Genomic DNA, 420,208 nt, shown 5'->3' with positions numbered 1-420,208 from the left:
CCACAACACGGGTACGACACGCCCGAGCTGCGGCTACGCCGCCTCACCGAATGTCCACCACCCCACGGGACTTACCCCGCCCGAACTGGTGAAATCACTGTTCGGGCAGAAATGTTCCTGGCGTCGTGCGAAGCGAAGCGACATGATCGGAGCAGGTTCCACTCTCGAAATGGTCCAGCTCATGCAGGCGCGGAAGGATCTCAAGGTCTGGGGTTCGGGATTCATGCTCAGCGAGACTGCCCACGAAAAAGACTTCAGCTACCCCGACTTCGACTTCTACGCTGTGCGCGGGCATCTGTCATCGAATCGCATCAAGTCCGAGCGCAAGGTCGCGGTCGGGGACCCCGGGCTGTTGGCGAACAGGGTCTATTCACGCTCCCCGCGGGTACCTGGACGAATCGGTCTCGTCTACCACTGGGTGCACAAGAAGGATCCCGTAGTGCTTGCGCTTGCGCGAGAAAAGAACGTGTCGTTGATCGACCCGTCCCGAAAGCCGGCCAAGGTCATCGCCGACATCACCGCATGTGACTTCGTGATGTCGACGAGTCTGCACGGCTTGATCGTCGCTGACTCCTTCGGCATCCCCAATGCGTGGATAGAGCTGACGCAGGATATCGGCGGCAACGGATACAAATTCGACGACTACTACTCAGTTTTCGGCCGAGAAGCGGTTCAGCATTCGTCGGACCTCGCGCGCGATCACGACAAGATCGCGCAGCTTCGGAGCGAGTATCGACCGGTCCCGAATCTGACGGAAATCCAGGACAATCTGATTGCCGCTTTTCCCTTCGCGACGCGCTGTACGGCCTGAATTCAGCAGACCGACAACGAAGCCGAACATCGCGCGCCGCGCTCGCTCACCTTCGAGCGTCCTACTACGACGGTGCATACTGTGAGTATGCGCACTTTCACCTCACCAGAGCAGATCAAAGCAGCCGTCGGGGAAGACCTCGGCACCAGTGACTGGCTGCAGATCACCCAGGAACGGGTCAACACCTTCGCCGACGCCACGGGCGATCACCAGTGGATCCACGTCGACGTCGAGCGGGCGAAGAAGGAGAGCCCGTTCGGCGCACCCATCGCCCACGGATTTCTGAGCCTGTCCCTGGTATCGATGCTCAACTGGCAGATCTACACCATCGAGAACACCAAGCTCGGAATCAACTACGGCTCCAACAAGGTTCGCTTCATCAACCCGGTGAAGGTGGGTGCGCACGTGCGCCTGCAGACCACCCTCGTCTCCGTCGAAGAGGTATCGGGCGGGGCGTTACAGATGGTGACGGCAGGAACGTTGCAGATCGAGGGCGAGGACAAGCCGGCGCTGGTCGCCGAGATCATCTCTCGGGTCGTGTTCTGACCCCGGACCGAGCAGGTGGATCGAACGCGGTGATCGGCGGCAACGGCTCGTCGTAGCGTTCGATCTCCACCAGCACGTGCTGGCCGGTGCAGCCGCGCGCGAGCGCCGACGAGCCCTCGTCCGCGGTGAGCACGTTCACGCTGCCGTGCACGCACATCGAATCGGGATCTGCCGGATCGAGCGGGTCGTACCACGCCCCGGTGGACAACTGTACGACCGATTCCAGCATCGCGTCGTCGACAACCACACCGGCCAGGCACGAGCCGCGGTCGTTGTACACCCGTACGACGTCGCCGTCCGACACTCCCCTGGCCCCGGCCGCCGACGAGTGCATTCTTATCGGCTCTCTACCCTCGATCTTCGAGTTACGGCTCACCGCACCGTGATCGAGCTGACTGTGCAGCCTGGTGCGCGGCTGGTTGGCGATCAGATGCAACGGGAACTGCTGCGCCCGGGGTCCACCGAGCCATTCCTGCGGCTCGAACCACATCGGATGCCCACGGCAGTCCTCGTAGTCGAACCCCGCCACGGTCGCCGAGAAGATCTCGATCTTTCCACTGGGGGTGCGCAGCGCGTTGCCCACCGGGTCGCGTCGAAAATCCTCGAAGAACGTCAGATCGTCCTCGGTCTTCATCCGAAACGAACCCTCGCGACGGAAATTGTCGTACTCCGGAGTATCGACGCCCCCGGCGCGCAGATATCCGCGCCACTGCTCGTACAGATGCTCGAGCCACTGTTGCGAGCTACGCCCCTCGGTGAACTGTTGCCCCACACCGAGTTTCGTAGCCAACTCCGCGAACGTGTCGTAGTCGTCGCGGGAGTCCGCGTACCGCGGGGCGGCCGGCTCCATCGCGACGAGCAAGGGATCGTTGCGTGTGCAGCTCAGATCCGATCGTTCCAACGACGTCGTCGACGGGACGACGACGTCGGCGTGCTTGGCCATCGGTGTCCAATACGGGTCGTGCACAACGACGGTGTCGGGCCTACCGAGAGCGCGACGCAGCCGCCCCAGATCCTGGTGGTGGTGGAACGGATTTCCGCCGGCCCAATAGACGATCTTGATATCGGGATAGGTCAATCGCCTACCGTCGTAGTCGAATTCGGCACCGGGATTCAGCAGCATGTCCGAGACCGCGGCGACCGGAATCAGGTCGGGAACGGGATTGACACCCTGCGGCAAGGTCGGCAACGGATACGGAACCGGTGCCAGACCCGGCTCGTTCATCGACCCGTAGCCGTGCCCGAATCCCCCACCCGGAACGCCGATCCGGCCCAGCATCGCCGCGAGTGTCACGCCCATCCACGGGGCCTGCTCACCGTGTCGCGTCCTCTGCAGTGACCAGGTGACCGTCACCATCGTGCGTTTCGACGCCATCTCCCGGGCAAGTTCCGCGATCAGGGCGGCCTCGACGCCGCAGATCGCCGACGCCCACTGCGGTGTCTTGGGAATTCCGTCCGTGATGCCGAGCAGATATCGCTCGAACTCGGGGTAGCCCTGGCAGTACTTCTCCAGAAACTTTGTGTCGTGCAGCTTTTCGTCGGCGAGCACGTGAGCCAGAGCCAGCATCATCGCCACGTCGGTACCGGGCCGCGGGGCGATCCAGCGCGCGTCGCCGTTCATGTCGTTGCGGAGCGGACTCACGGTGACGATCTGCCCACCGCGGGCGCGCATCGCGTCGAGCGAATCGACGGTCGGATGATCCGACGTACCGCCGTGATTGATGCCGGTGTTCTTCACCGGAACTCCGCCGAACGCCACCAACAACTCGGTGTGGGCGGCGATCACTTTCCAGGAGGTGGAGCGCGAGAACATCTTCCAATGCGCACCGAGGACGTGCGGCATGATGACCCCGGTCGCGCCCAGTGAGTAGCTGTGGACCGATCGCGTGTAACCGCCGATGCAGTTGAGAAAGCGATGCACCTGACTCTGCGCGTGATGGAAGCGTCCGGCACTCGCCCACCCGTACGACCCGCCGTAGATGGCCTTGTTGCCGAATGCGTCGACGACCCTGCGTAATTCGGCTGCCAGCAGATCGGTGAGCTCGTCCCACGAGACGTCGACGAACTCGTCACTGCCACGGGTGTCGGTCGGCCCCGGCCCGTGCTCGAGCCAGCCCCGGCGCACCGCCGGGGAGGTGACGCGCGATCGATGGGTCACCGACCCGACGAGGTTGCCCAACACCGGAGAAGGGTTGCTGTCGGTCACCTGGGGATGGATTGCGGTGACGTCACGTCCGTCCGACTCGGCGCGAAACATTCCCCAGTGGCCCATGTGCTGGACGCCGGCCACGCCAGTCATCGAACCACCCCGGTCATCGAATTCCGAACTCGCGCAGCGCCTTCAGTAGTGCATCGGGGCGCTGCGACGTCGGCACCGGATCGACGAGAGCGAAGTGGCATCCGATCTCTCGTGCCGCACCGTCGGCCTCGTCACTGTCGCCCACCATCAGCGTCACCGCGGGGTCCACACCCAACGCCGTCACTGCGTGCCGGAAGATCTCGGGCTGCGGCTTGACGTGACCGACCTCGAACGAAAGCACGAATTCGTCGACGAACCTGTCGAGACCGCGATCGACGAACGCGGGACGGATGTCGAATGCGATGTTGCTCAGGACGCCGATCCGAATCGATTCGGCAGCAAGCTTTTTCAGCACTCCTTCGGTATCCGGGTACGGCGTCCAAGAATCTGCGTCGATCACGCGACCGTAGACGGATTCTGCGTGCACCGGATCGGTGACACCGGACTGCGCGAGCACATGAAAATAGGCCTGCCGGTGCAGGGCCGGGTCGAGGTCTCGGTTTCGCCACGCATGACGCGTCGCATCGTCGAACTCGACCGTCTCCCCCACCGGTGCCGTCATACGGCGCATCAGTTCCGCCGCTCCCGCACCGTCGACGGGGGTGCCGTTGGCGTCGTGGATCCCGTCGAACCAGGAGGGATGTTCCTCGAGCCTGAACAACGTGCCCGAGAAGTCGAACAGAACGGCCTCGATCGCGGGTGCGCCCGTCGTCGTCACGGCAGGGATTCGACGAGCGCGTCCACCTCGACCCGAGGGCCGGTGAAGAACGGGGTCTCCTCGCGCACGTGTCGCCTCGCCTCGGTGGCCCGCAGGTCACGCATCAGGTCCACGATGCGATCGAGTTCGGGAGCTTCGAAGGCCAGGATCCACTCGTAGTCGCCGAGTGCGAACGACGGCACGGTGTTCGCACGCACGTCCTTGTAGTCGCGTGCGGCCTTGCCGTGATCGGCGAGCATCGTGCGACGCTCGTCGTCGGGCAGCAGGTACCAATCGATCGAGCGGACGAACGGGTAGACGCAGATGTACGCGCCCGGATCCTCGCCGGCGATGAACGCCGGAACGTGGCTCTTGTTGAATTCGGCCGGGCGGTGCAACGCGGTGTTGCTCCACACCGGAGTACTCGCCTTGCCCAGTGCGGTGGTGCGACGGAAATCGGAGTACGTCGCCTGGAGATCCTCGATGCGCTCGGCGTGCGTCCACACCATGAAGTCGGCGTCGGCGCGCATACCGGCGATGTCGTACACCCCGCGCACCGCGACACCCTTGTCTTCACGACCTTCGAAGAACACCTTCGCTTCCTTGGCAGCCGCGGCCCGATCCTCGCCGAGAACGCCGGGCGTGACCTTGTAGACCGAGAACATCAAGTAGCGAAGAGTCGAGTTGAGCGCTGAGTAATCGAGGCGTGCCATGGCCCTATCGTGCCACTTCGATCAGACGGGCGGCAGCGGTGGTGGCGGACGCAATACACGCGGGCACCCCCACACCGCGCTGCCAGGCCCCGGTGACCTCGAGACCGGGTAGGTCGGCGACTCCTGCATCGATGGCGGCGACGCGATCGAGGTGCCCCGGCGCGTACTGCGGTAGGCCTCCCGGCCAGCGCTGCACGGTCGCAGCGAGCGGCTGCGCGTCGATGTTCGCCACCGTCGCGAGATCCGCGAGCGCGATCTGGATCGACTCCGCGTCGGATCGGTCCGACGCCGTCGTATCACCGAAGCGGCCGAGCGAGGCCCGCAGCAGTACCGCGTCACGCTCCTCCAGATGCGGCCACTTGCGGCTCGACAGGGTGAATGCCTTCACATCCAAGCCCGCGTCGGTGGCCACCAGGATTCCCGAATTCTGCGGCAGCTCGGTCGTCTTGGGAAAAGCGAGCGCGACGACAACAGAGGACGCGAGATCGATGTTCCGCGCGGCCTGCGACGCCGCGGGCGCCACCTCGGCGATGAGCCGACCGAGAATCGGCGCAGGGACCGCCAGCACCACGCCGTCGACGCGTCCGACTCCTTCGACGAACCATCCGCCGGACTCGCGGCGGATCTCACCGACGCCTGCACCGACCACCGTCCGGGCATCGGTTGCAGCGACGAGGGCATCGAGCAACACCGCGTAACCGTCGCGCAGCCCGCCGAACACCGGCCCCGGCGACGGGGTTGGCAGCGCTGCCAGCACTGCCTCGGTCAGGTTGGCTGCTCCACCGTCCAACGCGGCAGCCAACGTGGGCAGTGCCGCACGGATGCCGATCGAGCTCGACGAACCGGAGTACACGCCGCCGAGCAGCGGATCGACCGAACGGCTGACCACCTGGGAGCCGAACCTGGTGCCCACGAGATCCGCCACACTGACGTCCGAACCCGCGGTCCAGGCGAAGGGCCGAGAGGTCTCGGTCTCGATGAGGTGCAGGTCCTCGGGGTCCACCAGATCCCGTACCGAATCGGCGGACGACGGGATGCCCATCAGAGTGCCGACCGGGAGCGCGTGAGTTCGACCGCCGGAATAGACGAGCGGACGGACCGGCGCCGGGTAGACCAGCTGATCCGACAGACCGAGCTCGGCGAGCAGAGCGGGCACTTCGGGACGTCGACCGATGAATGCCTCCGCACCGACGTCGAGCGAGTCCGCGCCGACCGCGGTGGTGCGCAGCGTGCCGCCGAGACGCGACGACGCCTCGACGACAGTGATCTCGGCACCCGACCCGCAGGACTGCCGAAGGCGATACGCCGCGACGAGGCCGGAGATTCCGCCGCCGACCACGGCGTACCGCCGAACCGTCACAACGAATGCACCAGCGAGACCACCCGGGTCAGAATCTCCGGATCGGTATCGGGGAGCACTCCGTGCCCGAGGTTGAACACATGTCCGCGAGCACCGGCCGCCAGCGCGCGATCCGCCTCGGCGGTGATGCGTCGAACCTCTGCCTCGACCGCATCCCAGCCCGCGAACAGCACCGCGGGATCGAGATTTCCCTGCAGCACCTTGCCGCCGCCCACGCGATGCACGGCGTCGTCGAGTGGGATTCGCCAGTCGACACCGACCACGTCGGCACCGGCCTCACCCATCGCCCCGAGCAACTCGCCGGTTCCGACGCCGAAGTGGATCTTGGGTACACCGGCCGAGGACACGGCGTCGAACACGCGCGTCGAATGCGGCAGCACGTACTCGCGGTAGTCGGCGAGCGAAAGCGCACCCGCCCAGGAGTCGAACACCTGCACTGCGTCGACGCCTGCGGCGAGCTGAGCCTGCAGGAAGGTGATCGTCGTGGTGGCCAGTGCGTCGAGCAGGGCGTGCCAGGTCGCCGGATCGGACCGCATGAGCGCCTTGGTCTTTTCGTGATTGCGGCTCGGGCCACCCTCGACCAGATACGACGCGAGGGTGAACGGTGCGCCCGCGAAACCGATGAGCGGCGTACCGGCCAGTTCACGGGTGAGGATCCGCACCGCATCGGCCACCGGCTCCACCTGATCGGCGGTCAGGATCGGCAGTGCGGCGACATCGGCAGCCGACCGCACCGGCTGCGCGACGACCGGTCCGGTGCCTGCGACGATGTCGAGATCGATACCGGCGGCCTTGAGCGGAACGACGATGTCCGAGAACAGGATTGCCGCGTCCACGTCGTGCCGACGAACAGGTTGCAGGGTGATCTCGGCCACGAGGTCGGGTCGGAAGCACGAATCCAACATGCCGATGCCGGCGCGAATCTTGCGGTACTCGGGCAGCGACCTACCGGCCTGGCGCATGAACCACACCGGCCGACGCGAGGGAGCTCGACCCGCGATCGCGGCCAGGAACGGCGCGTCCGGGAGTTCTCGACGGGCGGGGGCTGTGGCGTGCGGTTCGGCGTTCATCGTCTTCCATGCTGCCACGCGGGAGAATTGCTTCTACCACCAAGGGCGACACACCCACGTCGGTTCCATCACGACTCGGCGCGCCTCCGCCTCCGGGCAACGTGACGCGTCTAACGTCCGGTGACGTGACCGAATCCCAATCCACCGCCGAACCTGCGCCGTTCCGCGCCGCCATCGACGCGATGCATCGGGCTCAGGTACACCCGGCGATCGAAATCGGTCCGATCCGGCCGCCGCAGCGTCTCGCTCCCTACAGCTACGCGATCGGTGCCGAGGTCAAGCATCCCGATTCCGACCAGGTCGACGAGCAGAGTGACGGCGACGCCTTCGGCCGCCTGATCCTGCTGTACGACCCCGACGGTGCCGAGGCATGGAACGGCACCCTCCGATTGGTCGCGTACATCCAGGCGGACGTCGACGAATCCCTCGCCGACGATCCCCTGCTCCCCGAGGTCGGTTGGAGTTGGCTGGTCGACGCACTGGAGTCGCGGTCGGAACCGCTCAACGCACTGGGCGGCACGGTCACCTCGACCAGCTCGGTGCGCTACGGCGACATCGCCGGGCCACCCAAGGCCCACCAGCTCGAACTACGCGCCTCGTGGACGGCCACGTCCGAGGACCTCTCGACGCACGTCGAGGCGTTCTGCGAGGTGCTCGCCTACGCCGCCGGTTTGCCGCCCGCGGGCATCACCACCCTCGGCCAGCGCAGTTCCAGCCGGACATAGTGGGCGGTCCTTCCACCCGCAGGGCTTAGAGTCACATCTCATGTCAGCCGAGAGTTCTCCCGAGACCACGCCGGACGACGAGGCGAACGAGCCTGTCGCCGTTCCGCTACTGGCCCCGGCTGACGGCGTACCCGACGTGGTCGACACGCCCGACGCCGTGCGCGCGGCTGCCGCCCTTCTCGCATCGGGTCACGGCCCCCTCGCCGTCGACGCCGAACGTGCGTCGGGCTTCCGCTACTCCCAGCGCGCCTACCTCCTGCAGTTCCGTCGCCGCGGCGCAGGCACGGTTCTGCTCGATCCGATCCCGGTCACCGGCGACCTCGCTCCGCTCGCCGAGGTGATCAACCCGCTCGAGTGGGTACTGCACTCCGCAGATCAGGACCTGCCGGGACTCGCCGAGCTCGGCCTGGTACCCGCCACGCTCTACGACACCGAACTCGCAGGCCGCCTCGCCGGATTCGATCGAGTGGGGCTCGGAGCCATCGTCGAACGCACCCTCGGACTGGCCTTGCAGAAAGGCCACGGAGCGGCCGATTGGTCCACCCGGCCGCTACCCGACACCTGGCTCAACTACGCAGCACTCGACGTCGAGGTTCTGCTCGAGCTGCGCGACGCAATGGCCGAAGAGCTCGAACAGCAGGGCAAAACCGAATGGGCCGCACAGGAATTCGCCCACATCCTCACCCTCGGGCCACCCAAACCCAAGACCGACAGGTGGCGTCGGACATCGGGGATCCATGCGATCAAATCTCCCCGCACTCTTGCTGCCGTTCGCGAATTGTGGAGCACCCGAGACGAACTGGCGGCCAAGCGTGACGTGGCACCGAGCCGGGTGTTGCCCGACTCGGCCATCGTGGCGGCCGCAACGGCGGACCCGAAATCCGCGCGCGAGCTCGAGCAGCTACCGGTCTTCGGCGGTCCACGTCAGCGCAGATCGTCCCGATTGTGGGCCTCGGCCCTGACCCGTGCGCGGGCGCTCCCGACATCCGAACTGCCCTCGATGGCAGCGTCTTTCGACGGTCCACCCCCGGTCAATCGGTGGGCTCGCCGCGATCCCGATGCAGCAGCGCGACTCGCCGAGGTACGAGCGGCGATGACCGAGCTCAGCGAATCGGTGTCGGTGCCGGTCGAGAATCTGTTGATGCCGGATCTGCTGCGCCGCCTGGTGTGGGATTGGCAGAGTCCGGTCGATCCCGACGTCGACCCGGCCGAGCTGATCGAGGCCCGACTGGCCGACGGCGGGGCCCGGCCCTGGCAGCGAACCCTGGTGGTGCCGGTACTGACGAAGGCACTGCACCCTTCCCAAGTTACCGACGGGTAATACCCGCTACAGTAGGGGTCGCGTCCGGGCACCCGGGCGAGTCGTCCGCATCTGTCGGGAGGATCGAAAAGCGTGTCTGTACCCGCGTCCACCAGCTCACAGAGGAATGTTGTCTTCGTCGACGGCATCCGTACCCCGTTCGGCAAAGCAGGCCCCAAGGGCATGTACGCCGACACTCGCGCAGACGACCTCGTCGTCAAGGCAATCCGCGAACTCCTTCGCAAGAACCCCAACCTCCCTCCCGAGCGCATCGACGAGGTCGCGATCGCCGCGACCACGCAGACCGGTGACCAGGGCCTGACCATCGGCCGTACGTCCGCACTGCTCGCCGGCCTCCCCCGCAGCGTCCCCGGATTCGCGATCGACCGCATGTGCGCAGGCGCGATGACCTCGGTGACCACCACCGGGTCGGGCATCGGCTTCGGCCAGTACGACGTGGTGATCGCCGGTGGCGTCGAGCACATGGGCCGCCACCCGATGGGTGAAGGCGTAGACCCCAACCCGCGTTTCCTCGCCGACAAGCTCGTCGATCCCAGCGCGCTGGTGATGGGCAACACCGCCGAGAATCTGCACGACCGGTTCCCGAGCATCACCAAGGACCGCACCGACGCGTACGCCGTCGCCAGCCAGAACAAGTACGACGCCGCCAAGAAGGCCGGCTTCATCGCCGACACCCTTGTGCCCGTCGCCACCAAATCCGCCGCAGGATGGGGCCTGGCCACCGAGGACGAGCCGCCTCGCCCCGGCACCACCGTCGAAGATCTCGCCAAGCTCAAGACGCCGTTCCGTCCCGCCGGTCGCGTCACCGCAGGCAACGCCGCAGGACTCAACGACGGTGCCACCGCCGCGATCCTGGCCGGCGAGGACACCGCGCACGAACTCGGCCTGAACATCGGTATGCGCATGGTCGGCTTCAGCTTCGCCGGCGTCGATCCCGCCGTCATGGGCATCGGACCGGTCCCCGCGACCGAGAAGTTGCTCGGCCGAACCGGATTGAGCATCGACGACATCGGCCTGTTCGAGATCAACGAGGCCTTTGCCATCCAGGTCCTCGCGTTCCTCGAGCACTACGGCATCGCCGACGACGATCCGCGCGTCAACCAGTGGGGCGGCGCCATCGCGTGTGGCCACCCCCTCGCATCCTCGGGTGTTCGCCTGATGACGCAGCTGAGCCGCCAGTTCGCTCAGCAGCCCGACGTCCGCTACGGCTTGACGACCATGTGCATCGGTCTCGGCATGGGCGGCACCGTCATCTGGGAGAACCCCAACCACGCTGACTATTCAGGAGCGAAGGCATGAGCGACATCACCACAGCGTTCAGCGACGAGGTAGTCACGAACGCGTTCACGAAGCTTGTCTCCGTACCGGGGCTCGACGGCTCTATCGCCCTGGTGACCTTGGACAACGGCTTCGATCACACCAAGCCGTCGACCTTCGGTCCCGGTGGACTGGCCAAGTTCGACGCCGCCCTCGACGAGGCATTCGCGGCGAACCCGGTGGCCATCGCCGTCACCGGTAAGCCGTTCATCTTCGCCGTCGGTGCCGACCTCAACGGTGTGCCGAACATCAAGACCAAGGACGAGGCGCTGCAGATCGGGCAGCTCGGTCACAAGGTCTTCCGACGCCTGCGCGAGTCGACCGTTCCGACGTTCGCCTTCATCAACGGTGCCGCACTCGGTGGTGGCCTCGAAGTGGGACTGCACTCGCACTACCGGACCGTCGCGGAGAACGCTGCCGCACTCGGTCTTCCCGAGGCTTTCCTCGGCCTGGTGCCGGGATGGGGTGGAACTCAGTTGCTGCCCAACATCATCGGAGCCTCCAACGCCGTCACCGTCGTCATCGAGAACGCACTGAACCAGAACCGCGTCCTCAAGCCGCAGCAGGCACTCGACCTCGGTATTGCCGACGCGCTCTTCGGCGGAGCCGACTTCCTCGAGCAGTCCCTCGCGTGGGCTGCTCAGGTCGTCAAGGGCGAGATCACCCCTGCCCGACCCGAGATCGACCGCGGGCAGGCCTGGGACGACGCCATCGCCCGCGCCAAGGGCATCGTCGCGGGCAAGACCAACAACTTCGCCCCCGGCCCCGTCGCCGCGGTGGAGCTGCTCGAGCTCGCCAAGAGCACCGACATCACCGACTCGGCCTCACTCGACAAGGCCTTCGCGGCCGAGGACGAGGCCCTGTCCACGTTGTTGGTCAAGGACGAGCTTCGCGCCGGGCTGTACGCCTTCGATCTGGTGCAGAAGCGCGCCAAGCGTCCCGCCGGTGCACCCGACAAGTCGTTGGCGCGCAAGATCTCCGGCGTCGGCATCGTCGGTGCCGGCCTGATGGCCAGCCAGCTCGCACTGCTGTTCGTTCGGCAGCTGAAGGTGCCGGTGATCCTCACCGACATCGATCAGGAGCGCATCGACAAGGGCGTCGGCTACGTCCACGGCGAGATCGACAAGCTGCTCGGCAAGAAGCGCCTGTCCCCCGATGCCGCAAATCGGTTGAAGGCGTTGGTGTCCGGCTCGATCAACAAGTCCGCGTTCGCGAAGACGGATTTCGTCATCGAGGCCGTGTTCGAGAACCTGGACGTGAAGAAAAAGGTGTTTGCCGAAGTCGAGGAGTTCGTCTCTGCCGACACGATTCTCGCGACCAATACGTCGTCGTTGTCGATCACGAAGATGGCGGCCGACCTGAAACACCCCGAGCGCGTCGTGGGCTTCCACTTCTTCAACCCGGTCGCAGTGCTGCCACTGCTCGAGGTCGTCAAGGGTGAGAAGACCGACGATGCCACTCTCGCAACGGCATTCGCAACGGCCAAGACCCTCAAGAAGTCGGCCGTACTGTCGGCGGATCTCCCCGGATTCGTCTTCAACCGTCTCGTCACTCGCGCGTCGAACGAGATCATCAGCGCCATCGACGAGGGCACCCCGTTCGATGTCGCCGACGGCGCTGTGGGCGAACTCGGCATGCCGATGAGCCCGCTCACGTTGCTGGCACTCGTCGGACCGGCCGTGGCACTGCACACCGCCGAAACCCTCGCCGAGGCATACCCGGAGCGATTCAAGGACTCCGCCGGATTCCGCGCACTCGTCGAGGCGAAGAAGCCGGGTGTGTGGACCTACGGACCCGAGGGCCAGGTCGTCGATCCCGAGGTCGCCGCACTGTGGCCGCAGGGCGATTCGCCGTCGACCGCCGAGCAGGTGCTCGAGCGCACCCGCAACGCGATCGCCGACGAGATCAAGATCATGCTCGACGAGGGTGTTGTGGCAGCAGCCGAGGACATCGACCTCTGCCTGCTGCTCGGCGGCGGCTTCGGCTTCTGGAACGGCGGCATCACTCCGTACCTGGACCGTAGTGGGGCCTCCGAGGCCGCCACCGGTCAGCGCTTCCTCGCTCCGGGCGTAGCCAGCGTCTAGCACTGCCCGCCGAGTTCGAGGTCGTGGACGGATTTCTCCGGATTTTCGTCCATGACCTCGAACTCGGCTTTTTCGTGTCGAGATAAGGTCTGACCCGATGAACAGCGAACGCAGTCGGTTGATCGGAATCGGCTACCGCATGCTGGGTTCCTACAGCGACGCCGAAGACGCCGCCTCCGAGGCTCTCGTTCGCTGGTACCGACTCACCGACGCCGAACGTGACGCCATCGACGTCCCGGCGGCGTGGCTCACCCGAGTGGTAGGTCGCATCTGCCTCGACGTACTGAGTTCTGCTCGCGCTCGACGCGAGAACTACGTCGGTCAGTGGTTGCCGGAACCGGTCCCCGGCGCCGATTCCTGCGACGCGGCCACGATGGACCCGGCCGACCGAGTAGTGCAACAGGATTCGGTGACCCTCGCGCTGCTCGTCGTGCTCGAGTCGCTCGGTCCGGCGCAGCGAGTCGCCTTCGTACTGCACGACGCGTTCGCCGTCCCGTTCGACGAGATCGCCACCGTCCTGGATCGATCACCGGCCGCCTGCCGCCAACTCGCCTCTGCCGCACGAGCTCACGTGCATTCCCGTCACCGCTCCGTCGCCGACCCCATCGACCACGACCGCGTCGTGCGGGCTTTCGCGTCGGCCTCGGCGGGCGGAGATCTCGCATCCCTCGTCTCGGTGCTCGCGCCCGACGTCGCCCTCGTCAGTGACGGCGGCGGCCACGTCTCCGCGGCCCGCAACGCCGTCCTCGGATCCGATCGAGTCGCTCGGTTCGTTCGCGGCATCACCGCCAAGTCGACCGACCTCGAGTGGTCCATCGAACCCGTCAACGGCCTGTCGGGCATCGTGATGCGGCGCGGCAGCGCGGTGTTCGGCGTCATCGGGTTCGACGTCGCCGACGGCGTGGTCTCGAGCGTCTGGATCGTGCTCAATCCGGACAAACTCCGGCGTTGGGTCTGATGCACGCCATACATTCGTCGCGGCTGTGTCGTCAGAGAGTAGAGGCCCGCCACACGCGGTCCGATCAACTCTCGAGAAACAGGTGGATACGCGATGAAGCTAGCCGTAGCCGGGGGAACCGGAACAGTCGGAGTGCACGTGGTCGAGGTTGCGCGTGAACGCGGCCACGACGTGGTCGTTCTGTCGCGATCTGCGGGTGTGGATCTCGTCACCGGGGCAGGACTGTCCGACGCCATGTCCGGAGTCGAGGCGGTCGTGGACGTCGCGTCGACGCGGACGGTCTCGGCGAAAGAGTCGACGGCGTTCTTCGCCGCCGTCACGCGAAACCTGCTCGAGGCGGAGAGCGCGGCCTGTGTCGGCCATCACCTGGCGCTGTCGATCGTCGGAATAGACGAGGCACCGCACGGCTACTACGCCGGAAAGGTGGAGCAGGAGAGCCTCGTTCGTGCTGGAGCAGTGCCCTGGACAATTCTTCGAGCCACTCAGTTCCACGAGTTCGCCGGCCAGATCCGCGCGCAGGCGTCGTTCGGTCCGGTGAGCATCATCCCGAAAATGGTCTCGCAACCGATCGCGGCCCGCGAGGTCGCCGAACGACTGATCGACCTCGCGGAGCGGTCCCCGGCAGGTCGGGTCGCCGATCTCGGTGGACCACGTGAGGAACGCATGGCCGAGATGGTGAGGCGCTACGCACGGGCCATCGGTGCTCGCGGCCTGGTGCTCGAGGTCCCGATCCCCGGCGCGTACGGTCGCGCGATGCGAGACGGAACGCTGGTCACCACGACCGAGTCGGATCACGGTCTCCAGACCTTCGATCAATGGTCGGCCGCCCAGGCGCGCTAGCCACCTGCCGCCGAACTCGAAGCTGTGGACGACTTTCGGCAGTTTTCCGTCCACAACTTCGAGTTCGACAGACGGAATATCGGACAATTCACCTTTTTCGGTGAGCCGATTCCTGTACGCCACGAATATCGAGTCGATTTCGCTCCCATTCCGTCGGTGCGAGGACGATGATGGCGATCGACCACCAAGGATGCTGGTTCACCTCGAAAGCTGGGTCACGTGATGACGCAATCCACCGATCGGCACACTGCCAAAGTCATCGGAGTCACGATTGCCGCCGCTGTCGGCGGCTTCCTGTTCGGGTTCGATTCGTCCGTCGTCAACGGCGCGGTGGACTCCATCCAGGAGAACTTCGCACTGTCGTCGTTCGTCACCGGCTTCGCAGTGGCCATCGCACTTCTCGGTTGTGCGGTCGGTGCCTGGTTCGCCGGCCGGCTCGCCGACAGCTGGGGCCGAAAGAAGGTGATGCTGCTCGGTTCCGCACTGTTCACCATCTCGTCGGTGGGATCCGGATTCGCGTTCAGCGTCCCGGATCTCATGCTCTGGCGTGTACTCGGCGGCCTGGGCATCGGCATCGCATCGGTGATTGCGCCCGCATACATCTCGGAGATAGCCCCGGCCCGCTATCGAGGTGGATTGGCCTCGCTGCAGCAGCTGGCCATCACCATCGGAATCTTCGCTGCTCTGCTGTCGGACGCGGTGCTGCAGAACGCGGCAGGTGGGCCGTCGAACGACCTGTGGTTCGGACTCGAGGCCTGGCGATGGATGTTCCTCGTCGGCGTCGCACCGGCACTCGTCTACGGCTTTCTCGCCACGCTGATTCCCGAGTCGCCCCGATACCTCGTCGGAAAACATCTCGACGAGGAAGCGGCCCGCATTCTGGGAGACATCACCGGGGAGGTGAACCCGAACGAGAGGGTGAAACAGATCCGACTGACCTTGCGTCGGGAATCGAAATCATCCTTCGCCGATATCCGTGGACCGAAGTTCGGGCTGCACCCGATCGTCTGGGTCGGTATCACCATGGCGATCCTGCAGCAGTTCGTCGGAATCAACGCGATCTTTTACTATTCGACGACTCTGTGGAAGTCCGTCGGCTTCAGCGAGAATCAATCGTTCGTCACCTCGGTCATCACTTCGGTCATCAATGTCACGATGACATTCGTCGCCATCTTGTTCGTCGACCGATTCGGCCGACGAAATCTGCTCATGATCGGCTCGATCGGAATGTTCGTCGGCCTCGTACTCGCGGCCGTCTCGTTCAGCCAGGCAGTGGGTAGCGGGGACCAACTCGAATTGCCGTCGCCCTGGGGCCCTGTGGCTCTCGTCGGTGCCAACCTTTTCGTCGTGTTCTTCGCCGCAACCTGGGGCCCGATCATGTGGGTGATGCTCGGAGAGATGTTCCCCAACCGAATGCGAGCAGTCGCACTCGGTATCAGTACTGCCGCGAACTGGATTGCCAACTTCGCCATCACACTCGCGTTTCCGCCGTTGTCCGACACCATCGGACTCGGATTCATCTATTCGTTCTTTGCGTTCTTCGCGATCGTGTCCTTCTTCTTCGTCAAGTACAAGATCAAGGAAACCAAAGGAATGGAGCTCGAGGACATGGAGATCTGACATGCCGATGTTCGTCGTCGAATACGCGTACACCCCCGAGACCTCCTCGGGCCGTGACGATCACCGCACCGATCACCGCGCCTGGTTGCGAGAACTCGAGCGCCGCAAGATCCTCCGATCGTCGAGCCCGCTCGCCGATCACAGTGGTGCCACGATGATCGTCGAAGGCACCGACAAAGCAAGTGTGGAGCGGATGTTCGCACACGACCCCTTCGCCCTGGCCCATCTGATAGATCGCGTTCAGATCGAAGAATTGGCCGCCGGGACGTAACGGATCGTCGAGTCCTTGCGCAATCCTGTCGCCGCTACCGCCAGAACGATCACGTAGACAACGCAATACGCGTTCCGCAGTCCTCCGTCGAGAATCGGCGATACGGACTGCATGAACGTGCCGATCACCACCACATCGGCCTGAGTGCGATACCAGGCCACGAAAGGCGCAGTCGCGGCGAGCACTCCGAGAACACGGAGGATGCGGTGTCGTGTGCTCGACCGCGAACACGCGTCGAGTCCGATCACCAGCAACGGAACGCACCACACCCAGTGATGGCCCCAGGAGAACGGCGAAACCATCGGGGCCGTGAGACCGCACAGCGTCATCGCCAGCAGTGTTCTACCCGCCCGGTGAGCTCGATACGACACCCACATGCCTGCGGCAAGGACAACCACCGCCACCGGCAACCACACCAACACAGGCGGATGCTCGGTTCCCCACGCCCGCGCCACCATCCCCCGAACCGACTGATTCGCGGGAGACGTGGTCGACCCCACCCGGTCCGAAGCGAGGATCGCGGAGGTCCAATAGCGCCACGCGTCGGAAAACACGACCACGAACCCGATCAGCACCGTGACAAGACCGGTGACGGCCGCGGTCCATGCCGTTCGCCACTGCTTCTGCACGATCGACATGACGACGAACAGGCCCGGGGTCAGCTTCAGACCGGCCGCAATTCCGACACCGAACCCTCGGAACCTACTGCCCTCGGGCCGACCGAGATCCCACAGCACCAAGGCGAGCAACAGCAGATTGATCTGGCCCAACCACAGCGACATGCGCACCGGCTCGAGCCACGAGCAGCCCACTGCAAGAGCCACACTCACCACCTTGGTCCGCGTGCTGTTCTCGTAACCGAGTCGACGCCAGCTGAGATAGACCACTCCGTAGAGCAACACGACGTTGGATATGTTCAGAAGCAATCCGGTGGCGGTATCGGACAGCAAGCCCAGAGGCGCGAACAGCACCGCGGCGAACGGCGGATACGTGAACGGCAGCGTGCCGAACAACGAGAACGAGTACAGCCCTTCGCCACTGAGCACGGTTGCGCCGCCGTGCCGGTAGACGAGAGCGTCGACACCGTTGCCGAACAATCCGTACAACGAGTCGAACGACAGCAAACGATCGTGAGCAGCGAATGCCACCACACCGATCACTGCCGACATCGCCACGAACCACCGCGAATGCCGTCGCTCCACCCCGTCGTTCCGGGAATCCAGAGCAGGAGTGCAATCCACGGGTTCGACGGCAGCCCAGTCGGAGTCACCGTCGCCGAGAGCCGGATCGATTCGGCTGTCCGAGACGTCGGTTCTACCGTCGAAGACGAGGGTCATGGACAAAACATGCCAGTCGTCCCGGTTTGTCCAGCAACGACACACCAGTCACACAGGTCACATATTCGCAAAGAAAATTATCGTCACTCGGCAACGCAACGGTGGGAACCGTCGGTGCTCTTCCTACTCGTGATGACGGTACCGATGGCAGTCGCGGGCGCGGCGGCCGGACGCCGCGCGTTCTACGGCGTCGACGTCCGGCGGAAAGCCTGCGTCAGAGGCTCTTGACCCAGTGCGAAACCCGCTGCACGACGTCCCCGCAGGTGAGACCGAGTTCGTGGTGGAGCTGCTCGCGCGATGCATGGTCCAGGAATCGTTGTGGCACACCGAGATCGCGACACGGGGTGTCGACGCCTGCCGCACGAAGAGCCGCGGACAGGGTCGAACCGATACCGCCGTGCAGGCCACTGTCTTCGAGGGTGACCACCATCCGGTAGTCCTCCGCCAATTTCAGCAGCGCCTGCGGGATGGGCAGCACCCATCTCGGGTCGACCACGGCCGCCGAGATGCCGTCCTGTCGGAGTTTGTCCGCGGCGTGCACGGCCAACGGACCGAACACTCCGACGGCCACGATCAGCACATCGCCCGTGGCACCGGACGGTTCGGTCAGTACGTCGACGATTCCGTCCAGTCTGCGTACTGCCGGCACGGTCTCGGTCACTGCGCCCTTCGGAAAGCGCAGGGCGGTGGGTCCGTCGGACGTGGCGATCGCCTCGGCCAACTCTTCTCGCAGAGTCTCGGCATCGCGCGGTGCCGCTACCTTCATGCCGGGAACGATGCCGAGCAGAGACATGTCCCACATGCCGTTGTGGCTGGCACCGTCGGCCCCGGTGACACCGGCGCGGTCCAGCACCACGGTGACCGGCAGTCCGAGCAGCGCCACGTCCATCAGCAACTGGTCGAACGCTCGATTGAGGAAGGTGGAGTAGATCGCGACCACCGGATGCATGCCGCCCAGTGCCAGCCCGGCAGCCGACGTCATCGCGTGCTGCTCGGCGATTCCGACGTCGAACAATCGATCGGGGAAGCGAACTCCGAACGCGGCGAGACCGGTGGGCGCGGCCATCGCTGCGGTGATCGCCACGACGTCCTCGTTCTGCTCGCCCTGCTCGATCAATGCCGCCGAGAACACCGAGGTCCAGTCCGGTGCCGACTTGGATCGCGCCTGTCCGGTCAACGGATCGATGATCCCGGTGGCGTGCATCTGGTCTGCGACGTCGTTCTCGGCGTGAACGTAGCCCATGCCTTTACGCGTCACCGCGTGGACGATGACCGGACCGCCGTACGCCTTGGCTCGGCGCAGAGCCGATTCCATCGCGTGCTGGTCGTGGCCGTCGACAGGACCCAGGTATTTGATGCCGAGATCGGTGAACATCACCTGCGGGCTGATGGCGTCCTTCACCCCGGCCTTCATGCCGTGCAACATCGCGTAGGCCGTGGGCCCGACGATCGGAATGCGACGAACGATACGACGACCGTTGTCCAGCACCTTCTCGTACCCGGGCTGGAGCCGTAGGGCCGCCAGATGATCGGCCAGGCCCCCGATGGTCGGGGCATAGGAGCGACCGTTGTCGTTGACGACGATCACCAGGGATCGGTCGCGGCCTGCGGCGATGTTGTTGAGGGCCTCCCAACACATTCCGCCGGTGAGCGCACCGTCGCCGACCACGGCGACGACGTGCCGGTCGGTCTCGCCCTTCAGAGCGAACGCTTTGGCCAGTCCGTCGGCGTAGGAGAGAGAGGCCGACGCGTGCGAGGACTCGACCCAGTCGTGTTCGCTCTCGACCCGTGACGGGTAGCCCGACAGGCCGCCCTGCTTACGAAGCGTGTCGAACAGACCGGTGCGCCCGGTCAGCATCTTGTGCACGTATGCCTGATGACCGGTGTCGAAGATGACGGGATCACGCGGGGAGTCGAAGATGCGATGAATCGCCAGTGTCAGTTCCACCACACCGAGATTGGGACCGAGGTGGCCGCCGGTAGCGGACACCTTCTCGACGAGGAACGCACGGATCTCGCGGGCCACTTCGGCCAGCTCCGCACTGCCGAGGTCGCGCAAGTCCTCGGGCGTCTGAATTCGAGCTAGGACACCCAACGAGATCGCTCCCTCCGGCCGGAAAACACAATGGAAATTTCAGTCTACGGAGTTATCGAGCACTGCTGCTCCGCCCAGCATCGTGACGCCGACAGTACCGTCGAACGTCGAGATGCCCTGGGTCAGCCGCCCCTAACCTGGGCAGTGACGAAACGGACATCACACATACAGTGTGGCCTATGAGCAACGTGGTCGATGCCATCCTGCGCCGAGTTCACGAACTGTGTCGCGACGATACGTCCGGGCAGGTGGCGGACTACATTCCCGAGCTCGCTGCCGTCACGCCGGACGGGTTCGGTATCGCGCTGACGACCACGGACGGTTACGTCTACGAGGTCGGCGACACTCGACTCCCTTTCACGATCCAATCGATCTCCAAGCCGTTCACCTACGCGTTGGCGTTGGCCGACCGGGGCCTGGACGTCGTGGCGAGCAAGATCGACGTCGAGCCGTCCGGTGAACCGTTCAACGAGATCAGCCTCGACCCCGTCACCGAGCGACCACGCAACCCGATGATCAACGCCGGTGCCATCACATCGGCGTCGCTGATCGTCGGGCGAAGTGCCGAGGATCGATTCGAGCGCATTCGAGCCTCGTACTCGCGGTATGCGGGACGGTCTCTGACGTTCAACGACGCCGTCTACCGGTCGGAGGCCCGCACCGGCAATCGCAACCGCGCAATCGGGTACATGCTCCGTTCGTTCGACATCATCGACCACGATCCCGACGCCGCTGTCGATCTGTACTTCCGCCAGTGCTCGATCGACGTCACCGCCGCGGACCTCGCCATGATGGCGGCAACCATGGCCAACAACGGCGTCAATCCACGCACGCGTGAACGCGCATTGGCACCTGCCCTGGTCGAAAGAGTGCTGTCGGTCATGACCACGTGTGGGATGTACGACGGCGCAGGCGACTGGGTCGCGAGGGTCGGCCTGCCGGCCAAGAGTGGGGTGGGAGGCGGGATCCTGGCGGTACTTCCGGGGCAGATGGGCATCGCCGTCTACTCTCCGCGGCTCGACTCGCACGGGAACAGCGTGCGCGGAGTCGCCGCCTGCCGAGAACTCTCGACACGGCTCGAACTGCACTTCCTGCACGTCACCCGAGCGGCGAAATCCTCGATACGGCGCCGATACGTGGTCACCGAGGCACCCTCACGCAAACGGCGATCGGAGGTGGAACAGGCCACCTTGGCTGCCGTGGGCGATCGCGCCCGCGTGTACGAACTGCACGGGGATCTATTGTTCTCCGGTGCCGAGACTGCCGTCCGTGAGATCGGCGACCTCGATCGGGAACTCGATGCCCTCGTCATCGATGTGCGCGGCGTCGACGAGGTCAGTGACATCGCCCGGACGATGTTCGAGGATCTACGTCAGGATCTCGCGGAGCACGGCTGTGTGGTGGGTCTGGTGGATCCCAGGGCGATCATGGGTCACACGACGTCGAGTCTCGACCCGGCGGACCCCGCGGGCCGAACCTACTCGAGCCTGGGTGCGGCCATCCAGTGGGCCGAGAATCTGTTGCTCGATCGTCATTGCGCGGGTGTGCGACAACCGACCGTGGTCACCACGGCCGAGCATCCGTTGCTGGCCGGGCTGTCCGCCGCGCAGTTCGAGGCGGTGACTCCGTATCTGGAGAAGCGGCACTACGCGCGCGGAGATGTGATCGTTCGCCAGGGAGATGCGGCTGCGGGCCTGTTCCTGATGCTGCGTGGTGAGGTGACGTCCACGGCCGTCGCCGCCGACGGTGGCAAGCACCGTATCACCACACTCTCCCCCGGGATGAGCTTCGGTGAGATGCCTCTGCTGATGTCGGTACCGTTCCTGCTCGACATGGTCGCCGACACACCTGTCGATCTCGTGGTGGTGTCGGCGGCGCACTTCCGGGCGCTCACACGCGACGCACCGGAGGTCAAGTTGGCGCTGCTGGAAAATCTCGCCACCGGAGCCTACGGCCAGATGGCAGCGGTGATCAGAACGCTCGGGCGGTTCGACATCGGCCTCTGACCGAACGTCGAACCGCCCGAGGCGACTGTGCGTGTGCTGTTCTCAGGCACCCAGCGTCAGCATCGTGAGCACCTCGGTGGGCTGCGCAGACCCGCCCGCGGGTTCGAGCGAGAACGCGAAGTTCGTCGACGACCCGAGACCGTCGACCACCGTGCCGTCCTCGGAGGTGAGCTGATCCTCGGTCACCACGCCGGCAGAGCGAGGTGAACCGTCCACGAACCACATTTGGTAAACGCGGCCGGGTGGTGGCTGCGGGACTCCGTCGAGATCGACGACTACCGCGTTCTGGGACAGCGAGTACGCCACGGTCGCCGAGCCGCCACCGGGGAACTCCGCCGTCACCTGTCGTGAATCGGGCGCGGCCACGATCTGATCCGCCTGAGACGGCTGCGCATCGTTGCCCATGGTCTGGCTGACCACCACTACGCCGCCGACGGCGACGACCACCGCGGCCGCAGCCGAGACCATCGAGTACCGCCAGGCCTTCGAACGTTCCCGCCGATGCCGGTGCAGTGGCGTGACGTTCGGTGGCAGCTTGTGGACCGTGGGCTCCTGATCGCTGACAGCGACCTGATCGAGCACTCGTTGCCGGAGGCGCTCGGGTGCAGGAGCGGCGTCGGCCGCCGCTGCCAAGGCCAGCGTCTCGTGGATCTCGCCCACGAGGACGTCGAACTGGGCGCGTGCGGTCTCGTCGACGCGCAACCGTTCGGTCTCGATGTCGCGTCGTTCGGCTTCGGTGGTCGCGTGCAGGGCATAGACCTCCGCGTCGTCGAGCAGTCGTTGTCGTGACGATTCGTTCATTGCGGGATCACCCCCAGGCATGTCTTCAATTTGATCAATCCGTCTCGTATGCGCGACTTGATGGTAGGAACCGCGACCCCGAGCCGCTCCGCAACTTCGCGATAGGTGTAACCGCTGTAATAGGCCATTCGGACCGACTCGCTCTGCGTATCGGTCAAAGTGTCGAGACAGGCAACCACGGCCTCCGATTCGAGCCGCTGCGTCACCGTTTCGAGTACCTCGTCGTGCTCCGGTGTGTGACTGACTGCGCCGTACGCGGCCTCACGGTCGGTACCGGACTGCTCGCTCCGAACGCGATCGACGGCGCGACGGTGCGCCAGCGTCATGATCCAGGCCAGTGGACTGCCCTGGTTCGGGTCGTAGTTCGGTGCCGCACGCCAGATCTGAAGGAAGACCTCCTGCGCGGTCTCCTCGCTGTACCCCGGGTCGCGAAGCACCCGCAGCACCATGCCGTACACCCGCGACGACGTCGCGTCGTACAACTCGGCGAACGCCGCCCGATCGCCCTGTGCGACCGACGCCATCAACCGACGGAGACGATCCGTTTCGTCGGCACGCAGGTTCTTGAGCTGTGGACTGGGAACAGCGCACACCGCATCCTCTGCCGCGTAGTTCTCCGAGGCATCGGACGTCGGCCGGTCACGGCCGGCATCCGACGATCCGGACGCATCCGACAACGGCGCGCTCATCGGAAGGTCGTCCCAACAGACGGGTTCATGATCGAGTTCATCGATCACGACACTAGTGGTCATATCGCTCTCATATCGAAACCTCCGCGTTTTCCCGCCGCAGTACATATTCGGAACAAACCGACCGGAGGATGGTTCGGAACCGAAATTCGTTTGCGGAGTTGTGGACCGCGTTTCATCCTTGGTGGAGAATCGGACAATCGTGGGGAATCGGGCGACCGGCCCACCGGAGGGAACGAGAGACATGGCGGCGATCGAGACACACGGTCTGATCAAACGTTTCGGCACGAACATCGCTGTCGACGGAGTCGACCTGTCCATCCCGTCCGGTGGCGTCTACGGCGTGCTCGGGCCCAACGGCGCAGGGAAGACGACGACCATCCGGATGCTGGCCACCCTGCTTCCGATCGACGGAGGCAGCGCCCGGGTTCTGGGTCACGACGTCGCGAACGAACCGGAGGCCGTACGGCAGAAGGTAGCTCTGACAGGACAATTCGCTTCTCTGGACGAGGATCTCACCGGTACCGAGAATCTGGTGCTGCTCGCTCGACTGCTCGGCTACTCACGGCCTGCCGCCCGATCACGAGCCGAGCAGTTGCTGACGGCGTTCGACATCGCCGATGCCGGACCGCGGCAGGTCAAGACCTACTCCGGCGGCATGCGCCGTCGCATCGACATCGCCGCCAGCATCATCGTCACTCCCGAACTGATCTTCCTCGACGAGCCCACCACGGGACTCGATCCCCGCAGCCGAAATCACGTGTGGGAGATCGTCCGTGCGTTGGTCGCGGGCGGAACGACGGTGTTACTGACGACACAGTATCTGGACGAGGCCGATCAACTGGCCGGGCGTGTCGCAGTCATCGATCGCGGCAAGGTCATCGCCGAAGGGACGACGGGCGAGCTGAAGGCATCGGTGGGATCGAATTCACTGCACCTGCGAGTTCTCGAAACGTCCCAGCGAACGGCCGCTGCACGGATCCTGCGAGATCTGCTCGGCGACAACGTCACCGAGGACCCGGATCCGTTCACCGTAACCGCACGGTTGGACAATCCGGCACAGGCCGCGCCCGTGCTGCCTGCACTCGAGACCGCAGGCATCCCCATCGCGTCGTTCATGCTGGGGCAACCGAGCTTGGACGAGGTGTTTCTCGCCCTCACCGGGCATGGGGCGGGAGTGGAGCCTGCAGGAACGACCCGAGGGGCGGGAGTGGAGCCTGCAGGAACGACCCGAGGGGCGGGAGTGGAGCCTGCAGGAACGACCTATCGGGCCGGCACCACAGTCGAATCCGACCGGGAGGTTGCGTCATGACGACCGAAGCCCAGCAGTCGACGCCACAGGCGTCGACCATCATCGATGTGCTCGGTGCCGCCGGGCCTCGTCCGCCGCGTCCGTCGTCGTTGTCGACGTCGTTGAGCTTCGGGTGGCGTGCGCTGCTCAAGATCAAGCACGTACCCGAGCAATTGTTCGACGTGACGGCCTTTCCCATCATGTTCACGTTGCTCTTCACCTACCTGTTCGGTGGCGCACTGGCCGGGTCGACCGAGGCGTACATCCAGTTCCTGCTCCCCGGCATCCTCGTGCAGACCGTGGTGATGATCACGATGTACACCGGCGTGACCATGAACAAGGACATCGAGAAGGGCGTGTTCGATCGATTCCGTTCGCTGCCCATCTGGCGTCCGTCGCCCCTGGTCGGTGCGCTGCTCGGTGACGTCGTTCGCTACACACTGGCCTCGGTGATCGTGCTGATCCTCGGGTTGGTCCTCGGCTTCAGGCCGCAAGGTGGTGTCCTCGGCGTCGTGGCGTCCATCGCTCTGCTGCTGGTGTTCTCGTTCTGCCTGTCCTGGATCTGGACCATGATCGCGATGATCGTGCGCACCGAGGCCGCGGTCATGGGCGTGTCGATGTTCATCCTGTTTCCGCTCACCTTCGCGAGCAACATCTTCGTCGACCCCAGCACGATGCCCGGTTGGCTGCGCGCGTTCGTCGACGTCAACCCGGTCAGCTTCCTCGTCACGTCACTGCGCGGACTGATGCAGGGCGATGTGGACACCGGTCGGCTGGGAGTGACGCTGATGCTGTGCGCGGTGTTGCTGGCGGTGTTCGGGCCCATCACGATGCGCTTGTACAACCGAAAGTCCTAGCGAACACGGTGCGCATCGCCTCGATCACGAGGCCGCGCGTGCTCGATGCCTGCGGACCGCGTCGCGATTGGAGCACACCGTTCCGCAGTAGCGTTGCCTGCCTGTCCTCGAGGTGTCGGCGAACGCGAGCGTGCAGTCGGCGGCGGCGCAGCGATGGAGGCGAGACATTCCGCGTCCGGTCAGATGCAACGCTGTGCCGACGCTGACCAAGGCCCTGATGACGCCGCCGAGTTCGATGTTGGGATCGCGATAGTGCATGTGCCAGCCGTCGTCGGCATGGTTGGTCAGCCGCGGGTACGCCGACGCCTGTGCCAACAGCGCATTGAGCTCGTCGGCCCGATCGTTCTCGGTGGTTGCGTCCACCACACGGGCCCAGTCACGCAGGAACTCGAGGGTGTCGAGGAGATCGGCGTCGGTTGCTGTCCAGTCCGGTACGAGGCCGGCGTCGACGCAGCGGTTGCCCAGTTCGGTCGCCGACGAGGGCGGTGAATTGAGCAGGTCGATACCGAGTTTCACCGCATATTCGCCGTAAGGGTTGATGTGCACAAGACCATTACATCACGATGGACGCATGCACACCGAACACACCACACACACCTGGACCACCCACTCCACCCACGACACGAGCGAGGGACTCGTCGGATATCAGGGGTGCACATGCGGCGCACAGCGCATCGTGACCGTTCCCACGCACACCTTCGCCCCGGTCGCCGAAGTTGCGTACCGGGCCTGATCGGTCGCCGCCCTCACCGACGAACGAAACGGCCGATGCATTCGACGTGGCTGGTCGAAGGAAAGGCGTCGAAGGCGCGCATGTCGATCAATTCGTATCCCACAGCTCGATACAAGCTCACATCCCGTGCGAACGAGGCCGGATCACATCCGATGTGCACCACCGAACGCGGAGACCTGACGGCGAGGGCTTCGATCACGTCCCGTCCGGCACCCGCCCGAGGTGGATCGAGCACCGCAACCGCCGCCGGCTCGGTCAACGTCTCGAACGACCGCTCGACCCGACCCGGCACGAACGAGACCTGCGGTAGATCCTGCAGCGCCGAACGGCCGTCCTCGGCGGCGCGACGGGAGAATTCGACGCTGGTGACTCGGCCGCTCGGACCCACCCGATCGGCCAGCGCGGCGGCGAACACACCGACACCGCCGTACAGATCCCACGCACCGTCACCGGCTGTGGCGTCCGCCCAGTCCCCCACAACGTCGGTGTACACCTGCGGCGCGCCGCGGTGGGCCTGCCAGAATCCGGTGGCGTCGAGGGTCCACGCCCTGTTCGAGACGTGTTCGGTGACCCGACCCGATCCGATCACGGCCTTCTCCGGCCGGGACCGCGACGACGCAGCCCTACGCGCGGCCGCGCCACGACGCCCCGGCGATCGGCGTCCGGTGGGCGAGAGCTGCGCAGGCGCGATCTCCACCACGTGCCGCTCACCTTCCCCGTCGAGCACCACCTGCAGCTCGGCACCCGGCCGCCATTGCTGATCCGCCAGACCCTCGAAGGCCGTGGAATCCATTTGCGGACACGTCAGTTCGGTGACGATCGAGCTACTGCGATAGCGGTGATAGCCGGGCCGTCCGCCGGAATCCACGGCGAGTCGCACACGGGTTCGCCACCCGGTGCCGTCGCCGGACCCCGGTAGTTCCTCCACCTGCACCTCACGCTCGATTCCGGCGACGCGGCGAAGTTGTTCGGAGACGACGAAGGACTTCAGTCGCCGTCCGGCATCGGCACTCGCGTGGGAGTAATCGCAACAGCCCGAGCCGCCGGGTCCGGAGATGGGACAGCGCGCGTCCACCCGGTCCGGAGAGGCCGACAGAATCTCCACGGCATCGGCGCGACAGAACGATCCGCCCCGGTCCTCGGTCACCTTGGCCAGGACCCGTTCACCGGGCAATCCGTGACGCACGAACATCACCCGGCCGTCGTGGCGGGCCACACAGAACCCGCCGTGCCCTGGCGCGCCCAATTCGACCTCGAGCAGCAGCCCGAACCAACTCTCGCTCACTTGCCGGCCGGAGGCTCGTAGCCGCGACGCGACGCACCGGGCGCATTGCCGAGCACCTCACGCTTGGCCTTCTCGGACGACCGAAGCTGCCACGGCACGCTGGTGACCATCACGCCCGGCTGGAACAGCAGTCGGGATTTCAGTCGCAGCGCGCTCTGATTGTGCAGAACCTGCTCCCACCAGTGACCGACCACGTACTCGGGAATGAAGACCGTGACGACGTCCCGAGGCGAATCGCGGCGAACACGCTTGACGTAATCGAGAACCGGTTTGGTGACCTCTCGGTACGGCGACTCGACGACCTTGAGCGGCACCGAAACGTCACTCGCCTCCCACTCCCGAACCAGCGCACGCGTGTCGGCTTCGTCGACATTGACGGTCACCGCCTCGAGCGTGTCGGGCCTGGTCGCCCTGGCATACGCCAACGCGCGCAGGGTCGGCATGTGCAGCTTCGAGACCAACACGATCGAGTGCGTCCGGCTGGGCAGCACTCCGTCCCATTCCTCGTTCTCGAGTTCGCGGGCCACGGTGTCGTAGTGCTTTCTGATCATGCGCATCAGGACGAAGATCGCCACCATCGCCACGATCGCGATCCACGCACCGGCGGCGAACTTGGTGATCAACACGATGACCAGCACCGTTCCGGTCATGCCGAGACCGACACCGTTGACCACCCGCGAGCGCTGCATGCGCCGGCGTTGCTCGGGATCGGTCTCGGTGGCCAACAGCCGCGTCCAGTGCCGAACCATGCCGGTCTGACTGAGGGTGAACGAGACGAACACACCGACGATGTAGAGCTGAATGAGCTTGGTGACCTCGGCACCGAACACGACGACGAAGGCGATCGCGGCACCGGACAGGAAGAGAATGCCGTTGCTGAAGGCCAAGCGGTCACCGCGAGTGTGCAACTGGCGCGGGAGGTAGCGATCCTGTGCCAGCACCGAACCCAGGACCGGGAAACCGTTGAACGCAGTGTTGGCCGCAAGAACGAGAATGAGGGCCGTGACGGTGGTGATGAAGAAGAACCCGATGGGGAATCCGCTGAAGACCGCCTCCGCCAACTGCGCGATGAGCGTCTTCTGTTGGTAGCCCTCCGGCGCTCCGACGAGTTGGTATTCGGGATCCATCGCGTATTTGATACCGATCTTCTGCGCGAGCAGGATGATGCCCATCAGCAGTGTGATCCCGATGACTCCGAGCAGCAGCAGCGTCGTCGCGGCGTTGCGCGACTTCGGCTTCTCGAATGCCGGCACCCCGTTGCTGATCGCCTCCACCCCGGTCAGTGCCGCACAACCGGACGAGAACGCTCGCGCGATGAGGAATGCGAAGGCGATGCCGTACAGGTGCGAATCCTCGGCCCGCAGATCGAAGGCCGCCGACTCGGCATGGATGTCGTCGCCGAGAACGTAGACCCGGAACAGGCCCCACCCCAGCATCAGGACCATGCCACCCATGAAGGCGTACGTCGGGATGGCGAACGCAGTTCCGGACTCCCGGATGCCGCGAAGATTGACGGAGGTGACCAGGACGATGGCCACGACGGCGAACAGCACCTTGTGCTGGGCCACGAACGGCACCGCAGACCCTATGTTCGACGCGGCCGCCGAGATGGACACGGCCACGGTCAACACGTAGTCGACCAACAGTGCGCTGCCGACCGTCAATCCGGCTGCGGGGCCCAGGTTGGTGGTCGCGACCTCGTAGTCACCACCGCCGGAGGGATAAGCATGCACGTTCTGCCGGTAGCTGGCCACGACGACGGCCATCACCACGCAGACGGCGAGACCGATCCACGGGGTGAACGCGACTGCCGAGATGCCCGCGACCGACAGCACCAGAAAGATCTCCTCGGGTGCATACGCAACCGACGACATGGCGTCCGAGGCGAACACCGGCAACGCGATCCGCTTGGGAAGCAACGTATGACCGAGCTTGTCGCTGCGGAACGGCTTACCGAGCACTAGCCGCTTGGCGGCAGTCGAGACCTTGGACACGCACAGAAGCGTAGGCCGTCCTCCCACGGGCGTCTCAACCACGCGCCCGAAACTGCGTCGGAGCGCACCCTCGATCCGTACGGTGGCCGATCCCCCGATACGTTGGTGCACGCCTGCCGGTCATGGCAGTGTCGGTCGGCAGTGGTCGACCATCGAGATCGGGACGGAGCTGGGCGTTGTACGTAGTTGTGATGGGATGTGGCCGCGTCGGCGCATCGCTGGCCGGGGCGCTCGAACGCATCGGACACGAGGTAGCGATCATCGACCGCGACGAAACAGCCTTTCTGCGTCTGGACCCCGACTTCGCCGGACATCGCGTCGTCGGCATGGGGTTCGACCGAGATGTGTTGGTGAGCGCGGGAATCGAGAAAGCCGAGGCCTTCGCGGCCGTGTCTTCCGGCGACAACTCCAACATCATCTCCGCCCGCGTCGCACGAGAGACGTTCGGCGTCGACAAAGTGGTCGCGAGGATCTACGACGCCAAGCGCGCCGCCGTCTACGAACGCCTCGGCATCCCGACCGTCGCCACCGTCCCCTGGGCCACCGATCGTTTTCTGCACAACCTGCTGCGCGACGACCCCACCACCAAGTGGCGCGATCCGTCGGGCAGCGTCGCCGTCGTCCTGCTCGACTTCCACGACGCCTGGATAGGCAAGAAGCTCTCGGTACTCGAGGAAGCCACCAACTCGCGGGCCGCGTTCGTCATCCGTTTCGGCAGCGGACTGCTACCGGACAAGCGAACCGTGATTCAAGCCGGTGACGAGGTGTACGTCGCCGCGGTCTCGGGAACCGTCGCCGAAGCCATTGCACTGGCGGGCAACCCGCCGCCGTCGGACGACTGATGCACGCGCGCACATTCCCCACCTCCCCCATCGACCCGAACGGGAAGCCATGAAAGTCGCTATCGCCGGAGCCGGCGCAGTCGGCCGATCCATCGCACGCGAATTGATCCGCAGCGAACACGATGTGATGCTCCTCGAACGCAAACTCGACCACGTCGATCAGGCCGCCATCCCGGAAGCGGAATGGGTGCTGGCCGACGCGTGCGAGTTGAGTCTGCTCGAAGCCGCCCACCTAGAGAATTACGACGTGGTGATCGCTGCCACCGGTGACGACAAGGCGAACCTGGTGCTCAGCCTGCTGGCCAAGACCGAGTTCGGCGTCAATCGCGTGGTGGCCCGGGTCAACGATCCACGCAACGAATGGCTGTTCGATGCCGCCTGGGGCGTCGACGTCGCGGTGTCGACGCCGCGAATGCTCGCGTCCCTGGTCGAAGAAGCCGTGTCGGTAGGCGACCTCGTTCACCTGATGACGTTCCGCAAGGGTCAGGCGAACCTCGTCGAGATCACGCTGCCGGAGAACACTCCCCTGGCAGGAAAGCCGGTCCGCAAGCTCCAATTGCCCAGGGACGCAGCGTTGGTGACGATTCTGCGCGGCGGTCGAGTGATCGTTCCACAGCACGACGATCCGCTCGAAGGCGGCGACGAGCTGCTGTTCGTCGCGGCCAAAGAGGTGGAGAACGAACTACGCTCCGCTGTCGGCCTGATCTGACGACAGCCGATCCCGACTGCGGTCCGCGCTCGACGCAGCGTCGAGCGCGCGATCGGCAGCACGCACGGCCCAGAGCGTGACCAACAGCGCCACTCCCGTCAGCGGCCAGCCCATGCCGATGCGGGCAACGGCGAGCCAGCCCGTCTGGTCGGAGTCGTAGAGCTGCGACTGAACGATGTATCGAGCACCGAACACCGATGCCCAGGCGATGGTGGCCACGTCGTAGTAGCGCACAGCCGACCGGTGGCCACGCCACGACGTTCCCTTGCCGTTGAGGTATCCCCAGATGATGCCGACCAACGGCCAGCGCGCGAGCACCGACAACACGAAAGCCGCACCGTAGGCGAGCGAGGTGTAGATGCCGAACAAGAAGTAGCCCTTGGCATCTCCCGTCCGGTATGCGATGAACGCGCAGATCCCGACTCCGAAGAATCCCGAGATAGCGGGTTGAATCGGGCTACGACGAACCAAGCGCCACACCAACACCGCGGCGGCAACTCCCAGAGCGGACCAGAGGGCGACCGACAGGTTGACGTAGCTGTTCACCGGAACGAACACGACGACGGGCAAGGTGGAATAGACGAGCCCGCTCAGACCGCCGAGCTGTTCGAGGACGGTGGGAGCCACCTTCTCGACGCGGTCCGTGGTCGACGCGTCGGTCGTGGGTTCCGGCGTGTTCGATGTCGGCGTGGGCGGCACGGAATCGTCGCTGTTGGTCACGACAACGAGAGTGCCATACCGGCGACGATCAGCTGTCGTCGCGCAGTTCGTAATAGGGGTTGTAGACGATCTTGCGTCCGTCGCGTTCGCCGACACGTCCGCGCACGAGCAGAGTCTTGCCGGGTTCGATACCGGCGATCTTGCGGCGCCCGATCCAGAGCAGCGTCACCGTGTCGGTGCCGTCGAAGAACTCGGCTTCGATGTTCGCATTGGCCGCCTTCGAACAGGCTTCGACGCTGCGCAACCGACCGAGCATGGTCACTTCCTCGCCTCGCAAGCAGTCGCACGCTCGCCGAGCCCCGGAGGCTTCGGAGGTTTCGGCCATCTCCTCGGCATCGAGTTGATCGATGTCCTCTGTCAACTTCCGCGTCAGGCGGCGAAAGTATCCTGCGGCAGCGGGTGCCATTGTGCGCTCCAGCGGTGGGGGTCGTTCCCTCGTCAGGGTGGGTACTTCGCCACTGTAGACCCCAAGTGTCACGCTGACCAACCGCCGCTACGGAGGTGTCGGAAGGCGTGCACAATCGTGTCGTGCACAGCCGATTCGACACCCGCACTGCGATCGTTCTACCGGGAACGGGGTCCGATGCCCGGTTCGCCGCCGACGCGTTCTCGGCCGCATTCGAGAGTGTGGGATTGACCACCATCGCGGTCGAACCCGACCCGGCCGCGGTGGTCGAGAGCTACCTGACCGCCCTCGACGACGCCGCGCACCGACACGGACGCGTCGTGGTCGCGGGGATATCCCTCGGGGCCGCGGTAGCGGTTCGCTGGGCCGCGACCAACGCATCGAACACTGCGGCTGTTGCACTCGCGCTCCCGGCGTGGACCGGAGACCCGGCCGGATCCCCCGCGGCCCTGAGCGCGGAATTCACCGCTCGATCCCTGCGTGAACAGGGGCTCGACGCCGTCACCGCGGCAATGGCAGCGTCGAGCCCGCCGTGGCTCGCGCGCACGCTGCGGAGGTCATGGGCTTCCCAGTGGCCCGCGCTTCCGGACGCGCTGGACGAGGCGGCTCGGCACCGCAGCCCCGAACTCCACGAGCTCGCTCGGCTGGAGCTGCCTGCCGTCGTCGTGGGAGCAGTGGACGACGCGGTCCATCCGATCGAGGTGGGTCGACAGTGGGCGCGGGCGCTACCGAACTGCGCGCTGCGCACCGTGACCCTGGACGACATCGGACGCGACCCGGGATGCCTCGGCCGAGCGGCGGTCGACGGTCTCGACGGTCCGCAGGCTCAGCCGCCCAGCTGCTGAATCGCCGATCCCGACGCGCCCCGACGCGGCGCGCGGTCACGCTCGGCGGCGGTCGGCTGCGGCGTCGAATCCTGCTGCGGCACAACAGGTTCTGCGGTGGGTACCGCGGCCTGGGGCTGCGCGGCCTGGGGCTGCGCGGCCTGTTGCGCAGCGTTCTGCTGAGCTGCCGCCTGCTGCTGCGCGGCTGCAGCAAGTTGCTCGGCCAGTACCTGCGGCAACACCACCGGCAACGGGGTCCGAACGGGATGCGGCTCGGTACCCCGATCCACCACGGTCTGCCGAAGGATCGTGTGCGCCAGCCGCACGAGCGGTTGGCCCTCGCCCACCGCACCCGACGGACCCGCCAGCACGCAGCGGACCATCCAGCGATAGCCGTCGACTCCGATGAAGCGCAGGTCGGCGTTGGCCGTGACACCGAGGAGTTCGCGTCCCCACGGACCCGTCTCGACTGTCGTCTCGGCCTTGTCGTTGCGCAGAGACGACGCCAGATCGGCTGCCACTTCGCGCCACTGACCGGGCGATTTGGGTGCCGCGTAGGCAGCGATGGTGATGCGCCCGAACTGCGTCACGATGTGCACTGCCTGCGGGCTACCGGCCTGCGACATCTCGACCTGGAGTTGACCGCCCTCCGGCAGCGGAATCAGCACCGAGCCGAGGTCGAGTCGCGTCTTGGCGACGGTCTCGCGATCGTCGTCGAGGTCCTCGAGATCGTGGGGCCCGTCTGCGGTCGTGTCCGCGGCCTCGACACCGTCGTCTTCGTCTTCGACGCTGTCGACGAATGGCTCCGCACCGGGCGCGGAGGCACTGCCGGCGTCGTTCTTCTTACGCCGTCCGAACATGTTCAGCTCTCTTCTTCTCGGTTGCTTCCACTGTGCCTGCCACCGGTGAACGTCGTGGCGGAACTCACTGCTTCAGACTCGCATGGCCGCCGGTCGAACCGTGACCACCGGCCCCTCGAACGGTGTCGTCCAACTCGTCCACCTCGACGAACGTCACCAACTCGACTCGCTGCACGATCAGTTGGGCGACGCGGTCGCCGCGCTCGAGTTCGATCGGAGTGTGCAGGTCGTGGTTGATCAGACAGACCTTGATCTCCCCGCGGTAGCCGGCATCGATGGTGCCCGGGGTGTTGACCACCGACAGGCCCGACTTCGCCGCCAACCCCGATCGCGGATGCACCAGCCCGACGGTTCCCAACGGGAGAGCGATCGCGATTCCGGTCCCCACCAGGACGCGTTCGCCCGGTGCGATGGTCACCGGAGCCGTGATTCGCAGATCCACGCCCGCATCACCGTCGTGCGCACGCGTCGGCACCGGAAGCTCGGGATCGAGTCGGCGTACCAGGACCTCGGACACCGGATCGGAAGGCAGGCACTGGATGGTGGGTCGATCGACGGATGGTTCGCTGCCGGACTCGGTGACTTCGTCGCTCACGTCGTACGAGACTACGCTGGCCGGCTTCCGTCTCGGTGTGGCGACTACCCTGGGACTCGTGACTGCAGATCGACAGGCCGAACACGCGTCGGAGTCCGGCGACTCCACTCCCCACACGGGTTCCTCAGCACCCGCGAACTCCGTGCTGTACTCGGAGCGACTCTGGGTGCCGATCTGGTGGTGGGCGGCGGGTGCGGCCGTGGCGGTCTTGCTGGCTGCGGAGATCCACATGGGTGCGCCGGGCATCAGGGCCTGGCTGCCCTATGTCGTGTTGCTCCCACTGATCGCGTGGGCGTTGTTCGCCTTCAGCAGGCTGCGCGTCGAGGTGGGCACCGGAGCGACCGGCACCGAGTTACGCGTCGGGTCTGCTCATCTGCCACTCGATGTGGCATCGAAGGCCGCGATCGTTCCCGCGACAGCAAAAAGTGCGGCGCTGGGAAGGCAACTCGATCCACTGGCCTTCGTGCAGCACCGCACCTGGGTGAAGCAGATGGTGATCGTGGTCCTCGACGACCCGGACGATCCGACGCCCTACTGGCTAGTCAGTACCAAGCGCCCCGAAGAGCTGCTGGCAGTCCTGACCGCGCACGGCGTCGAAGCGCGCTGATTCACCCGTCGATCGACGGTCGGAACCGTCGACACAGACCTGACCCGCTGGATCAGGTCTGTGTGGAAAAGGTCACGCCGCGCAGTCGCGGCACATCAGTACACCGTTGGCGTCGCTGGCCAGCCGGCTGCGGTGATGGACCAGGAAGCAGCTCGAGCAGGTGAACTCGTCGGCCTGCTTGGGAACGACCCGAACCGACAGCTCCTCGCCGGACAGATCTGCACCCGGAAGCTCGAACGACTCCGCGGTGTCGGATTCGTCCACGTCCACCACGGCGGACTGAGCCTCGTTGCGTCGGGCCTTCAGTTCTTCCAGCGAGTCCTCCGACACATCGTCGGATTCTGTTCTTCTCGGTGCGTCGTAGTCGGTTGCCATTGTCTTCGTACCCCTCATCTTCGTGCGTGTGTGTGGTGAAAGCTGCCGATGTGGTCGGCTTGTGGCCGTCGGCTGTGAAGAGGGCGCTTGCTCGCTCCCACCGATGTTCGTATCTGTTCAAACCGTTCGTCGTCGCGCGGTGCCCGAAACTACACCGGGTAGTTCCCAGAACTCGCCGGTTGAAACCCGATCGAGACCTCGCTCACCTGATCGATCGTGCACCGGTGTCCGATTCTTGAAGCACCGCGGCCGCCAGACAATAGCCGAAGCCGGTCGCAAAGCAGAAACCGAATCGCCGACTGGTCCTTCACCTGGCTGCACGCCGCAACAACACCGGGATGGGCGGCTTCATTCCTTGCATCGCAGAACACTTCTCGCCCCCGGTTTCGGGCTCCGAATCGGGCGTCGCGCACGGGATCGGAGTAGGTGCCGGCCGAGTGTGCCGCCCCCACCGACCGCGGGCATCTACAGTAGGCACCGCGTCGGTGTGAACCGACTCTGTGGACCGGTCTCGGCAACTGCCGACGGAAAGGCGAAGATCACCGTGGTTTCTCTGATCACCGAAGGCCATTCGGTCGACGGTCGAGGTCGTCCGTTCCGTCGACGCCGCGCGTTTCCGATGATCGCGGTCTTCGCCGTGCTGGCCCTGCTCGGAGTGCTCGTGTGGGTCAAGGTGTTCACCACCTCCGAAGCCGCCTCCGCAACGGCCGAATGCAACGTGCCCACCACCACCGCCGCGACGGACGGGACGCAGCCGGCACCTCTCGGCGAAGAAGTGGACCCGACGACACTGCTCGACGTCGAGCCTGCGGCCCTGTCCGCATCGAAAGTGCGCGTCTTCAACGCGAACGGTGAGCGCGGACAGGCAGCTCTCGTCGCCGCCCAGCTCATCGATTACGGTTTCGCCAGCGCACCGGACGTCCAGGTCGGCAACGATCCGGTCTACGTCGATCAGAACATGCAGTGCCAGGGCCAGATTCGGTTCGGCCCGGCCGGCCTGGCGGCGGCCAGTGCCGTGTCACTGGTCGCGCCGTGCGCCGAACTGATTCAGGATGCCCGCGCCGACGACTCGGTCGATCTGGCTCTCGGTACCTACTTCAGCGAGATCCAGCCCAACGACGACGCCGAGGAAGTGTTGCGCACGCTCGCCGGTACCGCACCCGGTGCCGCCCCTGCGCCACTCGACGCCGATCTGCTCTCGGCAGCACGCGAATCGCGCTGCTGACCGACCGGCGGCGCGTCAGCCGGGGATCGGATCGAGTGCACCCGCGCTGCGCAGTACCGCCAGGAAGGCGTTCGAGACCCCTGGGGCAGCGGCCAACGTCACCGCACCCTGAGCGCTGGTGCTGTCGGCAGCAGGTAGCCTGACCGTCGCGCCAGCCTCGGCTGCGATCAGCCCACCCGCCGCCCAATCCCACGGACTGAGCCCGTGCTCGAAGTGGGCGTCGACAACTCCGGACGCGACCATGCACAGATCGAGCGCAGCCGAACCGATCCGGCGGATGTCACGCACCTGAGGCAGCAGTTCGGAAATGATCGCGCCCTGCACCGCGCGACGACCGGATCCGTAGCCGAATCCGGTGGCCAACAACGTCATCGACACATCGGTGACTCCCGAACAGTGCAGCTGCTCCTGCGTACCGTCGGCTCGCTCCACCGTCGCCCCGCGCCCAAGAGCGGCCGAGTAGACGAGCTCGCGGGCGACGTCGACCACGGCCCCCGCAACACTGACACCGTCGATCTGAACCGCGACCGATACCGCGTACGCCGGAATTCCGTACATGAAGTTCACGGTTCCGTCGATCGGGTCGAGCACCCACCGCACGCCGTCGAGCGAGTCGTTCTCGCTGCCTTCCTCCTCGCCGAGAACGGCATCCTGCGGCCGAAGCCGCGCCAGCAGCTCGCGGAGGACGCTCTCGGTTTCGGTGTCCACGATCGTCACCGGATCGGTCGGCGTGCTCTTCGACTGCACCGCGCCGTCACCCTCGATCGGTTCGCCGCCGAAGACCTCCGGGCGGCGTCGCCTGACGTGCTCGGCGGCTCGCGTCGCGACCCGTACGGCGACCTCGCGCAGCACGTCCACCTCGCGGGTGTTCGATCCCTCTGCTGCCACCTGCTCTTCCGGCAATTGTGTACTGGCGGTGTCGGTCTGCGATCGGTCTGGTTTCGGCACACGTACATCGCAACACACACCGACGTTCGAGCACCACCGCAGCGACCGCCGGTGACGTCACCGTCCCACGAACGCCGAAACACACTATTGTTCGGAACCGACGGCATCACACGGATTCGATCACGCCAGGAGCGGCATCCACATGACACAGGCAGGTTCGGACAACACCACCGCTGCGGCGGCGCGCCACGGGTTCGGCGTCGACGTCGGCGGCAGCGGCATCAAGGGCGGAATCGTGGACTTGAGCACCGGTGAGCTCGTCGGCGACCGCTACAAGATCGAGACGCCGCAACCGTCGACCCCCGATGCCGTCGCGCGCACCGTGGCCGAGATCGTCGCGCACTTCGAGTGGACCGGCCCGGTGGGCGTCACCCTGCCTGCAGTGGTGACCAACGGTGTCGCTCGCTCGGCCGCCAACATCGACAAGTCCTGGATCGACACCGACGCCCGCGCGCTGTTCGCGAAAGCCATCGGCACCGAGAACGTCACCGTGCTCAACGACGCGGATGCAGCCGGAGTGGCCGAGGACAAGTACGGCGGCGGCAAGGGCAGGGACGGCGTCGTCGTGCTGTTGACGTTCGGCACCGGGATCGGTTCGGCCGTGCTGCACAACGGCGTTCTGCTTCCCAACACCGAATTCGGCCACATGGAGATCGACGGCAAGGAGGCCGAGCATCGTGCGGCGTCGTCGGTGAAGGAGAACCAGGGCCTGTCCTACAAGGAGTGGGCCAAGGAGGTCTCGAAGGTTCTCGAGACGTTCGAGGCGCTGCTGTGGCCGGATCTTTTCATCGCCGGCGGCGGCATCAGCCGCAAGAGCGAGAAGTGGATTCCGCACCTGACCAATCGCACACCCGTGGTTCCGGCAACCCTGCTGAACACTGCCGGGATCGTCGGTGCCGCACTCGCAGCGGACTCCGCCGTACCGTCCGCCGAGACCGGTACGTCCGCCGGATCGCTGGACTGACACGCGGGTTGCCACCTGCGTAGGGCGAGGGTCGGTAACAAACTCCTGAGAGGTCGTTACAATGGTGTGTGCCGGTACGCAGCCGGCCGAATCCGAAGACCTCTCCGCCGGAAACAACTCTGGCGTGACGCCGCACGACTTCGTCACGAAAGGGCGTACGTGGCAGCCACCGATATCCGTCAGACCGTAGATTCCGAAACCGAGTCTGCGACACCTGCACCTGCTGTCAAGGCACCCGCTGCGAAGGCACCGGCAAAGAAGGCACCGGCCAAGCGTGCCGCAGCCAAGAAGGCCCCGGCGAAGAAGGCCGCAGCGAAGAAGACAGCAGCTGCTCCGGCTTCCGACGACGCCGACGAGAGCACTCCCGGGATCGAGGACATCGACATCTCCGAGGGCGACCTCGCCGCTGCCGCCAACGATGTCGTCGAGGTGGTCGCCGCCGGTGACGACACCGAGGAAGACGCCACCGCCGAGCCGACTGCCGAGGACAAGGCGTCCGGCGACTTCGTCTGGGACGAAGAGGAATCCGAGGCGCTGCGTCAGGCCCGCAAGGACGCCGAGCTCACCGCGTCCGCCGACTCCGTGCGTGCCTACCTCAAGCAGATCGGCAAGGTCGCACTCCTCAACGCCGAAGAGGAAGTCGAGCTGGCCAAGCGTATCGAGGCAGGCCTGTTCGCGGTCGAGAAGATGCGTGAGTCCGCGGAGAAGGGCGAGAAGCTCCCCGTTGCGCAGCGTCGCGACATGACGTGGATCTGCCGTGACGGCAACCGCGCCAAGAACCACCTCCTCGAGGCGAACCTTCGACTCGTCGTCTCCCTGGCCAAGCGCTACACCGGCCGTGGCATGGCGTTCCTCGACCTCATCCAGGAGGGCAACCTCGGTCTGATTCGCGCGGTCGAGAAGTTCGACTACACCAAGGGCTACAAGTTCTCCACGTACGCCACGTGGTGGATCCGTCAGGCCATCACCCGGGCCATGGCCGACCAGGCCCGCACCATCCGCATTCCGGTGCACATGGTCGAGGTCATCAACAAGCTCGGACGCATCCAGCGTGAGCTCCTCCAGGATCTGGGTCGCGAACCCACTCCCGAAGAGCTCGCGAAGGAAATGGACATCACGCCGGAGAAGGTGCTGGAAATCCAGCAGTACGCGCGTGAGCCCATCTCGCTCGACCAGACGATCGGTGACGAAGGCGACAGCCAGCTCGGTGACTTCATCGAGGACTCCGAAGCCGTCGTTGCCGTGGACGCCGTGTCGTTCACGCTGCTCCAGGATCAGCTGCAGTCTGTCCTGGAGACTCTGTCCGAGCGCGAGGCAGGCGTCGTTCGTCTGCGATTCGGCCTGACGGACGGTCAACCCCGCACCCTCGACGAGATCGGACAGGTCTACGGCGTCACGCGCGAGCGGATCCGTCAGATCGAGTCCAAGACCATGTCCAAGCTGCGTCACCCGTCGCGTTCGCAGGTACTGCGCGACTACCTGGACTGATTCGTTCGATCCACCTGGAACAACGACCGCCGATCATTCCGATCAGCGGTCGTTGCTTTTTGCGGCGTGGATGCCGTCACACCTGCGGCACCCCGAACGTTCCGTCCGGCCCCGGCCGATAGTCGACGACCGCAGTCACGGCCGCGATCGGTAGCGGTCCGTACAGGTGCGGGAAGACCATCGACTCCGGATCTGTCGGTACCCCCGGTTCCCACCGAACGGGTGCCGTCAGACGAGCCGGATCGATGCGCAGCAGAACCAGATCCGTGCGCCCGGAGAAGAGCCGATTCGCCGGCAGGTGCACTTGGTCGGGTGTGGACAGGTGCACGAACCCGACGGAATCGTACGAGTCCGGGGTGTAGTCGGCCCGACCGCGCATCGCGAGCCACTCCCCTGCCGTGCAGATGTGAACGAGGTCGTCCTGCTTGCTGGTCACCGTTCCATTCTGCAGTGTCGAGTGCGGCTCAGGGCGGTGGAATGTCGGCAACGCCACGATCTCTGCGGGCCGGCAGGCCACCGACGACGACGGCAGCGATGACAGCCACGATTCCCAGAGCCTCGAGAGCCGTCGGAATCTGGGTCAGCACCACGGCACCGACCACCGTCGCCGTCGCCGGAAGCAGCGCCAGCAACAATGCGAAGCGCGCCCGGCCCACTCGCACCAGGACGTACTGATCGAGAACGTAGGGAACCACACTCGACAGCAGCCCGACGCCCAATCCGAGAACCCAGATCCGCCAGTCTCCCAACGCATTCGAGTGCTGGACCGCGAACGGTCCGAACAACGGCACGGCCAGGAGTACGGATGCGATTCCGAACCCGGCAGCCATGTCGTCGAGTCCCTGGCCTGCGTCGGCAACCGACTTGCCCAGCACGATGTAGGCAGCCCACAGGGCCGCCGAGCCCAGCGCGAACGCGATCCCGACCAGCCCCACCTCGCCGCCCTCGAACTGCGCGGAAGCGACGGCCCCGACACCGGCCACCACCAGGAGCAACGCGCACACATCGGCAGGCCTTCTCGACCCGGCAGCAGCGACCGCGATCGGCCCGAGAAACTCGATGGCCACCGCCGCGCCGAGGGGAAGCCGGGCGATCGCCTCGTAGAACATTGCGTTCATGCCGATCGTCGCACCGCCGAACGCGGCGGCCGTGATCGCCCGACGCACGGTCCACGCCCCGCCGGTGCCCGCCCTACGCCGCCACGGCCGTCGCCAGAGCACCAGCACCAGCGCCGCACCGAAGCCACGCAGCCACGCCACCGCGGCCGGATCGACGACGTCGAACAGGAACACACCGATCGCCGCACCGACGTACATACACACCGCGCCGATGACGAACAGGGATGGAATACCGAGCTTCGATGCGCCGGAGAGCGAAGTGGAAGTCGAAGACACATCGGCGACCCTACTGCCGTGGCTCGCGTGAACCGGTATCAGCTCTCAGCGAACACTCTGGGAGATGTTCCTGCTCGTGGGACATGTTTCGTGTTAGTGACAACACAAAGAAACGCGCTCGGGAACAACGCGTGACCGCCATACGTCTGACAGAGTGAACGAACCGCGCCATACCGACGCGGCGGACCGGCCCCAGGCGAACGGGACAACCCGCAAGCCAGTACGGAGGAGTCATGCCCGGAACATTGACCAGCCCACAATTGACAGCAGCGGACCGGTGCGACCGGTGCGGTGCAGGGGCTCGCGCGCGTGTCGTGCTCTCGACCGGTGGAGAACTTCTCTTCTGCGGTCACCACGCCACCGAGCACGAAGCCCGTTTGCGTGAAGTGAACGCAACGGTGATGACCGAATCGGACTCCACGGTGTAACCCACCTTTTGTGTCGGGGGAAACAGGTTCGCCACGATCGACGAACACGAAGAAGACGGACGGTCACCAGACCGTCCGTCTTTTTCGTGCCCGGTTCCGCCCGAGGCGCTACATCTTCCGCAACTGCGCGATTCGCTCACCCAACTGATCGGCCGACGCCATCGCCGTCGGCGGGCCGCCGCAGATACGACGCAGATCGCCGTGAATCACCCCGTGCGGCTTCCCGGTGCGGTGGTGGTACACCGCAACCAAACTGTTCAATTCACGCCGCAGGCCGGCCAACTGGCCCGCACTGGTGGCCCTGTCGTTGACGACGGCAGGAGCCGGCACCGCAGGGCCCGCAGCGGGCTTGTCGATCTGCTCTTGCTGACGCTGACGCAACAGGTCGCGCATCTGCTTCGCGTCGAGCAAGCCGGGCAGACCGAGATAGTCGGCTTCCTCGTCGCTGCCCGAGAACGTCGCGGTACCGAACGAGGAGCCGTCGTAGATCACCTGGTCCAGTTCCGCATCTGCACCGAGCGAGGTGTACGCCTTCTCTTCTTCGCCCAGTTCGTCCTTCTGCTTGTTGGCGTCGGCCAACAGCTCGTCGTCGAAACCGTCTTTCTCCCGGTGCGGTTTTCCGAGAATGTGATCGCGCTGCGCCTCGAGCTGCGACGCGAGATCCAACAGCACCGGTACCGACGGCAGGAAGACGCTCGCGGTCTCCCCCTTGCGCCGAGACCGCACGAAGCGGCCGATGGCCTGCGCGAAATACAGCGGGGTCGACGCGCTCGTCGCGTAGACACCGACGGCCAGTCGCGGAACGTCGACGCCCTCGGACACCATGCGAACCGCGACCATCCAACGCTGATCGCTCTTGCCGAACTCGGCGATGCGAGCCGAGGACGTGGGGTCGTCGGACAGCACGATCGCCGGTGTCTCCCCCGTGATCACCTCGATCAGCTTCGCGTAGGCCCGCGCTACCGTCTGATCGGTCGCGATCACCAGACCGCCTGCATCGGGCATGCCGCCTGCCCGCAGTTGCGCGAGACGCGTGTTCGCCGCCAACAGCACGGCCGGCATCCAGTCGCCCTGCGGATCCAGTGCCGTGCGCCATGCCCTCGCGGTCTGTTCGGCATTGAGCGGCTCACCGAGCCGGGCGGTGTACTCCTCACCGGCACTGTCCCGCCAGCGCGCTTCTCCGGAGTACGCGAGAAACACGACCGGACGGACGACGCCGTCCGCAAGAGCATCGGAGTAGCCGTACGCGTGATCGGCCTTGGACCGCATCAGGCCGTCCTGATCCGGTTCGTAGTTGACGAACGGAATGGGACTGTCGTCGCTGCGGAACGGCGTACCGGTCAGTGCGAGCCGTCGCGTGGCGTCTCCGAACGCTTCGCGAATGCCTTCACCCCAGCTCTTCGCGTCGCCACCGTGGTGAATCTCGTCGAGAATCACGAGAGTCTTACGCGATTCGGTGCGCACCCGATGCTTGAACGGGTGCGATGCGATCTGCGCGTACGTCACGACCACGCCGTGATAGTCGCTCGAGGTCTGCCCGGTCGAGTTCGAGAAGCGCGAGTCCAATGCGATGCCGACCCTGGCCGCCGACTCCGCCCACTGGTGCTTGAGGTGCTCGGTGGGCGCGACGACGGTGACCTGATCGACGGTGCGATGGGCCAGCAGTTCGGCAGCCACCCGAAGGGCGAACGTCGTCTTGCCTGCGCCGGGCGTTGCGACCGCGAGAAAGTCCTTGGGCGAGGCGACGAGATACTTCGTCAGCGCCCGTCGCTGCCACGCGCGCAGCGGTGCTCCCCCGCTCGTGGGAGCGGCAGGCTGCTCGGTCGATGGTGGTGTCGGATCGAACATGTCAGCGCTCACTGGCCGCCGGTTCCTGGCATCGATGTAAATTCCTCGCGCTCTCGGTAGCCCTGCAGTGTCCGCGGAGGAGCCTATCGCTCCGCACCGACCGATCCCGCATCGCTGGGGCGAGTCGGATGCGACACGGCGAGTCGGCTGTTAGGCGAAGACGCCTTTCGTCAGGAATGCTGGAGGAACCATGAGCGAGTCTGCAGGCGGAACTCCACCACCGGAACGATTGTCGGCGAGAAAACCACTACACGCGGTGTGGAAAGTGACTGTGCGCACTCTGAGCAAAGCGTGGGACGATTCGATCTTCAGCAAGGCTGCAACGGCCGCGTTCTGGCAGACGCTGTCACTGCCGCCGCTGCTGCTCGGTGTGCTGGGCAGTCTGGGACTCGTCGGCGGATGGTTCGGACCCAACACCGTCGAGATCATCGAGTCCAAGATCATCACGTTCAGCAACACCCTGTTCAGCGGCAGCGTCGTGGACCAGATCATCGCTCCGACGGTCAAGGACGTCCTCGCTCAGGGCAGCGGAGAGATCGTGTCCGTGGGCTTTCTGCTCTCGTTGTGGGCCGGGTCGTCGGCGATCTCGACGTTCGTCGATTCCATCGTCGAAGCGCACGGCCAGGCCGACGCGCGAAACCCCGTCTGGCAGCGGTTCTTCGCGCTGCTTCTCTACGTGGGTTTCCTGGTGATCGCGGTCTTCGTGCTTCCGCTCGTCGCCCTCGGACCGGTGTACGTGCAGCAGATCCTGCCGGATTCGTGGATCACGGTGGGCAGCGAGCTCGTCGACTTCTTCTACTATCCGGCCGTCGGTCTACTGCTGATCATGGGTTTGACGACGCTGTACAAGGTTGCTCTGCACACCTCACTGCCGTGGCATCGTCTCCTCGGCGGCGCTCTGCTGGCCGGGGTGTTCTTCATGATCGCGAGCGCGGTCCTGCGTCGATACCTCGGCTGGGTGACGAGCACCGGGTACACCTACGGCGCCCTGGCGACACCCATCGCGTTTCTGCTGTTCACGTTCTTCCTCGGCTTCGCCGTCGTGCTCGGGGCCGAGTTCAACGCGACGATCCAGGAGTTCTCGCCTGCACGGGCAACACGAATGGACCAGATGCGCGAGTGGATCGCAGCGCAGACGGCAACCGACGACAAGCCGTCGGGGCCGGTGACCGCTGTCGCCCGACGGCTGGCCACGGGGCCGATCAAACTGTCCGGCGACCGCGTCCGCTCGGGGCGTCCCGAGCCGACCCCCGACCGACACCCGGGAGACGGTGCTCAGTCGCCTTTCTTCAGGCCCTCGTAGACCTTCTTGCAGTCCGGGCACACCGGTGATCCGGGCTTCGCCGACTTGGTGACGGGAAACACCTCACCGCACAGCGCGACGACGTGCGTACCCATCACCGCGCTCTCGGCGATCTTGTTCTTCTTCACGTAGTGAAAGAACTTCGGCCGGTCGTCTTCCGTGGTTTCGTCCGGTGCGATGTCGGGACGGTCCTTCGTCTGAGTGCTCATGGACCCAGATTAATCCGTGGATCCCCATCGAGGGGTAACCGGTTGCACAAGCTCGTTGCAAGCATTCTGTGAGCAGTAGTGCCACAGTGGAGGTATGACGAGAACCCCAGGGTTCGACGGAAGCGCGTACAGCGACTCGCCGGATGGGCCCGTCCTTATCACCGAGGCGCAGCAGTCGGTCGAGGAGCAGCACAAAGCTCGCGTCCGCAAATACATGTTCATCATGTCGTTCCGCATCCCGGCGTTGGTGTTGGCTGCCATCGCGTACGGGATGTGGATGAACCCGTGGATCTCCATGGCAATAGTCGGAGCGTCCATTCCTCTGCCGTGGATGGCTGTGCTGATCGCCAACGATCGGCCGCCCCGCACCAAGGACGAGATGAGCCGGTACGACTACCGGACCGTCGACAGGCCGCAACTGGAATCGAGCAACCACCGGGTGATCGAAGCGGGCGACGACTGACGCACCGGCTCTCGCCGATGCGACACTTGCGTCGTGACTGCACCGAACTCCACGTCCCCGCTCGTCCTCGCCTGCTCCGATCTTCGTGATGCCTTCGAGCGGGCGGGGTACGACGCCGACGGCGTCCTGACGCTGCTCGGGGACGACGCCCATGCTGCCCTCGGTCGCAGCGAACCGGTGCCGGTGCGCAACGCCAGTCGGGACGGCGGTGCGCTGGGTGTTCTGGTACGCCTGTTCCTGCTCGTCGACGACTGCGCCGAGTCCGACGTCGCCGACGCCATCGCGCCGTTGACGGTCGACGACGCCGTCTCGGCCGGGATCCTGACCCGTTCCGGGTCCACGGTGCGGACGCTGCTCGACATTCGACCGCTCGACGCCGGACACGGAACCCGATGGATCGTCTCCGATCCGGACGGCAGCATGCGCGTCGCGGAGACTGCTCGCGACCACGTGCTCGGCGTCGGCCAGGCCTCGTTGTCGCTGCTGAGGGGAACCCCCACGTCGCCGGTGACCAGTGTTCTCGACGTCGGTACCGGCTGCGGCGTCCAGGCCGTCCACGCCTGCGACTATGCGGCGCAGGTGACCGCAACGGACATCAGTCCGCGGTCGATGGACCTCGCGGCGGCGACGATGGCGCTCAACGGCCTCGACGTCGAGTTTCTGCACGGTTCGTGGTTCGAGCCGGTTACCGGGCGTCGATTCGATCGCATCGTCGCCAACCCGCCGTTCGTCGTCGGCCGCGCCGAAGTGCTGCATTCGTACCGCGATTCCGGCCTCGATCTCGACGGCGCGAGCGCTCTGATGATCGGCCGGGCCCCGGACCATCTGACGCTCGGTGGTACCGCTGCCATCCTGGCCTCGTGGGTGCACGTCCGCGGCGAGGACTGGCGTGCTCGCGTGGCGTCGTGGCTTCCCGCGCACGGGATCGACGCCTGGGTCGTCGAGCGCGACGTCGCCGATCCCGCGCTGTACGTGGGCACGTGGATGCGCGACGGCGGACTCGATCCCCGCGATCCCGACGCGGCCGCGGTGGCACAGTCCTGGCTCGATCACTTCGCTGCCGCCGACGTGGAAGGAATCGGTTTCGGGTTCGTCTATCTCCGCAGTACCGATGCGCCGACCGATCTTCTCGCCGAGGAGCTCACGCACGGCTTCTCCGACCCGCTGGGCAACGAAGCGATCGAGTACTTCGCGCGGCTGGACTGGCTGCGAGAGCACGACATCCTCGACTCGGTGCTGACTCTGGAACCGAACACCGCACTCGAACGCGTCTATCTCCCCGGCGACGAGGGCTGGGCTCCGATAGCGGTGCGAGTCCATCGCGGAAACGGCCCGCAGTGGCAGCACGACGTCGACGAACTCGGTGCGGCTCTGCTCGCCGGGCTGCGACCCGATGGCCTACCGGTCGGTGAACTGGTGGAGTTGCTCGCTGCTGCGCACGACGAGGACGCAGAGGAACTGGCACAGCAAGCGGTGACGATGATGCAGGGGCTCGTCCGGCACGGCCTGGTTCTGCCGGCCCGATGAGTCCCGGACGTCACCCCACGAGAGCGACCGTTCCCGGCGGTTTCACTTCTCAGCAACTTCTCAGGACGAACATGACGTAATCCCTGGTCACGCGGGTATCCACCGGATCGGCGTGGGAACTTATCGGAGTCTCCCGAGCGTTGAACCCTGTGAGACACCACCGACCAGGAGGCAAGTCATGACCAGCCCCAGCACCACGATTCGTCCACGGCCGACCGACGCCGATCTGGACGCCCAGAGCCCAGCAGCCGATCTCGTTCGCGTGTACCTCAACGGAATCGGCCGCACCGCGTTGCTGACGGCTGCCGAGGAAGTAGATCTGGCCAAGAGGATCGAGGCTGGTCTGTACGCGAAGCAGGTTCTCGAGAACACGAAGAGGTTGAGCGCGGTCAAGAAGCGCAACCTCGCCATCATCGTTCGCGACGGCAGCGCCGCCCGCAGCCATCTCCTCGAAGCGAACCTTCGCCTGGTCGTGTCTCTTGCCAAGCGCTACACCGGGCGCGGTATGCCCTTGCTGGACCTGATCCAGGAGGGCAACCTCGGACTCATCCGCGCGATGGAGAAGTTCGACTACGCCAAGGGCTTCAAGTTCTCGACCTACGCGACCTGGTGGATTCGTCAGGCCATCACCCGCGGAATGGCAGATCAGAGCCGCACCATCCGGCTGCCTGTCCACCTGGTCGAACAGGTCAACAAGCTGGCCAGGATCAAGCGTGAGCTGCATCAGCAGCTCGGCCGCGAGGCAACGGACGAGGAGCTGTCGAGCGAATCGGGTATCGCGGTGGAGAAGATCGCCGACCTGCTCGACCACAGCCGCGACCCGGTGAGCCTGGACATGCCGGTGGGCAGCGACGAGGAAGCACCCCTCGGCGACTTCATCGAGGACTCCGAGGCGACGTCCGCGGAGAACGCCGTCATCGCCGGACTGTTGCACAGCGACGTTCGCGTGGTTCTCGGCACTCTCGACGAGCGGGAGCAGCAGGTCATCCGTCTCCGTTACGGCTTGGACGACGGACAGCCCCGCACCCTCGATCAGATCGGCAAGCTCTTCGGGCTCTCCCGTGAGCGTGTCCGTCAGATCGAGCGCGAGGTGATGGTGAAGCTTCGGCAGGGCGACCGCGCCGAGAAGCTGAGGTCCTACGCCAGCTGAACGTCACCACCGACCGGTGGCGCAGCGGTGACCATCCCCGCTCGCGTCACCTCGTGCGGTAGCCGAGTCGACGTCCTCTCCCCCTGGGACGTCGACTCGGCTTCCGCCTTTTCGAAGCCGGTCTCGGTCAGCGCAATCGACGCGGGCCCAGATCGGCCTTGGTCGGTTCCGGACCGATGCGGACGCGAGCATCGGTGATCTGTGCGCCGTCGGCGGACGCCAGAACCGGCTCGCAGGAGATCTCACGAATGTCGGCGATGTCCTCTGCCAGTGCAGATATTCGCTGCACGAGATCGATCAATGCGTTCTTGTTGACGGGCACCGCATTGCGATATCCGGACAGCAGCGGAGCCGCCTTGGGCGCGTCGATCAGCTGCGCGGCCTCGTCCTCGGTCAGCGGAAGTACCCGATAGGCACGGTCGCCCAGCAGGTCCGAGATGACGCCGGCCAGACCGAACGAGATGAGCGATCCGAACGACGGGTCGTCCTGTACGCGTACGACGCAGCCGATTCCCTTGACCGCCATGCGCTGGACGTGCAACAACGGCTCGCCCGAGTCTGCCGCCAGATTGCGATACGCCACCCGCACCGCGGACGCGTCCGCCATGTCCAGTCGCACTCCGCCGAGATCCGGCCGGTGCCGCCACCGTTCACCGGTCGCCTTGACCGCCACCGGGTAGCCGAGTTCGTCTGCCGCTGCGACGGCCTCGTCCTCGTCGGTCACCGTCCGGAAAGCGACGACGTCGAGGCCGTAGCAGCCCAGCAACTCGGCGGTTTCGAAATCGGAGAGCCACCGTCCGTGACTGCCTGCCGAACGCCAGCCCTCGACCAGCTGCTTGGCGCGTTCGGAATCGATGCTCTTGGGGCGGACCAGGTTCGACACCGGTCGCGACCGCCACGCGGAGTAGCGCCACGCGGCGGCGAGGGCAGCAACCGCTCGCTCCGGGCTCGAGTACGAAGGCACCGAACCGCGGATGGGGTATCCACCCGGCCCGCGGACCGCCAGGACGTCCGGAATGCCCTCGGTAGCGAGGAACGTCGAGAGTACGGGCTTGTCGGATCCACGGACGGCGTTGCCGAGCGCGGTCGCGAACGGCTCCACCTCCACCGCCACCGGGGGTACGAACACGACGATGACGGCGTCGATGTCCGACGCGGCCAGTGCCGACGACACCGCCGCGGCGAAATCCTCGGGACCGGCCTGCGGACCGACATCGATCGGGCTGCTCGCATGCAAGCCCTTGGCCCGCGCAGCGTCGACCGCCAACACCCCGAGCGCAGTCGAGTTTCCCACCACGGCAACCCTCGGTCCGACGGGCAGCGGCTGATTTCCGAAAAGCACCGCGCAATCGAAGAGTTCCGAGATGGTGTCGACCTGGATGACTCCGGCCTGAGCGAACAGTGCGCGCACGATCGAGTCGTCGATGTCGGCACCGATCGCGTGTGCGGGCGGCACGGCCCCGCGGCCGCTCTTGACCGCGATGATGGGCTTGCTGCGCGCCACCCGTCGGGCGATCCTGGTGAACTTCCTGGGATTACCGAAGCTCTCGAGGTACAGCAGGATCACCTCGGTGGCCGGGTCCGAATCCCAGTACTGCAATAGATCGTTACCGGACACATCGGCGCGGTTTCCGGCCGAGACGAAGGTCGACAGTCCGAGCCTGCGGTTGGCGGCCTCGTCCAGAATCGCGATGCCGAGGGCACCGGACTGACAGAAGAACCCGACGTTGCCCGGAGTGGGCAGATGCGGAGCCAGAGTGGCGTTCAGACCGAACTCGGGATCGGTGTTCGCCACACCGAGCGCGTTGGGCCCGATCAACCGCATTCCGTGCGCCCTCGCCGCGAGCACCAGCCGTCGCTCGCTCTCCTGCCCCGCAGGTCCGGTCTCGCCGAATCCACCCGAGACCACCAGCAACGCTTTGACGCCCTTGTCGAGGCAGTCGTCGAGTACCGCGTCGATCGCATCGGCCGGTACCGCGGCGATCGCAAGATCGACCGGATCCGGGATGTCGTGCACCGTGGCGTAGGCGCGGACCCCGCGAACCGAACGATGGTCGGCGTTGACGGGATAGACGGGCCCGGTGAAGTTGCCCGCCAGCAGATTCGCGAGAACGGCGTTGCCCACCTTCGAGCTGTCCGTCGACGCTCCGATCACGGCCACCGATCGTGGGCTCAGTACGTTGCGCACACTGCGGGCCTCGGCGGCACGCTCACGGGAATTGCGCACCGACAGCAGAGCTTCGCTGGGGTCGATGGCGAACTCCAGTCGCAGCACACCACCCTCGAAGGACCTGCTGACCTGGTACCCCGCCTCCCGGAAGACGGTGACCATGTTCCGGTTCTCGGCGAGCACCTCGGCGACGAACATGTTCACCCCGTTCTCGGCGGCCGCTCCCGCGAGGTGTTCGAGCAGGATCGGACCCAGCCCGCGGCCCTGGTGCGCGTCGGCGACGACGAAAGCCACCTCGGCGGAGTTGCCGTCCCCCTCGGGCAGTCGCTCGTAGCGGCCGACCGCAATGATGTCGTCACCGAGCACTGCGACGAACGCCACCCGGTCATGGTGATCGACCGTGGTGAAGTTGAGCACGTCACGCTGCGGCATCGTGGGGTACGGGCCGAAATACCGCAGGTATCTCGTCCGCTCGGACAACCGGCCGTGGAATGCGACGATCCGTTCGGAGTCCGACGGGACGATGGGACGCAGGTGCACCACACCGCCGTCGGAGGTCAGGACGTCGGCAACCCAGTGCCGCGGAAAGGATGTTTCCGCTCGCTCCCTGGCCAGGTCCTTGTCGCTCGGTTCCTGGTCGCTCGGTTCCTTGTCACTCGGTTCCTTGTCACTCGGGTCCGACGCCGCAACGGCCGGCTCCTCGTCCGAGGGGCTGTCGGTCGGATCAGTCACGCGGGTCCTCCGGATCGAGTCCGAGCAGTGGAAACACTGCTCGACGGGTGGCGATGATGGCCGAGTCGACGCGTTCGAGCGCCCTGTCGGTGCCGTCGGTCCCGGCCAGAGAGCCCCCGGGTCCGTCCCAGGCGGGATAGTCGACGTCTCCCCCGTCACCCATCGTCTGCGGGAGGTCGACACTCGGTGCCATGGTCCGTACTCGCTCCCGCCACGTGTCCGGCAACGCCGACATCGGGTCGATGTCGCGACCGAGCGCGGCAGCGATCAGGTACGTCCAGGCCCGTGGAACGACGCGTACCAAGCCGTACCCTCCGCCGCCGACGGCCAACCACCGACCCTCGGAATGTTTGTCCGCCAGATCACGCATGGCCAGGAATGCCGCGTTCTGGCCGTCGACGGTCAAGGCCAGGTCCGCGAGGGGATCCTCGCGGTGGCTGTCGACACCGCACTGGCTGACGATGATCTGAGGCGCGAACGCCGCGATCGCACCCGGCACGATCGCGTGGAACGCGCGCAGCCACAACCGATCCGCGGTGCCGGGCAACAATGGAACGTTGATCGAGGTTCCCTCACCGCGTTCGGCTCCCACCTCGGTCGACCATCCGGTGTTCGGCCACAGCGTCGCCGGATGTTGGTGCAAGGAGACGGTGAGCACCCTCGGGTCACCGAGGAATGCCGCTTGAACGCCGTCCCCGTGATGAGCGTCGACGTCGATGTAGGCGATCCGGTCGAACCCGTTGTCCAGCAACCACGAGATGGCGATCGCGGCGTCGTTGTAGACACAGAAGCCGGAGGCCCAGTCGGCCATCGCGTGGTGCATGCCGCCGCCGATGCTCACCGCGCGTCGAGCACGTCCCGACGCGATTTCGCGGGCGGCGGCCAGAGAGCCACCGGCGAGCATTGCGCTCGCCTCGTGCATCTGCGGAAACACCGGGTTGTCGTCGGAACCCAGTCCGTGGACGACGTCGTCCGGATCTCGCAGAGCCGGGCCCTGCGACGGTGCCTGTTTGACGGCCTCGATGTAGGCGCTGGTGTGAAATCGGAGGAGCTCGGAATCCGGCGCGGCAGTGGGCTCGACGAGTTCGACGCCCGCGAGCAGGCCGATGTCCGTGGCGAGTGCCATTGTCAGATCGAGTCGAGTCGGATTCATCGGGTGGTCGTCGCTCCACCGGTAGCCGAGGTAATCCGCGCTCCACACGACGATGTTCTCGGGGCGGTTCGGGATGGACGCGGCGGCGCGTGTCGCCTGATCAGACATACGGACAAAACTACGTTGTCGGACGGGATGGTGTTGCCGGGTTCCGGTGTTGTCCCCACAGTCCCCTTGTGAGAAGCCATGGGAAACGGCGTACGCCGTTGTGGTGCGCCGCGCCCGCTGCGGCTGGGTGCAGCGCTCATTTCGGGGCGCTGACGGTAGGATCGAGCCCGACGAAGGGGTTGAGTGTGAAGGATCTGGTCGACACCACGGAGATGTACCTCCGGACGATCTACGATTTGGAAGAAGAGGGCGTGATTCCGCTCCGCGCGAGAATCGCCGAACGGCTCGAACAGAGTGGTCCCACCGTCAGCCAAACCGTTGCTCGGATGGAGCGAGACGGGCTGTTGTCCGTCGCAGGCGATCGACACCTCGAGCTGACCGAGAAGGGCCGAAGCCTGGCGGTCGCAGTCATGCGCAAACACCGTTTGGCCGAGCGTCTGCTCGTGGACATCATCGGTCTGCGTTGGGAAGACGTGCACGCCGAGGCGTGCCGTTGGGAACACGTGATGAGCGAGGAGGTCGAGCGACGTCTGGTCACCGTCCTGAACAACCCGACCACGTCGCCGTACGGCAACCCGATCCCCGGTCTGGAGGAACTCGGTCTCGGCCAGTCGACTCTGGCACCGGAAGCTCTCATCCGCCTCACGGATGTGCCCGTCGGCCAGCCGACCGCTGTCGTCGTGCGACGCCTCGCCGAGCACGTTCAGTCCGACCCGGAGGTCATCGCTCAGCTTCGCGAAGCAGGCGTGGTCCCCGATGCTCGGGTTACAGTCGAAGCCAAGCCCGGGTCGGTCACGATCACGGTGCCAGGACACAGTGGTGTCGACATATCCGAGGAAATGGCGCACGCCGTCCAGGTGAAGAAGGTCTGACCTCACACCGACGACGGCGTCGGACGCGTGTGAGGGAGAACGAACAGTGAAGCTTCTGGTTACCGGTGGTGCTGGCTACGTCGGCAGCGTCTGCGCGGCTGTGCTCGTCGAGCGCGGTCACGAGGTCGTGGTTGTGGACAACCTGTCCACCGGTAACCGGGACGCCGTGCCCGGTGGTGCCACATTCGTCGAAGGCGACATCAAGGACGTCGCCGCGGACGTACTGATCGGCGGTGGGTTCGACGCAGTCCTGCACTTCGCCGCGCAATCTCTTGTCGGCGAGTCGGTGGTCTCGCCCGACAAGTACTGGAGCGGAAACGTCGTCACCTCGCTGGCGTTGCTCGATGCCATTCGAGCATCCGGTACCGCGAAGCTGGTGTTCTCCTCGACCGCCGCCACGTACGGCGAGCCCGAGAAGACCCCCATCACCGAGGACGCACCCACCCGCCCCACCAATCCTTACGGTGCCACCAAACTCGCGATAGATCACGCGATCACGTCGTACGCCGCGGCCTACGGCCTCGCCGCCACAAGCCTTCGGTACTTCAACGTCGCCGGTGCCTACAACGGTTTCGGAGAGAATCGCGTCGTCGAGACCCACCTGATTCCGCTCGTGCTCCAGGTCGCACTCGGGCAGCGCGAGAAGATCTCGGTGTTCGGCACCGACTGGCCCACTCCGGACGGTACGGCTGTTCGCGACTACATCCACGTTGCCGATCTCGCCGAGGCGCACATACTCGCTGTCGATGCCGCACAACCGGGCGAGCACACCATCTACAACCTCGGCAGCGGCACCGGATTCTCCGTGCACGAGGTCATCTCGTCCTGCGAGCGCGTCACCGGTCTGCCCATCGCCGTCGAACATGCTCCCCGTCGTGCCGGTGACCCTGCCGTCTTGATCGCCTCGAGCTCGCGCGCAGTCGAGGAGCTGAAGTGGACGCCGGAGCTGACCGATCTCGATCGGATCGTGGCCGATGCGTGGACATTCCTGCAACAGCTCGGCGATCGGTCGCACGCGGCGCGCTGACCCACTCGTCTGCCGATCATCGATGTGCTCGACTGCTGTCACCGTCGCCCGAAGGGGTCGCCGGGGAGCCGAACTCCGCAGGCGCGAGCACACGCGAAGCCGCTCTCGGCCACTTCCCGAACGAGCTCGGGACCTGCGCCGGCGCTGAGCGACCGGTCCAACAGTCGCGCCAGCGAGTAGTTCTCGTCGGCTTCCAGTGCCGCATCGATCGCGATGCGGGCCATCGGTCCGTCTCCGCGGACGTACGCGCTGAAGGCCAGAAGTGTTGCGGCAATGGCTCGTTCGGCCTTCGGCAGGACGCGGGACATCCTCGCCCAGAACTCTTCGACGAATCCCGCGTCGTCACCGAGAGTCAGGGCCAGCAGTGCGTCACGCACCTGGACATGACCGATCGCGAGTGCGATCCGAGCGATGTCGGTCGGATCCAATTCGGTGTCGTACGGCGCTCGCGCGACGTACGGCAGCACCGACGTCAGCTCGTCGTTACGAGATCGAACCCCGTCCCGTCGTTGTCGCGCGATCTCGGCGGCAACGGCCCGCACGGTCGCGTCGGGGCCCGGCGCGATGGTCTCGGCCAGCTCGGACCTGGATCGGCGGACGGAGTAGCCGTCGAGCACGCGGGCCACGGTCATCGGCGACGCCGACGGATCGGACATCAGGCCGTGCCGCTGTGGTCCGCGCAACGTCCACCAGTCGGCGGATTCCGCGATCTCCGACGCCGCAAGGGCCTCACCGAGCTGCACTCCGAACGATGCGAGTGTGGCGTCGAGTTCGGTCACCAACGCTTCCACGTCGAGAAGATGCGGTGTCCGGACGGTTCGATCGAGCCTGTCGTCGACGAACACCGCCATGACCGCGGGAATGTTCTCCATCGCGCAGTAGCCGGCCAGGTAGGCGATGACGTCGAGCATCTCCGGGGTCGCGCGGGTGTGACTGCCCGCGCGCCGATCGATGTGATCGCCGGCCAGGACGAGGTCGTGACGCATCGTGGGTCCTACGCTCGCACCGCCGTCCTTGACCGCGATGAGCACCATCGACCGGTGCGGGTGGAACCCGAGCATGGCCGGTACCGCTGTGATCAGGTCGCTCGGGTGACCGAGCCGTACGCGATGGCGGGAGTCGAAGTTGCCGTGAGAGTTCGTCGGTGTGTACATATCGGAGAATCCTGGCCGGGGTCCCGACGATCGAAAAAGTCTCGACCTGGGCTTTCGCACTGCCCTGTGGAGAACTGCCGCGCTGTGGATGAATCGCGACGCCGGCGCTGTGTCCGACCGATTCGTGTCGGTGTCGTCTGCTAGTGCTGCGTCAGCTCTGGCCGACCTTCTGGACTGCCGCGGTGAACAGCTCGTCGAGGGTCATCGCATCGGGCGTGCCCGAGCCGAACGACATGAACGTGGCCGACACTCGCACTCCGTCGACCTGGGCCATCAGAGTCAGCATCGACTGGGTGACGGCGTCGCCGCCTGCTCCCGATGCGACGGTCTGCCGGACGGCCAATGTGTCGTCCGCATCGATGGGCGGTGCAGGCGTCAGAGTGGAGGTCACCGTCGAGGTCGCGCCGGACTTGGTTGCGGTCACCTCGCCGCACTGTTCGAGCTGCTCCTTGCGCGCCGAGAGCGGTTCGTCCACCGCGGTCAACTCGATCGAGATGGTGGACCGGCTGTCGTTGTCGGTGCCGACGATCATGGCCGTGCCCGTCGGGCCGAAATCCTGGTCGGCGGGCTTGCATCCCGCCGGGCTGACCTCGGCACCGGCAGGAATTCCGCTGAGATCGGGTGCGGCTTGCGAGATCGCCTGCTGGGGCAGCACCAGGGCGTCGTACGGTGCCGGGAAGCTGGACGGATCGATCAGCAGCGTGTTCAGATCCACGCCGGACTGCGGCGACGAGGTGGTGGCACCCGCACTGGGCTCGGGAGAGCCGGTGACGGTCGAGCTGCAGCCGACCAGCACGAGAGCTGCGCTCGCCGCCGAGGTCACGGCGATGGACAGGCGGGTTCTGCGTGCGGCGGGGCTCACAAGACGTCCTCTTCGGATCGATGGGACGCCGAAGCACACGCTCCGGCGTCCCACCACTGTCTCATTCCGACCACCTCGAACGCGGCAGGCGACCTACCGCAGTGTCGCGAATTCAGCTGCCGCGGGCGATCCACTCCTCGAGGTGCGGTGCTTCGTCGCCGATGCGTGTGCCGTCACCGTGGCCGGTGTTGACTCGGGTGTCGACAGGCAGGGCGAAGAGCCGATCGCGGATGGACCCGATGATGGTCGGGAAATCCGAGTACGACCGTCCGGTGGCACCCGGGCCGCCGGAGAAGAGGGTGTCGCCGCTGAACAACTCCCCCGCTTCCGGCAGGTACAGGCACGTCGACCCGGGTGAGTGCCCGGGTGTGTGCAGCGCCAGGATGTCGGTTCCGGCCACGGTGATGCGCTGACCGTCCTCGAGGGTCGAATGCCCGACGCCCGGGTGCGTCTGTTCCCACAGCATGTCGTCGGCGGGGTGCAGCAGAATCGGCGCGTCCAAGGTCTCGGCCAGTTCCGGTGCCACGGTCACGTGGTCGTTGTGGCCGTGGGTGCAGATGACGGCCTTGACCGTCCTGCCGGCAACCGCGTCGACGATCGGGGCCGCGGTGTGCGCTGCGTCGACGATCACCACCTCGTCGTCGTCGCCGATCAGCCAGATGTTGTTGTCGACGTCCCAGGTGCCACCGTCGAGACTGAACGTTCCCGAGGTGACGACGTTCTGGACGCGGAACTTCCCGCTCACAGGACCACCACCGAACGCAGGACGGTGCCCTGATGCATCTTCTCGAAGGCGGCTTCGACGTCGTCGATGGTGATGCGTTCGGTGACGAACTTCTCGAGCGGCAGACGGCCCTGCTGATACAGATCGACCAACTGCGGGAAGTCGCGCTCGGGCAGGCAGTCTCCGTACCAGGATGACTTGAGCGATCCGCCGCGGGAGAAGAAGTCGATCAGCGGCATCTCGAGGGTCATCTCGGGTGTCGGCACGCCGACGAGCACCACGGTTCCGGCGAGGTCGCGGGCGTAGAACGCCTGCTTCCAGGTCTCCGGGCGACCGACGGCGTCGATGACCACGTCGGCACCGAAGCCTCCGGTGAGCTCCTGGACTGCTTCGACGGCGTCGACCACCGACGAGTCGACGGTATGGGTGGCTCCGAGGCCGAGTGCCCATTCGAGCTTGCCCGGGTCACGATCGACCGCGATGATCGTCGACGCGCCGGCCAGGCGTGCTCCGGCGATCGCGGCATCGCCCACACCGCCGCAGCCGATCACGGCCACCGAATCTCCGCGCGAGACGTTGCCGGTGTTCATCGCCGCTCCCAGACCGGCCATCACGCCACAGCCGAGCAGTCCGACCACGGCGGGATCGGCGTCTGCGGCGACTTTGGTGCACTGGCCCTCGTGGACCAGGGTCTTCTCGGCGAATGCGCCGATGCCCAGCGCCGGGGTCAACTCGGTACCGTCCTCGAGGGTCATCTTCTGTGCTGCGTTGTGGGTGTCGAAGCAGTACCACGGAGTGCCGCGCTTGCAGGCTCGACATTCGCCGCACACGGCGCGCCAGTTCAGTACGACGAAGTCTCCGACCTCGACGTGCTCGACGCGGTCGCCGATGGTCTCGACGATTCCGGCCGCCTCGTGTCCGAGCAGAAACGGGAATTCGTCGTTGATGCCGCCTTCGCGGTAGTGCAGGTCGGTGTGACACACCCCGCAGGCCTGGATCTTCACGACGACCTCGTTGGGCCCGGGATCGGGGATGGTGATCGTCTCGATGGAGACGGGCTCGCCCTTGCTCTTGGCGACGACGGCGCGGACCTGCTGCGGCATGTGTTCCTCCACTGAAAATCGGGTGTTTCGTGCTCTGTTCAGCCTCGCACAACGCATCAGCACGTGGCGACATCTGCATGGGTTCGACGCACCGAATCATGGAGTTCACAAGGTTGTGACCGGGTGGGCACGCAGTCTTTGCGTGCGAGCGGTAACTATGACGAATGTCTGAACCCATGCAGTACGACCTGGTGGTCATCGGCTCCGGCCCCGGTGGCCAGAAGGCGGCCATTGCGGCTGCGAAGCTCGGCAAGCGGGTGGCGATCGTGGAGAAGGGCCACATGCTCGGCGGGGTCTGCGTCAACACCGGGACCATTCCGTCCAAGACGCTGCGCGAGGCCGTTCTGTATCTCACGGGCATGAATCAACGGGAGCTGTACGGGGCGAGTTACCGAGTGAAGGCCGATATCACTCCTGCCGATCTGTTGGCCCGAACCCAGCACGTGATCGGCAAGGAGATCGAGGTGGTGCGTTCGCAGCTGCTCCGGAACCGCATCGAGTTGATCACCGGCGTCGGCAAGTTTCTCGACGCGCACACCATCGTCGTGGAGGACGAGACGCGGGGTGAGCGCATCACTGTCGCGGCCGCCAACGTGGTGATCGCCACCGGCACCGCTCCTGCCCGTCCGGCCGACGTCGCGTTCGACGACTATCGAGTGCTCGACTCGGACGGAATCCTCAATCTCGAGTTCATTCCGGCGTCGATGGTCGTCGTCGGGGCCGGCGTCATCGGAATCGAGTACGCGTCGATGTTCGCTGCCCTGGGAACGAAGGTCACCGTCGTCGAGAAACGGGATTCGATGCTCGACTTCTGCGATCGAGAGATCATCGAGTCGTTGCAGTTCCACCTCCGCGATCTCGCGGTGACGTTCCGATTCGGCGAGGCGGTGACCGCGGTCGACGTCGGGCCGAACGGGACCGTGACCACGCTGGCGAGCGGCAAGCGCATCCCGGCCGAAACGGTGATGTACTCGGCCGGTCGGCAGGGCCTGACCACGGCGCTGGATCTCGAGAACGCAGGTCTCGAGGCGGACGCCAGGGGTCGGATCTTCGTCGACGAGCATTTCCAGACCAAGGTCGATCACATCTATGCCGTCGGCGATGTCATCGGGTTCCCGGCATTGGCTGCGACGTCGATGGATCAGGGCAGGTTGGCCGCGTATCACGCGTTCGGCGAGTCCGATGCGAAGTTGACCGACGTTCAGCCCATCGGCATCTACTCCATCCCCGAAGTCTCGTACGTCGGAGCCACCGAGGTCGACCTGACGAAGGGATCTATCCCCTACGAGGTCGGGGTATCGCGGTACCGCGAACTCGCCAGAGGTCAGATCGCCGGCGACTCGTACGGGATGTTGAAGTTGCTCGTCTCCACCGAGGATCGGTCGATTCTGGGCGTGCACATCTTCGGTTCGGGTGCGACGGATCTGGTGCACATCGGGCAGGCGGTGATGGGGTGCGGCGGCACCGTCGACTATCTCGTCGATGCCGTGTTCAATTACCCGACGCTGTCCGAGGCGTACAAGGTCGCCGCCCTCGACGTCACCAACAAGATTCGCGCGCTGGCCAACTTCGACCGCTGATCGTCTCGAGTCACCGAGAGCCCCTCGGCGCAGGATGGGCGACCGTCCGGGAATGAACGGCGGGCAACCGGTTGTTCTTGTCGGTAGTGATTCGCCACGTTCGACGTCGGCGCGTACACGGCGCGAGCCGAGGGTCGGCGTATTCTGGCTCGAATCTCGTGTCGAGGTACCGACGAGTCGATCCGAAAGGGGCCAGGCCATGACCGAACAGTCGAAGATGTACGAGCTGGAGTTTCCGGCACCGCAAATCTTCTCCAACGACGGCGTCGGACCCGTCCTGGTGCACGGCCTGGAGGGTTTCTCCGACGCGGGTCACGCGGTGAAGTTGGCCACCACCCACCTGCGCGAGAGTCTGGAGTCGGAGCTGGTCGCGTCGTTCGACGTCGACGAGTTGATCGACTACCGGTCCCGGCGGCCGACGATGACGTTCAAGTCCGATCATTTCTCGGACTACGACGCTCCCGAGCTGAACCTCTATGCCGTCAAGGACAAGTCGGGGACTCCGTTCCTGCTGCTCGCCGGTATGGAACCGGATTTGCGATGGGAGAAGTTCACCACCGCTGTCAGGCTCCTCGCCGAACAGCTCGGTGTGCGCCGCACCATCGGTCTCGGCTCGATCCCGATGGCCATTCCGCACACCCGGCCACTCGGTGTGACGGCTCACGCCAGCGACAAGGAGCTGGTCAAGGAGGGCAACAGCTGGGCAGGTGATCTGCAGGTGCCGGGCAGCGCCTCGTCCCTGCTCGAGCTTCGGATGGCGCAGCACGGTCACGAGTCCATGGGCTTCTCTGTGCACGTCCCGCACTACCTCGCACAGACGGACTACCCCGGTGCGGCCGAGACGTTGCTCGAGAACGTCGGTGAGGCCGCCGACCTGGATCTGCCGCTTGCCGCCCTGGGTGAGGCCGCGGCGCGAGTTCGGGAACAGGTGAACGAGCACATCACCGGGAACGAAGAGGTCCAATCGGTGGTGCAGGCGCTGGAGCGTCAGTACGACACGTATGTCGCCGCGCAGGAGCAGCAGTCGACGTTGTTGGCCAGTGACGAGCCACTGCCGAGCGGCGACGAACTCGGGGCCGAGTTCGAGCGCTTCCTGGCCGAGCAGGCAAATCTCGACGAGGGTGAGGGCAACACCGAGCAGTGACAGTGTGAGTGGTCACAGAAGATGATCGATTCGGCGGGCATATAGGACAGTCCGGGCCGATCGAAACATACCTGTAACCGCAAATACGCTCGATGTTCTGCCCCGAGCGTCATCTCGTGCGAGAGTCGTAGCAACACGTACTCCGGTACGTACGTCCACACACTCGTGCACGGCGTCGCCGTTCTGTGCCGCATCGCGCGGTGCACCAGGGAATTTCAGGAGGCGCAGATGAGCACCAATCCGCGCAGTCGCAAGCTCCGTCCGGTTCCCGACGAAGAACCACGGCTGATCTTCCGGACCATTCACGGATACCGGCGGGCATTCCGCATGGCCGGCGAAGGTCCGGTGCTGCTGTTGATCCACGGTATCGGTGACAACTCCGAGACGTGGAACGAAGTCATCCCGCACCTCGCGAAGAACTACACCGTCATCGCTCCGGATCTGCTCGGTCACGGTCGCTCGGACAAGCCGCGTGCGGATTACTCCGTCGCCGCGTACGCCAACGGCATGCGCGATTTGCTCTCGGTGCTGGGCATCGAGCACGTCACCGTCGTCGGGCACTCACTGGGCGGCGGCGTCGCCATGCAGTTCGCGTACCAGTTCCCGGGCATGGTCGACAGGTTGGCTCTGGTGTCCTCCGGCGGCGTCACCAAGGACGTACATCCCATTCTTCGACTGGCGTCCATGCCGTTTCTGAGCGAGGCCGTCAAACTGCTCCGCCTGCCCGGCGCGATCCCGGCGGTGAAGCTGGCGGGCGGCCTGCTGAGCAAACTGCACAGCTCTCCCCTGCGACCCGGATCGCTCCTGCACGACACTCCGGATCTGATCCGCGTGCTGAGCGAGCTCCCGGCCCCGACGACGTACGAGGCGTATCTGCGGACCCTGCGCGCCGTCGTGGACTGGCGCGGCCAGGTGGTCACGATGCTGGACCGCTGTTATCTCACCGAGAACCTTCCCGTTCTGCTCGTGTGGGGTGATCAGGACTCGGTGATTCCGGTCAGTCATGCGCGCCTCGCGCACTCGGCCATGCCCGGTTCCACGTTGGAGGTGTTCGAGAATTCCGGACACTTCCCGTTCCGGGACGATCCGATGCGCTTTTTGCAGGTCGTCGAGGACTTCATCGATTCCACCCCGTCGCTGACTTTCGACGAGGTGCGGTGGCGCAACCTGCTCATCACCGGTGTCGGTGAGGACATGATCACCGGAAGCGCCAGCACTCGGATGGCCGTTCTCGGTGCGATGGGTTCCGACGAGCGCAGCGCGACCTGAGGCGTCGCGACGGCCGCTCGGTGTCGATGCGGGTTCGGCCGTCGATCCCACATAGCCTGTAGAGGTGCTTCTCACCGAACTGATTCCCGATGCCGCCGCCGCTCGGTCCGACGGCGTCGACCCGGACGTCCTGTTCGACACGTTCACCACCTGGACTGCCGATCGCGGTCTGACCCTGTATCCCGCGCAGGAGGAAGCTCTCATCGAGCTGGTCTCCGGCTCCAACGTCATCCTGGCGACGCCGACCGGATCGGGTAAGTCGATGGTGGCCATCGGAGCCCACTACGCCGCGATGGCCGCAGGCGTTCGGAGTTTCTACACTGCGCCGATCAAGGCACTCGTCAGCGAGAAGTTCTTCGCCCTGTGCGAGATCTTCGGCGCTCAGAACGTCGGCATGATGACCGGCGACGCGTCGGTCAATTCCGGTGCTCCGATCATCTGCGCCACCGCCGAGATCGTCGCGAACCTCGCTCTGCGCCAGGGTGCCGACTCCGACATCGGGCAGGTGATCATGGACGAGTTCCACTACTACTCCGAGCCCGATCGGGGGTGGGCCTGGCAGGTTCCGTTGATCGAGCTGCCGAACGCTCAGTTTTTGTTGATGTCGGCGACTCTCGGCGACGTCTCGTTCTTCCGGGACGATCTGACCCGACGCACCGGACGCACGACCACCGTGGTCTCGGGCACCGAGCGTCCGGTTCCCTTGATGTTCTCCTACGTCACCACCCCGATCAGCGAAACCATCGAAGAGTTGGTGCAGACGCACCTCGCGCCGGTCTACGTCGTGCACTTCACCCAGGCTTCGGCACTCGAACGCGCTCAGGCATTGACGAGCGTGAACGTTGCGTCCAAGCAGGAGAAGGCCGAGATAGCCGAGGCCATCGGTGCCTTCCGCTTCACCACCGGGTTCGGCAAGACGCTGTCGAGGTTGGTTCGGCACGGCATCGGGGTGCATCACGCAGGCATGCTGCCCAAGTATCGACGGTTGGTCGAGAAGTTGGCGCAGGACGGGCTGCTCAAGGTGATCTGCGGAACGGACACCCTCGGTGTGGGCATCAACGTCCCCATTCGCACCGTGTTGTTCACCGGACTGACCAAGTACGACGGCGTCCGCACCCGCAAGCTCCGAGCCCGCGAGTTCCATCAGATCGCGGGCCGCGCGGGGCGAGCCGGATACGACACCCTCGGCACCGTCGTGGTCGAGGCCCCCGAGCACGACATCGAGAACGCCCGTCTGGTGGCCAAGGCCGGCGACGATCCGAAGAAGCTCAAACGCGTACAGCGCAAGAAGGCACCCGACGGTTTCGTCTCGTGGGGCGAGCCGACGTTCGAACGGATCATCACAGCAAGTCCTGAGCCGCTCACCTCACGGTTCTCGGTGAGCAACGCCATGCTGCTCAATGTCATTGCCCGGCCGGGCAATTGCTTCCATGCCATGCGTCACCTGCTCGAGGACAATCACGAGACCCGGCCCGCTCAGCGCAAGCACATTCTGCGGGCACTCTCGCTCTACCGCGGTCTGGTCGATGCGGGCATCGTCGAACAACTCGACGAGCCGGATGCCGACGGTCGACACGCTCGACTGACCGTGGACCTGCAGCCGGACTTCGCGCTCAATCAGCCGCTGTCGACGTTCGCGGTCGCGTCGTTCGATCTGCTCGACGCCGAATCACCGACCCATGCCCTCGACGTCGTCTCGATCATCGAATCGACCCTCGACGATCCGCGTCAGATCCTGATGGCCCAGCAGCACGCGGCGCGCGGCGAAGCGGTCTCGCAGATGAAGGCCGACGGAATCGAGTACGACGAGCGAATGGAACTGCTCGAGGAGGTCACGTGGCCGAAACCTCTTGCAGAGCTGCTCGTTCCGGCATTCGAGATCTATCGCGGCACGCATCCGTGGCTCTCCGAGGTCGGCCTGTCCCCCAAGTCCGTGGTACGCGACATGGTCGAGCGCGCGATGACGTTCGCAGAATTGATCAGCCATTACGGTCTGATGCGGTCCGAGGGACTCGTCCTCCGCTATCTCGCCGACGCCTATCGCACACTGCGCCAGACGGTTCCGCCGGAGTCTCGAACCGAAGAGGTACAGGACATCACCGAGTGGCTGGGTGAACTCGTGCGGCAGGTGGATTCGAGCTTGCTCGACGAATGGGAGAACCTGACGGACCCGGGTGCCGAGCCGGAGGCGCTCGTCGAGGCGTACGGATCCGATGTGCCGCGTCCGATCTCGGCCAACCCGCGGGCCTTCCGAATTCTCGCGCGCAATGCGATCTTCCGCCGAGTCGATCTGGCGGCGCGCCGACAGTGGAACGCCCTCGACGACCTCGACGACGGCCCGGACTGGGAGACGGAACTGGAACCGTTCTTCGCCGAGTACGGCTCGATCGGAACCGGACCATCGGCCCGCGGCCCAGCGCTGTTCACGCTGAACGTCGGTGCGGAGTCCACCACGGTGCGTCAGGTGTTGGAGGATCCCGACGGTGACCACGGCTGGTCGCTCGACGCCGTCGTCGATGTGCCGGAGTCCGATGCGGCGGGCGAGATCGTGTTCGACGAGATCGTGATCACGCCCGGCTGAGTCCACGTGCGTTGTCGGCGAGGACCTCTGCGGCGAGAAGACTTGCGAGCGCACTGTATTCGGCGGCGCGCGCACTCGAAGCTCGGTGAACGAGACCGATGGTGCGGCCGGGAGCAGGGTGGGCGAACTCTGCGGTGGACAAGCCCGCACGAGCGACCTCGACCTCGACGGCGCTGCGCGGCAGCAGCGTCAGGCCGAGCCCTCCTGCAACGCACTGCACCACCGTGGTCAGCGACGTCGCCCGGGTATCGCTCGCATCGGGTGCGGTGTCGACCGAGCGACACAGATCCAGGGTCTGCTCGCGCAGGCAGTGCCCCTCGTCGAGGAGGAGCAGAGGGAGACCGCGGAGGTCGGCGACCGTCAGATCCCGACGCCCCGCGAGAGGGTGCTCGGCAGGGAGCGCGAGCACGAAATCCTCGGTGTACATGGCTGTTTCGATCAAACCCGGATCGGCGAGGGGCAGCGCGAGAACGGCGACGTCGAGTGCACCGGACCGGAGTCCGTCGAGCAGTCGAGCGGTGTGATCCTCCACTATTCTCGGTACGAGGTCGGGGTACTCGACGCGCACGGCCGGGAGCACTGCGGGCAGCACGTAGGGTGCCACGGTGGGAATGATCCCGAGCCGCATACCACCGGTCAGCCGACCGCCCAATCCTGCTGCGTTAGCGACCAATCCGTCCACGGCGTCGAGTGCCGCAGTCGCCCGACCGAGTAACTGACCGCCGGCCGACGTCAGCAAGACCCTGCGGGTGCTGCGCTCGATCAACTGCACCCCCAGCCCCTGCTCCAGCGTGGCGAGAGCTTGCGACAGAGACGGCTGAGTGATGTTCAGTTGCGTTGCTGCACTGCCGAAATGGCGATGACGGGCAATTGCGACGAAGGCACGCAGATGCGACAGGGTCGGCTGATAGCTTCGATCGGTCACGCCTATCAGTGTAGTGCCACTCATCACGTTTACCTTTCACCACATTTTTGGCACACTCGTACCGGTCGGCCGGGCTCGTACGGCTGCATTCACGCCACCGATCCGAACCGCCCACATACGGAACCGACGCGATCATTCGACACGAGGAGACCACATGGCACTGTTGACAATTGGCGACCAGTTCCCTTCATACAACCTCACCGCCGTCATCGGCGGAGACCTCTCCAAGGTGAACGCCCAGCAGCCCGACGACTACTTCACCACCGTCACCAGTGACGACCACGCGGGCAAGTGGCGCATCGTCTTCTTCTGGCCCAAGGACTTCACGTTCGTGTGCCCCACCGAGATCGCCGCGTTCGGCAAGCTGAACGAGGAGTTCGAGGACCGCGACGCACAGGTCCTCGGCGCGTCGGTCGACAACGAGTTCGTTCACTTCCAGTGGCGCGCACAGCACGACGAGCTCAAGACGCTTCCCTTCCCCATGCTGTCGGACCTCAAGCGCGAATTGGCTGCTGCCACCGGCGTTCTCAATGCCGACGGTGTGGCCGACCGCGCCACCTTCATCGTCGACCCCAACAACGAGATCCAGTTCGTGTCGGTCACGGCAGGCTCGGTGGGGCGCAACGTGGACGAGGTCCTGCGAGTTCTCGACGCCTTGCAGTCCGACGAGCTGTGCGCCTGCAACTGGAAGAAGGGTGATCCCACCATCGACGCAGGCGAACTGCTGACGGCGAGCGTCTGACATGACGATCGACAACCTCAAGAACGCCGTCCCCGAGTACGCCAAGGACCTCAAGCTCAATCTCGGTTCCATCGCCCGCTCCACGGTGCTCAGCGAGCAGCAGCTATGGGGCACCCTGCTGTCGGTGGCCGCAGCGTCGAAGTCCGCGACGACGTTGAAGGAGATCGCCGAGGACGCAGCCGATTCACTGTCGGCCGAGGCGTACAACGCCGCCCTCGGTGCCGCGTCGATCATGGGCATGAACAACGTCTTCTACCGAACCAAGGGATACCTGGACGGCAAGTACGACGATCTGCGCGCCGGTCTGCGCATGAACATCATCGGCAACCCCGGTGTGGAGAAGGCCGACTTCGAGCTGTGGTCGCTCGCGGTCTCGGCCGTCAACGGGTGCAACCACTGCCTGGAAGCACACGAGAAGACGCTGCGCGCCGAGGGCGTCGACCGCGAAAAGATCTTCGAGGCCATCCGCGCCGCGTCGATCGTCGCGGGTGTCGCGCAAGCGATCGAAGCAGGACGCGTCCTCGACGGTGCCGCCGTCTGAGCGTCGACCCGACCTGATCACCGAACGAGGGATCCGCGACCGCGGGTCCCTCGTTCGGCGTTTGGTACCGTCCGGGCATGGCTACCGACGTGTCCGTCGTCCGAGTGTTCACCGATGCCGACGGCAGGTTCGGTAACCCCCTCGGCATCGTCGCCGCGGATGACGTCGCCGAGGCGGACCGACAGCAGTTCGCCACCGAGCTCGGCTTCAGCGAGACGGTGTTCGTCGATCGCACCGATTCCGGTACGGCCTCGGCCACCATCTACACGCCCGCCGTGGAATTGCCCTTCGCCGGGCATCCCACGGTCGGACTCTCGTGGTGGCTGCGCGAGCAGGGACACCCGATCGAAGTACTCACAGTTCCTGCCGCGCCGCTGAACATCCGCTACGAGGGCGAGCACACCTGGGTTCGGGCCCGGGCCGACTGGACTCCGCACTTCACCTTCCATCAGGTCCAGGACGCGGCCGAGGTGACGGCAGCGGACCCGAGTGCGTACGACAGCGGGCACCACTACGTCTGGGCCTGGACCGACGAGGAGCACGGCGCGCTGCGATCACGCATGTTCGCACCGATGATGGGTATCGCCGAGGACGAAGCGACCGGCGCTGCCGCCGTCCGGCTGACCGGTGAACTCGGCCGGAGCCTGAACATCCTGCAGGGAGCCGGATCTCGATTGCACACTACCTTCGAAGCCGGATGGGTGGAGCTGGGCGGACGTGCCGCGGCGGACGCGTCGATCAGCGTGTGACGGGTACGTCCACCTCGATTTCCTCGCCCAGACGAACACCGTCGGCGAGTGGGAGTCGATCGCCGCTCCAGAACTTTCCTGGGTCGAACCAGTTGGCTTTCTTGTTGCCCGTGAGCAGACCCATCGCGTCGTAGGTCATGGCTACCACCTCTGCGCAGTAGGCGGTTTCGAGGGTTGCTCTCTCACGTTGGCTGCGACGCAGTGTGGGGACTCGGCCCCGGAACCAACGACCGGCGAGCGAGGCGGTGGTCGGAAAGGCTGTGCCGTCCAAGCGGGCGATGGTGCGAAGCAGGGCGTCCTCCTGCTCTTTCGTCACGGACGGGGTGGAGCCTGCGGAACGACCCGCGTATCCGTCCAATTGTCGCAGCCAGCACCGCTGTTCGTACTTCGTGGCCCACTGGGTCACGGCCGCTCGCAGATCGTGCAGCTGCACTCCGCGCTGGAAGTTGCCGCTCCACATGTCCTGCAACGACTTCCCCAGTTCGGCGTGCCACATCAGCGGAGGCAGGTCGTCGATCACGACGGACATGCCGACGTGATTGACCGGACTGTTGGTCAGTGCCTGGATTGCGCGATCGGCGTTCGACTGTCCGCGGAAGATCCAGATGTCGCCCGTTCTGGTTGCCTCGACTGCGGTATCGAGGCTGATTCGCGACGGATTCATGGTCCACACCCTAGATCTCGTGACGGTACGGTGGCCGGATGAACGTGTGGAAGGCTGTCGGTCTCGCCGGGATGGTCGGTGTCGCGGCCACCGGGGCGTTGGTGGTTCGATCCGAGCGCAAGCGTCGTGCCTACGCGCCCGAGGAAGTGCGCGAGCAGCTGCACCGTCGTTTCGCGGCTGTCTCCGACGAGCCGACACCGGCACCCGCTCCCCCGCTGTCGCGAGGGAAGCAGCTGCTCGGCAGACTTCGGTTCAGCCGAGCGCGCTGAGGATCCGCGCGGCCAACTCTTCGATCTCGGCGTCGGTCATGACGAATGCAGGCGAGATCTGCATCGCACCCTGGCCGGCGGCGCGGCCGGAGACCCCGTGTGCCCGAAGCGTTTTGACGAAAGGCAATGCTTCGGCCGGGTCGGCGAGCTGCACGGCGGCAACAGCACCGATTCCGCTGCGGATCTCCGATACTCGGTCGTGTGCGGCCAGTGGCGCGAGGTGGGTGTGCAGGGCCGCCTCGATGCGCTTGGAGTCCGAGAGCAGCTCTTCGCGCTCGATGATGTCGAGGTTGGCCATCGCTGCCGCGGCCGCTCCGGCGTGGCCGCCGTAGGTGTACCCGTGTCGCCACCACACGCCGCCCGCGAAGAACGGCTCGGCGATCTTCGGGGCGATGAAGACAGCACCCATCGGTACGTACCCGGACGTCAACCCCTTGGCGGTCGTCATCAGGTCGGGTTCGAGCTCGAACCGGGTGGAGGCGAACCAGCTGCCGCCGATCCGACCGAATCCGGTGACGACCTCGTCCGCGACGAACAGCACGTCGTTGTCGCGACAGATCTGCCGCACCTCGCGCAGGTAGCCCTCCGGCGGCAGGTAGATTCCGCCGGCACCGATGACCGGCTCGCAGAAGAAGGCGGCCACGTTCTCGGCACCGACCTCCTCGATCAGCGCCAGCAGCGACTTCGCGTCGTCCCACGCCACTGTCTTGGCGTCGGGCATCAGCTCACCGTAGTTCTCCTTGTTGACCGGGATACCGGCCAGCGCGGTGCCGGCGACGTGCATGCCGTGATAGGCCTTCTGTCGTCCGACGATGATCTTCTTGGCCGGTTGTCCCATTTCGACCCAGTAGCGGCGCGCGAGCTTCGCGGCGGTATCGATGGAGTCCGAGCCACCGGAGGTGAAGAAGATCTTGCTACCCGGAACCGGTGCGATGGCAGCGAGACGATCGGCCAAGGCCAGCGTGGTCTCGGGTACGAAGTCGCCGAAGTTCGAGTAGTGAGCGATCGAGCTCAGCTGTGTGGCAACTGCATCGGCGATCTCGCGTCGGCCGTGACCGACGTTGGTGAACCACAGACCGGCGGTCGCGTCGAGATACTTCGTTCCCTTGTTGTCGAAGATGTACGCACCCTCGCCTCGCGAGACGACGAACGGCCCGCTGGCGGTGACGTTGCCCATGTCGGCGAAGCCGTGCCACAGCGCGGAGGAGTGTGTGGTGGCCGCTGGATCGAGGTCGGAAGACATGCGCTACACAGTAGTGGAGTCCGATTCGCTCGAGACCGATCCGTGCCTCCACCGTCCCGCGAGCCGTCCGAGAGCATTCACTGCCAGCGCCATGAGCGCGAAAGCGACGGTCAACACCACCAGCCCGACGGCAAGCGCGGGGTATCCCCGTTCCCTCGGGTCGAGGAAGGGATACGGGTACCAGTCGACGACGGGTCCACGGATCAGGGTGTAGATCCCATAGACCAGCGGGAAGAGCAACCACGTCAGGCTGCGTTACTCGGAGATCTGCCGACGCGGTGGAGCGAGAATCCAGTCGAGCAGAAGGACCACGGGCATGATTCGATGCACCACGTTGTCGGTCCACGGATCCGCGACACCGACATCGATGTTCGCGAGCAACACCGCGTAGATGATCCCGGTGATCACCATGTAGAGCGTCACCGATCCGCGAACAGCACCCGCAGCATCCTGATCGGTACCGGCGTACGCGGTTCGGCAGTGACATCGTGCACGATGCTCATACGGCGATCCTGGCACAGTCTCGGCCGCCATTCACGACGGTTGCGTCGATGCGGATATCCTGGAGCGAGTATGTCTACCTCGAATTTGTCCGGTCAGCGAAAATCTCTCGCCACACGTCTGGCAGACGTCACGATCCGGGACGAGAACCGGCTGCGGCGGCGACTGGACAAGGCTCGTACCGACGACGCGTTGGCCGCTCTCGAACGCGATGTCGCCCGCGCCGAGACGGTAGTGGCCAATCGCCGGGCGGCGGTGCCGACCCTCGAGTTCCCCGAGTCGCTTCCGGTCAGTCTGCGCAAGGACGACATCGCCGCCGCCATCGCCGAACACCAGGTCGTCATCGTCGCCGGTGAGACCGGTTCGGGTAAGACCACTCAGATTCCCAAGATCGCTCTCGCACTGGGCCGCGGAATTCGCGGTTCGATCGGCCACACTCAGCCTCGACGCCTCGCTGCCCGCACGGTGGCCGAACGCATCGCCGAGGAGGTGGGCGAGCCCCTGGGTGAATCCATCGGCTACAAGGTGAGATTCACCGACCAGTCCTCGGATTCGACCCTCGTCAAGCTGATGACCGACGGCATCCTGCTGGCGGAGATCCAGCGAGACAGACTGCTGCGACAGTACGACACCCTGATCATCGACGAAGCGCACGAGCGCAGCCTCAACATCGACTTCATCCTGGGTTACCTGGCGCAGCTTCTCCCCCGGCGTCCCGACCTCAAGATCGTCATCACCTCGGCGACGATCGACCCCGAAAGGTTCGCCCAGCACTTCGCGCGGGACGGCGTGCCCGCGCCGATCATCGAGGTCTCCGGTCGCACGTTCCCGGTCGAGATGCGCTATCGGCCACTGACCGTCGACGCCGGGGACACCACGATCGATCTCGACCCCGTCGACGCGACCTGCCAGGCCGTCGACGAGCTGATGGCCGAGGGCGACGGCGACATTCTGGTGTTCCTGTCCGGTGAACGCGAGATTCGCGACACCGCCGACGCCCTGAACGATCGCAATCTCCGCAACACCGAGATCGTTCCTCTGTATGCGAGACTCTCTGCGGCCGAACAACACCGAGTGTTCTCCCCGCATTCGGGCCGACGCGTGGTGCTCTCGACGAACGTCGCGGAAACATCGCTGACGGTCCCTGGCATCCGCTACGTGGTCGACCCCGGTACCGCCCGCATCTCGCGATATTCGTTGCGCACCAAGGTGCAACGACTCCCCATCGAGCCGATCTCCCAGGCGTCGGCGCGGCAGCGGGCCGGCCGCTGTGGCCGCGTCGCCGACGGCATCTGCATCCGGCTGTATTCCGAAGAGGATTTCGAGTCACGTCCACAGTTCACCGAGCCGGAGATACTGCGCACCAACCTGGCGTCGGTCATCCTGCAGATGACCGCACTCGGGCTGGGCAAGATCGACGCGTTCCCGTTCGTCGAACCGCCCGATCCGCGCAGTATCAGGGACGGAATCGGACTGCTCGAGGAACTCGGGGCGCTGAAGCCGGCCACCAAGGACGGCACTGCAGAGCTGACCCCGATCGGCCGGGAACTCTCGGCACTGCCGGTCGATCCTCGGATGGCTCGAATGCTCGTCGAGGCCAACGGCAACGGCTCTCTTCGCGACGCGTTGGTGGTCGTGGCGGCCCTGTCGATTCAGGACGTTCGGGAGCGGCCCGCCGAGCATCAGCAGGCAGCGGACGAGAAGCATGCACGCTTCGCAGTGGAGAACTCCGACTTCCTGGCGTACGTGAAACTGTGGACGTATCTGCGCGAGCAGCGAAACGAATTGTCCTCCAACCAGTTCCGACGCATGTGCCGAACAGAGTTCCTGCACTACCTACGTATTCGCGAGTGGCAGGATCTGCACGGCCAACTGCGTCAGATCACCCGCGGGCTCGGGTGGACGGTGCCCGACGCCGATTCCACCGAGACCGCCCTGCATCAGTCGCTGCTGTCCGGGCTGCTCTCGCACGTCGGACTCCGGGAGGGGGACAAACGCGAGTTCCTCGGCGCGCGCGGAGCTCACTTCGCGATATTCCCCGGTTCGGGTCTGTTCAAGAAGCCCCCGCGCTGGGTCATGGCCGCCGAGCTGGTCGAGACCGGGCGCCTGTGGGGCCGTATGGCTGCTCGCATCGAGCCGGAGTGGGCCGAGCGGTTGGCACCGCATCTGGTCAAGCGGACGTACTCGGAACCACATTGGTCGATCAAGCGTGAATCGGCGATGGCCTACGAGCGGGTGACGCTGTACGGCATTCCGTTGGTGACGCAACGTCCGGTGAGCTATCACCGTATCTACCCCGAGGCGTCCCGAGAGCTGTTCATCAGACATGCGCTGGTGGAGGGCGAGTGGAAGACCCAGCATGCCTTCTTTCACAAGAACAGGGCACTGCTCGACGACGTGGGTGAACTCGAACATCGCGCCCGACGGCGAGACATCGTCGTCGACGACGACGCTCTGTTCGACTTCTACGACGCCCGCATCGCCCCAGAGGCGGTGTCGGCACGGCACTTCGACACCTGGTGGAAGAAGGCCCGCAGACAGGACCCGGCGCTGCTCGACTTCACCACCGACACCGTCGTCAACTCCGACGCGGCCTCGGTACTGACCGGCGCGTATCCCGACGCATGGCGACAGGGCGAGATCCAGTTTCCCCTGACCTACCAGTTCGAGCCGGGCACGGCGGCCGACGGCGTCACCGCACGAATACCGATCGCTCTGCTCGCTCAGGTACAGCCGGTGGGCTTCGACTGGCTGGTCCCTGGGATGCGCGGCGAGTTGGTGACCGCACTGATCAAGACGCTTCCGAAAGCGTTGCGCCGCAATGTCGTACCGGCCCCCGACTTCGCAGCCGCGGCGTTGGCGGTCATGCGGCCCCGCGCCGAAACGTTGGTGACGGCATTGGCCCGTGAGCTCTCGCGGGCGGCCCAGTGCCACATCACGGCCAAGGACTTCGATGTCGCGGCACTCCCCGAGCACCTGAGAATGACGTTCGCGGCCGTCGATTCGTCCGGAAAGGTGTTGGGCAGCAACAAGGATCTGACCGCTCTGCGTACCGGTTTGTCCGGTGAGGTCGGCCGTCAGGTGGCCAGCGCGGTGGGTGACGCCGAGCGTGCGCCCTCGCTGGCGTGGACCTCGAGCACGCTGGGACGGTTGGAGTCGACCGTCACCCGAGATGTGGGAGGCCAGAAGGTCACCGGCTATCCGGCTTTGGTGCCGGAAGGACCGGGCGTGGCGGTTCGAGTCCTGAGCACCCCTGCTCAGCAGCGGGCAGCGATGCGTTCCGGAACCAGGGCTCTGCTGCTGTCGACTGCGCCGAAGGGCACCAAAGCACTGTTGGCCGGATTACCGACGGCGGAACGGCTTGCCCTCGGCCAGAATCCGTACGGCGGAGTCGATGCACTGCTCGAGGAATGCCGGGTTCTCGCGGTCGAGGAAGCAATGGACGCGCACGGTGGACCGGTACGAGATCCCGAGGCTTTCGACAAGCTCAGGGCGCTCGTGCACGCGGAGGTTCCGCAGCGTACCGCCGCGGTCCTCGCCCTGGTTCGTCCTGTGCTGACCGCTGCCCTGGCTTTGTCGGCGCAACTGCAATCAGCCTCCGGTGAGCCGGCAGACGATGTTCGGGAGCAGCTCGACGGCTTCATCTTTCGCGGATTCGTCACCGAGTTCGGTTCTCGCAGATTGGCGGACCTGCCGCGCTATCTCGCGGCGGCGACGAAGCGGTTGGCCACTCTGCCGAGCAGCGCAGGCCGTGACGCGGCGGCGATGGATGTACTCGATCGGGTGTACGCATCGTACGGACGACTGCTGGACTCGCTTCCGGAGAGCAGAAAGAACAGTTCCGGGGTGCAGGAGTTGTTCTGGATGATCGAGGAGCTGCGCGTGGGACTGTTCGCCCAAGGGATTCGTACGGCGTATCCGGTCTCCGAGAAGCGCATCGAGAAGGCGATCTCGGACCAGAGCCGCTGACGGGCGGAACTGTCAGTCGATGTCGGCGGACTCGCGGTGCTTGCGCAGTTCGTGGATTTCCTTCTCGAAGTCCTCGGCCGAACTGAACGAGCGGTACACGGAAGCGAAGCGCAGGTACGCCACTTCGTCCAGATCACGGAGCGGACCGAGAATGGCCAGTCCCACTTCGTTGCTGGGGATCTCCGCTGATCCCGCTGCACGGATGGCGTCCTCGACCTGCTGTGCCAGCAGGTCGAGCGCATCGTTGTCTACATCTCTGCCCTGGCACGCGCGCCGAACTCCCTTGACGACCTTCTCGCGGCTGAACGGCTCGGTCACGCCGCTGCGCTTCACGACTGCAAGCACTGCTGCCTCGACGGTCGTGAAACGACGACCGCACTCCGGGCAGGAGCGACGCCGCCGGATTGCCTGTCCCTCGTCCATCTCACGCGAGTCGACCACGCGTGAGTCGGGATGCCTGCAGAACGGGCAATGCATGAGGGACCCTCCGTCGTAGCCGATGCTCCGACGACGAGCACGCACATCGGGGCAGTCCACCGAGGATACTCAGCCTTCTCGAACCCGACGGGGGCGGTGGTCATCTGCCGGTCGTGTACTCGACGAGAGCTCCGTCGTGCACTTCGACCACACCGGCCGGCTGCACACCTGCATCGGGTGCGACGGCTCGCAGGTTCGCGATGCCGATCAGACCACCGGCCACGACGACCACTGCGAGCATCCACAACACCAGCGATCGCAGTCGAACCGGCTGGCTCGCGAAGTGCGCGGAGGTCGCGTCGAACTCGCGATCGGCATCCTCGCGATCGGTGACGTCGGTCCACGACGGGTCGAGGACCGGAAGGCACGGTGCGCTCTGTGTACGGGGCACCGTGGTGACGCCGTGCATCCCGAGGGGACTCCGCAGAACGGGACGGGCCCGGCGACGACGCTCGACGACGGTGGACCGGGCACGGACACCGGCGGCGGTGGGGCGATCGGTGATGATGGTCATCGGAACCTCGACTTCGCTCGTTGAATCGCTCGTTGGATCGATTGTTCGATCAGGCGTTCGATGGACGCTTGTTCGAAGTTCTATCACGAGCCTCCGACAAAGTCTGCAGAAAACGCGACACGAGTCGAACAGATGTTTGATTCAACAGCTGATACACGCTAGATTCGTGTCAGAAACCACACGCCACACGAGTCGACACCATCAACTCCAGTCCGCGCAGACCTACCCCGCAGACCGGATCCCAGGACACCAGCAGGAGGCCGACAGCATGAAGGACGAGACCTCGACGAGGTCGACCACGCGTTCCACGACGACGGGTTCCAGGACGACCGGAGCCAAGGCCACCGCCACCAAGGCCGCAGCAGGAAAGCCGGCTGCGGAACCCACATCCAAGGCCATGGAGGTCGGCACCGACATCAGTGCGGGTCTGACCGAGCGGCAGAGGAAGGTACTCGAGGTCATTCGCGCGTCGGTCACCGAGCGCGGCTACCCGCCCAGCATCCGCGAGATCGGCGATGCGGTCGGTCTGACATCGACCTCCTCCGTTGCTCACCAGCTGCGCACCCTCGAGCGCAAGGGTTTCCTCAGGCGCGACGCCAACCGCCCCCGTGCCGTCGACGTCCGGGGTCTCGACGAGGTGCAGGCCGACCAGGCTGCCGCCGCGGTCGACGGTTCGTCGGCGTCCGAGGAACAGGATCGGTTGCCGACCCCGACGTTCGTGCCGGTGCTTGGCCGGATCGCAGCCGGCGGTCCGATCCTGGCCGAAGAGGCCGTCGAGGACGTGTTCCCGCTCCCCCGCGAGTTGGTAGGTCAGGGCTCTCTGTTTCTGCTGAAAGTGGTCGGCGAGTCGATGATCGACGCGGCCATCTGCGACGGCGACTGGGTGGTGGTTCGTCAGCAGTCCGTGGCCGACAACGGTGACATCGTCGCTGCGATGATCGACGGGGAGGCCACCGTCAAGACGTTCAAGCGGTCCAAGGGCGAGGTGTGGCTGCTGCCGCACAATCCGCTGTTCGAGCCCATTCCGGGCAACAACGCCGCGATCCTCGGCAAGGTCGTGACCGTGATGCGCAAGCTGTAGAGATCGTCACGGCAGTGACATGCGAAGGGCCGCAGCACATGTGCTGCGGCCCTTAGCGTGCTTCGGATCAGCGGATCACAGATTCAATCCGCGGCCGATGATCTCCTTCATGATCTCGGTGGTGCCGCCGTAGATGGTCTGCACACGGGAGTCCATGTACGCCTTGGCGATCGGGTATTCCTTCATGTAGCCGTAGCCACCGTGCAACTGCAGGCACCGGTCGATCAGTTTGACCTGATTCTCGGTGGTCCACCATTTCGCCATGGCAGCTTCTTGCACGGTCAGCTTGTCTTCGTTGAGCAGTTCGATGAACTTGTCCACCATGATGCGGGTGGCGGTGGTCTCGGTGGCCAACTCCGCCAACACGAATCGGGTGTTCTGGAACTTGCCGATCGACTTCCCGAAGGCCTTGCGGTCGCGGCAGTACTGGATCGTCATCTCGAGCGCGGATTCCATCGCGGCGGCCGCGACGACGGCGATCGACAGGCGTTCCTGGGGCAGATTCTGCATGAGGTAGATGAAGCCCATGCCTTCCTCGCCCAGCAGGTTGGCGGCGGGCACGCGCACGTCGGTGAAGCTGAGTTCGGCGGTGTCCTGAGCCTTCATGCCGATCTTGTCGAGGTTGCGGCCGCGCTCGAATCCGGGCATGTCGCGTTCGACGACCAGCAGACTGAAGCCCTGTGCGCCCTTCTCGGGGTCGGTGCAGGCCACGACGATGATCAGGTCGGCGTTGATTCCGTTGGTGATGAACGTCTTCGAGCCGTTGAGCACCCAGTCGTCGCCGTCACGGACAGCCTTGGTCTTGATGCCCTGCAGGTCGCTTCCGGTGCCGGGCTCGGTCATCGCGATCGCGGTGATCAGTTCGCCGGAGCAGAATCCGGGGAGCCAGCGCTGCTTCTGCTCGTCGTTGGCAAGGTCGATGAAATACGGCGCGACGACGTCGTTGTGCAGGGTGAAGCCGATACCGCTGTATCCGCCGCGGGTGGTTTCCTCGGTGACGATGGCGTTGTAGCGGAAGTCCTTGACTCCGCCGCCACCGAATTCCTCGGGCGCTGCCGTTCCGAGGAAGCCCTGCTTACCGGCCTCGACCCAGACGTCGCGGTCGACGATGTTCTGCTCTTCCCACTTCGCATGGTTCGGCGCTACGTGCTGATCGAGAAACTTCCGGTACGACTCCCGGAACAGCTCGTGCTCGGGCTCGAAAAGTGTGCGTTCCACGCAGATCTCCTTGTTCGGTGCATACCGACATCGACCTGTGAACGGTGTCATTCGCGGTCGTCGGTACGACTGACGTCACGCTCCAACAGTACGTTCGGGACGTCACGGAGGTCGATGACCAAAACGCGCGCGATTCGTGACCGACCCCGCTACCGTGCGCGTTTGCCCGCGCTTCTCGCGAGCGCCGAGACGATCGGGTACCCGAGAAGGATGCCGACCGAACCCCACGCGATACCGCCGAGCTCGACCGATCCGACGGACAGCGTCAGGTCACCGATTCCGGCGACGAGCGCGGCAGCGACGACCATGAGATTGACCGGATCGGTGAAGTCGACCTTCGCGTCGGTCCAGATGCGTACGCCCAACAGCACGATGAGGCCGTACAGAACCAGGGTTGCGCCGCCGATGACCCCGTCGGGCACGGTGAAGATCAGTGCACCGAACTTGGGCGAGAACGCGAGCACCGTCGCGGTGATCGATGCGACCCAGTACGCGGCGGTCGAGTAGACACGAGTGGCCGCCATGACGCCGATGTTCTCCGCGTAGGTGGTGGTTCCCGAACCGCCGCCTGCTCCGGCCAGCGTGGTCGCCAGCCCGTCGGCGATCAAGGCGTCGCCGGCCACATCGTCGAGGTTCTTGCCGGTCATCGCGGCGACGGCTTTGACGTGCCCCACGTTCTCGGCGACCAGGACGATCACCACCGGCAGCGCCACGAGGATCACCGACAGCTCGAACGACGGTCCACGAAACTCGGGCAGACCGATCCAGCTCGCAGCGCTGAGTGCGTCGAGTCGCGGTTGCGCGATCCCTCCGGTGACTGCGGCGAACACCCAACCCACGACGACGCCGAGCAGAATTCCCAGTCGCCCGATAAGGCCGGGCCCCACCGCTGTCGCCAGCAGAATCGCGACCAGGGTGATGGCTGCGATCAGCGGCTGTGCCTCGAACGACGTGGTGGCGGCCGGTGCCAGGTTCAGCCCGATGAGCACCACGACGGCTCCGGTCACGACGGGCGGCATCGCCGCGTCGAGTACCCGCTGCCCTGCGAACTTCACCACGAAGCCCACTGCTGCCAGTACGACGCCCACACACAGCACGGCTCCGAGCTGGGCGGCAGGTCCGTTCGCTTGGGTGGCACCGAGCGGGGCCAGGAACGCGAAGGAGGAACCCAGGTAGCTGGGCACCCGGCCTCGGGTGATGAGCAGGAACAGCGCCGTCCCTATGCCCGAGAACAGCAGCGTCGTCGACACCGGAAATCCGGTGATCGTCGGAACCAGCAGGGTCGCGCCGAACATCGCGACCACATGCTGCATTCCGATACCGATGGTGCGGGGCCACGTCAATCGCTCGTCGGGCGAGACCACCGCCCCGGCGTCGACGGTCTTTCCGTTTCCGTGCAGCGTCCAACCGAGAGTTCTCATGATGGAAGGCAACACTATTGGATCAGCCGAGAATCGCGCTCACTGCCTCGCGGGCAGCGGCGGTGCTGTCCGTTTTCAGGGCGGCCGCGGCCGCTTCCTTGCACTGAGCGAGCGTGACCGTTGCCAGTTTCGACCCGACATGCGCGACGGCAGCCGACGCAGCCGAGAGCGAGGTGATGCCGAGCCCTACCAGCACGCAGGCCAGCAGCGGATCGGCAGCGGCCTCACCGCAGACTCCGACGGGCTTGCCCGCCTTGGCTCCCGCGGCCGCGGTGTGCGCCACCAGCGCCAACACGGCCGGCTGCCACGGATCGGTCAGGCCGGCGAGCTGAGCGGACATGCGGTCGGCGGCCATCGTGTACTGCGCCAGATCGTTGGTACCGATGGACAGGAAGTCCACGTGCTCGAGGATGTGTTCGGCGAGCAGAGCGGCGGCGGGGATCTCGATCATGACCCCCGGAGTGAGTCCGCGCTCGCGGACGTCGGCAGCGAAATCCTTTGCCTCCAGCGCCGTCGCGATCATCGGAGCCATCACCCACGGGGAGGAATCGGTCGCCTTCGCGGCTGCTGCGATGCCGTCGAGCTGGCGGTACAGAATCCCTCGGTCGGCCTCGGCGATGCGGATGCCGCGAATGCCCAGTGCCGGGTTGGCCTCGTCGGGATGAGTGGCGAACCGAAGTGGCTTGTCCGAGCCGGCGTCGAGAGTCCGAACGACGACCTTCTTGCCTGCGAACGCGTCGAGTACCTGTGCGTAGATCTCGGCCTGCTCGTCGACGGTGGGTTCGGAGTCGCGGTCGAGGAAGCACAGCTCGGTACGAAACAGACCGACGCCGTCCGCTGCGCTCGACCGCGCCGCGCGAGCACCGGCACCGTCCTGGACGTTGGCGAGAATGTCGACTGCGTGGCCGTCGGCGGTGGTTCCGGGACCGACCCACTGGGATACCCGGTCGAGCTCGTCGCGGGCAGACACGACGGCAGCGCGGGCCGAGTCGGCGTCGGGTTCGAGATCGATGCGGCCGCTGGTTCCGTCGACGGATGCGTTCGTACCCGCGGCGATGTCGTCGAGCCCAGCCACGGCGACGATGCACGGAATGCCCAGCTGGCGCGCGATGATCGCGGTGTGACTGGTCGGACCGCCCAGCGAGGTGGCGAGTCCGACGATCAGGGTGGGGTCCAGACCCGCGGTGTCGGCGGGCGCAAGATCGTCGGCGAACAGCACCGACGGCAGCTCGGGTACCGGAACACCGGGCTCCGGAACGCCGAGGATCTCGGCGATGACGCGATCGCGAATGTCACGCAGATCGGTCACGCGCTCGGCCATCAGTCCGCCGAGCTGGGTGAACATCGCGGCGAACTTCTCCGTTGCCGCTGCCGTTGCCGTGACGGCAGAACTGCCCTTGGCGATCGAGGAGCGAGCGGCCCCGAGCCATCCGCGGTCGGTGGCCATCGCGGCGTTGGCAGACAGAACCTCCGAAGCAGCGCCGGTCGCGAGTTCCGCGCGACCGCGTAGTCGGGAGGCGACAGCATTCGCTGCGGCGTCGAAAATAGCCTTCTCGGCCTCCCGATCGGCCTCGGCGACCTCGCCGGTGTCGGCTGGGATGGACGGTCGGGCACCGGGACGAATGACGGGGCCGTATCCGACGCCGGGCACGACGGGTGTGCCGCGCAGTGTCGTCTGCGCTGCTCCGGCCCCGGCTGCATCGACTGTGGTGTCGGTGTGTCCGGTCGAAGCGGTGCTAACCGATCCCGTCATGTGGTCCTCCTCGGATCCTGCGTGAACAAAGGTCATCGCATCTGTTCGGCGAGCTGTGGCGTACTCACTCACTTGCCTGTGTTGTGACCGAGATTACTCCAAACCCTTGACATGTCAACACACACGGGCGTAAAACAACATAAAGCAACATCAACCGGGAAGGAGACGCAGGTGTACGCCGAAGAACGCCAACACGCCATCGCCGAACTGATCAGCACGCACGGCCGCGTCTCCGTCAACGATCTGTCGGCCACGTACGGCGTCACCACCGAAACCGTGCGACGCGATCTCGCCACCCTCGACCGAATGGGAGTCGTCCGCCGCGTCCACGGTGGAGCAGTACCCGCGTCCGCACTGACCACACTCGAGCCCGGCGTCTCCGAGCGAGAGTTCACCCGCGCCGACCAGAAGGACGCCATCGCAGCCGCGGCGTTGTCCTTTCTGCCACCGGTGGGCGGCAGTGCGGTGTTCGACGCGGGCACCACGACGGGCCGGTTGGCGGGGCTGCTTCCCCACGACCGCGAGCTGACTCTGGTGACCAACTCGGTGCCGATCGCCGCCCGGGCCGCAACCATGCCGAGCGTGAGTCTTCGACTGCTCGGCGGGCGGGTGCGCGGAACCACCCAGGCTGCCGTCGGCGACGAAGCACTGCGCGCCCTCGAATGGCTACGGGTGGACGTCGCGTTCATCGGTACCAACGCCATCAGCGTCGGGCACGGCCTGTCCACCCCGGACAGCGACGAGGCAGCCGTCAAGCGCGCGATGGTCGATGCAGCCAACCACGTTGTGGTGCTCGCAGATTCGTCGAAGATCGGACGCGAGCACCTCGTCAGCTTCGCCCGAGTGCAGTCCATCGACGTGATCGTCACCGACAGCGATATCTCGAACAACGACCGTAAGAAGCTCAGCGACAAAGGAATCGAGGTGGTGATCGCATGATGGTCACACTCACGGCCAACCCGAGCATCGACCGCACGGTCACGCTCGACACACCACTGGTTCGCGGGGGCGTGCACCGGGCATCGACGTCGGTCTCCGACCCGGGTGGCAAGGGCGTCAACGTCGCTCGTGTCCTCGGCGGATCCGGAATCGACGCGATGGCCGTACTCCCGGCCAATGTCGGAGACCCGCTGCTCGACGCGATGTCCGACAAGGGCGTGCGGTACTCCGCCGTTCCGACGTCGGGGCCGGCCCGTACCAACATCACGGTGAGCGAGGTCGGTGGCACCACCACCAAGATCAACGAGCCCGGTGCGACGGTGTCGGAGCAGACCCGCACCGAGCTGCGGGAGCGAATCCTCTCTCTCGCAGTCGATGCCGAATGGGTGGTGCTCTCCGGTTCGCTTCCGCCCGGTCTGCCCGTCGACTGGTACGCCGAGCTCGTCACGGCGCTGCGTGCCACGTCGGCGAAAGTTGCGGTGGATACCTCCGACGAGCCACTGCTCGCTCTCGCGGCGGCCTTCCCGGCGTCGGCACCCGATCTGATCAAACCCAATTCCGAGGAACTCGCCCAACTCACCGGGTACGATTCCGAAGAGTTGGAAAGCGCAGCGGCGCAGGGTGATCCGACGGCTGCGATCGCAGCCAGCACCATCCTTCTCGGCCGAGGTGTCGGCGCGGTGTTGGCCACTCTCGGCAGCGCCGGAGCCGTGCTGGTCACCTCCGGCGGATCCTGGTACGCCAGCCCACCCCCGATCACCGCGGTCAGCACGGTCGGCGCAGGCGATTCCTCGCTCGCCGGCTACATCCTCGCCGACGCCGAGAACTGTTCCGACGCAGACAAACTTCGCCGCGCCGTCGCCTACGGAACGGCGGCAACCGCGCTTCCAGGCACCACGCTTCCACTGCCCGAGCAGACCCATCCGAATTCGGTGACGGTCCGTGCGCTCGACATCCCCACCTCCGTCAGCCCGTCCACGCTCTCCCCTTCCTCGAACAGTCTCTAGGAGTCCTCAATGTCCACCCCCACCGAGGATCAGCAGATCATCGCCGAGGATCTGATCCTCCTCGACGCCGATCTCGGCGAATCCAAGGAATCCGTCATCGAACGCCTCGCAGGCGTTCTGGCTTCCGCGGGTCGCGCAACCGAGACCGATGCTCTGCGCGACGCCGCTCTGGCCCGCGAAGCGCAGTCGGCAACAGGCCTGCCCGGCGGAATCGCCATCCCGCACTGCCGATCCGAAGCGGTCACCTCGGCCTCGCTCGGATTCGCCCGACTGAACCCCAAGGTCGATTTCGGAGCCCCCGACGGCCCCGCCGACCTCGTGTTCCTCATCGCCGCGCCGGCCGGAGCCGGATCCGCACACATGAAGTTGCTTTCCAGCCTGGCGCGTGCCCTGGTCAAGCCGGAGTTCGTCACCTCGCTGCGCAACGCGTCCTCGGCAACCGAGATCGTCACACTCGTCGACGGCGTCATCAATCCTGCTGCCAAGCCGGCCGCGACGACCACTGCGGCAGCCCCCGTGTCGACCGCCAAGCACAGCGCGGCCGCCACTCCGGCCGAGGCCACTGCCCCGAAGCACATCGTCGCAGTCACCGCCTGCCCCACCGGAATCGCGCACACCTACATGGCTGCCGATTCCCTGGTCGCCGCCGGTGAGCGCGCCGGAGTCACGGTGCACGTCGAGACCCAGGGCTCGAGCGGCAGCACGCCGCTGGACCCGAAGATCATCGCCGGAGCCGAAGCAGTCATCTTCGCCACCGATGTGGGCGTCAAGGGCCGCGAGCGTTTCGCCGGCAAGCCCGTCATCTCCTCGGGCGTCAAGCGCGCCATCAACGAGCCCGACGTCATGCTCACCGAAGCCCTACGCGCTGCACTGAACCCGGACGCAGCTCGCGTCGGCGGTACCGCAGTGGCTGCCGGATCGAACGACTCCGCAGGTGAACTCGGCTGGGGCACCCGCATCCGCCAGATCCTGCTCACCGGCGTCAGCTACATGATCCCGTTCGTCGCGGCCGGTGGTCTGCTGATCGCTCTCGGCTTCCTGCTCGGCGGATACGAGATCTCCGGAGTTGCCGAGGATATCGTCGTCAACAACTCCATCACCTCACTGCCCGAAGGCGGAATCGCCGCCTACCTCGGTGCCGTGCTCTTCCAGATCGGCGCGCTGTCCTTCAGCTTCCTGGTGCCAGCACTGGCCGGCTACATTTCCTACGCCATTGCCGACAGACCAGGTCTGGCACCAGGATTCACCGCAGGTGCGGTGGCCGTTCTGGTGGGTGCAGGCTTCATCGGCGGTCTCGTCGGTGGTCTGATCGCCGGCTTCGTCGCACTCTGGATCAGCAAGTGGAAGATCCCCGCAGTTCTGCGCGGACTCATGCCGGTCGTCATCATTCCGCTCTTCGCCACACTCATCGTCGGCGCGATCATGTTTCTGCTGCTCGGCAAGCCACTCGCCGCGATCACCAGTGGACTCACCGACTGGCTCAACGGCCTCAGCGGTTCCTCGGTCATCATCCTCGGCATCATTCTCGGCCTGATGATGTGCTTCGACCTCGGCGGACCGGTCAACAAGGCAGCCTACGCATTCGCCACCGCAGGCCTGTCGGTCACCGACACCGCGTCGCTCCGCATCATGGCAGCGGTCATGGCCGCCGGAATGGTGCCGCCGCTCGCCATGGCACTCGCCTCGACCGTCCGCGCACGCCTGTTCACCGAAGCCGAACGCGAGAACGGCAAAGCCGCGTGGTTCCTGGGAGCTGCATTCATCTCTGAGGGCGCAATCCCGTTCGCCGCGGCGGACCCGTTCCGCGTCATCCCCTCGATGATGGCCGGCGGCGCAGTGACCGGTGCGATGATCATGGCGTTCGACGTCACCCTCAGCGCACCCCACGGCGGCATCTTCGTGTTCTTCGCGATCGGAAACATCCTGTGGTTCATCCTTTCGCTGGCAGCGGGCACCATCGTCTCGGCGTTCCTGGTCGTCTCGGCCAAGCAGTTCGTCAAGGGCAAGAACGCCCCGTCGGACGCCGAACTCGATCCCGCACTCGCCACCGTCTGACACTCGCTACGATCGCAACAACCCCACTACGAAGGAGCACCATGCCCAGCACCACAGTCGCCGTCGGATCCTCGATCGGTCTGCACGCCCGCCCCGCAGCACTGATCGCCGACGCCGTCGCCGAAGCCGGCGTAGACGTCACCCTCGCAGTGGCCGACTCGGAGCCGGTGGATGCAGGTTCGGCCCTGATGATCATGACGCTCGGCGCCACCAAGGGCACCGAAGTCACCGTCAGCAGCGACGACCAGGCCGCACTCGACAAGGTCGTCGCCCTCGTCGAAGCAGACTTGGACGCATAGGTCGTTCCGCAGGCTCCACTCCTGCGACGCCTAACGAGAGCGCATCGATCGCCGGACGGTGAATCCCACCGCTCCAGCGATCAGCACCACACCGGCAGCGACGGCCGCTCGGAACTCCCATTCCGAGTCCGTCGCTGTCGGCGTTTGCGGCGACCGATCTGCGCTCGAGGTCGGCGACACCGACTGCGGCGCACTGGATTCGGCGGCGGTGGGCTCCGGAACAGCGAGTTCGAGAGACCGCGCATCCGTGAATCGAAGAATCGGCGGAAGGCTTCCGTCCGTCGGAGCGTAACCCGCTTCCGACGCCAGGAGCAGACTTCCGTCGTCGAGGAACGCCAGTGCCTCGCCCTGCGGTTGATCGGGCAAAGCCGTCACTGCCCGCGGCGTGGCAGGATCGACCAGCGCGGACGCAATATCGCCATCGGACGAATCGAACAGGTACGCGTCGGTGTACGTGCGCACCGCGGCGACGGTGCCGTCGGCGCTCACCGCTCCCCCGGTCGCCAATATCGATCCGACCACGAACGGCGGCCCACCGACCGTGTCCGTTGCGGTGAACGCCAGATCTCCCACCTTGCGCATCGGCGTCGGCCCTGGACTGCTCAGATCGGTGACCGATTCGTCGCCTGCAGGTACGTACACCCCGCTCACGCCCGAGAGTTCCTTGGTGACGATCACCGGTCTACCACCGGGCTCGATCAGGATCGCCTCGGCGTCGTGTGCGCCGTCCGGGTAGGTCAGTCGGTACAGTTCGCCCGCACCCGATGCCGGGTCCATGCGCGTCAATGCCACTGTGTCGCGCCGCATCTGATTGTCGCCGATGTCCGCCAACCACAGCGAGCCGTCGTACGACGTCAGGTCCTCGACGTCGTACGGGTCGACGGGAACGTCGATCCATCGCTCGACCGTGCAGTCGGCACCGAGCGCCGCGACCCGATCATCGGCTCCGCTGTCGCCGATTGCGTAGAGGACCCCGTCGATCGAGGTCAGGCCGGACAACTCGGCGAGACCAGGATCGGTTGGTCGACAATACGTTTCGGTCTCGATCGGAGCTGCGAAGGCAGGCCCCGAGAACGCGACCGTCGTCGCGACCGCAGCCGCGGCCGCTCCGCACACCACCAGCCGTGGCCCCACCGAGATCAGGCGGTGGGAACGGTTGCCGTGAACTCGACCAGCGCTGCCGCGAGCGATTGCGGCACACGCGCTTCCACGCGCGTGCCCTCTTCCTCATGGGTGGATTTCACGATCCGGCCGTCGGTGTGGATGCGCGCGACCAGATCGCCACGGGTGTACGGCACGAGTACGTCGACCAACACGTCCGGCTCGGAGAGGATCTCGGCCAGGTGATCTCGCAGGGCGTCGATTCCCTCGCCGGTCTTGGCCGAGACGAACCGCGCGCCGTCGAGCAATCCGCGCAGCTGGGTCAGCTGCACCGGATCAGCAGCGTCGATCTTGTTGACCACCAACAACTCCGGCGGCATCTTCGCATCCTGCTCGCGAACAACCTCGGTGATCACCTCGCGCACGGCCTTGATCTGATCGATCGGAAGAGGATCCGATCCGTCGACCACGTGCAGCAGCAGGGCTGCATCGGTGACTTCCTCGAGCGTCGAGCGGAACGCTTCGACCAACTGAGTCGGAAGGTGCCGAACGAAGCCGACGGTGTCGGTCAGCACGATCTCGCGGCCGTCTTCGAGGGTCGACTTCCGCGTGGTGGGATCGAGGGTGGCGAACAACGCGTTCTGGACCAACACACCGGATCCGGTCAGGGCATTCAGCAGACTCGACTTGCCCGCGTTCGTGTATCCCACGATCGCGATGGACGGCACCGTACCGCTCAGGCGCTGTTCGCGTTTGGTGTCGCGGGCCTGCTTCATGCCCTTGATCTCGCGGCGCAGCTTGGCCATTCGCTCGCGGATGCGTCGACGGTCGGTCTCGATCTTCGTCTCACCCGGTCCGCGCAGACCCACACCACCGTTGCTGCCTGCACGTCCACCGGCCTGCCGCGACATGGATTCACCCCAGCCGCGGAGCCTGGGCAACATGTACTCCATCTGCGCGAAGGCGACCTGCGCCTTGCCTTCTCGCGAGGTCGCGTGCTGGGCGAAGATGTCGAGGATCAGCGCGGTGCGGTCGATGACCTTGACCTTGACGACCTTCTCCAGCGCATTGAGCTGAGCAGGCGTCAGTTCACCGTCGCAGATCACCGTGTCGGCACCGGTCGCGAGGACGATGTCGCGCACTTCCTTGGCCTTGCCGGAACCGATGTACGTCGCGGCGTCGGGCTTGTCGCGTCGCTGCATCAGCGCTTCGAGTACCTCCGAGCCGGCGGTCTCGGCCAGCGCAGCCAGTTCGGTCATGCTGGACTCGGCCTGCGCGGCCGTGCCTGTGGTCCAGACTCCGACCAACACGACGCGTTCGAGGCGCAGCTGCCGGTACTCGACCTCGGTGACGTCGGTGAGTTCGGTGGACAGTCCGGCCACTCGACGTAGCGCGGTGCGGTCTTCGAGCTGCATGTCGCCGGACGACGGGGAGTTCTCGTCGTTCAGTGGAGACCGAGCCAGTCGCCTCGACCATGCGTCGGACTCTTCGCGAGTCCAGGCGGATTCGGTTTCGGGAGCACCGTCGACCTCGTCGCGACTGTCGTCGACCGGTTCGCCCGCAGGGGATGTTTCATGTGAGTTCGTCATACGACACCCATGATCCACGAAAAGCCCAGCGTATGCACGCGGGTTTCGGTCCGGGCGGATGCCGAGGCCGGTGCGATCGTCAGGACTGAGCCTTCAGCCACCGGTCGTCGATCTCGCCGCGGGCCAGCAGCACCGACGGTCCGCGCAGAGTGGCACCGACGTGATCGATGTTCACGCGCACCCGACCGCCGAGCACACCGACGCTCACCTCCCCGGTCTCGAGGCCCTCGAAGGACAGCGCGGCTGCGGCCGCCGCCACGGTTCCGGTGCCACACGATCGCGTCTCCCCGACGCCGCGCTCGAACACGCGCATCTCGACGGCTCCGTCGTCGAGCCTGGTCAGGATCTCGACGTTCGCGCCGCGGGGAAAGAACTCGGAGTCCAGTGTCGGCGGCGCGGTCAAGTCGAGAGCGCCGAGAGATGCGCGCGTCAACGCACCGTCGACACAGGCCAGATGAGGGTTCCCGACGTCGATCCCGACGCCCTCGTACGTTCCACCCGCGAGGGTCACCGAGCTCGAGCCCATCAGCGTGACATCACCCATCGCCACGGTGACATCGGCGTCGGTGTCGTCGAACGAGTGGACGGTCACAGCGCGTGCACCGGCCCGCGAACCCACCACGAACTGGTCACGTTGTTCGAGATCGTGCACCCGCAGATAGTGCGCGAACACGCGGACGCCGTTGCCGCACATCTCGGCGATGGTGCCGTCACCGTTGCGGTAGTCCATGAACCAGTCCTCGGGCTCGACACCCGACGGAATTCGATCGAGTACGCCTGCATCTCGGAGCACACCGGCCCGGGCGACGCGCAGAATGCCGTCGGCACCGAGGCCCTGGCGTCGATCACACAACACCGAGACCGCCGACCTGGTGAGTTCGAGCTCGGCTGCCGGATCCGGCAGTACGACGAAGTCGTTCTGAGTTCCATGGCCTTTGGCGAAGTGCATGGCCGCGAGTCTACGGGGGTTCCGTTACGCGGGGTCGATCGCGGACAGGGCGTCCGACATCAGCGTGGGCGACGCACCGTCGAGCCAACGGACACGGTCGTCGCGGCGAAACCACGAGCGTTGGCGTCGCACGTAGCGTCTGGTTCCGATGAACGTCCGTTCCCGCGCGAACTCGACGTCGTACTCCCCCGCCAACACGTCGAGAGCCTGCGCGTACCCGATCGCGCGCGACGCGGTGACGCCCTCACGCAGCCCCAGACCGAGCAGCCCTTCCACCTCGTCGAGCAGTCCGGTCTCGAACATCTGTCGCGTGCGCTCGGCGATCCGCTCGTCCAGTTCGGCCGTGTCGCGGTCGACTCCGAGCACCACCGTGCCCCAGCGAGGTGCGCCGATCTTCGGAGCCGAGGCCGCGAACGGCTGCCCGGTCAGCTCCACCACCTCGAGCGCCCGGACCATGCGCCTGCCGTCGGTGGGCAGTATCGATGCGGCAGCCTCGGGATCGGCGGCCGTCAACGCGCGATGGATCTCCTCGACACCGTTGCGATCGAGGACTGCTTCCCACTTCGCCCGCACGACGGGGTCGGTTGCCGGAAAGGCCCACTCGTCGAGCAACGATTGCACGTACATCATCGACCCCCCGACGATGATCGGTCGCAATCCGCGCGATCGAATGTCCTCGACGTCGGCGACCGCAGCCGCTTGATACCGCGCGACGGTGGCGATGTCGGTGACCTCGAGCACATCGAGTTGATGGTGCGGAATCCCGCGCCGCTGAGCGACTGGCAGTTTCGCGGTCCCGATGTCCATTCCCCGGTACTGCTGCATCGCGTCGATATTGACGATTTCACCGCCGAATGTCTCGGCCAGATCGAGAGCCAGGTCGGATTTGCCTGCGGCCGTCGGGCCGATGATCGCGACCGGAGTCGTGGCCGGATCGCTCGCCCCATCAGTCACGAGACCAGGTCCCCACGAAGTATCCGACGCCGAAAGGGGCACCTCGGTAGAGCTCCGTCGTCGTCTTCGCATCGGCTCCGGCGAGTGCTGCCAGCACCTGCCACGCCGGTCGGCCGCTGACACCGAGCGATGCGCACAGGTCCGGTTCCAGACCGGCCAACGCGTCGACGTCCGCTGCCGCGAGGGCATCGTCGATCCGGCGCTGGACCTCCTCGGCGCGCTCGTCGAACGATCCGGGGGCCTTCGGAGTCAGCGTGTTCGCCCCGTCTGCCAGCACCAGAACGCCCCAGCTCTCCGCCGAGGCGTCGAACTCTCGGCGCAGCTCCTCGCCGAACTCCGCGCACCACTCGGGGCTCGCATCGGCCGGGATCGTGCGGACCTCGACCGGATCGTCGGGCGCAGCCTGTCCTCGCAGCCACCCCGCGATCAGAACGGCCAGCGGCAGGTCCGGGTCTGCCCCAGTCTGATCCGCGGCGCTGGACAGGCTCACGACCACGTCGACTCCGAAGCCCCGAAACGTGCCGACAGTGGCCTCGCCGAACGTGGAGGACGTGCGATCGACGCCGACGGCGATCCAGCGGTCGACCGTCGACGTCAGGTGTGTCGTGGCGCTGACGGCGGCGACCCGAAGATCTGCTGTCTCGGCCTCCCCCGCGCCCATCAGTTCGGGGACCAACAACGGCGGAGAGGGCACCAGGGCCGCGGCACGAAACACGAGCACCACGCTAGTCGCTGGTGCGACTTGGCCGGACGGGTCCACCTCGAGTCGTCTGAGCTGTTTCAATGGTCCGATCGGTCGTCACCTAGTTCAATGGTGTCCAGATCGCGATTGAGGCAGCCGTGACGCGCGGCAGAGATGAGGAACAATGACCGACCCGAACGCCGGTACCCCCACCACCCCCGAGGCTCCGTCCTCGGATGCACCCGCCCAGCCCCCCGGTGCCACCGCTCCCGATGCGGCGAACCACGGCGGACCCAAGCCCGGAGGTGGACCCAAGCCGGGCGGTGGACCGAAGCCCGGTGGTGGACCCAGGCCCGCGGGCCCAGGTGCCGGTTCTCCTCGGCCCGGCAGTTCGGCCGGTGCCAAACCTCACCCCACGCCCTCCCACGTCCCCACGGCAATCCCGGCGGTCACGCCTGCGAGCGATCCCAGCAAGTTCGGCAGAGTCGACGACGACGGTACGGCGTGGGTGACCACCTCCGACGGCGAGCGGCAGATCGGGTCCTGGCAAGCCGGAGACGCAGCGGAAGGGCTCGCCCATTTCGGTCGGCGTTACGACGATCTGGCCACCGAGGTCGGTCTGCTCGAAGCTCGATTGACCTCCGGTACAGGCGATGCCAAGAAGACGAAGGCCGCAGCGTCCGCGCTGCTGGAGAGCCTGCCGACTGCGGCAGTGATCGGTGACCTCGATCTGCTCGCGAGGCGACTCGACGCGGTCGTCGAGCATTCGGATGCCGCAGCAGCGGTGGCCAAGCACGAGAAGGAGCTCGAACGCGCCGAACACACGGCACGCAAGGAAGCTCTCGCAGTCGAAGCCGAACAGATCGGCAGCGAATCGACCCAGTGGAAGCACGCGGGAGATCGGCTACGCGAAATCCTCGACGAGTGGAAGACGATTCGCGGGGTCGACCGCAAGATCGACGATGCCCTGTGGAAGCGGTACTCGAAGGCTCGGGAAAACTTCAATCGTCGCCGCGGCGCGCACTTCGCCGATCTCGATCGTGAGCGCGGTGCGGCCAAGACTCGCAAGGAAGAACTCGTCGAGCGGGCCAAAGCCCTGTCGTCGTCCACCGATTGGGGTCCCACCGCAGCTGCGTTCCGCGATCTGCTGGTGGAGTGGAAAGCATCCGGCCGCGCTCCTCGTGATGCCGACGACGCTCTGTGGAAGAACTTCAAGGCCGCACAGGACGTGTTCTTCGCCGCCCGTAACGCCGCGGCCTCCGAGCGGGACGCCGAGTTCGAGGCCAACGCCGAGGCCAAGGAAGCCCTGCTGGCCAAGACCCACATCGACCCGAGCAAGGACCTCGACGCTGCCCGCTCGGCGCTGCGCGATCTGCAGGACAAGTGGGATGCAATCGGCAAGGTCCCGCGCGAGAAGATGCAGGAACTCGAAGGCAAACTGCGCGCGATCGAGAAGTCGGTGCACGACGCGGTCGAGTCGCAGTGGCGTCGCTCCGACCCCGAGGCCGTTGCCCGCGCGGCCCAGTTCCGCGAACGGGTGGCTCAGTTCGAGGATCAGGCTGCGAAGGCGACCGCAGCAGGCAAGACCAAGGATGCCGAGCGTGCGCTGGCACAGGCGCAGCAGTGGCGCGAGTGGGCCGACGCAGCGGAGAGCGCCGTCGACGAGCTGTGAGTCGACGAACTGTGATTCGCTGACCGAGGACGGCCGTTCGGGCCTACGGGGCCGAGTGGCCGTCCCACAGTCGTAGCTTCTGTTCACCCGACGCCGCCGCGATGCGTCGCTGCTCCTGGGCGGCGAGTTGGGCGTTCGTCTTCTTCCACACGGCCTTGAGCCAGTGGAACGTCAGAGCGATGACGGTGATCCACGCGATGATCAGGCCGATTCCCGGTCCGGCGCCCTGCACGTTGTCCGGCACGGTCTGCCGCGTCCAGATCGAGAACATTCCGTACACCGACGACACCGCGCACCCTGCCAGGGCAGCCCAGGCCAGCGCCCAGATGCGGGTGACGAGTGCGAGCACCGACATCACCACACCGAACGTGAGCACGAGCACGACGAAGACGCGCGACGGCAGCGCGATCGATTCGGCAACTGCGGCATCGCTGCCCGTGAGCACGTCGAACCCGCTGGCCGATCCGGTGTGCGGCAACGCGAACGTGAACAGCAGGACCATGACCAGCCCGGCCACCACCATGGCCCGCGCGCCCGGATCCAGTTCGGTCATCACCGCCCTCTCGGTCCGTCCGAGTTCCTCTGCGGATCGAGAGGGTACGACGCGATCGGGTCCGTCTGTCTCTGTCATGCGGTGCATCCTGTCTCTGGCGTCAGCGGCGCCGGTGCGCCGATCGAGGGAAGTCCGAGGCCGACGCCGATCGGTGCCGTCTTCGGCATCACTCCGCGTTCGTGGGCATCGCCTGCTGCCGTACGCCTGTGGGTGAGCACGCCGGCATCGGCGATGAGGTGGTACGGGGCGGCTGCAGTGAGTGTGGTCGTGACGACGTCACCCGGACGAATCTCGCTCGCCCTGTCGGCGTCCACGGCGAAGTGGACGAGTCGGCCGTCCCTGGCTCGCCCGCTCATCCGATGGGTTGCTGCGTTCTTGCGACCTTCACCGGTGGCGACGAGCAGTTCGACCTCGGTACCGATCAGCGCCTGGTTGGCCGCGAGAACGATCTCCTCCTGCAACGCGATCAGCCGCAGATACCGTTCTTGCACAACCTCTTTGGGAACCTGGTCGGGCATGTCGGCCGCCGGGGTGCCCGGACGCTTCGAGTACTGGAACGTGTAGGCGTTGGCGAACTTCGCCCGTCGCACCACGTCGAGGGTCTGCTCGAAGTCCTCTTCGGTCTCGCCGGGGAAGCCGACGATGATGTCGGTGGTGACGGCCGCGTGCGGCATGGCCGCACGCACCTTGTCGATGATGCCCATGAACTTCGTCTGCCGGTAGGACCTGCGCATGGCCTTGAGGATTCGGTCCGATCCGGACTGCAGCGGCATGTGCAGGGTGGGGCAGATGTTCGGGGTCGACGCCATGGCCTCGATGACGTCGTCGGTGAACTCGGCGGGGTGCGGTGACGTGAAGCGCACCCGCTCCAGCCCCTCGATCGAGCCGCAAGCGGTCAGCAGCGAGGCGAACGCGCCGCGATCACGGGGCATGTCCGGATCGGCGAACGAGGCACCGTACGCATTGACGTTCTGGCCGAGCAGAGTCACCTCGAGGACGCCCTGATCCACCAAAGCCTGTACCTCGGCGAGGATGTCACCCGGCCTGCGGTCGATTTCCTTGCCGCGCAATGCGGGGACGATACAGAACGTGCAGGTGTTGTTGCAGCCCACCGAGATCGACACCCAGCCGGCGTAGGCGGATTCTCGCTTCGCGGGGAGGGTGGAGGGAAAGGCCTCGAGGGATTCGAGGATCTCGACCTGCGCCTGTTCGTTGTGCCGGGCGCGCTCGAGCAGAACCGGCAGCGACCCGATGTTGTGGGTGCCGAAGACGACGTCGACCCACGGTGCCTTCTCCACGACGGTGTTGCGGTCCTTCTGCGCCAGGCAGCCACCGACAGCGATCTGCATGTTGGGATTGCGCGTCTTCGCAGGCCGCAACATGCCCAGGTTGCCGTAGAGCTTGTTGTCGGCGTTCTCGCGCACCGCGCACGTGTTGAACACGACCAGATCCGCGTCGGTGCCCGAGTCCGCCGGCACGTAGCCCGCTTCCTCGAGCAGTCCGGACAGCCGCTCCGAATCGTGGACGTTCATCTGACAACCGTGCGTACGCACTTCGTAGCTGCGGGCACCTGCCGCCGACCCGTCGGTGAGCGGTACGGGCTCGGTAACCCCGCGTTCGGTCACGTCCATGGTCGGAAAAACACTCGTTTGCACCCCTCCAGGGTACGTCCATCGCACCGACCGACACGCCGGGGTCGAGGGCTCCACCGGAGACTGTCCAGGGCCGATGCAGACCGTCAGTAAAGTTTCCATTACATAATCGAAGATGACGGGCGAAAACACCGGTCGGCGAGGAAACTACGCATAGGGTTTCGATCTATGACGCACGCCACCGACGCGCCGGCATCGACTCCCCCGCCGGGCGCACCTTCGATGATCTCGCTCAAATCCGTCGACAAACATTTCGGTGATCTGCACGTCCTCAAGGACATCAACCTGGAAGTGCCGGCCGGACAGGTCGTCATCGTCGTTGGTCCTTCCGGATCGGGCAAGTCGACCCTGTGCCGAACGATCAATCGGTTGGAGCCGATCGACTCCGGTGCCATCGAGGTGGACGGAGAGCTGCTCCCCGCCGAGGGCAAGGCTCTGGCCGCACTGCGTGCCGACGTGGGCATGGTGTTCCAGTCGTTCAACCTGTTCGCGCACAAGACGATTCTGCAGAACGTCATGCTCGCGCCCATGAAGGTGCGCAAGCAGAAGAAGGACGAGGCGGAAAAGAGCGCGTTGGCTCTGCTCGAACGCGTGGGTATCGCCAACCAGGCCGACAAGTACCCCGCCCAGTTGTCCGGTGGTCAGCAGCAGCGTGTCGCCATCGCTCGATCTCTCGCCATGAACCCCAAGGTGATGCTCTTCGACGAGCCCACCTCGGCCCTCGACCCCGAGATGGTCAACGAGGTACTCGACGTCATGACCTCGCTTGCCAAAGAGGGCATGACGATGCTCGTCGTCACCCACGAGATGGGCTTCGCCCGCAAGGCAGGCGACCGCGTCATCTTCATGGCCGACGGAGCCGTCGTCGAGGACACCGATCCGGAGACGTTCTTCAAATCCCCCAAGTCCGAACGAGCCAAGGACTTCCTCGGCAAGATTCTCGGCCACTGACCCGCTGCACCGTTCATCCCGTTCACCCCACCCGATCCTTAAGGACATTCACAGTGAGAATCACCCGCCCGATCCGCCTCGGAGTTGCCATTGCAGCTCTGTCCATCGTTGCGACCGCCTGCGGCGGCGGCGAGGAAGCTCGCACCATCTCGACCAGCGCCGAGTCCGGCAACCTCATCGTCGGCATCAAGTTCGACCAGCCCGGCCTCGGGCTGCGCAACCCCGACGGCACGTTCAGCGGATTCGACGTCGAGGTGGCCAAGTACGTTGCCGGTCAGCTGGGTGTCGACGAAGCCAACATCGAGTTCAAGGAATCCCCCTCGGCCCAGCGCGAGACGCTGATCGAGAACGGTGAGGTCGACTACATCGTCGCCACCTACTCGATCACCGATACGCGCAAGGAAAAGGTCGGTTTCGCCGGACCGTACTTCGTGGCGGGACAGTCACTGCTGGTGAGCCAGGACAACACCGACATCACCGGTGCCGATTCGCTCGAGGGCAAGCGTCTGTGCTCGGTCACCGGCTCCACCCCGGCCCAGAACATCGCCGACGAGTACCCGGGTGTGCAGCTCCAGCCCTTCGACACGTACTCCGCCTGCGTCGAGGCACTGCGCAACGGCACCGTCGATGCGGTGACGACGGACGACATCATCCTCGCCGGCTACGCCGCACAGTCTCCCGGACAGTTCAAGGTGGTCGGTGAGCCGTTCACCACGGAGAACTACGGCATCGGCCTGAACAAGGACGACACCGAAGGACGCAACCAGATCAACGACGCCATCGAAGAGATGGTCTCCAGCGGTGCCTGGGAGCAGGCCTTCAACGACACCGTCGGCGCATCGGGCTACCCGCTTCCCGCAGCGCCGACAGTCGACCGCTACTGATCGACTCGATCGTCGTGTCCCGCAAGCCTCGCTTGCGGGACACGACGGTTCGATCTCTCCGAGCCGTGAGGATCAACAAGCACCGTGAATCTATTGAGCAAGTACGGCGATCAACTGATCGAAGCATTCCTGACGACGATCTATCTGACATTGGCATCACTCGTCGGTGCGCTGATCATCGGAACCATCGTCGCCGCCATGCGGGTATCTCCTATTCCGATCGCACGTGGAATCGCTGCCACGTACGTCACCATCTTCCGTAACACTCCGTTGACCCTGGTCATCCTGTTCACCTCGTTCGGCCTGTTTCAGACAATGGGCGTCTCTCTGGCGTCTCAGTCGTCCCCTACGGGCCTCGACGACAACAACTTTCGCCTGGCAATCCTCGGTCTGAGCATCTACACCGCGTCGTTCGTCGCCGAATCGCTGCGGTCCGGAATCAACACGGTCCCGGTCGGTCAGGCCGAAGCGGGTCGCTCACTCGGCATGACGTTCACACAGAACATCTCCATCGTCGTTCTGCCACAGGCATTCCGAGCCGTGATCGGACCTCTCGGCAGCGTCGTGATCGCGCTCACCAAGAATACGACCATCGCATCGGTGATCGGCGTCGCCGAGGCGTCGTTCCTGATGAAGAACATGATCGAGAACGAGGCCGCGATCTTCGTCGTCGGTGGCATCTTCGCACTCGGGTTCATGATCCTGACGCTCCCGACCGGGTTGCTGTTCGGCTACATCAGCAAGCGATTGGCGGTGTCATGATGAGTGATGCAGTAGCAGTTCTGTACGACGTCCCGGGCCCGAAAGCGGTACTGCGATACCGCATTCTGACCGTGGTCGTTGCAGTCGTCTCGCTGGGGATCGCGTTTCTGATCTACCGGGCGCTCGACTCGAAGGGGCAGTTGACCGCTGAGAAGTGGGATCCGTTCCTCGAATCGACCACGTGGACCACCTATCTGTTGCCCGGTATTCAGGGCACGCTGGTGGCAGCGGCCCTGTCGATCGTGTTCGCCCTGATCCTCGGTGCCGTACTCGGTATCGGCAGGTTGTCCGATCATCGAGTCGTGCGAGTGATCAGTGGCGCATTCGTCGAGGTGTTCCGCGCCGTTCCGGTGCTGATCCTGATGATCTTCCTGTACGCCGTCTACGCCGACTACGAGGTCTTCAAAGTCAAGTACCTGGCCTTGGCTGCGGTGGTCACGGGTCTGACCCTGTACAACGGTTCGGTCATTGCCGAGATCGTGCGTGCCGGCGTCAATTCCCTGCCCAAGGGCCAGCGCGAAGCCGCGTCGGCGTTGGGCATGCGCAAGAGCCAGGTCATGCTCCTGGTTCTGCTCCCCCAGGCCGTCACCGCCATGCTTCCGGCGATCATCTCGCAGATGGTGGTAGCACTGAAGGACTCGGCGCTGGGTTACGTCATCGGCTACGTCGAAGTCGTCCGTTCCGGGCAGCAGGTGGGCGCGTTCTACAGCAACTACCTGCCGTCGTTGGTGATTGTCGCCGTCATCATGATCATCATCAACTCCGCTTTGACGAAGCTGGCCACCGTGGTGGAACGTCGTCTGCGTTCTCGCAAGCGCAAGGCCGGCGCGACTGAAGTGGTTCCGGCTCTCGACGGTGGTCAGGCAGCCTGACCACACGACACTGAAACTGGTCGAGGCCCTCGACAAGTAAGGCCCGCAACACCGATGGTGTTGCGGGCCTTACTGTTTCTCGACGGCACCGGCTCGAGGTGGACGATCACATCGAGTCGGGGCCGTCGAAGTCTTCGGTATCGGCACCTGCGCAGTCGAGCTGCTCTTTGACCACTGCGAATGCCATCGACTGCGAGTAGCCGCGGCGGGCGAGCATGCCGACCAGCTTGCGCACAACCTTGTCTCGCTCGGTTCGAGCATCGGGTCCGCTGGGATCGGGCAACTGCAGCGTGCGGAATCGCTTGCGTATCAACTCGGCTGCGCGCTGACGCTCGTCGTCGGCATCGATCAGATCGAGTGCATCCACAGCGAGTTCGTTGCTGACTCCCTTGTTGCGGAGCTCCATGCTCAATGCACGTTTGCCCTTGCCGGAGTACTTGTGCCGGGATTGGACCCACTGCTGAGCGAAGGATTCGTCGTCGACCAGCTTGGCCTTCTCGAGCCGGTCGAGAACGGCGTTCGCGATCTCTGCGGTGAAACCCTTCTTGGCCAGGCTCGCTTCGAGTTCGTGCCTGCTTCGCGCTCGGTCGGTCAGCAACCGAAGGCAGACATCTTTCGCCTGCGCCTCGGTGCCGCCGCCTTCGTCTCGCTGCTGCACAGCGACAACAGGTTAGAAGTCGACCGGAGCAGCTGCGGGCTCCTCTGCGGTGACGTCCGCGCCGATCTGCAGCTTCTCCATGATCTTCTTCTCGATCTCGTCCCGTACGTCCGGGTTCTCGAGCATGAACTTGCGGGCGTTCTCCTTGCCCTGACCGAGCTGGTCACCTTCGTAGGTGAACCACGAACCCGACTTACGAATGAAGCCGTGCTCGACGCCCATGTCGATCAACGAGCCTTCGCGGCTGATGCCCTTGCCGTAGATGATGTCGAACTCGGCCTGCTTGAACGGCGGTGCAACCTTGTTCTTGACCACCTTGACCCGGGTTCGGTTACCGATGGCATCGGTTCCGTCCTTCAGGGTCTCGATGCGGCGGATGTCGAGGCGAACCGAGGCGTAGAACTTCAATGCCTTACCACCGGTGGTGGTTTCGGGAGAGCCGAACATGACGCCGATCTTCTCGCGCAGCTGGTTGATGAAGATGACGGTGGTGCCCGAGTTGCTCATGGCACCGGTGATCTTGCGCAGCGCCTGGCTCATCAGGCGGGCCTGCAGACCCACGTGGCTGTCGCCCATCTCACCCTCGATCTCGGCGCGCGGTACCAATGCCGCCACCGAGTCGATCACGAGGATGTCGAGAGCACCCGATCGGATCAGCATGTCGGCGATTTCGAGAGCCTGCTCACCGGTATCGGGCTGCGACACCAGCAAGGCATCGGTGTCGACGCCGAGCTTCTTCGCGTAGTCCGGATCCAGAGCGTGCTCGGCGTCGATGAAGGCAGCGATGCCGCCGGCTCGCTGAGCACTGGCCACTGCATGGAGGGCGACGGTGGTCTTACCCGAGGATTCCGGACCGTAGACCTCGATGACACGTCCACGCGGCAACCCTCCGATGCCGAGTGCCACGTCGAGCGCGATCGATCCCGTGGGGATGACGGCGATGGGCTGTCGGACCTCGTCACCGAGGCGCATCACCGAGCCCTTGCCGAAGTTCTTGTCGATCTGCGCAAGTGCGAGATCGAGCGCTTTGTCGCGATCGTATGCAGCCATCGTGAGCTCCCTGTGTCGTGTCGTTCAGCTGTGTCGTATCGATCAGCTTTGTCGTCGGTAACGCTAGAACGGGGTACCGACAAGAAGTTTCTCGAGACCGCTCAGCAACCGTTGACATCAGCATAGGGGAACACGTGTTCGAGTCAACTACCTCGGCTTTCGACACGCCGGAAAAGATCGACCGGACCGGTGCGGTACTACCAGCGCTCTTTCGGAACGTCGAACTCGTAACAGATCGAGCGCCACACTTCTCGCGGGTCGACGCCGTCCTCGATGGCCTGCGCTCCGGTGCGACCGATGCCGGACAACACATGATCGGCCAGCAGGGAGTTTCCTCGAACGGAGCCGAACTCCTCGGTGAGGAGTTCACGAAATTCGGTCAGACGCACAACGACAACCCTAGCGCCCGCTCCGTGGACCGCTGCGGGCGAGCACGTGACGACACACCGACACCGGATCCTCGACGGACTGCGACCCGTCCGCCGCCGCCCCCGCTGCCCGAGCGAAACGCGGATCGGACAGCACCGTGGCCACCGCGTCGGCGATCGAGGTCGGCGTCGGGGGTCGTACGATGACCGCACTCCCCTGCCGGGCGGCCCGATTCGCCAGCTCCCACTGATCACCACCGCCGGGGACGGCCACCACCGGAACGCCGTGGACGAGAGACTTGGCCAGCATGCCGTGGCCACCGCCGCATACCACTACATCGGCACGGCGCAGCAGTTCGTCCTGGCGGCCGAGGCCTGCGTTCGCCCAGCTCGGGAGAGCGTTGGGACCTCCGTCGAGAACGGAGGCCACGACCCGCACCCCCTTGCCGTCCAACCCTTTCAGCGCCATCTCGAGCATTCCTTCCGCACCGGTGAAGGCGGTCGACGGCGCGACCATCACCAGCGGTGCCGAGCCGTCGGGAGCATCGAGCAGGTCGTCCGTCGGCTCCCACAGCAGCGGGCCGACCACGTGCGCCTCCGCCGGCCAGTCGGGACGGTGCACCTCGAGCGCGGGAATGGTGGCAACGAGCCGAGCAGCGGGGCCCGGGTCCTCGGCAGGCAACCCGATGCTCGTCCGTGCGTTGGAACGCTGTACGCGCCCCTGAGCGATCGAGCGTGCCGTCAACGCGCGCATCACCACATCGCGCAGCCTGCCCCGAATCCCGATACCCGGAGCCAAGCCACTTCCGATGGGAGGCAACCCTTTCGAGGGCGAATACAGAGGATGGGGCGAGAGTTCGACCCAGGGGATACCGAGACGCTCGGCGGCCATGCCACCCCCTGCGGTGAGGATGTCGGACACGACGAGATCGACGTTCTCCCGCTCGAGGTCGGGTAGCAACTCGGTCGAGACGAACGCCGCCCGAGAGTGGATCCGTTGTCCGGCATCGAGATCGTCGTCTTCCGGCCGCGGTGCGAGTCCACCCAGCGGAAGCGCTCGCAGGCCCGCGGCGTGCGCGGCGGGTACCCAGCGGCTACCGGTGAAGAGGATCGGTTCGTCGCCGGCCGCGCGGAAGAGCAGAGACAGGGCGATCGCCGGAAAGGCATGCCCCGGATCGGGCCCGGCCACCACTGCTACTCGCACCGACCCAGCGTGCCACACTCGAGCCGTACCGCTCGACGTGTGCCGAGATCAGGTCGCGAGAGGGGCGGTCAGGTCAAGACGCAGCCTCGTTCACGCACCCTCGGGTCGCAAGTAACGGTCGACGGCGAACGCCATCTGGCGTGTCACCTCGGCACCGGACACCCGCTCGGACACCATCTCCGCGGACTGGACCGCAGACTGCACCATCAGCAACACCAACGTGGCCAGAGTGGTGGGATCCCCCGCACGAATCGAGGAATCACGTTGTCCGGCAACGACCAGAGAAGCCAGTGCATCGATGATCAACGCCTGACTGGTTCCGAGCCGATGCAGAATGTACGTGGCGAGCACGTCGGAATCGGAACGCAGAATCTTCACGAAAAGCGGATGGAGTCGAATGCGGTCGGCAACGTCACCCACGGCAGTCACGAGCTGATCACGAGCCGGTGCCGAAGCGTCGAAGCTCGGAATCAGGGCACCGATCTCTCGCGTGAGCAGGCTCGACACCACAGCTCGTGTATCGGCCCATCTTCGGTACACGGTGGGCCTGCTGACCTTGGCGCGACGCGCAATCTCGGCCAAGGTCGTGCGCTTGACTCCGTGTTCGAGGATGCAGGACCGGGCCGCGTCGAGAACGGTGTTCTCGACCGACTTCTCGGGAGCAGCGGTCACGGACGACGACTGCGGTTGCTCCGACGAGACAGGACTCGACGCCGGCTGCTCGATCACGTGCCACCTTTCTCGATTCGGACAAAAAGACCGTATTACGCGTAGTAACAGTCTATTTCGTTACAGTACCTCACGGTTACACGCACATCGGGCCCGAAGATCGCCGGTAACACGCATGCGCAATCTGCGTCGGGGGCATTCGACCAGGAATCGCCTCGGTCACCACCACGGCAATCGTCGACCCTGGCAAGCTGATCGATGTGATCGAAAAATCGTTGCGAGCATGACCCGATCGGTGACGGTGTTGACCAATCCGATGGCCGGCGGTGGGCACGCGGGGCACGCCGGACGGTGCGCCGTGGCTCGACTGCGGGAGCGTGAACTTCACGTCACGGCCATCGAAGGCCGCACACCCGGGGATGCGTTGACTTTGCTCGAGAAGGCAGTCGGCAGCGGTACGGACGCGGTGGTCGCCGTCGGCGGCGACGGGCTAGTCAATCTCGTCGTCCAAGTACTGGCCGGCACCGACGTCCCGATGGGCCTGATCCCGGCCGGTACCGGCAACGATCTGGCACGGTCTCTGGGACTGCCTCGAAGCAATGCTGTTCACGCCGCCGACATCGTCGCCGACAACGTCACCCGCGCAATCGATCTCGGACGGATCGGCGAGCGCTGGTTCGCCACCGTCCTGTCCAGTGGTTTCGACTCGCTGGTCACCGAGAGGGCCAAGCGACTGCGCTGGCCACGCGGACCGCTGCGGTACAACGCAGCGATGATGCTTCAGCTGGCGTCCCTCCGAAAGCTGCCGTACGTCATCGAACTGGACGATGCCGAGCTTCGTCTCGACGCCACCCTGGTCGCTGTCGGAAACGGCAGAAGTTACGGTGGCGGGATGGTCGTGTGCCCCGCCGCGCTCGTGGACGACGGGCTTCTCGACGTCACCGTCATCCGAGGGGTGAGCCGGACTCGACTGCTCGGACTGTCCCCCACGCTCTACCGGGGAACACACATCGACCGGCCCGAGGTGGACACCTACACCTCGACGCAGGTCACGCTGCGATGCGACGGAATCGTCGCCTATGCGGACGGTGAGCGAGTCGCCGAACTACCTGTCACCGCGCGTTGCGTGCCGCGGGCACTTCGGGTGTTCGTGAATCAGGATCCCTTGGCTCGCGGGTGACCGAGCCGCCGCGTCAGAACTTCAGCGACGAGCGATCGTTGTCGGAGGAGATCGCCTTGTACAGCCATACCAGGCCCAACACGATCGCGCCGGCCACCACGAGCCAGAAGACACCCTTGATGATGGTGCCCAGAAGCGCGAGCGCAATCCAGATCAGAACGATGAATCCCAGTACTTTCCAGAACATGAGTGCTCCTACCGTGTCGCCGCGCACCGTGTCGTTTCGCGTACTTCGATACTGGCACTCGCGCGCGACGAACACATCGGGGTGAACCCTGAATTGTCTCAGCGGTGCCGCGACCGAATCTGGTCGAGTTCGGTGAGCGCCTCGGCCCACCCCTGCAGTCGATCCGTAGCCGACAGCAGCTCGCGTCGATGCGATTCCACGACCGTCGTCGACGCCGATCCTGCCGGTCCGGTCATCCGCGCGGCCGCGGCCACGAGCTGCTCGTACTGATCGACACCGGTGGCGAGTTCGGCTGCAGCCGAGGCTATTCCGCCGCGCAGGTGCTCGCGGGTCACAGCGCTTGCCGCCCCCGCACGTTCCAGAGCGGCGATGTCGACGGCGACTCCTTCGAGGCCGCGGGCTGCGTCGGAGGTCACCCCGATCATCTCCTCGACGTCCTCGGCACCGATCGTCTCGGACCTCGCCAGGATTCCCAGTAGCTCGAACAGACTCTGCTCGGCACCGGCCAGTCGGGTCATCGACTCGTACGCGGCAGATCCGCGCTGAGGCAACACGCGCTTGGTCGGTAGTCCCACCGGCACCGGCTGCGCTCGAAGACGCCGCAACCGCGTCACCGCGAATGCGGCCGGGACGGCCATCAGCGCAGCACTACCGCCGCCCACGAACAGAGTCCACTCCGGTGCCGACAGCACGGCCATCCCCGCAGTTCCCACGGCCGTCGTCGTGGACGCGGCACCGAACCTGATTCCGCGTCGTCTGGCGCGGCGAATTTTCTTCAGGTGCTTGACGCGGGGATCCCTTCGGCGCCCTGCGGCGTCGAGAATCGAGGTCCCGACACTCCGAGCGGACTCCGCCAGAGATTTGACCACGGCACCGGACTCGGTGACGGCTGCGGTCACGGCCTCGCGATCGAGCGAAACGGCCGGCCGCTTACGCGACCGGCCGGATTCGTGTTCTCTACTGTTCATGTCGACGTTGCTGTCGGACGTCCGAGCTGTTCGCCGGCTCGATCTATGCCTGAGCCGGCGGCTCGGGCGTCGCGTCCGGGGACTTCGAGATCGAGGGCTTCGCCGCGGCATTGCCCGACGGCAACGAGTCGCCTGCCATCGATGCACGAATCTGTTCGAGGCGGCTGTGACCCGCCATCTGCACCGACGCCTGCTGAACCTCCATCATGCGACCCGACACGGTGTTCTGGGCCAGCTCTGCCGATCCGAGGGCATCTGCGTAGCGACGTTCGATCTTGTCGCGCACCGCGTCGAGGCTCGGGGTGTTGCCGGGCGCGGACAGCGTGCTGTCCATCGACCGCAGGGATTCGCTGACCTTCTCCTGCATCTTCGCCTGCTCGAGCTGGCTCAGTAGCTTGGTGCGTTCTGCGACCTTCGACTGCAGAGCCATGGCGTTCTGCTCAACGGCCTTCTTCGCCTGGGTGGCTGCCTGCAAGGACTGGTCGTGCAGGACCTTGAGGTCCTCGACACTCTGCTCGGCGGTCACCAGCTGTGCTGCGAACGCCTCGGCTGCGTTCGTGTACTGCGTGGCCTTCTCGATGTCGCCTGCAGTGGCGGCCTGATCGGCCAGCGTCACCGCCTGCCGCGCGTTCGCGTTGAGCTTCTCGACCTCGTCCAGCTGACGGCTGAGCTTCATCTCGAGCTGGCGCTGATTACCGATGACCGACGCGGCCTGCTGGGACAGAGCCTGATGCTGTCGCTGTGCGTCTTCGATCGCCTGCTGAATCTGAACTTTGGGGTCGGCCTTCTCGTCGATCTTGGAATTGAAGAGCGCCATCATGTATTTCCAGGCCTTGACGAAAGGATTAGCCATGGGGTGGTCCTGCCTCCATCTGTTGCGCCGCGGTGGCCGCGTACGGGTCGGCTGCTCTCGCAGTGACCGAAATGAACCTGTCCGTGCTGTGAAAGTCGGGTGCGTGGTCTGGGTCAGGAGTGGAAACTGGGTACTTTTCCGATCTTAGGCGGCGGCGAGTGCTCTGGCAGCAGGTGCCGGAATCACGACGCGAGTATCGCCGTCGATGCGGGTGGCGACCGCCGCCTCGTCGAGCCGCGCGGCGGCGGTCGAGGCGTCGGACAGTGTCACACTGACATCGCTCATGACGTCCGAGAGCGGGACGGCGAGGGCGTCGCAGATCGCAGCGAGGAGCTCGCTCGACGCTTCCTTGCGACCGCGTTCGACCTCGGAAAGGTATCCGAGGCTGACGCGTGCGGTGTTCGAGACTTCACGCAGGGTTCGGCTCTGTGCGACGCGAGTACGCCGCAAACTGTCGCCGAGTGCTTCACGCAATAGCAGCGCCATCTCGCTCCTCCTCGTTGGTGTTCGTGCCGACGGCTGTGCCGTCGAGACGACAACGTTCACATCTCGTTCGTCCGGAGCCGTCACGATGTTCAACGTCCCAGTCGGTCCGATTGGTTCCCGACCCTATATGCCCGTTCACTGCGACACGCGCCGAAACAGCTGCGACACGGCCACCACGACTGTAGCCCGCCGACGAGTTCACGCGGAGGACACGCCTCGGCGCAGACGAACGGCCTGCACCACGTAGTCCATACCGGTGTAGACGGTGAGCAGTACCGCCAGCGCCATCAAGGCGACCGCGACCGGGTCGAACACGCTCGGCAGCGGGCACAGGTACACCCCGATCGCGAACGTCTGCACCAGAGTCTTCACCTTGCCGCCGCGCCCTGCGGGGATCACTCCGTGGCGGATGACGGCGAACCGCACCGCGGTGATGCCGATTTCCCGCACACCGATTATCACCGTCACCCACCACGACAGGTCGCCCAACATCGACAGTCCGACGAGCGCGGCACCGATCAGAGCCTTGTCCGCGATGGGGTCGGCCATCTTCCCGAAATCGGTGACGAGACCGTACTTGCGGGCCAACTGACCGTCGATCCGGTCGGTGATGGCAGCAGCAGCGAAGATCGCGGTTGCCGCCAGCCGCCAGGATGTGTCGTGGCCGTCACCGACGAACAGTGCCGCGAGAAAGACCGGCACCAGTGCGATTCGGAGCACCGTCAGGACGTTCGCGATATTGAGCAACGGCACTTCGTCCGGACCACCGGTGACAGCGTTGCCGTGAGGCAGTCCCGAATCACGTGGGACCGAAGCACCGGAGGGACGGTTGCCCGGAATCTCGCCACTGGATGGAACGCCGTGATCGGGCGTCACCGGCCCGCTCATCGGCAGAACCGCGCGCCGTCGACGACGTACCGGTCGGTGTGTCGGCTTCGGCGCAGCACCGATCCGCCGAGACGGGGACACAGCTCACTGAACGACACACGAAAAGTTTATCGGTTGCGGTACTGACTACTGTTCACCCCATGACTTCTGGGCCGAATCGGGCGAGTCGCGACATCGCAGACCCCGAATCCGACGTGCAATCCGACATCGCGGACCTCGGCTCCGCGAACGACGGCACCCTCGTCGTGCGTCGAGCCAGAACCTCCGACATCCCCGAGATCAAGCGTTTGATCGACATCTACGCCGGACGCATTCTGCTCGAGAAGAACCTCGTCACCCTGTACGAGGCGGTGCAGGAGTTCTGGATCGCCGAGCGTGACGGCGAGATCATCGGCTGCGGTGCGTTGCATGTGCTGTGGGCCGATCTGGGCGAGGTTCGCACGGTCGCCGTCGATCCCGCCGCCAAGGGGCACGGCGCAGGCCACCTGATCGTCGCCAAACTGATCGAGGTCGCTCGTGATCTGGCGCTGCAGAAAGTGTTCGTGCTGACCTTCGAGGTGGACTTCTTCTCTCGACACGGGTTCGCCGAGATCGACGGAACCCCCGTGACGGCCGAGGTCTATGCGGAAATGTGCCGTTCCTACGACACCGGCGTGGCGGAGTTCCTGGACCTGAGTTACGTCAAACCGAACACTCTGGGCAACACGCGGATGCTGCTGTCGCTCTGACAGAATTCCGGGATCACCCCTCGAATCCGGAAGAGAGCTCCATGCCCCTGATCGCCGTCAGCTACACCTACTCACCCGCCACCACGGACGGACGCGACACCCACCGCGCAGCGCACCGCGCCTGGTTGGCCGACCTACTAGACCGGAAAACTCTGGTGTCGAGTGGACCGTACGCCGACGGCAGCGGTGCGCTCCTGCTGGTGGAGGGCGCGGATGCTGCCACCGTCGAGAAGCTGTTCGCGCAAGACCCGTTCGCGGTGGAGAACCTGATCGAGTCGGCGACCTTCCACGAATGGACGCCCGTCATGGGCACCTTCACGTCCTGATCTGCCCCACTCCCCCCCCGTTCGCGTGAATGGACCACTGCACCGCCGAGACGGCTGCAGTGATCCATTCACCCAGGCCGGGAAGCGGTCAGAACTCCTCCGACGCGGGCTGCTCGTCCGGGTCGCCGCCCTTGATTGACCACAGCAAACCGTCGAGCTCGTCGGGCTTGACGAGTACCTCGCGGGCCTTCGAGCCTTCGCTCGGGCCGACCACTCCGCGGTTCTCCATCAGGTCCATCAATCGCCCGGCCTTGGCGAAGCCGACTCGAAGCTTGCGTTGCAGCATCGACGTCGAACCGAACTGACTCGTCACGACCAGTTCGACCGCCTGCAACAGCACGTCGAGGTCGTCGCCGATGTCCGGGTCGACGTCCTTCTTGTCCGAGACCTTCGCAGCGGTGACGGTCTCGTTGTACTCCGGCTCGGCCTGGTTCTTCGCGAAGTCGACGACGGCGGCGATTTCCTCGTCGGTGATGAACGCACCCTGCAGACGCGTCGGCTTGCCCGCACCCATCGGCAGGAAGAGCGCGTCTCCCATACCGATGAGCTTCTCCGCACCCGGCTGGTCCAGGATGACGCGGGAGTCGGTCAGGGACGACGTGGCGAAGGCCAGACGCGACGGCACGTTCGTCTTGATCAAGCCCGTCACGACGTCGACCGAAGGACGCTGGGTGGCGAGCACCAGGTGAATGCCGGCGGCGCGCGCCTTCTGGGTGATCCGCACGATCGCCTCTTCGACGTCACGCGGGGCAGTCATCATCAGGTCGGCCAGCTCGTCCACGATGGCCAGGATGTAGGGATACGGCCGGTAGACGCGTTCGCTGCCCAGTGGTGCGGTGATCTCGCCGGACCGCACCTTCTTGTTGAAGTCGTCGATGTGACGGACCTTGTTGATCTGCATGTCCTGGTAACGCTGCTCCATCTCCTCGACGAGCCAGGCCAGCGCCGCGGCAGCCTTCTTGGGCTGCGTGATGATCGGGGTGATGAGGTGCGGAATTCCCTCGTAGGGCGTCAGCTCCACCATTTTCGGGTCGATCAGGATCATCCGAACCTCGTCCGGGGTCGCCCGTGCGAGCAGCGAGACGAGCATCGAGTTCACGAAGCTCGACTTACCGGAACCGGTCGATCCGGCCACCAGCAAGTGCGGCATCTTCGCGAGGTTGGCGCTGACGAAGTCGCCCTCGATGTCCTTACCGAGTCCGATCACCAACGGATGGTGATCCTTACGCGTCGACGGCGCAGTGAGCACGTCCGCCAGACGGACCATCTCACGGTCCGAGTTGGGCACCTCGATACCGACCGCGGACTTGCCAGGGATAGGCGCGAGCAGGCGAACGTTGTCGGTGGCGACGGCGTAGGCGATGTTGCGTGCGAGTGCCGTGATCTTCTCGACCTTGACGCCGGGGCCCAGCTCCACCTCGTAGCGGGTGACCGTGGGGCCGCGGGTGAAACCGGTGACCGCGGCATCGATCTTGAACTGTTCGAGTACCTCGGAGATCGCCTCGATCATGGCGTCGTTGGCCTGGCTGCGGGTCTTGGGCGGATCTCCGTCGATCAGCAGCGACAGCGACGGCAGCGTGTAATCCCCGTCGACGACGCGATCGACGACGATCTTGTCGTCCTCGGCCGGCTGTTTCGGTTCGGCCGCCTTCACGATCGGCTTGGGCTTCGGCCGCGGGGGCGCGACCGGCTCGGGAGCAGGTGCGGGGACAGCGGCGGCGGGTGCGATGACCTCGGTGGCAGCCTCGGGCGGCGGGGTCTTGCGCGCGCGTGACGGCTTGACGACCGGGATGTATTCCTCGGTCGGGTAGTTGTCGTAGGGGTCCGCGCCTCCGTGGACCGGGTAGCCGTCGGCGTCGAAGTTGCTGTCGTAGTCGCCGTAGCCCTCGTCACCGAATTCGGAGCCGAAGTCGGCCGGGTCGTACTCGTCGTATTCGTCGCCGCGGCTGTCGGTGCCGAACAGTGCACGCATCCGATCGGGTACATTGCGCACGGTGGTGCCGGTGAGAAGCAGCACTCCGAACAGGCCGGCGAGCAGCAACAACGGCACGGCCAGCCACACGGTGAGGCCGTCGGCTATGGGTCCACCTGCCACGTATCCGACGAAGCCTGCGCCCTCGGATCGGCCGGCGGCGTCGGTCGGTGAGCCTGCGGCCATGTGCCACAGTCCGAGGATCGGCAGGCCGAGCAGGATCGATCCCAGAACAAGTCGCGGCCGTACCTCGGGATGCGGTTCGGAGCGCATCAGAACGACGGCGATGGCGACTCCGAGCACGGGCACGACGTAGCCGGCTCCACCGATGACGGCGCGGATACCCACCTCGATCCATTCGCCGACCGGTCCCCCGGCGCTGAGCCACACACTCGCGGCGATGACGACACTGGCGGCGATCAGTCCGAGGGCGATCCCGTCCCGCCGGTGGCCGTGCTCGATGTCGGCGGCTTTGCTCACCGTCCGCGTCGTGGCACCGACTCCGCGTGCTGCCATCGACCAGGTGGAGGCGATACCTCGCCCGATCGCGTCGAGGGCACCGCGTGACTTCTTCTTCGCCGCGGGCCGCCGAGACGTCGACGCACCCCTGGCAGGGGCCTTACCGCGGGAGGACGCGTTCGCACGCGACGTCGCGGGATTGCGCGGCGCGGTGGGCTTCTTCGGCGTCGTCACGGTGCGCGCAGTACGCCCGCCACCGGACTTACGGGCGGTGCCGGACGCGCGCGAGGAGCCGGATCCGCTGGATCCGGCTCTGGCGGTGGAGGTGCTGGTCTTTCCTGCCATGCCCTCAGGCTAGTCGCAACAGCCCCGTCGAAACCATCCGCAACACCAGTAACAGCGGGGGTGAATGTGTCAGAAGCTCAGATCGAGTGCCTTCACGGCAGCCACGTCGTCCGCCGAACCCTCGTACAGCACCTCGATCTGATCGCGCCCGAACGCGTAGAGCAGCAGTTCCGACGGCTCCCCCACCACGGTCACGCCCGGGCCCGATCCACCCTTGAACGTGGCCGTGCGGCCGTCCGGGGTGCGGACGTGAACCGGAATCGGCGCAGAACGGTGTCCGGCCCGGCCTATCAACCGAACTTGCGGCCACAGGCGCGTTTCCACCGCGGCCGGCAACACTCGTCGAGTCCAGCTCTCGCCTGCCCGGCGGAGATCCTCGTGATGAACGAACATCTCACCGAGATTGATCAGGGGGTCCAGCAGTGCGAACGGCGACCACATGGGCGGCCCCGTCCGTATGTCCTCCACTACCGTCGTGAACGGTTTGTTCGCAACGGATCGCTGGACGCGCTCCGTGTACCCCGCGAGCGGAGAGAGAAATATGCCGGGCGAGGCGTCCAGGCGTCGTTCCCGGACGACGAGATGCGCCGCCAGATCGGCTGCGGTCCACTCTCCGCACAGCGTCGGCGCATCGGGACCCACGTCGAGAAGGGTCTGGACCAGTTGGGAACGTTCATCCTGGGCGAGGCTCACGCGGTCCACGGTACGTCCCGAGCGATCCGACGGCATCCCGCCGCCCCACACTCCCCGATGTTCGATGCACCTGCGGCGTCGGTAGCCTCCCAACAGTGCCGGTATCGGAAATTCTCGTCATCCTGCTCGCCGGACTCGGAGCCGGAGCCATCAACGCCGTCGTCGGTTCCGGGACGCTGATCACGTTTCCGACGTTGGTCGCATTCGGCTATCCCCCGGTGGTCGCCACCATGTCCAATGCGGTGGGCCTGGTGGCGGGAAGCGTCTCGGGTACGTGGGGTTATCGCCGAGAGTTGCGTGGACAATGGCATCGACTGCGGTGGCAGTTGCCTGCCTCGTTCTTGGGCGCGCTCGGCGGTGCCTGGCTGCTGCTCCATCTACCCGAAACCGTGTTCGCCGCAGTGGTTCCGGTATTGCTCATCGGCGCGCTGATTCTCGTTGTCGCACAACCGAGAATCCAGGCCTGGGCCAAACGGCGATCGGAAGCCGCAGGCAAGGCCGCGAACCACATCAGCCGTACCCGGATGGCCTTGGTCACCGGCGGCACTCTGCTGGTCGGCATCTACGGCGGCTATTTCACTGCCGCACAAGGCATCCTGCTCATCGGGGTGATGGGAGCGCTGCTCCCCGAGACCATGCAGCGGATGAACGCAGCCAAGAATCTTCTGTCATTGGTCGTCAATGTCGTTGCAGCGGTGACGTACACGATCTTTCGCTTCGACGACATCAGCTGGCAGGCAGCGGGACTGATCGCGGTCGGCTCGCTGATCGGTGGAGCCGTCGGAGCGCGCTACGGCCGCCGGCTCTCGCCGGCGGCCCTGCGCGGCGCCATCGTCGTCCTCGGTCTGATCGGACTCTGGCGACTGCTCGTCTAGACGATCGCGTCCAGTTCGGCTGTGGGAGCGCCTAGTTCGACTGCGGTTGCGGCTTGACTGCGATGATCGTCGGAACGATCATCGGCTTGCGGCGATACTTGTCCGCCACCCACCGACCGACGACACGACGCACTGCCTGCGCGATGCGGTGCGTATCGGACACGCCGTCGGACGCCAGACGCTGCAACTCCGACTCGACGAGTTGACCGGCTTCCTTGAGTGCAGCCGGATCGTCGGAGAATCCGCGACCGGACACCTCGGGCGCGGTCACTGCACGACCGGTGGCCGAATCGACGGCGACGCTGATCGCGATGAAACCGCCCTCGCCCAGCACCAGTCGGTCGGACAGCGTCGAATCGCCGACGTCACCGACAGAGAGGCCGTCGACGTAGACGTGCCCCACAGGCACCTGTCCGACGATCTCGGCGAGACCGTCGACCATGTCGACCACCACGCCGTCCTCGGCCAGCACCACTCGCTCCTCGGGTACGCCCGTCGCCTTGGCCAGCGCCGCGTTGGCGCGCAGGTGACGCCACTCGCCGTGCACCGGCATGGCATTGGTGGGCCGAACGGCGTTGTAGAGGTAGAGCAGCTCTCCCGCCGACGCATGGCCGGAGACGTGAACCTTCGCATTCTGCTGCGTCACGACGGTCGCACCCCGCTTGGCGAGGCCGTTGACCACCGCGAACACCGAGTTCTCGTTGCCGGGAATGAGTGAGGACGCCAGCACCACGAGATCGTTCGCCTTGACGTTGATCTGTCGATGCTCGCCGCGAGCCATCCGGGACAGCGCCGACAACGGCTCGCCCTGCGAACCGGTGGAGATCAGCACCAACCGGTCGTCGGGAAGCGTTGCGGCAGTGTCGACATTGACCTCGAGACCGTCGGGCACACGCAGGTAGCCGAGATCCTGAGCGATCTGCATGTTGCGGACCATCGACCGGCCGACGAACGCCACGCGGCGGTTGTACCGCTCGGCGACGTCGATGACCTGCTGAATGCGGTGCACGTGGCTGGCGAACGACGCAACGATGACGCGTTGCTTCGCCTTGCCGATGACGGTGTCGAGTACTCCGCCGATCTCGCGTTCCGGCGTGACGAATCCGGGCACCTCGGCATTGGTGGAGTCGACCAGAAAGAGGTCGACACCCTCGTCGCCGAGCCGGGAGAAGCCGGCCAGGTCGGTCAGACGACCGTCGAGCGGCAGCTGATCGAGCTTGATGTCACCCGTGTGCAGCACCAGCCCGGCATCGGTCCTGATGGCGATGGCGAGCGCATCGGGAATGGAGTGGTTCACCGCGAAGTATTCGCAATCGAACGGGCCGTGCTGCGTGTGCTGACCCTCGATGACCTCGACGAGGTTCGGGCGCAGCCGATGCTCACGACACTTCGCCGCTACCAGGGCGAGCGTGAACTTCGATCCGACGACGGGCAGATCGGGCCGCAGGCGCAGCAGGAACGGGACTGCTCCGATGTGATCCTCGTGGCCGTGCGTCAGGACCACGGCCTCGACGTCGGCCATGCGGTTCTCGATGTGCCGGAAATCGGGCAGGATCAGGTCGACACCGGGTTGCTGGTCCTCGGGAAAGAGCACGCCGCAGTCGATGATCAGCAACTTGCCCTGGTGCTCGAACACGGTCATGTTGCGGCCGATTTCGCCGATACCACCCAGCGCGACCACACGCAGGCCCTTGAACGGTGCCTTGGGCGGAGTTCCGAGTCGCTGTGTCGGATCGAACTCGCGCCGCTTGTCGGGACGCTGAGTCCGCGCCGAGTTCTGCACCATCGGCTTGCCCTGGCGGGCGCCTGACGGTCGGCCCTGTGCGGGGGCCGGCCGCTCGGACGGCGGTCCGGCGTTTCGGGTTGCGCGTCCGCGCGATCTGTTCGGTCGTGTCATACAAGAACTCCTGCCGCCCGCAGCTCCGCTGCGAGCAATTCGATGTGGTCGATGCTCGGTGGCACCTGGGGAAGTCGTGGTTCGCCGACATCGATTCCGATGAGGCGAAGGCCGGCCTTCGATGCGCTGACGCCGCCGAGGCGCGCGACCGAACGAATGACCGGAATGAGGCTGACGTTGATCGCCTGAGCACGCGCAATGTCGCCCATCATGAAGGCGGTGTGCAGCTCGCGGAGGCGAGCCGGAACGAGGTGGCCGATGACGCTGACGAAGCCGGTTGCTCCGACCGAGAGCCAGGGCAGGTTCAGCGGGTCGTCGCCGGAGTAGAACTGCAACCCGGTCGACGCGATCAGTTCGGCACCTGCGTTCAGATCGCCCTTGGCGTCCTTGACCGCGAGGATCCGTGGATGCTCGGCGAGTCGACGCAACGTCTCGGTCTCGATGGGAACGACCGACCGCGGCGGAATGTCGTAGAGCATCACGGGCAGGTCGGTGGCGTTCGCGACCGCGGTGAAGTGCGCGTACAGACCGGCCTGCGGCGGGCGGGAGTAGTACGGGGTGACGACCAGAAGACCGTGTGCGCCTGCACGGGCGGCGTCACGGGCCAGCTCGACGCTGTGTGCGGTGTCGTTGCTGCCGGCTCCGGCGATGATGCGTGCCCGATGACCGACCGCGGCGATCACCGCGCGGAGCAGTTCGAGCTTCTCGTTCTCGGTGGTGGTCGGCGACTCGCCCGTTGTGCCGGCCAGAACCAGTCCGTCGTTGCCCTGCTCGACGAGATGATGTGCCAGCCGAACGCCCGCATCGATATCCAACTTGCCGTCCGCTGTGAACGGGGTCACCATCGCGGTGAGCACCGTACCGAACACAGGCGCAACGGAAGGAGCGGCGTCACCGTAGGTCATGGCAGCAGATTACCCGGTGCTTTGCCCACTCTCGCGCAGCGGGACTCCCCGCCGACAAGGTCCAGCCATACCCGGTCTACGCCGCAACCGAACCTCGTACTCAGACCTCGGTCACGAACGGGCTGCGGGCGACTTCCGTACCGTCCGGCAGCGTCGAGATCTCGAAGTCGCCGAACACGTCGGGAGCCACTCCCACGAGCTTACGCAGACATTCGACGGCAACGCGTCGAATCTCCACGTCCGCATGCTCGGAGGCGCGCATCGACACGAAATGCCGCCATGCTCGGTAGTTTCCGCTCACCACCACGCGTGTCTCGGTCGCGTTCGGCAACACCGACCGAGCCGCCTGCCGCGCCTGCTTACCCCGCAGAGCGGCGTTGGTGACCGATTCCAGTTTCCCCTCCAGCGCACCGAGCAGTTCGGTGTAGGCCGCCCGACTCGCCTCGGTCGCAGACGCGAACAGCGCCTCGAGCTCGGGATCGCCTTCGACAGCCGGTGGAAGAACCACGTTGGCGTCGTGTTCGGGAACGAATCGCTGCGAGAGTTGCGAGTAGGAGAAGTGCCGGTGCCGGATCAGTTCGTGTGTGCACGATCGCGAGATTCCGGTGATGTAGAAACTCACGCTCGCGTGCTCGAGAACCGACAGGTGTCCGACGTCGAGCAGATGACGCAGATACGACGCATTGGTCGCGGTCCGAGGATTGGGCTTGGACCAGCTCTGGTAGCAGGCACGACCGGCGAACTCGACCAATGCCTGCCCGCCGTCCGCGTCGGTTTCCCAGGGAATGTCGACGGGCGGAACGAACTCGGTTCGGGCGACCAGTTGCACTTTCAGCGCAACCGTCCGCGGCACAGCTCTACCTTCGTTTTCTGCTGACACCGCACAACCCTAAACGCGGCACCGATGCCCGGCGAACGATGGCGTCACGGTGCCGCCACATGACGTCACCAGGCGCGCTTGACCGACGTCAACTATGACGCCACACTGGCGTCATGGAACTGGACAAGTACACCGCGTCGCTACGCACGGATCTACTCGCAGCGGCCGCTCTGGGCGACGAGCACACCCGCCAAACGGCCGAAGCTCTCGGCAAGACGGCGGAGGCGTCGGCCAGATTGATGCTGCTCACGGCACTGTCGGACTTCGCGGCAGAGATATCGAACGACCTGGATGGTCATACGGTCACCGTTCGCCTCGACGGTACGCAGGCGCACGCCGATGTTCGACGCGACGGCCCGCTGCCCGGTCTGCACGACGGCGATCCGGCAGAGCCCGTCACCGAGGACTACCCGACCATGGACGACGTGTCCGGTGAGGTCCGACGGGTGACGCTGCGATTGGTCGAGCAGATCAAGGAACGGGCCGAGGACGCCGCGAACAACAGCGGAGTGTCGCTCAATTCGTGGTTGTCGCAGGCAGTTCAGGGCGCACTGCGTGATCAGATGCGCAAGGACCGTGGCTGGAACAACTGATCGGCCTACTTCTTCTCGCGCCACTCCCGCTCGAAGGGCAACCGCCACGCGTGTGGGGCGATGAGTTGATGGATCGCGTTGGGCCCCCATGACCCCGGTGCGTACGACCGGACCGGGGGTGGATCGGCGAGCAGCGGTTCGGAGACCTGCCACAGCCGCTCGATACCCTCGGCCGTGGTGAACAGGGTGTGATCGCCGTACATGGCGTCGAGGATCAGCCGTTCGTAGGCTTCGAGTACGTCTCCGACTCGTTCGGTTTCGTGAATCGCGAACTGCATGCTGAGTTTGTCGAGGTGCATACCGGGACCGGGCCGCTTGCCGTAGAACGACAGCGAGACCTTCGAGGCGTCCGCGAGGTCGAAGGTCAGGTGGTCGGGACCTTGCGCTCCCACACCCGAGCCGGCCGGGAACATGCTCTTCGGTGGTTCCCTGAAGGCGATCGAGATGATGCGCTGCCCTTCGGCGAGTCGCTTACCGCTGCGCAGATAGAAGGGCACACCGGCCCAGCGCCAATTGTCGATTTCACACTTGAGAGCCACGAAGGTGTCGGTATCGGAGTCGGGGGCTACGCCCTCTTCTGATCAGTATCCCGAGTATTGCCCTCGCACAACGTTTTTCGGGTCCAGGGGCAGCATGGATCGGAAGACCTTGTTCTTCTCCTCGCTGATGGCGCGGGGTTCGAGCGCCGTCGGCGGTTCCATGGCCATGAACGCCAGCACCTGGAACAGGTGCGTGACCACCATGTCCTTGTACGCGCCGGTGGATTCGTAGAAACCGGCTCGGCCGTCCAGTGCGAGCTTCTCCGGGATGTCGATCTGGACGTGATCGATGAAGTTGCGGTTCCAGATCGGCTCGAACAACCCGTTGGCGAACCGGAAGGCCAGGATGTTCTGAGCGGGTTCCTTGCCGAGGAAGTGATCGATCCGGAAGACCTGATCCTCGTCGAACGTTTGGTGAACCCGAGCGTTCAGCGCGATCGCGCTCTCGAGGTCGGTGCCGAACGGCTTCTCCATGATGATCCGTGAGCGCTTCACCAGATCTGCCGATGCGAGCGTATCCACCACTGCCAGAGCAGCTCTCGGCGGAACAGACAGGTAGTGCAGCCGTTCGGCGCTTCCTCCGAGGTCGATCTCGGCCTCGGCCACGGCCTCCCCCAACGCCGCCGGTCCTGCCTGCTGCGACACGTAGGTCAGTCGCGAGGCGAAACGATTCCATTGCTCGTCGCCGACTTTGCGACTCGAGTGGGTGTTGATCGATTCGCGAGCGAGAGCGCGGAATTCGTCGGTCGACATCTCTTCGAGAGATGTGCCGACGACCCGGATGTTCGGCGCGAGATCGGACAGCGCCAGATGCATCATCCCGGACAGCAGTTTTCGCTTGGCCAGGTCTCCTGTCGCCCCGAACAGGACGACGACCTGGGGTGGGAGTTCGGGGGCGGTGTCTGTCCGTCGCGAAGTCACACTGGAAATAGTGACACCGATTCTGCCGACCTGCACTTCGGCAGAATCGAACCCCCGACCGACGTCATCGCAGTGCGGCGACGAGGTCTCCCCGGTCCCCCACCACCACGCGTTCGAGTTCGAGCCAGTCCGCCATCTCTCGCAGGACGTCTCGTAGTCGAGGCGCAATGTCACCGGCGTTGCGGTCGCCTTCGACGTAGGCCGCGATCACGTGCAGTTCGGACTGCGCTCGCACTGCCTTGAGATCGACGCGAGCCACCAGATGCCCGTCGAGCAGAAAGGGAAACACGTAGTAGCCGTGAACTCGCTTGTGCTGTGGGGTGTATATCTCGATTCGGTAGTGGAAGTCGAACATTCGCTGCACCCGGGGCCGAAAGAAGATCATCGGATCGAACGGGCACAGCAGTGCGGCGGCGGTGGCCGTTCGCGGTGTCCTGGCGTCGCGGTGCAGGTATGCCGGTGCGTTCCAGCCTCGGACGGTCACCTGTTCGAGTACGCCGTCCTCGACAAGTTCGCCGATCGCCGCCTTGGCCTGCTTCTGCGAGAGCCGGTAGTAGTCCCTCAGATCCGGCTCGGTACCGATTCCCAATGCCCGAGAGGATTTTTCGATCAGTTGCCGTACCGCGTCCGGTTCGTCGACGCGCCTGTGCAGAACGTTCTCCGGGATCACTTGTTCGCTGAGCTCGTACCGGCGCACGAATCCCGTCCGTGTCGGCACGGTCACCACGCCGGCCGCGAACAGCTGTTCGCAGACGACCTTGACATCACTGCGATCCCACCAGGGACCTTTGCGACCGGGGGTGTCCAGTTCGAGGTGCTTCTCGATCTCACCCGCGCTGGCCGCACCGATGTCGCCGATCACCGCGAGGACGTCGTCGACGAGAGTCGGTTCGCGATCGAGGATGTGAGCAGCTCCGCCCCACCGCCCGTGTCGATACAGCTCCATTCGCCATCGCATGAGCGGCCAGTCGTCCACGGGCAGCAATGCGGCCTCGTGGGCCCAGTACTCCACCATTCGACGAGGTCGACGCGCAGTGTCGGTCCATGCGGCGTCGTCGACGACAGTGCGATCGTAGGCACCGACGCGGCTGAACACCGGTGCGTAGTGCGCGCGCACCACCACCGACACGGAGTCGATCTGCAACAGCCCGGTGGTGTCGATGGCTGCGTGAACCGCGGCCTTGCTCGCCGGCCGAGTACGCGACCGCCTCGACGCCAGCCCTTGGGCGGCCAGGGCGGTACGACGCGCGGCGGCGGCACTCATCTCCTGCATCGGACCAGCCTGTCACGGCCCACCGACACGTCGACTCACGTGCTGAACAGGTTCGCCGCCTTGAGGATCAGTTCGTACAGTCCGTAGGCGAACGGCACGGCAACCCACGCCCATGCGACCGCCATCGTGACCTGCTTGCGTCCGCCGCTCATGCCTTCGCTCCTGTGGTCGTCGCGGCCTTCGCCGGATCGGCTTCGTGGTACTTCGATGCGACCGGCTTGATCGCCTCGTTGGCAAGGAAGCCGACCACGAGCAGACCGATCATCACGTAGAACGCCGGTAGGTATCGGCCGGTGGTTCCGGGTTCTCCGGCGTCGGCGATGGCGTTGACGATCAGCGGCCCCAGGACACCGGCCACCGACCACGCGGTGAGGAGTCGTCCGTGGATCGCGCCCACCTGATACGTACCGAAGAGGTCCTTGAGATAGGCCGGAACCGTGGCGAATCCCGCACCGTAGAACGAGAGAATGAGCAAGGCCGAGACCATGAACAGGATCTTGTTGGTGTTGGTGAACAACGCGATGTACAGGTACAGGAGAGCGCCGACACCGAGGTACATCCGGTAGATGTTCTTACGCCCCACCACGTCGGACACCGAAGACCAGACGAACCGTCCGATCATGTTGGTCAGGGAGAGGAACGCGACGAAACCGGCAGCCGCAGCGGCGAGAGATTCGGGCGAGGTCGCGTCGGGAAAGAAGTCCTGATAGATGCCCGATCCGCGCTCGAGAATGCCTATTCCGGCAGTCACGTTGAAGCACAGGACGACCCACAGCAGCCAGAACTGGGGAGTCTTCACTGCGTTCGCGGCCGAGACGTTGTGCGTCGAGATCATCGCCGATGACGCGGGCGGGGTCCATCCGGCCGGGGTCCATCCCTCGGCCGGCACTCTGATCAGCACGACTCCCAGTGCCATGAACACCGCGTATCCGACGCCGAGCGTGAGGAACGTCTTGGCGATGGACCCGTCGGTGAAACCGCCGAAGTTCACCATCAGCTGGCTGGTGAGGGGCGACGCGATGAGTGCGCCGCCGCCGAAGCCCATGATGGCGATACCGGTGGCCATGCCCGGCCGGTCCGGGAACCATTTCATCAAGGTCGAGACCGGTGAGATGTAGCCGATTCCGAGGCCGATACCGCCGACGAACCCGTAGCCGAAGATCACCAGCCAGAACTGTCCGAGGGCCATGCCGAGCGCGGACAGCAGCAGTCCCGAGACGAAGAAGACCAGGGAGACGGCCATCGCCCACCGCGGACCGTTCTTCTCGACGCGGGTTCCGAAGATCGCCGCGGACAGGCCGAGCATCACGATGGCGAGCTGAAACGGAATGGCAGTGACGGTGCCGCTGAGCCCGAGTGCGTCGGGCTGCGAGATGGCGTTCTTGAACACGCTCCAGGCGTAGGCGGATCCGATCGCGAGGTGAATGGACAGCGCGGCCGGGGGTATCAACCAGCGGCTCCACTCGGGTGTCGCGACGATGGCGGAGCGATCGAGAATGCGGAGGGTCATCGAAATCCCTTGAGATAGAAAGCGGTACAAGCGTGCAGTATCTTCTGCAGTCAAACACGTGTACCGCCCTGCTCGCTCACAACTGCCAATAGTTTCTTCACCGAACTCACTTTTCTGGCCGCGTATCCTCGCGGCAGTGGATATCGAGCGGTGGCGCAGCAGATTGCCGGTGAGACGAGCCTCCGACGGTGAGGTGATCGGGTGGACCGTCGCCCACGACACGAGTGCACAGGACGAATACGACGACGGTTACACCGTCGATGCCGTCAATCCCGCCGGCATCACCGTTGCGCACGGCGTGCCGATCGAGACTGCGATCGCCCAGCTCGAGGATCGCGGTCTGGCATCGCTGTCGGCTCCACATTGGACCAAGGCACCCCTGCCACTCGAATCCGAGACCGATCTGAGTGCACCGCAGGAGGACTGGCCGTGGCGGCGGGTGCTGATGACGCAGCTCGACGACAATCGAGTGTGGATCAGGCCCGCGTATCCGAGTTGGCCGGAGCGCCTGCTCGAGATTCCGCTGCCGATCCCGGCCGACGACATCCTGCGCCCGGACTCCCCCGCCGACTCCGACTGAATCAGTAACGCGCCACTAGGGACCTCAGCGCGTCGGCTACGTCGCATCTCTCGGGTCGGGTGTGTGGGCAACCGAAGGAGCTCGAGAGGAAGCCCTCAGATCGACAACCCCGCCGCAACGGTTCCGCCGAGTTCGTAGCAGCGTTCACGTGCAGGTTTGCCGCTCTCGGCGACGTGCAGGGTGCCGAACACCTTCTCCAGACCCCAGCCCGACGCGATCTTCTCGATCGCCCGTCCGGCACCCACGGTGTCGTCGTTGCCGTGAACCCAAGCAGCGTAGGGCTTTCCGGCAACGGCACCGAGACACGGGTAGTACACGGTGTCGAAGAAGTGTTTCAGAGCCCCGCTCATGTATCCGAAATTCGCCGGTGTTCCGAAGAGAAAGCCGTCGGCACCGAGTACGTCGGGAACGGTCGCGCCGAGAGCAGGCACACTGCGCACGTCCACGCCGGTGATCTCGGGGTCGTGAGCGCCGTCGAGAACTGCCTCGAGAAGCTCGTGGGTGAGCGGGCTCGGGGTGTGATGAACGACCAGCAGGGTGCGCGTCATCGAAGGTCAGTTCTCGTCCCGTTCGAGTGCCACAGCCCGCTTCATCGTCTCGCGGGCCCGTCCACGGTCACCGGCGTAATCGTAGGCGCGAGCCAGTCGGTAGGAGTTGCGCCAGTTGTCCGGATCCTTCTCCCACTCGGTCTTGACCTGTTGGAACAACTCGTCCGCCGCATCACGTTCGATTCGTCCCGACGGCCTGCGCGGAAGATCCGCGACGTCGAGTTCGAGGCCCTCCTCGTGAATGCGCGAGGCCAGCCGCTGGTGGTCGAAGCCGGCTTTGAGGGTGGCCCACACGATCCACAGCCCGAGTATCGGCAGCAGCAGGACCCCGATCCCGAGGGAGATGCTCGCCACGCCACCGTTCTGGATCAGCGTCACACCGCGCTGGCCGAGCAGAAAGAAGTAGAAGCCGAGAATCAGCACCATCACCGCGAGGATGGCGAGCACCTTCGTCGTTTTGTTCACCGTCGATCAGCTCACAGATCCAACAGCGGATCGAGGCCGACGGTCAACCCCGGTCGTCCGGCGATCTCGCGGACTCCGAGAAGCACACCGGGCGCAAACGACGTGCGATCGAGCGAATCGTGCCGAATGCTCAGTGTCTCACCCTGCGTGCCGAGCAGAACCTCTTGATGCGCAACCAGTCCCGCGAGCCGGATCGAGTGCACACGCACTCCGTCCACATCGGCACCACGTGCGCCGTCGAGTTCGGTCGTCGTCGCATCGGGGCTCGCCGGAGTGCCTGCGGCGGCGCGTGCCTCGGCAATCAGCGCGGCGGTGCGGTACGCCGTGCCCGACGGCGCATCGGCCTTGTTGGGGTGGTGCAGTTCGATCACCTCGACCGAGTCGAAGAACCGAGCGGCCTGCTGCGCGAATCGCATCGACAGCACCGCGCCGATGGCGAAGTTCGGTGCGATCAGTACACCCGTCTGCGGCGATCCCGCCAGCCATTCGCGAACCTGCTCGAGCCGCCGTTCGTCGAATCCGGTGGTGCCGACCACTGCATGGATACCCTGCTCGATCAGGAACTGCAGGTTGTCCATCACCACGTCGGGGTGCGTGAAATCGACGACCACCTGGGCGTTCGCATCGACGAAGTTCGCCAGCGGATCGCCCTGGTCGACGGTCGCCACGAGCTCGAGATCCTCGGCTGCCTCGACGGCGGCACAGATGGCCTGCCCTACCTTGCCGCGTGACCCCAGTACCCCTACTCGAACAGGTGCCGTTGCACTCACGTCGTACCCACACTCGTTTCGTCGTCTTGTCGGTTCTACCGACCTCAGAGCCTACTTCTCCACGATCCGTCCCAGCAGCTACGGTCGTCCGGTGCCATCCACCGTCCTGTTCGCCGACCGCGTCGATCTCGTTCGCGGCGGCCGATACCTGCTCAGCGATGCCTCGCTGCGGGTCGAGGAGGGTGAGCACTGGGTGTTGCTCGGTGCCAACGGCGCGGGCAAATCCACCTTGCTCAGCTTGCTCGGCGCGCTCGTCCATCCAACGCACGGCGCAGTGCACGTTCTGGGCCATCGCCTCGGACGAGTGGACATGCGCGAATTGCGGACGCACATCGGCCACGTCGACCCGCGGTTGAAGATCGAGGCTCCGCTGACGCTGTTCCAGGTGGTGCTGACCGGGTTGACCAACACTCCGGATCTGATCCCGAGATGGTCGGCCGACAACCACCAGATCGCCCGCGCTCACCGTCTGATCGAATCCCTCGGCGTCGCCCATCGCACCGACGCGTCGTGGCACACGCTCTCGCAGGGCGAACGAGGCCGAGCGCTCATCGCGCGCGCACTATTGCCCGACCCGGCGCTGCTGTTGCTCGACGAGCCTGCCACCGGGCTCGATCTTGCTGCCCGCGAACAACTTCTGAGTGCACTCGACTCGTTGCGGGCCGAACATCCGACCCTGTCCAGCATTCTGGTGACGCATCACCTCGAGGAAATCCCGACCTCGACCACCCACGCCCTGCTCGTCCGCGACGGAAGAGTGCAGACGCAAGGAGCCGTCGACGTAGTACTGACCACCGACAACATCAGTGAGTGCTTCGACCATCCCATCGAGATCTCGAAGCAACGCGGGCGGTGGGTCGCCACGGCGGCCCACCGCTGATGCTCGGTCGAAGACAGCTGAAACTCAGTCGAATACGATGACCTGACGGATCGCGTTGCCGTCGGCCAATTCGTCCATGCCGCGGTTGATCTCGTCCAACGTGATTCTCGACGAGATCAACTTCTCGACGGGAAGCCGTCCCTCACGCCACATCTGGGCGTAGGTCGGGATGTCGCGTGCCGGTACAGCGGAGCCCAGGTAGCTGCCGATGATCGTGCGCGCCTCCGCCACCAGGCCCAGCGGTGAGATGGACGAGCGGGCGTCGGGTGAGGGAAGACCGACGGTGATGGTCTTGCCGCCGGGAGCCGTTGCAGCGACGGCAGTTTCGAAGGCTCGGGCGTTGCCGGCGGCCTCGATGACGATATCGGCCTTGATTCCCTTCTCGGCGAGCTCGGCCGGCGAATACACCTGCGTTGCGCCCAGATCGGTTGCGGTGGAAAGCTTGTCCGGGACCCCGTCGACTCCGATCACCTCACCGGCACCCACCGAGACGGCCGTCAGGACAGCTGCCATGCCGACGCCGCCGAGGCCCACCACCATCACCGATTGACCGGGCTTCGGAGTACCGGCGTTGAGCACCGCGCCGCCGCCGGTCAGCACCGCACAACCGAGGACTGCTGCGATATCGGCCGGGATGTCGTCCTCGACCGGCACCACGGACTTTCGGCTCACCACCGCGTGTGTGGCGAATCCGGAGACTCCGAGGTGATGCTTGACCTCTTCCCCGTCACGATGCAACTTGATGCCGCCGCCGAGCAGTGTCCCGGCATTGTTCGACGCACTGCCGGTGACGCAGGGCATCTGGCCGTCGGTGGCACACCCGGCACACTCACCGCAGCGCGGCAGAAACGTCATGACGACGCGGGTGCCGACTGCGATGTCGTCGACGCCCGCCCCGACTTCCTCGACCCGCCCGGCTGCCTCGTGGCCGAGCAGCATGGGGACCGGACGAACTCGGTTGCCGTCGACCACCGACAGATCCGAGTGGCACAGTCCCGCGGCTTCGATTCTGATCAACAGCTCCCCCTCGCCCGGCGAGCCGAGCTCGAGGTCGGAGACGGTGATGGGATGCGAGTCCGCGAAGGGACGAGATCGGCCGATTTCTTCGAGTACTGCGCCGCGAATCTTCATCCCGCCAGACTATGCGGCTCCGCCGCATGTGCGTGGAACTTCGTAGTGGGCTACGAGTTTCCATGCACATGGGCCGCAGGCCCTCAGAGTGGCAGACGGGGCCTGAGCAGGTGCGCAACCAGTGCCGTCCACCCGGTTTGGTGCGTGGCCCCGAGTCCCTCGCCGGTGTCTCCGTCGAAGTACTCGTTGAAGCTGGGGTGCACGCTCCACAGCGGGTCGAGGCTGGATTCGATGCGCTCGCCGTCGGCGGGTCTCTTGCCGTCCACCGGTCGGAACAGCCCGGCGAGACCGTTGTCGATGAGATCGGCGGCATCGGTGAGGGTGCGATGGTTGCCCGAGCCGGTGGGGATCTCGATGGTGAACGAGTCGCCGTAGTACCGGCCGTAGGCGCGCAGCTTGTCGGCCAGCAATACGTTCACCGGGAACCACACCGGACCGCGCCAGTTGGAGTTGCCACCGAACATTCCGGTGCGCGACTCCCCCGGCTCGTATTCGATGGACAGGCTCCGGCCGTCCACGTCGAACGTGGCCGGTTCGCGGTAGGAGGCCGAGAGCGAACGAATCCCGAAGTGCGACAGAAACTCTTCGGAGTCGAACATGCGAGCCAGGATGCGCTTGAGCCGTTCGGGTTGGACGAGTGTCAGCAGCATGCGCACCTCGCCGCCCTCACGCCGAGCCAGCAGCGGGCTGACCATCTCCGGTCGCCTGCGTTGAATCCAGCGCAGGCGAGCGGTGAGATCGGGACATTCCTCCTCGACCCACGGCGGGATCTCGGTGGCACCGAGGATGGGCAGCAGTCCAACCATGGACCGCACGCGCATCGGTACCGCATCGCCCTCGGGCTGAACCAGGACGTCGTAGAAGAACCCGTCCTCCTCGTGCCACAGCGAAATGTGCTGCGATCCGAAGGAGTTCACTGCCTTGGCGATCGAGAGGAAGTGTGAGAAGAACTTGGTCGCGACGTCGTCCCAGGCGCTGTCGTGTCGCGCGAGTTCCAGCGCGATCTTGAACATCTGCTGGCAGTAGAACGCCATCCAACTCGTCGCGTCCGACTGTTCGAGCCGAAATCCGGGTGGCAGTGGGGCAGATCGATTGAACAGTCCGATGTTGTCCATGCCGAGGAATCCACCCTCGAAGATGTTCGAGCCCTCGGAGTCCTTGCGGTTGACCCACCAGGCGAAGTTGAGCAGCAGCTTGGTGAACACCCGCACCAGGAATTCGCGATCGCGGTAGCCGTCGATGCGATAGACGTGCCATGCCGCCCACGCGTGCACGGGTGGGTTGACGTCACCGAACTCCCACTCGTACGCGGGCAGTTGGCCGTTGGGGTGCATGGCCCATTCCCGGCACATGAGCACCAACTGTTCCTTGGCGAAATCGGCGTCCACGTGCGCCAACGGAATCGCGTGGAAAGCCAGGTCCCAGGCCGCGAACCACGGGTACTCCCACTCGTCGGGCATCGAGATCACATCGGCCAACGCCAGGTGACGCCAGTGCGCATTGCGCCCACCCGGGTCCTGCCTCGAGTCCGGAGCCGGAGCGCCGACCTTGTCGCCCTCGATCCACTCCTCCACGTCGTATCGGTAGAGCTGTTTGGTCCACAGCAAACCGGCGTAGGCGCGCCGCGCAACATGCCGGTCGACATCGGTGAGGTCGGCTCCGATCACGGCACCGTAGAACTCGTCGGCCTCGGCCTGCCGGTCGGCGTGGACGGCATCGAATCCGGCCCCGAACGTCTGCTCGTCCGGCCGGTTGGGCGACAACCGCAATCGAACCGATTCCGTTGCACCGGGGGCGATGTCGTCGAAGCGGTACCAGAACGCAGCCTTCGTACCGGTCTGCTCGGGGTTGACCGCATCGAGCTCCCCGTCGACGACTCGGCGGCCGATGCCGTCCTTGGGGTACGCCGAGATGTTCTCCTGCCCCCACAGAGCCTCGGCATTGGTTTCGTTGTCGCAGAACAGAACTGCCGGTGTTCCCTCGGCACTGAGGTAGTAGCGACCGAGGAATCCGTGGTCGACGGCGATGGCTTCGAGTCCACCTGCCATCAGGTCCGGCGGGCTCAGCTGCGTCAGCGTGCCGCCACGCTCGTCGCGTCCCCACGACCAGGTGTTGCGCAGCCACAGGTGCGGCAGTAGATCGACCGACGCCGCCTCGGGGCCGTGGTTGGTGATCGAGATGGTGATGCAGATGTCGTCGGGTGAGGCCTTGGCGTACGTGACCTGGACGTCGAAGAATCTGTTCTCGTCGAGGATGCCGGTGTCGGCCAGCTCGTATTCGCGGTCGTCACGTCCGCGTCGAGCATTCTCTTCCCGCAGGCGGGCGTACGGATACTCCGCGTGCGGATAGCGGTAGAGCCACTGCATCCAGCTGTGCGTCGGTGTTCCGTCGACGGCCCAGAAGTATTCCTTGACGTCCTCGCCGTGATTGCCCTCCTCGTTGGCGAGGCCGAACAACCGTTCCTTGAGGATCGGGTCCTTTCGATTCCACAGTGCGAACGAGAAGTTCAGGAACCCGAAGCGGTCGCAGATTCCGCCGATACCGTCCTCGCCCCAGCGGTAGGCGCGCTTGTGCGCCTGATCGAACGGAAACGACGCCCAGGCATTGCCGTCCTCCGAGTAGTCCTCGCGCACGGTGCCCCACTGGCGCCCCGCCAGGTACGGGCCCCACTGACGCCACGGTCCGCTGACCCCGGGCGATTCCGCCAACCGATGGTGTTCGACGGTCGACGGGATGGGAACGCTCACGGGATTGGTGGTCACGGCACACAGTCTGGTCGTTGCCGGTCATCGATGCACGCCGACGTTGGCCGCCAGATACCCGACGCGTCGTTGCACCGCGGCGATCTCGCGGATGCCGTCGGTGAGCAGACTCCGCTCCAGAGGTGACAGATCTGCCATGATCAGCACGTCACCGGGTCGGTGGCCGGCCGTGATCTGGTCGATCTGATGCGACAGTCGGAGCCGTTGCAGCAGCTCGAACACCTCGGACAGTGCAGCGACATCTCGTTCGGAGAGCATGCCGTTGCCCGACGCCGCCGCGAGCCGCGCGGGGGTCGAGGCCGATGCCATGCCGACCGACAGCCCACCCCACCGAGCGAGGTTGACGATGGGCGTCAGGGCATGGGCCTTGAGGTCGAACGTGCCGCCGCGCCGAGCCAACACGTCTCGAAGCGATCGCAGCCGAGCCCGTCCGGCGAGGGCGTCCCGCAGTTGCAACCGCAGGGCGTCGGGGTGATCGACCAGGAGTCGTCGGTAGGCCTCGGGCACCGTGTGCAATTCTTTCGGGCCCCACACCACTCTGCCGTCGATCATCAACGAGGACATGATGAGGCCGGAGTCTTCCGCCGGATTGCCACGTTCGCCGAACGGGTTGCTGAGCCAATGGGCAGCGGCCCTTTCCCATTGACCGGCCGAGCGCGCGAATCGGGGCGAGCTCGCGACCGCGCCGTTGGTGTCCGACGGCAATCCGGCACTGTCGAGGCTCACGTGCACACGGGCGGCCAAGTCCATCAACGCCTCGTCGCGGGTCCACGACACCGCGTTCGATGTCCCTCGCACATCGGGATCTGCGGTGGCATCCGCCCAGGTCAATGCACTGTCGACGTCCGAGGAGGGCATCGCTTCTCGACGCGCCACGCTGCCGAGAGTGATCCAGGCGAAGTGGTCACGCGGCACGTCCGGACGTGCGGTCCATTCGATCTCGACGGCCCGGCGAACGAGGCTGTCGACCACGACGGAGAGGATCGCGCTGACCGCCATCGCATCGGTTCCGCCTTCGAACAGATCCACCACCAGGCGGGGCACGAGCCTGCCTGCGTCGGCGAGTTCGGCGGAGGTCGACGCCGATGCCACAGCTCGCCGGACCACAAAACTGCGTCGGGTGGACGCGGCATGCAGATCCGAATCCTCGACGACGCCGAGTACCTCACCGCGGGTCGACACCACAGGCATGTGCCGCAGGCCTCGCTCGAGCATGTCCATCAGCACGGTGCCGGCCAACCGGTCCGCCGTGACGGTCTCGGCGGGCGACGTCATGACCCGCTCGATCGGCGTATCGACGCCGATACCGGCGGCCACCACACGAATTCGGAGGTCGCGGTCGGTGAAGATGCCGTGGCGCGATCCCCGCAGCGGAACCAGAACGTAGGAGCTGCCCTGCTCGGTCATGTGCCGGACCGCATCTCGGACCGTGGTTCCGACGGGCGTGAACACCGCAGGCGCAGAGACCAATTCACCGACGGTCCGACCGGCGCTGCCCTCCGCCGGTCCCCCACGGTACGCAGAAGAGGAGTTGACGGCATCGGCCAGAAACGCCAGACCGGCGGGCGTGGCGAACAACGGCCGAACCAGCGCACCGGGCAATTGCAGAACGACACTCGGTTCGGTTGCCCGCGCACAGAATTCGACGGTTCCACCCGAGAGCAGCGCCGAGAATCCGAATACCCCACCCGGACCTATCGTGTCGATGGGAACGTCGGTGCGTGAGGTGTCGTCCGGGTGCGTGATCACCACGCGCCCGGTACGCACCACCCACACGGTGTCGGCATCGGCCGAGGCGTCCATCTGTGGACGGTCCACAACCCATGCGCCACTGCCGTACTCGCGTTCGACGGCTGCTGCGGCCATCTCGGCCAGCACAGCCGGTGGCGCGCCCTGAAACGGTGGATGCGCGCCGAGAAAATCGGCCAGCTCCGATCTATCCGCCACGGATCAGGTCGGCGCATTTCTCCGCCATGGTCATCACCGTGATGTTGGGATTGACGTACGGCAGCTTCGGCATCGCCGACGCGTCGACCACGCGCAGGTGCGCGATGCCCTTGACGCGCAACTCGGGATCCAGCACGGCCATGGTGTCGTCCACCGATCCCATCCGCGCCGTGCCTGCCGGGTGATAGACCGTGTTGTGGGTCTTGTGCACGTAGTCCAGCAGGTCGTCGTCGGTGACAGCATCGGGTCCGGGGGCAAGCTCTCGTTCGATCCACCCTGCGAGCGGACCGTCTGCGGCAATCCGACGAGCCAGCTTCAGACCGGCGAGCATCACCGCGTCGTCGTGGCCGTCGGAGTCGGTGAAGTAGCGAGGATCAACCTTGGCCCGATCGCGAAAATCCCTGCTGCGCAACCGAACAGTGCCCCGCGAGCGCCCCTGGGTGACGTTGGGCGTGAGACAGAAACCGTTGTCGGTGGTCGGATAGCCCCAACGAAGGGTGTTCATGTCGAACGGCACACTGCCGTAATGCATCATGATGTCCGGGTAGTTCAGCGAGTCGTCGGTCTGCGCGAACACGCCGATCTCCCACCACTGCGAGGACGTGGTGACCATCGGCTTGCTCGCCTCCCAGAACACCAGCCCCTCGACGTGGTCGTCGAGGTTCTCGCCCACTCCGGGTGAATCGACCCGAACGGTGATCCCCATCTCCTGCAACTGTGCCGCCGGTCCGATTCCGGAGAGCATCAACAACTTCGGCGTGTCGATGGCACCGGCGGTGACGATCACCTCGCGACGCGCCGAGACGGTGTCGTAGCCGGTGAGATCGGGGCGTTGGTACCGCACTCCGGTCGCGGTCAGCGATTCGTCGATCAGAATCTCGCTGATCCAGCAGTCCGTTCGCACCTCCAGGTTGGGGCGCGTGCCGATGATCGGATGCAGGTAGGCGTGTGAGGTCGACATACGCAAGCCGTCTTCGCCCGCATTGATCTGGAACCAGCCGGCACCGTTGAGTACCGGCGTTCCGCGGTTGAATGCGACCGTCGGAAGACCTATCCCGGCGGCCGATTCGAGCACTGCCGCACCGCACGGATCGTTCGGTGGCACGTCGCGAATCCGCACCGGCCCGTCCTGTCCGCGACCGGTGTCGTTGCTCTCGACTCGCGCGACGAGCGGAAGGATGTCCGACGCGCCCCATCCCGTCGCGCCCGCAGCCGCCCAATCGTCGAGGGTTTCCGCCGGCGGGTGAAAGGCGATGCAGGAGTTGTGCGAGGAGCAGCCACCGAGCACTTTCGCCCGCGCGTGCCGCATGAAGCTGTTGCCGCGCTCCTGCGGTTCGACGGGATAGTCCCAGTCGTAGCCGGAGTCGAGTAGATGCATCCACTCCGCCAGTTCGAGAATTGCCTTGTCGCCGACGTCGGTCGGCCCTGCTTCGACGAGGCAGACACTGACGGAGGGGTCCTCGCTGAGCCGAGCAGCGAGGACACACCCCGCCGTCCCGCCACCTGCGACGACGTAATCGAACTGGGTGTCTGTCACTGCACGCTCCTTCTAGTCGCCCGTGGAGGCATGTGATTTCAGAGTGCCGATGTGCTTGCGTCCCTTGACTGCGTACCACAGCAGGCCGATGCCCAGAATGCCGCCGATGTAGACGAACGCACCGAACGTGTTGTACCAGGGGGTTCCGTACACGGCCTCGCGCGGCCAGGCGAGGTTGATCGCCATCCCTGCGCCCCACACCACTGCCGCGATGTTCACCGGCAGGCCCCACCTGCCCATCGTGAAGTACCCGCCGGGCTTCAGGTCCTCCGGCGGCCACTCACCCTTGACTCGTTTGACCAACAGCGGCGCGGTGACCATCAGATACGCGAGGTAGATCATGATGATCGCGATCGACGTGAGGACGGTGAAGATCTGCGGCTGACCGATGTTGACGACGAGAATGACGATGGCCAGCACGCCGATGGTCACTGCGGGCACCACCGGGGTCTGGGTCTTCGGGTTCACCTTGGCCAGACTCTCACCGAAGGGCAGCGCGTTGTCTCGCGCCATGGCGAACGTGAGCCGAATCGCCGCGGTGTGCACCGCCAGCGAGCAGACGAAGACCGCGATGACGATGCAGATGAGGAAGACGGTGCCCAGTGGGCCCCACATCACCGCTTCGACGATGGACTGCAAACTGCCGTCCGGGCTGCCGAGCGACGGATCGTTGAGGTCCGGCGCGGCCATGACGGCGAACACCAGGATGGCTCCACCGATGACGAACGAGGCGAGAATGGCGCGCAGGATGGCCTTCGGCGCGGTACGCCGGGGTTCGACGGTCTCCTCTCCGAGCGAGCTCGCAGTGTCGAAGCCGTACATCACGTAGCCCGACGCCAACGACGCCACCAGGAAGGCTCCGAGGTACCCGCCGCTCTCACCGGCACCGTAGCCGTTGGTGGAGAAGAACACCTCGGGGCCGCGGTTGATGTTGGCCGCGAGCAGAATCGCGATCAACACGGCCGCGATGAGCTCGATGAACACTCCTGCGCTGTTGATCATCGCCATCAGCCGGACCCCGAGCGCATTGATCGTCGTGGTGATGGCGATGAGGATCGCACCGAGCAGCACCGCGTTGGCCGCGAAATCACTGGCACCGGAACCGTCACCGATGATCTGGAATCCGCTCCAGATACGGGGCAGATTCAGCTGCAATGCCAGCGCCACGGCGGACAGCGTCACGATCGAGGCCGTCAGCATCAACCAGCCCGCAGACCATCCGACGATTCTGCGGCCCAACAGCTTCGCCCAGTTGTACACCGAACCCGCTACCGGATACTTCGCGGCCAGTTCCATGAAGCACAGTGCCACGCAGAGCTGACCGACGAACACTGCAGGCCACGACCACAGATACGCCGGTCCGGCCGCACCGAATCCGAAATAGAACAGCTGGAACGTACCGGTGAGAATGGAGATGTAGCTGACGCCCGCGGCAAAGCTGGCGAATTTGCCGAGGCTTCGATCGAGTGACTCCTTGTAGCCGAAGTCGTCCATTCCGCTCGAACTGTCGTTCAGTAGTGCCATGCGCCTGGCCTTTCCGATCTTTTCGTTATCGGGTGCCGAACCACCCCGCCGCCGTGGGCGAGGTGTTGTGCCAAATATGTTTCGCCTCTTGATATTCGGACATTCCGGACGGACCGAGTTCGCGGCCGTTACCGGATTGCTTGAAGCCGCCCCATTCTGCGGCCGCGGTGTAGACGCCGAAGTCGTTGAGCCACACCGTGCCATGGCGAAGCCCACGTACCATTCTTTCGCCTCGCGCGGCGTCGGATGTCCGAACTCCCGCGGCGAGACCGTAATTAGTATCGTTGCCCAACAGGAGTGCTTCGGCCTCGGTATCGAAGCGCTCCACTGTGAGTATGGGCCCGAATGTCTCCTCCTGCACGATATTCATGGACCGATCGCAGTGGTCGAAAATCGTCGGTAGGAAATAGCTACCCTGGTCGAGAGCCGAATTGTCCGGTTTCGTTCCGCCGATGACCAGCGTTGCGCCCTCGTCGATCCCGCCCGCGACGAAGGCCTCGATCTTCTCGCGCTGCGCCTGCGATACCAGTGGCCCGGTCTCGCTCGCCGGGTCCATCCCCGGACCGATCACGATGGTCTTCGCGCGTTCGGCCACGGCTGCAACGAAGCGGTCGGCGACCGATTCCTCGATGATGAGTCGAGTGCCGGCCGAACACACCTGGCCCGAGTGCAGAAAGACTCCGGTCAGGACGTTGTCGACCGAGTCGGCGAATGCCTGATCGTCGGCCACAGCGTCGGCGAACACGATATGTGGATTCTTGCCACCGAGCTCGACGGCCACCTTGGTGACGTTCTCGGCCGCCGCGGCCAAGATGTGCCTACCTGTCGCCAGCCCACCGGTGAAGGAAATGAAGTCGACGTCGCGGTTCCTGGTGAGCGCGTCCCCGAGAACCGCGCCGCTGCCCTGCAGCAGGTTGACCACACCGGCCGGCGCTCCGGCTTCCTCCACCAACTTGGTGAACGCGATGGTGCTGAGCGGAGTCACCTCGCTCGGCTTGAGCACCATCGTGCAGCCGGCCGCCAGCGCCGGGGCAATCTTCCACGAGATCTGCAGCAGCGGATAGTTCCACGGCGCGATCATGACGCAGACGCCGATCGGTTCGTGCACCACTCGGCTGATGATTTCGGGTCGGTCGACGTCGATCAGACGATCGGCCTCGACCACTGCGAGATCGGCGTAGAAGCGGAAGACCGACGTCACGTCGTCGATGTCGATTTCACTCTCGCCGAACGTCTTTCCGGTATCGAGAGTCTCGATACGCGCGAGCTCGGCCTTGTCTCTCTGGAGCAGATCTGCGATGCGATTCAACAGATTGCTGCGCTCACCCACCGTCACCGACCGCCACGGCCCGTCGTCGAACGCCGCCCGCGCCGAGGCCACCGCGCGCAGAGCATCGTCCGGAGTGGCCTCGTCCACGACGGCGACCGTGCTGCCGTCCGCGGGGTTCACGATGTCTCGGGTTCCGCCGTCACCGGATCCCTGCCACTGCCCGTCGACGAACAACGAGGGCCGCAGCGCGGTCGGGTCGAATCCTGCATCGGAGTCGGTCACCGAAACACCTTCTTCCGTATGGGGGTCGTGTCGTGTGTCTACGCTATGCCCTCAGCGCCCGGCGGTCCCGTCGATCCGTTCGTGAACCTCGTCTTCCCGCGGACCGATGCGCGAACATACCGTCCTCCCCGCTGAGAGGCATTGGCCTCCGCCCCTTTTCCTGCTGCGATTGTCGAACATGCGACGGCACTGTGTCGGACATGCAACAGCACAGTGCAGCGCAGCGCATTACGCTGGGATTCATGACTATCGAAGATGTGGGCGGCAGACGAACGGTGACGGCGGACGAGCTTCTTCTCCTGGTGGGTGATCACCTGCTCATAGAGGAGGGTGTCGCGACCGGGTTCATCGAGAGCGCGGGCCAGGTTGCCGAGAGCGTGGCGGTGACGGTGACCGACGGCGTCGACGGAACCACGACGACCGAACGGGTGTTCCTTCCCGATGCCGAGGTGACCATCGAACCCGCCGATCGCGGACGCGCCCCTGTCACGATGTGAGGGCAGGACAATCCCTGCTCAGAAGTACATTCATGTAACTCGAACAACTCTGCTCACACCAGTCACACAGGCACCGAACTGAGCTAGGGTGGCGGAAACCCGTCACCGTTCGGAAGGACGTCAGCAGTGCGACAAGGCCGAGGACACCCGACCGTTCGCGTTGCCGTCGTGTCCTGTGCCGCTGCCCTCGCCGTCGGTTTCGGCTCGTTCACGGCAGTGGCCGATCCCGAGGCGTCGGCCCCGGCAACCGCCGCCGAGTCGGTCCGCTCGGCCGACGCAGATCAGTACAACGGCGCGCAGGACGCACTGGTGAAGGGGCGCTACGACGACGGTTTCGCTGCCCTCGACGCACTCGCACTCGCCGCCCCGGACGACGCCAACGTGGCAGCGCTGCAAACGTTCTATGCCAACGCGACCGCCGATACCGATGCGCTTGCGCAACACTCGGCTCGCCTGCACACGCTGTCTCCCGCCCTCGCCGATGCAGTCGACCGGGCCATCGCCGTCATCGACGAAGCCGCGACGGAGACAATCGACTTCGACCCGATCACCGACGGACCCCGCACCGCGATCGTGGTACTCGGTCTGGGCCTGAACGGCGACGGCAGCACGACCCCGGAGTTGGTGGAGCGTCTGCGCTCGGCCGTCGCCGCCGCGGAGCGCTCCCCCGAGTCCCCCATCATCGTCACCGGCGGAAATCCGCAGAGCGGCGTCACCGAGGCCGAGGCGATGCAGCGATGGCTCGTCGATGAAGGCATCGCGGCCGACCGCATTCACACCGAATCGACCGCGAATTCGACGGTGCAGAACGCACAGCGAGCTACCGCACTGGCCGCCGAGATCGGCGTCGACGATCTCGTGCTGGCGACGACCCCCAGTCATCTTCGACGAGCGATCTCCGACTTCGAGATCGCGGGCGGCGACGTGATCGGCGCTGCGACAGCAACTCCCGACGATCTTCCGGATCTGCCTGCACTCGCTCCGACGGCACGGTTGGGCATGACCGTCGATGCCACCAAGATCCTCGGGATCCCGCGCACCTACTGACGCGTCCACCCTCGCAGCACCGACTCCGTCCCGGCTTCGAACATCGCACGACGGGTCTCGTCGTCGGAGTTCGTCGGCATCGCCAGTTCCAACGACACCAGACCGTGCACGATCGCCCAGAACGAGTGGCTGATCAACTCGACCGGCGCCCCGGCCATGATGCCGTCCGCAACGGCGCGTGCCACCGCCGCCCGGAGCGGATCCATAGCCGCGGATGCGACTTGCGCCTCGTCGGATACATCGATCGAACCGAGTACTCCGCCGAACATCACCGCGTACAGATGCGGATTACGTAGCGCCCACTCTCGGTACGCGATAGCCAATTCACGCAGATCGACCTCGGGATCGCCGGTGACCGGAACCCCGCGCTGAGCGTCCCCGAAACTCGAGAACGACGTGGCGAACAGTGCCACGAGCAGCTCGGCGCGACCACCGAACAGTGAGTAGATCGCGGTGGTCGAAGTGCTCTGCGCAGCCGCGAGTTTACGTAGTGACAACGAGTCGACGCCTTGCTGCGCAACGGTTTCCGCCGCGGCCTCGAGTAGCCGGGTCCGCAACTCGGCGTCGTGAATTCTTGGTCTCGCCACTTGCGAAACCTACCACAACGGTGTTTTATAACAGTGTCACACAACGCTTCGATCATCGAACGGACGGGAACACGTCATGCCAACCATCATCGACGGCCGCACCACGGTCGAATCCGAACGGGACACCGTCACGGTCTTCCTCATCGGAATGCGCATCAACAATCCCCTTGCCGTTCGCTCCTGGTTACCCGCGGTGCGGGCGATGCCGCGGATGCTCGGCCATCTCGAGCGGGATCCCGCATCCGGGATGCTCGGCTACCACTCGTGGTTGGGACGCACCACCATGCTGGTCAGCTATTGGCGCAACGCCGAGGACCTCACCCGGTTCGCCTCCGACCCCGACGCACCACATGCACCCGCCTGGCGCGCCTTCAATCGATCGGTAGCCGCGACCCGCCATGTCGGTGTGTGGCACGAAACCTATACCGCGACAGCACAGAACAGTGAGGCGATCTACGTCAACATGCCTACGTTCGGACTCGCGGGAGCCATCGGTGGACTCCCGGTCGGTACCGGCTCGCACACGTGGAAGCAGCGAATGAAATCTCCGAACTGATTGCTCGACGGCTACAGGAAGTTCCCGGCACGCGCAGCCAGGTCGAGAACGGGCTGCGGGAAGACTCCGAGGGCCACGGTGACCACCACCGAGACCCCGATCGCGCACGACACCGACGCCGTCGGCCGCACGATCGTTGCGGTCCGCTCTCCCGGATCGGTGAAGAACATCAGCACGATCACCCGCACGTAGAAGAACGCTGCAATCGCGCTGCACACCACTCCGACCACGACCAGTGCCGCTCCCCCAGAGCCCGAGGCAGCGCTGAACACAGCGAACTTGCCGATGAATCCACTGGTGAGCGGAATGCCGGCGAACGAGAGCAGGAACAACCCGAACACTGCCGCCACCAGCGGTGACCGACGACCGATTCCGGCCCACCGTTCCAGATCGCTCACTTCACCGCGCTCGTCGCGCGCCAAACCGATGATCGCGAACCCTCCGAGAGTGCTGAAGGCATACGCCAACAGATAGAACATCGTGGCCGACACACCCGAATCACCCACTTCACCCGAATCACCCAATGCCGTCACTCCGGTGAGGATGAACCCGGTGTGCGCGACGGACGAGTACGCCAGCATCCGTTTGACATCGGTCTGCGTCACCGCGACAACGGAACCCAACACCATGGTCGCGATGGCCACGACCCACAGCATCGGCCGCCAACTCGATTCGAGACCGGGAAGCGCCACCCCGAAGATGCGAAGAATCGCACCGAACGCCGCGACCTTGGTCACCGTGGCCATCAGAGCTGTCACCGGAGTGGGGGCACCCTGGTAGACGTCGGGAATCCACGAATGAAACGGCACGGCACCGACCTTGAACAGCAGACCCACCGCGAGCAGGGCGGTTCCGATCAGCGCGAGCGATCTGCCCTGACCGTCCACCGCGATGGCGTCGGCGATGCCGTCCAACCGAACGGTTCCGGCGTACCCGTACAGGAAGGCAACCCCGAACAGGAAGAATGCGGACGAGAACGCGCCCAGCAGAAAGTATTTGAGGGCAGCTTCCTGCGAGAGCAAGCGCCGTCGCCTGGCCAGTCCGCAGAGCAGATACAGCGGCAAGGACAGCACTTCCAGCGCCACGAACATCGTCAGCAGATCCGTGGCCGCCGGAAAGAGCAACATGCCACCGATCGCGAACATCGCCAGAGGAAACACCTCGGTCTGGGCGACGCCTGCATCGATGGCCTCCTTCTCCGCCACGCTGCCCGGAGTGGTCGATGCCTGCGGGGTGAACGAATCGATGCGACGCTCGGCACCGGCCCCGGTGACTGCAACGGTGCGCTCCGCCAACAGCGCGATCGCCGGAATCGACACCAGCACAATGGTTCCCTGCAGAAACAGCGTCGGCCCGTCGATCGCAACCGCGCCGGACATCGCCGACGCCTCGGTGCCTGCCAGACCCAGGATGGCCGCCAGCGCCGCCACCAGTCCCGCGAGAGCGAGACCCACATGCGTGATCCGACGGGCTCGCAGCGGCACGAACGCCTCTACGAGAACACCGAGAACTGCGACCGAGAACACGATCAGCATCGGTGCCAGCAGACCGTACTGCACCTCGGGTGTGGTCATCGCTGACCTCCTGAACTGTCGACGATCGTGGATTGCACTGCCGGAGTGATGACATCGAGCGCGGGTTTCGGATACACCCCGAGCACGATGAGCAACGCGATCAGCGGCACCACCACGGCCAGCTCACGGCGAACGAGATCGGGCACCGTCTCGTTGCCCTCCCGGACCGGCCCGGTCATGACGCGTTGGTAGAGCCACAGTATGTAGATCGCCGACAGCACGAGGGCTCCGGCGGCCACAATCGCGGCGACTCCGTATCGACCGAACGTGCCGATCAGCACGAGGAATTCGCTCACGAACGGGGCGAGGCCGGGTAGCGAGAGCGTGGCGAGTCCCGAGATCAGGAACGTTCCGGCGAGCACCGGTGCCACCTTCTGCACACCGCCGTAGTCGGCGATCGCTCGTGATCCTCGACGCGACACGAGGAAGCCTGCGATCAAGAACAGTGCGGCCGTGGAGATTCCGTGGTTGACCATGTACAGCGTGGCACCGGCCTGACTCTGACCGGTCATGGCGAAGATACCGAGGATGATGAATCCGAAGTGCGAAATCGACGTGTAGGCAATCAGTCTCATCATGTCGGTCTGGCCGATCGCCAGTATCGCGCCGTAGACGATGCCGATGACTGCGAGTGTGATGATCCACGGCGCGAACGTCTGCGACGAGCCGGGGAACAGTTCGAGACAGAACCGCAGCATCGCGAACGTGCCCACCTTGTCCACCACCGACATCATCAGCACCGCCGTGGCGGGTGTGGACTGCACTGCGGCGTCGGGTAGCCACGAGTGGAACGGCCACAACGGTGCCTTGATAGCGAACGCGAACATGAATCCGAGGAACAGTGCGTTCAGAACCATCGGATCCACACCGAGTCCGCCCGATGCCGCCGCGTCGGCGATCGCGCGCAGATCGAATGTCCCGCCGTCGAAAGGCCCGTCGGGTCGCGCGGTCACCACGTACAGGCCGATGACGGCAGCCAACATGATCAGACCGCCGAACAGGTTGTACAACAGGAACTTCACCGCGGCGCGCGTTCGATGCACTCCCCCGAAACCACCGATGAGGAAGTACATCGGAATCAGCATCGCCTCGAAGAAGATGTAGAACAACAACACGTCCAACGCGAGGAACGACACGAGCACCATCGACTCGACCACAAGGATCAACGCCATGTACGTGTGCGACACCCGACGGGAGCCGTAATTCGCGACGCGACTGCCGTCGTACCAGCCCGCGACGAGCAGCAAGGGTGTGAGAACGGTGCTGAGCAACACCAGGACCAGGCCGATTCCATCGAGTCCGAGGGTGTACCGCGCACCGAAAGCCGCTATCCACGAATGGTCTTCGACGAACTGGTACCGATCACCACCGGAGTCGAACGACACTGCCAGGGCGACCGACACGGCCAGTGTTCCGGCAGCGAAACCCACTGCGACACTGCGCGCGACGGTCGGGCGAGCGGCGGGCACCAGGGCGACGACGATCGCACCGAGCATCGGGAGCACCCACAGGACGGTCAACCAGGGAGTCGTCACAGAGCCACCACCATCAGTACCACGAGAACGGCTCCCGCGAACATCGCCAACGCATACGACCGCACATAGCCCGTCTGCAGCCGTCCGGACCGCGTCGATGCGCCACCGATCGAGCTCCCCACCCCGTCCACGACGGCGTCGATACCGTTGTCGGCGTGCACCAGTGCGCGCGTGAGTGTTTGTCCTGGCCGCATGAATGCCGCCTCGTTGACGGCATCTCCGTAGAGATCGGCACGTGCAGCTCGGGTCAGGGGCGAGACATCCTCGGGTGGTGTCGGCGGAACCTCGTTCGCGATGTACTTGCGGTACGCGATGCTCGCACCGACCAGCACGACCACCAGGACGGCGACGGTGACCACCCAGGCCGGAATCGCGTGCTCCTCGTGTTCCGATCCCACCACCGGTTGCAGCCATGCCTCGAGGCGCCCACCCACCGCGAGGAAGGCTCCCGACGCCACCGAGCCGACGGCCAACACGATCATCGGGACGGTCATCGTCGCCGTCGTCTCGTGCGGATGTGCCTGCGCGGACCAGCGTTTCGGACCGAAGAACGTCAACAGCATCACCCGAGTCATGTAGAAGGCCGTCAGCCCTGCACCGAGCAATGTCACGCAGCCGAGAATCGGACCTGCCACTCCCTCGGCGGCGAATGCGACCTCGATGATCGGATCCTTGGCGAAGAAGCCGGAGAACGGCGGCAGTCCGATGATCGCGAGATAGCCGAGGCCGAACGTGACGAACGTGATCGGCATCGCGGCGCGGAGTCCACCGAACTGTCGCATGTCGGTCTCGTCGTTCATCGCGTGCATCACCGAGCCCGCGCCCAGGAACAAGCCCGCTTTGAAGAAGCCGTGCGAGATCAACAGCACGATGGCGTAGGCGTACCCGGAGGGGCCGAGCCCGGCCGCGAGCACCATGTACCCGATCTGACTCATCGTCGACGCCGCGAGCGCCTTCTTGATGTCGTCCTTCGCACAACCGATGACGGCACCGAACAGCAAGGTGACCGCACCGACGGTGACGGTGGCCGCGCGGGCGGTGGGCGACGCCTCGAACACCGGTCCGGAGCGCACGATGAGATACACCCCGGCCGTGACCATCGTGGCCGCGTGAATCAGTGCCGACACCGGTGTCGGGCCCTCCATGGCGTCCCCGAGCCACGATTGCAGCGGCACCTGCGCCGACTTTCCACACGCCGCCAACAGCAACATCAGCGCCATGGCGGTGGCCACCGATTCGCTCGCCTCGCCGATTCCGGCGAACACGTCGTCGTACTGGACGGAGCCGAAGTTCACGAACATGATCATCAGCGCAACGGCCAGGCCGATGTCACCGACTCGGTTGACCACGAACGCTTTTCGGGCAGCCGACGCAGCCGACGGCTTGTGCTGCCAGAAGCCGATCAGCAGATACGACGCCAGACCGACTCCCTCCCACCCCAGGTAGAGGCCGAGGAAGTTGTCGGCCAGAACAAGCAGCAGCATGGCGGCGAGAAACAGGTTGAGGTACGCGAAGAAGCGCCGCCGCTCGGCGTCGTGGCTTATGTAGCCGATGGAGTACACGTGAATGAGCGACCCGACTCCGGTGATCAGCAGGACGAAACAGATCGACAGTTGATCTGCGCGCAAGCCGAAGTCGACCTGCAGTTCGTCGACCGGAACCCACCGGAACAGGGTCTGGGTGAGCATCCTGTTCGACTCGTCACGCCCGAGCATCGAGGCGAGCACCACCGCGGCCACCACGAACGACGACACCGCTGCCGCCGTCGCGACCAGATGCCCCCAGGAGTTGCAGCGCCGGCCACCGAGCAACAGGAACGCCGCACCGAACGCCGGCAGAGCCGGAAGAAGCCACAGGATCGACATCGTTGTTCCCCCGTCAGTTCTTCATCAGTGAATTCTCGTCCATGGAGATAGAACGCCGAGAACGGAAGATGGCCATGATGATGGCCAGGCCCACCACCACCTCGGCAGCGGCGACCACCATGGTGAAGAACGCGAACAACTGCCCGTCGAGATTGCCGTGCATGCGGGAGAACGTCACGAACGCGAGATTGACTGCGTTGAGCATCAATTCGATGCACATGAACACGATGATGGCGTTGCGCCTGACGATGACGCCTGCCGCGCCGATCGTGAACAGCAGAACGGACAGGTAGAGATAGTTCTCCGGATTCATCGCTCGTCACGCTCGATCCGAGGATCGGCGAACATGGCGTTGACGGAGGACTCGGATTCGGTTCCGTCGGGCAGCAGAGCGCGGCGATCCACCCCGTTGTGGCGGGCGTACACCCCTGGACTCGGCAGCGGTGTCACCCTCGAACCATCGCGAAATCGGCCGCGGGCCATTTCTCGCTGACCCTTGACCGGTCCCAGAGCTTCCCGGTGCGCCAGAATCATCGCCCCGATGGTGGCAGTGATCAGCAGTGCCCCGGTCAACTCGAACGCCCACACGTACTCGACGAAGATCAGCTCGGCCAGGCCCTCGACGTTTCCGGTGGAGTTGACGGCGTCGAGACCGGCGAAGTCGAGCCGACCGTTCCGGACCGAATCGCGCAGCAGCACCCCGATGATCAACAGCCCGAAACCGATTCCGATGACGACGGCCGCGATGCGGTGCCCGCGCAGGGTTTCGGTCAGCGACTCCGAGGTGTCGACTCCGACGAGCATCAGCACGAACAGGAACAGCATCATGACCGCGCCGGTGTAGACGACGATCTGCACGACACCGAGGAACAACGCCCCCTGCGCCATGTAGAAGGTCGCCAGCACCACCATCGTTGCAGCGAGGAACAATGCCGAGTAGACGGCTTTGGTACTCATCACCACGCCGAGTGCACCGATGACGGCTACGACGCCGAGGGTCCAGAACTGCACTGCCTCACCGGTGGACGTGGCCTCGAGGGCGAGCTGAGCGATGGCAGTCATCGAACCGGACCGCCCTCGGTTTCGTTTGTTTTCTCGTCGCCGGTGACGATGCCGCGGTAGTAGTCCTCCGCCGAACGGCCCGGAGCCATCGCGTGCGGCGGGGCCACCATGTCCGGCTCGAGCGGAGCCAGCAGGGAGTCCTTCTCGTAGATCAGATCGGCTCGGTTGTCACCGGCGAGTTCGTACTCGTTGGTCATCGTGAGAGCCCTGGTCGGGCAGGCCTCCACACACAATCCACACCCGATGCACCGCAGGTAATTGATCTGATAGACCGCGCCGTAGCGCTCACCCGGAGAGAACCTCTCGGTCTCGGTGTTGTCGGCTCCTTCGACATAGATGGCGTCGGCCGGGCAGGCCCACGCGCACAGTTCGCAACCGATGCACTTCTCGAGACCGTCGGCGTACCGATTGAGTTGATGACGACCGTGGTAGCGAACCTCCGTCGGCTTCTTCTCCTCCGGATACAACTCCGTCTCGGCCTTCTTGAACATCGTCGCGAAGGTGACTCCGAAACCGGCTATGGGACCGAGAAATTCAGGCATCGGCGTTCTCCTTCGGTGACCTGGCGGCGGATGAGCGCACACCGGCGTGCCGGCTCGGGAAAGTCGAGCCCTGGGTGGGAATGGGAGGTATCGGGAATCCGCCTGCCACAGCGTCGAACTCGGCAACGGGCACACCAGGCGGCACGTTCCGCTCCCGCGCACGCCTGCGCACCATCAGCAGCAGTGAACCCAGGACGGCCACCGCGAAGATCATCGACACGACGAACGTGACCAGCGGTACGTCGTAACGATCGGCCCCGAGTACCCGCACCGTCGCGATCACCATCACCCAGATCAGCGCAACGGGAATGAGAATCTTCCAGCCGAAGCTCATGAACTGGTCGTAGCGCAGCCTCGGCAGCGTCGAACGCAGCCAGATGAACACGAACAGGAACACCCAGACCTTGAGGGTGAACCACAGCACCGGCCACCACCCCGAATTGGCACCGCTCCACAAACTCAACGGAATCGGCGCCTGCCAGCCGCCGAGGAACAGCGTGGTCGCGAGCGCCGAGACGGTGACCATGTTGATGTACTCGGCGAGCATGAACATGGCGAAACGAAGAGACGAGTACTCGGTGTGGAATCCGCCCACCAACTCACCCTCCGCCTCGGGCAGATCGAACGGAGCGCGGTTGGTCTCGCCGACCATCGCCGTCACGTACACCAGGAACGACGGCAGAAGCAGGAAGATGTACCAGGTGTTCTGTTGCGCAGCAACGATTCCGGAAGTCGACATGGTCCCGGCGTACAGGAAGACCGCCGCGAACGACAGGCCCATCGCGACCTCGTAGGAAATCACCTGCGCCGTCGAACGCAGCGCACCGAGCAGCGGATAGGTCGAACCCGACGCCCACCCCGCCAACACGATCCCGTACACACCCACCGACGTGACCGCGAGAATGTACAGAACACCCACCGGCAGGTCGGTCATCTGCAGCGGCGTCGTCGTACCGAACACCGACACCTCGGGACCGAACGGAATCACCGCGAAGGCCATGAACGCAGGAACCACCGAAATGATCGGAGCCAGAACGTAGATCGGCTTGTCGACGCCGGTCGGAGTGATCCCCTCCTTCAACGCCAGCTTGATCCCGTCCATCAGCGACTGCAACAGACCCCACGGGCCCACCCGGTTGGGCCCCACCCGCATCTGCATCCACGCCATGATCTTGCGTTCGGCGTAGATCGCGACCAGCGGCGTCAGCACCAGGAAGACGAAGACCGCCAGGGCTTTACCGACAACCAACCACCACGGATCGTTGCCGAACATCGACAGATCGGTCGGCGCGGCCACGATCATGACTGCCTACCTTGGGGTCGTTCCGCAGAACTGCGACGGATACTCACCACTGCGCCGGACCGAACACCCAGCGAGCGATACACCGTCGAACCGGGCGAGTTCATCGGTATCCACACCACGGTGTCGGGCAGATCGGTGATCGTCAGCGGCAACGTGATCGAGCCACGGTCCGTCGCAACACTCACCAGATCGCCGGTCTCGGCTCCGATGGCCGAGGCCGTTGCCGCCGACAGCCGAACGGTAGGTGCGCGACCGGTCGCGGCGAGATTGTCCTCCCCGTCCTGCATTCGTCCCGCATCGATGAGCATCCGCCACGTGGCCAGAATCGTCTGTCCCGGACCGAGGGTCGGAACGTCCGCGTGGGGTGCCACCCGGGCCACCGCGGTGCGCGGGCCGTTCCACACACCGAGGCGAGCCAACTCGGCGCGTGCCGCCGCCGCGTCGGGCACGGCCAGTTCGACGCCCATCTGCGCGGCGATGGCGTCGAGGATGCGTTGATCCGGCATCACCGCGCCTGCACCGAGTGCAGTGTCGAACGTACGGGGTCGGCCTTCCCAGTCGACGAAAGTTCCCGACTTGTCGACCACCGGTGCCACTGGGAACACCACGTCGGCCCGCTCGGTGACCGCGCTGTGGCGCAGTTCGAGGCTCACCACGAACGCCGATCGGTCCAATGCGTCGAGTGCCTCCTGGGGGTCCGGCAGATCGTCGAGATCGATTCCCGCAGTGACCAGAGCGCGATCCGGTCCTGCGTCGGCCAGGATCGCCGCCGTGTCGCGGCCCACCTCCGCCGGCAACTCGGGCACTCCCCACACCGCGGCCACCTCGGCGCTCGCAGCCGCATCGGCAACAGGACGCCCGCCGGGCAGGACGTTCGGCAGCGCCCCTGCGTCGAGCGCACCGCGTTCGCCGGCGCGTCGAGGAATCCAGGCCAGGCTCGCGCCGGTGTCGTCCGCCAGTTTCGATACCGCCGCCAGACCACCGGGAACGCAGCCGAGCCGCTCGCCCACGAGGACGATCGCACCGGGCTCCCGGAGGAGGTGTGCAATCGATTCGGTGCCGCGATCGCCGACGTGCAACGCATCGAGCCAGCCCGGCTCCTCGCCGGGAATCGACTGCAGCAGGACGCCGTCCAGCTTGCGTAGGCCCCGGGTGGAGAACGGCGCGATCGATGCCACCACCACTGCGCTCGCGCGGTGCGCCTTACGTAGCCTCAGGAACACCAGGGGTGACTCTTCCTCGGGCTCGAAGCCGACCAGTAGCACCACGGGGGCGTTCTCGAGATCGGAGTAGGTGACCCCCAACCCGGTCGCCGCGATACGACCGGCCAGGAAACTTGCTTCCTCGGCGCTGTGATCCCGATTGCGGAAGTCGATGTCGTTGGTGGCCAGAACTTTTCGGGCGAACTTGGCATAGGCGTAGGAGTCTTCGAGAGTCGATCGTCCGCCCACGAGTACCGCGGCACGTCCGACCGACCCGGCTAATCCCGTTGCCGCAGCCGCCAATGCAGCCGACCACGACGTTTCGATCAACTCCCCGGATTCGTCGCGGATCATCGGCGAGGTGATGCGGTCGGGTTCGGTGGCGTACTTGAATGCCCACCGGCCCTTGTCGCAGTTCCATTCCTCGTTGACCTGGGGATCGTCACCGGCCAGCCGTCGCAGGACCTTGCCGCGTCGATGGTCCGTGCGTTGAGCACAGCCCCCTGCGCAGTGCTCGCACACGCTCGGCGACGAGGTGAGGTCGTACGGGCGCGCCCGGAACCGATACTCGGTGTTGGTCAGCGCACCCACCGGACAGATCTGCACGGTGTTGCCCGAGAAGTAGGAGTCGAACGGCTCGTCGCCGAAGATCCCCACCTGTTGAATCGCACCACGTTCGAGTAGCTCGATGGACGGATCGCCGGCCACTTGAGCTGCGAAGCGAGTGCATCGCGCACACAGGACGCATCGTTCGCGGTCCAGCAACACCTCGGCCGACAGCGGAATCGGCTTGGGGTACGTGCGTTTGGTCTCGACGAACCTGGACTCGGCCCGGCCCGCAGCCATCGCCTGGTTCTGCAGCGGACACTCACCGCCCTTGTCACACACCGGGCAATCGAGCGGATGGTTGATCAGCAGCAGCTCCATGACGCCCCGTTGCGCCTTCTCCGCCGACTCCGATGTCACTTGGGTGCGCACGATCATGCCCTCGGCCACTGTCGTGGTGCAGGACGCCAACGGCTTGCGCTGCCCTTCGACGTCGACCAGGCATTGCCGGCACGCCCCCACCGGATCGAGCAGCGGGTGATCGCAGAAGCGCGGAATCTGCACGCCCATCAGCTCGGCGGCGCGAATCACCAACGTGCCCTTGGGAACACTGATCTCGTGGTCGTCGATGGTCAGTGTCACCATTTCGACCGGAGTGACCGACTGGTCGGGGGCAGGAGTGGAGCCTGCGGAACGACCGTGTGCTGCTGCCGTCATGACGTCAGCTCCTCTGCCATCAGGGTCGATCGGTGTGGATCGAATGGGCATGCCTGTTCGGTGACGTGTCGGATGTATTCGTCGCGGAAGTACTTCAGCGAGGACACGATCGGGCTTGCGGCTCCGTCTCCCAACGCGCAGAACGATTTTCCGGCGATGCCGTCCGCGATGTCGAGCACTGTCGTGAGGTCGGCTTCGGTACCGGTTCCGCCGTCGAGGCGGCGCAGTATCTGCACCAGCCAGTAGGTTCCTTCTCGGCACGGCGTGCATTTGCCGCAGGATTCGTGTGCGTAGAACTCCGTCCATCGCAACACTGCTCGCACGACGCAGGTCGTGTCGTCGAAGATCTGCAAGGCCTTGGTACCCAACATCGATCCGGCGGCACCGACGCCCTCGTAGTCGAGCGGCACGTCCAGGTGTTCGCCGGTGAACATCGGTGTCGACGATCCTCCCGGTGTCCAGAACTTGAGCTCGTGACCGGGCCGGATACCGCCCGCGTAGTCCAGCAGTTCCCGCAGAGTGATGCCCAGCGGGGCCTCGTACTGGCCGGGCCGACACACGTGGCCGGAGATCGAGTAGAGGGTGAACCCGGGTGATTTCTCGCTTCCCATCGACCGGAACCATTCGATGCCCTTGCTCAGGATCACCGGGACGCTGGCGATGGATTCGACGTTGTTGACGACCGTCGGCCGCGCGTACAGGCCTGCCACCGCGGGGAACGGTGGACGCAGTCGGGGTTGACCTCGTCGCCCTTCGAGCGAGTCGAGCAGCGCCGTCTCCTCGCCGCAGATGTAGGCCCCGGCCCCGGCATGGATCACCAGCTCGAGGTCGAACCCCGATCCGAGGAGGTTCTTGCCCAGGTAGCCGGCGGCGTAGGCCTCGGCAACTGCGGCCTGCAGTCTGCGCAGCACCGGTACCACTTCGCCGCGAACGTAGACGAATGCGTGCGATGCACGTATTGCGTAGGCCGCGATGATGATTCCTTCGATCAACGTGTGCGGGCTCGCCATCATCAAGGGCATGTCCTTGCAGGTGCCCGGCTCCGACTCGTCGGCGTTGACCACCAGATAGTGAGCTTTCCCGTCACCCTGTGGAATGAAGCTCCACTTCGTTCCGGTGGGGAATCCCGCACCGCCACGGCCGCGCAGGCCGGAGTCCTTGACGAACGCGATGAGATCGTCGGGGTCCATGGCGAGGGCCTTCTCGAGCCCCCGATAGCCGTCGTGACTGCGGTAGGTGTCGAGTGTCCACGAGTCCTTCTCGCCCCAGAACTCGCTCAACACCGGTGTCAGGGCCATGTCATTTCCCCTTCGTCGGTGGATCGGTTTCGGTGGTGTTCGTCGGCTGCGGTGGAACGGTCGCCGAAGGAGCCGGAGCCGGTTTCTCGCGCACCGTTTGCGCCACTGCTTCGGCACCGAGATCGGGATGATCGTCCGAAGAGCCGGTGACGGCCCGGGGAGCCGTCATCGAGTGCTCACGGGCGTACCGCAGACCCGCGAGACTGGCTTCGCCTGCGCTGCCGGAGGATTCGAGTGCACCCGGCCGATCGTCGGCGAACCCGGCAAGAATTCGCTCGGTCTCGCGGAACGTGCACAGCGGAGCGCCGCGGGTCGGGGTCACCTGCGCACCGGATCGAAGCGCATCGACCAGTTCCCGTGCCGACGCCGGAGTTCTGTTGTCGAAGAACTCCCAGTTGACCATCATCACCGGTGCGAAGTCGCACGCGGCGTTGCACTCGATGTGCTCGAGGGTGATCGCACCGTCGGCGGTGGTCTCGCCGTGGTCGATATCGAGGTGATCCCGCAGCGCGTCCATGATGGCGTCGCCGCCCATGACGGCGCACAGGGTGTTGGTGCACACTCCGACTCGATAGTTTCCGGTGGGCTCGCGGCGGTACATCGAGTAGAAGGTCGCGACCGCGGTGACCTCTGCTCCGGTGAGATCGAGTACGTCCGAACAGAATTCGATTCCGGCCGGCGTGAGATATCCGTCCTCGGATTGCACCAGGTGCAGCAGCGGTAGCAACGCCGATCGGGCCTGAGGATAACGACTCAGGATGATCTCGGCGTCGGCGCGCAGGCGAGCACGCACGTCGGCGGGATAGGACGCACGGGCGTCGGGGCCGAACAGCTGTACTGCTTCCTCGGGGCGAGCTCCGAGTTGGACGAGCACCGGCTCCGAGCGTGGCGTGGTCATCGGTCCACCCCGCCCATCACCGGATCGATACTGGCAACGGCAGCGATGACATCGGAGATCATGCCGCCCTCGCACATCGCGGCAACCGCCTGCAGGTTGGTGAACGAGGGGTCTCTGAAATGCACTCGGTACGGCCGAGTTCCACCGTCACTGACGATGTGCACACCCAGTTCGCCTCGCGGCGATTCCACCGTGGACAGCACTTGGCCCGCCGGCACACGCATGCCCTCGGTCACCAATTTGAAGTGGTGGATCAACGACTCCATCGAGGTGTCCATGATGGTGCGCACGTGGTCCTGAGAATTGCCGAGACCATCGGGTCCGGAGACGAGTTCGGCCGGCCAGGCGATCTTCTTGTCGTCGATGACCACCGGTCCGGGCCGAAGACGATCGAGAGTCTGCTCGACGATCTTGAGCGATTCCTTCATCTCTTCGACGCGAATCAGATAGCGCCCGTAGCAGTCGCATCCGGTGTCGGTGACGACATCGAACTCGTAGTTCTCGTACCCGCAGTAGGGGTCGGACCGGCGCAGATCGTAGGGCAGTCCGGTCGATCGGAGCACCGGCCCGGTGACGCCGAGGGCCATGCATCCGGTGAGGTCCAGGTAGCCGACGTTCTCGGTTCTGGCCTTCCAGATCGGGTTGTCGTTGAGCATGAGTTCGAGATCGCGTAGCCGTCCGGGAAGAACCCGCAGCAACTCGCGAACCTTGTCGATCGCATCGGCGGGCAGGTCCTGAGACAAGCCGCCGGGACGGATGTAGGCGTGGTTCATTCGAAGTCCGGTGATGGCCTCGAAGACGTCGAGAATCAGCTCGCGCTCCCGGAAGCCGAACAGCATCGCCGTCACGGCACCCAATTCCATTCCACCCGTGGCCAATGCCACGAGGTGCGACGAGATCCGATTGAGCTCCATCAGCATCACCCGGATCACCGTCGCTCGCTCGGGAATGTCGTCGGTGATGTCGAGCAGCTTCTCCACCCCGAGGCAGTACGCGGTCTCGTTGAAGAAGGGCGAGAGATAGTCCATCCGAGTGACGAACGTGACGCCCTGAGTCCAGTTGCGATACTCGAGATTCTTCTCGATACCGGTGTGCAGGTAACCGATTCCACACCGGGCCTCGGTCACGGTCTCGCCTTCGATCTCGAGAATCAACCGCAGCACACCATGGGTCGACGGGTGCTGCGGACCCATGTTGACCACGATGCGTTCCGTGGTCGACCCGCGCGCAAGTTCGACCACGTCGTCCCAGTCCTGGCCCGACACTGCATAGATTGTTTCGTCCGTTGCGCTCATCAGTTGTACGACCTGCGCTCGTTGGGAGGCGCGACCCGAGCGCCCTTGTACTCGATGGGAATACCGCCCAGGGGATAGTCCTTGCGTTGCGGGTGCCCGACCCAGTCGTCCGGCATCTCGATCCGCGTCAGCGCGGGATGACCGTCGAACACGATGCCGAAGAAGTCGTAGACCTCGCGTTCGTGCCAATCGTTGGTCGGATAGACCGCGCAGAGCGACGGTGTGTGCGGATCCGCATCGGGTACAGCGACTTCGAGTCGCAGGCGGCGTCCGTGGGTGATGGACACCAGATGGTAGACCGCGCGCAGTTCCCGGCCGACCTGATCCGGGTAGTGCACACCCGATGCCCCCGTGCACAATTCGAATCTCAGTTCCTCGTCGTCACGGAGAGCGCGGGCGACGGCGGGCACGTGTTCTCGCGAGAGATGCAGCGTCAGTTCGTCGCGAAAGATCACGGCACGCTCGACGGCGTCCTCGAAGGGTACGGCCGCGTCACCGGTGTCGAGGACCGCGGCCAATCGATCGACCACGGCGTCGAAGTAGCTGCCGTAGGGCCGGACAGCCGTGTCCACCGATGCCACCGGCGGCTGCAACCGGCCGTAGCCGGAGGTGTCACCGCTCCCCCGGACGCCGAACATCCCGCGGGGCCCGTCCGCCGTCATCGCAGCAGCCCCTTCAGATCGATGGTCGGGGTGGACGCCAACGCCGCAGCCTCGGCGGCCGCGCGAACCTGCTCGCGATTGACACCCAGCGGCATCTGCTGAATCTTTTTGTGCAGCTCCAAGATTGCGTTGAGCAGCATCTCGGGTCGGGGCGGACAACCGGGTAGGTAAATGTCGACGGGAACGATGTGGTCGACACCCTGCACCACCGCATAGTTGTTGAACATTCCGCCCGAGGACGCGCAGACGCCCATGGCCAGAACCCATTTCGGTTCCGCCATCTGGTCGTACACCTGCCGCAGCACAGGTGCCATCTTTTGGCTGACGCGGCCGGCCACGATCATCAGGTCCGCTTGGCGCGGAGACGCACGGAACGCTTCCATGCCGAATCGTGCGAGATCGAACCGACCGGAGGTGGTAGCCATCATCTCGATCGCGCAGCACGCGAGACCGAAGGTCGCGGGCCACAACGAGCCCTTACGGGCATATCCGGCCAACCCCTCTACGGTGGTCAGCAGAAATCCGCTGGGTAGCTTCTCTTCGAGTCCCATCGATCACACTCTTTCCGCATCCGTTCGAGGTGAGAACCGTGCATCGTGCCGTCGCCGATCAGTGGTTGGACGTCAGTCCCATCCGAGTCCGCCTCGCCGCCACTCGTAGACGTAGGCCACCGACACGTTGACGACGAACAGTGCCATGGCAACCAGTCCGAACGCGCCCAGCACATCGAGATGGACGGCCCACGGATACAGGAAGACGATCTCGATGTCGAAGATGATGAACAGCATCGCGGTCAGGTAGAACTTCACCGGAAATCGTTGTCCCGTCGGCGCATGCATCGTGGGCTCGATGCCGCACTCGTACGCGTCGAACTTCGCTCGGTTGTACCGCGCGGGTCCCACCATGGTGCCGACCATCACCGAGAACACCGCGAACACGACCGCAATGGCACCGAGAACGAGGATCGGAACGTAGGCGTTCATCCCGGCATCTTCTCCCTCGATCGACTACCGCGCCGGCGCGTAGTAAATGCGACGGCCGTACCAATGTGACCTGAACCACACAGTATGGGTTCGGTGTCGATCTCGCGGGATTTCGACGAGTCCAGTTTTCGTAAAGCGTTGACGCGCATGGATCACCCGAATTCGTCCGCCCCATGCAGTGTGACTCAGATCACCTGTCGGCCCCATGCGATCCGCACCGACGAAAACGACAAACCTCCCGACGATCTCGGCCGGCCGAACCAGGCTGCCGACATGGAACAGGAGAAATGATGAAATCGATTTCCGTCTCGGCGCTCGCCGCCGAGGGACTGGGAACTGCCCTGCTCGTGATCTTCGGCGTCGGCACCGCCGTGATCGCGGGCGACACCGTCGGAACCCCGGGCATCGCCCTGGCATTCGGCCTCACGCTGCTCGCGCTGGTCTATGCGATCGGACCGATCTCGGGATGCCACATCAACCCGGCTGTGACGATCGGAGCCCTGATCGCTCGCGCCATCACCCCGATCAAGGCTGTGTTCTACATCGTCGCTCAGGCCGTCGGTGCACTGATCGGCGCGCTGATCGTACTGTTCGTCGCATCCGGCCGTCCCGGATACGACATGGCGGCGGACGGTCTGGGCACCAATGGATTCGGCAGCGCCTCGCCCGGAGGATACGGGCTGGCGTCGGTCGCGGTGTTCGAGACGATCGCGACCGGCCTGCTCGTCCTCGTCGTTCTGGCCACCACGGCCCCCACCGTTCACCCCGTCGTGGCAGCCGGCATTCCGATCGGCCTGACACTGACCGTGGTTCACCTGCTGGGCATCGGAATCGACTCGACGTCGGTCAACCCTGCTCGGTCCCTCGGCCCGGCCCTCCTCGCCGGCGGACCTGCCCTGTCCCAGCTATGGGTGTTCGTGGTGTTCCCCGTACTCGGAGCAGTCGTCGCCGGCGTGATCCATCGGTTCGTGCTGACTGTGCCTGCATCGGAGAAAACGGTCTGATCTAGCGCGATCGAGAGACCCGGGCACCGACGCGTACCGAGCGCTGCTTCAGCAGATCGACCACCGCTCGACCCAGCCGGATCGGATCCAGCGGGTGCGGAACGGCAGCCTCGGCGCGCGACCACTCGGCCAACCACGCATCGTCCGGACGTCCGATGAGTACCAACACCGGTGGGCAGTCGAGGATCTCGTCTTTCAACTGCTTCGCCAGACCCAGACCGCCGACAGGTGAGGACTCGCCGTCGAGAATCGCCAACGCGACATCGCCTGCATCCATGTGCTCGATGACAACGGCTGCCGTGGCGATGTCGACGTACTCGATGTCACCGAGTGCAGGATCCGGTCGAGTTCCGACGGCAGACCGCACCTGGGCGCGGGTTGCGGCATTGCTGCTGTACACGAGCACGCGGACACGACCGGATGGACTCGTTCCCGCTGTGGCGTCGGACACATCGCGATGCTACCGCGCGGTCCCCGGCATACGGATCGAAACAGCCACGGCCGACATGTATTCGACGTTGCTGCGCCGGTCAGTTCTCGACGGTGACGACGACCGCGGCCGGTTCTTCGGTGGTTGTCACCGTGAACGCGGGTCGATCGGCCGCAACTCCGATGAAAGCATGCGAGATTCCGCCGGGATCAGCCAGAAAATCGGCCGAGACGATCGTAGACTCCGCGTCACCTCGCACCCGTTCCGGCCCAGCATACGGAGAGAAGGTGTCGTCGGAGTCCGTCGACGTACCCGACAGGTCCCGAACCCGTGACCGTGGTGTAGTTCGTGTCGGCCGAGACCTCGTCGACCGGGCCACTGCCCCCTGCGCCGGCACAGCCCGCGACAAAACCGAGTATCAGTGATCCGACGACCGAGAGCGCGACCGGAGCCCTGCGGTGGCCGTCGTACATCGCCTCACCGTACTGAAGAAACCGATCGGTTCGGTAGTGCTGCGTCGACGCGATTCGGTCATGATTGCACCGACCTCCGATCCTGCTAGCGTCAGAGGGTATGGACCCGAAGAGCTATTCGTCCGGTGAGCGTGTGTTCGGTCCGCCCAACGGAACTTTCGACGCGGATTGGGCTGCGACCGCACTGCGATCGAACCGTCCCGAGTTGGACCACCCCACCTCGGTGCGGCTGGTGGAACATGCCTGGGACCTACTCCGAACGCAAGGGCTGCGCGGAGAACGACTCGCCACTGCGCTGGACCTCGAGCCCGGTCTTGCTGCTGCAGTGTCCGCGGTAGCCACCGAGACCGCCGAGCTCTACCTGGACCCTCGGTAGCTCCAGGTCTCAGCTCGGACCGAACTGCTCCCACGCGAACCCGGCCACGAGCACCGCTGTACCGCCGATTTCGGCAACGATCAACGACACCATGAACAGGTGCGTCCCCGGGACGGGATCGACGAACTGGTTCTCGGTGTCTCGCCGAAATCCGTGGACGGTGTAACTCGCGACGGCTGCGACGAAGAACACCAGCACCACCGACGCGGCGATCAGGTCCACCGTGACCGACCACGCGCTGAACTGCGCCAGCACTGCGAGCACCAGGGCGGCGAACGAGTACATCAACGCTGCCCGATGGGCGATGTCGACATAACGATGCGCAGTGCCATCCGGTGACGTCGACATCTGGTGATACTTGATCACCCCCAATCCCAATGCCCACAGCAGCAGGAGACCGGCCACGAGGACGATCACCTTGGTGTCCAGGTCCAGCTGCATGTCTACCTCCCCCACTCGATCCCGCGCCGAAGGTATCACCGGCACCGGACTTGATACCGTTCCGCAATGCCGGCCGACCCCGTACTGTCCCAGAACGCATTCGGGCTCCGCTTCGACTGGGGTCTGTCCGGTGCCGACGCCATCGTCGACGGCGCAGACGTCGCCGTCGTCGTGGACGTCCTGTCCTTCACCACCACTCTCACGGTTGCTGTGGACGCGGGCATCGACGTCATCCCCAGTCGGTGGCGCGACGACCGGGCCACGCAGTTGGCCGAGCAGTTCGACGCGGTCCTCGCCGTGGGGCGGTCGGCCGCCTCACCGGGCCTGATCAGCTTGTGCCCGGCGACCGTCCGGGCCGCGCCTGCTCCGACACGACTGGTGCTGCCGTCACCGAACGGATCCACCATCGCCCACGAGCTCGCGAGCACGGCCCCGCTGTGCGTGGGCGCGTCGCTCAGAAACGCATCGGCCGTAGCGCAGTGGATACGTGCCAGGAACCCAAACGCAGTGACGGCGGTCATAGCGGGCGGTGAAAAGTGGCCGGACGGATCCCTTCGGCCTGCCGTCGAGGACCTGTGGGGTGCCGGTGCAGTCATCGCTGCCCTCGTCGACGCCGGAGCTGCCGGTGTCTCCCCGGAGGCGCGCGCAGCCGCGGCCGCGTGGCGAGCCGTCGAGCGAGACGTGGGCTCGGAGCTGCGGCAATGCGGCTCCGGTCGCGAACTGGCCGGGATGGGACACCCGGAAGACGTGGACATCGCAGCCGAGGTCGATTCGAGTTCGAGCGTTCCGATTCTGCGCGACGGCGTATTCGTCGACGCGACTCGGTCATGAGTCGACCGGCGCTCGAAAACGACCCACGATGCCGACCCGACACGGCCGGTCGTGTCCGATATTTGGATCGGAACCCCGAATCACGGATCATACGGTGGTGAGTACGGAACGAGTCGCCCCGAAGACCACCGTCGTTGTACCGACGTACAACGAACGTGAGAACCTCCCCAAGCTCGTCGAGCTGCTGGCAGGGTTGCAGGTGGAGGGGCTCGGTGTGTTGGTCGTCGACGACAATTCGCCCGACGGCACCGGCGATATCGCAGACAAGTTGGCCATCGACGGCCCCATCGAGGTCAGCGTTCTGCACCGCACGGAGAAGAACGGGCTCGGACGCGCATACGTCGCAGGCATGACGAGGGCTCTCGACGAGGGTGCGGACATCGTCATTCAGATGGACGCCGATCTGTCGCACCCCACCGAGGTGATCCCGGCGATGATCGACAAACTGAACACCACCGACGCGGCCGTGGTGCTCGGATCGCGATACGTACCGGGCGGAGCGGTCGCCGCCGATTGGCCCTGGCACCGCAAGGCCCTGTCCGCATGGGCGAACTTCTACGTCAACACGATCCTGCGCCTCGGCGTCAAGGATGCGACAGCGGGATTCAAGGCGTGGCACGCGCGCACCCTGCGCACCATCGATGTTGCCTCGGTCGAGAGCAACGGGTACGCATTCCAGGTCGAGATGAACTACCGAACCGTCAAGCACGGCCTCACTCTCGCCGAAGTGCCGATCACCTTCGAGGAGCGCAGCGAGGGCGAATCCAAGATGAGCCTGTCGGTTCAGCTCGAGTCGGCATTGGTGCCCTGGAAGCTGTTGCTGCGCAAGAAGAAGCTCTGACCGAGGCGTCACGGCGTGAAGCGTCGGAATCCGCCTTCGGCACCGATGACCTGACCGGTGATCGAGCCCGAATCGGGCGAGAGCAGCATCGCCACGACCGCCGCGGCCTCGTCCGGAGAGTTCCACCGACCCCGCGGCATGTGGCTCAAGACGAACGCGTCCAGATCGGCACTCGCCCAACCGGTATCGGTCGGACCAGGATTGATCGTGTTGACGGTGATACCCCGTTCGATCAGCGAATCGGCCAAGGTCGGTGTGATCGCGGCGATCGCGCCCTTGGTCACCGCGTAGGGAATCTCGGTCGACATCGGCCCCTCACCCTGCCCGGACGTGAACAGCACGATGCGTCCGCCGTCGCGGTGATCGACGTACCGTTCCGCAAATTCCTGCACCAGAAGCAAGGACGCGCGCACGTTCACCGCCCACGTCAGGTCGAGGCTCTCTGCCGTCAGAGACCCCACGTCGCCCAGCTGTGATCGCGCATGGTTGATGACCAACGAGTCGACGGCTCCGAACCTGGATTCGGCAGCATCGAACAGGGCGGCAGGTGCTTCGGGATCGGAGAGATCGATGTCCAGATGCCCGAGCCTGCTTGGCGCGGTGGACAACTCGGCCAGAACCTGTACTGCTCCCGGCGTCCCTGCTCCCCACGGCTCGCTCACGTCGTAGGAATCGCAGGATTGCGCGAAGACGCGGCCGCGCTCATCCTGCAGCAACCTACGAGTGATGGCGTAGCCGATACCGAGGCGTCGACCCACACCGGTGACAAGGACGGTACGCCCATCGCTGTTCATGCTGAATCCTTGACCGTAGCGGCATACACGTCATCGTCGAGCGCGCGGTCGCTGCCCTCGTACCGGAGAATCCACAGTTCACCGCCCTGCGACTGTAGACCTCCGTTGACGGAAATAGCGCCGCGATCGCCGACGCTACCGAACCAGAGACTTGACCGACGCCGGTAGCTGGCGAACGTTTTTGTAGGGGCCGACCACCGCGGCACCGAAAGGACGGTCGAGCAACACGGCAGCGACCTCGCGTACTTCGTCGTTGCCGACACTGTCGATCCGCGCCAACGTATCGGTGATGTCGCGGTGGTTGCCGTAGTTCAGTTCGCTACGACCGATCCGGTTCATCCGAGAGCCTGAATCTTCGAGTCCCAGAACCAATCCGCCGCGCAACGAACCCTTGGCCCGCGCACACTCCGCGTCGGTGATGCCCTCGGAGGCGACCTTGGCGAGCACTTCCCTGATCACCGTGGTCACTTCGCCCAGGTTCTCCGGCTGACAACCCGCGTAGACGGAGAACGCACCGCTGTCGGCAAACGTGTCCACCGAGGAGTACACCGAGTACGCCAGTCCGCGCTCTTCCCTGATCTCCTGGAACAGACGAGAACTGAGCCCGCCGCCCACTGCCGAGTTCAGCACGGACAACGCCCAGCGATGCCCTTCGTGTCGACCGAACGCACGTACGCCGAGGCACAGGTGTGCCTGTTCGCTGTCACGAGTGGTCAGGCTCAATGTGGGGGCGTTACGCAATCGCGCTGTGCCGCTTCGCCTTTCGGCCGGTCGCAGCCCCTTTTCCAGATGGCCCGCGAAAGCGCGACGCACCAACGACACAATCTGCTTGTGATCGACGTTGCCAGCGACAGCAACGACCATGCGCTGCGGCGTGTAGCGGCGAACGTGGAACGAGTGCAATTGCGCACGGGTCATCGACTCGATGGATTCGACGGAGCCGATGATCGGACGCCCGATCGGATGATCACCGAACATGGCTTCCAGGAAGGCATCTCCCAGCAGATCCTCGGGATCGTCGTCGCGCATGGAGATCTCTTCGAGGACCACCTGGCGCTCGACGTCGACATCTGCCGATCGGCAGCGTCCGCGAAGCACCACATCGCTGACGAGATCGATGGCGAGCGCCACGTCCTCGTCGAGCACGTGCGCGTAGAAGCACGTGCTCTCCTTCGAGGTGAACGCGTTCAGCTCTCCCCCGACACCGTCCATCACCTGGGCGATCTCGAGCGCACTGCGCGTGGGCGTCGATTTGAACAGCAGATGTTCGAGGAAGTGTGCCGCACCGGCAACACTGGGTTGCTCGTCGCGCGAGCCGACTCCGACCCACACACCGACCGACGCCGAGCGAACGCCCGGCACGAACTCGGTGACGACCCGAAGACCGCCGGGCAGAGTGGTGCGTTGCACGCCCGTGTCGATGCCGGTGCTCTCTGGAACGGCCGAACGGTACGTCCCGAGGGGACGTACCGTTCGACTCGGTTGCTTCTTACTCAGCGCTGACCTCGGCGGGTGCCTCGGGAGCGTCGGCGGGAGCAGCAGCGTTGTCGTCTTCGACGGGAACGAGGCTGATCTTGCCGCGGTTGTCGATATCGGCGATCTCGACGCGCAACTTGGATCCGACGCTCACGACGTCCTCGACCTTGTTGATGCGCTTGCCGTTACCGAGCTTGGAGATGTGCACCAGTCCGTCGCGGCCCGGGAGCAGCGAGACGAATGCACCGAAAGCCGTTGTCTTGACGACGGTTCCGAGGAATCGCTCGCCGACCTTCGGCAGCTGCGGGTTGGCGATGGCGTTGATCATGTCGATCGCGGCCTGTGCGGACGGGCCGTCCGCTGCGCCGACGTAGACAGTGCCGTCATCTTCGATCGAGATGTTGGCACCGGTCTGCTCGGTGATGGAGTTGATCATCTTGCCCTTGGGCCCGATGACCTCGCCGATCTTGTCGACCGGCACCTTGATCGCGGTGACGCGAGGTGCGTACGGGCTCATCTCGTCCGGGGTGTCGATGGCCTCGGCCATGACCTCGAGGATCGTCGTGCGCGCATCCTTGGCCTGCGACAGCGCGCCGGCGAGCACCTTGGAGGGTATGCCGTCGAGCTTGGTGTCGAGCTGCAGTGCGGTGACGAAGTCCTTGGTTCCAGCGACCTTGAAGTCCATGTCACCGAATGCGTCCTCGGCACCGAGGATGTCGGTGAGGGCGACGTAGCGGGTTTCGCCGTCGACCTCGTCGGACACGAGGCCCATTGCGATTCCGGCGACCGGGGCACGCAGCGGCACACCGGCGTTGAGCAGCGACAGGGTCGATGCGCAGACCGAGCCCATCGAGGTCGAGCCGTTGGAGCTCAGTGCCTCGGAGACCTGGCGGATGGCGTACGGGAACTCTGCCTGGCTGGGCAGGACCGGCAGCAGAGCGCGCTCGGCGAGTGCGCCGTGACCGATCTCGCGACGCTTCGGCGACCCGACGCGGCCGGTCTCACCGGTGGAGTACGGCGGGAAGTTGTAGTGGTGCATGTAGCGCTTGGACGTCTCGGGCCCGAGCGAGTCGACCTGCTGCGCCATCTTGACCATGTCGAGGGTGGTGACGCCCAGGATCTGGGTCTCGCCGCGCTCGAACAGGGCGGATCCGTGAGTACGCGGGATGATCGCGACCTCGGCGGACAGCGACCGGATGTCTGTGATGCCGCGGCCGTCGATGCGGAAGTGATCGGTGAGGATGCGCTGGCGAACCGACTTCTTGGTCAGTGCGCGGAATGCGGCACCGATCTCCTTCTCGCGGCCGGCGAAGCTGTCTCCGACCGACGTGAGCACCTGAGCCTTGACCTCGTCGAGCTTGCTCTCACGCTCGGCCTTGCCTGCGATGGTCAGCGCCTCGTTGAGCGGGATCTTCGCGGCGTTCTCGACGGCCTCGAAGACGTCCGACTGGTACGCCGGGAAAACCGGGTAGTCGCCGGTGGGCTTTGCTGCCTTGGACGCGAGCTCCTGCTGTGCGGTGCACAGGGCTGCGATGAACGGCTTCGATGCCTCGAGGCCCTCGGCGACGACCGCTTCGTTGGGGGCGGTAGCGCCACCCTCGATGAGCTCGATGACGTTCTCGGTGGCCTCGGCTTCGACCATCATGATCGCGACGTCTGCGTCGGCACCGGAGCCGGAGACGATGCGGCCGGCTACGACCATGTTGAACACGGCCTTCTCGAGCTGCTCGTTGGTCGGGAACGCGACCCACTGCTTGTCGATCAGTGCGACGCGAACGCCGCCGATCGGACCGGAGAACGGCAGTCCGGCGATCTGCGTCGAGGCCGATGCCGCGTTGATCGCGACGACGTCGTACAGATCGGCTGGATTGAGGCTCATGACCGTGATGACGACCTGGATCTCGTTGCGCAGTCCGTCGACGAACGTCGGACGCAGCGGCCGGTCGATCAGGCGGCAGGTGAGGATGGCGTCGGTGGACGGACGGCCCTCGCGGCGGAAGAACGATCCGGGGATACGGCCCGCGGCGTACATGCGCTCTTCGACGTCGACCGTCAGCGGGAAGAAATCGAAGCCCTCACGAGGGTGCTTGCCGGCGGTCGTTGCCGACAGCAGCATGGTGTCCTCGTCGAGGTACGCGGCGACTGCGCCTGCGGCCTGCTGCGCGAGGCGGCCGGTCTCGAAGCGGATGGTCCGCTTGCCGAACGTGCCGTTGTCGATGATCGCAGTTGCTTCGTAGACGCCTTCTTCGACGTCCAAGGTTGTGGTTTCCGACATGTGTTCTGTTCTCGTCCTCTCGTCTTTGCCGTGCCCGCGTGGACACACCACCAGCCCTCCTGGCTGTGGCGGCATACCTGTGCCGTCCATCTCCGAGCTTCTCTCGGGACGCGGCTGCGCGGAGGCGGCCATCGATCGAAGCCCACCGGATCTCGTATCCGAAAGGCCACTACCGAAGACCGTCACCACGGCATGACAGGCATACACGGCGGTGTGCGAATGCTGTGCATTCGCTTTCTCGTGCTGGCGAAACTGTTCTTGCGGTACAAACACAGATAGCCAACGAGGAACAGTCTAAGCACTGCCTCGTTGGCTACTGCACTATTGCTGCGAGTCGGGTGCGCACCGGCGCGTCGAACCGTGCATCGGTGACATCCTCGCGTCGATGCGAATTATCGACGCAGACCCAGACGCTCGATGAGCGAGCGGTAGCGGGTGACGTCGACCTTCGCGATGTACTTGAGCAGACGACGACGACGTCCGACCAGCAGCAGCAGGCCGCGGCGGGAGTGGTGGTCGTGCTTGTGCGTCTTGAGGTGCTCGGTCAAGTCGACGATGCGCTTGGTGAGCATTGCAACCTGCGCCTCGGGCGAACCCGTGTCGGTGGGGTGCAAGCCGTACTCGCCGAGAACGGCCTTCTTCTGTTCGGTGGTCAATGCCACTGGTACTACTCCTGATCAATGACGTCCGCGTGAAAGGAAGCTACGCGCCCGGTGTCGAGACCACGGGATCGAAGCCGGTACAGCCGCCGCGGACCGCAGCGAGCACCGAGGGGACAGCCTATCAGGCCGTGCTGGCCGCCAGGATCGTCCGGGCCCGCTCGGCGTCGCGGCCCATCTCCTCCACGAGGGCTTCCATCGAGTCGAACTTCTCCATGCCGCGCAGTCGGTCGACGAAGTCGACTGCCACGTGCTGCCCGTACAGGTCGGCCTCACCGTCGAGGACGAATGCCTCGACGGTCCTGGTACGACCCGAGAACGTGGGATTGGTGCCCACCGATACGGCAGCCGGATGCCGCTCCCCCGGAGTGACCGTCCCCATGATCGGACCCGGCCCGAGCACGGTGAACCATGCCGCGTACACGCCGTCGGCGGGAATGGCCGAGTACATGGGCGGCGCGACATTGGCTGTGGGATAACCCATTTGGCGACCTCGGCCGTCTCCGTGCACGACGACTCCTTCGACGCGATGCGGTCGCCCGAGCGCGGCGGTGGCTGCAGCGACGTCACCGGCGTCCACACACGATCTGATGTACGTCGAGGAGAACGTCACGGCGTGCTCGGCGAGCAGGTTGACTCCGTCGACTGCGAATCCGGACCGTTCGCCGATCTTGCGCAGCATGGGCACGGTGCCGAGCGCCTTCTTCCCGTAGGTGAAGTTCTCACCGACGACGACCTCGGCAACGTGCAGGCGTTCGATCAGGATCTCGTGCACGTAACGCTCGGGAGTGAGCTTCATCAACTCGGGCGTGAACGGCATGACGCAGAAGACGTCGATACCCAGCTCCTCGGCGAGTTCGGCCCGCCTCGTCAGGGTCGTCAACTGAGCAGGATGGCTTCCCGGTCGCACGACCTCCATCGGATGGGGATCGAACGTCATGAGCACGCTGGGAACGCCGCGCTTCTTCGCAGCGGCCACCGCTCGCCCGATCAGTTGTGCGTGTCCGCGATGAACGCCGTCGAAGACGCCGATCGTGAGCACGCACCGACCCCAGTCGGCAGGTACATCGTCGAGACCTCGCCATCTCTGCACACCGCGAAGCCTACGGCCCGACGGCCGCTCGGTCACTCTCGGACAGGCGTGTCGCGCGCGGCACGTATGGACAAAAAGGTATCCCCACGGTAAATGTTTCGGTGTGCCTAACTTTTTTCTTCGCCGGTGTGGATCGCGCAGTGGGCGGATTCTCGCGAGCTGGGCCGTGGTGGGACTACTGGTGGCAGCCTCGAGCGGCTGCGCCCGTGCCGTCGGGGAGGACGATCCGGCGGTGCTCGACGACGGCAGACCCCTGGTTCTGACGACCTTCACCGTCCTCGCCGACATGGCCGCCAATGTCGCCGGCGATCACCTCCGAGTGGAATCGATCACAAAAGCCGGAGCCGAGATCCACGGCTACGAGCCGACCCCAGGAGACCTACGCACCGCAGAGCAGGCCGAGCTGATCCTGGACAACGGTCTCGGGCTGGAGGCCTGGTTCGAGAAATTCGTCGAGCGCATCCCCGCACCCCACGCCGTGGTGAGTGCGAACGTGGACCCGATCTACATTCGCGACGACGCCTACGCCGGCAAAGCGAACCCCCACGCATGGATGTCGCCCGTCGTGGCCGAGACGTACGTCGAGAACATCGCCGACGCCTTCGTCGCGCTCGATCCCGCCAACACCGACGACTACCGCGCGAACGCAGCCGCATACGTGGGACAACTACGCGAGGTCGGTGCCGAACTGGCCGCGGATCTCTCCGGGCTACCGGCTCGTCAGCGCGCGCTCGTCACCTGCGAGGGCGCATTCGGCTATCTGGCCCGCGACTTCGATCTGCAGGAGGCCTACCTGTGGCCGGTCAACGCCGAGCAGGAAGGAACGCCGAAGCAGGTGGTCCGCACCATCGACTTCGTTCGCGACAACGACGTACCTGCCGTGTTCTGCGAGTCGACGGTCTCGGACAAGGCGCAGCTGCAGGTCGCCGAGGACACCGGCGCGCGGTTCGGCGGACAGCTCTACGTCGATTCTCTGAGCGACGCCACCGGACCGGTCCCCACGTACCTGGATCTACTGCGCTACGACGCACGGTTGATCGCCGACGCACTGGTAGGAGAACGATGACCCAGCACACTGGAGAGCCGCGTCAAAGGACCCCGCACGAGACCGGGGCAGCGCTGTCGGTGGACGCCGTCAACGTTCGATACCGCGACGTCGTAGCCCTCACCGATGCCAGCCTGACCCTCGCACCCGGCCGGGTGTGCGGGTTGGTCGGAATGAACGGGTCGGGCAAGTCGACGCTGTTCAAAGCCGTCATGGGAGTGGTCAAGCCCAACTCCGGCTCGATCACCGTGTTCGGCGGAGACCCGGCGCAGGCGCGCAAGGCCGGCACGGTCAGCTACGTGCCCCAGGCGGAATCCGTCGATTGGACATTCCCGATCAGCGTGCGCGACGTGGTGATGATGGGCCGATACGGGAAGCAGAATTTTCTCCGCACTCCCCGAGCCGCCGATCGACTGGCCGTCGACGAGGCTCTGCAGCGCGTCGACCTCGCCGAACTGGCGAACCGACAGATCGGCCAGCTCTCCGGCGGTCAGCGCAAGCGTGCGTTCGTCGCCCGCGCCATCGCCCAGGAGGCATCGCTGCTGTTGCTCGACGAGCCCTTCGCCGGTGTGGACAAGAAAACCGAGGCAACCATCACCCGGCTGCTCCGCGAACTCGCAGCACAGGGTGCGTCGGTTCTGGTGTCCACACACGATCTACATGCCCTACCGGAACTGTGCGACGAAGCGATCCTGCTGCAGCAGCGCGTGCTGATGCACGGCAGTCCGATCGACGTACTGCGCCCGGAGAACCTGGCGCTGGCCTTCGGCATCGACCCGTCGAAGGTCGGCGAGTTGGGTGCGGGCACTCGAACTCCTGCCACCCGAACCACGGAAGCGAGCTGAACCGTGTATCTGATCGATTTTCTCGTGGACCCACTCGAGTACACCTTCATGCAGCGAGCCCTTCTGGTCACCGTCACCGCCTCGATCGTGTGCGCGGTGCTGAGCTGCTGGCTCGTCCTCATCGGGTGGTCGCTGATGGGCGACGCCGTCTCGCACGCAGTTCTTCCCGGCGTCGCGCTGTCGTACCTGTTCGGGGCACCGTTCGCGATCGGAGCGCTGCTGTTCGCCCTCATCGCGGTCGGTGCCATCGGAGTGGTCCGCAACACCACCATCGTCAAGGAGGACGCCGCGATCGGCGTCGTCTTCACCACCTTGTTCGCGCTCGGCGTCGTCCTGATCTCCAAGTTTCCGAGTCAGATCGACCTCAACCACATCCTGTTCGGCAATCTGCTGGGAGTCTCGCAGGCAGACATGGTTCAGGTGTTCGTCCTCGGCGGTATCGCGCTGGTAGTCATGATCGTCAAGCGTCGCGACTTCACTCTCTTCGCCTTCGACCGCACCCAGGCCCGCGCCGTAGGCATCAACCCGTCGGTGATCTCGGCCGTCATGCTGACCCTGCTCGCCCTGACGACCGTGGTCGCGCTCCAGGCCGTCGGCGTCATCCTCGTGGTGGCGATGCTGATCACTCCCGGTGCGTCCGCCTATCTGCTCACGCACAGCTTCGGCCGCATGCTCGTGCTGGCACCGGTCATTTCGGTGGGTTGCGCGCTGGTGGGGATCTACGCCAGCTTCTACCTCGACGTGTCCTCCGGCGGCAGCGTCGTGCTCACCCAGGGACTGGTCTTCGTCCTTGCCTACCTCTTCAGCCCCTCACAGGGCATCGTCGTCCGCGCTCTGCGACAACGCGGACAGGTGCCGGTGGCTCCGGCCGGGTGAGATGTCTTTTTCCATTGGATTGCCTAAGCTCGGCGACGTGGCGCTACGAAAAGACGATCCCGCACCGGCCGACGAGGGCGTCCAGCTGTCCGCGGTTGCGCAGGACTATCTCAAGGTCATCTGGACGGCCAGTGAGTGGAGCGAGGACTCGGTCAGCACCAAGATGCTCTCCGAGCGCATCGGTGTTTCCGCCTCGACGGTGTCCGAGGCGATTCGCAAGCTCGCCGACCAGGGCATGGTCGACCACGCCCGCTACGGAGCCATCTCACTGACCGAGAAGGGTCGTCTCGCTGCCATCGGTATGGTGCGTCGACATCGACTGATCGAGACCTACCTGGTCCGAGAGCTGGGTTACGGCTGGGACGAAGTGCACGACGAGGCAGAGATCCTCGAGCATGCCGTCTCGGATCTGATGATGGATCGAATCGACGCCAAACTGGGCCACCCCGAACGCGATCCGCACGGCGACCCGATTCCGTCCGTCGACGGTGCGATCGAGGCCCCGTCCGCGACCCGCCTGAGCGACTACCTCGACGGACAGTCCGGCCGAGTCGCCAGAATTTCCGACTCCGACCCGGCGATGCTCCGCTACTTCGACTCCGTCGGCATCACGCTGGACCTGCCGATCACGGTGGTCGAACGACGCGACTACGCCGGCACCGTCGCCATCGAGCTGGCCCGCACCGACGCCACCGATTCCATCGATCTCGGCCACCGCGCCGCAGAGGCGATCTGGATGGTTCCGGCGACCTGATCGCCGGGCCGGTGCCGCATCCGTGCCGAATGTTTCAGTGCCCGCGCAAGGTCGCAGGCCGCACGACCATGACCGAACTGGCGCGCTTGCCCTTCTCCTGGAGCAGAGCGATGGTGTGCCCGGTGGGATCGACCGCCGCGTACACCCCGTCGATTCCTATCGGATCCAGCCACCGTCCCTGGCTCAACGATTCCGCCTCACTCGCGTCGATCTGCCGGTGCGGGAACGCCGTTCGGGCCGCCTGATCGATGTCCAGGCTCACGGCCGGGTCCTCTGCCAGTTCTTCGAGTGTCCGTGCGTGGTCGAGGGTGAAAGGTCCGACGCGGGTGCGGCGCAGCACGGTCAGGTGGCCGCCGACGCCGAGCGCCGCGCCGAGGTCGCGCGCCAGGGCCCGAACGTACGTCCCCGACGTGCAGTCGACCTCGACATCGAGGTCGACGAACGCCGATTCGCCCTCCGCCACGTCGCGCCTGGCCGTCACGTCGAATCGGGTGACGCTGACCTTGCGCGGGGCGAGTGTGAATTCCTCACCTGCGCGAGACAGTTTGTGGGCGCGTTGCCCGTCGACCTTGATGGCGCTGACACTGGCGGGAACCTGCTCGATGTCACCGGTCAGGGCGGCAATCGCGGTCGAGATCTCGGTGTCGGAGACATGCGCGGCCGAAACATCGGCCAGGACGTCGCCCTCGGCGTCGTCGGTCGTCGTGCTCCGGCCGAGCCGGATGGTGGCGGTGTACGACTTGGTGGTCAGCGAGAGCAGTCCCAGCATCTTGGTCGCACGCTCCACGCCGAGCACGAGCACGCCGGTCGCCATGGGGTCCAAGGTCCCCGCATGGCCGACCTTTCTGGTGCGCAACAGTTTTCGGCACGACGCCACCACATCGTGGCTCGTCACTCCCGGCCCCTTGTCGACCACCAGCAGGCCGGCACCGACGAGACCGGACGAAATCTTTTCGCGAGCACTCACGAGAGAGCATTGTGCCAGGCTCGCGGAGCAGGTCGTCACATCACCGAGATCGCGGTCATCACCAGACCGCCCGCCACCATCCATCGACCGTCGAAGGCCCGCAGTGGCGGCCCGGACACCGTGTCTCCCGGCACCAGCAGCTCGGAACGGAACGTTCCCGAAATGTCGTCACCGGAGCCGGTGCGCTCGAAGGTGATGTGTGCGTCCTCGAAGCCGAGCCAGCGTCCGGTCAACGGCTCCCAGGCCTTGTACGTCGCTTCCTTGGCGCAGAACAACACTCGATCCCAGTGCACGTCCTCGCGGCCCGCGGTCGCGAGCCACTCCCGTTCGGCCTCGAGACTCACCGCCTCGAGCACTCCATCGGGCAAGGGTCCGTGCGGCTCGGCGTCGATTCCCACCGAACGCACCTGCATCGAGTAGGCCAACACCGCACCGCGATACCCGTCGCAGTGCGTCAACGATCCGACCACACCCTTCGGCCACTGCGGAGCACCGGACTTGCCGCGCATGATCGGCGCAGGCTCGACACCCAGCTTCTCCATCGCCACCCGCGCACAGTGTCGGGCCGAGGTGAACTCACGCTTCCGCTTGTCCACCGCCTTGGCCACCAGCGGGGCCTCGAGCGGATGGGGCGTCAAACCCGGTGGGTCCGCGAACAATTCGGCCGAGACGACGCCGTTGGGAAGTATCGATTCGATCACTTTCCTGCCCTCATCTTCTCTACCTCTGCCTCCATTTCGGGCGTCACCGTGAAGTGCCCGCCCCACTTGTTCAACGCGCCTGGCGGATACTCGGGGACCGGAAGAATCTGTCGCAGAACGTTTTTCGGTAGGCCGCGGCGCTGCCATTCACGCGGGTAGCCCACCGACACCTCCTCGAAGCGAACGCCGTCGTAGTAGGTCGTCCGTGGAATGTGCAAATGCCCGTACACCGAACAGATCGCGTTGTACCGCGTGTGCCAATCCGCCGTCAGAGTGGAACCGCACCACAGTGCGAACTCCGGGTAGAACAGCACCTCGGTCGGCTGCCGAACCATCGGGAAATGGTTGATCAACACCGTCGGAACGGAGGTGTCGAGCGCATCGAGACGCTCCCGGGTGGCGTCGATCCGCGCATGGCACCAGGCATCGCGCGTCGCGTACGGCTGCGAGGACAGCAGGAATTCGTCGGTGGCGACCACGTTCTTCTCACGTGCGATCGCCAGGCCGTGTTCCTTGTCTCTCGCTCCCTGCGGCAGGAACGTGTAGTCGTAGAGCAGGAACATCGGCACGATCGTCGCCGGGCCACCCTCACCCTCCCACCGCAGATAAGGGTCCTCCGGGGTGACGACGTCGATCTCGCGGCACAGGTTGACCAGGTACTCGTACCGAGCCGCCCCGTGGATCTGGACGGGATCTTTCACCGTCGTCCAGAGCTCGTGGTTTCCGGGAACCCAGATGACTTTCGCGAAACGGCTACGGAGCATTTCGAGCGCCCACTTGATGTCGTCGGTCTTCTCCGACACGTCGCCGGCGACGATCAGCCAGTCGTCGGGCGATTCGGGAAAGATGTCCTCGGTCACGGGCCGGTTGCCCCGATGTCCGACGTGAATGTCGCTCACTGCCCACAGCTTCGCTGCCACTGAAAATTCCTTCCGATGCGCTCGGCCGCCGGCGTCGAATCGCCAGAACCGTCCGAGAACGTACCAACGTCCAATACTCCCTGCAGATTCCGCGACGTATCCGGCGGGGTGATGCGGCAACCCGGTCGACGGTGGGACGGTACGGCTCACCGAAAACAGGATCTGGTCGAAACACCCGCAGATTCGGGTATATGGTGCCGTTCATGACTTGTTTGCGGATGTCTGCTCGGGTGGCGTCTCGATGACGGTGCCCCCGGTCCGCGTTCGAGACGCCGCAGCACTCCTCGGTGTCAGTGACGACACCGTCCGTAGATGGATCGACACCGGAGCGCTCCCGGCGCTCGAGGACGAGAACGGACGCAAGGTCATCGCCGGCCGGGACCTGGCCGACTACGCGCGCGAACATGCTGTCCCTCCGCCGGAGATCGCGTCGGGCGGAAGCTCTGCACGCAACCGACTCGTGGGGTTGGTCACCGAGGTCGTCTCGGATGCGGTGATGAGCGAGGTGAGCATGCAGTGCGGGCCGTTCACGATCGTGTCCCTGATGAGCACCCGCTCGGTTCGCGAACTGGGGCTCGAGCCCGGCAAGGTCACCGTCGCTGTGGTCAAGGCCACGACCGTCATCGTCGAGACACCGTAGGACACAGGAGATGTTCGTGAAGACACTGCGCCCGGTATTCGCGCTCCTCATTGCAGCCACCCTCGTGCTCGTCGGGTGCAGCTCGCAGTCCGATTCGACCGCGCCCGATGGACCCTCGGACGGCAGCGCGGTCCGAGGCAAGATCACGGTCTTCGCCGCAGCATCGCTTCGCGCGACGTTCACCGAGCTCGGTGATCGATTCGAGGCCGAACACCCCGGCACCTCGGTGGAGTTCAGCTTCGCGGGCTCATCCGATCTGGCCGCGCAGCTGATGTCCGGCGCCCCTGCCGACGTCTTCGCCTCCGCGGATACGAAGAACATGACCGAGACGGTCGACGAGGGCCTGGTTGCGGATGACCCCGTCGACTTCGCGTCCAACACGCTGACCATCGTGACCGCCCCCGGAAACCCGGACGGCATCGCATCGTTCGCCGATCTGGCGAATCCCGACGTTCTCACGGTGATCTGCGCGCCCCAGGTGCCATGCGGCGCGGCGACGGCCTCGGTCGAGGCCGCTACCGGCACGCAGATCCCGGCCGTGAGCGAAGAATCCTCGGTCACCGACGTGTTGGGCAAGGTGACCTCGGGGCAGGCCGATGCCGGACTGGTCTACGTGACCGACGCTGCCGGGGCAGGAGAGGCCGTGACCGCGGTGCCCTTCGAGGAGTCGAGCGAGGCCGTCAACACCTACCCGATCGCGACACTGAGCGGGTCCGACAACGAGGGCACCGCTCGCGCATTCACCGAGTTCGTCACCGGCCCCGTCGGGCAGGACGTACTCGGTCGAGCCGGCTTCGCAGCTCCGTGACCGTACGAGTCGCACACAACGGGCGGTCGACCGTCGGTGTGCCGGTGTGGATTTTCGTTCCGGCAGCCATCGGTGCACTCCTCGTGGTGGCACCGCTGGCCGCGATGTTCACCCGAATCGACTGGTCCAATTTTCTCGGACTCATCACCTCCGAATCCGCTGTCGCGGCGTTGATCCTGAGCCTGAAGACGGCGACGGCCAGCACCGCAGTGTGCGTGGCTATGGGCGTGCCGATGGCAATCGTGCTCTCGCGCAGCTCGATTCGCGGGCTCTCGATCCTTCGCTCTCTCGTCGTACTGCCCTTGGTTCTGCCCCCGGTGGTCGGGGGCATCGCGCTGCTCTACACCTTCGGGCGACAAGGCCTGTTGGGCGAGCACCTCGACGCCTTCGGGATTCGAATAGCGTTCACCACCTCGGCCGTGGTGCTGGCACAGGTGTTCGTGTCGCTTCCTTTCCTGGTCGTCAGCGTCGAGGGCGCACTGCGCACGGCCGGCGACCGGTACGACGTGGTGGCCGCGACGCTGGGGGCCACCCCCACGACCGTCCTACGGCGCGTCACCGTTCCGCTGATACTTCCCGGACTGATATCAGGAACCGTCCTCGCCTTCGCGCGCGCACTCGGAGAATTCGGAGCGACCTTGACCTTCGCCGGATCCCTCGAAGGCGTGACCAGGACACTGCCGCTGGAAATCTATCTGCAGCGCGAGAGCGACCCCGATGCCGCGGTAGCGCTCTCGCTGGTACTGATTCTCGTAGCGGCACTCGTCGTCGTGACCGCACGCGGCACTCGGTCGTCGGGAACGCTGTGAACTCACTGCACCTGCGGGCCACACTCGGCGTCCGCGGCATCGATCTCGAACTGGACGTCCCCGAGGGTGAGACGGTGGCCATCCTCGGACCGAACGGGGCAGGCAAATCGACACTGCTGCAGCTCGTCTCCGGTGTGGTGGCACCCGACGAAGGAATCGTCCGACTCGGCGAGGACGTGCTGACCGATACCGTCTCGAACACCGTCGTCCCGATTCACGCCCGAGGCGTCGCGACCCTCTCTCAGGAAGCTCTGCTGTTTCCTCACATGGACGCTCGTACGAACGTGGCCTTCGCGCCGCGTAGCGCAGGCGCGAACCGCGTCGCCGCGCGTGCCGTCGCCGATACCTGGCTCGACACGGTCGGAGCCTCCCACCTGGCCGATCGCCGCCCCGGCCAGCTGTCCGGCGGGCAGGCTCAACGAATCGCCATCGCGCGCGCTCTTGCGGCCGACCCACGCCTGCTGCTGCTCGACGAACCCCTCGCGGCGCTGGATGTGGACACGGCACCGAGCATTCGACGAGTACTGCGCACGGTGCTGCGCGAGAGCGGTCGCACGGCTTTGATCGTCACCCACGATCTGCTCGACGTCGTCGCGCTCGCCGATTCCGTCGCGGTCGTCGACGGCGGACGCGTCGTCGAGCGAGGCTCGGTCACCGAGGTCCTGACCGCACCTCGCAGCGAATTCGGTGCCCGCATCGCGGGGGTGAACCTGCTCTCGGGACGGGCTGTCGACGCCGACGACTCGACGTCCCTGACCACGAACTGGGGACTGACGGTCCACGGCTCCGGGCGGTACACCACCGGAACCGCACTGGTGGCGGTGTTCTCCCCCGCCGCCGTCTCGGTACACCCGACGGCCCCGCACGCCAGCCCGAGAAACGTGTTCGAGGTGGTGATCGAGGAGATGGAGGTGCAGGGCTCCGGCATTCGTGTTCGATCACGTCCGCAACCCGACGGGTCTCCCGGCATGGCTGCAGACATCACCCCTGCCGCGGTGTCCGATCTCGGGCTCGAGCCCGGCGGCACCGTCTTCTTCGTCGTCAAGAGCCGTGAGGTGGCATTGCACCCCGCGTTGCCGTCGCAACCCTGACGGCTATCGGCGGAGTTGGCGATCGCTGCCGATCACCAGCCACTTTCCGGACAGTACCCGGCCCGCGACTGCAAGCATCCGCAGTGCGACGAAGACGCCGAGCCCTGTCCAGATCCCTACCAGTCCCCAGTCGAACACCAGAGCCGACCAGATGAACGGCAGAAAGCCCACAACGGCGCAGGCCATGGTCGCGTTTCTCAGAAATGCAGCGTCGCCGCTGCCGAGCAGCACACCGTCCAACGCGAACACCACGCCGGCAATGGGGATGATCGCGACGAATATCCACCAGATCGCATGCATCTCGTCGATGACCGATGCGTCGGTGGTGAACAGATCCGGGACGAACGACCGCCCGACGGCGAACACACCGGCGAGAACGACCGCGAACACCGTCGACCATGCCGTCAATCGCCACGCCAGGGCGCGCGCATCGTCGATCCTGCTCGCACCCAGGGCGGCTCCGACCAGGGTCTGTGCGGCGATTGCCAGTGAATCGAGCATCAACGACACCAGGTTCCACATGTGCAGAACCACCTGGTTGGCGGCGACCGAGGCGGCGCCGAACCTCGACGCGACCGCTGCGGCGGACAGAAAACAGGCCTGGAACGCCAGACTGCGCACGATCAGGTCGCGGCCCAGCACCAGTTGTGCGCGCATCACCGACCAATGCGGGCGCAATTCGGTGCTCGCCCGCACGACTGCGCCGACGAACAGCGCACCGGCGACGCCCTGGCCGATCACGTTCGCCACGGCCGATCCCACCAGCCCGAGCCGTGGGAATCCCAGCAACCCGTGGACCAGGAGGGGGCACAACACCGCTGATACACCGAAGCCGAACACGACGAAACGTAGTGGCGTCACCGTGTTCTGAACTCCACGCATCCATCCGTTTCCGGCCAGCGACACCAGGATGAACGGCACACCCAGCAGTGCCACGCGCAGCCACGCGACGGCCTCGGCAGCGATGTCCCCTCCGCCGGTCAGCACCGAGACCACGGGCTCGGCGGCGAGCTGCATCACCGCGACGATGGCGATACCGATCGCGAAGGCCAACCAGGTTGCCTGCACACCCTCACCGACGGCGTCGCGTTCGCGGCCTGCACCGTGCATGCGAGCCGCTCGCGCGGTCGTGCCGTAGGACAGGAACGTCAGCTGCGTGCTGACCTGGGCCAACACGAGCCCACCGATGGCCAGGCCGGCGAGAGCGAGCGCGCCGAGCCGGCCGACCACGGCGGCGTCGAACAACAGGTACAGGGGCTCGGCAGCGAGGACGCCGAGAGAGGGCAACGACAGACCGAGGATCTTTCGAGCCGTGACCGGGGTGGAACTCACGACGCCGACAGGGCCTCACGCAGCGCATCGATCACGTCGGGCAGGTCGCCGGTCGCGGTGTAGCCGGCTGCATTGCGGTGCCCGCCACCGCCGAGCGCGCACGCCACCGCCGACACGTCGACCTCGGTCTTCGACCGCAGAGAGACCACCCAGACCGACCCGAAATCCTGTTGCTTGAGTACCGCGGCGACCTCGGCCTCGGAGGTGGTGCGCACGATGTCGATCACGCTCTCGATCTCCTCGGACCGCAATCCGGCGGAATCCTCGCTCCTGATGACGGCGTACACCAGCCCTCGTCCGTCGGCTGCGTCGGGAAGCAACGATGCCGAACCGAGCACCGACCCGAGCATCGGCAACCAGTCGAACGGGTGAGTGTCGAGCAGCTTGCGGGCGATGTGAGCCCCGTCGATCCCCGTGGCCAACAGTCTCTCGGCCAGCAGATGAGAACCCGGGCGAACCCAGCGGAACGACCCGGTGTCGGTGACCAGACCCGCGAACAGCAAGTGGGCCAGATCGGCATCGATCTCGACGCCCCACCGATCGAACAACCGCGCGATGACGGCGGTGGTGGACTCAGCAGACGCGTGCACCACATTCAGCGTTCCGAATCGTGTGTTGCTGCGGTGATGATCGATGACGAGGCTGGCCGACGCCGTATCGAGTCGGTCGCCCAGCGAACCCAGCCGCCCCCTGCTTCCGGCGTCGACCGTGACCACCAGATCGACGGACTCGCTGACCTCGTCTGCGCCGACGAGAAGGTGTCTACCCGGTAATTCGTCCATCGACTCGGGCAGGGACGCCGGTGCTGCGAATGCCACCTGAACGGTCGCGCCGCGACGTTCGAGCACCGAACCGAGCGCAAGCCCACTACCGATCGTGTCGGCATCGGGTTGAACATGACACAGCACGGTCACCGAGGATGCACGTTCGAGCATCTCGATCGCCCGCGCCATATCCTCGTCGGCCTCCGACACTGCCCCCGAACCGTAGGACATGTCAGTCGGCTTCGGCGGGCTCGACGCTTGCAGGAGTGGAGCCTGCGGAATGACCATCTGTGTCTGCGACTTCGCGTGGAGCTTTGTACGGATCCGGGTCCCCGGCGGGCTTGGCGTTCGCACGCGCGCGGGCCAGTTCTTCGTCGGCCACGCGGGCGCGTTCGAGCAGGTCTTCCATGTGGCGTGCGGTGTCGGGCACCGTGTCGGTCACGAACGTCAACGTCGGCGTGTACCGCACACCCGTTCCGGCTCCGACCTTCGAGCGCAGCACGCCCTTGGCCTTCTCCAGCCCTGCCGCGGCGGCCTGCAGATCGGGCGGAGTATCGAGGTCTTCACCCATCACGGTGTAGTACACCGTGGCGTCGTGCAGGTCGGCGGTCACCTTGGTGTCGGTGATGGTCACGAATGCCAGCCGTGGATCCTTGATCTCGTGATCGATCGCCGTTGCAACGATGGCGGCGATTCGCTTGGACAACTTTCGAGCCCTGGCCTGATCCACCACGACAATCACACTCCTCTTTCATGGCCGAACGTCGATTCTGTTCCGACGAAGCGGCGGTTGTGCACTTCTCGTCCGCCGAGCAGCGCTCGGCGGACTTCCCGGATCAATCCTCGGGTCCGAAGATTCTCCGGCGTACTGCCAACAGTTCCAGATCGTGGCGTTCGGCGACATGCCGTTCGCACTCGTCCAGTTTGTCGTGCAGTAGGTCGACGTCGGTACCGGCCGCGGCAACCCCCAGCAGGGACCGCCGAATACGTTCTCGCTCACCGGTTTCGGCAGCCGAGACTCCCAGCCGTTGCAGATCACCGAGCACCGGTTCCACCATCGACCGTTTCTCGGCGAGCGAACGCACATCCCCCAACAACACGTCCAACTCCAGAGCACCCAGATACACGCTGACGTCCTTCGATCAGCTTCGACGACAAAGCCGGTGGCGGTACATCTGTCGTACCACCACCGGCTCGAAAGTCGGAGCGCAGTGTCACTCCCCTGGCTTCACCACCGAGCCGACGCGACCGGGTGCGGAGCCGAAAGGCTCCGCATCCGTTCTAGTCGCGCGGCTTTTCACGGAGCTCGTACGCCTCGATGACATCGCCCACCTTGATGTCGGAGTACGTCACCGTCAAACCACATTCGTAGCCCTCGCGGACCTCCGTCGCGTCGTCCTTCTCGCGACGGAGCGAGGAGATCGTGACGGTTTCCGCGACAACGGCGCTGTCTCGGATGAGTCGCGCCTTGGCGTTGCGACGGATCGTACCGGAGGTGACGAGGCAACCGGCGATGTTTCCGACCTTGGAGGAACGGAACAGCGCGCGGATCTCGGCCTGCCCGAGGGCAACCTCTTCGTACACCGGCTTGAGCATGCCCTTGAGGGCCTTCTCGATCTCGTCGATGGCCTGGTAGATCACCGAGTAGTACCGGATGTCGACGCCTTCACGGTTGGCCAGCTCGGTGGCTTTGCCCTCCGCTCGAACGTTGAAGCCGATGATGATCGCGTTGGATGCCGACGCCAGGTTGACGTTGGTCTCCGTGACGCCACCGACACCGCGGTCGATGACGCGCAGTTCGACCTCGTCGTCGATCTCGATTCCGAGCAGCGCCTCTTCGAGCGCTTCCACGGTTCCCGAGTTGTCACCCTTGAGGATCAAGTTCAGCTGCGAAGTCTCCTTCAGAGCTGCATCGAGATCGTCGAGGCTGATGCGCTTGCGGCTCTTGGCTGCCAGAGCGTTGCGCTTGCGCGCATTTCGACGGTCGGCGATCTGTCGAGCGATTCGGTCCTCGTCGACCACCAGAAGGTTGTCGCCTGCACCGGGCACCGACGTGAAGCCGATGACCTGCACGGGACGAGACGGCATCGCTTCGGTGACGTCCTCGCCGTGCTCGTCGACCATGCGACGAACGCGTCCGTATGCGTCACCGGCGACGATCGAGTCACCGACACGCAAGGTTCCGCGAGCGATGAGCACGGTCGCGACCGGGCCGCGACCACGGTCGAGGTGTGCCTCGATGGCGACACCCTGAGCGTCCATGTCCGGGTTGGCGCGCAGATCGAGCGACGCGTCGGCCGTCAGCAGCACCGCTTCGAGGAGGGCATCGATGTTGGTGCCCTGCTTGGCGGAGATGTCGACGAACATCGTCTCGCCGCCGTATTCCTCGGCGACCAGACCGTATTCGGTGAGCTGCTGCCGGATCTTGTCCGGGTTCGCGCCCTCCTTGTCGATCTTGTTCACCGCGACCACGATCGGCACGTCGGCTGCCTGTGCGTGGTTGATGGCCTCCACCGTCTGCGGCATGACGCCGTCGTCGGCTGCCACCACCAGGATCGCGAGGTCGGTGGCCTTGGCACCACGGGCACGCATGGCCGTGAAGGCCTCGTGACCGGGGGTGTCGATGAACGTCACGAGACGCTCGTTGCCTTCGAGCTCGGTCAGCACCTGGTACGCACCGATGTGCTGCGTGATTCCGCCGGCCTCGCCTTCGCGCACCGTGGTGTTGCGAATCGAGTCCAACAGTCGCGTCTTACCGTGATCGACGTGGCCCATGACGGTGACCACCGGGGGACGCTGCTCCAGATCGTCCTCGCCGCCGGCATCCTCGCCGTAGGTGAGATCGAACGAGTCCAGCAGCTCACGATCTTCGTCCTCGGGACTGACGACCTGAACGACGTAGTTCATCTCGCCGCCGAGAAGCTCCAGCGTCTCGTCGTTGACGGACTGCGTCGCAGTGACCATCTCACCGAGGTTGAACAGGGCTTGCACCAGTGCAGCCGGGTTCGCGTCGATCTTGTCCGCGAAGTCCGACAGCGATGCGCCGCGGGCGAGACGAATGGTCTCACCGTTGCCGCGGGGCAGCCTGACGCCGCCGACTGCGGGAGCCTGCATGCTCTCGTACTCGGCGCGCTTCGCCCGCTTCGACTTGCGGCCACGACGAACTGCTCCGCCGGGACGACCGAATGCACCTGCTGCTGCGCCGCGCTGACCGGGGCGTCCACCGCCACCGGGACGACCACGGAAACCACCTGCGGGAGCGCCGCCTGCGGGGGCACCACCGGGAGCGCCGGGAGCGCCGCCACCGCGGTAGCCACCGCCACCGCCGCCGCCCGGGCGTCCGCCCGGAGCACCACCGGGACGACCGGGGCGACCTGCTGCGGGGCCGGGACGTGCCGAACGGGTCGGCATGGCACCGGGGTTGGGACGAGGAGGCATCGAGCCGGGGCTCGGACGAGGTCCGGCCTGGCCCGGTGCGGGACGGGGCCCACCCTGCCCTGGAGCCGGACGACTGCCACCGGACGGTGTTGCGGGACGAGGCCCACCTTGTCCGGGAGCGGGGCGTCCGCCACCGGGGCGCGGAGCACCGGGAGCGGGTCGAGGAGCTGGACGCTCCACGGGAGCCGAGGAGTACGGGTTGTTACCGACACGCGGAGCCTTGGGGCCGGGCTTGGGGCCGGGACCTGCGGGCTTCGGAGCGGCCGGGGCCGAGGCAGCGTCGCTGGTGGCAGCCGACGCGGCGGGAGCCTGCTCGACCGGAGCGGCCGGAGCTGCGGGCTCGGGGGTAGGCGCTGCGGGGGCCGGAGCCGGCGCGGCAGCCGGAGTCGCGGGTGCAGCGGGTGCTGCCTCCACGGGAGCTTGCGCTGCGGGTGCTTCCGGCTCTGCCGGACGCGGTGCCGGCTTGGGGCCGGGACGGGGTCCGCCCGGTTTTGCGGCACCCGGCTTCGCGGTGCTGCTCGCTGCCCGATCGGCCGCTGCGCGACCGTTCGGTGCAGCTGCGGCCGGTGCCGACGCGTCCGTGTTCTCGGACGGGAAGGATTCACGCAGTCGACGCGCCACGGGGGCTTCGACTGTGGATGATGCGGACTTGACGAACTCGCCTTGCTCTTTGAGCCGTGCGAGTAGTTCCTTACTGGTGACACCGAGTTCTTTTGCCAACTCGTGCACGCGGGCCTTGCCTGCCACTGCTCTCCTCACTGAGAGGCCGAGCGAGGCTTGGTGCCCGCACGACCTCGGGTTATCTCCGATGGACGTTCATCGTTGGTGCTTCACGGTGTGCTCATCAGTGCTGTTGCCTGTTCTTGTCGACGGGTGTTGCTCTTGTCGTGTCCTCGAACTGCAGTTGTTCGTGCTCGTCGAGCACGGCTGTCACTGCGGACGATTCCACATTTCCCGATATCCGAAACGCACGACCGAAGACTCGGCGTCGTTCCGCATTGTGCAGGCACTCTCGGTTGTAGTGCAACCACGCACCACGGCCGGACATCGAATGCCGGACATCGGGGACGAGAGCGAATTCGTGCGAACCAGCTTCTCGAACCACGATCCTCAACAGATCGGCGGCCGGCACTCGCTCCCTGCACCCGATGCATGTACGAATCGGCCGGCTTGTCACTGCCGGATACTCGCGTTCATGCCCCTGGGCGGAGAGGTCGTTACCGAACCATCGACCACTCTACCGCTGTATTGCCCCGAACTCCGCATTCCGGCCCTACGCGCTGGTCGTCTCGGGTGCCGCCGCATCGCTGCGGATGTCGATGCGCCAACCGGTCAATCGAGCAGCCAGTCGGGCGTTCTGCCCTTCCTTGCCGATGGCCAGGGAGAGCTGGTACTCGGGAACCACGACACGGGCCGCACGGGCAACCGCGTCGACGACGGTCACCGAAACAACTTTCGACGGGGACAGTGCATTCCCGACGAACGTGGCCGGGTCCTCGTCGAAGTCGATGATGTCGATCTTTTCGCCTGCCAGTTCGCTCATCACGTTGCGCACGCGCTGACCCATCGGTCCGATGCAGGCACCCTTGGCGTTGAGCCCGGACACGGTGGACGCGACGGCGATCTTCGAGCGGTGCCCCGACTCGCGAGCCACTGCCACGATGTCGACCGAGCCGTCGGCGATCTCGGGAACCTCGAGGGCGAACAGCTTGCGCACCAGATTCGGGTGCGTGCGCGAGAGCGTGATCTGCGGACCCCGGTTACCCCGGGCGACTCCGACGACGTAGCACTTGATGCGCTCGCCGTGCTCGTAGCTCTCGCCCGGCACCTGCTCTGCGGGCGGCAGCAGGCCGTCGGCTCCGTTGGCGTCACTTCCGATACGGACGATCACGGTGCCCTTCGCATTGGCACGCGTGTCACGCTGGATGACACCGTTGACGATCTCACCCTCGTGCGTGGAGTACTCACCGAACGACCGCTCGTGCTCGGCGTCGCGCAGGCGCTGCAGGATGACCTGACGCGCCGTGGTTGCCGCAATGCGTCCGAAGCCTTCCGGGGTGTCGTCCCATTCGGAGATCAGATTGCCGTCGGCGTCGAGTTCCTTGGCCATCACCCGAACGGAGCCGGTCTTGCGATCGACGTCGATCCAAGCGTTGGACTGGTGACCCTCGGTGTGCCGGTAGGCCGTCAGCAGCGCAGTCTGGATCGTCGAGATCACCATCTCGATCGGAATTCCCTTGTCCGCCTCGATGGCACGCAATGCGGCTATGTCGATATTCACTTGTCCGACCCTTCTTCCGGTGCTTCCACGTCCACGATCTCATCGGTGTTCGCGGGTGACGGCCTACTGCCGACCACGCCACCCGCCAGGTCCATCTCTTCGGCGCTCGGCCGGGAGAACTCCACCTGTACAACAGCTTTCACAACATCGGACAAGGCAACGGGGCGAGTCGACAGCACACCCTTCTCCTTGATCACCACGGTGACCGAATCGCCGTCGAGTACCCCGACGCGACCGTCGAACTTGCCGTCGGCCAGTTCGATACGCACTTTGCGTCCGCGAGCCCGACGCCAATGCCGTGCCTCGGTCAGTGGGCGGTCGATTCCGGGGGTGGTGACTTCCAACGTGTACGGAGCTTCCCCGAAATCCGTCACGGCATCGAAGGCATCCGAGATCTCGCGGCTCAGTTCCGGGAGAGCGTCGAGGTCGATTCCCTCTTCGCGATCGACCATGATCCGCACTGCACTGTGCTTTCCTGCGGCGACGACGTTCACGTCTTCGAGGTCGTAACCCCGTTCTCGAACGAGGTCGGCGAGCAGTTCGACAACCCTTTCCTTGGACGGAACAGGCATGTCGCGAACTCCTCGTGTGTAGTTGTGGGCGATCCGGCGTACGGCAGCAGGACTGCGTTTGGTGAACCAACAGCCTACCGCCCCGCAGGCAGTGCTCGTGACCACGATCGGCCGACGCGACACACGGGCACGGCACGTGCGAGCGCCGCGGTCTGGCACGATATCGGAGTGCCAACGCCGACCGTCCCCTTCGCGCTCAGTCGCCGCGGGTTGTTCCGACTCGCCGGCGTCGCTGCTCTGTCCGCGGCCACCGTGTCGACTGTTGCGGCCTGCGGTCAGGAGACGATCTCGGGTCCTGCCCTCGACACCCTGACTGCGCAGTTGCGCGCTGCCCGCGCCGACGCCGCGGATGCCACCGCGGCCGCGACGGTGATCGCCGACTACGCCGCCGCCCTGGGGATCGTTGCGGCGCAGCGGACCGAGCACGCCGATGCGCTCGACACCGAGATCGCCCGCGCCACCGGTGCCTCGACCGAGACGTCGTCGGTCACGGCCACCACGACACCCGTTCCCACGACGCCGCCGCCCGATCTCGCCGCCGTGCGAGAGATGTTGACGGCCTCCGCTCGCAGCGCGGCAGATGCGGCTCGCAACGAAAGCGGTTACCGAGCAGGCCTTCTCGGTTCCATCAGCGCCTCGTGCACGGTCTCGGCCCTGGTGGTGCTGGCATGAGCGATCTCGGCCCGGAACAGCAAGGCCTCGTCGATGCACTGGCCGCCGAGTATGCGGCGGTGTTCGCCTACGGCGTCGTCGCGGCATTCTCCAATCCCACGCGAGCAGATCTGGTGGCGTCGAACACTGCCGCCCACCGCGCGCGTCGAGACGCGACCATCGATGCACTCCGGGCGGCGAGTGTCACTGTGCCGCTGCCCGATCCGGCGTATGCGTCCCCGTTCCCGGTGACCGACGCGATCTCGGCCGCGCAGTTGGCCGCGCAAGCCGAGATCGACACCAGCATCGCGTGGCGTTCGCTGATCGAACGCAGCAGGTCGGGAGCGACCCGCGACATGGGTGTTCAAGCGCTGACCGACGCCGCGATTCGCCTCGCGACGTGGCAGCAAATTCTGGGAGTCAGTCCGTCGTCGACGGCATTTCCCGGCCAACCGTGAGCACGTGTGCCGATCCGACGGAACGCCCCGGCATGAACAACGCCGCCACCAGTCCGATCGCCACTGCCCCAGCGCCGACGAGCAGAGCGGGTGCCAAGGCGTCGGTGTAACCGGTGGGCGTCAGTGATCCACCGGCTCCGATGAACACCGCTGTCAATACCGCGATGCCGAGTGCGATACCCACCTCCCGCACAGTGGAGTTGGCGCTGCTGGCGGTGGCGTGATCGTCGTCCTTCATGTCCCGCAGCACTGCGGTGGCGGACGGTGCGAACGTCAGCCCCATGCCCACTCCCGCCATCAGCAGGGCCGGGACCATCGACGAATACTCGGTGTCGGGTCCCAGGATCAGCGCCATCCACACGAGCGAGACCGACTGCAGCGACAGGCCGCCGACCAACAGCCCACGCAGTCCGACGCGCTCGGCAAGCAGACCTGCGATCGGTGCGACCACCATCGGTGCGGCGGTCCACGGCAGCGTGCGTAGGCCCGCCTGGAACGGCGTGTAGTTCATCACGATCTGCAGGTATTGCGCGAGGAGGAACACCGCCCCGAACATGCCGAGCGAGAACGTGATTCCGATGATGTTGGCGATGGTGAAGCTGCGCGAACGAAAGAGTGCGAGCGGCAGTACCGAGTGTCGGGTGCGCGAGGCGCGCAGAACGAACGCCACGAGCAGCACCGCCGAGCCGATGAAACCGGCGAGCACCGTGGCCGACGCCCACCCGTCGTCGTTGCCGTGGACCACCGCCCACACCAGGAGGAAGACACCGCCGCCTGCGAGGACCACGCCGGGCAGATCGAGCGGTTGGATGCGCCCTGCTGTTTCCTTCAGCGCGACGTACGCCAGCGGAACTGCGAAGAGGGCCACCGGAACGTTGATCCAGAAGATCGCCTGCCAGGAAATCCCGTCGACGACGGCTCCGCCGACCACCGGTCCCAGCGCGACGCCGAGTCCGGAGACTCCACCCCAGATCCCGATTGCCATCGCGCGCTTGCCCACCGGTACCACCGCGGCGAGCAACGCCAGGGACAACGGCATGATCGCGGCGGCACCGATTCCCTGCACGGCGCGCGCGGCGATGAGCATCGCTGGACTCGCAGCGAGCGCGCTGGCCACCGAGGCAAGAGTGAAGACCGCGATGCCGCCGAGGAATACCGCGCGCCTGCCCCACCTGTCGCCGAGCGTCGCCGCCGTCAGCATGAAGGTGGCGAAGCTGAGGGTGTACGCGTTGAGGAACCACTGCAGTTGTCCGACAGAGGCGTTCAGGTCCTGCTGGATGACCGGTAGTGCGCTGGTCATCACCAGATTGTCGAGGGTTGCCATGAACATCGGCAGGGATGCTGCGAGGATGCCGAGCCACACGGGAACGTTCCGAGTGGCGGGCTGCACTGCAGGTGGAGAGTCTGTGGCGGTCATTGTGGTCGTCCCGTCTCACGCTTGTAAGCATCGAATGATTACTTATTCGAGACCGTAAGTTATCAACTGATAACCTGTCAACATGTCCGACCCGTCAGCGCCCAAGCCCAGAGCCACCCGCATGGATGCGGCCGACCGCCGAGAGCTCGTGCTCGACGCAGCGATGCGCGCGTTCGCGCGCGGGGGTTACGCCGGCACCAGTACCGATGCGGTCGCGAAGGAAGCGGGCGTCTCTCAGCCGTATGTGGTCCGCATGTTCGGCACCAAGGTCGAGTTGTTTCGTCTGGTGTTCCAACGCTCCGTGGACGGCATCATGGCCGCGTTCGATGCCGTGCTGGCGGCGGGCCCGCTCGACCCCGACGACGACAGCACCTGGGCGAATCTCGGTTCCGCCTATGCCGATCTGGTGGCCGATCGCGACCTGTTGATGGTCATGATGCACGGATTCGGCGCAGGCTCGGTACCCGAGATCGGCCGGGCAGCCCGGGAGGGAATGGGTGCCATCTACGGCCAGATACGTGCCGGCACAGGTTGTTCCGAGGATCAGGCACGGCAGTTCATCGCGCACGGGATGCTGCTCAACGTCCTCATGTCGATGCAGGCGCTCGAGCATCCGAACGACAGCGCCGGACTGCACGAGATGACGGTGTGCGCGTTCGGAACCAATCTGGTCCCGGCCGATCCCGGCTGAGCGTCGGCGCTAGGGACGCATCTCGTACCGACCGTCGTACGAGACGACCTCGTTCCAGACCGTCTCGAAACGCCCCGCGTCGACCAACGGCTTGCGAATCGAATCGAGCGCCCACTGCTGTTGCGCTCCAGTCGATGACGGCTTCCCGTACAGCGCGACGGCATAGCCGGAGAAGTCTCTGATCTGGAAGTCGAAGATCTGGTCCATCATCTCGGACGAGATCTCGTCGGCCTGCTCGAGCAGAAGGTGACCGTAGACCACGAGCGAGAACAGGTGACCCACCACCAGCAGGAAATCGAGGTCCTTCTGCTGGGACTCGTCGGGCGCACACTCGGCGAGGAACGAGGTGAATGCCTGTGCCTGCTCGTAGAAGCGTCCCACGTTGGGGATGCCGGAGTGCTTCTCGTACAGCGGCTTCCAGTCGTGGAACCGCACCGAACTCGCACCGCGGGCCGGCCCCTGGGCGAAGAAGAAGCTGTCGTCGACCGGCTCGGTTCGGGTACCGACGTCCGGATAGTCGGTGGGCGAGAACATGTAGGCCGGCATGAATTTGAGCATCAGCGCCACGTTGACGTGCACCGTGCCCTCGAGCTTGGGCAGTGTTCCGATCAGCTGGGCGGCTTCGCGGAAGTAGGTGTTCTTCTCGTAGCCCTTGGCCGCGATGACGTCGTGCAGCAGCCGCACGACGGTTTCGCCCTCCGAGGTCACCTTCGCCTTCGTCATCGGGTTGAACAGCAGGTAGCGCCGGTCCTCGGGCCCTGCGGCACGGAAGTAGTCCAGTGCCCGCGCGCTGAAGAGCTTCATCGCGATCAAGCGCGAATAGGCATCGACGAACGCACTGCGCACGTGCGGAAAGTCGGTGACCCGATTGCCGTACAGAATTCTGTTGTTCGCATGCGTGATCGCCTCGTGGAAGGCGTGCTCACAGATGCCGATGGATCCGGTGCACAGGTTGAACTTTCCGACGTTGACCGTGTTGAGAGCTGCCGAGAACGCGTCGGCACCGGTGTGCAGGATGTCCTGTTGCCGGACGGGGTAGTTCTCGAGTGCGAACGTGCTGACGTACATCTGACCGTGAACGACGCTCTCGCGGAGCCGATAGGCCGGGTGCGCACTGTCGGCCACGAAGAACACGTACGAATCGGGTCCTTCGACGTCGGTACGTCGGCCGAACACCGAGACCATGTTCGCCACGTTGCCGTTTCCGATGTAGTACTTCTCCCCCGACGCGGTGAACTCGAGCTCGGAGTCCTCGGTCGTGGGCGTCAACAGCATGTCGGTGGAGTAGACGTCGGCTCCGTGCGCGCGCTCGGACAGACCGAACGCCATCACCCCGCCGCGGTCCAGCTCGCGTGCGGCGCGGCGTTTGGCGTCGTCGTTGGCGCTCATCCAGATGGGACCGAGACCCAGCACGGTAACCTGCCAGGTGTACCAGTAGGCCAGACCGTAGAACCCGAGAACCTCGCTCAGCGCGGCATTGCGAGCGGCGTCCCAGCGCGTGTTCGGCGACCCGTCCGCATAGACGGCGGGCGTGGAGAACGTCGCGAACAACTTCTGCTCGGCGACGAATTCCAGAAAGTCGGCCGGCCATACGCTGTCGAGATCGTCCGCCAACAGCCTGCCTTTGCCGCGACTCTCGAACCAGTCGATCAGCGCACGCAATTGTCGGCGAGAATCCTCGTCGAGCTCGGCCGGATCGAAGGTCGTGGGATCGAACAGCGCAAAGTGAGACACGTGGTGACCTCTCATAGTCGTTGACCCGAAGCTACCAGCGGGTAAACAACCGCGCAGAGAGATCGCGAGACTGTTCTACGGAGTGCGGCGCACGGCCTTCACGATCTCCCCGACCGCCGAGTCGATGTCCAGCTCGCGACTCTCACCGGAGAAGCGATCGCGGATCTCGACCTTGCCGTCGGCCCAGCCACGGCCGAGAACGACCACCAGCGGGACGCCGATCAGTTCCGAGTCCTTGAACTTCACTCCTGGTGAGGCCTTGCGATCATCGAAGAGTACCTCGATGCCCTGCGTATCGAGTTGTGTCGCAATCGATTCCGCACCGGCGCGAGCCGCGTCGTCCTTGTTCGCGATCACCAGATGGACATCGGCGGGCGCAACCTCCGACGGCCATCGCAGACCCTTGTCGTCGTGCATCTGCTCGGCGATCACGGCGACCAGACGGGAGACGCCCACACCGTACGAACCCTGAGTCAGGCGAACCGGCTTGCCGGTCTCACCGAGGACGTCGACCGAGAACGCATCGGTGTACTTGTAGCCGAGCTGGAAGATGTGCCCGATCTCGATTCCGCGAGCACTGACGAGCGGGCCGCGACCGTCGGGAGACATGTCGCCGTCGCGCACCTCGGCTGCTTCGATGGTGCCGTCGGGAACGAAATCGCGACCGGCGACGAGGTTCACCACGTGCTTGCCCTTGACGTCCGCGCCGGTGATCCACGACGTTCCGTCGACGACCCTCGGGTCGACGAGGTAGCGAACACCGTTGGCCTGCAACGCGCGGGGCCCGATGTACCCCTTGACGAGGAACGGATTGGCAGCGAAGTCCGCGTCGGTCAACAGGGCGAACTCGGCAGGCTCGAGAGACGCTTCGAGGCGCTTCTCGTCGACCTCTCGGTCACCGGGCAGGCCGACGGCGAGCAGTTCCCACTCCCCTTCGGCGTTGCGCACCTTGAGCAGAATGTTCTTGAGCGTGTCCGCGCCGGTGACGGTGCGTCCGAGATCCGCGGAGTTGGCCCACTCCACCAGGGTCGCGATGGTCGGGGTGTCGCCGGTCTCGTGGTCGACGGCGGCCGGCTGCCCCTCGATGGGCAGCGGGGCCGGTGCCGGAGTGGTGACGGCCTCGACGTTGGCCGCGTATCCCGATTCGATGCAGCGCACGTAGGTGTCCTCACCGATGTCGCTCTCGGCCAGGAATTCCTCGGAGGCACTGCCTCCCATGGCACCGGACGTCGCGGCGACGATGACGTAGCTGACACCGAGGCGGGCGAAGATGCGCTGGTACGCCTCGCGGTGGGCGGCGTAGGACTTCTTCAGTCCGTCCTCGTCCATGTCGAAGGAGTACGAGTCCTTCATCACGAATTCGCGGCCACGCAGAATGCCGGCGCGGGGACGTTCCTCGTCGCGGTACTTGGTCTGAATCTGATACAGCGTGACCGGCAGGTCCTTGTACGAGTTGTATTCGGCCTTGACCGTCAACGCGAACAATTCCTCGTGGGTGGGACCGAGCAGCATGTCGTTGCCCTTGCGGTCCTGCAGCCGGAACAACGCGTCGCCGTATTCGGTCCACCGATTGGTGGTCTCGTACGGCTCGCGCGGCAGCAGTGCGGGCAGAGAAATCTCCTGCGCACCGATGGCGTTCATCTCCTCGCGCACGACACGCTCGACCTGCCGCAGCACCCGCAGACCCAGCGGCAACCAGGAGTAGACGCCAGGCGCGATACGACGGACATAGCCGGCGCGGACCAACAGCTTGTGGCTGTCGACCTCGGCGTCGGCGGGGTCGTCGCGAAGGGTACGAAGGAACAACTGCGAAAGACGGGTGATCACGGGTTGTCAGACTAGTCGCTCACGCAGTGCCTGTGAGCAGGCGGCCGTACAGTGAGTAGCCTCGTGCCCGTGCTGATTCTGTTGCCTCCCTCCGAGACGAAGTCCGACGGCGGTTCCGGAGCACCTCTCGATCTGGACCGACTGTCGTTGCCCACGTTGACACCGCTCCGCCGAAAGCTCGCCGACGCGCTGGTGGAACTCGCCGGCGACGTCGATGCATCGATCGCGGCGCTCGGCCTCGGCCCCACCCAGAAGGACGAGATCGAACGCAACGCCCGAGTGTGGACCTCACCGACCACACCTGCGCTGCAGCGGTACACCGGCGTGCTCTACGACGCCCTCGATGCGGCGTCGTTCACTCGGGCCGGTCGCGCCCGAGCGGACGCGCGGCTGTGGATCGGCTCGGCCCTGTTCGGAGCCGTCCGTGCCTGCGACCCGATTCCGTACTACCGACTCTCCGGTGGATCGACCGTTCCGAATTTCGGCACCCTGCGCTCACACTGGAAGCCCGAACTCTCCGACGCCATCGACGCCGAGGACGAGGGGATCGTCGTCGACCTCCGATCCGGCACCTACCAGCAGCTCGGTCCCGTCCCCGGTGCGATCACCGCCACGGTGCTCACCGAGAAGCCCGACGGCACCCGTTCGGTGGTGAGCCACTTCAACAAGCATCACAAGGGCCTGCTGGCACGCGCGTTGACTCTGACCACCGCCGAGCCGAAGGACGTGAAAGCCGTTGCGCGCGTGGCGTCCAAGGCCGGACTGCGAGTCGAAGTGGCATCGAGCACCGAATTGATCGTGCTCACCGAATGAGCGAGATTCCTGGACTGCTCCGCCGCGGCGCCGACGCCTCGGTCGGCAAGACCAAGAGCCAACGCGTCGCCGACGACGTCGCGGATCGACTGGTCTCGATGGACGCGACCGAACTCGGCTCTCGCGCGCTGACGAACATGATCGAGACGATGTACGAAAACGGTTGGCAGCCCATGGATCTGGTGCACGTCGTGCGGCGTCAGCACACGGTGGCCGTGGCCGATCTCGCTGCCGCGGTACTGCTGCATCAGGCCGATCTCGCCGACGCGGACTCGCGGGCTCCACAGGACTGGGTGGATCAGATGTCCACGATCTGCGAGCAGTTCCCGAAGGTTGCGGCCCGGGTCGAGGCCACGCCCGATTTCCTGACCGCGTACCTGACCTCTTCCGGTAAGACCGATTACATCGCGGCCAGTGATCAGTGGCTCGACGTACTCACACTGCTCGGTCGATGGCAGACACTCCCCCGTTGGCCTCAGCTCGGCCCGAAACCGTCCCAGTGGCCGCGCACTCGTCCCACGGTGACGGGTGTTTCCGGTTCCGACTCCCCGAACACCAAGATGCTGAGCAAGATTCGCGGCTTACTGGCCAAGGCCGACGCCACGGACTTCGAGGAGGAGGCCGAGACGCTGACGGCCAAGGCGCAGGAGTTGATGACGCGCTACTCCATCGACACCATGTTGCTCTCGCAGGGCCACATCGATATTCACGGCCGACGCGTTCATGTCGACGGCCCGCATGCCCCGGCCAAGGCGCAGCTGTTGCACGTCGTCGGAACCGCCAACCGCGTCAAGGCGATCTGGGACCCGGAGTTCGCCGTCGCAACTCTGGTCGGAGCGCCGGTGGACGTGGAGCAAACCGAGTTGCTGTTCACCTCTCTGCTCGTTCAGGCCACACGCGCCCTCGGGCATTCACCGCAGGCGAAGAAGCGCAAGAAGGCCGGATCGGCGGCGTTCGGCAAGGCATTCCTGTACGCGTACGCCGTCCGTATCGGAGACCGTCTGACCGACGCCGATGCGAACGCCCTCGAGGAGGCGAGTCACGAATCCGGTGATCTACTACCGATACTCGCCGCACAGACCGTCGCCGTCGAAGCCGAATTCGATCGACTGTTCCCGACGGCGAAGCCGATGCGCGGCCCACGCCTGGACGCCGAGGGATGGGATTCGGGCCAGGCTGCGGCGGATCGGGCCGATCTCTCGCGCTGAGGTATGTGAGTCGACCGCCCGTTCGCAAGGCAAAATGGTTCTGTGCCCGAAACTCTCGACGACATCATGACGCGAACGTCCGAACTCCTGACCGCCCGTGACATGGCCGCCCTGTCCACTCTGATGGGCGAGCTGTCGACGACCGATGCGGTGCGCATGCTCGAGCGTGTCGACTCGTCTCGACGCGCGGTGTTGTTTCGCCTTCTGCCCAAGGACGAGGCCGTGGCGGTCTTCGAACGCTTCGACGCCACCGTTCGCGGTGAGTTGTTCGAGAGTCTGCGCAGCGACGATGTGATCGCGCTGTTCGAGGATCTCGACCCGGACGACCGTGTCGAATTGCTCGACGAACTCCCCTCCAATGTCGCGCATCGACTGTTGGTGGGCCTGTCCCCCGACGAGCGCGCACTCACCGCGCCCATGCTGGGGTACGACCGCGGGTCGGTCGGCCGCCGGATGAGCCCGGAGTTCGTTCGGCTACGGACCGCCGCGACCGCCGGCGACGCACTCGTCGCCGTGCGGCGGACCGGCTCGGACGCCGAGTCGGTGTATCTGTTGCCGATCACCGACGATCACCGAACTCTGCTGGGGGTGGTGACCCTCGCCGATCTGGCGACGGCGGCACCGAGCACTCCGGTCGGGGATCTGTACTCGGATCATCCTGTGGTCGAGGCCGATTCGTCGGCGGAGGAGGCTGCACGGCTGTGCTTCGAGCACCGCAGTCCTGCGGTGGTGGTGGTCGATTCCGAGCAACGGCTGATCGGCATTCTCACACTCGAACAGTCCTCTCGAATCCTGGAGGAAGCCGAGGACGAGGACGCCGCTCGCGCGGGTGGCTCGGAGCCGCTGCGTCGGCCGTATCTGTCCACGCCGGTGCTGTCCATCGTTCGCTCGCGCGTGGTGTGGTTGCTGGTGTTGGCGCTGTCGGCCATCCTCACGGTGCAGGTTCTAGAGATCTTCGAGCACGCGCTCGCCGCAGTCGTCACTCTCGCGCTGTTCATTCCGCTGCTGACCGGGACCGGCGGCAACACCGGCTCGCAGGCCGCGACCACTGTCACGCGGGCACTTGCGCTGGGTGACGTGCGACCGCGGGACATCGCCTCGGTGCTGTTTCGCGAGGTTCGCGTCGGCGCGACGATGGGTGCGATGCTCGGCACCCTGGGCTTCGTCATCGCCGGACTCGTCTACGACTGGCACCTCGGGGTCGTCATCGGTACGACGCTGTTGTCGATCTGCACTCTCGCAGCCACGGTCGGCGGTGCGATGCCGCTGATCGCCAAGAAGATCGGGGTGGACCCGGCGGTCTTCTCGACGCCCTTCATCTCCACCTTCTGCGACGCGACGGGGTTGATCGTCTACTTCCTCATCGCCAAGGCCGTACTGGGCGTGTGATCGGCCCTGCTCGTCAGCCCTTCTGGGCGTCTTCCTGAGCGGCCTGTGCCTGCGCGACCTGCTCCGGGGTGAAGCGAATGAACACCGCAGCGATTCCCGCGACCACGGCGCAGACTGCGCAGCAGAAGAGCGCGAACATGTAGCCCGAGCTCAACGCGTCGAGTTGGCTGTCGTTCATCAACGTTGCCGGTCCGGAGATGCCACCGAGAGACAAGGTTCGAGAGGTCACCAGCGCACCGATCACGGCCAGCGCCAGCGGCCCGCCGAGGGTCTGGGCAACCAGGGCGATGGCGGTCAACGGGCCGATCTCGGTGGGGCTGACTCCAGCGATGGCGCACAGCGGGAGTGGCACGACCGTCAGGCCGACGCCGAATCCGATGCCGATGACGGGGAAGAACAGTCCGGGGAAGTACGACGAGTCGGCGTTCATCGTCGCGACCGACACCATCAGCCACCCGACCATGATGACGGCACCGCTCAGTATCAGCCACCGTGGGGCGATGCGCGTCACCAGCTGCGAGGCGAGGAATGCGGCGGCACCGAGTCCGAAGGCGAACGGCACGAACGCCAGGCCCGCATGCAACGGGCTGTATCCCAGGATGTCCTGGACGAACAGTGCCACGTAGGCGGCGAGGCAGAACATCACGCCACCGGCGAAGAAGATGGCCACGAACGTCGCCACCCGGTCTCGGCTGCCGAACAGCGAGAACGGCAGCAATGGGTTGTCGGCACGACGCTCGACCAGCAGGAACAGCCCGAGGAAGAGCAGACCGGCGATCAGCGAGACGATGACGATCGGATTGGTCCAGCCGAGTTCGGTGCCCTCGCTCAGAGCGAGCACCACTCCGGTGCAGCCCAGCGTCGCCAGAATCGCTCCCGGCACGTCGAGCGGTAGCTTCGCCCCCACCGTCTCCTGCAGCGACACGACTGCGAGCACCACGATGACGACACCGATCGGCACGTTGATCAGGAAGATCCACCGCCACGACACCTCGGTCAGCGCACCGCCGATGATCAGGCCTGCGATGGAGCCGACACCGGTCATGGCCGCGTAGATCGCGATGGCCTGGTTTCGTACCGGGCCCGGCGCGAAGGTGGTCGCCACCAGCGCGAACGCCGTGGGCGACGCCACCGCGGCTCCGACGCCCTGGAGCGCGCGCGCCGCTACCAGCGTTGCCTCGTTGACCGCGAGCCCGCACAGCAGGGACGCGATGGTGAACAGCACGACGCCGGCCAGGAACATCTTCTTGCGACCGAAGGCATCACCGAGTCTGCCGCCGAGGAGCATCAGCCCGCCGAAGGCGAGGGCATACGACGTGAGCACCCAGTTGCGTCCGGCATCGGACAGGCCCAGATCCGCCTGCAACGGAGCAAGTGCCAGATTGGCCACGGTGCCGTCGAGCACCACCATCAATTGCAGGCCGCTCAGGACGATGATCGCCAACCCGAACGCTCGGGTCGTCACCGGGTACTTGACCTCGGTACTGGAGGTATCGGACATCGATGATTCAGGCACGGGCGTTCACGTTACCGGCGTGTACAGAGAAACCGGCAACGGTTCCGATGACCACGATCGCCGGAGGCCTGATCTCCGCGTCGCGAACCGCATCGGCGACGGTGCTCAGAGACGCGCGAACTTCACGCTGGGTGCGCATGGTGCCTTCCTGGACGACGATCACCGGGGTGTCGGACGGCCGACCACCGGCGATGAGAACGTCGGCGAACAGCCCGATGCGTTCGACGGCCATCAGCAACACGATGGTGCCCTTGAGTTTGGCCAACGCGTCCCAGTCGACGAGCGAATCGGGATGGTCGGGTGCCACATGGCCGCTGACAACGACGAACTCGTGGGTGACGGCGCGATGCGTCACCGGGATCCCGGCGGACGAGGGCACCGAAATGGCGCTGGTGATGCCGGGCACCACGGTGACCGGAATTCCCTCGGCAGCGAGCGCTTCGAGTTCCTCGTATCCCCTGCCGAACACGTAGGGGTCGCCGCCCTTGAGTCGGACGACGAACTTGCCTGCCTTCGCCCCGTCGATCAGCGCCTGGTTGATCGCCTCCTGCGCCATCGCGCGGCCGTACGGAATCTTCGAGGCATCGATGACCTCCACGTGCGGGCCCAGTTCGGCCAGCAGCTCGGGCGGCGCGAGCCGATCGGCCACCACGACATCGGCATAGGCGAGCAGCCTGCGCCCGCGGACGGTGATGAGGTCCGGATCGCCGGGTCCGCCACCGACCAACGCGACACCCGTCAACGGCGCACGGTCCGAGTCGGCGACCACACCGGACTGCAGGGCTTCCATGACGGCGTTGCGTACCGCGGCCGATCGACGGTGCTCACCGCCGGCGAGCACTCCGAGGGTCAGCCCGTCCCATTCGGCGGACGCCGGGGTGACCGCGGTGCCGTCCTTGGCGATGTCGGCTCGCACACAGAAGATCTTGGACGCGGTGGCCTCGGCGACGATGGCGATGTTGGTCGCGGCCTCGTCGGTGCACGCGACGGCGTACCAGGCGTCGGCGAGATCGCCCTCGCGATAGTCACGCAACTCCATGGTCACCTGACCGGCAGTTGCCATCGCCTCCACAGCGGGTGTGGCCTCCCGAGTGATGACGTGAACCACGGCACCGCAGGAGATGAGCAGCGGCAATCGGCGCTGCGCGACGGTGCCGCCACCGACCACGACGACGCGTCGACCTTCCAGATTGAGGCCGACCAGATAGGGAGAGTCAGTCGCGTTCACGAGAGGAAACGCTACCGCGCGCGCTGCACCCGCTTCTCGTCCCATACGGGCTCGTTCGATTCGTAGGCCTGACCGGTGCTGCCGAACACGAGGAATCGGTCGAAGCTGCGCGCGAACCAGCGGTCGTGGGTCACGGCGATGACGGTTCCGTCGAACGCGGCGATGGCGTCTTCGAGTGCGTCGGCGGACATCAGGTCGAGGTTGTCGGTCGGCTCGTCCAGCAGCAGCAGGGTGGCCCCGGAGAGTTCGAGCAGCAGAATCTGTACGCGCGCCTGCTGGCCACCGGAAAGATTGTCGTAGGACTGTTCGGCGGCTCGGGCCAGACCGTAGCGGTCCAGTGCCCGGCCTGCGGCCTCCCGGCCCATGCCGTCGCGGTGTTCGTTGCCCATGTGCAGGATGTCGAGGAGTGTGTTGCCCGCGAGATCGGGCCGAGTGTGGGTCTGCGCGAACAGGCCGGGCCGAACGCGAGCGCCGAGCACCGCGGTGCCGGTGTGCGGAACGGGATCGAGTGCCAGTTCCTGAACCGGCTCGTGCTCCTTCTCCGGATCGGTTCCACCGTTGGCGAGCAAACGCAGGAAGTGCGATTTGCCGGAACCGTTGGAGCCCAGCACGGCGACGCGGTCTCCGTACCAGATCTCGGTGTCGAAGGGCTTCATCAGTCCGGTCAGTTCCAGTGCCGTACACACCAACGCGCGCTTGGCTGTGCGGCCGCCGCGCAGACGAACGGTGACGTGCTGCTTCAACGGCACCGCTTCCGGCGGTCCGGCCTCCTCGAACTTCGCCAATCGAGTCTGGGACGCGTGGTAGCGCGCAGCGACCCCGTCGTTGAACTTTGCCTTCTCCCGCAGGCGCAGCACCAGTGCACGGAGTTTGACGAGTTCCTCGTCCCACCGCCGTCGCAGTTCGTCGAGCCGAGCATTCCGGTCCTCACGCGCAGCGTGATACGTCGCGAACCCGCCGCCGTGCACCCAGGAAGTGGCACCGCTGACGCCCGGTTCCAGGGTCACGATCCGATTCGCGGCGTTGGCGATGAGCTCCCGGTCGTGACTGATGAACAGGACGGACTTGTCGGAATCACGAATGGTCGATTCGAGCCAGCGCTTGCCCGGCACATCGAGGTAGTTGTCCGGTTCGTCGAGAAGCAACAGATTGTCCGAGCCCGCGAACAACGCTTCGAGCACCAGGCGCTTCTGCTCACCGCCACTGAGAGTCGATGCAGCGCGCCACTTCGCGCGGTCGAACGGCATTCCGAGGGCCGCCGTGGTGACCTTGTCCCAGAACGGTTCGAGGTCGTAACCGCCGACATCGCCCCAATCCGACAGGGCCTGCGCGTATTTCATCTGGGTCTTCTCGTCGTCGACCTCGATCATCGTGTTCTCGGCGGTGTCGAGGGCAGCGGCGGCCGTCCGCACGGCCGGGGACGCAACCGACAGCAGCAGATCACGCACTGTCGAGTCGTCTCGTAGCTGGCCGACGAACTGCCGCATCACTCCGAGCGAGCCCGAACTCGACACCGATCCCTCGTCGGGGGTCTCGTCACCCGCGATGATGCGCGTCAGCGTGGTCTTACCGGTTCCGTTGGGCCCGATGAGGGCGGTCTTGGCACCGTCGCCGACACGAAACCCGACACCGTTGAGCAACTGCCGCCCGTCGGGCAGGAAGTAGACGATGTCGTTGAGTTCGAGGTGGGCCACAACGAACCAGCCAACCTCATCGGCCCGGCTATGGCCAATCGTTTACCGTTCGCTAGGCGAGGGCCAGGGTCGACGTCTCGGTGAGCACCTGCTTGCCCGCGTCGTCGACATGAGCATGGTGCACCCGCAACCGGGCGGAGTCGCCGTGCAGAGTCAGCAGCATGACGCCGTTGGCGAACCATGGCCCGGCCTCGGCCTCCCATTCGACACCGGAGGGGCCCACGTGGGCAGCGCGCGCCAGCTTCGACAGAATTCGGGCGGCGGGACGCTTGATGGCCAGCTTGTTGACCGCGCGAATCGGCAGATCGAGTGGATTGCGGAACGGCGACATAGTGAGCTGATACGTGGCCGGTACCTCGCGCCCGCCGACACCGAAGTCCGCGTTCGCCACGTAGGAGCAGTGCACGTCTCCGGACAGCCACATGATCGAGGCGGGTTTGTTCTCGCCGCGGGAGAGCTCACGCGTCAGAGCGGCCATGTCGTTGAACGAGTTGGTGAAAGCGGCCCAGTGTTCGAGATCGAGACCGATCCGCATCTTCTCGGCCACCTTTGCCGACATCGAGCCCCAACTGCCCTGCGCCACAGCCTCGTTCCACTGTTCCAGGTAGTGCAGCGCGGGCAGCATGAGGTAGGGCAACGACGATCCGAACAGCAGATGCCGCGGAGTGGTCTCGAGCGCGCGTTCACGTACCCACGCCCACTCCTTCTCGTCGACCATTTCTCTGTTGTCCGGATCCAGGTTTCGAGAGCAGCGCGAATCGATCATGATCAGCCGCGTGTCGCCGAAGTCGCGGTAGAAGCTCCAGCGTCCGGTCTCGGGCCGCCGGTCGACTCGTAAAGCGAAGTCGGACAACAACTTCTCGCGCTCTGCGTCACTGGCGGCCGATCGTACCGCGGCATACATCTCATCCTGCGCAAGCTCCTTGGGCGAGAGGTTGCCCAAGTGCTGATACACCCAGTACGACGAATACGCGCCGACCACTCGGTCGTTCCACCAGGGCCGCGTCACGATGTCTCGACGCCAGGAAGCGGATGAATTCCAGTCGTCGCGCAGGTCGTGGTCGTCGAGGATCATGCACGACGGGATGCTCGCCAACAGTGTCCGCACCGGCTCGAGTCCCCAGGACTCTCGGTACAGCCACGAGTACTCCTCGAAATCGCAGATCTCGTTCTCCGCGTCGGTACCGACGGCACTGCGTGGACCCTCGCCGGACCGACGCCGCGCCTGCAGCCGTTCGACGATTTCCGGCGACGGATCGTCGGCGTAGACCTGATCGCCCAGGAGCAGCAAGGCCTGCGGCCACCGGCTCGGGTCCTCCTCGATCAGCGCGTTCCCGAGCCCGGCCAACGCGTCGGCTCCGATCTCCTTCAAGGATTCGTCGCTGTAGTTGTCCCCTCGCCGACAGGATCCGAATGCCAGCGTGACAGGCCCTTCGGCGTCGACCGTGTGAATGGCGGCCCTTCGGCCTTCCGGCGGCCACACTCGACGCTCGTCGACGAACACCTCGTAGTGCACCGGAGAGTTGGCGGGCAGACCTTCCAGTGGCACCAGCGCATAGTGGTGTCCGTGCACGCCCCACGTTCGTTCTTCTGCGCGGACGCCGACGTCGGTCACGACAGTTACGGTCGCCGATTCGGCCATCTCGAACCACAGGGTCGCCGTCTCGGTACCGACGTACCGAACGATCGGGCCGAGTAGGACGGTGCTGTCGGAAGTCATTGGTTCCACATTGCCCGCGTCGGCCCGCTTTCGCCAGTCAGTGGCGCGGATCGGTTCTCACGAGCGGGCAGCGACCACGACCTTGCCCCGTACGTGCCCGGCCTCGACCAACCGATGCGCTTCGCGTAGCTGCTCGGCGTCGATCGGAGACAGAACCGTCGTGGCAGTGGTGCGCAGCGAACCCGCATCGACGAGCTCGGCCACCCTGGTCAGCAGCTCGTGCTGGCGAATCAGATCCGGTGTGTCGTGCATCGGACGCGCGAACATGAACTCCCAGTGCCACGAGATCGCCTTCGTCTTCAGCGGGAGAACGTCGAGCGTCTCGGGATCGTCGATCGCGACTATCTGTCCGAACGGCGTCAACAGGTCGGCGTAGATCTCGACCTGCCCGGAGGAATGGGCGGTGAACACGTAGTCGATGCCGTCCGGTGCCACTCGACGTACTTCGTCGCGAAGATCGCGGCGGTGATTCACGACGTCGGCTGCACCGAGAGAACGGACCCACTCCACGGCGTCCTCGTCCGCTGCCGTCGCGATCACGCGGACACCGGGAACGAGGGTCCGAAGCAGCTGCAGCACAACAGATCCCACACCTCCGGTGGCTCCCACCATCAGTAATGTTCCGGTGGTCTCGGCAGTGATGCGGAGCTTGTCGAACAGTCCTTCCCAGGCGGTGATCACGGTGAGCGGCAACGCCGCGGCCTGTGCGAAATCGAGGGTCGTCGGCTTCTTCGCCACGATGCGTTCGTCCACCGCATGGAACTGCGAGTCGGTCCCGGGTCTGCCGATGTCTCCCGCGTAGTAGACCTCGTCCCCCGGTGCGAACATGGTGACGTCGGCACCGACGGCGCGCACCACACCAGCGGCGTCGAACCCGAGGACCTTCGGGACGCCCTGCGGATCGCTGCCGGCACGGACCTTGACGTCCACCGGGTTCACCGACACCGCTCTCACGTCGACCAGCAGGTCTCGCGGCCCCGCGGTGGGCACGTCGATGACCACATCGGTGAGGCTGGCGGGATCGTCGATCGGAAGCGAGCGGGTGTAGGCAACGGCTTTCATCGTCTCGGTCATACCTACAGGATGGCCCGAACCCCCGGTCCACCGTCAAGGCAGAGCGCGACAACGGCAACGGTGACACCGTCCAGACCGAACCTGGGTACCGCCAACTCCGTCGAACGACCGGCCAGCAGCGCCGCTGCTTCGGCGACGCTGGCGCTTCCGACGGCACGGAGCACCCGGACCGACACGGTGGGCGTGACGACGGTCGACAGTTCCGACGCCGAGTAGGTCACGCCCCGAACCCCCATGCTCGACGCCACCGCGGCCACCAGTTCTGCTTTTCGGTCGATCGAGGCGATGGCCTCGACATGCCAGTCCGGTTGCAGCACTGTGGAGATCGCGGCCACGACGTCGGCGGCATCGACGCCGGCTCGGGCACCTATTCCGACGACCACCCGCATTCTGGGCCGGCTCTACACGCGCGCGTAGTCGATGGCAGCGGAGACGAATCGGGTGATCGACTCGGGATTGCCCGCGGCATGGGTGTGCAGGTACGACGCGTGGACGCCGCCCTGTACGAAGCCCTCGCGCGCGGCGGTTCTGCCGTCGGGGCTCTGCTTGTGCCAGCCCCAGGCAGCCGACGCCGCCTCGCGCACTGCGACGAGCTTCGTTCGGTGGAACTCGTGGCCGGTGACGCGGGTGCCCGCGTCGAACAGTGTCGACGATTCGAGGGCAACCGCGTCGCGATATCCGAGGGTGAGGGTGTTCCCGAATTCCGCGTCCACGTCGACGACCCCGGCCATGGCATGACCGTCCAATCGCCGTGCCAGATACAGCAATCCGGCGCATTCGGCGTGGATCGGCAATCCCTGGGCCGCCGCTGCTCGAACGTCCGCGAGCAGTAGTTCGTTCGCCGACAGTGCGGCCGCATGCTCCTCCGGGAATCCACCGGGAAGAACGACTCCTGCTGTGCCGGGCGGCAATCCGTCACGCAGCGGATCGAACACGGCCACGTCGGCCCCGGCTGCGCGGAGCAGTTCGACGTGTTCGGTGTATCCGAAGGTGAATGCGGGGCCACCGGCAACCGCGACGACGGGCGATCCATCGGAGCTGTGTACCTCGTTCTCCGGGGACCACTGCGGTGCTGTCACCGACGATCGAGCCAGGGCGCTCACTGCCTCGATGTCGACGAACCGGGAGACGAGGGCGCTCATCGCGTCGACGGCATCGGTTGCGGCACCACCGTGTTCGACTGCGGTGATCAGCCCCAGATGCCGTGACGGGACGACCAGTTCGCTCATGCGCGGCAACGCGCCGAGTACTGGAACACCCACCCGTTCGCACGCTTGGCGCAATACGTCCTCGTGCCGCTGACTGCCGACGCGATTGAGAATCACTCCGCCGATGCGGACGCTGGCGTCGAACGTCGAGAAGCCGTGCAGCACAGCGGCAAGCGATTGACTGTGTCCGCGGGCATCGACCACCAGGATCACCGGGGCACCGAGCATCGCGGCCACTCGTGCGGTCGATCCCTCGGCGGAGGCCTCCCCCGGTCCGGTCATGTCGATCTTGCCGTCGAACAGTCCCATGACGCCCTCGACGACCGCGATGTCGCACCCCCGACTGCCGTGTCGGAACAGGGGCCCGATGCGGTCGGCACCGACCATCACGGCGTCGAGGTTGCGGCCCGGGAGCCCGGCCGCGAGCGAGTGATATCCGGGGTCGATGTAGTCCGGCCCCACTTTGAACGGTGCGACGGTGCGACCGGCATTGCGCAGCGCACCCATCAGTCCGGTGGCCACCGTCGTCTTTCCGCTGCCCGACGCGGGGGCCGCGATCACCACTGCGGGACAGGACGCGTTCACCATTCGATGCCTCGCTGACCCTTGCGTCCCGCGTCCATCGGATGCTTGACCTTGGCCATCTCGGTGACCAGGTCCGCCGCCTCGATCAGTTCACGGGGCGCGTCGCGTCCGGTGATGACGACATGCTGATTGCCCGGTCGGTGGGTCAGGACGTCGACCACCTCGGCGACGTCGACCCACCCCCACTTGAGTGGATAGGTGAACTCGTCCAGCACGTAGAACCGGTGCGACTGCTGCTCGATTCGTCGAGCGATCTCCTGCCAGCCCTCCGCCGCGGCCTCGGCATGGTCGACATCGCTGCCCTTCTTGCGAGTCCACGACCAGCCCTCGCCCATCTTGTGCCATTCGACGGCTCCGCCGACCCCGGTGCTCTCGTGCAATTCGCCGAGGGTGCGAAATGCCGCTTCCTCGCCGACTTTCCACTTGGCACTCTTGACGAACTGGAACACTCCGACGTCGAAACCCTGATTCCAGGCCCGCAACGCCATGCCGAATGCGGCGGTCGATTTCCCCTTGCCCGGGCCGGTGTGCACGGCGAGCACGGGCAGATTGCGGCGCTGACGCGTCGTGAGGCCGTCCTGCGGAACGGTTCCGGGAGCCGGTACACCCTGAGGCATCGCGTACCCCCTACGCCGCTGCGCGAACGACGGCAGCGACCTGCTCCGCCGACAGATCCGCGAGGGCCACGTAACCGCCGCCGAGGCACGCCGCGAAATCTGCGGCGAGTCCGAGGCGGACCATTCCCGATTCGCAGTCGACGACCACGGAGGCGATCTTGTCCGACGCGATGCGTCCCGCGGCGATCCGGGCCCGGCCGACAGGGTCGGTACCTCCGGTGGCCCGTCCGTCGGTCAGCGCGACCACCAGCGCGCGCCGCAGCGGGTCCCGAACACGCTCTCGCAGAACGAGTTCACGTGCCTGCAGAAAGCCCTGCGCCAGTGGGGATCTGCCACCGGTCTTCATCTTTCGCAATCGCGTCACGGCCACGTCAACCGAGGACGTCGGCGGCAATACCGTCTCGGCTTCCGTGCCGCGCACGGTGATCACGGCGACCTTGTCGCGGCGCTGATACGCATCGCGCAGCAGCGACAGCACCGCACCGGTCACCGCAGACAGTCGATCTCGCGCAGCCATCGAACCCGAGGCGTCGACGACGAACACGATCAAGTTGCCCTCGCGCCCCTCCTTGATCGCACCCCGCAGATCCGCAGGCTCGAGCTTCAACCGGCCGGAGGTACGGCCGCGGACGACCTGCTGCTCGGCCGCGGCGAACAGAGTGCCCACCAGGTGCAGACCCTTACCTGCCTCGACGGTGGGCCGTACCGACCGCCCGTGCGAGGACCGTGACCGCGAGCGTCGACCCGGCGCGCCCTCGCCCACTCCGGGAACCTCGAGCAATCGCGCTCTGAACTGCGCTCCTGGAGTACCTGCCTGCTTCTCGCTGCCGGTCCCCGAGGACGGCGGTGGTTGCGCCGGCTCGTCGTGCGAATCGGAGGACTGCGTGTCGGAGGACGGGGACTGGGAGGCGTCGTCGGGAGCCTCGGGATCGGGCGCTCCCCCGCCGCCGTCGGGGTCGGGCTCCGGGTCGGGTTGTTGCTCGGCCTGCTCGGCCGCGTCCCGCATGGCCTCGTCCAACTGCTTGTCGTCGATGCCCGGCTCGTCGAAGGGATCGCGCCGACGCCGGTGCGGCAGAGCCAGTTCGGCGGCAACCCGCACGTCTTCCTCGGTCACCTCGCTCGCGCCCCGCCACGCGGCGTGCGCGGAGGCGGTACGAGCCAACACCAGATCGGCGCGCATGCCGTCGACGTCGAACGACGCACACAGCGCAGCAATACGCCGAAGTTCCTTGTCGCTCAACACCACGTCGTCGAGAATTTTCCGGGCGGCCAGAATTTGCTCGGCCACAGCGATATCGTCGTCGCGGAACTGGGCGGCGAACGCATGCGGATCACGCTCGTAGTTCATCCGGCGGCGCACGACGTTCATGCGGACATCCACATCGCGGGACGCCGTCACCTCCACTGCGAGACCGAACCGGTCGAGCAGCTGTGGACGAAGCTCGCCCTCCTCGGGATTCATCGTGCCGACCAAGACGAATTGCGCTGGGTGTGAATGCGATACACCGTCACGCTCGACGTGCACCCGACCCATCGCGGCCGCGTCGAGCAGCACGTCGACCAGATGATCGTGCAGCAGGTTCACTTCGTCGACGTAGAGAACACCACGGTGCGCAGCCGCGAGAAGACCGGGTTGAAACGCACGTTCGCCGTCGCGCAGAACTTTCTCGAGGTCGATGGACCCCACCACTCGATCCTCGGTTGCCCCCACCGGGAGTTCGACGAGCTTCGCCGGGCGCGACCCGTCCTCGTCCTCCACGGCGGGCAGCAGTGTCGCGAGGGCACGCACCACCGTCGATTTCGCGGTGCCCTTTTCCCCTCGCACCAGTACACCGCCGATACCGGGGTGCACGGCACACAGGATCAACGACAACCTCAGCTGATCCTGACCGACGATCGCACTGAACGGATATCCCGGTTCGGGAACACTCCCACTTCGCTGCACAGCCAATTCCCTTCGTGCCCGGAGTTCCGCGCCGGACGTTCGGTCGAGATACGCGAAGCCGAGCGGCGATCTGGCTGACAGGGGAATCTCCTCGAGCGAAAATTCTCCTGAACACAGTGGCGGGACCGCGCCTGATTGACACAGGACTTCTCCGCGACCGACTTCGAACGGAACACTACCGCCGAACGAACGAATGCCACGCACGGTAGGGCCGTGTGTGGCATTCGTTCTTGTCGTACTACAGGGAGGTCAGCTCTCGCTCCAGGCGGTGCCGCCACCCCGACGCATCGGCGTGTGCGGGATGCCGTCCTCGAGAACTTCCTCACCGTCCGGCAGGAAGCCGTGCTTGGCGTACATGTCGACGAGGTAGCTCTGAGCGTTGATCCGGCACGGGGCCGAACCGACCTCGGCAAGCGCGGCTCGCAGAATTCGCGTGGTGTGGCCCTGTCCCCTGGCCGAGCGCTGCGTGCAGAGCCGGCCGATACGGAACGCCTTCTCGGCGTCGTCGTGCTCCTCGAGCAGGCGAAGTGTGCACACCACTTCGCCGTCCCGTTCGAGCCAGAAGTGCCGTGTCTCGGTCAGCAGGTCACGCCCGTCCAACTCCGGGTACGCACACGCCTGCTCGACCACGAACACCTCGACACGCAGCTTCAACAGGTCGTACAACGTGCTGTTGGACAGGTCTAGAGCCCATGATCGTTTGAGAGCTGCTGCTTGCGTATTCATACCTTTTGCTATCACACACCCGTGGGCTGTGCGAGCTCACGAGCATTTTCCAGTTGCAGTGTCTTGGACGTCCAGCCCCAGACCTCGTCGAACAACGAGCTGTTCTGCGCCAGCTTGACCCCCAGCGACGGGACCATTTCCTTGAGCTTGGGCTGCCACGCGTCGTACTTGTCACCGAAGCACCGCTGCAGCACGTCCAGCATGGCCGGAACGGCGGTGGATGCGCCGGGAGAGGCACCGAGCAGTCCGGCGATGGTGCCGTCCGCTGCGTTGACCACAGCGGTGCCGAACTCGAGCACACCGCCGCGACCCTTCTTGCGGATCACCTGGACGCGCTGACCCGCGGTGACCAGCTCCCAGTTCTCGCCGAGCACCGAGGGCGCGAACTCGCGCAGCGTCTCGACACGATCTGCCTGCGACTGAGCCAGTTCACTGACCAGATACTTGACGAGTCCGAGTTCGGTCACACCGACCCCGAGCATCGACATCAGGTTTCCGGGCTTCACCGAGGTGGGCAGGTCGGTGATCTTGCCCTGCTTGAGGAACTTGGGCGACCAGCCGGCGTACGGGCCGAACAGCAGACCCTGCTGGCCGTTGATCACGCGGGTGTCGAGGTGCGGGACCGACATCGGCGGAGCACCGACCGAAGCCTTGCCGTACACCTTGGCCGAGTGCTGCTCGATCAGAGCCGGATCGGTGCACCGCAACCACTCGCCGCTGACCGGGAAGCCGCCGAATCCCTTGATCTCCGCGACTCCGGACTTCTGCAGCAGGTGCAGTGCGCCGCCGCCTGCGCCGACGAACACGAACTTGGCGTTGACGGTCTTCTTGACGCCGGTGCGCTGGTTGGCGACCTTGACGTCCCAGCTGCCGTCGGACTGCTTGGTGATGTTGCGCACATCGTGTCCGAAGTGCACTGTGCCGCCCGCGGACGACAGGTAGTTCAGCAGTTGCTTGGTGAGCGCACCGAAGTCGACGTCGGTGCCCTCCTGACTCCAGTTCAGGGCCACGGGATCGGAGAAGTCACGGCCCTTGGCCATCAACGGCAGTCGCGCCGAGAACTCGTCCTCGGAGTCGATGTACTCCATGCCTGCGAACAGTGGGTTGCCCACGAGCGCCTCGTACCGCGCACGGAGGTACTTCACGTTCTCGGCCCCGTGCACGAAGCTCACGTGCGGAATGGGGTTGATGAAGTTCTTGGCGTCGGAGAGCACACCGGTCTCGATGCCGTGTGCCCAGAACTGACGCGACACCTGGAACTGCTCGTTGACGTTGAGCGCCTTGGCGATATCGACGCTGCCGTCCTTGTTCTGCGGCGTGTAGTTCAGTTCGCACAGTGCCGAGTGGCCGGTGCCCGCGTTGTTCCACGCGTCGCTGCTCTCGGCTGCGGCCGCGTCGAGCCGCTCGTAGACGTCGATCGACCAGTTCGGCTCGAGCTGACGGAGCAGCGCACCGAGGGTGGCGCTCATGATTCCGGCACCGACCAGAACGACGTCGGTCTTGATCCGCTTACCCTGCTCATCTTTGGACACTGGAGAATCGACTTCCTTGTCTGTGGAGGTCTCGGCCGGTGGCGGTATCGACCGGAGAACTCTGCTGTAGAGGGCTACTTCACCCGATGCGGTCAGGTTACTAGCTGGGCCTACCCCGTCGGACACCACGTCAACCCGGTTCCGATTGTGCTCCTCGGACGCCGCCCGCGGTGCCCACTACAGTTGTGATCTGTGACTACCTGGGTGCCCGACGTCCTCGGCGACGGCTACGAACAGACGACCATTCCACTCGGCAACGATCCGGACGGCGAAGGGCAGGTCGAGGCCACTCTCGTGCGGTACCAACCGCCCGGTGCCGCCAACTTCGAGCGTTCGGTGATCTACGTCCACGGGTTCACCGACTACTTCTTCCAGCGCCACATCGCCGAGCACTTCGCAGCGCAGGGATACGCCTTCTACGCCCTGGACCTGCGTAAATGCGGACGCTCGCGCCGCGAGGGCCAGACCGCACACTTCGTGACCGATCTGGCGATGTACGACGCCGAGCTGAACGAGGCTCTCGCCCTGGTCCGCACGGAACGCCCGGGTGCCCCGGTCCTGCTCATGGCGCACTCGACCGGCGGCCTCGTACTGCCGCTGTGGCTGAACCGTCTCAACCGTCAGGAGGGCGGATCGGCCGGGCTGGGCCTGTCGGGTGTGGTCCTCAACAGCCCGTGGTTCGATCTGCAGGGCCCACCTGCCATCCGCAGCGTCGGTACCGCCGCGATCGACGTCATCGGCAGGTTCCGGTCCAAGGCACAGGTTCCCGGCGGCGGGCTCGATACGTACGGGTTGTCGCTCGCGGCATCGGAAAACGGCGAGTGGGACTACGACCTCGACTGGAAGCCCCTGGCCGGCTTCCCCATCACCTTCGGGTGGATTCGCGCCGTCCGCCACGGACACGCCGAACTTCATCGCGGCCTCGACATCGGTATCCCCGCACTGATTCTGCGCTCCAAGGTGACGCACTTCTCGCGCCGATACAGCTCCGCAGTCGACGCTGCAGACGCCGTACTCGACGTTCGCCAGATCGCGCGCTGGGCGGGCTGCCTGGGCGATCGCACCACGATCGTGCCCATCGAGGGAGCCCGCCACGACGTCTTTCTGTCCACCGAGACTCCACGCGCTCGGGCCTTCGAGGAAATGGACGAGTGGATCGAGTGGTTGCACCGAAGCGAGAGCACCGACCACGCGTCGGGCAAGGACCACACCGAGAGCGGGCACATTTCATGACCGAGCATTTCGACGTCGCGATCATCGGCTCCGGATCCGGCAACTCGATCGCCGATTCGCGCTTCGAAGACAAGAAGATCGCTCTGATCGAGGAGAACTCGACCTTCGGCGGCACCTGTCTCAACGTCGGCTGCATCCCCACCAAGATGTTCGTCTACGCCGCCGAGGTTGCGCGGACGGTACGCGATTCCTCGAAATACGGTGTCGACGCCCACGTGGACGCGGTGCGCTGGCCGGACATCGTCGATCGCGTCTTCGGCCGCATCGACCCGATCTCGGAGGGCGGCAAGCGTTACCGCGCCGAAGGCAGCCCCAATCTCACCCTGTTCGAGGGTCACGCACGCTTCGTCGGCCCGCGCACCATCGACACCGGCACCGGCGCCGTGATCACCGCCGACCAGATCGTCGTCGCCGCCGGATCGCGTCCGACGGTGCCGCAGGCCATCGCCGATTCGGGTGTCGCATACCACACCAACAGTGATGTGATGCGTCTCCGCGAGCTACCCGAGCACCTGGTGATTCTCGGATCCGGTTACATCGCAGCAGAATTCGCGCACGTCTTCTCTGCTCTCGGCTCCAAGGTGTCGATCGTGGCCCGCAAGGACGCCTTGCTTCGCGCACTCGACGCCGACATCTCGAAGCGGTTCACCGAGCTCGCCCGCGCCAAGTGGGACGTACACCTCGACTCCGGCGAAACCACTCCCCTGTCCGAGGGAGGCTTGCACGGGGTCCAACTCGCCGACGGCACCAAGGTCCTCGGCGATGCGTTCCTCGTCGCCGTGGGCCGCGAGCCCAACGGAGACCGTCTCGGTCCGGCTGCGGCAGGCATCGAGCTCGACGACGAAGGCCGCATCGTGGTGGACGAATTCGGCCGCACCACGGCCGAGGGAGTGTTCGCACTCGGCGACGTATCGTCTCCCTACCAACTCAAGCATGTGGCCAACCAGGAAGCTCGCGTCGTTCAGTACAACCTGCTGCAGGACGCGTGGCACGGCGACACCTCGACGCTACGGAAGAACGACCATCGGTTCGTTCCCGCTGCGGTGTTCACCGATCCCCAGATCGCCGAGGTGGGCATGACCGAAGAGCACGCCCGCGACGCCGGCCTGGACATCACCGTCAAGGTCCAGAACTACGGAGATGTCGCCTACGGCTGGGCCATGGAGGACAGCGAAGGTCTGTGCAAGATCATCGCCGAGAAGGGCACCGGGAAGATCCTCGGCGCACACATCATCGGCGCACAGGCCCCCACGTTGATCCAGCCCCTCATCCAGGCCATGAGCTTCGGTTTGTCCGCCCAGGACATGGCCCGCGGTCAGTACTGGATCCACCCCGGTCTTCCCGAGGTGGTCGAGAACGCTCTCCTGGGACTCGAACTGTAGTTCCGGTTCACCAGGGGCTGGTGCGGAGCACGATCTCGGTGGCCAGCGCAGCCGGCTCGTCGGCGACGACATTCGCGCTGCCGTCGAGTTGGACCACGCGAAAGTCCGCGTAGACGAACCGTCCGCTCGCGTCGGCGGATGCGCGGCCCAACGAGGATCCGACGACCAATGTCGTCGGCAGCTCGACCGGGGGGCAATCCGCGCCACGTACGGTTCCCTGCTCGTCCGCGATCGCGGGGTGGCACCGGTTCACCGCGATCAGACTGGCGAAACGTCCGAAGGTCTTGGCGGCCAACGTCCATGCCGTTTCCGCACCCGCTCCGCTGCCGACGAGGTGCACCCACGACAGCTTCAGCTCGTCGAGAACCGTCAGGATTGCCTCGTCGCTGATGCCGTCGATGCTCTCCAGCGCAACAGTTTTCAGATCCGAATTGTGCAACCGTTCACTGACGGCGTCGTAGACATCCACCGGATCGCCTGCATCGGGAAGCAAGAGTACGGCGTGCCTGCTGTCCGGGCCTGCGACTCGCACCGAACATTGCCCGCCCGCAGCACTCACATGCGTGAACTCCATGGGGACGACGGTACTGCCTCTTGCGCCGACCACGCGTCAGTTCTATGGTTAGTTACATGAGTAATGAACCACTGAGGCAAGCAACCTCAACGCACCGGCGGCGGTTCTGATGGACGAGGGCAGGCCTATCTTCCTGCAGATTGCCGAGATGATCGAGAACTCGATCATCGACGGCTCCCTGGCAGAGGAAGAGCAGGTCCCCTCGACCAACGAACTGGCCGCATTCCATCGAATCAACCCGGCCACCGCAGGAAAGGGACTCGCCAAGCTCGTCGCCGACGGTGTCGTCTACAAGAAACGAGGTATCGGAATGTTCGTGACCACAGGCGCTCGGGACGCTCTTCGATTCCGTCGCCGAGACCTCTTCGCTCGCCAGTACATCGATCCGCTCGTCACCGAGGCCCGCAAGCTCGGCATGACCGTCGACGAACTCAAGACCATGCTCGACAACTGGGAGGCAGCACGATGAGCGTCCACACCCTCGACTCGTTCGACGAACCCAGCAGCATCGTTGCGTCGGCCACGCACCTGACCAAGAATTTCGGCTCGTTCACCGCGGTGGACGATGTGAGTTTCGAGATCGAACGCAACAAGATCTACGGCTTCCTCGGCCGCAACGGCGCGGGTAAGACCACCGTCATGCAGATGATGACGGCTCAAATGCGCCAGAGCGCCGGGGACATCTCGGTGTTCGGACAACGTCCGTGGGAAAACCCTCACGCGCTCGGTCACGTGTGCTTCGTCAAGGAAAGCCAGAAGTATCCCGACGATCTTAAGGTCAAGCACGCCGTCTCGCACGCGTCACATGTCCTTCCACACTGGGACGGCGACTTCGCCGCCGAGTTGCTGCGCGACTTCGACCTGCCCCTCGGCCGCAAGATCAAGAAGCTCTCGCGAGGAATGACGTCGGCTCTCGGAATCGTCATCGGACTCGCGTCGCGTGCACCACTGACCTTTTTCGACGAGCCCTACTTGGGACTGGACGCGGTCTCGCGACACCTGTTCTACGACAGATTGCTGGCCGACTACGCCGAGCACCCCAGGACCGTGGTTCTGTCCACTCACCTCATCGATGAGGTCAGCGATCTCATCGAACACGTGATCCTCATAGACAAGGGCAGGATCGTGCTCGACGACGAGTCGGATGCCCTGCGCGAGAGTGCGTTCGAGATCACCGGTCCTGCGCCGGCTGTCGACGCGTTCGCCGCTGCTCACCGGACCCTGCACCGCTCCGCTCTTGGACCGAGCGTACGAACGACGATCGACGCCCGACTGACTGCTCAGCAGAGATCCGACGGCCGAGCCGCAGGGCTCACCATCGAAGCTGTTCCACTGCAGCAGTTGATCATCGAACGCACCACCGCCGAGGAGGCGTTGTCATGAAACGGATACTGAACGTAGCTCGCATCCACAACACTTCGTGGGCAACGACATTCGTGTGGCCGATGGCGGTTCTCGCGATTGCCTTCGTGATCACCTTCGGCATATTTCTGGTCATCCCGACCACAGACTCCGAATACAACTTCACCGGTAGCGTCTTCTCGATCTATGGATTCGCCATGGCGTTCTCCATCACCGCGATCACTCAGTGCTTTCCCTATGCCCTGGGTCTGAGCATCACTCGCCGCGAATTCCTCACCGCCACAGCGTTGGTAGGTGTATGCCAGTCGATTGCATTCGGCACGATCATCTACGTGCTGTCCTTGATCGAAGCAGCCACGGATGGATTCGGCCTGAAACTGCGAATGTTCGGCATCGCTCGGTACGCGACAGACAATCCGTTGGTGCAGTGGGCCGCACTCGTTACCGTCATGCTGCTCCTCGGCGGCATCGGTGCATTCATCGGCGTCGTGTATCGACGGTTCCGCACCAACGGATTGTTCACCCTCGGACTCGGAGCGCTCGTAGTCTTCGGCGGCGGATCTGTACTCGTGACCTGGCAGAACTGGTGGCCCAACGTCGGCGATTTCTTCACCGACACACCGCGAATTCTGCTACTGGTCGTCATTCCGTTGACCATCACGGCGATACTGTCTGCGGCCAGCTGGTTCGGTCTGCTCAAAGCAACTGCGTGACAATGGTGTCGAGGCCCGGATCGACGCCGTGCTCGATGAGGTCGAGTACGGCGTCGACGTCGAGGTTGTCTTCCACCAGATCGGCCAACAGATCCAACTGCTGCTCCCGCAGTGCCGCGACCGACGTGTCGGGTGCCACCTCGAATCCCGTACGACCCGACTTCTCTGCCACCCAGGTGAGCAGGGAACGACGGAAATCGTCGGACTCGAGCAATCCGTGCCAGTGGGTACCCAGAACGCTGCCGCGTAGGCTGCCTTCGGCGATACCCGACGCGGTGGTCGACAAGGCGTCGTCGCCGTTTCGTGCGACCCTGCCGTGGTGAATCTCGTAGCCCGACACGGGATTCGGGCCGAACTGTATCGACTGCCCCGCCACCTGCGCGAGTACCTTGTCGGCTGCGAACTCGATGTCGAGATCGAGCAGACCGAGACCCCGGACTGCCCCCGCTCCGGATTCGACGGTGTCGTCGATCGTTCGGCCCAACATCTGATAGCCACCGCAGATCCCCAGAACCGGAAGGCCCGCAGCCCCGCGTGCCGCGATCGCATCGGCAAGACCGGTGCGCCGCAACCACTCCAGGTCCGACACGGTGGACTTGCTGCCCGGAACGACCACCAGATCCACATCCTCGAGCCGGGACGGCTCGGTGACCCAGTGGACCGACACCCCGGGCTCGCAGGCCAACGCCTCGACATCGGTGGTGTTGGAGATTCTCGGCAAACGCACCGCAGCGACGCGCAACCACTGCGAGCCGTGCGGTGCACGCGGCCGCCCCACCGGAGCATCGGGAACGGTTCCGAGTGAATCCTCGGCATCCATCCACAATCCGTCCGCGAAGGGAACGACACCGTACGTCGGACGTCCCGTCAACGCGCGTAACTGATCGAGACCGGGTGCCAGCAGAGCAGGATCACCGCGGAACTTGTTGATCACGAACCCGGCGACGAGCGCCTGATCCCCCGGAGACAGCACCGCAACGGTGCCGAACAGATGAGCCAGCACTCCCCCTCGATCGATATCCCCCACCACGATCACCGGAAGAGACGCCGCCGTCGCCAACCCCATGTTGGCCAGGTCCGTGGCGCGCAGATTGATCTCGGCGGGCGAGCCCGCCCCCTCGCAGATCACCACATCGAATTCCTCGCGCAGAGAGGACAATTCGTCTGCCACCACAGCGCGCAACGACTGCCGATGCTCGATGTAGTTGCTCGCACTCACCTGCGCAACGGCCCGCCCGCGCACCACCAACTGCGAGGTCCGGTCACTCCCCGGTTTCAGCAACACCGGATTGAAGCGGACACTCGGCTCGAGACCGCAGGCCGACGCCTGCATCGCCTGCGCTCGACCGATCTCACCGCCATCGAGCGTGACCACCGAATTGTTGGACATGTTCTGCGCCTTGAACGGAGCAACCCGCACGCCCCGTCTCGCCAACATCCGACACAGCCCGGCAACCAACACACTCTTGCCTGCGTCGGATGTCGTCCCCGCAACCAGCAGAGCGCCTTTCGGATTCACGGCATCGTATTTCTATTCACTCCGCAGGCTCCGCTCACGGGAGGGTCAGAATCTCGCTGCCCGTCTCGGTGACCACGAGGGTGTGCTCGAACTGCGCGGTCCACTTCTTGTCGTGCGTGACCACCGTCCAGCCGTCGTCCCACATCTCGGCGTTGATCGTGCCCAGGTTGATCATCGGTTCGATCGTGAACGTCATACCCGGCTCGATGACGGTGTCCACCGACGGCTGGTCGTAATGCAGAACGACGAGACCGTTGTGGAAGGTGGTACCGATGCCGTGGCCGGTGAAGTCCTCCACCACGCCGTAGCCGAACCGGTGCGCGTACGACTCGATGACGCGGCCGATCACGTTGAGCGCGCGCCCCGGCTTGACCGCCTTGATGGCACGCATGGTGGCCTCGTGCGTACGTTCGACCAGCAGGCGCGCTTCCTCGGAGACGTTGCCGGCCAGGAAGGTCGCGTTGGTGTCGCCGTGGACGCCGTCGATGTACGCGGTGACGTCGATGTTGACGATGTCACCGTCCTCGATCACGGTGGAATCCGGGATGCCGTGGCAGATGACCTCGTTCAGGGACGTGCAGCAGGACTTCGGGAACCCTCGGTAGCCCAACGTGGACGGGTACGCACCGTGATCGATCATGTACTCGTGGGCAATCCGGTCCAGCTCGTCGGTGGTGATTCCCGGTGCTACCGCCCGGCCCGCTTCCTGTAGTGCCCTGGCCGCGATCTTCGACGCCACTCGCATCTTCTCGATGACCTCGGGGGTCTGGACCCAGGGCTCACTGCCTTCGGCCACGGTCGACTTCCAGGCGTATTCGGGGCGCTCGATGGACTTGGGCACCGCGAGGACGGGCGATACGACGCCTGGTACGAGTGGCTGACGGGGCTTGCTCTCGGCGGTCACAGACATGGCGTCCAGAGTAGTCGGCTCGTATTCGGCCCCGAACCGCAGCGCAGTGGCCCGTGCCAGTCGAAACAGCGCTTGCCGTTGTGGATATGATCTGGATCACGTTCGTCGCTCGTGCATCCGACACGGGAAAGGAAGCTCCGTGGTCCATTCGAATCTGTTGCGGCCCCGTGACGGCGATGCCCTGCGCGCCGAACTGCGCCAGGTGGCAGCGGCGTCCGACGTGCCCGTCGTGTTCGGCGGCGAGGTCTCCTCGGAGACCCTGTACCTGAGTGAATTCCACGGAACCAGAACCCGAGGCCTGGACGGACTCGCCATCCCACCCAGATCCGGCCTCGGCGGGCGAGTCATGGAACAGCGCAGGCCCGCGGCCGTGAGCGATTACGGCGCGTCGATGTCGATCACCCATCACTTCGACCGACCGGTACTCGGCGAGGGCCTCAAATCGATACTGGCGGTACCGGTGGTCGTTGCCGGTGTGGCGCGAATAGTGATGTACGCGGCCCTACGCGAACGCGGACCCCTCGGAGATCGCGTCGGCGACATCATGACGACCGCCGCCAGGCGTCTCGGCCAGGAGATCTCCGTGCGTGACGAGGTCGACCGCAGGATCCGTCTGCTGGCGACCACCCGCTCGATGCTCGACTCGGATCTCTCCCGCACGGCCGAACTGCGCAGCGTCCACGAGGAACTGTCCGATCTCGCCCGCTCTGTCGGTGACGTGGCCATCCGGCGCAGACTCGACGCGGTCGCAGCCCGCGTGGCCGCGTCGTTCGGCCAGGAGATGCCGCACGACCCACGGCCCCAGGACGTGTCGCAGTCGCTGACACCACGAGAGATCGACGTGATCTCGCAAGTTGCTCTGGGCTGCACCAACATCGAGGTCGCCGCGCGTCTGTCGATCGGTGCCGAGACCGTCAAGTCGTACCTGCGCAGCGTGATGCGCAAAACCGAATCGCACACTCGATACGAAGCCGTGGTGGCCTGCCGTCGACTCGGTGTGCTGCCCTCCTGAACCGGGCACACCGCCGAGCGGTCAGTACCCGAGCGGTCAGTACCCGGGGGGCAGTTGCTCGAACATCTCTCGGGTCACCGCGACCGCATTGTCCGAGCTGCCGCCCCGCACCACGAGGGTGGCGAAGGCGATGTCTCCGCGGTAGCCGACGAACCACGAGTGCGAGCCGCCGTCGACCTCTGCTTCGCCTGTCTTGCCGTACACCTCGCCCTGGTCTGCGATGCGCTCGGCCGTACCGCTGGTCACCACCGAACGCATCATCCCGCGCAGCCCGTCGACCATCGCAGGCTCGATCTGCGGATGCTCTCCCGTGATCACGGTGTCGCGTCCGACCAGGAGGTTCGGCACCGGCGTCGAGCCATGGGCCACCGTCGCGGCGGCCAGGGCCATACCGAACGTCGACACGACCACTCGGCCCTGACCGAAGCCGTCCTCGGTGCGCTGGACGAGCTCCTCGGCCGGGGGCACCGAACCGGAATCGGTCGGCAGCCCGACGACGTCGTAGTCCGGCCCGACGCCGAACTGAGATGCCGCCACGGTCAATGCATCCGGTGCCATCTCGCTGGCCAGCTTGGCGAACGAGGTGTTGCACGAGCGGGTGAACGCAGTACTCATCGTCACGTCACCCAATGCGAACTCGTTGTAGTTGGGCACACTGCGCTCACCGATCACGATTCGACCCGGACACGGGACGGTGCTGCCCGGAGACGCGAGTCCGCTCGAGATGGCGGCACCGGCGGTGATGATCTTGAAGGTCGATCCGGGTGGGTAGAGGCCGGCCGACGCGACCGGTCCGTCCCGATCGGCAGCCGGGTTCTGTGCCACCGCCAGAATCGCCCCGGTGGACGGCTGGATGACCACCGTCATCGCCTGCTCGGTGCGTGCGTTCACCGCACGCTGCGCCGCGACCTGAATGTTGCGATCGAGACTGATGGAGAACGACGGAGAGGGCTCCGGAGGAGTGTCGGTGAGGACATCGATGTCGACGCCGTTGCGGTTCGTGGTGACCACACTCCAGCCCGCCTTGCCGTCGACCTCGTCGATGACGGCCTTCTTGACCTGGCCGACCAGGTCCGGCGCGAACGTGGGGTCGGTGGACACCAGATCCGATTCGTCGGATGCGGTCACTCCCGGGATCTCGGTCAGCGCGGCCGAGATGGGCTGGTAGTCACTGTCTCGAAGCAACGCCACCGGATAGTCGCCGTCGACAGAGGTGGCGGATTCGACGATGGACTGCGCGGTGATGGACGCATCGAACGGCGTCAGCAACGTCGACAGCGCCGTCGCCGAGGCCACCACATTGTTCGCATCGGCCGCGTCGAATTTGATTCGGTGCACCACCCCGGGCACCAACACATCGGTCCCGGAGCGCTCGTTGACTCGTGCGCGCGGAGCCGCCGTGGATCGCAAGGACATCGTCTGAGTGTCACCGAGCTTGGGATGGATGTCCGACGCCGTCCAGCGCACCACCCACTCGCCCTCGCTGCGACCCATGTTCAGCTGACCGTCGTACGTCCACACCCGATCCTTCGGCAGCTGCCACGTGTATTTGTAGCCGACTGTGGCGGTGTCGCCGTCGACCTGCACCGACGTCGTCTCCGCTTCCAGAGCCTCGGCCTGAAGATTGGTCCACGCCTCGGTCAGTGCCGTGGCCGCCGCGTCGGGCTTGTCGGTGTCCGCGGCCGCGGCGGCGATGTCGTTGGACTCGAACGCGGCGAGAAATGCCTGGGCAGCCGGCTCCGGGCCGTCGGGCTTGGGGGTACATCCGGCGAGGGCGGCAGCAACGACGGCTGCGACCACCGATACCGCGCCGATCCGATACCGCACTTCGGTTGCACCACGTGATCTCATTGCGCCCCATAGTAATAGGGCGCTGCCTCCGGCTGCGGCAACGAATCGCGGTTCGGCACAACCCGTTCGAGCGACGGCCGATCTAGTCGAGGAGCACGGTCGTGAAGGTCGCCACCTGGGTCAGACCGATCTTCGCGTACGCCCGTCTGGCGACGTAGTTGAAACTGTTGACGTAGAGGCTTGCGGTGCGGCCCTGGCGGACCACCGAATTCACCACCGCTGCGGTACCGGACGCACCGAGACCGTGCCCACGCCGATCGGGGTGAACCCATACCCCCTGGATCTGCCCCACCGTCGCCGACTGCGACCCGATCTCGGCCTTGAACACCACCCGACCGTCCTCGAATCGAGCCCACGCACGCTGCGCGGCAATCAGACTCGAGATCCGTCGCCGGTATCCGCGGCCGCCGTCGTTCTGCCTCGGGTCGACTCCGACTTCCTCGATGAACATGGCCACGGCCGCAGTCAGATACACGTCCAGTTCCTCTGGGCGAACGAGACGTACGTGTGGATCGGGGGTGACCGACGATCGGACCGACGTGGCCAGCAGCGGTTGCTCACCACGAACTTCCCGGGCCGGGCCCCAGTCGGTCTCGAGCATCTCCCACAGCGGCAGTGTCAGTTCGGCTCGTCCGACCAGTGAGGAACACAGCCGTGGACCGCGGCACGCGCGGTCGGCGAACGACCGCAGATCGTCACTCGATCCGAGCAGAGGGACGAGGTTGGCTCCGTAGAAGCACAATGACTCGTCCGGTCCGCCCCGGCTCCACATCTCACCGTGAAACGACCTCGGATCCAGTCCGGATTCCTGCACCCTCGCGGCGACCATGCAGGTGGCAACCGGGTCGGCATCGAGCACCCGTAAGACATGCGCAACGTCCCGATTACCGAGAGGCTTCGCACCGAGGAGCTTGAGCACCTGCCGACCTCCTGACCCACCTACCGCATACACACCGACCGAGCGTGTAGCGAATCATTCCAGAGAACCTGTTCCCTCGGTGGCAGAGCGGCAAACCGGACACCGACCGGATCGATCCTGCTCAGCTGACCGTCACCACCGGAGCGCCGCCGTCTGCGGTCTCATCCTTCTCGAATTCCTCGGCGATGCGCATTGCTTCCTCGATCAAGGTCTCCACGATCTGCGCCTCGGGCACGGTCTTGATGACCTTGCCCTTGACGAAGATCTGGCCCTTGCCGTTGCCCGACGCCACGCCGAGGTCGGCGTCGCGCGCCTCGCCCGGACCGTTGACGACGCATCCCATGACGGCAACGCGCAGCGGAATTTCCATGCCCTCCAGGCCTGCGGTGACCTCGTCGGCGAGGGTGTACACGTCGACCTGCGCGCGTCCGCACGACGGGCAGGAGACGATTTCGAGCTTGCGGGGACGCAGGTTGAGCGACTGCAGAATCTGGTTACCGACCTTGATCTCCTCGGCCGGCGGAGCCGACAGGGACACGCGGATGGTGTCGCCGATTCCACGAGACAGCAGTGCGCCGAAGGCCACCGAGGATTTGATGGTGCCCTGGAAAGCGGGGCCGGCCTCGGTGACACCGAGGTGCAGCGGGTAGTCGCACTGCGCGGCCAGCTGCTCGTACGCGGCGACCATGATGACGGGGTCGTTGTGCTTGACGGAGATCTTGATGTCACCGAATCCGTGTTCCTCGAACAGACCCGCCTCCCACAGCGCGGACTCCACGAGGGCCTCCGGTGTCGCCTTGCCGTACTTCTTCATCAGGCGAGGATCGAGCGAACCGGCATTGACGCCGATGCGGATCGGAATGTTCGCGTCACCGGCTGCCTTGGCGACTTCCTTGACCCGGCCGTCGAATTCCTTGATGTTCCCCGGGTTGACGCGCACAGCGGCGCATCCTGCATCGATCGCGGCGAAGATGTACTTGGGCTGGAAGTGGATGTCGGCGATCACCGGAATCTGACTCTTCTTGGCGATGATCGACAGCGCATCCGCGTCGTCCTGTGTGGGGCATGCCACACGCACGATGTCGCAGCCCGACGCCGTCAGTTCGGCGATCTGCTGCAGAGTGGCGTTGATGTCGTGGGTCTTGGTGGTGCACATGGACTGCACCGAGATGGGGCTGTCGCTGCCCACTCCCACCGACCCGACCTGGAGCTGCCTGGTCTTTCGACGCGGCGCAAGTACCGGTACCGGCGGTGCCGGCATTCCCAATCCGACTGACACGGACACAGTGGCCTTCTTTCCTAGCTACGACTGACGAGTCTACTTAGAACAATTGAATCGGGTTGACGATGTCCGCCGTGAGTGTCAACAAGGAGAACCCGATGAAAACGACGATGACCACGTAAGTGACCGGCATCAGCTTCATGTAGTCCACCGGCGCGCCGTCCGGTAGGCCACGGCGGTTTCGGAAGATGTTGCGAATGCGCTCGTAGATGGTCACGGCGATGTGGCCACCGTCGAGCGGCAACAGCGGCACGAGGTTGAACGCCCCGAGGAAGAAATTCAACGACGCGAGCAACCCGATGAACGTCGCCCAGTTCTCCGTCTCCGCTGCCTGACCACCGATGACACTGGCACCGACGACGCTCATCGGGGTGTCGAGGCCACGCTCACCGCCGAAGATCGACTCCCACAGCGCCTGCACCTTGGTCGGCAGTTGCACGAGTGCCTTGCCGGTCTGTACGAAGATGTCGCCGGTGAAAGCGAACGTCTCCGGCACCGCCTCGATCGGGTTGTACGTGATGTTCGGTGGCGGACCCCCGGTGACACCCACCGCACCGACCGTCGTCGATTCCCTCGCTCCGGTGTCGGGATCGACGACGTATCGCTGAACCTGTGTGACCGGGACGGTGATGGTCTGCGAAGCACCGTTGCGATCCACTGTCAGCTCGACCGAGCCGGTGGAGGCCTGAATGGCCAGAACCGCATCCGACCAGACCTCCGTGGGGGTGCCGTCCACCGCTGTGATGATGTCGCCCTCACGCAGCCCTGCCGCGGCGGCCGGACCGTCACCCGAGCAATCGGCGATCTCACCGTCCGGTGTCTGCGTCGTTCCGACGCAGCCGACACCCTGGACAGTCGTGGTCGGAGTGACCCGATCGGGCGTGCCCCACCCGAGAACGAGCGCATAGATCAGCACGATTCCCAGTACGAAGTTCATCGCGATGCCGCCGACCATGACGACGATCCGCTTCCACGTCTTCTGGCGATACATCGCGCGCTCGACCTCGTCGGGTGCGAGCTCGTCGATCGCCGTCATTCCGGCGATGTCGCAGAATCCGCCGGCCGGAATTGCCTTGAGGCCGTATTCGGTCTCGCCGCGTCGGAAGGAGAAGATCTTGGGGCCGAACCCGATGTAGTACCGGCGGACTTTCATGCCGAGCGCTTTCGCGGTCCACATGTGTCCTGCCTCGTGCAGCGCGATCGACACACCGATGCCGACGGCGAACAGCACCACACCCAGAGCGAACAGCATGTAACTCAGAGGCCCTTCTGTTTCAGGAGCTCACTCGCATGTGCGCGAGCCCAGGAATCCGCCGCGAGGACGTCGTCCACGTCGGTCGGCACCGTCGACCATTGTCCACTGCCGTCATCGACGACGGCGCGCACCGTCTGCACTATCTGCGGGAACTCGATGCGCCCGGCGAGGAACGCCTCGGCCGCGATCTCGTTGGACGCGTTGTACACCGCCGTCGTGCACCCGCCCATGATTCCGGCCTCGCGGGCCAGCTGCACGGCGGGGAACACTCGATCGTCGAGTGGCTCGAAGTCCCAGGAGAACGCTGAAGTGAAATCGAGTGCACGCGCAACATCGGGAACTCGATCGGGCCACCCGAGCGCCAACCCGATCGGAAGCTTCATGTCCGGCGGGCTGGCCTGGGCAATGGTGGATCCGTCCACGAACGTCACCATCGAATGGACGATGGATTGCCGATGCACGGTGACGTCGATCTTGTCGTACGGCACCCCGAACAGCAGATGCGCTTCGATCAACTCGAGGCCCTTGTTGACCAAGGTTGCCGAGTTCAACGTGTTCATCGGACCCATCGACCAGGTCGGATGAGCCGCGGCCTGGGCAGGCGTCACCGACTTCAGTTCCGCTTCGCTCCACCCACGGAACGGTCCGCCCGATGCGGTCAGGATCAGTCGATCCACCTCGCTTCGGTGGCCACTGCGCAGGCACTGCGCCAGCGCCGAGTGCTCCGAGTCCACCGGAACTATCTGTCCCGGTGCGGCGGCAGCGAGCACCAGTTCCCCGCCGGCGACCAGAGATTCCTTGTTCGCCAACGCCAGCCGCGCTCCGGTCTTCAACGCCGCCAACGTCGGCTCGAGACCGAGCGAGCCCACCAGTGCGTTGAGCACCACGTCCGCCTGCGTGGACTCGACGAGCTCGGTGACCGCGCGCGGCCCGCTCAGAACCCCGGGAAAGTCGAGCTCGGCGGCAGCGGCGGGGTCGGCCACGGCCACGCGTCGAGCACCGGTCTCGGCGATCTGACGGCGAAGTAGCTCGATGTTTCCACCGCCCGCAGCAAGACCGACGACGACGAAACGGTCGGGGTCGGTGGCGATGACGTCGAGCGCTTGGGTTCCGATCGAGCCGGTGCTGCCCAACAGCAACACTCGAATCGGCTCGGGACGATCCGAGGAGGTCGTTCGCTCACGATGGTCTGGCACCGGTCCATTGTTGCCTACCGAGGCTGAGAAACCCCTATGTGCCGCCGTAGCTGGCACGCTGGAGGGCATGGACGTCTCGAAGTATCGCGCGGCATCGTTCAACTACGTCGACGTAGGAGCAACGAGCGGCAGGCTCCCGTCCGGCTACCACCACGTCGAGAAATCGCGGGTGATCGGATCCGGACTCGAGGACTTCGTGGCCGCAGCCGACACGCTGATGCGCTGGGACATGCACCGCGGCACCGGACTGAAGGTCCATTCCGACGCCGACAACGCCGTCCCCGACGCCGTGGTCGTTCTCACGCTCGGGCCCGTCCGCATCCCCTGCCGTGTCGTCTACGTCATCGACGAAGCCAACCGACAGGGCTTCGCCTACGGCACCCTGGACGGCCATCCCGAGTCCGGCGAGGAACTCTTCTACGTCGACTACTCCCCCGAGGACGGGACGGTCTCCGCGCACATCACCGCGTTCTCGAACCCCGGCCGCTGGTACACCAGGCTCGGCGGTCCGGTGGGCAAGCGGGTGCAGGCCCTGTTCACCGACCGCTATCTGACGGCGCTGGCGTCGGCGTGCCGGTCGCCGCGCTGAGTCAGGAGGAGGGTGGGTGCACTGCGCGCCAGTGCTCGGCGATGTCGATTCGCTTGGCCACCCACACCTTGTCGTGAGACTGAACGTGATCGAGAAAACGCTCGAGGGCGGCGATACGAGCCGGTCTGCCCACCAGCCTGCAGTGCAGTCCGACCGAGAGCATCTTGGGGCTGCCGTTCTCCCCCTCGGCGTACAGCACGTCGAACGCGTCCCGTAGATGCGCGTAGAACTCGTCCCCGGTCGAGAACCCTCCCGGCGACGCGAAACGCATGTCGTTGGTGTCGAGGGTGTACGGCACCACCAGGTGATCGACGACCTCGGAGCCACGAGAGACCTTCTCCCAGTAGGGAAGATCGTCGGCGTAGGAATCCGAGTCGTACACGAATCCGCCGTGCTCGACGACGAGCGACCGGGTGTTCGGAGAGTCACGCCCGGTGTACCACCCGAGCGGGGCCGAGCCGGTGAGGCCCTGAAGGATGGCCACGGCCTCGGCCATGTGCTCGCGCTCGACGTTCTCGTCGATCTGCTGATAGGACAGCCACCGCAGACCGTGGCAGGCGATCTCGTGGCCCAATTCCGCCAGTGCGGCAACCACTTCCGGGTTTCGTTCCATGGCCTTCGCGACAGCGAACACCGTCAGGGGTAGGTCGCGCTTCTCGAACGCCCGCAGCACCCGCCACACGCCTGCCCTGGAGCCGTACTCGTACAGCGACTCCATGCTCATGTGCCGATTCGGAAAGGCTTGTGCCCCGATCATTTCCGAGAGGAACGTCTCGGATTTGGTGTCACCGTCGAGGACGTTGTTCTCCGCACCCTCCTCGTAGTTGAGGACGAACTGGACGGCGATGTTGGCCTGGCCCGGCCACTGGGCGTGCGGCGGCGTGCGGCCATACCCCACCATGTCTCGGGGGTAGCTCAGAGGAAACTCGGTCAGTGGATGCGGAAGGCGCTCGGACGTCACCGCCGCAGTCTCTCACCGAAGTCGGCAGTCGCGCCGGGTGAGCACACAACCCTGATGGCTACGACGGGCGGTCGTATGCCAATATTGTCCGAACGCGGCAGGCTCGACGCCTCGTGAAGGACGACTTCGAGAATTCATCACCCGAGAGGACCGACCGGTGGCAAATACCGAACTGGAATCCGCTTCGTACGACCCGGTCGTCGATACCCGCAACGAGGTGCCGGACGTGCCGTCCGCCGAGTGGGGGTGGAGTGGTGAATCGAATCGCGCGATGCGGGTGGCCGCCATCGTCGTCGCCGTGTTCCTGCTGTTCATGATGATCGGCAACCACACCGGCAAGGTCGAGGATCTGTGGCTGGTCGGATTTGCCGCGATGTTGGTCGGGCTCGTGGTGCGAGACGTCATCGTCCGCCGCAAGCCCCGCTAGCAACCGAGTCAGTTCTCGGCTGCCAGCTGACCGCACGCGGCGGCGATCTCCTGACCGCGAGTGTCTCGGACGGTGCACGAGACGCCCTGCGCAATGACCCGTCGGACGAACTCTCGCTCCACCGGCTTCGGGCTGGCGTCCCATTCGCTACCCGGAGTCGGATTGAGTGGGATCAGGTTCACGTGAACTCGTGAGCCGAGTGCCTTGTGCAGCTTCTTGCCCAGCATGTCTGCTCGCCACGGCTGGTCGTTGACGTCTCGGATCATCGCGTACTCGATCGAGACACGACGACCGGTCTGGTCTGCGTAGTACCTTGCCGCCGACAACACCTCTGCCACCGACCAACGGTTGTTCACAGGAACCAGCGTGTCGCGGAGTTCGTCGTCGGGCGTGTGCAGCGACACCGCCAACGTCACCGACAGTCCCTCGTCGGCCAGCTTGCGGATTGCCGGTGCCAGACCGACCGTCGACACCGTCACCGAGCGCTGCGAGAGACCGAGTCCGTCGGGTGCGGGCGAGACGATCTTGCGCACCGCGGAGACGACCCTCTTGTAGTTCGCCAGGGGCTCGCCCATCCCCATGAAGACCACGTTCGACAGTCGACCTTCGCCCCCGTGGACCACGCCGTCGCGCAGGTCGGCTGCAGCCGAACGGACCTGGTCGACGATCTCGGCCGTCGACAGGTTCCTCGTCAGACCTGCTTGGCCGGTCGCGCAGAAGGGGCAGGCCATTCCGCAGCCGGCCTGACTGGAGATGCACAGAGTGGCCCGATCCGGGTACCGCATCAGAACGCTCTCGAGCAAGGTCCCGTCGTTGGCCTTCCACAGGGTCTTGCGAGTGTCACCGTCATCACATGCCAGGTGCTTGATCGGCGTCAGCAGCGTGGGAAAGAGATCGGCACCGACCTTTTCGCGGGCCTCGGCCGGCAGATCGGTCATCTTGGTGGTGTCGGCCTCGAGACGCCCGTAGTAGTGCCGGGCCAGCTGATCGGCGCGAAACGCAGGTAGACCGAGCGCCTTCACCGCATCCCGCAGACCCTCTTTGTCCAGGTCGGCGAGGTGGCGCGACGGCATACCGCGACGCGGCGCAGTGAAGACCAAGGGGAGATTGGGCCTCTTCTGCTCGGTCGACGTGTTCGTTGCCTCGACGGAGTCGCTCATACTCCACCCCACATCTTTCGGTGACACTGCATTCCACCATTGTCCACCCCATCGCCTCGCAGTCCTATTCGCGACTGTTTCCGTCCGTCATCCGATGGGTATCGAGGTCGTGGCCGGATGCACGTGCATTCGGCCTTCACGTGCGGAAGGATCATCGACATGGCCACCAGAGCTGACGACAATCACGAGACATCGCTGGACAAATCGGGCGCAGCGCACCCCGGCGAGCACAGCGCCTCGGGCGACCTCGCTCCGATCACGACTCCGGATTCGGACGGCCATTCCGCTCCCGATCCCGAGTTCGTTCCCGAGCGACAGGCTGCCGCTCCGACCGATATCGCCCACACTCGCACCGCCGCCCTGTGGACCGGCCTGGTGGTCGGAGCTGTGGTCCTGGTGATCCTGCTGGTGTTCATCGTGCAGAATCTCGACTCCGTCACGGTCCAGATCTTCGCGTGGCAGCTCGATCTGCCCCTCGGCATCAGCATGTTGCTGGCCGCGATCGCCGGCGCGCTGGTGATGGCAATGGTGGGCGGCGCTCGAATCCTTCAGGTGCGACGTTCGGCCAAGAAGAAGTAGCGCCACTCGTGAACACTATGTACAGAAGCTGGCGCTGACTTACTGAATCGATCAGGCTTGGGGTGCCCCACTTCACTCGAGGAGCATGACGTGACAATTTTCATGGAGACACCTGTGGCATCCGGCGTTGCCCCGGACCGAGCCCGGTCCTGGCTGCTGGTGCCGGCCACCAAGCCCGAGACCTTCGGCGACGCCGTAGCGTCGGAAGTCGATGCCGTCATCCTCGACATCGAGGACGCAGTCGCTCCGGCCAAGAAGCCGGCCGCGCGCGAGGCCGTCGTGCAGTGGCTCGGCGAAGGAAACTCTGCGTGGGTGCGCATCAACGATGCAACGACCCCGTATTGGGCCGATGACCTCGCCGCGTTGTCCGGTCTGCCCGGACTGGTCGGCGTCATGCTCGCGAAGACCGAAAGTGGCGGTCAGGTCGAGGCCACAGCTGCTCGCCTGGCACCAGGCACTCCGATCCTGGCACTGGTCGAGTCCGCGATGGGCCTCGAAGCCGCGACGGAGATCGCCCGTGCGGAGTCGACCTTCCGTCTCGCTTTCGGCAGTGGCGACTTCCGCCGCGACACGGGTATGAGCGACGACCCGCTGGCTATGGCGTACCCCCGTTCGCGCCTCGTCGTCTCCTCACGCGCAGCGCGCATTCCGGGACCGATCGACGGACCGACGCTGACGGCCAACGACAGCATCCTCGGACGCGACGCAGCTCTGACCCTGTCGATGGGCATGACGGGCAAGTTGTGCATGCACTCGGAGCAGGCTGCCATCGTCAACCGCGAGCTCGCCCCGTCACCGACGGATGTGTCGTGGGCCCGTGACGTCATCGATGCCCTCGGTGCCGACGGAGCACACGTCAAGGACGGAAGCGACCTGCCTCGCCTGGCGAAGGCGCTCAAGATCAACGAGCTGGCCGAGATCTTCGGGATTTCCGCCGCCTCCTGAAATCACCTGGGGTCGAGGTGCGTTCGGCGAAAAGCCCATCGGCTCGCTAATGCAGCTCGATTCCGGTCGGTTTGTACCGGACGTGGACTCGATACCGCACGTCGAACGAGACACCGTCCACCGACTTCACGGCCTCACGTGCGACGCGTGGGCCGAACTCGATTCCCAGCACATCGCGCAGCATGCGTCGATTCGGAAACGACCATCTCGTGTCGACGCGGGTGAGTGCGAAACCCTGCGCCTCGAAGAACGCCTCGACTGTCGCCGGGTCGTAATGCGGTAGATCGGCCCGCATCCAATCTCCGTACGGCGACGCGGTCGCGTCCAGATCCACGACGACCAACGCCCCTCCCTGCCCGAGCACGCGCATGGCGTCGACGATTCCCGGCCCGCAGCCCGGTCCGAAAAAGTACGCGGTGCGCGCATGGACGACGTCAACGGTGCCGTCGTCGATCGGGAGGGAATCCGCCTGCGCGGTCTTCACCTCGACATTCGGTAGGTTCGCGACTCGCAGTCTCGCCGCAGCAGCGAGTGGTTCGTGCGGCTCGACGCCTATCACCCGGTCCGCGTCGGCCGCGAACACCGGAAGATGAAAGCCGCTTCCGCAACCGACGTCGACGACCGTCTTGGCCGTCCAGTCAGCCACCGAACGGATCGCGTCGAACAGAGCACCGTCGACGTCCTGAGCACGGTTCTCCGCCTCGTACAGGTGAGGCCAGTTCCAGATGTTCGGGCTGGGAATCACCCCGGTGACTTCGCTGCGCACGCCCGAGAACAGTCTGCTCAGAGGAGAACGGTGAAGACGAGCCATGCCACGAACGCCGAGGGCAGCAGCGAATCGAGCCTGTCCATGATGCCGCCGTGGCCGGGCAGCAGGGTGCCCATGTCCTTGATGCGGAGGTCACGCTTGACCTGCGACTCGATCAGATCACCCAACGTGCCGGTCACCACCAGAACCACGCCGAGAAGGATGCCGATCATCGAGTTGGCCTCGAGGATGAGCGTCACCGTCAGCAGACATCCGATGATGCAGAAGATGAGCGAACCGGCGAGCCCTTCCCAGGACTTCTTCGGGCTGATGGCGGGTGCCATCGGATGCTTTCCGAACAACACACCCGCGATGTATCCGCCGATGTCCGAGCACACGACGCCGATGACGAACACCAGGATGCGGCCTGCGCCGTTGTCCTGCAGCACCATCAAAACGGTGAACGAGGCCAGCAGCGGCAACCAACATGCCACGAGGACGGTGACGGAGAGTTCTTCGAGGTAGTTCTTCGGAGCGGTGCCGAATCCCTGCCGCAGCAGCAGCCACACCATGCACACCAGGACGGTGCCCACCGCCGCGCTGAGCACACCGACTGCCCCGAACGGCCAGCCGAGCCAGATCATCGCCTGACCGCCGAGGATCAGGGGGATGCGGGGCACGAGGACCCCACCCTCGCGCAGGCGCTTGGAAACCTCGTAGGTAGCGACGGCCAACGCGACGGCCACCACGCCGATCCACACCAGCGGCACGAAGACCAGGACGAGAATCAGGCCGATTCCCAACGACCCGCCGACTCCGATCGCGGCAGGAAGATTACGACCTGCCTTGCCCGTCGACTTCGCTGCGGCGACCCCGGACGAGGCAGCGGGCGTACCGCTGCCCTCCTGCCGATCCGGTCCCACCACTGTCGTCATCTCCTCGAAATTCATCGTCGTCCGTCGCGAAAAGCAGCTGTCGAGGTCGGGTCAGACCTCCATCAGCTCGCCCTCTTTACGCTTGACGAGTTCGTCCACGGAAGCGGTGTACTTGGCAGTGGTCTTGTCCAGATCGTTCTCGGCGCGGACGACCTCGTCCTCGCCTGCTTCGCCGTCCTTCTGAATGCGCTTGAGCTCTTCCATCGTCTTCCGGCGAACGTTGCGAATCGATACCTTCGCGTCCTCGCCCTTGCCCTTGGCCTGCTTGACGAATTCGCGGCGACGTTCCTCGGTGAGCTGCGGAACTCCGATTCGAATGAGGTTGCCGTCGTTGGTGGGATTGACCCCGAGATCGGAGTTGCGAATGGCGGTTTCGATCGGTCCCAGCTGATTGGACTCGTACGGCTTGATGACCACGAGGCGCGCTTCGGGGACGCTGATACTTGCCAGCTGGGTGATCGGTGTCGGAGCACCGTAGTACTCGATGACGATGCGGGAGAACATCCCGGGGTTGGCACGTCCGGTGCGAATCGAGGACAGATCGTCACGTGCAACCGATACGGCCTTTTCCATCTTCTCTTCGGCATCGAAGAGAGCTTCGTCAATCACGATCTGTCCTCCATCGTCTTCGTCTTCGATTTGCTCACGTCACTGTCGGCAACGATCACGACGTGACCAGCGTGCCGATCTTCTCACCGGAAACGGCGCGAGCGATATTTCCCTGAATCAGCAAATTGAACACCAGCATCGGCATCTGATTGTCCATGCACAGACTGAAGGCCGTCGCATCGGCAACCTTGAGTCCCTGTTCGATGGCCTCGCGGTGCGTGATGGTGTCGAACATGGTCGCATCGGGGTCCAGTCGCGGATCGGCCGAATACACGCCGTCGACCGCCTTGGCCATCAACAACACCTCGGCACCGATTTCCAGCGCGCGCTGCGCAGCCGTGGTGTCGGTGGAGAAATACGGCATACCCATGCCGGCTCCGAAGATCACCACGCGCCCCTTCTCCAGATGACGTCGTGCGCGGAGCGGGAGGTACGGCTCTGCGACCTGACCCATCGTGATCGCGGTCTGCACCCTGGTGGCAACGCCTTGCTTCTCCAGGAAGTCCTGCAGCGCAAGACAATTCATGACGGTTCCGAGCATGCCCATGTAGTCCGAACGGGACCTGTCCATGCCGCGCTGCTGCAGTTCGGCACCACGGAAGAAATTGCCACCGCCGATCACCACTGCGACCTGGACCCCGGTGGCCACCACCTCGGCGATCTGTTCGGCAACGTTGTTCACGACATCCGGATCGAGACCGACCTGGCCGCCTCCGAACATCTCCCCACCCAGTTTGAGCATCACGCGTCGGAACCCGGGACGGTCAGGGGCCGGATCGGTCATAGCTCTCCTCGGTACTCGTCGAACACTACGGTTTCCTCTTGGATCATCCTGCCCTATCGAGGCCCGGGTGGTGGACAGGGCTCCGGCCTGCACACCCACCTGCCCCGCGCACGAGCGATGCCGCCCACTCGATGGAATCGAATGAACGGCATCGCTCGACCGAACCGGTGCGCAGACTAGCTGGCACCGACCTCGAAGCGCGAGAAGCGGGTGATGGTGACGCCGGCCTCGTCGAGAATGGCCTTGACGGTCTTGTTGCCGTCCTGCACCGACTTCTGTTCGGTGAGAACGACGTCCTTGAAGAATCCGTTGACGCGACCTTCGACGATCTTCGGCAGTGCCTGTTCCGGCTTGCCTTCTTCGCGAGCGGTTTCCTCGGCGATGCGACGCTCGGCGGCCACCAGGTCCTCGGGGACCTCGTCGCGCGTGACGTACTTGGCCTTGAGGGCGGCGATCTGCATCGCAGCTGCGCGCGCGGCATCGCCTGCGGCGTCGCCGTCACCGGTGTACTCGACGAGCACGCCCACGGCAGGCGGCAGGTCCGCGCTGCGCTTGTGCAGGTACGTCGCGGTGTTGCCGTCGTAGGACACGACGCGACGCAGCTCGAGCTTCTCGCCGATCTTGGCCGACAGCTCGTTCAGAGCCGTTTCGACAGTCTTGCCGTCGAGGTCGAGCGCCTTGAGGGCATCGACGTCGGCAGGCTTGCCTGCTGCAGCCGTCGCTGCAACGGATGCGGCGAACGTCTGGAACTCGTCGTTCTTGGCCACGAAGTCGGTTTCGGAGTTGATCTCGACGAGCACTCCACCCTCGGCGACGACGAGGCCTTCGGCGGTGTTGCGCTCGGCGCGCTTGCCGACGTCCTTGGCACCCTTGATACGCAGGTACTCGACGGCCTTGTCGTAGTCGCCGTCGTTCTCGGCGAGCGCGTTCTTGCAGTCCATCATTCCGGAGCCGGTGAGCTCACGGAGCCGCTTGACGTCGGCGGCAGTGTAGTTCGCCATCGTGGGCGAGCCTCCTCAAATGTCTGGGTACGGGCGTTGACGAAAAATGCTGTTCTCAGGGCGTGATCGACGGACTCGTTGCGGAGCCGTGCCGACCTCGACCCTGACATACCGAAGCGGCCCCGGCCCACCCCTGAGGGTGAACCGGGACCGAATTCGATCAAGCCTGAGCGGCCGGTGCTTCTTCTGCTGCCGGTGCTTCTGCTGCCGGGGCATCGGCTGCGGGAGCGTCCGCTGCCGGGGCGTCCGCTGCGGGAGCCTCTGCTGCCGGTGAAGCCTGAGCGAGCTGCTCGAGCTCCCACTCGGCGAGGGGCTCGCCTGCGCCGACCTCGGGCTTGGCGTCGGATGCAGTGTTCTGACCTGCTCGCGCCTGCACGCCCTCGGCGACTGCGGATGCGACGACCTTGGTCAGCAGCGCAGCGGAACGGATCGCGTCGTCGTTACCCGGGATCGGGTAATCGACCACGTCGGGATCGCAGTTGGTGTCGAGGATCGCGATGACCGGGATGTTCAGCTTGCGAGCCTCGGCAACCGCGAGGTGCTCCTTGTTGGTGTCGACGATCCAGATGGCCGACGGAACCTTGGACATGTCCCGGATGCCACCGAGGGTGCGGTCGAGCTTGGTCATCTCACGCGTGAGCATGAGGATTTCCTTCTTGGTGCGTCCCTCGAAGCCACCGGTCTGCTCCATGGCCTCGAGCTCCTTGAGGCGGAGCAGACGCTTGTGCACCGTCTGGAAGTTGGTGAGCATGCCACCGAGCCAGCGCTGGTTCACGTAGGGCATGCCCACGCGGGTTGCCTCAGCGGCGATGGACTCCTGCGCCTGCTTCTTGGTGCCGACGAACAGAACCGTGCCGTTGTGGGCGACGGTCTCCTTGACGAACTCGTAGGCCTTGTCGATGAAGGTCAGAGTCTGCTGCAAGTCGATGATGTAGATGCCGTTGCGGTCGGTGAAGATGAATCGCTTCATCTTCGGGTTCCAGCGACGGGTCTGGTGTCCGAAGTGTGTGCCGCTGTCGAGCAGCTGCTTCATTGTTACTACAGCCATGGCTGAAGAACTCTCTTTCGATGGTGCGGTTGACGCAGAGTGTCGGTGACCTCTGCCCTGGCGCCCGCTGAAGTTGCCGGACCCGACATCACGAAGATCTCGGGACCGCCGACAACCGGTTCTCGTATCGGTGATTCTGCGCGAGGCAGACGATGCGATGACGCGGACGCGCGAAGTCGACCCGTGCACGCACAGGCCGCAAGTGACGAGTGTAGACCTGCCACGTCCCCCGTCATAACCAGGCCCGACTGTCAAGGGATTCCGATGCCTGTGGACAAAGAAACTTCTTGTCCACAAATCGCGTCCGGGTTCGTTCGATTGCTCATATCCACGACATGGTCGACGGGTGAACATCTCTCTCGCGCTCCGCGCACTCGCGGTGTGCCTCGTCACCGCGGTAACGATCTCGACGCCGGTCGCCTCGGCGCAGCCAGGCGCATTCGCCTGGCCGCTGCAGCCGAAACCGCAGGTCGTCACCCCGTTCGACCGTCCCGAGCAGAACTGGCTGCCCGGCCACCGTGGTGTCGACCTCGCCGCCCGCGAGGGCCAGTCGGTTCTCGCCGTCGCCGACGGAATCGTGGTGTACGCCGGGTCGGTCGCGGGAAAGCCCGTCGTATCGGTCGATCATCCGGGCGGACTGAGATCGACGTACGAACCGGTGTCGGCGTCGGTTGCCGCCGGCACGCGGGTTCGGCGAGGGACCGTGCTGGGTTCGGTGACATCGGGGCACGAGGGCTGCTCGTCGACGTGCCTTCACTGGGGCATCAGACGTGGCCGGGACTACCTCGATCCCACGGCGACGGTGCGCGCAAGCCCGATCAGGTTGAAACCCCTCGACGAATGACGGCAGATGACCGTCAGCGCTGGGGGCCGGAATGCCTGCCGGACGCCGCAGGAAAATCGTCGGCCACCATCGCGGCGAGCTCGACGAACGCGCTTCGAGTCTGGGGACGCAACAGGTCGAGGTCGACCACGGCACCCTCGGCCAGGTGTTCGTCGAACGGAATCACCAGCACAGCACGGCAGCGCTCGAGAAAGTGCTGTTGCAGCAGGTTCATGTCCACCGCCGACGAACCCGGGCGAACCGAACTGATCACCACGACGGTCCGCTCCACCAGATGTCCGTAGCCGTGCAATTCCAACCAGTCCAGCGTCGCCGCAGCACTGCGCGCGCCGTCGACTGCAGGCGAGCTGACCAGAACCAGTGCGTTCGCCAGTTGCAGCACCCCGTTCATCGCCGAGTGCATGATCCCGGTACCGCAGTCGGTCAGGATCAGGTTGTAGTACACCTGCAACATGTCGATGACGGCGCGGTAGTCCTCCTCGCCGAACATCTCCGACGCTGCGGGATCGCGCTCGCCTGCCAACACTTCGAGTCGACTCGGTGCTTGCGAGGTGTGCTCGCGGATGTCGGAGTAACGACGAATGTGTGGTGCCGCGGCGAGCAGATCACGCACGGTCGACGACGTCTGCCGCGGAACTCGCTCACCCAGGGTGCCGAAGTCGGGGTTCGCGTCCACGGCGATGACGCAATCTCCGCGCAGCGACGCGAAAGTCGAACCGAGACCCAGCGTGGTCGTCGTCTTGCCGACGCCACCCTTGAGCGACAGAAACGCGATCCGGTAGTCGCCGAGCACCGGCTGCCGAATACGTTCGACCTGGTTTCGGTACCGCTCTTCCGCCGTCGATTCGCCGGGGTTGATGACTCCGCCGGTGAGTCGGTGCACTCCTCGCCGCCAACCGGAGTTCGACGCTCGCTTGGGACGCTTGAGCAACGAATCCGCGCCCAGATCCTGACTGTTGGGTCGGTAGGCGTTGGGTGCCCCCGACCACGGTTGCGGCGACCACCGATCCGGCTGCGTTCGCGAATCCTCGGTGTGTGGCGGTACCGGCAGGTACCGGTCCGGCTGCGCTGCCGGCGGCCCTGGCTCGAGCGGCACCGGCGGGCTGTACCTCGGCGGCAACGGCTGTCGGTCGCCCGAGTCGGGCGTCTGCCAGGGTGGAGGTTGCCGAGGCGTCGAACGAGGAGTGGACATCGAGCCCGACGATACGGGCCCGCTGCCGTTGTCGCGTGCGTTGTCCGATCGCCCAGGGGGATTCCGATGGTCGGCGGCCGAGCCGTCGCGGACATGCATGGACCACGTCTCCGAAGTACCTTGCGGTCGGTCGCGGTCCACGGTCCCCCGTATTCGGTGTCGTAAGTCGTCCACGACGCTACCAAACGTTGCGCCGCCGACGCTCGGCTCATGCCCGGGGATGAGCCTGATCGTGCACGGCACGCAGCCGTTCCACCGACACGTGTGTGTAGATCTGGGTGGTCGCCAAAGAGGCGTGGCCGAGCAGCTCCTGCACCACTCTCAGATCGGCCCCACCTTCGAGCAGATGTGTCGCTGCGGTGTGGCGCAGGCCGTGCGGACCGAGGCTGGGACCACCGGGGACGGTGTCGAGTACCTCGTGCACCGCCGTTCTGGCCTGCCGTTGATCGAGCCGTCCACCTCGCCGTCCCAGCAGCAATGCCGCACCGGATCGATCGGAGGCCAGTTCGGGCCTGCCGCTGACCAGCCAGTTCTCGACCGCATGCGCTGCCGGCGCACCGTACGGTGCCGAGCGTTCCTTGTTGCCCTTGCCGAGCACACGGATCAAGCGACGCTCGGTGTCCACGTCGTCGACGTCGAGTCCGCACAGCTCCCCCACGCGCACCCCGGTCGCGTACAGCAACTCGACGATGAGCCGGTCCCGCAGCGCGATGGGGTCGAGCTCGGCGGCACCCGATTCGGCCGCGGCCAGCGCGTGCTCCGCCTGGCTGTGGCGAAGAACACCGGGCAGCGTGCGGTGGCCGGCCGGTCCGGCCAACCGTTCCGCCGGTGCCACCGCCACCGCTCCCACCCGTTCGAGCCACTTCCCGAACGTCCTCGCCGACGAGGTGCGTCTCGCCATCGAGGTCCTGGCGGATCCGGCGGCCGAGTGCGTGGCCAACCACGAGCGCACCGCGCGGAGGTCGAGGTCGGCGATGGTCGCATCCGGCGAGCACTCCGCGAAGTGCGCGAGCAACGAACGAGCGTCCGAGACGTAGGCCCGAATGGTGTGCTCGGATCGCTCTCGACCGAGTCGAAGATGCTCGGCGAACTCCTCGACGTGAATGCCGAGGTGAGGCGGCAGCGAATCGGTCATCGGGTCAGCTTGGGCTCTGGCAGGCCGCGCGACAACCGGACACGCCGTTCGGGGTGGGTCGTCGCGGGATCAGGCGTCGACACCGGATTCGGCCTGCGCGAGTTCGCGCTTCCACACTCGGAACGTCTCCTCGGTTCGGCCGCGACGCCAGTAGCCCGAGATCGAGGCCCACTCGGCACCGACACCCCGCTCCTTACGGATGTAGGGCCGAATGTTGTGCATGACGGCCTGGGCTTCGCCGTGCACGAAGACCTGAGCCTGCCCCGGCAGCCATTCCGTTTCCTTCACCGCTGCGATCAGCGGTGCGTTGTCTCCGGCTCGGTCGTCTCCGACCTCGTTCGAGGACGCACCCCGGTGAATCCAGGTCACGTCGACGACAGCGAGCGTCTCCATGTAGATCTCGTCGTGCCTGTCGGCAACTTCGATGAAGACCTTGGCGACGGCATCCTCCGGGAGTGCTTCGACAGCAGCCGAAATCGCCGGAATCGCCGATTCGTCGCCGGCGAAGAGGTGCCAGTCCGCGTCGGGGCGCGGGGCGTACCCACCCGACGGGCCGAAGAACGACATCTCGTCCCCCGGCTTCGCCCGGGTGGCCCACGGCCCGGCGACTCCCTCGTCTCCGTGCACCACGAAGTCGATGGCGATCTCCCGAGCGCGAGTATCCACCGAGCGAACGGTGTACGTGCGCATGATCGGTTCGTCATCGGTCCCGAAGAACAACTTGACGTAGGCGTCGGTCTCGTCGATCGCATCGAAGTCGTCGAAACCGGCCCCACCCAGGTAGACCCGGTGCATGTGCGGGGTGAGCGCTTCGGTGCGCAGGACGGACAGGGTGGTTTTCTTGCGTGGCACTTCTGACCCCTCTTCGAGTGAACGACGCCGACAGCCGATGCGTCGACTAAGCATTACCTAACACCCTACCGTTAGGCTCTCGAATCGTGGTGCGCTCACCCACGCACGACGCGGAACCATCCGGTCTCGTCGCTGGCGACGAAACCGTCCATCTCCAGTACCGGCAGGGATGCGCGCACCTTGTTCAGCGGAACACCGGAGTGCTCGGACAGCTCTCTACTCGATACCGAACCGGTTGCCGGCAACGCGTCGTAGATCAGCAGGGCGGTGTCCGACAGCGCATCGGTCTCCCGAAAGAGGTCGGGTCGAGGCTCCTCCGGGGACCCGAGTGCACCCGCCTCGGCGACCACATCGTGCGAGCTCGACACCAGCACGGCCTCGCCGTCCCGGATCATGCGGTGGCAGCCCGTGGACGTCGGCGAGGTGACCGGCCCAGGGACCGCGAGCACGGGCCTACCCAATTTCGCCGCCCACGCCGCTGTGTTGCGAGCACCGCTGCGCCACCCGGCCTCGACGACCACCACAGCCGATCCGAGTGCCGCGACGAGCCTGTTGCGAGCGAGGAAACGATGCTTCGCCGGTGTCGTACCCGGCGCGTATTCACTGAGAACCAGGCCACTGGCAGCGATCTGCCGCAGTAACCGCGAATGGCCCGCTGGATACGCACGATCGACGCCACAGGCGAGTACCGCCATCGTCGTACCCTCGACTCCGAGAGCCGCCCGGTGCGCCGCGGCGTCGATACCGAAAGCGGCTCCCGAAATGACGGTCCACCCGTCGAGCGCCAGATCGGCGGATATCTCCGCCGTCACATGATCACCGTAGGGACTCGAGGCGCGTGTCCCGACGATGGACACCGAACGCTCGGTGATCGTTGCGACCGGCCGAGTTCCCAGTGCCCACAACGCAATCGGTGGGCAGGTATCCACCCCTGCGGTCATACCCGGTCCGTCGAATCCGAGAAATCGCCACGCCGGCCACTCGTCGTCGTCCGGCGTGATCAACCGACCACCGAGCGCAGCGATGTGATCGAGATCTGCTGCCGCGGTGTCGATGTGGGCGCGGACCGCGAGCCGCTCCCCCAACCTGCCCGCCCGCACGGCTTCTGCCGTCGCTTCGGGACCGTGCGCTGCAGCATGATCGACCACCGGCCGATGCGGACCCTGCGCCACGCGAGAGAGATACGCCCAGGCGAGTCGACGCGCGTCGTGCGTCATGCCACTCCCCTGTCACGGAAATCCAACGCGGCTCCGACCTCGTCGGCACCGGGGACCGAACCACCGGCGAGATCGTTCAGCGTCCACGCCACCCGAATGGCTCGGTCTGCGCCGCGCGCGGTCAGCGATCCGTTGCGCAACGCACGCTCGACCGGAGCGAGCGTCGAGCGTGCCAATCGAAATCGTTGGCGCAGAGCGGGTCCGGGAACCTCCGCATTGGTCCTCCAGCCGAACTCTCGCCACCGCTGCGCGGCGGCGTCCCTGGCCCCCGTCACGCGTGCGCGAATTTCGCTCGTACCCTCCCCCACCTCGTCGACCAGTGCACCTGTCGCGACACCCATCATCTGAATTCGCAGATCGACGCGATCCAGCAATGGCCCGGACAGCTTGCCGAGATATTTGCGTCGCGCTGTGGGCGGGCAGACGCAGTCGACCTGCCGCGCAGGCGCACACGGACACGGATTGGCTGCGAGAACCAACTGAAACCTGGCCGGATACCTGGCCACACCGTCACGACGGGCAATGCGAATCTCTCCGTCCTCCAACGGAGTACGCAACGCCTCGAGTACCCGGACGCTCATCTCGGCGCACTCGTCCAGAAACAGGACTCCGCGATGTGCGCGGCTGACTGCCCCCGGTTTGGCCATTCCGGTTCCGCCCCCGACCAAGGCACTCACCGAGGTCGAATGATGCGGCGCGATGAACGGCGGTGACGTGATGAGCGGCCGCGCCGTGGTCAACAGGCCCGCCACCGAGTGGATGGCTGTCACTTCGAGCGCTTCGGATTCGGTCAGCGGCGGCAGAATCCCCGGAAGACGTTGCGCCAACATCGTTTTTCCGATGCCCGGTGGCCCGGTCAACATGATGTGATGTGCGCCTGCGGCGGCGACCTCCAGAGCCCATCGCGCATCGGCCTGTCCGGCAACATCACTGAGGTCCGGATAGATCTCCTCGTGCCATTCGGTCTGGACGGGTGATTCGAGGGCCTGCTCACCACGAAGCCAGGCCACCACGTCCCCGAGCGAACCCGCACCCAGCACCTCGATTCCGTCCACCAGACCCGCCTCGGGCAGACATTGCAGCGGAACGACCACTCGCTGCCAGCCCGCACTCTTGACCGCGAGCACCCCGGGCAGGACCCCACGGACTGCGCGCAGCCTCCCATCGAGTGCCAGCTCACCCAGAAACACGGTCTCGGACAGGCATCCACGCGGAATCGCCTTCGCGGCATCGAGAACCGACAACGCGAGTGCGAGGTCGTACACCGATCCGCCCTTGGGCAACGTCGCGGGCGACAGAGCGAGAATCACCCGACTGTCCGGCCAGGTACCGCCCGAGTTCTTCACAGCGGCTTTGACCCGGTCACGCGATTCGTTCAGCGCAGTATCGGGAAGACCGACAAGATGTGTGCCAGGTAGGCCCTGCCCGATATCGGCTTCGATTTCCACCAGCACACCGTCGACCCCGTTGACCGCCACCGAATGCGCTCTCCCGAGTGGCATCAGAACGCGGCCCGAACGTGCGTGATGACCGGTTCCTCGTGGCGACCGACCACGATCGCGATCACGTCGAATCTGATCTGCACCCACGGTCCCTGCTGCAGCGAAAGCCACCGCAGCGCCAGCCCTCTGATTCGAGTCTGTTTCGTGTACGTCACCGCTTCGGCGGGTGTTCCGTATCCGATTCCCGATCGAGTCTTCACTTCGACGAACACCACCGTCTCGCCCTCGCGCGCAATGATGTCGAGTTCTCCGGAACGATGCCGCCAGTTCCGCTCGATCACCTCGAGACCGATGTCCTCGAGATGGCGCACCGCGAGTTCCTCACCGCGCGCACCGAGTTCCTGGTTGGTTGCCATGTCCGCCATTCCTCCACTCTCCGACCGTGCATTGCGGCCGATTCGGTCGTCTCGACGGTGGCACGACCCGAAAGAGGAGAAGCGAGGAAAGCGCAGGTGGGAAATTGCCCTGTGGACAACTGCTCGACTGTGGACGAACGGTCCGATTGTCGGCGGCGATCAGTCCACCGTGTCGGACCGCCGTGCTATGGCTCGTAGCGTGTCCGAGCCGCCGGGCGAAAGCGGACTCGATACGCAAAAAGCTCCGTCCTGATTCAAAGAATCGGACGGAGCTGATGCGGCTTGTCGATACCGACATCGAAAGTGCCGATACGCAAAACGTGCTGCCGAGACACCGAGCCTCGGTTCGCGAAAGGACGGTCAGTGAGCAGCCTCGTAGGCCGCTTGCACATCCTGACTGATACGGCCGCGGGCACTGACCTCGTGACCGTTCTCGCGGGCCCATGCTCGAATGTCCTGCAGATCCACCTTGCCGCGAGCCGGTGCCGACGCAGCGCCGCCCTTACGGGTGCGGCGTCCGGAAATCTTCTCGGCGTGCTCGATCCAGAATGCCAACTGTTCGTGCAATTCGTTGGCATGTTTGAGGTTCAAATCGATGCGGTACTGGTTTCCACCGATGCCGAATTCGATGGATTCACCTTGACCGTCTTTGATGACCGATCCGTCCACATCGTCGATCATCTGCACAAGCGTCTTGCGTGCCATCTCGTACCTCTTACACGTCTGGGGGATGTGATATTCAAGTTCTACCACCCATTCTCGTATCCACGCAAAGAACTGCAGGCGTTTCGTGACGTGTCGAATCGACGAATATCGGTGCAGAAATTGTCCAGCATTTCGAGCGACTAATCGACCAATTCGAATAGCTTTGTTGCGCAATCGATTTCACACGGGAAACCCGATCGCAACCGCCGTGCACCATTGGACGGGGAACAACTTTCCGTGACACCGAACACGGAAACAGGACATGCGGACCGATTTGGCCGGGCGTCCAATTTTTCGGGTGGCAAAACGATCGGTACAGCACGACCGCATCGCATCGGGTGGTCCGCAGCAGGCTGATCCGACATCCGACGCTCAGGGCGACTCCGTCAGGCCCCAGCCTCGGACGAGGAGCTATTCCGGCAGACGAAGATCTGGTTTGTCCAACTCTTCGATGTTGACGTCCTTGAAGGTGATCACCCGGACATGCTTGACGAAACGGGCGGGGCGATACATGTCCCACACCCACGAGTCGGACATGCGCAATTCGAAGTAGATTTCACCGTCGGCGTTGTGCGGAATGAGTTCTACGGAGTTCGCCAGATAGAACCGCCGCTCGGTTTCGACGACGTAGTTGAACTGACCCACGATGTCCCGATACTCGCGATACAGCGAGAGCTCCATCTCGGTTTCGTACTTTTCGAGATCTTCGGCACTCATCGGTCTCTTTCATCCTCCAGTCGGGCGTGAACAGCAATCATCGCGTACCGGCGTCGCGGCAGTCCATTCGCCCCAGGGCGTCGACGGCGTCAGGAGAAAGCCCCGCGGCGGCCGCTGCGACATTCGCGTAGGACATTCGATGCTCGCGGCTGGGCCCGAGAGCGGTCATGGCGGCCGAGTGAGCACGGGTGCTGTACCCCTTGTGCACGGCGAATCCGTAGCCGGGAATCGTTTCGTCCAACTGCACCATCAATCGGTCCCGGGAGACCTTCGCGAGCACGCTCGCCGCGGCGATGCACGCTGCGGTGGCGTCACCGGCGATCACCGGTAGCGACGGAACCGGAAGGCCGGGCACCCGAAAGCCGTCGGTGAGTACGTAGCCCGGGTTCATGCCGAGCCCGGCAACAGCGCGTCGCATTCCTTCGATGTTCGCCACGTGGACCCCGATGCGGTCGACCTCGGCCGCATCGATCGACACCACACTCCATGCCAGTGCCAGCCTCTGGATCTTGGGAAAGAGCTCTTCGCGTCGTCGCTCGGTCAACTTCTTCGAGTCGTCCAGATCCGCCAGGGCGGCATGTGCGCGCGGCCCGAGAACACACGCTGCGACCGTCAACGGACCGGCGCAGGCTCCTCTTCCCGCTTCGTCGACTCCTGCGACCGGACCGAGTCCGCCCCGCTCCAACGCAGACTCCATCGTCCGCAATCCGGCCGCTCGTCGGATGATCGGACGCGGCGGCCACGACGACCGAGTCAGAGTTGCGCGCGCACGCGTCGCACGTCGCGGGGTTGCCGTCATCGACCCTGAATGTCGGGAGAATCCAGGATGCCGGTTCGTGACGGCGGCAGCGCGATGAACACGGCCTTCCCGATCACGTTGTCGAGGGGAACGGTTCCGGTGAATTCGTCGGTGACGTGATACCGGGAATCTCGCGAGTTGCTCCGGTTGTCACCCATGACCCAGACGTTGCCCTCCGGCACGGTGACGGGGTCGAAGCATCGTCCGGACTTCAGTTCGGTGTCGCACGTCATCGTTCCCGGGGTGAACGGGAAATCCATCTGAATGTACGGCTCGTCCAACGGCTGTCCGTCGACGAGCACTCTTCCCTGGTCGTCACAACATTCGACGGTCTGACCGCCGGTGGCGATGACGCGCTTGACCAGATCGTTCTCGTCGGGCGCGACGACTCCGATCAACGAGCCGACTTCCTGGGCGCCACGAATCACCGAGTTGTCGGACCGCTGTGACACGAATTCGTCGTTCCACGAATCCGGGCCACGGAAGACGACGATGTCGCCGGGCTTCGGGTCGCCGAACCGGTATCCGATCTTCTCCACCACGATGCGGTCACCGGTGCAGCCGGTGCAGCCGTGCAAGGTCGGCTCCATCGATTCGGACGGGATCAGATACACCCGTGCGACGAATGTCTGGAGCAGAAAACTCAGTACCAGCGCTACCAGAATCAGAATGGGGAGCTCACGCCAGAACGATCGGGGCTTGCGTTCCCGACGCTTCTTCCGTGAAGACTCGTCGTCGGGCTCGTCGGTTGGATCCTGTGGGGACTGCGTCACGTGATCAGGTTAGCCGGAACCGTCGCCCGCACGGCCGGACGGTCTGCGCATGGGCGGTTCGCGGCTCTCGATCCCCCGTCGGCAGGGTTGAATGCGGGCCTATCGCGGGCAGAACGCACCATGCCGCGTCGCCCTGACGGGCAACGCGGCATGGTGTGAACTGATGCGCCCGGGCGGAACCGGTCAGCGCTTTTCCTTGATCTTGGCGGCCTTGCCACGCAGATCGCGGAGGTAGTAGAGCTTGGCGCGACGGACGTCACCGCGGGTGAGGACCTCGAACTGAGCGATGTTGGGGCTGTGCACCGGGAAGGTGCGCTCGACACCGACGCCGAACGAGACCTTGCGGACCGTGAACGTTTCGCGAACGCCACCGCCCTGACGTCGGATGACGACGCCCTTGAAGATCTGAATGCGCTCCTTCGAGCCTTCGATGACCTTGACGTGCACGTTCAGCGTGTCGCCGGGGCGGAAATCGGGGATGTCGCTACGCAGCGACTGATTGTCGAGAAAGTCCAGAGTGTTCATCGGTTGTGCCATCCTTGCGTTCTGCGCATGAGTAGAGGAACCGAGCGGCTCGCTGACACAGCGGCTCGACTGGTTCGTACTCCGAGTGAGGTCCGTGCCTGCTAGAGGCAACCCGACCATTGTGCCAGACCATCAGGCGTTCGACGAAATCGGCGCTTCTCGGCTCGCCGCCGTCCCGCTCGGCATCGGCGCAGGCAGTACCGTCCGCGCCAATTCTTGCTCCGTGGCCTCACGTGCATGCACGATGCTCGGCTTGCCTGCGATCGCGTCCTGAAGATAGATCTTGGCCCGAATGATCGGCCGTCGCCACCGCTTCTCCCGGCGCAGTGCGCGTTCCATCTTCTTCGGCCTGGTGGTGTACCGCCACCTCGCCCACGGGGCACTCGGCCTGCTCAACCGCACTGCGGCCAGAACGAGGATCGGCAGGACGAACAGCCCGAGCAGTCCGGTCCAGATCTTTCCTTTGAGCAGTACGACGACACCCAGCGCGAGATTGGCCAGGGCCAACACCGCAAGGGTGCCGCGCACCCACGGGTCGGGATCGGCCCGGAAGCCGGCCGGGCTGAGCAGCTCCAGAGGGTGCAAGCCGAGCAGCAGCAGGCCGGTGAATCCCACTGCCGCGAACACGGCGTCCACCGACGTGCGCCCCTGTTCGGACCAGTAGACATCGCGGAGATAGAAGATCAACGCGAACTCGTCGAGGACGAGAGCTGCCCCGATACCGAAGATCGCGGCCAGCATCGCCCCGACCGACTCGGAACCGTCGACGTACACCGCGATCAAGCCGATCCCCGCCAGCAGCATCAACACGATCCCGAAGACGACATGGTGGATGTGCTGACCGCCGGGCGTGATGTTTCCCGGCCACCACTTCACATCTGCGCGAATCATCCTGACGCTGAGTCGGATCAGCAGGAACCCCAGCAACAGCCCCAGTAGGAAGCACAGCAGCGGCAGGCGGCCGTGATCGATGACCCCGTGTTGCAACCACCTCACGTGTGGCTCACGTCCTTCCTGCCGAACGGCCGAACGACCGGTGAATCACCGTTCACACTATTCGTGTTCGGGACCGCCCAGGGCAGCATCGACCCGAGGATCCGCCCGCTATTTTCCGAATCCCGCCTTCCGAAGCGCATCGGCCATGGAACCGGCCGCCGGTGCTGCCGACTGGCCGCCGCCGCGCTGTGGGCGCACGTCTCGACTTCGGTTGCTCTGGCCGCTGCCCGCAGCTCTGCCCTGGCCTCGGGGCCGGTCGGGCTGCTGTCCGCGAGAGGCGTCCTTGCCGCCACCGGCACCGGGCTCGTCGTCCAGCCGCAGACTCAGGCCGATGCGCTGCCGCGGGAGGTCGACCTCCATGACCTTGACGCGCACCACGTCACCGGACTTGACCACCTCGCGGGGGTCCTTGACGAAGTTGTGCGACATCGCCGAGACGTGCACCAACCCGTCCTGGTGCACACCGACGTCGACGAACGCGCCGAACGCTGCCACGTTGGTCACGACACCTTCGAGCGTCATACCCGGCTTCAGATCGGCGACCTTCTCGATACCGGCGGCGAAGGTGGCGGTCTTGAACTCGGGGCGAGGGTCGCGACCCGGCTTCTCGAGTTCGGAAATGATGTCGGTGACGGTGGGCAGACCGAATCGCTCGTCCACGAATTCGGCAGGGTCGAGACCTCTCAGCAGAGCCGTGTTACCGACTACCTCGCGCACACCCAGGCCTGCCTTGCCGACGATGCGCCGCACGACGGGATACGCCTCCGGGTGAACACTCGACCGGTCCAAGGGATCCTCTCCCCCGGAGATACGAAGGAATCCGGCGCACTGCTCGAAAGCCTTGGGGCCCAGACGAGGTACATCTTTGAGCGTGCTGCGGCTGGAGAACGGACCGTTCTGGTCGCGGTGCGCCACGATGCTCTCGGCGAGAGAGCCGGCGATACCGGAGACCCGCGAGAGCAACGGAACCGACGCGGTGTTGACGTCGACGCCGACGGCGTTCACCGCGTCCTCGACGACGGCCCCGAGGGAACGGGCCAGCAGGGTTTCGGAGATGTCGTGCTGGTACTGCCCGACGCCGATGGACTTGGGATCGATCTTGACCAACTCGGCCAGCGGATCCTGCAACCTGCGGGCGATCGAGACGGCACCGCGGATCGAGACGTCGAGTTCGGGCAGCTCGCTCGAGGCGTACGCGGAAGCGGAGTACACCGACGCTCCGGCCTCGGACACCACCACCTTGGTCAGGTTGGCGGCAGGGAACTTGGCGATCAATTCTGCTGCCAGCGAGTCGGTTTCACGCGATGCGGTGCCGTTGCCGATGGCGATCAGTTCGACCTTGTGCTTGGCGGCCAGGCCGGCGAGGGTGGCCACCGCCTGATCCCACTTGCCCTGCGGCTTGTGCGGGTAGATGGTGTCGTGGTCGACGACCTTGCCGGTGGCGTCGACGATGGCGACCTTGGTGCCGGTACGGAAGCCCGGGTCCAAGCCCATGGTGGTGCGGTTGCCGGCCGGTGCGGCGAGCAGCAGATCCTTGAGGTTGCTCGCGAAGACGTCGACGGCGTCCTTCTCGGCCGACTGACGCAGTCGCATACGAGTGTCGAGGGAGACGGTCACCAGCATCTTGGTGCGCCACGCCCATCGGACGGTATCGAGCAGCCACTTGTCGGCAGGCCGTCCTCGATTCTCGATCCCGAACTTGGTCGCGATCCGACCTTCGTAGACACTCGGCACCCCGGGGGTCGGTTCGTCGCGCTCGGGCTCGAAACCGAGGGAAAGTACTTCTTCCTTCTCGCCTCTGAGCGTGGCGAGGATTCGGTGCGAGGGCAGGCTCGTGAACGGTTCCGAGAACTCGAAGTAATCGGAGAACTTGGCACCCTCCTCCTCCTTGCCCTTGCGAACCGACGCGACGAGCTTGCCGGATGTCCACATCAGTTCGCGCAGCTCGCCCACCAGGTCCGCGTCCTCGGCGAAGCGCTCGACGAGAATCGCCCGTGCGCCGTCGAGTTGCTCCTGATCGAACTGGGCCGGGTCGGTGGTGGGGTCGGAGAACAGAGCGTCGGCGACGGGCTCGTGCCCGGCCTCACGCGCGATCTGAGCCTTGGTTCGACGCTTGGGCTTGAACGGCAGATAGATGTCCTCGACGCGCGCCTTGGTGTCGGCCAGCATCAGCGACTGCTCCAGCGCGTCGTCGAGCTTGCCCTGCGAGCGGATGGACTCGATGACGGCGTCTCTGCGCTCGTCGAGCTCGCGCAGATACCGAAGTCGCTCATCGAGCAGACGCAGTTGCGTGTCATCGAGAGTGCCGGTGACTTCCTTGCGGTAGCGCGCGATGAACGGGACCGTCGACCCGCCGTCGAGCAGTTCCACGGCGGCACGAACCTGTTCTTCACGAACGTCGAGTTCTTCGGCTATGCGCTTGTTCACAGATTTCAGAGCAGTGGTCACGGCGATGGACCCTACCGCTACTGTGGGACAAGTCGGTCAGCGGTTCAACGTGTGGGAGAGATACGCGGATGGTCAGGGGGTCTCGGTTCCTGGCTGCAGCCTGCGCCTCCCTGATACTGGCCGGATGCTCGGCTCCTCCCGACGACCAGGTCGGCGACTCCGACTCGAAGGACACCGCCGAGACGTCGGCGTCGCCCTTTCCCGACATGAAAAAGGTCGACGGCGTAGCCCTCGAAGCTCGTATCCCGATGGCGATCGCGTCGGCCCAGGCCCGCGGTGCCGACGTCGATTTCGCACTGTTGGATCGTCGGACGGGCTCCTATTACAGCAGCAATGCCGATATCCAGGTCGAAACCGCATCGGTATCCAAGCTGTTCATCGCCGACGAGGTGTTGTTCCGAGCACAGTCGGAGAACCGTCCTGTCTCTGCCGACGACCTGACCACCATGACGAGCATGCTCGAGTTGTCCGACGACAACGCCGCGTACACGCTCTGGTATCGCTACGGCTCGTCGGAGATCGTGCGCACGGTCGCGGCTCGCTACGGCTTGACGAGCACCACGCCGCCCGGGGACGACGAGTGGTACAACACCGAGACCACGCCCAGCGACCTGGTCGGTTACTACGCGGGGTTGCTCAACGGCAGCGGCGGTCTGACCACGGCATCCACGGACATCGTGATCGGAATGCTGCGCCGTTCGGCACCGATCGCCGCGGACGGCTACAAGCAGCACTTCGGGATCGTCGACGGTTTGCCCGGCGAGAGTGTGCACGCTGTGAAACAGGGCTGGATGTGCTGCGTGTCCGATCGGTGGGTACACCTGTCGACGGGCACCATCGGTGTCGACAACCGCTACGTTCTGGCTCTGTCGTCACGCGAGGACATCTTCTACGCCGACGACTTGGAAAGTTATCCGGACACCGCGGTGGTCGACGTCAGTGACGACGCCAGCGCGCTGCATGCCAGGGACACTCTCACCGGATTCGTCTCGATGCTCTTCCCCGACGGCACCGTCAGCTGAATTCGTCAGTCCTGCAACAGGTCCGGACGACGCTCGGCGGTCCTGTCCAGTGACTGCTGTCGGCGCCACGCAGCGATCTTGGCGTGATCACCCGAGAGCAGTACCTGCGGAACGTCGAGATCACGCCACTGTGCGGGACGCGTGTAACTCGGCCCCTCGAGCAGACCGTCGGAGAACGAATCCTCCTGGTGCGACTGCTGATTGCCGAGAACCCCTGGCATCAGCCGCACCACGGCCTCGGCCATGACGAGAACAGCCGCTTCGCCGCCGATGAGCACGTAGTCGCCGATGCTGACTTCCTCGACACGGACCCGACGTGCGGCATCGTCGAACACTCGTTGATCGATGCCTTCGTATCGGCCGCAGGCGAATACGAGATGCTTTTCGGAGGACCACCGCTCGGCTGTCCGCTGGGTGAACGGGACGCCGGCAGGCGTCGGAACGACGAGGAGAGAATCGTCGGTCAGCACGTCGTCGAGTGCGTCTCCCCAGACGGTCGGCTTCATGACCATTCCCGGTCCGCCGCCGTAGGGCGAATCGTCGACGGCCTTGTGCACGTCATGAGTCCACGACCGCAGATCGTGGACCTCGACCGAGACCAGGCCGCGGTCGATTGCTTTGCCCAGCAACGCGGTTCGGAGCGGCGTGAGGTACTCGGGAAAGATGGTGACGACGTCGAGGCGCACGATCTACTCCGGATCCAGCAGACCCTCGGGCGGATCGATCTCGATCGTCTTGTCTGCCAACGACACCGTCGTCACGATGGCCGCTACGAACGGCACGAGGATTTCGGCGCGTGCTGCTTCGCCGGAACTCGGATTCGGCGTGATGGAGAGCAGCTCCCCCGCTGCGGAGTGGAGAACTTCGCGGACCGTTCCCACGACGGTGCCGTCGGTCAGGATCACCGTGAGGCCTTCGAGTTCGTGGTCGTAGAACTCGTCCGGGTCGTCGGACGGCGGAAGATCGGTGGATTCGACGACGAACAGAATGCCCCTGATTTGGTCGGCGGCCGTCTTGTCGTCGATACCGTTCAGACGCAGCAGAAGCCGCCCGGAGTGTTCCCGGACGGCGTCCACTGTGTACGAGGCTGGCTCGGCGTTCGATCGAGGCTTGCGGCCCGACAGAACGGTTCCTTCGGCGAAGCGGTCGTCGGGGTTGTCGGTGCGGACCTCGACGACGACTTCGCCTTTGATGCCGTGCGACTTCGCGACACGGCCGATGACCAGCTCCATGATGGGTACGTGACCTACTGGTCCGTGTCGACCACGTCGACGCGGATGCCGCGACCACCGATTCCCGAGACGAGAGTGCGCAGTGCCGTGGCGGTACGACCGCCACGGCCGATGACCTTGCCCAGATCGTCGGGGTGCACGTGGACCTCCACGGTGCGGCCCCGACGGCCGGTGATCATCTCGACGCGAACGTCATCGGGATTGGCGACGATGCCGCGAACGAGGTGTTCGACGGCATCGGCGACAACGGCACTCACTTCTCAGCAGCCTCGGCGGCCGGCGCGTCTGCCGTCTCGGTTGCTGCAGCGTCGGTGGTCTCCGCAGCGGCGTCGTCGGCCTTGGGAGCCTTCTTCTTCTTGGCGGTGGTGGCCTCGCCCTGGGGCTCGGAGTCGGCCTGCGCCAGTGCGGCGTTGAACAGGTCGAGCTTGGACGGCTTGGGCTCGGCGAGGCGGAGGGTTCCCTCGGCACCGGGGAGGCCCTTGAACTTCTGCCAGTCGCCGGTGATCTTGAGCAGAGCCTCGACCGGCTCGGTCGGCTGTGCGCCCACGCTCAGCCAGTACTGCGCCCGCTCGGAGTTGATCTCGATGATGCTGGGGTCCTGCTTGGGCTCGTACGTGCCGATGGTCTCGATCGCACGGCCGTTACGACGGGTGCGGGCATCGGAGATGACGACGCGGTAGTGCGGGGTGCGGATCTTGCCGATACGCATGAGCTTGATCTTGACAGCCATGTTCTGGTGGAGCCTTTCGAAAGTTGGTCACGGCGCAATTCAGCGGTCCGCACGGCATGCGAACCCGGTTTTGCGTTGAAGGGTGTTGTGACCGCCGCTCGGTACGTAACCGGATGACGGGCGAACAGCTGTTCATTGTGCCAGACGGGTCGCACTATCGGTGAATCGGGCCCGCAGAACCACTCCCGTCAGGCGAGCAGGACCACCAGGGCAGGAAGGGTGTTGTTCAACGAGTGTGCCGTGATCGACGCGACGATCGAACCGGAACGCATTCGAGCGATGCCGATTGCGAATCCTCCCCACAACAGCACCACCAGGCGCCACCACTCTCGGTGCCACACCGCGAACAACACCGCGGTGATCGCCAGGACCACCCATCGGTTGCCCAACCAGGCCATCGGCATCGGGCGGGTGCGTTTCTCGAGCGCTCCCCACAGCATGCCGCGGAACATCGTTTCCTCGCAGATCGGTGCACCGAGCCAAATCCACAGGGCCAGAACGATTTTCAAGCCGACGGCCGTATCCGTGACCGCGCCGAGGGGCGTCGGGTCGCCGACTTCGATACGGGACAACAGAATCAGAGCCAGCACTATGCCGCCGACCACGGCGACGCCACCCCACGCCAACCCGGATCGGAGGTGCCCGAGAAATTCGGGGATGGATCTGGGGAGGCCGAAGTCGACGACGGGGCCGTTGCCCCGCGACTTCGAGATGGCCACCGCCACTCCCGTCGCGAGCAGGCTCGGGATCATGATGCCCACCACGAAGACGGCCGAGGCGTCCGACGTCACGACGAGGCCGAGCACCAGGAATCCGGCCAGATTGAGCCCCAGCACCAGTGCCGCGGCCGGCAGTCCCCACCGTTGGCCGCGTCTGCGTTCGAGCGCGGCCTGCTCGGCGCGCCAGTAGGTTTCGGACAGTCCCGATCCTTGCTGATGAACGTGATTCATCGGAGCCAGACCGGCCCAGCTGGGGCGGTCGGGATCGGCTCGTCCTGCGCCGTCACCCGGGTCGGTCACCCCCGGACCGTCGATCCACTCGTCGTGCGACCACGCCGGTCGGTCACTCGTCCGCGAAGGATCACCAGATCCGGGTTGGACAGCACATCCGGTCCGCCTCGCGGATCCTCGGCGTAGACCACGAGATCGGCGGGCGCGCCGTGTTCGAGCCCGTGTCGACTCAGCCACGACCGGGCCTCCCAGCACGCGGCACCGAGTGCATCGGTCGGTGAGAGTCCGACGGCCGCGAGTGCGGCGACCTCGTCGGCGATACGACCGTGCGCGATCGAACCGCCTGCGTCGGTGCCTGCGTAGATCGGAATGCCTGCGTCGTGAGCTCGTCCGACGGTATCGGCGACGCGTTCGTGCAGCGCCCGCATGTGCCGGGCGTAGACGGGATACCGGGTGGCGGAGTCGGCGATGCCGGGGAACGTCTCGATGTTGATCAGCGTCGGTACCAGTGCGGTGCCGTGATCGACCATCATCTCGACGGTCTCGTCGGTCAGGCCGGTGCCGTGTTCTATGCAATCGATTCCCGCCGCGATCAATCCGGGCAGGGCATCCTCACCGAAGACGTGTGCGGTCACCCGCGCGCCCTCGGCGTGGGCAGCGGCGATGGCGTCGACGAGGATCGAGTCGTTCCACAGCGGTCGGAGATCTCCCACCGAACGATCGATCCAGTCGCCGACGAGCTTGACCCAGCCATCGCCGAATCGTGCCTGTTGGGCCACCGCCTCGGGCAGCTGCGATTCGTCCTCGATGTCGATTGCCAGACCCGGGATGTAGCGCTTCGGTGATGCGATGTGACGGCCCGCTCGGATGATGCGGGGAAGGTCCTCGTATTCGTCCAGCTCGCGCGTGTCCACCGGAGACCCGGCGTCGCGCAACAGCAGCGCGCCGACGCCTCGCTCGGTCTCGGCCTGGCGGATCGACCCGATCAGGTCCGTGTGTCCCCCGCCGTACTCGATTCCGACATGGCAGTGGGCGTCCACCAGACCGGGCAGAATCCAGCCGCCGTCGTGAACGAGATCGGCATCCGCGATCGGCTCCGTGGACAGGACGCCACCCTCGATCCACAGATCGATCTCGGACCCGTCCGGCAGTCCGCGGCCCCGCACCCGCATCGCCGACACGTGCGCGCTTACTTCTTGGGTAGTTTCAGCTGCGACAGATCGATGCCTTCGAGCCCCGGTGGCAACTGGTCGAGGCCCTTGGGCATGGACGACAGGTCGGGCATTCCGGCAGGCATTCCGCCCGGCATGCCCGGGAATCCACCGCGGATCTTCGGCTGCGTCGGGCCGCGTGCACCCTTCTTGCCCTTCTTGCCCTTCTTGTTGTTCCGCACCTGCTTGCGCGCGCCCGGCATTCCCATCCGACCGGCCATCGCAGACATCATCTTGCGCGCCTCGAAGAATCGGTCGACGAGCTGATTGACGTCGGAGACCTTGACGCCCGAGCCGTTCGCGATACGGAGTCGACGCGACGCGTTGATGATCTTCGGGTCGTTCCGCTCCTGTGGCGTCATGCCGCGGATGATCGCTTGCACGCGGTCGAGTTGTTTCTCGTCGACGTTCGCGAGCTCTTTCATCTGCCCGGCACCGGGCAGCATGCCCAGCAGGTTTCCGATGGGTCCCATCTTGCGGACGGCCATCATCTGCTCGAGGAAGTCGTCGAGCGTGAGTTGCCCCGAGCCGATCTTGTTGGCCGTCGCCTCGGCCTGCTCGGCATCGAAGTGCTGCTCGGCCTGCTCGATGAGGCTCAGCACGTCGCCCATGCCGAGGATGCGGCTGGCCATGCGATCGGGGTGGAAGACGTCGAAGTCCTCGAGCTTCTCACCGGTCGACGCGAACATGATCGGCTGGCCGGTGACCTCGCGGACACTCAGCGCGGCACCGCCGCGAGCATCGCCGTCGAGCTTGGTGAGAACGACACCGGTGAAGCCGACGCCGTCACGGAACGCCTCGGCGGTACTGACGGCATCCTGGCCGACCATCGCGTCGAGAACGAACAGTGTCTCGTCCGGCTGGACCGCGTCACGAATTCCCGCGGCCTGACTCATCAGCTCGGTGTCGATGCCGAGGCGACCAGCGGTGTCGACGATGACCACGTCGTACTGCTTGCTTCGAGCCTCGGCGATGCCGGCCCGAGCGACCTCGACGGGATCCGCGGCCGAGACTCCGAGTGCATTGTCGCCGCCACCGATGGACGTGCCCGGATGCGGCGCGAAGACGGCGGCACCGGCGCGCTCGCCCACGATCTGCAGCTGGCTCACGGCACCGGGACGCTGGAGGTCGCACGCGACGAGCAGTGGGGTGTGGCCCTGGCCCTTGAGCCATTTCGCGAGCTTGCCCGCCAGCGTCGTCTTACCCGAACCCTGCAGACCGGCGAGCATGATCACCGTTGGCGGGTTCTTGGCGAACACGAGCCTGCGAGTCTCGCCGCCGAGGATGCCGACCAGTTCCTCGTTGACGACCTTGACTACCTGCTGGGCGGGGTTGAGCGCGCCCGAGACCTCGGCACCCTTGGCCCGGGCCTTGATTCGGCTGATGAACTCACGTACGACGGGCAGTGCCACGTCCGCTTCGAGCAGGGCAAGACGGATCTCACGGGCGGTGGCGTCGATATCCGCGTCGGACAGTCGACCTTTGCCACGCAGGTCCTTGAGAGTCCCGGTCAACCTGTCGGAAAGGGATTCGAACACCGATTGCACTCCTGAGCTAGCCGATCACCGAAAACGAGCCGAATCCGGCACGGTCACCACACTAGCGGCAGCACGCCGCGTCGTCTCTGGGGCGTTCGACTGTCGTGTCGAACGTGGCGATGTCGAGTCAGGCCAGGCGCGCGGAATCGTTCCACGTCACTGCAACTCCCCGCGTCGCGAGCCACTGCGCGGGGTCGACCTTGACGCCGGAGGGATCGTGTACCTCGAAGTGCAGATGTGGGCCGGTCGACTGGCCGCGGTTGCCCACGGTTGCGATCTGCTCACCGGCCGCCACGCGCTGACCGGGCTGAACCGAGAAGTCGTTGACGTGCCCGTAGACCGTCTCGGTGCCGTCGTCGTGCCGCACCTTGACCCAGAGACCGAAGCCGGATGCCGGTCCTGCGTCGGACACGGTGCCGTCAGCGGCGGCGTAGATGGGCGTTCCGATGGGTGCCGCGATGTCGAGGCCGCTGTGCTGGGTTCCCCATCGCGAGCCGAAGTTGGACGTCAAAACTCCTGCCACGGGCTGCACTGTGCCCTTCTTCAGCGAGCGCAGGCTGTCGAGAGGAGACTCCGCACCCAACTGCCCCAGGCCGACGTCGTCGAGCCATTGCTGGGCGGCAGCACCGGGATCGGCGACTCCGAACGAGGCCAGTGGGTCGGCGGTCGGTGCCGGTGCCGGTGCCGGTGCAGGCGCGGGTGCGGTAGGCGCGGCCTCGGGCGGTGCCGGCTGCGACGGTGCGGGCGGGGGCGCGAACTGTGGGGGAAGGAACTGCGGGAGCTCGAACTGGGGCAGCTCGAATCCCGCGGGCAGCAGACCCTCCGGTACGGCGAACGGCAGTCCTGCTGCGGGTGCCTCGGGGATCGGCGCGGCACCTGCGGTACCGGCACCCATCGTCGTCGCGCCGACGACGATCGCGCCGGTCGCGGCGACGATGGTTGCCGCCCGTCGGCCGAGGTCGGGTGTGTCCTGTACGGCGCGGTGTCTGCCGCTCGTCGGACGCGCCGCGATGTCGGTCGGTGTGTGGACGGTCGACCGTCGGTGGGATCCCACAGTTGGTGCCTCTCGAAAGATCAGGAGTGGAGCCTGCAGGAACGCCGTGGTTCGAGCAGTGTGGAGCCTGCAGGAACGACGTGGTTCGAGCAGCGTGGAGCCTGCAGGAACGACGTGGTTCGAGCAGTGTGGTGGTCGCTCGAACGGTCGAGAGTGTCGTTTCTGCGTCTGGGACGAATGTAACAAATCGGCATCGGCGCAAGGCCCGGTGGCCGGAAGTTCGTGAATAGTCACCACCGCGAGTCGGTCTGCTCTCGCATTCCGACCCGCGGTCAGGTGCCTTCGGGCTTTTCCGGGGGCTTGGGCGGTTCCGGGGCAGGTACCACCGCGAGGATCGCGCGCTCGAGATCCTCGCGAACCGCCCTGCTGTCGGCTCCCGCAAGGTCGATGCAGAAGGAGTCGACCACCGAGCTACCCAGGGTCGAGACGCGGGCCCACCGGATGTCCGATCCCTGCTGTTCGATCGCACTGGCCAGTCGGCAGAGCAGACCGAGCCGGTCCTCTGCTCGTAGCTCGAGCACCACCTGCCCGGGTTCGTTGTCGTCGAACCACAGCACCCGAGGCGGAGCTTGGGCGTAGAGAACCGGGACTGCAGAATCCTCGGCATCGTCCTCGACGGTTTCGGCTCTGGCGTCGCGTTCCTTGGCGTCGAGCACGGCGACGAGGTCGAGTTCGCCGGCCTGGGCTCGGATGATTTCCTGCCGCAGCAGACCGGCCTGTGGCGGGGATCCGAAGAGCGGCGCGACGTCGAACGAGTTGATCGCCGATCCCTCGTGACTTCCGAGGGAGGCCGAGAGAACGCGAAGCGAATGCAGCGCGAGGACTCCTGCGGCGTCGGAGAGCAGCCCGGGCGTGTCGGGGGCGATGACGGTGACGACGAAGGTGTGCAGCCCGTCGGTCGGCGCGATGTCGACATGGACGCCTCCCCGCGCTGCGAGTTCGACGTGCGCAGGGTCGAGTGGATCCGGAGAGGGCAGACTCTCCCCCGCCATCACCAATCGGCAACGGCGCACGAGCTCGCGGATGAGCGAGGCCTTCCAGTCACCCCATACCCCCGGTCCGGTGGCGAGCGAATCCGCCTCCGCCAGTGCGTGGAGCAGCTCGAGCAAGATGGTGTCGGCACCGAGGGCGTCGACGACGGTTTGCACGGTTGCAGGGTCGTCGAGGTCGCGTCTGGTGGCGGTCTCCGGCAGCAGCAGGTGGTATCTCACCATCGACGTCAGCAGTGCCACGTCGGACGGCCACAGTCCTAGCCTGTTGCCGATCTGGATGGCCAGATCTGCACCGACGACGCTGTGGTCGCCGCCGCGTCCCTTGCCGATGTCGTGGATCAGCGCGCCGAGCACCAACAGGTCCGGACGCGCAACTCGGGTGGTCAATGCGCTTGCGTAGGCTGCAGTTTCGACCAGGTGCCGATCGACTGTCCACGTGTGCACGGCATCTCGCGGTGGCAGATCGCGTACCGCGCCCCACTCCGGAATGAGCCTGCCCCACAGTCCGGTTCGATCGAGAGCTTCGATGGCCGCGATGGCTTTGCGACCCGATCCGAGCAACACGAGCAGATCGTTGAGGGCTTCCTTCGGCCAGGGTTCGCGGAGCTCGGGCGCGCTGTCGGACAGTCGGTTCAGGGTCGAGGCCGACATCGGCATTCCGGTCTGCGCCGACGCCGCAGCGACACGCATGATCAGACCCGGATCCTTGTTCGGCCGCGCGTCGCGGGCGAGAACGACCTCGCCGCCGTGTTCGACGACCCCCTCGTCCAGCGGCCGCCGGATCGGAACTCGACGAAGGCGTGAAAGACCCTTTCGGGGAAGCGAATTGCCGGCGGTGCGCAGTCCGACGTCGACCGAGTAGCTGATGGTGCGGGCCGAATCGCTCAGTACGCGAGCGAGATCGAAGCGGTCTCCGATCCGCAGCGCGGCACCGATCTCGTCGGCGTCCTGTGCGCGCAGTTGATCCCGTGCTCGACCGGCGACGCGGTGCAGTTCGGTGCGCACGTCCAACAGGCGTCCGTGTGCGAAGGCCAAACCGCCACCGGGCGATTCGGGCCCGAGCCCGGGCATGCCGTCGGTCAACTGCGCGATGGAGAGGGCGTCGAGCAACTGAACATCACGCAGCCCTCCGCGGCCGCTCTTGAGATCGGGTTCGGCGCGGTGTGCAATCTCACCGCTGCGCGACCACCGCCCGCGGGTCTGCTCGATCAGCTCGTCGAAGCGCCCTCGAATACCGTTGCGCCACTGGCGACGTACGCCGCCGATGAGGAGATTGCTCAATTCGACGTCGCCGGCGATGTGCCGCGCCTCGAGCATGGCGAGAGATGCCGTCATGTCGGCCGCCGCCACCTGCAGAGCCTGTGGCACCGTTCGCACGCTGTGGTCGAGCTTGATGTGTGCGTCCCACAACGGGTACCAGAGCTTGTCGGCGACATCGGAGACGATGCGTGGTTCGAGATCGTCGTGCAGCAGTATCAGGTCCAGATCCGAGTACGGCAGCAGTTCGCGTCGAGCAAGACCGCCTACGGCGACGATCGCGAAACCGGAGTCCGGTTTGATCCCGAGCTCTGCACCTTTGGTGGTCAGCCAGAACTCGTGCAGATCGACCAGAGCCTGCCGGAGCGAGGGTGCATCGAGTCGACGATTGCGTGTTCCGCCGTCGAGCAATTGTTTTCTGGCCCGAGCGAGATCTGCTGCAGCATCGCTCGTGCCCTTCGATGCGGAGCCCATGGAGACCGAAGGCCCCGATCCTGACGCTTTCGCGCCAGAACCGGGGCCCACGGCCCGAGACCCTTTGGGGTCAGAGTGCATCAGCGCCACGTTCTCCGGTGCGGACTCGGATGACCGAGTCGACCGGGGAAACCCAGACCTTGCCGTCACCGATCTTGCCGGTGCGTGCAGCCTCGACGATGACCTCGACGACCTTCTCCACAGCGGCGTCGTCGACGACTACCTCGACACGGACCTTCGGGACGAAGTCGACGGAGTACTCCGCACCTCGGTACACCTCGGTGTGGCCCTTCTGGCGGCCGTATCCCTGAACTTCACTGACTGTCATTCCGAGTACGCCGGCCTGCTCCAGCCCCGTCTTGACGTCCTCCAGGGTGAACGGTTTGACGATTGCCGTGATCAGCTTCATTTTTGCTTCCCTTCACAAGACCTCGAGTGCCCGTTGTCGTACGGTGCAGCGTTCACGTCTATCTCTACCTTGTCAGGCGAAATCATATGCAGTCTCAGCGTGCTCGGCTTCGTCGATGCCGTTCGCCTCCTCCTCGTCGGAGACGCGCCAGCCGAGGGGCTTGAGCGCGAACGCGATGACCGCGGTGACGATGGCGGTGAAGACCAGCGCGAACAGTGCGATGACGATCTGCACGACGAGTTGCTTGTAGTCGCCGCCGTAGAACAGGCCGGTCTCGGATGCGAGGAAGCCGATTCCGATCGTTCCCCACAGTCCTGCGACGAGGTGAACGCCCACGACGTCGAGCGAGTCGTCGTAGCCGAACTTGAACTTCAGTCCGACCGCGAGTGCGGAGAGCACACCGGCGACGACGCCGAGGATCATGGCACCGACCGGCGTGAGCGTGCCTGCGGCCGGAGTGATGGCGACCAGACCTGCGACGATGCCCGAGGCGGCGCCGAGGCTGGTGGCGTGACCGTCACGAATGCGCTCGGTGATGAGCCAGCCCACGATCGCGGCTGCCGTGGCGGCGGTGGTGTTGACCCAGGCCACGCCGGCGATGCCGTCGGCGGCGAAGGCGGAGCCTGCGTTGAATCCGAACCAGCCGAACCACAGCAGTGCTGCGCCGAGCATGACGAACGGAAGGTTGTGCGGGCGGTAGGCGACCTTGCCGAAGCCTGCGCGCTTGCCGATGATGATCGCCAGAATCAGGCCGGCGATACCGGCGTTGATGTGCACCACCGTGCCACCGGCGAAGTCGATCGGAGCGACGCTGGCGACGAGTCCGCCCTCTCCGTCGTCGGTGGTTCCGAAGATCATTGCCGCCAGCCCGTTCTCGGATCCGGAGAGCAGTCCGCCGCCCCAGACCATGTGAGCCAGCGGGAAGTAGGCGAGGGTGACCCAGATACCGGCGAAGGCGAGCCAGGTGCCGTACTTGACACGGCCGGCGATCGAGCCGCTGATCAGTGCCACCGTGATGATGGCGAAGGTGACCTGGAATGCCACGTCGATGATGTTGGCGTAGCCCCATGCGCCGGCGATGTAGTTACCGTCGGCATCGGTGATCGAATCCTTGAGTCCGAAGAACTCGAACGGGTTGGCGAAGACACCGCCGATGTCCTGGGTTCCGTAGGACATCGACCATCCCCACAGGAAGTAGATGATCGAGACGACGGCCATTGCTCCGAACGACATCATCATCATGTTCAACACGGACTTCGACTGCGACATACCGCCGTAGAAGAACGCCAAGCCCGGCGTCATCAGCAGTACCAGCGATGCTGCCATCAGCATCCACGCGGCGTTGCCGGAGTTGGCCAACATATCCTCGGGACTCACGTACACCCTCCATTCTCCTGCACACCGGTTGGCGCGCCGTTACGCAAGAAGAGTGGTTTCACGAAGTTTCATCCGTGACACTCGGGTGTTTCGGGCATGTGAACGCATGACCGAATTCTGTTGCAAAAAGGTTTCGTGCTGGCGTTTGTGCTTTTGCCCCGGTTCGGGAACTGCCCCCGAGTCGAGATCAGCCCAGCAACGCGTCGACGAAGGCACCCGGCTCGAACGGTGCCAGATCGTCGGCACCCTCGCCGAGACCGACGAGCTTGACGGGCACTCCGAGTTCACGTTGCACCTGAAAAACGATGCCACCCTTCGCGGTTCCGTCGAGCTTGGTCAGCACGACTCCCGTGATGTTCACGATTTCGGCGAAGACACGGGCCTGCGTCAGTCCGTTCTGGCCCACGGTTGCGTCGAGAACGAGCAGAACGTCGTCCACGCGGGCACGCTTCTCGACGACTCGCTTGACCTTGCTCAGTTCGTCCATCAGACCCGATTTGGTGTGCAATCGTCCCGCGGTGTCGATCAGAACCACATCGACGCCGTTCTCGATCCCCTTGCTCACCGCGTCGAAGGCGACAGCAGCCGGATCCGCGGCCTCCTTGCCGCGAACCACCTCGGCACCCACTCGCTCGGCCCAGGTCTGCAGCTGATCGGCCGCAGCTGCGCGGAACGTGTCGGCGGCACCGAGCAACACCCGCCGCCCGTCCGCGACCAGCACGCGAGCCAGTTTGCCCGTGGTCGTGGTCTTGCCGGTTCCGTTGACCCCCACCACCAGCAACACCGCGGGTGCGCCGTCGTGCGGCAACGCGCGAATCGAGCGATCGAACTCGGGGTGCAGCTGCGCCACGAGGATCTCGCGCAGCAGAGCCCTGGCGTCGGCTTCGGTGCGAATACTGCGCGCCGCCATCTGCTCACGCAGCGTCCGCATGATCTCCGCGGTGGTGGCCGAACCGATGTCGGCGATCAGGAGGGTGTCCTCGACCTCTTCCCACGAGTCCTCGTCCAGGTCGCCGCCGCCGAGGAGGCCGAGCAGGCTCTTGCCCACCGCGGACTGAGATCGTGCCAGCCGGCCACGGAGACGGTCGAGTCGTCCCTCGGTCGGTTCGATGGTGTCCAAGCGGCGAGGCGCGGGAGCAACGGTGTCGGCCACCGACGGCTCGGGAGCAACGGGATCTTCGACGGTGGCATCGGTTGCCGGGGCCTCCGGCTCGGACACCTCCGGTTCGATCCAGACGGTCTCCGATTCGACCGGTTCAGGCGTGGGTACCACCGGCGGCCGCTCCACCGGCGTGGACTCGACGGGGATGTTCTCGACCGGCTTCGGCTCGGCAGGCTTCGGCTCGGGCTTGGGGGCCTTCGGGGCAACAGGCTCTGCTGTCGCCGTTCCCTGACTGAACGAGAAGCCGCTGCCCGCGGTGTAGCCACCGGATTTGTCCTTGGTGGCCGCGCCCACGATTCGCGCTGCCTCGTCCGACTTGAGGGACACTCTCCGGCGACGGGAGAGAACCAGCCCGACGACGAGGACGACGAGCAGGACGGCAGCGATCGCCGCGACGATGATCCACGCTTGGTTACTCACGTGGAACATCCTCTCAGGCGATCGCGGCCGTTCGTCACCGGTGGTGCACCGACCGTGAAAATGCGCTTCCCGCCCACAAGTCCGTGTCGATAACATCCACGGTCATGGAGTGGACCACGGTGCGCGACGCCGCCGAACTGACCGAGATGTTCGGAGAACCGAGCTTCCGAGCCGCCAACAAGGACCGACGCACACTGCACCCGCTGGACGTACAGTGGCTCGCTGCCTCCCCGTTCTGCCTCATCGGGACCTCGGACGCGAGCGGGCGATGCGACGTGTCACCCAAGGGTGATCCGCCCGGGAGCCTCGTGCACGTCCTCGACGACGCCACGATCGCTCTCGCCGAACGACCGGGCAACCGCCGGATGGACGGCTATCGCAACATCGTCGAGAACCCGTTCGTCGGGCTGAACTTCTTCGTCCCCGGTCGCGGTGACACCCTCCGCGTCAACGGTCGCGCTTCCTTGGTCACCGACGCCCCGTTCTTCGACGAACTGCAGGTCAAGGGCCACCGCCCGATCATGTGCCTGGTCGTCGACATCGAGCAGGTGTTCCGTCACTGCGCGAAGGCGTTCATGCGATCAAAGCTGTGGCAGCCCGAGACCTGGGATGCCGACGCCATCCCCGACGTCGCGACGCTGACGAAGGCGTTGATTCCTCAGGCTCCCGAGACGGTGGAGGAACTGCGGGAGTACTACGGACCGTCCTACGCCGAACAGCTCTATCCGAAGCAGTAGCCACGGAGGACGCTGCTCAGGAGACGGTGTCGGATTCAGCGACCGCATCCGGCTCGGTCGGGTCCGGCTGTACTGCGTCCACTGCGACGCGTTCTCGGTTCAACCGCTGCGAGATGACCGTGGTGATCCCGTCGCCGCGCATGCTGACGCCGTACAGCGCGTCGGCCACTTCCATCGTTGGTTTCTGGTGCGTGATGACGATCAACTGCGACTTCTCGCGGAGCTGCTCGAACAGTCCGATCAGTCGACGCAGGTTGGTGTCGTCCAGTGCTGCCTCGACCTCGTCCATGACGTAGAACGGTGACGGTCGGGCGCGGAAGATGGCCACCAGCATGGCCACCGCGGTCAGCGATTTCTCGCCACCGGAGAGCAGCGAGAGCCGCTTGACCTTCTTGCCGGGTGGGCGGGCCTCGACCTCGATTCCGGTGGTGAGCATGTCCGACGGGTCGGTCAGGATCAGTCGTCCTTCGCCGCCGGGGAAGAGCTTGGCGAACACCCCGGTGAATTCTCGTTCGACGTCGAGCCACGCCTCCGTGAAGACCTGCAGAATCCGTTCGTCTACGTCGGCGACCACGCCGAGCAGGTCCTTGCGCGCGGACTTGACGTCTTCGAGCTGGGTGGACAGGAAGTTGTAGCGCTCCTCGAGGGCGGCGAACTCTTCGAGAGCGAGCGGGTTCACCTTGCCGAGTGTCGCGAGGTCACGCTCGGCGCGTTTGGCGCGCTGCTCCTGAGTGGCGCGGTCGAACGGCATCGGGGCCGGTGCCACCACCTGCTCGCCCCGCTGCTTGGCTGCCTCGTACTCGGCCATCTCGAGTTCGGTGGGTGGCAGGGCCACGTCGGGCCCGTACTCGGCCACCAGATCGTCGAGGCCGATGCCGTGTTGCTCGAGAATCGTCGTCTCGAGTTGTTCGATCCGCAGCGCGGCCTGGGCGCGGGCCACCTCGTCCCGGTGCACGGCGTCGGTGATCGACGCCAGCTGCCCCTGCAGGGCTCGAACCTGCTCCTTCACCTTGTCGAGTTCGATTGTGCGCGTTGCACGTTCGGCAGAGAGCTCGTCGCGCCTGCGTGCAGCGGCTGCCACGACCGTGGCCAACCGCGCAGCGACTTCCTCGCCCGATTCTCCGACCGCCGCCGCCACTGCGGCCGCATGCCGACGCGCCGCGCTCTCACGCTCGGCTCGCGCCCTGGCCTCACGCTCGGCTCGCGCCGCCCGGCGAAGCGAATCCGCCTTGCCGCGCACGGACTGTGCGCGCTCTTCGGCGGTCCGCACGTTCAACCGAGCTTCGACCTCGACGGCACGCACTTCGGTCAGTGCCGCTGCTGCCATCTCCCGTTCCATCGTGGTCGCTGCGTCACCGCTCTCGCCGTCTCCCGCGAAACCCGACTGTTCGTCCTCGGCCGTCCGCAGAATCTCTTCGAGCTCGGCCAGTCGCGCGATCGCTTCTTCTCGGCTGGCCTCGGCAGAGCTACGCTGCGTCGTCAATCGCGCCGACTCCGCATGCGCCGAACGCGCCAGCTGACCCAATCGGCCCAACTGCTCGTACACCGCTGCCATCGCGGCATCGGATTCGTTGAGCGCCGCGAGCGCCTGCTCGGCCGATTCGCGCCGGTCCCGTTGTTCGTCCAACGCTCCCGACAGCGCTGCGTCGAGTTCCTCCGCGCGGCGGACTGCCGCTGCCAACTCCACGGTGGACGTGTCGATCGCCGACTGCACCTCGAGGGTGCTCGGACGACGATCCGAGCCGCCGGTGACCCAGCCTGGCTCGACGACGTCGCCGTCCTTGGTGACCGCACGCAGATCACCGGATTCGGAGACGAGACGGTGTGCAGCGTCGAGCGATTCGACGGCGACCATACCGTCGAGCAGGGCCGCCATGGCTCCGGCCAACCGGTCCGGATACTCGATCAGGTCCAGCACCCATCGAGCGCCGTCCGGCAGTTCCGGACGTGAAGACGACTGCGCTGCAGCGACACTGCCGTGCACGATGGACGCGCGCCCGCCGTCGGCCGCACGCAGCGCCAGCACGGCATCCCGCGCGGCGTCGAACGACTCGGCGTGTGCGGCATCGGCGGCCGGACCCATGGCCACTGCCACCGCGACCTCGTATCCAGGCTCGACCGTGAGATGGCCGGCCAGCAGACCCGACAGACCGTCCTGCTGGTTCTCCACCAGCCACCCGGCACCGTCCTTGCGTTCGAGGCCCATCGTGAGCGCCTCGATCCTGGCCTCGAACGACGCCACCTTCTTGCCCGCGATGCGTTCTTCGGCCTGCAGTTCGGTCACTCGAGCGTCGGCATGTCGAAGCGCGGCGACGGCTCGTTCGTAATTGGTGTCGAGGCTCAGTTCACTCGCATCGAGGGTACCGATCTGATCCTGCACACTCTCGAACTCACGCTGAGCCGATTCGCCCCGCTCTCGGGCCTCGTCGATGGCCACCGACAAGCGCTCCACCTCCGAGTCGATCGACTCGACCTTGGTTCGGAAGGTGTCGACTCGGCCGGACAGGCGAGCGAACCCCTCACGGCGGTCGGCCACCGCGCGTACAGCGGCGAGGTGGGCGCGCTCGGCGGCCGCAGCGGCCGCTTCGCGCTCGGCCAGCTGCTCGCGTGCCGCCTCGAGGGTTTCACGTGCCATCTCGACTGCTTCGACGAGTTCCATCTCTTCTTCGGCGACCCGCTCGGCCTGCGCTTCGAGCTCGTCCGGGTCCTGCCCTCGACCCGTGGATCGAACGGCGTCGAGATGCCGAGCCCGTTCGTGTGCGATGCGCACCGTCGCGTTGACGCGCTCGGCCAGGGCCGACAGGCGGAACCACGTCTGCCCGGCCGCTTCGGCACTGGGGGTCAGCCGGGCGACCGCCTGCTCGTGTTCGCCGAGTGCCACCGAGCCGGCTTCGAGGGCGTCCTGCACCATCGCGTACTGCTCGCGTGCCGCTTCCTCGTCCTGGGTCTGGTTCGCGAATTCCTCGCGCCTGGCCACCAGATCGTCGGCCACCAGTCGCAATCGGGCATCACGTAGGTCGGCCTGGACGGTCTGCGCGCGGCGCGCAACCTCGGCCTGCCTGCCGAGAGGCTTGAGTTGGCGGCGCAATTCGGTCGTCAGGTCGGTCAACCGCGCCAGGTTGGCCTGCATCGCGTCGAGCTTGCGGACGGCCTTTTCCTTGCGCTTGCGGTGCTTGAGTACCCCGGCTGCTTCTTCGATGAAGGCTCGCCGGTCCTCGGGCCGCGATTCCAGGATCGCTGCGAGCCGACCCTGCCCCACGATCACGTGCATCTCGCGGCCGATACCGGAGTCGCTGAGCAGTTCCTGGACGTCCATCAAACGGCACGAACTGCCGTTGATCTCGTACTCGCCCGCGCCGTCGCGGAACATACGCCGAGTGATGGAGACCTCGGAGTAATCGATCGGAAGTGCGCCATCGGAATTGTCGATCGTCAGAGTGACCTCTGCGCGGCCCAGCGGGGCCCGCCCCGAGGTGCCCGCGAAGATGACGTCTTCCATCTTCCCGCCGCGCAACGCCTTGGCACCCTGTTCACCCATCACCCAGGTCAGGGCGTCCACGACATTGGATTTACCCGAGCCGTTGGGGCCGACTACACAGGTGATTCCCGGCTCGAAACGCAGAGTCGTCGCCGAAGCAAAGGACTTGAAGCCCTTCAGCGTCAGACTCTTGAGATACATAGCGTCCGTACTTTACCGGCACGCTGCGCGAAAGCGCGCCGAGCCTCACGCAACGGACGATCAGCGTTCGACGAACCCCTCCAGATCTCCGCGGGCGGTGTCCCAACTCTCCACGACGAGCGTGACCGTGCCCGGCGTCTTATCGCCTCGGAGCAAGGCCAGCAGTGCCTCGAGACGCTCACGTGGGCCCTCCGCTATCACCAGGACCCGTCCGTCCGCGTGGTTGGTCGCGTGACCGACCAGTCCGAGTTCGAGTGCGCGCGAGCGCGTCCACCACCGGAACCCGACGCCCTGAACGAGCCCGTGCACCCACGCCGTCAGCCGTTCTTCGCTCATTCGCGAGCCAACTTTCGGACGTTTCCGTCGAAACCGGTGCCGGTTCGCGTATCGAAAAGCCCTGCGGCAGCGCTGTTTCCGATCGTGAAACACAGCGTGTCACCGTCGGTGACCAGTCTGCCCGGCGAATCGACGTCGGCAACGAGTGTGCCCCGGTCACCGCTCGGAGCGACGGTACGCAGAGCGCCCGATCCGGCGGGAGCCGGAGCAGTCGCCGCGCCGAGGAGCAGACCCGTGACGTCCACGGCTGCTCTGGCTTTCATCAGGCGTCCACGTCGATGTCCAGGGTGACGGTGGTGCCGGCCTTCAGGGTCCGGCCTACCGTGCACACCTTGTCGATGGCGCGTTGGACGACGGTGAGCAGCCGCTCCTGTGCCTCGGGGTCCATTTCGCTGAGGTCGACCCGGAGAATCTCGTTCAGTTCCGGGTACAGCTCGTTCTCCCGATCTGCGGTACCCGACACCTCGACGGTGGCGGAGTAGTCGTCTCCCAGTCGACGCGAAAGCGGTAGGTCCGAGCTCATCCCGGTGCACGCTGCGAGGGCGATTTTGAGCAGCTCGCCGGGGGTGAAGACACCCTCGACGGACTCGGACCCGATGAGCACTTCGGCTCCTCGCGAGCTACGGCCGGTGTAACGACGTGTGCCTGTGCGCTCGACCCAGAGGTTGGTCGGCGTGCTCTGTTCTGCCATGACCGAAATACTAGGCGGGCGGTTCAGGAGTGGAGCCTGCGGAACGACCCGTGCGCTCAGGAATGGAGCCTGCGGAACGACCCTTCGCACAGGAGTGGAGCCTGCGGAACAATTTGTTCCCTGTCAGCCGCGCACGTGTCGGGGTCGCGGCTGGCAGGTGGGGCAGCTGAACGACGAGCGATTCATGAACTTCTCGCGTCTGATCGGGGCTCCGCATCGCGAGCAGGGCAGGCCCTCCTGCCCGTAGGCGTCGAGGGATCGATCGAAGTAGCCGGATTGTCCGTTGACGTTCACGTACAGCGCGTCGAACGAGGTTCCACCCTGTGCCAGGGCCTCCCCCATCACCGCGTGCACCGCGGTGAGAAGGCGCCGCAGCGCCGGCCGTGTCAGAGTCTCCGCGATTCGATTGCCGTGAATCTTCGCACGCCACAGTGCCTCGTCGGCATAGATGTTGCCCACGCCCGAGAGCACGGTCTGATCGAGCAGTGCCCGCTTGATCTCGGTGTGCTTGCCGCGCAACACGTTCACCACCGATTCGGCGTCGAACAGTGGATCGATCGGATCGCGGGCAATGTGTGCGACCGGTTCGGGTACCTCGGTGCCGTCCACGGTGACGATCGGGGCGAGTGCCCAGCCGCCGAACGTGCGCTGATCGACGAAGCGCAGATCGGTGCCGTCGTCGAGTCGAGCACGAATCCGCAGGTGCTTCTCGTCCGGGGCGGACGGCGGCTGCACCAGCATCTGCCCGCTCATACCCAGGTGCACGACGGTCGCGAAATCGCCGGGTTCCATCACCAGCCAGAGGTATTTTCCGCGCCGTCGAGCTGAGGAGATGCGTCGACCGCGCAGCTGGCCGATCAGATCGAGACCACCGAGATCGTGACGCCGCACGGCGCGGGGGTGCAATACTTCCACCGACCGCATCGTTTTGCCGACGACATGAGATTCCAGACCGAGCCTGACGACCTCGACCTCGGGTAGTTCCGGCATCAGGAAGGGTCTGGGGCCGACTCGGCCGGAATCGCAGTGTCGTTGTCCGACAACGCATTCCACGCCAGACTGGCAGCCTTCTGTTCGGCTTCCTTCTTCGATCGGCCGATACCGACGCCGCGGGGGAATCCACCGACCAGCACGGTCGCAGTGAATTCCTTGTCGTGATCGGGCCCGGTGGACGAGATTTCGTACGCGGGAACGCCGAGTGCACGTTCGGCGGTCAATTCCTGGAGGCTCGTCTTCCAGTCCAGTCCTGCACCGAGCTTGGGAGCCCGGTCGAGGAGGCCTGCGAACAACGTCAGAACGACGGTGCGCGCAACGTCGATGCCGTGCTGCAGGTGAATTGCACCGAGCAACGACTCCATGCCGTCGGCAAGGATGCTCGGCTTGTCGCGTCCACCGGTCTGCTCCTCACCTTTGCCCAACAGCAGGTGGCGACCCAGGCCGCCGTCGCCGAGTCCACGCGCGACCTCGGCCAGGGCATGCATGTTGACCACGCTCGCCCTGATCTTGGCCAGCTGACCTTCGGACTTCGCGGGGTGCACCGCGTAGAGGTGCTCGGTGACAGCAAGACCGAGGACGGAATCCCCCAGGAACTCGAGACGCTCGTTGGTCGGCAGACCACCGTGTTCGTACGCGAACGATCGGTGCGTCAGAGCCAATGTCAACAACGGTTCCGACAGGGAAACACCGATAGCGGCGAGGAGCGACTCTCGGTCGTCCCCGCCGCTGACGGCAGTGGAGCTATTCTTCTGTGAACCGCTGTTGTGCCGATCCACTACTTCGTGTGTCACGTAAGCGGAAATCAGACCGCTGCGACGACCTGGCGGCCCTTGTAGGTGCCGCACGAGGGGCACGCGATGTGGGGCAAGGTCTTCTCGCCACAACCGCGGTTGGGGCACGTCACGAGGGTGGGCGCAGTGGTTTTCCACTGTGCACGACGCGACCTCGTGTTGGAACGCGACATTTTGCGCTTCGGGACAGCCACTTACTTCTCCTCGGCTTCGTTGTTCACAAGTTCTGTGCTCGGTTCTGGATCCACGCCAAATTTGGCTGCAAGACCAGCCCAGCGAGGATCAATTGTATCGTGAGAGTGGCCGGATTCAGCAATCGCCAGGCGAACGCCGCATTCTGGGCACAATCCCTCGCACTCGTCACTGCAGACGGGGTGGAGTGGAAGCTCCAGACCGACCGCGTCGACGATGACGGGTTCGAGGTCTATCAGGTCGTCGGCGATGCGGTGAATCTCGTCCGCATCGGTGGTCTCCTCGGTGATGCTGTTCGGGTAAGCGAACAACTCGGTCAGGTAGACGTCGACGTTGCCACTGACCGGGTCGAGGCACCGTGTGCACTCTCCGGCCGTGGCTGCTCGTACGGAGCCGGTGACGAGAACGCCCTCCGAGACCGCCTGCAACTGCAGATCGAGCGAGACCGGTACACCGGCTTCGATGGCAATGGCATCGAGGCCGATTCGGGAAGGAGCCGGAACCGTCCGCTCGATGGCCTTCGTAGACCCGGGTCGACGACCGAGGTTGAGAATGTCCAGAACGAATCCGTCGTCCAATTCCGGACGGGTCGTTCTATTGGGCGGGGGCACGGCTGATCTTCCTTACTGTCGGTATGCCTACTGTCGGTAAGCAACCTCACAACGATACGCATACACGCATACGAGGGCAAATTGCTGCCGTTCAGTGGCGGCTTCGACGCCCCTGCTCCGGGCTTCCGTACGCCGATTCGCCGTACGGCTCGCTGCCGTATTCCGGTACACCCGAGCCGGTTCGCAGTTGCTGACGCCCACGGCCCACCGAACGGATGGTGCCGCTGAGGAACTCCTCGAACTCTGCCAGCTTGGTGTCGACGTAGACGTCGCACTCGCTGCGCATCCGATCCGATTCGGCGTGCGCGCTGTCGATCACCCGAGCCGACTCGGCGTGGGCCGCCTGAACGACCTCGGTTTCCGACACGAGACGGTTCTGTTCGGCGGTGCCGTCTGCGACCGACCGCTCGTACGACGCCGTACCGGACTCGATCATCCGATCGGCTTCGGTGCGGGCGCGAACGGTCAGTGCCTCGTACTCACGCTGGCCTTCCAGCACCGTGCGCTCTGCTTCTGCCTCGGCATCGGCCACGAGCTGGTCGGCGTGCGCCGACGCCTCGGACACCATGCGATCCGCCTGAGCCTTGGCGTCGGCGAGAATGCGATCGGCCGAATCCCTGGCGTTCTCGACCGTGTCCTGGGCCTCGGCATTGGCGGTGCTCACCGTCTTCTCCGCGGTGGCCCTGGCATCGCCGACGAGCTTGTCGCGATGGTCCAGTACGTCCTGGGCGTCGTCCAGCTCGCCGGGGATGGCGTCTCGGACGTCGTCGAGCAGTTCCAGGACGTCGCCGCGAGGGACGACACACCCGGCAGTCATCGGAACGCCGCGCGCCTCCTCGACAATGGCGACGAGCTCGTCGAGCGCCTCGAATACGCGGTACACCGGTTACCCCAATCGTCGAATCTGCCACTGCGCGGTCTTCACTCGCAGTGCTGCGCTACCCAGTCTGCCCGCCGACGCGCGCGTCTGCGCTATACCGGCCCGGTGTGTCGCTCCTCGAACTAGTCTGCCGCCCGCTCGGCGATACGGGCCAGCAGTCGGTCCTGAACGAACGGCGGCAGCATGCCGGTGACGTCTCCCCCGAAGGTCGCGACCTCCTTGATCAACGAACTCGACAGGAAGCTGTGCGCAGGATTCGCCGGAAGAAACAGCGTGTCCACACCGGTCAACGTTCTGTTCATCTGCGCCATCTGCAACTCGTAATCGAAGTCGTTGGCACTGCGCAGACCTTTGACGATCGCCGAAAAGCCTTCTTGCCGAGCATAATCGACCAACAAGCCGTACCACGAACCGATTCTGACGTTGGGCAGATGCTCCGTGGCGACCTCGAGCATCTCGATCCGCTCGTCGATGCTGAACATGCCCTTCTTGCTCTTGTTCACCATCACCGTGACCACCACCTCGTCGAAGGCGGCGGCTGCGCGCTCGAAGATGTCGAGGTGACCGAGGGTCACCGGGTCGAAGGATCCAGGGCAGAGTGCGCCAGTCATGCCCGCGAACCTATCAGCCGATCCCGGGCTCACCCGTCACGCGCGTGCCGCGATCTCGATTCGACTCTCGCCGTACTTCTTCGACTTCTCCGGAACGAGTCCGGTCGGCCATCGGGTCTCCGGCGACCGCGACGAGCGCTCGAGGACGACGACCGCGTCGGGGGTGAGCCACCCCCCGGTGACGAGCCTGTCCAGCAGACCGGCGACGGCGGTGTCGGTGACGGCATACGGCGGGTCGGCCAACACCAGGTCGTACGCCGCGTCCGCGGCCCCGGCCAGTACCGAGGCCACCGGGGCACACCGGACCGACGCACCGGGCAGACCCACGGATTCGATGTTCTTTCGCACCACCGCTGCCGCTCGGGCGTCCGACTCGACCAACACCGCCGACGACGCGCCGCGCGAGAGTGCCTCGAGCCCCAGTGCCCCCGATCCCGCGAACAAGTCCAGCACCGCGGCACCACCCAGTTCCATCCGACTCTCCAGGGAGCTGAACAGCGCCTCGCGCACTCGCTCGGAGGTGGGGCGGGTGCCCTGGCCGGGTACCGACAAACGTCGACCGCCCGCGACACCCGCCACGATCCGCGTCATTCGCTGCCGGCCTCTTCGCCCGTCGACCCCCCACCGATGACGACGAGCAGATCGCCGCCCTCCACCTGCTGCACGCCCGAGATCGCCAGACGGGTCACGGTTCCACCGCGAGGTGCAGTGATCGCGGCCTCCATCTTCATGGCCTCGATCGTGGCGACGGTGTCACCGGCCGAGATCTTCTGTCCCTCTTCGACGGAGAGCGTCACGACACCGGCGAACGGTGCCGGGATATGACCGGAATTCGATCGGTCCGCCTTCTCGACAGTGGGTGCCTCACTCGAGATGGACCGGTCACGCACCGAGACAGGACGCAACTGTCCGTTGAGAATGCACATCACGGTACGCATCCCGCGCTCGTCGGGGTCGGAGATAGCCTCGAGCCCGATGAGCAGTTCGACGCCCTTCTCCAGTGCCACCCGATGCTCCTCGCCCTGCCGCAGGCCGTAGAAGAACTGATTGGCCGACAGCCGCGTCGTATCGCCGTACTTCTCGCGATGAGCAGCGAGTTCGGCTGTGGGACCGGGGAACAGCAGACGGTTGAGAGTCTCGCGGCGCTGAGCCGACGTTCCGTCGAGGCTCTTCTCGTCCTCCTCGGTGAGTGGTGTCACCGGCTTGCCCTCGCCGCGCCCCTCCAGCGCCTTCGTACGCAACGGTTCCGGCCATCCGCCCGCAGGCGTACCCAGATCGCCGCGCAAGAAGCCGATCACCGAATCGGGGATGTCGTAACGACCGGGGTTCTCGGCGAACTCCTCGGCGGACGCACCTGCACCGACCAGAGCCAGAGCCAGGTCGCCGACGACCTTCGAACTCGGGGTCACCTTGGTCAGGCGGCCCAACATGCGGTCGGCTGCAGCGTAATTGGCCTCGACGGTCTCGAACCGATCACCGAGCCCGAGCGAAATCGCCTGCTGCCGTAGATTCGAGAGCTGTCCACCTGGAATCTCGTGGGTGTAGACGCGACCCGTCGGTGCCGGCAGCCCGGACTCGAACGGCGCGTACACCTTTCGCACGGCTTCCCAGTACGGCTCCAGGTCGCAGACGGCCTGCAGATTCAGACCGGTGTCGCGCTCGGTGTGTGCCGCCGCCGCAACGATCGCAGACAACGCGGGCTGGCTGGTGGTGCCTGCCATCGCCGCACTGGCACCGTCGACGGCGTCCGCCCCGGCCTCCCAGGCCGCCAGGTACGTCGCGAGCTGCCCACCGGGGGTGTCGTGCGTGTGGACGTGGACGGGTAGATCGAAATTCGAGCGCAGCGCCGTCACCAGGGTCTTGGCTGCGGGTGCGCGAAGCAGTCCTGCCATGTCCTTGATCGCGAGCACGTGCGCGCCCGCGTCGACGATCTGCTCGGCCAACTTCAGGTAGTAGTCGAGGGTGTAGAGGTTCTCGTTCGGGTTCGACAGATCACCGGTGTAGCTCAGTGCCACCTCGGCGAGCGCCGTGCCGGTCTCGCGCACGGCATCGATGGCCGGACGCATCTGATCGACATTGTTGAGCGCGTCGAAGATTCGGAAGATGTCGATGCCGGTGTCGGTGGCCTCGGCAACGAAGCTGCGGGTCACCTTCTCCGGATACGGGGTGTAGCCGACGGTGTTCCTGCCGCGCAGCAACATCTGAATTGCGATGTTGGGCACGGCCTCTCGCAGGCTCGCCAGTCGCTCCCACGGATCCTCGTGCAGGAATCGCAGTGCCACGTCGTAGGTGGCACCGCCCCACGCCTCGATCGAGAGCAACTGCGGCGTCGTGCGCGCCACGTACGGGGCGACGCCGAGCAGTCCGCTCGTCCGCACTCGCGTCGCCAACAACGACTGATGTGCGTCACGGAACGTGGTGTCGGTGACGCCGAGAGCCTTCTGGTTCCGCAGATCGCGAGCGAAGCCCTCGGGTCCGAGCGCCAGCAGACGCTGCCGCGAACCGTCGGGAATCGGTGCCGAGAAGTCGACCGGGGGGAGCTTGTCGTGCGGGTACACCGGAGACGGACGCTCGCCGTGCGGCTTGTTGACCGTCACATCGGCGAGGTAGGCGAGGATCTTCGTGCCGCGGTCGCCCGAGGATCGCGAGGTGAGCAGTTCGGGGCGCTCCTCGATGAACGAGGTGGTGACGCGACCGGCCGTGAAGTCGGGATCGACCAGAACCGCTTGCAGGAACGGAATGTTCGTGGCCACACCGCGAATCCTGAACTCCGCCAACGCTCGTCGGGCACGAGCCACAGCGGTGTCGAAATCACGGCCACGGCAGGTGAGCTTGACGAGCATGGAGTCGAAGTAGGCCCCGACCTCGGCACCCAACGTGGTTCCGCCGTCGAGACGCACTCCGGCACCGCCCGGCGTGCGGTATGCAGTGATGCGCCCGACGTCCGGACGGAATCCGTTCGCCGGATCCTCGGTGGTGATGCGGCACTGCAGCGCCGCACCGCGCAACACGATGTTCTCCTGCTGCAGACCCAGATCCGCGAGCGTCTCCCCCGAGGCGATCCGCAGCTGGGACTGCACCAGATCCACATCGGTCACCTCTTCGGTGACGGTGTGCTCCACCTGGATTCGAGGGTTCATCTCGATGAAGACGTGATTGCCGCGGGTGTCGAGCAGGAACTCGACGGTACCGGCACACGAGTACTCGATCTGCTTCGCGAACGCCACGGCATCGGCGCAGATCTTCTCTCGCAATCCTTCGGGCAGATTGGGAGCCGGAGCGAGCTCGATGACCTTCTGATGCCGACGCTGCACACTGCAGTCGCGCTCGAACAGGTGCACCACGTTGCCCTGGCCGTCGGCGAGGATCTGAACCTCGATGTGCCGAGGATCGATCACGGCCTGTTCGAGGAACACCGTCGGATCACCGAAGGCCGATTCCGCTTCGCGCGCAGCAGCTTCGATGGATTCGCGCAGCTGCTCGGGCTCGGCCACCCGACGCATGCCGCGACCGCCGCCACCGGCGACCGCCTTGACGAACAACGGAAACGTCATGGTCTCGGACGCCGCGACGAGCTCGTCCACGTCGGACGACGGTTCCGACGACGCCAGCACAGGAAGTCCCGCCGCCTTGGCTGCCGCGATGGCCCGCGCCTTGTTGCCGGTCAGTTCGAGCACGTCGGCCGACGGGCCGACGAAGGTGATGCCCACCTCGGCGCACGCGGCGGCCAGATCCGGGTTCTCGGAAAGGAATCCGTATCCGGGGTACACCGCGTCCGCACCGCTGCGCTTGGCAGCGGCCACGATCTCGTCGACCGAGAGATACGCGCGAACGGGATGACCCTTCTCCCCGATCTGATACGCCTCGTCGGCCTTCGTCCGGTGCACCGAGTTCCGGTCCTCGAACGGGAACACCGCAACGGTCGAGGCACCGAGTTCGTAGGAGGCGCGGAAGGCGCGGATAGCGATTTCACCGCGGTTGGCAACCAAAACTTTGGAGAACATTGGCTCAACTTACCCGGCAGAGTGAGCCACCGAGGTGTACTGATCTCACCATTCGAGACGAATTGGTCGAATCGGCCCTCTGAAACGGTGCAGTGCGTCCCGACGGCCGTTCCCGATCGTTCCCGGTCGTTCCTGCAGGCTCCACTCCTGCCTTCCCCTGTCGTTCCTGCAGGCTCCACTCCTGCCTTCCCCGATCGTTCCTGCAGGCTCCACTCCTGCCTTCCCCGGTCGTTCCTGCAGGCTCCACTCCGGCCCCGTCAGGACTTCTGCAGGTAGTCGACTCGATCCGATCTCCAGGCCGACCGCATCATCGACGCGATGCCGGGATCGTTCGCCAGCGACGGGTCCCGCGCGAACAGCGATCGTGCGCAGTCCTGCGCGTCGGCGATGATGTCCTCGTCGTCGATGAACGAGAGCAGTCGCAACCCGCTGACCGTGCCCGACTGTGCGGCACCGAGAACGTCGCCCTCGCGACGAGTGGCCAGGTCCAGCTTGGCCAACTCGAAACCGTCGTTGGTCGCTGCCACCGCCTCGAGCCGGGCGAAGGAGCCGCCCGCGGGGCTGAGATAGCTGATCATGATGCACAGGCCCTGGTGCCCGCCTCGGCCGATTCGGCCTCGCAACTGATGCAGTTGGCTCACGCCGAATCGATCCGCGTCCACGATGACCATGACCGTCGCGTTGGGAACGTCCACTCCCACTTCGACCACCGTGGTGCAGACCAGGACGTCGATCTCGCCGGAGTTGAACTCGGACATGGTGATGTCCTTGTCGTCCCCCGACAATCGTCCGTGCAGCAGCCCCACGCGCAGATCGTGCATCGGCCCGGAGGAGAGGGTCTCGTACAGGTCCACCGCAGCGGTCGTCTCGGGGCCGTCCTCCGCGCTCGCGCTCTTCTTCTTCGCAGCGCTCTTCTTCCCGGTCTCGGTGTCCTCGTCGTCACCGATGCGGGAGCACACCACGTACGCCTGCCGACCTGCTGCCACTTCCTCGTGAATACGCTGCCACGCTCGATCGACCCAGCCCGGTTTGCTCCTGGCGGGCACCACGTTGCTGACGATGGGCGATCTGCCGCGGGGCAGTTCGGTGAGCACCGACGTCTCGAGGTCGCCGAGGGTCGACATCGCGATGGTGCGCGGGATGGGGGTGGCGGTCATCACCAGCAAGTGCGGACTGGTGTTGTCGCGAGCTTTCGCGCGCAACGCATCTCGTTGCTCGACACCGAACCTGTGCTGCTCGTCGACGACGACCATCGCGAGATCGAGGAACTCCACTCGGTCCTCGATCAGGGCGTGGGTACCGATCACGATGCCTGCGTCACCGGTGACCGCATCGAGCAACGCGGACCGCTTGGCCGCAGTGGACATCGAGCCGGTCAACAAGGCGACCTTGGTCGCCAGCTCGTGCGATCCGAGTTCCCCACCGGCTGCGAGGCTTCCGAGCATCGAGCGAATCGAACGCGCATGTTGGGAGGCGAGCACCTCCGTCGGTGCCAGCAACGCGCACTGGTGTCCGGCGTCGATGACCTGCAGCATCGCCCGCAACGCGACGATCGTCTTACCCGAGCCGACCTCACCCTGCAGCAGCCGCGACATCGGATGCGGTGCCGACAGATCGTGGGCGATCTCGGCCGCGACCTGGTGCTGACCGGCCGTCAACTCGAACGGAAGACGCCGATCGAACTCCGCCGCGATACCGTCGGTGATAGGTGGGCATCGCGCTGCCACCCGGGTGGATGCGTCGCGTCGGCGGTCGGCGAGGACGAGTTGAACGGCGAGCGCCTCGTCGAACTTGAGCCGCTCGCGCGCGGAGTCCTTGTCCTGTGCGGTGTCCGGGAAATGGATCGACCGCAGTGCGGTGTCGATGTCGACGAGACCGCGCTGCGCACGTACCGACTCGGGCAGCGGATCGACCACTGCGTCGAGTTGGTCGAGCACCTGCCGCACGCAGCGCATGAACGTCCAGCTCTCGACGTCCTTCGCGGCCGGGTAGATGGGCACGAATGCTCGATCGAACACCGACATGTCGACGGCTCCGGAGGAATCGACCGAGCCACGAGCGAGTCCGGCCAGGGTGCCGCCGCCGACGATTCGACCTGCGGGCACGACGGCACCGTCGTTGTCGTCGCCACCGAGAATCACGTAGCTGGGGTGCGTGAGATTCCACCGCTTGCCGAAGTACTTGACCTTGCCGGAGAACATCCCGCGTCGCCCCGGCACCACCACATGCTTGAGCTTGTGCGGACTGAAGAAGGTGGCTTCGATGCGCTGTCCGTCGGCGGCGAGTGTCACCGCGAGGAACTGGCCGTTGCGGTTCTTCATCGACCGCAGCGTCGCGGACTCGACCGTCGCGACGATGGTGATGTGCTCGCCCTCGGGCGGCTCCTTCTCCCCCAGCTCCGAACCGTGCGTCATGTAGCGGTGCGGATAGTGCCGAAGCAGATCCTCGACGGTGTGAATACCGAAGACGTCGGCCAGCGGCGTCGCCGCGGCTCCGAGGACGTGATCGAGCCGGTCCACCAACGTTGCCATTGTCCGAGATTCCCTATTCCACTCCGAATTGCACGAGATCCCCCGGCTGCCCACCTGTATAGACCACCACGTCGACCCCGGGGTGTGCGCCCGCCACGTACTCGGCCAACTGATCGCCGAAATCCTCCGAGGCCTCGGCACCGACGAGCACTGTCACCATCTCCCCGCCCGTCGCCAGGAGCTGATCGATCAACCGACACCCCGCATCGAGCGGACGAGCGGCGACGATCACCACTTCCTGCCCCGCGAGCCCGATGCAGTCGCCCGGCTCACACGTGCCGACCCACGTCAGCGATCGCTCCCGCGCGATACGCAGAGATCCCCATCTCGTGCCCGCCGCCGCCTCGGACATCGTGAATGCATCGTCGACCGCAGCCCTCGCTGCATCGTGCACCGCGAGCGCGGCCAAACCCTGCACCATGGCCGAGCACGGCAACATCACCACGTCTTTGCCGTCCGCTCGGGCTGCTGCGCCGACGGCAACCAGTTCCTGCGCGGACAACGCGCCGTTCGGCAACACCAACACCTCGCGGTGCTTCATCCCGACGATCGCACGATGCAGCACCGAGGAGTCGATCGCCTCGTCGCACCGCACCACCGTCGCGCCTTCCTGAACGTAGAGATCCGCGGCACCCTCACCGGCCACCAGCGCCAAAATATCGCGACCCACCGACAACGCTGCTTCGTCGTGCGCCCGGGGGCTCACCGCTGCGTCGAACTCGGAGAATCCGAAACACGAGATACGCACTCCGCGAACGTCTCCGGCTGCGATGCCGAGATCGACGGCACTGCCGGGGTCGGTGGTGTGAACATGGGCGGACCATGCCCCGGAACCGTCTCCGGCGACCACGACGGAGTCTCCGATGTCGGCCAGATCGCGTCGAAGTTTCGCCGCCCTCGCGTCGTTCGGGCCGTGCACGACGTAGACCACCTCGTACCCGAGAGGGCGACTCGACCGGTACCCCGACACACTCTCGGGTGCACCGCCGCACTCCGACGAAACGTTCGACGCACCGGTCACCGCCCGGCGTTCGTGCTCGTGTGGGCGACGGTAACGCCGGCGCGGCGGGGTGCGGCCGATGACCACCTCCACGAGGGCATCGATGATCACCGAGAGACCGAGAGCGCCTGCGTCCACCACTCCCGCCTCGCGGAGTTCAGCGAGTTGGTCCGTCGTGCTGTCGACAGCCCGAGCGGTGGCCTCGGCGATGTCGACCACCAGCGTCGAGAGGCCGACGTTGGCGTCGTGGGCGGAGGCCTCCCGATCGGCGGCGTCCAGAACCGTGAGCATCGTGCCCTCGACGGGAACGCTCACTGCTGCTGCGACCAGGACTTTCGCGCGTCGCAGCATCGCCTGGATCGACACCGTGTCGAGCGGGCCGTCTGCTGAGGCCTCGGCAACGGCGCGCAACAGCTGCGACACGATCACTCCCGAGTTGCCCCGCGCGCCCGCGACCGCCCCCACGGCCAGTGCCCGCCCGATGGCGCGGGCGTCCGCAGTGGGCCCGGCTGCGCGCATCGACTCCACCGCGGCACGGAAGGTGAACATGAGATTGGTGCCGGTGTCCGAATCGGGAATGGGGAACACGTTGAGTGCATCGATCTCGTCGCACCGCGCGGTCAAGGAATCGACACAGCGGTAGGCCCACCGTCGTAGGGCCGCCGCATCGATCGATTCGAGAACGTCGACCACGTCGAGCAGCCTCCCCCCGCGTCACATCCGCTACCTGGTCCGAACTCCCTCGCGGACAGTGCCCGAAGCTTAGTCGGGCATGATCGGTGGCGCGCCGTCCGTGAGCCCTCACGCAGCGTCTGCCGTGGCGGTTTGGTGATTGCGGGCCGCGCCGCTATTCTTGCAGGGTTGCCTCGAGGCGATCTTCACGCATTGCAATCCTTGCATCTGCTCGTAGTTCGTTTCGATGTCTTCGACCACATGTATCGATCAACATCTATCAAGGAGTTCGCGACTATGGCTGCCGTCTGCGACGTATGCGCCAAGGGGCCCGGCTTCGGTAAGTCGGTCTCGCACTCGCACCGACGGACCAACCGTCGTTGGAACCCGAATATCCAGACCGTTCACGCTCAGGTTGCGCCTGGTAACTCCAAGCGCATGAACGTGTGCACCTCCTGCTTGAAGGCAGGCAAGGTGGTCCGGGGCTGATTTCGGCCTCGCTCTTCGATTTCCTCCACGGCCTCGACTGCGTGCGAGCACTGTGCCCCGCCCCCGATTTTCGGAGGCGGGGCACAGTCGTTCGTGCTTCCGGCCCGTTCCGTTCCGTTCTGTTACACAGCCGGTAAGTGCCGGAAGCGGGATCGCGGATCCGTACCGAGGCACCGCGGCCCCACGGCGGAATCACGACGTCGGTTAGAGTCCGGAACGTGACTTATTCGGACGCCGACATTTCCAGCAAGGTCCGCATCGAGGACGGTGTACTGCGCATCGTCGTCGCCACCGACGCCGGCGGTGCGTCGCTCGACCTGGAGGGTATCGCCGACGGCACCGCGGCTCTGAGCTCCGTCAACGACGGCAGCACCGCGATCGGAAGCGTCCTGCTCATCGGTCGAGGGCCGAATTTCTGCGCAGGTGGCAATGTTCGCGATTTCGCCGGTGCGGCCGATCGGGGCGCCTTCGTCGGTTCTGTCGCCGACACGTTCCACGCCTTCGTTCGTGAATTGGCCACCGTCAGCGTCCCGGTCGTGGCCGGTGTGCACGGTTGGGCTGCCGGTGCAGGAATGAGCCTGGTCTGCCTCACCGACATCGCCATCGGCGGGCCGTCGACCAAGCTTCGCCCCGCGTATCCCTCGATCGGTTTCACTCCGGACGGTGGCATGTCGTGGACACTCCCCCGAATCGTCGGTTCGGGGCGCGCTATGGATATCCTTCTCAACGACTCGATCATCAACGGCGAGGAGGCAGTTCGTCTCGGGATTCTCAGCCGCCTGGTGGGCGACGACATCGTCGACAGCGAGGCCGAGCGCCTGGCGCGAACCCTTGCCGTCGGGCCGACGTCGGCGTATCAGGGAATCAAGACTCTGCTGCGGGCCGCCGAATCGGTCACGCTGACACAGCAGTTGGACGCCGAAGCCGCCTCGATTTCCTCATCCGCGTCGTCACCTGCCGGACGTGAAGGCGTCGACGCGTTCGTCGAGAAGCGTCGGCCCGACTTCTCCTGATTCGATCACGGCAGCGTCCAGTCGATCGGTTCGTCTCCCCCCTCGACCAACAATTCGTTGACACGGCTGAAAGGCTTGGATCCGAAGAATCCGCGTGACGCGGACAGCGGAGACGGGTGCGCGGATTCGATGTAGGGCACCGATCCGAGCATCGGCTTCAGGCTCGCCGCGTCACGTCCCCACAGAACGGCGACCAGTCCGGGCGCGTCGGGATTCTCGGCCCGGGCGACGAGTGCACGAATTGCTTGCTCGGTCACCGCTTCCCACCCCTTCTTCCGGTGCGACGCAGCCTGACCCGGCTCTACGGTGAGCACCCTGTTGAGCAGCATCACCCCGCGGTCCGCCCAGGGTGTCAGATCACCGTTGCTGGGCGTGGGCAACCCCAGATCGTCCGAGTACTCCTTGAAGATGTTGCTCAGACTGCGCGGTACGGGTCGCACATCCGGGGCAACGGAAAAGCTCAGCCCCACTGCGTGTCCCGGCGTCGGATACGGATCCTGACCGACGATGAGGACGCGAACTCCATCGAAGGGGTGGCGGAAAGCGCGCAGTACGTTCTCGCCGGCGGGGAGGTAATGACGGCCTGCGGCGAGTTCTGCCCGTAGGAAGTCGCCCATGGCAGCAACATTCGACTCGACCGGTGCAAGGGCGGCCGCCCACCCCGATTCGACGCTCTCGGCGAGCGGACGCGGCGTCACCGATCGATCCGGCGCAGCGCGTCGCGGTAGTACGCGGCGTTGGCCGAGTACATCTGCACGTTGATGTCGACATGCCCTTCGGGAACCTCGTACCCCTCGCGAATTTTCGCCGGAACCCCCAGCGCCATGGAGCGTTCGGGAACGACGAACTTGAACGGCACCACTGCGCCTGCTCCCACGATCGAACCGGCACCGATCTTCGAGCCGTTCAATACCACCGAGCCCGAGGCGATGAGGCAGTTGTTCCCGATGGTCGCACCCTCGACGTGCGCGTTGTGGCCCAGTACGCACCCGGAACCGATGACCGTTGCGTCGATCGGGGTGCAGTGCACCACGGTCCCGTCCTGCACGTTGGTGCCCTCGCCAATCGAAATGGTGCCGTAATCGGCCCGCAGAACGGCAGTGGGCCACACCGACGATCCGGCCGCCAGAGTCACCGCTCCGATGACGACGGCGTCGGGATGGACGTAGGCGTCGGGGTGGATGTCGGGTTCGCGATCACCGAGTGCGTAGATAGCCATCTCTGCAACTTAGCCGACCCGATGAACCCGACCGCGTTCACTCGCCCTCGAAACTCGACCATCCCGATCTACCCGAATGGGGGCGTCCGCCGACCGTCACTCGCGGGCTCTGTCCGTCACCGCCGTGCTGGACACGGCCGATCACCGTCCATCCCCGGGGAACGCCTGCGGTATCGGGGAAGGTGCCGACGAGAGCGTGATCCTCGCCTCCGGTGAGCACCCAATCCAGCGGATCGTGACCCATCAGTGTTGCGGCCGAACGCACTTCGACCGGGATGTCCAGCAGGTCGGGATCGACGTCCAGCAGAACGCCCGACGCGTCGGCGATGTGACCGAGATCGGCCAACAGGCCGTCGGAGACGTCGGTGAGAGAGGTCGCTCCCGCCTCTGCCGCGTCGATCCCGGCGCGATACGGAGGGACGGGCACTCGGTGCGCGTCCACCACGGCGTCGTGGCCGGTTCTGTCCCTGTCGCCGAGCAGGAGGGCGAGTCCGGCCGCCGACCAGCCGAGCCGTCCCGCGTACGCGATCACGTCACCGGCACGCGCCCCCGATCGAAGAACCGGGGCCCGGCCCTGAAGGTCGCCGAGCGCGGTGATCGAGATCACCAGCTCCGGCGACTGCACCACATCGCCGCCGACGATGGCCGATCCAGCAGCGACCGCCTCGAGCCACATGCCCTCGTTGAGGCCGTCGGTCACGCTCACCGGCGTGTCGGCCGGGCATCCGAGAGAGACGAGAAAACCCGAGCACTGCGCGCCCATTGCGGCGATGTCCGCGCCGTTCTGCGCGATCGACTTGCGCCCGATCTGTATCGGACTCGACCAGTCGAGCCGAAAGTGCCTGCCGTGCACCAACATATCGGTCGACGCCGCGATCCGACCGTCGGACGCGGCGACGACGGCTGCGTCGTCACCCGGCCCGACGATGGTCGACGGTGGCTGCACACGGTCTGCCACGGCGCGAGCGATCACGTCGAATTCACCGACCTGCGCGACGGTGCGCTCGCTGCCGGTGGACGAGTCGGTGACGGTGTCGTCGATGATGTTCCTCCCTGAGAACGCGGTGCGTGCGCGACGGTCTCACGCGGAGCGCGCGCCGAGCCTGCGGTACCTTTTAGCGGCGGTCGGGACAGTACCGATGCAGCAGGTTACGTGCGAAGAGAACGTAGTCGAACCAACCTACAGTCGAGAAGTCCGGCAGGGGAAAGGGACCACCGATGGTGCAAGCATTCGTTCTCGTTCAGACCGAGGTGGGCCGTGCGACGGCCGTCGCACAGCAGATCGAGGCCGTCGACGGTGTCGTGTCGGCGGAGGCCGTCGTCGGGCCCTACGACGTGATCGCGCGCGCCGACGGTGCCTCGGACGCCGAGATCGCCGAGATCGTCTCGCGCATCCAGAAGGTCGATGCCATCACTCGCACCCTCACCTGCCCCGTGGCCCCGCAGTCGACGACGTCCGTCGGATAGCTCGTGAATTCACCCGACACCGGCAACGACGCCGGCACCGAAGACAGCCCGGCCGAGACCGAGAGCACTCGCGAGCAGCGCCATCCCGCAGTCATCGCCACCGCGATCGCGTTGCCGGTCGCGCTGGTCGTCGGAGTTCTGGTTGCCGCCATCGCGGTCAACCGCTCGCCCGTCCGCGATCCGGTCGCGCTGGGCCCGGTCGACTCCCCCGATGCCGCGAGCGCGCAGTGCACGTCCCTGCTCGACGCCTTGCCCGAGAACCTCGGCGACTACACCGGAGCCGAGTTGGCCGACCCGGCCCCGGTCGGAGTCCGCGCGTGGGCCTCGGACGTGGAGAACGCCGAGCCGGTCGTGTTGCGGTGCGGCCTGCCCCGGCCCATCGGGTTCGATGTGGCCGCACCGCTGCAGGTGATCAACGGCGTTCAGTGGTTCGAGGTGTCCGGGGAAGACGACGGGATCGATGCCAGCACATGGTTCGTCGTCGATCGCGGCGTCTACGTTGCCCTGACGATTCCGGGCGACTCGGGCCCCACCCCGTTGCAGGACGCGTCCTCGGCCGTGTCGGATGCGCTGCCCCAACAACCTCTCGACCCGGCTCCGTTGCAGTAGTGCTGGGCCGCAACGGCTCTAGCGCAAACCGGTGCCGCGGGCGAGTGCGGTGTCGATCAGAGTCGCGATGAGAGTCGGGTAGTCGACGCCGGATTCCGCCCACATCTTGGGGTACATCGAGATCGAGGTGAACCCGGGCATCGTGTTGATCTCGTTGATGACCGGACCGTTCTCGGTGACGAAGAAATCCACCCGCGCCAGGCCCTGGCAGTCCAACGCTCGGAAGGCCGCGACGGCGAGTTCACGTATGCGGTCGCTCGTGGCGTCGTCGAGTGCCGCCGGGATGTCGAACTCACTGACATCGTCGAGGTACTTGGTGTCGAAGTCGTAGAAAGCATGATCGTCGATGTCCGCGTCGGGAATTCGGATCTCGGCGACGGCGCTCGCGCGCACGGTGCCGTCGGGAAATTCCAGCACCCCGCACTCGACCTCGCGGCCGTGGATCATGCCCTCGACGATCACCTTGGGGTCGTGTTCGCGTGCGACGGCGATCGCGGTGGGTAGTTGGTCCCACGCGGTGATGCGCGAGATTCCGATGGACGATCCACCTCGGGCCGGTTTGACGAATGCGGGCAGGCCGATTCGCTCACGCTCGGCAGCCGTCAGGTCGTCGACCGCGCGTCGGAGTACGACCTGGCGACCGATCGGCAGTCCTTCGGCTCCGAGCAACTTCTTGGTGAATTCCTTGTCCATGCCCGCAGCGCTGGCCAGCACGCCCGGCCCGACGTACGGAACGCCGGCCAGTTCGAGCAGACCCTGCAGGGTGCCGTCCTCGCCGTACGGTCCGTGCAGAACGGGGAACACGACGTCGACGGATGCGAGCACCGTCCCGCCTTCCCCCTCGCCGAGGGCGAGAAGAGCACCGGCGTGGCCGGGGTCCGTACTGAGCGCAAGCGCGGCTCCCGTCTTGTCGACGGTCGGCAGCACCCGGTCGTGAATCGCCAACGCATCGATGTCGGAGGAGCCGAGTACCCAGGCACCGTCCGCGGTGATCCCCACCGGAACCACCTCGTACTTGGCCGGATCGAGGTTCTGCAGCACGCTACCTGCCGATACACAGGACACGGCATGCTCGCTACTGCGGCCACCGAAGACGACGGCAACTTTGATGCGGGGAGTACTCACGATGAGAAACCGTACCGCCGCGGCTCATCGAACGCGGATTCGCCCTGTTCGTCGCGAGACCGCGATCACTGCCTCACTCGGGCTTGATACGACGTCCCAGCAGGTGCCCGACCGCATCCGGAACGGACATGCCGCCGTGACACACCCGATGCACCGCGTCGGTCAGTGGCATCTCGACGTCGTAACTCTCGGCGAGCGCTCGCACCGAGGTGCAGGACTTGACGCCCTCGGCCACCTGCCCGTGCGCTGCCTCCTGCGCACTCTCGAGGGAGCCACCCGAACCCAGTCGCTCTCCGAACGTCCGATTGCGCGAGAGAGGCGACGAGCAGGTGGCGACCAGGTCGCCCACGCCGGCCAGGCCAGAGAGCGTCGACGGCTTGGCACCGAGCGCCACTCCGAGGCGGATGATCTCGGCCAGACCCCTGGTCATGATCGACGCGAGGGTGTTCTCGCCGTATCCGACGCCTGCGGCCATCCCGCAGGCGAGGGCGATGACGTTCTTGCAGGCACCACCGATCTCGGCGCCGATGACGTCACTGTTGGTGTAAGGCCTGAAATATCCGGTCGCGCAGGACTTCTGAATCTCCAGGGCTCGCTGGGAGTCGGAGCAGGCGATGACGGTGGCTGCGGGCTGCCCCTCGGCGATCGGGCGCGCAAGATTCGGCCCGGACAGGCACGCCACCCGGCTGGGATCGGCACCGGTGACCTGAGAGATCACCTGACTCATCCGCATGAGCGTTCCGGTCTCGATTCCCTTCGCCAGGGAGAGCAGCGTTGCCTGCGGCGGGATCGAGTCGGTCCAGGCCTCCAGATTGGCCCGCAGACTCTGCGACGGCACGGCGAGAACCACGATGTCGGCTCCGTCGAGGGCACGGACCGGATCACTCGTCGCGCGGATGGACGACGGTAGCTCGATTCCCGGGAGGTAGTCCTTGTTCTCGTGGTCGTCGGTGATGGATGCAGCGAGTTCCTCCCGGCGGGCCCACATGGTGACGTCCGTTCCGGCATCGGCCAACACCTTGGCGAATGCGGTCCCCCACGAACCCGACCCCAATACCGTTGCTCTGCTCATTCCGCCAACCCCTCGCCTACTTCGCCGATGCCCTGTCCACGCGCGCATCACCCTAACTCGCAGACCTCCTCGGGCGGTCGGAGTCGGCACAGATCGGTGACGCTGGCAGGATCGAGCACCATGGGCGCATCACGAGACGACGACGGCGACCGCGTCGTCAGGGTTCTCATCGCGGTGAAGGATCTCACCGCGGCGAAGTCGCGCTTGGCGGCGGAGTTCTCGGCACCCGATCGGACTCGCTTGGTGCTCGCGATGCTCAGCGACACCGTTGCGGCCGCCGACGCCGTCTCGGTGGTCGATTCGGTCACGGTGGTCACCCCGGATCCTCTCGTCGCAGAGACGGCCCGAAGGATCGGCGCACTGGTGTTCGACGAACCGGTCCGCGATCCTGCGCTGCAACCGGACCAACGCCTCAACCACGCGTTCGCGGCCGCAGCGCACGTACTGCGTCACGGTGACGCTGGTGTGGACGTCGGTGTGGATGTCGGTGGGGGCGAGACCGTCGCCGCGCGCCGCGTCGACATCATCGCGTTGCAAGCAGACCTGCCCGCGATGCGTTCGGCCGAACTCGCGCAGGCCTACGCCGGGTCCCGCCGGGGAGGCAGATCGCTCGTGGTCGACCATCACGGCACGGGGACCGCCGCCCTGATCCTGAAGGACTCCCCCGACGAGTTGGCACCACTGTTCGGACGGGACTCCGCGCGTCGCCACACCGTCTCGGGCGCACGGGAACTCGACGGCACCTGGCCGGGTCTTCGACTGGACGTGGACACCGCCGACGACGTCCGCAGAGCGCACCGTCTGGGAGTCGGACCGGCGACGGCGGCCGTGCTCCACTCGCTCGGGTGGAGTGACGAAGCATCGGCGACGACTGCCTGACGGTGCGGACCGCCGTGGGAGTCGAGTGAACGGAGACTCGAGTTCGGCCATCGGAGTTTCACCGACGCCCGGTATGGGGGATGATCGTGCGGTGAGCAAAGACGACGCGCAGTCAGCGAACCAGGATCCTCCGATCGAGACCGGGAAGGCCACCGGTTCGGACCCGGCATGGAGCGCTCCGATCGCGGCGACGATGCCGAGTATTCCCTCCGCGCTTCCGGCTGCCACACCGGAATCCGTCGACGCTGCCACCGTGCTCCCCGAAAATCGCTATCTCAACCGGGAATTGAGCTGGCTCGATTTCAACTCGCGTGTTCTCGCGCTCGCGGAGGACTCGTCGCTCCCCTTGCTCGAGCGGGCGAAGTTCCTCGCGATCTACGCGTCGAATCTCGACGAGTTCTACATGGTTCGGGTTGCGGGTCTCAAACGCCGTGACGAAACCGGACTGTCGGTTCGGTCCGCCGACGGCATGACTCCACGCGAGCAGCTCGCGGTGATCGGTCAACGCACCCAGGAGCTCGCGCTCAAACATGCGCGAGTACTGCTGGATTCGATCCTGCCCGAGCTCACCGCCGAGGGCATCGCGATCATCCGATGGTCCGACCTGGACACCGACGAGCGCGCCCGGCTGTCGGAGTACTTCACCGAGCAGGTCTTCCCGGTTCTCACACCGCTGGCCGTCGACCCGGCCCACCCCTTCCCTTACATCAGCGGGCTGAGCTTGAATCTCGCTGTGACAGTGAAGGATTACTCCACCACCGGTGAGCACTTCGCCCGCGTGAAGGTGCCCGACAACGTCGATCGCTTCGTGCGGGTCAAGCGCGGCGAGGGCAACCACCGCATCGACGCCTTCCTGTCGATGGAGGAGTTGATCTCGGCTCATCTGGACGTGCTCTTCCCCGGGATGGAGGTCGTCGAGTCTCACGCGTTCCGGATCACGCGCAACGCCGATTTCGAGGTCGAGGAAGACCGCGACGAGGATCTCCTCCAGGCACTGGAGCGAGAGCTCGCCCGTAGGCGTTTCGGCTCTCCGGTCCGCCTCGAGATCGCCGACGACATGACCGAGCACATGCTCGAATTGTTGCTTCGCGAACTCGATGTCGATCCAGGCGACGTCATTCAGGTTCCCGGACTGCTCGACCTGTCGTGCCTGTGGCAGGTCTACAGCGTCGACCGCCCCAACCTCAAGGACGCCCCCTTCGTTCCGGCCACCCATCCGGCATTCGGTGAGCGCGAGACCCCCAAGAGTGTCTTCTCCACCCTGCGCGACGGCGACGTCCTGGTCCATCATCCGTACGATTCCTTCTCCACCAGCGTTCAACGCTTCATCGAGCAGGCCGCGGCCGACCCGCAGGTGCTCGCCATCAAGCAGACGCTCTATCGGACCTCCGGAGATTCCCCGATCGTCAACGCGCTCGTCGATGCCGCAGGCGCGGGCAAGCAGGTGGTTGCGCTGGTCGAGATCAAGGCGCGTTTCGACGAACAGGCGAACATCGAGTGGGCACGCAAGCTCGAAAAGGCGGGCGTACACGTGGTGTACGGCCTCGTCGGCCTCAAGACGCACTGCAAGACGTGCCTCGTGGTGCGCCGAGAGGGATCCGTCATTCGCCGGTACTGCCACATCGGTACCGGCAACTACAACCCCAAGACAGCGCGAATCTACGAGGACGTGGGCCTGCTGACGTCGTCGCCCGAAATCGGGGCCGACCTCACCGATCTGTTCAACTCGCTGACCGGATACTCGCGAAAGTCCAAGTACCGCAACCTTCTCGTCGCACCGTACGGAGTTCGGCGCGGCATCGTCGAGCGCATCGAGGCGGAGGTCGAGCACCTCAAGGAAGGCCGCAGCGCCGGAATTCGCCTCAAGGCCAACGCCTTGGTGGACGAGCAGGTCATCGACGCGCTCTACCGAGCATCGATGGCAGGAGTGCCGGTGAAGGTGGTGGTGCGCGGAATCTGTGCTCTCAAGCCAGGAGTTCCCGGTCTGTCGGAGAACATCGAAGTGCGTTCCATCCTCGGCCGATTCCTCGAACACTCGCGTGTTCTGCACTTCCAGGGTGCGGACGAGTTCTGGATCGGCAGCGCAGACATGATGCACCGCAACCTCGATCGCCGAGTCGAGGTGATGGCTCAGGTCAAGGATCCTCGGTTGGCGAACCAGCTGAGCGACATCTTCGATTCTGCCCTCGACCCCACCACTCGATGCTGGGAGCTGGGACCGGACGGCGGCTGGGTCGCGTCACCGGCTCGGGGTGAGAAAGTTCGTGAGCATCAGGTGGACCTGATGCGCAGTCGGAGGAATCAGGGCTCCTGATGGGCACTTCCGACGGCTCCCCCCGCGCCAACATCTTCGCGGCGGGCTCGATCCTGTGGCGACATTCACCGAGCGGCGGCTCGGGCGTCGAGGTCGCCTTGGTACACAGGCCGAAATACGACGACTGGTCGTTCCCCAAGGGAAAGCTCGATCCCGGTGAAACAGCTGTCGACGCAGCAGTCCGAGAGGTCAAGGAGGAGACCGGATTCGACTCGAGACTGGGACGGTCTCTGTCCTACGTCACGTACCCGATTCCGGGGCACCGTCGGGTCAAGAAAGTTCTGTACTGGGCAGCGGAGGTCACCGGGGGCGAGTTCGTCCCCAATGTCGAGGTGGACGAACTGCGCTGGGTAGCGCCCGAGGACGTCGGCCGCGAACTCTCGTATCCCATGGACCACAAGATCCTTCGCCGGTTCGTGGCCAAGCCTGCCGACACCTCCACAGTGCTGTTGGTTCGGCACGGCAGTGCCGGGTCGCGCTCACGGTTCAAGGGCAACGACGTCGACCGTCCACTCGACAGGATCGGGCGCCGACAGGCCGAATCCTTGGTGTCGTTGCTTCGGGCTTTCGGCGGCGATGCAGTGTACGCAGCCGACCGTGCTCGATGTGTGCAGACCGTTGCTCCGTTCGCGGAATCGTTGGGGGTGGACATCACTCCCGAGCATCTCTTGTCCGAGGAAGGGTATGCCGACGACCCGCGCAAGGGCCGCCATCGCGCTCGCGACATCGCCGAACTTTCCGGCACCCCCGTTGTCTGCAGCCAGGGAAAAGTGATCCCGGACTTGATGCGTTGGTGGGCTGAGAAAGACGGAATCACGTTGCCGGCCAACAGAAATCGCAAGGGCAGCGTGTGGGTGCTCTCACGCCGCGACGGCAGGCTCATCTCGGCCGATCACATCGCCAGTCCGTTGCCCACCCTCGCCGCCGACGGCTGAGCGGCACAAACGACAAACAGAAGGCCCCCGACTCGATCTTCGAGTAGGGGGCCTTCTGCCGTTCACAGCCTGTCTCACTCACGCTGCCGCGTCAGCGGCTGCGCCTGACGAGTGAAAACCTGCAGGCTCTACTTCTTCGCTGCGCGCTTCGCGGGTGCCTTCTTGGCGGGAGCCTTCTTGGCCGGGGCCTTCTTGGCGACGGTCTTCTTGGCCGCTGTCTTGGCCGGAGCCTTCTTGGCAGGAGCCGTAGTGGTTGCAGCCTTGCGAGCGGTCGTCTTGGCCGGAGCCTTCTTGGCAGCAGCCGTCGTGGTCTTGCGCGCGGTGGTCTTCGCGGGTGCTGCCTTCTTGGCAGCCGTCTTTGCGGGAGCTGCCTTCTTGGCGGCGGTCTTTGCCGGAGCTGCCTTCTTGGCTGCCGCGGTGGTGGCCTTGCGGGCGGTCGTCTTCACCGCTGCCTTCTTGGCGGCCGTCTTCTTCGCTGCCGCAGTCTTCTTGGCCGGAGCTGCAGCCGAACCGCGCTTGACGGCAGGTCCGGTTGCGGGCAGCTTCTGTCCGCCCGCGATGACGGCCTTGAACTGTGCACCCGGACGGAATGCCGGAACGTTGGTCGGCTTCACGCGAACGGTCTCACCGGTGCGGGGGTTACGGGCGACACGCGCTGCGCGACGACGCTGCTCGAACACGCCGAAGCCCGTGATCGTGACACTCTCGCCGCGGTGGACCGCGCGCACGATGGTGTCGACGATGTTCTCGACAGCCTCTGTGGCGCTCCGCCTATCAGACCCCAACTTCTCGGTCAGGGCGTCAATCAGCTCTGCCTTGTTCATGGATTTCCTCCGCTATATGGTGGTCCATCGTCGGACCGACTACTACAACGGTAAACCCCAAGTCGTCAAGAGTCTATGCGCCACGCCAATTTTCATTCCGGTGTTGCGGAATGGTTCACGGCCCCAAAGCGTGTCGGACCGGTGCCAGGTCAGCTTTCGGAGGGTGTCTCGATCCGCGCCGGGAGGGTCAGGGGTTTGTATGAAGGCCTTGACTTTTCGTACTCAGTAATGGCCTCTACCTGGCGTAACGTCAATCCGATGTCGTCGAGACCCTCCAGCAGACGCCATCGCGTGTAGTCGTCAATCGCGAAGCGCACCACCAACGTTCCAGCCGTTACGGTCTTGTCGACGAGGTCGACAATTACTTCGAGACCGGGCTGTTCTTCTAAGGCTTTCCACAGCAATTCGACGTCCGACTGATCGACTTCGGCGGCCAACAGCCCGGCTTTCCCCGAGTTTCCGCGAAAGATATCGGCGAAGCGAGAGGCGATCACAACCCGAAATCCGAAGTCCGAGAGTGCCCAGACGGCATGTTCGCGTGATGATCCCGTACCGAAATCGGGCCCGGCAACGAGCACCGAACCTCGGTTGTAGGGCTCGAGATTCAAGATGAAGTTCGGGTCCGAGCGCCAGGCCGCGAACAACCCGTCCTCGAATCCGGTGCGCGTGACGCGCTTGAGGTAGACCGCGGGGATTATCTGGTCGGTGTCGACGTTGGACCGCCGTAGCGGAACTCCGATACCGGTGTGTCGAGTGAAAGCTTCCATCGAATGTGCTCCTATGCGTTCGATCGATCCGAGCGAGGACGCGCGTTACGCGAGATCCGCCGGAGAGGACAGGGTTCCGCGGATTGCGGTAGCGGCGGCAACCAGAGGCGACACGAGATGAGTGCGACCGCCCTTGCCCTGCCTACCCTCGAAATTCCGGTTGGACGTCGACGCCGATCGCTCGCCCGACGCCAACTGATCCGGATTCATTCCCAGGCACATCGAGCAACCGGCCTGACGCCACTCCGCTCCTGCGGCCGTGAAGATCTCACCCAGGCCCTCCTCCTCCGCCTGCGCTCGCACCCGCATGGACCCGGGTACCACCAGCATTCGCACTCCGTCGGCAACCCGATGCCCTTCGAGAACGGATGCGACGGCCCGCAGATCCTCGATTCGACCGTTGGTGCACGAGCCCACGAACACGGTGTCGACAGCGATCTCGCGGATGGGTGTACCCGCTTCGAGGCCCATGTACTGCAAAGCCTTCTGGGCTGCCGCCCGCTCGCTCTCGTCGACCATCGCCTCCGGATCGGGCACCGTATCGCCCAGTGGCGCACCCTGACCCGGATTCGTTCCCCAGGTGACGAACGGCGTCAACGTGTCGGCATCGATGTGGACCTCGTTGTCGAACACTGCATCCGGATCGGTCGCCAGTTCGTCCCACGCCGCCACCGCCGCGTCCCAGTCGGCTCCGCGAGGAGCGTGCGGGCGTCCCTTCAGGTACTCGTACGTGATTTCGTCGGGTGCGATCATGCCTGCCCGCGCACCGGCCTCGATCGACATGTTGCAGATGGTCATTCGCGCTTCCATCGACAGCTTGCGAATGGCCTCACCGCGGTACTCGAGGACGTAGCCCTGGCCACCGCCGGTGCCGATCTGTGCGATGACGGCAAGGATCAGGTCCTTGCTCGTCACACCGGGGGCGAGCTGACCGTCGACGTTGATCGCCATCGTCTTGAAAGGACGCAGCGACAGGGTCTGCGTCGCCATGACGTGCTCGACCTCGCTGGTACCGATCCCCATTGCGATCGAGCCGAAGGCACCGTGCGTCGAGGTGTGGCTGTCTCCGCACACCACGGTCATGCCGGGCTGGGTCAGACCCAACTGCGGCCCGATGATGTGCACGATGCCCTGATCGAGATCGCCCATCGGGTAGAGCCGAACACCGAATTCCTCGCAGTTGCGGCGAAGAGTGTCGACCTGTGTGCGCGAGACCAGATCTGCGATGGGCGCGAAGATGTCGGCCGTCGGGACGTTGTGATCCTCGGTCGCGATCGTCAGATCCGGACGTCGGAGTCCGCGGCCGGCCAGCCGAAGGCCGTCGAACGCCTGCGGGCTGGTGACCTCGTGCACCAGATGGAGATCGATGTAGATCAGATCCGGCTCACGCGCTCCGCCTTCTCCGCCGCCTCGGACCACCACGTGCTGGTCCCATACCTTCTCCGCCAAAGTCTTCGGTGTTTCGGACATCGCTGTCGCGGACCTCGCCTTCCCTGTCGTCGTCGCGCCGATGAACGGGCTGGTCCACCTCGCGTGATCGTCTCGACATCATGCCCCCGGCAGGTACTGAAGATCTCGTAGTTGTGCAATCTCAGCATTCGGGAGGCTAATATCGTTCTATGAGACAGCATAGCCCCAATGGCCTCGTCGACAAATCGAGCGGTATCGGTGTTCTCGACAAGGCGATGACGGTGCTGCACGCGGTGGCGGAGACGCCCTGCAATCTCAACGACCTGTGCGCTCGAACGAGCCTGCCCCGGGCAACGGCCCACCGCCTCGCGGTAGGACTGGAGACCCACCGCCTTCTGGTACGGGATGTCGACGGCCTGTGGCGGACCGGTCCGGGATTGGGAGAGCTTGCGGCGAGCGCATCGGACACCCTGCTCGATGCCGCCGCCTCGGTTCTCCCACGCCTGCGCGAAATCACCGGTGAGAGTGTGCAGATCTATCGGCGCGAAGGGACGGTGCGGGTGTGCGTGGCATCCATGGAGCCGCCGACCGGACTTCGAGACACCGTACTCGTCGGCGCACGCCTGCCGATGACGGCTGGATCGGGTGCCAAAGTCCTTCTCGCATGGGCAGATTCGCAGACCCAACGAACAGTTTTGCCGGATGCAGAATTCAGCGAGCGTGTTCTGCTCGAAGTTCGGCGGCGCGGATGGGCACAGAGTGCCGGCGAGCGCGAACCGGGCGTGGCGAGCGTCGCCGCGCCCGTGCGAGACGGCAACGACACTGTGGTGGCGGCGATCTCGGTATCCGGACCGATCGATCGAATCGGACGCAAGCCCGGAGCGCGGTGGGCCGCGGATCTTCTTGCCGCCGCGGACGCTCTGCACAAGCGACTCTGAGGTAAACCGCAGCTCCGTCGGCCCGAGAAAAACGAGCTGATCGAGCTGCGAGAGTGGGGTACCTTCGTCTTGAGCGGCCTACCCGGTCGGTCGACGACTGCGAGGAGTCACCCCATGCCCGAATCCGGCAGTGAAGAACTGAAGAAGAAGTTCCGCGAGGTTCTGGAACAGAAGAACAGCAAGTCCCACAATTCCGTCGAACACAAGGACGGTGGACCGAAGGTCAACAACGTCCACGGTCCGGCCGACCATCAGAAGATGTTCCGCCGCAAGAGCGTCTGAGACGCACACACCGAAACGACAACACCCTCCCGATCCTTGGATCGAGAGGGTGTTGTCAGTTGTAGCCCCGACGGGATTCGAACCCGCGCTACCGCCTTGAGAGGGCGGCGTCCTAGGCCGCTAGACGACGGGGCCAGGAACTTCACCTGCATTGTGTTCGAGCTTGTACGTGCTGAGCCAGCTTAACTGCCTCGGCCTCGGCGACAAAATCGCCTTCACCTGCTCGCTGGGGTACCAGGACTCGAACCTAGAATGGCGGTACCAGAAACCGCTGTGTTGCCAATTACACCATACCCCAATGGACTTGAATCGAATTGCTCATCACGATCGATGTGCACTGCGTTTCGAGCCGGGATAGAGACTATCAAAGGTGACTACCCATTCTCCAAATCGGCTGCTCAGAGCCACCGAAACCGCGCCGTGGACGCGTCGGGGGCGGCCGAGACACCGTCGAGTGGGCACCGGAAGAGCCCCCTCCACACCTCGGCCGACGAGTGGAGCAGACTTGTCCTTCGTGACCGATCGCAGACCCGGCCGACTCCGATGAAGGTTCTGCTCGTCCCTCAGGGCGAGCAGGCCGTGCTGACGCACCTCGCCGACGACGGCTCGACGCTGAGCGATCCCACCGTGGCCGAGGATATCGTCGCGGCCGTAGCCGAGCTCGAGCGCGACGAACGGCCGATGTGGGTGTGGGAAGACACGAGCCGGATCTATCCTCGACTGCTCGAACGGGGAGTCCGCGTACGCCGCTGTCACGATCTCGCCTTGGTCGGTGCCATCCTGTCGATGCGGGCCGGCTCTGCGACTGTCCCGTCGGCTCCCGCCGACCTGAGGCCGGGTCTGTTCGACGCGAACCCGAACTCCGATCCGGCGGCGGTTCTCGCCGAGTATCGGCGTCAGCTCCGGGACGTCGGTGACGATCGCGCACTGAACCTGCTGGCAGCAGCCGAGTCGGCCGGAGGACTGGCCGCAGCGGAGATGACCTTCGACGGGTTGCCGTTCTCGGCGTCGGCGCATCGCCGTCATCTCGAGACGATGCTCGGTACCCGGCCGCTCGATGGATCCCCTCCCCCGGCCCTCGTAGAGCTCGAGAATCAAATCTCCTCGGCGTTCGGCCGACGCGTCAATCCTGCCTCGCCCGTGGAGTTGGTCTCCGCGTTCGCGCGCGTCGGTATCGAACTGACATCGACTCGCGCGCATACTATCCGCGACATCGACCACCCGGCGGTTCCGCTACTGCTGCGGCACCGTGACCTCTCGAAGCTGCATGCCGCGAACGGGTGGGCGTGGCTCGACGCGTGGGTTCGCGACGATCGTTTCCGGCCTGTCTACGTTCCCGGCGCTGTGGTGTCGGGTCGGTGGGCCAGTCGCGGCGGGGGCGGCCTTCAGATCCCGAAACCCCTGCGCGCCAGTGTGATCGCCGATCCCGGCCACACCTTCGTGGCCGCCGACGCCGGCCAGCTCGAACCACGCATCCTCGCGGCGATGTCCGGCGATCCCCGCATGGTCGCCGCGGCAGGCACCGCGGATCTGTACGCACCGGTGGCCGCAGAATCGTTCGACGGCGATCGCGCCCACGCCAAGGTCGCCGTTCTCGGGGTGCTGTACGGCGCGACCTCGGGTGACGCGCGCGCTCTGCTGACGCGACTACGGGCCAAGTTCCCCGGTGCCGTTGCACTGGTGGAGGAGGCCGCCCGAGCCGGTGAACGTGGCGAGGTCGTTCGTTCCTGGCTGGGACGGGCCTGCCCACCGCCCTCGGTGCAGTGGTGGTCCACCGGTGACGCCCATGCGCGTGGCCGGTTCACCCGAAATTTCGTCGTGCAGGCCACCGCCGCCGAGTGGGCGCTGTGTTTGTTGGCGGATCTGCGCGGACGGTTGGCCGGGAGCGGAGCCCGCAGGAGCGACCGGAATTCCGACGAAGGGAGCGGAGCCCGCAGGAGCGACCAGAATTCCGGGAGCGGCAGCGAGTTGGTGTTCTTTCAGCACGACGAAGTGGTGGTGCATTGTGCTATCGCCGAGTCGGGTCGTGTCGCCGAAGCGATTGCAGAATCGGCGTTGTCGGCCACCCGGCTGATGTTCGGTGACACGGCAGTCCGGTTTCCGATGGAAACCAGAGTCGACCGCTCCTACGGTGCCTCCGCTGCCGGTTCCGAGCTGGATTCGGACTGAGCTCGCGGCGGGTCGACGAACGTCACGTCGATGTCCTCGAACGGCTTGCTGCGTTGCGCTTCTGCCTGCCCGGTGTACGTGAGCTTGTCGCCCTGAGTCAGTTCGACGTCATCGGTGAACGGGGCCAGCAGCGCGCGTGGGAAGAGCCGATCGACGCGAACCACGTTGATCTCGATGCACATCACGATCGACACCGACGTCACGTACAGAAACGCCAGCAGTCCCAGAACGACAGCGAACACACCGTTGGTGACGGTCGCGTTGCTGACGACGTACTTCACGTACACACTGCCGAAGGTCTGCAGCAGCTGCCAGATCAGACCGGCAACGACGGCCCCGGGAAGAACCTGTGGGATCGACACCGACCTCGCGGTGGCGAGCCTGAACGCCACGACGAACACACCGACGTAGAAGAACGTGCCGACCACGAACACCACGAGGCCCGATTCCGGACCGAAATATCCTGCGGCACTGAGCACATTGAGTGCTGTGATGGCCAGGACGGCCAGGCCGACCGTGCTCAGCAGACCAAAGCCGCGCACCCGGGCGCGGATGGGATCGGGCCTTAGGTTCTTCGGCACCGTCCACGCCGTGTTCATCGCGTTCTGGAGCGCCACGGCCACCCCGAGTCCGCCGTACAGGGAGCCCAGGACACCCACCACCAGACCCACGGTGCCTCCACCGATGCGGTCGGGCCTGCCCAGTTCGTCCCCGATCACCGGGATCTGACCGAGCGCCGAGTTCAGGATCTGCTGCTGCAGTTCCGGACTACCGGCCAATACGATTCCCAGAACCGTCGAGAACAGCAACAGTGCGGGAAACAGCGAGACGAAGGCGTAGTAGGTGATCAGGGCCGCGAGGTAGCCACCCTGATCGTCGACGAACTTGTACACCACCGCAATGGGATATCCCAGAACCGGCCGCCTGCGCTGGAGTCCATCCAGTCGATCGGAAAAACTCATTGGAGGCTCTCCCCGAGGACCGGGGTGCGCCGGCGACCGTGCGCCCTCACGCCACCTGGGCGCGTGCTGCGGCCAGGCGCGCCAAGGTCTTCTCGCGCCCGAGCAATTCCATGGACTCGTACAGCGGCGGGCTGATGTGCGACCCGGTCACTCCCACCCGGATCGGGGCGAAAGCCTTGCGCGGCTTGAGCTCCAGCTTCTCGATCAACACGTCCTTGAGAGTCGCCTCCAGGTCGGCCGTGGTCCAGGTCTGCAACGCCGTCAGTGCCTCCACAGTGGCGTCGAGAACGGGTGCGGTATCGGCACCGAGGTTCTTGGCCGCGGCTGCGGGGTCGATCTCGAAGTCCGCCTCGTCGACGAACAGGAACTTCAGCAGTCCCCATGCGTCCGACAGGACGACGATGCGGGTCTGCACCAGATCGGCCGCGACAGCGAAGACCTTCTCGTCGACCGGCTCGGTGAGATGGCCCTGGGCGACGAGGTATTCACGCAAACGCGCCGCGAAATCCTCCGCTGCCAGCATCCTGATGTGCTCGGCGTTGATCGCGTCGGCCTTCTTCTGATCGAAGCGCGCCGGATTGGAATTGACGGACGAGATCTCGAACGCCGCCACCATCTCGTCGAGCGTGAACACGTCGTGATCGTCCGAGATACCCCATCCGAGAAGCGCGAGGTAGTTCAGCAATCCCTCCGGCACGAAACCACGATCACGGTGGATGAAGAGGTTGGACTCGGGATCACGCTTGGACAGCTTCTTGTTGCCCTGGCCCATGACGAACGGCAGGTGCCCGAACTCGGGGGTGCGTTCTGCGACACCGATCCGGATCAATGCCTCGTAGAGAGCGAGCTGACGAGGCGTCGATGACAGCAGATCCTCGCCGCGCAGGACGTGGGTGATCTTCATCAAAGCGTCGTCGACCGGATTGACCAACGTGTACAACGGAACTCCGTTGCCGCGGGTCAAGGCGAAGTCCGGCACCGTCCCGGCCTTGAACGTGGTCTCCCCGCGCACGAGGTCGTTCCATGTCAGATCGTGATCGGGCATCCGCAGTCGCACGACGGCCCCGCGCCCCTCGTCGAGGAATCCCTGTCGCTGCTCCGGCGTCAGGTCGCGGTCGAAGTTGTCGTAGCCGAGTTTGGGGTCGCGTCCGGCTGCCTTGTGTCGGGCTTCCACTTCCTCCGGCGTGGAGAAGGACTCGTAGGCCTCCCCGGCGTCGAGCAACTGCTGCACGACGGCGAGGTGCTGGTCGCGACGCAGCGACTGACGGTACGGCTCGTACGGGCCACCCACTTCGGGGCCCTCGTCCCATTCGAGGCCCAGCCAGCGCAACGCGTCGAGCAGGGCGGCATAGGACTCCTCGGAGTCGCGTGCGGCGTCGGTGTCCTCGATGCGAAAGACGAAGGTGCCGCCGTGATGCCTGGCGAACGCCCAGTTGAACAGTGCGGTGCGGACCAGGCCGACGTGCGGGGTACCGGTGGGCGACGGGCAGAACCGAACGCGGACATCTGTTGGTGTGGTCATGCTCGCCCTACTTCTTCGCTGCGACGGGGTTGGTGAGGGTACCGATTCCCTCGACGGTGATCGACACGCTGTCTCCGTCGGCGATGGGTCCGACTCCCTCGGGGGTTCCGGTGAGGATGACGTCTCCGGGTAGCAGCGTCATCACCGCGGACACCCACTCGATGATCTTCGGAATGTCATGCAGCAGAAACGAAGTGCGGCTCCGTTGTTTGACCACGCCGTCGACCTCGGTCTTGATCTCGAGATCGGTCGGGTCGAGCGAGGTCTCGATCCACGGCCCGAGCGGACAGAAGGTGTCGTGTCCCTTGGCGCGCGTCCACTGTCCGTCGTGCTTCTGGTGATCGCGGGCCGAGACGTCGTTGGCGACGGTGTATCCCAGCACCACCTCGTACGCCTTGGCGGCGGGGACGTCCTTGCACGGACGGCCGATGACGATCGCCAGTTCGCCCTCGAAGTGCACTTCGTTCGAGGACGGCGGCAACACGATGGAGGCACCGGGGCCGACGATGGAGGTGTTCGGCTTGATGAAGATCACGGGGTCCTTCGGTGCCTCACCGCCCATCTCGGCCACGTGCGCGGCGTAGTTCTTACCGATGGCGATGACCTTGCTGGCGAGGATGGGCGCGAGCAGTCGCACATCGGCCAGTGGCCACGACCGACCCGTGAACGTGGGTGTGCCGAAAGGATGTTCGGCGATTTCCTTCGCAGTCTGCGAGTCACCCTCACCTTCGATACTCACGAATGCCACACCATCAGGACTTGCAATTCGACCGAGACGCATGTCGGAAGTCTATCGACATGCGTGGTGTGCACTCCGCCACCGTCCGTTCAGCGCGATTCGGGCCGGTGTAGGGTCGGTCTGTAGTTCCATATTGCAAGAACGTACGTCCATATAATGAGACGGAGAACTGATGGACGCCACCGCGCAGATGTCCGACATCGGCGAAATCAGGCGATGGTTCATGCTTTCGCTCGGCATGCTCGCGCAGACCGCAGGCGCGGTGTTCATCAACGGTGCAGCATTTCTCATTCCCGCCCTGCACGACGACCGCGGCCTGAGCCTGCCCGCCGCCGGACTCGTCGTCGCCATGCCCACCGTGGGCATCATGTTCACCCTGATCGCCTGGGGTATGTTGGTCGATCGGATCGGCGAAAGACTGGTTCTCGCAGTCGGGCTCGGCCTGACGGCGCTCGCCGCTGTAGCCGCCGTGTTCACCACCTCCGTTCCCCTGCTGGCAATCCTGCTCCTGCTCGGCGGTATGGCAGCGGCGAGTGCGAACAGCGCCAGCGGGCGTGTGGTGGTCGGCTGGTTCCCACCTCAGCGTCGTGGATTGGCCATGGGAATCAGACAGATGTCGGTCCCTCTGGGCGTCGCCATCGCAGCCCTGACCATCCCACCCATCGCCCGGGACCACGGCGTCGGAGCGGCACTGCTCGTACCCGCGGCCGTGTGCGCAACAGCCGCAGTGATGTGTCTGGCGGTCGTCGACCCCCCGCGTCCCAATCGCATCGATGCCGCGGAGCAGGGTCTGCTCGACAATCCGTACCGGGGCAGCAGGCAGCTGTGGCGCATTCACGCCACCTCGATCCTGTTGGTGGTGCCGCAGTACGTGGTCTGGACGTATGCGCTCGTATGGCTGATGACCGACCGAGGATGGACAGCAGCGGCGGCGGGCGTCCTCGTCACGGTGACGCAGATTCTCGGCGCACTGGGCCGGATGAGCGTCGGCGCGTTGTCCGATCGGGTAGGCAGCCGCATGCGGCCCCTCCGGTGGGTCGCGGTGACCGCCGCCGTCAGCATGCTCGGACTCGGAGTGGCCGACTGGTTCGACTCCCCCGTCGCGATCGTCATGCTCGTCGTCGCGTCGGTCGCCACGGTTGCCCCCAACGGTCTTGCCTTCACCGCTGTTGCCGAGATATCAGGACCGTATTGGAGCGGACGCGCCCTCGGCGTGCAGAACACGAGTCAATACGTGTTCGCGTCGGCCGTGCCGCCGGTGTTCGGGGCCCTCGCGGCGGTCAGCTTTCCCGTCGCATTCCTGGTGTCGGCGGTCTTCCCCGCACTCTCCGTGCCGATCGTCCCCGACGATCCACGTCCCGAGAGTCCCGACGAGAAGGCCGACAGTCCCGAAAAGAATTCCGACCGCGTCGCCTGATTCAGCACGGTGGGGATGTCCGGAAACACGAAATGCCACGGTGGCCGGTCGGCCTACCGTGGCATTCGTGTCGATTCGGTTAGAGGCGAGCGGCGATTCGTGCGCCGATCTCTTTCGTCGACGCAGTCGTGGTTCCCCGCTCGGCGAGGTCCGCTGCGACAGCGGCTTCCACACGCGCCGCTCCTGCCGCGTCGCCGAGATGATCGAGTAGCAGCGACACCGACAGGATGGCAGCGGTCGGATCGGCCTTCTGCTGCCCTGCGATGTCGGGAGCGCTGCCGTGCACGGGCTCGAACATGCTCGGATTGGTACCGGTCGCATCGATGTTTCCGCTTGCGGCCAAACCGATTCCACCGGTCACCGCCGCCGAGAGGTCGGTCACGATGTCGCCGAACAGATTGTCGGTGACGATGACGTCGAACCGGCCCGGGTCGGTCACGAGATGAATCATCGCGGCATCGATGTGCTGGTACGCGACCTCGACGTCCGGGAACTCCGCCGCGACCTCGTCCACTGTGCGAGCCCAGAGGCTGCCAGCGAAGGTGAGCACATTGGTCTTGTGCAGCAGCGTCAGATGCTTGCGCCGCGTCAGCGCCCGCTCGAAACCGTTGCGCACCACCCGTTCGACGCCGTAGCGGGTGTTGACACTGACCTCGGTGGCCACCTCGTGCGGCGTGCCGACGCGAAGCGCTCCACCGTTTCCGGTGTACGGACCTTCGGTGCCCTCACGCACGACCACGACGTCGATCTGCTTGTCACCGGCCAACGGCCCGACCACTCCGGGGTACAGCTTGGCCGGGCGCAGATTGATGTGGTGATCGAGCTCGAACCGAGCTCGCAACAACAGTCCACGCTCGAGCACGCCGCTGGGCACCGACGGATCTCCGATGGCTCCCAACAGAATTGCGTCGTGCTCACGCAGTTCCGTCAACACCGAGTCCGGCAGCAGTTCTCCGGTGGCGTTGTAGCGACGAGCACCGAGGTCGTACTCGGTCTTCTCGACTCCGGGTGCGACCACGTCGAGCACGGCGAGCGCCTCGGTGACGACCTCGGGTCCGATTCCGTCCCCGGCGATGACGGCCAGCTTCATCTCACTCCTCGTGATTGTTCGACTTCGTTCGATCGACTGCGAGCGATGCTCAGGACAGGTCGACCAGCTCGATGGTGGACGCGCCGACCGCCGATGCGATGCTCGCGCTCAGCTCGTCCGGAACGTCCTTGTCGACGCGCAGCAGAATCGTTGCACCGTCGCCCTCGGAGTCCTGGCTCAGGGCGGCGGCCTGGATGTCGATGCCGGCATCGCCGAGCAGGGTGCCGATCCGGCCGAGGCTGCCGGGCTGATCCGCGTAGTTGACGATCAGGTTCTTGCCCTCGGCACGGAGGTCGAAGTTGCGACCGTTGATGTTGACGATCTTCTCGACCTGCGTGGTGCCGGTCAGCGTGCCCGCGACGTTGAGCACCGAACCGTCGCCGTAGACGGCGCGAATGTCGACGACGCTGCGGTGGTTCTCGCTCTCGGAGGCTGTGGTGACCTCGGCGGTGACGCCACGCTCCTCGGCGAGCGAGGGGGCGTTGACGAACGTGACCGCGTCCTCGATGACGGCGGAGAAGAGTCCGCGCAGCGCCGAGAGCTTGAGGATCTCGACGTCCTCGGTGGCGAGTTCGCCGCGAACGTCGACCGACAGCGAGGTGGGAAGTTCGGTGGACAGAGCGCCGAGCAGCACACCCTGCTTGCGCACGATCTCGAGCCACGGGGAGACCTCCTCGCCCACGGCACCACCCTTGACGTTGACGGCGTCGGGCACGAATTCGCCTGCGAGAGCGAGCAGTACGGACTTGGCGACATCGGTGCCCGCGCGGTCCTGGGCCTCGGTGGTCGACGCGCCGAGGTGCGGGGTGACGACGACCTGAGGCAGCTCGAACAGCGGGCTGTCGGTGCACGGCTCGGAGGCGTACACGTCGATTCCCGCGGCGAAGACGTGGCCGGAGGTGATGGCGTCGGCCAGGGCCTGCTCGTCGACCAGTCCACCGCGAGCGGCGTTGACGACGATGACACCGGGCTTGGTCTTGGCGAGGGCTTCCTTGCCGATGATTCCCTTGGTCTCCGGGGTCTTCGGCAGGTGAACCGAGAACATGTCGGCACGCTCGAGCAGCTCGTCCAGGCTCACCAGTTCGATGCCGAGCTGGGCGGCGCGGGCGGCCGAGACGTAGGGGTCGTAGGCGATGATGTGGGTCTCGAATGCGGCCAGGCGCTGCGCGAACAGCTGACCGATGCGGCCGAGTCCGACGACGCCGACGGTCTTGCCGAAGATCTCGACACCGTTGAACTTGCTGCGCTTCCACTCGTGCTGACGCAGGGTGGCGTCGGCGGCGGGAATCTGGCGCGCGGCCGACAGCAACAGCGTCACCGCATGCTCGGCAGCGGTGTGGATGTTGGAGGTCGGGGCGTTGACGACGAGGACACCGCGCTCGGTGGCTGCAGGTACGTCGACGTTGTCCAGGCCGACACCGGCGCGGGCGACGATCTTGAGTTTGGTTCCGGCGGCCAGAACCTCTGCGTCGACCGTGGTCGCGGAACGCACCAGGATCGCGTCGGCCTCGGGAACCGCGGCGAGCAGCGCGGGGCGATCCGGGCCGTCGACCCAACGGACCTCGACGCCGTCGCCCAATGCCTCGACGGTGGACGGCGCAAGTTTGTCGGCGATCAGAACGACAGGACGGCCTGGCTGGCTCACGTGAAAAACTCCCTATGTCGGTTCGAGACTGTTGTCGATGAAAATTCGGAGCTGGTGCAGCAGAAACAGTTTAGAGGCCGGAGACGTCGAGCTGCGACGCCACCTGGTGCACGCACCGAAGGGCACCCCTACCGATGCAGGGGTGCCCTTCGATCAGCATGCGTGCGAACGTGATTCGATGAGAATCAAGCCGTTTCGGTGATCGGGCGATCGACCCAGCTCATCAGGTCGCGCAGCTTCTTGCCGGTGACCTCGATGGGGTGCTCGGCGTTGGCCTTGCGCAGGCCTTCGAGCTCGGTGTTGCCGTTCTCGACGTTGGCGACCAGGCGACGGGTGAACTCACCCGACTGGATGTCGGCCAGGATGGCCTTCATTCGCTCCTTGGTGCCTGCGTCGATCACGCGCGGGCCCGAGAGGTAGCCACCGAACTCCGCGGTGTCGGACACCGAGTAGTTCATCCGAGCGATGCCGCCCTCGTACATGAGGTCGACGATGAGCTTGAGCTCGTGCAGCACCTCGAAGTACGCCATCTCGGGCGCGTAGCCGGCCTCGACCATGACCTCGAAGCCCGTCTTGACGAGCTCCTCGGTGCCACCGCACAGCACGGCCTGCTCGCCGAAGAGGTCGGTCTCGGTCTCTTCCTTGAACGTGGTCTTGATGACGCCTGCGCGCGTTCCACCGATGCCCTTGGCCCAGGACAGGGCCAGTGCCTGACCTTCGCCCTTGGGGTCCTGGTCGATGGCGATGAGTGCGGGAACACCCTTGCCGTCGACGAACTGGCGACGCACGAGGTGGCCGGGGCCCTTGGGTGCGACCATGCCGACGGTGACGAACTCCGGAGCCTTGATCAGGTCGAAGTGGATGTTGAGACCGTGGCCGAAGAACAGCGCGTCGCCGTCCTTCAGGTTGGGCTCGATCTCCTCGGAGAAGATCTTGGCCTGCGCGGTATCGGGTGCGAGCACCATGATCACGTCGGCCCATTCGGACACCTCGGCGGGAGTGCCGACCTTCAGGCCCTGCTCCTCCGCCTTGGCGCGGGACTTCGAGCCCGCTGCCAGGCCGATGCGCACATCGACACCGGAGTCGCGCAGGCTCAGCGAGTGCGCGTGGCCCTGGCTTCCGTAACCGATCACAGCGACCTTGCGGCCCTGAATGATCGACAGATCAGCATCGTCGTCGTAGAACATCTCGACTGCCACTGTTTGTAACCTTTCCTCTTCGATTTCGCTGAAAATCACGTCCGTCGCTCAGCGCGACGCTGTGATCGATTTCGGTCCACGTCCGACGGCAACGACTCCCGACTGAACTATTTCTCGAATTCCATAGGGGTCCAACATCTTCAACAACGCATCGAGCTTCGAGCGGGTGCCCGTCGCCTCGACCGTCACGGCCTCGGGAGACACGTCGATCACCTTGGCGCGGAACAGGTTCACCGTTTCGATGACCTCACTGCGCACACTGGCGTCGGCGCGGACCTTGATCAGCACCAACTCGCGAGCCACCGAGGAGTCGTCGTCCTGCTCGACGATCTTGATGACGTTGATGAGCTTGTTGAGCTGCTTGGTCACCTGTTCGAGCGGGAATTCGTCGACGGTCACCACGATCGTCATCCGCGAGATCTCGGGAATCTCGGTGCCGCCGACGGCAAGCGAGGAGATGTTGAATCCACGGCGCGAGAACAGCGCGGCGACGCGGGCCAGCACACCTGGCTTGTCCTCGACGAGGACGCTGAGGGTATGGCTCGTGCTCACTTGTCGGTGCCTTTCACGTCGTCGATCTGCGGGTGCGGGGCCTGCTCGCGCTCCATGGCCTCGTCGAGGCCGGGCTCGCTGCCCACGGTCTCGTCCTCGTCGAACAGCGGACGGATTCCGCGGGCGGCCATGATCTCGTCGTTGCCCGTTCCGGCAGCGACCATCGGCCACACCTGTGCGTCGGCTCCGACGATGAAGTCGATGACGACCGGACGATCGTTGATCGCTCGCGCCTGAGCGATCACTGCATCGACGTCCTCTTCCCGCTCGCACCGCAGCCCGACGCAACCGAGCGCCTCGGCGAGCTTCACGAAATCGGGAATGCGGACGGCACCGTGGGTACCGAGGTTGGTGTTGGAGTAGCGCTCCTCGTAGAACAGGGTCTGCCACTGACGGACCATGCCGAGGTTGCCGTTGTTGATGAGTGCGACCTTGATCGGGATGCCCTCGACCGCACAGGTCGCGAGTTCCTGGTTGGTCATCTGGAAACAACCGTCACCGTCGATGGCCCACACCTCGGCGTCGGGGAGGCCCCTCTTGGCACCCATTGCGGCCGGGACCGCGTACCCCATCGTGCCGAGGCCACCCGAGTTGAGCCACGTGCGCGGCTTCTCGTAGTTGATGAACTGCGCGGCCCACATCTGGTGCTGACCGACGCCGGCGCAGTAGATCGCGTCGGGTCCGGCGAACTTGCCGACCGAGCTGATGACGAACTCCGGGGACATCGATCCGTCGGCCGGGCGGTCGTAGCTCAGCGGGTAGGTCTTGCGGATGCCGTTCAGGTAGACCCACCACTGCTCGAGGTCGAGCGTGGTTCCGGTCGCGCGGTCCGCCCGCAGCGCCTCGATGAGCTCGGTGATGACCTCACGGCAGTCGCCGACGATCGGCACGTCCGCGTAGCGGTTCTTGCCGATCTCGGCAGGGTCGATGTCGGCGTGGATGACCTTGGCATCGGGGGCGAAGGACGAGAGCTGACCGGTGACGCGGTCGTCGAACCGGGCACCGAGCGTGATCAGCAGATCGCTCCGCTGCAACGCGGCCACCGCGGCGACGGTCCCGTGCATACCCGGCATTCCCAGGTTCTGATTGTGCGAGTCGGGGAACGCGCCGCGAGCCATCAGAGTGGTCACGACCGGAATTCCGGTCAGTTCGGCGAGCTCGAGCAGTTCCGCCGAGGCGTCGGCCTTGATGACGCCGCCGCCCACGTACAGCACCGGCTGCTTGGCGTCGGCGATGTAGCGGGCTGCTTCGCGGACCTGCTTGCCGTGCGGCTTGGTGACCGGACGGTATCCGGGCAGACGCATCTCCGGCGGCCACGAGAACGTGGTCTGTGCCTGCAGCACGTCCTTGGGGATGTCGACGAGCACGGCACCGGGACGGCCGGAGGAGGCGATGTAGAAGGCCTCGGCCATGATGCGCGGGATGTCGGCACCGTCGGTGATGAGGAAGTTGTGCTTGGTGACCGGCATCGTGATACCCGAGATGTCGGCTTCCTGGAAGCCGTCCGTCCCGATCAGACTGCGGGCGACCTGACCGGTGATCGCGACGACCGGAACCGAATCCATCTGAGCGTCGGCGAGCGGGGTCACGAGGTTGGTCGCGCCGGGACCGGACGTCGCCATGCAGACGCCGACCTTGCCGGTCGCCTGGGCGTAGCCCGTCGCGGCGTGACCGGCACCCTGCTCGTGGCGCACCAGAATGTGGCGCACCTTCACGGAGTCGAAGAGCGGGTCGTAGACCGGGAGAACCGCGCCACCGGGAATGCCGAATACGGTGTCGACGTCGAGTTCTTCGAGGGCCCGAACGACCGACTGTGCGCCGGTGACCTTCTCCGGTGCGACGTGGCGTCGCGAACCGTTGGTCGCCGCTTCTGCGGACGGGCTGGTCGACGGGCTGGAGGCTGTCCCCGACTTACGGGTCGTGGGCCCTGGGCGTGCGGTTGGTGCGCTCACTGATTGCTTCCTCAGGAATGTGAAATTGCTGGGCGATCTCTGGGCAAGAAAAAACCCCCGTCAGCGTGAGCTGTACGAGGGTGGCGCGTCGATGCGAGTTTGAACAACCGGCTCAGGCGTTGACGCGCCGGCCGATTACGAGTATCCAATTCCGCTTCACGCGCTCGACGGTAGGCGCGCGCACAGGGAAGAGTCAAACTCGTCACGACGCAATCCCATTATGTGAGATCGCGTAGATGCAATGCGAAGATGAATGGGTGTCGTCTTCGCAGCAGTCCGAACCACCTCGGCCATCATCCCACACCGCACCCGAGTCACCGAACGGTGCCGAGGGAGCGCAACCATCGAGAACCCAGGTCATCCGAGTCCCGCGCCTCGCGCTCCTCGGCGTCGGCCTGCTGCTGTTCGGCACCGGACTGACTGCCGCCAGCTGGCCCGCGGCCATGGGATGGCTGCTGATCCTGCCGATCGTCGCGGGCATCTGGGTGTTTCGAGTGCGCACGGTCATCTCTCCCGAGGCGATCACGGCTCGACGGTTCGTGGGTTCGGATGTGATCGCGTGGGAATCGGTGGCGGGTCTGCACTTCCCGGATCGCCGCTGGGCGCGGGTGGTCCTGACCGACAAGAGCGAGAAGTCGTTACCGCTGGTGCGATTCGATCTACTCCCCCAACTCGCCGCGGCCAGCGGCGGCCGGATCACCGACCCCTATGCCGCTGCAGCAGCCGCGGCCGAGGCCGAGGCCGAAGCTCGAGACCTCGAGGACGGCGAGAACGGCGAGAACGGCGACGAACAGGCAGCGAAGGAGCAGTAGTCGGCGGCGAGTAACCTCGTCGCTGCGAGAAACCGCCGCAACGAACGAGGACAACGCACTATGCCGCCGCTACGCTCACGGGTCACCACTGTCGGACGCAATGCCGCGGGCGCACGCTCGCTGTGGCGCGCCACCGGAATGACCGATTCGGATTTCGGAAAGCCCATCGTCGCCATCGCGAACTCGTACACCCAGTTCGTCCCCGGCCACGTGCACCTGAAGAACGTCGGCGAGATCGTCGCCGACGCCGTCCGAGCGGCAGGCGGAGTTCCCCGGGAGTTCCACACCATCGCCGTCGACGACGGGATCGCCATGGGCCACGGCGGCATGCTGTACTCGCTGCCCAGCCGCGAGATCATCGCCGACTCCGTCGAGTACATGGCCAATGCGCACACCGCCGACGCGCTCGTCTGCATATCCAACTGCGACAAGATCACTCCCGGCATGCTCAATGCGGCAATGCGCCTGAACATCCCCGCCGTGTTCGTCTCCGGTGGACCGATGGAGGCGGGCAAGGCCGTGATCGTCGACGGCGTCGCGCAGGCACCGACCGACCTGATCACCGCGATCTCCGCCAGCGCCAACGACGCAGTGTCCGAGGCAGGCCTCGACGAGGTCGAGCGCAGCGCGTGCCCCACGTGCGGTTCGTGCTCGGGCATGTTCACGGCGAACTCGATGAACTGCCTCACCGAGGCGCTCGGCCTGGCACTGCCCGGCAACGGCTCCACCCTGGCCACTCATCAGGCCCGTCGAGCACTGTTCACGCGTGCCGGCACCACCATCGTCGAGGCCGCTCTGAAGTACTACCGCGACGAGGACGAATCCGTACTCCCCCGCAACATCGCCACTCCGGCCGCGTTCCGCAACGCGATGGCTCTCGACGTGGCGATGGGAGGGTCGACCAACACGGTGCTGCACACCCTCGCCGCCGCACAGGAGGGCGAGGTCGACTTCGACCTGGACACCATCGACGCCATCAGCCGCAAGGTTCCGTGCCTGTCGAAGGTCTCCCCCAACTCCGACTACCACATGGAAGATGTGCACCGCGCAGGCGGAATCCCGGCTCTCCTCGGTGAACTGCGGCGCGCGAACCTCCTCGAAACCGACGTCTCGACCGTGCACACGAACAGCTTCGAGGAATGGCTCGACACGTGGGACATTCGATCCGGCAAGGCGTCCGCCGAGGCCGTCGAGTTGTTCCACGCCGCCCCGGGTGGTGTGCGCACCGTCGAACCGTTCTCCACGGGCAACCGCTGGTCCTCGCTCGACACCGACGCCGCAGGCGGCTGCATCCGCGATCTCGAGCATGCCTACACGGTCGAGGGTGGCTTGGTCGTTCTCCGCGGCAACATCGCCGTCGACGGTGCGATCCTCAAGACCGCAGGCATCGACGAGGAGCTGTTCTCCTTCCAGGGTCCGGCACTGGTCGTCGAGTCGCAGGAAGAAGCCGTCTCGGCCATCCTGCAAAAGAAGATTCAGCCCGGTGACGTGCTGGTCGTTCGCTACGAGGGCCCCAAGGGCGGTCCGGGCATGCAGGAGATGCTGCACCCGACGGCCTTCCTCAAGGGTGCCGGTCTGGGCAAGGTCTGTGCACTGATCACCGATGGCCGCTTCTCCGGCGGAACGTCGGGACTGTCCATCGGACACATTTCCCCCGAGGCCGCTGCCGGCGGTGTGATCGGGCTCATGGAGAACGGCGACCAGGTCCGGATCGACGTCGCGACTCGCACCCTCGAGATCCTCGTCGACGAGGAGACCCTCGAGACGCGGCGAGCGAAGATGAACGCGTCCGAACGACCGTGGCAGCCGGTCGACCGTCAGCGCACGGTCACCACCGCTCTGCGCGCCTACGCGGCGTTGGCGACATCGGCGGACAAGGGTGCAGTTCGCTACGTCCCCTGAGGGTGAAACGCACGTGAGCGGAACGTCGTAGCAGGCTACGAGGTTCCGCTCACGTGGTCTGGACGGTATCCGGAGTCAGCGGACGACGGGGTTGGCCCCGTTGAGGAAGATCCAGATGCACACGCCCGCGGCGATACCGACGACGAGTGCGAGGAACGAACCGATCCGCGGCCGGGTGGCCCATCCGCGTCGGCCGTCGAATGCGATCTTGCCCGGGCCCGTGAGGATGATCGCGGCAGCGGCGAAGCCGAGAACCGTCTCGTACTCCACGCCGCCGGTGCCCGAGAACTGCAGTCCGGGCTCGACGGCTTGCTTGAAGCACCAGGCGTTGATGATCGTGGCGAGCACAGCGGCACCTGCCAGTGGTGTTGCCAGACCCAGGATCAGCAGCGCGCCGCCGAGGGTTTCGCCTGCCGCGGCCGCGATCGCGAGGATCTCCGAGTAGCGGAATCCGGAAGTCTCCAGCAGGTTCTGAAATCCGTCGAGGCCGGGGCCGTTCCACAGTCCCACGAGCTTCTGCAGTCCGTGACCGAGAAACACCGCGCCGATGGTGACGCGAAGGATGAACAGGCCCAGGTCGGTGCTGCCGCGGCGCGCGGGAACCTCGACGGTCTCCGTACGAATCTCCGGCTCGGACGCGACTGCTGCTGCCGGAGCCGCGGCAGCGGTGGTGCCCAGATACTCGGTGGAGCGATCGGAATAGGCACTCGACGACGTGTTGGCGGAGGCCGACGGACGGTCGGTCGACGAATCGGCGAAGGCGGACGGGCGATATGCCTGCATCTTCTCCGTCGGCTGTGCATCGGCCGAGCGTGCATCGGACGAGGACGAGTGCGGAAAGTCGAGTTCGTCGTCGGTACGCGGCAGTCGGTCCGAACGCTGAGCGCCGAACGCCGTGGTCGGCGCACCCGAGGTGTCGGTGCGGTCGGACGCAGGCGTCTCGGAGGTGGAGCGCGAGGGTGGAATCTTCTCGGTGGGGTTGTCGTACGGGCTCTCGGCCGGTTCGTACGGCGTATCCGGCCGGTTGGGGTCGCGCGGTGTATCGGTCACCTCTCCACACTAGAGCCGATGAGTGCTCCTCACCGACGTTGACGCTCACGGCCGCGTGGCGAGTCTTCCCCGGCGTTCCGTACCGTTCGAAGTATGAAGCCGGTCGGAGCGTCGCCACGAACTGCAACCGCTGCCGTCGTCGCCCTGTCGATGACCGCTGCCCTGCTCGCCGGGTGCGCCCGCTTCGACGACTCGAATGCGTCGCCGTTCACTCCTGCGCCGGAGGTGGGCGCGGCCGAACTGGAGCCGACGACCCCCAGCGAGACGACGCCGCCGTCCGATCCCGATGCACCGCCACCGCCGTCCGGTCCGTGTGTCGACCCCGATCCGGCGGTCATCGCGACATGCCTGGACACCACTGGCGGGCTGGTAGCGCTCCCCGACGGACAGTCGGCGCTGGTTGCCGAGCGTCGCACCGGTCGAATCATGGAGGTCACCGCCGGCCGGACGCCGGTCGAGGTGGCGCGAATCGATGTCGACGGCACCGGCGACGGCGGCCTTCTCGACATCGCGTTGTCTCCGACGTACATCGAGGACGGGTTGCTCTACGCCCTCATCACCACATCCGCGGACACCAGGGTGGTCCGCCTGGCTCGGGGCGATGTACCCAAGGACATCCTGACCGGTATCCCCCGTGGCTCGACGGGCAATCGCGGGGCGATCGACTTCTACACGCCGAACGAACTGCTCGTCCTCACCGGCGACAACGGCGATCCTGCTGCGGCTGCCAGCCCGAACTCATTGTCCGGCAAGTTGTTACGGGTGACCTCACTGTCGCCGACAACGAACCCGCCGCGACCGCAGATCGCGCTCAGCGGTATCGGTACGGCGGGCGACGTCTGCACCGACGGCACCGGAAACATCTACGTCACCGACCGCACCGCGCTCGAGGATCGCCTGCAGCGCATCGACTCACTGGGCGCAGTGTTCAACCCTGTCTGGACGTGGCCGGACCGTCCGGGTGTTGCTGGATGCGCAGCGGGAGAAGGTGGCGTGGCGGTTGCACTCACAACGGCCAAAGCTGTTGCAGCACTGACCACGGACGCGAACACCGGAGCTGTCTCGGCCGAACCGACACTGCTGATCCAGGACGAGTACGGCCAGTTGAACGGCGCGACGAGCTCGGCCGATGGACAGATTCTGGTGGGCACCGTCAACAAGAACGGTGCGGAGCCCGGACCCACCGACGACCGCGTCGTCAAAGTGCCGTTCCCCGGCGGCGGCGGAGGCGGCTTCGACTGAACGAGAAATGACCGAGGCCGAGCGCTCGATTGCGCTCGGCCTCGGTCGTTCTCCGTCGTGATCAGGGCTGGCCGCAGGCCTCGAGTACGAGTTCCTTGACGCGAGCGGCATCGGCTTGGCCGCGTGTCGCCTTCATCACCGCACCGACGATGGCCCCGGCGGCCTGAACCTTGCCGCTGCGGATCTTCTCGACCACACCGGGATTCGCTGCGAGCGCCTCGTCCACGGCGGCCTGCAACTTGGTGTCGTCCTTCTCCAGAACGAGATTGCGCGCAGCCATGACCTCTGCAGGCTCACCCTCGCCCGCCAGCACCCCGTCCACGACCTGACGGGCACCGTTGTTGTTGAGCTTGCCGTCTGCGACCAACGCCGCCACCTCGGCGACCTGAGCCGGGGAGATGGACAGATCGGTCAGTTCGACTCCGGCGATGTTGGCTTGCTGCGCCAGGTACGACACCCACCACGACCGCGCCGCCTGCGCCGACGCACCCGCCTCGACCGTCGCCGCGACCAGCTCGAGCGCACCGGAATTCACCAGATCGCGCATCTCCTCGTCGGAGACACCCCACTCCTTCTGAATCCGACCGCGGCGCAACCACGGCAGCTCGGGCAACGTCGTCCGAAGCTCCTCGATCCAGGCCGCGTCGGGAGCGACGGGCGCGAGATCGGGCTCGGGGAAGTAGCGGTAGTCCTCGGCGGTCTCCTTCTTGCGGCCGGCGGTGGTGGTGCCGTCAGACTCCTGGAAGTGCCGAGTCTCCTGCGTCACCTCTCCGCCCGATTCGAGAACCGCTGCCTGACGCCGCATCTCGTACCGAACGGCAACCTCGACGCTCTTGAGCGAGTTGACGTTCTTCGTCTCGGTGCGCGTGCCGAATTCGGTTGCCGTCTTCTCCATCAGAGACACGTTGGCATCGCAGCGCAACGAGCCCTGATCCATCCGCACATCGGACACGTTCAGCGACTTCAACAGGTCGCGCAACGCGGTGACGTACGCCCGTGCGACCTCGGGCGCACGGGCACCGGTTCCGGTGATGGTCTTGGTCACGATCTCCACCAACGGAACCCCGGCACGGTTGTAATCGAGCAGCGAATGCGACGCCCCCTCGATACGGCCGGTCGCACCGCCCACGTGCGTCGACTTACCGGTGTCCTCCTCCATGTGCGCGCGCTCGATCTCGACTCGAAACGTACTGCCGTCGTCGAGCAGCACATCGAGGTAGCCCTCGGTGGCGATGGGCTCGTCGTACTGCGAGATCTGGTAGTTCTTCGGCTGATCCGGGTAGAAGTAGTTCTTGCGAGCGAACCGTCCCCATGGGGTGATCGAGCAATTGAGCGCCAGCCCGATCCGAATAGCCGACTCCACCGCAGCCGAGTTCACCACCGGAAGCGCGCCGGGAAGGCTCAGGCACACCGGGCACACCTGAGTGTTCGGCTCGGCACCGAATTCGGTGGGGCAGCCGCAGAACATCTTGGTCGCCGTGCCCAACTCCACGTGGACCTCCATGCCCAACACGGGGTCGAACTTGGCGAGCACATCGTCGTAATCGATCAGATCGACGGTTGCAGCAGTCATGGTCAGTAGTTTATGCATTGCACACGACGCGCGAGTAACCACGTGCACTCGTTACCGTGCACGGGTGACTCCCCCAGAGAAGCAGACACTGTCCATGACCGTGCTGATGACACCCGACATGGCCAACTTCTCGGGCAACGTCCACGGCGGCACGATTCTCAAGTTCCTGGACCAGGTGGCGTACGCCTGCGCCAGCCGCTACGCGGGGGCCTATGTCGTGACTCTGTCGGTCGATCGCGTCGTGTTTCGCGAACCCATCCACGTCGGAGAACTGGTCACGTTCTCTGCGTCGGTCAACTACACCGGCCGCACCTCCATGGAGGTCGGTATCCGCGTGGAAACCGAGAACATTCAGCGCGGTGAATTGCGCCACACCAACAGCTGCTACTTCACCATGGTCGCGATCGGCGACGACGGCAAGCCGAAGACACTGCCCCAGTTGACGCCGACCACCGAGGTCGGTGCTCAGCGCTTCGAGGCGGCGAGGCGACGGCGCGAACTACGCCGCGAGACCGAGGAACGCGAAGCCGAAATCCAGCAGGCGTCCGGTCGCATCTGACGGCTCACGACGCCACACCGAATTCAGCCGAAGAACGCGGCGGCGTCGTCGTATCGGGTCTGCGGTACCCGCTTGAGTTGCTTGGTGGCCTCGGCCAGAGACACCAGGCCGATCTCGGTGCCGCGCAACGAGACCATCTTGCCGAAGTCTCCCGAATGGGCCGCATCGGTCGCGTTGACGCCGAATCGTGTTGCGAGAACACGGTCGTACGGCGTCGGCGTTCCACCGCGCTGGACGTGGCCCAGCACCGTGGTGCGTACTTCCTTGTTGATGCGGCGCTCGATCTCGACGCCGAGCTGGTGGGCAACTCCGGTGAATCGAACGTGGCCGAACTCGTCGATTCCGCCGTCGAGAAGCTGCATCGAGCCCTCGATCGGCTTGGCCCCCTCGGCGACGACACAGATGAAGTGCGAGTCTCCGCGCTGAAAACGCTTGCGCACCAACGTGCACACCTCTTCGACATCGAACGGCTGCTCGGGAATGAGCGTCATGTGCGAACCGGACGCCAGGCCGGCGTGCAGAGCGATCCACCCCGCGTGCCGACCCATCACCTCTACGAGCATCACGCGCTGATGGGATTCCGCGGTGCTGTGCAGTCGGTCGATCGCATCGGTGGCGATGGTCAGCGCCGTGTCGAAGCCGAATGTGACGTCGGTGCAATCGATGTCGTTGTCGATCGTCTTGGGCACGCCGACCACCGGCACACCCTCTTCCGACAACCACGCGGCAGCGGTGAGGGTTCCTTCGCCGCCGATCGGGATCAACACGTCGATGCCGTTGTCCTCGAGAGTCTGCTTGACCCGATCGAGTCCGGCGCGCAACACATCCGGATTGGTGCGGGCGGTGCCGAGCATCGTGCCGCCCTTGGTGAGCAACCGGTCGTTGCGGTCGTCGTTCCGCAGTTGCACTCGACGGTCTTCGAGAAGACCTCGCCATCCGTCCTGGAAACCGACGACGGTGGAGCCGTACCGGGCGTCCGCGGTGCGTACGACTGCGCGGATCACCGCATTGAGCCCTGGGCAATCGCCGCCTCCGGTCAGAACTCCGATGCGCATCGATTTTCGCCTCTCTGCTCGCAGGTCCGTGAAGCGGACCCGGTGACGGACGTCAGCCTAATCGGGCGTGGGATGCTGCGCGCGTCGGTACCGTTCGGTGCTCACTTCGTCGAGGCGAGGCCGTGCGTCAGTCGAGCAGACCCACACGCTCGCCGAGCCAGTCCATCTCCTGTTCCAGCGCCGGGGCCCAGACCTGCATCGAGTGCCCGCCGGGCAGCTCGCTGTAGTGCACGTCGAGACCCGCGGACTCTGCGGCCCTGTATGTTCGCTCGGTCTGCGGCCGGAACTCTTCGTCGTCGGCTCCCACGACGAAGGCACCGGCCGAATCGGGAAAGCTGGTGCGCGAGAGTATGTTCAGCGGCGTCGTGCGCTCGAAGCGCGCCTCGTTCGCCGGGGTGTCCGTGCCGTATGCCGCTGCAACGGACTCGCTTCTCGTGCCCCGACGTTGCTCGTCCTCACCCGAGATGTCGAGAAAGGTGGGGTACACCGACGGTGCTGTCACCGCCAGCTGCAGCGCGCACGTTCCCCCGTAGGAATACCCGCCGACCGCCCAGGCCCTCGGATCCGAGGACACCCGAAAATTCGACCGAATCCAGTGCGGCACATCGACCGACAAGTACGTCGCGGCATTTCCGAGATTCGAATCCATGCACATCGGATTCGCCTCGGTGTCACCCAGACCGTCGGCCACCACGACGATCGGAGCCGCACCGCCGTGCCGCGCCGCGAAGGCGTCCATCGTCTGGGCCAGACGACCACCCTCGATCCAGTCGACGACGTGGCCGGGTTGGCCGGTGAGCAGCACCAGCACCGGCAGATCGCTCGCTCCGGCGTCGTACGACGCCGGAACGTAGACGGTGGCGGGCCGCGCGGCGAACTGCGACACAGTGCCGGGCACGTCCACATCGACCAACCTGCCGGTGCCCTCGGTCACGGCCGGACGGTGGCCCAGCGCCACGGCCACCGTCGGGTATCGAGTGACGGTCAGATTGGTGAGCACCGTCGCCGCCAACAGAAGCGACGCCACGAGCCCGAAAGCGCTCAGCGGACCGAACACCGCTCCCAGTGCTCGGCCTCGCCGGACCCACAGCACGACAGCGACGGCGAGGACCGACGTCACGACAACGGCCGCCGTCGACGCGAGCACGGGCACTGCACCGGAAAGCAAGGGCAGATGAGCCAGATCGGCAGCCCACCGATGCAGCACCTCGAACTACCTCAGATCGCCGCGAGCGGCCTCGTATGCGGCACCGACGCGGTAGAGCCGCTCGTCCGCGAACGCCGGAGCCATGATCTGCAGACCCACGGGTAGTCCGTCCTCGGTGGCAAGACCCGACGGAACCGACATCGCGCAGTGACCGGCAAGGTTGGTCGGCAGCGTGCACAGGTCGTTGAGGTACATCGCCATCGGGTCGCCGACCTTGTCCCCCAACGGAAATGCCGTCGTCGGGGTCGTCGGCGACACCAGCACGTCGACCTTCTCGTATGCGGCATCGAAGTCACGTGCGATGAGCGTGCGCACCTTCAGAGCAGAGCCGTAGTAGGCGTCGTAATATCCCGCGGAGAGGGCGTACGTCCCGATCATGATGCGACGCTTGACTTCCGGCCCGAACCCCTGCGCGCGCGTGGTGGCCATGACCTGCTCGGCGCTGTGCTTGCCGTCGTCCCCCGCACGCAATCCGTACCGCATGCCGTCGAACCGAGCCAGGTTGGACGACACCTCCGACGGAAGGATCAGGTAATAAGCGGCCAGTGCATGCACGAAGTTGGGGCACGACACCTCGACCACCTCGGCACCGAGTTCGGTGAGTGCGGCGACCGCAGCATCGAACGACGAGATCACACCGGGCTGGTACTTGTCCGAGTGCAATTCCTTCACCACACCGACGCGCACGCCCGTCAGGTCACCACGAGCACCCTCTCGTGCCGCTGCGACGACCGGTCGAACAGCCGTGTCGACCGATGTGGAGTCCCGCGCGTCGTATCCGGCGATGACCTCGTGCAGCAACGCGGTGTCGAGCACGGTCCGACCGCACGGGCCGCCCTGATCGAGTGACGAGGCACAGGCGATCAGTCCGTAGCGCGAGACGCTGCCGTAGGTCGGCTTGGTTCCCACGGTGCCGGTCAGAGCCGCCGGCTGACGGATCGATCCGCCGGTGTCGGTGCCGATGGCCAGCGGGGCCTGGTACGACGCGAGCGCCGCAGCACTGCCGCCTCCGGAGCCGCCGGGGATGCGAGTGGTGTCCCAGGGGTTCTTCGTCGGACCGTACGCCGAGTTCTCGGTGGACGAGCCCATCGCGAACTCGTCCATGTTCGTCTTGCCCAGCACCGGAATGCCCGCGGCCCGCAGCTTCGTGGTCAGCGTCGCGTCGTAGGGCGACATCCACCCGTCGAGAATCTTCGATCCGGCCGTCGTCGGCATGTCGGTCGTGGTGAACACGTCCTTGAGAGCAAGCGGCACGCCGGCCAGAGCCGAGGCAGGTGCGTCTCCCGCCGACAATCCCGCATCGACGTCGGTCGCTGCTGCGAGTGCCTCGGACCCCGCGATGTGCAGAAATGCGTGCAGGTCACCATCGACCTCGGAGATCCGGTCGAGATGCGCCCGGGTCACCTCGACGGCGCTGATCTCACGCGCGTGGATGCGGGTCGCGAGCTCGGACGCGTCGAGCTTCGTCAGGTCGGTCATTCGCTCTCTCCCAGAATCTGCGGCACCGCGAAACGGCCCTCCTCGGCGTTCGGTGCGCCGGACAGCGATTGCTCCGGCGTCAGGCCGGGAACGATCACGTCGGGACGCGTGACGTTCACGATGTCACTGGGGTTGGCCGTCGGCGGAACGTCGTCCGTCGCCACCTCCGCCACTGCCTTGACGTGATGAAGAATCGAATCCAACTGGCCGGCGAACTCGTCGAGTTCGGCGTCGCTGAGAGCCAAGCGCGACAGCCGGGCGAGGTGAGCGACCTCGTCGCGGGAGATGTCTGGCACCGCGTAGACCCCTTTCAGACGTGAGGAGCGGAGCCCGCAGAAGCGGCCCCGTATTCGTGCAGAGCGAACCTCACGGGTTCGCGAACGCGGTCCAGCCTAGTGCGCAGCATTACGCAGGCTTCACTCACGCCTCGTGGCTTGCGTCGAGTGTCGGAATTGTCACGGCCCGCGTTGCGCGACGTACCGGACAGGTCGAAGATGCAAGGATTGCTCGCGCCGGGGTGCACAGTGTTCCCTTCTGCCAGCCAGCAACGACCGCTGACGCTGGGGTGGCCGCAGTACGCCAGAAGTCGAAAGGGAGCGTGACATGTCCTACCTGCTCCGCGTCCAACTGCCGGATCGTCCGGGCAGCCTCGGATCGTTGGCCGTCGCGCTCGGGTCGGTCGGGGCGGACATCCTCTCCCTCGACGTCATCGAACGCGGCGACGGTTATGCGGTCGACGATCTGGTGGTCGACGTTGCTCCGGGTTCGCTTCCGGACACGCTGATCACTGCTGCCGAGAACCTCACCGATGTCCGGGTCGATTCCATCCGCCCGTACACCGGCGTCCTCGACACGCATCGCGAACTGGAACTGATCGATCGGGTCGCCGCGGCGTCCGACGATCGACTGCAGGTGCTCGTCGACGGAGCGCCCCGTGTCCTTCGAGTGGGGTGGAGCACCGTCGTTGCCACCAACGCGCACGGCCCGTTCCGGCTGGTGGGCAGCTCCGGTGCTCCCGAGACTCACGCCGCCGAGCTACCGTGGTTTCCGCTGAACGCCCCCGCTGCTCTGGACTCCGACGCCGAGTGGGTGCCCCAGGTATGGCGCGACATGGACACCAAGATCGCCGCTGCTCCCCTCGGTACCACCGGCACCGTGCTGATGCTGGGCAGGCCGGGCGGCCCGGAGTTCAGGCCCTCGGAGGTCGCCCGCCTCGGCTATCTCGCCGGCATCGTCGCGACGGTACTGAACTGACGCACCGAGGCACTGACGCGTCCGGGCTCGGTCAGTCCGCCGATCCGGGTTCTGCTTCGGTCGGAGCCACGGCCTCGGGTCCCTCGGTCAACAGCAGGGTGAAACCCGCTTCGTCGAGTACCGGCACGCCGAGCTCGATTGCCTTGTCGTGCTTGGACCCCGGAGCCTCGCCGACGACCACGAACGCCGTCTTCTTGGACACCGAACCTGCAGCCTTGCCACCTCGCAACAGAATCGCTTCCTTGGCCTCGTCACGCGAGTAGGACGTCAGCGACCCGGTGACCACGATCGAGAGCCCCTCCAGGTTCCGCTCGATCGACGCATCGCGCTCGTCTTCCATCCGCACGCCTGCTGCCTGCCACTTGTCGACGATGGCGCGGTGCCAGTCGACCTCGAACCACTCGGAGACTGCGGCCGCAATGGTGCCGCCCACCCCGTCGACCGCCGAGAGTTCCTCGACCGACGCCGCCCGTATCCGCTCGAGGCTGCCGAACTCCCCTGCCAGTGCCCTGGCTGCCGACGGCCCCACGTGCCGAATGGACAGACTGACCAGCACCCGCCACAGCGGCTGATTCCGTGCGGTGGCCAGGTTGTCGAGCAACTTTCGACCGGTGGCGGACAACGACCCGGATTTGGTGCGAAAGATCGCCGTCTTCATCAGGTCGTCCTCGGTGAGCGAGAACAGATCGCCCTCGTCCTCGATGGCCCCGGTGGCCAACAGGTCGGATGCGGCCTCGTACCCGAGGCCCTCGATGTCGAATCGCTGCCGCTCGGCGACGAAGAACACTCGCTCGCGACGCTGCGCCGGGCAGAACTGCGAGTTGGGGCACCGCAGGTCGGCGTCACCCTCCTTGGCCGGGGCCAGTGGCGTCGAGCACTCCGGGCACTCGGTGGGCATGACGAACTCGGTCTCGTCACCGGTCCTGGCGTCGACGACCGGGCCGAGAACCTCCGGAATGACCTCTCCCGCTTTGCGAATGGTCACGGTGTCACCGATCAGAACGCCCTTGCGCTTGACCTCCGAACCGTTGTGCAGCGTCGCCAGCGACACTGTGGACCCGGCCACGAGCACCGGCGTCATGTACGCGAAGGGCGTCACTCTGCCCGTCCGGCCCACGCTGACGCGGATGTCGAGCAGCGTCGTGGTGACTTCCTCCGGTGGGTACTTGTACGCGATGGCCCACCGCGGCGCGCGAGACGTCGTCCCCAGTCGACGATGCAGCGACATGTCGTCGATCTTGACGACCAGGCCATCGATCTCGTGTTCGACGTCGTGACGGTGCTGGTCCCAGTAGACGACCTTCTCGACGACTGCGTCGACGCCCTGCACGCGGGTCGTGTGGGTGGAAATGGGCAGCCCCCAGGAGCGAAGCGCCTCGTACGCGTGCCACTGCGACTCCGGGGTGAAACCCACCATGCGACCGAAGCCGTGGCAGATCATTCCCAGACGTCGCTTGGAGGTGACCGCCGGATTCTTCTGTCGCAGCGACCCCGCCGCCGAGTTTCGTGGATTCGCGAACGGGGGCTTGCCCTCTGCCACGAGCGAGGCGTTGAGCGCCTGGAAATCCTCGAGCCGGAAGAAGACCTCGCCGCGCACTTCCAACAACTCCGGCACGGGGTACTGCTCGCTACCCGTCAGAGTGTCCGGGATGTCGTCGATCGTGCGTGCGTTGAGCGTCACGTCCTCACCGGTCCGCCCGTCACCTCGCGTGGCACCGCGCACGAGCGTCCCGTTCTCGTACACCAGATTCAGGGCGACGCCGTCGATCTTGACCTCGCACAGGTACTCCAGATCAGGCCCTGCCTCGGTCTCGACTCTTTTGGCCCAGGCACGCAACTCGTCGTGATCGAACACGTTGTCCAAGCTCAACATTCGTTCGAGATGGTCCACGGCGGTGAATTCCGTTGCGAAGCCTCCCCCGACGAGTTGCGTCGGTGAATCCGCGGTGCGCAGATCCGGGTGTGCTTCTTCCAGCTCGTTCAGCTCACGCAGCAACGCGTCGAACTCGCCGTCGGACACGATCGGGGCGTCGCGCACGTAGTAGCGAAACTGATGACCGCGTACTTCCTCGGCCAGCATCTGCCATCGCTCACGATCGGCCGACGACGCGGCATCGAGTTCGACACCGACGGTCCCTGCGGTCTCGTCGTTTCCTGCGGGCGGTTCGGTCGCTTCTGGCACGTGTCGAAGATTATCCGAACCCACCGACAGAGAAGCACGGGCTGCAGCGCAGCGACTACCGCCCCAGCAGACCCAGCAACAGCGTCGCGGCGATGATCGCCACCGCGCAGACACCGGCGGTCAAGGCGAATCCGGTCACGAAGGAGTCGGCGTAGATTCCGCCGAGCACGGAGGCCATCACCGACAACAGCACTCCGGCAGGCAGTCCACGTCGCTGAGCATCCGATAGCCGATACATCGCACGATCATCGCAGAGGTCCCACCCAGGCACACCGGCGCATCGAGCGACGTGGTGCTATGGCTCAGATCTCGTCGATGACCAAGCTGTTTCCCCCGGACTGCTTGGACCGGTACATCGCCGCGTCCGCCGTACGGGCTGCTCTGCCGACCACGGACTTCCCCACGTCCCACAGAGCCGAATCCTCGCGCAACAACGCCATTCCCACGCTGACGGTGACGGGGATGTCGTCGCGGTGGTCGCAGAGCATCCGAACCGCGTCGAAGCCGAGATCGACCATCCCCCGCGCATCGCCGACCATGGCGACGAGGAACTCCTCGCCACCGGTTCGGGCGAGCACTCCGCCCTGATGCCGGACCAAGCGGCGCAGCCGATCGGCGACGCGCACGATCACTTCGTCGCCGCGGCTGTGCCCGAATCGGTCGTTGACGGACTTGAACTTGTCGATGTCGACAACCAGGAATGCCATGGACATGCCCCGCTTGCTGGCCTGATGCCACAGGTCCAGCAATTCGCTGTCGATGCCGCGCCGGTTGTACACCCCGGTCAGAGGATCGAGAACCGATCGCTTGGCGTCGTTGGACAGCGTCGTCCACGCCACCTGAGCGAACACCGGCACACCGACGGTGGCGAGAAGGAGAACCACGGTGGCCGTCGCCACCGAAGGCCCGTCGATGTATCCGACCTCGCCGTTCATCACTGCCAGGAACACGCGGACACCGAACCCGATGATGAACGTGGCGGTCCATACCAGGTGCGCCACCAGCAGCCGCGGACTGAGGAAGTAGGTGCAGAACGCCCCCGTGACGGCGAACAACACCGTTCCGATCAGGGACGCGACAGGTGCGTACAGAATCAACACCGAGGTCGTGAGAATGTCCCCGAAGGCCAGAAACGCGACGAAGAACTTCTTCCCGGGGATCGGCCCGAACACGCACCGTGCGGCGACGAACACCTGGGTGACGAGAACGAAGAGAACCCAGCCGATGGCCACACTGCCCTGAGGACCGAGATCGCTGAACAGCATCAGGATCGACGTGACGGCGTACATCATCGTGGCGGTGCCGAACACGGCACGAATGATCCCGGTCAGCGGACGGGTCGATCTGTGATTGAGGATCCACTCGAAATCGTGCGGAGCCCCGTACCAGTCGGAGGTGGCCGCGGCCAGTTTCGCCAGAAGACCTCGGCGGTGCCTGCCGGAACGCCGGAGGGAGGCAACCTCGTCGAAGTCGCGACCACCTGATGCCATTTCCGAACTCCCACGTATTCAACAGACCCCCAACGGCCATGTGAATAGTGTCACACCTGTTCGACGTACTAATTGTAGTGGGCTCGATCCTCCGGAGTCCGCGGTGTTTCACTCCGTCCGGCTGTGTGATCTCACAACGAATCGGGTGAATCTCCGAACGCGGCGGCCACGTCGTGGGCGAGTCCTGTTGCGCGACGGGCCCACTCCGGTGTGCTGCCCGCCAATCCACATACAGGCGTCACAGAAGTCCGGGAGGCGAGAACCGACCTGTCGAAACCGAGTCGGTCGATCAATGTGACACCGGGCTCGGCCAGTTCGCGCCACTGGGGTGGCCGCGCGGGGGCTTCGGACGGAATCAACCCGAGCATCAGTGTCTTGCCGGATTGCAGCAGCTCGCCGACTCCGTCGAAGTCGCTGCGGCGCAGCGCAGTCGCGTCGACGGAAACCGCAACGGCACGCGAGCGGCGAAGAAGATCGAAGGGAACGTCGCCGTCGCAGCAATGCACCGCAACGGGAAGGTCTATCGTCTCGATCAGTGAATCCAGCAGGTCGAGAACGTCCGGTTCCGGGACTGCGCGCACCGAATCGAGCCCGGTGATCCCCGTCAGGCTGCCGGCCAGAACGGCTGCGAGACTGGGTTCGTCGAGCTGAACGACGACCTCGACCCCCAGCCGACGCGTCAACTCCGCACAGTGCAGACGCAGCCCTTCGCCGAGAGATTCGGCGAAGTGCCGCAGCGCCCCGCGATCGGTCAGGGCCCGATGCCCGTGCCGAAGTTCGACCTGCGCTGCCATCGTGAACGGACCGGCGGCCTGGACCTTGATGGTGCGGCCGCTACCGCGAAGCCCCGAGACCTCCCACAGTTCCTCGAGCACATCGAGGTCCTCGGCCAGGAAATCGGTCGCCCGACGGCCGGCGAGCATCGGACGTGGCACGACGCGATAGCCGGAGGTGCGTACGTCGAGTTCGACGTCGACCATGATGGCTCCGGTGCGCCCGATCATGTCCGCGCCCAGACCGCGGGCCGGAAGTTCGACGATGTGTGGAAGCTCGGTGAACTCCCCTACGACGACCGCCGCGGCCTCACGAATGTCGGTGCCCGGCCACGAACCGATACCGGTCGCGAGCCCCGCGAAAACGCTCGGGGTCACTCGCGCTCGGATCGAGTGCCCGAGATGGTCGAGCTGCCGATGACGATGTCTCCGTGAATGTCTTTGCGGTACAGCACCGCTGCCTGCCCCTTGGCCACACCGGTCAGAGGAGCCCGCAGTTGGATCTCCATGCCGTCGCCCGCTGCCTCGGCGACGGCCTCGGTCAGTCCACCGTGCGCGCGAACCTGCACGACGCACTCGATGGGGCCGGTCGGGGCGGTGCCTTCGGTCCACACTGCGCGGTCACCGCTGATCGCCCAGACGTCGAGCTTCTGCGCGGAGCCGACCATGACCGTGCCACTGTCGGGTTCGATCGACGTCACGTAACGGGGACGGCCGTCGGCGGCCGGTCCTTCCACACCGAGACCCTTGCGTTGCCCGATGGTGAAGCCGTGCACGCCCTCGTGATCGGCCAGTTCGGCTCCGGTCTCGGAGTCGACGACCTTGCCCGGGCGCACGCCGATGCGCGCGCCCAGGAATGCCCGAGTGTCGCCAGAGGGGATGAAGCAGATGTCGTGACTGTCGGGCTTGTCGGCAACGGCCAACCCTCGCTCGGCAGCTTCCTCGCGAATCTCGGACTTCGGTGTGTCGCCGATGGGGAACATCGCACGCGAGAGCTGTGCCTGGTTCAGTACCGCCAACACGTACGACTGGTCCTTGTCCGCGTCCACGGCGCGTCGCAGGACGCCGTCGTGCAGTTGCGCGTAGTGCCCGGTCGCCACGGCGTCGAAGCCCAGCGCGAGAGCGCGGTCCGCCAGAGCGGAGAACTTGATCTTCTCGTTGCAGCGCAGGCACGGATTCGGGGTCTCGCCCGCGGCATAGGACGCGACGAAATCGTCGATGACGTCCTCTTTGAAGCGATCGGCGAAATCCCATACGTAGAAGGGGATTCCGAGTACGTCGGCAGCCCGACGAGCATCACCCGCGTCTTCCTTGGAACAGCAACCACGCGAACCGGTGCGCAGAGCTCCCGGAGCGGTCGACAGAGCCAGGTGCACGCCGACGACGTCGTGGCCCTCGTCCACGGCACGGGCCGCGGCCACGGCCGAGTCGACTCCCCCGCTCATAGCAGCCAGAACACGCATCAGCGATTTCCTCCTCGAGCTCCGACGCCGGCCAGTCCGGCGGCACGAGCACGTTCGACGACCTGCGGCAGAGCCGCAAGCACAGTGGTGACGTCCGATTCGGACGAGCCGGCTCCCAGCGAGAACCGCAGTGATCCACGGGCGACGGCCGGATCGCACCCGAGCGCAATCAGTACATGGCTGGCGCTGGCGACGCCTGCGGTGCACGCCGAGCCCGTCGAGCATTCTATGCCCGCCGCGTCGAGCAACATCAACAGCGAATCACCCTCGCACCCGGGAAAGGTGAAATGCACGTTCCCGGCCAGCCGGTCGTCGCCTTCCGGACCGTTGAGGATCGCGTCGGGAACGGCGTCTCGGATTCCGGCGATCAACCGATCTCGTAGTGCTCCGAGTTCTGCTCGGTGCCGCGCGGAGTCCTCGACGGTCGAACGCAGCGCAGCCGCCATCGCGACGACGCCTGCAGTGTCCGGAGTGCCCGATCGAACGTCTCGCTCGTGCCCCCCGCCGTGGAAGAGCGGAACACACGGGACCTGGCGGCCGAGCAACAACGCTCCGACGCCCTGGGGTCCGCCGAACTTGTGCGCGGCGATGCTGAGAGCGGACAGGCCGCTCTCGGAGAACCCGACGGGCAGATGCGGAACGGCCTGGACCGCATCGCTGTGCATCGGAACCCCGTATTCGGCGGCCACGGCTGCGAGCTCGGCGATCGGCATGACGGTGCCGATTTCGTTGTTGGCCCACATGATCGTCACCAACGCGGTCTCGTCGGCATGCAGGGCCAGCTCGGCGCGCAGGGCATCCGGGGTGACCCGCCCCTCGGCGTCGACCGGGAGCCACGTGACACTCGCACCGTCGTGTGCGACGAGCCACTCCACTGCGTCGAGCACCGCGTGATGTTCAACCGAGCTGGCGATGATCCTGATCAACGCCGCATCGGAGTCTCGACGGGCCGCGAAGATGCCCTTGACGGCGAGGTTGTCACTCTCGGTACCGCCTGAGGTGAAGATCACCTCGGACGGTCGCGCGCCCAGGTCCGCAGCAATCGACTCGCGGGATTCCTCCACCCGACGTCGAGCGGACCGACCGGAGGTGTGCAGCGAGGACGCGTTGCCCACCGTGGCGAACACAGATGTCATCGCCTCGATCGCGCTCGGCAACATCGGGGTCGTCGCTGCGTGATCGAGGTACACCGGTGGCCGCGGCGGGACGGGAGCAGTCGTACTGCGCACAGAAGGCATAACAGGCTAGACGATACCCGCTGCCGTGACCGCGGACCTACCTGCGCGAGGTGGGTCCGCGGTCACGGTGATCGATGCTCGGTCAGGCCGCCGCGACCTTCGGCGGCACCGGGCTGCGTTCGGCCTCGGCCACGACCTCGTGCACAGCGGGGTCGTAGACGTCGTCCCGGCGAATCGCCACCTCGCACCGCCGGGCGAGGTCGCGTCGATCGCCGCCGGGTGCCTCCGGGGCCGTGAACTCCACCTCGGCGCGCAGTCCTCGCAGTCGGAAGATCCGGCCGATCGACGCACCGATCGTTTCGTCTCCCACGAAGCACGTGGCGGTGGTCTGCTCGCCGGTCCGGTCGACGTAGCGCAGCCGAATCGGTTGTACCCAGGTCTCCGAATCGATCGCGGCCTGCAGCAGCGCCGGCCGTAGCGAGCCGTATGCACGACCACACCAGGTGGTGGCCTCGGGGAAGACGACGACCGACCCGCCTGCGCGCACACGATCGGCAACCTGATCGACGACGCCGGGGAGCTGATGCAGTCGAGCTCGATCGATCGGAAGTACCTTCATGGCCCGCGCCAGGCGACCGAGCAGCGGCCAGTCGATCAGGTCGGCACGCGCCACGAAGGTCGACGGCTGTACTGCCGTGAGCACGACGACGTCGGTCCAGGAGATGTGACCGGCGACGTGCAGTGCACCTGCGGCGGTGCGGGAGCGTTCGCGGTCGGAGCGAGCGTCGAGCACGGTCAGATCGATTCCGATGGCGAACAGCAGAGTGCGAGCACCGATCCGCGTCAGCGAGCGGCGAACCCGCGGGAACGGAACCCCGAGGACGACCAACACCGGCAGCAACCCGAAGGCCACCATCGCCAGTGCGATTCGGAGCGCGAGGACGATTCGTCCCACCGTCGGTGGGTTCTTCGGCAGACAGCCGTCACTGCACGGCGACGACGGCATCCACGCGTGCACGATCGGTCGTGTCACCGGACACCCGACTCGAACGTCGTTGCTGCCGAACGCAACCGGTCGAGATAGCGAGTGTTGGCCTCGTGCAGCCCGAGCAATGCGACGAAATCGGCGACACCGAATTCCGGATCATGAGCCGGCTCACCGCAGATGGAGGCACCGAGCCGGAGGTAGCCGTTCATCAACGGCGGCATCGACGTTCGCTTCGCGGGTTCGACGTCGATCAGATCCACCCCGTCGACGACGACCGGAGCGTACGGCCGGACCCGACGGTCGGGCGGCGTGGCGTGCTTGTCCAACAGGCGGTCTCGAACACCGCGAACGTTGGCCCCGATCGGATCCCCTGGTGCCGACTGCATGGGCACCGACACGCACCCCATGACCCACTCGTATCCCGTCACATCGAGGTAGTGCAGGATTCCGGCCCACATCAGCCCGAGCACGGACCCGGACCGGTGATCAGGATGAACTGCAGCCCTTCCCATTTCGACGATGTTCATGCCGACTGGATCGAGCGCGGAGATATCGAATTCGGTTGCCGTGTAGTACCCGCCGGCGGACACGGCGGCCTGCGGAGGCAACATGCGGTAGCAGCCGACGAACGTGTCGGTCCACTGGTCACGAACGAGCAGGTGATCACAGAATTCGTCGAACCGATCGGCGTCGAGGCCGTCGGTGTCGGTGGGAATGGAAAACCCCGGCTCGGAAGCGAACACCTCGTAGCGCAGACGCTGCGCGGCGAGTCGGTGCTCCGGGTCGGTGGACAACACCAGCGAATAACGGTCGGTGGCCGGGACGATCGATGCAGTCGAGCTCATGACGGAAGTGGTCATGAGGCGTGTCTAACGAGCGGGGAAGGCCACCGGGCATCGTCGGGGAAACGTGTCGGAAGAGTTTGTGTGAACAAGGTTGCGCTGCCCGAGACGACAGGCCCCCACCGCGCGAGCGGTGAGGGCCTGTCGTCGAACAGCGCTGAAGGCTATCCCTTGTGCTTCTTGACTGCCTCGGTCAGCTGCGGTGCGACGTTGAAGAGGTCACCGACGATGCCGTAGTCGGCGATCTCGAAGATGGGCGCTTCCTCGTCCTTGTTGACCGCGACGATCGTCTTCGAGGTCTGCATGCCTGCACGGTGCTGGATGGCTCCGGAGATACCCAGCGCGACGTACAGCTGCGGGGAGACGGTCTTGCCCGTCTGACCCACCTGGAACTGGCCGGGGTAGTAGCCGGAGTCGACAGCGGCGCGCGAGGCACCGACTGCGGCACCGAGCGAGTCGGCCAGACTCTCGACGACGGAGAACTTGTCGGCGCTGCCGACACCACGTCCACCGGACACGACGACCGATGCCTCGGTGAGCTCCGGACGGTCGCCGCCGACGATCGGGTCACGCGAGGTGACCTTGACGGCCCCTTCTTCCTGCGCGGGAACCTCGACGGTTTCGCGGGTGCCCGCTCCGGCCTTCGGCTCGGCCTCGACTGCACCGGGGCGCAGCGAGATGACCGGAACGTCGCCGTTGGCCTTGGCCTCGACGGTGAACGCGCCACCGAAGATGGAGTAGACGGCACTGCCGTCGCCGTTGATTGCGACGACGTCGTTGTGGTAGCCCGAGCCGAGGCGTGCTGCGAGTCGTCCCGCAACTTCCTTGCCCTCGATCGTGGCAGCGGTGATGATCGCTGCCGGCGAGACCGACTCCGCCAGTGCCGACAGCACGTCGACCTTCGGGGTGACGAGGAATCCGTCGACCGCGTCGGATTCGGCGGCGTAGATCTTCTCGGCACCGGCTTCGGTCAGTGCGTCGGCGACCTTGTCGGTGGTGCCGACCGGGCCGGTGACGACCGCGGACGGCTCACCCAGCGCACGAGCGGCGGTGATCAGCTCGGTGCTGACCTTCTTCAGTGTTCCCTCGACGTGCTCCACGAGCACGAGTACTTCTGCCATGACTTGCTCCTCGTTTGTCTTCGATTGCTCGGTGGGGCGGGATCAGATGATCTTCTGGCCGACGAGGTAGGTGGCGATCTTGTCGCCGCCGTCGCCCTCGTCGGTGAGCCGCTCGCCTGCAGTCTTGGGAGGCTTGGGGGTGGACGACGTGACGGTCGTTCCCGCGTTGTCGACGCCGACGATGCCGTCCTCGACACCGATGTCGGCGAGCGTGATGGTCTGCACCGTCTTCTTCTTGGCGGCCATGATGCCCTTGAAGGACGGGAAGCGCGGTTCGTTGATCTTCTCGGTGACGCTCACGATGGCGGGCAACGCGGCTTCGAGGCCGAAGATGCCTTCGTCGGTCTCCCGCTCGCCGGTGACCTTGCCGTCGGCTACGACGAGCTTGCGCATCTGCGTCAGGGCCGGGATCTGCAGGTATTCGGCGATGATCGCGGGAACGGCACCGGTGCGGCCGTCGGTGGCCTCGTTGCCGGCGATGATGAGATCGGCCGGCTCGTCGTTCTCGAATGCGACGTTGCCGAGCGCTGCGGCCAGCGCGTATCCGGTCTGGATCGCGTCGGAGCCGTGCAGGGTCGGGTCGTTGAGGTGCACTGCGCTGTCTGCACCCATCGACAAGGCCTTGCGAATGGCGTCGGTGGCGCGGTCGGGGCCTGCGGACAGAACCTTCACCTCACCGCCCTGGGCTTCCTTGATGAGCAGTGCTTCTTCGACGGCCCGCTCGTTGATCTCGTCGAGGACGGCGTCGGCAGCCTCGCGATCGAGGGTGTAGTCACCGTCGGTGAGCTTGCGCTCGGACCACGTGTCTGGAACCTGCTTGATCAAAACAACGATGTTCGTCATGGGTCTGCGTCGACCTCCTGGTCATGTTCTGCTGATCGTGAGTGTTCTAACGGTTGGTGCAGTACTGATTGGTGCAGTTCTACGGTCTGGGACGAGGTTACCTCACCGTAGTTACTCGTGGGTAACTTACCTCCCTGCCTGTCCGACCATACATCTGCACCCCGACTGTTATGGAGACCACGTTGGCTTACCTCCCGCGCGCCTCCACTAACCTTTCGGCGGTGAACGATTCATCGGCTCAGGCACCGGCACCGGAACCACTCCCCCTCACCGGAGAACGCACCGTGCCCGGCATCGCCGAGGAGAACTACTGGTTCCGCCGCCACGAGGTGGTCTACCGCGCACTCGTCGAGCGCTGCCGCGACCGAACGGTGCTCGAAGCAGGATCCGGAGAAGGCTACGGAGCCAACATGATTGCCGATGTCGCGTCGAACGTTCTCGGTCTCGACTACGACGCGTCGGCCGCCGCACACGTGCATGCCCGCTACCCGAAGGTGACCATGCTGCGTGGCAACCTCGACCGCCTGCCGTTGGCCGATTCCTCGATCGATGTCGTCGTCAATTTCCAGGTGATCGAGCACCTCTGGGACCAAGGTGCGTTCCTTGCCGAGGTGCACCGGGTACTCGCGCCCGGGGGCATTCTGTTGATCAGCACACCGAACCGCATCACGTTCTCGCCCGGCCGTGACACCCCGCTCAATCCCTTCCACACCCGCGAACTCGACGCGGCCGAACTCACCGAACTACTCGTGGACGCTCGGCTCGAGGTCGACGAACTCACCGGGGTCAGGCACGGACGCACTCTGGCCGCCCTCGATGCCAAGCACGGCGGCTCGTTCATCGACGCTCAGATCGAACGAGCACTGGCCGGCGAACCCTGGCCTGCCGAACTCACCGAGGACGTCGCGGCTGTCTCGATCGAGGATTTCGACATCACCGCCGACCGCATCGACGACAGCCTCGACCTGGTCGCCGTTGCCCGCAAGATCTCGAGCACGGTGATCGGGTGACATCCGGTGCCACCGTGCCGGGCATGTTCTCTCTCGTTCTGCACTCCCACCTTCCGTGGTTGGCCAATCACGGCAGGTGGCCGGTAGGCGAAGAGTGGCTGTATCAGTCCTGGGCCGACTGCTACCTGCCACTCACCGCGATGCTCGAGCAACTGGCCGAGGACGGTCACACCGACGTGCTGTCGCTGGGGATCACCCCGGTTCTGGCCGCTCAACTCGACGATCCACACTGCCTGTCCGGAATGCACCACTGGCTCGGGAACTGGCAGCTCAGGGCCCACGAGGCGACAGATCGCGACCTGTCCGTTCGTGAGCACCGAGGTTCTGCCGCCGCGCTCGATCGATTCGAGGCCCGGTGGCGACACGGCGGTTCGGCGGTACTCCGGCCGCTGGTCGACAACGGAACCGTCGAACTGCTGGGTGGGCCGCTGGCGCATCCGTTCCAGCCGCTGCTCGATCCGCGGCTTCGGCAGTTCTCACTGAGCGAAGGCCTGCTCGACGCCCGCTCCCGGTGGGGCACCGCGCCCCGAGGCATCTGGGCACCGGAATGCGGATTCACCCCCGGCATGGAAACCGAATACGCCGCCGCCGGGGTCTCGCACTTCATGGTCGACGGGCCCGCGATGCGTGGAGACACCTCCCTCGGCAGGCCGGTCTGGGACTCCGACGTCGTCGCGTTCGGACGCGACCTGCCGGTCAGCTACCGCGTCTGGTCACCGAAGTCCGGTTATCCCGGCCACGGTTCCTACCGGGATTTCCACACCTACGATCACGCGACCGGTCTCAAACCGGCACGGGTCACCGGCCGCTCGGTCGCGTCGAACGACAAGGCTCCCTACGATCCCGAGCGGGCGGCGGCGACGGTGGACCGTCACGTGGCCGACTTCGTCGATGTGGTTCGTCGGCGCCTGATCTCGGAGTCCGAGCGGATCGGTCGCGACGCCCTCGTCGTCGCGGCCTTCGACACCGAGCTGTTCGGGCACTGGTGGCACGAGGGTCCGCAGTGGCTCGGCAAGCTCATGCGCGCGCTACCCGCCGCGGGCATCACCGTCGGCACGCTCGGCGACGCCCGCGAGCAGGGATACGTCGGAGCGCCACTGGAACTGCAGGATTCGTCGTGGGGATCGGGTAAGGACTGGCGGGTGTGGGCGGGCGACGACGTCGCGGACCTGGTCGCGCTCAATGCCGAGGTCTCTCGGACCGCTCTCGACGCCGTCGATACCGCCCGAGCTGCACAGCGTCGCGCCGGTGGACCCGAACTCCGCAATCGCGTCAACGATCAGATACTGCGTGAGACACTGATGGCCGTGGCCAGCGACTGGGCATTCATGGTCAGCAAGGACTCCGCCGCAGGCTACGCGCGGGAACGGGCACACGTTCACGCACATGCGTTGCGTGAGATCGCGGCCGCGGCCGCAGGTGGGTCACCTGTCCGAGCGAACGAATTGGCTCGGCAGTGGAACCGCGCGGACGGGCTGTTTCCTGCGCTGGACGCACGCCGACTGCCCGGTGCACACGTCGGCGACGAGCGAGAAGATGCAGGGGGGCGTCGATGAAGATTCTGATGGTGTCGTGGGAGTACCCACCCGTGGTGGTGGGCGGCCTCGGTCGGCACGTTCATCACCTGGCAACCGAACTGGTCCGGTGCGGCCACGAGGTCGTGGTGCTGTCGCGTCGACCCACCGGAACCGACGCCGCCACCCACCCGACGTCTCACCACATCGAGGACGGGGTGCTCGTCGTCGCGGTGGCCGAGGACCCCGCTCACTTCGTCTTCGGGGAGGACATGCTCGCATGGACCCTCGCGATGGGGCACGCGATGGTGCGTGCCGGCGTCGCGCTGGGAAAGCCGGGACTGGGCGACGGCTGGCAACCCGACGTCGTTCATGCGCACGACTGGCTCGTCGCGCACCCGTCGATCGCACTCGCCGAGTTCTACGACGTACCGCTCGTCTCGACCATCCACGCCACCGAGGCCGGCCGCCACAGCGGCTGGATCTCCGGCCCCGTCAACCGTCAGGTGCACTCCGTCGAGTGGTGGCTCGCCAACGATTCCGATGCAGTGATCACCTGTTCGGGGTCGATGAAGGACGAGGTCACCACCCTGTTCGGAGTATCCGAGTCGGCGGTGACGGTGATTCGCAACGGAATCGACCGATCCACCTGGCACTTTCGTCGACGAGAGCCTCGATCGGAGCCGGCGAAGCTGCTCTACGTCGGCCGACTCGAGTACGAGAAGGGCATCCAGGATGCCATCGCCGCCCTGCCCCGCATCCGACGAAGCCACCCGGGTACCACCTTGCACATCGCCGGCGAGGGAACACAGTTCGCCTGGTTGGCAGGGCTGACGCGCACCCACCGGGTTGCGCGCGCAGTGTCGTTTCTGGGCAATCTGGACCACACCGAACTGCTCGGCTGGCTGCACGGAGCCGACGCCATCGTTCTACCCAGTCGATACGAACCGTTCGGCATCATCGCGCTGGAGGCTGCGGCTGCGGGTACCCCACTGGTCGCGTCCACCGCAGGCGGTCTGGGTGAAGCCATCGTCGACGGCGTGACCGGCCTGTCCTTCGAGCCCGGCGACGTCGGTGGGCTCGCTGCCGCCGTGCGGCGCGTTCTCGACAACGCGGACGCCGCGCAGGAACGAGCCGTGGCCGCCCGCGACCGGCTCACCGTGGATTTCGACTGGAAACACGTCGCCGAGTCGACGGCCCAGGTCTACCTGGAAGCCAAACGTAAGGTTCGGCATCCGCTGGCCCGCCCGCACATCGCCGAGCGCGCGCTCCCCGGCCGTACCTGAGCACACCGGGGTCAGATCTCCCGCGCCGCCTCGGCCTGTCCGAGCGCCTTCTTGCGGGCGATATCCTCCAGCGCAGCAATGTATTTCGCGCGGTCGGCGGCACCGGCCTCCCACGCGTCCTTGCGATTGCGGACGACCTTGGCCGGGGCCCCGACCGCGATGCTGTAATCCGGGATCTCACCCTTGACGACGGCGTGGGCTCCGAGCACGCAGCCCCGCCCGATCCTGGTCTCGCGGAGGATCGTCACCTTGGCGGCGATCCACGTGTCCGGCCCGATCCGCACCGGGCCCTTGACGATTCCCTGATCCTTGATGGGCATGTTCACATCGTCCATCCGATGATCGAAATCGCAGATGTAGCACCAGTCGGCCACCAGCGTCGATGCGCCGATCTCGATGTCGAGGTAGGTGTTGACGACGTTGTCCTTACCGAACACCACCTTGTCGCCGATCCGCAGCGAGCCCTCGTGGCAGCGAATGGCATTACCGTCGCCGATGTGGACCCAGCGCCCGATCTCGAGACGAGAGAGTTCGGGGGTCGAATGTATCTCCACGTTCTTGCCGAGAAACACCATGCCCCTCAGGATCACGTGCGGATTGGCGAGCTTGAACTTCGCGAGGCGGTAGTACCGCACGAGGTACCACGGCGTGTACGCCTTGTTCGCGAGCACCCAGTCGAGAGACGCACGCGTGAGGAACCGCGCCTGCTCGGTGTCGCGTCGTCTCGACCCGCGCCAGCGTGTCCGCAGCGGCGCGTTCCACATACTCGTCATGGACGTTCACCCTAGTTTCTCGTTCGCCCGCTCTCTGCCGGCACCCTTGCGCGGGCTAGGGTTGCCTGTCGACTGTTGCTCGTCGACGAGACGAACACAGACGCCCCGGCACCACGTCGGGCACGGAAATCAAGACACGGGGAGCGATCGATGCGCGGCGTCACGGCCAAGGGCAGGACCGGCAGAAAGGTCACTGCGGTCGCTGCGGCGATAGTCGTGGTGACCGTGAGCGGTTGCAGCGCCGACACCTCGGCCATCGAACCGCTCTCCCCCGATTCGTGGCCCGCAGCGCATGCGAACTCGCACAACAGCGGTTCGACGGCCGTGTCGGTGTCGACACCTCTGTCCCTGGACTGGACGCGCCCCACGGGCGGCACGGTGACCTCTCCGGTGTCCATCGGATCGACGGGCCAGATGTTCGTCACTGCCGCCACCGAATCCGGCTGCAACCTCTTCTCGTTCGAGATCGACTCCGCCCGCAAGCGCTGGTGCAATCGAGTCGGGCCGTCCGTCGTCACTGCCACGCCGACCGTCGATTCGGCCATCAACGTCTACATCGGCGACGACGGCGGCATGAACTCGTACAACGACCACGGACAACTGCGTTGGCGCACACCGGTGTACGGAGTGCCCAAGTCCGCCCAGTTCCTCGGGGACGGCAGCCTGCTCTCGATCACCCAGATGGGCCAGGTCAGCGTTCTCGATTCGCAGAACGGGCAACTCCGAGTGCCCATTCTGGATCTGGTTCCGACGCCGGATTTCCTGACCGAGCCGAACTCCGATTTTCAGCCGATGGACACCGGACTCGCCCAGTGCAGCTCGGGTGGATCCGAATGCCCCGTACCCGCAGCACCCGCGGTGGACAGTGCGACCGGAACGATGTACCTGACACTGTGGCGTCCGGGTTCGATTGCACCACAACTCGTTTCGGTGCAGTACGACCGGGACGGCTCTCCCGGACTCGTCGAACGCTGGTCCTCGGACCTGCTGCCCGCCGGAGTCGCGTCGAGTCCGGTGCTGTCCGAGGACGGGTCGACGGTCTACCTGGCCGACGTCGACGGCAGGTTGACCGCGTTCGACACCGCCGACGGGCGACAGAAGTGGACCGAGGGCACCGGGCTCGGCATCGGTGCCAGTCCCTCGATCGCTTCCGACGGCACGATCGTGCCGTCGGGCGGGGACGGCACCCTCATGGGCGTGCGCGACAACGGAGATTCGGCCGAGCGAGTGTGGGTCCGCGACGACATCGAACAGGCAGGCAGCGCAGCCCAATCCGCAGACGGACGCGGCCATACCGTCGTACGCGAGGACGACGGGCTGGCCCTGCTCACGTTCGACGCGGCCACCGGAGAAACGGTGGACGTGCAACCGGTTCCCGACGTCGTCGGCACCACCGTCGGCACGTCCATCGGCCCGGACGGCCAGGTCGTCACCGCGAGCTACCTCGGCGAGATCTTCACCTACACGGGCTGAGCGACAGCGCCCGGAGCGCAGACGAACGCCACCGCGGACCGTTCGACTCGGGCGATCACCACAGACAACGCCACGGAGCCGCGCAGTTTGAGCCTGGGCCGCAGTATCGCCGGATCCACGTCGACCCCGCGGACGAGAATCTCCACCGAGCCGCAATCCATCCGATTCAGTTGTTGCCGAAGCACTTTCTCCGAGAACTTGGACTGCTCGAGAATTCGAAAGCCGCGCACCCCGGCCGGGACGGTGTCGCCGGTCAGATACGCAATTCTCGGATCGAGTTGCCACAGACCGAATCTGGCTCCGTAGTGCCGAACCAAACCGGCTCTGACCACCGCCCCGTCCGGATCGACCAGATAGCGGCCGGGGGGCCGAACCGGAATCTCGTCCGACTCGGCATCGGTGAATTCCAGAACACTGCCGTCGGATCGAAGAACCGCTGCCCGACGCCGAACACCGCGCTCGCTCAACCCCTCCGACCACAGGCACGCTTCTCTCACTCCTCCGTCGAGCGAGACCACCTCGATCTCGCCGGCCCAGTCGAGCGCATCGAAATCCAGGCCGGGCGCACACTTGACGACCAGGTCTCGGCCTCGATAGGCGTCGAACAGATCCGGGAGCGGCGGCTGCAGAGCCGCCGGGTCATGGCGTCGCCGCCCACCTGCTCGGCGGCCGGGATCGGCGACGACGACGGTCTCACGCGTCGTCGGGGTCAGTGCGTCGGCGCGCAGCAGAGTGGCCTCAGGAACGTTGTGTGCGGCCATCCGAAGCCGAATCGGGTCGAGATCGCTGCCCACCGCCAACTCCGCCGTAGCGACGAGGACGGACAGTTCACTGCCGATCGAACACGTGACATCGTGCACCCGTCGCCCCGCGAGTCGAGCGGCCCGCCTCCGCGCGACGAGCGTCGGCGTGGCCTGCTGGACCGCCTCGTCGGTCACCAGCCACCGATCGGAGTCGACCAACTTCACTCGGGCCTTGCGGCGGACCGTGACCGTTTCGATCAGTGCACTCGCGTGGTCCGGGAAGCGAGTGCGCACCGAGGCCGTGTCGCGCACCGACGTTCGAGCGCTGAGCTCGAGATCGTCGACCGCAGCAAGAGCTCCGGCACCGGCCTCGCTTGAAAAGAAGTCGAGGTCGGTGCCGGTGAATTCGTAGCCCACTAGCGGACTCGAGCGCAGAGCCTGCGGCGGTCCGAGCCGATCAAGCGCGAGGGGCGGGCTTGATGCCGGTGATCATCACGTTGTAGAACAGTCCGCGCGGAACCACGTGCTGCAGCACGTTCTCGTCCACCCAGCTCAGTGTCTTCCAACCGCCGAAGGCGAATTTCGCCCAGTTCCATCCCAGCTTGCCCTCGGGTACTGCGGCCTCGAAGGTCCGCACCGGCCAACCGAGCAGAGCGGCGGCGAACTCCTCGGTGTTCGCCTGCACGGACTCGGCACCGGCCGAGAGCGCGATGTGCTCGAGATCGGTGGGATCGAACGTGTGCAGGTCGACGACGGCCTCCAGTGCCGCCGCTCGCGAGGATTCGTCGAGCTCTTCCTGCGGCTTGCGCCAGCTCGCCAGGAACGGAAGTTTGGTCGCGCGGGTGGTCGCCTCCCACGTGATGCGTCCGAGCCACCGTGCGTAGAAGTTGCCGACCGTGGTGGGTTCGCCCGCGAAAACGAAGCGGCCGCCCGGCTTGAGTACCCGCAGCACCTCTCGCAGGGACTGTTCGACGTCCGGGATGTGATGGAGGACGGCGTGCCCGACGACGAGATCGAACGTGTTGTCGTCGTACGGAATCGTCTCCGCATCGGCGACCCGGCCGTCGACGTCCAGGCCGAGGTGCTCGGCGTTGCGAAGAGCGACCTTGACCATGCCGGGCGAGAGGTCGGTGACCGAGCCCTTGTCTGCGATGCCGGCCTGCATCAGGTTGAGCAGGAAGAACCCGGTACCGCAGCCCAGCTCGAGGGCGCGGCCGTACGGAAGTGCGGATTGCGCCGACGCGTCACCGGAGACCGCCTGATCGAATCTGCCGCGCGCGTAGTCGATGCATCGCTCGTCGTAGGAGATCGACCACTTGTCGTCGTAGGTTTCGGCTTCCCAGTCGTGATAGAGCACCTGAGCCAGTTTGGTGTCCGACCGTGCGGCCTCTACCTGCTCGGCAGTGGCGTGCGGGTTCGGGGCTGGATCGACCTGGCGGTCATCGGTCTCGGACGACGCCGAAGGCACCGAGTTCGAGATCGATCGATTGACACCGTCGTGGGGGCTTGCAGTCATCAGGCGAGCCTACTATCCGGTAGCTGTGGAACAACTCTGCTCTGCGGGACCGTTGCTTCACCGCCCGGTGAAGGTCGCTTTACCAGGGCCGTCGGCCACGAACGACGTCATGCCGATCGTGCGATCCTCGGTGGCGAACAGCGCCGCGAACTGCTGAGCCTCGATCCGAAGACCGGTGGTGAGATCGACGTCGAGCCCCTGATCGATCGACGCCTTCGCCGCTGCGAGCGCTCGCGATGCACCCGTGGTGAACTGCATGGCCCAGGCGCGCGCTGCGTTGTACACCTCGTCCGGTGCCACCACCTCGTCCACCAATCCGATACGCAACGCTTCCTCGGCACCGACGAAGCGGCCGGTGAAGACCATGTCCTTTGCACGGCTCGGGCCGATCAGCCGAGCCAGCCGCTGCGTTCCGCCGCCGCCGGGGATGACACCGAGCAGCACCTCGGGGACACCGAACTTGGCGTTGTCGCCGGCGATCCGACGGTCCGCACCCAGTGCAACCTCCAGCCCACCACCGAGTGCGTACCCGGTCACGGCCGCGACCACGGGCTTGGGAATAGTACTGAGCGAGCCGAGGGCCGACTGCAGATCTCCGGCGATCGCGGCCATCTCCGACGCGGACAGCGCCACCATCTCCTTGATGTCGGCACCGGCGGCGAAGACCTTCTCGCCGCCGTAGACGACGACGGCCTTGACGTCGGCATTCACCGTGGCCTCGCGAGCCGCCGCTCGGATCTCGTCCTGCATCTGCCGATCGAGCGCATTCATCGGCGGACGGTCGAGGCGGATGGTGCCGATGCCGTCGGACACTTCGAGATTCACGAACTCAGCCATGGGCCGAAAGGCTACCGGGCCGAGGACTAGCGATCCGACCAGGGATGGCGCGTTCCGGCGTAGTACGCGTCGTCGCCGTCGAAGAGCACCCGGACAGTCCCCTCGTCGCGGGTGAGGATCGGCAGAACCGGGGCGATCTCGCGGTCGTGGTCGACGACCTGTGCGACGGTGTCGAACCGAGACAGTGCGTCGAGTTGGCTCCAGGTGGGCGGAAGGAGGATGGTGTTCCCCGACCGCCAGTCCGCCAGTGCGTCACCGGTGGAGCGCCAGCTCACCGACGCCGCCTCGCTGGTCTCGCCGTCCGCATTCTGCCCCTCGGGCAGCACTGCGACGAAAAACCGGGTGTCGTACCGTCGCGCTTCGCCCACCGGGGTGATCCAGTGCGACCACGGCCGGAGCAGATCCGATCGCAGAACGAGGTCGTGGGCGGTGAGGAATTCGGCGAACGACACCTCACGGCGCTCGAGCCGACCCCGCTCTCCCGCGAACGGAGCGGTGTCGGCAACGATCGAATCCGGTGTCGAGCCGGCCAGCAGCACACCGCACTCCTCGAACGTCTCGCGCGCCGCGGCACACACCAGGGCCTGCGCCTTGCCCTCGTCGGTTCCGAAGCGCTCGGCCCACCACGACGGCGGCGGTCCTGCCCAGCGGACGTCAGCTGCCGCGTCCGAGGGGTCGACGCCGCCACCGGGAAACACCGTCATGCCACCCGCGAAGGCCATGCCACCGACACGTTCGAGCAGGAACACCTCGATGTCGGGTCGTGACAGGCCGTCACGAATCAAGATGACCGTCGAGGCGTCCCGGGCCTGTACGTGATCGGCAGCACTGTTCGAGCTCATGAAAGGGAACGTACCGCTGCATTGCGCAGCGGAGTCGATCGGTCCGCTCTATCGGCGGTGCGCCCCGGCAGCGCGGGTCCGCCGCGCGAAGAAGCGACCGTCGACGCGATCGAGTGCGATCGACTGACTGAACGCCTCGGTCAGATTCTCTGCGGTGATGACGTCGTCGACCAGTCCCTGCGCCACCACCCCGCCTTCCTTGAGCAGCAACGCGTGACTGAATCCCGGCGGAATCTCTTCCACGTGATGGGTGATCAGCACGGTCGCGGGGGCGTCTGGATCGGCAGCGAGGTCGGTCAGCCGCGCCACCAGTTCCTCGCGTCCACCGAGGTCGAGCCCTGCCGCAGGCTCGTCCAGCAACAGCAGTTCGGGATCGGTCATCAGAGCGCGGGCGATGAGAACGCGCTTTCGTTCGCCTTCCGACAGCGTGCCGTAGGTGCGGGTGGCGAGATGCTCGGCACCGAGGCTCTCGAGCATTTCCACTGCACGCTCGGTGTCGACCGCGTCGTATTTCTCACGCCAGCGCCCCAACACCGAGTAGCCGGCGGACACCACCAGATCGGATACAAGTTCGTCGGCCGGAATGCGCTGCGCCAGCGAGGAGGACGACAGACCGATCCGCGGTCGGAGTTCGGAGACGTCGGCCTTGCCCATGACCTCGCCGAGAACGTGGGCGACACCGGACGTGGGATGGATTTCGGCCGCAGCGATGCGCAGCAGAGACGTCTTTCCGGCACCGTTCGGGCCGAGGACCACCCACCGTTCGTCCAGTTCCACCTTCCAGGTGACGGGTCCCACCAGGGTCGCACCGCCGCGGCGGACGACTACGTCGGTGAAATCTACGAGCAGGTCGGGATCCGGTTCAGACACGACGCCTATCTTCCCGCACATCGACCGCGCATTCACGGCAGGATGTGCACGCGTGTCGCCCAATGACGATCTGCCTCGTAGCTCCCACCGGACCACCGGCGACGAGTCCGCCTCGAACCCGCCCGGATCACCGTTCCCACTGGGTGCCACCGCGTTGCCGACTGGCACGCAATTTGCAGTCCATGCGCCCGAGGCCGATGGAGTCGAGGTGTGTCTGATCGATCCGGACGGCGGTGAACGACGGGTGGAACTGACCACCCGCACGTTCGGAATTCGGCATGCCTTCGTCCCGGGAGTGCAGCCCGGTGATCGATACGGCTTCCGTGCCCACGGGAGGTGGGATCCGCACTCCGGCCGCCGGTTCAACGGTGCGAAGATTCTGCTCGATCCCGCGGCACGCCAGGTGATCGGCGCATTCGGAGACCCGTCGGCGTTGCTCGCCTACGAGGACGACCCGTTCGGCGCGCCCAGTTCTCGCGACTCGCTCGGGCACCTCCCGCTCGGCGTCGTCCGCGCAGCTGCCGATCGCGTCGGCCGTCCCGCGCGCCCCGAGGTACCGTGGGACCGAACCGTCCTGTACGAGCTGCACGTGGGGTCGTTCACTGCCCGCAATCCTGCTGTGCCCCAGCATCTTCGCGGTACATACCTGGGGCTGGCCGAGCCCGCGGTCCTCGAACATCTCGCACGCATCGGCATCACGTCGGTCGAATTGTTGCCCGTACACACCACATTCACCGAACCCGGCGTCCGCGCCCGAGGTATGCGAAACCACTGGGGGTACTCGACGGGTGCGTACTTCGCACCGGATCCGCGTTTCGCCGCTGTTCCCGGTGAGGAGGTGGACGAATTTCGCACCATGGTCGACGCGCTGCACGCTGCCGGGATCGAGGTGATCCTCGACGTCGTCTACAACCACACGTGCGAATCCGCGGTCGACGGCCCCTCGATCAGCTGGCGTGGGCTCGATGCGCCCGGCTACTACCTGCTGGACGGACGCGGATCGGACGTCGATCTCACCGGCTGCGGCAACACTCTCGATTCCGCGTCCCCCGCGGTCGTGAGGATGGTGTGCGACAGCCTTCGGTACTGGGTCGAGGACATGGGTGTGGACGGGTTCCGATTCGATCTCGCCAGCACTCTCGGTCGGCCCGGCGGTTGGCGATTCGATTCTCGCGCACCGTTGTTGACCGCCATTGCCACCGACCCGGTCCTGGCTCGGGTCAAATTGATCGCCGAGCCGTGGGACGCCACCGGTGCCGGCTATCAGGTCGGCAACTTCGGGGTGGCGTGGTCGGAATGGAACGATCGCTACCGCGACACGGTGCGATGCTTCTGGGCGGGCCAGCACGGCGTCCGCGAATTGGCCTCGCGTCTGGCCGGTTCGGAGGACCTCTTCGCGGGCGGCGGACGCCTACCGTGGGCGTCGATCAACTTCGTCACCGCGCACGACGGGTTCACCGCCCGAGATCTGGTGTCGTACGAGCACAAACACAACGAGGCCAACGGCGAAGAGAACAGGGACGGTACCGACAACAACTCGTCGGTCAACCACGGCGTCGAGGGGCCGAGCGACGACCCATCCGTCGTCGAGGCTCGGGGACGCCATGTCCGAGCACTACTGGCGACCCTGACGCTCTCCACCGGTACACCGATGCTGCTCGCCGGCGACGAACTGGGACACAGCCAGGGAGGCAACAACAACGCGTACTGCATCGCCGAGGATGCACCGGCGGCGGACGCCTGGGCCATCGACTGGGACAGTGCGGATCAGAACATGATTCGCTTCGTGGGTCGACTGCTCCGCGTCCGAGCGAGCGCTCCGACACTGCGTCAACAGGAGTTCTTCACCGGCCGCGCGACACCGACCGGCCGACCCGATCTGGTGTGGTTCGATTCCGCCGGAGTCGAATTCGACACGGACCGATGGAACGACGACTCGGTCCGCACCATTCAGGCCTGGGTGGACGGTTCCGACGTCCGCTCCTATGCCTCCGACGGCGGGCAGGTCGACGACGCCAGCTCGCTCCTCGTCCTCCATTCCGGCGGCCCCGCCGACATCACTCTGGCGTGCCCGAGTTGGTCGTCGTCGCGGTTCGTTCCGGTCCTCGATTCCTCGTGCGTGGACGGCGTGCCCGCGGATACCACTGCGCTGGAACCGGGTTCGACGATATCGGTGACCGGATCGACAGTCCTGGTACTGCGCAGCGCAGGCAGATGAGTCATGAACAATTGCACGAGCGGACCGACTCCGAGCGCATAGAGAACCGTCCCGACGCCCAGCGTCCCACCGAGCAACCAACCGGTGAGCACCACCGTCAACTCGATTCCGGTGCGGGTGAGGCGAATCGACCATCCGGTCCTGGCCACCAGACCGGTCATCAGTCCGTCTCGCGGCCCCGGACCCATCCCGGCACCGATGTACAGCGCGGTTGCGAACGCGTTGACCACGATGCCCGACACCATGGCCAGGGTCCTGATCGGGAGCCCGTCGAGATGCGGCAACACCGCCGACGTCGCGTCCACCGCAACGGCGATCACCACCACGTTGCTCACGGTGCCCAGACCGGGGCGTTGCCGCAGCGGGATCCACATCAGCAGGACGGCCACGCCGGTGATGGCGGTGATGGTTCCGAAGCTGAGCGAGAGGTGACTCTCGAGACCCTGGTGAAAGACATCCCAGGGGTTGACGCCCAGTCCACCGGCGATCATCAGCGACATCGACGCCCCGTACAGCCACAGCCCCACGTAGAGGGCGGCCAACCGAGAAGGAAGCCGGCGACCGGCGACAACACGACGTGGTGAGGTGAACATGCTTCCAGTCTCGGGGCTACTGGATATGTTCGGCATAGCCACTTGTGCGACAGTGGACCCCAGATCTAGGGAACGGCAATCACGGTCGTCGAACCCGGTGCCACTTCGGTGAAACCTGCATCCCGCACCGCGACGGCACGTCCAGCGTGAACCTCGCCCAGCGCGCGCGTCCATTGTTCCGGATTCGCGGATCTGACCGAACATTCGAAGCCCGCCGTAGCCCACTCACGGCACTGTGCAGTGCTCATCGCACCCGCCAGCAGCATCGACGCGTGCCCCACCTGAGCCGCTGCCTTGCCGACCGTCATCGACAGGGAGGCGTCGATCCACAGCACCGGGCCGGGCGAGACCGACGGTTCGTCTTCGGCCGGCACGTCGGTCCCACCGATCTGCAGCCGCTTGATCCGCGGATCCAGCTCTCCGACCCGACCGGGCACGAATGCGCGTGCCGACGCTCCCCCGACGTCGACCGTCACACCCGGAACATCCTGCGCCGCACGCCACTGCGCACCGCGTGCACGTCGGGCAACTTTTCGGATGCGTGCCGACGTCCACTCGGTGAAGGCCTCGTTCCACGACGCGCCCACGCCCACTCGTGGGTCCAGGCACAGCGCAACGGTTGCTCGCGCAGCCGCCTCGAGCAACTCACTACGGAGAGGCGGATCGATTTTGGGGATGTGCAGCACCAACGGCATGGCCAGAACCTGTGACGGATCTGCCGGGTCCTCCGCTCCGCCGTACCCACGAGCGAGCTCGGCGTGGCGCGAGACGAACGTGTTCTCCGGTGAGAATTCCTCGACCACAGTCTCGGCCACCACGTCATCCGATGTGTCGCCGGGAGTGGGATCGCCGGTCACGGGATCGCCGGTCACGGGATCGGGACGCGGCGGACTCCCCCGTCCACTGCGTCCGCGGCTTCGATCTCGTTGCGGGTGACGCCGAGGATGAACAGGACCGCATCGAGGTACGGATGGGAGATAGCGGTGTCGGCGATCTCTCGCAACGCAGGCTTGGCGTTGAAGGCAACCCCGAGGCCTGCTGCGGTGAGCATGTCGATGTCGTTGGCTCCGTCGCCCACGGCGACGGTCTGCTCCATCGGCACTCCCGACTGCGCCGCGAATTCACGCAGTGCGGTCGCTTTCGCAGCACGATCGACCACTTCTCCGATGACTCGTCCGGTGAGCTTGCCGTCGACGATCTCGAGGGTGTTCGCCTTGACGTAATCGAGTTCGAGTTCGTGAGCGAGGCCCTCGATGACCTGTCGGAATCCCCCGGACACGACGCCGCAGGCGAAGCCGAGACGCCGCAGGGTGCGGATGGTGGTTCTGGCCCCCGCGGTCAGTTCCAGGCTTTCGCCCACTTCGTCGATGACGGATTCGTCGAGTCCCGCCAACACGGCGACCCGCTGTTCGAGCGACTCCGCGAAGTCGATCTCACCGCGCATGGCAGCTTCGGTGACCGCACGTACCTCGTCCTCGCGTCCCGCGCGGGCAGCCAACATTTCGATGACCTCACCCTGGACGAGCGTGGAGTCGACGTCGAACACGATCAGTCGCTTGGATCGCCGTGCGATTCCGCCGCGCTGCACCGCGATGTCGACGCCGATTCCGGCGGCGATGGCCGCGAGCCCCGTGCGCAACTGCAGGTCGGCATCCGGCGACGTGTCGGTCGCGGTCACCTGCAGTTCGAGGCCGGTGACGGGATAGTCGGCAATTCCGCGTATGGAATCGATGTTCGCGCCCTGGCGGGCGAGTTCACGGGAGATGGTGCTGAAAGCGCGCGCTGTCACGGGTCGTCCCAGAACGACGACGACGTGGGTGGCCAAGCTCTGACCACCGCCCCGCGCGGTGTCGATCTCGACATCGACGTGAACACCGACCGTCGCCATCGCGTCCTCGAGCTCCTCCTGGAGCGCCTCGGGATCGCGCGGGCAGGACAGGAGAACGCCCAGTGTCAATCTGCCGCGGATGACCACCTGCTCGACGTCGAGCAGACTGACGTTGTGCCGTGACAGTGCTGCGAACAGCACCGATGTGACGCCCGGCTTGTCGGGTCCCGTCACCGTCACCAGCACTGCGGTGTCACTCGAAGTCACCGAATCTCCCTTTCGTGCACGGCCCCAGCGGCCGGATAGGTCTTCGTGTCACCTGTCGTGGACGAGCGAGCCCGAACACGCCACGAGATTGTCGCAAGCGAAGAGCCCCACCCGGTAGCCGGGAGGGGCTCTCGCTGCGCTGTGGACTACTTGGGGTCCGGGTCTCCTGACCCTTCGTGATCGCTGGTGGCGATCGGGGCCCGGCGGGCCTGTTCGAGCACTGCGGTGGTCTTACCGCCGTGCGCTCCCGGCCCGACGTGCGCTTCCGCGCGCATCCGCTCGACCATGTGCGGGTAGTGCAACTCGAACGCCGGACGCTCGGAACGGATCCGAGGCAGTTCGGTGAAGTTGTGTCGCGGCGGCGGGCACGAGGTGGCCCATTCCAACGAGTTGCCGTAGCCCCACGGATCGTCGACTGTGACGACCTCGCCGTATCGGTAGGACTTGAACACGTTCCACACGAACGGCAGTGTCGAGGCACCGAGGATGAAAGCACCGACCGTGGAGATGACGTTCAACTCGGTGAACCCGTCCGAGGGAAGGTAATCGGCGTACCGACGCGGCATGCCCTCGTTTCCGAGCCAGTGCTGCACCAGGAACGTGGCGTGGAATCCGAAGAACGTCAGCCAGAAATGCCACTTGCCCAGAGCCTCGTCCATCATCCGGCCCGTCATCTTCGGGAACCAGAAGTAGATGCCGGCGTACGTCGCGAACACCACGGTGCCGAACACCACGTAGTGGAAGTGGGCGACCACGAAGTACGTGTCGGTGACCTGGAAGTCGATGGGCGGCGATGCCAGCAGAACACCGGTCAGACCACCGAAGACGAAGGTGATCAGGAACCCGATCGAGAACAGCATCGGCGTTTCCAGTGTCACCTGGCCTCGCCACATCGTGCCGACCCAGTTGAAGATCTTCACACCGGTGGGCACAGCGATGAGGAACGTCATGAAGGAGAAGAACGGCAGCAGCACAGCGCCGGTGGCGTACATGTGGTGCGCCCACACGGCGATGGAGAGAGCGGCGATCGCGATCGTCGCGTAGATCAGACCCGAGTAGCCGAAGATCGGCTTACGCGAGAAGACGGGGAACACCTCGGAGACGATTCCGAAGAACGGCAGCGCGATGATGTACACCTCGGGGTGGCCGAAGAACCAGAACAGGTGCTGCCACAGCAACACGCCACCGGTGGCCGGATCGAACAGGTGCGCGCCCAGGTGACGGTCGGCCGCCAGGCCGAGCAGCGCCGCCGTCAGCAGCGGGAAGGCCAGCAGAATCAGGATCGACGTCACCAGGATGTTCCAGGTGAAGATCGGCATGCGGAACATCGTCATACCGGGGGCGCGCAGGCAGATCACCGTGGTGATCATGTTGACGCCACCGAGGATGGTGCCGAGACCGGCAACGGCCAGGCCCATGATCCACAGGTCCGCGCCGACGCCCGGCGAGTGCAGAGCCGACGTCAGTGGGGTGTACGCGGTCCAACCGAAGTCCGCTGCGCCACCGGGAGTGATGAACCCGGCCGTGGTGATCAGGGCACCGAACAGGTAGAGCCAGTACGAGAACGCGTTCAACCGTGGGAACGCGACATCGGGGGCACCGATCTGCAGCGGCAGGATGTAGTTGGCGAATCCGAACACGATCGGCGTCGCGTACAGCAGCAGCATGATGGTGCCGTGCATGGTGAACAGCTGGTTGTACTGCTCGTTGGACAGGAACTGCATTCCCGGTATGGCCAACTCGGCGCGCATCAGCAGCGCCATGAGTCCACCGACCAGGAAGAACGCGAACGATGTCGCGATGTACATGATTCCCAACACCTTGGGATCGGTTGTCGTCACCGCTTTGTGCAGGAACGACCCCTTCGGTCCCGTCCGCGGCGGGAACGGCCGAGCAGCATCCACCGCAGGTGCGGGCCTAGGCGCTAGGGCAGTCACAGATCCTCCTGATTGCGCGTCGGACCTCGAACCACGAGGCGACGTCATCTAGTCGTGCGCTCCTCGAATCGTAGACCTTCGGACCGACGCTTGCCGAACCGGTCCTACCGTGTGTCGTATTGGGCCCGATCGGCCGTGCCCGGATCGCGCGATCTGCCTGCGCTGTCGGCCTTTCCGGCGCAGTCGGGGACGCCGCGGGAGTTGCCGATTCCGCACGCTCCGCGGTGCCCGTTCGGGTGTTCTGCGACGGCCGCCTTCCGATACTGTGTGAGACCACCCGACCCGTCGAAGGAAGTCCCGCGTTGCCACTCCATCCACGAGTCCCCCGTTCGTGTGCGCCGCGCAGGATCGGTGCCGTCGCCTCCGTGTGCCTCGCCGCCGCCTTGGCGCTGGTCGGTTGTTCCGACTCCGAGTCGCAGGACGACGCATCCACCATCGTTCGCACCACCACGAACATCGCCGGTGCCGGAGTGGTCGGCAACAACCGGGACACCGCGGGTCTGTGCCCCGCCCTCGCACCACTCGATCCGACCGGCATCGAGGGTGACACCAGACCCGTCGGACATGCCGAGGGCATCAGCGTCCTTCCGGCCGACCCCCAGCGCATCGTCGTGCTCGATGCCGCAGGCCTGGACGCGAGCTGCGCGGTCGGCATCTGGGAGCGCGTCGTCGGGGCGGCCACGATCGACCCCGATTTCCGGGGCGACGGAGACCAACCGCTGTACCTGGGCACCGGATTGGCGTCCGTTCCGTCCGTCGGGCCGGTGGGTTCACCCGACATCGATGCCATCGCCGCCCTCGACCCCGATCTGATCCTCGGTGCCGAGTCGCTCGGATCGACTATGTACGACGAGCTGACAGCCATCGCCCCGACCGTCTTCACCGCAACGGGGCAGGGTTGGAAAGACACCTTTCTGCAGTCCGCGGCGGCGCTCGGTCGCGGCCAAGCGGCATTCGAGGCACTCGCATCGTTCTCCGCCGACGCCGAACGAGTCGGTCGTGAGATCGACGCCACCCAGACTCAGGCGTCCGTCGTCCGATTCGCTGCGGATTCCATCGAGGTGGACGGACCGAACTCGTTCGCGGGCCAGATACTCGACGAGGTCGGAGTCGGCCGGCCCCAGAGCCAGCGCGACGCCACGTTCTCGGTCGAGTCGGACAACCTCACGCCGGTCGAGGGAGACATCGTCTACGTGCGATTCGCGGGCCCCGACGGCGAGAGCTTCGGGCGCGAGGTGATGGACTCCGATGCGTGGCACGCTCTCGGTTCTGTCACCGACGGTCGGGTCTTCGCCGTCGACGACACGGTGTGGTCGGGCAGCGGCGTCGTCGCGGCACGGGCCGTTCTGGACGACCTGTCCGCCTCCCTGAACGCCTACGTCTCCTGACGCGATGCCGATTCCCGAATTCGTCCGCGCTCTGCGCAGTGTCGTCGGAACGTCGCCGTTGTGGTTGTCCGGTGTCAGCGCAGTCGTTCTCGACGACGACCGGCGCGTGCTGCTGACTCTGCGAGCGGACAACAACACCTGGGCCGTGGTCTCGGGAATTCTCGAACCGGGCGAGGAACCCGCCCCGGCAGCGCTGCGTGAGATCGGCGAGGAAACCGGGGTGGACGCCTCGATCGAGCGCTTGACGAGCGTCGACGTGACGGAGCCGATCACCTACCCCAACGGCGACGTCGCGCAGTATCTGGACATCACGTTCCTCGCTCGATACACCGGCGGCATCCCGCATGTGGCCGACGACGAGAATCTCGACGTTGCCTGGTTCGCACTCGACGCGCTCCCCGAAAACCTCACGGCCACTTCGCGATTGCGAATCGAGAAGGCCATCGCCGACGAACCGTCGGCGTGGTTCCGGCGCTGACTCCCGACCGCACCGAGGACACAGTTCGACCGAACCTTCCCCCTTTCGATTCGTAATGTGATATCACTTTAATATCACCATCGAGAGGGAGGTTCTCATGTCCGCACCTGCAACCGTCGCCGAGAAGCCGACGGGTACTCCGACCACCACCATCGCCGAGCGCCCGGGATGGGATCTACCCGGCTGGTCGATGCTCGGCATCGGCCTCGCGCTGCTTCTCGGCGGAATCGTTGCGTTCACGGTCGGACTGGTCTTCTCCGTCGTCGGACTGATCGTGACCGGGGTCGTACTGTTCGTCCTCTCACTTCCGGCACTCATGGGCCTGACGCTGGTGCAACCGAATCAGGCTCGCGTTCTTCAGCTCCTCGGGAGTTCGTACAGCGGCACCCTGCGGACGCCGGGGCTGCGCTGGACAAATCCGTTGACGTATCGCAGGGCCATCTCGACCCGAATCCGCAACCACGAAACCGGACAATCCAAGGTCAACGACGCCGACGGCAACCCGATCGAAATCTCCGCCATCGTCGTCTGGCAGGTCGCCGATACTGCACTGGCGTCGTTCCAGGTCGATGACTACGAGGAGTTCGTCGCCGTCCAGACCGAGTCCGCCGTCCGGCACATCGCCGGCAGCTACCCGTACGACGCCGAAGGGCGAATGTCGTTGCGGGAGAACGCCGACGAGATCACTGCCGCCATGTCGGAGGAGGTGCACGCACGGGTACGTTCGGCCGGTGTCGAGGTGATCGAAACCCGAATCAACCGGTTGGCCTACTCCCCGGAGATCGCTCAGGCAATGTTGCGGCGGCAGCAGGCAGGCGCGGTCATCGCCGCCCGTCAGCAGATCGTCGAAGGTGCCGTCGGAATGGTGGAGATGGCGCTCGGGAAGCTGGAGGAAAAGCACGTCGTCGAGCTCGACGAGGAGCGCAAGGCCACGATGGTGTCGAATTTGCTCGTGGTCCTGTGCAGCGACCGAGACACGCAACCGGTCGTCAACACCGGATCGCTGTACCAGTGAGCCATGGCCGTCGAGCGTAAGAAGATTCTGCTGCGGTTGGACCCAGCGGTGCACGACGCTCTCGCCCGTTGGGCCTCCGACGAGTTGCGGAGCACCAATGCTCAGATCGAGTTCCTATTGCGCCGCGCTCTGAGCGAGAAGGGCCGAATGCCCAAGGACGCCGAGGACATTCGCCCGCCGGGACGCCCACCGAATTCGTGAGCGTCCCGGCGTGGCGAACGGGCTCAGAAGTCCCAGTCCTCGTCTTCGGTGTTGACGGCCTTGCCGATGACGTACGAGGAACCCGAACCGGAGAAGAAGTCATGGTTCTCGTCGGCGTTGGGTGAGAGCGCCGACAGGATCGCCGGGTTGACGTCCGTCTCGTCCTTGGGGAACAGGCCCTCGTAGCCGAGATTGTTCAGTGCTTTGTTGGCGTTGTAGCGCAGGAACTTCTTGACGTCCTCGGTCAGGCCGATCTCGTCGTAGAGGTCCTGGGTGTACTCGACCTCGTTGTCGTACAACTCGAACAGCAACTCGAAGGTGTAGTTCTTGAGTTCCTCGCGCTGCGCCTCGCTGACCTTCTCGAGACCCTTCTGGTACTTGTACCCGATGTAGTACCCGTGCACGGCCTCGTCGCGGATGATCAGACGGATCAGGTCAGCGGTGTTGGTGAGCTTGGCCCGTGAGGACCAGTACATCGGCAGGTAGAAGCCGGAGTAGAACAGGAACGATTCGAGCAGCGTCGACGCGACCTTGCGCTTGAGCGGATCGTCACCGTGGTAGAAGTTCAGGACGATCTCGGCCTTGCGCTGGAGGTTGACATTCTCCTCGGACCAGCGGAATGCGTCGTCGATGTCGCGGGTGGAGCTGAGGGTGGAGAAGATGGAACTGTAGCTCTTGGCGTGCACCGACTCCATGAACGCGATGTTGGTGTACACCGCCTCCTCGTGGGGAGTGATGGCATCCGGAATGAGGCTGACAGCGCCGACGGTGCCCTGAATGGTGTCGAGCAGTGTCAATCCGGTGAACACACGCATCGTCAACTGCTTCTCGACGGCGGTCAGCGTTGCCCACGACGGAATGTCGTTTGACACCGGCACCTTCTCCGGCAGCCAGAAATTACTGGTGAGGCGCTCCCACACTTCGGAGTCCTTGTCGTCCTGGACCCGATTCCAGTTGATCGCGGAGACGCGATCGATGAGCTTTACCATGGGTGCCTACCTACAGGTCGATGAGCGAGAACTGGGACGGAACTGCGTGAAAAGTCGCTGACACGAACACTACCCGTTGTGTCCGACAAGTCCGGTAGGCACTACAAAGTGTGCCGCGAGTGTCGCCCGCAGCGACGACCCCTACGCCTGCTTCGGTCTGTCACCACCCCACCGAGCACGGGACGGTTCCGGCTTCGATGGCCTCGACCAACTGCGCATGATCGCGCTCGTTCTGATCGGCGTAGGCGTGGGCGAAAGCCACCATCGCCCGACCGACCTTGTCTCCTCGTCCGAGGTAGTCGGCGATCGCCTCCGCGTCACCACTTCGGGCGTGCGCTCGTGCAAGCACCTCACCGCATGCGGTTGCGAATTCGGTGAGGTACGGCCCGATGATCTCGCCGTCGGGAATGACCTTCATGTCACGAAACTGCCGAACGTAGAAGTTCATGTCCCCCACTGCAGTCCATCCCACGAACATATCGGTGGCACTCTGCAGCATTCGCTGTCCGCTGACCACGCGCGCACCGTGATTGTCGTACCTGCTCGGTTCGAGAAACCGCTCGAACACCGACGGCCCCGCCTGCTTGATCTGCAGGAAGAACGGGTCGCCCGTCCGCCGTTCTTCCAGCAGCGCCAGATACACCCGCATCCCTACGCTCCCGACGCCGACCACCTGCCGAACCACGTCGAGAACTCGGAACCTGGACAGCAGACTCCAGATATGGTCGTCGACCGACTCGCTGTAACCGGCGATGACCGCCTGCACGAGCTCGATCTGGGAATCACCCACGTGGGTGCGAAAAGGCGCGTCCTCGCGAATTCGTCTACGCCCGTCCCTCGTCTCGGTGAACTTGCGGGACGCCCCACGGCTGGTACGACGCTCGGCTTTCGTTTCGATCAGTTTCTCGGCGTGGCGGGCGATGCCCGACGAGAAGTGACCGAGCAATCCCGCGACGTCGATGCGGTCGTACCAGATGTCGATCTCCGGGGTCTTCGCGTACGCCCTCATCTTTCTGCAGTACGCCGCTGTCATCGCTGCGACCGCCCGATCGGAGCGCCGCGCATCGACCCCGTTCTCGCGACCGAGAACCACCAGAGACGTCGCCAGCCTCTCGAGATCCCACTCGAACGGGCCCGGCAGCGTCTCGTCGAAGTCGCGGAGATCGAAGTACAGGTTCCGTTCGGGGGTGGCCCACAATCCGAAGTTCAACACGTGGGCATCGCCACACAACTGGACCTCGATGCCGGTGTGCGGAGTCGACGCGAGATCGGCCGCCATCACGGCCGCGGCCCCACGGAAGTAGGTCCACGGCGACGCGGACATACGGGCGTAGCGGATCGGTAATAGCTCCGGCACCCGAATGGTGTTCTGCGCCAGCACCGTTTCGAGCGCATCATGGCCACGTGAGGCTGGATCCCACTCGCCCAACCCGCTGCGGGGTACGCGCCGTCGGGCGTGTCGACCACGCGACAATTGCTCGGAAGGACGTGCGTCCTTCCGAGCAATTGTCACATCGATATCGGATTCGACCTCGTCGCCCGCTTCGGTGTCCATGCCTGATTATGCTCCGCGGCGCACCGCGATATCGCGGTATTCGCCACAGGCCGACCGACCGAGTCGACTACAGCATGCAGGACACGCAACCCTCCACTTCGGTGCCTTCGAGGGCCAACTGGCGCAGGCGGATGTAGTAGAGCGTCTTGATGCCCTTACGCCATGCGTAGATCTGCGCGCGGTTGATGTCACGAGTGGTGGCCGTGTCCTTGAAGAACAGCGTCAGAGACAGGCCCTGATCGACGTGTTGCGTTGCAGCAGCGTAGGTGTCGATGATCTTCTCGTACCCGATCTCGTACGCGTCCTGGTAGAAATCCAGGTTGTCGTTGTCGAGATACGGTGCCGGGTAGTAGACGCGGCCGATCTTGCCTTCCTTGCGAATCTCGATCTTCGACGCCACCGGGTGAATCGACGAGGTGGAGTTGTTGATGTACGAGATGGAACCGGTCGGCGGGACGGCCTGCAGGTTCTGATTGTAGATCCCGTGCTCCTGCACCGACGCCTTCAACGTCGTCCAATCCGCCTGAGTGGGAACGGATACGCCCGCATCGGCGAACAACTTCGCAACCTTGGGTGTGGCCGGCTCCCAGACCTGATCGGTGTACTTGTCGAAGAATTCACCCGACGCGTACTTGGAGTCCGGGAACCCCTTGAAGTACTGCCCACGAGCCTTGGCCAGCTGATTCGATGCCTGGAGAGCGTGGAACAGCACCGTGTAGAAGTAGATGTTGGTGAAGTCGATGCCCTCGGTCGAGCCGTAGTGAATGCGCTCCCGGGCGAGGTAGCCGTGCAGATTCATCTGCCCGAGGCCGATTGCGTGAGAATCGTTGTTGCCCTGCTCGATCGACGGCACGGAGAAGATGTGCGTCTGATCGGACACTGCGGTGAGTCCGCGAATGGCCACGGCGATGGTCTTGCCGAAATCGGGCGAGTCCATCGTCTTGGCGATGTTCAGCGAACCGAGGTTGCACGAGATGTCCTTGCCGACATGACTGTACGAAAGGTCGTCGTTGAACGTGGACGGCGTGGAGACCTGAAGGATCTCCGAGCACAGGTTGGAGTGAGTGATCTTGCCCTTCACCGGGTTCGCGCGATTGACGGTGTCCTCGTACATGATGTACGGGTAGCCGGACTCGAACTGCAACTCGGCGAGAGTCTGAAAGAACTCGCGCGACTTGATCTTTGTCTTGCGGATCCGCTTGTCGTCGACCATCTCGTAGTACTTCTCGGAGACGTCGATGTCTGCGAACGGGACTCCGTAGATGCGCTCGACGTCGTACGGCGAGAACAGGTACATGTCCTCGTTCTTCTTGGCCAGCTCGAACGTGATGTCCGGGATGACGATTCCGAGCGAGAGCGTCTTGATCCTGATCTTCTCGTCCGCGTTCTCACGCTTGGTGTCGAGAAACTTGTAGACGTCGGGGTGGTGAGCATGCAGGTAGACCGCGCCCGCGCCCTGACGCGCACCCAGCTGGTTGGCATAGGAGAACGAATCCTCTAGCAGCTTCATGATCGGGATGACACCCGAGGACTGATTCTCGATGCGCTTGATGGGCGCGCCGGCCTCGCGAATGTTGCTCAGCAGCAACGCAACTCCGCCACCACGCTTGGACAGCTGCAGGGCCGAGTTGATGGAGCGACCGATGGACTCCATGTTGTCCTCGATACGCAGCAGGAAGCACGATACGGGCTCGCCGCGCTGCTTCTTGCCGGAGTTGAGGAAGGTGGGCGTCGCGGGCTGGAAGCGGCCTGCGATGATCTCGTCGACCAGATCGGTGGCCAGGGCCTCGTCGCCTGCGGCCAGCGTCAGCGCCACCATGCACACCCGGTCCTCGAACCGCTCGAGGTAACGCTTGCCGTCGAACGTCTTGAGCGTGTACGAGGTGTAGTACTTGAACGCCCCGAGGAACGTGGGGAACCGGAACTTCTTCGAGTACGCGTGGTTGATCAGGAACTTCACGAACTCGCGAGAGTACTGGTCCAGAACCTCGGGCTCGTAGTAGTTCTCCTCGACGAGGTAGTCCAGCTTCTCGTCCAGATCGTGGAAGAACACGGTGTTCTGATTGACGTGCTGCAGGAAGTACTGATTGGCAGCCTCGCGATCCTTCTCGAACTGGATCTCACCGTTGGGGCCGTACAGATTGAGCATCGCGTTGAGCGCGTGGTAGTCCATGTCGCCGTCGCCGCGGACGGTGCTGGGTACGGGTCCTGCGTCGGTGATGGTCGGTGCCACGGCGATGCTCCTACTGGGTATGTGGTGGGTGGTGCTCTAGTGCGTGTGGGCGGCGCGTCGGACTTCACGTTCCCAGAAGTCCTCCAGCCCCTCGCGGACCCGCACTACATCCTCGGGGGTGCCCATCAATTCGAATCGGTAGAGATACGGAACTGCACACTTCTGCGATATGACATCTCCCGCGAAGCAGAACGAGTCACCGAAGTTCGTGTTTCCGGCAGCGATGACAGCTCGGATCAACGACCGATTGTGCTTGTCGTTGAGAAACTTGATCACACGCTTGGGGACGTAGTTGGTGTCGCGCCCGGAGTACGTGACCCCTCCCCCGTACGTCGGCACGATGAGGACGTAGGGAGTGTCGACACGAAAGGTGCCGTCCGGATCACGAAGTGGAATGCGTGTCGCGGGAATGTCCAGCTTCGAGACGAAGCGGTGAGTGTTCTCGGACGCGCTGGAGAAATAGACCAGTGAGTGGGTGGACTGCGGTTGGAAACTCACCGCTCACTCACTTCCTCGTTCTGTTCAAGCAGCGTTCGCTGCAAGGCTCTTGATGCGGTCCGGACGGAAGCCGGACCAGTGATCGTCACCGGCAACGACGACCGGAGCCTGCAGGTAGCCGAGAGCCATGACGTAGTCGCGCGCTTCGGGGTCCTGCGAGATGTCGATGACGGAGTACTCGATACCGGCCTTGTCGAGGGCGCGGTAGGTGGCATTGCACTGAACGCAGGCGGGCTTGGTGTAAACGGTGATGCTCATGGTGTCCCTCTTTCCGTTGTCGCCATCGGGTGAACCGACGCGACCGATGTGCTCTGCGTGTGGCACCGAGAACATCTCCCGCTCAGGGCGACTTCGACCTGCTCGAACCCATGTGTGCAGGCTCTTCGAGTTGTGGTCTCTCGGTTGGTCAAACACTACACCTAGTGTTCGACATCTGCCTAGAACACGAGATGTTGCGAACAACATGCTTGGTATTCGCTGGTCACGGCGTTGTCGAGCCGCGAGAATCGGCCGATATCGGCGTGTCGCACGTCACATTGCTTGCATGTTGTTCGTCACAGGGAGACCGGGCCGGGGCCATGACGTGTACCGAGAACCGCCGACCCTCCCCACGACACGCCGAAGGGCCCTCGAACTTCTCCGAGGGCCCTTCGGCGATCACGCAGTGGTCAGCGCTGGCGCGCCTTGAACCGCGGTTCCTTCTTGTTGATCACGAACACCGTGCCACGGCGTCGAACCACCTGTGCGCCGGGCTTGTTCTTGAGCGATTTCAACGAGTTTCTCACCTTCATGCCGCAACCCTACATGAAAATGATTCCCATAACCGAACGGGTCAGGCACTCACGAGTTCGTCGGCGGCCTTCACCAGTTCGGCAACGACGTGGCCGATCTCACCGAAGACCTCGGCGTTCTCACGCGGGTGGGCCGAGCCGAACTTGTCGACGGTGCCACCGATGGAGAGCCGAACATCCTCGAGAACCGTTCCGCCGGCGATGCGGACGGCCTTGCTGGTGTCCTCGTGCGCCCACTTCGCTCCGTTGCCGCTGGGGGAAGCGCTGATGACGACGACCGGCTTGCCCACCATGGCACCCGCACCGTAGGGGCGCGAAAGCCAGTCGATGGCGTTCTTCAGCACGGCCGGAATGGTGCCGTTGTATTCGGGCGTGACCAGCAACAACGCCGTGGCCTTCTCGGCAGCGGCCCGCAGAGCGAGTGCACCCTCGGGCACCGATCCCTCGACGTCGATGTCCTCGTTGTAGAAGGGGACATCTCCGAGTCCGTCGTAGACCACTACCTCGGCACCGGCGGGTGCCACGATGACAGCAGTCTCGGCGATCCGCTTGTTCACCGACTCGGCGCGCAAGCTTCCGACGAGAACGAGTACATGAGCGTCTGACATGAGGTTATTCCTTCGCGAGTTCGGATGACGTGATCGTCGTGTCAATTCCTACCATCCAAACGGACCGTGGTCCATTTATGTTCCCGGCAAGGTAGGCTTCGTCTGTGACCGGCCCCATGCTGCCCATAGCGGGCGAGGAATCCGAACGGTGCGACGCAGCACGCAACCGTCGCCTTCTCCTCGATGCCGCAACGGATCTGGTGGCGGCCGTCGGAGCCGACGCCATCACCATGGACGCGGTGGCCACCAAGGCCGGAGTGGGCAAGGGCACCGTGTTCCGTCGCTTCGGGAACCGGGCCGGGTTGATGCGTGCGTTGCTCGACCACACCGAGAAGAAACTGCAACACTCGTTCATGTTCGGCGATCCGCCGCTGGGCCCGGGAGCCGACCCGATCGATCGTCTCGTCGCCTTCGGCCGAGCGCGACTGGAATTCGTCAACGTTCAAGGGGAAGTGCTCCGCGCCGCGGAGAGCGCCGACGACGCGCGGTATTCCGCCCCGGCGCACATGGTCAACTTCACCCACGTGCTGTCGCTGCTCCGCGCCGCCGAGGTGGACGGGGATCTCGAATTGCTCGCGTACTGGCTGCTCACACCACTCGAAGCCACCCTGGTCCTCCATCAGTACCGCGATCTGGGAATGCCGATGGATCGCCTTGCCGACGGTTGGGAAGACCTGGTACGCAGGGCAACTCGAGTCCGATAGCCATCGGGGCAACTCGCACTCGGTAGCTCCTGCGTTCAAAGACGGACGACGGCGGCGGCCGCCGCGTGCAGCGCGGTGCCGTACGAGCGGCCGTGACCGGCTGCGTGAACGGCGAGTGGATGCAGCTGATGCAGTGCTGTGCGTTCGCGCCACCCTGCTCGCAACGGCTGCACCGTCTCGTAGCCGCCGACGACGACGTCGAGGTGGGGGCAACCGAACAGCGCCAGCATCGCCAGATCGGTTTCGCGGTGCCCACCGTGCGCCGCCGGATCGATCAGCACCACTCCCGCGTCGGTCCAGAACACGTTGCCGTTCCAGAGATCGCCGTGAATACGACTCGGCGGCTCTGCATCGTCGAAGTCGCCGTCCGCGATGCGTCCACACGCCGATTCGACGATCGACGCCTCCTCCGACGTCACGGTTCCGGCGTCGACCGCGATTCGGAGAAACGGCAACACTCGTTCGGCCGCGTAGAAGGCTCCCCAGGATCGGTGCACCGTACTGCTCATGGGCCGGGATCCGATGAACAGCTGACCCGAGAAGGCGACGCCGTCGGTATCCACGGGTGGCGCACCGAACCCGGCGGCTCCGGCCGAGTGTGTCGCGGCGAGCGCGCGACCGAACCGTTCGGCTCCGGCAGGCGTGGGACGGGTCGCAACCAGCCGCTCGAGTTCGATGTACGCCCGGCCGTGCCCGACGACCCCGACGACCGGGGCCCCGGCCTCGCCGAGCCACCCGAGCCCGGTGGCCTCGGCGGCGTAGAAGTCGGGGTGTGCCTGGGGGTTTCGCTTGACGAAGGTATCGGAGGTTGCACTCACGACCACCGACACTACGCACGGCGCGAGATCTGCCCCGGCATTCGTCATTAGGATGACGTGATGGGACACATCAACTCGGAATTGCGCACGGGGATCATGCGCGAGCTGGCCGTGCAGTCGACCATCGACCCGATCACGGAGGTCCGCAGGCGAGTCGACTTCCTCAAGGACTACCTGGCGTCGACGCCTGCCTCGGGGTTCGTGCTCGGCATCAGTGGCGGACAGGACAGCACGCTCACCGGCAAGCTCGCCCAACAGGCTGCGACGGAGCTCCGAGCAGACGGACACGAGGCCGAGTTCGTCGCCGTTCGCCTCCCCTACGGCGTGCAGGCCGACGAGGACGACGCCTCGATCGCGCTGAAGTTCATCGATCCCGACCGCACGGTGACGGTGAACATCAAGGACGCCGCCGACGCCGCAGCGGCCGCGACGGCGGAAGCACTCGGTAGTGCCGGAATCCGAGACTTCGTCCGCGGCAACATCAAGGCTCGCCAGCGCATGGTGGCGCAGTACGCCCTTGCAGGCGAACTCGGCTACGTCGTCGTGGGCACCGATCATGCCGCCGAGGCGATCACCGGCTTCTTCACCAAGTTCGGTGACGGCGGCGTCGATCTGACCCCACTGACCGGCTTGAGCAAGCGCCAGGGTGCGGCACTGCTGCGCGAGCTGGGCGCACCCGAGAGCACTTGGCGCAAGGTTCCCACCGCAGATCTCGAAGACGATCGACCTGCGCTACCCGACGAGGAAGCGCTCGGTGTCACGTACGAGCAGATCGACGACTACCTGGAGGGCAAGGACGTCACCGACGAGGTCGCCGACAAGCTGGAGAAGATGTTCCTCGCAACCCGTCACAAGCGCACGGTGCCCGTGACGCCGTTCGACGATTGGTGGAAGAGAAGCAGCTGAATCGGGCAGCCACGGGTCGGCGGCGGGGTGTACTCAGCCGCCGGCGAAGGGCGGCAGCACGTCGACCCTGCCGCCGATCACGCGCCCCAGATCGCGGGTGAGATCTTCTCCCACCAGGTACGCCGACACCCGCAGAATCGGCTCCATCGGCGCGCCGTGCCGGGACAGAATCAGCTCTCTCAGATCTGCGAGGGTGGCACCGACCGGCACGGTGAGGTACTCGGACTCGCAGTGCGACGCGTCGACCGCTGCAGCGAAATACCGCACCTCCACCTGGGTGTCACCCACCGATGGCTCCCATGCTGCGGGTGGGAGGTACGAAGCCGTCGGCGTCGATGCCGTGTCCAGCCCACTTGTTCCACATGGCCCCGCGCCACACCGCTGCCAGTTCCTCGTCGGTGGCACCGCCGCGCAGAGCGGCCCGCAGATCGGTTTCGTCGTCGCTGAACAGACAGGACCGAATCGTTCCTTCTGCAGTGATCCTGGTGCGGTCGCAATCACCGCAGAACGAGCGTGTCACCGACGCGATGATGCCGACGGTGGCGTCGGTGCCGTCGACGCTCCACTCCTCGGCCGGGGCCGAGGGGTCGGCACGCCCCACCTCACGCAGATCGAATTCGGTGGACAGCTCGTCGAGCAAGGTCTGGGCGTCGATCATGTTCGCGCGGGCCCACTCGTGATCGGCGTCGAGCGGCATCTGCTCGATGAATCGAAGTGCCACCCCCTCGTCGAGACACCAGCGCAGCAGATCGACGGCACCGGACAGCGTGTCGCGCATCAGAACGGCATTGACCTTGACCGGTCCGATCCCGGCTCGCTGCGCTGCCCTGATCCCGGCGAGCACGGACGGCAATCGGTCTCGTCGGGTCAGACGAGCGAAATCTTCGCGGTCGACGGAATCCAACGAGACGTTCACTCGGGTCAACCCGGCGTCGGCCAAGGACCGAGCCCGGTGTTCGAGACCGACGGCGTTGGTGGTCATCGACAGCGGCACACCCTCCGCGGCATCGCGGCACAACCGCAGAATGTCGTCGAGGTCGCGGCGCATCAGCGGTTCGCCTCCGGTGAAACGCACATCCCGAATCCCCAGCAGCCGCACGGACACCGAGACCACGCGGGCAATCTCGGCGGGTGTCAGCAACGCTGCCGCCGGGATAGCCGGAAGGCCCTCCTCCGGCATGCAGTACGTGCAGCGCAGCGAGCATTTCTCGGTGATCGAGATACGCAGGTCGCGGGCCACCCGGCCGAATCGATCGATCAGGTGTGGCACGTCCGGCCGATCGGACACGGAGTTCACCCCGCCTGCCGCAGAACCCGTGGTGGTGCCGAACCTTGGAATGCCGAGCGAGGTGACACTGTCCACCGTCACCTCGTACCTCGTCTCTGTCGGGAATCACGCCTGTCGTAGATGTGTCTACCCATTATGCCGCAGCCCACACCGAGCGGACGGATCGGCGTGCCTAGGATTGGCAACCATGACGATTGAGCAGACGCACGCGATCACTGGATCCGCACGGTGACCGCAGTATCGGTCGAGGAACACGCCGCCGCGGTCGAGACTCTGCTCGCGGCGCTGACAGCGAGAACCGCTCAGCGAATTCCTCTCGACGACGCGTTGGGCCGCGTCTCGTTCGAAGACGTTCGATCTCCGGTCGATCTGCCACTGTTCCGCAACTCGCACATGGACGGCTACGCCGTGGATTCTCGATCCGTGGCGACGACCCCGGTGACGCTTCCGGTCTCGACGATCATCGCCGCAGGCCCGACGCTGTCGGCAGTTCTCGCGCCGGACAGCGCCGCGAAGATCATGACCGGTGCCCCCATTCCGGACGGAGCGGACACCATCGTCCCCGTCGAGGACACCTCCGTACCGACGGCCGGTTCCGTGACGATCGAAAGAAGCCGCGCAGCAGGCGAATTCGTACGCGAACAAGGAAGCGACGTACGCGTCGGGACAATCCTGGTCGAGTCGGGCCGAGTGCTCGAACCCCGCCACATCTCCGTTCTCGCCGCCGTCGGCTTCGGCGAAGTGGACGTTCGTTCGCGCCCTCGGGTGGCCGTGGTGACCACCGGTGCCGAACTGGTCGACGCCGGTTCGACGCTGACGCCCGGTCAGATCTACGACTCGAACGGCATCACCCTCGCCGCACACCTTCGCGCCAGCGGCGCAGAGGTGGTCTCCGTCTCGCGCAGCTCCGACGAGCCGAGCCGCTTTCGCGAAATCCTCGACGCCGCAACCGAATCGGCCGAGCTGATCATCACGTCCGGCGGAGTGTCGATGGGCGACTTCGAGGTGGTCAAGGACGTACTCCGCCCGCTCGGCGGCAACTTCGGATCGGTTCGTATGCAGCCGGGCGGACCGCAGGGCATCACGATGTTCGACGGCGTCCCCGTGCTGAGCTTTCCCGGCAATCCCGTCAGTACGGTCGTCTCGTACATCATGTTCGCGCGCAACATCGTTCGGCGAGCGGCCGGTCTACCGCCGGTGCTCTCGACCACCGCGGCCCTGCACGAACCGATCGTGTCACCGCCCGGTCGCAGACAACTACTTCGTGGCCGATTACGCGACGACGGACGGGTCGAGCTCGTCGCCGGCCCCGGCTCGCACCTGGTGGCCGCACTGGCATGGGCCGATGTGCTGATCGATATCGACTCCGAGACAACCGAACTCGCCGCAGGAACCGACGTGGAGGTGTGGCCGCTGTGACCACCGACGCCCAGCCACCCCAGCTGTCTCATCTCGACGATCAGGGCCGCGCCCGCATGGTCGATGTGGTGCACAAGAAGGAAACCTCGCGCACGGCCGTCGCCGCCGGTGAATTCCTCACCACGGCCGAGGTCATCGCGCTCGTGCGCGCGGACGACATGCCCAAGGCCGACGTTCTCGCCACCGCCCGCATCGCCGGCATCTCGGCAGCGAAGCGGACGTCGGAACTGATCCCGCTGTGCCATCAGCTCGCCCTCTCCTCGGTGAAGATCTCGTTCGGATTCACCGAGTCGTCCATCACGGTCGAGGCAACCGCCCGCACCACCGGACGCACCGGGGTGGAGATGGAAGCACTGACCGCGGTCGCCGTCGCCGGCCTGACCCTCCACGACATGGTCAAGGCCGTCGATCCCGGTGCCACCATGAACGGCGTCCGGTTGCTCACCAAAGACGGCGGCAAGCACGGACATTGGCAGCGGGACGACGCAGAGGTTTCCCCCGAGGCTGCGGCTGCGCCGATCTTCGAGTCCTCACGGTCCGCGGCGGTACTGGTGGCCTCCACCGGCGGCGCGAACGGAACTCGACCGGACACCACCGGCCCCACCATCGCGTCCTGGTTGACCGATCGAGGCTTCGCCGTGCGCGGCCCACTGGTGTACGCCGATGCCGAGATCGCTGCGGGGCTGCAGGACGCCCTGCTCGGCGAACCGTCGCTGATCGTCAGCACCGGCGGCACCGGCGTATCCCCCACCGATGCGACCCCCGAGGCGACAGCAGCCCTCCTCGACATCGACATGCCGGGCATCGCCGATGCCATCCGAACCCGCGGAACGTCTGCGACGCCTCACGCGGTGCTCAGCCGCGGCGTCTCGGGTCTGATCGGACGCACACTGATAGTCAACCTGCCGGGCTCACCGGGTGGCGTGAAGGACGGACTCTCCGTTCTCGACCCGCTCCTCGACCATGTGCTCGCCCAGATCGCCGGAGGAGGCCCCCACGATGAGTGAGCTCGTCGCCCGTATCTCGAACGAACCGCTGAGCACTGCCGAAGTAGAGGCAGCAGTGCAGGATTCGCGTCACGGTGCCGTCGTACTGTTCAGCGGAATCGTGCGCGATCACGACGGCGGACATGCGGTGGAGACTCTGGAATACCGCGCCCACCCCGATGCAGAACGGTTCCTGAGCCGCTGCTGCTCGGAGGTATCGGCAGAGACCGGATTGGCGGTGGCCGCATTACATCGCGTCGGCGATCTGCGCGTCGGCGACCTCGCACTCGTAGCGGCCGTCGGCTCGGCTCATCGCGCCGAAGCGTTCGAGGCCTGTGCCAGGCTCGTCGAGCGCATCAAGGCCGAGGTCCCGATCTGGAAGCGTCAGGGATTCGAGGGCGGACGTACCGAGTGGGTCGGGCTCTAGGGACCTAGCCGGTCTCGAGGTAGCGATGGACCGGAAGCATCGCGGAGGCGTCGGCGGCGTCGTCCGGTCCTCGCACACAGGCACGCAACCGCTGCTCGACGGCCGACGCATCGAGTTCGGTACCGATCAGCACCAGTGAGGTCTGCTCGGGCTCGCCTCGGGCCCAGGACGCAGCCTCGAATCGAATGTGTCGGCCCACCGTGTGCACGACGAACTTCTGCGGGTAGCCGGCGATGCCGAAATGCACGAATCCCTTGATGCGATAGAGGTTCCCGGAAGGATTCTCCAAGAACTCGATCAACCGACGCGGTTCGACGGGCTCCGCCGTGACGAATTCGGTGTGTGAGTACTGCGCGTGCAAGTGTCGGTCGTGGTCGTGGTCGTGGTCATGGTTCTCCCGGAGTAGTTCGTCGAACGACAGCTGCACCGCCATTGCCGAATTCACCGAGTGATCCTCGCGTCGGTCGAACAGCAGCAGCGGGTCGACGCGACCGAAGGCCACGGGTACGACGGGGACGTCTCCTACGACCGACTGCACCGTCGACACCACCGCGGAGCGTTCGGACTCGCTCACCGCGTCGGACTTGTTCAACACCACCAGGTCGGCCAATTGCAGGTGCTGGTCGATCTCGGGATGCCGCACGCGGGTCTGCGGGAATTCCACGGCGTCGACGACCCCGACGAGCCCGCCGTAGACGATGAATTCGTTCTCGCTGCCCCGGACCATTCTGATGAGATTGCGGGGTTCGGCCAAGCCGCTGGCCTCCACCACGATCACGTCGATGGCGGACCGACGGTGTGCGAGGGCGTCGAACATCGCGTCCATATCGCTGATGTCGACGGCGCAACAGATGCAACCGTTGCCGAGCGAGACCATCGAATCGACCTGGCCGGCCACGAGCATCGAGTCGATGTTGATCGCCCCGAAGTCGTTGACCACAACACCTATTCGGATACCGGAATCATTGCGCAACAGGTGGTTCAGCAGCGTGGTTTTACCTGCGCCGAGAAAACCCGCAACTATCACCACCGGAATTCGTCGACGCGCCACGGCGTCCGAGACTACCGGTCGGCGAGAATCTGCTTCAGCAGGCCTCGAGCGAACGTCGACACACTGCTCACGTTGTCCGGGGTCGCGAGTGCTTCCAGGCCGTCGACGCCCAACGCATTCACGTACGGGGACACGCTCTCGAGCAACCTGGACAACGCGCTGCGCCCCTCGTCCGCGGGGCCCGCGCCGCTGGGTGCTGCCGGAGACGCGGCGGTATCGGTGGTCGCAGTCGCGGCGGGGGCAGCCGCAGGGGTGGTCGCGGCGTCCGTTGGGGTCGAGGGGGTTTCGGCCCCGAGGAGGTAGTCGATGATCCCCGTCGAGATGGCGATCGCATGCTCGAGCTGACCGTCCGAGCTCTCCAGCAGAGCTGCGTCGTCAGGGTTGGATCCGTTGCCCATCTCCACGAACACGAGGGGCACCGTGGTCAGCGCAGGACCGGCGACATCGGATCGCTCCTGTATCCCGTTCTCGACCCCCGCGTAGTTCGCCGGCTCGAAGCCTGCGCGCACGTAGGAGTCTCGCATCAGCGTCGACGCCGAACGTCCCCCCTCGGACTGGGCAGCGTCGGCAGCGGCGCTCGGAATCGGCAGAGTGGGCACGATCAGATGGAACCCGTGCCTGTCGGCGTCGGTCGTCGTACTCGTGGAGTCCGCATGGATGCTCACGGCCACGTCGGCTCCGGACTCACTGGCTGCCCTCGCCCTGTCGTCGACGCAGCCGCCCCAGCCGGTGTCGTCTGCTCGACTCGTCTTCACCGTCGCACCCAGACTTTCGAGGCTCGATCGGACGAGCTCGCTGACCTTCCAGTTGATCGTGTGCTCGGGCACGCCGTCCAGGGTGGTCATGCCGGTGGTCTGGCAGTCCTTGGTGCCGCCACGTCCGTCGTTCACCTGCCGCTGCAGATTCTCCGAGTGTGCGGTGCCCTGATGACCCGGATCGAGGAAGACCGTCTTCCCCGACAACTCCGTGCCTGCGGCGGGTGCCGTGCCGTCCGGTGCTGCCATGGCAGGTGCGGACACGAGCACCCCGGCACCGAGAATCCCGACGCACATCAGCGCCGTCACTACCGATCTGGTCATCGGTGCAGATTTCATAGCGTCTGGCGCAACGGTGGAACTCGCTGCGCAACTCCCCTTTCGACCCCTCGGACACCGCTGATCCGAGCGGGCCACCGCACCGCGGGGCACCACACGTCACAACAGACACTTGCGCCTCAAGTGAAGCAGATATTGCCGTCGACGCGTATCGGGTGATTTTTCGTTAGTGAAACGAGTGCGTTTCGTGACCGATTCGTTGCCGGAAACATCGAAGCGGAGTGCGCCGGCCGATCGCATTCGATCGAACTCGAACCGACTCGAGGATGGCACTACGTATTCAAACCGGACAGTTCGTCTTTCTCACGGATAACGATGAACAGGATCGCCGAGACAATGCTTCTCACAATCACCTCGTCGGTTTCCCGAGCTGCCGAGGTGATTGTGAGAATTCTGCGAATCGAGTAACAATTCCCCGACCCACATGGATAAACACATTGTTCAGCCGTATAGTCGCTTCAGTTCGATCTGGACATCCCCGCATCATCCCCTGCATCATTGGAGAGCTTCAGCATGGCCAGAAAAGTCTATGTGCAACTAGTCGACGACATCGACGAAAAACCGATCGAATCCGGTGGCGAACACATAACCTATTCGGTCAACGGAGTCAGCTACGAAATCGACCTGAGCGACAAGAACGCGAAGGAATTTCACCGCAAGCTCGACTATTACATCGAGCACTCCACCAAGGTCGGTGGAAAGCGAACGAAGAAGTCGAGCACCCCGGCAACCGGTGCCAAGCGCGACGCCAATCAGACCAAAGCCATCAGAGAATGGGCCAAGGCGAACGGCCACAACATCTCGGCGCGAGGCAGAATCCCCGCTGAGGTCGAGCAGGCATTCGACGCCGCTCACTGAGCCACCACAGCCGAATCGGGCTCCGGTCCGACACCCGAAAGCCGATTCGGCGGTCTCGACACCGAAACACGAAAAAAGCGTCGCCCGAGGGCGACGCTTTTTTCATTGACCATCTCGGTGAAGCTTGCTTCTCGGTGGAGCTAAGGGGACTCGAACCCCTGACCCCCACACTGCCAGTGTGGTGCGCTACCAGCTGCGCCATAGCCCCGAGTTACTGCGTGCTCCCGCTCATGCGGTTGCTCGAACGAAGTTACACCATCGGCCGCAGCAGCAACAAATCACCTGGTGCGACCGGTACCGAATCCTCCACGACCGATCGCACCCACGCCCGAGATCAGTTGATCGACGCAAGCCATTCCGAGTCACCGAGCGCATCGACAACCTCACCGTCCACGAGGACCCCCGGCGTTCCCCGGGCACCCGACGCCGCCAGTGCGTCCCGTCCGGTGTTCGCATCCGCTACTGCTGCGTCGCGCTGCGCACCGCTGGTGATGCACTCCGTTGCCAGCTCGCTCGCTCCCGCAGATCCGGCGAGTTCGGCGAGTTCGGCATCGGTTCGGTCGGAGTCACCGCCTTCTTCGGGGCGAAATTCCGGGTCGAACAACCCGGCGTGAAATGCCGAGTAGACCCGCGCGTTCTCGGTCGCTGCCACGCAGTGCGACGCCGCGACGGCACGCGTCGAATAGTCACCGGACGCCGACTGTGGATCCAGGAAATTGACCAGGTGGTAATTCACCGAGACGACACCGTCGTCGATTTTCTGAGCCAACTCCTGGCCGTGTTTCACTTCGAGGTCGCCGCAGAACGGGCACATCGGATCCTCGAAGACATCGATGAGCCGCTGCGCTTCCGGACGCGACAGCTGCACCACCCCGTCACCCGGCAACGACAATTCGACCGCCGGATTCTTGACCGTTCCGTAGCCGTCGTTGCGTGGAGCGTCGCTTCCGCTCTGCCACATGATCGCCACCACGATGACGATCACCACTACGACGAATGCGATGCCGCCCAATACGTACGTCATCGTGTTGGAGGTCGCCTCGGGTGTGTGTTTCGTACTCGATATCTTCTTCTGGCTCACACATCGAATACTACGGTTGCGTGCGTCAGGTGCGCTCGCGCCCGAGCGTGTCCGGAACTCGCGACCACCAGAGTCCGGCCAGGAGAAGCAACGCTCCTGTCACCGCGAAAGCCGGACCGAACGAGACCTGCTCGACGATCATCCCGGCCACGATCGGGCCGATGACCGCACCGACATCGGAGGCCATCTGGAATGCAGCCAGCACGGGCCCTCCGCGCGCCTTCGATCCGATCACGTCGGCAACCGAGGCCTGCTGGGCGGGGCTCATCAGTCCCGATCCGATTCCGGCGATCAACGACACCACGAGAAACAGCACGGGATCGTGCACGTAGCCCATAACGACGGTTCCCAGGCCGCACACCGCCAACCCACCCACCATGAAGGGCTTACGACCGCGCACATCGGACAGGCGACCGGCAGTGGTGAGCACCAGTGCATTTCCCACTGCGAACACGGTCAGCGCGATACCGACGAACACCTCGGATCGCTGCATCGCCTCGACGACGAACAACGGCACCAAGGCCACCCGAACACCGAACACTGCCCACCCGTTGGCGAAATTCGACGCCAGCGCGGCTTGATACGACGGAATCCGCAGGGCGGCGAGCAACGACATCGTGGGCGGTGCCGAGCCCTTCTCCGGCTTGACGAGGTCGGAATTGCCCAGGGTGAAATACACGACGGCCGCGGCGATCACGAGAGCCACGGCGTAGATGACGAACGGCACCCGCAAACCGAATCCGACGAGCGCGCCGCCGACGAGAGGACCGCCGATGGTTCCCAACAGGAAGGCTGTCGCATACAGGCCGGAGATGCGGCCACGACTGGTCGGAGGACTGATCCTGATCAGCAGTCCCAATGCCGACACCGAGAACATCGTCGAGCCGATGCCGCCCAGTCCGCGAAAGAGCAGCAGCTGCCAGTACGTCTGGGCCAGAGCGCACGCACCGGTGGACACCGCAACGATCAGCAGTCCGATCAGGTACACGGGCCGCTCGCCGAGCCGCTGCACCAGAGCGCCACTGGCGGGCGCGAACAGCAACCGCATGAGAGCGAATGCACTGATGACCGCCGACGCCGCGGTGTAGCCGACGCCGAATTCCCGGGCGAACTGTGGCAGAGCGGGCGCGACGATGCCGAATCCGAGCGCGATGACGAACGCCGCGGATACCAGAACCCAGATCTCCGGCGGGAGCTTGCCTCCGGGTTGGAACGCCGGCTCGGGCGTCGAACTGTCGTGATCGGGTGGAGGTGAGTCGGTCACGAGCTCTCGAGTGCGGACGACACCAGTTCACGTGCTGCGGCTTGAACCCGGGCGAGATGCTCCTCGCCCTGGAACGACTCCGCATAAATCTTGTACACGTCCTCGGTTCCGGACGGGCGCGCAGCGAACCAAGCGCTCTCCGTCGTCACCTTCAGTCCACCGAGGGCAGCCCCGTTACCCGGCGCCTCGGTCAGCGTTGCCGTGATCGGTTCCCCGGCAAGCTCGGTGGCGGTGATCTGGCTCGGTGAGAGCTTGGCGAGAACGGCCTTCTGCTCGCGGGTGGCCGGCGCGTCGACGCGGGCATACGTCGGATTACCGAACTTCGCGGTGAACTCGCCGTAGCGCTGCGATGGCGTGGACCCGGTGACGGCGGTGATCTCGGACGCCAGCAGCGCGAGGATGATGCCGTCCTTGTCGGAGGTCCAGACTCGGCCGTTGTGACGGAGGAACGACGCGCCTGCGCTCTCCTCGCCGCCGAAACCGAGCTCACCTGCGAGCAGACCCGGAACGAACCACTTGAACCCGACCGGCACCTCGAGGAGTCGACGACCGAGACCTCCGACGACCCGGTCGATCATCGACGAGCTCACCAACGTCTTGCCCACTGCCGCCGTGGGCGACCAATCGGGTCGGTGCGTGAACAAGTAGTCGATGGCGACGGCGAGGAAGTGATTGGGATTCATCAGGCCACCGTCGGGAGTGACGATGCCGTGCCGATCGGAGTCGGCGTCGTTACCCGTCGAGATGTCGAAGCGATCGCGGGCAGCGATGAGCGACGCCATCGCGTTCGGCGACGAGCAGTCCATCCTGATCTTGCCGTCGGTGTCCAGAGTCATGAAGCGGAATGTGCCGTCCACCAACGGGTTCACCACGGTCAGGTCCAGATTGTGCCGCTCGGCGATGGCATCCCAGTAATCGACACTCGCACCACCCAACGGATCTGCTCCGATGCGCACCCCGGCCGCGCGAACGGCGTCGAGATCGAGCACGTTCGGCAGGTCGTCCACATAGTTGCCGAGGAAGTCGTAGCGCGAGACGCTCCCCGCGAACGCCTGTGCGAGGGTCACCCGCTTGATGCCCGAAATGCCATCGCGCAGAAGCTCGTTCGCTCGAGCGGCGATGACCGATGTGGCATCGCTGTCGGCCGGACCGCCGTGCGGAGGGTTGTACTTGAAGCCGCCGTCCCGGGGCGGATTGTGCGACGGAGTCACCACGATGCCGTCGGCCTGCGCCGACGGGCCTGATTCGTTGTACCGAAGGATGGCGTGACTGACGGCGGGGGTCGGTGTGTATCGGTCCCCCGAATCGACCAGGACGTCGACGTCGTTGGCTGCCAACACTTCCAGAGCCGTCGTCCAGGCGGGCTCGGACAACGCGTGGGTGTCCCGGCCGATGAACAACGGCCCGGTGATGCCTTGTGCCGCGCGGTACTCCACGATCGCCTGCGTCGTCGCCACGATGTGTGCCTCGTTGAACGCCGAATCCAGACTGGACCCTCGATGCCCCGACGTGCCGAACACCACCTGCTGACTGGGTTCCGACACGTCGGGAACCCGCGAGTAGTACGCCGTCACGAGCTGCGAAAGATCGACCAGATCCTCCGGCAGTGCAGTGGTTCCAGCTCTCTCGTGCGCCACGATGCGCCTCCTCGTTGATCGACGAACCGAAATCCTCGACCAACCCTAGCGCCGCTGCCCCACCCGCGAGCTACTTGCCGGCTCGTTTCGGCGGCCGTGGGAGGAAATAGCTGGTCCGCTGCTGGTATTCGCGATAACCCGGACGCTTTTCCATGCTGCGCTCGAGCAACCGCGCACCGGTGGCGAACACCAGGAAGTACGTCATCGCGATGGGCGACAGCAACGTGAACACTCCGGGCCACGCCGACGCCGAGACGAGGAACAGTCCCCACCAGACCGCCGAATCGCCGAAGTAGTTGGGGTGCCGCGTCCAGGACCACAGACCACGATCCATGATCTTGCCCTTGTTCGACGCATCGGCCTTGAAGGCTGTCAACTGCGCATCGCCCACTGCCTCGAACGTCCATCCGAGAATCCAGACCAGTACGCCGAGTACGACCACCGGCAGAACGGATCCGTGGGCGACAGCGGATACCTGCAGCGGTAGGGACACGAACCACAGTGCAACCGCCTGCGTCAGGTAGATCTTCCGCAGGGCGTACAGGGTTTCGTTACCGGTGGCCTTGGCGAGCAGTTCGGTGTAGCGCGGATCCTCACCGTGCCCGCGCGAACGTCGAAACACGTGCAGCGCAAGACGAAGCCCCCACACACCGACGAGCACGAGCAGAAGTATTCGACGCCACAATTCGCCTGTTCCGGTCGCAGCCGAAATCAGCGCGATCAGAACGAACCCGCCGCCCCACGTCACGTCCACGACGTTGTGGCGTCCGATGCGCGCGCCGATGAGAGCGGTGACGATCATCAGAAGGGCGGTACCGCCGAGGCTCGCCAGCGATACGGTGAGGAAATCGGACCAGTTCACCGCGGGCACACCCACACCGGCCGCACCGGTTCCATCTCGGACGATCCGTTCTCGGACCGAACCGCCAGAATCTGGTCGACGCCCATCCGGTTGTCCCGGAACGCCATTCCGCCGCCGATCAGGTACAGCCGCCACACGCGCGCGACCTCTTCCCCGACCATCGCCACCACATCTTCGAAGCGCGCCTCGAAACGCTCCGTCCAGACGTCGACGGTCCGCACGTAGTGCTCCCGAAGAGCGTGGACGTCGCGAACCTCGAGTCCTGCCTCCTCGATCATCGCGACGGTCCGCCCGACCGGGCGCATGTACATGTCCGGCGCTATGAACGATTCGATGAATGCTCCGCCGCCGGGGTTGTCCCCTTCTCTTCGCGACATCTGCTGAATCAGCACGCGTCCACCCGGCTTGACGTTGGAGTGCAGTGCGGCGGTGTAGGTGGGGTAATTGGCCTCCCCCACATGCTCACCCATCTCGATCGACGCCACCGCGTCGAAGGGCCCGTCCGGAATCTCTCGATAGTCCTGAATTCGAATCTCGACGTTGTCCTGCAGTCCTCGGTCGGCGATTCGCTTGTCGATGAAGGCTTTCTGTTCGCGCGAGATGGTCACTCCGACGACCTGCGCTCCGTACTCCTGAGCGGCGTGCAGGCTCAGGGACCCCCAGCCGCAGCCGACGTCGAGAAAGCGTTGCCCTGCACGCTTGTCGAGGCCGATCTTTCGACAGACGAGGTCGAGTTTGTCGCGCTGGGCATCGTCGAGGGTGTAGTTCGGCGAATCCGAGGTCCAGTACGCCGACGAGTACGCCATATGCGAATCGAGCACCAATTCGTAGAAGTCGTTCGACAGGTCGTAATGGTGGCTGATCGCAGCGCGGTCACGGAGCATCGAATGCAACCGACCCTTCACCGAGGCCTGCGACACGGGCGGAGGTAGTGGGCGACCGAACACTCCGAGGTCCTTGGCCAGTTTCGCCAACCGCACCAGCGACGCCGGCCCCGGTCGGATCGCCGAGAGTCGGCGCGCACGCACCACTCCCCAGACGTGATCCAGGGCCGCGGCGAGATCACCGTCGACGTCCAGCTCCCCGGTGACGTATGCCTGCGCAGCGCCGAGTTCGCCCGGGCTCCACAGCAATCGACGAAGGGCGCTCGGGCTCCGCAACAGCACTCGCGGTGCCGACGCATCTCCTGCTACGGATCCGTCCCACGCCTGCAGCCGAACGGGAAGCGGACCACCCACGAGGGGTTCGATCAATTCGGCAATCCGATGTGCGACACCGACACTGCGATCGGTCCGGTCCACGGAAAGTGTCGAGGCGGTCATCGGTTGTCCCTTCGGTCGAGCACGATCTGCTGAACATCGAGGTACCCGGATCGAAATCCGGCCTCCGAGTAGCACAGGTAGAAGTGCCACATTCGCGCGAACACCTCGTCGAAACCGAGCTCCTCTGCCTCGCTGCGGTATTCACGGAAACGCCTGTCCCACTGAGCGAGGGTGCGCGCGTAGTGATCGCCCATCGACAGACGCTCGCGAACCCTGAGCGAGGTGCGCTGCTCGGTCACCTCCTCGATGGCCCGCACGGACGGCAGGAACCCGCCGGGAAATATGTACTTGTGTACCCAGGTGTACGTGTTTCGGGTGGCCAGCATTCGGTCGTGCGGCATCGTGATGGCTTGGAGGGCAACCCGCCCACCCGGCGCGAGCAGCGCGTCGATCGTCTCGAAGTACGTCGCCCAGTACTGATGCCCGACGGCCTCGATCATCTCGACCGACACGATCGCGTCGTACTCGCCGTCGACGAGCCGGTAGTCCAGTAGGTCGATCTGGACCCGTTCACCGTATCCGGCTGCGGCACATCGTTTCTGTGCCAATTCCTGTTGCTCGACCGACAAGGTCACCGAGCGAACGATTGCTCCTCGCGCAGCCGCGCGGATGGCCAGTTCGCCCCACCCGGTGCCGATCTCGAGCACCCTGGTTCCCTCGCCGACGCCCGCCCGGTCCAGTAGCCGGTCGATCTTCCGGCGCTGAGCATCGGCGAGCTCTTCGCTGTCGTCGTCGCTTCCCGATGCGGCGAACAACGCACTCGAGTAGGTCATCGTCTCGTCGAGGAAGAGCTCGAAGAGCTCGTTCGACAGGTCGTAGTGGCGCGAGATGTTCGATCGCGTGTTCGTGGTCGTATTCCGCTCGCTCCGTGGAGGTTTGGGGACATAGATCCCTCGCAGGCGCTGCAGGGACTTCGGAATCAGGGACGCCATGCGCCGGGCGAAGACCTCGAGCACGGCAGTGAGGTCCTCGGCCTCCCAGTCTCCGGCCATGTATGCCTCACCGAATCCGATGAGTCCGCTGTCGCCGACCCGTGCTGCGAAGTCGTGTGGTCGACGGACGGTCATCAACGGTGCATCGGCCGAGCCGGCCCCGATCACCTCACCGTCGGGCATCGCGACCCGGACCTCCAATCGCGCGACCGCGCGGCGAAAGAGGAAGTCGGCGACGGGTGCGGCAGCCGCAACCTTGACGCCACCGGGGACATGGGCGATCTGAGGCCAGACCCGCGGATCCACCGATGGACGCGGACCGACAGCGGAAGCACGGTACGGGTTCGACACAGAATCGGCCTTCGACACAGTTGTCATCTGCGGGCCCCTTCCTTCTGGAATTCTCGTGCCCCGGGAGGGGCAGGTTTCTGCGCGATCTTCAGCCCCCGAGCCCAGAGCCGAATGCCCTGCCAGCGGATCTGTATCACCACACGCAGCGGCGCACAGGGGATCTCGAGTGCGGTGCGAAGAATCGACCGCGTCGTCACCTCTCGTCGACGGCCGTCCACGCTCGCCACGAACGGCGGCTGACCGGGCCGCTCGAGGACGATCGACAGCCGGAGTGCCGCGTACGGCTCGGGTAGCCGCATGGAGTATTCGCCGTCGACGTCGTTGAACGGCGAGACGTAGAACTCCTTGGAGGTGCGGGCCGCGCCGCGATGATCGGTGTGCAGCAGATACCGGTATCGCTCGCCGTAGGTGTTGTGGACCTCCGCCACCACGCAGCGGAGGTCTCCGTCGCGATCGTGACACCAGTACACACTCAGTGGGTTGAACGTGTGCCCGAACACCCGCGCGCTGGCCAACATCGTGATCCGTCCGCCGCCCAGGTCGATACCGTTCTCCGCCAGGAACCCGTCCACGTTCTCCCGAATGGTGGCGTCGGGGTCACCGAGATGGTCACGGGCGTCGAACGAGGCCAGCGGTCGCAGCATCCGGGGCAGTTCGGGGAGTGCGTCGAGGTCGACGAACCAGCTGTAGCTCTTGTACGAGAACGTGTTTCGGATCGGCGCGCGTCGAACGTGGTCGATTCGAGTGCGATACAACGCCGCCCCGTGTGCGCGGGTGCTCGGCAGAACGGATGTCAGAGCCACGTGGCCCCCACCCGTTGTGCGGCGCGCGCTCCCGACAACGCACCGTCCTCGTGAAATCCCCAGCCGTGGTACGCACCGGCGAAGGCCACTGTGTCGGTATCCAATTCAGGGAGTCGACGCTGCGCTGCAACCGATTCGGGGGTGTACTGCGGGTGTTCGTAGGTCATCTCGTCGAGTACCGCATTCGGGTCGATGCGATCCGCTCCGCCGAGGGTGACCAGCATCCTGCGATCGGTGTCGCCCAGACGCTGCAACCTGGTCAGGTCGTAGCTGACGAGCACCCGGTCGGGTTTGGCGGCGCAGGACGGCAGGTGGTAGTTCCACGACGCCCGAGCCCTCGTGCTCTTCGGCAACACCGACGAGTCGGTGTGCAGTTGCGTGTGATTGGTCGAGTACGGCATCGCGCCCAGGATGCTGTGCTCGAGCGCCGTCGGTTCTGCGAGCATCTTCAGCGCGGCACCGGGATGCGCGGCGATCACGGCCGCGTCGAACGTGCGCAGGCGGTCGTGGCCGTCGCGGATCTGCACGGAGTCCTCGGACCTGTACACCGCGCGCACCGGGGTATCGAGCATCACCTCGTCGATGTGCTTCGCAACTCGGCGAACGTATTCGATGGACCCGCCGGTGACGGTGCGCCAGGTGGGAGATCCTGTGACGGTGAGCATTCCGTGGTGGCGGAGAAACGTGAACAGGTAGCGAGCCGGGTAGGCGAGAGCAGTGTCCGGATCGCACGACCACACCGCGGACACCAACGGCGTCATGAAGTGGGATTCGAAGTACGCGGAGAACGAATGATCTGCGAGGAACTGCGCGAGGGTCGTCTCGGACTCCACCGGTTCGGCACTGTCCAGCAGTTCGTTGGCCAGGCGATGAAAACGCTTGACATCGAGCAACATCGAGACGAATCGTGGCTTGAACACCGCGATGCGCTGCGCGAGGATCCCGCGCATGCCCTGGCCGCCCGAGTATTCGAGTCCGCACCCGTCGCAGCGCACGGACATGCTCATGTCCGAATCCTGCGTCGGGACGTTCAGTTCGTCGAACAGGCGCAGCAGAGTCGGATAGGTCCGGTCGTTGTGCACGATGAACCCGGTGTCGACGCCTACCGGACCGTCCGGGCCGTCCACGTAATGGGTGTCCGCATGGCCCCCGAGCCTAGAGTCCGCCTCGTACAACGTCACCGACGAGTTCTTCGACAGCGCGTATGCGGCCGTCAGGCCGGCGATACCGCTCCCGACCACCGCGATACGACGGCGCGTCACGACGGTGTTCCCATGCAGTCGGCCCGCGCATCGGCGATGCCGAGAACGAAGTCACGCGTCGCCCGCGACCAGACCCGCGGATTGCGCAGCATGAAGTGCCCACCCGGAACGGAGAGGTAGCGGGCGTCCGCCCCTCGGGATGCTGCTCGCTCGGTCGCCCGACGCGAGGTTCGCGGATCGGTCCACTTGTCGGCCGTCCCGTGTACGACGAGCAACGCATGCTGCGCGCCGAATCCGTCGGCCTCCGTACCCTCCGGCCACCACGGAGCCAACGCGACGACACCCACGATAAAAGGGTCGTCGATCAGAGCAGCAGCAGTGCGGCCACCCATCGAATGGCCGACGACCACCACGTGAACGTCGGGATACTCGGCGTGAATGCGATCGAGCGCCCACCGCGCATCCTCGACCGGAGACCGCTGGGGGGCGTTCCAACCACGAAACCGATACTGCAGCTGTTGGACCGAAATGCCGCGTGCTCGGCCCGCGCGACGAAGCATCCACGTGAACGGCCACATGCGCAGACCGGCCAGGTGCCAGGGCCTACTGCGCGCCCGGCTCACGTCCTTGCCGCCGCCGAGGACCAACACGACCAGTGCAGGCTCGGAGACTCTTTTCCCGGTCCGCAGAAGTGGAGTCGGCTCGTTGCTCATGACCACTATTCGGCACTGCGGCCGCTTCGGGTGGGATGGGTCGAGTCGAGTCGATTGTGACCTGGCCGACAGAGAAAGAAGACCGGGCCGAGAGTGTGTCTCTCGGCCCGGTCTTCTGCGGTGGAGCTGCCGGGAATCGAACCCGGGTCCTCTGCTGCATTGCCAGGGCTTCTCCGTGTGCAGTCCGCTATGCCTCTACTTGGATCTCCCGATCTCGCGAACAAGTCAGGATGACGATCCCAGCCACTGTTTGATGTTCCTCATCATCCCGCGGCCGGATGAATCGGTGAGCCCTCTAGCTGATGCCAGTACCCGGACCGAGGGCAAGCCCGGACTGACAGACACGCAGTCGCTACTTAGGCAGCGAGTGCGTAGTCGCGCTGATTGGAATCGGCGCTTATAAGGTTGCGATGACGCTTACGGTGGTCTCTCGCCTGCACCGACACGCTTCCCCTGACTCAACATACAAAGTCGAAACCGTTCAGCCCCGTATGTTCCCGAACACCGTGTCCGGGCTGTTCAGTGTAACGCCTCTCCCGAGCACATTCATTCCATTAACGGCCGACCCGGCGATCCGTCGTGTTCGACGCGGCATCGTCGTCCACTCGCTGCACGACTGTGCGCAACATTCGACGGGTCATGACCAGGCGTGCCGGCAGCGAGGCGTACCAGACAGCCCGACCGGCAAGACCGCGAGGAAAGAACACCAGCCGCTGCTCGATGGTCGGCTGCTTTGCAGTTCCTCCCACCGTCAGGTCGAGCCAGGCCTCCCCGGGAAGTCGAGTCGAGGACTTGAGCCGAGTGGTGTGTTCGGTGCCCGACGCGGATGCGTCTGGTCCGGTGACGTCGCGACGCCAACCGGTGAGAACGTCGGCGTCGGCCAATCGTTCGAGAGCGGGCCTGATCGCGGTCGACGGTGCCGCGCTTCGGGCGACCCTGGTGTCGGTGTAGACGACCTCCCCTGCCCATGTCGGATCCGAGGGCAACGGATCCGACGGTGCCGCGGTACCGGTGGCGTCGGTCCACCGCGTCTCGACCTCACCGTCGTCGATCTTGCGCAGTGCCAATCGCACGGAGTCGCGGTAGCCGGTCAGGCCGCCGTCCGGACGCGGTACGACGGCGTCGATGTCCATCTCGTGGCCTACGGCGTCGTACTGCAGAGATTCGATGAGCGGCATCGCCAGGCCGCGCGGAATGGGAGTCACCAAACCGATCCAGTGGCCGGCCAGTCGAGGAGTCAGCACCGGGAGAACGATGATTCGACGCTGCCGCAGGCCCGCGACGTCGGCGTAGATGTTCATCATCTCGCCGTACTGCATGACGTCGGGACCACCGATGTCGAACGTCCTTGATTCGGTGATCGGCGCACTCGCGGCCCCGATCAGGTAGTGCAACACGTCGCGAACGGCGATCGGTTGGATGCGGTTGTGTACCCACCGCGGTGTGGTCATCACCGGTAGCCGATTGGTGAGGTGCCGAATCATCTCGAACGACGCCGAACCGGATCCGATCACGACGCCTGCCTGCAGCACGATCGTCGGCACACCCGAGTCGATCAGGATGCGTCCCACCTCGGCTCTCGACTTCAGGTGTGGTGAGAGCTCACCGGTCGGCGGGTGCAGCCCGCCGAGGTAGACGATCCGCCCCACGCCGCATTCCGCTGCTACGGCTGCGACGTTCTCGGCGCTGTCGCGTTCGGTGTCGGCGAAATCCGAGTGACCTGCAGTGCCCATCGAGTGCACCAGGTAGTACATGATGTCGACTCCGCTGAGCGCTGCCTTCAACGATTCCCGATCGCTCAGATCGCCCTGAGCGATCTCGACATCGGCCGCCCACGGCACGGAGTCGAGCTTGGCGGGGGTGCGTGCCAGCACGCGGACCGTGTACCCCTCTTCCAGGAGTCGCGGAGCCAGTCGTCCACCCAGGTATCCCGTGGCACCGGTCACCAGAACGCGGGTAGGCCGAGCGTCGTCCTGAACTGCGGGATCGTGGGAAGGCGAATCGTAACCTGTCATAAGCGGAGTCATTACCCCCGCGCGGTGCGGTTCAACCGGAGAGCGCGATCATCGCGATGGCGCCGAGCGCCAACGCCATACCGATCTTCTGCAGAGTGCCGACGCGCTCGCCGAGCATCACCATCGCCAGCAACACCGTGGCCGCGGGATACAGCGAGGCGATGACGCTCACCAGCGACAGCAGACCACCCTGGTAGGCGTAGATCATCGCAGCGTTGGCCACGACGTCGAGCACGCTGACGAAGGCGGCGAGTTTGAGCACGCTGCCGTGCGGGAGTGAGAAGTGCCCGGAGGCAAGGGCCACGATCCAGACGACCGCGGTCGCCGATGCGCGCGACGCCGCCAGCGGCCACAGCCCACTGCCGTCCCCGATCCGGTGCAGAAAGATGAAGGCGAACGCGAACGTCACCCCCGAACCGACCGTCAACCAGGCGACCGTTCGGGTGAACTTCATCTCTCGACCACCGGCAACCTCACCGGTCACCTTGTCCGGTGATTCTCTGCTGACCAGCACCACGGCCACCAGTGCGACGGCGATACCGACGAACGCGATCACGCCGGGCCGCTCGCCCATCGACAATCCGACCAGCACCGGGATACCGGCGACCAGCACCGCGGTGACCGGCGAGACCACGGCCATCGGTCCGGCGGCGAGGGCCAGGTAGAACCACCACACGGCAACTCCGCCTGCGACACCCGAGGCCAGTCCCCAGAGCATCGCCGGGAGCTCGATGGTGCCGCCGACGAACGGAGCGACGAGCAGAACGATCACCAGCGAGAGCGGGTAGGACACGATGACCACCCGGAGGGCGGCGACCCGGCGGGATGCGACACCGCCGACGAAATCGCTCACCCCGTAGCCGACGGCAGCTACCAGAGCGAGCAGAACAGCGGTCAGCGCATTCCCTTCACGCGACGGCCCAACTCGCGGGTGACCTCGCGTTCGGCGGTGCGCTTGGCCAGCGACTGTCGTTTGTCGTAGTCCTGCTTGCCCTTGGCCAGTGCCAGCTCGACCTTGACCTTGCCGTCGGAGAAGTACATCGACAGCGGCACCAACGTCAGGTTGCCCTCTTTGACCTTGCCTGCGAGGCGGTCGATCTCGCGGCGGTGCAACAGAAGTTTGCGGTTGCGCCGCGGCGCGTGGTTGGTCCAGCTACCGAGCGTGTATTCCGCGATGTGCAGTCCGCGTAGCCAGATCTCTCCGTCGTCGACGGTCGCGAAGGCGTCGACCAGCGAGGCCTTGCCGTCACGCAGACTCTTGACCTCGGTTCCGACGAGGGCAACTCCGGCCTCGACGACGTCGAGTATGGAGTAGTTGTGCCGCGCCTTGCGATTGGTCGCGATGGCCTTGCGGCCCTTCTCTCTCACTGCAGGGCCCTTTCTCGAGCGTTCGTCGCGCAGACCGGTTCCACGGGCAACCGCTCCAGCATAGAACCGAACGGCAAGCGAATTTATTCGCGCACGTACAGGCGCAGCGTGATGTAGGCCGTCACCGCGGCCATTCCGACTCCCACCAACGCCAGGAACGGCGAGACGAGCAGCACGTCACTGTTCGATATCCGGGCCAGGATGTTGGCCTGATACACATCCGACAGAACGTCGTCGATGAACATGTTCTTGGCCGTGAACAAGCCGGCAATGGCAAGTGCGGAGCCGATCAAGGCCGCCACCACCGCCTCGAGCAGGAACGGCAGCTGGGTGTACCAGCGAGTGGCACCGACCAAGCGCATGATGCCCACCTCGGTCCGTCTGGTGAACGCGGCGATCTGAACCATGTTGGCGATCAACAGGATTGCGGCGATCGCCTGCACCGTGGCGATGGCGAATGCAGCGTTGCGCACGCCGTTGAGCACGCTGAACAAGCGCTCCACCAGGTCGCGTTGGTTCAGCACGCTCTGCACGCCGGGTCGATTCTCGAAGTTGTCGTTGATCACCCCGAACCGCTCCGGGTCACTCAGACGAACCTTGAACGATGCGGGAAAGCTGTCGGCACTGACCAGTTCGGCCAGCTCGGGCTGATCCTTGAACACTCGCTCAGTGGCGTCCTTCACCGCATCCTCACGATTGAGGTACTGCACCGAAACCACCGACGGCGTGCTCTCCAGATCCGAGCGCAGGGTGGCGCAGGTGTCCTCGGCGCAATCGGGATCGGTTGCCGAGATGTCGTCGGTGAGGAAGATCTGCACTTCGACCCGGTCGAGAAAAATCTGCTGTGTCTTGCCCGCCATCTGCACCACGAGCAGTCCCCCGCCGAACAGGCCGAGAGAAATAGCGGTCGTCAAGATCATGGCGATCGTCATGGTGATGTTGCGGCGAAGTCCGGTGAAGACCTCGCTGAAGATGAAACTTGCGCGCATCGCGGAATCCGAGCCCTTCGATTCGTTCGGTCGTGAAGTCCGATAGGTCCTGGTCGGGTGTCGTCAGCGACCGACGCCGTAGACCCCGCGGGCCTCGTCACGAACGACTCGTCCGTTGTCGAGTTCGACGACGCGTCGGCGCATCGAATCGACGATGTGATTGTCGTGGGTGGCCATCAGCACCGTGGTGCCGGTGCGGTTGATGCGCTCGAGCAACAGCATGATGTCCTGACTGGTATCCGGATCGAGGTTTCCGGTCGGCTCGTCCGCGAGCAGCACGAGCGGACGATTGACGAACGCCCGAGCGATGGCGACTCGCTGCTGTTCACCACCGGACAGCTCGTTGGGCAGACGATCCGACTTGCCGCCGAGTCCCACGAGGTCGAGCACTTCGGGGACGGTGCGCTTGATCATCGAGCGCGGCTTGCCGATCACCTCGAGGGCGAACGCCACGTTCTCCACGACGGTTTTCTGCTGCAGCAGACGGAAGTCCTGGAACACGCAGCCCATGCTCTGCCGCAACCGCGGGACACGACGGGCCGCCAACCTGTTGACATGGAAGTCGGCGACATGGATGTCGCCGGAGGTGGGCGTCTCCTCCTTGAGGAGCAGCCGCATGAACGTCGACTTCCCCGAACCCGATGGGCCGATCAGAAACACGAACTCGCCTTTGTCGATGGAGACCGTCACCTTGTCCAGGGCGGGCCTGGTGGAGGTCTTGTAGGACTTGGAGACATTCGAGGTGCTGATCACGGGTCGCCAGTGTAGTCCTTACTCACCGGTAGCTGCCGGAACCGCTCGGGCGTCGCGGCGAGTCCCGAGAGACGGTAAAGGCCGACTCAGCGCGCGGATGTCGGCGCAGGTTGGCTGGGTATCAGCGACTGGATGGCCGGCGGAATCGGCACGCCGAACGGCGCGGTCGTCGTCGGTGGCACAGTCGTCGTGGTTGCCGGCTGACCGGATCCGTCGACGCTGTCCGATCCATCCGGGTCGGTGGTGGCCGTCGGCGTGGGTGTGACCGTCGTGCTCGTGAAACTCGGCTCCGTGGTTTGCGGCTGGGTGTACGGGGTGAGCTCGCCTGGGTCCACAGCAACCGGGCCCTGAACCTGTTCGCTGTCCCTCTCGGCGATCTCGGCGCTGACCTGGCCGTACCAGAGACCGGTGAGCACGAAGCAGATGCCGAACGCGACGGTGGACGTCCGGACGCGGCCGTAGATCTTTGCCGGGATGCGCCACTGTCGCCAGTTCCGCTGCGGGTGTTCGGTTCCGGTCTCCGTCGTGCTCACTGTTCCTCCCTCCGGTCTCGTCCCGACGCATCCGGTGCGACCCCGGCCGTACTGACGTCGGGAGCAACACTGATGCCCTCGGGGCGCAGTGCGGCAGCCACCCGGACACGAAGTTCTCGTCCCACCTGGAACTGCTTGCCGGGCAATGTTCGCGCCACGAGACGAACGTTGACCTGGCCCACCTCGATGCTCTCCACGCCCATCACGGTCGGTTCGTCGAGCAACAGGGGCCGCAGCCGGGTGTCCGCGAACGCGTCGCGGCCGACTGTGCGGAGCAGTGCGTTGACCTGGGTGAGATCCGCTGTGCTCGGCACGGGAACGTCGACGACGGCGCGCGCCCAGTCCTTCGACAGGTTGATCGCCTTGACGATCTGCCCGTTCGGCACGGTGATGACCTCGCCGTCGACGCTGCGCACCCGAGTTACTCGTAGCGTGACGTCCTCGACGGTGCCCTCGGCGTCCTCGGCCGAGCCGTTGACGGCGATCTGCACGACGTCACCGAATCCGTACTGACGTTCGGTGATGATGAAGAACCCGGCCAGAATGTCCTGGACCACGCGCTGAGCTCCGAAACCGAGTGCCGCGCCGATGACCGTCGCGGGTGCCACCAGCCCGCCGACGCCGAATCCGAAACGCCTCAACACCTCGATGGTGACCAGGATGTAGATGAGGGTGACCACGACCCAGGTGATGACCTGGGCAAGGGCGTGCCGATGCTTGGCGGCCTCGGACCGCACGAGCGCATCGCTGTGCTGGTAGTTCTGGTCGATGCGGGCAGTGATCCGCGACCCGGTCCAGGTGACGAAGCGCGCGGCCAGAAGCCCGCCGAGGATGTACAGCAGTATGCCGAGGGCATTCTGCTTCAGGTCGAGCGTCGGGTTCAACCAGCTCGTCATCGGATCGTCGGAGCGGAGCCTGCGCAATGACCGGTCATCTACTGCTCCCCCCGCATTCGCCATCGAATTCCCGATTCCAGGAATCCGTCGATGTCTCCGTCGAGAACAGTAGACGGATTGTTCACCTCGTACTCGGTACGCAAATCTTTGACCATCTGGTACGGGTGCAGTACGTACGAGCGCATCTGATTTCCCCAGGAGCTGCCGCCGTCTCCCTTGAGCGCGTCCATCTCGGCGCGTTCTTCCTTGCGCTTGACCTCGAGCAGCTTGGCCTGCAGCACTCGCATGGCCGATACCTTGTTCTGCAGCTGCGACTTCTCGTTCTGGCAGGTCACCACGATCCCCGTCGGGATGTGCGTCAACCGAACGGCGGAGTCGGTGGTGTTGACCGACTGCCCACCCGGCCCGGACGAGCGGTACACGTCCACGCGAATGTCGTTCTCGGGGATCTCGATGTGGTCGGTGGTCTCGACGACCGGAAGAACCTCGACCTCGGCGAAGGACGTCTGGCGTCGACCCTGGTTGTCGAACGGACTGATCCGCACGAGCCGGTGTGTGCCCTGCTCCACCGACAGCGTGCCGTACGTGTACGGGGCCTTGACCGCGAACGTCGCGCTCTTGATGCCGGCTTCTTCGGCGTAGGACGTGTCGTAGACCTCGACGCCGTAGCCGTGCTTCTCGGCCCAGCGGATGTACATGCGCATCAGCATCTCGGCCCAATCGGCAGCGTCGATTCCGCCTGCACCGGAACGGATGTTCACCAACGCGTCGCGCGCGTCGTACTCACCGGACAGCAGGGTCCGTACTTCCATGGCTGCGATGTCCTCACGGAGCGACGCGCGTTCGGCGTCGGCATCGGCGGTGGCGGATGCGGCGTCGTCACCTTCCTCACCCTCGGCGAGCTCGTACAACACCGGCATGTCCTCGAGGCGCTGACGGAGCTCTTCGACGCGGCGCAGCTCGGCCTGCGCGTGGGACAGCTGGCTGGTGACCTGCTGAGCGTGTTCCTGGTCGTTCCACAGGTCCGGTGAGGCCGCCTGATGTTCGAGTTCGTCGATGCGTCGCCGCAGTTCCTCGACGTCGAGAACAGACTCGACGGTGGAGAGAGTGGTGTCGAGCTCGGCGAGGTCTGCAGAAACGTCGGGATGCACGAGAGTCAAGGTTACCGGCACGCGAACCCGAACCCGACCGCCCCCGAGCAACACCGGGCACAGTCGGATGTGTCCGTCGTTAGTCTTACGCGGTGACCGACTACTCCGAGGATCTTTCTCTCGCCCTCCGACTCGCCGACGAGGCCGACGCCATCACGCGGCGGCGATTTCTCGCCATGGACCTCTCGGTGGATTCCAAGCCGGATCTGACACCGGTGTCGGACGCGGATCTGGCCGTCGAGACGACGATCCGCGGCGTGCTCGGAGCGCAACGCCCTGCCGACGCGTTGCTGGGCGAGGAATTCGGCGGCACTGCAACGTTCAGCGGACGCCAGTGGGTCGTCGATCCCATCGACGGCACCAAGAACTTCGTCCGTGGCGTTCCGGTGTGGGCGACGTTGATCGCGCTGCTCGACGACGGAATACCCCGTGTCGGCGTGGTGAGCGCGCCCGCCCTGGGCCGACGGTGGTGGGCAGCACTCGATCTGGGAGCCTGGACGGCATCGGACGGGGGCACCCCGCGCCGGATCGAGGTCTCGAAGGTCGATTCGCTGGCGTCGTCGAGTCTGAGTTTCTCGAGCCTGAGTGGGTGGGCGGACCTCGGCATCAGGGATCGTTTCCTCGATCTGACCGACGCCGTGTGGCGGGTTCGCGGCTACGGCGACTTCTTCTCCTACTGCCTCGTCGCCGAGGGGGCGGTCGACATAGCCGCAGAACCCGAGGTCTCACTGTGGGACCTGGCCGCACTCGATGTCCTCGTGCGCGAAGCCGGAGGCAGTTTCACCGCGCTCGACGCCACGGCAGGCCCGCACGGTGGCAGCGCCGTGGCCACCAACGGTCTACTGCAACACCAGGTCCTCGCGCACCTGTCCCCCAGCGCCTGAATCACGCCTGGAGAACTGCAGCCAGGATCAGCGCGATCAGCGGTGTGATGCCCTGGACGAATGCGGGCCGGAAATACTTCGCACCGCCGGTCGCCAGAACGATCGCTGCGCCGACGATGCTCGCGCACGCGAAGTAGACGACGGCGTCGCCTGCGGACCCGCCCACGACGAGTCCGACTGCGATCCCGACAGCCAGAAACAGGTTGTAGAAGCCCTGATTGAACGCCATCGGCTTCACGACATCGGCGTCGTGCTGGCTTGCGACGCCGAACTTGGCCCAGATGACCGGCTTCGACCACAAGACACTTTCCATGACGAAGATGACGACGTGGAGGGCCGCGGCGATGGCGGCGAAGACCTGGGCGATCGGGTGCACGGACGTAGCGTGCCATACCCCTCGTCGCCGGAGGCAACGTTCGGTTCGCCGGCCTCCTGGAAAGGTCAACTTACTCGACAGTAGACAGCTATCTTACTCGGGAGTAAGATCTGTGGAGTCCGTGCCCGACGCCGAGGAACTGGTGATCATGAGCAAGCAAGACAGTGTGGTCGACGCGAAGGCCCCGAAGGTGCCCCGCGATACTTCTGCAGTTGGCCTCAACCCGTTCAAGCGGGATGCGATCGGAACCGCCATGCGCGTTCTGACCGCCATCACCGGATCGGAACTGGCGGAGAAGTACAACCTCCGCCAAACCATCGACCGGGTGACGTACGAGAGCACCAAGACCGGGTTCAAGACCCTCGGCGCTGCCAATCGCACGTTCGCCAAGGTCACCGGTGGCGGCAAGCCCAAGCGTCTCGACGACGGCGCTGCCAAGAACCTGAGCTACTTCGACCTGACGCCCGACGACGAACAGCGCATGATCGTCGAAACGGTCAAGGAGTTCGCCGAGGAGATCCTTCGCCCGGCTGCGTTCGACGCAGACCACAGCGCCTCGTCGCCCGAGGATCTGGTTCGGCGCTCCGCCGAGCTCGGCATCACGCTCATCAACGTTCCCGAGGAACTCGACGGTGCCGCCACCGAGCGTGGCGCTGTCACCAACTCTCTCGTCGCCGAGGCACTCGCCCATGGCGACATGGGGTTGGCACTGCCAATCCTCGCGCCCAGCGGCGTCGCCGTCGCTCTCACCCAGTGGGGCACCGACGCGCAGCAGAAGACCTACCTCCCGGCCTTCGTCGGTGAGAAGGTGCCGAATGCAGCAGTGGTCGTCAACGAGCCCCGCGCACTGTTCGATCCGTACGCGTTGCAGACCAAGGCCGTTCGCTCGCCCAGCGGCTACAAGCTCAACGGAGTCAAGAGCCTCGTGCCTGCTGCCGGCAGTTCCGAGCTGTTCGTCATCGCCGCAGAACTCGAAGGCCGTCCGGCATTCTTCATCGTCGAGTCCGATTCCAAGGGCCTCGTCGTCGAAGCCGACCCGAGCATGGGTCTGCGCGCAGCCGGCCTGGGCCGCCTGATCCTGACCGACGTCGCGGTTCCCGAGTCGGCCCTGCTCGGCGACGGTGACGCAGACCAGCGTGCCGCCGAGTACAGCGCTGCGATCGGCCTCGCGCGACTCGGCTGGGCATCGCTGGCCGTCGGTACGAGCCAGGCCGTACTCGACTACGTCATCCCGTACGTCAACGATCGTGTCGCCTTCGGTGAGCCGATCAGCAATCGCCAGGCCGTGGCATTCATGGTCGCCAACATCGCCATCGAGCTCGACGGCATGCGGTTGGTCACGTTGCGCGGCGCTTCGCGGGCCGAGCAGGGACTGTCGTTCACTCGTGAATCGGCGCTCGCCCGTCGACTCGCCTCCGAGAAGGGCATGCAGATCGGTTCCGACGGCGTGCAGCTGCTCGGCGGTCACGGCTTCACCAAGGAGCACCCGGTCGAGCGTTGGTACCGCGATCTGCGGTCCGTCGGCGTCGCCGAGGGCATCGTTCTCATCTAGCTCGCCGCCCCGAATTTCCATGGCACTCACCCAAGGACATACACGATGATCAATCTTGAACTTCCCAAGAAGCTTCGGGCGCAGGCGAATCAGGCTCATCAGGTCGCTGCCGAGATCTTCCGCCCGATCTCCCGCAAGTACGACCTCGCCGAGCACGAGTACCCGGTGGAACTCGACACCATGGCGTCGATGGTCGAAGGCATGTCCGACGCCGGTGGCGAAATCGGCGGAGCCGCCGGTGGCCGCGAGAAGGACAGCGAGTCGGCCAAGCCCAGCAAGACCGCGAACGCCAACGGCGGCAACATGTCCGCTCTGGTGAACGTGATCGAGACCTGCTGGGGCGACGTCGGCCTCACCCTGTCGATCCCCTACCAGGGACTCGGTAACTCGGCCATCGCCGCGGTGTCCACCGACGAGCAGCTCGAGCGCTTCGGCAAGGTGTGGGCTTCGATGGCCATCACCGAGCCCGGCTTCGGTTCGGACTCCGCAGCTGTCACCACCACCGCCGTCCTCGACGGCGACGAGTGGGTACTCAACGGCGAGAAGATCTACGTCACCGCCGGCGAGCGTTCCACCCACATCGTGGTGTGGGCCACGGTCGACAAGTCGCTCGGCCGCGCGGCCATCAAGTCGTTCGTCGTCCCGCGAGACGCTCCGGGCCTCTCGGTCGCCCGCCTCGAACACAAGCTGGGCATCAAGGCGTCCGACACCGCAGCCCTGCTGCTCGAGGACTGCCGCATCCCGAAGGACAACCTCCTCGGTACCGCCGAAGTGAACGTCGAAAAGGGCTTCGCCGGCGTCATGCAGACGTTCGACAACACCCGTCCCCTGGTGGCAGGCATGGCGATCGGCGTCGCACGTGCGGCTCTCGAAGAACTGCGTTCCATCCTGGTGGACGCCGGAGTCGACATCTCCTACGAAACGCCCGCCTACAACCAGCACGCGGCGGCCGCGGAGTTCCTGCGCCTCGAAGCGGACTGGGAGGCAGCACATCTGCTCGCACTGCGTGCGGCGTGGATGGCCGACAACAAGGAGCCCAACTCCCTCCAGGCCTCGATGTCCAAGGCCAAGGCCGGTCGCTCGGCAGTCGACATCACCCTCAAGGCAGTCGAATTGGCCGGCACGTACGGCTACTCGGAGCGCCCGCTTCTCGAGAAGTGGAGCCGCGACTCCAAGATTCTCGACATCTTCGAGGGAACGCAGCAGATTCAGCAGCTGATCGTTGCTCGCCGCGTACTCGGAAAGTCGTCGGCAGAACTGAAGTGACACCTGGCTCGTCGTCGAGCCGAAGAGTAACCGCTGAACGGCACCGGACCTTGCGTCCGGTGCCGTTTTTCGTGTGTGAGAAAGAAAAATCGGGAGCCGGTGTCGATATCGTGGTCTGTCGAACGTCGTCATCGTGTACGGCGACTCGCGCCGCGACACCGAGGTACCGACCCCAGGAGCGCATCATGAAGTACATCCTCTTGATCAACGCAGACACCGCGCCCGGAGCAGCACCGGGCTGCAGCAGTGTCGAGGACTGGATGACCTACGAGAAGGAGATGAAGGACGCGGGCGTTCACGTCTCCGGTCACGCGATGGTTGATCTCACCACGGCCACGGCTGTGCGCGTCGACGCCGCCACCGGAGAACGCAGTGTCACCGACGGACCGTATGCCGAATCTCATGAGGTTCTCGGTGGCTACGACGTCATCGACGTTCCCGATCTGGACGCTGCACTCGAATGGGCGGCCCGATGCCCGGGCTCCAAGGACGGCGGCTCGGTGATCGTACGTCCCCTTGCAGAATTCTGACCTGCGGGACCGTTCGATGAGCGAGTCCGATGTTCATCGAGCTCTCGACTCGGTCTTCCGCGCCGAGCGCTCGATTCTGCTCGCCTCGCTGGTGCAGCGGTATCGCGACCTCGACCTCGCCGAAGAAGTGACCTCGGACGCCATCGAATCGGCCCTGAAACACTGGCCGGTCGATGGTGTCCCGGCCAAGCCCGGTGCCTGGTTGCTCACCACTGCCCGGCGGAAGGCAGTCGATCGCTTGCGGCGCGACCAGACCCTGGCCGCGAAAGTCGGGGTGCTGCAGGCGGATACGGATCGTAGCGAACCGAGTCGCTTGAATTCGCTCGACGAGACCCTGCCCGACGACCGACTGCAGTTGTTCTTCACCTGCGCGCATCCTGCCCTTGCCGCCGGTGACCGGCTCGCACTGACTCTTCGATGCCTGGCCGGTCTCACCACCGGTGAGGTCGCCCGGGCTCTGCTCATCCCCCCGGCGACAGCAGCGCAGCGAATAGTGCGAGCCAAGAACAAGATTCGGGCCGCACGGATACCGTTCCGTCTCCCGGGCCCGGACGAGTTGGCAGGCAGGGTCCCGATGGTGCTCGAGGTGATCTATTCGATCTTCACCGAGGGCTATTCGGCGACGTCGGGTGATCACGTCGGACGAATCGATCTCACCGACGAGGCCATCGGGATGGGCCGTCTCCTGTACGCCGCATTGCCGACGGAGTCCGAGGTGTTGGGTCTACTGGCGCTGATGTTGCTCGTCGATGCCAGACGCGACGCGCGAACCGGACCGGACGGTGAGATCGTCTTGTTGGCCGACCAAGACCGTCGACTCTGGAATGCCGAGTTCATCGCCGAGGGTAGGGAACTCGTGGTCGAGGCTCTCGGCGGCGGCCGGAGCGGTCCTTACGCTCTACAGGCTGCCATTGCTGCACTGCACGACGAATCACTCGACGCCGACAGCACGGACTGGCCTCAGATCGTTGCCCTGTACGACGTACTCATGACGCGGGCACCGAGCCCGATCGTCGCGCTGAACCGGGCGGTTGCGCTGGCGATGCGCGACGGTCCCGCAGCCGGTCTGCACGAATTGGACCTGCTTGTCGACGAGCCGTCCCTACGCCGCTATCACCCGTATCCCATGGCGAGAGCAGATCTGCTGCAACGACTCGGCAGGTTCGAAGAGGCGGCAATCGACTATCGACGAGCGTTGGATTTCGCCCGAACCGCACCGGAGAAAAGCCTGCTTCGCGCTCGGCTCGCGGAGGTGCGCGCGTACCCCGGTCAGGCCGACAGCACCACGTCCACCTGATCTGCAGTCAACGAGCGGTCTGAGTACACCAGGCGTACTGCGTCGACATCGGGGTTGCCGACGTCGGGTCCACGGGCGATCAACTGCAAGCCCGCGCGCTCGGCCACTCGGGCCGACGCGACGTTGTGTTCGAGGAGGTACGCCACGATCGGCAATTCGGGCTCGGTTCGGTGCGCACACTCGACTCCGATCTCACACATCTCCGTTGCGTACCCGTTGCCCTGTGCGTCGGGATGGAGGCGATACCCGAGATTCCAGAAGGTGTTCCGCCGCTTCGAGCATCCGCCGTAGCCACTGATCGTGCGGCTGCCGCGCTCACGAATGATCCACGTGGACAGTCCATCCCGCCGCCACTGCTCCGCCCAGCTCTGCAACATTCGTTCGGTTGCACCGGGATCGGTGTGTCGCAGGCTCGGGAAGTGCGTCCACGACTGCGGGTCGCTGCAGATCGCGTACAGCTCATCGAGATCCGTGCCGACCGGCTCGTCGAGATCGAGACGCGAGGTTCGTGTTGGCACACCATGGATCCTAGGGGTGAAGAAGTCTGGTAGACCGGTGGTACACGATCGAGCGAAGGGTGTCACCGTCATGGCCGAGTGGATCAAGAAGATGGAAGAGAACGCGAAAGGCCTCATCGCCGAGGCAGAGCAGGAACTGACCGCACTCGAAGGCGTGGACACCGTCGACCTCACTGCCGATGATGCGGACGACGAGGGCGGCCCCGCCCCTTCCGAATCGGTCACCAGTGACGATGCCCGCGAGCAGATCACGGACTGAACTCCCGATACGGACCGGTCGACCGCGACCGTACTGGACGGCTCAACCGTCGAACAACGACCAACAGATACTGCTTCTTCTCTCCTGGTCTTCCAGCACCAGTTTTCGCACATTGTTCGGGAGCCGGTCGCGCTGCCATTCGAGTTCCTTCAGACCTGCACTTGGCTCCAGGCCGTCACGCGCGGCCGCCCGAGCTGCCTTGATGGCATAGGCGGCCGCTCCGAGGTCGTGTTCGGGTGCGTGTGCCACACAGGCTGCCTGCCCCGCAGCGTATGCGGCGAAGCGAGCGCAACCGTGCAGCGGCCGTGCCGCACCCATGGCGTGCCCGCCGAGGGCGCGGGTGGCCATCATCGCGAGCTCGCCGCGCGTCCACCCACGAATGCCCTCGATTGCCTCACGCGGCCGCGGGTCGGAAGGTTCGAGCTCCTCGAACAGGTGGAGAACATGTTCGGCACACTCGGCCGCCCAGAGCGCGAGGCTCCGATGGTCGTCGTCGGACAGAAGGCCGCCGCGATGCACGGTGATGAGGCGCGGATCTCGGACGGCGGGGAGAATCATGCGAGGCGAACCTTCCGGTATCGAACGTGCAGACTGCGGCCGAGAGTCCGTTCCGGACCCATCCGAGCACGCAAAAAGACCCAGGACATATGTCCTGGGTCTTCTTCAGTGGTAGCGGGGACAGGATTTGAACCTGCGACCTCTGGGTTATGAGCCCAGCGAGCTACCGAGCTGCTCCACCCCGCGTTGCGTCTATGAAGTTACTCCCGTGCGTACAACCAATGCAAATCACGTGACTTCTCCGCGCTCTCGCGCACCCCGAACGAGTACACCGCGACGCGTCACGGCACGCGTTTATCACGCCGAACGCCGCAGAAAATAGTGCTCCGCGTCTCTTTTGAGGCGTGTTTCGAGTCACATAACGTTCGGGTTACGAAGTAGAAACATTAGCGCCACGAGCTGGTCTGAGCTGCGGAAACACCCCCTCGCGTCCCACTATGTGGACATCGACTATCCCATTCCGGCTCAGTGACGGTGAACGGATCCTCGACTACCTTCACGGACGGCCCTAAACCGCTGGGCCTGCACCACCCCGCCGCTCCTTTCGCTCTGCCCCGCGGGTGTGGTCCCCAAGACGTACGGGGGCAGAGCCGCGACGATACGAAGCGCCTGGTCACCCATCGCCATCCACACCGGCGAGGTGATTGCAGGCCAGTCGCGCCAGTCGAGCGCGGAGAGGATTCACCCCGAATGACCACACTGAACAATGTTGGCAAGCGCGCACTCGGATTGGCCGTCATCGCAGGTGCCGCTGTAGCAATTCCCCTCGGCGTCTCCGCCGGAACCGCCAGCGCAGCCCCGAACAACTGGGACGCGGTCGCACAGTGCGAGAGCGGTGGCAACTGGAGCATCAACACCGGAAACGGCTACTACGGTGGCCTGCAGTTCTCGCAGAGCACCTGGACGGCCAACGGCGGATCCGGATCACCGGCCAACGCATCAAAGGCCGAGCAGATCCGCGTTGCGGAGAACACCCTTCAGACCCAGGGACCGGGCGCATGGCCCGTGTGCGGTCAGCAGCTGAGCAAGGGTGCCTCCGCTCCCGCGCCCGAGGCAGCTCCCGCACCGGCACCGCAGCCGGCTCCCGCACCGGCACCGGCACCGGCCGTGGCTCCCGAGGCCGCAGCGGCCACGCAGGCTGCACAGGGCGCGTTCGACGCGGCGTCCAAGCTGGCCGACCAGTACGGCTTGAGCACGCAGTTCCAGCACTTCGTTGCTGCCAACGCCCCGGTGCTCGCGCCCATCGGACGCTGATCACCCGGCAGTTCGTCGAACTGCCACTCACCTAGGCGTTGTACCGCTGTACCGCGTGAACGAGCCAGGTGACGAACGACGAAAGAGCCGCCTCACCATTCGGTGACGCGGCTCTTTCGCTCGGTCAGCGGGCCGTGGCCCTACCGATCAGTTACCTGCCTGGTTGTAGGTATCGACGGCGGTCTGCAGATCCTCCAACGCAGTACCGAGCTCCGCGAGATTTCCGCTCTGCTGCGCAGTGCGCACAGCCGCGAGTGCCGAATTCAATTCGGACACGGCCGCATCCCTGGTCGTCGAACCGCCGGTGGCCGGCGCCGGAGTTGCCGCAGGCGTGCCACCGTCGGACGGTGCGGTCTCCGGCACGGCACCGGGCTGCGCGGTTCCGTCGGTCTCACCGGGTGCGGTGACAGTGCGTCCGGCACCCGCTCCGAAGACCTGCTCGATCGCTTCGGGCAGCGTCGCTGCGTATCCGACGCGACCCTCGTAGGAAACCAACACTCGAATCAACTGCGGATACGCCGACGCCTCGTTGGTACGAGAGGCGTACACCGGTTCCACGTAGATCAATCCGCCGTCGCCGACCGGGAGGGTCAGCAGGTTTCCGAACTCCACGGTGTTCTCTCGGCGCACGATACCGAGACTCTCGGACACGTCGGTCGTGGTCGTCATCTGGTTCTGTACCTGATTCGGACCCTGCGTGGATGTATCCGTCGGCAATCTCAACACGGTGATCTTGCCGTAGTTCTCCGGATCGGAATCCGCACTGACGTACGCGCCCAACACCTCTCGGCGGTAACCGACCAACGCACTGGTCAGCTGGAACGACGCCTGATTCTCCTGGTTCGAGATATCGGATGCGACGACGTAGTACGGCGGCTGCTTGGCCGCGGTGTTCTCTGCGGTCGGGTCGGTGGGAACCTCCCAGAACGCGTTGTTGGTGAAGAACTCTCGCGGATCGTTGACGTGGTACTTGGTCAGCAGTTCACGCTGGACCTTGAACAGGTCTTCCGGGTAGCGGAAGTGATCGCGCAGTTCGTCGGACACCTGGTCCTTCGGGATGACGGTTCCCGGGAACACGCCTTCCCATGCCTTGAGAACCGGATCGTTCTCGTCCTGCTCGTAGAGCTTGACGGTGCCGTCGTAGGCATCGACGGTGGCCTTCACCGAGTTTCGGATGTAAGACACCTCTCGGCTCGGCAGCGCACGTGTCGTCGTCGACTCGATGCTGTCGGCAGTGGCGTCCTCGAGCGACATGCGCTGGGCGTACGGGAAGTTGTCCAACGTGGTGTACCCGTCGATGATCCAGACGAGCTTGCCCTCGACGATCGCCGGGTAGGTCGATCCATCCGTGGTCAACCACGGTGCGACCTTCTGTACGCGGTCGCGGGGGTCACGGTTGAACAGGATCTTCGACTCGTCCCCGATCACGCTCGAGAACAAGATGTTGCGCTCGGCGTACTTGCTGGCGAACACGAGTCGATTGAAGAAGTTACCGACGTCGACGCCTGCGGCACCGGTGTAGGTGTAACTCTTGCTGTCGGTGTCGTACTCGCGGGGCTCGCCGGTGGAACCGACGATCGAGTAGTCGGCATCGGAGTTGGCGATGACCGGGCCGAAGTAGATGCGCGGCTGATCCAGGTCGCCGGGTCCGTCCTTGCGGATGGTGCCCTCGGAATCGTTCTCGATCCAGTTGACCTGGTAGTTCGGGTAACCACCGCGTCCGCCGCTGGACTCGTCTGCGACGGCCTCGTCGACGGAGTTGGCCGGCGCTGCGACGAAGCCGTTTCCGTGTGTGAACACGGTGTGGCGGTTGATCCAGTCCCGCTGGTTCGCGTCGAGCGTCTGCGGTGAGATCTCGCGGGCTGCAACAACGTAGTCGCGCAGGTTGCCGTCCGCATCCGGGTACCGGTCGACGGCCAGCGTGTCGGGGAACCCGTAGAAGTTACGGATCTGACGCTGCTGGGTGAAGGTGGGCGCGAGGATGTTGGGGTCGAGCAAACGAATGTTGGACATCGTGGCCGACTCGGACGCCACCTCGCCGGGGCTCAATGCCGCTTCACCGGAATAGTCCCGATAGGTGACCACGTCGTCGTTCAAGCCGTACGCGTCCCTGGTTGCCGCGATGTTCCGCTCGATGTACGTGCTCTCCTTGTCCGCCGCGTTCGGGCGCACCGAGAACTGTTCCATCACCAACGGCCAGACGGCACCGATGAGGATCGACGACAGCACCAACAAAGCCGTGGCCAACGCCGGGATACGGAGATCACGCAGGAATATCGCTGCAAAGAAGGCGATCGCACAGATGACGGCGATTGCCAGCAGGATCAGTTTGGCCGGCAACACCGCGTTGATGTCGGTGAAGCTGGCACCGGTGAACGTCGGCTCCTTGCGACTGCTCGACAGCAGCGTGTACCGATCGAACCAGTACGCGATGGCCTTCAGCAGGACGAAAGTACCGGCCAGAACCGCGAGTTGAATCCGCGCTGCGCGAGTGAGTGCACCCTCGCGCCCGGCGAGACGAATTCCACCGAACACGTACTGCGTCACCAGGTTCGCGAAGAAGGCAACCAGGACGGCGACGAACAGCCAGTTGAGGATGAACCGGTAGAACGGGAGGTCGAACGAGTAGAAACCGACATCCAGATTGAACTGCGGGTCGGTTATGCCGAAGTCGCCGCCGTGGATGAACAATTGCACGGTCGCCCAATTGGTCTGGGCGATCATGCCGGACAGGAACCCGAACACCACAGGAATTCCGATGCCGAACAGGCGCAGTCGGCTCATCACCGTGGTGCGGTATCGCGCGATCGGATCGTTGGGCCCGGCGACGGGCACGAACACCGGACGGTTGCGGTACGCCACCGCCAGAGCTGCGAACACGATGAGTCCCACAACCAGGGCGACGACGAAGAAGATCACCAACCGCGTCAGCAGAGTGGTGGTGTACACGCCGCGGAAGTCGACTTCGCCGAACCACAACCAGTTCGTGTACACGTCGATCAGACGGGGACCGATGAGTAGCAAACCTGCTGCTACCAAGGCCAATACGAGCAAGATCCGGCTGCGCCGCGACAAGGACGGCATACCGGTGGGGGGCCTCATGCCCACGAGCCACACTCCAACTTCGGGCGACGCCGACCGGCGCCGCAGATGACTTCGGCGGCGCACTCGCCGTGCGCCGCATGTCCGTTTCGCCCTACTGTACGTACGTTGATCCTACGGCTGCGACGCCCGTACCGCGGCCACAGCGGACCGCAGGTCAGGAGCCTCGCATCCGAGGAACCATCCGAATGCGAGGATAGTGCGGTGAGCAACGACAGCGACGGACTGCCCGGCCGAGACGATTTCGGTGTCGAGTTCGACCCCGAGACGGGTGGACAGGATGTGGCCGACGCCTTGGCGCGGTGCGCGCGGGAGGTGGCGGACTTCGTCGATGCCGGCGGATGGCACCAGGCACCCCAGATGTTCGCCTTGGTGCCCACAGCCGCACTCGCCGCAGCCGAGCCGGGACTGCTCGACGATTTGGCCGACGGCGCTGCCCTGACTCCGATCCAACAACATTCGCTACCCGAGGACATCACCGGCGGCTCCCCCGCCCTGGACGAGTTCCTGGCCACCTCCACGTGGCCCGAGGGTGTCGTCGGATGCGCCTTGGTCCAAGAGATCGTAGTTCTTCCCCCGGCAGCCGAATCGACCCTCGACGATGCCTTGATCCCGCTGCTCGCCGATCCCGATGCGGCCGACCAGGCCGCTCGCTCGGCTGCCGAGAACCACCCCGAGAAACGAGATGCGCGATTGATCGTCGCGGTCCTCAAGGACGGTCCGTCCCTGACTCTTCTGCAGTTGCACCCGGACGAGGACGCCGATCCATTCGCACCCATCGACCTTCGCATCGCGGAGGACCTGGCCCCCAACGTCGTGCACGGTCTCTACGCCACGTTCGACGCCGTCGACGACGACTAGCGACAGGGCTGGGTCAGCTGCAGGACGGCACGTCGCCGCCGGAGCCGATCGCCTGCAGCGAGTCGATTGCACCGTCCAACGATTCGACACGCACCAGCCTGAGGCCGTCGGGGACGTTCTGTTGCGCCTCACCGCAGTTCGCATCCGGTACCAGGAACGTGGTGGCTCCGGCTTCACGGGCGGCGATCAGTTTGTACGGAATGCCGCCGATGGGGCCGACCGTGCCTTCGGCGTCGATGGTCCCCGTCCCCGCGACGAACTCTCCGTTGCTCAGCTCACCGGGACTGAGCTTGTCGACCACGGCCAGGCTGAACATCAGTCCGGCCGACGGTCCACCGACGTCGGCAAGGTTGAACGTCACGTCGAACGGCACGTCCGGCTGCTCCTCGGGCGTGACGCCGAGGTATCCCAACGCGTCGTCGTCGGGCCGGGCTTCGAGCACCACCGAATCCGTCCGCGTCGTGCCGTCCCGGACGTACTCGATATCGATGGAATCACCCGGGGCCCTGGAGCTGACCGCCTCGCGGACCGCGGACGCCGTGGAAACAGGGGCTCCGTCGACCGAGACGAGCGTGTCCCCCACGTTCAGCACGCCGGCAGCGGGCCCGTCATCGGCCACACTCGCCACCGCGAGCGTCACCGGCAGATCCAGATGATGCAGCGCGGCGAGTTCGGCGCTGGACTCCGACTCCTCGAAGTCCGCCTGATTGCCCTCCTGCACTTCTTCCTTCGACATGTCCGGCGGGTAGACCTCCTCGCGCGGAACGAGTCCCTGCCTGCCGCTGGCCCAGAAGCCGAGTGCCTCGAACAGATTGAGCTGATCGCGCACGGCCACGGTCGTCATGTTCAAGTGGCCCGCGGTGGGGTCGACCTCGGTTCCGTCGATCTGCACCACGGGTACCCCGTCGACGTCACCGAGAGTGTTGTACGTCGGGCCGGGGCCGAGAGCGGCGAACGGAACGGTGACGACCGAGCCCGTGACGCCCAGCACCACCACAGGTACCAGCGCAGCGACAAGAGTGGCGATCCTTCGGTTCACTCCGTAGACACTAGATCCGAATACGGTCGACGGTGCAGACCGCCCCTACCGAGTACGTCCGCGCCGACTTCTCACGGCTCGGACTGTTCGCCGTCAGCGTGACGATCCACCACTCTCTACGTTCGTCGGGCTTGTACCGTTGAGTCATGAGCAATTTTGGTTTCGGTGCCTCCGACGACGACCCGGACAAGAAGAAGGATCCGGACGGCTCGGGCAACCCTGCCGGTTTCGGCTTCGGCGGCGAGGGATTCGACCCCGCACAGCTGGGCCAGATGCTCACCCAGTTCGGCCAGATGCTCAGCGGCATGGGAGCTGCGGGCGGAACCGGGTCGGGGCCGGTGAACTACGACCTCGCCAAACAGCTCGCACGTCAGCAGATGGGCGATTTCAGCCCGGTGTCGGCAGGCGAACGTGAGGCCATCACCGACGCCGCACACCTGGCCGAACTGTGGCTGGACGGGGCGACGACATTGCCGGCCGGTGCTACGAAGACCGTTGCATGGACACCGGTCGATTGGCTCGACAACACGATCGACACATGGAAGCGCTTGTGCGACCCGGTCGCCGAGCAGATCTCGGGCATGTGGACCTCCGGCCTGCCCGCCGAAGCGCAGCAGATGGCAGGTCCGATGATGGGCATGCTGACGCAGATGGGCGGGATGGCGTTCGGCTCGCAGCTCGGCCAAGCACTCGGCCAGCTGTCCAAGGAGGTGCTGACCTCCACCGACATCGGCCTGCCCCTCGGACCGTCGGGAACAGCGGCGTTGCTGCCGTCTGCCATCTCGTCGTTCAGTGAGGGACTCGAGCAGCCCGACCGTGAGGTGTTGGTGTTCCTCGCCGCACGCGAAGCCGCCCACCAGCGGCTGTACAGCCACGTTCCGTGGTTGCGGCAACGGGTTCTGGCCACCGTCGAGGAGTACGCGCGGGGGATCAGGATGGACTTCTCGGCCATCGAGGAGGCCGCCGCAGGACTCGACCCGTCCGCGTTGACCGACCCGTCGAAGATCGAGGCGATCCTGCAGCAGGGTGCTTTCGAGCCACAGACGACGCCGGAGCAGAAGCACGCTCTCGAGCGTCTCGAGACACTGCTCGCCCTGGTCGAAGGATGGGTCGAGACAGTGGTTGCATCAGCTCTGGGCGACCGCCTGCCCGGTGCCGTCGCACTCGGCGAAACGATCCGACGCCGCCGGGCGTCGGGAGGCCCCGCCGAACAGACCTTCGCGACGCTGGTCGGCCTGGAACTGCGACCCCGCAAGGTTCGCGAGGCCGCCGAGCTGTGGCGTCAGCTCCTCGCCGCAGCCGACGTCGAGGGACGCGACGGTGTGTGGGCACACCCCGATCTTCTGCCGGATTCCTCGGACCTGGACAACCCCGCGGCGTTCATCGACCGCGTGGTCGGCGGTGGAACGTCGAGCTTCGACGACCCGATCGCGCAGCTCGAGGCGATGGAGGCCAAGGAGCGCGCCGAAGCGGCCGAACGCGCCGCGGAAGGCGACGACGAGGGCACCGACGGAGACCCCGAGAAGGGTTCATCCACACCCTGACCCGTCGGGTTCGCGCCACTTCGATCGAGACCGTCGAACGCCTGCTCGGAGGCACTTCCACCCTGTGGATAACGTGCCCTGAGCGGGCGTTCTTCGTTGTCGGCGCTGTCAGAGTGTGTCTCATGATCACACCGACCGTTCGACTCGATCCTGCAGTGGCAATTCTGCCGCGTCGAGACGGCACCGTTCAGTTGGGCTGGAATCCCGAGACCAGCGTCGTCGTCACGCCACCTCCCGGTGCCGAACCGGGCTCGATACTCGAAATACTCCGGCTGCTGGCCGCGGGTCATTCCAGACCTCATATCGTCTGTCACGCAATGACATTGGGACTCTCGGCCAATCGGACCTCGGCGATGCTCGGCGAACTGGAGGACTCCGGGTTGCTGATGCACGGCACGAGAGAACCCGTGGTGCCCGACGCCTCGCCGCATGCGTCGCAGGCCGGATCGGGGACGGTGAAGACCGTCCACCTCGTGGGGCGGGGTCCGATCTCGGACGCGTTGGCCTCCGGTCTGAGTCGAACCGGTGTCACGGTGAGTCGAACGAGTCTGACTCCGACGCGCTATCCGCATTCGGTGGTGAGATCGTGGAACTACGACGTCGTGGTGCTCGCCGACGATCTGGTTGCCGAACCTCGACTGGTGACCGACCTGGTGCGGCTGCGCATCCCACATCTGCAGGTGCGACTGCGAGACGGAAAGGGCATCGTCGGTCCTTTCGTGTTGCCCGGTCGGACGAGTTGCCTGCGGTGCGCAGATCTGACGCGATGCGACTTCGAGCCCGAGTGGCCGCATCTTTCCGCTCAACTGCTCGGCACGGTCGGCCAGGCCAGCAGCGCGACGGTGTTGGCCACGGCAGCGTTCGCGTTCGCTCAGTTGGAGAACCTCATCGGCCGTTCCGACGCCGCGCTTCCCGAGACCGCCGACTGCACCATGGAACTGGACTTCGCAGCAACCGGAACCACCGTGCACAAACGCCTGTGGTCCAAGCATCCTCACTGCGATTGCTGGCACTGACCACACGCGCTTATAGCGAGCTCACCACGACCGATGGGGTCGGCGCGGGGCGGTCCGAGCAATTGTCGGAAGGTTCAGCCATGATGGAGCTGTGTCTGACATACCGCGCCGTGGATCGACTCGTACTGCAAAACTGGCCAGCATTCCCCTCGGGATGGCCGGTCGTGCCGCCATGGGGTTCGGCAAGAAGCTCGCCGGCGGCAATCGTGACGAAATCGATGCGGACATGGCCGCGAAGGCAGCCGAACAGCTCTTCTCCGTTCTCGGGGAACTCAAGGGCGGTGCCATGAAGCTCGGGCAGATGCTCTCGGTGATGGAAGCGGCCGTTCCGGAGGAGTATTCGGAGCCGTACCGCGAGGCGTTGACCAAACTGCAGGCGCAGGGCCCGCCCATGCCCGCGAAGACCGTGCATCGGGTGTTGGACCAGCAACTCGGAACTGCGTGGCGGTCACGTTTCCTCGATTTCGACGACACTGCGATCGCGTCGGCGAGCATCGGACAGGTGCACCGCGCAACCTGGGCCGACGGACGCGATGTCGCGGTCAAGATCCAGTACCCCGGCGCGGACGACGCATTGCGCTCCGACCTCAAGACGCTGTCGCGGTTCGCGAACCTGTTCAGCACGGTGCTCGCGGGCACGGACGTCAAGCCGGTGCTCGAAGAATTGACGGCCCGTACCGAGGACGAGCTGGATTACCGTATCGAGGCCGCGAACCAACGTGCCTTCAGCAAGGAATTCGCAGGCGACTCGCAGTTCGCGATTCCCAAGATCGTCGCCAGTGCTCCCAAAGTCGTTGTCAGCGAATGGATGACCGGCAGGCCGTTGGCCGATGTGATCGCGAACGGGACGGCCGAGGAACGTAACCGGGCGGGCGAACTGCTCGCGTTGTTCGCATTCGTGTCCCCGGCGCGCGCGAAGTTGCTGCACGCCGACCCTCATCCGGGCAACTTCATGATGCTCGACGACGGACGCATGGGTGTCATCGACTTCGGTGCGTGCGCTCCGATGCCCGACGGTCTCCCGCCCGTCCTGGGTCGTATGGTCTCGCTCGCCCGCGACGAGAAGTTCGACGAGCTCGTGGTGTTGTTCACGGAGAGCGGCTTCGTGGTGCCGGGCCGAACGGTGACAGAGAAGGAGATCGAAGACTATCTGCGTCCCTTCACCGATCCGATTCACACCGAATCGTTCCACTTCACCCGGGCCTGGCTGCAGAAGGCCGCGGGCACCGCTGCAGATTTCAACAGTGCGCAGTTCCGCACCGTTCGGGCACTGAACATGCCTGCGGAATACGTGATGATCTTTCGCGTGCTGGGCGGGCTGGTCGGAATCTGTGCCCAACTCGACGCCTACGCGCCGTACATGGCGATCCTCACCGAGTGGATGCCCGGCTTCACCGACTGATTCGTTCGGCGAAACCGGGCACCGGTCTCGGGCGTCATGCTGCGTTCTTGCGTGGCCGTCCCCGGGGACGCTTGCGGGCGATGACGACACCCTGCTCGAGGATCTCGCCGCCCCAGACGCCCCACGGCTCGGCGCGGTCGAGGGCCGCGCTCAGGCAGGTACGCCGGATGGGGCATTGGGCGCACAGCGCCTTGGCCTGCTCGAGTTCGGCAGGGGTGTCGGCGAACCACATGTCGGGGTTCGCCGCTCGGCAGGGCACCGACAAGGCCAGTTCGACCGATTCGGTCGAATACTGTGCAGCGTAGGCACTTTCGGACTCTGGTCGGCATGTCGTCCGGATCGTGGCGGTTGACACGTCGGTCTCCTCTACTTTTCGTGCGGCGTCGTTATCGGTTCGAGGGGTGATGCGAACCAGTCGGCCTCACGCTCGGATAGAGGAACTACCTGAACGAGAAAGGCCACGGTCCGCGAGTGCGGGTCCGTGGCCTGGTGGGGCTTGTCGAAGCGTCTACCGACAGTGAAGTCGGTGTCTGCTGTCGAGCACGGACGCACGTGGTGCGCGATGACGTCGAGCTGCCTGAGCAACTGCTTTCGCTCCTGGTGCCAGGGCGACCTGGGCGGAATTCGACACCGAGTCCGCATATGCGGACTCCTGGATGGGGCCGAAAGCAGAGGAACGAATCCACGTCTGCGCAACAGAGCCTGCGGCGGCGGCATGAGTGCCGAGGGGGGCAACTCCGAACGGTGCCGTGCCGAGGACAGGGCTGAACGCGACGGTTGCGTGGGCAACGGCGGCGTGCAATGTGTTGATCATTTTCTTCAGCTCCTGTTCTGGTCTCGTCGGCGGATTGGACAGTGCGCGATCTCCCGCGGCACGTGAAACAGACTAAGCCCCCTGCCGATATCTGCACAAGTTATTTTCTACCTGCGGTTTTGCGGAAATTTTCGGACCTCCGCGTCACGTGTCCGAGGCTCGCACCACGGTGAGAACTTCTTCGCCGAACCGCTCCAACTTCTTGGCGCCGATTCCCGGAATCGCGACCAACCCACGCTCGTCCTGCGGTTGCTGCTCCGCGATGGCCGTCAGCGTGTTGTCGCTGAACACCACGTACGCGGGCACCTTCAGTTCGCGGGACTTGTCCAATCGCCACGACTTCAGCGCGTCGAGCAGGGCGATGTCGACGTTCGACGGACAACTGTCGCACCGACCCAGCATGGTCGCGGACGTACCGATCAACGGCTTCCCGCACAACCGACACTTGGGCCCAGACTTCTTGGCAGCAGGCGCGGCGATACGCGAGGCGGGGGAGTCCTCGGGGATCAGACCGTTGAGAAACCTCGACCGCCGCCGCGATTTGCGTCCACCCTCGTTGCGGGCGAGCGCCCAGGACAGATGCAGGTGGACACGGGCGCGGGTGACACCGACGTAGAGCAGCCTGCGTTCCTCCTCGACGGCCGCCTCGTTGTTGGCACTGGGATCGTTTCCGATCGCGTGCGAGATCGGCAGAGTGCCGTCGGCGAGACCGACGATGAACACCGCATCCCACTCGAGCCCCTTCGCCGCATGCAGCGACGCAAGGGTCACGCCCTGGACGGTCGGTGGGTGCCGCGCCTCGGCGCGCGCGGCGAGCTCCCCCAACAACTTCTTGAGAGTCAGTTCCGGATCGTGCACCAGAAGTTCTTCGGTGAGCTGCACCAGACCGCCGAGAGATGCCCACTTCTCGCGGGCCTGTGCACCGGTCGGCTCGGTTGCCGTCAGGCCGAGCGGGGCCAACACCGCTCGCACCAGAGCCGGCAGTCCCTCGCCGGCCTGCGCGCCGTCGGGCAGATCGTCACGACCGCCTGCCTGCCGCAACGCGTTGACTCCCTGCCGCACCTCGGGCCTGGTGAAGAACCCCTCGCCGCCGCGCACCTGGTAAGGGATCTTCAGCTCGGTCAACGCCTGCTCGTGTGCCTCCGACTGCGCGTTGATGCGGTACAGAATCGCGATCTCGGCCGGTTCGACGCCCTTCGAGATCAATCGCTTGACCGCGCGCGCTACCCCATCGGCTTCCGCCGGCTCGTCGTCGTACTCGAAGAACTCCGGCTCGGGTCCCGGCTGACGCTGACCGATCAACTGCAGTCGGGTGCCGGCGATGCGACCGCGAGCGGCACCGATCACGCGATTGGCCAGCGACACCACCTCGGGTGTGGAACGGTAGTCGCGCTCGAGCCGAACCACGGTGGCCTCGGGGTACTTCCGTGAGAAGTCGAGTAGATACCGCGGAGATGCGCCGGTGAAGGAATAGATGGTCTGGTTCGCGTCGCCGACGACGGTGAGATCGTCACGCTCGCCCACCCAGGCGTCGAGCACCCGTTGCTGCAACGGAGTGACGTCCTGGTACTCGTCGACGACGAAGCAGCGGTAGCGCTCACGGAACTCGTCGGCCACCGACGAATGTTCTTCCAGCGCAGCGGCCGTGTGCAGCAGGAGGTCGTCGAAGTCGAGCAACATCCCGTCACCACCGCGGGACTTGAGCTCCTCGTAACCGGCGTAGACGGCGGCGACCTTGGTCGCGTCCATCGGAACGTCACGACGATTGCTCGCCGCGATGCGCGGATAGTCCTCGGGTGCGATCAGCGATCCCTTGGCCCATTCGATCTCGCCCGCGAGATCGCGGATGGCGTCCGTCGACGTCGACACCCCGGCACGGTTCGCCGCCTGCGAGACGACGGTGAACTTGCGGTCGAGCAGCTGCCAGCCGGTGTCGCCGACCACCTGAGGCCAGAAGTACTTGAGCTGGCGCATGGCCGCGGCGTGAAACGTACGTGCCTGCACCGGAGGACCGTCTCCCCCGACGCCGAGCTCGCGCAGACGGCCACGCATCTCGCCTGCCGCGCGCGCGGTGAACGTGACCGCCAGCACCTGCCCAGAGGACACGTGCCCGGCAGAGACGAGGTGGGCGATGCGTCGGGTGATCGTACGTGTCTTTCCCGTGCCCGCACCGGCCAGAACGCAGACCGGGCCACGGGGAGCCAGTACCGCCGCGGATTGCTCCGGATCGAGTCCGGCGGTCATCGCGTCGTCAGCCATGAGGACCATTGTGTCAGTGCGTACCGACAGTTCCACCCGGGGCCGAACCGGGTGGCCGACGGCCGATGCAGGTGTCGGCCGGAACAATCGCGCCGGTGCTCCTGTTGACTGTTCACGTGACCACTACCGAGAACACCCCGCAGACCCCGGCCGCGCTGACCGTCTACTCCACCACGTGGTGCGGTTACTGCCGCAGGCTCAAGACCCAGCTCGACCAGGCCGGAATCGAGTACGCCGAGATCGACATCGAGCAGAACCCGGAGTCGGCCGACTTCGTCGGCAGCGTCAACAACGGCAACCATGTGGTGCCGACCGTGCTCTTCGCCGACGGCTCGACGGCCACGAACCCCACTCTGGCCGAGGTCAAGCGCGCACTCTCGCTCTGACCGGACGTCAGGCCGTCGCCGCCCACGCCTCGAGCATTCCCCGTGCGATGGAGATCGAGCCCGGCAGAAGCAACCGGGACGTCGAATCCGATCCCCAGTCGCCCACCTCGAGCGCGGCGAGAACTTCGGCCCGATCGAACCAGTGGGCCTCGGCGATCTCGCCGTCCTGAAAGTGCAGCGGTTGCTCCGGGTCGGCGACGGCGGAGAACCCGATCATCACCGATCGCGGAAACGGCCACGGCTGGCTGCCCAGATACTCGATACCGGAGACGTCGAGGCCCACTTCTTCTCTGATCTCCCGTGTGACACAGGTTTCCAGCGACTCACCGGCCTCGACGAAGCCCGCGAGCACCGAGAAGCGACGCTCGGGCCACGCGGGTGCTCGCGCCAGCAGCACTCGGTCGCCGCCGTCGTGAACGAGACAGATCACCGCCGGATCGGTACGCGGGAATTCCTCGTGACCGGTGGACGTGCTCGTTCGCGACCAGCCTGCGCTCGACGGAACGGACGGCGCGCCGTCGAGTGAGCTGAAGTGCGCGCTCGCATGCCAATTGAGGATCGCCAGGGCTCCGGTCACCGTCGACAACGCGGCGCTGTCGAGTCGATCGCCGTCGGTGCGCAGGTCGCCGACCGTGCCCGCCACGACCTCCACCCGGCGGGCCCACAGATGCCGATCGCCGTGAATTCCGAGGAACACCGCATCGGCCGTCGGCTCGGTAGCGAGATCCGCGGCAGAGCCGAACACCAGGCCGTTCTCGTCAACCGGGAATCGGCCTCTGCCGTCCACGTTCAGGATGCGGGCAGTCGGCCAACCCGCCGCCAATGCTGCGGTGTCTCGGCGCAGTTCTTCTGCCCTGTTCAGTGGCGATCGGGACAGTCGAGGTGGGTGGGCGAGTTGGAAGTTCGGCACGCGCACGACCCTACTTGGCCTCGCCTAGTCACCCACGCGACGGATGTAGAGCAGTCGATCGGATGCCTCGACTGCGTCGACCTCAGGAGTGCCGACTCGGAACAGCTTGCCGCCCCGCACCACTCCGAGAACGATGTCGGTCAGGTGCCGCGGAGATCCGCCCACCTCGTCGCGTTCGACTTCGCGCTCGGCGATGGCGAAGCCTGCCTCCGGGGTCAACAGATCTTCGATCATCTCCACCACGGACGGAGTCGACGTGGCGATCCCGAGCAAACGGCCCGCGGTCTCCGAGGAAACAACCACCGAGTCGGCGCCGGACTGACGAAGCAGGTGCGTGTTCTCCGCTTCTCTGATGGCCGCGACGATCTTCGCCTTCGGAGCGATCTCACGGGCGGTCAGAGTCACCAGCACCGCGGTGTCGTCCCGGTTGGTCGCCACGATGATGGCCGCCGCATGCTGAGCTCCGGTGAGTCTGAGCACGTCGGACTTGGTCGCCGAACCGTGAACGGTGACCAAGCCCAGGGCCGATGCGGCATCGAGAACCGTCTGATCGGTGTCGACGACGACGATATCGGACGCCGACACGCCGTCCCCGAGCATCGCGTCGACTGCGGTACGGCCCTTGGTGCCGAAACCGATGACCACGGTGTGATTGCGCACGCTGCGTCTCCATCGCTGAATTTTGAATGCCTGCCGGGACCGCTCGGTGAGAACCGACAGCGTGGTACCGACCAACAGAATGAGGAATAGGACCCGGAGGGGTGTGATGACCAGGATGTTGACCAGTCGCGCCGACGGACTCATCGGTGCGATGTCACCGTATCCCGTCGTCGACAGCGACACGGTTGCGTAGTAGAAGGCGTCCAGGAAGGACAATTCGCCGTTCTGGTTGTCGCTGTACCCGTCGCGATCGAGGTACACCACGAACGCAGCCAGGAACAGAATTCCCAACGCCATCAGCACCCGCTTGTAGATGGCGCGCCACGGACTCGATTCCAGTTCCGGAACCCGGAGCACTCCGACGAGTGCGAAGTCGGGCTTGTCGGTCAGCGCGCCACTGTCACTCAGGCGCGCTCGCAACCTACCTGCCACGTCGCCCGCCGAGGTACTCACCGAAGTCGAGATCATTCACGGCACGCAGCGTAACCCCATGCCAGGCTTCTGTGCCGACGACGCTGGGTGTGGCACGGTATGCGTATGACACAGAGATCGAGTCAGGCAGCCGCGTTGCGTCTCGCGGGACTGCTCGCGGGAGCCGGAGTCCTCCACTTCGTCACTCCGAAATTCTTCGATGCACAGGTGCCGACGGCATTGCCGGGTTCGGCACGGACCTACACGCAGGTCTCGGGGGTCGCCGAACTCGCCGTGGCCGCGACGCTGGCCGCACCGCGGACCCGTCGGCTGGGCGGTGCACTCGCGGCTGCCCTGTTCGTCGTGGTGTTCCCCGCCAACATCAACCTGGCGTACAAGTACGTGCAGAGCCCGAAGACCTCGCCGGCTCTCAAAGCAGCGATGATCGCCCGACTGCCGTTGCAGATTCCATTGGTCACCGAGGCTCTGAAGGCTCGTCGGAACGCACCGTAGCCTCCGGCTGCTCGGTCCCGGCCGGCCCTTCCAGGAGCTGGGCCAATTCTGTTGCGTCCGGCAGGTTCTCGGGCGAAATGGTGTGACCGCTGCGCACGTAGTGGAACGCTGCGCGTACTCGGTCGAGCGGTACCGGTTCGGTGCGCCCGATCGACATCAGCTCGGCCCACGCCAATCGGTAGGCCGCGAGCTGCATCGCTACCGCCCGCTGTTCCGACGCCGTCGGCTCTGCGCCCGTCTTCCAGTCGACGACGGTCCAGCCGCCGTCCGGGTCCGCGAACACCGCGTCGATGCGTCCTCGCAGTACCGTTCCCGCCACAGAGGTCTCGAACGGCACCTCCACTTCGACGGGGCTGCGGAGAGACCACTCCGATTCGAGAAACGCCTGCTGGAGGGTTTCGAGGTCCACATCGGCCGAGGCCCCGGTGTCGGCCGAGCCCGGCAGTTCGTCGAGGTCGAGCAGTCGAGTCGCGCCGAACCTCCGTTCGATCCAGGCGTGAAAAGCAGTTCCTCTGCGTGCCAACGGGTTCGGCGGGAACGGCAGCGGCCTCCGCAGGCGTGACGCCAACGCATCGGGGTCGGCCGCGAGGTCGACCAACTGCGTCACCGACAGGTTGCCGGGAAGAGCCACGTCGACTCCTGCGACCGATCTCGCAGCCCGCTCGGCCAGCAGAGTGTCTACGTCCGCGGCCCAGTTCTCGGGGTCCTCCTGGGTTCGATCCTGGACGCCGTCACGCTCGTCGCTCGGTGTGGCCGAGAGGTCCGCCAGCGCGCGCAGCACGTCCTGCGCTCCGCTCTCGATCGCTCCTCGTCTCGGACCGAGTGGATCGCGCGGCCAGGACGCGGTGTGCGGCACGGCTCCGAGTGGGTTCGACGCCCCCTCCTCCGGTGCCGGTGCCCATTGTTCGATCACCGCGATCTCGCCGAATTCCTCGATATGCGTGTGCAACTCGTCGAGAAATTCCGACGGCCCACGCGGCTTCGTGGCGGTCTCGTCCCAGTGATGCGCGGATACCAGCAGCACCCGTTCGGTTCGGGTGAGTGCCACGTAGAACAGTCGGCGATCTTCGGCGAGTCGACGCCTCGCCAGCGCATCCTTGTGACCCTTGACGGCGTCCTCGAGGTCCTTGCGATTGTGGAGCCGGTCGAGTTCGAGGACCGGAACCCCTTCCGAGCCTTCGCCGTCGAGTGCACGGTCACCGCGCAACGACGGCGGCAGCTCGGCCATCGCCCCGAGCCAGGTCGAGGATGCGTTCGAGGACGGGAACACACCCTTCGCCACGTGCGGGACCGCCACCACCTCCCATTCGAGGCCTTTCGCGGAATGGACGGTGAGCACCTGAACGCGATGGGGGGCGACGTCGACCTCACCGGGGGCGAGGCCGTCCTCGACCGTCTCCGCGGCGGCGAGGAACGACAGGAATCCGGTGACCGTGGCAGTCGGATTGTCGGCGTAATCGGCCACCACATGGGCGAATTCGTCGAGATGTTCACGACCGACCGCGCCGTCGGTGCTGATCGGTGTGCGGGCCTGAGCTTCGACACCGATGCCCATGATCCGCTCGATGTCGCCGACCAATTCCGTCAGCGGCTGACCGATTCGATCGCGCAGCAGGTGCAGCTCGCCCGCCAGGGCGACGATCCGGCGATGCCCCACCTCCGAGTACCGCTCGGCCGGACCGGGATCGGCTATCGCATCGGCCAGACCGGCCTGCTCCGACTGCTCACCGGGCAGGGCGCTACCGAGCGCAGCATCGAGTGCCTGCGGGTCGTCGACGCGACCCGCGGTGCCGTACCCGCCGCGGATCTCGAGTTCTCGGGCGCGCTGCGAGAGTGCCCGCAGATCCGTCGGCCCGATCTGCCACCGAGAGCCGGTGAGGATGCGCATCGCCGAGCTACCGGCAGTTGGGTCGGCCACCAGCCGCAGCATCGCGATGATGTCGGCCACCTCGGGAACGTGCAGCAATCCACCGAGCCCGACGACCTCCACCGGCAACCCGCGGCTGCGCAGCACCTCAGCGATCGGCTCGGCGTCGGCGTTGCGGCGCACCAGAACCGCGGCGGTGGGCGGGGTGCGATCCTGCTCGAGGGCAGCGCGGTACTCCCCCGCGATCCGGTCGGCGATCCACTCTCGTTCGCCTAGAACGGTGTCGGTGACGGCCAGTCGGACATCACCGGGAACCGCACCCGGGCGGGCCCGCAGAGTCGGTACCGGCACGCCGACGCGGCGCAATGGGTCGGTGATCAGGTTGGCCAGCGTCAATGCCTCGGGCGGATTTCGCCAGCTGGTGAGCAATTCGAGCCGCGGCGCGGGGCTTCCGTCCGCCTTCGGAAAATCGGTGGCGAACCGAGGCAGATTCGCTGCCGATGCGCCGCGCCAGCCGTAGATCGATTGCATCGGGTCGCCGACGGCTGTCAGGGCCAACTGCGGGTCGCTGCCGGAACCGAACAGAGACGACAGCAGGACTCGTTGGGCATGACCGGTGTCCTGGTACTCGTCGAGCAACACGAGCCGGAAGCGTTGCCGCTCTGCGATTCCCACCTCGGCATGCTCGGCAGCGACCCGCGCCGCCATCGACATCTGCGAGCCGAAATCCAGTGCGCCCTCGCGCCGCAGAGTTTGCGCCAGCCGTTCCACCAACGGCAGCAACCCGATTCGTTGATGCTGTGCGTCGAGGATGTTCAGCAACTCCTTGGTGGGGCCACCGCGTTGTCGCGGCCCCGGCCCGAGCGTGTGCACCAATTTCTCCAGCTCCACGTGCGCGTGCCGCAGATCCTCGGGATCGACCAGATGCTCGGCCAACTGACCGGAGAGCGCGAGTACCGCCTCGGTCACCGACGTGGGGTTGCGGTCGGTGTCCAGGTCGCCGTCCCAGGTACTGACGACACGGTGGGCCAGCTGCCACAGTTCGGTTTCCGAGAGCAGTGTCGCGGACGGTTCGATCGGCAACAGCAAGCCGTGCTCGGTGAGCAGTCGGCCTGCGTAGGAGTGATAGGTACTCACTTCCGGCTCGGCACCGAGAATCCGCACGCGCAGTGCCAGACTGGGATCGAGCGCGCGCACCAGATCGGATCCGGCCAGCCGAGCCAGTCGAGCTCTGATCCGAGAGGTCAACTGCTGTGCGGCTTTTCGAGTGAAGGTCAGACCCAGAACCTGGTCGGGGTCGACGAAACCGTTGGCCACCATCCACACCACGCGGGCAGCCATGGTCTCCGTCTTGCCCGCACCTGCCCCGGCGACGACGAGCGTCGGGCCGGGCGGCGCTGCGATCACCGCGGCCTGTTCGTCGGTCGGTGGATGCTTCTGCCCGAGCGCCCGGGCGAGCTCGACCGGCGACACTCGCACCGAACCGGTCCGTGTCTTCGTCGCTGTCGTCATTGTTCGGTCACCTGCCTACCCGTCTCGTGTGCCGGGCAGCTGGACTTGACCGGGCAGTGCCTGCAACCGTCGTTGATCCGCGCCTCGAACGTGGGTCCCTGCGTTGCCGATGCGGCCTGGTGCACGGTGTCTCGCCACTCCTCGAGTTTCTCCGGTGTCGGCACTTCCTGGACACGCTGCGTCGCGCCGTCCTTGTTGTGGGGTTTGGCCACGAACACCAGCCGCGCTCCGCCGGGTTCGCCCGCGGGCTCGCCCTCGATCGCACCGGCTGCCGCCGCAACCTGGTAGGTGGCCAGCTGATGGTGGTTACGTGCGTCCTCCTTGGACATGACGGTCTTCGCTGTCTTGACGTCGATGATCACCGGCCGACCGTCCGGATCGTGCTCGAGTCGGTCGATGCGGCCGCGCAACGCCACCGCAGGCTCGTTCTCCGACCGAGCGTCGAGTATGCCGTCGACGCGCACTTCGACTCCGGCCTCGGTGAGCTCGCCTCGACTCCCCTGCAGCCAGGACTCGAAGGTCCCGAGCATCGCCCCGGTTCGGTCGAGCTCGTGCCGCGAGTACCACTGTGATCCGAGATCCACTGCATCCCATGCCGTTTCGAGCGCACGCCGGAGTTGCTCCGGTGGTATGCGGCCGGCCACCGCCTGGACGAGAGTGTGCACGAGCGTGCCGGTGACCGCATGGGTGTTGGTGCCGTCGTTGCCGCCGTGACGTTCGAGCATCCACCGCAGCGGACAGGTGGTCAATTGTTCCACCGTGGACGGCGACAGCGGCACCGGACCGTCGCCGAGCTGCCACAGCGGCGCGTCGGTGCTCGGCCCTGCCACCCCGAACCACTCGTCGGGATGCGCGCCTCGGACACCGGCGTCTGCGAGAGTGGCCAGATGCCGCGCCGCTCGGGCACGCTTGTCCGGATCCTGTTCGGCGACAACCGGATCGCACACCACACTGCGCAGTTCGGCCACCAGCATGGGCAGCGCCAACACTCGGTGCGCGGTCTCCGGCACGGGGGTCCCGGGTGCGAGATCCGACTCGCCTCCGCCGTCGACGCCGCGTAGTTCGTCCACGAATCGCGACCGGACCAGATCCGCATCTCCGGTACTGGAATCGACGGCTGTCACGAGCAAGGTCGATCGAGCGCGACTGCACGCCACCAGAAACAACGTGCGCTCCTCGGCCAGCAACGGCGCCGACTTCGACAGTCGCCCGTCGAGCGCCGCTGCTGCATCGACCTTGCCGGACGTGAGGTCGACCAGAGTGTCGGTCCCCAGCAGGCTGCCACGTGACCGCAGACTCGGCCACAGCCCTTCCTGCACCCCGGCAACCGCGACGAGCTCCCATTCCCGACCCGCGGCAGAATGCGCACTCAGCAGCGTCACCGCGTCGGCTCGAACCGTGGCGCGGTGTGAGTTCAGAGTAGGAATCTCCTGCTGCGCAATGTAATCGAGGAATCCACCGATCTGAGCCCGCGGCAACCTGTCGACGTATGCTGCCGCCGCGTCGAACAGCGCCACCACCGCATCCAGGTCGCGGTCGGCCTGGGCACCGGCCGAACCACCCCAGGCGGACGCGGCGGCCCAACGCCGCTCGAGCCCCGAAGCCTGCCACGCCGCCCACAACACGTCCTCGACACCGCGGCCCGTGCGGGCGAGCGCCCGTGCCTTCCGAATGACACCGAGGGCTCGACGCAACGGGGCGGACTCCACATCCGAGAGTCCGTTCGTCCACCCGGCACTCCCCCGAGCGTCGTCGGTGAGTACGACTCTGAGCAACTCGGCCGAGTCGCGCTCGCCGCCCGATGCGAGCTCGAGCCTGCGCACGCCCCGGCGCAATCGCCGCAGACCCACCGGATCGGCCCCGCCGATCGGCCCGGAGAGCAACGCGAGTGCATCTTCACCGTCGAAGCTCGGGTCGGAGATCGCCCGCAGCACCAGCAGGAGACCCACGGCCCCGTGCTGGCGATGCAGCGGCAGCTCCGAGGTCGGAGTGATCATCGGAACCCCTGCGCCGTGCAGCGCCCGACGCAACGGTGCGAGGGTGCGCGGCACGGACCGCACCACGATCGCCATCTCGGACCACGGCATGCCGTCGATCAGGTGGGCACGACGCATGGCGTCGGCGATGATCGCCGCCTCTTTGGCAGGCGAGGACACGACGTGCACTCGCGCTGCCGGTGCACCGAATCGGGCGGTGCCCACAGGTTCGGGACAACGGTGCCGACCGAACCCGGGCAACCGTCCGGCGATGATGTCGGTCAGCTCTGCGACCTCGGGCACGGACCGGTGATTGCGAGTGAGCAGCACGCGACGCGGCGAATCCACCTCGACCAGGTCGGCCACGAAAGAGGGGTCGGCACCGCGAAAGGTGAACACGGCTTGATCGGGATCCCCGGCGACGACGGTGGATTCGGTGTCGGTGCCGATCAGCCGAACCAGCTGTGCCGCTTGCGGATCGAGGTGCTGCGCGTCGTCGACGACGAGGTGCCGGATACGGGCGCGTTCGCTGCGCAGCAATTCGGGATCGGTGGCGAACGCCATGAGCGCGGCACCGATCAGCTCGGCGGCGTCCAGACCAGGTGCCGTGGCTCCCGCCGCTTCCACTCCGACGGCACCGCGCAACAACATGGCCTGCTCGTATCCGGCAGCGAACCTCCCGACGGCAACCCACTCGGGTCGGCCGTGCTTGCGACCCAGTTTGACGAGGTCTTCCGGTCCGATCCCGCGTTCGGCGGACCTGAGCATCATGTCTCGCACCGCAGTCACGAATCCCGCGGTGCCCAGTGCCGGACGCAGCCGCTCCGGCCAGTCGACCGCCCCGTCCTCGAGCTCGCCGCGCAGCATCTCGCGCACCACGGCGTCCTGCTCGGCACCGGTCAGCAATCGCGGCGGCGGATTGCCGTACAGCGAGGCCTGCAGCCGCAGCACCGCGAAGGCGTAGGAGTGCACCGTGCGCACCAACGGTTCACGGGTCGCCCGCAGTGCATGATCGCCACTGAAGAGACCCGAAGTGATGACCTCGCGCACCGCGGTTGCCGCCCGTTTGGACTGCGTGAGCACCAGAACCGACTCAGGATCACCGGTTACGATGCGCGAGACAGCGTAGTCCGCAACGAGCGAGGTCTTTCCCGTGCCGGGGCCACCCAGGATCTGCCATGGATTCCATCGTGGAGCGCCTTTCGCAGCCTCGGCTGCCGCGTCGGGTGTCGAGCACAGCAGCCGAGCTGCCGGACCGGTCCACTCACGTGCCGGGCGAGCAACCTTGGGTGCACGGACGAGAGTGACCGTCGCGCCGTGTCTGCCGTCCGAGCTCATGACACAGATGCAATCACGAGCCACCGACACATCGACCGTCGCCCGGACGGAGCCCTGGACACGGTCAGTCGAGCAGCCCGTCGCGCAGCGCACGCAGAACTGCGCTCGTTCTGTCGTTCGCACCCAGTTTGAGAATGACCGACGACATGTGGTTCTTGACGGTTCCCTCGGCCAGATGCAGTGCGTCGGCAATCGATCTGTTGGTGTACCCGCTTGCGACGAGCCGTAGGACGTCGATCTCGCGGGCTGTGAGTGTGTCGGCGACTCCGACGTCGCTCGGGCCGTGCTTCCCGGTCCGAAAAGCGTCCAGCAATCTCTCGGTGATGGCAGGTTGTGCCAAGGTGCCCCCGGCAGCGAGTTCACGTACGGCGCCGCCGAGCCGCTCGAAGGTCACGTCCTTGAGCAGGTAGCCCTTGGCGCCCGCACGAAGCGCCCCGAGCACCAACTCGTCGTCGTCGAACGTCGTCAGCACCAGGACCGGAACACTGATTCCTCTGTCCTGCAATGCCCGCAGCGTCCACAGTCCGTCGAACCGCGGCATGCGTAGATCGAGCAACACCACATCGGGAGGATCGAGTTCGATCGACGCGACCGCAGCAGCGCCGTCGTCCGCCTCACCGGTCACCTCGATGTCGGGGTCCAGTTCGAGCAGGCTGCGGATACCCTGCCGAACCAGAGTGTGGTCGTCGACGATCAAGACCGTGATCACGGTGCGGGCACCGTCGCTTGGACCGCGAAACCGCGATCGACCGAAAACGTGACCGTGCCGCCCAGTCCTTCGATGCGCTCTCGGATTCCTTGCAGCCCGTGCCCCGGCTCGAAATCGGCCGTCGCCCGGCCGTCGTCGCGCACCGAGACCGACAGCGCACCGGTCGAATCCGCGCGTACCTCGATCCACATCTCGTCGGCATTCGCATGACGAATGGTGTTGGTGATCATCTCCTGCACGCAGCGGACCACAGCCACCGCGCGAGCCTCGTCGACCCTGATCTCGGGGTCGACCGTCAGATGCACAACGGGTTCGGGTAGCTGCGCAACCAGACGATCGAGCGACTCCCCCAGCACCGGAGTCCTGGCGCGCACCTCGCCGACCGTCGACCGAACGTCGCCGAGCAGGTCGCGTGCGATGGATTGCGCCCGAAGGACGTGCTCGCGCGCAGGCTCGGAGACCCTGTGAGACGCCACCTCGAGTTCGAGGCTCAGTGCGGTGAGCTGATGACCGAGCACGTCGTGCAACTCTCGTGCGATGCGCAATCGCTCGTCGGCACGGGAGGAATCGTCCAACAACGCACTGGCAGTTCGTAGTTCGGCGTGCGCGACCGCCAGTTCCCGACGCAGCCGAGCCTGTCGCAGCTGTGCGGTCACCGACAACGCACTGGCCACCTGCAGCGCCCCGTAGATCGACGTGATCAGCGCGATCTCCGAGATCCGTCCACCCCGGATCGCAACCGACACCCCCACGCAGCAGGTGTAGACCGCAACGATGACCGCCACCGAGAGACCGGTCACCCGATACACGGCGAACGTCGAGGTGAACACCAGCAGGATGGGCAACCAGCTTGCCGTCGGGGCGGTCAGCACCAGAATCGGTGCCAGTACCACCTGTGCGCCGAAGCACGCGCGCACGAGACGATCCGGCAACCGGTCTTCCCACCACATGCCTGCGGTCTGCACGAGCAGAAAGACCACGAACAGCGCAGCCCAGACCCAGCGGGGAACCGCGAGACCGTCGGCGATCGACCGATCGAAGACGACGAGAGCGCCCATCGCGACCGCGAGCGCAGACACGAACGCACCGGCCAGAACGTCGGGTCCGAGGCGTCTCATTCTGTCGACTTTATCGCCCATTTCGTCCGCACACCCCTGCCGAAAGTCACGATCACCATCGGTGACCATCGGCACCTGTGCGCAGGCCACGGCCGATCTAGCGTCGAGATCGAGACCATCGAGAAGGGAGCATCGGATGGCAGCGATCGACGTTCGAGACATCACCCAGCGGTATCGGGGACGGACCGCCGTGGCAGGCGTGCGCCTCACGGTCGCCGAAGGCGAGACGCACGGCCTGCTCGGGCGCAACGGTGCCGGCAAGACGACCCTGGTCGAAACCGTTGCAGGCCTTCGCAGGCCGAGCTCCGGTGCCGTACGAGTTCTGGGACTCGACCCCTTCACCGACCGCGATCGAGTGCGCTCCGTGCTGGGAGTACAGCTGCAGTCCAACGACCTGCACACCGCGCTCACCGTTGCCGAACTGGTCGATCTGTTCGCCTCCTTCCACCGTCGACCTGCCGATGGAGACGCTCTCGTCCGTGCCGTCGGCCTGCACGAGCACCGCCGGGTGCGCTACGAACGGTTGTCGGGAGGCCAGCAACAACGGTTGTCGGTCGTCCTCGCGCTGATCGGTTCCCCTCGGGTGGTCCTGCTCGACGAGCTCACCACCGGACTCGACCCGGATGCACGACGCACCGTGTGGCGACTGATCGAGGACCTCCGCGCAGACGGTGTCACCATCCTGCTGATCAGCCATCACATGGACGAGGTACACCGCCTGTGCGATCGAGTCACCGTCCTCGATCGAGGCTCCGTGGTGGCCACCGGAACACCGGATTCTCTGATCGCCGACGCCGGCCTCGGGGGCGACCACCGAGCCACCCTGGAGGACGCATTCCTGACGCTGACCGAACGGAGCTAGGCATGACCGCACACGAGATCGACGCTGTACCTCGTCCGGGCCTGCGCGCCACCGGCGCACTCGTCCGGGCCGAAATGCGCATGGTCACCCGGGACACGGCAGGTCTGATCGTTCCCATCGCCCTCCCGGTTCTCGTACTGGTGATGAACGGCTCGGGTACTTCGGCGGAGATCGTCGGGCCCGGCACGATCACCGCATTCGATCGGTTCGTACTGCCGCTTGCCCTGACCATGATCATCGCCGTCGTCGGAATCGTGAACATGCCGAGCTTTCTTGCGCTCTATCGCAAGTCCGGCGTACTGAAGCGACTGTCGACGACACCGATCCGACCGACGCAGGTGCTGGCTGCGCAGGTGATCACCAGCGTCGTCCAAGCGACACTCGGAATCGGCATCGCTCTGTCCACGGCCGCGCTGCTCTTCGGAATCACGCCCCCACACAACCCGATCCTGGTTGCGACCGTTCTGGTGCTCGGTGCCGCGGCGATGTACTCGCTGGGGATCGTCGTGGCTGCCGTCGCACCCACAGCGAACTCGGCCGTCGCGATCGGCCTGACCCTGTTCCTCGTTCTCGGTGCAGTCGGCGGGCTGTTCGGACCGGTCGCGGATCTGCCCGGTCCGGTTGCGGCCATCGGTGAGGTACTTCCTTTCGGTGCCACCGTCAGTGCGCTGGGATCTGCCTGGGCCGGAACGCCTGTCGACATCGGCGGACCCATCGGACTCGTGGTCGCGGTGATCGCCGGAACCGCCTGCGCGATCCGGTTGTTTCGCTGGTCCTAGCGCGATACGGCATAGTGGTCGACGTGACCGAGTTGAATCTGCACACGTTCGGACCCGCAGACGGTCCCGAAATCCTCGCCGTCCACGGTGTCACCGGACACGGTGCCCGGTGGTGGGACCTCGCCGAGAACCACCTTCCGGAGGCCAGAATTCTGGCACCCGACCTCATCGGCCACGGGCATTCCCCGTCCACACCGCCCTGGGACATCGACGCGCAGGTCACTGCGCTCAAAGCCGTGCTCGACGCCCATGCGCGTGGACCGGTCGTGGTCCTCGGCCACTCGTACGGCGGCGCGTTGGCCGTGCATCTCGCGCAGAGGTTTCCCGAGGCTGTGCGGGCGCTGATTCTGCTCGATCCCGCGATCGCTCTGCCGCCGGAGGAGCTTCTCGAGGTGGCCGAGGCGACCGCGAAATCCCCCGACTACACCGACGTCGACGAGGCGCGCTCGGAGAAGATCCACGGGGCGTGGGCGGACGTGCCCACCGAATTGCTCGACCGTGAGGTCGCCGATCACCTCATCCCCGCCGACGACGGAAAAGTCGCGTGGCGAATGTCGATTCCGGCGATCGTCGCAACGTGGGGAGAGCTCGCACGTCCGATCGTGGTTCCCACCGAGAGTGTCCCGACGATCGTGGTGCGGGCCATGCGCGTCGAACCCCCCTATGTCACAGAGGAATTCCTCTCGGCGCTGCGAGACAAGCTCGGTGACAACCTACGAACGGTCGAACTGGACTGCGATCACATGGTCGGCCAGGCCAAACCGGTCGAGGTCGCCGAGCTGGTGCGATCCCTGCTGTAGATGGCCCCGATCACCGAAGCCCAGGTCGAGAGAGTTCGCGCGTTGGTCGCGTCGATCCCCCCTGGATTCGTGGCCACCTACGGAGACATCGCGGCCGCCGCCGACCTGTCGAGTCCTCGCATCGTCGGATGGATCATGCGCACCGATTCCGCCGACCTGCCCTGGCATCGAGTCCTCGGCGCGAGTGGAAGGCCCGCCCCGCACCTGGCCTCGAGACAGCTCGAGACTCTGCGCAGCGAAGGCGTCCCGAACCACGACGGGCGCGTGCCATTGAGCTCGATTCGATTCGACTTCGGGGCGCTCCCACCGCCACCGCCGCCGACCACTAATCTCGGAGAATGAACATCAGGGACGCACTCGAGCAGTTCGATCCACGCCCCACGGCGAAGTTCGCGCTGTCGAAGGCGAGCAGCTTCGTGGCCTGCGCCGGTCTCGTCGTCGACGAGGCCTCGGGCACCAGGGTGGCCGGGCACATCGAGTTGACGGACGAGCACTTCACGCCCTGGGGGGTCGTCCACGGCGGCGTCTACACCACTGCCGTCGAGAGCGCAGCGAGCATCGGTGCCAGCGAGGCGGTCAAGGATCGCGGCGAATTCGCAGTCGGCGTACACAACGGCACCGACTTTCTCCGCGCCAGCAAGGGCGGCCGCGTCGACGTTGTCGCAGAACCGTTGCAGCAGGGCCGTGTTCAACAACTGTGGCTGGTCACGATCACCGCCTCCGACAGCGGAAAAGTCATAGCACGCGGGCAGGTTCGCCTGCAGAACGTGCCGCTGCCGACATGACGGAGCTCGCAACGTGACGCAACCGGTCTGCGACGCGATCGTCCTCGCCGGCGGTCGAGGGTCGAGGATGGCAGATCCCGAGAACCCCGCTGCGCCGCACGAGGTCGACAAACCTGCCATGACCGTCGGCGGGCGCCGTATGGTCGACATCGCCGTGGACGCGGTAACGAGTTGTCGCACAACGATTCTGGTGGGTCCGACCCGTACCGGAGTGCCCGATCACGTGGTGCAGACTCGCGAGTCCCCCGTGGGCGGCGGCCCGGTCGCTGCACTCGCCGCGGGCCTGCGATCACTCGACGACTGTGCGGAAGGCACCGCAGATCTGGTGGTGGTCATCGCGTCGGATCTGCCCTTTCTCGACGCCGCGACGGTCGAGTCGCTGATCGGTGCCGTATCGCGCTCGCACACCGACGCCGTCTTCGCCCGCGACAGTGCCGGTCGTACGCAATTCCTGCTGGGAGTGTGGCGGCACGCCGCGTTGCGTTCCGCGCTGGCACAGCTGGATTCGGTGGAGGGCGCGCCGATGCGCACGATCCTTCCTGCCGATCATCTGGTGATCGCGGTGTCCGGTGTCGACGACTGCGACACCCCCGCCGATCTTCTCGCCGCCCGTCTGGCCGCACAACAGCCGGAGACGCTCGAGGTGAGCGACGCACTCGAACGCGTTCGGAGCCGACTCCCCGCGTTGCCGATCCGTCGAATTTCCCTGCAGGACAGTGCCGGAACCGTGCTCGCGGAACCCCTCATCTCCCGAACCGCGCTGCCGGCAGTAGACATCTCCGCGATGGACGGCTACGCCGTGTGCGGCACCGATCCGTGGACCCTCCGGTCCGACATCGCGTACGCCGGTACCTCCGACATCGCCCCACTCATCGAAGGAACGGCCGTGCGCATCGCGACGGGCGCAGCGCTTCCGCGCGGAGCGACATCGGTGGTGCGCGACGAGCACATCACCCGCGAGTCCGACGGTTCGGCTCGACGCATGCCGACGGCACCGCAGTCCGACGACACGCGTCGACGCGGCGAGGACTGGCTGCCCGGTACCGAACTGGTCGCAGCCGGCACCCCGATCGATGCGGCCGTACGATCGCTCGCTGCCAGTGCAGAGGTGTTCGAGGTGGCGGTGCGCGGTCCGGTACGCGGACGAGTAATCATCAGCGGCAACGAGATTCGATCCACCGGGCCACTCGCCCCTGGCGAGACCAGGGACGTGCTCGGGTCGGTGTTGCCGGAGTACCTGGCGCACTGCGGCATCACCGTCGTCGACGTGACGCTGCTCGAGGATTCTGCGACGGGGTTTCGAGACGTGCTGACCCGCACTCGGGACGTGGACGTGATCATCGTCGTCGGGGCAACCGGAGGCGGGGCAGCCGATCAGCTCCGCGCGACCCTCGCCGGCATCGATGCCGAGACCGTCGTCGGGCGAATGCGCATGCGTCCCGGCGGTTCTCAGATCACCGCGGCATTGCCCGACGGCACAGTGGTACTCGGCCTACCGGGTAATCCGCTGGCGGCCGTCGGTACCGCGATGCTCGCCGCGCCCGCCATCGTCGATGCCCTGACCGGGAGAACGGTGCGCCCATCGCGGATCGGCCTGTTGTCCAATGCTGCCGAGGTTCGATCCTCGACGCCTCGCATCGTCCCGGTCACCGCGGACGGCACACGGTGGCGGGCAGATACCCGAGTCCGCACGGCGCACCTGGCGCACCTCGTCGGCCGCGACGCACTGGCTGTGATCCCGGCCGAGGTCAGCGCCGACGAGCCGGTGACAATTCTTCCGTTGCCGCACCACTAGTTTCACCGAGAGATCGAACACCCTCGCGGTAACGCGCGACCACGAGATCGACGATCGCGGCATGCACTCCGAGCGGCTCACCGACGCCGTCGGCTCCGGCGTCGGCCAGACGGTTGTGAAAGAGGCCGCGCGCCAACAGATACGACGCCACGAACACCCGAGTGTGCCCGGTTTCTCGCAGAGTCGACACCGCGTCGGACACGGTGGGGGTACTGGTGGCGACGTAGCCGATACGTACCGGGACTCGGGCGACATCGGCCAACATCGCCGCCGCGCGCCGGTGTTCTTCCAACGCACGAGCATCGGACGATCCTGCGGCAGCGAGCACGATCGGATCACCCGAGCGCCACCCGGCGTCACGGAGTCGATCGACCATGACTTCCGCCAGTACCGGATCGGGTCCGAGAGCGCGGGTGACGGCGACGGACGTGTGAGCGCTGTCGGCGATCTCTCGCGGCACATCGGTGTGCACGTGGTAGCCCGACGCGAGGAAGGCGGGAACCACGACAGCCGAGCCGGCAGTGTCGCGCAGCACCTCGGCCGGTGACGGCCCGAGTACGTCGACGAATGCCACGCGCGTGGTACCGATCTGCGTCGACACGGCATCGGCGAGTGCGGCGACCATCTCGACACCACGGGGGTTTCGGGTGCCGTGTGCGACCAGAACAAGAGTCGGTGTCATCAGTACTTTCCCCCTTCTACGACGGCCACTCGATCAGCCGGTTCTTCGGAATCGCAGTCCGTCTCGGTCTCGATGTGATCGAGTGCGATGCGATAGCCACGCTTGACCACGGTCTGGATAGCTTTCGGCGCGCCCAGCGAGGACCTGAGTCTGGTCATCGCCGTCTCCACCGCGTGGGTGTCGCCCCCTCCGCCGGGCAGCGACGCCAACAGGTCCTCGCGGGAGACGACGCGTCCTGGATTGCGCGCCAATGTCTTCATCAACGCCATGCCTGCTGGGGACACCGGTCGAACTTCACCGTCGACCACCACGCACTTACCGCGGACACTGACCACGTGTCCGCCCGCATGCAGCCGACCGGTGCGCCTCGGTAGTTCTTCGGCGATGTGCCGCGCGAGTGCCCCCAGACGCGCCCGTGTCGGCTGTGTGGTGGCCACGTTCAGCTGTTCGAGGGGCGCGGCCGTCACCGGCCCGACGCACACCGGCAGCACCCTCGATCGCATCGACTGCAGCAAGGGTTCGAGCACGCCGTTCTCAT

General features: G+C 65.4%; 398 protein-coding genes, 4 tRNA genes, 1 other RNA gene and 3 pseudogenes (1 of these 406 cut by a window edge). 139 read left to right on the top strand and 267 right to left on the bottom strand.

Going from position 1 to position 420,208, the window contains the following annotated elements; translation table 11 throughout:
• Both R3P93_RS04230 and R3P93_RS04225 read left to right on the top strand, forming a co-directional pair.
• On the top strand, nucleotides 1-811 hold an 811-nt coding region (locus R3P93_RS04230), incomplete at its 5' end, for a polysaccharide pyruvyl transferase family protein (protein ID WP_317532461.1).
• An 87-nt stretch (nucleotides 812-898) separates the two neighbouring features.
• Entirely contained in the window at nucleotides 899-1,357 is a 459-nt protein-coding gene (locus tag R3P93_RS04225; RefSeq protein WP_045195371.1) for a MaoC family dehydratase, read from the top strand.
• Here R3P93_RS04225 and R3P93_RS04220 read toward each other — a convergent pair.
• The 5 genes from R3P93_RS04220 to hemE are packed head-to-tail and all read right to left on the bottom strand — an operon-like array spanning nucleotide 1,335 to nucleotide 7,496.
• Complete coding sequence (locus R3P93_RS04220) at nucleotides 1,335-3,656, bottom strand: molybdopterin-dependent oxidoreductase (RefSeq protein ID WP_317532460.1); 2,322 nt, start codon at nucleotides 3,654-3,656, stop codon at nucleotides 1,335-1,337. The genes R3P93_RS04225 and R3P93_RS04220 overlap by 23 nt on opposite strands.
• Nucleotides 3,657-3,669: 13 nt before the next feature.
• Nucleotides 3,670-4,374 carry an HAD family hydrolase gene (locus R3P93_RS04215; protein WP_317532459.1) on the bottom strand — a complete coding sequence of 235 codons (705 nt, stop codon included), beginning with the start codon at nucleotides 4,372-4,374 and terminating at the stop codon, nucleotides 3,670-3,672.
• Nucleotides 4,371-5,066, bottom strand: a complete 696-nt coding sequence (hemQ, locus tag R3P93_RS04210) for a hydrogen peroxide-dependent heme synthase (RefSeq protein WP_032397941.1) — start codon at nucleotides 5,064-5,066, stop codon at nucleotides 4,371-4,373. Before hemQ ends, R3P93_RS04215 begins: the two co-directional genes overlap by 4 nt.
• Nucleotides 5,067-5,070: 4 nt before the next feature.
• A complete protein-coding gene (locus R3P93_RS04205; protein ID WP_317532458.1) occupies nucleotides 5,071-6,426 on the bottom strand; it encodes a protoporphyrinogen oxidase in 1,356 nt (451 codons plus the stop codon).
• On the bottom strand, nucleotides 6,423-7,496 hold the full coding sequence (gene hemE, locus R3P93_RS04200) for a uroporphyrinogen decarboxylase (RefSeq protein ID WP_317532457.1): 1,074 nt from the start codon (nucleotides 7,494-7,496) through the stop codon (nucleotides 6,423-6,425). Before hemE ends, R3P93_RS04205 begins: the two co-directional genes overlap by 4 nt.
• Nucleotides 7,497-7,621: 125 nt before the next feature.
• Here hemE and R3P93_RS04195 point away from each other — a divergent pair, with 125 nt between their 5' ends.
• From R3P93_RS04195 to R3P93_RS04160, 8 genes are all read left to right on the top strand, one after another.
• Entirely contained in the window at nucleotides 7,622-8,221 is a 600-nt protein-coding gene (locus R3P93_RS04195; RefSeq protein WP_037189453.1) for a DUF3000 domain-containing protein, read from the top strand.
• A gap of 40 nt (nucleotides 8,222-8,261) precedes the next feature.
• On the top strand, nucleotides 8,262-9,542 hold the full coding sequence (locus R3P93_RS04190) for a ribonuclease D (protein WP_317532456.1): 1,281 nt from the start codon (nucleotides 8,262-8,264) through the stop codon (nucleotides 9,540-9,542).
• Between the two features lie 72 nt (nucleotides 9,543-9,614).
• Entirely contained in the window at nucleotides 9,615-10,841 is a 1,227-nt protein-coding gene (locus R3P93_RS04185; protein WP_068050622.1) for a thiolase family protein, read from the top strand.
• A complete protein-coding gene (locus R3P93_RS04180) occupies nucleotides 10,838-12,943 on the top strand; it encodes a 3-hydroxyacyl-CoA dehydrogenase NAD-binding domain-containing protein (RefSeq protein ID WP_317532455.1) in 2,106 nt (701 codons plus the stop codon). Before R3P93_RS04185 ends, R3P93_RS04180 begins: the two co-directional genes overlap by 4 nt.
• Before the next feature lie 97 nt (nucleotides 12,944-13,040).
• Nucleotides 13,041-13,901: an RNA polymerase sigma factor SigJ gene (gene sigJ, locus R3P93_RS04175; protein ID WP_317532454.1), complete on the top strand. Its 861-nt coding sequence runs from the start codon at nucleotides 13,041-13,043 to the stop codon at nucleotides 13,899-13,901.
• 93 nt (nucleotides 13,902-13,994) lie between these two features.
• Complete coding sequence (locus tag R3P93_RS04170; RefSeq protein WP_094669055.1) at nucleotides 13,995-14,741, top strand: SDR family oxidoreductase; 747 nt, start codon at nucleotides 13,995-13,997, stop codon at nucleotides 14,739-14,741.
• A 222-nt stretch (nucleotides 14,742-14,963) separates the two neighbouring features.
• The gene (locus R3P93_RS04165; protein ID WP_094642001.1) at nucleotides 14,964-16,361 is read left to right on the top strand and encodes a sugar porter family MFS transporter; all 1,398 of its coding nucleotides are present in this window, start codon (nucleotides 14,964-14,966) and stop codon (nucleotides 16,359-16,361) included.
• Between the two features lies 1 nt (nucleotide 16,362).
• Complete coding sequence (locus R3P93_RS04160; RefSeq protein ID WP_094642003.1) at nucleotides 16,363-16,632, top strand: YciI family protein; 270 nt, start codon at nucleotides 16,363-16,365, stop codon at nucleotides 16,630-16,632.
• On the opposite strand, the gene R3P93_RS04155 is transcribed toward R3P93_RS04160, so the two are convergent.
• Both R3P93_RS04155 and dxs read right to left on the bottom strand, forming a co-directional pair.
• The gene (locus R3P93_RS04155) at nucleotides 16,602-17,969 is read right to left on the bottom strand and encodes a glycosyltransferase 87 family protein (RefSeq protein WP_317532453.1); all 1,368 of its coding nucleotides are present in this window, start codon (nucleotides 17,967-17,969) and stop codon (nucleotides 16,602-16,604) included. The two genes, R3P93_RS04160 and R3P93_RS04155, sit on opposite strands and share 31 nt — an antisense overlap.
• A 214-nt stretch (nucleotides 17,970-18,183) precedes the next feature.
• Entirely contained in the window at nucleotides 18,184-20,064 is a 1,881-nt protein-coding gene (dxs, locus tag R3P93_RS04150; protein WP_317532452.1) for a 1-deoxy-D-xylulose-5-phosphate synthase, read from the bottom strand.
• 179 nt (nucleotides 20,065-20,243) lie between these two features.
• Between dxs and glsA the strand changes: the two genes are divergently transcribed.
• A complete protein-coding gene (gene glsA / locus R3P93_RS04145; RefSeq protein ID WP_317532451.1) occupies nucleotides 20,244-22,070 on the top strand; it encodes a glutaminase A in 1,827 nt (608 codons plus the stop codon).
• Nucleotides 22,071-22,112: 42 nt separating this feature from the next.
• Here the strand turns inward: glsA and R3P93_RS04140 are convergent, their stop codons facing one another.
• Together R3P93_RS04140 and R3P93_RS04135 are read right to left on the bottom strand one after the other, a co-directional pair.
• Complete coding sequence (locus R3P93_RS04140) at nucleotides 22,113-22,871, bottom strand: anti-sigma factor (RefSeq protein WP_317532450.1); 759 nt, start codon at nucleotides 22,869-22,871, stop codon at nucleotides 22,113-22,115.
• The gene (locus R3P93_RS04135; protein ID WP_094642013.1) at nucleotides 22,868-23,623 is read right to left on the bottom strand and encodes a sigma-70 family RNA polymerase sigma factor; all 756 of its coding nucleotides are present in this window, start codon (nucleotides 23,621-23,623) and stop codon (nucleotides 22,868-22,870) included. The genes R3P93_RS04140 and R3P93_RS04135 overlap by 4 nt, the downstream gene beginning before the upstream one ends.
• Before the next feature lie 181 nt (nucleotides 23,624-23,804).
• Here R3P93_RS04135 and R3P93_RS04130 point away from each other — a divergent pair, with 181 nt between their 5' ends.
• Together R3P93_RS04130 and R3P93_RS04125 are read left to right on the top strand one after the other, a co-directional pair.
• Nucleotides 23,805-24,872 carry an ATP-binding cassette domain-containing protein gene (locus R3P93_RS04130; protein WP_317532449.1) on the top strand — a complete coding sequence of 356 codons (1,068 nt, stop codon included), beginning with the start codon at nucleotides 23,805-23,807 and terminating at the stop codon, nucleotides 24,870-24,872.
• A complete protein-coding gene (locus R3P93_RS04125; protein ID WP_068050632.1) occupies nucleotides 24,869-25,708 on the top strand; it encodes an ABC transporter permease in 840 nt (279 codons plus the stop codon). Before R3P93_RS04130 ends, R3P93_RS04125 begins: the two co-directional genes overlap by 4 nt.
• A 24-nt stretch (nucleotides 25,709-25,732) precedes the next feature.
• On the opposite strand, the gene R3P93_RS04120 is transcribed toward R3P93_RS04125, so the two are convergent.
• On the bottom strand, nucleotides 25,733-26,254 hold the full coding sequence (locus tag R3P93_RS04120; RefSeq protein ID WP_317532448.1) for a CGNR zinc finger domain-containing protein: 522 nt from the start codon (nucleotides 26,252-26,254) through the stop codon (nucleotides 25,733-25,735).
• Nucleotides 26,255-26,279: 25 nt separating this feature from the next.
• Here R3P93_RS04120 and R3P93_RS04115 point away from each other — a divergent pair, with 25 nt between their 5' ends.
• Nucleotides 26,280-26,441: a hypothetical protein gene (locus tag R3P93_RS04115; protein WP_179272008.1), complete on the top strand. Its 162-nt coding sequence runs from the start codon at nucleotides 26,280-26,282 to the stop codon at nucleotides 26,439-26,441.
• Between the two features lie 13 nt (nucleotides 26,442-26,454).
• Here the strand turns inward: R3P93_RS04115 and R3P93_RS04110 are convergent, their stop codons facing one another.
• Entirely contained in the window at nucleotides 26,455-27,726 is a 1,272-nt protein-coding gene (locus R3P93_RS04110; RefSeq protein WP_317532447.1) for a class I SAM-dependent RNA methyltransferase, read from the bottom strand.
• Entirely contained in the window at nucleotides 27,723-29,720 is a 1,998-nt protein-coding gene (locus tag R3P93_RS04105; RefSeq protein ID WP_317532446.1) for an APC family permease, read from the bottom strand. Before R3P93_RS04105 ends, R3P93_RS04110 begins: the two co-directional genes overlap by 4 nt.
• 176 nt (nucleotides 29,721-29,896) lie before the next feature.
• Here R3P93_RS04105 and R3P93_RS04100 point away from each other — a divergent pair, with 176 nt between their 5' ends.
• Together R3P93_RS04100 and R3P93_RS04095 are read left to right on the top strand one after the other, a co-directional pair.
• Complete coding sequence (locus R3P93_RS04100; RefSeq protein ID WP_037190085.1) at nucleotides 29,897-30,562, top strand: potassium channel family protein; 666 nt, start codon at nucleotides 29,897-29,899, stop codon at nucleotides 30,560-30,562.
• Between the two features lie 49 nt (nucleotides 30,563-30,611).
• Complete coding sequence (locus tag R3P93_RS04095; protein ID WP_068050636.1) at nucleotides 30,612-31,271, top strand: potassium channel family protein; 660 nt, start codon at nucleotides 30,612-30,614, stop codon at nucleotides 31,269-31,271.
• On the opposite strand, the gene R3P93_RS04090 is transcribed toward R3P93_RS04095, so the two are convergent.
• Together R3P93_RS04090 and R3P93_RS04085 are read right to left on the bottom strand one after the other, a co-directional pair.
• The gene (locus R3P93_RS04090; RefSeq protein WP_068050641.1) at nucleotides 31,245-31,898 is read right to left on the bottom strand and encodes a DUF3159 domain-containing protein; all 654 of its coding nucleotides are present in this window, start codon (nucleotides 31,896-31,898) and stop codon (nucleotides 31,245-31,247) included. The two genes, R3P93_RS04095 and R3P93_RS04090, sit on opposite strands and share 27 nt — an antisense overlap.
• A 121-nt stretch (nucleotides 31,899-32,019) precedes the next feature.
• The gene (locus R3P93_RS04085; RefSeq protein ID WP_068050637.1) at nucleotides 32,020-32,397 is read right to left on the bottom strand and encodes an OB-fold nucleic acid binding domain-containing protein; all 378 of its coding nucleotides are present in this window, start codon (nucleotides 32,395-32,397) and stop codon (nucleotides 32,020-32,022) included.
• Between the two features lie 122 nt (nucleotides 32,398-32,519).
• Here R3P93_RS04085 and R3P93_RS04080 point away from each other — a divergent pair, with 122 nt between their 5' ends.
• Nucleotides 32,520-33,242, top strand: coding sequence for an alpha/beta fold hydrolase (locus R3P93_RS04080; RefSeq protein ID WP_317532445.1), 723 nt, complete (start codon nucleotides 32,520-32,522; stop codon nucleotides 33,240-33,242).
• Here R3P93_RS04080 and R3P93_RS04075 read toward each other — a convergent pair.
• Nucleotides 33,224-34,081, bottom strand: a complete 858-nt coding sequence (locus R3P93_RS04075) for a DUF3710 domain-containing protein (protein WP_317532444.1) — start codon at nucleotides 34,079-34,081, stop codon at nucleotides 33,224-33,226. The two genes, R3P93_RS04080 and R3P93_RS04075, sit on opposite strands and share 19 nt — an antisense overlap.
• A 64-nt stretch (nucleotides 34,082-34,145) precedes the next feature.
• Nucleotides 34,146-34,598, bottom strand: a complete 453-nt coding sequence (gene dut, locus R3P93_RS04070) for a dUTP diphosphatase (RefSeq protein WP_094642394.1) — start codon at nucleotides 34,596-34,598, stop codon at nucleotides 34,146-34,148.
• Nucleotides 34,599-34,818: 220 nt separating this feature from the next.
• Here dut and R3P93_RS04065 point away from each other — a divergent pair, with 220 nt between their 5' ends.
• A complete protein-coding gene (locus R3P93_RS04065; RefSeq protein ID WP_068050644.1) occupies nucleotides 34,819-35,283 on the top strand; it encodes a DUF3093 domain-containing protein in 465 nt (154 codons plus the stop codon).
• Between the two features lie 72 nt (nucleotides 35,284-35,355).
• Here R3P93_RS04065 and R3P93_RS04060 read toward each other — a convergent pair whose 3' ends face one another.
• A complete protein-coding gene (locus tag R3P93_RS04060) occupies nucleotides 35,356-35,658 on the bottom strand; it encodes a DUF4193 domain-containing protein (protein ID WP_027496891.1) in 303 nt (100 codons plus the stop codon).
• A gap of 544 nt (nucleotides 35,659-36,202) precedes the next feature.
• Here R3P93_RS04060 and cei point away from each other — a divergent pair.
• Nucleotides 36,203-36,883, top strand: coding sequence for an envelope integrity protein Cei (cei, locus tag R3P93_RS04055; RefSeq protein ID WP_068050645.1), 681 nt, complete (start codon nucleotides 36,203-36,205; stop codon nucleotides 36,881-36,883).
• A gap of 15 nt (nucleotides 36,884-36,898) precedes the next feature.
• Here cei and R3P93_RS04050 read toward each other — a convergent pair whose 3' ends face one another.
• Nucleotides 36,899-37,786: an inositol monophosphatase family protein gene (locus tag R3P93_RS04050; RefSeq protein ID WP_394855252.1), complete on the bottom strand. Its 888-nt coding sequence runs from the start codon at nucleotides 37,784-37,786 to the stop codon at nucleotides 36,899-36,901.
• 187 nt (nucleotides 37,787-37,973) lie between these two features.
• Here R3P93_RS04050 and ppgK point away from each other — a divergent pair, with 187 nt between their 5' ends.
• Nucleotides 37,974-38,795, top strand: a complete 822-nt coding sequence (ppgK, locus tag R3P93_RS04045; RefSeq protein ID WP_068050646.1) for a polyphosphate--glucose phosphotransferase — start codon at nucleotides 37,974-37,976, stop codon at nucleotides 38,793-38,795.
• Between the two features lie 159 nt (nucleotides 38,796-38,954).
• Entirely contained in the window at nucleotides 38,955-40,283 is a 1,329-nt protein-coding gene (locus R3P93_RS04040; protein ID WP_068050647.1) for an RNA polymerase sigma factor, read from the top strand.
• 76 nt (nucleotides 40,284-40,359) lie between these two features.
• On the opposite strand, the gene R3P93_RS04035 is transcribed toward R3P93_RS04040, so the two are convergent.
• Nucleotides 40,360-40,719: a DUF952 domain-containing protein gene (locus R3P93_RS04035; RefSeq protein ID WP_317532443.1), complete on the bottom strand. Its 360-nt coding sequence runs from the start codon at nucleotides 40,717-40,719 to the stop codon at nucleotides 40,360-40,362.
• A gap of 28 nt (nucleotides 40,720-40,747) precedes the next feature.
• Complete coding sequence (locus R3P93_RS04030) at nucleotides 40,748-41,677, bottom strand: EamA family transporter (protein WP_317532442.1); 930 nt, start codon at nucleotides 41,675-41,677, stop codon at nucleotides 40,748-40,750.
• Between the two features lie 233 nt (nucleotides 41,678-41,910).
• Here R3P93_RS04030 and R3P93_RS04025 point away from each other — a divergent pair, with 233 nt between their 5' ends.
• Nucleotides 41,911-42,105, top strand: coding sequence for a DUF7455 domain-containing protein (locus R3P93_RS04025; RefSeq protein ID WP_027496884.1), 195 nt, complete (start codon nucleotides 41,911-41,913; stop codon nucleotides 42,103-42,105).
• A 108-nt stretch (nucleotides 42,106-42,213) separates the two neighbouring features.
• Here the strand turns inward: R3P93_RS04025 and R3P93_RS04020 are convergent, their stop codons facing one another.
• The gene (locus R3P93_RS04020; protein WP_094642023.1) at nucleotides 42,214-43,953 is read right to left on the bottom strand and encodes a DEAD/DEAH box helicase; all 1,740 of its coding nucleotides are present in this window, start codon (nucleotides 43,951-43,953) and stop codon (nucleotides 42,214-42,216) included.
• Nucleotides 43,954-44,143: 190 nt separating this feature from the next.
• On the opposite strand from R3P93_RS04020, the gene R3P93_RS04015 reads away from it, so the two are divergent.
• On the top strand, nucleotides 44,144-45,256 hold the full coding sequence (locus R3P93_RS04015) for a YihY/virulence factor BrkB family protein (RefSeq protein ID WP_317532441.1): 1,113 nt from the start codon (nucleotides 44,144-44,146) through the stop codon (nucleotides 45,254-45,256).
• Here the strand turns inward: R3P93_RS04015 and R3P93_RS04010 are convergent.
• Nucleotides 45,229-45,465 (bottom strand): DUF3039 domain-containing protein, encoded by a 237-nt coding sequence (locus R3P93_RS04010; protein WP_068050652.1) that lies wholly within the window; start codon nucleotides 45,463-45,465, stop codon nucleotides 45,229-45,231. The two genes, R3P93_RS04015 and R3P93_RS04010, sit on opposite strands and share 28 nt — an antisense overlap.
• 94 nt (nucleotides 45,466-45,559) lie before the next feature.
• Between R3P93_RS04010 and R3P93_RS04005 the strand changes: the two genes are divergently transcribed.
• The 3 genes from R3P93_RS04005 (at nucleotide 45,560) to R3P93_RS03995 (ending at nucleotide 48,605) form a co-directional block, all read left to right on the top strand.
• Nucleotides 45,560-45,928, top strand: coding sequence for a DUF3099 domain-containing protein (locus R3P93_RS04005; protein WP_068050653.1), 369 nt, complete (start codon nucleotides 45,560-45,562; stop codon nucleotides 45,926-45,928).
• A gap of 33 nt (nucleotides 45,929-45,961) precedes the next feature.
• Nucleotides 45,962-47,455 (top strand): DUF7782 domain-containing protein, encoded by a 1,494-nt coding sequence (locus R3P93_RS04000; RefSeq protein ID WP_317532440.1) that lies wholly within the window; start codon nucleotides 45,962-45,964, stop codon nucleotides 47,453-47,455.
• Between the two features lie 178 nt (nucleotides 47,456-47,633).
• Entirely contained in the window at nucleotides 47,634-48,605 is a 972-nt protein-coding gene (locus R3P93_RS03995) for a sigma-70 family RNA polymerase sigma factor (protein WP_032377730.1), read from the top strand.
• Nucleotides 48,606-48,732: 127 nt separating this feature from the next.
• Here the strand turns inward: R3P93_RS03995 and R3P93_RS03990 are convergent, their stop codons facing one another.
• A complete protein-coding gene (locus R3P93_RS03990) occupies nucleotides 48,733-51,390 on the bottom strand; it encodes a bifunctional acetate--CoA ligase family protein/GNAT family N-acetyltransferase (RefSeq protein WP_094642396.1) in 2,658 nt (885 codons plus the stop codon).
• A gap of 109 nt (nucleotides 51,391-51,499) precedes the next feature.
• Nucleotides 51,500-52,768, bottom strand: a complete 1,269-nt coding sequence (locus R3P93_RS03985) for an acetoin utilization protein AcuC (protein WP_317532438.1) — start codon at nucleotides 52,766-52,768, stop codon at nucleotides 51,500-51,502.
• 185 nt (nucleotides 52,769-52,953) lie between these two features.
• Here R3P93_RS03985 and R3P93_RS03980 point away from each other — a divergent pair, with 185 nt between their 5' ends.
• Both R3P93_RS03980 and galE read left to right on the top strand, forming a co-directional pair.
• Nucleotides 52,954-53,640 (top strand): metal-dependent transcriptional regulator, encoded by a 687-nt coding sequence (locus R3P93_RS03980; RefSeq protein WP_068050657.1) that lies wholly within the window; start codon nucleotides 52,954-52,956, stop codon nucleotides 53,638-53,640.
• A gap of 46 nt (nucleotides 53,641-53,686) precedes the next feature.
• Nucleotides 53,687-54,667 carry a UDP-glucose 4-epimerase GalE gene (gene galE / locus R3P93_RS03975; protein ID WP_094642029.1) on the top strand — a complete coding sequence of 327 codons (981 nt, stop codon included), beginning with the start codon at nucleotides 53,687-53,689 and terminating at the stop codon, nucleotides 54,665-54,667.
• Nucleotides 54,668-54,705: 38 nt separating this feature from the next.
• Here the strand turns inward: galE and R3P93_RS03970 are convergent, their stop codons facing one another.
• From R3P93_RS03970 to R3P93_RS03955, 4 genes are all read right to left on the bottom strand, one after another.
• A complete protein-coding gene (locus R3P93_RS03970) occupies nucleotides 54,706-55,821 on the bottom strand; it encodes a DUF4192 domain-containing protein (RefSeq protein ID WP_317532437.1) in 1,116 nt (371 codons plus the stop codon).
• 151 nt (nucleotides 55,822-55,972) lie between these two features.
• Nucleotides 55,973-56,683 carry a DUF5642 family protein gene (locus tag R3P93_RS03965; protein ID WP_317532436.1) on the bottom strand — a complete coding sequence of 237 codons (711 nt, stop codon included), beginning with the start codon at nucleotides 56,681-56,683 and terminating at the stop codon, nucleotides 55,973-55,975.
• Between the two features lie 112 nt (nucleotides 56,684-56,795).
• Nucleotides 56,796-57,428 (bottom strand): MBL fold metallo-hydrolase, encoded by a 633-nt coding sequence (locus tag R3P93_RS03960; RefSeq protein ID WP_317532435.1) that lies wholly within the window; start codon nucleotides 57,426-57,428, stop codon nucleotides 56,796-56,798.
• Nucleotides 57,425-58,510: an S-(hydroxymethyl)mycothiol dehydrogenase gene (locus R3P93_RS03955; RefSeq protein ID WP_068050661.1), complete on the bottom strand. Its 1,086-nt coding sequence runs from the start codon at nucleotides 58,508-58,510 to the stop codon at nucleotides 57,425-57,427. The genes R3P93_RS03960 and R3P93_RS03955 overlap by 4 nt, the downstream gene beginning before the upstream one ends.
• A gap of 164 nt (nucleotides 58,511-58,674) precedes the next feature.
• Here R3P93_RS03955 and sthA point away from each other — a divergent pair, with 164 nt between their 5' ends.
• From sthA to R3P93_RS03935, 4 genes are all read left to right on the top strand, one after another.
• A complete protein-coding gene (gene sthA, locus R3P93_RS03950) occupies nucleotides 58,675-60,090 on the top strand; it encodes a Si-specific NAD(P)(+) transhydrogenase (protein ID WP_149405903.1) in 1,416 nt (471 codons plus the stop codon).
• 199 nt (nucleotides 60,091-60,289) lie between these two features.
• Nucleotides 60,290-61,234: a proteasome assembly chaperone family protein gene (locus R3P93_RS03945; protein WP_149405904.1), complete on the top strand. Its 945-nt coding sequence runs from the start codon at nucleotides 60,290-60,292 to the stop codon at nucleotides 61,232-61,234.
• Between the two features lie 228 nt (nucleotides 61,235-61,462).
• A complete protein-coding gene (locus R3P93_RS03940) occupies nucleotides 61,463-62,503 on the top strand; it encodes an alpha/beta fold hydrolase (protein WP_037190102.1) in 1,041 nt (346 codons plus the stop codon).
• 64 nt (nucleotides 62,504-62,567) lie between these two features.
• Nucleotides 62,568-65,084 carry a DEAD/DEAH box helicase gene (locus R3P93_RS03935; RefSeq protein ID WP_317532434.1) on the top strand — a complete coding sequence of 839 codons (2,517 nt, stop codon included), beginning with the start codon at nucleotides 62,568-62,570 and terminating at the stop codon, nucleotides 65,082-65,084.
• Here the strand turns inward: R3P93_RS03935 and R3P93_RS03930 are convergent.
• Entirely contained in the window at nucleotides 65,071-66,009 is a 939-nt protein-coding gene (locus tag R3P93_RS03930) for a hydrogen peroxide-inducible genes activator (RefSeq protein WP_317532433.1), read from the bottom strand. The two genes, R3P93_RS03935 and R3P93_RS03930, sit on opposite strands and share 14 nt — an antisense overlap.
• A 154-nt stretch (nucleotides 66,010-66,163) precedes the next feature.
• On the opposite strand from R3P93_RS03930, the gene R3P93_RS03925 reads away from it, so the two are divergent.
• The 3 genes from R3P93_RS03925 to R3P93_RS03915 all read left to right on the top strand — a co-directional run bounded on the left by R3P93_RS03925 (nucleotide 66,164) and on the right by R3P93_RS03915 (nucleotide 68,041).
• Complete coding sequence (locus R3P93_RS03925; RefSeq protein ID WP_032397906.1) at nucleotides 66,164-66,751, top strand: peroxiredoxin; 588 nt, start codon at nucleotides 66,164-66,166, stop codon at nucleotides 66,749-66,751.
• A gap of 1 nt (nucleotide 66,752) precedes the next feature.
• Complete coding sequence (locus tag R3P93_RS03920; RefSeq protein ID WP_068050667.1) at nucleotides 66,753-67,292, top strand: carboxymuconolactone decarboxylase family protein; 540 nt, start codon at nucleotides 66,753-66,755, stop codon at nucleotides 67,290-67,292.
• A gap of 77 nt (nucleotides 67,293-67,369) precedes the next feature.
• A complete protein-coding gene (locus R3P93_RS03915) occupies nucleotides 67,370-68,041 on the top strand; it encodes a PhzF family phenazine biosynthesis protein (protein ID WP_317532432.1) in 672 nt (223 codons plus the stop codon).
• Here R3P93_RS03915 and R3P93_RS03910 read toward each other — a convergent pair.
• Complete coding sequence (locus R3P93_RS03910; RefSeq protein ID WP_317532431.1) at nucleotides 68,031-68,705, bottom strand: hypothetical protein; 675 nt, start codon at nucleotides 68,703-68,705, stop codon at nucleotides 68,031-68,033. The two genes, R3P93_RS03915 and R3P93_RS03910, sit on opposite strands and share 11 nt — an antisense overlap.
• Nucleotides 68,706-68,743: 38 nt before the next feature.
• Here R3P93_RS03910 and R3P93_RS03905 point away from each other — a divergent pair, with 38 nt between their 5' ends.
• On the top strand, nucleotides 68,744-68,974 hold the full coding sequence (locus R3P93_RS03905; RefSeq protein WP_068050670.1) for a hypothetical protein: 231 nt from the start codon (nucleotides 68,744-68,746) through the stop codon (nucleotides 68,972-68,974).
• Here the strand turns inward: R3P93_RS03905 and R3P93_RS03900 are convergent.
• Nucleotides 68,958-70,217, bottom strand: a complete 1,260-nt coding sequence (locus R3P93_RS03900) for an aminotransferase family protein (RefSeq protein ID WP_317532430.1) — start codon at nucleotides 70,215-70,217, stop codon at nucleotides 68,958-68,960. The two genes, R3P93_RS03905 and R3P93_RS03900, sit on opposite strands and share 17 nt — an antisense overlap.
• Nucleotides 70,218-70,220: 3 nt before the next feature.
• Nucleotides 70,221-70,655, bottom strand: a pseudogene (locus R3P93_RS03895) (Pr6Pr family membrane protein); the annotation flags it as partial.
• 135 nt (nucleotides 70,656-70,790) lie between these two features.
• Between R3P93_RS03895 and hrpA the strand changes: the two are divergent.
• Nucleotides 70,791-74,687 carry an ATP-dependent RNA helicase HrpA gene (gene hrpA / locus R3P93_RS03890; protein WP_317532429.1) on the top strand — a complete coding sequence of 1,299 codons (3,897 nt, stop codon included), beginning with the start codon at nucleotides 70,791-70,793 and terminating at the stop codon, nucleotides 74,685-74,687.
• Between the two features lie 12 nt (nucleotides 74,688-74,699).
• On the opposite strand, the gene nrdR is transcribed toward hrpA, so the two are convergent.
• Both nrdR and R3P93_RS03880 read right to left on the bottom strand, forming a co-directional pair.
• Nucleotides 74,700-75,164: a transcriptional regulator NrdR gene (gene nrdR / locus R3P93_RS03885; RefSeq protein WP_317532428.1), complete on the bottom strand. Its 465-nt coding sequence runs from the start codon at nucleotides 75,162-75,164 to the stop codon at nucleotides 74,700-74,702.
• Nucleotides 75,165-75,264: 100 nt separating this feature from the next.
• The gene (locus R3P93_RS03880; protein ID WP_068050673.1) at nucleotides 75,265-75,678 is read right to left on the bottom strand and encodes a hypothetical protein; all 414 of its coding nucleotides are present in this window, start codon (nucleotides 75,676-75,678) and stop codon (nucleotides 75,265-75,267) included.
• A gap of 397 nt (nucleotides 75,679-76,075) precedes the next feature.
• Here R3P93_RS03880 and lexA point away from each other — a divergent pair, with 397 nt between their 5' ends.
• The gene (gene lexA / locus R3P93_RS03875; RefSeq protein WP_037189497.1) at nucleotides 76,076-76,759 is read left to right on the top strand and encodes a transcriptional repressor LexA; all 684 of its coding nucleotides are present in this window, start codon (nucleotides 76,076-76,078) and stop codon (nucleotides 76,757-76,759) included.
• A 75-nt stretch (nucleotides 76,760-76,834) separates the two neighbouring features.
• Here lexA and R3P93_RS03870 read toward each other — a convergent pair whose 3' ends face one another.
• The 3 genes from R3P93_RS03870 to R3P93_RS03860 all read right to left on the bottom strand — a co-directional run bounded on the left by R3P93_RS03870 (nucleotide 76,835) and on the right by R3P93_RS03860 (nucleotide 81,151).
• Nucleotides 76,835-77,977 (bottom strand): acyl-CoA dehydrogenase family protein, encoded by a 1,143-nt coding sequence (locus R3P93_RS03870; protein ID WP_068050674.1) that lies wholly within the window; start codon nucleotides 77,975-77,977, stop codon nucleotides 76,835-76,837.
• Between the two features lie 149 nt (nucleotides 77,978-78,126).
• The gene (locus tag R3P93_RS03865; protein ID WP_317532427.1) at nucleotides 78,127-79,398 is read right to left on the bottom strand and encodes a uracil-xanthine permease family protein; all 1,272 of its coding nucleotides are present in this window, start codon (nucleotides 79,396-79,398) and stop codon (nucleotides 78,127-78,129) included.
• 22 nt (nucleotides 79,399-79,420) lie between these two features.
• A complete protein-coding gene (locus R3P93_RS03860; protein WP_256980955.1) occupies nucleotides 79,421-81,151 on the bottom strand; it encodes a phosphoenolpyruvate--protein phosphotransferase in 1,731 nt (576 codons plus the stop codon).
• A gap of 171 nt (nucleotides 81,152-81,322) precedes the next feature.
• Here R3P93_RS03860 and R3P93_RS03855 point away from each other — a divergent pair, with 171 nt between their 5' ends.
• From R3P93_RS03855 to R3P93_RS03840, 4 genes are read left to right on the top strand one after another with little or no spacing between them, the layout of a single operon-like run.
• A complete protein-coding gene (locus R3P93_RS03855; protein WP_068050675.1) occupies nucleotides 81,323-82,090 on the top strand; it encodes a DeoR/GlpR family DNA-binding transcription regulator in 768 nt (255 codons plus the stop codon).
• On the top strand, nucleotides 82,087-83,097 hold the full coding sequence (locus tag R3P93_RS03850; protein WP_317532426.1) for a 1-phosphofructokinase family hexose kinase: 1,011 nt from the start codon (nucleotides 82,087-82,089) through the stop codon (nucleotides 83,095-83,097). The genes R3P93_RS03855 and R3P93_RS03850 overlap by 4 nt, the downstream gene beginning before the upstream one ends.
• A 9-nt stretch (nucleotides 83,098-83,106) precedes the next feature.
• Nucleotides 83,107-85,152 (top strand): PTS fructose transporter subunit IIABC, encoded by a 2,046-nt coding sequence (locus R3P93_RS03845; protein ID WP_317532425.1) that lies wholly within the window; start codon nucleotides 83,107-83,109, stop codon nucleotides 85,150-85,152.
• Nucleotides 85,153-85,193: 41 nt separating this feature from the next.
• Nucleotides 85,194-85,451, top strand: coding sequence for an HPr family phosphocarrier protein (locus R3P93_RS03840; protein WP_068050678.1), 258 nt, complete (start codon nucleotides 85,194-85,196; stop codon nucleotides 85,449-85,451).
• A gap of 30 nt (nucleotides 85,452-85,481) precedes the next feature.
• Here the strand turns inward: R3P93_RS03840 and R3P93_RS03835 are convergent, their stop codons facing one another.
• From R3P93_RS03835 to R3P93_RS03815, 5 genes are all read right to left on the bottom strand, one after another.
• Complete coding sequence (locus R3P93_RS03835) at nucleotides 85,482-86,585, bottom strand: hypothetical protein (protein ID WP_094688748.1); 1,104 nt, start codon at nucleotides 86,583-86,585, stop codon at nucleotides 85,482-85,484.
• A gap of 5 nt (nucleotides 86,586-86,590) precedes the next feature.
• Nucleotides 86,591-88,141 carry a GTPase HflX gene (gene hflX, locus R3P93_RS03830; protein ID WP_394855245.1) on the bottom strand — a complete coding sequence of 517 codons (1,551 nt, stop codon included), beginning with the start codon at nucleotides 88,139-88,141 and terminating at the stop codon, nucleotides 86,591-86,593.
• A gap of 79 nt (nucleotides 88,142-88,220) precedes the next feature.
• On the bottom strand, nucleotides 88,221-89,090 hold the full coding sequence (dapF, locus tag R3P93_RS03825; protein ID WP_317532424.1) for a diaminopimelate epimerase: 870 nt from the start codon (nucleotides 89,088-89,090) through the stop codon (nucleotides 88,221-88,223).
• Nucleotides 89,091-89,114: 24 nt separating this feature from the next.
• Complete coding sequence (gene miaA / locus R3P93_RS03820) at nucleotides 89,115-90,044, bottom strand: tRNA (adenosine(37)-N6)-dimethylallyltransferase MiaA (protein ID WP_149405916.1); 930 nt, start codon at nucleotides 90,042-90,044, stop codon at nucleotides 89,115-89,117.
• Nucleotides 90,037-90,759, bottom strand: coding sequence for a class III extradiol dioxygenase subunit B-like domain-containing protein (locus tag R3P93_RS03815; RefSeq protein ID WP_149405917.1), 723 nt, complete (start codon nucleotides 90,757-90,759; stop codon nucleotides 90,037-90,039). Before R3P93_RS03815 ends, miaA begins: the two co-directional genes overlap by 8 nt.
• Before the next feature lie 151 nt (nucleotides 90,760-90,910).
• Here R3P93_RS03815 and R3P93_RS03810 point away from each other — a divergent pair, with 151 nt between their 5' ends.
• On the top strand, nucleotides 90,911-92,398 hold the full coding sequence (locus tag R3P93_RS03810; RefSeq protein ID WP_149405918.1) for a DUF349 domain-containing protein: 1,488 nt from the start codon (nucleotides 90,911-90,913) through the stop codon (nucleotides 92,396-92,398).
• A 43-nt stretch (nucleotides 92,399-92,441) separates the two neighbouring features.
• Here R3P93_RS03810 and R3P93_RS03805 read toward each other — a convergent pair whose 3' ends face one another.
• On the bottom strand, nucleotides 92,442-93,029 hold the full coding sequence (locus R3P93_RS03805; RefSeq protein ID WP_068050689.1) for an Rv2732c family membrane protein: 588 nt from the start codon (nucleotides 93,027-93,029) through the stop codon (nucleotides 92,442-92,444).
• A complete protein-coding gene (gene miaB / locus R3P93_RS03800) occupies nucleotides 93,026-94,582 on the bottom strand; it encodes a tRNA (N6-isopentenyl adenosine(37)-C2)-methylthiotransferase MiaB (RefSeq protein WP_223145642.1) in 1,557 nt (518 codons plus the stop codon). Before miaB ends, R3P93_RS03805 begins: the two co-directional genes overlap by 4 nt.
• Nucleotides 94,583-94,825: 243 nt before the next feature.
• Between miaB and R3P93_RS03795 the strand changes: the two genes are divergently transcribed.
• The 4 genes from R3P93_RS03795 (at nucleotide 94,826) to R3P93_RS03780 (ending at nucleotide 98,072) form a co-directional block, all read left to right on the top strand.
• Nucleotides 94,826-95,554, top strand: coding sequence for an amino acid ABC transporter ATP-binding protein (locus R3P93_RS03795; RefSeq protein ID WP_188078645.1), 729 nt, complete (start codon nucleotides 94,826-94,828; stop codon nucleotides 95,552-95,554).
• Nucleotides 95,555-95,607: 53 nt separating this feature from the next.
• Nucleotides 95,608-96,438, top strand: a complete 831-nt coding sequence (locus tag R3P93_RS03790; protein WP_094688752.1) for a glutamate ABC transporter substrate-binding protein — start codon at nucleotides 95,608-95,610, stop codon at nucleotides 96,436-96,438.
• Nucleotides 96,439-96,522: 84 nt separating this feature from the next.
• Nucleotides 96,523-97,200: an amino acid ABC transporter permease gene (locus tag R3P93_RS03785; protein ID WP_149405920.1), complete on the top strand. Its 678-nt coding sequence runs from the start codon at nucleotides 96,523-96,525 to the stop codon at nucleotides 97,198-97,200.
• Nucleotides 97,200-98,072 carry an amino acid ABC transporter permease gene (locus R3P93_RS03780; protein WP_068050696.1) on the top strand — a complete coding sequence of 291 codons (873 nt, stop codon included), beginning with the start codon at nucleotides 97,200-97,202 and terminating at the stop codon, nucleotides 98,070-98,072. The genes R3P93_RS03785 and R3P93_RS03780 overlap by 1 nt, the downstream gene beginning before the upstream one ends.
• 106 nt (nucleotides 98,073-98,178) lie before the next feature.
• Here R3P93_RS03780 and R3P93_RS03775 read toward each other — a convergent pair whose 3' ends face one another.
• The 5 genes from R3P93_RS03775 to R3P93_RS03755 all read right to left on the bottom strand — a co-directional run bounded on the left by R3P93_RS03775 (nucleotide 98,179) and on the right by R3P93_RS03755 (nucleotide 102,024).
• Nucleotides 98,179-98,730, bottom strand: coding sequence for a regulatory protein RecX (locus R3P93_RS03775; protein WP_149405921.1), 552 nt, complete (start codon nucleotides 98,728-98,730; stop codon nucleotides 98,179-98,181).
• A 12-nt stretch (nucleotides 98,731-98,742) separates the two neighbouring features.
• On the bottom strand, nucleotides 98,743-99,780 hold the full coding sequence (gene recA / locus R3P93_RS03770) for a recombinase RecA (protein ID WP_008716921.1): 1,038 nt from the start codon (nucleotides 99,778-99,780) through the stop codon (nucleotides 98,743-98,745).
• Nucleotides 99,781-99,977: 197 nt separating this feature from the next.
• Complete coding sequence (locus tag R3P93_RS03765) at nucleotides 99,978-100,169, bottom strand: DUF3046 domain-containing protein (protein ID WP_027496833.1); 192 nt, start codon at nucleotides 100,167-100,169, stop codon at nucleotides 99,978-99,980.
• Between the two features lie 10 nt (nucleotides 100,170-100,179).
• Entirely contained in the window at nucleotides 100,180-101,352 is a 1,173-nt protein-coding gene (locus R3P93_RS03760) for a glycosyltransferase (protein WP_149405922.1), read from the bottom strand.
• Between the two features lie 90 nt (nucleotides 101,353-101,442).
• Nucleotides 101,443-102,024, bottom strand: coding sequence for a TetR/AcrR family transcriptional regulator (locus R3P93_RS03755; protein ID WP_149406050.1), 582 nt, complete (start codon nucleotides 102,022-102,024; stop codon nucleotides 101,443-101,445).
• Between the two features lie 280 nt (nucleotides 102,025-102,304).
• On the opposite strand from R3P93_RS03755, the gene R3P93_RS03750 reads away from it, so the two are divergent.
• Nucleotides 102,305-103,201, top strand: a complete 897-nt coding sequence (locus R3P93_RS03750) for a diacylglycerol kinase (protein WP_149405923.1) — start codon at nucleotides 102,305-102,307, stop codon at nucleotides 103,199-103,201.
• A 13-nt stretch (nucleotides 103,202-103,214) separates the two neighbouring features.
• Here R3P93_RS03750 and R3P93_RS03745 read toward each other — a convergent pair whose 3' ends face one another.
• The 5 genes from R3P93_RS03745 to pgsA all read right to left on the bottom strand — a co-directional run bounded on the left by R3P93_RS03745 (nucleotide 103,215) and on the right by pgsA (nucleotide 106,583).
• The gene (locus R3P93_RS03745; protein ID WP_179276638.1) at nucleotides 103,215-103,388 is read right to left on the bottom strand and encodes a hypothetical protein; all 174 of its coding nucleotides are present in this window, start codon (nucleotides 103,386-103,388) and stop codon (nucleotides 103,215-103,217) included.
• 98 nt (nucleotides 103,389-103,486) lie between these two features.
• On the bottom strand, nucleotides 103,487-104,356 hold the full coding sequence (gene pspM, locus R3P93_RS03740) for a phage shock envelope stress response protein PspM (RefSeq protein WP_262498344.1): 870 nt from the start codon (nucleotides 104,354-104,356) through the stop codon (nucleotides 103,487-103,489).
• A 43-nt stretch (nucleotides 104,357-104,399) separates the two neighbouring features.
• Nucleotides 104,400-105,209: a PspA/IM30 family protein gene (locus tag R3P93_RS03735; RefSeq protein ID WP_068050702.1), complete on the bottom strand. Its 810-nt coding sequence runs from the start codon at nucleotides 105,207-105,209 to the stop codon at nucleotides 104,400-104,402.
• A gap of 144 nt (nucleotides 105,210-105,353) precedes the next feature.
• Entirely contained in the window at nucleotides 105,354-105,695 is a 342-nt protein-coding gene (locus R3P93_RS03730) for a helix-turn-helix domain-containing protein (protein ID WP_032397883.1), read from the bottom strand.
• A gap of 198 nt (nucleotides 105,696-105,893) precedes the next feature.
• Nucleotides 105,894-106,583 carry a CDP-diacylglycerol--glycerol-3-phosphate 3-phosphatidyltransferase gene (gene pgsA / locus R3P93_RS03725; protein WP_394855244.1) on the bottom strand — a complete coding sequence of 230 codons (690 nt, stop codon included), beginning with the start codon at nucleotides 106,581-106,583 and terminating at the stop codon, nucleotides 105,894-105,896.
• A 140-nt stretch (nucleotides 106,584-106,723) separates the two neighbouring features.
• Here pgsA and R3P93_RS03720 point away from each other — a divergent pair, with 140 nt between their 5' ends.
• Entirely contained in the window at nucleotides 106,724-107,311 is a 588-nt protein-coding gene (locus R3P93_RS03720) for an amino-acid N-acetyltransferase (RefSeq protein WP_262498345.1), read from the top strand.
• A gap of 41 nt (nucleotides 107,312-107,352) precedes the next feature.
• Nucleotides 107,353-107,637 (top strand): YciI family protein, encoded by a 285-nt coding sequence (locus R3P93_RS03715; RefSeq protein ID WP_149405924.1) that lies wholly within the window; start codon nucleotides 107,353-107,355, stop codon nucleotides 107,635-107,637.
• A gap of 88 nt (nucleotides 107,638-107,725) precedes the next feature.
• On the opposite strand, the gene R3P93_RS03710 is transcribed toward R3P93_RS03715, so the two are convergent.
• A complete protein-coding gene (locus tag R3P93_RS03710; protein WP_317532423.1) occupies nucleotides 107,726-110,413 on the bottom strand; it encodes an FtsK/SpoIIIE family DNA translocase in 2,688 nt (895 codons plus the stop codon).
• A 69-nt stretch (nucleotides 110,414-110,482) separates the two neighbouring features.
• Nucleotides 110,483-111,106 carry a TIGR03085 family metal-binding protein gene (locus R3P93_RS03705; protein ID WP_188078630.1) on the bottom strand — a complete coding sequence of 208 codons (624 nt, stop codon included), beginning with the start codon at nucleotides 111,104-111,106 and terminating at the stop codon, nucleotides 110,483-110,485.
• A gap of 95 nt (nucleotides 111,107-111,201) precedes the next feature.
• Here R3P93_RS03705 and R3P93_RS03700 point away from each other — a divergent pair, with 95 nt between their 5' ends.
• A complete protein-coding gene (locus R3P93_RS03700) occupies nucleotides 111,202-111,981 on the top strand; it encodes a sulfite exporter TauE/SafE family protein (RefSeq protein ID WP_094614466.1) in 780 nt (259 codons plus the stop codon).
• Nucleotides 111,982-112,012: 31 nt separating this feature from the next.
• On the opposite strand, the gene R3P93_RS03695 is transcribed toward R3P93_RS03700, so the two are convergent.
• The 3 genes from R3P93_RS03695 to thyX all read right to left on the bottom strand — a co-directional run bounded on the left by R3P93_RS03695 (nucleotide 112,013) and on the right by thyX (nucleotide 115,636).
• A complete protein-coding gene (locus tag R3P93_RS03695; RefSeq protein WP_149406055.1) occupies nucleotides 112,013-113,767 on the bottom strand; it encodes a ribonuclease J in 1,755 nt (584 codons plus the stop codon).
• Between the two features lie 107 nt (nucleotides 113,768-113,874).
• Nucleotides 113,875-114,783, bottom strand: coding sequence for a 4-hydroxy-tetrahydrodipicolinate synthase (dapA, locus tag R3P93_RS03690; protein WP_032377140.1), 909 nt, complete (start codon nucleotides 114,781-114,783; stop codon nucleotides 113,875-113,877).
• Nucleotides 114,784-114,883: 100 nt separating this feature from the next.
• Nucleotides 114,884-115,636, bottom strand: coding sequence for an FAD-dependent thymidylate synthase (thyX, locus tag R3P93_RS03685; RefSeq protein ID WP_068050707.1), 753 nt, complete (start codon nucleotides 115,634-115,636; stop codon nucleotides 114,884-114,886).
• Between the two features lie 140 nt (nucleotides 115,637-115,776).
• Between thyX and R3P93_RS03680 the strand changes: the two genes are divergently transcribed.
• Entirely contained in the window at nucleotides 115,777-116,256 is a 480-nt protein-coding gene (locus tag R3P93_RS03680; protein ID WP_317532422.1) for a hypothetical protein, read from the top strand.
• Nucleotides 116,257-116,261: 5 nt separating this feature from the next.
• On the opposite strand, the pseudogene zwf reads toward R3P93_RS03680, so the two are convergent.
• From zwf to R3P93_RS03665, 4 genes and pseudogenes are all read right to left on the bottom strand, one after another.
• A pseudogene (zwf, locus tag R3P93_RS03675) lies at nucleotides 116,262-117,737 on the bottom strand (glucose-6-phosphate dehydrogenase).
• A gap of 43 nt (nucleotides 117,738-117,780) precedes the next feature.
• Complete coding sequence (locus tag R3P93_RS03670; RefSeq protein ID WP_317532421.1) at nucleotides 117,781-118,989, bottom strand: winged helix-turn-helix domain-containing protein; 1,209 nt, start codon at nucleotides 118,987-118,989, stop codon at nucleotides 117,781-117,783.
• 35 nt (nucleotides 118,990-119,024) lie between these two features.
• Nucleotides 119,025-119,141, bottom strand: a complete 117-nt coding sequence (locus R3P93_RS24690) for an MFS transporter small subunit (protein WP_441344172.1) — start codon at nucleotides 119,139-119,141, stop codon at nucleotides 119,025-119,027.
• On the bottom strand, nucleotides 119,138-120,499 hold the full coding sequence (locus R3P93_RS03665) for an OFA family MFS transporter (RefSeq protein WP_068050714.1): 1,362 nt from the start codon (nucleotides 120,497-120,499) through the stop codon (nucleotides 119,138-119,140). Before R3P93_RS03665 ends, R3P93_RS24690 begins: the two co-directional genes overlap by 4 nt.
• 136 nt (nucleotides 120,500-120,635) lie before the next feature.
• Between R3P93_RS03665 and R3P93_RS03660 the strand changes: the two genes are divergently transcribed.
• Nucleotides 120,636-121,079: a hypothetical protein gene (locus R3P93_RS03660; RefSeq protein ID WP_262498347.1), complete on the top strand. Its 444-nt coding sequence runs from the start codon at nucleotides 120,636-120,638 to the stop codon at nucleotides 121,077-121,079.
• A 95-nt stretch (nucleotides 121,080-121,174) separates the two neighbouring features.
• Here R3P93_RS03660 and R3P93_RS03655 read toward each other — a convergent pair whose 3' ends face one another.
• The 3 genes from R3P93_RS03655 to dapB are packed head-to-tail and all read right to left on the bottom strand — an operon-like array spanning nucleotide 121,175 to nucleotide 122,862.
• The gene (locus R3P93_RS03655) at nucleotides 121,175-121,627 is read right to left on the bottom strand and encodes a flavodoxin family protein (protein WP_317532420.1); all 453 of its coding nucleotides are present in this window, start codon (nucleotides 121,625-121,627) and stop codon (nucleotides 121,175-121,177) included.
• 6 nt (nucleotides 121,628-121,633) lie between these two features.
• Entirely contained in the window at nucleotides 121,634-122,053 is a 420-nt protein-coding gene (locus tag R3P93_RS03650) for a hypothetical protein (RefSeq protein ID WP_068050722.1), read from the bottom strand.
• A 50-nt stretch (nucleotides 122,054-122,103) separates the two neighbouring features.
• Nucleotides 122,104-122,862: a 4-hydroxy-tetrahydrodipicolinate reductase gene (dapB, locus tag R3P93_RS03645; RefSeq protein ID WP_068050716.1), complete on the bottom strand. Its 759-nt coding sequence runs from the start codon at nucleotides 122,860-122,862 to the stop codon at nucleotides 122,104-122,106.
• 91 nt (nucleotides 122,863-122,953) lie between these two features.
• On the opposite strand from dapB, the gene R3P93_RS03640 reads away from it, so the two are divergent.
• Entirely contained in the window at nucleotides 122,954-123,742 is a 789-nt protein-coding gene (locus R3P93_RS03640; RefSeq protein ID WP_262498348.1) for an ABC transporter ATP-binding protein, read from the top strand.
• A gap of 24 nt (nucleotides 123,743-123,766) precedes the next feature.
• Here the strand turns inward: R3P93_RS03640 and R3P93_RS03635 are convergent, their stop codons facing one another.
• From R3P93_RS03635 to R3P93_RS03610, 6 genes are all read right to left on the bottom strand, one after another.
• Nucleotides 123,767-124,873 carry an alcohol dehydrogenase catalytic domain-containing protein gene (locus R3P93_RS03635; protein WP_317532419.1) on the bottom strand — a complete coding sequence of 369 codons (1,107 nt, stop codon included), beginning with the start codon at nucleotides 124,871-124,873 and terminating at the stop codon, nucleotides 123,767-123,769.
• A gap of 83 nt (nucleotides 124,874-124,956) precedes the next feature.
• A complete protein-coding gene (locus R3P93_RS03630) occupies nucleotides 124,957-127,635 on the bottom strand; it encodes an MGH1-like glycoside hydrolase domain-containing protein (protein WP_317532418.1) in 2,679 nt (892 codons plus the stop codon).
• A 24-nt stretch (nucleotides 127,636-127,659) separates the two neighbouring features.
• On the bottom strand, nucleotides 127,660-129,501 hold the full coding sequence (locus tag R3P93_RS03625; protein WP_317532486.1) for a putative nucleotidyltransferase substrate binding domain-containing protein: 1,842 nt from the start codon (nucleotides 129,499-129,501) through the stop codon (nucleotides 127,660-127,662).
• A gap of 70 nt (nucleotides 129,502-129,571) precedes the next feature.
• The gene (locus R3P93_RS03620; RefSeq protein ID WP_317532417.1) at nucleotides 129,572-131,119 is read right to left on the bottom strand and encodes a GMC family oxidoreductase; all 1,548 of its coding nucleotides are present in this window, start codon (nucleotides 131,117-131,119) and stop codon (nucleotides 129,572-129,574) included.
• A 12-nt stretch (nucleotides 131,120-131,131) separates the two neighbouring features.
• Nucleotides 131,132-132,643, bottom strand: a complete 1,512-nt coding sequence (locus R3P93_RS03615) for an APC family permease (protein WP_149405934.1) — start codon at nucleotides 132,641-132,643, stop codon at nucleotides 131,132-131,134.
• Between the two features lie 25 nt (nucleotides 132,644-132,668).
• Nucleotides 132,669-134,159, bottom strand: coding sequence for an aldehyde dehydrogenase family protein (locus R3P93_RS03610; RefSeq protein WP_394855251.1), 1,491 nt, complete (start codon nucleotides 134,157-134,159; stop codon nucleotides 132,669-132,671).
• Nucleotides 134,160-134,437: 278 nt separating this feature from the next.
• Here R3P93_RS03610 and R3P93_RS03605 point away from each other — a divergent pair, with 278 nt between their 5' ends.
• Both R3P93_RS03605 and R3P93_RS03600 read left to right on the top strand, forming a co-directional pair.
• Nucleotides 134,438-134,692: a hypothetical protein gene (locus tag R3P93_RS03605; protein ID WP_068050740.1), complete on the top strand. Its 255-nt coding sequence runs from the start codon at nucleotides 134,438-134,440 to the stop codon at nucleotides 134,690-134,692.
• Nucleotides 134,693-134,818: 126 nt separating this feature from the next.
• Entirely contained in the window at nucleotides 134,819-135,739 is a 921-nt protein-coding gene (locus R3P93_RS03600; RefSeq protein WP_317532415.1) for a YdcF family protein, read from the top strand.
• Here the strand turns inward: R3P93_RS03600 and R3P93_RS03595 are convergent.
• Nucleotides 135,733-136,326 carry a TetR/AcrR family transcriptional regulator gene (locus R3P93_RS03595; RefSeq protein ID WP_317532414.1) on the bottom strand — a complete coding sequence of 198 codons (594 nt, stop codon included), beginning with the start codon at nucleotides 136,324-136,326 and terminating at the stop codon, nucleotides 135,733-135,735. The genes R3P93_RS03600 and R3P93_RS03595 overlap by 7 nt on opposite strands.
• Before the next feature lie 76 nt (nucleotides 136,327-136,402).
• Here R3P93_RS03595 and R3P93_RS03590 point away from each other — a divergent pair, with 76 nt between their 5' ends.
• On the top strand, nucleotides 136,403-136,882 hold the full coding sequence (locus tag R3P93_RS03590; protein ID WP_317532413.1) for a DUF4188 domain-containing protein: 480 nt from the start codon (nucleotides 136,403-136,405) through the stop codon (nucleotides 136,880-136,882).
• A gap of 11 nt (nucleotides 136,883-136,893) precedes the next feature.
• On the opposite strand, the gene nuoN is transcribed toward R3P93_RS03590, so the two are convergent.
• From nuoN to R3P93_RS03520, 14 genes are all read right to left on the bottom strand, one after another.
• On the bottom strand, nucleotides 136,894-138,456 hold the full coding sequence (nuoN, locus tag R3P93_RS03585) for an NADH-quinone oxidoreductase subunit NuoN (RefSeq protein WP_317532412.1): 1,563 nt from the start codon (nucleotides 138,454-138,456) through the stop codon (nucleotides 136,894-136,896).
• Nucleotides 138,453-139,952, bottom strand: coding sequence for an NADH-quinone oxidoreductase subunit M (locus R3P93_RS03580; protein WP_394855250.1), 1,500 nt, complete (start codon nucleotides 139,950-139,952; stop codon nucleotides 138,453-138,455). The genes nuoN and R3P93_RS03580 overlap by 4 nt, the downstream gene beginning before the upstream one ends.
• Before the next feature lie 35 nt (nucleotides 139,953-139,987).
• The gene (gene nuoL / locus R3P93_RS03575) at nucleotides 139,988-141,856 is read right to left on the bottom strand and encodes an NADH-quinone oxidoreductase subunit L (protein ID WP_317532410.1); all 1,869 of its coding nucleotides are present in this window, start codon (nucleotides 141,854-141,856) and stop codon (nucleotides 139,988-139,990) included.
• Between the two features lie 13 nt (nucleotides 141,857-141,869).
• The gene (gene nuoK / locus R3P93_RS03570; protein ID WP_008717020.1) at nucleotides 141,870-142,169 is read right to left on the bottom strand and encodes an NADH-quinone oxidoreductase subunit NuoK; all 300 of its coding nucleotides are present in this window, start codon (nucleotides 142,167-142,169) and stop codon (nucleotides 141,870-141,872) included.
• Nucleotides 142,166-142,918 (bottom strand): NADH-quinone oxidoreductase subunit J, encoded by a 753-nt coding sequence (locus R3P93_RS03565; RefSeq protein WP_317532409.1) that lies wholly within the window; start codon nucleotides 142,916-142,918, stop codon nucleotides 142,166-142,168. The genes nuoK and R3P93_RS03565 overlap by 4 nt, the downstream gene beginning before the upstream one ends.
• On the bottom strand, nucleotides 142,915-143,460 hold the full coding sequence (nuoI, locus tag R3P93_RS03560; protein WP_149405942.1) for an NADH-quinone oxidoreductase subunit NuoI: 546 nt from the start codon (nucleotides 143,458-143,460) through the stop codon (nucleotides 142,915-142,917). The genes R3P93_RS03565 and nuoI overlap by 4 nt, the downstream gene beginning before the upstream one ends.
• On the bottom strand, nucleotides 143,453-144,763 hold the full coding sequence (gene nuoH, locus R3P93_RS03555) for an NADH-quinone oxidoreductase subunit NuoH (RefSeq protein ID WP_317532408.1): 1,311 nt from the start codon (nucleotides 144,761-144,763) through the stop codon (nucleotides 143,453-143,455). Before nuoH ends, nuoI begins: the two co-directional genes overlap by 8 nt.
• On the bottom strand, nucleotides 144,760-147,228 hold the full coding sequence (locus R3P93_RS03550) for an NADH-quinone oxidoreductase subunit G (protein ID WP_317532407.1): 2,469 nt from the start codon (nucleotides 147,226-147,228) through the stop codon (nucleotides 144,760-144,762). Before R3P93_RS03550 ends, nuoH begins: the two co-directional genes overlap by 4 nt.
• A complete protein-coding gene (gene nuoF, locus R3P93_RS03545) occupies nucleotides 147,225-148,526 on the bottom strand; it encodes an NADH-quinone oxidoreductase subunit NuoF (RefSeq protein ID WP_149405945.1) in 1,302 nt (433 codons plus the stop codon). The genes R3P93_RS03550 and nuoF overlap by 4 nt, the downstream gene beginning before the upstream one ends.
• Nucleotide 148,527: 1 nt before the next feature.
• Nucleotides 148,528-149,424 (bottom strand): NADH-quinone oxidoreductase subunit NuoE, encoded by an 897-nt coding sequence (gene nuoE / locus R3P93_RS03540; protein WP_149405946.1) that lies wholly within the window; start codon nucleotides 149,422-149,424, stop codon nucleotides 148,528-148,530.
• Nucleotides 149,421-150,719 (bottom strand): NADH dehydrogenase (quinone) subunit D, encoded by a 1,299-nt coding sequence (nuoD, locus tag R3P93_RS03535; RefSeq protein WP_068050737.1) that lies wholly within the window; start codon nucleotides 150,717-150,719, stop codon nucleotides 149,421-149,423. Before nuoD ends, nuoE begins: the two co-directional genes overlap by 4 nt.
• The gene (locus R3P93_RS03530) at nucleotides 150,719-151,381 is read right to left on the bottom strand and encodes an NADH-quinone oxidoreductase subunit C (protein WP_149405947.1); all 663 of its coding nucleotides are present in this window, start codon (nucleotides 151,379-151,381) and stop codon (nucleotides 150,719-150,721) included. Before R3P93_RS03530 ends, nuoD begins: the two co-directional genes overlap by 1 nt.
• Entirely contained in the window at nucleotides 151,378-151,932 is a 555-nt protein-coding gene (locus R3P93_RS03525) for a NuoB/complex I 20 kDa subunit family protein (protein ID WP_068050739.1), read from the bottom strand. The genes R3P93_RS03530 and R3P93_RS03525 overlap by 4 nt, the downstream gene beginning before the upstream one ends.
• Before the next feature lie 72 nt (nucleotides 151,933-152,004).
• Nucleotides 152,005-152,364: an NADH-quinone oxidoreductase subunit A gene (locus R3P93_RS03520; RefSeq protein WP_032397854.1), complete on the bottom strand. Its 360-nt coding sequence runs from the start codon at nucleotides 152,362-152,364 to the stop codon at nucleotides 152,005-152,007.
• Between the two features lie 93 nt (nucleotides 152,365-152,457).
• On the opposite strand from R3P93_RS03520, the gene R3P93_RS03515 reads away from it, so the two are divergent.
• Nucleotides 152,458-152,655, top strand: a complete 198-nt coding sequence (locus R3P93_RS03515; RefSeq protein ID WP_149405948.1) for a hypothetical protein — start codon at nucleotides 152,458-152,460, stop codon at nucleotides 152,653-152,655.
• Nucleotides 152,655-153,368, top strand: coding sequence for an aquaporin (locus R3P93_RS03510; protein WP_317532406.1), 714 nt, complete (start codon nucleotides 152,655-152,657; stop codon nucleotides 153,366-153,368). The genes R3P93_RS03515 and R3P93_RS03510 overlap by 1 nt, the downstream gene beginning before the upstream one ends.
• 1 nt (nucleotide 153,369) lies before the next feature.
• On the opposite strand, the gene R3P93_RS03505 is transcribed toward R3P93_RS03510, so the two are convergent.
• Nucleotides 153,370-153,819, bottom strand: a complete 450-nt coding sequence (locus R3P93_RS03505) for a hypothetical protein (protein WP_094642113.1) — start codon at nucleotides 153,817-153,819, stop codon at nucleotides 153,370-153,372.
• 79 nt (nucleotides 153,820-153,898) lie between these two features.
• A complete protein-coding gene (locus tag R3P93_RS24685; protein WP_449619214.1) occupies nucleotides 153,899-154,177 on the bottom strand; it encodes an AMIN-like domain-containing (lipo)protein in 279 nt (92 codons plus the stop codon).
• Between the two features lie 194 nt (nucleotides 154,178-154,371).
• Here R3P93_RS24685 and R3P93_RS03495 point away from each other — a divergent pair, with 194 nt between their 5' ends.
• Entirely contained in the window at nucleotides 154,372-154,647 is a 276-nt protein-coding gene (locus tag R3P93_RS03495) for a hypothetical protein (RefSeq protein ID WP_317532404.1), read from the top strand.
• Nucleotides 154,648-154,656: 9 nt separating this feature from the next.
• Here the strand turns inward: R3P93_RS03495 and R3P93_RS03490 are convergent, their stop codons facing one another.
• A complete protein-coding gene (locus R3P93_RS03490; RefSeq protein ID WP_068050748.1) occupies nucleotides 154,657-155,088 on the bottom strand; it encodes a hypothetical protein in 432 nt (143 codons plus the stop codon).
• Nucleotides 155,089-155,154: 66 nt separating this feature from the next.
• Here R3P93_RS03490 and R3P93_RS03485 point away from each other — a divergent pair, with 66 nt between their 5' ends.
• Together R3P93_RS03485 and R3P93_RS03480 are read left to right on the top strand one after the other, a co-directional pair.
• Nucleotides 155,155-155,919: a 2-phosphosulfolactate phosphatase gene (locus tag R3P93_RS03485; protein WP_317532403.1), complete on the top strand. Its 765-nt coding sequence runs from the start codon at nucleotides 155,155-155,157 to the stop codon at nucleotides 155,917-155,919.
• Nucleotides 155,920-156,016: 97 nt separating this feature from the next.
• Nucleotides 156,017-156,760, top strand: a complete 744-nt coding sequence (locus R3P93_RS03480; RefSeq protein WP_317532402.1) for a polyprenol monophosphomannose synthase — start codon at nucleotides 156,017-156,019, stop codon at nucleotides 156,758-156,760.
• Between the two features lie 8 nt (nucleotides 156,761-156,768).
• Here R3P93_RS03480 and R3P93_RS03475 read toward each other — a convergent pair whose 3' ends face one another.
• From R3P93_RS03475 to R3P93_RS03455, 5 genes are all read right to left on the bottom strand, one after another.
• The gene (locus R3P93_RS03475; protein ID WP_317532401.1) at nucleotides 156,769-157,554 is read right to left on the bottom strand and encodes an SDR family oxidoreductase; all 786 of its coding nucleotides are present in this window, start codon (nucleotides 157,552-157,554) and stop codon (nucleotides 156,769-156,771) included.
• A 135-nt stretch (nucleotides 157,555-157,689) separates the two neighbouring features.
• Nucleotides 157,690-158,976 (bottom strand): M16 family metallopeptidase, encoded by a 1,287-nt coding sequence (locus R3P93_RS03470; protein WP_068050751.1) that lies wholly within the window; start codon nucleotides 158,974-158,976, stop codon nucleotides 157,690-157,692.
• A gap of 67 nt (nucleotides 158,977-159,043) precedes the next feature.
• Entirely contained in the window at nucleotides 159,044-161,305 is a 2,262-nt protein-coding gene (locus R3P93_RS03465; RefSeq protein WP_094642123.1) for a polyribonucleotide nucleotidyltransferase, read from the bottom strand.
• A gap of 392 nt (nucleotides 161,306-161,697) precedes the next feature.
• Nucleotides 161,698-161,967 carry a 30S ribosomal protein S15 gene (rpsO, locus tag R3P93_RS03460; protein ID WP_032397847.1) on the bottom strand — a complete coding sequence of 90 codons (270 nt, stop codon included), beginning with the start codon at nucleotides 161,965-161,967 and terminating at the stop codon, nucleotides 161,698-161,700.
• Between the two features lie 121 nt (nucleotides 161,968-162,088).
• Nucleotides 162,089-163,057, bottom strand: coding sequence for a bifunctional riboflavin kinase/FAD synthetase (locus tag R3P93_RS03455; protein ID WP_094669994.1), 969 nt, complete (start codon nucleotides 163,055-163,057; stop codon nucleotides 162,089-162,091).
• Between the two features lie 103 nt (nucleotides 163,058-163,160).
• Between R3P93_RS03455 and R3P93_RS03450 the strand changes: the two genes are divergently transcribed.
• The 4 genes from R3P93_RS03450 to R3P93_RS03435 are packed head-to-tail and all read left to right on the top strand — an operon-like array spanning nucleotide 163,161 to nucleotide 166,577.
• Nucleotides 163,161-164,123: a metal ABC transporter substrate-binding protein gene (locus R3P93_RS03450; RefSeq protein WP_373454829.1), complete on the top strand. Its 963-nt coding sequence runs from the start codon at nucleotides 163,161-163,163 to the stop codon at nucleotides 164,121-164,123.
• The gene (locus tag R3P93_RS03445; protein ID WP_317532400.1) at nucleotides 164,120-164,947 is read left to right on the top strand and encodes a metal ABC transporter ATP-binding protein; all 828 of its coding nucleotides are present in this window, start codon (nucleotides 164,120-164,122) and stop codon (nucleotides 164,945-164,947) included. The genes R3P93_RS03450 and R3P93_RS03445 overlap by 4 nt, the downstream gene beginning before the upstream one ends.
• A gap of 3 nt (nucleotides 164,948-164,950) precedes the next feature.
• Entirely contained in the window at nucleotides 164,951-165,823 is an 873-nt protein-coding gene (locus tag R3P93_RS03440) for a metal ABC transporter permease (protein ID WP_094669992.1), read from the top strand.
• A gap of 1 nt (nucleotide 165,824) precedes the next feature.
• Nucleotides 165,825-166,577 (top strand): metal-dependent transcriptional regulator, encoded by a 753-nt coding sequence (locus tag R3P93_RS03435; RefSeq protein ID WP_373455154.1) that lies wholly within the window; start codon nucleotides 165,825-165,827, stop codon nucleotides 166,575-166,577.
• Between the two features lie 34 nt (nucleotides 166,578-166,611).
• Here the strand turns inward: R3P93_RS03435 and truB are convergent, their stop codons facing one another.
• From truB to R3P93_RS03420, 3 genes are read right to left on the bottom strand one after another with little or no spacing between them, the layout of a single operon-like run.
• The gene (gene truB / locus R3P93_RS03430; RefSeq protein ID WP_094642127.1) at nucleotides 166,612-167,544 is read right to left on the bottom strand and encodes a tRNA pseudouridine(55) synthase TruB; all 933 of its coding nucleotides are present in this window, start codon (nucleotides 167,542-167,544) and stop codon (nucleotides 166,612-166,614) included.
• Nucleotides 167,545-167,579: 35 nt separating this feature from the next.
• Entirely contained in the window at nucleotides 167,580-168,245 is a 666-nt protein-coding gene (locus R3P93_RS03425) for a 4'-phosphopantetheinyl transferase family protein (RefSeq protein ID WP_094642129.1), read from the bottom strand.
• Nucleotides 168,242-169,165, bottom strand: coding sequence for a metallophosphoesterase family protein (locus R3P93_RS03420; RefSeq protein ID WP_094668564.1), 924 nt, complete (start codon nucleotides 169,163-169,165; stop codon nucleotides 168,242-168,244). The genes R3P93_RS03425 and R3P93_RS03420 overlap by 4 nt, the downstream gene beginning before the upstream one ends.
• A gap of 241 nt (nucleotides 169,166-169,406) precedes the next feature.
• Between R3P93_RS03420 and R3P93_RS03415 the strand changes: the two genes are divergently transcribed.
• From R3P93_RS03415 to R3P93_RS03400, 4 genes are read left to right on the top strand one after another with little or no spacing between them, the layout of a single operon-like run.
• Nucleotides 169,407-169,805: a TOBE domain-containing protein gene (locus R3P93_RS03415; RefSeq protein WP_094668559.1), complete on the top strand. Its 399-nt coding sequence runs from the start codon at nucleotides 169,407-169,409 to the stop codon at nucleotides 169,803-169,805.
• Nucleotides 169,806-169,830: 25 nt separating this feature from the next.
• Entirely contained in the window at nucleotides 169,831-170,613 is a 783-nt protein-coding gene (gene modA / locus R3P93_RS03410; protein ID WP_394855249.1) for a molybdate ABC transporter substrate-binding protein, read from the top strand.
• Entirely contained in the window at nucleotides 170,610-171,422 is an 813-nt protein-coding gene (locus tag R3P93_RS03405) for an ABC transporter permease (protein ID WP_094688774.1), read from the top strand. Before modA ends, R3P93_RS03405 begins: the two co-directional genes overlap by 4 nt.
• Nucleotides 171,419-172,513, top strand: coding sequence for a sulfate/molybdate ABC transporter ATP-binding protein (locus tag R3P93_RS03400; protein ID WP_094688775.1), 1,095 nt, complete (start codon nucleotides 171,419-171,421; stop codon nucleotides 172,511-172,513). Before R3P93_RS03405 ends, R3P93_RS03400 begins: the two co-directional genes overlap by 4 nt.
• Nucleotides 172,514-172,516: 3 nt before the next feature.
• Here R3P93_RS03400 and R3P93_RS03395 read toward each other — a convergent pair whose 3' ends face one another.
• From R3P93_RS03395 to rimP, 8 genes are all read right to left on the bottom strand, one after another.
• Nucleotides 172,517-173,845 (bottom strand): MATE family efflux transporter, encoded by a 1,329-nt coding sequence (locus tag R3P93_RS03395; protein ID WP_094642139.1) that lies wholly within the window; start codon nucleotides 173,843-173,845, stop codon nucleotides 172,517-172,519.
• Nucleotides 173,842-174,840, bottom strand: a complete 999-nt coding sequence (locus R3P93_RS03390) for a DHH family phosphoesterase (protein ID WP_317532399.1) — start codon at nucleotides 174,838-174,840, stop codon at nucleotides 173,842-173,844. Before R3P93_RS03390 ends, R3P93_RS03395 begins: the two co-directional genes overlap by 4 nt.
• Nucleotide 174,841: 1 nt before the next feature.
• Nucleotides 174,842-175,342 carry a 30S ribosome-binding factor RbfA gene (gene rbfA / locus R3P93_RS03385; protein WP_317532484.1) on the bottom strand — a complete coding sequence of 167 codons (501 nt, stop codon included), beginning with the start codon at nucleotides 175,340-175,342 and terminating at the stop codon, nucleotides 174,842-174,844.
• Nucleotides 175,343-175,445: 103 nt separating this feature from the next.
• Nucleotides 175,446-175,736, bottom strand: coding sequence for a DUF503 domain-containing protein (locus tag R3P93_RS03380; protein WP_068050194.1), 291 nt, complete (start codon nucleotides 175,734-175,736; stop codon nucleotides 175,446-175,448).
• 154 nt (nucleotides 175,737-175,890) lie between these two features.
• Nucleotides 175,891-178,794, bottom strand: a complete 2,904-nt coding sequence (gene infB / locus R3P93_RS03375) for a translation initiation factor IF-2 (RefSeq protein WP_082898773.1) — start codon at nucleotides 178,792-178,794, stop codon at nucleotides 175,891-175,893.
• Between the two features lie 97 nt (nucleotides 178,795-178,891).
• Nucleotides 178,892-179,224, bottom strand: a complete 333-nt coding sequence (locus tag R3P93_RS03370; RefSeq protein WP_317532398.1) for a YlxR family protein — start codon at nucleotides 179,222-179,224, stop codon at nucleotides 178,892-178,894.
• A gap of 96 nt (nucleotides 179,225-179,320) precedes the next feature.
• Nucleotides 179,321-180,328, bottom strand: coding sequence for a transcription termination factor NusA (gene nusA / locus R3P93_RS03365; protein ID WP_068050201.1), 1,008 nt, complete (start codon nucleotides 180,326-180,328; stop codon nucleotides 179,321-179,323).
• Complete coding sequence (gene rimP / locus R3P93_RS03360; RefSeq protein ID WP_094642141.1) at nucleotides 180,325-180,900, bottom strand: ribosome maturation factor RimP; 576 nt, start codon at nucleotides 180,898-180,900, stop codon at nucleotides 180,325-180,327. The genes nusA and rimP overlap by 4 nt, the downstream gene beginning before the upstream one ends.
• A gap of 168 nt (nucleotides 180,901-181,068) precedes the next feature.
• On the opposite strand from rimP, the gene R3P93_RS03355 reads away from it, so the two are divergent.
• Both R3P93_RS03355 and R3P93_RS03350 read left to right on the top strand, forming a co-directional pair.
• On the top strand, nucleotides 181,069-181,572 hold the full coding sequence (locus R3P93_RS03355) for a hypothetical protein (RefSeq protein ID WP_094642143.1): 504 nt from the start codon (nucleotides 181,069-181,071) through the stop codon (nucleotides 181,570-181,572).
• On the top strand, nucleotides 181,569-182,009 hold the full coding sequence (locus R3P93_RS03350; RefSeq protein ID WP_094669830.1) for a ferritin-like domain-containing protein: 441 nt from the start codon (nucleotides 181,569-181,571) through the stop codon (nucleotides 182,007-182,009). The genes R3P93_RS03355 and R3P93_RS03350 overlap by 4 nt, the downstream gene beginning before the upstream one ends.
• Here the strand turns inward: R3P93_RS03350 and R3P93_RS03345 are convergent.
• Nucleotides 181,972-183,426, bottom strand: coding sequence for a DHA2 family efflux MFS transporter permease subunit (locus R3P93_RS03345; RefSeq protein ID WP_094669829.1), 1,455 nt, complete (start codon nucleotides 183,424-183,426; stop codon nucleotides 181,972-181,974). The two genes, R3P93_RS03350 and R3P93_RS03345, sit on opposite strands and share 38 nt — an antisense overlap.
• A gap of 82 nt (nucleotides 183,427-183,508) precedes the next feature.
• Here R3P93_RS03345 and R3P93_RS03340 point away from each other — a divergent pair, with 82 nt between their 5' ends.
• Nucleotides 183,509-184,117 (top strand): TetR/AcrR family transcriptional regulator, encoded by a 609-nt coding sequence (locus R3P93_RS03340; protein ID WP_068050212.1) that lies wholly within the window; start codon nucleotides 183,509-183,511, stop codon nucleotides 184,115-184,117.
• A gap of 9 nt (nucleotides 184,118-184,126) precedes the next feature.
• Here the strand turns inward: R3P93_RS03340 and R3P93_RS03335 are convergent, their stop codons facing one another.
• Both R3P93_RS03335 and R3P93_RS03330 read right to left on the bottom strand, forming a co-directional pair.
• Nucleotides 184,127-185,866: an acyl-CoA dehydrogenase family protein gene (locus R3P93_RS03335; RefSeq protein ID WP_394855243.1), complete on the bottom strand. Its 1,740-nt coding sequence runs from the start codon at nucleotides 185,864-185,866 to the stop codon at nucleotides 184,127-184,129.
• A gap of 60 nt (nucleotides 185,867-185,926) precedes the next feature.
• Nucleotides 185,927-187,678 carry a proline--tRNA ligase gene (locus R3P93_RS03330; protein ID WP_317532396.1) on the bottom strand — a complete coding sequence of 584 codons (1,752 nt, stop codon included), beginning with the start codon at nucleotides 187,676-187,678 and terminating at the stop codon, nucleotides 185,927-185,929.
• A gap of 69 nt (nucleotides 187,679-187,747) precedes the next feature.
• On the opposite strand from R3P93_RS03330, the gene yaaA reads away from it, so the two are divergent.
• Genes yaaA through mgtE form a run of 3 tightly spaced genes read left to right on the top strand, consistent with a single transcriptional unit; the run spans nucleotide 187,748 to nucleotide 191,088 of the window.
• The gene (yaaA, locus tag R3P93_RS03325) at nucleotides 187,748-188,491 is read left to right on the top strand and encodes a peroxide stress protein YaaA (protein ID WP_068050222.1); all 744 of its coding nucleotides are present in this window, start codon (nucleotides 187,748-187,750) and stop codon (nucleotides 188,489-188,491) included.
• Nucleotides 188,488-189,699: a DUF2786 domain-containing protein gene (locus R3P93_RS03320; protein WP_094642157.1), complete on the top strand. Its 1,212-nt coding sequence runs from the start codon at nucleotides 188,488-188,490 to the stop codon at nucleotides 189,697-189,699. The genes yaaA and R3P93_RS03320 overlap by 4 nt, the downstream gene beginning before the upstream one ends.
• A gap of 42 nt (nucleotides 189,700-189,741) precedes the next feature.
• On the top strand, nucleotides 189,742-191,088 hold the full coding sequence (mgtE, locus tag R3P93_RS03315; protein WP_094669824.1) for a magnesium transporter: 1,347 nt from the start codon (nucleotides 189,742-189,744) through the stop codon (nucleotides 191,086-191,088).
• A gap of 13 nt (nucleotides 191,089-191,101) precedes the next feature.
• On the opposite strand, the gene R3P93_RS03310 is transcribed toward mgtE, so the two are convergent.
• From R3P93_RS03310 to mqo, 11 genes are all read right to left on the bottom strand, one after another.
• Complete coding sequence (locus tag R3P93_RS03310) at nucleotides 191,102-192,589, bottom strand: MFS transporter (protein ID WP_094642161.1); 1,488 nt, start codon at nucleotides 192,587-192,589, stop codon at nucleotides 191,102-191,104.
• A gap of 7 nt (nucleotides 192,590-192,596) precedes the next feature.
• Nucleotides 192,597-193,877: a uroporphyrinogen-III C-methyltransferase gene (cobA, locus tag R3P93_RS03305; protein ID WP_094642163.1), complete on the bottom strand. Its 1,281-nt coding sequence runs from the start codon at nucleotides 193,875-193,877 to the stop codon at nucleotides 192,597-192,599.
• On the bottom strand, nucleotides 193,844-195,526 hold the full coding sequence (locus R3P93_RS03300) for an ATP-binding cassette domain-containing protein (protein WP_094642165.1): 1,683 nt from the start codon (nucleotides 195,524-195,526) through the stop codon (nucleotides 193,844-193,846). The genes cobA and R3P93_RS03300 overlap by 34 nt, the downstream gene beginning before the upstream one ends.
• Before the next feature lie 52 nt (nucleotides 195,527-195,578).
• Nucleotides 195,579-197,246 (bottom strand): DUF7800 domain-containing protein, encoded by a 1,668-nt coding sequence (locus R3P93_RS03295; protein ID WP_317532395.1) that lies wholly within the window; start codon nucleotides 197,244-197,246, stop codon nucleotides 195,579-195,581.
• Nucleotides 197,247-197,303: 57 nt separating this feature from the next.
• Nucleotides 197,304-198,320, bottom strand: a complete 1,017-nt coding sequence (locus tag R3P93_RS03290) for a zinc-binding alcohol dehydrogenase family protein (protein ID WP_317532394.1) — start codon at nucleotides 198,318-198,320, stop codon at nucleotides 197,304-197,306.
• 2 nt (nucleotides 198,321-198,322) lie between these two features.
• Nucleotides 198,323-198,703: a cobalamin biosynthesis protein gene (locus R3P93_RS03285; protein ID WP_317532393.1), complete on the bottom strand. Its 381-nt coding sequence runs from the start codon at nucleotides 198,701-198,703 to the stop codon at nucleotides 198,323-198,325.
• A gap of 18 nt (nucleotides 198,704-198,721) precedes the next feature.
• Nucleotides 198,722-200,116 (bottom strand): cobyrinate a,c-diamide synthase, encoded by a 1,395-nt coding sequence (locus R3P93_RS03280; protein ID WP_037189602.1) that lies wholly within the window; start codon nucleotides 200,114-200,116, stop codon nucleotides 198,722-198,724.
• Nucleotides 200,110-200,730, bottom strand: a complete 621-nt coding sequence (gene cobO / locus R3P93_RS03275; protein ID WP_317532392.1) for a cob(I)yrinic acid a,c-diamide adenosyltransferase — start codon at nucleotides 200,728-200,730, stop codon at nucleotides 200,110-200,112. The genes R3P93_RS03280 and cobO overlap by 7 nt, the downstream gene beginning before the upstream one ends.
• A gap of 10 nt (nucleotides 200,731-200,740) precedes the next feature.
• A complete protein-coding gene (locus R3P93_RS03270) occupies nucleotides 200,741-202,681 on the bottom strand; it encodes a magnesium chelatase subunit D family protein (RefSeq protein ID WP_317532391.1) in 1,941 nt (646 codons plus the stop codon).
• 243 nt (nucleotides 202,682-202,924) lie between these two features.
• A complete protein-coding gene (locus tag R3P93_RS03265; RefSeq protein WP_317532390.1) occupies nucleotides 202,925-203,401 on the bottom strand; it encodes a GNAT family N-acetyltransferase in 477 nt (158 codons plus the stop codon).
• An 11-nt stretch (nucleotides 203,402-203,412) separates the two neighbouring features.
• On the bottom strand, nucleotides 203,413-204,933 hold the full coding sequence (gene mqo / locus R3P93_RS03260; protein ID WP_317532389.1) for a malate dehydrogenase (quinone): 1,521 nt from the start codon (nucleotides 204,931-204,933) through the stop codon (nucleotides 203,413-203,415).
• A gap of 192 nt (nucleotides 204,934-205,125) precedes the next feature.
• Between mqo and R3P93_RS03255 the strand changes: the two genes are divergently transcribed.
• Together R3P93_RS03255 and mtr are read left to right on the top strand one after the other, a co-directional pair.
• Nucleotides 205,126-206,166 carry an alpha/beta hydrolase gene (locus R3P93_RS03255; protein WP_068050242.1) on the top strand — a complete coding sequence of 347 codons (1,041 nt, stop codon included), beginning with the start codon at nucleotides 205,126-205,128 and terminating at the stop codon, nucleotides 206,164-206,166.
• Nucleotides 206,163-207,548 (top strand): mycothione reductase, encoded by a 1,386-nt coding sequence (mtr, locus tag R3P93_RS03250; RefSeq protein ID WP_317532388.1) that lies wholly within the window; start codon nucleotides 206,163-206,165, stop codon nucleotides 207,546-207,548. The genes R3P93_RS03255 and mtr overlap by 4 nt, the downstream gene beginning before the upstream one ends.
• Nucleotides 207,549-207,555: 7 nt before the next feature.
• Here the strand turns inward: mtr and R3P93_RS03245 are convergent, their stop codons facing one another.
• Nucleotides 207,556-208,122 (bottom strand): alpha/beta fold hydrolase, encoded by a 567-nt coding sequence (locus R3P93_RS03245; protein WP_094669816.1) that lies wholly within the window; start codon nucleotides 208,120-208,122, stop codon nucleotides 207,556-207,558.
• Between the two features lie 106 nt (nucleotides 208,123-208,228).
• On the opposite strand from R3P93_RS03245, the gene R3P93_RS03240 reads away from it, so the two are divergent.
• The 3 genes from R3P93_RS03240 to R3P93_RS03230 are packed head-to-tail and all read left to right on the top strand — an operon-like array spanning nucleotide 208,229 to nucleotide 210,197.
• The gene (locus tag R3P93_RS03240; protein ID WP_176460506.1) at nucleotides 208,229-208,591 is read left to right on the top strand and encodes a GntR family transcriptional regulator; all 363 of its coding nucleotides are present in this window, start codon (nucleotides 208,229-208,231) and stop codon (nucleotides 208,589-208,591) included.
• Nucleotides 208,588-209,505 (top strand): ABC transporter ATP-binding protein, encoded by a 918-nt coding sequence (locus R3P93_RS03235; RefSeq protein ID WP_317532387.1) that lies wholly within the window; start codon nucleotides 208,588-208,590, stop codon nucleotides 209,503-209,505. The genes R3P93_RS03240 and R3P93_RS03235 overlap by 4 nt, the downstream gene beginning before the upstream one ends.
• On the top strand, nucleotides 209,502-210,197 hold the full coding sequence (locus R3P93_RS03230; RefSeq protein WP_317532386.1) for an ABC transporter permease: 696 nt from the start codon (nucleotides 209,502-209,504) through the stop codon (nucleotides 210,195-210,197). The genes R3P93_RS03235 and R3P93_RS03230 overlap by 4 nt, the downstream gene beginning before the upstream one ends.
• Here the strand turns inward: R3P93_RS03230 and R3P93_RS03225 are convergent.
• The gene (locus tag R3P93_RS03225; RefSeq protein ID WP_068050253.1) at nucleotides 210,181-211,716 is read right to left on the bottom strand and encodes a cobyric acid synthase; all 1,536 of its coding nucleotides are present in this window, start codon (nucleotides 211,714-211,716) and stop codon (nucleotides 210,181-210,183) included. The genes R3P93_RS03230 and R3P93_RS03225 overlap by 17 nt on opposite strands.
• Before the next feature lie 34 nt (nucleotides 211,717-211,750).
• Nucleotides 211,751-212,626, bottom strand: coding sequence for a type I methionyl aminopeptidase (gene map, locus R3P93_RS03220; protein ID WP_068050255.1), 876 nt, complete (start codon nucleotides 212,624-212,626; stop codon nucleotides 211,751-211,753).
• 139 nt (nucleotides 212,627-212,765) lie between these two features.
• On the opposite strand from map, the gene R3P93_RS03215 reads away from it, so the two are divergent.
• The gene (locus tag R3P93_RS03215; RefSeq protein ID WP_317532385.1) at nucleotides 212,766-213,638 is read left to right on the top strand and encodes a helix-turn-helix transcriptional regulator; all 873 of its coding nucleotides are present in this window, start codon (nucleotides 212,766-212,768) and stop codon (nucleotides 213,636-213,638) included.
• A gap of 36 nt (nucleotides 213,639-213,674) precedes the next feature.
• Here the strand turns inward: R3P93_RS03215 and R3P93_RS03210 are convergent, their stop codons facing one another.
• The 5 genes from R3P93_RS03210 to dxr all read right to left on the bottom strand — a co-directional run bounded on the left by R3P93_RS03210 (nucleotide 213,675) and on the right by dxr (nucleotide 220,210).
• The gene (locus R3P93_RS03210; RefSeq protein ID WP_188078638.1) at nucleotides 213,675-215,489 is read right to left on the bottom strand and encodes a penicillin-binding transpeptidase domain-containing protein; all 1,815 of its coding nucleotides are present in this window, start codon (nucleotides 215,487-215,489) and stop codon (nucleotides 213,675-213,677) included.
• Between the two features lie 82 nt (nucleotides 215,490-215,571).
• Nucleotides 215,572-216,408 (bottom strand): GNAT family N-acetyltransferase, encoded by an 837-nt coding sequence (locus R3P93_RS03205; RefSeq protein ID WP_068050264.1) that lies wholly within the window; start codon nucleotides 216,406-216,408, stop codon nucleotides 215,572-215,574.
• Between the two features lie 121 nt (nucleotides 216,409-216,529).
• Nucleotides 216,530-217,669, bottom strand: a complete 1,140-nt coding sequence (gene ispG, locus R3P93_RS03200; RefSeq protein WP_068050276.1) for a flavodoxin-dependent (E)-4-hydroxy-3-methylbut-2-enyl-diphosphate synthase — start codon at nucleotides 217,667-217,669, stop codon at nucleotides 216,530-216,532.
• A gap of 61 nt (nucleotides 217,670-217,730) precedes the next feature.
• On the bottom strand, nucleotides 217,731-218,942 hold the full coding sequence (locus R3P93_RS03195; protein WP_068050266.1) for a M50 family metallopeptidase: 1,212 nt from the start codon (nucleotides 218,940-218,942) through the stop codon (nucleotides 217,731-217,733).
• 5 nt (nucleotides 218,943-218,947) lie between these two features.
• Entirely contained in the window at nucleotides 218,948-220,210 is a 1,263-nt protein-coding gene (gene dxr / locus R3P93_RS03190) for a 1-deoxy-D-xylulose-5-phosphate reductoisomerase (protein ID WP_306437466.1), read from the bottom strand.
• Between dxr and R3P93_RS03185 the strand changes: the two genes are divergently transcribed.
• Complete coding sequence (locus R3P93_RS03185; protein WP_068050280.1) at nucleotides 220,209-220,730, top strand: DUF1990 family protein; 522 nt, start codon at nucleotides 220,209-220,211, stop codon at nucleotides 220,728-220,730. The genes dxr and R3P93_RS03185 overlap by 2 nt on opposite strands.
• A 1-nt stretch (nucleotide 220,731) precedes the next feature.
• Here the strand turns inward: R3P93_RS03185 and puuE are convergent, their stop codons facing one another.
• The gene (puuE, locus tag R3P93_RS03180; protein WP_269593730.1) at nucleotides 220,732-221,631 is read right to left on the bottom strand and encodes an allantoinase PuuE; all 900 of its coding nucleotides are present in this window, start codon (nucleotides 221,629-221,631) and stop codon (nucleotides 220,732-220,734) included.
• A gap of 217 nt (nucleotides 221,632-221,848) precedes the next feature.
• On the opposite strand from puuE, the gene R3P93_RS03175 reads away from it, so the two are divergent.
• Complete coding sequence (locus R3P93_RS03175; RefSeq protein ID WP_149405992.1) at nucleotides 221,849-222,118, top strand: DUF2631 domain-containing protein; 270 nt, start codon at nucleotides 221,849-221,851, stop codon at nucleotides 222,116-222,118.
• An 8-nt stretch (nucleotides 222,119-222,126) separates the two neighbouring features.
• Here R3P93_RS03175 and rlmN read toward each other — a convergent pair whose 3' ends face one another.
• On the bottom strand, nucleotides 222,127-223,278 hold the full coding sequence (rlmN, locus tag R3P93_RS03170; RefSeq protein ID WP_094642194.1) for a 23S rRNA (adenine(2503)-C(2))-methyltransferase RlmN: 1,152 nt from the start codon (nucleotides 223,276-223,278) through the stop codon (nucleotides 222,127-222,129).
• Between the two features lie 159 nt (nucleotides 223,279-223,437).
• Between rlmN and R3P93_RS03165 the strand changes: the two genes are divergently transcribed.
• Both R3P93_RS03165 and R3P93_RS03160 read left to right on the top strand, forming a co-directional pair.
• Entirely contained in the window at nucleotides 223,438-223,857 is a 420-nt protein-coding gene (locus tag R3P93_RS03165; RefSeq protein WP_094642422.1) for a LapA family protein, read from the top strand.
• 102 nt (nucleotides 223,858-223,959) lie between these two features.
• The gene (locus tag R3P93_RS03160; RefSeq protein ID WP_394855248.1) at nucleotides 223,960-224,802 is read left to right on the top strand and encodes an HpcH/HpaI aldolase/citrate lyase family protein; all 843 of its coding nucleotides are present in this window, start codon (nucleotides 223,960-223,962) and stop codon (nucleotides 224,800-224,802) included.
• A 46-nt stretch (nucleotides 224,803-224,848) separates the two neighbouring features.
• Here the strand turns inward: R3P93_RS03160 and R3P93_RS03155 are convergent, their stop codons facing one another.
• The 6 genes from R3P93_RS03155 to rpsB form a co-directional block, all read right to left on the bottom strand.
• Nucleotides 224,849-225,547: a class I SAM-dependent methyltransferase gene (locus R3P93_RS03155; RefSeq protein ID WP_317532483.1), complete on the bottom strand. Its 699-nt coding sequence runs from the start codon at nucleotides 225,545-225,547 to the stop codon at nucleotides 224,849-224,851.
• A 38-nt stretch (nucleotides 225,548-225,585) separates the two neighbouring features.
• On the bottom strand, nucleotides 225,586-226,500 hold the full coding sequence (locus R3P93_RS03150) for a phosphatidate cytidylyltransferase (protein WP_068050284.1): 915 nt from the start codon (nucleotides 226,498-226,500) through the stop codon (nucleotides 225,586-225,588).
• Nucleotides 226,501-226,536: 36 nt separating this feature from the next.
• Nucleotides 226,537-227,094, bottom strand: a complete 558-nt coding sequence (frr, locus tag R3P93_RS03145) for a ribosome recycling factor (protein ID WP_094642199.1) — start codon at nucleotides 227,092-227,094, stop codon at nucleotides 226,537-226,539.
• 55 nt (nucleotides 227,095-227,149) lie between these two features.
• Nucleotides 227,150-227,878 carry a UMP kinase gene (pyrH, locus tag R3P93_RS03140; protein WP_032397808.1) on the bottom strand — a complete coding sequence of 243 codons (729 nt, stop codon included), beginning with the start codon at nucleotides 227,876-227,878 and terminating at the stop codon, nucleotides 227,150-227,152.
• Nucleotides 227,879-228,054: 176 nt separating this feature from the next.
• Nucleotides 228,055-228,879 carry a translation elongation factor Ts gene (gene tsf / locus R3P93_RS03135; protein WP_068050288.1) on the bottom strand — a complete coding sequence of 275 codons (825 nt, stop codon included), beginning with the start codon at nucleotides 228,877-228,879 and terminating at the stop codon, nucleotides 228,055-228,057.
• Nucleotides 228,880-229,039: 160 nt separating this feature from the next.
• Nucleotides 229,040-229,927: a 30S ribosomal protein S2 gene (gene rpsB, locus R3P93_RS03130; RefSeq protein ID WP_068050290.1), complete on the bottom strand. Its 888-nt coding sequence runs from the start codon at nucleotides 229,925-229,927 to the stop codon at nucleotides 229,040-229,042.
• 346 nt (nucleotides 229,928-230,273) lie between these two features.
• Between rpsB and R3P93_RS03125 the strand changes: the two genes are divergently transcribed.
• The gene (locus R3P93_RS03125) at nucleotides 230,274-230,771 is read left to right on the top strand and encodes a M23 family metallopeptidase (RefSeq protein WP_068050292.1); all 498 of its coding nucleotides are present in this window, start codon (nucleotides 230,274-230,276) and stop codon (nucleotides 230,769-230,771) included.
• A 13-nt stretch (nucleotides 230,772-230,784) separates the two neighbouring features.
• Here the strand turns inward: R3P93_RS03125 and R3P93_RS03120 are convergent, their stop codons facing one another.
• The 13 genes from R3P93_RS03120 to R3P93_RS03060 all read right to left on the bottom strand — a co-directional run bounded on the left by R3P93_RS03120 (nucleotide 230,785) and on the right by R3P93_RS03060 (nucleotide 243,988).
• Entirely contained in the window at nucleotides 230,785-231,963 is a 1,179-nt protein-coding gene (locus tag R3P93_RS03120; protein ID WP_317532383.1) for a MinD/ParA family ATP-binding protein, read from the bottom strand.
• A gap of 208 nt (nucleotides 231,964-232,171) precedes the next feature.
• Nucleotides 232,172-233,098, bottom strand: coding sequence for a tyrosine recombinase XerC (locus R3P93_RS03115; RefSeq protein ID WP_094642201.1), 927 nt, complete (start codon nucleotides 233,096-233,098; stop codon nucleotides 232,172-232,174).
• Nucleotides 233,099-233,167: 69 nt separating this feature from the next.
• Nucleotides 233,168-233,950 carry a siderophore-interacting protein gene (locus R3P93_RS03110; RefSeq protein ID WP_094669808.1) on the bottom strand — a complete coding sequence of 261 codons (783 nt, stop codon included), beginning with the start codon at nucleotides 233,948-233,950 and terminating at the stop codon, nucleotides 233,168-233,170.
• Between the two features lie 95 nt (nucleotides 233,951-234,045).
• Nucleotides 234,046-235,167: a DNA-processing protein DprA gene (gene dprA, locus R3P93_RS03105; protein WP_068282569.1), complete on the bottom strand. Its 1,122-nt coding sequence runs from the start codon at nucleotides 235,165-235,167 to the stop codon at nucleotides 234,046-234,048.
• Complete coding sequence (locus tag R3P93_RS03100) at nucleotides 235,164-236,669, bottom strand: YifB family Mg chelatase-like AAA ATPase (RefSeq protein WP_317532382.1); 1,506 nt, start codon at nucleotides 236,667-236,669, stop codon at nucleotides 235,164-235,166. Before R3P93_RS03100 ends, dprA begins: the two co-directional genes overlap by 4 nt.
• Nucleotides 236,669-237,025: a YraN family protein gene (locus R3P93_RS03095; RefSeq protein ID WP_094688919.1), complete on the bottom strand. Its 357-nt coding sequence runs from the start codon at nucleotides 237,023-237,025 to the stop codon at nucleotides 236,669-236,671. Before R3P93_RS03095 ends, R3P93_RS03100 begins: the two co-directional genes overlap by 1 nt.
• 360 nt (nucleotides 237,026-237,385) lie before the next feature.
• Nucleotides 237,386-237,730 (bottom strand): histone-like nucleoid-structuring protein Lsr2, encoded by a 345-nt coding sequence (locus R3P93_RS03090; protein ID WP_068049609.1) that lies wholly within the window; start codon nucleotides 237,728-237,730, stop codon nucleotides 237,386-237,388.
• A gap of 411 nt (nucleotides 237,731-238,141) precedes the next feature.
• Nucleotides 238,142-238,447, bottom strand: coding sequence for a DUF2469 domain-containing protein (locus R3P93_RS03085; protein WP_008717288.1), 306 nt, complete (start codon nucleotides 238,445-238,447; stop codon nucleotides 238,142-238,144).
• Nucleotides 238,448-238,484: 37 nt separating this feature from the next.
• The gene (locus tag R3P93_RS03080) at nucleotides 238,485-239,246 is read right to left on the bottom strand and encodes a ribonuclease HII (RefSeq protein WP_317532381.1); all 762 of its coding nucleotides are present in this window, start codon (nucleotides 239,244-239,246) and stop codon (nucleotides 238,485-238,487) included.
• Nucleotides 239,243-240,019 carry a signal peptidase I gene (gene lepB / locus R3P93_RS03075; RefSeq protein ID WP_068049600.1) on the bottom strand — a complete coding sequence of 259 codons (777 nt, stop codon included), beginning with the start codon at nucleotides 240,017-240,019 and terminating at the stop codon, nucleotides 239,243-239,245. The genes R3P93_RS03080 and lepB overlap by 4 nt, the downstream gene beginning before the upstream one ends.
• 183 nt (nucleotides 240,020-240,202) lie before the next feature.
• Complete coding sequence (gene rplS, locus R3P93_RS03070; RefSeq protein WP_027496692.1) at nucleotides 240,203-240,544, bottom strand: 50S ribosomal protein L19; 342 nt, start codon at nucleotides 240,542-240,544, stop codon at nucleotides 240,203-240,205.
• Nucleotides 240,545-240,676: 132 nt separating this feature from the next.
• Complete coding sequence (locus R3P93_RS03065; protein WP_094642429.1) at nucleotides 240,677-241,531, bottom strand: hypothetical protein; 855 nt, start codon at nucleotides 241,529-241,531, stop codon at nucleotides 240,677-240,679.
• Between the two features lie 117 nt (nucleotides 241,532-241,648).
• The gene (locus R3P93_RS03060; protein WP_317532380.1) at nucleotides 241,649-243,988 is read right to left on the bottom strand and encodes a Tex family protein; all 2,340 of its coding nucleotides are present in this window, start codon (nucleotides 243,986-243,988) and stop codon (nucleotides 241,649-241,651) included.
• Between the two features lie 68 nt (nucleotides 243,989-244,056).
• Here R3P93_RS03060 and R3P93_RS03055 point away from each other — a divergent pair, with 68 nt between their 5' ends.
• Nucleotides 244,057-245,010 carry a serine hydrolase gene (locus R3P93_RS03055; protein ID WP_094688794.1) on the top strand — a complete coding sequence of 318 codons (954 nt, stop codon included), beginning with the start codon at nucleotides 244,057-244,059 and terminating at the stop codon, nucleotides 245,008-245,010.
• A 5-nt stretch (nucleotides 245,011-245,015) separates the two neighbouring features.
• On the opposite strand, the gene trmD is transcribed toward R3P93_RS03055, so the two are convergent.
• From trmD to ftsY, 12 genes are all read right to left on the bottom strand, one after another.
• Nucleotides 245,016-245,696, bottom strand: a complete 681-nt coding sequence (trmD, locus tag R3P93_RS03050) for a tRNA (guanosine(37)-N1)-methyltransferase TrmD (protein WP_068049592.1) — start codon at nucleotides 245,694-245,696, stop codon at nucleotides 245,016-245,018.
• Between the two features lie 3 nt (nucleotides 245,697-245,699).
• Nucleotides 245,700-246,242 (bottom strand): ribosome maturation factor RimM, encoded by a 543-nt coding sequence (gene rimM, locus R3P93_RS03045; RefSeq protein ID WP_317532379.1) that lies wholly within the window; start codon nucleotides 246,240-246,242, stop codon nucleotides 245,700-245,702.
• 14 nt (nucleotides 246,243-246,256) lie between these two features.
• The gene (locus R3P93_RS03040) at nucleotides 246,257-246,499 is read right to left on the bottom strand and encodes an RNA-binding protein (RefSeq protein ID WP_027496687.1); all 243 of its coding nucleotides are present in this window, start codon (nucleotides 246,497-246,499) and stop codon (nucleotides 246,257-246,259) included.
• Nucleotides 246,496-246,972, bottom strand: coding sequence for a 30S ribosomal protein S16 (rpsP, locus tag R3P93_RS03035; protein WP_037189654.1), 477 nt, complete (start codon nucleotides 246,970-246,972; stop codon nucleotides 246,496-246,498). The genes R3P93_RS03040 and rpsP overlap by 4 nt, the downstream gene beginning before the upstream one ends.
• Before the next feature lie 188 nt (nucleotides 246,973-247,160).
• Nucleotides 247,161-247,991 (bottom strand): CPBP family intramembrane glutamic endopeptidase, encoded by an 831-nt coding sequence (locus tag R3P93_RS03030; protein ID WP_068049585.1) that lies wholly within the window; start codon nucleotides 247,989-247,991, stop codon nucleotides 247,161-247,163.
• Nucleotides 247,988-249,094: an amidohydrolase family protein gene (locus R3P93_RS03025; protein WP_317532482.1), complete on the bottom strand. Its 1,107-nt coding sequence runs from the start codon at nucleotides 249,092-249,094 to the stop codon at nucleotides 247,988-247,990. Before R3P93_RS03025 ends, R3P93_RS03030 begins: the two co-directional genes overlap by 4 nt.
• Nucleotides 249,095-249,111: 17 nt before the next feature.
• Nucleotides 249,112-250,671, bottom strand: a complete 1,560-nt coding sequence (ffh, locus tag R3P93_RS03020; protein ID WP_068049621.1) for a signal recognition particle protein — start codon at nucleotides 250,669-250,671, stop codon at nucleotides 249,112-249,114.
• Nucleotides 250,672-250,798: 127 nt separating this feature from the next.
• Nucleotides 250,799-251,725: a M23 family metallopeptidase gene (locus tag R3P93_RS03015; RefSeq protein WP_317532378.1), complete on the bottom strand. Its 927-nt coding sequence runs from the start codon at nucleotides 251,723-251,725 to the stop codon at nucleotides 250,799-250,801.
• 272 nt (nucleotides 251,726-251,997) lie between these two features.
• Nucleotides 251,998-254,529 (bottom strand): [protein-PII] uridylyltransferase, encoded by a 2,532-nt coding sequence (locus R3P93_RS03010; protein ID WP_317532377.1) that lies wholly within the window; start codon nucleotides 254,527-254,529, stop codon nucleotides 251,998-252,000.
• Nucleotides 254,519-254,857 (bottom strand): P-II family nitrogen regulator, encoded by a 339-nt coding sequence (locus R3P93_RS03005; protein WP_019664269.1) that lies wholly within the window; start codon nucleotides 254,855-254,857, stop codon nucleotides 254,519-254,521. Before R3P93_RS03005 ends, R3P93_RS03010 begins: the two co-directional genes overlap by 11 nt.
• A 72-nt stretch (nucleotides 254,858-254,929) precedes the next feature.
• Nucleotides 254,930-256,219 carry an ammonium transporter gene (locus tag R3P93_RS03000; RefSeq protein ID WP_176460509.1) on the bottom strand — a complete coding sequence of 430 codons (1,290 nt, stop codon included), beginning with the start codon at nucleotides 256,217-256,219 and terminating at the stop codon, nucleotides 254,930-254,932.
• A gap of 202 nt (nucleotides 256,220-256,421) precedes the next feature.
• Entirely contained in the window at nucleotides 256,422-257,825 is a 1,404-nt protein-coding gene (gene ftsY / locus R3P93_RS02995; protein ID WP_317532376.1) for a signal recognition particle-docking protein FtsY, read from the bottom strand.
• A 95-nt stretch (nucleotides 257,826-257,920) separates the two neighbouring features.
• Here ftsY and R3P93_RS02990 point away from each other — a divergent pair, with 95 nt between their 5' ends.
• Entirely contained in the window at nucleotides 257,921-258,553 is a 633-nt protein-coding gene (locus R3P93_RS02990) for an MSMEG_1061 family FMN-dependent PPOX-type flavoprotein (protein ID WP_317532375.1), read from the top strand.
• Between the two features lie 16 nt (nucleotides 258,554-258,569).
• Here R3P93_RS02990 and smc read toward each other — a convergent pair whose 3' ends face one another.
• From smc to R3P93_RS02920, 14 genes are all read right to left on the bottom strand, one after another.
• Nucleotides 258,570-262,232: a chromosome segregation protein SMC gene (gene smc, locus R3P93_RS02985; RefSeq protein WP_317532374.1), complete on the bottom strand. Its 3,663-nt coding sequence runs from the start codon at nucleotides 262,230-262,232 to the stop codon at nucleotides 258,570-258,572.
• Between the two features lie 60 nt (nucleotides 262,233-262,292).
• On the bottom strand, nucleotides 262,293-262,568 hold the full coding sequence (locus tag R3P93_RS02980) for an acylphosphatase (RefSeq protein WP_068049568.1): 276 nt from the start codon (nucleotides 262,566-262,568) through the stop codon (nucleotides 262,293-262,295).
• Nucleotides 262,565-262,831, bottom strand: coding sequence for a hypothetical protein (locus R3P93_RS02975; protein ID WP_068049567.1), 267 nt, complete (start codon nucleotides 262,829-262,831; stop codon nucleotides 262,565-262,567). The genes R3P93_RS02980 and R3P93_RS02975 overlap by 4 nt, the downstream gene beginning before the upstream one ends.
• On the bottom strand, nucleotides 262,831-263,259 hold the full coding sequence (locus R3P93_RS02970; RefSeq protein WP_068049564.1) for an OsmC family protein: 429 nt from the start codon (nucleotides 263,257-263,259) through the stop codon (nucleotides 262,831-262,833). Before R3P93_RS02970 ends, R3P93_RS02975 begins: the two co-directional genes overlap by 1 nt.
• Before the next feature lie 123 nt (nucleotides 263,260-263,382).
• The gene (gene mutM / locus R3P93_RS02965) at nucleotides 263,383-264,249 is read right to left on the bottom strand and encodes a bifunctional DNA-formamidopyrimidine glycosylase/DNA-(apurinic or apyrimidinic site) lyase (protein WP_317532373.1); all 867 of its coding nucleotides are present in this window, start codon (nucleotides 264,247-264,249) and stop codon (nucleotides 263,383-263,385) included.
• Complete coding sequence (gene rnc, locus R3P93_RS02960) at nucleotides 264,249-265,031, bottom strand: ribonuclease III (protein ID WP_068049558.1); 783 nt, start codon at nucleotides 265,029-265,031, stop codon at nucleotides 264,249-264,251. The genes mutM and rnc overlap by 1 nt, the downstream gene beginning before the upstream one ends.
• A gap of 26 nt (nucleotides 265,032-265,057) precedes the next feature.
• Nucleotides 265,058-265,240 (bottom strand): 50S ribosomal protein L32, encoded by a 183-nt coding sequence (gene rpmF / locus R3P93_RS02955; RefSeq protein ID WP_032397784.1) that lies wholly within the window; start codon nucleotides 265,238-265,240, stop codon nucleotides 265,058-265,060.
• Nucleotides 265,241-265,849, bottom strand: a complete 609-nt coding sequence (locus tag R3P93_RS02950; protein ID WP_317532372.1) for a YceD family protein — start codon at nucleotides 265,847-265,849, stop codon at nucleotides 265,241-265,243.
• Nucleotides 265,850-265,940: 91 nt separating this feature from the next.
• Nucleotides 265,941-266,732 carry a DivIVA domain-containing protein gene (locus tag R3P93_RS02945; RefSeq protein WP_094642222.1) on the bottom strand — a complete coding sequence of 264 codons (792 nt, stop codon included), beginning with the start codon at nucleotides 266,730-266,732 and terminating at the stop codon, nucleotides 265,941-265,943.
• 119 nt (nucleotides 266,733-266,851) lie between these two features.
• Nucleotides 266,852-267,340, bottom strand: a complete 489-nt coding sequence (coaD, locus tag R3P93_RS02940) for a pantetheine-phosphate adenylyltransferase (RefSeq protein ID WP_317532371.1) — start codon at nucleotides 267,338-267,340, stop codon at nucleotides 266,852-266,854.
• 36 nt (nucleotides 267,341-267,376) lie between these two features.
• On the bottom strand, nucleotides 267,377-267,931 hold the full coding sequence (gene rsmD / locus R3P93_RS02935; protein ID WP_094642226.1) for a 16S rRNA (guanine(966)-N(2))-methyltransferase RsmD: 555 nt from the start codon (nucleotides 267,929-267,931) through the stop codon (nucleotides 267,377-267,379).
• On the bottom strand, nucleotides 267,928-271,344 hold the full coding sequence (locus tag R3P93_RS02930) for a pyruvate carboxylase (protein WP_317532370.1): 3,417 nt from the start codon (nucleotides 271,342-271,344) through the stop codon (nucleotides 267,928-267,930). Before R3P93_RS02930 ends, rsmD begins: the two co-directional genes overlap by 4 nt.
• Nucleotides 271,345-271,601: 257 nt before the next feature.
• Nucleotides 271,602-273,875: an ATP-dependent DNA helicase RecG gene (recG, locus tag R3P93_RS02925; protein ID WP_317532369.1), complete on the bottom strand. Its 2,274-nt coding sequence runs from the start codon at nucleotides 273,873-273,875 to the stop codon at nucleotides 271,602-271,604.
• 13 nt (nucleotides 273,876-273,888) lie between these two features.
• On the bottom strand, nucleotides 273,889-275,568 hold the full coding sequence (locus R3P93_RS02920) for a DAK2 domain-containing protein (RefSeq protein WP_317532368.1): 1,680 nt from the start codon (nucleotides 275,566-275,568) through the stop codon (nucleotides 273,889-273,891).
• A gap of 276 nt (nucleotides 275,569-275,844) precedes the next feature.
• Between R3P93_RS02920 and rpmB the strand changes: the two genes are divergently transcribed.
• Both rpmB and R3P93_RS02910 read left to right on the top strand, forming a co-directional pair.
• Nucleotides 275,845-276,036, top strand: a complete 192-nt coding sequence (gene rpmB / locus R3P93_RS02915) for a 50S ribosomal protein L28 (RefSeq protein ID WP_008717389.1) — start codon at nucleotides 275,845-275,847, stop codon at nucleotides 276,034-276,036.
• A gap of 218 nt (nucleotides 276,037-276,254) precedes the next feature.
• Nucleotides 276,255-277,049, top strand: a complete 795-nt coding sequence (locus tag R3P93_RS02910; protein ID WP_317532367.1) for an enoyl-CoA hydratase/isomerase family protein — start codon at nucleotides 276,255-276,257, stop codon at nucleotides 277,047-277,049.
• Nucleotides 277,050-277,054: 5 nt separating this feature from the next.
• Here the strand turns inward: R3P93_RS02910 and R3P93_RS02905 are convergent, their stop codons facing one another.
• The 3 genes from R3P93_RS02905 to R3P93_RS02895 are packed head-to-tail and all read right to left on the bottom strand — an operon-like array spanning nucleotide 277,055 to nucleotide 279,310.
• Nucleotides 277,055-277,747: a uracil-DNA glycosylase gene (locus R3P93_RS02905; protein WP_094642232.1), complete on the bottom strand. Its 693-nt coding sequence runs from the start codon at nucleotides 277,745-277,747 to the stop codon at nucleotides 277,055-277,057.
• Nucleotides 277,744-278,268: a gamma carbonic anhydrase family protein gene (locus tag R3P93_RS02900; protein WP_094642234.1), complete on the bottom strand. Its 525-nt coding sequence runs from the start codon at nucleotides 278,266-278,268 to the stop codon at nucleotides 277,744-277,746. The genes R3P93_RS02905 and R3P93_RS02900 overlap by 4 nt, the downstream gene beginning before the upstream one ends.
• A 37-nt stretch (nucleotides 278,269-278,305) precedes the next feature.
• A complete protein-coding gene (locus R3P93_RS02895) occupies nucleotides 278,306-279,310 on the bottom strand; it encodes a thiamine-phosphate kinase (RefSeq protein ID WP_082898648.1) in 1,005 nt (334 codons plus the stop codon).
• A gap of 176 nt (nucleotides 279,311-279,486) precedes the next feature.
• Here R3P93_RS02895 and R3P93_RS02890 point away from each other — a divergent pair, with 176 nt between their 5' ends.
• Together R3P93_RS02890 and R3P93_RS02885 are read left to right on the top strand one after the other, a co-directional pair.
• Nucleotides 279,487-279,735, top strand: a complete 249-nt coding sequence (locus R3P93_RS02890; protein WP_037189711.1) for an Lrp/AsnC ligand binding domain-containing protein — start codon at nucleotides 279,487-279,489, stop codon at nucleotides 279,733-279,735.
• A gap of 3 nt (nucleotides 279,736-279,738) precedes the next feature.
• A complete protein-coding gene (locus R3P93_RS02885; protein ID WP_068049543.1) occupies nucleotides 279,739-280,344 on the top strand; it encodes a DUF3515 domain-containing protein in 606 nt (201 codons plus the stop codon).
• Between the two features lie 18 nt (nucleotides 280,345-280,362).
• On the opposite strand, the gene R3P93_RS02880 is transcribed toward R3P93_RS02885, so the two are convergent.
• The gene (locus R3P93_RS02880; protein WP_094642240.1) at nucleotides 280,363-281,469 is read right to left on the bottom strand and encodes a D-alanine--D-alanine ligase family protein; all 1,107 of its coding nucleotides are present in this window, start codon (nucleotides 281,467-281,469) and stop codon (nucleotides 280,363-280,365) included.
• Nucleotides 281,470-281,542: 73 nt separating this feature from the next.
• On the bottom strand, nucleotides 281,543-282,541 hold the full coding sequence (locus R3P93_RS02875; RefSeq protein WP_094688809.1) for an NAD(P)H-dependent glycerol-3-phosphate dehydrogenase: 999 nt from the start codon (nucleotides 282,539-282,541) through the stop codon (nucleotides 281,543-281,545).
• Nucleotides 282,542-282,643: 102 nt separating this feature from the next.
• Between R3P93_RS02875 and R3P93_RS02870 the strand changes: the two genes are divergently transcribed.
• The 3 genes from R3P93_RS02870 to R3P93_RS02860 all read left to right on the top strand — a co-directional run bounded on the left by R3P93_RS02870 (nucleotide 282,644) and on the right by R3P93_RS02860 (nucleotide 286,669).
• The gene (locus R3P93_RS02870) at nucleotides 282,644-283,420 is read left to right on the top strand and encodes a 2-phospho-L-lactate guanylyltransferase (RefSeq protein ID WP_373455166.1); all 777 of its coding nucleotides are present in this window, start codon (nucleotides 282,644-282,646) and stop codon (nucleotides 283,418-283,420) included.
• Between the two features lie 193 nt (nucleotides 283,421-283,613).
• A complete protein-coding gene (locus R3P93_RS02865; RefSeq protein WP_256980974.1) occupies nucleotides 283,614-285,734 on the top strand; it encodes an RNA degradosome polyphosphate kinase in 2,121 nt (706 codons plus the stop codon).
• Nucleotides 285,734-286,669, top strand: a complete 936-nt coding sequence (locus R3P93_RS02860; protein WP_068049529.1) for an NUDIX hydrolase — start codon at nucleotides 285,734-285,736, stop codon at nucleotides 286,667-286,669. Before R3P93_RS02865 ends, R3P93_RS02860 begins: the two co-directional genes overlap by 1 nt.
• Before the next feature lie 128 nt (nucleotides 286,670-286,797).
• Here R3P93_RS02860 and R3P93_RS02855 read toward each other — a convergent pair whose 3' ends face one another.
• The 3 genes from R3P93_RS02855 to leuC form a co-directional block, all read right to left on the bottom strand.
• Nucleotides 286,798-287,493, bottom strand: a complete 696-nt coding sequence (locus R3P93_RS02855; protein ID WP_027496655.1) for an HU family DNA-binding protein — start codon at nucleotides 287,491-287,493, stop codon at nucleotides 286,798-286,800.
• A 149-nt stretch (nucleotides 287,494-287,642) separates the two neighbouring features.
• Nucleotides 287,643-288,260 (bottom strand): 3-isopropylmalate dehydratase small subunit, encoded by a 618-nt coding sequence (leuD, locus tag R3P93_RS02850; RefSeq protein WP_094642248.1) that lies wholly within the window; start codon nucleotides 288,258-288,260, stop codon nucleotides 287,643-287,645.
• A gap of 45 nt (nucleotides 288,261-288,305) precedes the next feature.
• The gene (gene leuC / locus R3P93_RS02845; protein ID WP_068049525.1) at nucleotides 288,306-289,730 is read right to left on the bottom strand and encodes a 3-isopropylmalate dehydratase large subunit; all 1,425 of its coding nucleotides are present in this window, start codon (nucleotides 289,728-289,730) and stop codon (nucleotides 288,306-288,308) included.
• A gap of 149 nt (nucleotides 289,731-289,879) precedes the next feature.
• On the opposite strand from leuC, the gene R3P93_RS02840 reads away from it, so the two are divergent.
• The gene (locus R3P93_RS02840; protein ID WP_068049524.1) at nucleotides 289,880-290,608 is read left to right on the top strand and encodes an IclR family transcriptional regulator; all 729 of its coding nucleotides are present in this window, start codon (nucleotides 289,880-289,882) and stop codon (nucleotides 290,606-290,608) included.
• A gap of 114 nt (nucleotides 290,609-290,722) precedes the next feature.
• A complete protein-coding gene (locus tag R3P93_RS02835; protein ID WP_176460484.1) occupies nucleotides 290,723-290,890 on the top strand; it encodes a DUF5302 domain-containing protein in 168 nt (55 codons plus the stop codon).
• Between the two features lie 62 nt (nucleotides 290,891-290,952).
• Here R3P93_RS02835 and R3P93_RS02830 read toward each other — a convergent pair.
• Both R3P93_RS02830 and R3P93_RS02825 read right to left on the bottom strand, forming a co-directional pair.
• Nucleotides 290,953-291,025: transfer RNA gene (locus R3P93_RS02830), tRNA-Glu, on the bottom strand.
• Nucleotides 291,026-291,116: 91 nt separating this feature from the next.
• A tRNA-Gln gene (locus R3P93_RS02825) sits at nucleotides 291,117-291,188 on the bottom strand.
• A gap of 245 nt (nucleotides 291,189-291,433) precedes the next feature.
• Between R3P93_RS02825 and R3P93_RS02820 the strand changes: the two genes are divergently transcribed.
• Entirely contained in the window at nucleotides 291,434-293,059 is a 1,626-nt protein-coding gene (locus R3P93_RS02820) for a bifunctional 3'-5' exonuclease/DNA polymerase (protein WP_317532366.1), read from the top strand.
• Here R3P93_RS02820 and R3P93_RS02815 read toward each other — a convergent pair.
• Genes R3P93_RS02815 through R3P93_RS02805 form a run of 3 tightly spaced genes read right to left on the bottom strand, consistent with a single transcriptional unit; the run spans nucleotide 293,017 to nucleotide 296,324 of the window.
• Nucleotides 293,017-294,021, bottom strand: coding sequence for a YihY/virulence factor BrkB family protein (locus R3P93_RS02815; RefSeq protein ID WP_068049521.1), 1,005 nt, complete (start codon nucleotides 294,019-294,021; stop codon nucleotides 293,017-293,019). The genes R3P93_RS02820 and R3P93_RS02815 overlap by 43 nt on opposite strands.
• Before the next feature lie 46 nt (nucleotides 294,022-294,067).
• A complete protein-coding gene (gene gltX / locus R3P93_RS02810; RefSeq protein ID WP_094669799.1) occupies nucleotides 294,068-295,543 on the bottom strand; it encodes a glutamate--tRNA ligase in 1,476 nt (491 codons plus the stop codon).
• Between the two features lie 7 nt (nucleotides 295,544-295,550).
• Nucleotides 295,551-296,324, bottom strand: a complete 774-nt coding sequence (locus R3P93_RS02805; protein ID WP_068049515.1) for a fumarylacetoacetate hydrolase family protein — start codon at nucleotides 296,322-296,324, stop codon at nucleotides 295,551-295,553.
• A gap of 130 nt (nucleotides 296,325-296,454) precedes the next feature.
• On the opposite strand from R3P93_RS02805, the gene R3P93_RS02800 reads away from it, so the two are divergent.
• Nucleotides 296,455-297,699 (top strand): MFS transporter, encoded by a 1,245-nt coding sequence (locus R3P93_RS02800; protein ID WP_317532365.1) that lies wholly within the window; start codon nucleotides 296,455-296,457, stop codon nucleotides 297,697-297,699.
• A 79-nt stretch (nucleotides 297,700-297,778) separates the two neighbouring features.
• Here R3P93_RS02800 and R3P93_RS02795 read toward each other — a convergent pair whose 3' ends face one another.
• From R3P93_RS02795 to R3P93_RS02775, 5 genes are all read right to left on the bottom strand, one after another.
• Nucleotides 297,779-298,789 (bottom strand): 3-isopropylmalate dehydrogenase, encoded by a 1,011-nt coding sequence (locus R3P93_RS02795; RefSeq protein WP_068049513.1) that lies wholly within the window; start codon nucleotides 298,787-298,789, stop codon nucleotides 297,779-297,781.
• Between the two features lie 49 nt (nucleotides 298,790-298,838).
• The gene (gene serA / locus R3P93_RS02790) at nucleotides 298,839-300,434 is read right to left on the bottom strand and encodes a phosphoglycerate dehydrogenase (protein ID WP_094642254.1); all 1,596 of its coding nucleotides are present in this window, start codon (nucleotides 300,432-300,434) and stop codon (nucleotides 298,839-298,841) included.
• 185 nt (nucleotides 300,435-300,619) lie between these two features.
• On the bottom strand, nucleotides 300,620-301,621 hold the full coding sequence (ilvC, locus tag R3P93_RS02785) for a ketol-acid reductoisomerase (protein ID WP_170944858.1): 1,002 nt from the start codon (nucleotides 301,619-301,621) through the stop codon (nucleotides 300,620-300,622).
• A 60-nt stretch (nucleotides 301,622-301,681) separates the two neighbouring features.
• Complete coding sequence (gene ilvN / locus R3P93_RS02780; protein ID WP_032397758.1) at nucleotides 301,682-302,185, bottom strand: acetolactate synthase small subunit; 504 nt, start codon at nucleotides 302,183-302,185, stop codon at nucleotides 301,682-301,684.
• A complete protein-coding gene (locus R3P93_RS02775; protein ID WP_068049511.1) occupies nucleotides 302,182-304,137 on the bottom strand; it encodes an acetolactate synthase large subunit in 1,956 nt (651 codons plus the stop codon). Before R3P93_RS02775 ends, ilvN begins: the two co-directional genes overlap by 4 nt.
• Nucleotides 304,138-304,394: 257 nt before the next feature.
• Here R3P93_RS02775 and R3P93_RS02770 point away from each other — a divergent pair, with 257 nt between their 5' ends.
• Together R3P93_RS02770 and ilvD are read left to right on the top strand one after the other, a co-directional pair.
• Nucleotides 304,395-304,949, top strand: a complete 555-nt coding sequence (locus R3P93_RS02770; RefSeq protein WP_317532364.1) for a PH domain-containing protein — start codon at nucleotides 304,395-304,397, stop codon at nucleotides 304,947-304,949.
• A 60-nt stretch (nucleotides 304,950-305,009) separates the two neighbouring features.
• Nucleotides 305,010-306,851 (top strand): dihydroxy-acid dehydratase, encoded by a 1,842-nt coding sequence (gene ilvD / locus R3P93_RS02765; RefSeq protein ID WP_317532363.1) that lies wholly within the window; start codon nucleotides 305,010-305,012, stop codon nucleotides 306,849-306,851.
• Nucleotides 306,852-306,926: 75 nt separating this feature from the next.
• Here ilvD and R3P93_RS02760 read toward each other — a convergent pair whose 3' ends face one another.
• On the bottom strand, nucleotides 306,927-307,901 hold the full coding sequence (locus R3P93_RS02760) for a DoxX family protein (RefSeq protein ID WP_317532362.1): 975 nt from the start codon (nucleotides 307,899-307,901) through the stop codon (nucleotides 306,927-306,929).
• Between the two features lie 93 nt (nucleotides 307,902-307,994).
• Here R3P93_RS02760 and R3P93_RS02755 point away from each other — a divergent pair, with 93 nt between their 5' ends.
• Nucleotides 307,995-309,143, top strand: a complete 1,149-nt coding sequence (locus tag R3P93_RS02755) for a PQQ-dependent sugar dehydrogenase (protein WP_317532361.1) — start codon at nucleotides 307,995-307,997, stop codon at nucleotides 309,141-309,143.
• 61 nt (nucleotides 309,144-309,204) lie between these two features.
• Here R3P93_RS02755 and gatB read toward each other — a convergent pair whose 3' ends face one another.
• Nucleotides 309,205-310,716 carry an Asp-tRNA(Asn)/Glu-tRNA(Gln) amidotransferase subunit GatB gene (gatB, locus tag R3P93_RS02750; protein ID WP_094671441.1) on the bottom strand — a complete coding sequence of 504 codons (1,512 nt, stop codon included), beginning with the start codon at nucleotides 310,714-310,716 and terminating at the stop codon, nucleotides 309,205-309,207.
• A 94-nt stretch (nucleotides 310,717-310,810) separates the two neighbouring features.
• Between gatB and R3P93_RS02745 the strand changes: the two genes are divergently transcribed.
• Complete coding sequence (locus R3P93_RS02745) at nucleotides 310,811-311,275, top strand: acyl-CoA thioesterase (RefSeq protein ID WP_262498317.1); 465 nt, start codon at nucleotides 310,811-310,813, stop codon at nucleotides 311,273-311,275.
• Nucleotides 311,276-311,298: 23 nt separating this feature from the next.
• On the opposite strand, the gene R3P93_RS02740 is transcribed toward R3P93_RS02745, so the two are convergent.
• The 4 genes from R3P93_RS02740 to gatC all read right to left on the bottom strand — a co-directional run bounded on the left by R3P93_RS02740 (nucleotide 311,299) and on the right by gatC (nucleotide 315,312).
• Complete coding sequence (locus tag R3P93_RS02740; RefSeq protein ID WP_094642260.1) at nucleotides 311,299-312,330, bottom strand: ATP-dependent 6-phosphofructokinase; 1,032 nt, start codon at nucleotides 312,328-312,330, stop codon at nucleotides 311,299-311,301.
• Between the two features lie 127 nt (nucleotides 312,331-312,457).
• Nucleotides 312,458-313,537, bottom strand: coding sequence for an alpha/beta hydrolase (locus R3P93_RS02735; protein WP_317532360.1), 1,080 nt, complete (start codon nucleotides 313,535-313,537; stop codon nucleotides 312,458-312,460).
• Nucleotides 313,538-313,543: 6 nt separating this feature from the next.
• Nucleotides 313,544-315,016 carry an Asp-tRNA(Asn)/Glu-tRNA(Gln) amidotransferase subunit GatA gene (gene gatA / locus R3P93_RS02730; protein ID WP_317532359.1) on the bottom strand — a complete coding sequence of 491 codons (1,473 nt, stop codon included), beginning with the start codon at nucleotides 315,014-315,016 and terminating at the stop codon, nucleotides 313,544-313,546.
• The gene (gene gatC, locus R3P93_RS02725) at nucleotides 315,013-315,312 is read right to left on the bottom strand and encodes an Asp-tRNA(Asn)/Glu-tRNA(Gln) amidotransferase subunit GatC (RefSeq protein WP_068045762.1); all 300 of its coding nucleotides are present in this window, start codon (nucleotides 315,310-315,312) and stop codon (nucleotides 315,013-315,015) included. The genes gatA and gatC overlap by 4 nt, the downstream gene beginning before the upstream one ends.
• 307 nt (nucleotides 315,313-315,619) lie before the next feature.
• Between gatC and R3P93_RS02720 the strand changes: the two genes are divergently transcribed.
• Nucleotides 315,620-316,270 carry an ACT domain-containing protein gene (locus R3P93_RS02720; protein ID WP_068045765.1) on the top strand — a complete coding sequence of 217 codons (651 nt, stop codon included), beginning with the start codon at nucleotides 315,620-315,622 and terminating at the stop codon, nucleotides 316,268-316,270.
• A gap of 31 nt (nucleotides 316,271-316,301) precedes the next feature.
• On the opposite strand, the gene ligA is transcribed toward R3P93_RS02720, so the two are convergent.
• From ligA to R3P93_RS02670, 10 genes are all read right to left on the bottom strand, one after another.
• Entirely contained in the window at nucleotides 316,302-318,350 is a 2,049-nt protein-coding gene (gene ligA, locus R3P93_RS02715) for an NAD-dependent DNA ligase LigA (protein ID WP_094642450.1), read from the bottom strand.
• Nucleotides 318,351-318,507: 157 nt separating this feature from the next.
• Entirely contained in the window at nucleotides 318,508-318,690 is a 183-nt protein-coding gene (locus R3P93_RS02710; protein WP_068045768.1) for a hypothetical protein, read from the bottom strand.
• Nucleotides 318,691-318,754: 64 nt separating this feature from the next.
• Entirely contained in the window at nucleotides 318,755-319,942 is a 1,188-nt protein-coding gene (locus R3P93_RS02705; RefSeq protein WP_082898580.1) for a GGDEF domain-containing protein, read from the bottom strand.
• Nucleotides 319,943-320,073: 131 nt separating this feature from the next.
• Nucleotides 320,074-321,093, bottom strand: a complete 1,020-nt coding sequence (locus tag R3P93_RS02700; RefSeq protein WP_317532358.1) for a methionine synthase — start codon at nucleotides 321,091-321,093, stop codon at nucleotides 320,074-320,076.
• Nucleotides 321,090-322,178, bottom strand: a complete 1,089-nt coding sequence (mnmA, locus tag R3P93_RS02695) for a tRNA 2-thiouridine(34) synthase MnmA (RefSeq protein WP_121870206.1) — start codon at nucleotides 322,176-322,178, stop codon at nucleotides 321,090-321,092. Before mnmA ends, R3P93_RS02700 begins: the two co-directional genes overlap by 4 nt.
• Entirely contained in the window at nucleotides 322,178-323,416 is a 1,239-nt protein-coding gene (locus R3P93_RS02690) for a cysteine desulfurase family protein (protein ID WP_317532357.1), read from the bottom strand. Before R3P93_RS02690 ends, mnmA begins: the two co-directional genes overlap by 1 nt.
• 82 nt (nucleotides 323,417-323,498) lie before the next feature.
• Complete coding sequence (locus tag R3P93_RS02685; RefSeq protein ID WP_255183285.1) at nucleotides 323,499-324,389, bottom strand: lysophospholipid acyltransferase family protein; 891 nt, start codon at nucleotides 324,387-324,389, stop codon at nucleotides 323,499-323,501.
• Complete coding sequence (locus R3P93_RS02680; RefSeq protein ID WP_317532356.1) at nucleotides 324,386-325,204, bottom strand: GNAT family N-acetyltransferase; 819 nt, start codon at nucleotides 325,202-325,204, stop codon at nucleotides 324,386-324,388. The genes R3P93_RS02685 and R3P93_RS02680 overlap by 4 nt, the downstream gene beginning before the upstream one ends.
• A 146-nt stretch (nucleotides 325,205-325,350) precedes the next feature.
• Complete coding sequence (locus R3P93_RS02675; protein WP_149405527.1) at nucleotides 325,351-326,307, bottom strand: electron transfer flavoprotein subunit alpha/FixB family protein; 957 nt, start codon at nucleotides 326,305-326,307, stop codon at nucleotides 325,351-325,353.
• Nucleotides 326,308-326,349: 42 nt separating this feature from the next.
• Entirely contained in the window at nucleotides 326,350-327,150 is an 801-nt protein-coding gene (locus R3P93_RS02670; protein WP_068045787.1) for an electron transfer flavoprotein subunit beta/FixA family protein, read from the bottom strand.
• A 170-nt stretch (nucleotides 327,151-327,320) separates the two neighbouring features.
• Between R3P93_RS02670 and R3P93_RS02665 the strand changes: the two genes are divergently transcribed.
• The 3 genes from R3P93_RS02665 to R3P93_RS02655 are packed head-to-tail and all read left to right on the top strand — an operon-like array spanning nucleotide 327,321 to nucleotide 330,960.
• The gene (locus tag R3P93_RS02665) at nucleotides 327,321-328,160 is read left to right on the top strand and encodes a class I SAM-dependent methyltransferase (protein WP_317532355.1); all 840 of its coding nucleotides are present in this window, start codon (nucleotides 327,321-327,323) and stop codon (nucleotides 328,158-328,160) included.
• A 23-nt stretch (nucleotides 328,161-328,183) separates the two neighbouring features.
• Nucleotides 328,184-329,716: a glycoside hydrolase family 57 protein gene (locus R3P93_RS02660; protein WP_317532481.1), complete on the top strand. Its 1,533-nt coding sequence runs from the start codon at nucleotides 328,184-328,186 to the stop codon at nucleotides 329,714-329,716.
• Nucleotides 329,713-330,960, top strand: a complete 1,248-nt coding sequence (locus R3P93_RS02655; RefSeq protein WP_317532354.1) for a glycosyltransferase family 4 protein — start codon at nucleotides 329,713-329,715, stop codon at nucleotides 330,958-330,960. Before R3P93_RS02660 ends, R3P93_RS02655 begins: the two co-directional genes overlap by 4 nt.
• Before the next feature lie 11 nt (nucleotides 330,961-330,971).
• Here R3P93_RS02655 and R3P93_RS02650 read toward each other — a convergent pair whose 3' ends face one another.
• Nucleotides 330,972-331,733 carry an acyltransferase gene (locus R3P93_RS02650; RefSeq protein ID WP_068045796.1) on the bottom strand — a complete coding sequence of 254 codons (762 nt, stop codon included), beginning with the start codon at nucleotides 331,731-331,733 and terminating at the stop codon, nucleotides 330,972-330,974.
• Between the two features lie 150 nt (nucleotides 331,734-331,883).
• Here R3P93_RS02650 and R3P93_RS02645 point away from each other — a divergent pair, with 150 nt between their 5' ends.
• Nucleotides 331,884-333,206, top strand: a complete 1,323-nt coding sequence (locus R3P93_RS02645) for an outer membrane protein assembly factor BamB family protein (RefSeq protein ID WP_317532353.1) — start codon at nucleotides 331,884-331,886, stop codon at nucleotides 333,204-333,206.
• On the opposite strand, the gene R3P93_RS02640 is transcribed toward R3P93_RS02645, so the two are convergent.
• Genes R3P93_RS02640 through R3P93_RS02620 form a run of 5 tightly spaced genes read right to left on the bottom strand, consistent with a single transcriptional unit; the run spans nucleotide 333,194 to nucleotide 338,035 of the window.
• Nucleotides 333,194-334,366: a THUMP-like domain-containing protein gene (locus R3P93_RS02640; protein ID WP_149405522.1), complete on the bottom strand. Its 1,173-nt coding sequence runs from the start codon at nucleotides 334,364-334,366 to the stop codon at nucleotides 333,194-333,196. The genes R3P93_RS02645 and R3P93_RS02640 overlap by 13 nt on opposite strands.
• 40 nt (nucleotides 334,367-334,406) lie before the next feature.
• Nucleotides 334,407-335,465, bottom strand: a complete 1,059-nt coding sequence (locus R3P93_RS02635) for a class I SAM-dependent methyltransferase (protein ID WP_269593579.1) — start codon at nucleotides 335,463-335,465, stop codon at nucleotides 334,407-334,409.
• A 57-nt stretch (nucleotides 335,466-335,522) separates the two neighbouring features.
• Entirely contained in the window at nucleotides 335,523-336,302 is a 780-nt protein-coding gene (locus R3P93_RS02630) for an enoyl-CoA hydratase/isomerase family protein (protein ID WP_068045804.1), read from the bottom strand.
• Between the two features lie 26 nt (nucleotides 336,303-336,328).
• On the bottom strand, nucleotides 336,329-337,144 hold the full coding sequence (locus tag R3P93_RS02625) for an NUDIX hydrolase (protein WP_283346999.1): 816 nt from the start codon (nucleotides 337,142-337,144) through the stop codon (nucleotides 336,329-336,331).
• A gap of 48 nt (nucleotides 337,145-337,192) precedes the next feature.
• Nucleotides 337,193-338,035, bottom strand: coding sequence for an ABC transporter ATP-binding protein (locus R3P93_RS02620; RefSeq protein ID WP_068045832.1), 843 nt, complete (start codon nucleotides 338,033-338,035; stop codon nucleotides 337,193-337,195).
• Nucleotides 338,036-338,066: 31 nt separating this feature from the next.
• Between R3P93_RS02620 and glgX the strand changes: the two genes are divergently transcribed.
• Nucleotides 338,067-340,232: a glycogen debranching protein GlgX gene (glgX, locus tag R3P93_RS02615; protein ID WP_394855242.1), complete on the top strand. Its 2,166-nt coding sequence runs from the start codon at nucleotides 338,067-338,069 to the stop codon at nucleotides 340,230-340,232.
• An 11-nt stretch (nucleotides 340,233-340,243) separates the two neighbouring features.
• On the opposite strand, the pseudogene yczE reads toward glgX, so the two are convergent.
• The 4 genes and pseudogenes from yczE to ctaD form a co-directional block, all read right to left on the bottom strand.
• Nucleotides 340,244-340,825: pseudogene (gene yczE, locus R3P93_RS24680) on the bottom strand (membrane protein YczE); the annotation flags it as partial.
• Between the two features lie 65 nt (nucleotides 340,826-340,890).
• On the bottom strand, nucleotides 340,891-341,697 hold the full coding sequence (locus R3P93_RS02605; RefSeq protein WP_317532352.1) for a peptidyl-tRNA hydrolase: 807 nt from the start codon (nucleotides 341,695-341,697) through the stop codon (nucleotides 340,891-340,893).
• Nucleotides 341,694-342,920 carry a phosphoserine phosphatase SerB gene (serB, locus tag R3P93_RS02600; RefSeq protein ID WP_068045812.1) on the bottom strand — a complete coding sequence of 409 codons (1,227 nt, stop codon included), beginning with the start codon at nucleotides 342,918-342,920 and terminating at the stop codon, nucleotides 341,694-341,696. The genes R3P93_RS02605 and serB overlap by 4 nt, the downstream gene beginning before the upstream one ends.
• Nucleotides 342,921-343,066: 146 nt before the next feature.
• Nucleotides 343,067-344,857, bottom strand: a complete 1,791-nt coding sequence (ctaD, locus tag R3P93_RS02595) for an aa3-type cytochrome oxidase subunit I (protein ID WP_068045815.1) — start codon at nucleotides 344,855-344,857, stop codon at nucleotides 343,067-343,069.
• Nucleotides 344,858-345,159: 302 nt separating this feature from the next.
• Between ctaD and R3P93_RS02590 the strand changes: the two genes are divergently transcribed.
• The 4 genes from R3P93_RS02590 to R3P93_RS02575 all read left to right on the top strand — a co-directional run bounded on the left by R3P93_RS02590 (nucleotide 345,160) and on the right by R3P93_RS02575 (nucleotide 347,939).
• Nucleotides 345,160-346,245: an ABC transporter substrate-binding protein gene (locus R3P93_RS02590; RefSeq protein ID WP_394855241.1), complete on the top strand. Its 1,086-nt coding sequence runs from the start codon at nucleotides 345,160-345,162 to the stop codon at nucleotides 346,243-346,245.
• A gap of 4 nt (nucleotides 346,246-346,249) precedes the next feature.
• Nucleotides 346,250-346,723 (top strand): NUDIX hydrolase, encoded by a 474-nt coding sequence (locus R3P93_RS02585; RefSeq protein ID WP_149405518.1) that lies wholly within the window; start codon nucleotides 346,250-346,252, stop codon nucleotides 346,721-346,723.
• Between the two features lie 97 nt (nucleotides 346,724-346,820).
• Nucleotides 346,821-347,738 carry an SPFH domain-containing protein gene (locus tag R3P93_RS02580; protein ID WP_188078574.1) on the top strand — a complete coding sequence of 306 codons (918 nt, stop codon included), beginning with the start codon at nucleotides 346,821-346,823 and terminating at the stop codon, nucleotides 347,736-347,738.
• 3 nt (nucleotides 347,739-347,741) lie between these two features.
• Complete coding sequence (locus R3P93_RS02575; protein ID WP_037189794.1) at nucleotides 347,742-347,939, top strand: hypothetical protein; 198 nt, start codon at nucleotides 347,742-347,744, stop codon at nucleotides 347,937-347,939.
• 23 nt (nucleotides 347,940-347,962) lie between these two features.
• Here R3P93_RS02575 and nrdF read toward each other — a convergent pair whose 3' ends face one another.
• The 7 genes from nrdF to R3P93_RS02540 form a co-directional block, all read right to left on the bottom strand.
• Nucleotides 347,963-348,928 carry a class 1b ribonucleoside-diphosphate reductase subunit beta gene (gene nrdF / locus R3P93_RS02570; RefSeq protein ID WP_008717549.1) on the bottom strand — a complete coding sequence of 322 codons (966 nt, stop codon included), beginning with the start codon at nucleotides 348,926-348,928 and terminating at the stop codon, nucleotides 347,963-347,965.
• Nucleotides 348,929-349,088: 160 nt separating this feature from the next.
• A complete protein-coding gene (locus tag R3P93_RS02565) occupies nucleotides 349,089-350,483 on the bottom strand; it encodes a DUF2252 domain-containing protein (RefSeq protein ID WP_317532351.1) in 1,395 nt (464 codons plus the stop codon).
• A 67-nt stretch (nucleotides 350,484-350,550) separates the two neighbouring features.
• Nucleotides 350,551-352,716 (bottom strand): class 1b ribonucleoside-diphosphate reductase subunit alpha, encoded by a 2,166-nt coding sequence (gene nrdE, locus R3P93_RS02560; RefSeq protein WP_094670108.1) that lies wholly within the window; start codon nucleotides 352,714-352,716, stop codon nucleotides 350,551-350,553.
• A gap of 36 nt (nucleotides 352,717-352,752) precedes the next feature.
• Nucleotides 352,753-353,214: a class Ib ribonucleoside-diphosphate reductase assembly flavoprotein NrdI gene (nrdI, locus tag R3P93_RS02555; RefSeq protein ID WP_149405515.1), complete on the bottom strand. Its 462-nt coding sequence runs from the start codon at nucleotides 353,212-353,214 to the stop codon at nucleotides 352,753-352,755.
• Nucleotides 353,215-353,238: 24 nt separating this feature from the next.
• Nucleotides 353,239-353,472 (bottom strand): redoxin NrdH, encoded by a 234-nt coding sequence (locus R3P93_RS02550; RefSeq protein ID WP_068045912.1) that lies wholly within the window; start codon nucleotides 353,470-353,472, stop codon nucleotides 353,239-353,241.
• Nucleotides 353,473-353,882: 410 nt separating this feature from the next.
• A complete protein-coding gene (ykgO, locus tag R3P93_RS02545; protein WP_037189801.1) occupies nucleotides 353,883-354,005 on the bottom strand; it encodes a type B 50S ribosomal protein L36 in 123 nt (40 codons plus the stop codon).
• Nucleotides 354,006-354,046: 41 nt separating this feature from the next.
• On the bottom strand, nucleotides 354,047-354,613 hold the full coding sequence (locus R3P93_RS02540) for an NAD(P)H-dependent oxidoreductase (protein WP_317532350.1): 567 nt from the start codon (nucleotides 354,611-354,613) through the stop codon (nucleotides 354,047-354,049).
• Nucleotides 354,614-354,717: 104 nt separating this feature from the next.
• Here R3P93_RS02540 and R3P93_RS02535 point away from each other — a divergent pair, with 104 nt between their 5' ends.
• A complete protein-coding gene (locus R3P93_RS02535; RefSeq protein WP_094688826.1) occupies nucleotides 354,718-355,317 on the top strand; it encodes a TetR/AcrR family transcriptional regulator in 600 nt (199 codons plus the stop codon).
• Between the two features lie 35 nt (nucleotides 355,318-355,352).
• Here R3P93_RS02535 and R3P93_RS02530 read toward each other — a convergent pair whose 3' ends face one another.
• Complete coding sequence (locus R3P93_RS02530) at nucleotides 355,353-356,183, bottom strand: fructosamine kinase family protein (RefSeq protein ID WP_394855240.1); 831 nt, start codon at nucleotides 356,181-356,183, stop codon at nucleotides 355,353-355,355.
• 12 nt (nucleotides 356,184-356,195) lie between these two features.
• Here R3P93_RS02530 and nadE point away from each other — a divergent pair, with 12 nt between their 5' ends.
• Entirely contained in the window at nucleotides 356,196-357,041 is an 846-nt protein-coding gene (nadE, locus tag R3P93_RS02525) for an ammonia-dependent NAD(+) synthetase (protein WP_149405511.1), read from the top strand.
• 33 nt (nucleotides 357,042-357,074) lie between these two features.
• On the opposite strand, the gene R3P93_RS02520 is transcribed toward nadE, so the two are convergent.
• Nucleotides 357,075-357,329 carry a ubiquitin family protein gene (locus R3P93_RS02520; protein WP_300521490.1) on the bottom strand — a complete coding sequence of 85 codons (255 nt, stop codon included), beginning with the start codon at nucleotides 357,327-357,329 and terminating at the stop codon, nucleotides 357,075-357,077.
• Nucleotides 357,322-358,380, bottom strand: coding sequence for a GTP 3',8-cyclase MoaA (moaA, locus tag R3P93_RS02515; RefSeq protein ID WP_149405648.1), 1,059 nt, complete (start codon nucleotides 358,378-358,380; stop codon nucleotides 357,322-357,324). The genes R3P93_RS02520 and moaA overlap by 8 nt, the downstream gene beginning before the upstream one ends.
• 177 nt (nucleotides 358,381-358,557) lie before the next feature.
• Between moaA and R3P93_RS02510 the strand changes: the two genes are divergently transcribed.
• From R3P93_RS02510 to R3P93_RS02500, 3 genes are read left to right on the top strand one after another with little or no spacing between them, the layout of a single operon-like run.
• The gene (locus R3P93_RS02510; RefSeq protein WP_317532348.1) at nucleotides 358,558-359,748 is read left to right on the top strand and encodes a molybdopterin molybdotransferase MoeA; all 1,191 of its coding nucleotides are present in this window, start codon (nucleotides 358,558-358,560) and stop codon (nucleotides 359,746-359,748) included.
• A complete protein-coding gene (gene moaCB / locus R3P93_RS02505; RefSeq protein ID WP_317532347.1) occupies nucleotides 359,745-360,755 on the top strand; it encodes a bifunctional molybdenum cofactor biosynthesis protein MoaC/MoaB in 1,011 nt (336 codons plus the stop codon). Before R3P93_RS02510 ends, moaCB begins: the two co-directional genes overlap by 4 nt.
• Entirely contained in the window at nucleotides 360,748-361,161 is a 414-nt protein-coding gene (locus tag R3P93_RS02500; protein ID WP_317532346.1) for a molybdenum cofactor biosynthesis protein MoaE, read from the top strand. The genes moaCB and R3P93_RS02500 overlap by 8 nt, the downstream gene beginning before the upstream one ends.
• A gap of 4 nt (nucleotides 361,162-361,165) precedes the next feature.
• Here R3P93_RS02500 and R3P93_RS02495 read toward each other — a convergent pair whose 3' ends face one another.
• Both R3P93_RS02495 and R3P93_RS02490 read right to left on the bottom strand, forming a co-directional pair.
• Nucleotides 361,166-362,212 (bottom strand): CobW family GTP-binding protein, encoded by a 1,047-nt coding sequence (locus R3P93_RS02495; RefSeq protein ID WP_317532345.1) that lies wholly within the window; start codon nucleotides 362,210-362,212, stop codon nucleotides 361,166-361,168.
• 11 nt (nucleotides 362,213-362,223) lie between these two features.
• On the bottom strand, nucleotides 362,224-363,291 hold the full coding sequence (locus tag R3P93_RS02490; protein ID WP_317532344.1) for an N-acetylmuramoyl-L-alanine amidase: 1,068 nt from the start codon (nucleotides 363,289-363,291) through the stop codon (nucleotides 362,224-362,226).
• Between the two features lie 528 nt (nucleotides 363,292-363,819).
• Here R3P93_RS02490 and R3P93_RS02485 point away from each other — a divergent pair.
• Nucleotides 363,820-364,164 carry a histone-like nucleoid-structuring protein Lsr2 gene (locus tag R3P93_RS02485; protein WP_037190211.1) on the top strand — a complete coding sequence of 115 codons (345 nt, stop codon included), beginning with the start codon at nucleotides 363,820-363,822 and terminating at the stop codon, nucleotides 364,162-364,164.
• 135 nt (nucleotides 364,165-364,299) lie between these two features.
• On the opposite strand, the gene R3P93_RS02480 is transcribed toward R3P93_RS02485, so the two are convergent.
• The 19 genes from R3P93_RS02480 to prfB form a co-directional block, all read right to left on the bottom strand.
• A tRNA-Ala gene (locus tag R3P93_RS02480) sits at nucleotides 364,300-364,372 on the bottom strand.
• Nucleotides 364,373-364,498: 126 nt separating this feature from the next.
• Complete coding sequence (locus R3P93_RS02475) at nucleotides 364,499-365,245, bottom strand: DsbA family protein (RefSeq protein ID WP_317532343.1); 747 nt, start codon at nucleotides 365,243-365,245, stop codon at nucleotides 364,499-364,501.
• Between the two features lie 25 nt (nucleotides 365,246-365,270).
• Nucleotides 365,271-366,428: an MFS transporter gene (locus tag R3P93_RS02470; RefSeq protein WP_094642463.1), complete on the bottom strand. Its 1,158-nt coding sequence runs from the start codon at nucleotides 366,426-366,428 to the stop codon at nucleotides 365,271-365,273.
• A gap of 77 nt (nucleotides 366,429-366,505) precedes the next feature.
• A complete protein-coding gene (pgm, locus tag R3P93_RS02465; RefSeq protein WP_317532342.1) occupies nucleotides 366,506-368,146 on the bottom strand; it encodes a phosphoglucomutase (alpha-D-glucose-1,6-bisphosphate-dependent) in 1,641 nt (546 codons plus the stop codon).
• Between the two features lie 70 nt (nucleotides 368,147-368,216).
• Nucleotides 368,217-369,017, bottom strand: coding sequence for a DUF1295 domain-containing protein (locus R3P93_RS02460; protein ID WP_317532341.1), 801 nt, complete (start codon nucleotides 369,015-369,017; stop codon nucleotides 368,217-368,219).
• Entirely contained in the window at nucleotides 369,005-370,330 is a 1,326-nt protein-coding gene (locus R3P93_RS02455) for a cyclopropane-fatty-acyl-phospholipid synthase family protein (RefSeq protein ID WP_317532340.1), read from the bottom strand. The genes R3P93_RS02460 and R3P93_RS02455 overlap by 13 nt, the downstream gene beginning before the upstream one ends.
• A complete protein-coding gene (locus R3P93_RS02450) occupies nucleotides 370,327-371,640 on the bottom strand; it encodes a cyclopropane-fatty-acyl-phospholipid synthase family protein (protein WP_317532339.1) in 1,314 nt (437 codons plus the stop codon). Before R3P93_RS02450 ends, R3P93_RS02455 begins: the two co-directional genes overlap by 4 nt.
• Nucleotides 371,637-372,416, bottom strand: coding sequence for a DUF1365 domain-containing protein (locus R3P93_RS02445; RefSeq protein WP_317532338.1), 780 nt, complete (start codon nucleotides 372,414-372,416; stop codon nucleotides 371,637-371,639). The genes R3P93_RS02450 and R3P93_RS02445 overlap by 4 nt, the downstream gene beginning before the upstream one ends.
• Nucleotides 372,407-373,678: an NAD(P)/FAD-dependent oxidoreductase gene (locus tag R3P93_RS02440; protein ID WP_317532337.1), complete on the bottom strand. Its 1,272-nt coding sequence runs from the start codon at nucleotides 373,676-373,678 to the stop codon at nucleotides 372,407-372,409. The genes R3P93_RS02445 and R3P93_RS02440 overlap by 10 nt, the downstream gene beginning before the upstream one ends.
• Nucleotides 373,675-374,331 carry an alpha/beta hydrolase gene (locus R3P93_RS02435; protein WP_317532336.1) on the bottom strand — a complete coding sequence of 219 codons (657 nt, stop codon included), beginning with the start codon at nucleotides 374,329-374,331 and terminating at the stop codon, nucleotides 373,675-373,677. Before R3P93_RS02435 ends, R3P93_RS02440 begins: the two co-directional genes overlap by 4 nt.
• A gap of 118 nt (nucleotides 374,332-374,449) precedes the next feature.
• Nucleotides 374,450-374,820, bottom strand: a transfer-messenger RNA (tmRNA) gene (ssrA, locus tag R3P93_RS02430).
• A gap of 65 nt (nucleotides 374,821-374,885) precedes the next feature.
• Nucleotides 374,886-376,346 (bottom strand): SDR family NAD(P)-dependent oxidoreductase, encoded by a 1,461-nt coding sequence (locus R3P93_RS02425; protein ID WP_262498301.1) that lies wholly within the window; start codon nucleotides 376,344-376,346, stop codon nucleotides 374,886-374,888.
• 31 nt (nucleotides 376,347-376,377) lie between these two features.
• Nucleotides 376,378-377,232 (bottom strand): DMT family transporter, encoded by an 855-nt coding sequence (locus R3P93_RS02420; RefSeq protein ID WP_317532478.1) that lies wholly within the window; start codon nucleotides 377,230-377,232, stop codon nucleotides 376,378-376,380.
• Between the two features lie 8 nt (nucleotides 377,233-377,240).
• Nucleotides 377,241-377,714 (bottom strand): SsrA-binding protein SmpB, encoded by a 474-nt coding sequence (smpB, locus tag R3P93_RS02415; RefSeq protein WP_027496576.1) that lies wholly within the window; start codon nucleotides 377,712-377,714, stop codon nucleotides 377,241-377,243.
• An 83-nt stretch (nucleotides 377,715-377,797) separates the two neighbouring features.
• On the bottom strand, nucleotides 377,798-378,703 hold the full coding sequence (ftsX, locus tag R3P93_RS02410; RefSeq protein ID WP_068045894.1) for a permease-like cell division protein FtsX: 906 nt from the start codon (nucleotides 378,701-378,703) through the stop codon (nucleotides 377,798-377,800).
• A gap of 63 nt (nucleotides 378,704-378,766) precedes the next feature.
• On the bottom strand, nucleotides 378,767-379,456 hold the full coding sequence (gene ftsE, locus R3P93_RS02405) for a cell division ATP-binding protein FtsE (RefSeq protein ID WP_027496574.1): 690 nt from the start codon (nucleotides 379,454-379,456) through the stop codon (nucleotides 378,767-378,769).
• A gap of 86 nt (nucleotides 379,457-379,542) precedes the next feature.
• Nucleotides 379,543-379,989 carry a hypothetical protein gene (locus R3P93_RS02400; protein ID WP_068045896.1) on the bottom strand — a complete coding sequence of 149 codons (447 nt, stop codon included), beginning with the start codon at nucleotides 379,987-379,989 and terminating at the stop codon, nucleotides 379,543-379,545.
• Nucleotides 379,986-380,885: a mechanosensitive ion channel family protein gene (locus tag R3P93_RS02395; protein WP_068045937.1), complete on the bottom strand. Its 900-nt coding sequence runs from the start codon at nucleotides 380,883-380,885 to the stop codon at nucleotides 379,986-379,988. The genes R3P93_RS02400 and R3P93_RS02395 overlap by 4 nt, the downstream gene beginning before the upstream one ends.
• Nucleotides 380,886-380,923: 38 nt before the next feature.
• Entirely contained in the window at nucleotides 380,924-382,036 is a 1,113-nt protein-coding gene (prfB, locus tag R3P93_RS02390; protein ID WP_068045939.1) for a peptide chain release factor 2, read from the bottom strand.
• Between the two features lie 92 nt (nucleotides 382,037-382,128).
• Here prfB and R3P93_RS02385 point away from each other — a divergent pair, with 92 nt between their 5' ends.
• The gene (locus R3P93_RS02385; protein ID WP_068045900.1) at nucleotides 382,129-382,920 is read left to right on the top strand and encodes an inositol monophosphatase family protein; all 792 of its coding nucleotides are present in this window, start codon (nucleotides 382,129-382,131) and stop codon (nucleotides 382,918-382,920) included.
• Nucleotide 382,921: 1 nt separating this feature from the next.
• Here the strand turns inward: R3P93_RS02385 and R3P93_RS02380 are convergent, their stop codons facing one another.
• Nucleotides 382,922-383,296 carry a DUF1304 domain-containing protein gene (locus tag R3P93_RS02380; RefSeq protein WP_094642286.1) on the bottom strand — a complete coding sequence of 125 codons (375 nt, stop codon included), beginning with the start codon at nucleotides 383,294-383,296 and terminating at the stop codon, nucleotides 382,922-382,924.
• A gap of 142 nt (nucleotides 383,297-383,438) precedes the next feature.
• Between R3P93_RS02380 and R3P93_RS02375 the strand changes: the two genes are divergently transcribed.
• From R3P93_RS02375 to R3P93_RS02360, 4 genes are all read left to right on the top strand, one after another.
• Nucleotides 383,439-384,848 carry an acyl-CoA dehydrogenase family protein gene (locus tag R3P93_RS02375; RefSeq protein ID WP_094642469.1) on the top strand — a complete coding sequence of 470 codons (1,410 nt, stop codon included), beginning with the start codon at nucleotides 383,439-383,441 and terminating at the stop codon, nucleotides 384,846-384,848.
• Nucleotides 384,849-384,893: 45 nt separating this feature from the next.
• The gene (locus R3P93_RS02370; RefSeq protein ID WP_068045941.1) at nucleotides 384,894-386,114 is read left to right on the top strand and encodes an acyl-CoA dehydrogenase family protein; all 1,221 of its coding nucleotides are present in this window, start codon (nucleotides 384,894-384,896) and stop codon (nucleotides 386,112-386,114) included.
• 185 nt (nucleotides 386,115-386,299) lie between these two features.
• On the top strand, nucleotides 386,300-386,644 hold the full coding sequence (locus R3P93_RS02365) for a YciI family protein (protein WP_068045944.1): 345 nt from the start codon (nucleotides 386,300-386,302) through the stop codon (nucleotides 386,642-386,644).
• A gap of 16 nt (nucleotides 386,645-386,660) precedes the next feature.
• Nucleotides 386,661-387,941 carry an RNA polymerase sigma factor gene (locus R3P93_RS02360; RefSeq protein WP_094688836.1) on the top strand — a complete coding sequence of 427 codons (1,281 nt, stop codon included), beginning with the start codon at nucleotides 386,661-386,663 and terminating at the stop codon, nucleotides 387,939-387,941.
• On the opposite strand, the gene R3P93_RS02355 is transcribed toward R3P93_RS02360, so the two are convergent.
• Nucleotides 387,914-388,459, bottom strand: a complete 546-nt coding sequence (locus R3P93_RS02355; RefSeq protein WP_068045951.1) for a GNAT family N-acetyltransferase — start codon at nucleotides 388,457-388,459, stop codon at nucleotides 387,914-387,916. The genes R3P93_RS02360 and R3P93_RS02355 overlap by 28 nt on opposite strands.
• A 16-nt stretch (nucleotides 388,460-388,475) precedes the next feature.
• Between R3P93_RS02355 and R3P93_RS02350 the strand changes: the two genes are divergently transcribed.
• On the top strand, nucleotides 388,476-388,718 hold the full coding sequence (locus R3P93_RS02350; protein ID WP_231893691.1) for a hypothetical protein: 243 nt from the start codon (nucleotides 388,476-388,478) through the stop codon (nucleotides 388,716-388,718).
• Nucleotides 388,719-388,760: 42 nt separating this feature from the next.
• Here R3P93_RS02350 and R3P93_RS02345 read toward each other — a convergent pair whose 3' ends face one another.
• Nucleotides 388,761-389,276 (bottom strand): putative immunity protein, encoded by a 516-nt coding sequence (locus tag R3P93_RS02345; protein WP_317532335.1) that lies wholly within the window; start codon nucleotides 389,274-389,276, stop codon nucleotides 388,761-388,763.
• 109 nt (nucleotides 389,277-389,385) lie between these two features.
• Nucleotides 389,386-389,462: transfer RNA gene (locus R3P93_RS02340), tRNA-Met, on the bottom strand.
• Between the two features lie 504 nt (nucleotides 389,463-389,966).
• On the opposite strand from R3P93_RS02340, the gene R3P93_RS02335 reads away from it, so the two are divergent.
• Nucleotides 389,967-390,530 carry a transglycosylase family protein gene (locus tag R3P93_RS02335; RefSeq protein ID WP_068045957.1) on the top strand — a complete coding sequence of 188 codons (564 nt, stop codon included), beginning with the start codon at nucleotides 389,967-389,969 and terminating at the stop codon, nucleotides 390,528-390,530.
• Nucleotides 390,531-390,677: 147 nt separating this feature from the next.
• On the opposite strand, the gene R3P93_RS02330 is transcribed toward R3P93_RS02335, so the two are convergent.
• Nucleotides 390,678-393,638 carry a UPF0182 family protein gene (locus tag R3P93_RS02330; RefSeq protein WP_176460494.1) on the bottom strand — a complete coding sequence of 987 codons (2,961 nt, stop codon included), beginning with the start codon at nucleotides 393,636-393,638 and terminating at the stop codon, nucleotides 390,678-390,680.
• A gap of 276 nt (nucleotides 393,639-393,914) precedes the next feature.
• Here R3P93_RS02330 and R3P93_RS02325 point away from each other — a divergent pair, with 276 nt between their 5' ends.
• Entirely contained in the window at nucleotides 393,915-394,493 is a 579-nt protein-coding gene (locus R3P93_RS02325) for a PPA1309 family protein (RefSeq protein WP_176460511.1), read from the top strand.
• 13 nt (nucleotides 394,494-394,506) lie between these two features.
• Here R3P93_RS02325 and R3P93_RS02320 read toward each other — a convergent pair whose 3' ends face one another.
• The gene (locus tag R3P93_RS02320; RefSeq protein ID WP_068045962.1) at nucleotides 394,507-395,532 is read right to left on the bottom strand and encodes a YlbL family protein; all 1,026 of its coding nucleotides are present in this window, start codon (nucleotides 395,530-395,532) and stop codon (nucleotides 394,507-394,509) included.
• 146 nt (nucleotides 395,533-395,678) lie between these two features.
• Between R3P93_RS02320 and R3P93_RS02315 the strand changes: the two genes are divergently transcribed.
• The 3 genes from R3P93_RS02315 to R3P93_RS02305 all read left to right on the top strand — a co-directional run bounded on the left by R3P93_RS02315 (nucleotide 395,679) and on the right by R3P93_RS02305 (nucleotide 399,494).
• A complete protein-coding gene (locus R3P93_RS02315; protein WP_068045963.1) occupies nucleotides 395,679-397,076 on the top strand; it encodes a zinc-dependent metalloprotease in 1,398 nt (465 codons plus the stop codon).
• Between the two features lie 122 nt (nucleotides 397,077-397,198).
• Nucleotides 397,199-398,092 (top strand): hypothetical protein, encoded by an 894-nt coding sequence (locus R3P93_RS02310; protein WP_068045965.1) that lies wholly within the window; start codon nucleotides 397,199-397,201, stop codon nucleotides 398,090-398,092.
• A gap of 91 nt (nucleotides 398,093-398,183) precedes the next feature.
• The gene (locus tag R3P93_RS02305) at nucleotides 398,184-399,494 is read left to right on the top strand and encodes an ABC1 kinase family protein (protein WP_068045967.1); all 1,311 of its coding nucleotides are present in this window, start codon (nucleotides 398,184-398,186) and stop codon (nucleotides 399,492-399,494) included.
• A 34-nt stretch (nucleotides 399,495-399,528) separates the two neighbouring features.
• On the opposite strand, the gene R3P93_RS02300 is transcribed toward R3P93_RS02305, so the two are convergent.
• The 3 genes from R3P93_RS02300 to R3P93_RS02290 all read right to left on the bottom strand — a co-directional run bounded on the left by R3P93_RS02300 (nucleotide 399,529) and on the right by R3P93_RS02290 (nucleotide 402,567).
• Complete coding sequence (locus R3P93_RS02300) at nucleotides 399,529-399,849, bottom strand: WhiB family transcriptional regulator (protein WP_068045970.1); 321 nt, start codon at nucleotides 399,847-399,849, stop codon at nucleotides 399,529-399,531.
• Between the two features lie 153 nt (nucleotides 399,850-400,002).
• Entirely contained in the window at nucleotides 400,003-400,308 is a 306-nt protein-coding gene (locus R3P93_RS02295; protein ID WP_068045974.1) for a hypothetical protein, read from the bottom strand.
• Nucleotides 400,309-400,452: 144 nt separating this feature from the next.
• Nucleotides 400,453-402,567 (bottom strand): ATP-dependent DNA helicase UvrD2, encoded by a 2,115-nt coding sequence (locus R3P93_RS02290; RefSeq protein ID WP_394855239.1) that lies wholly within the window; start codon nucleotides 402,565-402,567, stop codon nucleotides 400,453-400,455.
• A 116-nt stretch (nucleotides 402,568-402,683) separates the two neighbouring features.
• Here R3P93_RS02290 and R3P93_RS02285 point away from each other — a divergent pair, with 116 nt between their 5' ends.
• On the top strand, nucleotides 402,684-402,953 hold the full coding sequence (locus R3P93_RS02285; protein ID WP_032398313.1) for a mycoredoxin: 270 nt from the start codon (nucleotides 402,684-402,686) through the stop codon (nucleotides 402,951-402,953).
• Between the two features lie 7 nt (nucleotides 402,954-402,960).
• Here the strand turns inward: R3P93_RS02285 and nudC are convergent, their stop codons facing one another.
• Complete coding sequence (gene nudC / locus R3P93_RS02280; protein ID WP_317532333.1) at nucleotides 402,961-403,863, bottom strand: NAD(+) diphosphatase; 903 nt, start codon at nucleotides 403,861-403,863, stop codon at nucleotides 402,961-402,963.
• A 24-nt stretch (nucleotides 403,864-403,887) separates the two neighbouring features.
• On the bottom strand, nucleotides 403,888-404,955 hold the full coding sequence (locus R3P93_RS02275; RefSeq protein WP_032398311.1) for a potassium channel family protein: 1,068 nt from the start codon (nucleotides 404,953-404,955) through the stop codon (nucleotides 403,888-403,890).
• 105 nt (nucleotides 404,956-405,060) lie between these two features.
• Between R3P93_RS02275 and R3P93_RS02270 the strand changes: the two genes are divergently transcribed.
• Nucleotides 405,061-405,447 (top strand): DoxX family protein, encoded by a 387-nt coding sequence (locus R3P93_RS02270; RefSeq protein ID WP_317532332.1) that lies wholly within the window; start codon nucleotides 405,061-405,063, stop codon nucleotides 405,445-405,447.
• Here R3P93_RS02270 and R3P93_RS02265 read toward each other — a convergent pair.
• The 4 genes from R3P93_RS02265 to R3P93_RS02250 form a co-directional block, all read right to left on the bottom strand.
• The gene (locus tag R3P93_RS02265; protein WP_317532331.1) at nucleotides 405,410-408,826 is read right to left on the bottom strand and encodes an ATP-dependent helicase; all 3,417 of its coding nucleotides are present in this window, start codon (nucleotides 408,824-408,826) and stop codon (nucleotides 405,410-405,412) included. The two genes, R3P93_RS02270 and R3P93_RS02265, sit on opposite strands and share 38 nt — an antisense overlap.
• Nucleotides 408,823-412,140: an ATP-dependent helicase gene (locus tag R3P93_RS02260; RefSeq protein WP_317532330.1), complete on the bottom strand. Its 3,318-nt coding sequence runs from the start codon at nucleotides 412,138-412,140 to the stop codon at nucleotides 408,823-408,825. Before R3P93_RS02260 ends, R3P93_RS02265 begins: the two co-directional genes overlap by 4 nt.
• A gap of 64 nt (nucleotides 412,141-412,204) precedes the next feature.
• Nucleotides 412,205-412,849, bottom strand: coding sequence for a response regulator transcription factor (locus tag R3P93_RS02255; protein WP_317532329.1), 645 nt, complete (start codon nucleotides 412,847-412,849; stop codon nucleotides 412,205-412,207).
• On the bottom strand, nucleotides 412,846-413,967 hold the full coding sequence (locus R3P93_RS02250; protein WP_317532328.1) for a sensor histidine kinase: 1,122 nt from the start codon (nucleotides 413,965-413,967) through the stop codon (nucleotides 412,846-412,848). The genes R3P93_RS02255 and R3P93_RS02250 overlap by 4 nt, the downstream gene beginning before the upstream one ends.
• Before the next feature lie 136 nt (nucleotides 413,968-414,103).
• On the opposite strand from R3P93_RS02250, the gene R3P93_RS02245 reads away from it, so the two are divergent.
• Genes R3P93_RS02245 through R3P93_RS02220 form a run of 6 tightly spaced genes read left to right on the top strand, consistent with a single transcriptional unit; the run spans nucleotide 414,104 to nucleotide 418,988 of the window.
• Entirely contained in the window at nucleotides 414,104-414,829 is a 726-nt protein-coding gene (locus tag R3P93_RS02245; protein WP_317532327.1) for an ABC transporter ATP-binding protein, read from the top strand.
• 2 nt (nucleotides 414,830-414,831) lie between these two features.
• Nucleotides 414,832-415,608 (top strand): ABC transporter permease, encoded by a 777-nt coding sequence (locus R3P93_RS02240; RefSeq protein WP_317532326.1) that lies wholly within the window; start codon nucleotides 414,832-414,834, stop codon nucleotides 415,606-415,608.
• Nucleotides 415,609-415,622: 14 nt separating this feature from the next.
• A complete protein-coding gene (locus R3P93_RS02235) occupies nucleotides 415,623-416,408 on the top strand; it encodes an alpha/beta hydrolase (RefSeq protein WP_317532325.1) in 786 nt (261 codons plus the stop codon).
• Entirely contained in the window at nucleotides 416,409-416,750 is a 342-nt protein-coding gene (locus tag R3P93_RS02230; RefSeq protein ID WP_068046009.1) for an MGMT family protein, read from the top strand.
• The gene (locus tag R3P93_RS02225) at nucleotides 416,747-417,193 is read left to right on the top strand and encodes a PaaI family thioesterase (RefSeq protein ID WP_317532324.1); all 447 of its coding nucleotides are present in this window, start codon (nucleotides 416,747-416,749) and stop codon (nucleotides 417,191-417,193) included. The genes R3P93_RS02230 and R3P93_RS02225 overlap by 4 nt, the downstream gene beginning before the upstream one ends.
• Nucleotides 417,194-417,206: 13 nt before the next feature.
• Nucleotides 417,207-418,988 (top strand): NTP transferase domain-containing protein, encoded by a 1,782-nt coding sequence (locus R3P93_RS02220; protein ID WP_317532323.1) that lies wholly within the window; start codon nucleotides 417,207-417,209, stop codon nucleotides 418,986-418,988.
• On the opposite strand, the gene R3P93_RS02215 is transcribed toward R3P93_RS02220, so the two are convergent.
• Together R3P93_RS02215 and R3P93_RS02210 are read right to left on the bottom strand one after the other, a co-directional pair.
• On the bottom strand, nucleotides 418,942-419,670 hold the full coding sequence (locus R3P93_RS02215; protein ID WP_149405474.1) for a sirohydrochlorin chelatase: 729 nt from the start codon (nucleotides 419,668-419,670) through the stop codon (nucleotides 418,942-418,944). The genes R3P93_RS02220 and R3P93_RS02215 overlap by 47 nt on opposite strands.
• Nucleotides 419,670-420,208 carry the final stretch of a uroporphyrinogen-III synthase gene (locus R3P93_RS02210; RefSeq protein ID WP_255183303.1) on the bottom strand. The gene runs 643 nt beyond the window's last position, so 539 of the gene's 1,182 nt are visible here — the last part of the coding sequence; its start codon lies beyond the right edge, outside the window — the gene reads right to left on this strand; its stop codon occupies nucleotides 419,670-419,672. Before R3P93_RS02210 ends, R3P93_RS02215 begins: the two co-directional genes overlap by 1 nt.

It is taken from the genome of Rhodococcus cerastii (assembly GCF_033042195.1).
GTDB lineage: Bacteria > Actinomycetota > Actinomycetes > Mycobacteriales > Mycobacteriaceae > Rhodococcoides.
Note: the sequence above shows the minus strand (reverse complement) of the source record. Positions and strands in the feature narration are given on the sequence as shown.

Coding starts and splice junctions, on each gene's coding strand:
- R3P93_RS02680 (WP_317532356.1), bottom strand. CDS start 325,204: ATGACCACTTCCGTCATGAGCTCGACTGCATCGATCGTCCCGGCCACC.
- R3P93_RS02230 (WP_068046009.1), top strand. CDS start 416,409: ATGGCCCCGATCACCGAAGCCCAGGTCGAGAGAGTTCGCGCGTTGGTC.
- ligA (WP_094642450.1), bottom strand. CDS start 318,350: ATGCTGGCCGAGGAAGTACGCGGTCATCAGTTTCGCTACTACGTGCGC.
- R3P93_RS02250 (WP_317532328.1), bottom strand. CDS start 413,967: ATGAGACGCCTCGGACCCGACGTTCTGGCCGGTGCGTTCGTGTCTGCG.
- R3P93_RS03195 (WP_068050266.1), bottom strand. CDS start 218,942: ATGCTGTTCGCTCTGGGTGTGGTGCTGTTCGCCGTCGGCATCGGTGTG.
- R3P93_RS03580 (WP_394855250.1), bottom strand. CDS start 139,952: ATGCTCGGTGCGATCGTCGTCGCCCTGGTGCCCGCCGCTCGCCCGACC.
- dapF (WP_317532424.1), bottom strand. CDS start 89,090: ATGCACTTCGCCAAAGGCCATGGAACTCAGAACGACTTCGTCGTACTG.
- leuC (WP_068049525.1), bottom strand. CDS start 289,730: ATGTCCGAAACACCGAAGACTTTGGCGGAGAAGGTATGGGACCAGCAC.
- R3P93_RS04005 (WP_068050653.1), top strand. CDS start 45,560: ATGACGAGAACCCCAGGGTTCGACGGAAGCGCGTACAGCGACTCGCCG.
- R3P93_RS02930 (WP_317532370.1), bottom strand. CDS start 271,344: ATGTTCTCCAAAGTTTTGGTTGCCAACCGCGGTGAAATCGCTATCCGC.
- R3P93_RS03100 (WP_317532382.1), bottom strand. CDS start 236,669: ATGCCACTCGGGAGAGCGCATTCGGTGGCGGTCAACGGGGTCGACGGT.
- R3P93_RS02365 (WP_068045944.1), top strand. CDS start 386,300: ATGAAGTACATCCTCTTGATCAACGCAGACACCGCGCCCGGAGCAGCA.
- R3P93_RS03910 (WP_317532431.1), bottom strand. CDS start 68,705: ATGAATCCGTCGCGAATCAGCCTCGATACCGCAGTCGAGGCAACCAGA.
- R3P93_RS04115 (WP_179272008.1), top strand. CDS start 26,280: ATGCACACCGAACACACCACACACACCTGGACCACCCACTCCACCCAC.
- glsA (WP_317532451.1), top strand. CDS start 20,244: ATGAGCAACGTGGTCGATGCCATCCTGCGCCGAGTTCACGAACTGTGT.
- hemE (WP_317532457.1), bottom strand. CDS start 7,496: ATGAACGCCGAACCGCACGCCACAGCCCCCGCCCGTCGAGAACTCCCG.
- R3P93_RS03280 (WP_037189602.1), bottom strand. CDS start 200,116: ATGGTGAACGCGTCCTGTCCCGCAGTGGTGATCGCGGCCCCCGCGTCG.
- R3P93_RS02645 (WP_317532353.1), top strand. CDS start 331,884: ATGCGCGGCGTCACGGCCAAGGGCAGGACCGGCAGAAAGGTCACTGCG.
- R3P93_RS02860 (WP_068049529.1), top strand. CDS start 285,734: ATGGGCACTTCCGACGGCTCCCCCCGCGCCAACATCTTCGCGGCGGGC.
- R3P93_RS03605 (WP_068050740.1), top strand. CDS start 134,438: ATGACTATCGAAGATGTGGGCGGCAGACGAACGGTGACGGCGGACGAG.
- R3P93_RS03445 (WP_317532400.1), top strand. CDS start 164,120: ATGACCCAGCACACTGGAGAGCCGCGTCAAAGGACCCCGCACGAGACC.
- R3P93_RS03295 (WP_317532395.1), bottom strand. CDS start 197,246: ATGACTTCCGACAGCACCGTCCTACTCGGCCCGATCGTTCGGTACGTC.
- R3P93_RS02875 (WP_094688809.1), bottom strand. CDS start 282,541: ATGAGCAGAGCAACGGTATTGGGGTCGGGTTCGTGGGGGACCGCATTC.
- gatA (WP_317532359.1), bottom strand. CDS start 315,016: ATGACCGACCTGACGAAGCTCGACGCGTCCGAGCTCGCGACCCGCATC.
- R3P93_RS03510 (WP_317532406.1), top strand. CDS start 152,655: ATGAAATCGATTTCCGTCTCGGCGCTCGCCGCCGAGGGACTGGGAACT.
- R3P93_RS03210 (WP_188078638.1), bottom strand. CDS start 215,489: ATGAGATCACGTGGTGCAACCGAAGTGCGGTATCGGATCGGCGCGGTA.
- R3P93_RS03625 (WP_317532486.1), bottom strand. CDS start 129,501: ATGGCCGCAGCAGCCGTCGAACGCGAGTACGGCAGTGGCGCATGGGTT.
- R3P93_RS04130 (WP_317532449.1), top strand. CDS start 23,805: ATGGCGGCGATCGAGACACACGGTCTGATCAAACGTTTCGGCACGAAC.
- R3P93_RS02500 (WP_317532346.1), top strand. CDS start 360,748: ATGAGTGAGCTCGTCGCCCGTATCTCGAACGAACCGCTGAGCACTGCC.
- R3P93_RS02690 (WP_317532357.1), bottom strand. CDS start 323,416: ATGCCTTCTGTGCGCAGTACGACTGCTCCCGTCCCGCCGCGGCCACCG.
- puuE (WP_269593730.1), bottom strand. CDS start 221,631: ATGGTGGGGTATGGCCGCACGCCGCCGCACGCCCAGTGGCCGGGCCAG.
- R3P93_RS03475 (WP_317532401.1), bottom strand. CDS start 157,554: ATGAACAGCGATGGGCGTACCGTCCTTGTCACCGGTGTGGGTCGACGC.
- R3P93_RS02840 (WP_068049524.1), top strand. CDS start 289,880: ATGAGACAGCATAGCCCCAATGGCCTCGTCGACAAATCGAGCGGTATC.
- R3P93_RS03095 (WP_094688919.1), bottom strand. CDS start 237,025: ATGGCAACCAACCAGGAACTCGGTGCGCGCGGTGAGGAACTCGCGGTG.
- R3P93_RS02865 (WP_256980974.1), top strand. CDS start 283,614: ATGCCGAGTATTCCCTCCGCGCTTCCGGCTGCCACACCGGAATCCGTC.
- R3P93_RS03900 (WP_317532430.1), bottom strand. CDS start 70,217: ATGTCTTCCGACCTCGATCCAGCGGCCACCACACACTCCTCCGCGCTG.
- R3P93_RS03435 (WP_373455154.1), top strand. CDS start 165,825: ATGTCTTTTTCCATTGGATTGCCTAAGCTCGGCGACGTGGCGCTACGA.
- R3P93_RS03860 (WP_256980955.1), bottom strand. CDS start 81,151: ATGACGGGATCGGTTAGCACCGCTTCGACCGGACACACCGACACCACA.
- R3P93_RS02650 (WP_068045796.1), bottom strand. CDS start 331,733: ATGACGAGTATGTGGAACGCGCCGCTGCGGACACGCTGGCGCGGGTCG.
- R3P93_RS03650 (WP_068050722.1), bottom strand. CDS start 122,053: ATGGTGCTGATTCTCGGCTTCTACTTCTTTCTGCTCGGCCAGCGCGGT.
- mtr (WP_317532388.1), top strand. CDS start 206,163: ATGACCGAGCATTTCGACGTCGCGATCATCGGCTCCGGATCCGGCAAC.
- R3P93_RS03525 (WP_068050739.1), bottom strand. CDS start 151,932: ATGGGACTCGAAGAGAAGCTACCCAGCGGATTTCTGCTGACCACCGTA.
- R3P93_RS03925 (WP_032397906.1), top strand. CDS start 66,164: ATGGCACTGTTGACAATTGGCGACCAGTTCCCTTCATACAACCTCACC.
- R3P93_RS04140 (WP_317532450.1), bottom strand. CDS start 22,871: ATGAACGAATCGTCACGACAACGACTGCTCGACGACGCGGAGGTCTAT.
- R3P93_RS02890 (WP_037189711.1), top strand. CDS start 279,487: ATGGTGCAAGCATTCGTTCTCGTTCAGACCGAGGTGGGCCGTGCGACG.
- R3P93_RS02620 (WP_068045832.1), bottom strand. CDS start 338,035: ATGTGCGGGAAGATAGGCGTCGTGTCTGAACCGGATCCCGACCTGCTC.
- R3P93_RS03350 (WP_094669830.1), top strand. CDS start 181,569: ATGAGCGATCTCGGCCCGGAACAGCAAGGCCTCGTCGATGCACTGGCC.
- R3P93_RS03710 (WP_317532423.1), bottom strand. CDS start 110,413: ATGGCAGGAAAGACCAGCACCTCCACCGCCAGAGCCGGATCCAGCGGA.
- pspM (WP_262498344.1), bottom strand. CDS start 104,356: ATGAACAGTAGAGAACACGAATCCGGCCGGTCGCGTAAGCGGCCGGCC.
- rimM (WP_317532379.1), bottom strand. CDS start 246,242: ATGGAGCTGGTCATCGGCCGTGTCGCGAAGTCGCACGGCATCAAAGGC.
- R3P93_RS03715 (WP_149405924.1), top strand. CDS start 107,353: ATGCCCCTGATCGCCGTCAGCTACACCTACTCACCCGCCACCACGGAC.
- nuoF (WP_149405945.1), bottom strand. CDS start 148,526: ATGGCCCTGACACCGGTGTTGAGCGAGTTCTGGGGCGAGAAGGACTCG.
- R3P93_RS03390 (WP_317532399.1), bottom strand. CDS start 174,840: ATGTCCTACGGTTCGGGGGCAGTGTCGGAGGCCGACGAGGATATGGCG.
- ilvC (WP_170944858.1), bottom strand. CDS start 301,621: ATGTTCTACGACGACGATGCTGATCTGTCGATCATTCAGGGCCGCAAG.
- nuoL (WP_317532410.1), bottom strand. CDS start 141,856: ATGTCGATCCTGTGGCTTCTTCCGGCTCTGCCGGCGTTCGGTGCGGCG.
- R3P93_RS04010 (WP_068050652.1), bottom strand. CDS start 45,465: ATGAGCACTCAGACGAAGGACCGTCCCGACATCGCACCGGACGAAACC.
- R3P93_RS02855 (WP_027496655.1), bottom strand. CDS start 287,493: ATGAACAAGGCAGAGCTGATTGACGCCCTGACCGAGAAGTTGGGGTCT.
- R3P93_RS04015 (WP_317532441.1), top strand. CDS start 44,144: ATGAGCGAGTCTGCAGGCGGAACTCCACCACCGGAACGATTGTCGGCG.
- R3P93_RS03680 (WP_317532422.1), top strand. CDS start 115,777: ATGGAACTGGACAAGTACACCGCGTCGCTACGCACGGATCTACTCGCA.
- R3P93_RS02720 (WP_068045765.1), top strand. CDS start 315,620: ATGTCCTACCTGCTCCGCGTCCAACTGCCGGATCGTCCGGGCAGCCTC.
- R3P93_RS03530 (WP_149405947.1), bottom strand. CDS start 151,381: ATGACGGCGGACGGGCCCCGCGGGATGTTCGGCGTCCGGGGGAGCGGT.
- nuoE (WP_149405946.1), bottom strand. CDS start 149,424: ATGACCACGCCACGCTCGGAGCCGGTGCTCGTCCAACTCGGAGCTCGC.
- R3P93_RS02425 (WP_262498301.1), bottom strand. CDS start 376,346: ATGACAGGTTACGATTCGCCTTCCCACGATCCCGCAGTTCAGGACGAC.
- nuoI (WP_149405942.1), bottom strand. CDS start 143,460: ATGCCTGAATTTCTCGGTCCCATAGCCGGTTTCGGAGTCACCTTCGCG.
- R3P93_RS03905 (WP_068050670.1), top strand. CDS start 68,744: ATGAACGTGTGGAAGGCTGTCGGTCTCGCCGGGATGGTCGGTGTCGCG.
- R3P93_RS03265 (WP_317532390.1), bottom strand. CDS start 203,401: ATGAATACGCAAGCAGCAGCTCTCAAACGATCATGGGCTCTAGACCTG.
- R3P93_RS03185 (WP_068050280.1), top strand. CDS start 220,209: ATGGACGTCTCGAAGTATCGCGCGGCATCGTTCAACTACGTCGACGTA.
- R3P93_RS02795 (WP_068049513.1), bottom strand. CDS start 298,789: ATGAAGCTGGCCGTCATCGCCGGGGACGGAATCGGACCCGAGGTCGTC.
- nuoK (WP_008717020.1), bottom strand. CDS start 142,169: ATGAATCCGGAGAACTATCTCTACCTGTCCGTTCTGCTGTTCACGATC.
- R3P93_RS02580 (WP_188078574.1), top strand. CDS start 346,821: ATGTCCGCACCTGCAACCGTCGCCGAGAAGCCGACGGGTACTCCGACC.
- ilvD (WP_317532363.1), top strand. CDS start 305,010: ATGCCGCCGCTACGCTCACGGGTCACCACTGTCGGACGCAATGCCGCG.
- R3P93_RS03340 (WP_068050212.1), top strand. CDS start 183,509: ATGTCCGACCCGTCAGCGCCCAAGCCCAGAGCCACCCGCATGGATGCG.
- R3P93_RS04165 (WP_094642001.1), top strand. CDS start 14,964: ATGACGCAATCCACCGATCGGCACACTGCCAAAGTCATCGGAGTCACG.
- tsf (WP_068050288.1), bottom strand. CDS start 228,879: ATGGCGAACTACACTGCCGCCGACGTCAAGCGGCTCCGTGAGCTCACC.
- R3P93_RS03115 (WP_094642201.1), bottom strand. CDS start 233,098: ATGACCGATTCGCTGCCGCCTCACCTCGGCATTCACGTCGAGGAGTTC.
- R3P93_RS03665 (WP_068050714.1), bottom strand. CDS start 120,499: ATGACCCTCCGCATTCTCGATCGCTCCGCCATCGTCGCGACACCCGAG.
- dxr (WP_306437466.1), bottom strand. CDS start 220,210: ATGCCCTCCAGCGTGCCAGCTACGGCGGCACATAGGGGTTTCTCAGCC.
- R3P93_RS03550 (WP_317532407.1), bottom strand. CDS start 147,228: ATGACGGCAGCAGCACACGGTCGTTCCGCAGGCTCCACTCCTGCCCCC.
- R3P93_RS02635 (WP_269593579.1), bottom strand. CDS start 335,465: ATGACTGCAAGCCCCCACGACGGTGTCAATCGATCGATCTCGAACTCG.
- cobA (WP_094642163.1), bottom strand. CDS start 193,877: ATGGGACGAGAAGCGGGTGCAGCGCGCGCGGTAGCGTTTCCTCTCGTG.
- R3P93_RS02575 (WP_037189794.1), top strand. CDS start 347,742: ATGGCCGTCGAGCGTAAGAAGATTCTGCTGCGGTTGGACCCAGCGGTG.
- R3P93_RS03635 (WP_317532419.1), bottom strand. CDS start 124,873: ATGAAGATTCGCGGCGCAGTACTCGAAGAAATCGGCCGATCTCGTCCC.
- R3P93_RS02660 (WP_317532481.1), top strand. CDS start 328,184: ATGTTCTCTCTCGTTCTGCACTCCCACCTTCCGTGGTTGGCCAATCAC.
- R3P93_RS04220 (WP_317532460.1), bottom strand. CDS start 3,656: ATGACTGGCGTGGCCGGCGTCCAGCACATGGGCCACTGGGGAATGTTT.
- rplS (WP_027496692.1), bottom strand. CDS start 240,544: ATGAACACTCTGGACTTTCTCGACAATCAGTCGCTGCGTAGCGACATC.
- R3P93_RS02710 (WP_068045768.1), bottom strand. CDS start 318,690: ATGTATCGGCTATCGGATGCTCAGCGACGTGGACTGCCTGCCGGAGTG.
- R3P93_RS02345 (WP_317532335.1), bottom strand. CDS start 389,276: ATGATTCTCCCCGCCGTCCGAGATCCGCGCCTCATCACCGTGCATCGC.
- rpsB (WP_068050290.1), bottom strand. CDS start 229,927: ATGGCTGTAGTAACAATGAAGCAGCTGCTCGACAGCGGCACACACTTC.
- R3P93_RS02455 (WP_317532340.1), bottom strand. CDS start 370,330: ATGACCGCCTCGACACTTTCCGTGGACCGGACCGATCGCAGTGTCGGT.
- R3P93_RS02755 (WP_317532361.1), top strand. CDS start 307,995: ATGAAGCCGGTCGGAGCGTCGCCACGAACTGCAACCGCTGCCGTCGTC.
- R3P93_RS03160 (WP_394855248.1), top strand. CDS start 223,960: ATGGAGACACCTGTGGCATCCGGCGTTGCCCCGGACCGAGCCCGGTCC.
- R3P93_RS02485 (WP_037190211.1), top strand. CDS start 363,820: ATGGCCAGAAAAGTCTATGTGCAACTAGTCGACGACATCGACGAAAAA.
- R3P93_RS04075 (WP_317532444.1), bottom strand. CDS start 34,081: ATGTTCGGACGGCGTAAGAAGAACGACGCCGGCAGTGCCTCCGCGCCC.
- rpsP (WP_037189654.1), bottom strand. CDS start 246,972: ATGGCTGTCAAGATCAAGCTCATGCGTATCGGCAAGATCCGCACCCCG.
- R3P93_RS04170 (WP_094669055.1), top strand. CDS start 13,995: ATGAAGCTAGCCGTAGCCGGGGGAACCGGAACAGTCGGAGTGCACGTG.
- R3P93_RS03845 (WP_317532425.1), top strand. CDS start 83,107: ATGTCCACCCCCACCGAGGATCAGCAGATCATCGCCGAGGATCTGATC.
- R3P93_RS02240 (WP_317532326.1), top strand. CDS start 414,832: ATGACCGCACACGAGATCGACGCTGTACCTCGTCCGGGCCTGCGCGCC.
- pgsA (WP_394855244.1), bottom strand. CDS start 106,583: ATGAGCGGGCCGGTGACGCCCGATCACGGCGTTCCATCCAGTGGCGAG.
- R3P93_RS02260 (WP_317532330.1), bottom strand. CDS start 412,140: ATGAGCTCGGACGGCAGACACGGCGCGACGGTCACTCTCGTCCGTGCA.
- dapA (WP_032377140.1), bottom strand. CDS start 114,783: ATGACCTACGGTGACGCCGCTCCTTCCGTTGCGCCTGTGTTCGGTACG.
- R3P93_RS02310 (WP_068045965.1), top strand. CDS start 397,199: ATGATCACACCGACCGTTCGACTCGATCCTGCAGTGGCAATTCTGCCG.
- R3P93_RS02900 (WP_094642234.1), bottom strand. CDS start 278,268: ATGGCTATCTACGCACTCGGTGATCGCGAACCCGACATCCACCCCGAC.
- R3P93_RS04225 (WP_045195371.1), top strand. CDS start 899: ATGCGCACTTTCACCTCACCAGAGCAGATCAAAGCAGCCGTCGGGGAA.
- R3P93_RS02670 (WP_068045787.1), bottom strand. CDS start 327,150: ATGACGAACATCGTTGTTTTGATCAAGCAGGTTCCAGACACGTGGTCC.
- R3P93_RS03335 (WP_394855243.1), bottom strand. CDS start 185,866: ATGAGAGGTCACCACGTGTCTCACTTTGCGCTGTTCGATCCCACGACC.
- R3P93_RS02625 (WP_283346999.1), bottom strand. CDS start 337,144: ATGAGCTCGAACAGTGCTGCCGATCACGTACAGGCCCGGGACGCCTCG.
- R3P93_RS02630 (WP_068045804.1), bottom strand. CDS start 336,302: ATGGCTGAGTTCGTGAATCTCGAAGTGTCCGACGGCATCGGCACCATC.
- R3P93_RS03970 (WP_317532437.1), bottom strand. CDS start 55,821: ATGTACACACCGACGAACTCTCACGGCAACTTCGACTCCCGCCATCGC.
- rlmN (WP_094642194.1), bottom strand. CDS start 223,278: ATGAGCGACTCCGTCGAGGCAACGAACACGTCGACCGAGCAGAAGAGG.
- R3P93_RS03055 (WP_094688794.1), top strand. CDS start 244,057: ATGGTCAGGGGGTCTCGGTTCCTGGCTGCAGCCTGCGCCTCCCTGATA.
- R3P93_RS02490 (WP_317532344.1), bottom strand. CDS start 363,291: ATGACCAGATCGGTAGTGACGGCGCTGATGTGCGTCGGGATTCTCGGT.
- R3P93_RS02395 (WP_068045937.1), bottom strand. CDS start 380,885: ATGACGAGCTGGTTGAACCCGACGCTCGACCTGAAGCAGAATGCCCTC.
- R3P93_RS02990 (WP_317532375.1), top strand. CDS start 257,921: ATGGAGTGGACCACGGTGCGCGACGCCGCCGAACTGACCGAGATGTTC.
- R3P93_RS04135 (WP_094642013.1), bottom strand. CDS start 23,623: ATGACCACTAGTGTCGTGATCGATGAACTCGATCATGAACCCGTCTGT.
- sthA (WP_149405903.1), top strand. CDS start 58,675: ATGTCTGAACCCATGCAGTACGACCTGGTGGTCATCGGCTCCGGCCCC.
- mutM (WP_317532373.1), bottom strand. CDS start 264,249: ATGCCGGAACTACCCGAGGTCGAGGTCGTCAGGCTCGGTCTGGAATCT.
- R3P93_RS03090 (WP_068049609.1), bottom strand. CDS start 237,730: ATGGCACGCAAGACGCTTGTGCAGATGATCGACGATGTGGACGGATCG.
- R3P93_RS04160 (WP_094642003.1), top strand. CDS start 16,363: ATGCCGATGTTCGTCGTCGAATACGCGTACACCCCCGAGACCTCCTCG.
- R3P93_RS02290 (WP_394855239.1), bottom strand. CDS start 402,567: ATGGCTGACGACGCGATGACCGCCGGACTCGATCCGGAGCAATCCGCG.
- R3P93_RS03795 (WP_188078645.1), top strand. CDS start 94,826: ATGATCTCGCTCAAATCCGTCGACAAACATTTCGGTGATCTGCACGTC.
- R3P93_RS03745 (WP_179276638.1), bottom strand. CDS start 103,388: ATGTTCTGGAAAGTACTGGGATTCATCGTTCTGATCTGGATTGCGCTC.
- leuD (WP_094642248.1), bottom strand. CDS start 288,260: ATGGAAGCTTTCACTCGACACACCGGTATCGGAGTTCCGCTACGGCGG.
- R3P93_RS03165 (WP_094642422.1), top strand. CDS start 223,438: ATGGCCACCAGAGCTGACGACAATCACGAGACATCGCTGGACAAATCG.
- R3P93_RS03655 (WP_317532420.1), bottom strand. CDS start 121,627: ATGACGCGCACCCTGCTGGTCGTTCATCACACCCCGAGCCCGCTCACC.
- R3P93_RS03080 (WP_317532381.1), bottom strand. CDS start 239,246: ATGACGGCAACCCCGCGACGTGCGACGCGTGCGCGCGCAACTCTGACT.
- R3P93_RS02245 (WP_317532327.1), top strand. CDS start 414,104: ATGGCAGCGATCGACGTTCGAGACATCACCCAGCGGTATCGGGGACGG.
- gatB (WP_094671441.1), bottom strand. CDS start 310,716: ATGACTGCTGCAACCGTCGATCTGATCGATTACGACGATGTGCTCGCC.
- recG (WP_317532369.1), bottom strand. CDS start 273,875: ATGGCAACGTTGGTGGACCGGCTCGATCACGTCCTCGGAGCCGCGGCG.
- R3P93_RS03010 (WP_317532377.1), bottom strand. CDS start 254,529: ATGCACTCTGACCCCAAAGGGTCTCGGGCCGTGGGCCCCGGTTCTGGC.
- R3P93_RS02975 (WP_068049567.1), bottom strand. CDS start 262,831: ATGAAAGCCAGAGCAGCCGTGGACGTCACGGGTCTGCTCCTCGGCGCG.
- R3P93_RS03730 (WP_032397883.1), bottom strand. CDS start 105,695: ATGGCGCTGCTATTGCGTGAAGCACTCGGCGACAGTTTGCGGCGTACT.
- rsmD (WP_094642226.1), bottom strand. CDS start 267,931: ATGACGCGGATCGTGGCGGGTGTCGCGGGCGGTCGACGTTTGTCGGTA.
- R3P93_RS03230 (WP_317532386.1), top strand. CDS start 209,502: ATGAAACGGATACTGAACGTAGCTCGCATCCACAACACTTCGTGGGCA.
- R3P93_RS03840 (WP_068050678.1), top strand. CDS start 85,194: ATGCCCAGCACCACAGTCGCCGTCGGATCCTCGATCGGTCTGCACGCC.
- nrdR (WP_317532428.1), bottom strand. CDS start 75,164: ATGCATTGCCCGTTCTGCAGGCATCCCGACTCACGCGTGGTCGACTCG.
- R3P93_RS03880 (WP_068050673.1), bottom strand. CDS start 75,678: ATGACCATCATCACCGATCGCCCCACCGCCGCCGGTGTCCGTGCCCGG.
- R3P93_RS02435 (WP_317532336.1), bottom strand. CDS start 374,331: ATGAGCAACGAGCCGACTCCACTTCTGCGGACCGGGAAAAGAGTCTCC.
- nadE (WP_149405511.1), top strand. CDS start 356,196: ATGGGACACATCAACTCGGAATTGCGCACGGGGATCATGCGCGAGCTG.
- mnmA (WP_121870206.1), bottom strand. CDS start 322,178: ATGCGTGTTCTGGCTGCTATGAGCGGGGGAGTCGACTCGGCCGTGGCC.
- R3P93_RS02225 (WP_317532324.1), top strand. CDS start 416,747: ATGAACATCAGGGACGCACTCGAGCAGTTCGATCCACGCCCCACGGCG.
- R3P93_RS04020 (WP_094642023.1), bottom strand. CDS start 43,953: ATGTTCGATCCGACACCACCATCGACCGAGCAGCCTGCCGCTCCCACG.
- R3P93_RS02655 (WP_317532354.1), top strand. CDS start 329,713: ATGAAGATTCTGATGGTGTCGTGGGAGTACCCACCCGTGGTGGTGGGC.
- R3P93_RS02550 (WP_068045912.1), bottom strand. CDS start 353,472: ATGAGCATCACCGTTTACACCAAGCCCGCCTGCGTTCAGTGCAATGCC.
- R3P93_RS03345 (WP_094669829.1), bottom strand. CDS start 183,426: ATGACCGCCACAGACTCTCCACCTGCAGTGCAGCCCGCCACTCGGAAC.
- R3P93_RS02540 (WP_317532350.1), bottom strand. CDS start 354,613: ATGTCAGACGCTCATGTACTCGTTCTCGTCGGAAGCTTGCGCGCCGAG.
- R3P93_RS03805 (WP_068050689.1), bottom strand. CDS start 93,029: ATGACAGAGACAGACGGACCCGATCGCGTCGTACCCTCTCGATCCGCA.
- gltX (WP_094669799.1), bottom strand. CDS start 295,543: ATGACCACACCAACAGATGTCCGCGTTCGGTTCTGCCCGTCGCCCACC.
- R3P93_RS02370 (WP_068045941.1), top strand. CDS start 384,894: ATGATCAATCTTGAACTTCCCAAGAAGCTTCGGGCGCAGGCGAATCAG.
- rpmB (WP_008717389.1), top strand. CDS start 275,845: ATGGCTGCCGTCTGCGACGTATGCGCCAAGGGGCCCGGCTTCGGTAAG.
- R3P93_RS03005 (WP_019664269.1), bottom strand. CDS start 254,857: ATGAAGCTGATCACGGCAATCGTCAAACCGTTCACCCTGGAGGACGTC.
- hemQ (WP_032397941.1), bottom strand. CDS start 5,066: ATGGCACGCCTCGATTACTCAGCGCTCAACTCGACTCTTCGCTACTTG.
- R3P93_RS02335 (WP_068045957.1), top strand. CDS start 389,967: ATGACCACACTGAACAATGTTGGCAAGCGCGCACTCGGATTGGCCGTC.
- rimP (WP_094642141.1), bottom strand. CDS start 180,900: ATGCCTGTTCCGTCCAAGGAAAGGGTTGTCGAACTGCTCGCCGACCTC.
- R3P93_RS04180 (WP_317532455.1), top strand. CDS start 10,838: ATGAGCGACATCACCACAGCGTTCAGCGACGAGGTAGTCACGAACGCG.
- R3P93_RS03245 (WP_094669816.1), bottom strand. CDS start 208,122: ATGGAGTTCACGCATGTGAGTGCTGCGGGCGGGCAATGTTCGGTGCGA.
- lexA (WP_037189497.1), top strand. CDS start 76,076: ATGGAGGTCGGCACCGACATCAGTGCGGGTCTGACCGAGCGGCAGAGG.
- ftsX (WP_068045894.1), bottom strand. CDS start 378,703: ATGCGCGCAAGTTTCATCTTCAGCGAGGTCTTCACCGGACTTCGCCGC.
- smc (WP_317532374.1), bottom strand. CDS start 262,232: ATGTATCTCAAGAGTCTGACGCTGAAGGGCTTCAAGTCCTTTGCTTCG.
- R3P93_RS03750 (WP_149405923.1), top strand. CDS start 102,305: ATGACCCGATCGGTGACGGTGTTGACCAATCCGATGGCCGGCGGTGGG.
- R3P93_RS02800 (WP_317532365.1), top strand. CDS start 296,455: ATGGACGCCACCGCGCAGATGTCCGACATCGGCGAAATCAGGCGATGG.
- nrdF (WP_008717549.1), bottom strand. CDS start 348,928: ATGGTAAAGCTCATCGATCGCGTCTCCGCGATCAACTGGAATCGGGTC.
- R3P93_RS03490 (WP_068050748.1), bottom strand. CDS start 155,088: ATGCAGCTGGACCTGGACACCAAGGTGATCGTCCTCGTGGCCGGTCTC.
- R3P93_RS03120 (WP_317532383.1), bottom strand. CDS start 231,963: ATGTCCACTCCTCGTTCGACGCCTCGGCAACCTCCACCCTGGCAGACG.
- R3P93_RS03810 (WP_149405918.1), top strand. CDS start 90,911: ATGACCGACCCGAACGCCGGTACCCCCACCACCCCCGAGGCTCCGTCC.
- R3P93_RS03940 (WP_037190102.1), top strand. CDS start 61,463: ATGAGCACCAATCCGCGCAGTCGCAAGCTCCGTCCGGTTCCCGACGAA.
- R3P93_RS03520 (WP_032397854.1), bottom strand. CDS start 152,364: ATGAACGCCTACGTTCCGATCCTCGTTCTCGGTGCCATTGCGGTCGTG.
- cobO (WP_317532392.1), bottom strand. CDS start 200,730: ATGCCTCAGGGTGTACCGGCTCCCGGAACCGTTCCGCAGGACGGCCTC.
- R3P93_RS03320 (WP_094642157.1), top strand. CDS start 188,488: ATGAGCGAGATTCCTGGACTGCTCCGCCGCGGCGCCGACGCCTCGGTC.
- R3P93_RS03465 (WP_094642123.1), bottom strand. CDS start 161,305: ATGTCGGAAACCACAACCTTGGACGTCGAAGAAGGCGTCTACGAAGCA.
- R3P93_RS03615 (WP_149405934.1), bottom strand. CDS start 132,643: ATGGCACTACTGAACGACAGTTCGAGCGGAATGGACGACTTCGGCTAC.
- R3P93_RS02820 (WP_317532366.1), top strand. CDS start 291,434: ATGAAGGTTCTGCTCGTCCCTCAGGGCGAGCAGGCCGTGCTGACGCAC.
- R3P93_RS02315 (WP_068045963.1), top strand. CDS start 395,679: ATGAGCAATTTTGGTTTCGGTGCCTCCGACGACGACCCGGACAAGAAG.
- R3P93_RS02450 (WP_317532339.1), bottom strand. CDS start 371,640: ATGACAACTGTGTCGAAGGCCGATTCTGTGTCGAACCCGTACCGTGCT.
- R3P93_RS03945 (WP_149405904.1), top strand. CDS start 60,290: ATGACCGAACAGTCGAAGATGTACGAGCTGGAGTTTCCGGCACCGCAA.
- R3P93_RS04025 (WP_027496884.1), top strand. CDS start 41,911: ATGCCCGGAACATTGACCAGCCCACAATTGACAGCAGCGGACCGGTGC.
- R3P93_RS03865 (WP_317532427.1), bottom strand. CDS start 79,398: ATGAGAACTCTCGGTTGGACGCTGCACGGAAACGGAAAGACCGTCGAC.
- R3P93_RS02215 (WP_149405474.1), bottom strand. CDS start 419,670: ATGACACCGACTCTTGTTCTGGTCGCACACGGCACCCGAAACCCCCGT.
- R3P93_RS04060 (WP_027496891.1), bottom strand. CDS start 35,658: ATGGCAACCGACTACGACGCACCGAGAAGAACAGAATCCGACGATGTG.
- R3P93_RS04085 (WP_068050637.1), bottom strand. CDS start 32,397: ATGGCACCCGCTGCCGCAGGATACTTTCGCCGCCTGACGCGGAAGTTG.
- R3P93_RS03720 (WP_262498345.1), top strand. CDS start 106,724: ATGACTTCTGGGCCGAATCGGGCGAGTCGCGACATCGCAGACCCCGAA.
- R3P93_RS02970 (WP_068049564.1), bottom strand. CDS start 263,259: ATGGCAGAACAGAGCACGCCGACCAACCTCTGGGTCGAGCGCACAGGC.
- map (WP_068050255.1), bottom strand. CDS start 212,626: ATGTCTGTGACCGCCGAGAGCAAGCCCCGTCAGCCACTCGTACCAGGC.
- R3P93_RS02565 (WP_317532351.1), bottom strand. CDS start 350,483: ATGGACACCGAAGCGGGCGACGAGGTCGAATCCGATATCGATGTGACA.
- R3P93_RS03310 (WP_094642161.1), bottom strand. CDS start 192,589: ATGTCCGATACCTCCAGTACCGAGGTCAAGTACCCGGTGACGACCCGA.
- R3P93_RS04125 (WP_068050632.1), top strand. CDS start 24,869: ATGACGACCGAAGCCCAGCAGTCGACGCCACAGGCGTCGACCATCATC.
- R3P93_RS02360 (WP_094688836.1), top strand. CDS start 386,661: ATGAGCGAGTCCGATGTTCATCGAGCTCTCGACTCGGTCTTCCGCGCC.
- R3P93_RS02705 (WP_082898580.1), bottom strand. CDS start 319,942: ATGGCATCAGGTGGTCGCGACTTCGACGAGGTTGCCTCCCTCCGGCGT.
- R3P93_RS03415 (WP_094668559.1), top strand. CDS start 169,407: ATGACGGTGCCCCCGGTCCGCGTTCGAGACGCCGCAGCACTCCTCGGT.
- R3P93_RS03590 (WP_317532413.1), top strand. CDS start 136,403: ATGCCAACCATCATCGACGGCCGCACCACGGTCGAATCCGAACGGGAC.
- R3P93_RS02675 (WP_149405527.1), bottom strand. CDS start 326,307: ATGGCAGAAGTACTCGTGCTCGTGGAGCACGTCGAGGGAACACTGAAG.
- miaB (WP_223145642.1), bottom strand. CDS start 94,582: ATGGACGTGACCGAACGCGGGGTTACCGAGCCCGTACCGCTCACCGAC.
- R3P93_RS03495 (WP_317532404.1), top strand. CDS start 154,372: ATGGACCCGAAGAGCTATTCGTCCGGTGAGCGTGTGTTCGGTCCGCCC.
- R3P93_RS03235 (WP_317532387.1), top strand. CDS start 208,588: ATGAGCGTCCACACCCTCGACTCGTTCGACGAACCCAGCAGCATCGTT.
- R3P93_RS04095 (WP_068050636.1), top strand. CDS start 30,612: ATGAAAGTCGCTATCGCCGGAGCCGGCGCAGTCGGCCGATCCATCGCA.
- R3P93_RS02815 (WP_068049521.1), bottom strand. CDS start 294,021: ATGAGTTTTTCCGATCGACTGGATGGACTCCAGCGCAGGCGGCCGGTT.
- R3P93_RS03850 (WP_317532426.1), top strand. CDS start 82,087: ATGATGGTCACACTCACGGCCAACCCGAGCATCGACCGCACGGTCACG.
- R3P93_RS03920 (WP_068050667.1), top strand. CDS start 66,753: ATGACGATCGACAACCTCAAGAACGCCGTCCCCGAGTACGCCAAGGAC.
- R3P93_RS03670 (WP_317532421.1), bottom strand. CDS start 118,989: ATGCAGGAGATGAGTGCCGCCGCCGCGCGTCGTACCGCCCTGGCCGCC.
- R3P93_RS24690 (WP_441344172.1), bottom strand. CDS start 119,141: ATGAGCGGCGGACGCAAGCAGGTCACGATGGCGGTCGCATGGGCGTGG.
- hflX (WP_394855245.1), bottom strand. CDS start 88,141: ATGACGAACTCACATGAAACATCCCCTGCGGGCGAACCGGTCGACGAC.
- R3P93_RS03085 (WP_008717288.1), bottom strand. CDS start 238,447: ATGAGTGCCGAAGATCTCGAAAAGTACGAAACCGAGATGGAGCTCTCG.
- ykgO (WP_037189801.1), bottom strand. CDS start 354,005: ATGAAGGTGAGAAACTCGTTGAAATCGCTCAAGAACAAGCCCGGCGCA.
- R3P93_RS02265 (WP_317532331.1), bottom strand. CDS start 408,826: ATGACGACAGCGACGAAGACACGGACCGGTTCGGTGCGAGTGTCGCCG.
- R3P93_RS03290 (WP_317532394.1), bottom strand. CDS start 198,320: ATGACCGAGACGATGAAAGCCGTTGCCTACACCCGCTCGCTTCCGATC.
- pyrH (WP_032397808.1), bottom strand. CDS start 227,878: ATGACCGATCCGGCCCCTGACCGTCCCGGGTTCCGACGCGTGATGCTC.
- R3P93_RS03780 (WP_068050696.1), top strand. CDS start 97,200: ATGAGTGATGCAGTAGCAGTTCTGTACGACGTCCCGGGCCCGAAAGCG.
- hrpA (WP_317532429.1), top strand. CDS start 70,791: ATGTCTACCTCGAATTTGTCCGGTCAGCGAAAATCTCTCGCCACACGT.
- R3P93_RS03025 (WP_317532482.1), bottom strand. CDS start 249,094: ATGCGGGTGCGGGGCCGCGGACTGCCGGACGGGTCCGAGATCGATCTG.
- R3P93_RS03985 (WP_317532438.1), bottom strand. CDS start 52,768: ATGTCTGATCAGGCGACACGCGCCGCCGCGTCCATCCCGAACCGCCCC.
- R3P93_RS02980 (WP_068049568.1), bottom strand. CDS start 262,568: ATGAGCGAAGAACGGCTGACGGCGTGGGTGCACGGGCTCGTTCAGGGC.
- R3P93_RS02295 (WP_068045974.1), bottom strand. CDS start 400,308: ATGATCAACACATTGCACGCCGCCGTTGCCCACGCAACCGTCGCGTTC.
- R3P93_RS02740 (WP_094642260.1), bottom strand. CDS start 312,330: ATGCGCATCGGAGTTCTGACCGGAGGCGGCGATTGCCCAGGGCTCAAT.
- nuoD (WP_068050737.1), bottom strand. CDS start 150,719: ATGAGCGCAACGGACGAAACAATCTATGCAGTGTCGGGCCAGGACTGG.
- R3P93_RS03955 (WP_068050661.1), bottom strand. CDS start 58,510: ATGCCGCAGCAGGTCCGCGCCGTCGTCGCCAAGAGCAAGGGCGAGCCC.
- R3P93_RS03150 (WP_068050284.1), bottom strand. CDS start 226,500: ATGAATTTCGAGGAGATGACGACAGTGGTGGGACCGGATCGGCAGGAG.
- R3P93_RS03000 (WP_176460509.1), bottom strand. CDS start 256,219: ATGTTGGCCAACTCCGGCAACGCCGCGTGGATGCTGATGGCAGCATCG.
- nuoN (WP_317532412.1), bottom strand. CDS start 138,456: ATGACCACACCCGAGGTGCAGTACGGTCTGCTGGCACCGATGCTGATC.
- R3P93_RS02585 (WP_149405518.1), top strand. CDS start 346,250: ATGCCGATTCCCGAATTCGTCCGCGCTCTGCGCAGTGTCGTCGGAACG.
- R3P93_RS04155 (WP_317532453.1), bottom strand. CDS start 17,969: ATGACCCTCGTCTTCGACGGTAGAACCGACGTCTCGGACAGCCGAATC.
- ftsY (WP_317532376.1), bottom strand. CDS start 257,825: ATGTTCCACGTGAGTAACCAAGCGTGGATCATCGTCGCGGCGATCGCT.
- ppgK (WP_068050646.1), top strand. CDS start 37,974: ATGACACAGGCAGGTTCGGACAACACCACCGCTGCGGCGGCGCGCCAC.
- R3P93_RS02835 (WP_176460484.1), top strand. CDS start 290,723: ATGCCCGAATCCGGCAGTGAAGAACTGAAGAAGAAGTTCCGCGAGGTT.
- nuoH (WP_317532408.1), bottom strand. CDS start 144,763: ATGATCGTGGCCGCGCCGACCGATCTGTCGATGTTCGGCAACGATCCG.
- R3P93_RS03695 (WP_149406055.1), bottom strand. CDS start 113,767: ATGGTGCAGAACTCGGCGCGGACTCAGCGTCCCGACAAGCGGCGCGAG.
- R3P93_RS02270 (WP_317532332.1), top strand. CDS start 405,061: ATGACACAGAGATCGAGTCAGGCAGCCGCGTTGCGTCTCGCGGGACTG.
- R3P93_RS02805 (WP_068049515.1), bottom strand. CDS start 296,324: ATGCGTCTCGGTCGAATTGCAAGTCCTGATGGTGTGGCATTCGTGAGT.
- coaD (WP_317532371.1), bottom strand. CDS start 267,340: ATGACTGGCGCACTCTGCCCTGGATCCTTCGACCCGGTGACCCTCGGT.
- recA (WP_008716921.1), bottom strand. CDS start 99,780: ATGGCTGCATACGATCGCGACAAAGCGCTCGATCTCGCACTTGCGCAG.
- R3P93_RS03735 (WP_068050702.1), bottom strand. CDS start 105,209: ATGGCTAATCCTTTCGTCAAGGCCTGGAAATACATGATGGCGCTCTTC.
- R3P93_RS03915 (WP_317532432.1), top strand. CDS start 67,370: ATGGCTACCGACGTGTCCGTCGTCCGAGTGTTCACCGATGCCGACGGC.
- R3P93_RS02665 (WP_317532355.1), top strand. CDS start 327,321: ATGGAGACCACGTTGGCTTACCTCCCGCGCGCCTCCACTAACCTTTCG.
- R3P93_RS03485 (WP_317532403.1), top strand. CDS start 155,155: ATGCCGGCCGACCCCGTACTGTCCCAGAACGCATTCGGGCTCCGCTTC.
- ispG (WP_068050276.1), bottom strand. CDS start 217,669: ATGCCGGCACCGCCGGTACCGGTACTTGCGCCGCGTCGAAAGACCAGG.
- R3P93_RS04190 (WP_317532456.1), top strand. CDS start 8,262: ATGTCAGCCGAGAGTTCTCCCGAGACCACGCCGGACGACGAGGCGAAC.
- R3P93_RS03995 (WP_032377730.1), top strand. CDS start 47,634: ATGACCAGCCCCAGCACCACGATTCGTCCACGGCCGACCGACGCCGAT.
- R3P93_RS02745 (WP_262498317.1), top strand. CDS start 310,811: ATGACCGTGCTGATGACACCCGACATGGCCAACTTCTCGGGCAACGTC.
- R3P93_RS02530 (WP_394855240.1), bottom strand. CDS start 356,183: ATGACGAATGCCGGGGCAGATCTCGCGCCGTGCGTAGTGTCGGTGGTC.
- R3P93_RS03565 (WP_317532409.1), bottom strand. CDS start 142,918: ATGACTGCCATCGCTCAGCTCGCCCTCGAGGCCACGTCCACCGGTGAG.
- sigJ (WP_317532454.1), top strand. CDS start 13,041: ATGAACAGCGAACGCAGTCGGTTGATCGGAATCGGCTACCGCATGCTG.
- dprA (WP_068282569.1), bottom strand. CDS start 235,167: ATGACGCACGACGCGCGTCGACTCGCCTGGGCGTATCTCTCTCGCGTG.